Below are 461,373 nucleotides of genomic sequence, written 5' to 3'. Positions count from 1 at the left end.
GGTGTAGCTCATAGACAGCGCGTCGCCGGCTCTGTCATATTCAGAGATAATACCGGAGTAGATATTAGCTACATAGAGGTTTACCAGGGCACTGTCTTTCCATACGGTCTCGTCGGTGAACCTGTCCAGCGGACCTTTCTCCAGAAAGCCTTTCTGGCAGGCCGTCAGGAAATAGGCGGTAAACAAAAGCAGGTATGCATATTTTTTCATGATGACGCTTGTTGAGTGTTTACATTTGAATGTTAATGCCGGCATTGTAGCTCCGGATAATCGGATAGGCAATGGTGTTATAAGCTGCCGCTTCCGGATCTATTTGTTTCAGACGGCTGAATGTCAGCAGGTTGTTACCGTTTACATAAACTCTTACTCCTTTGATGCCCGCGATGCGCATCCACTGACCAGGCAGATTGTAGGCCAGTTCGGCATTTTTCAGACGGATATAGGAAGCGTTGTGCAGCCAGTAATCAGATTCCTGTGTGTTGTTCACGTAGGCAATTGACAAGCGTGGGAAAGCTGCATTGGGATTGTCCGGTGTCCAGTAGTTCCTGTGCATTTCCTGGGCATGGCCGTCTGCGTTGAAGGGGAAGGCATAGGCGCCATACACATAGGCCTGTACGTTGCCAGCACCCTGCCACAGCAGGCTCACTTCAAAGCCTTTGTAGCGGCCGCCCATTGCAATACCGTATTGTATTTCCGGATAGCCGCCGTTATCGGTAAGTACCTTATCATTGTTGGTGATTTTACCATCGCCATCGATATCCACGTAACGAATATCGCCGGCAGATACAGTAGGATACAGTGGTTTAGGCCCTTTCTCTACTTCATCCTGTGATTGATACAATCCGTCGGAGATAAATTTCGGTTCTATTTTGGTAGCGCCGGCGGGTTTCATAATAACAGATCTGCCGGTAAGCCGCTGCCAGGCAGGGATAGAATTGGCCTCTGGGTAATACACTACTTTGTTGCGGGCAAAGGTCAGATTGGGTCTGAAATAATAAGTGAATTTATTCGCTTTGCCATTGTAGCCAGCGCTGATTTCAAAACCGCGGTTATCTACAATACCAGCGTTCTCCACTGGCAGGTCGATACCGATAACATCTGGAACAGCCTGTACACGGGGTGCTAAGATATCTTTGGTACGTTTGTAAAAGTAATCTGCCGTGATGTTGATCCGGTTGTCCCACAGCGTCATATCAAACCCGATGTTGCTCATGACAGCTTTCTCCCAGGTGAAATTCGGATTAGGTAACACGTTTGCCTGTAAACCCTGATAGTACACCGGGGTAGTACCACCAAAGGAATAACCATGGCTAACACCATAGATATCGGCACCTACCAGTTTGTAGGAAGCCAGGAACTGGTAAGGATCTACACGGTCATTACCCAGCTGGCCCCAGGAGCCGCGGAGTTTAAGGTAATCCACCAATCCTTTTTGGGGGAAGAAGTTTTCTTTAGACACTACCCAACCTGCACCGACAGAAGGGAAGAAGCCAAACTGATGACCGGGAGGGAAGATATCGGAACCATCATACCGGAAGTTCATTTCCAGCAGGTATTTCTGTTGAAAGTCGTAGGTGAAACGACCTACCAGCCCTTGTCTGTACTGACGTTTGGCAGTACCACCTATAGATACGTTGGTTGGGTCCGCTGCATCCAGGATGTCCAGCGCTGAAGATACAAAGTTATTGCCGGTAGCGTTGAAGTAACGTTCACCATAGATAGTCTGGGTATATAGTAACATGCCACCAACATGATGATCTTTGAAGTCACGGTCATAGTTAACAGAAAATTCGCCGGTAGAATAGTAAGACTGGCGGTAGTTCTCTGTCAACGCAGGCGCTGTTGGAGTATTATTGGCCTTCTTCATCTCACCGGTATTAAGATCCAGGTTATACAGGGCATACGGTGTAGAGAAGGATTTACCATAGTTCATGATTCGATCATAGGCATAGGTACCTTTCACAGAGAGGCCCTGCGCGAAGGGTATCTTATATTGAAGAGAGAGGTTCCCGTTGAAGGTCCCGATGTTGGACCGGCTGTAACCATCTGCGCCTCTGGACTGCTGATAGATATTACCTTTGGCCGCAGGTACAAAACCATACAATCCATTGCTGAACTGGTTGGCATAAAAAGGCGGGCTGGACATCGCAATTTTCATAATGGTGGCATTGCCTTGCCGCGGGTTCTTCGCTTCAGACATAATGCCCGCCATCTTAACATCGAACAGCAATCCTTTGGCGATTTCGGATTGAAGGCTGGTGCGCAGGTTATAGCGTTTAAAGTCTACCGCCGGATAAAAGCCGCCTTCCTGGTTGTAGCCTGCAGATACAAAGTAGCGTGTTTTCTCGCTGCCGCCGCTGACAGACAGATCGTATCGTTGTTGTATAGCAGTAGGAGAGAGTACATCGTGGTACCAGTCAGTATTCGGATAACGGTCCGGATCACTGCCTGTTCTGTATTTCTCCAGCACCTCGTCTGAATAACCCTTTCCTGCAGCTGGATTGAAGCTGTTCTCATTTTTGAGCGCCTGGTTATACAATACTGCGTAATCGTAAGAGCCCAGTGGTTTCAGTGGTCTGGTCTGTTGTTGAACCGTCAGGTTACCATTAAAGGAAATGACCGGTTTACCGGTGCCGCCGCTTTTGGTGGTTACGAGGATAACCCCGTTGGCCGCTCTGGCGCCGTATACCGCGATGGCGGATGCGTCTTTGAGGACCGTGATGGTTTCCACATCAGCAGGGGAGATGTCATCCATCTTACGGTTGGGGATACCATCTATTACTACCAGTGGCTCGGAGTTATTGGTAGTGCTGATACCACGTACATAGACTGTAGAACCGGTACCGGGAGCGCCGTTGTTTTTGGTAACAAACAAACCCGGAACCCGTCCGGCTAACGCGTCTGTAACCCTGGCTACGGGCGCTTCGGTGAGTTCCTTGTTGTTAATGGTGCTGACAGCGCCTACTACTTTGGCGCGTTTTTGTTCACCATAACCTACTACTACAACTTCTGTCAGTTCTTTGGAAGAAGCGACCAGTTTCACGCCGAGTGGAGTCATGCTGCTAACGACTACCTCCTGCGGTTTATAACCCACACCGGATATCAGCAGTTTTTTATTCATGGCATGGGGGATATTGAATGCCCCATCTGCGTTTGTAAACGCGCCGGTATTGGTGCCCACTACCTGTACGCTGATGCGTTCCAGGGGCGTTCCCTTTTCGTCTGTTACCTGTCCCCGGGCTGGCTGGGTAAAATCTGGCGGGTTACGGGGTGACGCTGTTTGGTTTCGGGGCGTAGCGTCTTCCGGATGAAGAATATTATTGCCTTTGTCTTTGTTAACAGTAATGGCGTAGTAATCCTTTTTAATATAGAGAAACAGCAGGCCGTTAGGGTAGAGGATCGCTTTGAGCTGATCTTCCACGCTCTGGTTGCCTGCCATATCAGGATTGAAGGCAGTGTACTTCATGTAGGCCATTGTTCTATCGTACACAAAGGTGACACCATACTTTTTTTCCAGTTTCTTTAATGCCGCGTCTACGGTCATTTTTTCCTGCCGCTGTTTGTTGACTGGTCTGTTTTGCTGTGCCATGGCCTGTTGTGGCAGGGTAGTGGCGTTCAGGCAAAGCAATACCATTCCCATAGGGAAGAATAAGACTTTCCTCATCGTTAAGTTGGTTTTATATGATTTTGGTTAGCTGTCGCTATTCCTTGTTTTGCATGCAGTTGGCGTTGTGGTGGGTACGCGGACTGAATGGTGGTTTGTTTGTTATTTTTATTTTCGGTTACTGAAATACATGGTATCGTTTCTACGGCTGATTTGTATATCCAGCACATTGGAGATAATAAAGAGTATGTCTTCTTTATTCTCCAGGTATATAGTACCTTCTATTTTCCGCTCTTTTATTTTTTCATCGTCCACCACAATTTTTTCTCCATAATTATGTTCCAGTATGTCTATGATGTCAGACAGGGGAGCGTCCACCAGGGTGAGTTTACCGTGTACCCAGCTGCTATAGCTGCTGTCCTTCCGGGATGCCGAAACTTTTTGTTGCTGCTGGTCGTATTCCAGCAAATCGCCGGGGGACAAGACCTTGCTACCCATTTTTTTATCGTGAAAGTCAACCCGTACTTTCCCTGACAGGAGGAACACTGCTGTATGATGATTCCGTTGTTTCAAATCAAAGGCTGTTCCCAGTACAGTGACATCGGCGTCGGCCGCATGTACGACAAATGCCGCTGCTTTTTTATCCGGGTTTACGCGGAAGAAAGCTTCTCCCAGGAGCCATACCTCACGAAGCTGTCCATTCCAGGACCTGCGGTAATGCAGGCTGGAGTTGGCACGAAGCGTAACGCTGGAGCTGTCGGGAAGTTGTAATTGTTTGGTTTCTCCGAAGCCTGTTGTCGCCTGCCAGGTGTTTTGTTGTTGCCAGGTATACCAGGTCGCGGCGCCCACGCAGATGAGCAGGCCAGTCCAGATGGCGGCGCGGCGCCAGTTTAAAACAGCGTATAATCGTCTCCGTTGAACCGGCGCTTGTTGGAGGCCGGCTATCGTATTTGTAAATCTGTCATATGATGCCGTGATAGCATCTTCCGTTGGCACATGTTCCTTAAATCCGATCCGTAACAGCAGTTGCCGGGCGATATTGGCGGTGGCAGCATTTTCCGGGCTGGCAGCGATCCATTTGGTCCACCGGGCGGCTGCAACGGGATTGCCTTGCAGCACCCAGCTCACAAAGGAGGGATCAGCCACCAGGGTAGTTACGCTATATTTTTCATTGTCCGGTTTGTTGGGCTGCATCCTGTTTTTAGCTGTTTACGATATATAAGTCAGCACGGGGAGATATTACCCCATGAAAACAAAAGTTTTTTCAAAAAATTTTTGTCAGAGTTTCATCAATAGTAACCGAAGCATTGGCAGCAGCAGATAGAAGGGGATGTTAACCAGCTGTTTCAGTTCTTCCAGTGCCCGGGCCATCAGTTTATAGGTGGCTTTGACGGAGATATCCATCACCGTGGCAATTTCATCATACTGCATGTTTTCATAGAAGCGGAGGTAGACGGCTTCCCGCTGGCGGGGAGTAAGTTGCTGTAAAGCCTGTAGAATGCTCTCTTTCAGCTGTTGATCCTGTTCTTTGTGAATCAGGAAATGGTCGGCGCCGAACTCCGGTGTGGAGTTTTGTGTGGCGCGTTCTTCCCGTTGCATCCGTTTGATGGCCTCTTCATGATAGCGGAACAGCTTACGACGGAAGCTGCTGTATACGTAACTTTTATTGGCATCTAACGCCGGGTTGCGGCTATGGGCCTGCCACACGGATACAAATACGTCGTGAATGGCGTCTTCGATGAGACTGTTGTTGTCCGTCAGTTTCCTGCCATAGTTATACAGCTGCCGGTAGTAATATTTATAAGCGGCGGCTGCGGCTAAGGAATCCGGGGCATTAAAAATAATGTTGATATTCCGTTCGTCATGCGTATCCATCAGCAAGGCTAAAGATAGAAATTTTCCCGTTTATTATCCTGATAGGGTAATATTTACGCAGGATAAGAGAAAATTTTGGATAGATTCATTGGAGTTTTTATTTTTGTATCGATCATTACAGAAATAAAATGAGAGGAAGACCAGCTACGTATGATAACGATGCGGTGGTACTCAAAGCCCAGGAAATATTCTGGGAAAAGGGGTACAGCGCTACATCTTTACAAGACCTGCAAAATGCTACACAGATGGGCAGCGGCAGTTTGTACAATACTTTCAGGGGCGGTAAAAAGGAACTTTTCTCAAAGGCATTGCAGCAGCGCCGGGAGGCTTTCCAGGCCTTTAAGAAGGAACTGAAACAAAGTGCTTCGCCGATGGACCTGATCAGGGACTTCTTCCGCAGTGTGGCAATGGCTGACGAACATACACACCTGAAGGGGTGTATTGTGGCCAATACAGTGACAGCATTGGCTTTTATCGATAACGACCTGGAAACAGAAGCTGTTGGTATATTAAAGGATGTAGAAAAAATGTTTACTGACACCATCCGGGAAGCCCAGCGAACAGGCACTGTAAGCAATCCCGCGGATGCTGCTGTTTTAGGCAGATATTTAATGACCTGCTGGAATGGTCTTAATGTTACCAGACGAATGCATCCCCATAAAGAAAAGCTGAAGGAGCTTATCGAAATGCAACTAGGCATATTGCGCTAAAAATTTTTTACTTAATTATGTAACGATCATTACAAAAATATATTTATGGATTTACAGTTAAATGGTAAGACCGCCTTTATCAGCGGTTCTACCCAGGGAATAGGCTTTGCTATTGCACGACAGCTGGTGCAGGAAGGTGCGGAAGTGATCCTTCATGGAAGAACATCTGCTAAAGTGGACACCGCAGTGCAAAAGCTCTATGCAGAATTTCCAGCGGCAGCCGTCAGTGGGCGGGCAGCGGATCTCAGTATCCCCGAAGAAACAGCAAGGCTGTTGCAGCAGTTGCCTGCAGTAGATATTCTGATCAATAATGCGGGTGTATTTGAGCTAAGGGATTTTGAACAGATCACAGACGATGAGTGGAATGATATTTTCCAGGTGAATGTAATGAGTGCTGTAAGGCTCTCCAGACAGGTATTACAAGGGATGCTGTCCCGGAACCGAGGCCGGATTATTTTTATCAGCAGCGAGTCGGGCATGAACATACCGGGCAATATGATTCATTATGGAGTCTCGAAAGCTGCTATGCTGGCCCTGGGTAACGGGTTGTCAAAACTGACCAAAGGTACCGCAGTAACAGTCAATACAATCCTGGGTGGTCCTGCTTATTCGGAAGGCGTTGCGGCGGCGGTGGAACACCTGGCAGCACAGCATCAACAGCCGGTGGGGGTAATAAAGGAACAGATTATACAAAGCACTAACCCGCACTCCTTGCTGGGGCGTTTTATTGAACCCGCTGAAATAGCCAGCCTGGCGGCGTATCTCGCCAGTCCGTTGTCTTCCGCCATCAACGGGGCCGCGCTGAGGGTCGATGGTGGAGTGTTAAGAACGCTGTAGCTGGATTGATCAATTTGGCAAAGCATTGTGAATGCCGTACTTCGTATATACTAAAGCGTTACTCGAAATAATTCATTCTCAGGGCCTTCATAAAGAGGCCCTGATTGTTTATATTTGCAGGCAATTAAATAAAAGTAACCCCATACTTCACCATCCACGGCGTTTTCCCGCCGGTACATTTTTCTAATCTTTTTGCTGCTTAAAACCCAATAGGGGGACGCACTAGCGTTTCCACCTAAAGCTTGTTCTTTGAACAGTCTGTCGTTGCTGATTTTGCAGCGCTGTTGCCGTTATACGAAACAGAACGAATATGGGAGAGTGGCGAATTCCATGCATTACCAGACTGCAAAATGAGTCTGGTGCCTCACAGCGCCGGGAGTCGCATCATTTTCGCGGGATATAGGACACCCTGGCTGGCCGCCGAAAACACGGCTTAGTGGCTTTAGGTATCAACAATCAATTTTAATGGCGTTATTCTATTTAACATAACATAAAAAGTTGGAGACCCGGGTTTCAACTTTGTAAGTTGTTGATAATCAAGAGGGGAGAAGAGGGTAATAAAGACGCTTTTTTAGCCATACTTAAAGATACATTTTTCATATGAAATAGCTGTAAATCGGATTGCTAGATAAGTATAGAATGAGGTAGTTAAGACATGAAAATTTTAATTTTCATTTTAGCTTTTCTTTAATTGTCCATTCTAGCTATTTTAATATTTTTTCTTTTTTTATTTGTCCATACCAGCTTTTTAGCTTAATGAGGACTGATCTGTATTTTGAACACTTTGCATAGGTAAACGGGCCGGCAGCTGCCGGTGTTGGTGCCGTGGACATTCTCCCAAAAGCAAACACGGCAAATGTTTTTTGTCTAACTTAAACATGTAGCATTTTAATGCCCAAAGAACTTTATACCTGTATCGCGTTTTACGACGGTAACCCAACTAAATACCGCAATGTGACCAATCCTAAAAGCCTTTTGCGGTGGTGTTCTAATAACCTCAAGGGTTTTCGTTATCTGAACTGCTATACAATGCCTAACCGAGAGTTTGTATTTCGGTTGACCCGTAATAATTAAAACGTCATGTTTTCATTTTTCCCATGAATATGGGACAGCTATTCTTTTACGTTAAAGCAACCTTTTTCTATGGAAGAACTGCGCACAAATGACTTCCTCTCTTTGAAGTCCAGGATGCCCCTACTTATCGAGGATGCCCGCAAGCGTTTCGAGTACGCAAAACAGACTATAACACAAGCCGATGACCATATTATAAAAGGGGAGGCTTATGTTAAAACTGTTAAAAATGCTGGCGAAAGACAATTGCTTTTGAGTTCCGCCGACCTTGATGCTTGTATTAGGTTTGATAACCTTTTATCCAGGTTGATAGATGGCACTGTTAAAGTAAAACAGTATAGGCGAAAGCGGTTGTTTGAAAATCCTTATATGTATGTTGCTCCGCCATCAAATTTTACAATTAAACGCATTTTAGAAACAAACACTTTTCACTATGAAAAACAAACGGGGAACAGCAAAACCAGTAGGGTTTAGGATGACCCAGGTATATAAGGGAATGTATACCAGGATTCCTAGTGTATTTCAGAAAGTGGAATATATTAGGGGATATCTTCAAAATAGGGCTGATCGTATTTTTATCGATGGTGAGCCGATAAGCAATTATCTTGATGAACTGGATAAAGATTTACAGGCCGCTAGGCACGTAGAATTATTACTTGCTCGAAAAATCGGTATAGACCATTTCCCTGAAATAAATGTATTTCCTTATTTGTAGCGAAGGAGAGGCGGCAAATAGCCGCCTCTTTGTTTATTACGATTTCCTGGTCAAACATTACTTTTTTACAAAGGATCATTCCTTAGCGTCCGTATTTACGTATGGGCAGGCTTTGTGCCACCAGGACAAATTAAGGCAGGCGGGTTTCTTTAACGTCTGTATTCTTTTTACTAAGCACGTATAGCATGATTTGCATAGTTAAACAGCAGTTGCCTAACGCTGTTAAATATGTGTCTTATGGACACATAACCAATATTACCAATTTTAGGCATTATTTAGACACCTGCCGCCCTGGATGGGTTCATGTTCTCATTTACGGAGAAGTGTCTAAAAAGTACATTAGAACGATTAAAAATGCTAGACAAAACAAAGTTTCTCTTTTCCGGAGCGTTGAGTAGTTTTTTAGTAATGTCTAACAATACGGTTGATTCTTTGGCTACTAACCTGGGTTCTAGTACTGATCTTACCCATGAGCTAATAAAAGGATTGATGGCGGTTGTTGTTTCTTTCCTCACACAATTAATACATCGAAAAATTTATGAGCGAAAAAAAAACGGCGTATAACGCCCAGGCAAGCTGGCAACCTGGTACTGATGTTAAAGTACAGAAATTAGGTTGTTTAAGTCTTAAAAGGACTGTAATTGTTTCTAACGCTACTCGGTGTGTGTTTTACATCGATGAAGAATCTTTCTCGCGCTTCGCTTCGCATGCGCTTTCTCTCAAGATGACACCGGACGAATTGTTAAGGCAATTCATTTGGTTGTTCTCCGCAGACGAATCAATTAAGAGAGAAGTTATTTTGAGGTTGGCTACTTCCTCACATTAATTGCACCAGTGCCTATAACATGGTGCAACTTGTCCCGGTAGTGGGAACATCTACATAAAAAATATATTTTATGGCTCGTTTTCATCGTCGCCGTCGGCGCTTCTTTCGCCGTCGTTTTCACTCATCGCGTTCACATAGAAGCGTTTTACATGTTGGTCGTAGACGGAGTTCTATTTTAGGGTTAAGTATCCCTACATTGTTTCTGCTCGGTGGATTGGCGTTTGTCTTCCGCAATAAGCTGCAGCCGCTTTTTCAAAAAGTAACATCCCTGTTTAAATGAGGATGGGTAAGGTAGTGTTGTACTTACAGATAATTGCTTCTGTAATTACGATTTATTGTTTCATTAAAAATCGCTCTTTATGATTGTTAGGTATAGCGAATCGCGCCAAATGACCACCCGCGCCCGGTCAATTGACGGGTTTATGTTTAGTATTTTCTTGCAAGCCAAGGAAAATAATGTATTTCTTGGGATGAATGACTTCGATCCCAGGCAGGTAAATATCAAAGTTATTTTGCGTAGAGCGGGCCGGAATTATACGATAGTTCAGGATAACATGTTACTCCTGGGTGCTTTTAGTACCCTCTTGAGAGGACAGGATGAATTTTTCTTCGGCTTTTATAAACAGGTACCAGGAACATCAACCAAGTGCCAGAACTTGCGTTATTTTTTCCTTGATTTTGGAGTACCGTTGAATTTGAAAGGTGATGACGAATTGTACACGGAGGTAACCGTTAGTAAGTCCGCATTCTCAAGCAATGTTGATGAAAGTTTGAGTTATATAGAGTATGCTATAAATCCAGCTATGGCTTATGAGGTTGGTATTCCTTTCCTGTTTTCAAATGTTGTGCAGAGCCAGGCCACCAAGGAAAATTATAACCTGGGAGATAATGTTTTGTCAATCGCTTTTTTGAATTTTGATCGAACTGATTGGGAAAAACCAGTGGTAAATAATTTGCAGTTGTCATCTGATAGATTTGATTTGAGCCTGAACTTCCACGAGCTGATGATTCGCAATTTGATTCATTACCCGGCTGCAATGAACTATCGATTTACCACGTCTTTAACCCCTCCTGATGAACATACGGGAACAGGTAAAACGTATAAGTATCTCCCGCCTTTTCCGCAGTCCTGTATGATCTTCAATGGTGGGCAATCGAGCATAGAGGTTGACCAGTGTTCGTTAGATATTAGCTTCGATGGTCAGCAGGTTAACGCTAGTCAGAACTATATTGTCTGCCGACGTTTGGAAACAGACGTTCATACTATTGTAGCAAGCCAGGAGCGAGAGGTTAAGCATATTAATGAAAAGTTGGCCTCCCTTCCCGCAAAACTAAGTTAGTACTATGGGCCTGTTTTCTAAAAAAGCCGGTGGTACTTTCTTCGGTAACCTCTTACGTGGTGTCGGTAGTGCCGTTTCTGGTGGTTTATTGGGCAAAGGTATGAGCCGTATTGAAGTCGGACAGACCAAAACTAACCGCCAACTGATGAAAGAGGCGAAGGCTATCGCCGCGGCTGGCGGTACTCCTATGATGGTAGCGCCACCCACCGAAAATAAGGTTACTACAACAACAAAAAATGTTGTTGGTAGCCTATTGGGTAACGGTTCTAGTTCTGATCCTGATGCTCCGTCCTCCCCAGGTTGGCAGCCGATCCAGGTTGACGAAAACGGAAAGGCCAGGCTTAACCTGGAACTGCCACAAGTTCCGGTACAGGCGCAAGTGGGCGTTAGCCCCTTAGTATGGGTAGGCGCTGGCTTGGCCGTTCTGTTGCTTTTAAAAAAGTAGTGTAAATGCCTTTCTTTGCTGCCATTGGCGGCGTTTTAAAAGTAGTGGGGAAGGTGCTTAAAATTGGTGGTAAAGTTGTAGCCGTTACGCAAGCCGCCGGAGGTGCCATTAACACCGCCACAACGCCTTACTATAGTGAGGCCGGACAACGTGTACAGGCTATTATGGCCGGCATACAGGCGCAACAACCACCACCTCCCAAAACACCAGCGCCCGAACCCGAACAACCCGCTACCAGTATTGTTTATACTCACAATTCAGCAGGTGGTATGGTGGGCAATATTCCAGGTGTCACCGTCACCGCAAAGAATCCGCCATTACCCTCGTGGTTACCGCTGGCGGCGGTGGGTGTTTTACTTATTCTCCTATCAAAAAGAAGGTAGGCAATATTGGGGGCTGCGCCCCCATTTTATTTTAATTCAAATTATCATGAGAGTAATAGATTTTCTTTTTGGAATAATCGACCGATTTGCGCCTATGGACCAAGAAACTAAATCCTCGCTAAAGTTGGATGCTACAGCTGCCTATAATAAGGCAAAGGAGGGCAGTTTTCGGAAAAAAGTCCATAACGATAATGTACAATCCGATTCCAGCATTGAGACGGATGACAAGGCCGCATTAATGGAAAAAGTGTCGGTAATCGACCGCGTTGTAATCGCATCTGAATCCTGGTGGTTTCGCACATCTCTTGCGATCCTGTTTATTGTCGTAGTCCCAAAAATTAAAGACTATTGGAATAGGTCTGCCGGCTCTGATAGGCCGGACGATTTGGGTGATTTGGATGACTATGAGGATGACGACGATTATTAACAATTGTTAACCCACTGTTCGGGGTGCGGGTACTCCCGCACCTTTTAAATTTTAATGCTATGGTTAATGGAGAAAAAATAATTAAAGTACTTCTTTTTGCTGCTGGTGGATTTTTAGTATACAACACTTTTTTTAAAAAGAAAGCGTTTGCCCTGGATTCCGCTACAGAACTTAAACGGCTGGCAGAACAAAATACAGCGAAAGGAATAGGTAAACCGTCGGCTGCTCATGTCGCTATTGCCAATCAGATATGGGAGAATTTTAATCATGCTATTGTTAAGGATAGCAACGAAGATAGAATTGTGGCGCTTTTTAAGGGTAGTACTGTACCTCGTTCTGTTTCTGATATGTCCTTGATTTATCAAGCCTACGGCGTACGAAAATTGCCCGAAAGGATCGACTTTGACATTTTTGGTGTAGGTTTTTCGTCTGGTAGTTTGATCCAGCATGTAGAACGCATCTTCGACCAAGATCGGTCGCAAACAGGCGATTTTATTGCCTTATTAAATACTGTGTTGTCATATGCTCCCGCAGATAATAAATAACTTTGTTTTTGAAAAGTCATATATCAACGACCTGGTAACGCTGGTAAGTCCTAATAAGAAGATCACCAATATTATACCCTATTCGTTTACCAGGACATTTAATAAAGCTGGATTGCAAAGTTTGGAAGAAAGGCGGTGGTACTTGTACTATGGTTATTTTTTGGTCAGCAAAAATGGAGATACTCCCCAGACGGTAACGTTTACCAACGATTCAATGATCGTTGTGAAGTGGGAGAACTTCAGTTATGAGGTTGACCAGTTCTTAATTTTGGCTAATGCTATAACTCTGCAAAACCCTGTTCCTGATGTGTATGTTCATTTTGTTGGGTATCGTATACAGATAGAGGATACCGGTAAAATGCCAGACTTTTACGTTCCTTCTCAGCCACCAGAGCCGCAAACTGTTCAACTGATGTTACACAATCGGACAGGTGTACAGCTGGCGGTGTATGTCAATAATTACCGGGTACCCAATACCTCGCCTAATTCTGATTGGGATATTGGAATACGTATTTTACGCGGCCCTACGAGTATTCGGTTTAGCCCATCCGTTGTTCCTGGTGTTCCGGTTCCTGATAATACTTTTTTGGAAAGTAGGGAAGCGGCGGCAGGCGAGGGGGTGAGCATACCTTACACCAGTTTTGACCAGGTGTTTAATTTTGATAGTAGCCAGGACGTGGAAAGACACGTCACGTTGTACCGTAATACAGTAGAGCCTCTTCGGGAGATAGTTGTCAATGCCTATTTGACGGATCAGGATGATATCTATAACAGCACAGTAGTAGAGTTTACATTGCCATATCAGTTCGATTTTGATGTTACGTTTAAAATTGCTCGTTGCGTTACGAATACCAGTGCTGGCCTTAATTACTGTTATGGGGTTCAACCTGGTAGCGGCTCCGGTGATCCTGATGCAATCGTTGATGTGACTATCCCTAGAGGTACTGGTACCCATCGGATTTCCTTACAGCCTTCACCAGGTAAAGCCTTCGGTTATGTGGAAAGGATAGAAATTTCCGCCATAGGTGACGCCCGTGTTACATTCATCAAGTTTCCAGGATCTTCCTGGATTTTGGTATTAAAATAAATTTCAATATGGAATATAAATCTTTGGTGAAGACCAATACAGAACAATTCTTTAAACGGCTCGCTGAAATTGCGGGCCGTTTAGGCATTCCGTCGGAATGGTTACAACATGTTATGTACTCTGAATCCGGGCTTAGCCATATAGCTGTTAATAGTATTGGGGCCGTAGGGTTAATTCAATTTACCCGATCTACGGCTAAATCCCTGGGAACCAGTGCTGATGCGCTTTTGAAAATGTCGAATGTACAGCAGCTCGATTATGTAGAGAAATATTTCAAAGTACAAATATCTGTCTACGGTGTCCCTAAAAGCGTGGTTGATTGCTATATCCTGGTGTTTTATCCCGCTATGGTACGGAAAGGAAAAGATTTTGCGTTACCTGATTCGATGTATGCGTCAAACAAGGGAATGGACATGAACAAGGATGGCAAAATAACGCGGGATGATGTAAAAGCCTACCTTGAAAAACGTATAGGTGTAAAGGTGAGTGATTCTCCTGGTGGTACAAGTAAATGGCCGTTACTTCTTATTCCTTTGGCAGTCTTGTTATTGTCTTTGACACGTAGTAAAATATTCTAAGATGGAGGCATTTAAACAATTCGCATTAAACAGCCGTGTAGCGAACTTTCAGCACGGTACTTTCAAAAAAAAAGAAAACATCTACATACTTGGAAAGCGTTATGAGGCTACAGTTTTTTATAAACAGTATCAGCCGGTTAATGTCGTCATTTATGAGGTAGATAAAACCGGAGCTAAAACGTCCGCTTCTTTTTCTAGTCTTACCTATTCGTTGTGGATGGATATTAGAAAAGCATATATTTTAAACCGTGAGTAATGATAGATACAATTCATCTTCGTATTAACAATATTTCAAAATATAACATGCTTTATGAACAGTTATATACCATTAAAAGGGATTCAGTTAGCGAAGCCTATATTATTGATGAGACAACTGGCGAGGTACTTGGTAACCGCAATTTTATTCGTTCTCTTATCTACCATGACAATAATAATATTATCCCTCTTAATAAGCGTAGTAGTCTTGATCTTCCCAGTAGCCATTATAGCGTATCTTACGTGGTTAATGTACAAGGCAATTACGTAGATTTCAATTTCTCTTTGCCCAAAACCCAGTACGGAACAAATTTGTTTCAATTTGTCGATTACTACGATCAAAGTTGTAGTGTGACCTTTAGTTTCTTTATCCGGTATATTTTTGATTTTGCTAGAGAATACTTTATACAGCTACCAGAAGCCCAGGACATGGAGGTGAGACGGATTGACCTTTGTTATAATCAGTTTTTTAACAGTAAGTCTGATGCTTTACAGTATCTCGATCATCAAAAAACACTGCTAGTTAAGTATGCTCGTAAAAGCCAGAATAACTACAGGTCTTATGAAACCTCCTTGATGTATGTAACGGCCCGTTACTCGTTTAAAATTTATCACAAGGGCACGGAATTTGCGAAGCATGATTATAAGGCTCTGGTTAAGTCTGGTAACGGTAGGGGGTATGACCTGGGATATTTTCAAGAGGTATCGGATAAAATTCTCCGCTATGAGATGACCTTTAGGCTGTCTTACATTAACTACCTGTTCAATAGCTACTTTTTTGATTCGGAGCGGCGAGGTAACAGAATAGATATACAAACTCACCCAGTTAATAAAGTTCTAAAAGCCTTTGTAACTATGGGTTTCAGTAAGTACTACTCATATTTTAAGACTAAGCAAAAAACGTTTAGCCTTGCCAGTGACTACGACTCCTACAATAGCAATAGAAGGAATTTTGAACTATATAAGGACAACTACAATGTAAGTTTTGATTATAGTATTTTTTCCATCTTGTATGAGCAATTTTGGGCGCGTGTTAAGCAGTATCAGTTGAACGTTAAAATGAGCATAGGACAGGTTATTGAAAATATTTCGGAGTATAACAAAAGCTGTGAGCTTAAAAATAAAATCCGCCGGGCTTATGATGGTAAGAAGGTAGGCTCTGAACTGGTTAACAGTAGAATGGTGATACTTGCTGTCTTAAGTCAGTACGTTAATTTGCAGGAATTATATAAGGCTAAGTTGATACCCAAATCTACCTACTACCGCATTAAGGATGATTTGAAGAAAATAGGGGTTAGCGAGTATAGCGCAAATACGGCAATACCAGCGCCGCCATTGGATTATCTTGATTATAGATATTATTTTGGTCGATATTTGAATTAAACGTAAATTTCTGTAATAAGGATAGAAATCTATTATTTCATAAAACAATTGTATGAGTAATAATTTAGTTCTGCTTTATACCATTTCTGATGGTGGGTATTTTTGTTTACCCGGGAGACGACGTAAGTTTCAAAAACGAGATCACCTTCAAACATTGCCGTTTCAGGATTATTTGCCAGATGGTACATCTGTAGTGAGTACAAAACCTGGATGTCTTTGTAGAGATTCCTCGGGGCGTCTATGGACTAAAAGTTGGTATGATTGGGTAGAAGAGGTTATTTAAGTAATAGAGGTATATAAAATAAAAACCGGGGTAAAAACCCCGGTTTGTTACATTGGCCATTTTCTGCGGTCTGTGAGGTATTTTGAAAGGTAAAGGGATTCACCAGGTTGAAACCTGGTGACTTGATAGTCACACGATTAATACTCGAAAATTTCGAGTTAGTGATGGTTAATGGATGGTTAATGGATGGTTGAAGACTTTAGTATGCTTTAATTAAATGGTCAAGCTCCCCGACAAATCGGTCTCTTACTTCGCGTACCAATTCCCTGATTTTGCTTGTTTCAGCACCTGTTAGTACCTCCACTAGTTTACCATCTTTTACCTGGTCAATGCTTCGTAACTTTCGATAAAATGTTGGTGTGCTAAATCTGCATTCTTCGCAAACGCGTGTTCTGAAAAAGTTTGCATAACCATTTAGGCATTCATTAACAACGCTCAATAGATTTTTTACAGGTCTCTTTTTTCTCATGATCTAGGTTTTTATATTTATATTTATTGATGCTTTATAAGTTGTACGGGGTAGATACCCCGCACATGTTTTTTATGGAAAAAGTGGGTTACTGAACATACTACCATTATTGCCGTAGTATGTGGTTACTGGCGGCTTCGCGTTGTGGTGTGTTGTTTCAGGTAACTATAGTAAATGTAAGTTAAACTTTTAAAATACAAAGATAAACTGTGTAAAATTATGGTTCAACTGTAAATATTTATATTTGAACTTTGTATTTTGGTGGTTTACAATAAATTAAATGTGGTTATCTTTGTGAATCCAATTGAAGAAAATGGGAAAAGTACTGTTAAATCGTATTCGGGCGGTTTTGGCTGAAGCCGGGCTGAATCAAAAGGATTTATTTAATCGCATCAATGAACGAAAAAAGATTTCATACAACAGCGTGACAGCCTGGTGTCGGAACGACGCGCAACCGGATCTGGCAACACTTTGGCTGATCGCGGAAGTTCTAAATGTAAGTGTACGTTCGTTAATCGTCGATAATAAACGGAAAGATTAAGACGCCTTAGATAGGCCGGAGAGTGGCTACTATTAAGGAATAGCTGTGCAGGATGATATTAAGTATTGTATAGTAACATTGTTTGTTTCTACTCGTTAAGTCCCGAATCAGAATAGGTAACCTAGTATAAGTTTTTAAGGGGCGCTATCGCGCTGATATTAAATTTACCCGAATGGAGAAAGTGCTGTATAATCGAATCAAGGCCGTTTTGGCTGAACTTGGGATGAACCAAAAAGACTTATATAACCGCGTTAACGAGCGAAAAAAAATTTCGTATAACAGCGTGGCCGCCTGGTGCCGGAACGACGCGCAACCAGATATTCCAACCCTAAATATAATCGCTGACGTTTTAGATGTAAGCGTTAGAATATTGCTTGTTGACAATAAGGCCCAATAGGGTAACAGGAGCCTCCTGGATCGCACCCGTTTAATAGATATTTTGTTGGTATTGATTTTTTGACTAGCTTAATTAGTACTAGTTCTTTGACAGCCGTGCTGTGCAAGTGGAGTAGTGGCTAAAAAGGGCCGCTTATTGCCTTAACTCACTGGTTATCAACTAAGTTAAATAAAAATCACATGTAAAAGAGGACTTATATACAACGTTCTCTTTTTAATAGGTTTATCTATTTAACATAACATAAATTATAGGAATAATCTGCGGCTATAAACTTTAAGCTCATCGAAGCGAAAAAGTCTCTATAAAACGGTGGTGGAAATTCATTCGAATGAGGCTACTGTGGCTGGTTTGTACGAATACACCTCAAGGCCTCTCACGAATACGCGATTCTCAGCGCCTTCATTTTGATGGGAAATTCTGGGGTTTCTGGGAATTTATGCAGGAATTATCGGGGACAAAAAAGCTGCCGGCAATGTAACCTACACTCCCAGCAGCAAAAAATTATGCGAATACGGTAATAAATTCAATGACTTCTCCATCCAGCCCGTACACCAGTGCGTTACGGATTTTTAACGGCGGCTGACCGAGCGATAAATCATTCGGCGCGATGCAGCTCACAGCGCCCAGTGATAATGCGTGGACATACGCAGCATCCACATCCTCAACGGTCAATGCCAGGTGTAATATCGCTCCGGTGACGGGCGTCTCACCAGGCTGTCTGCGGCGCCCCTGCGCGGCCACATTGGCGTCCTTGTCAAATATTTCGATAAAGGACCCGGTACCCGGAATTTGCAGCAACGCCGCATCTGTAATATTAAACTCCGGTAATGTCCAGGAATGGTATGGTACAAGTCCCAGCGCCTCATAAAACCTGCAGGTGGCCTGGAAATCATTGGCCTGAATGGCCAAATGATGGATGCCCGTGATATTCGTCTTGTTCATGCGGCAAAACTACAACATGATAAGTAACGGACTATCGGGCTAACAAAATTGTTAGCTCCCAAATCCGCTACCAGAGCCAATTTAGCGATCAAATTTTGAGACTACAAGTTTTTGGGAAGCGTAAATTCCGGAGTGCCCGCTGAAATAATACGCGGTAAAACACGCTACGGCGAAATACAGTACGTGGTCAGTGCCAAAAAGTTCAACGCCCATCAGTGTACACGCCAGCGGTGTATTGGTGGCCCCGGCAAAAACGGCGATGAAACCAAGTCCGGCGAACAGGTCAACCGGCGCGCCGAGCAACAAGGCCAGCGTATGCCCCAGGGTGGCGCCCATAAAAAATAAAGGTGTCACCTCTCCCCCTTTAAAACCCATTCCCAGCGTTACAGCGGTGAAAATCAGCTTCCATAGCCAGCTCCAGTCAGAGATATTACTGCTGCCGCTGAAGGCATTAACGATACTGACGCCGTCGGGCGACTGACTATACACGCCTAAACCCAGATAATCACGGGTGCCGAGAATAAAAGTCATACCGATAACCACCAAACCGCCCACAACAGGAATAAGCCACGGAATTTTAATATAGACGTTGGCGTTATATTTGATCGCGTGAATCATCCAGGAAAACAAAAAGCCGGTCAAGCCAAAAGCGACGCCAGCTACTATCACCTTTAGTAACAGAAACAGATCAGCCTTCACAAAAGGGATATAAGGCGTCAGGTGCGAACCTGTGTATAATATCTGATAATGTGTGTGCGATATTCCCCAGGCTGAACAAACTACATCTGCCAGTACGGCTGCAATAAGACAAGGCACCAGCGCATCGTAACGCATGGCGCCAATAGCCAGTACTTCCAGGGCGAACACAGTACCTGCAATGGGTGTTCCGAATACCGCTCCAAAACCTGCGGCAATACCGGTCATTAATAATATACGTATATCCCTGGGCGTGAGTCCGAGCGTTTTTCCTATCCAGGCGGCCATACTTCCACCAATCTGCACGGCTGTGCCTTCCCGTCCGGCGGAACCGCCAAACAGGTGGGTGATCACAGTGGTGAGCAGCACCAGGGGCGCCATCCTCGCGGGAACACCTCCTCCGGGCTGGTGTATCTCATCCATGATCAGGTTATTGCCCTTTTCGGCATTCTTGCCTCCCACGCGGTATAACCAATAAATCAATATACCTGCTAATGGCAACAGGTACAACAACCATCCATTTTCAAAACGGATCTTCGTCGCCTTGTCGAGCATCCATAGAAAGAGGGCTACCAGGCTGCCCACGATCAGGGCAACAGGTAATACCAACACTGTCCATCTCAGCAGCTGATACGCTACTGTAATTTGTTCCGGTTTATTTCTATTTTGTATCATGTCCTACAAACAGCAGTTTAAGGTGACACCACTTTGTATCACCTGGTTCGTTTTGTAGGCGCCATCAGTTTCGGAGGACCCGAAACGGTTCGGAGCAGGAAGACACCATTTCCTGTGATGCAAAAGTAAAATTAATCTGCTAATAATCCAGCATAATATGCTGCGCCCCAAAGCGCAGACTTATCATTGTTGACAATATGAATAGGCACACTGGTCAGCAGTTCAGCCATCCGGTCGCCCTGCATATAGTGATGAAAGAACTCGCCGGTCTCCAGTAACCGGGCTATCTTGGGCGGAATACCGCCTCCCAGAAAGAGTCCCCCGGTGGATTTCATCTTCAGCACCAGGTTGCACGATTCGCGCGCCAGGTACCGGACAAACAGTTCCATCGTTTTTACACAGATCGCCACTTTGCCTTCCATGGCTGCTTTGCTGATAACGGCGGCATCGTCGCCGGCTGCCATTTCCGCTGCCAGTGCCGACGGCACTTCCATTTCTTTTATATCCCGCAGGAACTGGTAAATGGTCACGATACCCGGACCGGAAATAACGCGCTCCCAGCTGGCAATCTCATATTTCTCCTGCAGATATCTTAATAAAGATATATCGAGTTCCGTACGCGGTGCAAAATCACCATGACCACCTTCCGTAGGGAAAGGATGATGATGCTTGCCATCCCAATACAGGCCGGCCATGCCCAACCCTGTACCCGGTGCGATGATGGCCATATTACCATTATTATCGGCAGCGCCGCGATGTAAAGTAGTTAACTGTCCCGGTGATAAGGTAGCTAATCCATATGCCGTAGCTTCCAGGTCGTTGATGAGTGCTACCGCCTGGATACCTGTTGCCTGCCGGATTTCATCTTCACTAAGCTCGCGTGATAAATTGGTAAGCTCCACTTTCCCTTTCACAACCGGTCCGGCTACCCCAATGCATATACGCTGCGGCTTTTCCCCACCCTGACTAATAAAATGCTGAATAATTTCTGAGAAACTGGCATAGTCCCTCGATGCATATTTGTCTTCCCGCACTACATCGAAATCCCCTTCGGCCAGGCGGAACAAGGCCAGGTTGGTCTTTGTGCCACCCAGGTCGCCGGCCAATAAATACAGTTCTTTCCCCTGCTCATATACGGGTGCTACAAACCTAGGCAAATAGTGCTGCTTTTTGATTGTCTGCATAACATCGTAAACTTATCTCCTAAAAATAGTCAAATTGGAACAGCATTTGCCCCTCGTTGAACAATTTTCTGAAAAAAATGTAAACCCAATAAATTGATTTTTAATGGAAAGACATACCTATCAGACTGGACTTATTGGAAATTGCGCGTTCCTGGCGCATATCAACAAAGACACGAATGTAGATTGGCTCTGCTGGCCCCGGATGGACAGCTCTTTCGTTTTTGGAGGGCTGCTGGATCGTAAAAAAGGGGGTGCCTTTTCCATCCTGCCTACCGGCGATTATGCATCCCATCAATATTATATGGAGAATACCAATATTCTCTGTACGGAAATCAGCACTACGGAAGGTAGTTACCGGGTGACCGACTTCGCCCCCCGCTTTCAGCAATACGAACGTTTTTTCAAACCGCTGATGCTGATACGGAAAGTGGAACCACTGGATGGCTCACCCCGCATCCGTGTGCGGTGTACACCCACCTGCGATTATGGCACCGCCCAGTTACATCCCATCAGAGGCAGCAGCCACATCGAGTTCACCGGCTGCGAGGACAATATCAGGCTGACCACCAATATTGCCGTGAGCTATGTTTTTGATGAAGAATATTTTGTGTTGAATGAAACCAAATACCTGATACTCACCTACGGCCTGCCCCTGGAAGCGCCGCTGGCAAGCACAGCCGAACGGTTTCTCCGGGAAACCGCCACCTACTGGCGCACCTGGATCAAACATTCTTCCATTGCCAATTACCATCAGCCTTATGTAATCCGGGCCGCTTTGGCGCTGAAAATCCACCAAAATGAAGATACCGGCGCCATCATTGCGGCCAGTACCACCAGTCTCCCGGAATTCCCGGACAGTGGCCGCAACTGGGACTACCGCTACTGCTGGATGCGCGATACCTATTATGTAATTACCGCACTGAACCATATCGGTCATTTTGAGGAAATGGAGAAGTACTTCGGTTATATCACTGACATCTCTTTCTCCGGTGATTTCCGCTATCAGCCTTTGTACGGTATCACCGGAAAAAAGGACCTGGTGGAAACCATACTCCCCCATCTCGACGGATATATGGGCAATCAGCCTGTCCGCATAGGTAACCAGGCCTATGAACATATCCAGAATGATATCTATGGACAGGTGTTGATTTCCATGTTACCATTATATACCGACCACCGTTTTATCTTCTCCGAACGGAAAGACTCTGACCGGTGGATCAACCTCCTGCTGAAAAAAATAGAAAAGACCATCGATGAAAAAGACGCCGGTATCTGGGAGTTCCGGAACATGGCTAACATTCACTGCTACACGAACTTATTCCAGTGGGCGGGTTGTAATGCGGCAGAAAAAATGGCCAGGACTATCGGCAATGAAGAACTGATTGACCGCGCCGTTGCTTTGAAGAACCGCGCTGCGGCTCATATTGAAAGTTGCTATGATCCGGTACGGAAAGTATATACCAATGCCGCCGGCAGTCAGCACCTGGATGCCAGCACGCTGCAACTGATTATGATGAACTACCTGGACCCTGCTTCTGAAAAGGCACGGGATCATTTGGCAGGACTGGAAAAAGAATTGAAAACACCGGAAGGGCTGTTTTACCGTTACCGGCACTCCGATGATTTTGGTCTCCCTAAAACAACTTTCCTGGTATGTGCCTTCTGGTACGTAGAAGCGCTCGCCTGCGTAGGCCGGCTGGATGATGCACAACGCGAATTCAGTAAGCTGCTGCAATATTCCAACCACCTCCTGCTTTTCAGTGAAGATGTGGAATCCACTACCGGCAGCCAATGGGGTAATTTCCCCCAGGCCTATAGCCATGTGGGACTGATGAATGCGGCCTACCGCATAGCGATGAAACTGGATAAACCAATATTTATTTAGGGATTTTCGGATTTAGGGGATTTACGAATTTCTGGGATTTGATTGTGTGATGTTGTTTAAATATATAAATAATATATAATTCATATATAATTCATTATAACATGATCAACATCACATAATCAAATCCCAGAAATTCGTAAATCTGAAAATCCCAAAATTTCAAAATTTCTAAATGGATTTCAGGGTACGCAGCAAATGCCGGACTTCATGATGGCTTCGCAGGTAATACTGCGCGGCCGACACCTGACTTCCCACTTTAATTGTGATCGCCTTTGGTGGCAACGCTTTAAAGATATCTTCGTCGGTCACGTCATCTCCCATCGCCATAATAAAATCATACTTCTTATGATTTAACCAGCTGAGGGCAGCTTTGCCTTTATTGATCTCGATATTTTTCACTTCAATCACCTTATCTCCGGGCAATACCTGCAAACCCTTTTCTACTGTGTAATAACGCAGGGTGTTCATCAGTTCATTGGCGCGTTGTTCGCCCAAACCTGATTCCACTTTACGGTAGTGCCATACGAGGGAGTAACTTTTTTCTTCTACAAATGAGCCAGGGGTACGGTCTGTAGCCTGCTCCAGCATGGGCATGATTTCCTGTTTCCATTTATCGGTGAGACCGGGCAACTGGTACCACTCTCCTTCCCGGGTCTTTTGCCAGGCACCGTGTTCGGCGATCAGGTCTACCGGCAAATGCCCGAACCACTCTCCCAGCGTTTCGTGTTTGCGGCCGCTGATCATGACAATATGATTGCCGGGATAAGCCGCCAGCTCCCGCAGCAGCTGGTACAGATCCGGATCTGGTGCGGCCATGTCTATATTGCTCTGAAATCCGACCAGCGTGCCGTCGTAGTCCAGGAAGATGATGCGTTTTTTTGCTTGCCGGTATTGTTGTCTTATCATGACAGCTGTTTCCTGGTTCACCCGGCGTGCCAGCATATTCTGCTGCATCTGGTTCACTTCTTCCAGGCGGGTCATGAATAATTTCACCCAGTGATGAACGTTGAACTTGGACACCAGTTGCCGCATCTGCTTCATGCGCCGTTGTTGTTCCGGTAAAGGCATATTGAGTGCATCTACAATAGCCCGGGTAATGGCCCCGATGTTATTGGGATTTACGATGATCGCGTCGATGAGTTCTTTAGATGCACCGGCCATTTCACTGAGAATCAGTACACCATCATTATTATTCCGGCTGGCCACGTACTCTTTGCTGACGAGGTTCATCCCGTCACGCATCGGCGTAACCAGACAAATGTCGGCGTAGTTATAGAGTCCCGCCAGCACTTCCACCGGAAAGGACCGGTAGAAATACTGCACCGGATGCCAGCTGAGAGTACGGAAACGAGAGTTAATGTTACCTACCAGTTTATCGATTTCATCGCGTAGCTCTTTGTATTGCGGTACGGTATCTCTGGAAGGCACCACAATCATATACAAGACAACTTTGCCGATATATTCCGGATGCAGCTGTAACAGCAGTTCAAAAGCCTGCAGCCGTTGCAGGATACCCTTGCTGTAATCCAGCCGGTCTATAGACAACACCATCCGATCCTGCTGGAAGTTCTCCTTCAGACTTTGTATCTGGTGTTTTACTTCCGGATCATTGGCGAGGCCGGAGAATTTATTAAAGTCGATACCCATGGGGAAAGTCTCCACCACTACGGCCCTGTCATTATAGTAAACGATATTGGCCGTGGTATTGACCGGCAGGATGCGACTGGCCGCATTCAGAAAGTGCCGGGTATCGTCGAAAGTGTGAAAGCCCATCAGGTCGGCGCCTAACATCCCTTCTATCAGCTCCGCACGCCAGGGAATAAGGCGAAACAATTCGTATGAAGGGAACGGAATATGGTTAAAAAAGCCGATGGATATTTCCGGCATTTCAGCCCGCAGCATACCAGGCAGTAACAGCAGCTGGTAATCGTGTACCCAGATGGTATCCCCTTGTTCGGCCACCTGCATGACAATATCCCGGAACTTTTTATTTACCTGGTAGTAGGCATCCCAGTAGCCCTGGTCGTAACGGGCATATACCGCCATGTAATGGAACACCGGCCATAATGTTTCATTGGAAAATCCTTCGTAGAAGTTGTTGATTTCGTCCTGGGTCAGAAAAACCGGCATGAGGTTCATCTGCCTTAGTTGTTTCGTGATTTTCTCCTGCTGTTTGGGATCTTCGATTTCCAATCCCGGCCATCCCAGCCAGATGTTATTGCCATCTCTGTAAATAGATCCTAAACCGGTAGCCAATCCTCCTTCGCTGGGCTGCAGTGAAAACTCACCGTCTTTCTCTGTAATTTTTACCGGTAGCCTGTTCGAAACAATAATAGTCTTCTTCATAGTCAGTTTATATCTCTAATTATCAAATGACGTGTATATGGTGCAGCAACAAAACAAATAGCACACCCAAAAGAGCGGAACCGTTATATATAAATAAATATAATGCTGCTAAAAGTGGCTGTGGTTCATCAAACAGGGCTTATCCGAAGTGGGATAATGGGTTTTCCTGTAACGGGTGATCTTCACAAGATAATGATTTCCAGGGGCAAAAGGAAGGGAAATATCTCCCCTTCCTGCGAAATACTTGCTACGCAGGGCTTCAGCACATATAAAAATAAAAGGTATCTATAAGCCCAGGAGTTGTTCCATCATCTCCATACCGGTAACGGCGTCGGTTACTGAAACGGGATTAAGTCCCTCTCCGCGGAAATACTGCACGACTTCCGCAATCAGGGGCGCCTGCACATGGGCAGGGGTATCAAAACTAAAGTTTTCGGTGCCTGTGGCTGTCTCCACGGTCAGTAGATGAAAATCCCGGAAGAAATGAAACCGTATGGTACCGGCATCTCCGGTGATGGTGCAGTAATCGGCATTCATATGGGGAGGCGCGATAAAGTTCCAGCTGCCGTTAAAGAGGATACCGTTGTTGAATAGTACCTGGCCGCTAACCTGGCCGGCTACACGCGGATCTTCCCCAGTGCCGATACCGCTCACTTTCAGCGGCTTACCGAAATAATCCAGGAGGATGTCCAGCTGATGCGGCGCCAGGTCGTGGAAAAAACCACCACCTGACAAGGTTGGATCAAGCCGCCATCCGGCATTTTCCGTAGGCGATGTTTTCCAGAGGCGCAGGTCTACGTGACGCACCTGACCAATATATCCTTCTTCCAGTAACTCTTTGACCCGCACAAATACAGGTAAGCGCCGGCGGTAATGGGCCACACTGGCGCGAACACCACTGGCACTAACAGCAGCCGCTATACGACGGGCAGCAGCCAGGTTGATACCTACCGGCTTTTCTATATAAACAGGTAAACCCTTTTCAATAGCAGCCAGGGCATAGGCTTCATGACTATCCGGCGGAGTGGCAATATAAATGGCATTTACATGCGGATCGTTCAGAAGGTCGGTAGCATCGTCGTAGTAGCGGTCTACCTGATGGCGTTGGGCATAGTCTGCCGCCAGTTCGCGATTCCGGCGCATGACTGCCGTCACATCGCTATGGGCAGTCAGTCGGAAAGCCGGACCACTTTTTACTTCTGTTACATTACCGCATCCGATGATGCCCCAATTAATCCTGTCCATGATAACTATATTGAGCCAACAAAATACACATTACTTCTTTAATGTCATCAGTACCACACCGGCAATAACAATCGCAGCTGACACACCTACCATGCTGTCGATCACTTCGTTACCAACAGCCCATCCCAGGAACATAGCCACCACCGGGTTTACATAGGCATACGTGGCCGTAAGCCGTGGCGGCGCATTGCGGGTAAGCCAGCTATAAGAAGTATAGCCGACCAGCGAACCTATCATGACAAGATAAATATAAGCAAGCAAACTACGTTGAGACATTCCCGGTAGTGTACTCCAGGCGCCGGGCTCCAGGCAAAAACTGACCAACAGGGAGAAGACGGCCCCTGCCAGCATCTGTATGGCGGTACTGGTCATCTGGGCAGGCATGGGTAACCGTTGTACAAACAAGGAACCGGTAGCCCAGCAAATACTGCCCGTTACGATCACCGGAATAGGCCACAAAGGAAAACTCCTGGTGGCATGAGCGGCGGAGAACGGGTTAAAGAGTAAAAACAGCCCCAGGAATCCCAGCACAATCCCCAGTATTGTCAGCAGCGAGGGCTTTTTCTTACTAAAGAAAGCCCAGTCCAGCCCCATAAACCAGGCCGGCATAGCCGCCACGATCAGGGCTACCAGTCCGGATGGCATATAGTGTACCGCCAGGGCTACGGTGGTATTACCGACACCTATCAGTAACACCCCTACGAAAATAGCAGCCCTTATTTGTTGCCAGGCAGGGATGCTTCTCTCCTTCCAGTAACCAATGCCCAGCAGGATACAACCGGCCAGGAAAAACCGCAAGGCTGACAGTAAAAATGGCGGCACGCTTTCCGTAGCGAACTTTATTCCCAGATAAGTAGATCCCCAGATAATATATACGGCCAGCAGATACAGGAAGGTATGTGTACGGTAGCTGGCAGGTTTTACGGCGTTGGTCATTTTGGTTTCTTTTTATGGCGCTGTTGGAATTGCTGTACTTTATGGAGATCCCCACACACACTCATGCTACACCATTTACGGGAGCCGTTACGGCTTTTGTCCAGGAACAGCCAGCCGCAGGCAGGGCATTGGCGGACCTGTTGCAACCCGTTTCCGGTATATAACTCTAAGGCCGACTTCACCAGCCACCAAATCAGTTGCTCCAGTGCCGGGGCGTTAAAAAGCAGTTCGCCCTGACGCAGGGAGGGCTTCCAGTTCACTTCTATGTTAGCGTAGGCATCCGCTACATAAGTATTGAACAAACGGATGTCAGAAGGGTCTGGTGCTTTCCGATGGATAGCAGCGGCAAACAGTCTCAGCAGCAGTTCCCGCAGCACGATACATTTATCGAAAACGATGGCCGCTTTCTGTGGATACCCCTTGGCTAACCGTTCCAAAGTGTGGGACACTTTGGCAGACATTACATCCATACGGTTGTACCATTCCAGCAGCTCCTTCATACCGACGAGGTAATCGAGTAGCTCCGGTTTGTTTCGGTTGCTGATAGTATTAACAAAGTCGAGACAGAGGACACCACCATCTAAACGTATGGTGTTAATGTTGTTTTTCGTAGACATAAAATCGTGGCTTTAACGTGTCTGCTATACAAATGTAAACTATTAAATTAACCGGTAAAACTATTTTTGGTGGTTAATAAAATACAGGGGGTCGGAAAGGATTTTCGTCTCCTCTACCATCTCTTTAATATTATCAATTTAAAAAAATTAAAATCAATAAGTTATAAAAAACAAAAACAGCCACTACAGCGGCTGTTTTTGTTTAACAATGATAGTATTTTAAGGTAGATGTCTCTACAGGGAAGATTGATTTTTAGAAGGACTGCTTCACTCCCTCTCCAAATAGCGGGCAGGAGCAATATTACGGTAAAAAACCCAGGTATCTATATAAATTTACAAATACAAATTTATTTTATATTATTAAATATACAAATAATATAATTAGATAATGAAAATAATTTAATGAGATGAAAAGGCTGTCCATGCAACGATGCTTATGCTATGACAGAATGTCCTTATCTGCCGTTTTCAGCAGTGTTCCGGCTGCTTAAAAATGTCCCGGTTTTACTCGTGTACCCGGATCACCTGACCGGTAATTACTCCTTCTACAGATCTCAGATAAGCATTTATGAGGCGACGCATCGGTACCGGATTAAACCCTGGGAACAGGTGACCGATATCGTCCGCAGAGTTTTCGGCAAGTCCCGGACTGACCACATTGATACGGAGGCCACGTTGCAATTCAGTAGCGGCGCCCACCACGAAACTATTGACAGCACCACTCACAACAGCCCCCGCTACCGTGCCCCGGGCAGGTTCATCGGCCAGAATACCGGAGGTCAGGGTAAACGAGCCCTTATCGTTGAGATAGTGTTGCCCTTTCAGGACCACGTTCACCTGTCCCATTAACTTGGAATGGATGGCTTCCATCACATCGGACTCCTGAAGCTGCTGGAAACTTTTCATGGGGGAAGATCCGGCAGTGACTACAACGGCGTCGATATTCCCCACTGTCTGATATAACTTTTCAATAGAAGCACTATCGGTGATGTCTACACGCATATGACCGCTATTGCGACCCGCTGTAATGACTTCGTGTTTTCTTCCCTGCAGTTCCTTTAATACTTGTTTACCAATGGCGCCGGTGGTGCCAATCATCAGGATTTTCATATAGGTCGGATTTATTACTCAAAATATTCCTCTACATTGGCCAGCACTTCACAATCACAATACCGGCGCCAGCAGTTTTTTTCGTCTTTCCTTTTCTTCTTTTGATGGCATTGTCTTTTGGTACTAATTGGTTTTCAGTTGCAAAGTACAATACCTGGCGGTTATTGCTGACCCTTTGCCCGCTTTTCCGCTATTAACCGATACGCTAGTTCCCGGGCCGTATCCCGGTTACTCACCGCTTCCGTGATGGTATAGTTGTCGGGGTAATCCGGTATAGTGCCACGTCCTTCCTGTGCCGGATGGTCCACAGCGTTCTCATACCGTACAACAGGTATGGTTACATGCATACGCGTGTTGGGTAACAACAATCCGACAAACTCACCACCGTTGCCCCCGGTGTAGTTACCACCTGTTTCATCGCCAATAAACGTTCCCACCCGAAGATGATGCGCTACTGCGGTAAATTCCGCTGTGGTAGACCCGGTGGCGCCATTAACAAGGAAATACACGTTCCCTTTAAAACGCTGAGCTGCCGGCCGCACACTATCAAGCGTAGGATTCACGGAAACGGGTACACGATAAGTTCCGTCAGGCAGCGGTACGAGACTATCCCTGACCTGCTTCAGGTCATCCGGGGATAAAGAAGAATGCGCCAGCAACGGTGAACTGTTTGTAACGGTGCGCATGCTACGGTAATACAACACTGGCTGATCAATGAAATACGATAACAAGGCCTGTCCCTGGTTATCATACCCACCTCCGTTGTACCGCAGGTCCACTATGAGGTCGGTAATCCCGCTCCTGCTGATTTTTGCCAAACTCTCGTCCATAAAACGATTCATTGCGGCACGCGCCTGAGCGCCGTTCTTTCCACCAAAGAACTGCCACAGGTAGATGGTAGCTATTTTCTTTTCTTTATCGAGTGACAGCTCATGTGAATGAGGCTTTTGTTTACGTGCTTCCTGCAGAAAAAACTGGTTCACCGGATTAGCGAACACATTCCGGTTCATTTCCGTCATGTCCAGCGCAGGTACTGTGATCGTCTTCGTTTCGCCCCCGGCGTTTTGATAAGTCACCCGAAAGGAATCCGCCTGTTCAATGAAACAATTGTAGAAGTATGAAAACAGTTGATCATGTATCTGGCGATATTTCAATGTTTCAATATAACCATCGGAAAAGAGATGCCGGAAGATCTCATCCCGAATGGCCGTTATCGGCCGGTCGTTGATCGACAATAACCTATCTCCCGGATGAACATCCTGGTTGGAGGAGCGGTTCACTACCAGGTAAGCATCTCCCCGGATAAAAAATACCTGAAAAGGTAAATAAAACTTTGCTGTGCGCAGGGTATCGGCCCAGTTACTCCGGGGAACAAGAACCGTATGCGCGCACCGGATACCCGCTACCAGTGAGGAAAAAGATGCATAAGCATCCCGAAGCGGCATCTGGTCCCGTATAGCCATATGGGTAGCTTGTACAGCACTGTCAAATTGTGCGGGGCTTTGGTAGCGGAACAATCCCGGATGCAATTCCCGGAGGGCAGTATCCAGGTAGTTCAGGTCCTGTTGGAGCTGTTGCCGGGAAAAGATGGGCTGCTGGGCCATCGCGTGCCCGGTCAAACACAGTAACAGGATAATAAAAAATCTGGGCATTTTTTGAAGGTTATCAGGTCAACTAATGCCATAAGATTACACTAAAATCCTGACTTAAATACAGGCGTTTCCGTTATTCCGCCTTCAGCGCTTCCACGGGGTTTCTCAGCGCCGCTCGCGCTGTCTGTACACTGACCGTCAGGAATGTTACTACAAAAGTAGCCACACCGGCAAGCGCCAGTATTTCCCAACCGAAACTTATCCGGTAAGCAAAGTTATCCAGCCAGCGGTGCATTATCACCCAGGCCAGCGGCAATCCGATACTGATGGCCAGACCTACCGGCCGCAACAAATCTTTGGACAACAACAGCATCAGTTGACCAGTACCGGCCCCCAGCACTTTGCGGACGCCAATTTCCCGGCGCCGGGTTTCAGCAGTGAACGCTGCCAGGCCGAACACACCCAGACAGGATATCAGGATAGCCAGCGAGGCGGCGTAACCAGCTAAGCGGGCTACCCGTTTTTCTGCTACATAAAGCGCCTGGTAATCCTCATCCAGGAAATGGCTTTCCAGTATATATCCGGGGTTATAGGACTGGTAAAAAGTTTCGATGCGTTTTAACACCTCCTGTTCCATTCCACCCCTGATTTTCAGCATAACAGTACCACCTCTGGGTTCTATCTGGCAGAAAAGCGGCTGTACAGGGCTATGCAGCGATTGAAAGTTAAAATCCTTCACCACCCCCACGATCTCACGGCGAAGACCGGCAAACAGGATAGTTTTACCTACCGGATTATCCAGCCCCATGGCGGCAACAGCTGCCTCGTTCAATATAATGCGCGTGGAATCAGCGGCATAGTTACCGCTGAAACCGCTCCCTTCTTTTAATTGAATGCCCAACGTTTCCAGCATGCCTTCCCCCATCTGAAACGGCCGGAACAAGATGTTCTCTGAGCGCCCCTGCCGCTCCCAGCTGATCGGCTGACCGGCTTCGCCGAAAACATGTCCTACCATACTGGAGGCAGTCACTACCCCCGGCATTTGCCGTAAGGCCTCCAGAAAAGCATCCATATGCTCCGGTACTTTTCCTTCTGCCATAAAATATACCACATGATCTTTCTGATAGCCCAGGTTACGGTGCTGGATATACGCTAATTGTTTTTGCACAACGATGACGGCTACTATCAATACAATAGAAAGCCCAAACTGGAAAACTACCAGTCCTTTCCTGGCCCACAGATCACTGACGCTGTTCATTACCTTACCTTTCAATACCTGTACGGGCTTAAAAGCAGAAAGGACAAATGCCGGGTAACTTCCCGCCAATAGTCCGGTAAGTGCTGTTATGCCTGTAAACAGCATTGTCAGTGACCAGCTCCATTCCAGCTGCAGCTGTTTTCCGGTGATCACATTAAAGGGCGTCAGTAATATCCATACCAGGAATACAGCTAGTAAGAGCGCTATGATTGCCAGTAACAACGACTCGCCCAGGTACTGCTGCATCAGCGACCAACGGCTGGCTCCCAGTGTTTTACGTACGCCGACTTCCTTCATCCGGATGCCGGCTCTGGCGGTGGACAGGTTCATAAAATTGACTGCAGCAATCAGTACAATAAAGAGGGCGATCAACCCAAAGAGTTTTACATAGGCAATACGGCCACCGGCTTGCCGACCGTTTTCGTATGTGCCATACAGGTAGTTATCTGCGTACGGCGCTACAAAGGAAATACGGGCCTTGTTACCCGTCCGCTCTTGCATGAACCGGGTGAGTTTATCGTTAAAAGCCGCTACCTGCGTGCCTTCCTTCAATAACAACCAGGTTACAAACGGGCCGACCGGGTCCAGGTTATCGCCGATACGCATCAACGATTTGAAAGCCCCGAACGGCAGGATAAAATCGGCCTGCAGGGAAGAGATACCCGGCATGTCTTTGAAAACGCCTGCCACCACGGCCGGTCCCTTGAACACATCGATCTGCCATTCCAGCTGACGACCGACCACATTATCAATGGTACCAAACAACCGCATGGCCATTCGTTCGGAGATCACTACGTTGTTATTATCTGCAAGCACCTGCTTTTTATCACCCGCCAGCAATGGATAACTGAACAGATCGAAAAAATCCCCGCCGGCAAACAGTCCGCGGCTTTTTACATGTTTGTCCGCTGCCGTCATCGTGAAACCCGGAAACCAGTTAGCCGGCGTGCTCACCACCGCCTGTTCCACTTCCGGCATCTCCTGTTTCAACACAGCTGCCAGCTGCGCGGGCGATTCAATCGTCGTCAGTAAGCCGTTGGCGTGAGGTTTGGTCTCCATGACAGTATACAGGCGGTCACCTTTTTCGTGAAAGCGGTCCATGCGCCACTCGTCCCTGATCCAGAGACAAATCAATAACGTAGAGGCGAGCCCGGTAGACAAACCAATTAAATTGAGTAAGGTAAACAACCGGTGTTTCAATAAGTTACGCCAGGCGATCAGCAGATAGTTGACAAACATAATAACGCGGTTTCAGATAGCAATAAGATAAAATAAAAACGGCACCAAGGAAGGTGCCGTTCTTCAAAACATTTATATACAAATAATAAAATATTACATTCTACTTCAACGTGTCCGATTTTTGTATCAGCGCGTCCGTATATGAACGCTGTTCGGTTTGTGGTACGTACACTTCAATCATGGCGTTCGTCGGTCGACGCGGCGCCAGGAATGAATCCACCAACTGGTACCGTTGTTTCAACTCATCTCTCAATGCAAAAGGAAAAAAGTTATTTAACGTTGGCGCATACTCGAAGAGCACAACATCATAATGATGGGCCCGTACCTTTTCCTTAAAAGCCGCCAACTGCCGGTTAAACATACCCACACCCAGGTGGTACCATAGTGGATAATCGGCGCCGGTTTCCAGTTTGAAAGGCATCGCTTCCGCCAATGGTGTCAACTCTGTCATATTCAGCACCCGGATACTATCTCTTTTCTGCTGCACTACCGGTAACGCCAGTACGCGATCAATACCCGCTACCGTCTGCGCCGGCATATATATTTTATGAAAGACCGGCAGTTTGGAGAACGTCCACTGCGACATCGGCACATCGGTCGTATCGTTATTCAGCATATAGTTGCGACGGGATACCACGTTTTCATGCGTGCTATCGTTTGGGGCGTAAACAGCTTCCTTTACAGGGAACAAGCGGTCGGTATAGCGGCCAATATATTTCCACCAGGTACCGGACCACCAGAATAAAATCAAAGCTGTAGCGAAGGTTATGGAGCTGCCCGTGTTGAGCGGTATTGACAACAATCTGCATAACCAGCTGGCGATGAAAGCAAAAGCAAAACTGTGAAAGAATATATTGTTATCCGGCGGGGTATAACTCGTTACCTGGAAGATAGCCGCTTCACCCAGGATACCCAATGTCAGCAACGCAAACAATACTTCGCGGCGTTCATGTATCCAGGTTTTCCATTGTTTCACCCCGGCAGTCAGGCAAAGCGCTACCAGTAATACATAAATCTTGATCCAGTTGGAGGCGCCCATGATCTCGTCCGTAAAATCGTTTAGGGCTAACCGTGAACTGTGAGGCGCCTGCCCATGGTTAAACCAGTAAGCAAAACCGGGCATCAGCGGCGCGATGAACAACACCGCGATCACGGCAAACATTCCCAGGAACACCGGTATATCCAGCCAGCGGCGGGTTTCCAATGAGTTATAGGCCAGCAGAGCCAGGCACAGCATCAGCGCCATACCGCCGCCATCCTGTTTGGTGAAAAGCGACAGGAAGACAAACAACGCCGCCAACACCATAAAACCATAACGTCCTATGTCGCCGCCTGCGAAAAAAGACCGTAGTAAAAAACTGATAGCCACCAGTTCATATACAATAACAGTATGGTTGTACCAGGGCCAGAAGTTAAAGAAGGAATACGACATTACGAACACCAGCACAGAGAGCAACCGCACGCCCGGTGTTACACCCAGACTTTTTAATATAGAACGGAACGACAAACCGGCTATAATATTAATGAACACCTGTGCCTTCACCAGGGTGATCATCTGCGGACCAAACAACTTAAAAAACAAGGCTGGAATAATCCAGAAACCGTAGCCCAGCGGGCTACCATAGTCTTTAAACGGTACCTGCCCGGATGAAAGCCGATACGCTCCTTCCCAGGACAGGAAAATATTCACGCGATAGGGAAACGCTGTAAACAATGGTACCAGTGCCAGCAACACGATGATCAGTATTTCTAAAACCGCCCATCTGCGGGCATTGGAAATCGAATTCCACCTAACTTCCCATCTGCGGGCCCTGGAATACAAATTCAACTCATTCAACATATCTTATTTTCTGAAAGGTTTAAATGATGGGTATTGCGCCAGCGCCAGCATAGGCCGGTCGCCGTTGCTGTCACCGTAAGCGTATATATCCGTATAGTCGTATAGGTTAAACTGCTGTCTGATACGGACTACCTTCTCCTGGCCATTGCAATTAACACCCGATAACTTACCGGTAACCCGTCCGTCTTTTATTTCCAGTTGACTGGCAATACAGTCAATACCCAGGGTCTCGCACCAGGGTGCTACCCAGTCACGCGCGGAAGCCGTTACCACCACCACCTGGCGGCCTTGTTCCTGATGCCGGCGGATCGCCGCCACGGCAGCCTCCCGTATAAAAGCAGGCAGCTGCTCCCGGCAAAATCGGGTACAATGCTCCCGGAATGCTTCCTCGCTCATGCCCCCAAAAAAATGTTGCAGTACCTGTTCCTTGCTTTCCTGCGCGCTTTGCCGGCCCAGTTTAAAACGGACCAGTCCCGGCAGCAAACGGGCGATGCCCGCATACAACCCCGCGCTTCCTTTTTGGAAACGGATGATCTCCCACATGGTGTCTTTGCAGGTGATGGTACCGTCAAAATCAAAGAATGCGATGCCTGTCACAGTTTTAATTTTTTGAAGATAAACTCAGGTATTAGCTTAATAATCAGCATAATATATTTCCAGGGCCATTTTACATACAATACGTTTTTCCTGCTTCGCACCGCTTTGAACACCGCACCAGCCACCAATTCGGGCTGCGCAGTTAACAGTGGCGGCAGGTTCAGGTGCTGCGTCATTTGTGTATTTACAAACCCCGGCTGTACACTCATTACGTGGACACCACTACGAAAAAGACGGTTACGCAGTCCGCTGAGATAAGCAGTAAAACCAGCCTTCGCGCTGCCATAAATGTAGTTGCTCTGCCGCCCTCTCTCTCCGGCAACGGAACTGATACCGATGATCATTCCAGCCTTCCTGGTTTCATAATCATTGGCTACCACATTGAGGATGGATACCGCACCCGTGAAATTAGCCTGCAGTATGCGGGCGGCTTCCTGCCAATCCTGTTGCGCCTTCTCCTGGTCTCCCAGGTAACCAAAAGCACACAGGGTGATATCCGGTTTTACCGGCAACTCCCCATAAAAGGCAACATGTGTATCGTAGGCGGTAGCATCAAAATGATGGACAGTAGCGGTAATACCGTACCGTATCCGGAGGTCCTGCTGCAAGGGCTGCAAGGCAGCTACCTGACGGCCAGCCAGTTGTATATCATATTGAGCGGCGGCAAACCGGCGTGCAATGGCGATAGCCATATCCGATCCTGCGCCTAAAAGGAGTATTGTCGGCATCGAAGGTGCTTGGTTAATAAGGGATTTTATTTTGTCAGTGATAATCTTTCAGATTGCAGTGATTCAAACCGCTTGCCCGGATTGTAAGTCTGTACAATTTCAGCGAAACGATCTGCATGAGGGTAACTCTTCCAGAAAACATCCTGTTTCATGCGGGCATCTTTCGACAGATATAAACGGCCTCCATACTGCAACACAATATCATCCAGCTCGTCCAGGAAAGCGAACAGCCCTTTGCGTACCGGAAAATCCAGCGCCAGCGTATAACCTTCCATTGGGAAAGAAATCAGGGATTCCTGCCGACCAAACACTTTCAACACGGCCAGGAAAGAGCCCCATCCTTTATCGCTGATACGGCGAAGAATGGCGATCAATCCTTCTTTCTGCTCCAGGGGTAACACAAACTGATATTGTATAAAGCCAGCCTTTCCGTAACCGCGGTTCCAGTGCAGGATCGCATCCAGCGGATAAAAGAACGGTTCATAAGGCACCACATTATTGATTTCTTTCTTGAAATTCTTTCCGTAGTAAAGCCAGTTAAACGCCTTGACCGTAAAGGTATTGAGTATAAAGGAAGGCAGGTTGAACGGTACTGTCAACCGGGGTTTGGCTGGCTGCTGCAATGGTGCCTGCCCTTGTTTGGCGTTCAGGTCTTCCTTTGTGGCGTGCTCTCCCACGATCAGGATACTGCGACCGAAAGCATCGCCCTTCTGCAGGCAATCGATCCACGCCATGGAATAGGTGTAATGTTTATATTCTTCAAACAGGCGCACCACCTCTTCGAGGTTGCGGGCTTTGATTTGTTTCTGTTTGATATACGCTGTCTCTATCTTTTTCAGGCCGAACTTCACCCGGGTGATGACACCGGTGAGGCCCATGCCGCCACAGGTGGCCCAGTACAGGTCCGTATGCCGTGAAGGGGAACAGGTAATGGTAGTACCATCGCCTGTGATCACATCCATGTCAATAATATGACCGGAGAAGGCGCCGTCTACGTGGTGGTTTTTACCATGTACATCGGAGGCAACCGCCCCGCCTACAGTAATGAATTTGGTCCCCGGCGTTACCGGCAGGAACCAGCCTTTGGGGACGATGATATCCAGTATCTGATCGAGGGTGACCCCAGCCTGTGTTTCCAGCACACCGGCCACGGTATCAAAAGAGAGGATGTTGTCGTATTTCAGCATGGATAAACTGTGCTTCCCAAGGGAGGCATCTCCATAACAACGGCCATTACCACGGGCAATAAACCCATGGTTCGCTACTACGAACGATCGTAGCTGCTCTTCCTGCGAATACGCACTTTCTTCAGATGTAATAGCGGGGTAATTACCCCAGTTCGCTAACCGCTTTTGCATTATTCAAAAAAAACTTTATTAGTGGGCCAATAAATCAGCACATAAAAACTAAGTACCCACAGGATTATGGTTAATTGAATAAAACGGTCTTTATATAGGATCTTGGTGGGAGAACCTGTATTGTTCTCCACGTAGGTTATTTGCAAATATCGTAATAATCCGCCAATTACAAAAAGGGTTGTATAATACAGGCGGTAGGTATGGAAGCGCTCCTCGGTTTCGGGGTCCATGGTATACATCAGGTAACAAACGATAATCACCGCCGATACCAGGGAGAGCATCACATTCAGGAAGTCGGGGTTATACCCTTTAGCGGCCTTCCGCATTTCCTGGCCTGACTGCATTTTGATCAATACATCATCCCGGCGTTTGGCGATGGCCATAAACAGTGCCAGCAGGAAAACCATCACCATGAGCCATTCAGAGATGGCAATACCAGCGGCGACACCTCCGGCCTTCACCCGCAATACAAATCCAATCGCCAGAATAATGATGTCGAGGATGGAAATATGTTTCAGGCCAAAGCTATACAGGAGATTTAATATAAAGTAGATGCCCACCACAAAGGCGAATTTGGCGCTCACCAGCCAGGACAGGGCGCCTCCCAGCGCCAGGCACACAAAAAACAGCAACAATCCGGCTGTCGGGGATATTTCGCCGGATGCCAGCGGCCGCTTACATTTCACCGGGTGTTTACGGTCGGCCTCTATATCCTGGTAATCATTAATGATGTAGATACTGCTGGCGGTGATACTGAAAGCCATAAACGCCAGCAACAGTTCCAACACCTTGGTAACATTAAAGATTTCTCCGGCAAAAAACAGCGGGATAAAGAGAAAGGCATTTTTCGCCCAGTGCGCAGGCCGGAGTAATTGAATGTACTTCATGATGGGGATCAGGGTAAAGTTGACCCGCCAAATTACAATTTATTCCCTAATCCGGTTCTCCATAGACCCATAAAAAAAATGTCCCACCATGACAGTGAGACATTTTTCTATTGTAACAGATTGATTGTACATTGTCGACTACGCCGCTTTTTTCATGCGGGCGGGCGTAACCATCGCTGGTTTCAGCTTGATGATACCCAGCACATTGAACAGTTTCATCACCTGGTAGCTGGGATCCAGCTCATACCATTTTTTAGCGAAGTTAGGACTGTCTTTGAATTTGTGGTGGTTGTTCTGGAACAGTTCGCCCAGCAGGATAATACCCCAGGGAGAAGTGTTTTTGGATTTATCACCGTTATCGAAGTTGCTGTAACCATATTTGTGACCGCACCAGTTTACGATAGCGCCTTGTACGGGTCCCATCAGGAAGTGGACAGGGAGCAACAGGTACAGATACCACATACCAGCTGGAACAAAAGCCACGTAGAAGGCGACATAGATAGCCATCCAGGCTACACGCACAAAATTGCTGTCGCCAAATTTATCCATGGCTTCCCATTCCGGCAGCGGCTCCTCTAAGAATACCGCATCTACGGTGCTGGTACGGGTTACAAAGCCGTTGTATATTTTACGGGTTTGCACCATCATGGTCCAAACGTCTTTAAAGAAATGCGGAGAGTGCGGGTCTTTCTCTGTATCGCTGAACTCATGGTGCATCCGGTGCATCACCCCATAAGCACGCGGGATGAGATAGGAAGACCCCTGGAAGAACCAGGTACAGAAATAAAAGAAACGTTCCCAGAATTTATTGGTGGTATACATCTGGTGAGATGCATAACGATGCAGATAAAACGTGTGGAAGAACAGTGACAAGAACCAATGTACACAGAAGAATATCAGGATCGCCGTCATTAGAATGCTTTAAAATTGACAAATAATCACCAAAGGTATGCTAAATACCTGGATGTTAAACGTTTTTGCAAAATGGTATAGTGAATGAAATGTTAAAAAAAATTCCTATCTCTGCTGTTTGCGCACAAATCGTAACTCCAACAGGTTCATACCATTATTATACAGACCGGACACATGAGGCTGTATCAGGCGTACTACCTTATCATAAAACAGGGGTACTACCGGAGCGTCTGCTATAATCTGGCGGTCCATCTGCTGGTAGAGCGTATACCGAAGGCTATCATTATTTTCTTCCAGCGCCTGCTCATATAATTTGTCGAAAACCGGGTTGGTATACCGCGTATAGTTGGGCGGCGCCGGGTTACGGCTGTAAAACATGGCCAGGTAACTTTCCGCATCCGGGTAGTCGGCTATCCAGCTGCCCCGGAAAAACAGCGCCTGTGATTTGGCCGTTTGTTCCAGCAGCAGACTTTTCTGTACCACCTCTACCTGTACCCGGATACCGATTTCCTGCAACTGGTTGGCTACATAATCGGCCATATCGGCGTAAATGGGAATAGACAATAATTTAATCACCGGCAGCCCTTTCCCGCCGGGGTACCCTGCTTCCGTCAGCAGTTGACGGGCTTTGGCGGGATCATAGTTGTACCCCTTTACTTTGGCGCTATCATAAGAAGGTAGTCCTGCCGGCACAAACCCCGACAAGGCTGGTGTACCTTTTCCGTTACGCAGGTAGGTAATCATTTTCGTACGATCGATACCGTAGTTGACGGCCTGGCGTATTTTTTTGCTGCGGGTGGGAGCATTTTTTACCAGCGTATTATTGCTGTCAACCAGGAATCCGAGGTACTCAGTATTGAGGAACGGCTTCTGGTCCAGCACCATTTTATCTCTCCACTCCTGCTTCAACGCTCCCTGTTTGGTGAGAATTTCGTCTTTAAAGGAAGCATCGATATCGTTGATAAAATCCAGTTGCCCCTGGCGGAACATCAGGAACTCAGACGCCTTGCTATCCAGGAAACTGATTTGTACGGCATCCAGGTAAGGCAGGCGGGCGCCATGGGCATCGCGTTCAAAATAGTTCGGGTTACGGTGGAATACCAATCCCTGGCCTTCATCCCAAAAGAAAAAGGTAAAAGGCCCGGTACCACAAGGGTGGCTGCGGAAGTCTTTTCCGTATTTCTCCACCGCTTCATGTGGTACAATGGAACAATACTGCATACTAAGGATACCCAGTATCGGGTGGAAAGGCCGGACCAGGGTGAGTTGAAAAGTAGAGTCGTTCACCGCACGGAAGCCGCTGTCGGCCGCAATACGGCCGTTAAAGATCCAGGCGCCCGGAGAAGCCGTGGCCGGGTCTACGATCCGTTGCAGGCTGTACACCACGTCCTGTGCGGTCATACGCCGGCCTTTGCCGCCGGGGAACACGTCGTTATCATGAAAATACACGTCCGTATGCAGCGCGAAAGTATAGGTACGATGGTCTTCCGACACCTGCCATCCTTTAGCCAGCGAGGGACCGATGACAAGGTTGGTATCCGGGGCTACCAACGTATTATATAACTGGCTGACCGCCCAGATAACAGCCTGACTTTTGGCAAAGGCAGGGTCCAGGCTGCTGATGCCTTCTGTTTGATTATACCGGAATACCTGCTGATGGCGGTTTTCCGTTTGACCACAGGAAGCCAGCAATAAGCTGCAGAGCCCTCCCAGGCAAAGAATGGATATAACCGCCTGACAATAACAACTTTTCATTTGGCGGTAAATTAATATCTTTCCGGATAAATTATATCATTAATTATGCGTGGCATCACCATGTTTTGTATGGCCCTGCTGACAGCCGGCAGTGTCAGCGCCCAACAACAATTCACCAAAGCAGATACGCTGCGGGGTACCATCACGAAGGAAAGAGCCTGGTGGGATGTTACCTCCTACGATCTTCACGTACAGGTACATCTGGAAGACAGCGTCTTCAGTGGCTTTAACACCATCACGTACAAAGTACTTAAACCAGATTCCGTTATGCAGATAGACCTGCAGGTGCCGATGATCATCGACAGCGTATTGCAGGACAAACAATCGCTTCCCTTTACCCGCGAGGGCAATGCCTGGTTCGTGAAGATGAAATCTCCCCAGGTAAAAGATAAAACCAAACATATCACCGTATTCTACAGCGGCAAGCCCCATAAAGCTAAAAACGCTCCCTGGGATGGCGGCGTGGTTTGGTCGCGCGATGAAAAAAACCGTCCCTGGGTAGCCACGGCAGTACAAGGATTCGGCGCCAGCGCATGGTGGCCTAATAAAGATCATCAGAGCGACGAGCCGGACAACATGACGATCAACGTTACCGTACCCGCCGAACTCACCGACGTGTCCAACGGGAGACTGAAGAAAAAAACAGATAACCCGGATGGTACCGCTACCTATACCTGGTACGTCAGCAACCCGATTAATAATTATGATGTGGCAGTCAACGTAGGCCACTACACCGAGATAAAAGACAGCTACTCCGGTGAAGGCGGTAAGCTGGACCTGAGTTATTGGGTACTGGATTATAACGAAGACAAGGCCAAAGAACATTTTAAAGTAGTTAAACCTATGCTCAAGTGCTTTGAGTACTGGTTTGGGAAATATCCTTTCTATAAAGATTCCTATAAGCTTGTGGAATCGCCTTTCCTGGGTATGGAACACCAGAGCGCAGTAGCTTATGGCAACAAGTATAAGATGGGCTACATGGGCCGTGACCTCTCTGGTAGCGGCTGGGGACTGAAATGGGACTTTCTCATTATCCACGAAAGCGGGCATGAATGGTTTGGTAACAGCATTACCAGCAAAGATATCGCCGATATGTGGATACATGAATCTTTCACCAACTACTCCGAAACACTGTTCACCCAATGCCAGTATGGTATCAAAGCCGGCGAAGAATATGTGGCCGGCATCCGGAAGAACATCAAAAATGATATTCCTATTATCGGACCTTACGGCGTAAACACAGAAGGTAGTGGCGATATGTATTATAAAGGCGCCAACATGATCAATAACATCCGGCTGATCATGAATAATGATGAGGCTTTCCGTCAGATGTTGCGTGGCATGAACAAAACCTTCTACCACCAGACCGTTACCACCGGGCAGATAGAAAATTATATGAGCAACGCCGCCGGCATAGATTTGAGCCGCGTCTTCGATCAATACCTGCGGGATACCACTATTCCTACACTGGAGTATCGTATCATCGGCCAGCAGGTGCAGTATCGCTGGACTAACTGTATCAAAGATTTTAATATGCCCGTGAGAGTTAAGCTGAGCGAGTATGGATGGAAACTAATTTATCCCGCTACTTCCTGGCGTACGGCTGTTCTCAGCTTATCTGACCCGAATCAGTTTGAGGTGGATAAGGGATTTTATATTAATGTGAAGAAGAAAGAGGCCACCGATAACCACTGATTGCCATCATGACCGATTTGCAGAGATGAATTATATAAATAATAAAGGGTAGTATTGGATACTACCCTTTATTATTTATACTTGTTGTTTTACTTCTTTAACAGCTTAAACGCGTGTCCGCTGCTGTTGTGCAGGTAGCCATAGGCGGTCCATAATACAGCCAGGGGTTCTATGCTGCGGCTCATTTCTATGCGCCCCATGTCGGCGATATCGTTCCAGCCGAATTCGTTGAGCAGGGAGACAACCGTTTCCTTGGCTTCGGGATGATTACCCGCAATAAACATGGTAGGAGAACCTTCCTCAAAATTGGGGGAAAGCATATGCATATAACTGATACAACTGAGGGCTTTTACCACTCTGGCATCAGGGGGAAGCCAGGCTTGTATTTGCTCACCGGCGGAGTTGTTATGTCCGATGAGCAGGTTAAGGCGGCCATTTTCATCGGGGCCTTTGTCATCTACCGGGTTGGTGACGTCAACGACTGTTTTTCCTTTGAAGTTCCAGATGCCGGCTGCTTCGATGGCTCTTTTAGTTCCCACCCAGCTGGTGCAGATAATAATGAGTTCTCCAAATTCCGAGGCTTGACGGAAAGTACCGACAGCAGCTCTTTCGCCTTGTTGTCTCACCCATTGCTGCAACGCTTCCCTGGCGGGATTACGGGTTCCCAGCGTAATATGGTGGCCAGTCTGGATCAGACCTTTGCCGAGCGTTAGTCCGACGGGACCACTACCAAGGATGCCGATTTTCATAGCCGCGGAAACATTTTGTTGAGCTATGAAGTTACTGAGATTTACGGATTTTGGAATTTAAAATGCAGCGAAGATCATGTTATATAATGTGATCTTCGCTGCATTTTAAATTCCAAAATCCGTAAATCTCTAAATCCCTAGATCCCGGATATAGGTCAGGAATTTCTGCATCCCCTGACGTTTGGCCGGGGTGATGGGATAACTGAGGTTGTGCACGTAATAGGTGGTGAGATCATACAGGTCGTACGGATTTTCCGCCACTACGGCTGGTATATTTTTGATACCGATGCTGGTTGCATCGTTGAACTGACTGGTAAATGATTCCGGCAGTGGTTTGTTGCTGATCCAGGCAGCAAAGAGGAAAGGCAGGCTCGTAAAGCGCACCCAGTGTTCTGCCAGGTCATAGATGAAGGGGGATACTTTCCGCTGTGCCAGGGCACGGTCGCCGATAACGAGACCGGCGTCGGTACCTTTAATTTTATCTTCATAGTCGCCGGAAGTAGCCACCAGTTCCACATCCAGCTTCCAGTGTTCTTTCACCAGTATTTTGAGCAGCGCTACGGAAGTCCGGCTTTGATAGTCCAGGTAGATTCGTTTAATTTCGTTCAGGGGTACATCACTATAAAGGCAGACGGAGGCTACCGGGCCTTCCGCGCCAATACCGTAGTCCGCAATAATATAATGTTCTTTCAGTTTAGGGATAATAGCCACCGGCACCAGGGCCACATCTACTTCTCCATCTATCAGCTGCTGGGCGATTTTAGCAGGATAATCCACTGACAATTCCATCTGGTCCATTACCGGATGATTCCTGAATCCGTATAACAAAGGCTTCGTATTCAAATAACTTACAGCCGCAACTTTTACTTTCCGTTCCAATTTCAGTAATTTTGAAGCTGCAAAAGTAACTAAATCCCGGATAACAAGTTCAAATCCTACCTTCCTCCCGGAAACAGGAGGTAAAGGCAGGTTTGTTTTCTGAGGGTGTTTTTTGGGTAAAAACTGGAATACATATATATTATGCAACTACAACCATTAACTGCCATTTCCCCGCTGGATGGGCGCTATCGCAAGCAACTGGACGAGCTGGCGGGTTATTTTTCCGAATTTGCGTTGATCCGTTACCGTGTGATGGTAGAGGTGGAATATTTTATTGCGCTGTCTGAACAGAAGCTGTTTACCTTACCCAAGGCCAAGTTTCCTGCCCTGCGCAAAATCTACCAGGAGTTTACCATCGAACACGCCCAACTGATCAAGGACACCGAAAAAATCACCAACCACGATGTGAAGGCGGTAGAGTACTTCCTGAAAAATGAGCTCAAAAACCTGGGCCTGGAAGACAAGCTGGAATGGGTACATTTTGGACTTACTTCCCAGGACGTGAACAACACCGCTACCCCCCTGTTGTGGAAAGATGCGGTAGAACACGTGTACATGCCTGCCCTGGCCAATATGGTGCTGGCACTTAAAAAAATGGGACAGTCATGGATGAAAATACCGATGCTGGCCCGTACCCACGGTCAACCGGCTTCTCCTACCATCCTTGGGAAGGAAATACTGGTATTTGTAGAACGCCTGGAAGGACAAATCAAGCTGCTCGGGGAAGTACCGTTTGCCGCCAAATTCGGCGGCGCTACCGGTAACTTCAATGCGCACTATGTAGCCTTCCCTAAAATAAACTGGGAGAAATTCGGGGAGAAATTTGTGAACAATACCCTCGGCCTGCAAAGGATGAAGTATACTACCCAGATTGAACACTATGATAACATCGCCGCCCAGTTTGATGCCCTCAAACGGGTGAACAATATCCTGATTGACTTCTGCCGTGACGTGTGGACTTACATCTCCATGGATTATTTCAAACAGAAGATCAAAAAGAATGAGGTAGGCTCCTCTGCCATGCCACACAAAGTGAACCCGATTGACTTTGAAAATGCAGAAGGTAACCTGGGCCTGGCAAATGCCCTGTTTGAGCACCTGAGCGCCAAACTGCCTATTTCCCGTTTACAGCGTGACCTGACCGATTCTACGGTGCTACGCAACGTAGGCGTACCATTTGGTCATACCCTGCTGGCTACCAAGTCTATTCAGAAAGGACTCGACAAATTAATCCTCAACGAGGCCAAACTGAAAGAAGACCTGGAAAACAACTGGGCAGTGGTAGCAGAAGCTATTCAGACCGTGTTGCGCCGCGAGAACTATCCGCAGCCTTATGAAGCGCTGAAAGAGCTGACCCGTGGCGGTGAGCATATCACCCAGAAGAGCATGCATAAATTCATCGATGGCCTGAAAATCAGCGCCGCGCTGAAAAAAGAGCTGAAAGCAATTACCCCGCATAGCTATACCGGCTTGTGGCAATAAAACATAACATTTAGGAATTTTTTGATTTACGAATTTTTGATTTTGGGGAAATATAAAATATTTAGGGATCTTCTGATTTACGAATTTTTAATGTACAGGAAGTTACATCTCCCCAAAATCAAAAAATCGTAAATCAGAAAATCCCTAAATCAATATGACTCCCGAAAGCGTAAGACAGCTTACTGTCTTATTTCGATATTTTTTTCTGCGACCCTTCCGGCCACGGTTACACGGGCAGTATATGTTCCGGCTGATAATCCGGGCAGACATACCAGTTGCCCCGCTGATATGCTGTTTGGCGCAATAGGAATGATGCGCACAGGTGAGTGATGATTGTCTAGTATTGTCAGTACCGGATTCCCCTCTTCTCCTATTCCCTCCATTTGCACAAAGAGCCGGTCACTATAAGGCTGCTCCTGAATGATCCTGCACGGTAAACTATGGCTGTTGCTGAAGGCTACCACTCCCATCGTCTGTTGAATAAAGAAAACTAAGCTCCATAAGTTCATAATAATTGATTTATATGATGAACAAAACCTTACCAGGTGTTGTACGGAGTTTTTCCAGGGAGATGATTAACCGCCGATCAGCCATGATTAAAGTTGATTTCGCTGATGAGCGGAGATATAAGCGGATATAACAGCCCCATTTTTACACGGGTTAATGATACATCACAGGGGTTCTTTTTTTGCAGGGCAAAGATATAAAAATATCTTTTATTAAACATAGATTATAAGTGTTTATTTTGTTAAGTATTAGTTAACGTAATACGTTGCTAAAACATGCCCAGCGCGAAACGACACGTCCATCGGCTCTTTCATTTTCTGCAATCGATGTAAATATTTAAAATACATCCCGCAGATGCATTAATTCGTGCCCATCGTCAGTAAAGGTGATAGCAATAATATCAAACCGGATGGCCTCCGGATATAATTTAAACTGCCACAGATAAGCCTCCGCCACCGATTGTATATGTTCCTGCTTGGCGGCGTCCACCGCCTCTTCCGGCCAGCCAAAACGATTACTGTTGCGGGTTTTGACCTCAATAAAATAAATGGTTTGGCCTTTTTCGGCGATGATATCAATTTCCTTTCTGCCGTATTTCCAGTTGGTATGACGGATACGACAACTGCGCTGCACATATTCCCGTGCGATACGTTCACCTTCCCGGCCCGTTTCCAGCTTGTTCATCAGGAGAAATGGTTTAACAAACACCGGAAAGATAGGGATATTTTCCTATTGCATTTCAACTATTTAGCACTCCGGCGTTTAATAATCTGAATAATTTGACGGTAATTTGCAGTGCGTTATCAGTGCACGCTGATTGTAGCTTCCGCCGCGGCGGAGTGGCCTGAAAATGCATTAAACATAAACCCGTAAATCGTCTTTATGAAATTATTCAGACTGGATGGAAAAATTCAGCATTATGCCTGGGGTGGTGCTACCTACATCCCTTCTTTGCTGGGAATAACCCCATCGGAAAAACCCAGTGCAGAATACTGGATGGGCGCACATCCCAGTGCACCGTCCACCATCACGACCAGCAATGGTCCGGTGCCTATGAATGAGCTGATACAACAAGATCCGGCAGGCATCGTCGGTCCTCAGGTATGGCAACAGTTCCAGGAACTGCCCTACCTGTTTAAAATACTGGATGTAAAAGACATGCTCTCTATCCAGGTGCATCCAACCAAAGAAGAAGCAGAGAAAGGCTTCGCCCGTGAAAATGCAGCAGGTATCCCGCTCAATGCACCAAACCGTAATTATAAAGATGCCAACCACAAACCGGAAATCATGGTGGCCCTCAGCGAATTCTGGCTGCTGCATGGTTTCCTGCCGGAAGATAAACTCAAGGAAGTATTACAGGACGTAGCGGAGTTCACCTCACTGGTAGGTATATACGAAAAAGAAGGTTATTTCGGTCTCTACAAAAGTGTGATGGAAATGCCACAGGGACTGGTAAACATCATTCTCCGTCCGCTCACCGACCGCCTGATACCGGACTACAGAGCCGGTAAACTGCCTAAGTCTGATCCGGGATTCTGGGCTGCCCGCGCGGTACTCAACGATCCCAACAGTGCGGACGTTATCGACAGAGGTATCTTCTCTATCTATTTCTTTAACATCGTTCATGTACAACCCGGACAAGCCGTGTTCCAGGACGCCGGCATCCCGCACGCCTACCTGGAAGGCCAGAACGTAGAGCTGATGGCCAATTCAGACAATGTGCTGCGCGGCGGTCTTACCCCCAAACATGTGGACGTACCTGAACTGCTGAAACATACACGCTTTGAGGCAGTACATCCGAACGTGCTCCAGGGTGATAGTATCTCCGGCGGACTGGAAAAAATCTATCCTACACCGGCGCCTGATTTTGTGGTCAGCAAAATCGATCTGAAAGCAGGACAAGCCTATCAATACACTGCTAAAGCCGCTGAAATCATGATCGTCATGAACGGCAGCGCTACTGCCAAAGGTTCTGATACATTGTCTCTCCATAAAGGACAATGTATACTGGCTGCCTATGGCGAAAGCTATGAGATCACTACGACTGACAGCGTAGAAATATTCAAGGCAACGGTTCCGGTGAAAATTTAGGTATTTGACTATTTAGTTATTTAAAAATTTAGGGAGCTGCTTATTATAAACAGCTCCCTAAATTTTTAAATAATTAAATAGTCAAATTTCAAAATACAATAACGGTCTTCCCGGTAGCCTTTCCATTCCGGCTGGCCTCAATCGCGCCGGGTACATCTTCCAGCTTAATACGGTTCTCTACCGGCACTTTGATCTGTCCCTGGTCTATCAGCCGGGACAGCTGATCCAGCGCCTGCGGACCGCCTTCTGTTTCAAAATTGCCGCCGTGCAGGTTTCTCGCTTTCATGCCCTCTTCATCGGCCACGAACACCGTGGTGAATGCGCCGCCACCTTCCTTTAACAGGTCCAGGTTGTGATGAAAGTCCTCTTTATTGCTGACAAGGTCAATAAGCCCGTCGATACCCTGTGGGTACTTCGCCTTCACCTGGTCAAAAACCGGGGCCTTCTTATAGTTGATGGTGACAGCAGCGCCCAGGTGATGCATACGTTTGGCTGCGGCATCATCTCCTACAGTGGCCAGCACTTTCAGCCCTTTGGCGGCAGCTATCTGCGTAGCGAAAGACCCCACGCCGCCGGTAGCGCCGTTAATCAGGATGACATCGCCTTTTTTCAGTTTGAGTTTGTCAATCATCTGCAGGGCGGTCATCCCTGAAGTAGGCACTGCAGCCGCTTCTTCGGGGCTTATCCGCATGGGCGCCATCGTAAGACCGGATTTCTCCGGCACAATAGCATATTCAGCATAAGAACCTTCGCCGATAGGCATATGAATGAACTGTCCATATACCAGGTCACCTTTTTTAAAGCGGGTTACCCCTTCTCCTACCTCATCGATGATACCGGCGCCGTCAACACCCATGATCAGGGGGAACTGATGCGGCGTTTTTCCGTTGTTCATAATACCGTCTATCATCTTCCAGTCGAACGGGTTGATGCCGGCAGCCTGTACTTTAATTAATACAGCGCCTGGTCTTATGGCGGGTTTGGGCAAATCCATCAGGGTAGGAATCCCTTTAAATTCAGATACGGCAATGGCTTTCATATGCTTCTTTGTTTGATGTAATAGTAACTTTTACAACCGGGGGTCTACCGGCTCACTTTCGAGCGCTAAGATACCAAAAACGCACTGATGCACCATTTGCAGTGGCTCCTTTCCCACGAATCTTTCCAATCCTTCCAGTCCCAATGCAAACTCCCGCAAAGCCAGTGAGCGTTTGGTTCCCAGGCCTCTTGAGCGCAGACGGGCCAGGTTCTCCGGCGCATCATATTCCGGACCATAAATAATACGAAGATAATTTTTGCCCCGTACTTTTACGGCCGGCTGTATTAATCCGCGGGCATCTTTGGAAAGGAAGGTGTACGGTTTTATCACCATACCTTCTCCTCCCGCTGCGGTGAGCTTTTCCCACCAGTCAATCGCCGACTGCTCGCTTTCTTCATTACCGATAGTTACTACCCGGTAAGACGTAGCCAGCAACAAGGCCGGATCAGCTTCACATACTTTCCGGATAGTGCTCATATGCCATTCATGGTCTTTATCGAAATAGGTTTTGCCTTCGGTGGCCATGATATGGAAAGGCGCCAGCTTGTAGTCTTCCAGCTTGTTGACCGGCCAGCAATACTGCCGGTAAGCGGCAATATAGTCCGTCACCTGCTCCTGGCGGCTGCGGTACTTCTCCAATAACAGCTGAGCAGGAACATTGTTGAGAACTGCCTGTTCCAGCGCCGCATTCACCACCGGCAATGCCTGTCCCGCTGCGGTGCCTACGGCTGCATATTGTTGTTGCAGCAATGCCTGCGCTTTAGCGCTCCATGGCATCAGCTCACAATCCAGGCATACCCAGTCCGTTTCGAAATCGGTATAAAATCCGGATGCCTCCAGTGCCGCATTCACACGGGCCAGGAAAGCCTGCTCCAATGTTTTGTCGGTAAAGAAACTACGGCCGGTGCGGGTATATACCACACCAATACCTTCTCCATCCACCCCAAAACGTTGCAGGGCTGCCGCTTCATCTTTGCATACCACTACGATTGCCCTGGAGCCCATGTGTTTTTCTTCACACACCACTTTCTCCACGCCAGCCTCGCGGAAATACTGCAGTCCACCCGTTGGATGTTCCAGTAATCCCGGCAGGGTCGCCGTTTCTACCGGCGACATCGTTGGCGGCAGATAAATCATCCAGCGGGGATTGATGGCAAAACGGCTCATCACTTCCAGTGCCGCAATACTATTCTCCTCCCGTATGGTAATGGTATGGCTGAAGCGGGTATCAACCAACTTTTTGCCGATAAAATCAGCAATGTCGAGCACGCCATCGTATTGTTGCTGGATACTCAGGCTGCTACTGGCGTTGTAGCCGATGGGACGGGCCGGCACTGCGTACTGTTCCAATGCAGGAACGGATATGAGTTCCCGTTCCGGGTAACGCATAGCGGTTAGTTTACCACCGAAAACACAGCCTGTATCAATATCAATGGTACGGTTCAGCCACTGCGCTTCGGGTACCGGCGTATGCCCATACACCACCATGGCTTTGCCTTTGTATTCCTGCGCCCAGTTATAACGTACCGGCAAACCGAATTCGTCAATTTCCCCGGTAGTTTCACCATACATACAGAACTCCCGTACAGCACCGGAGCCACGGCCCTGCATGCTTTCCTTGAGGCCAGCGTGGGCGACCACCAATTTACCGTCGTCCAGTACATAGTGACTGATCAGGCCATCGAGGAAGGTTTTCAGCGCTTCCAGGAATTCCGGCGGCTCTGCTCCCAGCTGCTCCACGGTTTTTTCCAATCCGTGTTTCAGTTGTACCTGTTTGCCGTTGAGCCATTTCAGCAACTTGGCGTCGTGGTTGCCGGGTACACAAAGGCCAGTACCATTGCTGACCATATTCATCACCAGGCGTAATACCTGCGGAGAAGCCGGTCCTCTGTCTACCAGGTCGCCGACGAACAAAGGCTTCCGCACTCTCGTATATCCGTCTTCGTTAGTTGTATGCGGTGCGCTGATTAGTTCCGCATGTTCCCGGTCTATGCCGTAGCCCAGTTTTTCCAGGAGTGTACACAGTTCGTCATAACAACCATGTACATCGCCGATAATATCGAACGGCCCGTGTTCATCCTTTTTATTGTTGTATAAAGGCGTACGGGTAATAGTTTCCAGTGCGCTCACCTCTTCTTCCGAACGCATTTCATAAATGTGGCGAAAGCCTTCTTCCTTGAGGTGACGCAGGTTACGTTTCAGCTGACTGATCTGCTGCGGAATGACGTGTTTACCGAAGTTACGGTCAGGGCGAACGGCGTTTCGCTTACTGCACACGTCTTCCGGTAAATTCAATACAATGGCTACCGGCAGTACATGGTACTCACGGGCCAGCTTTATCCAGTCCTTACGGCTCTCCGGTTGTACGTTGGTAGCGTCGATCACGGTAAGTAAACCATGTTTGAGCCGTTTAGCCGCGATCATACGCGCCACTTCAAAAGCATCTGCGGATACGATCTGATTATTTTCATCATCGCTGATCAAACCACGGCATACATCGGAAGAGATGATCTCCGTAGGTTTAAAATATTTCCGGGCAAAGGTGGATTTGCCGGCGCCTGACGGGCCTACCAGCAATACCAGCGACAATTCCGGAATGGATATATGAGACAAATTATTTCTTCTTGCCATAAAACTCTTCTCTGATCTTAATTAAGAGCTGCTGCGCCAAAGCCGGGTCCGGGCGTTCCGGCAGGCTTGATTTTGCATACAGTTCCTGTATGTTCGTTAATTTTTCGGTGGCCATCTGCAACAGCGTGTCGTAGGTAAATTCCCCGTTGCGGATGCGCAGCAGGAAATCCCGGTCTTCCCGGAACACCCTTACTTCGCGGTAAAGGGCTATCTCTTCTGCCATGGTCAATAACCGGAAGGTATGCATCATGTGTTTGCTGTCGTAGTCTGCGCCCAGTTGCTGGTTATGCTGATAACGGGCTTCGTTCCGATGCTCCACCCATTCCCAGTAGGAAGCAAACTCTTTACAATACACCGTGTAGCCGTCCTTGTTAAAATGCATGACCGCCACCGGTTCTACGCCTTTGGGAATAGCGCTCAACTGCACATCATTGGCCTGTTCACCGGACACCAGTCCTTTCAGGCTTACCGGCCGCGGAAACTGGTAGCGGTGAAACAAGGCATAGGCATCGCGGAAATGATCTATCTTAGAAATGCCGCAGTCTTCCTGCTGCAGCTGATTAGCCGCCAGCCATTGTTTGAGCGGTACGCTCTGGCTGCCCTGCACCACGTAACAAAACTCGAGGATGTCTTTTCGTGTTTCCGAAAATGACTGGTTAATCTTTTTGTTGAGGCCACGCGCTCTTTTGATCTGTGTTTGAGCGTATCCGGCGAAAGTATCCATGCATAAGCGTGACAGGAAATCTTCCGCTTTGATCAGGTCCATCAGCGGGTGACGGAACAACAGACTTTCTTTCCGCGTACTCAACAGTTCCAGGATGTTGGGATTGTTTTTCTCCAGCAGTTCCAGGAAACGTTTTATTTCAAAGTATACTTCATCGTTGCTTTCATTGGCCACCTGATCGGTGAAGCTCATACCATATACTTCTGCCTGTGGCAGGATAAACACGCCTTTCAGGTCGGTGTCCGACGTTGGTACGTGCAGGTTATAAGCCTTACTTCCGCTGATACATTCCAGCAGCAGGTATTCCCGGTGTTCTTTTAAAGTTGTATATGTCATCATGCAGCTGCAATTATAAACAGGGCCAGCTGGCTGGGTGCGCCTACGGCATCGTCCCATTCGCCCAGCGGCCGGAAGGTAACAGTATAACCAAAACGATCGGCTATGGTAGTAGCCCATGCTTCAAATTCCGGTCGTGTCCACTCGAAGCGGTGGTCGTTGTGCCGGAAAGCGCCGGGCGTGAGGCTTTCATATTTAATATTAAACTCTGCGTTCACGGTGGTGACAATCACCATAGACGGGCGGGCGTATTCAAATACTACTTTCTCCAAAATGGCCAGGCGCGGCGGGTCCAGGTGTTCGATTACCTCTACCAGTGTGGCCGCTTCGAAACCTGACAGACGTTTATCTTTATACAATAAAGAGCCTTGTATCAGTGTCAGTCGTTGTTGCTGGCGTTCAGAGAGGCGTTCCAGTTTCAGTTTATCGCGTGCGATCTCCAGCGCGCGGTAACTCACGTCCATGCCCAGGATACGGGTGAAGACCGGTTTGTTCATCAGGAGGCGGAGCAGTTTACCTTCGCCACAACCCAGGTCCGCCACGGAGGTCACCTGGTGTTCCAGCAGCAGGTCCCGCACTGTTTGCAGGCGCAGGTCGTGCAGGCGGATTTTTTCCACTGGCACGGGAATCTCATCGTTTACTTCCGGCTCCGCTTCTTCTCTCATAATCAGCCCGAGCGCTTGCCGGGTAAGCGGTCCCAGGTGCTTCATATAACGGCGTACAATCAGTTCTTTAGCCGGATGGTTGTCGAGCCAGCCGCGCCCTTTCTCCATGAGTTTTTCAATTTCATGGTTACCGATGAAATAGTGTTTATCATTATCACACACGGGTATCAGCACATATAGCTGCGATAACAGCATCCAAAGCGGCAGTGTATTTTTCAGGGCTACCTGGTAATAACGGCTTTGTCCCCATTCCTGATATTGGGTATCTAACGGGAAGGACTGTACGCTTACTTCATAACCGAGTGGTTCAAATAAGGTGCGCAGCAGCGTTTCGCCACCGTTGACCGGCAGTACGGACAGGTTAACTTCCAGGGGTAAAGGCAGCTCTACCAGTTCCGGTTTATCCTTACAGCGGGCATTCATGGCCGAAGAATAGGCCTGGGAAAGGGCTGCGCTCATAAAGGACGAGGCTACGTAAGGCCGGTCGTTTACGTATTGTTCCAGGGCAAAATCGTTGCCTCCCGCAGCACTTTTGCGGGTAAGCCGCACCGGGTCGAGGTCCAGCAGCAATGCTGCGGTACACCGCTCTTCCGTAGCTTCCGGGTAAAAAACATGTACTTCACCGGCTGTCAAAGGAAAGGTATGCAACTTAGCCGGATGTTTGTGCAGTAAATAGCCAAGGTCTGTGGCGGGGTAACGGGTAGTTGTAATCGTCAATAACATAGGTTCACAAAAAACAATCGTCAAAATATCCTCCGAAGATAACAGATTATTTTGGTTCCCGGGGACAGATCATTTGGAAATCTAATTTAGTCTACTATATTTGTAGACTAGTTTATTTTTCTACCTAAACATTAAACACCAGATTATGTCCAGGAAGTTACATTTTGAGACCCTGCAGGTACATGCCGGGTATAGCCCCGATCCAACCACCAAATCCGCTGCAGTACCTATTTACCAGACAACCTCCTACACTTTCGACAGTGCGGAACATGCGGCTGAATTGTTTGAACTGAAACAGTTCGGGAACATTTACACGCGCATCATGAATCCCACTACAGACGTGTTTGAGAAGAGGGTGGCTGCCCTGGAAGGCGGTGTAGGCGCGCTGGCAGTGGCCTCCGGACAGGCGGCCCAGTTCATTGCCCTGCACAATATTACGCTGCCGGGTGATAACTTTGTGACTTCCTCCTACCTCTATGGCGGCAGCTACAACCAGTTTAAGGTGAGCTTCAAAAGAATAGGCGTAGAAGCCCGTTTCGCGGATCTTGATAACCCGGAAAGCTTTGAAAAGCTGATTGACGAAAATACCAAAGCATTATATGTAGAAACTATCGGGAACCCCGGCTTTGCCATTCCTGATTTTGAAAAACTCAGTGCCATCGCCCGTAAGCATGATCTGCCGCTGGTGGTAGACAATACCTTCGGCGCAGGTGGTTATCTCTGCCGTCCGTTGGATCATGGCGCCAACGTAGTGGTAGAAGCGGCCACTAAATGGATCGGCGGACATGGCACCAGTATTGGCGGCATCATTGTGGATGGCGGCAACTACAACTGGGGCAATGGAAAGTTCAAACAATTCAGCGAGCCGGATGAAGCCTACCATGGCATGAACTTCTGGGAAGTATTTGGTTCCCACAGTCCTTTTGGTAACATTGCCTATATCATCCGTGCCCGGGTGGCCGGTTTGCGCAGCTGGGGCCCTGCCCTGGCGCCACAAAATGCATTTCTGTTCCTGCAGGGACTGGAAAGTCTCTCTCTGCGTGTACAACGGACCGTAGACAATGCCCTGCAACTGGCACAATGGCTGCAACAGCAACCACAGGTAGAATATGTGAATTATCCGGGCTTACCGGAAAACAGGTACCACCAGCAGGCGCTGAAATATCTGCAAAATGGCTTTGGTGGCGTATTGAGCTTCAAAATAAAAGGAGGCAAGGAAGCGGCAGACAAATTCGTACAGGCGTTACAGTTAATATACCACCTGGCCAATGTGGGCGACAGCAAAACGCTGATCATTCATCCTGCCACCACTACCCACTCCCAGCTCAGTGAAGCCGAACAGCGGGCAGCCGGTGTAGAGCCAGGCTTATTACGTATATCCCTGGGCGTGGAACATATTGATGACATTAAAGCAGATATCAGCCAGGCATTTGGCGCTTAATCGCCTTTGCCCAGTTTGATCTTTACTTTTCCGTCACTACCGGAAACGGCGTGGAGATGCAGGATAATACCTTTCCTGCTCCTGCGCCGTTTCTCGTCTTTATCGGTAATCGCCGAATCTTTGGCGGGGTTACGCAAGGGTACATCCATGTTAATATTGGTACCGCCGGCCAGGCCATATACACCGTTCACATCTATATTCACCGCACTGGAGGCTATTCTCATCGGTGGTATGTTGATCTTGTTTCCCTGTATCTGCAAGGTATTGCTAAGATTTTCAAACGTAATACTATCCAGCCGGCGGCGGCGGAACAGAAAGGTGCCAATATCCTCCAGCGGGCCGAAATTCAACAGGGCTCCGTTGCGCAGGTTAAAGTTCACCGTGCCGTAGAGCGAGTGTTTGGCGAGTGTTCCGTTGTCGAGCACATTCCCTTTAATATCTGCCTTTGCAGATACAATGCCCCGCAGGTTATTGGATTGCAGGGCATCCAGGCCGAAGTTATTAAACGCGTAAAACAGTTGTGCAATATGTACATTGGTAACGTTGGCGTTTACTTTAAAAGTATTGTTGACACCCTGCTGATGCACGGTACCCGACACCTGGGCCGCTCCCCCGGCATGCTGGAAAGCCATCTTATTGAGCAGCAGATCAGATGCTGTCATAGCAATCAGTGCTTTTACATTTTGCGCCGTAAACCGTTCAAACACCACTTTATCCAATGCCACATCCATTTTTACGTTACTGGCCGCCAGCACTTCATCCAGCTGTTTGCCTACACGGCCGGCTGTGGCCCTCGCCGCTTTATGGGGAGTTTTTTTCCCTTTACGACGGGCGGTCAGGAAGCTTTTGAATTCATTGAGGTCCACCAACGGGCTCCTGATTTTCCAATTCAGTTCTATTTTTTCCGGTGCGGTGAAATAGAGGTTCAGCATGTTACGGATAGTACCTTCCATTTGCAAGGTACTTTTCTGGCTTTGTATGCGCACGTTCTGCACCAGCAGGTCCTGCCCGGTAAATTGCAGCGTGGCGCTGCAATCGTGGAAGGTGATATCACGCGGCAGGTAGGTAAAGCCGCCCTGCTGTACTTGTACTGTTCCTTCCAGCGCCGAAGGCGTATTATCGTTTTTCAATACCGGCCCGGTGTAATACAAATCAGCCGCAGCCTTACCTGCGCTGAATAGTATGGGGACGTCTTCGGCAGCCGTGTTCAGGTGCGATAGCGGGAACTGCGACTGGAAATGCCCCCGCAGCAATGGTTGTTTCAGGTTCACCACCCGGATGGTATCTGCCTTCAGCGGCACTTCACCGAGGGAAGCCTGCAGACCGAAGAGCGTCACGGCTGAGTTTTCGTCGTTATGGCCGGCGCCGGGTATCACTTCATTATTAAAGCGACCCGTAAAACTGCAATCCGTCCACTCGCCCACCGCCGTTACCAGCGTATTTTTAGTGGTTTTCCAGGTCACCACCACGTGCGGCGTATCCCTGAATTTCATATGTCCTTCGAGGTTAGCCTCTGCGTCCAATGGCGCACTAAGGTTAATGGTGGCTAGTTTGCCGGAAATATTGGGCGGCAGCCAGGAGGAAGCATCTTTTAATGTAACCTGGTTGGCATTGATCTTCAGCCGGAATGGCGGTGGCTTTTGTGAAAAATCAAATACCCCTGCTATCTGCACAGGTACCTGGTCTATCTTCATTTGCTGTTCCGGGATGATCAGCTGTTTGGTGATCTTGTTAAAGAACACCGACATATCCAGCCCCAGGGTTTTGTTTTTCAGGTAACTGCCTTTGGCGGTATTAAAGGCAAAGTTGCGGGCAAGGATGTTGGAGCGCATATCCAGGTGCATGCCGGAATCCGTACTTTTCAACCGGCCTTCCATTTCCTGTATGTCCAGTTCAAAAAGTTTGAACTTCTGCCGGTTGTCAATCGTAAAGGTAATATGGGACAGGCCGATGCTGCGGATATTGGCGTCGCGGGAGCTGCGCTTTTTGGCGGGCCTGTTGCCGGTCAGCACCGAGGTATTCGTATAGCCGGTACTGTCGGTATACAGGTAGATATTACCCTTTTCGAGGCCGACTTCCTGTATATCTGCGTGTTTGCGTAACAGTGATAACGTATTCACCCGTACGAAAACATAGTCCAGGTCCAGTAACGGGTGATGGTGTTGTTGCCACAGGCTGTCGCGCAGCACTACTTTTTTCAGGGCGATGGACATATTGGGAAAGCTCCGGAACAGCGATGGTTCCATGTCCTCCACGGATATTTCCCCGTTGATATTATCATTCAGCTGATCGGTGATCTGCTTCAGGAAAGCGGCTTTATTTACTTTTATGTACAGGGCTAATCCGACAGATATAAGTATGATCAGGGCAATGAGGCTACCTCCTGCAATCAGCACAACTTTGAGCCATTTACGCATGTAATGGATGTTTTTAAAGGGTATAACATACGAACACGTAAACAGTTTACGAAAAATTCCTGTTTTACGGAAAATAAAAACAGCGAAGACTCCGTAGAACCTTCGCTGTTATAATATGAAAATTTATAAATTTTAAAATTTACAAATTTAGTCGTCCAGTTTAAGTACGGCCAGGAAGGCTTCCTGGGGTACTTCCACGTTACCGATCTGGCGCATACGTTTTTTACCTTCTTTCTGTTTCTCCAGTAATTTACGTTTACGGGAAATGTCACCACCATAACATTTAGCGGTAACGTCTTTACGCATCGCACTAATGTTTTCGCGGGCGAGGATTTTAGCGCCTACCGCTGCCTGAATGGCGATCAGGAACTGTTGACGGGGCAGCAGGTCTTTCAGTTTTTCGCACAGTTTACGGCCGAAGTCCTGCGCTCTGCTGCGGTGGATCAGGGCGCTAAGGGCATCCACTTTATCACCGTTGAGCAGGATATCCATTTTCACGATATCGCTATCGCGGAAACCGATCGGCGTATAGTCGAAAGAGGCATACCCGCGGGTCTGGCTCTTCAGTTTATCGTAGAAGTCAAATACAATTTCCGTGAGTGGCAATTCAAACATGAGTTCCACGCGGGTAGTGGTCAGGTAGCTCTGGTTGAGCAGGATACCACGTTTACCCAGGCAGAGGGTCATGATGTTACCGATATATTCCGGTTTAGTAATGATCTGTGCGCGGATGAAAGGTTCTTCGATCCTATCCATTTTAGTAGGATCCGGCATTTCGCTCGGGTTGTTTACGATTACCACACCGTCTCTGGTGGTATGGGCAATGAAACCTACGTTGGGCACGGTAGTGATTACCGTTTGGTTGAATTCCCTTTCAAGGCGTTCCTGGATGATTTCCATGTGGAGCATACCGAGGAAGCCACAACGGAAACCGAAGCCCAGCGCCTGCGATGTTTCCAGTTCATAAGTGAGGGAAGCGTCGTTGAGCTGGAGTTTGTCCATACATTCGCGCAGCTCTTCAAAGTCTTCGGTCACCACCGGGAAGATACCGGCAAATACCATTGGTTTTACTTCCTGGAAACCTTTAATGCCTTCCTGGCAGGGGGCGTTAGCCAGGGTGATGGTATCGCCTACTTTTACTTCTTTCGCACTTTTGATACCGGTGATGATATAACCTACGTCGCCGGCAAACACCTCTTTACGGGGCTCCAGTCCCAGTTTGAGGATACCTACTTCGTCGGCTTCATATTCTTCGCCGGTATTGACGAATTTAATTTTATCGCCTTTTTTGATAGAACCGTTGTACACGCGGAAATAGGCGATGATACCACGGAAGGAGTTGAACACGCTATCGAAGATCAGGGCTTGTGTGGGTGCTTCGAGGCTGCCGGTTGGACCGGGGATGCGGGTTACAATCGCCTCCAGGATTTCCTCGATACCGATGCCGGTTTTACCGGATGCCAGCAGTATATCTTCGTCTTTTACGCCAATCAGTTCGATGATCTGGTCTTTCACTTCCTCGATCATCGCGCCCGGCATATCAATTTTGTTGATAACGGGGATAATTTCGAGGTCGTTCTCCAGTGCCAGGTACAGGTTGGAGATGGTTTGCGCCTGGATACCCTGGGCAGCATCTACCAGCAGCAGGGCGCCTTCGCAGGCAGCCAGCGCACGGGATACTTCGTAGGAAAAGTCCACGTGACCGGGGGTATCGATCAGGTTAAAAGTATATTTTTCGCCGTTTTTGGCGGTGTAGTTCATTTGGATGGCATGACTTTTAATGGTAATGCCTTTCTCTCTTTCCAGGTCCATGTCGTCCAATACCTGGGCCTGCATGTCTCTATCGGAGATGGTTTTGGTAAATTCCAATAATCGGTCAGCCAGGGTGCTCTTACCGTGGTCAATATGGGCAATGATACAAAAATTGCGAATATTCTTCATATGTTGATTTACTGGCTGCTGGCGGGTAAAATGCCGCGTTAAGCCTTTTCAGGCCGCAAAGGTATTAAAATTAGTTGATTTGGAAGCAGTTTCGGGCGATTATGTTTTGATAAACATGCTATATGCGGATTGTCAATTTTTCATATATTAGATATAAATCCCCCTGAGGGACATTATTTGATCTAAAACCTGATGATATGGACCTGACCGCACAATTTGAGCAAGCTGTTGCCGAAAGCAAAACCCTCTCCGAGAAACCCTCCAACGAGATATTATTGCAATTATACAGCCTTTTTAAGCAAGGTTCCACCGGTGATGTGGATACCGATCCGCCTTCCAATCCGTTTGACTTTGTGGCCAAGGCCAAATATGAAGCCTGGGCCGGGTTGAAAGGTAAAACCAAAGAGGCGGCGATGCAGGAGTACATCGATTTGGTAAAACGTCTTAAAGGCTGATAAATCGAAAACCCAGGGTTATTCGCCCTGGGTTTTTATATGAATATTGTTTGCTTTCCTACAACACCTTCACATTATCCGACGGATCTGCATCCGCTACCCAGGTGCTGCCCAGTATTACTTTACTGATTTTTTTGGGAGATGTGAACCCCAGTGTCACGGTCTTGTTCCCCTTTTCCCAGCATTCGATGCTTTTATGCAGTTTCAGCGTAGTCTGATCTTCAAACAACACGGTCACATCTACCGGTACTGGTTTGGTGCCTTTAGACAGGATGGTGATATCCCAGCGCTGCCCGTTGCGGCTTACTTTTTCGATGGCCAGGTCAGGGTAACCGTTGTCAAAGAACCAGTTTTTCCAGAACCAGTTCATGTTTTTACCGGAGCCGGTGTTCATGCTGTTGAAGAAATCGTATGGCTGCGGATGTTTCCCGTTCCAGGTGCGGATATAATGATGCAATGCCTTAAAGAAAAGGTCATCTCCCAGCATATCTTTTACATACAGGTATCCCAGTGCCGGCTTCGGATATGAATTGGTCATATAGGCATCTGTGAGCTGATTGGAGGGCGTCATGATGGGCAGGTCCTGCATTCTGCCGGCGATGGCATTATAGTTTGGCATGCCGTAATTGTCCACGATCGTGGAATCGATCATGGGAGAGATCAGCCACTCCCCTATGGTGGCCCAGCCTTCATCCATCCAGGCGTACTGGGTTTCGTTGGTGCCCATATAAAACGGGAACATGGTATGCATGATCTCGTGGTCAGTCAGTTCAATGGCTGAGGCCTTGTTGGCCACCGGATTATCGTTTACCATCATGGGATACTCCATCTGATCCAGCCCGTCGAATACAGTGATGTGCGGGTATGGGAACGGCCATTTCGGGAAGCGGTAGCTCATTTTGTCCACCGTTGCCCGTGCATAACCGATTACATCAAAATAATCCCGGTGATTGGCATTAAACGCCACATCTACACGGGTACGGCGTTTAGTGACGGGGTCCACTTCCACGCTGGATGCTTTCCAGCAGTAGTGATTGCTGGTGGCAAAGGCAAAGTCCACCACATTAACGGCGTCAAAGCGCCAGGTGTTATAGGCTTTACGGGGAGAGATATGCCCCTTGCGGATATCGGTAGTATCAATAATATCGATGATGTCGTCATTTTTTTCTGCGTCGGCGATACGCTGCAGGTAAGGTTCGGTGTATACCTCCTGCCGGTTTTTCAGGTCTCCGGTAGCCCATACCTGGTAATTGCCCGGCACGGTGATCGCTACCTGAAAATCGCTGAAGTCGTTGTAAAACTCCGTCACGCCATTATACGGAAGCATGTCCCATCCGTTGATATCATCGTATACAGCTATCCGGGGAAAGAAGTAGGCGATAAAGTAAGCGCCGGTATCTACCGAGCCGGTACGGATATGGGTATTTTCGTTCAGCACATAGGAGAAGTCGAGGGAGATCTGTGTCTGCTGACCAGGTGCCAGGTCGTCTACGCTCACCGGCATGTTGGTCCCTGTAACAGCGGACAGGGTGCGGGGCGTACCGTCCACTTTAAAATTTTTGATCGACACGCCTTTGTGCAGGTCTTCCGCAGTAACTACCATGTTACGGATGGCGCCGTGCTGGAAGAGATTGGCAAATAATTTAAAATTGAGCAGGCGCAGCGTGTCGGGACTGTTGTTGGTATAAACGATCGTTTCCGAGCCTGACACCAGGTTTGTAGCCGGTTCAAATTTCACCTGTATATCGTAGCTGGCTTTATTCTGCCAGTACCGGGAACCCGGTGCTCCGCTCTCGCTCCGTGTTTGTTTATCATAAGCCTGACGGATATTCCGCGGCATAAACAGGGATTGTGCTGTAACCTGTTGCCATCCTGCCAGCAACAGTAAAAAGAGAATTCGCTTTGTCATCATACGTCAATCATCGTTCGTAAAAACACGGCTCTACAGAAGGGCTTGTTTTTCAAAAATAGGGATTTTCAGGTTCCCGGATTTAGGAATGGATATTTTCTCCTTCGAAACCCGTCCACGGCTGAAGCCGTGGGAACTGGGGGAAATAATGTTCCGTTAAATTTTATTGATTTCCATGTGTGGAATCCGGCTGTGTACGCATACTATCTGCCGGATGGGGTGCGGCGGCGCCTGTGCTATCAATCTTATACGCCAGCGAGTCTGCGGTGACGGGTGCGCTTCCCGATTTTTTTACCGGTGCAGTAGGCGCCGTATTTCTTCGTTTACTGGTATAATCTGAGACCATGCCTTCCCGTTTCATGCCTTTCATGGTCTTTTTATCGAACAGGTATTTAGGGTGTTTTTCAGGGCGCAACCCTTTATCGAATTGCGCTTCCGCCCCCATAGCCGGAGCGGTATAGACTTTCTGGGAGGAGTGACAAGCCGACAGCAGCCCTGATAGCAGCCAGGCATATTGCATGGATCGCATGAAAAACCGGATAAAAAGTGACTCCAGGTAAGGGGAACAAAAAGACATTTACAAAACGGTAATCTCCTGTATTTAGTATGAACCCGCATTTTGAAATTCCGGGGAGCTGTATTAAATTTAACTTACATTCAGTGATTGTCATCCCCTTGTTTATGAATATTTTATATATTTAAGCCCTGTTTAGTAACAGATGAAACCCTCATCCCGGCTAAATTGAGAAAACAATCGTTATTATCAACAACACACTATGAAAGTAACTACAACCAGTTTCCCCAGCGTTTTTGAGACCGCCTTTGGGAACACGGAGAATTCAAGCAAAGACCTGCTCAACGGCTTGAAGATCAAAAAAGATGAAACCTGGTATCTGGTAGGCAACCTGGCCAAACGAGGAGGAATTAACCCGGGAAGGATTACCAACGCCGCGCCGACTGAAGAAGACTATGAAATCCTGTTTAAAGCAGCCCTGCTCAATACGGCCGACAAAGTACAGCAGCCGATTGCGCTGACCATGGGCTTTCCCTTCTCTACCTATAATGTTTATAAAACCGCCGCAGAGCAGTTTTTAAGTAAAAGACATTTCCTGATCGACTATGATACACAAACGTACAATACCAAAGGGTCTTTCAAAAAAGCGATGTTCGACATCGAAAAATATGAAGTCATCCCTGAGATTGTGGGCGGTATCATTGGCCTGAAAAAGACAATTAACGAACCTCAGCTGGACAATTTCATCGCGATCAGCTTTGGTTTTGGTACCATAGAAGGCGGTATGGCCACCGGTGACGGACTGGTACACCGTACCTGCTTCAGCTCCCACGGCATTCGTTATGCTATCAACAACCTGACCCGTGAACTGAACCAGAAACATTACCTGGAGATGAAAAACGAGCACCAGGTAGATGATGCTTTCATGAAAGGCTCTATTTTTACCAACCGCAAACGCATTGATCTGCGGGAAATGCGTAAAGGGGTGCTGACACAGTATTACAAGGAGGTGGTATCCCCGCTGATGCGCAGTTACTTCACCGACCTGGATTTTGAAAGCTGCGAAAAAATATACCTGATGGGCGGTGGCGCTTACTATAAGGAGTTAACTGATGCCTTTGTAGAAGAATTCCGTGATTTTATTCCGGTAGAAGTAGCTCCCGATCCGGAAAAACTCATGAGTATTGGTTATCTTTATAACAGTCTTCGGATATCTGACAACAAACCACAAAGGAGTGTAGGTCTGGACCTCGGTAACTCCAGTTCTATTATTTCTACGTTCGATGACGAGCATCAACCAGTCGTAAATAATCCCATAACCCTCTAATTTGATTGTGTGATAAGTGTGAGACATTTTTTCCGAAACATCATTGTACCGGGAGCATTTCGTATCCCTAAAGAAGTATCCGTAAACGGCAGCATCGATGCTACGATTTCAGGACGGATTGACGGAAACGTAAAAGGCAACGTAAAAACAACCGGCAAGCTGGTGGTGAGCGAAACCGCCAGTATCAAAGGACATATTTACGCGGCCGACCTCGTTGTACACGGAAAAGTGTATGGAGACGTCTATATCAGCAATAAAGCACATATCAGCAATAAGGCCTTTGTGAAAGGCGACGTAAACGCCATTGTCCTTGAGCTGGAAGAGGGCGCCGTTGTGGAAGGCGCCATCCGTAAAAATGTACTGCCTGTGCCAAAAACGGAAACACCATCTGCGGCAGAATTTCATCCTCCGGTGACGGGAGATACCCTCCCCGCTTCTGCTGTAACCGCACCTGCTGCGCCCGCAGCCAATGAAGAAGAACAAACCACCAGCTGGTTTTAACAATGTCCTGACTAAACAACGTATATACTTAAACGTTATTTGCAGAGGCTGCCCGGAAACGGGGCAGCCTCTTTTCAATTCAGCTCAACCGGCCGGTTAACCGATCTTAGCTTGCATATGATAAGCTTGTATTTTTCCTATTTTTTCAACGGGGTCAACAAATGGGTGAGCCCATTCATCTTGATGACCAGCATGGTCTCCAGCATCATGCCCAGTTTGCCCTGGGGGAAACCGTTACGCTGGAACCATTCCAGGTAACTCACCGGTAAATCACACAAGATCACATCCTTATATTTCCCGAAGGGCATCTTCATGGTTACCAGTTGTTGCAGTATTTCCGGGTTGGGTTGGTTCATCTCCATAAAAAAATTATAAAAGGCGGCAAGTTATGCTTTTATCGTTCTTCTTCGTAATTTGATTTGATTCGCATCAAATTATCCTGCTATGAAAAAGTACTGTGCGCTTTTGTCCTTTTCCCTCATGACTGCCTGTGTACAACCCGGCGGAAAAATCAGCCTGGCTAATCCGCATGTCCAGGTCGTAAAGGACATGTTTGAAGCTTTTAATGCCCATGACTGGCCGAAGATGGCCGCCTGTTATGCAGACACCGCCCGGTTCCTGGACCCGGAACATGGGGCAGACATGGTGACGCTCACGCGTGCGCAGATGGTCAAAAAATACCAGGAACTACAGCGCCAGTTCCCCGATGTTCAGGATGACGTACAAACAATTTATGGCGATAAAAACCACATTACAGTAGAGTTTGTGTCCACTGCCACCGGTGAGGGCGGCAAAAAATGGCGGCTCCCTATCTGCGTGGTTTTTACCGTTGAAAATGGAAAGATCATTCAGGACCGGACCTACTATCACGAGCCTGTCTATTAACGCTGTAACAGGCCGCTTTTTTCCAGCGCGTCTGTCACCTTTTTAGCGTAGGCAGTCGCAAACGATTCCAGGCTGTTGGGGTTGTAGGTTTCAGACTGACCGGACCATACCAGTTTACCGTCTTTGGTAAGGTCATACAGGTTACTTTCCAGGAAATAGACTTTATCGGTGGTATAATATCCCGGAGAATATACCGAATTCCACATATAGCCGTAATAGCCCCAGAAGCGGCCATACCAGCCATAGGCAGGATAAGGCGCATACATAGTGCCCGGCACATAGCGGGTTTCAGATTCTTTGTTGACCAGACTCACCGTTAACACCGCTTTATAGCCGGCAGCTTCAATTTTGCCGGAAGCGCTTTTTACAGATTCTTCCTTCTTTGGATCGAAGTTAGGCGGAAACAGGTCAGTGCTTTTACCGGCTACCACGCCGTGTTGCTGCAGTTGTGCCGCCAGTTTATTTTCAACGGTGCCGCGTGCGGTGGCATTGGAGCTGAGGCCAGCCACCAGAATATTGTGATAACCGGTTCCGGCTTCCGGATCTTTCCAGGTGCCGGTCATATGCACCGTAGTACCGCAGGCAGCCGCCAACAGTGTCATTGCCAGCAGGGCCATATACGCCCCGAAACGGCGGCCGAAGGAAACAGATAGTGTATGCATAAAATAATTTTTAAACGATCATGGGAGAAGCAGCTTGCCATCTGATTAGATAACACCCACAAAGTCAAAAAGTTCAGGCTAAATTGCTGCATATAGCCGTGAGCGTGAATGAATTATATAGTATTTTGAGCACCTTTTATTCAGATAATTAACCGTACATTTATACCCTGGCGACCGCTTTATGCAATACAAAGAACAAAGGGAACTAAAAACCCTGCTATTGGTAGATGATGATGCAGACGACCAGGAGCTTTTCAAACTGGCGCTGGCCGAGTTGAATCATCCTGTGAAATGCCTCACAGCCGGCAACGGCCAGGAGGCGCTGGAAAATCTTTGTACCCATGCGTACCGGCCAGATCTGATCTTTCTGGATCTGAATATGCCGTTGATGAATGGTATAGTGTTTCTGGAGCGGATTAAAGACATTGATCATTTAAAAGATATCCCGGTGATCATCTACAGTACCAGTGATGAACCCCGGGAGATCTCCGCGGCCCGATCTATGGGTGCGGTGGACTATATTACCAAACCGGCGCGGTTTGATGAGCTTTGCAGGCTGTTACAGCTGGTGCTGGTGCAAGGCACCACCTCCTTACATTAGCGGTTTTCTGTTAACCGGGCAAAAGCTACCCGGTAAAACTCGTATCCTTCTTCTTTTTCCCGTCCGTTCAGGTAGAGTGCCCGGTATTCGTCGGCGCCCAGGTCTTTGATGAGCGTAAATCCAAAGCGCTGCAGATAGGCAGCCAGGGCCGCAGGGTCGAATCCGAACGTCCATTTTTCCTCCAGGCCGGCCACATCTTTCAGTAATTTTTCTGCCCCTGTAAAAGCGGCCGGGTTATCCAGCACTTCCTGGTGGACGTAGGTGAAGATGACATGGGAACCGGCAGCAAAACGTTGCAGGAAGGCAAACGTGCTGTCGATGGCCTCTTCCGTGAGGTAGTTGGTGACGCCTTCCCAGATAAATGCGGTGGGCAGCGAAAAATCGAAATGATGTTGCGCCCCCAGCTGATCGAGGCTCTGGCGGTTAAAATCTATCTGGTAATAGCGGACATGTTTGGGAATATGGTGCGCCCTTAGTTTGGACAGTTTATACCTGGCGGTGTTGGGATGGTCAATTTCGATGACGGGCATACCATGCAGGAAGGGCAACCGCAGGCCACGGGTATCGAAGCCGGCGCCAAGTATCATCACCTGCCGGGCGCCTTTGCCGACCGCCTCTTCCAGCAGTTCATCTATCAGGCGGGTGCGGGCAATACCGGAACTGTAGGCGCCCGGGATACGTTTATGAATGATGTTTTCTGCCATTTTACGAAACGCGCGCAGGTGACTGAGCCGGGCAGCGACCTTTAATCCTGGTGGCAGGAAAAGATGCGCATATTTATCAGCGAAAAGTCTTTTGGATGCTGAACGGGTAGTTTCCATTGCACGGAATAACGCCATATACTGCGCCGTTTTACTCGAGGCAGATTCCTTCATAGTGTGTCTTTTTGGAGAAAGACAATTTACATCATTGGAAGGATATTATCAATACTTCACTGTCGCGTAATTGTAAGGAATATAGTTTTCCCAGAACCACGGCGTATATACGTCACCGATAGCTATTTCCAGCAATGATTTAAATATGCGTTCACCGTTATCGCTGTTGGTCATGATAGCAATAGCGGTATGTTTCTGCGGGAAAACAATGCTGTAATGCCCCCAGCCTTCGCTGTGTCCTTCCTTGAAGAAAGCGATACCATAAGGTGTTTTTAATAGTCCCACGCCGAGGCCGTAAAAAATAGTGGTGGTAGCAGGTGTTTTATCATACACCCAGGCATCAGGACCGAATTGTTTTTTCGAGAGGATCGGTATCTGGGGATGCAGCATGGCTGCGGCGCTTTGCCGGCTAAGTCCTTTACCGGTAAGCATGGCTACCAGGAACCGGTTCCAATCGGTGATATTGGTATAGAGGGAGCCGGCCGCATGTGCGCTTGTTCTGGCGTCGAACTCATAAGGATGCTGTGCCGTATCGTGACCTACACAATAGTTATTATCAAAACGGGGTTGCCATACATAGCTGCTGTGCGTCATGCCCAGCGGCAGGAATACCTGTTCCCTGGCTATGCTTTCATAATCCTTGCCGGTCATTTGTTCAAGGACGAACTGCAGCAGATACATGCCTTCGCCGGAGTATCCGTACAAGGTACCGGGGTCTGATTTAATGCATATTTTCCCATTGGCTTCAAATCCCCGATAGTTTGGGAATCCGGTAGTATGGTCCAGGCACATGCGGGCAGTGATTTTTTCGTAGCGGGGGTCATTACGGAGATCCTGGTAACCTCTTGTTTTTTTGGTGAACACATAATCCGGTAAGGGTTTAGGGAGATATTTTACCAGAGGTGTATCGAGGTCGATCATATGTTGATCTACCAGTTTCATGACACAGTAGGCGAATACCGCTTTACTGTAGGAACAGGCCCAGAAAACGGTGTTGGTATCCATGGGAGTACTGTTGGTTTTATTCGCGGTGCCGAAGGCTTTTACATAAACGGGTTGATCCTGATTAAAAATGGCGATGCTCATACCTGTCACCTGTGCGGTGTCCATGAGTTGTTGTATGCGGGCTGTCAGGGCCTGCGGAGTTATGGTAGACTTGTCCAGGCGACGGATAGATTGCGCAAATCCAGTAACTGAGAGCAGGCATACCAATAGCAGAGAAGAAATTTTCATGGGGAAAAAGTTTGTAACCTGGATGGTAAAAACATGCCGAATATCTTTCAGGCTGATTTTCAAGCAACTAATTACCAGTATTCGATAGCGAATGTCCGGAAGCGGTCGTTGGTGTGCGGCTGTAATACATCTTTCCGGAAAAAACGGGTCTGACAGACTTGGAATTCATATTTTTTTGCGATTATTGCAATAAAAAGCATATTTTTAGAAAATAATCTAAATCGCCCAGCGAAAATGAGTCACTCTTTAAATATTGACAAATTAGACCTACAGATCATTTCAGAAATGTCAACAGATGCCGGTATTTCCTATGCCGAATTGGGAAAAAAGCTTTTTGTATCGGGGGGCACGATCCACGTCCGTATCAAGAAGCTGCACGAAATGGGCGTGATTAAGGGAACCCGGTTGCAGGTAAATCTGCGTGCGATTGGATATGACGTACTGGCTTTTATTGGTATCTACCTGGAGAAAAGTTCCTTGTATGAGAATGTAGCCAAACAGTTGCTGAAGATACCGCAGATTGTGCGGCTGAACTATACTACCGGCTCCTATAGTATGTTTGCAGAAATTATTTGCCGCGACAGTGCAGAGCTGCGCAAGATATTACAGGACGATTTGCAGCATATCAAAGGGATTGAGCGTACGGAAACGATTATTTCCCTGGAAGAAAGTTTCTCGCGGCCGGTTAATGTAAGCGAAATTCAATAATGAATATATCGGAATGAAGGCGTTACAGCCTTCATTCTTTTTTTCGACCTCCTTCTTCTCCCTTGATAACCCTTTGTTCCGGCAGGAAATTTTGTTATGCGGATATTTTTCCTATTTTTGTACTGAATAGTACAATTTAATTATGGCAGGACGCAATCGCATATTTGATGAAGAAGAAGTTATTCGTAAGGCTACTGCCGTATTCTGGGAACGGGGCTATGAGGCCACGTCAACAGAAGACTTGCTGACCGCCATGGGCATAGGCAAAGGCAGTTTTTACAATGCATTCCCCGGCGGCAAACAGGAGTTGTTTGAAAAAGCACTGGAGCAGTTCAACACCCGCGCCTTTACCAAACTGAAAGCTGCCGTTGCCGCTGACGATGATCCCCTGTCCGCCGTACTGGCCTTTTTCCGGGATATAGCACAGGAAAGCCGCGCGGTACATATGAAGGGCTGTTTTATGGGCAATACCATCGCCGAGTTGTCGCATACCGAGCCTGCGTTGGAAAAGAAAGCTGTACAACGCTTACAGCAGATGGAACAGTTGTTCACCAAAGTCATCAAAGAGGCCCAGCAAAGCGGCCGACTGAAAACCACCACCCCTGCCCCACTACTGGCGCGGCACCTGGTGAACCTGTGGAATGGACTCAATATTACGCGACGGATGTATCCTCAGGCCAGCGGCTTGTCGGAGCTGATAGCGCTCAACCTCGCTCCTATTTTTTAGTACTTTTTTTTCTTCAATTTTGTACCGAATAGTACAATTTAAATTTTCATATATGGCCACTACTTTTTATCGCAGTATCACCGTCAACAACCTGGAGATTTTTTACCGGGAAGCGGGCAAGCCGCAAGCGCCTGTAATATTGTTATTACATGGGTTCCCTTCTTCGTCTCATATGTACCGCAACCTGATACCGGCGCTGGCGGAAGACTACCGGGTAATTGCACCGGACTATCCCGGCTTTGGTTACAGCAGCAAACCGTCTCCTGATGCATTTGAGTACTCATTTGACAATGTAGCCGCTGTGATGGAGCAGTTCATTCAACAAATGGGGCTCACCCGTTTTCACCTCTACATGCAGGACTATGGCGGCCCTATTGGCTTCCGGATCATTACCCGTCACCCGGAATGGGTAGGCTCACTGCTGATTCAAAACGCCAACGCCTATACGGAGGGATTGGGACCAGTTGTTCAGGAAATAGGCCGGCTGCAACAATCCGGAGACACTGCCGCCCTGGCGGCGGCTGTTGACAATATGCTGAGCCTGGAGGGGATGTGGGCGCTTAACCTGGTTGGTGCAAAGGACCCTTCCCGGTTTTCGCCGGACGGCTGGACCTTCGACGCCGCCGTTATTGACAAACCGGTACAACGGGCGTTGTTCGCCAACTATGGCGCCAACTTCCCTGCTTATCCGCTATGGCAGGACTGGATGCGGCAGCACCAGCCACCGACCCTCATTACCTGGGGCAAGAACGACAACATTTTCCCGGGAGAAGGCGCCACGGCTTATCTGCGCGACCTGCCGAATGCGGAACTGCACCTGTTTGACGGCGGCCATTTTTTACTGGAGGAATACAATGATGAGGTGGCGGGATTGATTAAAGCGTTTTTGAAGAAAGGAGCATGACCCCTGTGTTGTCTGCATAAAAAAGCCCGGAGCATAGGTCTCCTGGCTTTTTTATGCAGCATATGATGATGTTATTCCTGTTCCTGCGCCAGTTTACGGGCATCGCGGGTACCGGCATACAGTTCGTATTCCAGCAGGCGGCAGTCGAGGGTACTGTTATAAAATTCTATGCGGCGTTTGGCTTTGAGGCCTATTTTCTTGGCCAGGTCCAGGTTTCCGGTAAAGATATAACCGGTATAACCGCCACAACGTTGTTTCATGAAATCACCGATACGGCTATACGTTTCTTCCAGGGCGGAGATCTCTCCCAGGCGCAGCCCGTATTCGGGGTTCATATATACCACTCCGGCAGCATCGGCAGGTACCGGTGTCGCAGCAAAATCGCAGACAGAAAAAGAGATCAGATCAGCAACTCCGGCCGCTTTGGCGTTTTTGCGGGCGTTGTCCACTGCCAGCGGACTTAAATCGGTTGCGATAATGCGTAATCCTGGTACGTCCACCATCTGGCTTTCCAGGCGTCCTCTTTCTTCCAGGTAAATGTTTTCATCGTAGCCTTGCAGGTGCATAAATGCGTAGTTATCGCGGAACAGGCCGGGTCGGCTGTTGGTCGCTATCAGCGCTGCTTCTATGGCCACCGTTCCGGAGCCGCACATGGGATTGACGAAAGGTGAGCGACGGTCCCAGCGTGTAGCCAGGATAGTAGCAGCAGCCAATCCTTCCAGCATAGGCGCCTTACCGGGTATCTTACGGTATCCGTGGCGGCCGAGTGAATCGCCGGAGGTATCGATGAATATTTCAGCGTTTTCGTTTTTCCAGAACAGATGGACTACGGCGCCGGTTAATGCCGCACCGGTAGATGGCCGTTTACCGGTTTTCTCCCGCATACGGTCTATCACCGCATCTTTAACACGCAGGTTGGCAAACATGCTGTTATTGATCGTTTCGTTCTGTACGTTGCTGGTAATGGAGAAATAGCCGTCTTCCGGCAGGATCGTTTCCCAGGGGTGGGATTTCAATTCGCGATAGATATCATCTGCATCGCGGGCTTCAAATTGCCGGAGGCTATATAATACCTGGCTGGCGCAACGCAGCTGGAGGTTTAAGCGGATACATTCATTGATGGAAGCAAACAGGCGGACACCTGTTACAAAAGTTTCTTCAACTGTAAAACCCAGTTCTTTAATTTCCTGTTCGAGGTAAGGTGTCAGCCTTTTGTGGCAGGTAACCGTTACCGGCGCTTTCTTCGTGTATAAAGACGTCATGCCGCAAATTTAGGCATTTAGAAATTTAGCTATTTAGTTATTTGGATATTTATAATGTTCCCAATAAACAAATAGGTAAATTTCTAAATAGCTAAATTTCTAAATTTCGTTATTAGCAGTCAGAATGATGGGTTGACCATCGGTAATGACGATCGTGTGCTCATGTTGGGCAACAAAACCGCCTTTATTACCGATCAGCGTCCAGCCGTCATTGGCCTGGTTGGCGTAATTGGAATGAGTGGAGATAAAGGTTTCCACGGCTACCACGCTGTTTTTACGGAAACGTTCCTTATTACGGCGTTCGTAGCAGTTGAGGATATCTTCCGGCGCTTCATGCAGGCTTCTGCCTACCCCATGACCGGCGAGGTTGCGGATCACCGTAAATCCGGCTTTACCCGCTTCTTTTTCTATCAGTTTTCCGATATCAGCGATTTTTACGCCACCACGGATCTGGCTGAGCGCTTTGAGCAGAATATTGCGTGACGCATCCACCAGGGGTTGATGCTGGTGCAGGTCTGCGCCCAATACAAAAGAGCCGCCATTATCGGCCCAAAAGCCATCCAGTTCCGCAGACACATCAATATTCACCAGATCGCCTTCCCGCAGGATTTTAGATGCCTTGGGAATACCGTGCGCAATTTCATTGTTAACGCTGATGCAGGTCCAGCCAGGGAAGCCATAAGTCAGCTTCGGCGCAGATTTAGCACCATATTTTTGCAACATTTCTCCGCCAAATTCATCTACTTCCTGCGCTGACATGCCCGGTTTGGCATAGTTGCGCATTTCCTTCAATGTAGTGGCCACCACCTCACTGATTCTTTTCATGCCTTGTAATTCCGCTTCTGATGTAATTGACATATCCTTCTGGTTTTGTTCTTGATTAAAGGTAGGCAAACGGCGGCAAATCGTCAAAAACGGGGCGGATGGGAAGCCACGGCTAATGCCGTGGGCAAAGATCCGCATTTTAAAATTCGATGTACTTCACGGGTACATGGTCTGTGAGCCAAACATTATTGGCAGAGCAGAAAAATGGCATACCATCGCGGAACATGCGGCCACTATGGACAGTGAGTATCACTGGCAGGCCGCGACGGGAGCCTACGGCCACGGCTGTATCCCTTTTTTCAGAAAGGTGTACGTGATGCCGGCTCATTTTAAGCAGTCCCTCCTTACGGATGGCTGGCATGAATTTACCAACGGTGCCGTGGTACAGGTATTCCGGTGGCGCAACGGCTTCCAGATCCAGCGCAATCTTAACGGAGTGCCCCTGGTTGGCCCGGATACGGGTATTGTCTTCACTCAGTGCAAAACGTTGTTTATCGTTTTCTGCCACTACGATGAGCAGTTCATCTACTGTAAACCGTTGTCCTTTTCCGGCAGCCTTGCTCATCAGTTCCTGTATACTGGCCCATCCCTGGCTATCCAGTTGCAGGCCGATGGTTTCCGGGCTATGCCGGAGTATAAGACTCAGAAATTTGCTGATATTTTTAATTCTTTTCTCGTTCATGATGTTGATAGTTTGTCCCTGACGGCCATGAGCGCATAACCCAACAGGTTCTGGCCTTTCCAGCGCAGGGGATTCTCCGCATGTTCGTTATCGGCTTTCATGCCGATGCCCCATATGGAGTCGACAGGACTGGCTTCTACCAGTACGCGGTCTTTAGTGTTTAATAAAAATGTTTTTAGTTCCGGATGCTGCGAAAACTTCAGGACATTGCCTTCCGTTACGATATCCGATTTATGTTCATCCCAGATGACCGGATTGAAACGCTGTACCTGCCGGCCCAGTTTTTTAGCTTCTGCGGGCGTTTTCGCTTTGAGGATACGCTGTAAGGTGGCATCGTCTTTGAACAGCCTGGCTTTACCGGCCATCATCCAATGTTCCGCGGTAGGATATACAATACCGTTTTCCTGGAAGGGAGCTACCCACCACTGGCTTAAACAGCCCTGGGTGACCGTTCCATCAGGCCCCACCTGGTGTCCCCAGAAAAACAGGTACTTGATTTTATCTTTACGCTGGTATCTGTCGATTAACCACTGGTTATTATAAGTCATGTGTCAGTTTGTTTTTAAATGTACGAATAGTCTCCTGACCGGTTGTGTTGTCATATACTGCAAACACTATTTTTGTAAACCGGTGGCGGAATTTATCGCTGTTCAACAACGAAGCAAATCCACCAGCCACAGCTGCTTTATCATTCCGGAAAACGCCGCAGCCCCAGGCGCCGAGTATGATGGTTGTTTGTCCCTGTGCTACTGCTACCGATAACAATTTCTCCATCCTGGATGCCATCACCGTGTCAATACGATGTACGTTTGCCGGTTCATTATCTTTTACAGCGCCTGCATTCACCGCTGGAGCTGTGATAACGGATACAGTATAATAATCATCCAACAACTTGCCGGCATCGTTACGGAATACCGGCACCAGCGGAGAGTAGATCATATGATCCGTATAGAGGCAGCTACCATCGTTGCGGTTGATCTGGTACATTTCCACTTTGCGTTGCAGGCAGGTATATAAGCCACTGGCCCTGGCCAGGGCTTCTTCCTGTGCATGGGCGCCACTCAGAAAGCCACCACCGGGATTTTTAGCCGAAGCAAAATTGAGGCAGCAAACATCTTTTTGTTTTTCTGCCACTATCAGCCGATAAGCAGCGGCGAAGGTGCTTTCCCCTGTCACTTCAATTACACCCGGTTCCTGAGCCGGTGACTGATCCCGTTGACGATATACCATTTCGAAGTCTTCAGGGCGGTATAACACGGTGTTATCTGCGGCGTATTGCAGGGCGGGCCGGATAGATATGGTTTCCTTTCGGGAATTAACATAACTGCCATTGGTCAGGATATCCATTGTTTCCCAGGCAACACGGGTTCTTGCTTGTTTATTCATGTAGTCTTTTTTATACACCAGGTAATTGAAAGCATATATGGGGTTCGCTTCCGATGCTGATATTTTTCGTTTACGTCATTCTGACGCAAAGTAAAATAAAATAAATTGAATGCGCAAGATTTTTTTCACAGCACACGATCATCTCTCACTAAAAAAATATTTGGAAATATATTGTACACAATTTAATTTTACACTATTAAAATTTACAGACATGGAGATTATTTATACGGCGCAAGCCACCGCAACCGGCGGAAGAAACGGACATGTAAGCAGTTCAGACGGCGTGCTGGACCTGGAAGTGAAAATACCTACCGCAATGGGCGGCCAGGGCGGGGCTTATACCAACCCTGAGCAACTTTTCGCGGCAGGTTATGCCGCCTGTTTTGACAGCGCCCTGAACCTGGTTATCCGGACGCAGCGGGTACAAACCGGTACGACTGCCGTTACGGCGGAAGTTAGTCTCGGTAAGAACAATACAGGCGCTTATGGGTTATCTGTAAAGCTACAGGTACATATTCCGGGAACTGATGCCGAGGTGGCGCAGGAACTGGTTGCAAAAGCGCACCAGGTATGTCCTTATTCCCTGGCTACCCGTGGTAATATAACTGTTGATCTTGAAGTGATTTAAAACTGTTTTATGAAAGTATTAATTGTATTGACCTCCCATAATGAATTGGGTAATACCGGGCAAAAGACCGGTTTCTGGATAGAAGAATTTGCGGCGCCCTATTACGCATTGGCAGATGCCGGCGCCGAGGTTTCCCTTGCATCGCCCAAAGGCGGGCAGCCGCCGATTGACCCGAAGAGCGCCCTCCCCGACTTCCAAACGGCGGCGACGCAACGTTTTGATAAAGATGCGGCGCTACAGAACAAACTGGCTCATACAGCCAAGCTCAATGAAATAGCAGCTGACGATTATGACGCCGTGTTTTATCCCGGTGGTCATGGCCCTCTGTGGGATCTTGCCAATGATCCCAATTCCATTGCGCTGATAGAAACCTTTTACAAACAAAACAAACCGGTTGCCCTGGTATGCCATGCGCCGGGTGTACTAAAAAAAGTAAAAGCACCCAATGGTGAAGCGTTGGTCAAAGGCAAGGAGGTAACAGGTTTCAGCAATACCGAAGAGGAAGCCGTTCAACTGACGAAGGTGGTGCCTTTTCTCGTAGAAGATGAACTTAAACAGCTGGGCGGTATTTACAGTAAAGGAAAGGACTGGGCTTCCTATGCGCTCCGCGACGGATTGCTGATCACCGGCCAGAACCCGGCATCATCAGAAGAAGTAGCCCGTATTTTACTGGAAACATTAGCGTAGTTTTGCGTCGTTAAACCGTTAGTATTGAAGCAGCTAAAATTCTCCCAACATCTTTGTTTTCCGATATATGCCCTGTCGAGGCTTATCACCTCGCACTATCAGCCGTTACTGGGCGAGCTGGATCTTACCTATCCGCAATACCTCGTGATGCTGTTGTTGTGGGAACATACGTCCATGAACGTTAAGACGTTGGGGGAAACGCTGATGCTGGATTCCGGCACGCTGACGCCGTTGCTGAAACGGCTGGAGGCCAAGAAGCTGATCAAACGGGTACGCAGTAAAGAAGACGAGCGCGTGGTGAATATACAACTGACTGCACAAGGCACCGCATTACAACAGCAGGCAGGCGAGATTCCGCTGCGGCTTGCCGATAGCCTGGGCATTACCGCCGCCGAAGCTCAGGAACTCAGGGATGCCATCACGCCCTTATTATACCGCCTTAAACCGGCGCTCAGAGGATAGCCGCCGGCGTTAATTTTTTTCTTTTTAAAAACAGTGGAAATCTCACCAAAAAAATTACTATTTTGGTGAATAATGCAATCGTTTGCATAAATTCACTGTTATGAAGAACGACCCTACCAGCAATGCATCCGGGCTGACACGCCGTGCCTGGCTGCAAAAAGTTTCCATGCCTGCCCTCGCGGTTGCCGGGGCCAGTACACTCCCAACTGTTGCACAGGCGGCATCCGCTCACAGCAAGGGCGATCAGCCCGGCCTTTTTAACATCCGGCATTATGGTGCCCGGGGTGACGGCAGCACCAACGATACCCAGGCTGTACAACGCACAATAGACGCCTGCCACCAGCAGCGCGGCGGCATCGTACTGGTGCCTGCGGGCGATTACCTGTGCGGTACCCTGGAGCTGAAAAGCAATGTCACCCTGCACCTGGCAGTAAGTGGCCGCCTATTGGGTAGTCCTCGCCGGGAAGATTACCAGGCGCCGGCGGCTATTCCACCGGGCAACGGGAACGTGGTGTTTATTTACGCCGCCAACGCAGACAACATCAGCATTGAGGGCCCTGGCACCATCGATGGCGACGGTATTCATTTCAACAACGGCAAAGGGGATAACACTGGTCCGGGTGGTTCCATTAAAACCGGCAATTTTGACCGGCCTCATCTGGTGATCTTCTATCGTTGCCGGCATATCAGGATAGAGGATAGTTTTTTCACCCGCAGCGCCTATCACTGTTTTCGCATCCTTGAATGCCAGCAGATCAACATTCACGGGATTCGTATATACAATCGCGTGAACCGCAACAACGACGGTTTTCATTTTAACAGCAGCCAGTATATTCATATCAGTGATTGTGATGTGGCCTGTCAGGACGATGGATGCGCGCTGTTTGGCAGCAACCAGTTTGTGACAGTCAACAACTGCACTTTTAGTACCCGCTGGTCCATCTTTCGTTTTGGCGCCGGCGAGGCGAAAAATATTACCGTCTCCAACTGTATCATTTACGACACGTATGGTTGTCCGATAAAAATTGGCGCCGGCAAATCCAGGATCGAGAACCTGCTCTTCAGCAATATTGTGATGGAGCATGTTACCGGCCCTATTGGCATAGGTTTTAATGCCGGTGATAATAATGATACATTTGTCCGCAATATTTCCTTTCATCATATACGGGCATCGCTGGTGCCTAAGCCGGTTAACCATCCGGATATTCCTTTTGACGTAAAACCTTTCGACGGAGAACAAAACAGTTGTATCACCCTGAATGGCGTGGGCAACAGTTACCTGGAAGATATCAGCTTTAACGATGTGCAGGTAATTGCCGCCGGTGGCGGAACAGCCGCCCAGGCAGCCAAGGAAGTACCGGCAGTTTCTGCCGAATATTTCGGGGTATGGGGCACTGCGCCTGTTGGTGCGGTCGCCTATGGGCTGTACGCCCGGAATGTGAAAGGACTTACCTTGCAACACGTACGACTCACCTACCGGGAAACAGATGTTCGGCCAGCTGTAGTACTGGACCATGTCAGCGATGCCGCTATCCTGTCATTGAGTATACAAGGGCATCCGGAAGCAACCGCACTACGGTTCATCAACTGCCGGGATATCCTATGTACGGCCACCCGCCTGCTCTCTCCTGCTGCTGTGTTTTTGCAGGCAGAAGGGGATCAGTGCAGTAACATTATCATTGAAGGCGGTGATCACCATAAAGCAAAACAAACCACACTTGGTAAGCTGGAAGCAATTATTATAAAATAACACAGGCAGGCCGCTGCATTTTCATAATATTTTTACGTATTTTGTTGTTATTAAGCGTACATCCTATTTGTCCACCTAACGCTTCCAACCCACAGATGCAACAGAAACAAGTTCCGTTGTCTGCTGCCGACGCTCAACTGCTGAAAGAACTGGAGATGACTCCAGGCATACATGAAAAGACTGTCTGTAGCGGCCACCTGGTGAGAATGGAACTCGCCGAAAACCATGTCCTCCGTTATTATTTTGAAGATGGCCAATTCGTAGAGGCCTTCCCGTTGTTTGCTGAACAGGGTACTGCTACCCTACTGCAGCTAACCCATGTAACAGGGTTGGTACATCAGCCGGTACGACTGGAAATTGTTCACTGTAACGACTATACGATATTACTACCGCCGGTATTATATGAAGCCCATCCCGCCTCTTCGCAGGAGCAGCCAATCCTTACGGCGGCCCGTTCTTCCCTGTTAAAAGATACGGTACTGGTAGCATTGGTTTTTGCGGTGATTTTATTTGTACTGTTATATGTAATGGGTATGGCAGACCATATCAGCATGCCTGCTGTATTGCTGGGATGGATGCCGCCCGCCGCCATTGTTGGAGCCGGTTTGTGTTTTATGTTAAGAAGGTATCAGCGTTACCTGAAAAGCATCATTCATAGAAAAGTAGTACAGGGTATCGTGACCGAGAAACTACAGGGCAGGATCGGTAAACTATCCTATACCTGGTACAGGATCGGGCCGCAACTGTTTCCCAGTACGCAGGCCATGCTGGCAGAACCGGGGCAACCGCTGCAGCTGACTATTATGACAGCCAAAGATGGTTCCAGCGCCTTCCAATTCAATGTATTGTAAGATTCTGCCGCTTTTTAAGCAGTGACTGCTTATTTTCGCCGTATGATTAACGCGATCGATCAATCCGGCATTTTAGCTATTTCCACGCGCCTGCAACGGCTGGGCGAACTGCTGCGCAAGGACGGCCTGCAAATCTATAAAGCCCATGGCATCGACTTTGAGCCCAAATGGTTTCCGGTAGTGTACAGTCTGCATGCCAATGAAGCGCTGAGCGTAGTAGAGATAGCCCAGGAAATAGGTTATACCCACCCTTCCACCATCAGCCTGCTGAAAGAACTGGAAGCCAAAAAGCTGGTGCGCTCCCGGAAAGACAAGACAGATACCCGGAAACGGATGATCAGTCTCACCGAAAAAGGCCAGCAGCTGGTGACAGAGATGCAACCCGTCTGGGAGCTGATCACCGCCGCGCTCACCGATCTGACCAATAGTACCAATAATATCATGAAGGCCGTTAATGAAGTGGAGGCCCGTTTCCGCGAGAAGAGCTTTTTTGAAAGAGCAGAAGAAATTCACCGGCAGAAAGGGGGGAAATAAAAAATTTTACAATTTATGTAGTCAACTACATATCTTTGCAAAAACAATCATCCCATGGCAATTTCCTATAGACCGATTGGCAATGAATATTCAACAGCAGTAATCGACCTGATTCTACCGATACAGCAGCAGGAATTTAACGTGCCGACAGACATCTCCCAGCAGCAGGACCTCCTGAACATCGACCAGTTCTATCATGGAACGGGCGGTGGTTTTTGGGGCGCTTTTGATGGCGATCAGCTGGTAGGCACGATTGCACTGATTGCCTATGCCCCTGATGGCGGAGCGCTTCGCAAAATGTTTGTACGCAAAACATACCGGGGCAAAGAGCTGGGCATTGCCACAGCCCTGCTGGACACGTTGCTGGCCTATGCTGATAAACAGGGTATCCGGCATATTTATCTGGGTACTGTGAATTTCCTTCACGCAGCCCGCCGGTTTTATGAAAAAAAGGGATTTGACGAGGTAACAGCAGATCAGTTGCCGGCGGCTTTTCCCCGGATGGCGGTAGATGATGTGTTTTATCACTACCAGTCATAAACTTTTTGGCAGCCGGTAATTGGGCCATTACCGCCACCGGCTGCTGCTTTCCGCCTGCAAATAGCGGAAAAAAATCCCCAATCGTATAAGGTTCCCCGTTACCCCTTCTACCTGCTCCACTGCCCGTTTCAGGCCGCATCCTACGCTACCGGCCTGAAAATATGTACATTAAGTTCTGATTCGAATAACAAAAAAGACCGTTTTTTGTAATATTATTGAGCTCTGATTTAGTTTCATGCAGTTAAAAATCGGCAAATGGATTCCAGCAACGGACAACCAGACAAACCAGTCATATCACCCGGAGTTGATCGTTTTTTCGTCAACGTACATACCACCTTTCTTTTCGTAGCCCGGTTCTTCCGGGAACTTTTCAGGTTTCCTTTTGAGACACGGGAATTTATACGGCAATGTTATATGGTTGGTTATAAATCGCTGGCGCTCATTAGTTTAACCGGCTTCATCACCGGATTGGTATTTACCAAACAGTCAAGGCCTTCCTTGTCTGAATTTGGCGCCACCTCCTGGCTTCCTTCCCTGATAGCTATTGCCGTGATCAGAGCGCTGGCGCCGCTGGTAACAGCGCTGATATGCGCCGGTAAGGTAGGTTCCAGCATTGGCGCGGAATTGGGATCTATGCGGGTAACAGAACAGATAGACGCGATGGAAGTATCGGCCATCAACCCGTTTAAATACCTGGTGGTAACACGGGTATTGGCCACAACGGTCTGCCTCCCTATTCTCATGGCATACACCGCCCTGGTAGGCCTTATGGGTTCTTATCTGGACGTGCATCTCAACGAACAGACCAGTATCACCTTCTTTTTTCTGAAGGCCTTCAGCGATATTACTTTCCTGGACCTGTTCGCCTCCACCTTTAAGGCCATGGCCTATGGTTTCACCATCGGTATTGTAAGCTGTTACCAGGGATACAATGCCACACAAGGCACACAGGGCGTGGGTAAAGCGGCCAACATCTCCGTGGTAATTTCCATGTTCCTGATATTTATAGAAGAAGTAATCATTGTTCAGGTAGTAAACTCAATCAGGTAGGATGAAACAACGTAACCCGGAAATAGACATGAATGATGTCGTGATTTCGATCCAGGACCTTTACAAGTCCTTTGGTTCCAATCACGTACTGCGCGGTATTAACCTGGACCTCCACAGGGGTGAAAACGTAGTGGTACTGGGCCGCTCCGGTACCGGTAAGTCCGTACTGATCAAGATCATTGTCGGACTGTTATATCCCGATGCCGGCTCCGTCAATGTACTGGGCAAAGACATCAATTCACTCACCGAAGCAGATCTCCGCGAACTACGGATGCAGGTTGGTTTCTCCTTCCAGAGTGCCGCCCTGTATGATAGTATGACGGTGGGCGAAAACCTGGCGTTTCCCCTGCGCCGCAACAACAAACAAATCAGCAACGACCAGGTGCGTCGTATGGTAGATATCGTACTGGACGCCGTAGGATTGTCACAGGCCATTAACCAGTTGCCCGCCGAACTTTCCGGTGGCCAGCGTAAACGTATCGGCATTGCCCGTACCCTGATCCTGAAACCTCAGATCATGCTGTACGACGAACCTACCGCCGGTCTGGACCCTATCACCTGCATCGAAATCAATAATCTCATCAACGAAGTGCAACGCCGTTTTAACACCAGTTCCATCATCATTACGCACGACCTTACCTGCGCCAAGGAAACCGGCGACAGCATTGCGGTAATGCAGGAAGGACGGTTTGTGGCACAAGGCTCCTTCGACGAAGTATTCCGGAAAGACAACGATCTGATCAAAAGTTTTTATCAATACAATTTCATACAGTAAGCTATGATTAAAGAAAGCAACAAACGCACAGTAATAGTTGGCATCTTCATTTTTGTTGGACTGATCATTTTTACTGTAGGCATCCTATTCCTGGGCGGACAACGCAAAGCGTTTGTGTCCTCTATCCGGGTGAAAGCCATGTTCCATGATATCAACGGACTGGCGCCGGGTAACAATGTCTGGTATTCCGGTGTGAAAGTAGGTACCGTTAAAAAAATCACTTTCGTGCAGCATGACGTGATCGAAGTCGTGATGAATATAGAAAAAAGTTCCCGCCAGTTTATCCATAAAGATGTAAAAGCCAAAGTAGGTTCCGACGGACTGGTAGGCAACAAAATTGTGGTATTGTTTGGCGGCACCGAAACTACGCCAGCCGTGGATAATGGCGATGTAATTGTAGCCGAAGCCGCTTTAAGTCCGGATAACATCATGGCTACTTTGCAGGTGAATAATGAAAACCTGGTAGAGATTACCGGTAACCTGAAACAGATTACCAAACACATTGCGGAGGGCCAGGGTACTATTGGTAAACTGTTGAAGGATGATTCTGTATACACCAACGTACAGGCGACCCTGAACAACCTGAAAATCACTGCCGCCAACACCCAGCGGTTGACCGACCGGCTGGCGGATTATGCCGGCAAGTTGCAGAGCAAAGGTTCCCTTACCAACAACCTGATTACCGACACCATCGTGTTTAATCGTTTACGCTCCACCGTTACCCAGATGGAAGCCGCTGCCCAACAAGCCAACGGCATGGTTTCTGACCTGAAAAAGGCCAGCGCTTCCGTGAGCGAAAACCTCACCAGCGACCAATCCCCTGCCGGCGTGTTGTTACATGACCAGGAATCAGCGGCCGCACTGAAAAAAATTATCACCAACCTGGAATCCAGCTCTTCCAAACTGGACCAAAACATGGAAGCATTAAAACATAACTTCCTGTTGAGAGGATATTTCCGGAAACAGGCCAAGCGCGAGAAAAAAGAGCAGGCCGAAAAAGAGAAAGCATTAAACCAGGTGCAGGGCCAATAGCCCCTGCACCTTTTTTTTATTTTTCTGTTACCGTGATGAGCAGCGGAGAATTAAACATACTTACCGGGGAGATAATTTGTTCCGTTAGCGGTACCTTGTTGCCATAGATTTGTTTCATCTGTTGTTTTACCGCCGCGTTGTTCAGATCAAAATCCTTTAACTGCTGCAGTTCGCCCAGTTCCAATCCTGTCACTTCTTTATAGATCTTCCATACCAGTTCAGAGCAATACATTCTTTCGTCGGACCAGCCAAAATAAAAGTCATAATCCTTACCGTTATATTTTTTGCCCGCTTCCACCATTTTTTCCACCGTAGCAGGTGTAATAACGCTGTTCGCGTTTTTTAGTCTTTTAATCACGTAATGTCCTTTACGGCCCCGTGCTATCCAGTCCTTCAACAGCGTGTACCGGACAGGTTGTACCGCTTCATACACGTATAGCTGACCATCTTTTGGCAGGATAATACCACAGTGACTGTATTTTGAATGCGTGGCCTCTTTAATCGCCGTGCTCAGATCAGACATGGACTCCTGGAAGATAACATCGCCTGCGTGTGCCGTGGCCGGCAGCTGCTGCTGTATTTTTTTTACCGGCATGCCGGTCAGGCATAATCCGCCACCAATAAGCGCTGCCAATGGTAAAGCGCCGAATAAAACTATTTTTTTCAATCTCATTGTCATGTTGGGTTATAGTAATAATACTATTTTTACGTGTATTTTTATCACATGAAAGCTAAAAGACGCTGGCTGTATTTTGTACTGATATTGTTGAACATACCCCTAGGATTAGCCACCAGATGGGCTCCACAGTACTTCCCTTCCCTGATCCGTATTTATGGCGGAGATGTATTTTCAGCCACCTGTATTTTTTTCGGGTTCCGTTTTTTATATCCTTTAAAGTCACTTCCCAAAGTTTCCCTGATCAGTTTTCTGGTATGTATTGCCATTGAAGTACAGCAGTTGTACCAGGCGGAATGGGCGGTGAAGCTGCGTAACACGCCGTTGGGGATTTTATTGGGGCATGGCTTTTTATGGAGCGATTGTGTATGTTATGCCGTGGGTACGGTAATAGCAGCGGCGTTAGCCTTTTTGCTCGAACGACTGTTACATTGGGATATTTAGTTATTTTGAAATTTGGTTATTGAGGCGTTCCTTCAATAACCAAATTTCAAAATGAACAAATGATTTATTGAACGGCCAGCTTGATCACTACTTTCTTTACAGGGCCTGGCCGATCAATCTGCAGATTAGGCATATGCAGGTCTGTAGGGAAAAAGATCGAAAAATGTTCCTGATCGAGGCGGGTAAAAAACGCCGGTTTTTCTGCGAATAGCATATAGTCTTCCGTTTCGCTGTATGCTTTGGAAGGTGTTTGTTGTTGTAGAAAATCATGGCCGATATGTTCTGCGCCGCGTACGATATATTGTATATCGATGTATTTTTTATGCGCTTCCATTTGTTCACCTGACGGATCTACGGTATCATATTCATTCACAATGGCGAAGAGGTTGGTGCCGTCGATTTCGTATTTTCCTTTTTCCAGTGTGTGAAAATCGGTTTGTGCGAGGTATTCGAAAGCCTTGACAAATCTGGGTCCCAGGCAGTGATAGCGATGGGCATTGCTGATGGTGTCGAGAATCATGTGCTGATAAATAAAGATAGATGAGCCATAAAGATATTCAAAAAGGGGAAAGTGTTATACGATTGTCACTTTAATGCCCATATCTTCCATCGCTTTTACGAGGTGGGGGGAAATGCCCGTATCGGTGATCACCTCATCTACATCTTCCAGGCCACAGATACGGCCGAAGCCTCTTTTGCCGAATTTGGAGGAATCCACCAGCACGATAATTTTCTGCACCGTAGCGATCATTTTCTGATTGAGATGCGCTTCTCCGATATTGGAAGTAGTGAGGCCAAATTCAAGGTCGATACCATCTACACCGAGGAATAGTTTACTACAGGAGAAGTCTTCCAGTATTTTTTCCGCATAGGGACCTGTCACCGAAGATGAGCTGGTGCGGAGCTGGCCGCCGAGCTGTATTACTTCCACATCCGGGATACGGATCAGTTCCAGTGCCACATTGAGTGCGCCGGTGATGACGGTGAGATGGCCTTTGGGATGGATATTTTTCGCCAGTGCCAGTACAGAAGTCCCGGAGGCAATGATGATCGCGTCGTTGGGTGCTATGAGTGCCGCCGCCGCCAGGCCGATATTGTTTTTCTCTTCACTGTGCAGCTTTTCTTTTTCATTGACCGGCTTATCGTTGGTGTAAGGATTGTTGACCGTAGCCCCGCCATGCGAGCGGAACAGCAGCGCCTTGTCTTCCAGCAGCTTCAGATCTTTACGTATAGTCACTCCCGATACATCGAGCTCCTTGCAGAGATCGACTACATTCACATATCCTTTTTCTGCGAGTTTATCCAGTATAAACTTATGGCGTTCAGCTATATTAATCATAGACATATCACATAAAAATAAAGTATTAAAACCTATTGACAAGTTTTTTTGCACGCAAAGCTTTTAAAGAAAGCGAAGGAGCAAAGAAGCGGATGGGGAAAACAAAGGAGTGATGAAAAAACAAAAGCACATAGCGTCTTCTATTTCAATCTATTTTCTATTCTTATCTTTTTATCCAGACAAACTTTCATTTGGAAGATATTGAAACAGTTCCGCCACTGTTCACAGCCATTTTCCCTTTCATCCAAAAAATATTTCACTTTCTGGTTTATTTTTCTATTTTGGTTTCGATTTGTTTTATTTTCTTTTATTTTACATTCAAATATAACAATTTGAAAGTATTTAAAAGGAACATTGTAATAATATGAATAGACCGGAATCAATCAAAAGCCTAAGATCCACGTCCACCCGTACCTGGGATATGATCATTATAGGAGGAGGCGCCACTGGCCTGGGAATAGCCATGGACGCTGCTTCCAGGGGATATAAAACCTTATTGCTGGAACAGGCCGACTTTGCCAAAGGCACTTCCAGCCGCGCTACCAAACTGGTACACGGCGGGGTGCGATACCTGGCTCAGGGCGACGTAGCCCTGGTAAGAGAAGCCTTGTATGAAAGAGGTTTGTTGCTCAACAACGCTCCTCACCTCGCACATAACCAACAATTTATTATTCCGCACTATTCGTGGTGGCAAGGTCCTTTTTATACCATCGGTCTTAAAATATATGATCTGCTTTCCGGCCGCTTAAGCCTGGGCAAGTCCAAACATATCAGTAAAAATGAAGTCACCCAGCGGCTACCGAATATACAGGCCGATGGCCTTAAAGGCGGTATCGTATACCATGACGGACAGTTTGACGATGCCCGGCTGGCTGTCAATATCGCGCAAACAGCCGCAGAGAACGGCGCCGTAGTGCTCAACTATTGCAAGGTAGATGGTCTGCTGAAACAAAACGGGAAAGTGAGCGGTGTCACCGCCACCGACCTGGAGAGCGGCGAAACCTTCCAGCTGGCTGCCCGCACGGTGATCAACGCCACCGGCGTATTTGTGGATGAGATCCTGCAACTCGATAATCCCGGCGCCCGTCCGCTGGTACGCCCCAGTCAGGGTGTACACCTGGTACTCGACGCCTCTTTCCTGCAAAGCCGCAGCGCCATTATGATACCCAAGACATCAGACGGGCGTGTACTCTTTGCCGTGCCCTGGCACAATAAAGTGTTGCTGGGTACCACCGACACCCCGTTGGAATCCCACAGCATGGAGCCGGTAGCGTTGGAACAGGAGATAACATTTATCCTCAGCACGGCCGCACAATATCTCACCCGTACGCCTACACGTGAAGATGTGTTGAGCGTATTTGCCGGTTTACGTCCACTCGCAGCGCCGCAGAAAGATACCAACAGCACCAAGGAGATTTCCCGCAGCCATAAAATCATCGTCGCCCCTTCCGGACTGATCACCATCACCGGCGGTAAATGGACCACCTTCCGCAAGATGGCAGAAGACACGGTGGACGAAGCTATCCGTCAGGGTAACATCACAGCCGCCAAATGCAACACCAAAGACCTGCGCATACATGGTTATCAGAAGCAGCCCATGACACAGATACCATTAGATGTATATGGCAGCGACGCCGCGCAGGTACAGGCACTGGCCGCGATGCAGCCGGAGCTGGGCAAAATCATACATCCGCGGTTACCTTATATCAAAGCACAGGTAATCTGGGCGGTGAGACAGGAAATGGCGCGCACCGTAGAAGATACCCTTGCCAGGAGAACCCGGGCCCTGTTCCTCGATGCACAGGCAGCCATTGACATGGCGCCGGAAGTAGCATCCCTCATGGCAACAGAACTGGGCAAAGACGAAACCTGGCAAAAACAGCAGGTGGCAGCCTTTACCGCCGTAGCACAAAACTACCTGCTGAAAAACATCCGTACACGCGAACAACTGCCTGTAGGCGCTTAACATACGATCAAACAATTATCCACGCAGAAAAAGAAAAACATGACCAAATACGTAATGGCGCTGGACCAGGGTACTACCAGCTCAAGAGCCATCATCTTCGACAAAACAGGGGCCGTTATTTCTGTAGCACAAAAAGAATTTACCCAGTTGTTTCCACAACCAGGATGGGTAGAACATGACCCTGCAGAAATATGGAGCAGCCAGATAGGCGTTGCTACCGAAGCGATGGCCAAAGTAGGTCTGGAAGGTGGTAACATTGCCGCTATCGGTATCACCAATCAAAGGGAAACCACCATTGTATGGGACCGTGAAACCGGCAAACCCGTACACAACGCTATCGTATGGCAGGACCGCCGCACCGCCGCTTTCTGCGACAGCCTGAAAGCCAGCGGTAAGGAAGAAATGGTCCGGGCTAAAACCGGCCTCGTGATCGACGCCTATTTCTCCGGCACCAAGGTAAAATGGATCCTCGATAACGTTAGTGGCGCCCGGGAAAAAGCAGCACAAGGCAAACTGGCTTTCGGCACCGTAGATGCCTGGCTGGTATGGAACCTTACCCATGGCGCTGTTCATGCCACCGATATTACCAATGCCTCCCGCACCATGCTGTTCAATATCCACACGCAGCAATGGGACGAAGAACTGCTGGCATTACTGGACATCCCTGTCTCTATGCTGCCGGAAGTAAAAGAATCCAGCGAAGTATGCGGACTCACCGCTCCCGGTGTTTTCGCTGAACAGATACCTATTTCCGGTATGGCCGGCGATCAGCATGCCGCCTTATTCGGGCAGATGTGTACCGAGCCCGGTATGGTAAAAAACACCTATGGCACCGGCTGTTTTATGTTGATGAACATCGGTACTAAACCAATCATCAGCAAAAATAACCTGCTGACAACCGTCGCCTGGAAAGTGAATGGTCAGACCCATTACGCCCTCGAAGGCAGCATCTTCATTGCCGGCGCCATCGTACAGTGGCTGCGTGATGGACTGGGCATTATCCGTTCCTCTTCCGAAGTAGAAGCACTCGCCGCCAAAGCAGCACAAAACGACGGCGTATACCTGGTACCTGCATTCGCCGGGCTAGGCGCTCCTTATTGGGACCAGCATGCCCGTGGTACCCTTGTGGGCATGACCCGTGGCACCAATGCCTCGCATATTGCGCGTGCCGCATTGGAGAGCATTGCCTATCAGACCATGGATGTACTCAAGGCCATGGAAGCCGATGCCGGCATCAGCATACAGGAATTACGCGTAGATGGCGGCGCCACCGGCAACAACCTGCTAATGCAGTTCCAATCGGATATCCTGCAGGCGAAAGTAGTACGCCCTGGCATTACAGAAACTACCGCCCTCGGCGCCGCTTACCTGGCCGGCCTGGCTACCGGTTACTGGCAGAACCTCGAAGAGATCCGCAGCCAGTGGCAGATGGAAAAAACTTTTGCGCCGAACCTGGAACAAACACACCGCGATACCTGGATCAGTGGCTGGCATAAAGCCGTAGATGCCGCCAGACACTGGGCACAGCAATAACGTAGACGGAAATCATGCAATCCTTAACCAAACATAAAATATCTACCAATCTCTATGTCTCCGATTTTAGCTGAATTCATCGGTACCGCTTTACTGCTGTTGCTGGGCAACGGCGTAGTAGCCAATGTAGTACTCAACAAAACCAAGGGCAACAGCGGCGGATGGATCGTTATTACCACCGGCTGGGCCCTGGCCGTATATGTAGGCGTAGTTGTGGCTGGTCCATACAGCGGTGCACATCTGAACCCCGCCGTGAGCGTGGCACTCGCCGCCGCCGGCAAGTTCAATTGGGCAGACGTGCCTATGTTCGTGCTGGCACAAATGGGCGGCGCCATGCTGGGCACTTCGCTGGTGTGGTACAACTACAAAGACCATTTCGATGCTACGCCTGACAATGGTTTACAGCGTGCCTGCTTCTGCACGGAGCCGGCTATACGTAAACCGTTGCGCAACTTTATCTGCGAAGTGACCGGCGCCTTTGTGCTGCTGTTCACTATTTTTTATTTCACCAATGCGGAACTGGGTACCGAAAAAACACCTGTAGGCCTGGGTTCCCTGGGCGCTGTACCCGTGGCTTTCCTGGTATGGGCCATCGGTCTTTCTTTAGGCGGTACCACCGGATATGCTATTAACCCAGCCAGGGATTTAGGTCCGCGTATCATGCACGCCATCCTTCCGATGAATGGTAAAGGTCATAGCGACTGGGCCTATGCCTGGGTACCTGTTGCCGGTCCACTGGCAGGCGGCGTACTCGCAGCGGCCTTGTACCTGTTGCTGAAATAACCATCACGTATGCACGTTAGAAAAAATGATCACAACCTGTAACAACTATCAACAATGAAAAAACAAATGAATCTCCGGCTGATGGCCTGCGCCATGGCAGCTGCAGCGACTGCGTTTACAGCCTGTAAAACAAGCAGGTCTGCCACTGTTGCACAACACAAAGACCTGCCCGCTTTCTTTAAAGTCGGACACCGCGGTACCCGCGGACTGATGCCTGAAAACACCATTCCGGCGATGTACAAAGGCATTGAGACAGGCGCCAACACCATTGAATTTGATGTACACATCACCAAAGACGGGCAGGTAGTAGTATACCACGATGCGTCCTTTACACCGTCCTACACCACGATGCCTGACGGGAAAGACATTCCCAGTGCGGAGCGCAACAAATACATTTTTTACCATATGAACTATGCCGACATCCGTCGTTTTATCATTGGTGAAAAAGCCTACCCGGAGTTCCCGGAACAAACACGGCTCCGCTCCTATGCGCCGTTGCTGGGAGAAATGATCGACTCCGTGGAGCACTATACGAAAACACATAACCTGCCGCCGGTGTATTACCTGCTGGAAGTAAAATCCTCCGAAAAGACCGACGGTACTGAACAACCGGCTCCGGAAGAATACATGAAGATCATGATGGCCGTCAAACAGTTGAAACCGCTGGGCAACCGTTTGCTGATCCAGTCGTTCGATATGCGTCCGTTGCAGGTACTGCACAAAACGCATCCGAAGATCAGACTGGGTTTCCTGACCGGCGACAAAAACGTGTCTTTCGAAAAACATATAGAACAGCTGGGTTTCACTCCTGCTTTCTACAATCCGCATCTCAGCCTGGTAACGCCGGAACTGGTGAAAAAATGCCATGATAAAAACGTGCTGATTGTTCCCTGGACTATCCAGGATGTTGAATCAATGAAAAGAATTAAAGCCATGGGCGTAGACGGTATCATCACAGATTATCCCAACAGGCTGGAAGAAGCGATAAAATAAAGTCAACCAAAAAAAACAACACAAAAAAACAGCTTATGAAATTGCGAACACGATTCCGGGCATTGCGTCCGGCAGGGCTGCTATTGCTATGCCTCGGGGTCATTCTTTCCACGACCGTTTCCCTGTATGCACAGGACATTTCCCTCTCCGGCAAAGTAACCGGGGCGGGCGGAACGCCACTTCCCGGCGTTAACATCCAGGTAGCCGGTACCAGTAAAGGCGCCAGCACCGGCGCTGATGGTCAGTTTAAACTCAATGCGCCTGTAGGTGCCACGTTAAAAATTTCTTTTATCGGCTATCTCTCCAAAGAGATTAAAGTCGCCAATGCCACGCCGTTACAGATCATCCTCGAAGAAGATGTACAAAAGCTGAATGATGTTGTAGTAGTGGGTTACGGCACCCAGAAAAAAGCTACGCTCACCGGCGCCATTACCACTGTGTCTATGGCACAACAGGAAGGCCGTCCGCTGACCAACGCCAGTAATGCGTTGCAGGGGGTGCCGGGAGTGTTTGCGAATCTTGGTAATAGCCAGCCGGGTGTAGACCGTGCCACCATCCGCATTCGTGGCGTAGGTACGCTAAGCAGCTCCTCTCCGTTAGTGCTCGTAGATGGTATCGAATATTCCATGGATGAATTGAATCCGAATGACATTGAGACCATTACCGTATTGAAAGATGCCGCTGCAGCCATTTACGGCTCCCGTGCAGCCAATGGCGTTATCCTGGTAACCACCAAGAAAGGCAAAGGCGCTTCCAAAGTTAATTACAGCTATTATCGCGGAATGCAGAAAGCTACTTATCTGCCGGATATCATCGATGATCCGATTGCTTATATGAAGCTGAAGAACCAGGCCAATCTTAACACCGGTGTTACGCAGCTGGATTATTCTGATGCAGAGATAGCCGAATATGAAAAGGGGATGCTGACAGATCCGATTACTTATCCGGCTAATAACTGGTATAAGATTGCACTCAAAAACGGGATTATTCAAAAGCATGACCTAAGTGTAGCGGGCAGTGGTGAGAAATATCAATACCGGTTATCACTCGGTTATCTTGACCGTGACGGTATTTTGTTTGGGCCTGGTAATCATGAAAAAAAGTATTCCGTAGGTCTTAATACCTCCATGCAGGTAACCAGTAAGTTAAAGGCGGGCATCACCCTGGATGGTTATTACCGTAACTATACACAGCCTTTCTACAACTCTACCTGGGAATATCTGGCGCGAGCACTGCCTATATTGACCGATACGCTTGCAGATGGCCGCTATGGCAATTCCTGGCTGAGAACAGCTGGCCGCAATAACTGGGAACATCCCCGTATGTTGTCTTACAATGGTCTGCAAACCAAAGTAGTACAGCGTTTCCTGGCTACCATTTTTGCCGATTACAAGTTACCGTTTGATATTAACTACAATATCAAATTTGGGGTAGATAAGTATGATGGACAATTAACGCAGTTCACGCCGCGCATGTCTACCTACGATCCCAAGACCAATAAAGTCACTAACTGGAACAACCAGACCACCGCTCCACGTTCGTACAAGACGGATTACAATGATATGAACATCCACTTCTACAACACATTGGACTGGAAAAAAACTTTTGCTTCCAAACATAATCTGGGCGTGATGGTAGGCGCCAGCTATGACAATTTTGACAGTGACCAGTTTGATGCCAGCATGTATGGTTATCTGGATGCCACACTCGACGCTTTGTCAGCTGGCACTGTATGGAACGCCACTACCGGCAATACCACCCGTGATGTATTGGAGTCCTATTTTGGACGTGCCAACTATGACTATGATGGGAAATATCTGCTGGAAGCGACTTTCCGGTATGATGGTTCCTCCCGTTTTGCCAAAGGACACCGCTGGGGCTTCTTCCCTTCTGTGTCTGCAGGTTGGCGTATTGACAAAGAATCTTTCTTCGATTCTAAATTCATTGACGTCTTAAAACTGCGTGTATCCGCTGGTCAGATGGGTAACCAGGCCGTACCACTTTACAGCTATACACCGTCTGTTGACCTGAAAGAGGATTACAGTTTTGGCGGTACACTTAGCTCCGGCGGCGCTACTAAAAACTATACAGATACCACCATCAGCTGGGAAACAACTACAACCTACAATGCCGGCGTAGATATCAATGTATGGAAAAGCCGCATTGCGTTGACTATAGATGCCTATAAAAAACGGACTACCGGTATTTTACGCACTGTTGCTATTCCTTCACAGGTAGGTAATCTGAATGGTCCCAAGCAGAACGTTGGTACCGTAGATAACACCGGTATTGAAGTAGTGTTGCAGTACCGTGATAATTTCGGTAACCTGGATTATGGCGTATACGGTAACGTATCCTACAACAAGAATATGGTGGTGGACCTGAAAGGTGAGAAAATATACAGCGGTAATACCATTACCATGAAAGGGTATCCCATCGATGCCTACTATGTATTGCTGTCTGATGGCCTTTTCCAGAGTAATGAAGAAGTGGCTAAAAGTGCGACCCAGAATCCCAACACACGGGCCGGATATATCAAGTACAAAGACATCAACGGAGATGGCATCATCAATGGCGACGACCGTGTGATACTGAACAGTTCTTCTTCCGTACCTAAATGGACGTTTGGTTTCGGTTTTAACCTGGGCTACAAAGGAATCACCCTGAATGCCTCTTTCCAGGGTATTGGCGGTATCAAAGCCTATCCCACCGGCAACCTGGCTGTTCCTTTCGTGAATGGTGCCAATGCCACCAAAGAGTGGCTGACAGACGCCTGGACACCGGAGAACCCGAATGCCCGTCTGCCTATTGCCACCATCGGCGCCAGCGACAACTTCCGTGGCTCCGATTTCTGGCTGCGCAATAACGCTTACGTACGTATGAAAAATATTCAGCTGGGCTACTCCTTACCTGACAGATGGTTGTCTAAAGTTAAGATCAGCAAAGTAGGTGTATTCATCAATGGTGAGAATCTGCTGACTTTCTCCCGTTACAAGGATTTTGATCCCGAATCCATACTGGACCAAACCACCATTTACCGTTATCCGATGCTGAAAACATTTAACGGAGGCTTAAACGTAACGTTCTAATGTATCAAACCATGACATCAATGAAAACAACATATATTACACTGGCTTTTGCCGGAATAGTGGCAGTTTCCTGCAACAAAGCGCTGCTGGATACCACGCCACATGACAAATACACCGAAGCTACCTTCTGGACCACTCCCGAAGCGGCCAATGCCGGACTAACAGGTTGTTACTCTGTCCTGCGCAATGATGGCGTATTTGGAGGTAAGGGATCTAACAATGCCACCGCATTATGGGATGAAACCCTTTCTCCCAATGCCTGGAACAATGGGGAGTCCCTGCAATATAAGTATGTCGCCAACGGCACCCACATGGCCAGTACAGGCGGTATTATCAGCGCCAGGTACAGCGATTGCTACGGTGGTGTTGGGCGCTGTAATACGTTGCTCGCCAAAATTGACCAGGTACCGGGATTGGATGATAGCCAGAAAAAGTTGATGAAGGGACAGGCGCTGTTCCTGCGCGCCCTATATTACTTCATGCTGCAGAATTATTATGGCGGCGTACCATTGATTCTGGACCTCCCGAATAAAGACACCCAAAGCCAGCTGCCCCGCAATACCCGGGAAGAAGTGGTAGCGCAGGTACTGAAAGACCTGGAAGACGCCGCTGCGATGTTACCGCTTACTTATGGCGCCAGCGACAAAGGCAGGGCTACCAAAGGCGCTGCAATGTCACTCAAAGCAAGAGTGCTGCTGTTTGAAGCCAGTCCTTTGCTGAACCCTGCCAATGACGCTACCAAATGGGCCAACGCTGCTGCTGCAGCTAAGGCTGTGATGGACCTGGGCGGTACTGGTTATGGGTTGTTCAACAACTACCGGAACCTGTTCATGAAACAAAACGAAAACAACCAGGAAGTCATCTTTGACGTACAGTACCTGTTTCCCAATCAGGCCCACTCTTTTGACCTGATTTGCTCACAGTACAATTCCAATGCACCGGTACTGGGCCTGGCACAAGCCTACTACATGAAAAATGGCCTGCCTATTGCAGACCCGGCTTCCGGCTATGATCCGCAAAACCCTTATTTAAACCGCGATCCCCGTTTGCAAGGGACCATTACCTACCCGACAGATATCTATCAGGGGAAAGTGGTTGATACCAAACGTTTTGCTATTACCGGCTATGGAGTAAAAAAATTCAGCGTCTACGACAGCATCGTACCGGCAAAAGCAGACCAGGACCTGAAAGGCGGGCAATCTGATATTAACTTCATCGTACTCCGTTACGCCGATATCCTGATGATGTATGCAGAAGCACAAAATGAGGCTGTAGGACCGGATGCGACTGTATATGAAGCACTGAATAAGATCCGTGACCGCGTAAAAATGCCGCACTTTAAACCTGGTTTGTCTAAAGAAGAAATGCGTAAAGAAATCCGCCACGAAAGACGGGTGGAATTTGCCTGTGAAGGACTATATTACAATGACCTCCGTCGTTGGAAAACAGCGGAAGTGGAAATGAATGGCCCTATCTACAACTACGCAGGCAAAGAAGTGGAGAAGCGCATATTCAATCCTAAACGCGACTACTGGTGGCCTATTCCGCAAACGGAAAAGGACCTCAATCCTAATCTGGAGCAGAATCCCGGATACTAATATTCATCCAGCTATTTGTCCGTTCATACATAAAAAGCGGCATTTTTGCTGAAACGGAATAAACTTAGCGGTTCTGGCCGGAGGGCCCAGGACCGCTAAGTATTTACAGCTATATAGAAATCTAAAAAAACATGACCAGACTAAAACTCTCCGCCCTGCTGATGATGGGCGCCCTCGCCCTGGGGCAGGCTCCGTCAGCCATGGCACAAGCACCGGAAAGACCCAAACTTGTTGTAGGGATTGTTGTGGACCAGATGCGTTGGGATTACCTGTACCGCTACGCTGACCGTTATGAATCCGACGGTTTTGCCAGGATGCTGAAAGAAGGTTTCTCCTGCGAAAACACCACCATCAGCCATCTCCCGTCCTTTACCGCTGTAGGACACAGCACTGTATATACCGGTTCCGTACCCGCCATTCACGGCATTACAGGCAACGACTGGACTGACCAACTCACCGGCAGAAAATGGTATTGCACCGAAGATACCGTTGTGCAATCCGTAGGCTCCAATTCCAAAGCCGGACAAATGTCGCCCCGTAACCTGCTGGCTTCCACCATCACCGACGAGCTGCGTTTTGCCACCAACTTCCGCTCTAAAGTAGTAGGCGTATCCCTGAAAGACCGCGCTTCCATCCTGCCTGCCGGACATACACCCAACGGCGCTTTCTGGTTCGATGATGCCAATGCATCTTTCATTACCAGCACCTACTACATGAAAGAACTGCCGGAATGGGTGAAACGTTTCAATGCGCGAAAACTGCCGGAACAACTCATGTCCGAACCATGGGAAACAATGCGTCCTATCAACACCTACGTACAAAGCACTGCCGATAACGTGTCCTGGGAAGGTACCTTCGGTGGTGAGAAAGCGCCCGTGTTCCCGCATAACATGAAAGAGATCTACAAAAAAGATCCGGGTAGCATCCGCACCACACCCGCCGGTAATACCCTCACCCTGGAATTTGCGATGGCAGCCGTAGAAGGTTATAACCTCGGCGGCGGTGAAGCGACCGACTTCCTGACCATCAACTGCGCTTCAACCGACTACGTAGGACATAAATACGGTCCCAATTCCATCGAAGTAGAAGATACCTACCTGCGCCTCGACCAGGACCTGGCCGGCTTCTTCAGCTACCTCGACAAAAAAGTAGGTAAAGGCAACTACCTGGTGTTCCTCACCGCCGATCATGGCGCCGCCCACTCTGTAGGTTTTATGCAGGAATATAACGTACCTGCCGGCTTTGTAAAAGACAAAGCCATGATGGCTAGCCTGGATAGCCTGCTGGCAGCTCGTTTTGGTGTAAAAGGCCTCGTACGCTCCGGTATGAACTACCATGTAAACTACGACATCGCCAGGATCGAATCCAATAAACTGGATTACGACGCCATCAAAAAAGAAACCGTGAAATTCCTGCAACGGCAGCCGGGTATTCAGTTTGCCGCAGATATCGACAACCTCGGCAACAGCCCGATACCACAGCCTATCAAAAGCATGATCGCCAACGGGTACAACCCCAAACGTACCGGCTCCGTGATGATCATCCCTGAACCAGGATGGTACCAGGGCTTCGAAAAAGGCACTACGCACGGTAACTGGAACCTGTACGACGTGCATATTCCGCTGGTATTCATGGGATGGCATGTACAACATGGCACAACCAATGAAACCACGCATATGACAGACATCGCCGCCACCCTGGCCGCCATGCTGCGTATACAGATGCCGAACGGTTGCGTAGGACGCCCGATTGAAAGTGTATATGGGAAATAATCAGCGGCGGAAGCCTTTCTACACCCCGTGCTATAAAGCGGTGAAACAAATTTTCTCACCGGCCCTCAGCACGGGGTTTGAATTTACGCCATCAGTTGTTTTCCGGAACAATCTTCTCTCCCAGCTTCAGGTTTTTCCGGATTACCTTATAGATATCCATTTCCCGGAAAGGTTTCATCAGCCAGTCGTTGAAGCCGGCGCGTTTAAAATCGCGTACATCCTGTTCCGTTATATCTGCCGTCAGGGCCAGTACTACTACCCCGGCTTTTTGGGGGTCCGCATCTTTACGGATCCGTTCCACTACCTCTAATCCGCTCAGTTTGGGCATATGCAGGTCGAGCAGTACGAGGTCGTAGTGTTGCTGGCTAAATAAACGCATTGCTGTTTCCCCATCCTTGGCCATATCGAAGCGGCATTTCCAGCGGGTAAGCATCATTTTCAGCAGTAACAGGTTCATGTCCTGATCTTCTGCCACCAATACATAACGGCCTTCCATAAACGCACCCAGCGGATGTTCTGTTTCCAAAGGCGTCATCACCGCGTGGCTGCTGCCGGTGGCCAGCTCATAGGGAATCTGGCAAACGAACTCGGTGCCTTGTCCCACTTCGCTGCTAAACCCGATACTGCCGCCGTGCATCTCCACCAGTTTTTTAGTGATAGCCAGTCCCAGGCCGGTACCCTTGATGGTGGTCCGTGTAGGCGCTGCCTGGTAAAAACGTTCAAACAGATTCGCCTGTGCCTCCTTGCTGATACCTTCACCCGTATCCTTTACCGTGAAGGTAAACAAGGCGTGATGTTCCTGTTGCATGTCCACCTTACCTGTGACCGTTACAGTGCCGTTAGCCGTATATTTCACCGCATTGCTGATAAGGTTTAACAGGATCTGTTTTAACCGGAAGGCGTCGCCTTTTACTTCAGGATGTGTGCCTTCAAAGTTGACCTTAAATTCGAGATTTTTCTGTATTGCCAATATACGCGTGGTATTGACCACATCTTCAAAAGTATCATACAGGGAAAAGGGTTCACGCAGGATGGAGATATACTCCTTTTCCAGCTTGGAGAAATCCAACACATCGTTGACGACCTGCATCAGCATATCTGCGGAGGTTTCCACAGAACGCAGCAGCTCACGCTGGCCGGCGGAGAGATCGGAATACGACAGTTGTTCACTGAATCCTACCACCGCATTGAGCGGCGTCCTGATTTCATGGCTCATATTGGCCAGGAACTCGGTACGTATGCGCGCCTGTTCCCTGGCGGCCGTTTCATTAGCTTCCACCTGCCGTTGTTTTTTAAATAACAGCAAGCGGGTGACCAAAAACGACAACAGTCCGGTGATCGCCGCCACAAAGCCCCATAAAGCAATACTACGCATCTTGCCGGCATCGCTGGTAATTTGCTGTTTGGCCTGTTGTTTTTGCTGCGCCTCCGCGGTGGCGGCGTTGTCGCGCAGGGCTACGATCAGCGTATCCAGTTCAGCGAGCATGGATATATTGGTACCCGCCAGCGATTGTTCATCCGCATCAATCTTCAGGCGGTTGGACAGCTGCGTGCGCAGGATTTTTTTATAGTAGCCATTTACATCCGTGATGATATCCTTCATGCGCTGTGCATCATAGGTCTCCTTATCGATGACCTTGCCGCTTTTAGTTTTTACCATCACGGCCATCTGGGCTTTTACCGTATCGCCTTTGTTTTTGTTGGAGATGGCATTGCCCAGGCGTTTGAAAAAACCTTTCTTTTTTTCCGGTGCGGCCTGCACGTTGCTGACCGTGTCCATGGTCACTTCATCTTTTTTGATTTGAGTGACTTTATAGGCAGGAATACTGCTTAGCAGCTTATCAATACGGTCATCTGTCAGTGAAGTAGACAACATAGAGTCGGTTGCCTTTTTCATTTGGGCGATACGTTCGGAGACTTCCGTTTTTTTAGCCACCAGGGTACTGAACTGTTCATGATTAGTAGCTTTTGTGAGCATACCTGCCACCCTGTCAACGGCGGATAATACTTCGCCTAGCTGCATCGAGAAAGTTTGCAGATAATTTCGTTTGTACGTGATCGTGAACATCCGGAAATTGTTTTCCGCCTTATTCAGGGTCAACAGGGCATTATCCATCAACCGGATGCCAGGATGATCGCGGGAGAGCGTATCTGCCGACTGCAATAGTTTACCGGCACTGCGCTGGTGTACATCATACCCATAATTAAATAACCATGCAATGGCAAATGCTGTAAGGAAGAGGATTACGGAAAATACGGTAATGGATCGGCGCATGATAACGGATAGCTGATTTAAGTAAACAATAGCGGGTTTACAGTACTGATGGTTACTGATACGATTAAAAGATGCGATTAAACAATACGATTAAAAGGACGTGGGGCAACTGTGGGAGTTGCTTAGAAAGGGAAGTTAACAAAAAAACGTGAATTAACGGCCGGGACCGTTGATTTTTAACGGATCAACGGTCCCCGAAATACTAGAGATACCAGACTTCATCCGGATGGGTGGACAGGAAAACGGTGTCTCCTTTTTTTACCTGGGATTTGGCAGTCCTCACCAGCACGGTGTCTTTAGCCATTGTGACCGCCGTTTCGTAGAAGCTGCCATAAAAATGAACATGTTTGACTTTTCCTTTGACCGGCGATTCATTTTCTGATACCAGGTGAATACTTTCCGGACGGAGGAAAAGGCTTTTGCCATTGGCGGTCACTCCGGGCAGACCGGCGAACTTCTTCGCTTTAGCAGGACTCAGGAGATTATAGGGGCCTAATAATCCGGCCACGTACTCATTGACCGGCTGGCTATATACCTGTTGAGGCGTGCCTTTCTGCACAATCTCACCATCTTTCATGATCAGCAGTTCATCGGCCCAGGAAAGGATATCCAACGGGTCGTGGGAAATGAGCATGCAGGTGATGTCCAGGTTTTCCGAAATATCGTGTATAACTTCCTTCAGTTTGTATTTATGGATGAGGTCCAGGTTGGAAAAAGGTTCATCCAGCAGCAACAGGCGGGGTGCGGTTACCAGCAGGCGGGCCAGTGCGATCCGTTGTTTTTCGCCTCCGGAGAGCTGATCGGTCTTTCTTTTCAGGAGATGGGTGATCTGGCACAGTTCAAACAGTTCAGCGGTAGATTCTTCCGTCAGCTTATTGTTAAAGGAAAGAATCTCTTCCACCCGGTAGTTGTTGCGCAGTTCAAAGTGCTGCGACAGGTAGGCGATGCCCGGTTGTCCGGGAATCAGCACTTCCAGCGGGCCTTCTACCCTGACGTCTTCAAAAGCGGTCTTGCCCGCATCGGGTTGTACGAAGCCGCCGATCATTTTCAGCAGCGTGCTTTTACCCGAACCGGTTTCCCCGGCGATCGCCACTTTTTGAAATTTTTCCACCGTGAAGCTCACATCCTTCACTACGGGTACGCCCAGCTGATTTTTGCTGAGGTTGGAGACCGTTAAAAAGCTCATAGTTCCTGTTTATCCGAAAGACCATTCAATCGGGCAAAGATAACAGAAAATGGCAAGAACGCAACCCGGGGAGTGGGTATTCACCCCTTTAACGCTTACTGGCAGCGGATTAAGTAACTGTAAAAGCCTTTCACCATACGGCACCTGGTGGGGGTGTAAATACGCCAAACGAAGGGGTTGATCCCGACAAATCCCGCTTTTATCTTTACAACATGAAACACATATCTATCCTGGTTCCCAGAGGAGCCGTACTAGGCAGTATTGAAGGGCCCCGTCAGGTGTTTACCGAGGTAAACAAGATGTTGAAAAACAACGGTGATGCCCCCATGTTTAAGGTGCAGCTGGTAGGGCTCACCCAAGAGGTACCCGCTTGCGGGGGTATATATACTGTTTTTGCAGATGCTACCATCAAGGAGGTGTCTAAAACAGACCTGATCATCATCCCGGCGCTGGATGGCGACATGCCCAGGCTGATGGAACAAAACCGGGAGTTTGTTCCCTGGATTGTGCAACAGTATAAAAACGGGGCCGAAGTAGGTAGTTTATGTGTAGGCGCCTTTTTGCTGGCCGCTACCGGTCTCGTTACCGGACGCAGATGTGCCACCCACTGGATGGCCGCCAACGATTTCCGGAAGATGTACCCCCAGGTAGAACTGGTAGAAGATAAAATCCTCACCGACGAATACGGTATCTACTCCAGCGGAGGCGCTTTCTCCTATCTCAATCTTATTCTTTACCTGATTGAAAAATATTGTGACCGGCAGATCGCTGTCTTCTGTTCCAAAGCGTTCCAGATAGACATCCAGCGCGATAGCCAGTCTCCTTTTATGGTGTTCCGCGGCCAGAAAGATCATGAAGATGAACCCATCCGCAAAGCCCAGGAGTTTATCGAAAAGAATTTCACCGAAAAAATCACCGTTGACCAGCTGGCCGGTATGTTCACCCTGGGCCGGCGGAACCTGGAACGCCGGTTTAAAAAAGCTACTTCCAACACTGTGGTAGAATATATCCAGCGGGTGAAGATAGAAGCCGCTAAAAAGAGCCTGGAATCCTCCCGGGAGAATGTGAATGAAGTGATGTATAACGTTGGTTATACCGATCCGAAAGCGTTCCGGATCACCTTCAAAAAAATTACCGGTATGTCGCCGGTACAATACCGCAACCGGTATAATAAAGAAATTGAAGTGGAATAGTAGTATAATGCTTTCCAACGGAAAAGCCCGCCTTGTATAGAGGCGGGCTTTTTCTGTCGGAAAATAAATTGCAGTACAGATTAGTTTGCGGCATCCGGTTCCATGAACATGTATTCCCAATGATGCCCGTCGAGGTCGGTGAATCCATGACCATACATAATACCATGATCCTGCGGCGCCTTCGGTGTAGTAGCGCCTAAAGCCACCGCTTTCGCTACAACAGCGTCCACGTCTTCACGGCTATCGGCAGACAAACAATTAATACATTCAGTGTGGCGGCTGGTATCGCAAATACCATTGTTGGTAAATGTCTTAAAAAATGGTTCCACCAGCAGCATTACATAAATCGCTTCTGAAATTACCATACAGCCAGCCTTATCATCAGTAAATTCCTTATTAAAAGAATATCCCAGCTGTGTAAAAAACTGAATGCTTTTCTGCAGGTCCTTAACGGGCAGGTTGACAAAGATCTGTTTAGCCATAGTTTGTGCGTTTTTTGTTCATACAAACATAGTCCGAATTATATCCGTTGAGCACGTGCAATACCGACAATATTGATGGTAAAATGCGACGAATTTTCCCATTTCGGTACAGGTTGTATATTTACGAAAATAAACAGTACAGATTTGGCTATCAAAACATACCGGCACGAAATATTTACACGGGACATTGAAAAAAATATCCGGGAAGGTATCTGGCAACCCGGGTACAAACTGCCTTCCGTGCGGGCATTAAAGGAAAAGTATGGCGCCAGTGTAAGTACCATTCAGCGGGGTTACGAAGATTTGCTGATGCGTGGACTGGTAAAGAACCTGCCGCGTTCGGGATATTTCGTTGCCCGGCAGCAGGTAACGGAAAAGCCCGCAAAGGCGGTACGGCAGCCGGTAGTGAGAGATGCCGTTTTCCAGCATGGGCTGTCGGCGACCACCGCACAACCAGGCAACCGTCTTCAATTGTCAGCCTTCCATGTAGCCGCCCCCGGCGATCTGATGATACCACAGAAGTTGTTACTGCGTACCCTGCAGCAGGTAGTGCGTTCCGAAGGCGCCGGCCTGTTGCGTTATTACCCTGCCAGCGGCTCACCTGCATTAAAAGAACAGATCATACAACGGGCAGCAGGTTATGGCACCTTATTTCAGGCTGCCGAACTGCTGATAACAGATGGCGCGCTGCAGGCATTGTATATTGCCCTGTCGGCCGCCTGTATGCCTGGTGATGTAGTGGCCGTAGAAAGTCCCAGCGTATTTTCCGTGTTGCAGGTTATTTCCGTTCTGCAATTGCGCGTGGTGGAAATTCCTGTTGGCCGCGATGGTTACGATGTGGACGTCTTACATAAAGTATGTACCCGCACCAGGATAAAAGCCATTATCGTAACGCCTAATTTCCATAATCCTACCGGCACCTGTTTATCGGTTGACCAGCAGCAGGCATTGCTGGCTATCGCACAGCGGCATGATATAGCCCTCATTGAAAATGACATCTATGGCGATCTCCATTTCAGCGGTAGCCGTCCGCCTACCATCAAAGCGCTGGACGATAGCGGCCTGGTGATGACCTTTTCCTCCTATGCCAAAACACTGGCCCCCGGCATCCGGCTTGGGTGGCTTTCTGCCGGCCGCTATTTATCCAGGGCCGAACAGGTACGGTTTGCGTTAGGCAGTAGCGTATCACCCGTATTTCAGGAGACAGTCACCCGGTTATTACAGACACACAGCTACGACCGGCATCTGCGTTCCTTCCGGACCCAGCTGGCGAAAAATGCCTGGCTTACCTTGAATCTGGTAAGCTGCGCCTTTCCGGAAGGTACTTCCTTAACGATGCCGGCAGGTGGCTATCATTGCTGGATACAGTTACCTTCCCGCACCGATATGGATGCATTTTACAAGGCCTGCGAGCAGATAGGTGTCCGGTTTACACCCGGCAGCGTATTTTCCTTTTCCGATACTTTCCGGTATTGTTTCCGGCTTGTTTTCGCTGATACCTATACCGCTGCCCGGAAACGGGCCATCAAAAAAGCTGGGGCGGCGCTACAATGATTGACTGTACCGGTTCTTTTTTCAGGAGCTGTACTGTGATTGGTTACAGGCATCGGGCTACCTTTATACAGCACTAATTGCTTAAGACATGGATATTACGACGAAGTTTGTGGTAGTCAACGAAGCCAATATCATGGACCTGCTTCAGCTGATCACTACGCTGGCAAAAGAAAAATACGGACCTGTACTATCTGATGCCCAACTGAACACCTACCTCCATCGCTATACACCGCAACAGCTGGCATCGGACGTTAATAATTTTTCCAATCAATGGCTGATGGTATATGCGGGTGGCAAGCCGGCAGGTTACGCCCTGATTACTTCCCAGGGTAAACGCCCGGATACGCTGACAGAAAAAAAAGTAAAACGGCTCACCGGTTATGGGGTGCTGCAACAATATGCAGACAGTGGTTGCCCGGAAGCACTGTTACAGAAGTGTTTGCAGGTTGGCCAGTCTTATGATGCGCTGTGGATGCACGAATATGCTGACAGCCCGCTGCTCCCCTACTTTGAACGACATCGTTTCCAACGGGAAGGCGGACAAGCAACGTTGGATGAACTTCCTTTGCCGGGGGTATATCTTATCAGGCGAAAATGATTAAATTACCGGGAGGTTGGTGAGGCCGATAGTACTTTTACGCCGACAGACCGACTTCCCTGTATCCATCATTTTTCGTACTAACAGCTATGCTTATACGCAAATCCTTCCGGCCGCTGATGCTGGCCCTTGCCTTCTACAGCCACGCCGCTTCGGCGCAGGCGCCCAATATTCCCCATGCCGCCGAAATCCGTTCCATCGATCCGGCAGACACCCGGTATGCAGACCTGGAACCGCTACGTGCCGCTATCGGTAAGTCGAGGGTGGTACTACTCGGCGAACAGACACATGGCGAAGCTACTACATTCCTGGCTAAGACAAGGCTCATCCAGTTTCTTCATGAGAAAATGGGATTTGAAGTACTCGCCTTTGAAAGTGGCCTGTATGACTGCGCCCGTATCTGGGACAATACCGTAAAAGGAGGGCAGTTGTCAAAGGAAGTGATTGGCAGCTTGTTTTATATGTACGCTACCAGTCAACAGATGCAACCGCTGTTTAACTATATTCAAACGCAGTTAAAAACTTCTACACCACTGACCCTGAGCGGTTTTGAAAGTCAGCATACCGGCGAGTTTGCTAAAAAACAACTGTTCCCCGATTTTGAACAGTTCCTGCAACAAAAACATCTCTCTTTGTCTGACAGCAGCTGGGCGTTGTTCCAACGGGTGTCGCTGGCCACCTTTAATTCCAATGCCTATAGACCTGCCGCTGCCGAACAAACGGAGTTTTTCCGGACACTGGACAAGCTTAAAAACAGTTTATCCCGCGAAAGGGACAAGGATGGGCACTTCACCACTTCTCCCGGTTTCTGGCTGAAGGTTACAGAGAGCATTGAGTCGCAGGCCAAACGGTACTGGGGACTGGTAAGTGGCAATGAGCTTAGCGTACGTGATAAACAAATGGCGGAGAATCTGATCTGGTTGGCGGAAAAAGCATTTCCCGGTAAGAAGATCATTGTGTGGGCGCATAATATTCATATCGCTAAAAACACCAATACGCTGGAAGACCTCACGGGCAAGCCTATACCTTTCCTGCAAACATTTGTGCCCATGGGCGCCACTGTTAGCAAACATTTTGGGAAAGAGGCCTATGTAGTAGGCTTCTCCGGCTCTGCCGGCACTTACATTGATTACGGTAACGGCAACACAGTCAATGTACCGCCGGTGGTACCGGGCAGTGTAGAAGGGCGACTCGATACAGCCGGCTACGAACAAGCGTTTGTCAACTACCGCACTGCCAAAGGCTGGCTGCAACAAAAACAGCAGGCAACTATGTTCGACTTTATACCTCTGAAAGGCATTTGGCCGGATATCTTCGACGGACTTTTCTATATTCATACTTCTACACCGGTGGACCGCTAGCATATTTAGGGATTTTTTGATTTACGATTTTGGAATTTAAAGAGGATCAGGCTGCCTTAAATTCCAAAATCGTAAATCAAAAAATCCCTAAATATTTATTATCTTAGTATTATTCCTCGTTGCAGCAACCAATATCAATTAACCATATGACCATGTCTATACAGTTCGAGAATATTTCTGCCATGCTCGCAGAAAATCCTGGAGTATTCAGTCAACCCGCAGCAGAAGAATTATCCCGTTTAACCCATGGCGACACCGTGTGCCTGTTTTGTATTTATGGTTTCAGCAGTACTTCGGGACGCAAAGCAGCGCGGCTGCTGGCAAAGGTTACAGCCGTAGAAGCCCATCAGTACAAAGGTATTTTGCTTTCGTCCACACAACATCTGAAGACGGTGCAAGCAGGTGATGAAATTACTTTCTCCAACGAGCATATCGCTGCGATTGCCCAGGGCTAGTCGTTTTCGTATATCCGCTTCGCCGCAAATCCCCCCTTAAATTGTCGGATTTACACAACATAGGTTATCGTTAATGGTTGTAGTTTTGTATCAGTCAATCACCCAAAGGCTTTCCGGGAGTGTTTTAGGGATGACGACAACCAATAAACACTATCTGTTAAAACCTAAACAAAACAACAATGGCACACACAACAACGATACCCGCACCTGCTAAATCCGTACGTCTGACGGGCAGAATCATCAGCATCATCGTTATTCTTTTTGCACTGTTTGATGCGATCATGAAGATCATTAAGAACCATTATTCCATGGAAGGCTCTGTAGCCCTGGGATGGCCCGCCTCACAGGTACAGTTCATAGGCTTTGTATTACTGATCGCTACTATTCTCTATGCGATTCCGCGTACGGCTGTACTGGGCGCTATTTTGATTACCGCCTATCTCGGCGGGGCCGTTGCTATTATGATCAGGGTAGCACAACCTTTCTGGTTCCCGGTCCTCTTTGGTATACTGACATGGGCAGCGCTGTACCTGCAGGATAATACTATCCGTGGCTTGATACCGGTACGTAAAGATTAAACCATTTAACGAATCATATAAAAGCAAGCTGGTGGTCGCCAGCTTGTTTTTTTTATGATGATGATTTGGCAAGATGTACATCCGGGCGATATACTTCCATCAGCATAACAGGATTCGTCAGATTGTTAAAACCATATCCGCGATATAACTCATGCGCATCCAGTGTGTTTAACATCAGCCGGCGTAGTTTACCCACCCATGGCTGCTCCGTCATGAAACGCATCATTTCTTTAGAGATACCCCTGCCCCGGTATTCCGGTAATACATACACATCTGCCAGCCAGCCAAAAGTGTGATAGTCTGTGATCACGCGGCCAAAGCCCACCTGGCGCCCATCCAGGAATGCGCCCATACAAAATGAGTTCTCCAGCGACGCTTTCACCAATTCAAAAGAGATTCCTTTCGCCCAATAGGAATCATGACTCAGGAAATGATGTATAGCCACTATATCCATCTGTTCTATCCCTGATTTAATCTCTATATGATTCATCATCCGTAATAATTTTCAACAAAAATCGGCTAAAACGAAACACGGATACAGTTACAATTTTTGTATTTTTGATGGATACAGTTGACATATGAAGAAGGACTATATCTACCAGCAGATAGCGCAGAATATCATACAGCTGATCAGGGGCGGCGTTTGGAAGCCCGGTGACAAACTGCCTTCTATCCGGACGATATGCCAGGAACAGGGTATTAGTATGAACACCGCCAAGCGGGTATACCTGGAGCTGGAAAATAAAGCTTTGATTATCTCACGGCCGCAATCGGGGTATTTTGTGACCGAAGCCCCATACCGGCGACTGCCCTTACCTACCGTCAGCAAACCATCGGGAAAAGACAGCCGCACCCTACCGGATCAACTGATCAGTAAAGTATATGGAGAAATGGACCGTAAAGGCCTGACACTTTTTTCTATTGGCATGCCATCGCCGGAACTGCTGCCGGTAGCGAAACTCAACAAGTGTTTGCTGCAAGCGTCGCGGGAACTGAAAGGCAGCGGTACTGCGTATGAGCCGCTGACAGGCAATGCCAGACTACGGCAGGTAGTGGCCCGGCGTAGTTTTATGTGGGGCGGCCGACTGGCTCCCGATGATCTGATCACCACCAGCGGCGGCATGAATGCGATCAGTCTTTGTATGCAGGCTCTTACCCAACCAGGCGACACCATCGCTACCGAAAGCCCGTTGTACCCGGGCATCCTGCAACTGGCGAAGAGCATGGGTTTGCGCGTATTGGAACTGCCTACGCATCCGCAGACCGGCATCGACGTTCAGGCGTTGAAAGCCGTTGTGCGGCAGATTAAGCTGTGTTTACTGGTCCCCGGTTTCAGTACGCCATTGGGATGTTGTATGCCGGAGGAGCATAAAAAAGCGGTCGTGCAGTTACTGGATGAACACCAGGTACCACTGATAGAAGATGACCTGTATAGTGATCTGTATTTTGGAACTTCCCGGCCGGTATCCTGCAAGGCATTTGATAAAACCGGTAATGTATTGTGGTGCAGTTCCGTTTCCAAAACGCTGGCGCCCGGATACCGCGTGGGATGGGTATCTCCGGGGCGTTACAAGGAAGAAATACTCCGGCTGAAATACCTGCATACGTTATCCAATACCGCCGTTACCCAGGAGGCGGTGGCTATCTTCCTGGAGAACGGCGGTTATGACCTGCATCTGCGTAAACTGCGGGACACCCTGCACACTAACTGTATCCACTATACGAACACCATTACCGGGTATTTTCCGGAAGGCACGCGTATATCCCGGCCGCAAGGCGGGTTATCGCTTTGGGTAGAGCTTCAAAAAGATATTGATACTGCAGAGCTTTATGAGCAGGCTATCCGGCAGAAGATCAGCATTGCGCCGGGCCGTATGTTTACGCTGCAAAAACAATTCGACAACTGCATGCGGTTGTCGCTGGGGCTGCCCTGGTCGGAGCAACTGCAAAAGAAACTGCAGCAACTCGGCAGGATTGCGGGGAATTTATAGCTCGTTGAATCCGTAGGTTTCTTCCATTTCTTCCCAGGCTTCTTCGCTGACACAGGATGCAAAAAGATTTTCACTCACTTTTCCTTCCGCATCGGGGAAGTACCACAGCACTGTGCCTTCATGCCAATAGATGATCAGGTTGCCGGGATGATCAATCACCTTCTCCCATTGTTGTGCAGCTGCCAGTACCACCGCGATCTGTTCATCATCCATCCCGCGATCCAGCACGCCTACCCATTCACAGCCACCTTGTGCAAACTGGTAATACAGGCTCATTTCCAGGAAAGCGCTCAGATTGTAGTCTTCTGCATACCATTCCTCATCGGGATAAGGGCATTGGTATACCACCGCATTGTCGTTACCGGCATCAGTAACGGCTATACTCCATACACAAACATGCTGGTGTTCATCCAGGAACACGAGTTTGCCGTCTTCCACTTCCAGTTTCTCTATAGGTGCGAAATGCTGGAAGGAATCCATCACGGTTTCCTCTTGTCCGGCGTATTGATAAAACGCCCGTAATATCGGTGGTAGCGCCATTCCCAGGCGTTGTTCCGTTTCCGCTATCACTGCTTCACTGACGCCATCTTCCGGTTCCAACTCCCTGTCCAACAGTCTTTCTAAAATTAACCTGATCTTGTTTTCCATCGCCGCAAAATAGAGAATAAAAGGTAACCGGAGAAATGTTTCCACGCTCGATAATTTCGTTGTCTGCGGCATAGGAGTTGTTTTGGATGCCTCTGTTAACGCACCTTCTTTCATGCAGATGAAAAAGATTATATTTTTTATAATGATGTTGACAAGCAGGAGGACTATCGTTCCAAAGACCGGTATTTGTGGCGAGCCGGACACAAACTGTTTGTGCGGTTTATGAAAACGGGCAGATCACCCAAACCTATCTCTACGGCGCCCCGGAAACCAATACCAACCGCTTTTCCCAGCTGGAAACGACCGCCCGGAGTAAGGATGGTAAATCTTTTGTTACAATGATGATTGAGCGGACAAAGCAGAAAAAGGAAGCGCGTATTGTCTGGGTAACGCTTTGATTTGGGCAACTGGCTAAAAGCAGTTAACTTACTATTATGAATGAAATCCGGCAACTGAAAGTAATTGTTACCGGTGCCAGCGGTATGGTGGGTGAAGGGGTATTACATGAATGCCTGCAGCACCCTCAGGTAGCCGCTGTGCTGATTTTGAGCCGCAAACCCTGTGGCATTACTCATCCCAAATTAACAGAAATTATTCACCATGATTTCCTGGAGTTATCTCCCATAGCGGAGCAACTCCAGGGTTATGATGCCTGTTATTTTTGCCTGGGCGTATCTTCCCTGGGTATCAGCCAGGATGCCTACTATCATCTTACCTATACTTTGACTATGCGGGTAGCAGGCGTTTTGAGCGAGCGAAACAAGGGCATGGTGTTCTGCTATGTTTCAGGGGCTGGGACAGACAGTACCGAAAAGGGCCGCAGTGCCTGGGCCCGTGTGAAGGGCAAAACCGAAAATGATCTGATGAAGCTGCCCTTCGGACAGGTGTATGCCTTCCGGCCTGGTTATATCAAACCTACTCCCGGATTAAAAAATACGCATACCTACTACCGGTTCATCAACTGGCTGTATCCCGTTGGCCGGATATTAAGCGCCAACTACTTCTGTACCCTGCGGGAACTGGGTCAAGCCATGGTAAACGTTACCCTGCTGGGCTATCCCAGGCAGATCATCAACGGAAAAGATATCATATTACTGGCGAAGGCACCCGGTAAATAATTCCGAAATTTTTCCATTAATTTTACGGCATGACAACTTATGAATTGCCTGCCTGGTACGAGCGACTGAAAACAAAATATCCTGTGGTAACACAGGAAGAATGGCAGTTGCTGGACAGTATTGCTGTTGTGAAACATATCCGCAAGGGGGAATCTTTCCTGCGTTATGGCAAGGTGGCGCGTTATTCTGCATTTGTGCTTTCGGGGATGTTCAAATTCTCCATCCTGGATGATGAGGGCAATGAAAAAATAGTGCGTTTTGGTTTTGCCGATGATTTTCTGGCCAACTGTGAAAGCTATAATAAAAAGGCCCCTTCCGCTGTGAGTATTATCGCGATGGAAGATGCAGTCATATTGCGGATTAACATTAAAAAGCTGCAGCCGTTGTACGATCTGCACATGAACCTGCTGCATGTGAACCTGCAATTGTTCCAGGAGCTATCTGAACAACAATCTGAGCATCAGTATATTCTTTCCCTGAAGACGCCCCTGCAGCGGTATCGTTTTCTATTGGAAAGACGTCCGGCTATTATTCAGAAAATATCCCTGACCAATATTGCCCGTTACCTGTACACCAGCCGGGAAGCCCTCAGCAGAGCGCGTTTATACCTGCTGGACCAGTCCCGCAACTTTTGTGATTGAGATCACGGACGCTGACCAGCTGAACCGTTAGTTTTGCTTTTAAAAAGATATATGAAGCAAAGCATGATTTTATTACATGGTCTTTTCGGCGGGCTTAGCAATTGGGACGGTGTTGTACAGCATTTTGAATCACGCTATGATATTCACATTCCACTCCTCCCTATTTTTGACTATCACCTGCAGGACAACCTTGAGTACCTGGTTAGTTTCCTCGAGAAATATGTTCACCAGCATCAGCTGGAACAATCTGTTGTTATCGGTAACTCCCTGGGAGGACATGTAGCCATCCTGTTTACTCACCGGCATCCCGACAAAGTATCCCGCCTGGTACTCACCGGCAGTTCCGGATTATATGAAAACAATAGTCTCGGTACTTTCCCTAAACGCGGCAATTATGAATACATCCGCGAGCGGGTAGCCTATACTTTTTATGATCCTGCTACCGCCTCCGATGCGTTGGTAGAAGAAGTATTCCAGATTACGCGGGACCGTCTCAAATGCCTCCGTATCGTGCAAACAGCCAAATCCGCTCAGCGCAATTATGTCACCGCTATTTTACCCGAGATGCAGACCCCTACCCTGTTGATTTGGGGAGAAGAAGATAAAATCGCGCCGCCGGATGTAGCCCGTGAATTTCATGAGCTGTTACCCAATTCGGAGCTGATAATGTTGCCTGCCTGTGGCCATGCTCCGATGATGGAGCTGCCGGATCGGTTTAACGAAATACTGGAAACGTTTCTCATAAAGTAATTCAAACGTTTGCACAAAAAGACTGATTTTTTGTACATTAGAGCATTCGTCAACCGATCTTGGTCCTTTAAGAGGAATGTTCAACGCGTATGAAAGAGCTGGAGGATTCAGTATTACTCGACAAACTAAAACACGATGATGAAGCAGCCTTTACCGAGTTGTACAACCGGTACTGGGATAAAATGTACATCATTGCCGTCAACCGGCTGAGCAATCCTGCGGAAGCGGAAGAAGCGGTACAGGAAGTTTTTTACAATATCTGGAAGCGAAGGGCAGACATCTCGGTCACCCTGTCGCTTCCTGCCTATTTGGCTACTGCCGTGAAGTATGAAGTGCTCAACACCCTCGCCAGGCAGAAACGTTTTCAGCGTTATGAAAAACATACCGTATATACCGGGGCGGCGGCGGAGGAATCCACCGGCGAGCAGTTGCAGGTAGCCGACATGCAGCGACAGCTGCAGCTAACGATCAAAGCCCTGCCGGAGCAATGCCGGCTGGTATATCGTTTAAGCCGGGAAGCCGGTTACTCCCGCAAAGAGATTGCCTCCACGCTGGCTATTTCAGAAAAAACCGTTGCCAACCATCTTACCCGTGCCTTAAAGAGTCTCCGGGGCACCTTCACCGAAATTTTCAGGATACTGATAATTTTTTTTCTCACCCGCTAGGACATCTGTCTTTCTTATTTGTCATTATACATAAATCCACCAATGCAACATCCACCACCAAGGATACGTGAGTTGGCGCAGAAATGGCTGCAAGGCGATATTTCAGCTGCCGAACTGCAAGAATTCAACGACTGGTACAACCAGTTTGACGATGAAAAACTGATACTACCGGCAGACAGCGACACGCCTGCTGTAATAAAGACGCGCATCCTGCAGCAACTGACCGCGAGGATACAGGAAGAGCCTTCCTTTTCCCGGCCAGGACCCAGGCGAGGCGTATGGTATGGACTGGCAGCAGCAGCCTGTCTCGGCGCCCTGGTATTTCTGGCCGGACAACATCATCACTGGTGGCGTCCCACCGTGCAGCAGGTCAGCAGCGGCGTAGCCATGCAGAAAATCATACTGCCCGACAGCAGTATCGTATGGCTGAAACCCAATAGCCACCTGCAATATCCGGACCCGTTTCCAAAAGATACCCGGCAGGTGCAGCTTACCGGCGAAGCGCTGTTTGAAGTCACCCAGCGGGCGCACCAGCCTTTTGTCGTATCTGCGGGTGGTTACACCGCCAAAGTATTGGGCACCAGTTTTAACCTGCGGGTACTGCCCGCTGCCAACGGGATGGAACTGAGCGTACTCACCGGAAAAGTAGCCGTAGCCGGCGGTAGTAAAAGTCAACCGGAGAAAACCACTGTATTGTCGGCCCGGCAGAAACTGGTAGCAGACAGTAGCCAGTATGTGGTGCAAGCCGTAGTGCCCAGGGAACAATCAGCCCTGGAAGCCGGCACACAATACAACATGAATTTTCACAATATTTCTTTCCCGGAAGTATTACGCCGGCTGGAAGAGAAGTTTAACATCAGCTGTCAACTGGAGGGAACCGGATTACAGTATTGCAGCCTGACGGTAGATCTGACGGACCAGTCCCTGCAACAATCACTGGAACTCATTGCCGCCACCAGCAATGGCCGATACCAGATGCAGGAAGGAAAGGTCACCTGGAGCGGAGAAGGCTGTAAGTAAAACAATCATCATCAACCAAAGAAAATCAACCTGAATAATACAACCAGCGTCAACATGTAAACAAAACAAAAACAGGGATGCGTCAACATCCCTGCAAACGGCTTAGTCTCTACATTTTATTAACCAAACCACTACGAAGTTATGCAATTAAATGATTGTATAAGTAAGCTATTGCTTATAATTATGCGTACTACCATTCTACCTTTACTTATCGTGATGTTGGGGGCGGGCCTGTTGTATGGCAGGGATGCCCGCGCGCAGAAATCGCTCAACTCGCGTATCACCATTACACTGGACCACGAGCCGGTAGAACTGGCGCTGGAACATATTACCGAAGCAACAGGCCTTCGTTTTTCCTACACCAACAATCTGTTTCTGTCTTATCCCGAGCTGAATGGTTCTTTCACCAACGAGAAACTCAGCACCATACTGGAAAAAGTCCTTGCTCCTGCCGGCGTAGTTTTTGAACCGTTAGGAAGACAGTACATCATCCTGAAAGCCAAACCTAAAGCTACCGGGCTGGAACACCTGCCAGCCGCGGAACTGGAGGCATTATCCAAAGACATTCCGCTGGCGATTGATACCGGTATTACCGTTACCGGTAAAATCACCGATGCCGCAGGCAATCCATTACCCGGTGTGGCAGTGCACATACAAGGCACTTCCAAAGGCGTATCATCCACTGCCGGCGGGCAATTCAAAATAGTAGTGCCCAAAGGCGAAGTACTGGTATTTTCGTTGATGGGTTACCGTAAGATGCACCTCACCATTACCGATCATGCACCGGTGAACATGGTATTACAGGAAGATGTGAAAGGTCTGGATGAAGTAGTGGTAGTGGGTTACGGTACCGTTAAACGCCGTGACCTTACCGGTTCCATTGCTTCCGTGAAAGGCAGCGACCTTGCTAAAGTACCCGTACAAAACGTAGCCCAGGCCCTCGCCGGCAGAGCAGCAGGCGTGCAGGTATCTGCTGCCGAAGGTTCCCCGGGTGCAGGCATCTCTATTAAAATAAGAGGTGGCGGCTCTATCACCCAAAGTAATGAGCCGCTCTACGTAATCGACGGTTTCCCGCAAACCGACGGTCTTAGTTTCCTGGACCCCACCGACATTGAAAACATTGAAGTACTGAAAGACGCCTCCGCTACCGCCATCTATGGCGCAAGGGGCGCTAACGGCGTAGTACTGGTGACCACAAAAAAAGGCGTTACCGGCCGCACGCAGCTGACATATGACATGTACTACGGCACCAAACAGGTGACCAGCAATATTGCCATGATGACACCCTATGACTACACCGTCATGGACTATGAAAGAAGCATGGGCGATGCCGATCTGTTACAGAAATTCACCAACCGCTATGGCGCTTTCAGCGACCTGCAAAGTCTTTATGGCAACCGGGCCGGCATAGACTGGCAACAGCAGATGTTTGGCGGCAACGCTACCACACAATACCATAAAATCGGCGCCAGTGGCGGCAATAAGAATACCCGCTTTAATATGTTCTACTCTTTCAACAACGAACAGGGTATCATGATTAACAGCGGCGCTAAAAAGAATGTAGCCAAACTGAGTGTAGACCACAGCGACAACAATAAGCTGAAAGTTTCCGCCAGCGTAACTTACACCACACAGAATATCTATGGCAGCGGTACCTCCGAAGGAGAAAACCGGTTCAATAAACTGATGAATGTACTGCAATACCGCCCCACCATTGGTAAAACCGGTAACGACATCGACCTGGTGAACATGGACGAAGACCCCGCCCTGCAGGACGATAACGGCAATGTGATGCAGAACCCGCGTACCAACGCCTTTGCCGAATACCGCAGCACCGACCTTAAATCCTTATATCTCAACGGCGCCCTGGAATACAAACTGCTGAAGAACATTACCTATAAAGGTATCGTAGGCGTCAAAACCAACAACCGGGACCAGAACCAGTTCAATGGCGACCGCTCTGTCAATGCCCGTCGTACCGGCGGCCCTAACGGTTCTATTGGTCTTACTCAAGGCAGTAGCTGGAACTATTCCAATACGCTTACCTTCGATAAAACCTTCAAAAGAAAACATAAGCTGAACGTACTCCTGGGACAGGAACAGCTGTATGCCACTTCCCGTTTTGTGGAAGCCAGCGCCGCTAAATTCCCCAATGGCGATATCGGTCTGGACGACCTCTCACAAGGCGCACTGGCTGGTATTCCCCGCTCCTTCCGCGATGATGAGAAACTGATTTCCTTCTTCGGCAGGGCTAACTACAGTTACAAAGACCGTTACCTCGTTACCGCCAGTATGCGTGCCGACGGTTCCTCCAAATTCGGTTCGGGTAACAAGTTCGGTTACTTCCCCTCTGTAGCCCTCGCCTGGCGCGCCATTGAAGAGAACTTCATGAAACAGCAGCACCTGCTTTCCGATCTGAAGTTCCGGCTCACCTATGGACAATCCGGTAACAACCGTATCAATAACTACCTCTCCCTGTCGTTGCTGGGTACCAATTACTACCCGCTCAACGATCAGCCGGTGATTGGCGTAGGTTCTACTACCCTCCCCAATCCTGCCCTGAAATGGGAGACTACCGTTTCCAAAAACCTGGGAGCAGACATCGGTTTCTTTGATCAACGTTTACAGTTGACCGTAGATTATTATCGTAACAATACCCGCGACCTGTTGCTGAATGCCCAGGTACCTTATATCTCCGGTTACACCTCCGTATTAAAAAATATCGGCGAAACCAGCAACCAGGGACTGGAGCTGACTTTAAACACCGTCAACATCAGCAAAAAACAATTTGAATGGCGGACTATCTTCAATATCTCCTTCAATAAAAATAAAGTAGTGGCGCTGGCAGGTCCGAGCTTCTTCTATGGCGAATCCGGCTATGGCGCACTAAAAGAGGGCGATTACCTGGTACGGGTAGGTTCACCCGTAGGCCTCATGTTCGGCTATAAATCCGACGGTGTATACCAGGTGAGCGATTTTGACTACGATGCCGCTACCAAAAAATACACACTAAAACCCGGCATCCCCTATAACCCGAACGACTATCCTAAACCGGGTTACCTGAAACTGGCAGATGTTGCCGGTCCGGATGGCAAACCCGATGGACTGATCACTTCCGACGACCGTACCGTTATCGGAGACGCCACTCCCAAACATTATGGCGGTATTACCAATACCTTCTCCTATAAAGGATTTGATCTAAGCATCTTCATCAACTGGATGTATGGCAATAAGATTTACAATGCCAATAAACTCGTCAACAGCCAGACTTATCTCGCCTATCGTAACGCTTACGCCTATATCAAAGACAGGTGGACGACCATCGACGGCAGTGGTAACAAAATTACCGATCCTGCGCAACTGGCCGAAGTAAACAAGGGTAAGACCATCCCTTCCCTCGAAGGCAGCGGCCGCGATCTGAAGTTCTATGACCAGATGGTAGAAGATGGTTCCTTCCTGCGCATCAACAATATCAGCCTGGGCTACAATCTGCCTAAAACCTTACTGGGACGGGCTAAGATCAGTAGCTGCCGGCTTTATTTCACGGCGTACAACATTTACACTTTCACTTCCTACAGTGGGTATGATCCCGAAGTAAGTACCCGTAACCAGGGTGGTATCACGCCGGGCGTTGATTTTGGCGCTTATCCCAGAAGCCGGTCTTATACCGTAGGCGCCAATGTTGCATTTTAAAAATCTTTAAACACGCATCCGATGACTTATCATAAACTGAGTGCCATATGCCGGAAAATAATGCCCGTTGCGGCCGCCGGACTGATCATGATGACCGCTTCCTGTGAAAAGCAACTGGAAGAAGATCCTTACTCCTATTATGCCGCCAATACGTTCTTTAAGAACGTAAACCAGGCCACCATGGCCACCATGGGCGTATATGACATTTTAGGAGAACAAAGCACCTATGGTTTTTACATTTCGCTGGCCTATGCCATTGATACCGATATTGCCCAGGTACAGGGGAATGTACTCAACGATGAAAAACGTATCCTGGCGCATTATGGCGTATCGCCCACCCATCCCTGGCTGCGGGAAACCTGGCGTATGTTGTACATCGGTATCGACCGCGCCAACCTCGTTATTCAGCAGATTCCGCAAATGGACCTTTATAAAAACGGTTCAGAAGACCAGAAAAAAACACTGGACCGTTTGCTCGGCGAAGCGAAGTTCCTGCGGGGGGTGTATTACTTTGACCTGGTAAGATTATGGGGAGATGTGCCGCTGAAGACTACCCCTACCCAGTCTCCTTCCGAACAACTGCAATTGCCCCGTACAGACAGAGAGCTGGTGTATGATCAGATCATCAAAGACCTGAAAGAAGCCGCCGCCACGGTACCCTGGAATTCCGTCAAAGCGCAGGATGAGCGCGTGAGCAAAGGCGCCGTAAAAGGCATCCTGGCCCGTGTATATCTTTACCGCGGTGGCTACTCCCTGCGCCAGGATGGAACTATGAAAAGGCCCGCGGAGTACCGTCAGTACTACGATAGCGCCCTCACACAAACCAAAGAGATCATCGCCTCCGGCGAACATGTACTGAATACCAGCTATGAGCAGATATTCCGTAACTATTGTTCTCTGAAGCTGGAGCCGAAGGAAAGTATGTTTGAAGCAGCGCTCTTTAATCCGCTGGGGCAGGCCAGCAACAGTGGTGTGATCGGCACCTGGAACAGCCCGTTGTGCGATGCTGCCAGTCCATATGGCCGCGCCAACTCCTTCTATGTTACCCATCCCCTGTTTCAGAAAACATTCGAGAAAAACGATCTTCGCAGAGACGTAGCCGTTGCCACCTTCCAGATTGATAAAACCGGCGCTATCATACAACTCACCGGTACGAACGACGCGAAATGGGCGCCCGGAAAATGGCGCCGCAACTGGCAAGGTACTTCTCCCAAAGATCCCAACAATACAGATATCAACTGGGTACTGCTGCGTTATGCTGATGTATTACTGATGCAGGCAGAAGCAGAGAACGAAGTGAACGGTCCCACCCAGGTAGCCTACGATGCCGTGAACCAGGTGCGCCGCCGCGCCGGTTTGCCGGACCTTACACCGGGGCTTTCACAAACCGCTTTCTTTAACGCCCTGGTAGACGAAAGAGCGCATGAACTGTGTTTTGAAGGGTTCCGTAAGTGGGACCTGATCCGCTGGAATATGCTGGGCACTAAAATCCGCGCCACCCAAACCGCGCTGAAAGCCTACCGGGCAGCCTTCCCTTATGTGGCCGGCGATAACTTCCAGGATAACAAACACGAGCTGTTTCCGATCCCACAAAGAGAAAGAGACGAAAACCCTTCCCTCACCCAGAACCCAAAATACTAACACATGATACGTTCCATAAAGACTCTCCTTCCGCTGCTGTTTGTCCTGCTATCCGCAGGGCATCAGCAACTGAGGGCTCAATCGGATACAAGCGTCTTTTCCAGGCTGGACCTGGACCGCAAAGGACTGGAAAAAGTAAAAGCCGCCTGGCTGAAAAAAGATTATCAACAGGCAGCAGCGCAGCTATTAACGTACTACCGTCAACGTAAGGATGTACATCATCCTGAAGTAACAGCCTCCGGTCCTGTTGACATGCCTAAAGGAGAAGAACTCAAAAAAGCAGAAGACGGCCTGCGGCATGTTTTCTTCGCCCATAAAGGATACAAACCTTACTTCTATGGTGATGACATCAACTGGCAGTTATGGCCGGTGAAAGACAATGAACTGCGTTGGCAGCTGCACCGGATGTACTGGTGGGAACCGATGGGACAGGCATACCGCGCCGGCGGCGGCGAACAATATGCCAAAGCCTGGACCAGTCAGTACCTGGACTGGATCGCCAAAAATCCTAAAGGTCTTTCGGAAGACAACGACCGCTTTGCCTGGCGGCCGCTGGAAGTGAGTCACCGCGTAGAAAGCCAGACGGCCCAGTTCCAGTATTTCCTGCATTCACCCAGCTTTACACCCGCATTCCTGCTGGCCTTCCTGCAGAACTATTATAACCACGCCGATTACATCCTGCACCACTATTCCGACAAAGGCAACCACCTGTTGTTTGAGGCCCAGCGTATTGTTACTGCCGGTACCTTTTTCCCCGAGTTCCGTGATGCAGCGTCCTGGCGGTCTTCCGGCATCAACATCCTGAATAAGGAAATCGGCGTACAGGTATATCCTGATGGCTTGCAGTTTGAACTGTCCTTCAACTATCACATCGCCGCTATACAGATTTTCTGCCGGGCACTGGAGGTATTACAGATCAATGGCATTGAAGACCAGTTCCCTGCTTCCTATAAAACCACCGTGGAAAACATGATCATGGCTGTAGCGGAATTCACTTTCCCGGACTACACCTATCCTATGTTCAGCGATGCCAAGCTGGAAAAGAAATCCGGGCTGCTGAAGAGTTTCCGTGGCTGGGCCAAAGTGTTCCCCGACAATGAAGTGATCCGTTACTTCGCTACCGACTTCAAAAAAGGTACACCGCCGGCACATCAGTCTTATGCTTTAAAAGATGGCGGTATCTATATTTTCCGCAACGGCTGGGCGCCGGAGGCCACCATGATGGTACTCAAAGCCAGTCCGCCTGCTTTCTGGCACAGCCAGCCTGACAACGGCACTTTTGAGCTTTATATCAACGGCCGTAATTTCTTCCCCGATGCCGGTTGCTACGTATACGGCGGCGATGAAGAAGTGATGAAAGAACGTAACTGGTTCCGCCAAACCCGGGTGCACAATACGCTGACGCTGAACAACGCCGATATGGAAGTCAATGCCAAACGGCTTCAGTGGAGTACATCTCCGAAGCTGGACCAACTGGTATATGAAAACCCCAGTTACAAAGGACTTACCCACCGCCGCTCCGTTTACTTCGCAGACCAGCGTTTTTTTGTGATCATTGATGAAGCCATTGGTGATGCCACCGGTGATGTAGCCATACATTATGGTTTTAAAGAAGGCCCTGTTAACGCCGATCTGAAAGCATTTAAAGCCATTACCGGTTTTGATGATCATAACGACGTGGTGTTACAGTGTTTCCCGGCACAACCGGCTAAGATGATAAAAGAAGAGGGTTTTGTTTCCTATCAGTACCGGCAGAAAGAACCCAGGGATGCTTATGCATTTCAGTCTGTCAAACAGGATAGTAAAACACAGCGTTTCATCACTGTCATCTATCCCGTATCCGGCAAAACGCCTGATATACAAGCCAATATCAAGGCTGCCGACGAAAATCATTTAAGCGCTACCGTTACCATTGACCAACATATATACGAACTGGGATATAACCTGAAACCATAAACGAATTATATGCTATCCATGCTCTTTCGCAACGCTGCTGGCTGTTGTGCCGGGCTAGCCATGTTATGCAGTTGCCAGTCCGGGCAGCCGGAGACGAAACGGCCCAATATCATTTTCATCATGACAGACGATCACACCACCCGGGCGATGAGCTGTTATGACACCTCCCTGATCCGTACGCCCAACCTGGACCGGCTGGCCCGGGAAGGTATGTTGTTCCGGAACTGTTTTGTGACCAACGCCGTATGTGGTCCTTCCCGTGCGACGATCCTCACCGGGAAATACAATCACATCAACGGCTTGACCGACAACGCCAAAACTTTCGACAGCAGTCAGGTGATTTATCCGCAGCTGCTGCACCAGGCAGGGTACCAAACGGCCATGATCGGCAAGTGGCACCTTGGTTCGTTGCCGGTAGGCTTCGATTACTACAGTATTCTGCCTAACCAGGGAGAATACTACCAGCCTGATTTCATCGAGAACGGCGATACCATCCGGGAGCAAGGCTACGTTACTGATGTAATCACGGACAAGGCTATACGGTTCCTGGAACACCGGGACAAACAAAAGCCCTACCTGATGATCTATCAGCACAAAGCGCCGCATCGTAACTGGATGCCGGCGGTTCGTCACCTTGGTATGTACGACAGTACCACGTTTCCTGAGCCACCCAATCTGCTGGACGATTTCAACAGCCGGAGCCGGGCCTCCAAAGAGCAGCTGATGAACATCAGCACGGATATGTGGAACGCATGGGACCTGAAAATAGCCGCAGCAGATACGTTGCGGAGTATGGAACAAAAACCGGTACGCCGTACTTTTAAAGATTCCAAGGGCGATGATTACAAACAGGCCAACAACAAAGAAGAAGACCTGCATCGTTTTTTCCAGGTATACAACCGGTTAACACCCGCCGAGAAAGAACAGTGGAACAAGGCTTACGCCGGCCGGGTGGCCGAATACAACCGTCTGCAACCGAAAGGCGCCGATCTGGTACGCTGGAAATACCAGCAATACATGCGGGATTATCTCTCCTGTGTAAAAGCAGTAGATGAAAATGTAGGAAGGCTGCTGCAATACCTCGAACAAACCGGTGAGCTGGACAATACCATCATTGTGTACACCTCCGATCAGGGTTTCTTTTTGGGAGAGCATGGTTTCTTTGATAAAAGGATGATGTATGAAGAATGTTACCGGATGCCACTGCTGGTACGGTACCCGCCGGGCATCCGTCCGGGTAGCAGTAGTGACGCCTTTGCCATGAACGTAGACTTTGCGCCTACCCTGCTGGACTATGCCGGTGTACGTATTCCAAAAGACATGCAGGGAAAATCATTGCGACCCATCCTGGACCATAACGGGCAGGCCCCTGCCGGATGGCGTACCGCCACGTACTATCACTATTACGAGTACCCGTCGTGGCATATGGTGAAACGGCACTATGGCATCCGTACCGCCCGCTATAAGCTGATCCATTTTTACAACGACATCGATGAATGGGAACTGTATGATTTACAACAGGACCCGCACGAGATGAAAAACCAGTATGGCAACGCAGCCTACGCCAAAGTAACAGACAGTCTGAAACAACAGCTGCTCACATTACAGCAGCAATACAAGGACACAAATCCCACTGAACGATGAACCTGATTATTCAACGATGGTTATGCTGCCTGGGGATCTGTTGCAGTCTCCAGGTTACCGCACAAACGGTAACGCCTGCACGCCCCAATATCCTGTGGATCATCACCGACCAGCAAACCGCGCAGGCGATGAGCATTGCCGGCAATAAGGAACTGCATACACCCGCCATGGACCGGCTGGCAGCCCGGGGCGTACGTTTTACCCGGGCCTACTGTGCCCAGCCACTATGCACACCGTCGCGCATCAGTATGTTCAGCGGGCGTATGCCGCACCAGATGCAGCTGACCACCAATGCTTCGGACAAAGAAAACCGCTGGCCCGATACCGTGATAATGGCCGGCCGGTTGATGAAAGCAGCAGGCTACCGCACCGGTTACGTAGGTAAGTGGCATATCCCGCTACTGACAGCCGACAGCGCCCGCCACGGTTTCCAGTATATGAAAAATATACAGATGCGCGACTGGATGGACGCCTCCACCCCAGCTGACTGCGCCGCCTTTATGAAACAAAACAGCCGGCAACCTTTTTTCCTCATCGCATCTTTTGTAAACCCGCATGATATCTGTGAATGGGCCCGGGGTGATGATATGAAGATGGATATATTGCCCCCCATGCCTGATAGCAGCCACTGGCCCGGCTTACCGGCCAATTTTGAGATTCCGCAGCAGGAACCGCCTGTTGTGCGGGAACAGCAACATTCCAACTATCGCACCTATCCTACCCTGCAATGGAAGCCGGAACAATGGCGGGCTTACCGCTGGGCCTACAACCGGTTGACCGAACAGGTGGACCAATACGTGGGCATGGTACTGGAAACACTGCGTAAGTACAAACTGGAAGACAATACCATCGTTATTTTCACCAGTGATCACGGGGACGGCTATGCGGCGCACCGCTGGAACCAGAAACAGGTGCTCTATGAAGAATCCGCCAGTGTACCGCTGATCATTGCCGGTCCGGGTGTAGGCGTGGGTGTTACAGATGATCAACTGGTATGCAACGGCACCGATATACTGCCCACCTTATGTGACTATGCCGGCGCCGCCAAGCCGGGTTACCTGGCAGGCCGCAGCCTTCAGCCTTTGCTGAGCGGCCGGCAGCAGCAGCTGCGCGACACCCTGGTGATTGCCACCACTTTTGCCGACAATGAAAAATCACTTGATATCGACGGTCGCGCTGTGATCACTCCCCGATACAAGTACATCGTGTATGACAAAGGCCCGATCCGGGAGCAGCTCTTCGACTTACAGCAGGACCCTGGCGAAATGCACAGCCTCGCTACTGACAAACGTTTCCGTTCCCTACAGGAACAATTCCGGCGATACCTGCGTCAGTGGTGTGCTTCCAACGACGATTCTTTTCACCCTTTAAAACCATAAGATGCATCTCACCTATCGCTGGCCGGCCTGTATGGCGGTGATGCTCTCGCTGAGCGCTACCGCGCAGCAGTTGCCCGATGCCAATCAATATATTCAGGCGTCTTCCCTGCATACCCGGGAGCGCAGCTGGCCTTTTCCGGCCAATGGCGCCACCGATCCCCCCGCGTTGTTGTGGCCGGGTGTAGCGGGTAAAAACGTACAATACCTGGTTCGTTACAGCCAGGACAGCCTGTTCTCCCCGGGACGAACCCAACAAAGCGACACGCTGCCCTGGGCCATGTATGCAATCCATGCACCGCTTCAAAAGGGTACATGGTATTGGCAGTATGCCTCCCGTGCACAAAAAAAGGATGCCTGGAGCTGGTCGGAGCGCCGTTACTTTTATATAGCCGAACCAACGGTAACGCCTACACTTCCACAGATGATGGAGAAAGCCCACCAGCAGCATCCCCGTTTATGGGACATGCAGGCGCAGCTTTCTGTTTTCCGGCAGCGTAACCGCCGTGATCCCGAAGCGGTGGCACTGCTGCATGCAGCCGATAAGCTCATCAACGCCGCACTGCCGGAAGAAAAGCCCACCCGTCCGCGCGACACTACCGGCATGACCGCCCGGCAGCAGGAAAAAATGATGGAGTTCATGTATCATGGCTTCGGAGAAAAGGTAGCGCAACCTATTCGTCAGCTTTGCATCGCTTACTGGCTCAGTGGCGAAAATAAATATGCCACAGAAGCCGTACGCCGTGCCATGCAGCTTACCCGTCTGGACCCTTCCGGTTACGGCAGCCGTGACGATTTTAACAATGGCAACGTGATGGAAGGCATGGCCTGGGCTTATGACATGGCCTGCCAGCAACTAACGGCTGCCCAGCGTGACACGCTGCAGCAGGCCATCCTGCGCCGTGGAACCGGTATTTACCGTAACCTCGTCAACCGCTTTGAACTGCAGCTGTGCGATAACCACGTATGGCAACATATCCTGCGTAATTTTTCCATTACCGCCATGGCACTGGCGCATGATGTGCCGCAGACCAACGGGTGGTTACAATACGCCTACGAAGTATGGAGTGCGCGTTTCCCCGTGCTGGGTTCAACAGACGGCGGCTGGCATGAAGGCAACGGTTATTTCCGGGTGCATTTTGTATCGCTGGCTTATTTATCGCTGTTATTCAGCAACCTGAGCGGAGTGGATTATTTCGCCACGCCCTGGATGCAAAACCTCCCTTACTACCTGCTGTATTCCTATCCGCCCTCATCCGCTTCCACTGCGCTGGGTGATATGCACGAGAACCTGTCCACCACCGCCAGGACACCGGCTGTTTTCGCAGAAGCCTTGTCCCGCAAAGTGCACAATCCGTATTTTAACTGGTACGTACATACGATACAGCAGCAATTCCCTGACTACTTCCGGCGGGATAAAGATTTTGTATTGTTCCGGCTGCTTACACCCGCCAGGGAAGGCAACAACATCAGCTCTCCTGCTGCTTTGCCCGCCTCCCGCACCTTTCCGGATGTAGGGTTGACGATGATGCATTCGCACCTGGAAGATACCCGCAAAGATCTGATGGCTTCCTTAAGCGCTAATCCTTTTGGTTCTTCCGGTCACGGGCATGCCAGTCAAAATGCTTTCACTATCAACTACAGTGGAAAGCTGGTCTTTGGTGGCAGCGGCTTTTACAGCAATTTCAGCGACGCGCATAACCTGCTGCATTACCGTAGCTCCCGCGCTTATTGCACGGTGCTGGCCGACAGTCTGGGACAGCGTATCGGCGAAAACGGCTATGGCTGGATGCCCCGGCATATTGCCGGCAAACGGATACAATACACGCTGGGCGATGCCTCTAATGCTTACGGTCCGGTGACTGCGCCTTTCTGGTTAGGGCATTTTAATCAGAACAACCTGCAACCCGACAGGCAAAATGGTTTCGGCGATGCCGGCGTAACCCTTTACCGCCGCCATATGCTGATGCTCGACAGCAATATTATCGTTCTGTATGATGAGCTGGCAGCGCGACAGCCCGTCAAATGGACCTGGCAGGCCCACAGTCCTTTTGCCATTCAGCAGGGCGATGGCAACACCTTTACCATCAACGAGCCAGGCATTAAAGCGGGCGTACACGTATACGCCCATACGAAAACGGTTCCCGTCGTTCATCAGCGTTTCAATTCCCCGGCACTCAACTGGAAAGGCAAAACGGATGACGATGGTAACATTGTACCGTTTACCGAACAATGGCATTGTGGCGTGACGACTATCCCGCAACAGCAGGCCCGCCTGCTTACCGTGATGCAGGTCGGCATATCGGCAGCGCAGCCGGTGATACAGCAAGGCCAGGAATGGCGTGTTGGTCCCTGGCATATTATAGCGGAACTGGACGAAAACAACGCGCCGTTGTTATACATCTTCAGCGATGATCAAACAACAGCACTTCATTACGGCAGTGGACCTTTCCGGCAAGGCAAACACCAATACCAGCAAAGCACCGTACTGACAGAAAACGGTCAATCTACCGAAGCTATTGACATACTACCCTCCATCATTAAAACCCGCTAACATGAAAATAACGACGATCCGCAACGTGGCCGCCAGCCTGCTGTTATGCCTGCTGGCCGCAGCCTGTGCGCCGAAGAAAAAAAGGCCCAACATCCTGATGATCATGTCTGACAACCAGTCATGGAACCATGCCGGTTGTTACGGCGACAGGACCGTGAGAACGCCCAACATGGACCTGATAGCCCGGCAGGGCGTACGGTTTACCAACGCCTTCTGCAGTTCTCCTTCCTGCACACCCGCCAGGGCCGCCATGCTTACCGGACAGGATATCTGGCGCATAGAAGAAGGCGCTAACCTGTGGGGGGTTCTTCCCACTAAATTTAAACTGTACACCGATCTGCTGGAGGCTTCCGGTTATGAACTGGGATTCCAGGGGAAAGGCTGGGGACCTGGCAGTTTCACCGCCAACAAACGCAGCAGGAATCCTGCCGGCAACGAATTCAAAAACTTCGGTGATTTCCTCCATGCCCGCAAAGGCGCTCCCTGGTGCTACTGGGTGAGCAGTCACGAACCACACCGCCCTTATGAAGTAGGCAGCGGCGAACGGGCAGGCATACACGCTGACAGCGTACAGGTGCCCGGCTATCTGCCAGACTGCAAGGACGTACGCACCGATATTGCAGATTATTATGCAGCCGTAGAAACATTCGATAAAGAACTGGGCGAAATCCTGCAACAGCTGAGGGCAAGCGGTGACCTGGAAAATACCGTTATCATTGTATGCAGCGACAATGGCTGGCAAATGCCCCGTGGCCTGGCCAACCTGTATGACTTTGGTACCCGTGTACCACTGATTATTTCCTGGCCCGGCAAGTTCAGAGAGAACGAAACTTCCGATCACCTGGTAACGCTGAATGATCTTGCCCCTACTTTCCTGGAACTGGGACAGGTAACGGTACCCGCGGAAATGACCGGTCGAAGCCTGTTACCCGTTGTCACCAAAGGACAAACAGCCACCACACGCGATTACGTTGTACTCGGCCGGGAGCGGCATGCCTTTGTACGGCAACACGGACTGGGATATCCCGGCAGGGCTATCCGTACCCCTGATTATCTCTATATCCGTAACTATGAACCAGACAGATGGCCGGCCGGCGATCCACCGCTGTATGGGGACATCGATCCTTATATGCTGCATTATCCCGGTCTGGCCAAATGTTATATCATGGCCCACAAAGACAGTGCGGCTATCAAACCTTTCTTTGAACTCGGCTTCGCCAAACGGCCGGCAGAAGAGTTATTCGATATTAAAAACGATCCGGATGAACTGCATAACCTGGCTGCAGATCAGCATTATGCGCACCTGAAAGATTCGCTGGCCGCGAAGATGCAGGCGCACCTTGTCGCCACCGGCGACCCACGCGTTACCGGCAAACAGCTCATCTGGGACCATACCGATTATTTTTCGGAGATCGATAAAACACCGACGCCCAATGCGACCTATCAAAAGCAGTTCAAACTGGATTCTGTATACAACTACCTGAAATAATGTGATATGAAGAAGCTCAAATGGAGTTGGTGCCTGGCTTTTAGCTGCCTGTTGCTGGCCTATAACAGTCACGCTCAAACGAAAAAACGGCGTATGCCTCCAGCCATGAAACAGGTAGTGGAAGATGCCTTGTCATTTTCCGTGCGGCAGTATAAACATATGGCTGCAACGCTGCCCGAGGGCCTGTTGCCCCGTACCACGGCCAAAGATGGCTCGCTGATGACCGCCGAATCCCGCTGGTGGACCAGCGGTTTTTATCCGGGGACGCTGTGGTATCTGTATGAATACAGCAAAGATCCACAGATATTGGCAGAAGCCAACAAACGGATGCAGTTGCTGGAAAAGGAACAATACAACAGGCAAACGCATGACCTGGGTTTTATGATGTATAACAGCTTTGGTAACGCCCTGCGGATTGCGCCACAGGCGGCCTACCGGCAGATACTGCTGAACAGTGCCCGTTCGTTGTCATCCCGTTTTAATACGAAAGTAAACTGTATCCGTTCCTGGGACCATGGCAACTGGCAGTTTCCCGTGATCATCGATAACATGATGAACCTGGAGCTGCTGACCTGGGCCACCCGCGAAAGCGGTGATTCATCTTACTACAATATCGCGGTAAAACATGCCAATACTACGCTGCAACATCATTTCCGCAAGGACTTCAGCACCTGGCATGTGATCGATTATGATACGCTGACCGGTCAACCTGTTGCGAAAAAGACCTTCCAGGGTGCTGCCGATTCATCCGCCTGGGCAAGAGGACAAACCTGGGCACTGTATGGTTATACCATGATGTACCGGGAAACGCACCATCCGCGATACCTGCAACAGGCGGTTGCCGTAGCGGGTTTTCTCCTGCATCATCCGGCGCTGCCAAAAGACAAAATTCCTTACTGGGATTTTAACGCAGCAGATATACCGCATGCCTACCGCGATGCTTCCGCCGCAGCCGTCATGGCTTCTGCCTTGCTGGAATTAAGTACGATGGTCAAAGGAAAACAGTCAGACGCTTACTGGACTACCGCAGAACAAATTATTACCGGCCTGTCATCCGATGCCTACCGCGCCAAAGAAGGAGATAACAATAATTTTATCCTGATGAAAAGCGTAGGTTCTTTACCCCATGGCGTGGAGATTAATGTACCGCTGTCGTATGCCGATTATTATTACGTAGAGGCGTTGATGAGATACCGCCAATATACCGGTGGTTGAAAACGGTGAACAATAGAGGCCCGGGATTAAATATCCCGGGCTTTTTTATGCTGGTTAATCTGTAACAGACACATAATACCCATCCGGGTCCCGAAGCGAAAATTCATTTCTGCCGGAGTTGTTGTTGACGTGTGGCGGCTCTGCTACCACTGCTTTCAGCTCCTGTGCTTTCTTCCAGGCCGTTTCAAAGTGAGTGACCCGGAAAAATAGGATGAGTCCATTGCCGGGCGTGATGGCGGCGTTCATCATGGTAGGATGTTCATGGGCGCCCCATTTATGCAGGCACAGCGCAACAGTATCATCTTCCGGATCGGCGAGGATTTCGAATGTTGGTCCGCCGTGACGGCTTTCACAGCCCAGCAGGTGTTGATACCATTGGGAACTTTTCTCTACGTCTTTGACGGCAATAATGATTTCCGGTCTGATCATACGTTATTTTTATCGGTCAGATTTCTTTATTTCTGATCTTCTGTTTGTGTTGTATTCCCCATAATGACAACTCCCTTATCACGCTCTTGAGAGAGTCTGCATAATCGTTGTGCATATACAGCACAGTGCCGTTATCGAGTGTTCGCCGGGCAATAAGGCCATTCAGTTCCAGCCCTTTCAGTTCATTGGAGAGCACCCGGGCTGAAATGCCCGACAGGTGGCGTTGCAGTTCATTAAAACGTTTGTCTCCGCCGCGCAGTGCCAGGAGGATACGCATAGTCCATTTGCTGGCAATCACATACAATGCATCTTCCGCTGCGGGAATCAGTTCCAGGCATCTTGCCGGGTTATGGGTGGTGGTAGTTATTGTTTCCATATACAAGAATTGCTAACCGCGAGGATAGCACTAACCTCTTGGTTACGTTGATACGATGGCTTTTAACGAACAGTACTTTTGTATCCGGACAGAAAGATATTCTATAAAAACAAAAGTATCTAAAAAAACAGAACATGGGAAATATCCTGCATATCATATCCAGCGCGCGTGGCGAAGCCTCCAACAGTATTATGCTGGGCAATCGTATCGTTGAAAAACTACAGCAGCGACACCCCGGCAAAGAATTGGTCACCATCGATGTTACCCGGCAACCTTATGAACAACTGCATGGTGAACTGGTAACCGCTTACAGGACACCACAGCCATCCCTTACGGATGCCCAACAGCGTTTGCTGCAGGTCTCCGACGAAGCCGTAGCACAGCTGATGGCAGCAGACATCATCGTGATTGGCGTGCCACTTTATAACTTCCAGATGCCTGCTGCGCTGAAAGCATGGATAGATCATATTGTGAGACCTTCGAAGACAGTCGCCTATAAAGACGGGATGCCTGCCGGCCTGCTTTCCGGTCAAAAGGCATACCTCGCGATCGCCTCCAATGGTATCTATTCCGAAGGCCCGATGAGCCCGTACGATTTCGCTGAACCTTACCTGCGGTATATACTGGGTTTCCTCGGCATTACAGACGTTAGCACCTACCGTATTGAAGGCGCCGGCATGACCGCCACGCGGGATACCGCCGTGGCCAAGGGATTGGCCAGTGTGGAGAGCGTCTGAGTGGTCATTCCTTTTAAAATAAAGTTGGTTCTTTTCTTGGAGAACCAACTTTTTTCATTCAACTTTGTTTCATCAAAACATCAGCATTGGAAAAATACAGGGACAGGATAGAAAAACTGAGTACACCGCTGGAGGGCCTGGGCTTTTCACCCGTGGCCGCGCGGGCATATATTTATCTATTGCTTTGTGAAGGCCATCAGGCTACGTTTGAGCAGATCGTGGAGTACTTCGGCGTAAGTAAAAGCGCGGTATCCAATGCGCTGAAGTGGCTGGAAACCGCTAACATGATTACTTCCAGGACCATGGGCGGGCAACGGAAACGTTATTTCTCTCCTGGGTTGACTAATTTGTTTAATGTCGATACAATGTCCGAAAGGATCAAGGTGTTCTTTGGTTTTCTGGATGAAGTGAAATCCCTTCGTGAAACGGAAGATGATCTCAGTGCAGAGCTGGAAGACGTTTCCCTGCTGTATAAGATGATACTGGTGGAACTCCCGCTGATTATGGAAAGATGGCAGAGAACCATCGCGCTCAATAAAGCCGGTTCTTAATACGGCTTTTTTTTGTTGAGTTTGGTTCTCCACGTTCAGAACTAAAAGAATAACAATCATTTAAGATGAAAACAGGTATCATTTTGCTATTGCTGACTGCCTATGTTTCCGCAGCGGATAGCCAGGCCAGGCCAGCAACAGACACCCTCACCTGGAGCCTGCAACAATGTATGGACTATGCCACCGCCCACAACCAGGAATTGCTGGGCAAAGCACAAACCGCCAACGCCGCTGCACAGGACCGCAAAGCCGCCTCAGCCCGGCTTCTTCCGGACGTCACCGTTACTGCTGCGATCAACAATTACTGGAAGATACCCGTGCAGGTGTTTCCCGGAGAACTGGTGGGTCAGCCCGCGGGCACGTTTGTGCCTATACGAATGGGAACACCCTGGATGGGTAACTATGGCGCGGAAGTAAATCTGCCGCTGGTAGATGTACAAACCTGGCAGCACATCAAACTGGCAAGATTGCAGCAACAGGCCGGCGCCAGTGAATATCGCTCGTTGCAACGCTCCCTGCTGAAAAACGTGCGCATGGCCTATTACAGCACACAACTGCAACAAGCGTATCTTACCACAACACAGGAATTGTACAGCAACTACCAGCAAATTCATGCCCTTATCCAGCTACAGTTTGATAAAGGGCTGACAGATAAAATTGCCTTCAACCAATCTGCTACCCTATTAAAAAACAGACAGCAGGCCGTACAACAGGCACATGCTTCACTACAGGAAGCTTACCTGGACCTGAAATTCTGGATGGGCTTTCCGCTGGATAGTATAATGACTACCCAGGCTGCCGGACCATTGCCCCCGGTGGAAATGGTGAACTACAGTGCCACACAGTTACCTGACTATGAATCAGAACAACTGAAGGTAGCCATCGCCGGGCAACAGTACCGTAGTACCCGGGCGGCCTACTACCCTAGTCTGCATGCCAGAGGGTCTTATCAGCAACTGGGATTCGGCGATCAACTGAACTTTATCACCCATTCTCCCTGGTATACCGTAGGCTTCGCGGGGATTGAACTACGCATTCCATTGTCCTGGTCCAACATCGCCGCCAAACCACGCAGCATGAAAGCGCAATGGCAGGCTGCTTCCAGTCGCTTTAAACAATATGAAAGCGAGCAGATGAAAAAATATCTGCAGGAAAAGTTACTACTGGAAAAAGCCTCCGGCGATATACAAACACAAAAGGAAAACATTGTGCTGGCTACAGAAAACGAAGCTCTGAGCACACAAAAGATCAACAAGGGCATCATCGATATGATACAATTAAAAGAGATACAACAGGACCTGTACGATGCACAGCTGAAACTGAACGATGCCCGTATCGACTTTTTTAAACATTATACAGAACTCAATTACCTGCAACATCAATAAAGATCTGCATGAAAACATTGCTCACCCTCGCAGGAATAGGCCTGCTGCTCCTTGCCTGCAAATCCAAAACGGCCACCTATACGGTGCAGTCCCGCACACTAAATGAAGCGGTATATGCTTCCGGAGAAATCATGCCCGAAGCCTATTATTTTCTGAAAGCCAATTCCGCCGATCTGCTGCTGAAAGTACCAGTAAAAGAAGGTGACAACGTAAAACAAAACGAAATACTGGCCGTGCTGGGCACTCCCAGTCAACTGGAACAGGTAGACATTCTCCATCGCCAGGTAGCCCTGGCCGGCAGCAATGCTCAGGCTGGTTCCGCAGCCCTGACGGAACTGAAAAACCGTATTGCACTCGCCAAAACCCAGCAGGAACAGGATGCGCTTAACGCTGATCGCTATACGGAGTTAGCCAAAAGCAAGGCCGTCTCCGAAAAAGACGCCGAGCAAGCCCGGGTGCAGGCAGCCAGCAGCGCTACACAGTACAAAACCCTGCAGGACCAGTACAAGTCCCTGCAAAACGACCTGTCCGGTAAACTGCTGCAAGCTCAACAACAGCTTGCAGCCACCTCGCAGAGCCGCGAAGGCAAAGTGCTGAAAAGCCCTGTAGACGGCCGCGTATACAAAGTATACTTAAAAACCGGTGAACTGGCCCAACTCAATGATCCCATCGTAATGGTGGGCATACCAGGCCGCTTTAAACTGGAACTGCTGGTGGATGAACGGGACATCAGCAAAATACGCCTGGACCAGAAAGTGTATTTCGAAACCGATGTCTACAAAGGCAAACAGTTTGTGGCCACTGTCAATAAAATCATTCCGCTGTTGCAGAAAGAAAGTCGCAGCTTCCAGGTAGAAGCTGCAGTACAGGACACCGCGCTTTTTTATCCGCAGTCATCCGTTGAAGCGAACATCGTGGTGAGAGAGCGCGTCACCGGACTGGTGGTGCCTTCCGATTATTTAATGAAGGGCGACAGCGTATACCTGCAACAGGGCAAGGAACTGCATAAAACCGCTGTGGTGACCGGCATCCGCAGTGGCGATTGGGTAGAAATAAAATCCGGTCTGAAAGCAGGCGATGTAGTTGCCATAAAAGAAGGACGATGAAAATATTCACCAATATTAAACTCGCAGCCACCATCGCGTTTACGCATATGCGTGCCCGGCTGAAACAAACAGTGATCGCCACCGCCGGCGTAGCCTTTGGTATCACTGTGTTTATTTTTATGGTCAGTTTTATACAGGGCTCCAATGATTTCGTACAGGCGGTAGCGTTTGAACAGTCGCCTCACCTGCGGCTGTACAACGAAATACAGACGGCTTCCTCCAGTATTATGGACAGGGCCGATCCCGGCGCAGTGAATGTGGTTAGCCATGTAAAACCCAAAGATATCCTGCTGAGCCTGAAAGATGGGCCGCAGATAGTACAGGCATTGCAGCAAGACCCTCGCGTAGCGGCTATTTCCGGTGCTGTCAGCACCCAGGTGTTTTACCGCCTCGGTTCCAGCACCATCAACGGCAGTATCAATGGTATCCGTTTCGAGCAGGAAAACGCGTTGTTTAATCTACAGGCCAAACTGGTGGATGGCAGCTTCAAAGAGCTGTCGACGTTGCCCAACAGCATCGTCTTAGGTGTAGGGCTTGCGAGACGGCTCAACGTAAAAACCGGCGACAGGATGGAAGTCACCACCGAAAAGGGGAACAATTTCTCTGTGAAGGTAGTCGGCATTTTTAAGACCGGTCTGACTGATATCGATAAGCAGCAGAGTTATGCGAGCCTGAATACCGTGCAACGGTTCCTGGAAGTGCCGGTATCCTATATCACCGACATCAAAATAAAACTGCATGATATGGAGCTGGCGCCGGCGATGTCCCGGGAATTACAGGCTAAATACGGGTTTCACGGCTCCGACTGGAAGCAGGACAACGCCGCCTTACTGGAAGGGGACGCACTCCGTAAAATGATCGTATATGGCGTAGCCGTTACCATTCTGCTGGTGGCAGGTTTTGGCATCTTCAACATCCTGACCATGATGATTTACGAGAAGATGAAAGACATCGCTATCCTGAAGGCCATGGGATTTTCGGATTCGGACATCCGTTGGATATTCCTGGTGCAGGCGTTGTTTATTGGTCTCACCGGTGCTTTATTGGGACTGGTATTTGGTTTTCTGGCAGCTTATGGCATCTCCAAAATGCCGTATAAGAGTGATGTCATGATTACCCTGGACCACCTGCCGGTCAGCTTTAGCGCCATGTATTATGTAACCGGATTTACTTTCGGCATTCTCACCACTACCCTGGCCGGTTACCTGCCCTCGCGCAAAGCCGCCCAGGTAGATCCTATCACTATTTTAAGAGGATGATCATGAATCTGATAGAAGTAAGGAATATCAATAAATACTTTGACCAGCCCACCCGGATGCAGGTATTGGCCGACCTGAGTTTCGACATAGAAAAAGGTCATTTTGTATCCATCACCGGCAAATCGGGCAGTGGCAAGTCCACCTTGTTGTACCTGTTATCTACCATGGATACCGCTTTTGAAGGCAGTATCCGTATCAATGGCGAAGAGATGCAGGGCAAACGCAACCGCTGGCTGGCCGATTTCCGGAATCATCACATCGGTTTTGTATTTCAGTTTCATTACCTGTTGCCCGAATTCAGTGTGCTTCGCAACGTGATGTTGCCAGCGTTGAAGCTTGGCCGTTATACCCCCGATGAAATTGAGTACCGGGCCATAGACCTGTTGCAGCTGCTTGGCGTAGGCGACCAGGCCCCCAAACGGGCGTCGTTGCTTTCCGGTGGTCAGCAACAGCGCGTAGCCATTGCCCGTGCACTGATCAATGATCCGCTGATTATTATGGGTGACGAGCCTACCGGCAACCTCGACAGTCAGAATGCCGCCATCGTATTTGACCTGTTCCGGAAGTTGTCTTCCGAAAGAGGCCAGACCATCTTAACAGTCACGCATGACGATGATTTTGCGCGTCGTTCCGACAAGGTGATTCACCTGGTAGATGGCAGGATTGCCGGGTAGTCAGGCGACCTTCTGCCGGGACTGTGGCGCATCGTAAGTCACCGCCTGTTTACCTAAAATACGATCTCTTATTTTTAGCGCCGGTTTTTCCACCACAATACGTATCAGCCAGGCTGCCAGTATACAGGTGATGGAACAGATCAACATCATCCAGCCGCTGTTTTTTGCCATCCCCCAGGAACCCAGCAGTTCCTGGGTAACGTGGATTACGCCTTTATGGCTCAGGTAGATGGCATAAGATAGTGCAGCGATGAAAGCGGTGATGCGGGAATTGATGCTGTAAAGCCAGCAACGCGGACAAACGGCAGCCGCTACGATCAGGCCGTACCCAGCAGATACTAACGGGAAACCATATACGGTAGCTACCTGCGAAAAACTGTTTTCCGTCACAAACCAGGCTGCCGTGAGTAACGCGAGCCCTGCCACAAAAAACAGGTTCGCGAATTTATTGACCCATTCTTTTACCAGTGGTTTAAACTGGAACAAAGCCGCAATCGCCACGCCCGCCAGTAATCCATCTAACCGGTTGTAGACAGGATAATAAATTGCTTTGTACCAGACTACCCAATAAACCGGGCTTTCCTCCATGGGAGACACCTGGTAGGTATATATCCACCAACGACAGACAAATCCTCCTATAAAAAGTACCGGTATCAGCCAGAAAGCACGATGCCCCGCTTTCACGTGTAACAATAAGGAAAGCAGGCAGGGAAAAAGGATATAAAACTGTTCTTCCACGCACAGGGACCATGCATGGGAGAAGGTCCCATAAGTTTTAAGATCCAGTCCGAAGTTTTGTGTGAATGTCAGGAACTTCCATAACGGCGGCAACATTTCCTTCTCTCTAAAAGAGGGCAAACAAACATACAAAACCAGTACCAGCAAGTAAGGCGGTATAATCCTGAAAAAACGTTTGATATAAAACGGTTTTAGTCGTACCGTTCCCGTGATAGCTATTCCCTTGAAAAGTTGCCCCGAAATGAGGTAGCCGCTGAGCACAAAAAACAGGTCCACGCCCGTCCAGCCGAAACGTGCAGGCGTATTGAGCCAATCCGGATGCGGGAAGATGCGGTAATGATAGTAAAACACGAAAAAAATAGCAAATGCGCGGAGATGATCCAGCGATGCGATCTTCGGCAGCAACGCGTGTACCGCGTTCCGGGAATGGGTAGACATAAATAAAAAGGGGAGAATTTTTTGTGCAGTTAAAAGTAGAAAAAATTTTTTTTCAGCCACTACCATTCATGTAAATTGTAAATATAAATTCAGCGATATGCTTTCTACCCACCATCAGGTTTTTATAGAAGTGGCCCGGGAGAAAAGTTTCTCTAAAGCCAGTCAGACCCTGTTTATCTCCCAACCGGCCATCAGCAAACATGTGAAGTACCTGGAAGAATATTACAGAACGCGTTTGTTCGAGCGCAAGGGTATTCAGATATCGCTGACCGACGCCGGTCATTTTTTACTGAAACGGTTGTTGCAGGTAGCTAATATACAAGCGGACACAGAATTTGAAATGGCTGCTTTCAGTGATAAACACCAGGCAAAGGGGTTGCTGAAACTGGGCGCCAGTACCACCGTGGCGTTATATATTCTGCCTAAGGTACTCTCTGTTTTTCAACAGGAATATCCGCAGGTAGAAATTAACCTGCTGAACCGTAATGCCGAGATTGTGCTGGAAGCCTTGCTGAACCAGGATATTAACCTGGGGATTATTGAAGGCCGGGGAAAACTCACCAATGTGGTGTATCATCCTTTTATCAATGATCAGGTAATTGCCGTCTGTGGCAGAAAGAGTGGTTTCTCTAAAACGCGCCACTATCCGTTGAAAGAGGTATTGCATATGCCTGTGGCGCTGCGGGAGCGTGGCAGCGGGACCCTCGAAGCGCTGAAAGACGCCTTGCAGAAAAACAAGACCGGTATTGATGCTTTGCAGATAAAAGCGCGGTTAGGCGGCACTGAGGCGCTCAAAAACTTCCTGATTGAATCCGGCTGTATTGGTTTCCTGCCCAAACGATCTGTCCTCAAGGAGTTGAAGCAGGGCGACCTGACCGAAATTTTTTTCGAGGGATTACATATAGAAAGAAGTTTCTACTTTATTCAGCGGAAGGGTGAGACCAGTGAGCTGAATAAAAAACTGATTCGCTACGCCAGAAGCATATATAACCAATAGTTATAGGTTATAACCAAATAGACCATCTATTTGTTATAGGTCATTCCTACATTTACACGGAATGACATTTACACGGAAAAACATATCACGCGCTATTGCCTTGCAGTGTCCCCGTTGCGGGCAGTCATATGACGCGACTGTACTGCAGTCTTATGCTACCTGTTGCCAGCAACCGTTGGTTACCGCTTATTCCTGCGACCTTACGAACCCTTCTTTCCTGAAAGGACGGGACCATACCATTTGGCGGTACCGGGAAATGCTGCCGGTAGCAGATCCCCGTCATATTGTAAGCCTGGGCGAAGGTGGGACACCATTATCTACCTTACATACCTTAAGCGCCCGTACAGGCGTACACGTATTATTGAAAGATGAGAGTGTAAATCCTACCGGTTCTTTTAAAGCCAGGGGTATCAGCGTAGCGGTTTCCAAGGCGCTGGAACTGGGTGTTACCCATTGTATCATGCCCTCTGCCGGCAACGCAGGCGGCGCCCTCAGTGCGTATTGTGCCAAAGCGGGCATGAAAGCGACCGTGATTATGCCAAGGCTTACGCCGGGCACATTACAGGAAGAATGCCGGCTGTACGGCGCGGAATTACTGCTCACCGATGGGCTGATAGACACCTGTGGCCGCCTGGCACGGCAGCTGGTACAGGAAACCGGCGGTTTTGATATGTCTACCTTAAAAGAACCTTACCGGCTGGAGGGCAAAAAAACAATGGGCTATGAAATAGCCGAACAGCTGCACTGGCAACTGCCGGATGTGATCATCTACCCCACCGGCGGCGGTACCGGTCTGATAGGCATGTGGAAAGCCTTCCGGGAAATGCAGCAACTGGGCTGGATTTCCGGAAAACTACCCAGAATGATTATTATTCAATCTCAAAATTGTGCTCCCATGGTACAGCATATCAACAACGGAAACCTACCTGATAACTTTAATGGTTATCCCTCCAAAGCTTATGGACTGGCTGTTCCGCAGCCTTTTGCCAAAGACATGATGCAGGAAGTCATCCGCCAAAGCGATGGCAAAGCCCTGACCGTTACAGAAGAAGAAATGGAAGCAGGCATCTCTGAAATTGCTGCTGCAGAAGGTATTTTATTATCTCCGGAAGGCAGTGCTACTTATATGGGCCTGAAAAAACTGATTGAAAAGGATTGGGTACAGGAAGACGAACAGGTGTTGCTGTTTAATACCGGGTCCTGGTATAAATACCGTTGAATTTTTAATGGACGCTGTCTTTTTCTTCCTGTGCCTCCAGTAACTTGCGCTATTTTTTAATCAACGTTAAAGCTTTTTTTATTTTCTGATCTTTTTTTAGATTTTCTAAATTATCTCCTCCTATAATCTCTACATCCGGAATAATGTTCGCTTTATACATTTTAAGATTTCTATCCACCACATAATCGGTAGCCAGGTTAATCCCGGCAGTTTCATTTATTTTAAATCCTTGTACAGCGGTGGTATAACCGGCGGTGGGCTCTCCTACAATATACGTGTTAGCTCTTCCTATAAAAGAGATAGCCGTCATTTCACCAGCACTCGCGGTATAACAGCCAGATAAAATAACGATGGGCATATTGTTTTTTACCGGGTACTTCAAAGCCGATTTCCGTTCCAATTCAACATCATCTATCAACATTTTACCGTTTTTAATTTCCCAGTTACCGGTCGCTTTATGTTGAGCGTTTCTAAAGCCGCCGAAGACAATATTATCGCCAATAAACTCTTTTAGTCCCAGTAATATAGGATACATATTCCCCCCGGTATTTAACCTTAGATCAATAATCCATCCTTTGATTTTATCATTGTCAATACTATTGATATGCGAAACAATGTCATTGGCCAGGCTATCTACTTTTTTAAAGGCAAAATCGTTATTACCAGGAATCCTGATGTAGCCGATCTTCCCATTGATGGCCTCACTGGCAACTTTATCATCTTTAATTCTCTCTTTCAGATAGGTGTTACTGAGTGCTGCAGGCTTGCTCCAGCCGAATGTTTTGCCCTTATACTTCAACCCTCCGTGATGATCATTGAGTTGTTCAAACACTTCTTTATATAAAGGCGCCACTTCATCCATGGAACTAAGCTGTGAGGATTTATTATACAGGTCGCGTTTAACCTGGTCTATGTTTTCCTGGTTGATCGCATTTTCCTTCATCAGGCTAATTGTCTTGTCCACAAAAGCTTTCACGCTATCATTCTTAAACGTTTGCGCAAACGATGATGCGGAAACAAATAAAAAGCCGGCTAGTAATACACGCCTATTCATACATCTATTTCTTATTTGTAAGATTTTTATTTTCTAATTAGCACTTTAATATCGCCATCGATTTTTCAACCTCACCGCTCCTACCTGACGCATAAACTTAAGGGCTAACCACTCCTCATATTCAAACTGACTAGTCCATAAAATCAACATCAACGCCCCTAACAAGCCACACCCCAACGGTGCCATGCTATGGTTTCCCAGGATTCCCCATTGAACATACATCCATCCTACGAGAGCTGTACACAGCACTATCAACACCCATAATCCGCCCCTATAAAAGCCTGCATCCTCCTGCTTCATTGTTACATGGAGGACTACCTCCGTTTGCGACTGAGATTCCTTTATGGTACCAGTTAACAGCACGGTTATATTCTTGCGGGTTCCGGCGGGTACGCGACTGATAACGAAAGTGTTCCCTTTAATCGTTCCTTTAAAAGAACTGCGCCGGCCTGAGAAGCCCCATTTATGCCAACGGGGAGCTTCTTGCCGCAGACTCGTCTTCAACGCCACCAGCAATTCTTCCGGAGTGAGCGCGCTGATAAGTGTATAATGTCTTTCGGGTAGCCGGTTCATCCGTCTAAAGTATAAATTTCCGCCGGATGTCGCAAATACCCCTTCACAAAGTCGCCTGCTCCCCCCGGCTGACCGGGAGAAGCATTTTACCTTTAGGATGTCATTAAAACACTTCTCATTCTCCTAAATAGCATCGTTATGGCAAACAAAATCATCACGCAACGCATTACACCTCATTTATGGTTCGCAAATGAAGCGGAAGAAGCCGCGAAGTTTTATACTTCCATTTTTCAACATTCTTCCATCGGTAATATCACGCATTATACCGATGCCGGTCATGATATACACGGGATGCCGGCCGGTTCTGTGCTGACCGTTGACTTTACCCTGGACGGGCAACATTTTATTGGTCTCAATGGCGGTCCGTATTTTAAATTCAATGAGGCGGTTTCGTTTATGGTACGCTGTGCGAACCAGGAAGAAATAGATTACTACTGGGAAAAGCTGCGGGAAGGCGGCGATCCCAAGGCAGACCAATGTGGCTGGCTGAAAGACAAATTCGGGCTCTCCTGGCAGGTAGCGCCGGTACAACTGGAGGAAATGCTGATGGACAAGGATAAAGACCGTCTTAGCCGGGTGATGAATGCCATCTTCAAAATGAAGAAAATAGAGCTGAAAGCTATAGAAGAAGCCTATAGAGCACCCGTCGGCGTAAAATAACGGTCACGGATATACTTTATCAGAAACACCTGCAGGAGATGAGTCTACCGCAGGTGTTTCCATGTTATGATATTACTTATTGTGAAATTGTGGCAATTGTTTAACTTCCGGATAGTTATCCATAAGCACATCCATATGAAATACATTTTTTGTTCCCTGCCGGTACTATTCTTTTTTGCAACGGAAATCCAGGCCCAGTCAACCTTTTTCACCCCTCAACAACGGGATTCCATTCACAAACATTATCTTGATGCCGCCACCCGGTACCATTATTTTGCCCCGGAATGGGGACAGGCGCTTGACAGTGGTCTCGCACTCCTGCCACAGGATGCCACCATGTGGCAATTGAGAGGCATGCCTTTATTCAAACAGCGTAAGTATGAAGCCGGTATGGTGTACCTTGATAAGGCCGTCGCCTACAATCCGGCAGAATACCTCGATTACCGGGCGTTTATCAAGTGTATTTTTCAGAAGTCATATGTAGCGGCGATTGCAGATTTTAAAGAAGCGCAGCGTGCCCGCTATCATAGTGGCGTGATGGACCATCCCTATAACTTTTACCTGGGACTGTGTTACCTGCAACTCAACCAGTATGACAGCGCCAGGGCGTATTTCCGGCAATGTGTGGACAACTGGCAGCAATCCGGTACGGAAGCGCCTTTACATTGCCTCTATCCCTTCTACCTGGGCATTGTGGACTATGAACAAGGCAAGTACACGGAAGCATTGAATCACTTTACCCATAGCTTATTACTATATCAGCAATTTTCGGATGCCGGGTATTATCAGGCGCTTTGCCTGCAGCGGCTGCAACGGACAGCCGAAGCAAAAGCCGCAATGCAGAAAGCCCACGATGATTTCAAGCAAGGTTACACTATCCCGGAAGACAATCAGATATATGAGATGTATCCTTACCAGGTAAGTGCCTTCATGTATCCCAGGGAAGATAAAAAATAACTTTACCCTTTAACGAATTTTGTAAAAACGATTTCCCGGCGGGTAACAAAGCCCATGTGCTCATACAGCCGGATGGCCCGCTCATTGGCTAAAGACACATGTAACATGGAGGTAATGCCTTCGGCGGTGTGTTGCGCGCACAACCGGGTGATCAGCTGCTGTGCATACCCTCTGCCCGTATAGGCCGGATCGGTAACAATGGCGCTCAGTTCGGTGAAGCCTTTCATGCGCATCCGTTCTCCTGCCATAGCCACCAGACGTCCCTCCTGCCGGATACCATAGTAGGTGCCCAGCAAACGTGTGTCCGGCTGATAATAACCCGGCTGCACGCGGCCCGTCAGATCGGACATATCCGCAGCGTCAGCAGCGGTCATCATGGCAATGTCCGCCGGTGTTTGGGCCGGGATATCCACCTTCTGCCGCAATACCATCTGTGCGCAGGGCAATTCAAATACCGGTTGCCAATTGGCCGGTAACTCCGGCAATTTGCCTATCAGGAAAAAGGACTCACCTTCGTTTATCCATGGCTGTAAGTCGGCCAGACGTTCTGGAACGTTGTGGTCGTATGCAATAAAAGACAGGAATTCCCTGCGGTACCTTTTGGCATGGGAAGTACCTTCCGCCCAGGACGCATGCACGGTCGTCAGCGCGCTCCAGACGGGATTGTCCAGTAATTGTTCATCTATAGTTTCCAAAAGCTGTTTGTATTGGTCCATTACAAATTTAGCCATTTATCCCCGCCAACTTTATTAAAGTATACCGTATTTTTTTCTTCCGTATAATCCACCTCTCCGCAGGTAATTGCTTTCCCATTATAATAAATCGGTAAACCGTCGGCTCCCGGAATAGGTTGTTTCAACAGCAGGGAGGTCTTTCCTGATTTAACGAGGAGGTTGTATTGTTCTTTGCGCATCACTTTTCCCTCGGCGCCAAAAGGGGTTAGCAGGTTGGCCAGGCGGTCCAGCTCCGTCAGGTTGCCACCGGCATTGTAACGAAGATCAACGATCACATCAGACATCCTGCTTCCCGATACTGATACCAAATCTGTCAGAAATAAATGTATCCACCGCATTCGTCGTATATTGACTTAACGTTAAGATCCTGGTTAAATCGTCCATTGGCATCATGACAATTTAACCAGGATCTTATTATTTCAGGCAGACTAGAAGCTGTATCTGCAGCCGATCTGGAACTGGAAAGGAGTACCGGTAGGCTCCACGGAGCCGTCTGTATTTACGCCGTAGTTAAAGCGCTGATTAGCCACGTCAAAGCCTTCTCTTTTATAGAGTCCCTGGTTGCCGAGGGTTTTATACGTCCCCCATTTTTTATTGAAGAAGTTGGCCACGTTAAACAGGTCGGCCGAAACTTCGAAGCCCTGTTTTTTTGTTTTGCCGAAGGAGAACTTCTTGCTCGCCCGCAGATCGAAAGTGCCATAGAAGCCGTTGATACCGCCGTTTCTTTCCGCCATTCTGCCTGCATACCTCAGGATATAGTCCTTGATGCTGGGGCTGGCTTTGGGATTGTTCAACACTGCCTGCAGGCCATCGCGCACGTTCTTGGGTACGGCGCTGTTGTTGGGATCGAAGATAAAAGCGAGATCGTTGGTACCGTTGACAAAATCACCGTTGCTGTTCACGCCGGACAGCAGGCTATAACGTGTACCGCCTATACCGGAATAACGTATGCCCAGGTTAAATCCTTTCCAGGTGGGAGACACCGCATAGAACACCACTTTGTGCCGGAACTGGTTGTCTGAATAAGTCATATTGCTCAGGTTCCGCGGGTCGTCTTTAACAGGCAGGGAAAGCGTAGCGGAATTGGCCACGTTGCCATTAAAAGAAGTATTGTCTTTTGTATCATTCCAGGTGTAGCTGAAGGACACTTCCCCATCTTTATAATAGTTGTAGGACAGATCCACCACTACTGCCATCTGATTCACCTTTCCATCGCTGTTCAATTCCAGTACGCGGCCCAGCTTGTTGCTGATACGGCCGTCTTTCCAGTTAGGGATACCGTCTTTAGTCATCGTGGCGAGCGGAACAAATACGCCGCGGTTGTCTTCCTCCTTCAGGGTAAAGAAAGGTGTTTTAGCCATATTGCGGTCTACATAAAAGTAATTGTTCCTTGCCAGTGTAAGGTATCCGGTGATGCCGGCTCTCAGCCTTTCGGTAATGAAGCGGGTATAGGATATATTGGCTTTATATACTACCGGCACTTTTGCATCGGGGCCGTTAGTATTGATGGTAGGAATCTGGGCCTGCGCCACTGTGGGTTTTGAAGCGGGGTTATTGCGGAACCCGGTGAAGTCCGCCGCCGGAACGTCGGCGCCTCTTACGTCCACGGTACCGAAATGTTTGCCGTCGAAGGTGAGGTTGTTGATCACCACATAGTTGTTGAGGTCGGAGGCAAATACGCCGGCGCCTAAACGAATATAGTCACGGTGTTTTTCCTGCACGTCCCAGGTCAACTGGAACCGTGGCTGGATGATAAAGGAGCGCAGTTTATTGTCTGTCCGCACCCCCAGCTCGTCAAACACCAACTGGTTGAACGGTGAAGTAGGGTAATGTGCGTAATCGCCCCGGAGACCGGCTGTAATTTCCATACCGGTGGCGATTTTCGTCTGCAGCTGTCCGTAAAAACCGACATTGAAGATTTTGGAAACCACGCTGGGATCGTCTACCAACGGTACTTCACGATAGAAATTATAGGGTGTGTTGGCCAGGAAAGCGGAAATGGTATTATAGTGAAAACGGCCGTTCACTTCACTGCCATACAGGGAGCGGGCATGCGTGTACATGAAGTCTACCCCGAATGTATAGCGGATGTTGTTGGTGTTGTAATACAGGTTGTTTACCAGCTGCAAAACGTTGTTTGTAAAAGTTTCCTGCGCGAAGCGATGCCCGCCGAACTCAACATTCGTAGAGCGGTTGCCGGTGGCGGTAACAGAACTAATGTTTTCTATGATGCCCCGGGGAATATTGGACTTAGGCAGCTGGTCACCGGGTTCGCTGCTCTGACGGGTATACAGGTGCTGAACTTTCAGTTCGTTCGTCAGTTTAGGGTTGATGGACGAACGCAGCGTTACGAGGAAGCTGTTGTCGAAGTTAAAATCATTCCCGGTTGATTCATACAGATTGATAGGCGTATTATCTACCAGGCCCAGCTTGTTGTTATCATTGGTGAGGTTATTACGGATGGTCAGCAGGTTGTTTTTGTTGAGCTGCCAGTCGAGGCGCAGAAATACGGCATCGGATATACGCTTTTTATCAAAAGATCCGTATTGTGCCTGCGTAGGTGATATGCCATATTTTTCCCTTCCTATCTGTACCACGGAATCCAGTTTGGCCCGGGTGATTTTGAAAAAGTCCTCATCTGCGGGCGTCTGTATGTCTGCAATCACCAGGGAGCGCTTGTCTACCTGGCGGTCCCAGGTAACAAAAAAGTGCAGCTTGTCTTTGATGATCGGTCCGCCCAGCGAGAAACCGAATTGGTAGGTAGAATAGTCGTTGGCGCGTTTGTTCCCTTTAATGTCGTACTGACTGGTAAGCCAGTTAGCCCGGCCAAAACCGAACACGGAACCGGTGAGGGTGTTGGTACCGGACTTGGTAACAGCGCTTACGGTACCGCCGCCGCTACGGCCATAGGTCACGTCGTATTGGTTGGTCACCACTTTGAACTCACGTACCGCCTCAATGGAAATGGAATACGGCGCGCCGCTGCGGCTGGTAGTGGCGCCGGCTGACGTGGGGTTCTTAGCGGTCATACCGTCGATAGAGAAGTTGGTGGAAGAGCCCAGCTGACCGGATATATTTCCGCCTCTGCTCAGCGGGGAAAGGTCCATCAGGTTGGCGAAATTGCGGCCGTTAACAGGCATCTTGTTCATCAGCTTGGGAGACACGGAGGTGGCCGCGCCCAGGTTCTCCACCTTGCCTTTTGCATTGGCATTGCCCGTCACCGTGATCCCTGCTATCTGCTTTACGCTGGAACCGAGCGTAAAGTTGACGCCTATCACATCGCCCTGGTTGAGATTATAGCCGGTCTTTTTCTCGTCTTCAAAGCCCATGTAACGGGCAACGATCGTATAAGGCCCGCCCAGTGGCAGCTCCTTGAATACAAAATCGCCTTTGACATTGGAGATGGTACGGCTGGTAAAACCGGTAGACTCGTTGCGGATGATCACCGAAGCGCCGGGCACCGGTTGTTTATTTTCGCCCGTAATAGTGCCCTGTATGGACGCCTGTGTGGTTTGGGCCTCCGCTGGCTGCAAAAAAAGGCTACATGTCAATACAGACAAGAAAAAAAGAAAGTGACAGACAGGTTTCATATGGTTTTGAAATTTTTCAGGTGGGTGAAAATAATTACAGCATTGTGAAAGTCACACCACTACGCCTATTCATAACGTAAAATTCACATTAACCCACAGAAAGGCGTTTCGCTTTTTGGTTGAATACGAATAGAAAAATAATAAATAAAAACCATAAAAGAAAACAAATAAAACAAATTGAAACAAATTCAGCGGTAAAACCGTGAAACACATTTTTTTAGTGATCTTCCAATATTTTCGTACTTTTTAGAGTTGACTACGGTCATGCGCATAGGAAATCCACTTAATTTGCACTAAATACAATACTATGAAAACAGGATTACGGCCAACGAAGGCTGACAAACGGATACTCAGGACCATAGCCCTGGGCCTTTTATTGCCTTCCGCCATGCTGTTGTTACACGCCTGCAACAACACCCCTCAGCATGAAACACCGAAAGGGCCTACCGCCGACAATGGCAACGCAGGCCTGGAATTACCTGCCGGATTCGGCGCCCTCCGCTTTGCTGACAGCACCGGCAACGCACGGCACCTGGCCGTAAATAAAAACGGCGTGGTATATGTAAAGCTGGAAAACCTGGTTAACGGCAACGGTATCGTAGTGCTGACCGACAAAAACGGCGATGGCCGGGCTGATGAACGGAATTCATTTGGCCCTTACGTTGGCACCGGTATCGGTATTAAAGACGGCTACCTGTATGCCTCTTCCAACACCAGCGTGTTCCGTTACAAGCTGAACGAGCAGCAGGAAGTCGCCGATCCCCAACATGCGGACACCATTGTCAGCGGCCTGATTGACCGCGGACAACACAATTCAAAATCCCTTGCGTTCGATAATAACGGTAACGTGTATGTGAATATCGGCGCCCCATCCAATGCCTGCCAGGAAAAAGACCGTACCAAAGGTTCTCCGGGCATGCAGCCCTGTCCCCTGCTGGATTCTGCCGGCGGTATCTGGCAGTTTAAAGCGGGCGAGCTCCACCAGGGCTATCATAATGGTAAACGCTACGCTACCGGTCTGCGCAACGTGGTAGGCCTCGACTGGAACAACCAGGCCAACACCCTCTTCGTAATGCAGCATGGCCGCGATAACCTGCATGACTTCTACCCCGAACTGTATGACGCTAAACAATCAGCCGAACTGCCTGCCGAAACCATGTACAAACTGCATGACGGCGCTAACTGCGGCTGGCCTTATATTTACTACGATCAGTTCCAGCAGAAAAAGATCGTTGCCCCTGAATATGGCGGCGACGGTAAAAAGGCCGTCACCGACAAATACGACGATCCGGTAGCCACCTTCCCGGGCCACCTGGCGCCTAACGGCTTGTTGTTCTACACCGGTAACATGTTCCCTGAACGTTACAGGAACGGCGCTTTCATAGCCTTCCACGGCTCCTGGAACAGGGCTCCGGAACCACAGCAAGGTTTCTTCGTGGCTTTTGTGCCGTTCAAAGACGGTGCTCCTTCCGGTAAATGGGAAGTATTTGCCAAAGGATTTGCAGGTAAAGACAATATCGCTGCTCCTGGTGATGCCGCCCACCGCCCCTGCGGACTGGCACAAGGCCCGGACGGCTCCCTGTACGTGTCTGATGATAAAATGGGTACTATCTACCGGATTATCTACAAACAACCATAACAACATGGCATAACGATAAAAAGACGCCTCCCTGTAAAGGAGGCGTCTTTTTTTATGATCTGTTGGCAGCCAGCCTTTTGAGCCGATCGTTCCAGTAACCTTCCGGCAGTTGTTGATCTATTCCTGCCTGTATCAATCGTAACTTTGCCGATACATCATAAAGTGGATGTGAAAAGAGTATCGTCAGTATTTGCTGTTGTAAGCGCTGCGTCGTTACCTCCTGTAACATTGCCTTCACACCCTCCGGATCACGCAGCACATAAAACACATACATATCGATGAAAAACTCCGCCATGTATTTGTGTTTACGGCGCCTGCGAACCGGATGAGCGAAACAGGCCTCGATATTTTGATCGGTGATGCTGCCATAGTATAACGATGCCTGTCCGCCAGGGTCATTCTCCCAGCTTTTCATCACATAAAACGGAAGACTTTTTTCCAGGAGCTGAAAAAACTTTCGCTGCTGGTTGCTATACAGGTCCAGGAAGGTCCAGGGACGGGCGAAGACCGTGGTTAGTGTATCCGTTCGTGTTACTTCCGGCAGCAGATCAGTATCTTCCTCAATACCGGTGCGCATTAACTGCAACAGGTCCAGCACCAGTTTTTGGGCGATTTTCAAATGAGCTTCCGGGAAGCCCGCCAACGCCTTATAGCCGGATAGTTGATTGAACATCGCCGTTATTTGTGCAGGCAGGTCTATCGGTTTTCCCTGGTAAAAAAAGCCGCTTTCCTCCAGGGAAAACCGTGCTATAAAATCTTCTGCGCAGGGGTGGAAAAAGAGCATCCGGCGTAAGAGCGTGGTATCCCGGAAATATTGCCGAAGAATCATCTGCTTGAAGCAAAATAACTTTAACCGCTGATCGATGAGATTTTTCTTTTTCCGGTAGCGGAATATATCCAGCAACACTTCCGAGAGGAAGAGCATGTCTTCTGTGATGGGATCCCCGGCCATTTCCCGGTATAATTCCGGCGTAATAAAAGCATCCAGGGGCATATCCTTCCAATACAGTTCAAACAGGCCCCGCACCGGCTTATTTATCAGTTGTTTATCTGATGATACAATCGTATTTTTTGTGCCCATGCCCCGTTGATCACGAAACATCAGCAACTCCATAACGCTTTCCATACCCCTAAATATAATTCATTCACTTTAATGCAAAGTTGTACCTTACATTATCGTGTAGCCGCTATTGTTATACCTATGTACTGTCGATTATTACTGATTTTTTTGTTGATGCCCTGCTGCTTGTTTGCACAGTCTACTTTACCCATGAAGGATTTTACGGAGATTGACAGTACCGCCCGCACCGTCCGGTATCACGGGGAGCTATATACGCTGACGCATCAGCTGACAGACCCATACCCTGACCAGCTATCGAAAACCAGGGCGCTGTTTATTTGGGTTACCCATAACATTGCCTACGACTACAAAGGATATAACCGCCTCAAAGAGGACAGAAAGTCCCGCCGGCAGGAAACCGAAGAAGAATTCCTGCGCCGGGTGCTAAAGCGCAGGAAAGCTGTCTGTGAAGGCTATGCGCGGCTGTTTCGGAAGCTGTGCAGCATAGCCGGCATCCGTTGTGAAGTGGTGGCCGGCTATACGAAAACGAAACCATATCAAATCGGGAACCTGGGTATCGCAGACCATGCCTGGAATGCCGTATACCTGGATACTGCCTGGTTTACCATGGACCCCACCTGGGCGGCAGGTAGTTGCGGTGAAGATGAAGAAACCGGTAAACTGACGCCCTTCAAACGGGAATTCAACAATTACTACTGGCAGGCTTCCGACAAGCAGTTTCACCGGAATCATTATCCGGAGGATAAAAAATGGGTATTTGAAAACAGTTATACGAAGGACAAATTTAAAGCTGCCCCATATATCTCCGCTACTGCCATCACCGACCTGGAGCTAATATCTCCGGCGGAAGGGATTATCCAGGCCCGTAAAGGAGATACCATCCATTTCCGGTTTCGTTACCGGGACCGGTTCGAATACCTGCAAGTCAATTCCAACGTATCCCGTAATCCGGCTGTACGCAGGCAGGAGAAGCTATCCCGCCGGCGTAGTATTTGGGTGACGGATACTGTGGCCCTGCGAAAACAGCGGTATATCTCCTTCCGCAAACAATTTACCCAATACGAGTTTGACTATGTGGTGACGGACGAATATGTCACTTACCTCGATATCCTGTTCGATTATGAACGCGCATTCCGCTACAAAGTGATGATTGACCGAACACCGGTATCAGCGGGTAAGTAAAGAGATCTGGTCGTTGCCGGTATATATCGCCACCATATCCCGTTGCGGACTGCAAACAATTTGTTGCGCCTTGATATGATGGATAATTGCGGAGGTCTGTTCACTGGTAGTCAGTTCCTTCAACTGGTCCACCACTTCACCGGTGCGGTAGTTGATGATTTTGGGGAATTGAAAAAAGTCCCAGGTATAGGTATCATCTATCGGAAAGATATTGCCAAATACCCCGTCTACCGTTACCGGTGCTGATAAACTATTCGTCTCAACATTCCAGATCGCGAGCTGTCCGGGTTGCAGCGCGCCGGCATTGTCCGCCTCCTCATCCATCAGGTCACTGTTATGGACAGCGCCGATCAGCACTTCCTGATTGTTAATAAACCCTGCTACACCTGCTTCTGCGGTTACGTCCGGGTATTTATCCGTCTTGTCCAGCAACAACGGATTTTGTAAACAGGCTTCAATATTAAATGCCAATACCATGTCCCAGGGATGCCATACCCAGCCTTTACTGATCAGCCATTTGTTATCGAGGCTTACTTCCAGGCGGGAGAAAAAGTAGTCCTGCGGATCGCGGCCTTCCACACGGGTGATCACCTCACCAGTTTCCACATCTTCAAAGTCCAGCTGGCAGTATTCTTCCGGGCAATGTGCCAGGTAGGTTCGCCCGTTGGCGACAAAAAACGCTGCCGGATATTCGTATACGTCTGCCTGATAGTAAGAGCGGTTTATTTCCCTCAACTGCCGGCCGTTTTTCAGTAATATTCCTTTGGTTCCCAGATTGGTACAGATGAATGCGTACTGACCATCTGCAGAAGTGATAGCAGCATTGAACTGGGAACCGTAATGCGGCAGATTAGCCGGCACAGGCCTGTCACCGTATAATTTTGCGCTACCGGTCGCCCAGTCTATGAGTGTATTTCCGCACCAGGATATGGTTGCGGTATAGGCCCTAATTGTCTGAAGTTTCATGGGTGGCTGCTTTTAGTGTAGCCACCAAAGATATTAAAAATCGCCTATAGCCGTGACTGTTAGCACAGCAGATCAATATCCTTTGCATCGCTGTAATAAATATTGATAATCAATATATTTTATATTATACTTAAAAGATTATAAAATAATTGTCCTAAATAGAAATAGTGGGTTGTCATCTTACCAAACAATATTATTCAAAATTTAAACGATAAAAAATGGAAGCAAGAATTTCCTACACAGATCTTGGTAAAGGTTTTACAGACGGGCTGTTTAAAAGTGGTGGTTATGTTCGTCAATCAGGACTTGACCCGAAATTGATTGAACTGATTAATACCCGTATGTCCCAAATCAATGGCTGCGCCTATTGCCTGGACATGCATTTCAAGGATGCGGTGCATCTGGGTGAAGATCCGCAAAGGCTTTATTCATTACCGGCGTGGAGGGAGTGCCCGTATTATACGGAAGCAGAGAGAGCTGTGCTGGCGTTTGCCGAAGCATTGAACGGCAGCCATATGAATGACGAAATTTTTAATGAAGTAGCGAAACATTTCAGCAAAGCACAGATTGCTGATATTTCCCTCGCAGTAGCCATGATAGGCACCTGGAATAAGCTGAATATTGCATTCCATACGGTACCGGGTGGATATCAGGTAGGTCAGCACGGCTGATCCACACATCGCAGTTCCTGGTTCCTCCGGGCCGGAGCCGGGGACTGCGATAACTTTATGCATACGTAATATCCCATACCACCGGCAAAATAAGCGGCTACATCGAGCCAGTCGCCCGTATAACGGGTGGAGTAAGCGGGCATCACCCATTCAAAAACAACCGCCACGTAGGCTGCAATAAAGAGTACATATCCCAGTGGCAGCTCATAATCACTATGCTTCACTATGAAGCGCCGCAGCACTACCCCGCAAATTTCCGCTATCAGGGGTACCACGATCAGATCCGTCAGATGACCGTTCACATAAGGGAGCGGCTGGCCCCGCCATCGGAAAATATGCACCAGCAGCCACAGGCTGGCACTGATACCGGATAGGTATAATAACCGTTTCATATTACAATGCAAAAGATACCGCAATGGCCAGCAGGGCTGTTACCGTGCCGGCTACGCCCAGAAAGGCCACAAAACCTGCCTGCTTCAGCGCTTTCATGCCCAGGGAATCGTCCGGTTTGATTGGCAATACACTTTCCCTCAACCGTTGGAGAAAGGATTTTTTCTCGTTGTCCTCTTCGTTCGTTGTGGTGTATTCGTTCATCGTTTTATTATTTTAGGTCAAATGTACTATTTTTTCAGATAACCACCAATATACTTATCCGCTGCGGTGAAAAGGGGTATGAAGACCGGGATTTTTCCCGTAGGTTAAAAAAAAGCAGCTATTTCGATCGCTATCCGCTAAAAAAGCCTTTATTTTATAGCCTCGTCCCTTTAACTGTCTCCAAGTTTCCATTCTGTGAACCATAACCCAATATATGAAGGGACTATTTGTTACCGTTACATTTTTCCTGCTATCCGGTAGATTATTGGCCTACAACTACGGAGAACACAAACTGATTGGCGACGCAGCATTTCTGCGGTTTATTCAATCATTGCCTGACAACAGTAAAGCGCAACTGCTACGTTATCTTGACATCCGCTCAGACGACAAAGGACGTTATTATTTCGGCACCTTCTGCGGGCCGGATCAGAGTCTTATTTCTTATGGCGTACTGAACGGCCTTAGCGGCGATCATGAACGTAATCCACTCTTGCTGGAAGAACAGCTTCACTACCAGCATTCCGTGATGGAGCGGATTATCCGGCTGCATAACCACTACATCGAAATGGGTTATACCGCGGCGCCGGATGGGAAGTTATCCAAACTGGATTTCAGCTACGCATTGAAAGCAGCGGTGAACCTCTCCCATTTTTATGAATACCGCAAAGGTTTTCCGGAACAGTTGCGGCACTTCAGCAAAAAGTCGATCCGCCTCTGTGAGAACCCCTCCCTGGTAGATAGTATTTTTAACAAACTGGGACGCACCAACGCTATTAACATGTATGTGACCCTGCATGTGCTGGCCATTGACCTGGCGGAACAAAGCGGGCTGCTCCTGCAACAGAATGAAACAGCCGCCCGGCAGCTGCTTTTCTATGCTATGTTGTTTAATGCTTTTGCCGATCATTTTCTGGAAGATGCTTTCTCGGCCGGGCACCTGGTGGTGAACCGCACCGTGTTTGAGTCCATCACCAACAACAAGTCACTGCATGACTTTTATAGCGCCAACGGCTGTACGGTGGTGAACCGTAAAGGCGAAATATGGCATGCCTATGGCGACGGGCAATTCAACAACCCTCAGCACAGCTGGCGCAGCGATAGTACGCTGACGGGTATACATTACACTACCTTCACTCCCGAGGCGGAACGTATCATTCATGCCGTGCAGCTATCGTTACAGGACCTGAGCGATGCCTTTCAACGGGGTGTTACCGGGGCATCCTTCACCCGTTTCCTGGATAAAATCCCCGATAACAAAGCCGATCAGCCGCTTTACCTGATCCATCACATCCCCAGCCTGGCCTGGGTACCTATTCCGTATCGCTCCAATATGGATGCGCTGTTTGATAGTTCCGGCAGCATTACCACGGCTATGCGGAAGGCTAATGAACCGTTGCGTTACCGCGACTTTGTCCGTAGCCGGGTGGGCAATTCCTTTGTGGTAGGCCTTATCAATCCTTTCTTCAGCGACCGTTACCTCAAAGGTCCCGAAATACGCATCAATGCAGGCAACTTCCTGCGACACTTTGACTACAACAGTGATGGCGGTAAAAGAGGACTGATGGACTACTGGATCGGCTATACGGTTTCGGCCAGTTTCGCGAACCTGAAAGATGATAAAGCGGAAAAAATCACCGAGGCGGCACAACAGGTCCGCATGGGTATCCGTGGCAACTTTGACTATTGGGTGAGCAACAAACGGTTCATCGGGTTGTACACGTATACAGAAGCAGGCGCTATGTTTACCCGCGCCAGGACCACTTTTGTTTTTGTGCCTTCTATCGGGATACAGTTATCATCCCTGCTGGCCATCAACATAGAAAAAATGCAAAGCTGGGCGCGTATTCCGCTGCAATACGTACTACCACTCAAACTACGGTATGGCGTTGTTATTTCAGGACACGATTCTCCCCGGTATTTCAGTTCGGCAGATATCGATATTTTATTATAACAGATACCCCACCGTGTCAGCCCTATACGGCAGACACGGTGGGATTACCGCCGCGTATATAGGGAAAGATAAATAATTAGGATACCTTGCAGGGATGAAATCCATGATCAACCTCACGGCTGATGCCCTGTTACAGTTACATGCAGCCGTGCTCTTCACCTACGATACCAACGGCAGCATGCTACAGGCCAACGAGCCCTGGGCGGATAAAGGTCCCGCCCCGCTGTTTTTTCTTGGGCAATCAGTAACAGGCATGTATATACGCCAATACCGCTACGATGTGCCGGAAACGATCGTACAACAGCTGGAAACGCTGGCTGTTACGATCACCGATGCACTACCCTATCAACAATTGCTGCAAACGGATAAAACCGAGGGTGGTCCGGCTTTCCTGGTACCGGAAAATTTCACGGCGGTTATTCCCGGCATTCCTCTCTCAACGGCACATGCGCCCCTGTTGGGACCTGAATTTGCCTGGCTGCTGCCGGAACTGGGCACCGTACAGCCCTGCGCAGGTGTTGTGATCAATGGACAAGTGGTGTCTGTTTGCCGGAGTGTACGTATTAGTGCCGAAGCACATGAAGCGGGGATTGAAACACTTCCCTCTTTCCGGGGACAAGGATATGCTGCCGCAGCCCTGGCTTGCTGGGCTGCGCTGGTACGCGATACCGGCGCACTTCCTTTGTACAGCACCTCCTGGCAAAACCAGGCCTCCCGCAGTGTCGCCAGGAAAGCAGGTCTTATTCACTACGGCAGTACCTTATCTGTTGGCTGAGTTTCGTATGTTTGCAGATTAATTGTTTGTTTTCACGATGAGACTAGCCATATTCGCCGATGTTCACGGCAAACTGCTGTTACCCTTTAAACTGGTGGATCTTTACCAGCAACAAACCGGGAAAAAAATTGACTTTATCCTGCAGTGCGGGGATATGGGCGCCTATCCGGACCTCCACAACCTCGATAAAGCCACGCTGAAACATGCGCGGCATAACCGCGACGAGCTGGGGTTTCATGATCATTTTGTAAAGGAAGATAAAACCATCCGGCAGTGGCTTGACCAGCTTAATATTGATATGATTTGTGTACGTGGCAATCACGAAGATCATGACTTCCTGGATAAATTAGAACAGGAGCATGCACGGCAGCCCCGTTTTCCCATTGATATATATCAGCGGATATTCGTATGCCGTTCCGGCATAAAACAGGAACTACGTACTCCCGATGAGGTGATACGCCTGGTGGGCATAGGTCGTATAGGCGACGCCAAAGGCAGAACAGACAAACGTTTTATCCAGGAGTATGAACAACGGGAAATCAAAAAACTGCTAAAAACAAATGATGCCATCGATGTGCTGATCACGCACGATAAAGACGACAGCAGTGAACGGGGGTATGGCATGCGGGCCATCCGTGAAGTACTGGATAATGTACCGGTCCGTTATCACTTCTACGGGCATACGGGAGAACCCTTCCGGCAAGAGCAGGACCTCAATGGTATTACCCGGTCAGTGAAGGTCAGTGAGCTGGAATATGGGTCCACTGGCATTTTACCGGAAGGGAGTATGTTAATATTGGAATACAGTAAAGAGGAACTTCAGCTGGAAGTTGTGAGCCAGCGGTTTACCAACCAGCTTACACAATACAACTGGAGAGACTGATTAAAGGTTCAGCCGCAGTCCTGCCGTGATGCTGAGATAACCCAGGTTCTCCTTGTTATCCTTGAGGTCCACACGGGTAGTAGCGCCATCAACACTTTGGTTATAGCTGCTAAGTACCCCGCCGATATAGGACAGCTGTGCGCCGGCATACAGTTTACGTACCAGGCGGATATCATAACCCAGGTCCACACCGGAACCCATGGTACCGCCGGTTAATTCCACAGGCCTGTTAGCTGCCATACCTTTGTCATGGTAACGGAGATACCCCAACGAAAGGCTGGCATGAAATGCCTGGCTGTCATCGCTGGTCAGGAAAACACGGCCGCCCATGGAAGCGGCGTAAAAACTGATAGCGATATTGTCTGATACATTGCCCCGCTGCACACCATTAGGTGTTTGTACCGGCATAACACCACTACCGGATGACTGAAAGCGGGCATATTTCAGACCGGCGCCCCATTCCTCACTAAAAAAGTATTGTGCATCCGCACTGATATTCAACCCGGATTTTAATCGTTTCATATAATCACGGGTTTCTCCGCTGATACCGGAAGCAATTTTACCAAGACGGTAGGCATACCCGCCATTGACGGCCAACCGGAAACGGGGCGCATCCTGTGCCTGTGTGCCCAATGCGAGCGCACTCATCATAAGTACAAGGGACCATTTTTTCATTGATAACAGTATAAAGTTGGTTAAAACAGATTGCAGGCAAATGCTACATATAATAACAGACCGCAATATTAGACATAAAAACGTACATTTTTATGCCTTTTACCAACAAGATAATCCGTGTAACGGGATACGCTATACGACGTTATCAACCAGGGAGATACTGCATCAATACAATGCCACAGTTGTACCGGATACTGTTTTTCAGCGTCATTTGCCGGTAATGAGAGAGGCCACCGAAGACCGGATCGCCATGCCCCAATGCCACGGGGTTCACAAAAAAGTGGTACTCGTCTATCAGGTTTTCTTTTATGAGCGCGGAAACAAAAGAGCTGCCGCCATACACAATAATGTCTTTTCCCGGCTGCTGTTTGAGGCGGTTTACTTCCGCCAGCTCATTGGCCACCGTGGTATTTTCCCAGATGGAGTGATCCATTGTTTTGCTGAACACCACCTTATTGGCCGCTACAATACGCGTGGCCACTTCATGCATAGGATCTTCCGGCCGGGTAAAAACATCCTGCCAGTACGGGATGTAATCCATCGCCAGTTTACGGCCAATCAGAATCGTATCGCAGGTGTCAAACAGGTCCAGTACCTGCGGACGAATTTCTTCCCAGGCCCAGGTAACCCAATGTTGTTCATCATTTGGACCGGTCGCCACAAAACCATCGAGGGAAATCTGCATTTGCAATTTCAGTTTTCTCATATGTTGTTTGTTTGATGGAGATAAAGATCCAGTTGATGGAAGGTAGCTCCGAAACCTTCGTGCATGCTGCCGTTAATGGACAGGAAGGCGGCCGTTTCTTCGGGACCGGCATTCACCGGCCGACCAGTAATCGACAGCAGCGTTTCCCCGTCTTCTTCCTGCAGTATAATCCGGTAAAGGATTTCCAGCGGGAAAGGCATGTCGAAGGGCGCTTTCACCACCTGCGCATTTTCATCTGCAAACGCGTTGGTAAATTCCAGCAAATGCGGAGGCTGAATATCCCGGAAAAGAAACCGGCCATAACTTACCGTACCATTACCTTCCATCCGGAAATGAAAAATACCACCGGGTCTGAAATCCAGGCTGACTACACTGTTACGGGTTTCTACCGGCCCCCACCACTGATTCAGCGCCGCTGCATCGGAAAATGCCTCAAATACCAGGGTACGCAGCGCTTTAAAGCGGTATTCCGCGCGAAAAATAGCATCACTCATCGTTTTGTCTTTTTATCCGTTTGTACTTGTTGCAGATAATTATCCAATGCCTTAAACTGTGTCGCCCAGAATTGCCGGCAGTGGTCCACCCAGGTGGTGACTTCCTCCAGTTGTTCCAGCCGCGCCTCGCAATACCGCTCCCTCCCCTGCTTTTTAATCACTACCAGTCCACATTCCGTCAGGATTTTAACGTGCAGGGATACCGCCTGACGGCTTACGTTAAAACTTTCCGCAATCGCGTTTACATGCAGCGGTTGGCGGGCTACCATGGCGATGATCTGCCGCCGTGTAGGATCGGCTATCGCCTGAAAAACATCTCGTCTGACTTCCATAAATACGCAAGCATTTGCTTGCAAATATATACGCAAGTATTCACTTGCGCAAATTTTTATTTTTAAAATCCGTATTTTAGGATGAGATAGTTAACTTAAAAGAAGATGATATTTATCCAACGTACCGTACCAACATTACTCCTGCTGCTATGTTTCGTTTTTAAGAGTCCTGCTCAGCACAAGCATGCCGAAGCCTGGATAAGAGCGATTGACAGCGGCGACAGCACGCAATTATTACAACTGGTGAAGCAGGGATACAGGACTAACGTCATTATCAGCTCTGACAGTATTGTTCACTATGGCACCCGGGGTAATCTACCGGTAAGGCTTACACGTTATACGCCGCTTAGTTACATCATGGACGATCATAAAACACCAGGGAATCATTTTTCTGATGGTTGTTCTCCGGAAAATAATGCTGATTGTATCCAACACAAAAAGGCTGCAATGGTATTACTGCTGGTACAACATGGTTACCGTCCGTCTGTAGAGGACCTGGAGTTATTGTTACTGGCCGGTTTTCGGTCCGATCAGTTCAGAGCGATTGTACGACAAGGGAAAGCAAATGTTCATGGAAAAAATCAAAGCCGGCTGGTGGCCGCTGCCATTTGGGGTAATTGCGAACCGGCGTTATCCAACTGGCTGACAACAACGGATCAGGAAAAACTATGATATTCATTAACCACTGCTACGGAAGCGGCTATACGATCTTCAGATGAAAATATTATCACTCGTTTTTCCCGTATTACTTTTCTGTACAGCAGTACAGGCGCAAGGTACCGTCAGCAACTATGCCTACAGGCGGTTCATTCCCAGCGGATGCGACGTGCGGGATATGGCCATTGGTGATCTTAACGGCGATCAGCTGACTGACCTGGTCCTGGTGCTACAATCCAAAAAAAAGGATCCTGCAGCATCCCGTACCCTTGTGATACTGGTAGACGACCCACAGCACCGCTGGTCACTCGCCGCCAGCAACAGTCATCTAATTCTCCCCAACGATATTGGCGGCGCCATGGGCGATCCTTATGGCAGAATAACGCTGGACCGTGGTTGTATTACCATAGAACAAAGCTATGGCAGCCGGGAAAAAACCCGCCTGGAGACAACCTTCTGTTATGTGCCGGCCAAAAAGGACTGGGTACTTTACAAAGAAGTCACCACGCGGGAAGATGCGCTGAATGCCGACGCCGCCAAGACGACCGTACTACAGGGAAAACAGCTGAGACCCATCAGTATAAAAGATTATACAGGACAACATTAGTCGCCTTTCCGCGGATGCTTTTCTTCGTATGCTTTAATCAGCTCCAGCGTATAGTCGCACGCGTTATGAACGGCATCCAATGCGCCGTGGCCCGGTACAATAACGGCGGGTTGCGGAAAGCGGCTTTTCAGTTTAAGCATGGAATTCCGCCAGGCGTAGGGTTTGGCATCTGAAAGGTTACCCAGGTCCCCGGCATCCGTGCCTTTAATAAAACAACCGCCATACAATACTTTATCTTCCGGCACCCAAACAACAATGTTATCCGTCGTGTGACCGGCGCCAGGGTAAAACACGTCCACAGCACGGTCTCCGTAGCGGAGCACGGTGTTGTCCGGTATCACGTAGGTAGCTTTCTCTGCTTTCTTTTGCCGGCAAAGCTCCAGTGTTTGTGCAGTAGAATAGGTCTTCACCCCTCTTGCCGCCAGGGCGGTGAGCCCCATGGTACGGTCTTCATGAAAATGTGTCGCAATGCAGGCGATCACTTTTTTGCCATGACGCTGCTGAATACTGTCCAATAAGGGAACAAGCTGCGTACTGTCCCAGGGTACGTCTATCATTACCACGCCTTTCCGGGTAACAATGTACATACTGTTGGACGGGAAACGGGAGCCGTCTCCCATGGTACCGTATGTCGTATATACGTAACAGTTACCCTTCAGGCGACTGATCTTCAGTGGTTCAGCGGGCGTTTGCGCTTTCGCCAGTGCTGGCAGCATGGCTATTAAAAGGGCGATGCCCGGTATATATTTAAATCGTTTCATGATTAACAGGATTTGATGTGCGTGCAGGCAGCTGCAATGTTAGCCAAGTTATTCCATTCCACAAAAACGCGCATTGCTGCTTAGTGATAAAAAGTACCATTATAGTGATAATTATTACCTTTTTGATGTAAGAAACCGGGGTAATTTTGACCCAGCATAAACATTCTCCCTGTATGCGAATTTTATTTTTGATGCTTTCAATGACGATTGCCATGACTACGTGAGCACAGTACAGGGACGAACACCATACCCTCTCCGGCGCATGCCCGGCAGCGTGGATTTAAAGAGATGGCCAGTATCCTGGAAAAGGCTGGTGCGAAATAATACATGCCACACCTGGAAAAACCGAAGAACCTAAGAAAAGTCAGTATGGATAATAAGGGTTAACCGATGACTTGTTACAACAAAAAAGCATAGCGCTATCAGCTATGCTTTTTCTTTTGTATGATATTGCGCTGTAATAGCGTACATCCCACCGGAACGATAAACGGAAGGACGTTCACCCAGGAAAGAAATATGGGAGAATCCGGTATCCATGAACAGCTGTTGCAGCGCTTTCCGCCGGATGGGATAAGGCACCCAGGGATTAGCAGCAGCCGTATCATATTCCACTATAATCCATTGGCCACCGGGCAATAGTTGCTTCGAGAGCCGCATTATCAATCCCGCCTTATCTTTTACATAATGCAGGGAATTAGCCATGAGTATACCTTGCAGGTCGGCCGGCAGTTTTCCCTGTACAAAATCGAGTTGCAGGGGAATGATTTTTTGTTGCTGCGGATTGGCATGCTTACTGAGCCGTACCGGCGCCTGATCCACCGCATAAATCGTGCTACCGGCGGGCAGCAGGTTTGCCAGCGCATAGGTAAACAATCCGCTGCCACAACCCAGATCTGCCCATGTACCGGCGCTGTAGGCGCCCTTAATTAATTGCATTGCGTCTTGCAGTTCCATGGAAGTTTTTTATTTCAGCAGCCTGAAATCGCTGGGCCGCATGTTGATCATTTGCTGAAAAGTATTACTGAAAGCGGTAATACCCGAATACCCCACTTCATAAGCCACTTCACTCACATTCATTTCTGTTTGTAACAACAGTTCCATCGCCCTTATCATCTTCAGCATTTTAACGTATTGCAGGAAAGAAGTGTTCAATGTTTGTTTAAACAACCGGGTCAGGTTACGCACGCTGTAACCAAAGCGGACCGCCACATCCGGCAACATAAGGGGCTCGCTTACATTCTCATGCAGGTAGCGGAGAATATCCTGGATGCGACTATCATCCGTAGTAGGCAACAGGATGGAAAAAGGCTGCCTACTGGTGTGCGGTAGTATATGCTTCAACGTTGTCAGCAGTTCATATCGCCAATTACCCGGCAGGATATTCCCCCGCCAGGAAGCCGAGTATTGCAGTATTTCATTCACCAGTCCCGTTACCGGATAAATGCTGAGACGCCCATAAAAAGGATGTCGGGCATCGTCTTCATCCATAAAATAAATATTATGGATCACCAGTGAAGAACTGTTGAATTTAATATTATGGTCCACTCCCGGCGGAATCCAGACATAATGCCGTGCGGGGATATAATACTGCTTGTCGTGTGTATTCAGATAAGCAATACCTCCTTCAACCAGCAATATCTGGCTTTTATCATGCCGATGCATAGGAAAGCGGTTTTCCAGCGGTTCATTCAACACATAAATGGAAACCGGGTTACTATCGATCTCCTTCCTGAATTTTTTGAACTCATTCATACGTGGCCAAAATTAGTAAATATTTGGCCTATTATATCAAATAAGACTTCCTCCGAGTGCCCAATTTTGCATTAATTATTTTTCTAAAGATGATGAAATACTATGTTTTACCATTATCCCTGTTACTGGCTACTGCCTTACCCCGGCCTGTTTCAGGTCAAAATCCCCCGGCGGGTGCGATGACGTTGACAGCGGTATGGGAACAAGCGGAGGCAGGTAACCGTCAGATCAGGCTACAGCAACAGGAGCTGGCCGGCAGCAAAGAAAAAGTACTGGCAGTCCGCGATACGCGACTACCTGCTCTTACCGTAGATGGCGTCTATTCGCGGCTGGCCAATATGCCGCTTTATGTAGACGGCATCCTGCATGCCCCTCAACAGTTTCCCGTTTCCCATGAGCATTATTCCGCCGGTAGCAACCTTTACCTCAACCTGTATAACGGAGGTCAAACGAACCGGGAAATCAGTATGGCCCAAACGGAACAGGATATCTCCAATGACCGGCTGCAACAATCCATCGCCGAAACCCGCTACCAGTCGGCCTTACACTTCCTGGAACTCTATCGTCACCATCAATTTAAGACGTTGCTGGAACAGGATATCCATGCCAGTGAGTTACAGCTAACTGAAATACAACAGCTGTATAAAAACGGCCTGGTACTCAAAAGCGACGTATTGCGGGAGGAAGTGAAGATTGCCAATCAACGGTTGTCGCTCACGGAAATCATCAACCAGATTGCTATCAGCACACAGCGGCTCAACTATCTCATGGGCAGGCCGGACACCAGCGCGCTGTATCCAATCGTGGAACTGCCCCAACTGGCCGGCGCCGCGCCGGATACCAGCAGCCAGCAGGCCATTGAATACAAACTGGCGCAAAAGAACATCGGACTGGGCGCATTGCGGCTGGACCAGGTAAAAGCAGCGCCCTTGCCTAAAGTCGGCTTCTTCGCTGAATACCATTACACCTATCCGCAAACGGCGTTTTATCCTTATTCCCGTGTACCCTGGTCATGGGGACAGACAGGCGTCAGCGTTAGTCTCCCCCTCTCCGCATTTTACGTAAACAGGCATAAAACGCGGGAAGCGCACATGGCCTGGCAACGGCTGCAAACGGTAGCCGCCAGCATACAGGACAAGCTCCGGCAGGATATACACGCTTCCTGGCTGCATTACCAGGAGGCTGTGCAGCAGACGATCGTAGCCCGCAACAACCTCGCACATGCCACCGAAAGCCTGCGTATCCTGCGCAGTTCGTATTTCAACCAGCAGTCGTTGTTCAGCGATCTGCTGGATGCAGAAACACAACTATTACAATCCAAATTTAACCTCACCACCGCACTCGTGAAAGTACAGGTGCAACATTATCAATTACTCAGATTAACAGGAAAAATATGACTAAACAATTGACCACTACCGACCGGTTTATTATCGGCCTTACCCGGATGGCCGCTCTGCTCCTCGCTGCCGGACTGGGCTGCTGGGGAGTTTGGTATTGCCTGCGCATGATGCGCTATGAAGAAACCAACGACGCGCAGGTAGAAGCCTATATCAATCCGGTGAGCGCCCGGGTATCCGGGTATATCCGCCAGATATGTTTTGAAGAAAACCAACCCGTTAAAACCGGCGATACGCTGGTAATCATCGACGACCGGGACTACCGGGCACAGGCCAACGAAGCGATGGCCGCACTGGACAATGCGCGGGCACAAACAACACTGTTGGAGGGGCGTATCAACACACTGAAAAATGAGGCTGCCGTTTCCTCCGCGCGCATCGATGCGGCTAAAGTACGCATGGAACATCAGCAACAGGAGTACAAACGGTTTACCAATTTGCTCGCCGAAGAATCCACTACCCGCCAACGTTTCGATAATGTAAAAGCTGCGCTGGATATTGCCACTGCTGAATACCAGGCTGCCTTGCGCGATCATCAGTCGGCCCTCGCCCGTATTGAAGAAACCGGCCGTCAATCCGCTGCCGTAGCTGCCGAAATCAAACGCCGCGAAGCCGTGGCCGACCAGCATCAGCTCAGTGTAGGCTATACCGTTATCCGTGCTCCCTACAACGGACGGGTAGGCCGTAAAAACATCCAGGAAGGGCAGCTTATACAGGCGGGTCAACCATTGACATTTATCTCCAATGATGAAACGCCGAAATGGATTGTGGCCAATTTTAAAGAGACACAGGTGCAAAAATTCCGGACCGGCCAACCGGTGAATATTACCGTAGATGCCTTTCCCGGCGAGACTTTCCGCGGAGAGATCATTTCCCTCTCCCCTGCTACCGGTTCCCGCTATTCGTTGTTACCTCCGGACAATGCCACCGGTAATTTTGTAAAGATCATCCAGCGTATCCCTGTACGTATCCGCATATTGGAAACGCCTTCCGTATTATCCAGGTTGGTAGCCGGGATGAACGCCAACGTATCTGTCAGTAAATAACGATCTATGTCTGTTTCATTTTTCAAACCCTGGGTACCTGAATGGCTCATTCGCCTGACCATCTTCCTGGTGTTGATACCAGCGTTGGGCATCTTCGCCCTGTACTTCAGCAATGGCGCTGAGACAATCGGGTACTATGGCATTGAGCCTGCAGACATGCAATACTCTGTTGTGCTCATGTATGCCCTGCTGGTAGCTATTTTGCCTATAGACGACCGCCTGTCCAAATACCTGAAGCCGAGGACCTATTTTCTGACCGGGGTCGCCATCAATACGCTGACCTACTTCATTTGCGCCAGCAGTCGCAATGTAACCGTGTTTATGGTTTGCCGTTTTATACAAGGTCTTTCCTGTGCTGCCTTTTGCAGTATCAGTCTGCATATGATCTTTTCCCGGCTGCGTTCCGACAGGGCGCGGGTAATCGGCTACTCCGTATTCTACGGTACCCTGCAGGTTTCCATTCCCGCCTGCGCCCTGTTCTGTAGTTGGATACTGCATTACTTTGAGTTCAACCACCTGTTTTATTTCCTGGTATTGGCGGAAGTTCCGGGGGTGGTGCTGATGCTGATTGTCACCAACCATGTACGGTTCCGGAAAAAAATCCCGTTGTATCAATTGGATTGGGCCAGTTTTATTTTGTATGCCACCATGTTATGCCTGACGGGCTACATACTGGTATACGGCCAGCAGCTCAACTGGTTTTCCAGTCCGCAGCTGCGCTGGTTCTTACTGCTGACACTGGGCAGCGGTTTCTTTTTCTGTCTGCGGCAATATGCATTAAAACGTCCGCTGATAGAATTACGGTTGTTCCGCTTTTCCGGTTTCAGAAACGGATTATTGTTGCTGATGGCCTATTACTTTTTTAAAGGCACTACAGGTAACGTATATGCCTATATGCAGGGTATATTGCTGGTTGATCCGGTACATCTTACGCCGGTATGGCTCTGCAACATCGCCGGTATTGTGATGGGCATGCTGGTCGCCTCCCGGATGGTCCTTAACCAAACGGGTACACGCTGGATATTGGGCAGTGGTTTTTTGTTTCTGCTGGTATTTCATGTGTGGATGTATTTCCTGTTTTCCAGGGTAGCCAATACCCACCAGTTTCTGTTACCGATGTGGATACAGGGTTTCGGAACAGGGGCCTTGTTTGTGCCTATTGTGATGTACGTTGTATCAAGCGTTCCGACGGCCATGGCAGGAACGGTGTCCTTCATCGGCATTGCAGCACGCTTTATGGGGTTATGTGGCGGGCTTGCCTTTGCCAATTATTTCCAGCTGTATGCCAAAAGCATCCACTATAACAAATTCAGGGAGCAGTTTACCGATATCAATCCCATGCGGGATGATATGACGGAGCAGTTCCGGCAACATTTTCTGGCGCGGGGCAGCGATATGGCTACCGCCAGACAGTTGGCTGAAAGCGCTACCCGGCAGCTAATGCAGGAGCAGACTATGTTGCGTGCTTCTATGGATTATTATACCTGGATGATAGTCGGGTTGAGTATATTGATCACCGTTATAGTAGCGGGTCCATGGATAAAGCAGCAGGTTTTGCGCCCGCGCAGGGCCTTTACACCGTATTGATTAGGGTAAAGGCTGCTCTTTTATCCGGTATTCCAAATAATAGCGTATTATAAAAAAGGCGAAGCACTTGCTTCGCCTTTTTTATTTTCTCCATTGGAAATAAAAACAACTGCCTTCTCCTTTTACCGATTCCACCCATACCTTCCCTCCCTGCGTTTCTACCAGTAGTTTAAGGATATTGAGGCCGATACCGGTACCTTTACCATCATCACGGTCTACTTTTTCAAACAACCGGAAAATTCTTTCGTTGTCATTTTCCGCGATGCCAGGGCCGTTGTCTTTCACATAAAACTGATAATATTCGCCTTCATCTTTCCCGCCTATGCTGATTTCCACGACTGGTTTATCGACGTATTTGATGGCATTGCTCACCAGGTTCTGAAATACCTGTTGCAGCTTCTGGCGGCTGGTATACAGGCTGGGCAGTTCTTCCTGGATATGGATATGTACGTTTACAGGCGGGAACAACAGTTGCACCAGTTGTTTGAGTAATTCCCGAACCTCTACCATTTCTTCCGGCTGATCGTCCTGGTGCTGACGGCTGTATTCCAGGATAGCCGAGATCATATCCGCCAGTTTGTTGGATGCACCTACGGCCATATCTACGAATGACAGCAGTTCTTCCGATTGCTGCAATTGTTCTTCTTCCCGTAATATTAATAACAGGCTGGTAATACCGGAGAGCGGCGATTTCAGGTCGTGCGCCACTACGTGCATAAAACGCTCCAGCTGGCCGTTCACCTGCTCTTTAGCTTTCAGCGCCATTTTCAGCTCGCGCTGGTAATAATATAATCTCTCAAAAACATCGACTTTAGCGCGGGTCAGGTGTTTATGCAAGGGCTTGGGGAGATAGTCAACCGCCCCTTTTTCGAAGCCTTTCAGCATATCCTCTTCATCTTTGTTGGTAGCCGTAACGAAAATAACGGAGATATCTTTCGTTTGCGGATGGGCTTTCAGCAGCCGTGCCACCTCATATCCATCCATATCCGGCATTTGTACATCCAGGAGTACCAGTCCGATATCTTCCTGTTCCCTGGCTATATCCAGCGCCTGCTGGCCGGAGGTGGCCAGCAGGAAAGTACGTGCTTCTGCCTCCAGCATACGCTGCAGCACCAATAAGTTAGCTTTGTGGTCATCTACCAATAGTATCTTAAACATCGCAGTCATGGCTAAAACTATTCGCAAATATAGGGCTTAAATATGCAGACATTCACCTATAATTCCTATCTTTATTACCGTAACCATAGTGAACCATAACATCCATGACTAACCGCCAATCACGTATATGCACAAGATACTTGTTATAGAAGATGACGAAGTTATGCCCAAAATTATTGAGCGCATACTTCATAAAGAAGCTTATCAACTGGACCACGTTGTTAACGGAAAAGAGGCCATCCGCAAGCTGGAAGAGACCAATTATGGTTACGACCTGATTATTACGGATATTATGATGCCATACGCCAATGGCTTTGAAATCCTGAGCCGGGTGAAGAACCGCAAGGAAGGCAAACCCATTGCCGTTATCATTGTTTCCAATGCCGGTAATGAAGATATGATCCTGGAAGGTTTTAAGCTGGGGGCAGATGATTTTCTTAAAAAGCCGGTTATTCCCGGCGAGTTGCTGATCCGTGTAAAAAGGCTGCTGATGCAGTACCAGTAATATTTTTGTAGTTGCTTTTTTGACCATTTCCTGTTCCCATGATGACCTTACCGGCATTTGTTTCGGCTACCGTGGACCAGTTCCGTTATGCCCCGCTTGTCATACAAATAGCGGTGTCCTTTACCGTTATTGCGGTTTCACTCACCGCCATCGCCTATATTTCCATCCTGTTGAACCGGTACCGTAGTTACCGGCGGGATAAAAAACTGGCAGTCCTGCATCCTATGATTGACGACCTGCTCACCGAGCATATCCTCATGAATGAGGCACTGTATACCGACGAGCCGGTAGATGCTGCCATCCCCCTGGATGTTTTTGACAAACCCATATTTGAAAAAAAATGGGCCCGGCAGGTGTTGATTCAACGCCTGATGCAATACCGGGACAATGTGCAGGGCGCCATGGGCGTACAACTTCGCAGCCTTTACCTGCAACTGGGACTGGACAAGGATTCGCTCCGGAAGTTGAAATCCAGTCGCTGGGACCATAAAATACAGGCGCTTGGCGAGCTGACCAATATGGACATTCCCATTGCCGACGTCATTATTTTACCGTTGACCAATAGCCGCAACCGTGAGTTACGCGCTACGGCCCGGCACGCCTATATTAAGCTCAGTAAAAACGAACCCTTCAAATTTTTTGACGTGGCTACCGAGCCGCTACTGCAATGGGACCAGGTAGAGCTATTCCGCATTATTTCCACCACCGACCGTATTTCCATTCCCAATTTTGCACAGTGGATCACTTATTCTTCCAATAAAAGTATCGTGTCTTTCTGTCTCAAGCTGGTGGAACACTACCAGCAGTTGAGCGCGGTACCGGCGGTGGTAAAACTCCTGGATACCCGGGACCACTACCTGCGGGCTAATGCTATTAACTGTTTGGGGAAGCTACGGATAGAGAGCGTGGAAGATAAGCTGGTCGGTATGTATGACAGTCAGCCTCACCAGTGCCGTATCGAAATACTCAAGGCTCTGGGTCGTATCAGTACCGGGAAACATATAGGGTTTCTGCGGCAGGAATTCCTGCATTCTTCCGATTTTGAAATCCGTAAACATGCTGCCAAATCATTGATCAATAATCAGTGGGCGGCGGGTAATCTTATTAACGAGCTGGTAGATACCGCTACCCGTGAGAATAAACTGATCCTGAAACATTGTATGAACCCGTTAATCAAATTTTAATCAGCGGATGGATAGTACATTCTGGGAAACATTCAGGAAAATATTCGAGACCGGCATTTTTATTTATGGGTCGGTGTTGCTGGCAACCTATGCCCTGTTGGCGTTATTCTCCATGATCGCCGTCCGGGCTTATGCCAGGAAAGAAGACTCCCAGCAGGCAGATATCCTGCTAAAATCACCGTTGGCGCCGGGTATTACAGTACTCGCGCCGGCTTTCAACGAAGGGCTGACCATTATTTATAACGTCCGCTCCCTGATGACGTTGATCTATCCCCGTTATGAAATCATTGTCATCAATGATGGCAGTACCGACAACAGCCTGGAGCAACTGATCGAAGCATTCGATCTGGTACCGGTAGATTTCGCTTATAACGTGAAGATCCCTACGCAGCCGGTGCGTAAAATTTATAAATCCACCAATCCGGCCTATGCGTTGTTGACGATCATCGACAAAGTAAACGGCAAAAGCAAGGCGGATGCCGTGAATGCCGGTATCAACGCCGCGTCCTATGACTATTTTGTATGTACCGATGTGGACTGTATCCTGCACGAACATACCCTGATGGAGCTCATCAAACCTGTGATGCAGGAGCCGCACAAACGGGTGATTGCCACCGGCGCCACTTTGCGCATTGCCAATTCCTGCGAGTTTGACCAGGGCGTGATGACCCGCATGCGGCCACCGAAGCAGCTGTTACCCCGCTTCCAGGAAGTAGAATATATCCGTGCCTTTGTATTGGGAAAAATGGGCTGGAGCCTGATCAATTGTGTACCCAATGTATCCGGCGGCCTGGGATTATTTGACAAGGAAGTCGCCATTCGTTGCGGGGGCTATGATTTTAGTTCCTTTGGAGAAGATATGGAGCTGATGACGCGCATGTGCCGTTATGCCAGCGACAACAAAATAGATTACGCCATCCGTTACATTCCCCGTACACTTTGCTGGACAGAAGCGCCCGTGACCGTCCGTATCTTCGGCCGCCAGCGCACCCGTTGGGCCAGAGGGCTGGCACAGTTGATGCATGCGCATTTTGGTATGTTCCTCCATCCGCGCTATGGCCGTATGGGCATGATTATATTTCCCTACAACTTTTTCTTCGAACTGCTGGCCCCGATTATGGAAGCCGCCGGTATTATTTTCTACATCACCGGTGCTATCCTCGGCGCCATCAACTGGCCTACTGCTTTATTGTTGTTATTATTTATATATACCTACTCAGTGATGATCACCACCCTTTCCATACTATGGGACCAGCTCACCTTCGGGTATTACAAGAGCTGGCGGGAGGTAGTGTATCTCTGCATGACACCGTTGATGGAGATGTTCCTGTATCACCCGCTGATCGTGTTCTTTTCCTTGCGGGGATATTTTTATTTCCTCACCGGCAGGAAAAGTACCTGGGGAAATATGCAGCGGCGCGGGTTTCAGCAACAGGCTTCCAGTACACCGGCAGCACATTGATCAGCATCTAAATTACAGCTATAGTGGAATGGTTAAAAAATTTCTATGAGAGCTTCATTTTCGTATATGGATGCATGATGTTATTCATGTACGGAGCCCTGGCTTTGTTATCGCTCCGCGGTATCCGGCGCTTTCAACGCAGCCAGAACTATGTCGACTATACGAAAATGCTGGACTCCCCCCTGGCACCGGGTATCTCAGTAATTGCGCCGGCCTACAACGAAGGCGTGACCATCATCTCCAACGTCCGCTCGCTGTTGACCCTGGTGTATCCCAAGTATGAAGTCATTATCATCAATGACGGCAGTACAGACGATACGCTGGCAAAACTGATACAGGAGTTTGAATTGCAGGAAGTGGATTTTGCCTATAATGAAAGAATCAAGTCCCAGCCTGTTAAACGGGTCTTTAAATCCGTCAATAATGTTTACGATAAATTGCTGGTCATCGATAAAGTCAATGGTAAAAGCAAGGCAGATGCTTCCAATGCGGGCATCAATGCCGCCAGCTATGACTATTTTCTTTGTACCGATGTAGACAGCATACTGGAGAAAGATACCCTATTACGGCTGATCAAACCCTTTATGGATGAAGAGCATCAGCGGGTGAAAGCCATAGGAGAACCTTGCCCGGAATGTGGTTACATTCATTTTGTGGAAGACAGTGTGCGGGTGATTGCCACCGGCGCCACTTTACGGCTGGCTAATTCCTGCGATGTGGACGAAGGCGTGATTACCCGGGTACGGCCTCCCCGGCAACTATTGCCCCGTTTCCAGGAGATGGAATATATCCGGGCCTATGTATTGGGTAAAATGGGTTGGAGCCTGATCAACTGCGTCCCCAACGTGTCCGGTGGTCTGGGCCTGTTCGATAAAGAAATTGCCATCAAAGCCGGCGGCTATGACAGTCAGTCTTTCGCAGAAGACATGGACATCGTGACCCGCATGTGCACCTATATGATCGACAATAAGCTGAAATATGCCGTCCGTTATATTCCTACCTCCCAATGCTGGACGGAAGGGCCACCTACGATGAAAGTGTTCAGCCGCCAACGTACCCGCTGGGGACGCGGTTTGGCAGAGATCATCACCATGCACCGGAGGGTACTTTTCCATCCACGGTACAAACAACTGGGCATGGTGGTATTGCCCTACAATCTCCTTTTTGAGTTCCTGGCGCCTATTATTGAGTTTACCGGTATCCTGTTTTACATCTACCTGATTGCTACCCATCAGATTAACTGGCAATATGCCATAGTACTGTTGCTGTTTGTATATCTGTATGCTGTGATGATCACCACGCTGGCCATCTGGTGGGACCATATGACCTATCATTATTATAAGACCTGGAGGGAGGTAATAGGGCTGGCCATGATGGCTTTCCTGGAGCCGCTGCTCTATCATCCGCTCATTGTCTTTTTTGCCTTAAGGGGTTATTACTACTTCCTGACCGGCAAAAAACATTCCTGGGGTAATATGCAACGGCAGGGCTTTGGTAAAAAAAATACCGCGAACGCTTAGTACAAATTTTTTATAGATGAGGACATCCGTGTTGAAATATGTTTTCCTGTCATTCGCTACAGCAGCCACTTTGCAGACCATGGCACAGTCCGGGCGCAAAGGCAAAGCTGCCGAAGCACTTTACGACGACGCTGTAAAAGCCACCCGGGCGAAACAATACACAGCAGCCATCCGGCTTTCCCGGCAGGCACTGGCTACTGAACCTGATTTTGTGGACCAGCAGCTGTTGCTCGGCAGGCTGTACCTGCTTACCAACCAATATGACAGCGCCCGGAAGTACATCCGCCAGGTACTCACTACAGCGCCGCGTTACCGCGATGCTTACCTGTACGCCATTAATGTAGAGCTGGCTCAACAACAATACGAAGAAGCAGAATGTTATGCAGATATGGCGCTGGGATATTTCAACGGCGACCGGGATCTTATGTTAAAAAAACTAAGCGTGATGGACGAGGCCCGCAAATTTTACCAGGGCAGCAATTACGCCAACTCCTTACTGGACAGATACGGCAGTGATACCGTCGTGCAAAAAGCCAGCACCGGCCATTTCCTGCTGGCGGGAGCCTACTTCCGTAAAAACGGGTACAACAGCCTGGCCCGCAGCAACTATGAAAAAGCCCTGATGATAGACCCTTCCAACCCCGAAGCCAGGCAGGCACTCACGGGCATGGATATACGTGATAATAATTACAGGGCCGCCCTGGAACGTGTAGAAGCGGAACTGGCCACTCATCCTGGTTCCTATGAGCTGCAGATGAGCAAACTGAGTCTGTTGCAGGAAATGCACCGCTACCCTGAAGCGATCAGTCAGCTGGAAGCTATTACCAAACGTTTCCCGGCAGACGCCAAAGCCCGTAGTCAGCAGGTACCACTGCGCATGGAGGCAGCCGCCTATTATACCAACACCGACCCTTATGCCCTGTACCAGAGTATACTGGAGAAAAATCCGGGTAACCAGGAAGCATTGCAGAAACTGATTGGTTTGAGCGTATCCCGTGGCGCGTACCGGGAAGCCCTTAACTGGATCAACGCGGGACTTAAAAGTCACCCGGACGATACCCGGTTACTGAGCTTGAAAGCCGATATGCTGGAAAGTGATCGCAAATTTGCAGAAGCCGCTATGCTGGCGGAGAAACTGCTGCAACGGCAACCCGGCAACGCAACCGAACGAGAGCGCCTGGTACGGTTATATATCGCCAGCGGGCGCGACTACCTTGTACAACAACAGTATCCCGAAGCGCTGACCGCCTTTGAAAGCGCCTTGCGTATAGCGCCGGCGGATACCACCGCATCAGACCTGCTGGCTAATACTTACCTGTTACAAAAGAAGCCCGCCCAGGCTGTTACCGTGCTGGACCAGGCCTTGCGACAACATCCGGACAATGCCCGGCTCCTGTTGAAGAAAGCCAATATCCTCGCAGACATGGGCCAATATGACGCCGCTTCCGCGATCATGGAAACGCTGCTGCAACGTTACCCTGTCAACGAACAATACCATGCATTATACCAGGATATCCACCTCAGCGCAGGCAGGATACTGATGCAGCATGAAGAATACGAACAGGCCAAAGAACAGTTCCAGGCGGTACTGGCGCGGGACCCGCACCAGCCGGAGGCGTTGCAGTACCTGATCAATGCAGAAAGCGCCATGCAACAGCCGGATAGCGCCCTGGCCAGGATTGACCAGGCATTACAGCAGGACCCGCATAACCGGGAACTGCTCTTTAAAAAAGCCGGTATCCTGAGTACCCAACACCAATACGCCGCCGCCGGCAATATCCTCGATAGCCTGCGGCAACAGTATCCTTTTACGCTCAAATACCGTAACGCCTATACGGACAATCTGCTGGCAGCCGGCATCGACGCACAGCGCAATCAGCAGCCCGACAGCGCCCTACAGGTATTCCGGCAGGTACTCAGTATCAACCGGAAAGACTCGGCAGCCCTCCTCTATAGCATCAACCTATACAATGGCAAAGGTAATTACGACAGTGCGCTGGCCTATGCAGACCAGGGCCTTCGCTATTATCCGGACAATGCAACCTTCCTGGAGAAACGGGTGGTAACCCTGGAAAATAAAAAAGATTATAACGCCGCTTCACTGGCAGCTGATTCCCTGCTCAAACGCAGCAACACTGCCACAACATCAGACTACGCCGATTATCTTCGCAGCAAAACACTGAAGAACCAGTTCGGCCTGTTTTTCCTTCGATCCAGCTACGACTATGGCACCAGCCGCTGGTATAACATCGCTACGGCCGAGTACCGTCACTTTATGAAACGGGGCAGCTATGCTGCGCGGCTCAACTATGGCGGCCGCGAAGAAGGTACCGGTGTTATGGGAGAAGCGGAACTATACTACACGCATACACGCCGTACCTATTCGTATGCCCTGGCCGGTTATGCCAATTCTGCCGTATTCCCTACCGCCAGGCTGGCTTATTCTATCTTCCATACCTTTGGTAAAAGTTTTGAAGCAGAGCTGGGCGGCCGTTACCTCAAGGCAGACAGCCTGAACATATATTCCGGGGTTGTATCTGTCGCCAACCGGTTCAGTGATTTTTACGTGAACCTGCGCGCCTACTTCATCAGCGACCAGCCACATTTTTATACTTCGTTTAATCTCACTACGCGGTATTATATGAACCGTGACCAGGACTACCTGCTGCTGGTAGCAGCATTGGGAACCTCACCCGATGACCGCAGCCGGCTGGTACAGTTCCCTCAACTGGCCGGATTGCTGACCCGCAGCGTAGGCGCCGGTTACCAGAAAACCTTCCGGTACCGCACCACACTGGGATTATATGGCACCTGGATAAACCAGAAAGTGAGCCCTACCTTATTTCAAAACCAGTATGATATCTTTGTAACGATACAACGAAAATTCTAAACACTTTTATGCGCAGGAAGATGACATACTTACTATACATGATGACGTTGTTTGGCTATGGCTGCCAGTCCCTCACCGGCGATATCGCCCTGGTATCCGGCGGCAAAAGCAATTACGTGATCGTGCTGCCCACAGAAGGCGGCAAAAACGATCAACATGCGGCAGACGTATTGAAAAGCTATGTGCAGCAGCTGTCCGGCGCAACGCTTCCTATCATCAAAGAAAACGCCTATAAGGACAAAACACAGCCTGCCATTTTTATCGGGCGTACCGATCATGCCGCCAATATCAATACCGGGAAAATAAAGCCGGAAGGCTTTATGCTGGCTACCGATGCCCGTGACCTGTACATTATCGGCGGCAGTGGTAAAGGGGTGGTATATGGCGTATATACATTACTGGAACAATATTTCGGCTGTCGCAAATACAGCCAGTCGCCCGCTACAGTGCCTGTCAGTAAAGAACTTCGCTTACCCGCGCAGTTACACGACCAACAGGAACCAGCTTTCACGTACCGGGAAACCTACTACCCTGCTGCATTTGACAACGAATACCTGGAATGGCACAAACTGCACCGCTTTGAAGACCTGTGGGGCCTGTGGGGACATTCCTTCTTTAAACTGGTGCCACCGCGTACCTGGTTTGCGGCCCATCCCGAATACTTCGCACAGGTAAAAGGTATACGGCAACCTACACAACTTTGTCTCAGTAATGAAGCGGTGTACCACCTGGTAGTGGACTCCCTGCGTAAAGCCATCGCCGCCAATCCCGATGCCATGTATTGGTCCATTTCCCAGGAAGATGGCGGTGGATACTGTACTTGCGACCAATGTAGTAAAACAGATGCGGAAGAAGGCGGCCCCTCCGGTTCATTGATACGGTTTGTGAACAAAGTCGCTGCGCAGTTTCCGCAGCAACAATTCACCACACTGTCTTATCTGTATTCCTCGAAGCCCCCCCTGCATACCAAGCCTGCGTCCAATGTGGTGATCATGCTCAGCTCTATTGACGCTTTGCGGCAGGAGCCCTTGGCTACTATCCCCTCTGCAGCGGCTTTCCGGAAAAACCTGGATACCTGGGGTGCGGTTACTGCGCATTTGTTTGTGTGGGACTATACCACCCAATTTACTAACTACCTGGCGCCGTTTCCGGACTACGCCAATTTGCAGCCTAACCTGCAATATATGTCAGGTCATAAAGTAAGCGGCGTGTTCTCCCAGGGTAGCGGCGACACGCACAGCGATATGGCGGAATTTAACGCCTACGTGCAAGCCAAATACCTGTGGAATCCAAAGACAGATGCCAGCAAACTGCAAAACGATTTCCTGGATGGGTATTATGGCAAGGCAGGCAAAAATATCCGGCAATATATGGATGCCCTGACGGCCACACTTAAACAGACACACGCCCCGCTTGATATCTACGGCAACCCTGTTAATAACCACAGCAACTATTTATCACCCATCGCGATCGATGGTTACAGCCAACTGTTAGATAAAGCCGAGGCAGCAGTGGAAGGACAAGCAGCGTTATTAAAACGCGTGTATACGGCACGGTTACCCCTGGAATATACGGTACTTCAGCAGTCACGTTTCTTTGGCACAGAACCCAATGGTTATCTTGTGGCTAACGGGAATACGTATACGGTTAATCCGCGCTGGCCGGAGCGGGTAAAAAAATTCACCGCCCTGTGTAAAGAGTCCGGTGTAACCACCCTGGCCGAAGGTGGTATCAGTCCGGAAGCCTATCAGCAGGAATGGGATAACCTGTTTGCCCGTCCCTGGGTCAACAGTATCGCTTTCAGGGCCAGGGTATCGCTGGTAAATCCGCCGCCACCGGAGTTTCCGGGTAAAGGCGCCCAAACCCTCACTGATGGTCTGGAAGGGGGAAATGATTTCAGCCTGAACTGGCTGTATTTATATGGTAAAGACCTGGTAGCCGTGGTTGACCTGGGCGCCGGCAAACCAGTGAACAGCGTATCCACTCATTTTTTACAGGATGCCCGCCATTATATCTTTCATCCATCCAGCGTTACTATAGCGGTGTCTGAAGATGGCACCCATTTTACTGATGCCGGCACACAAACGATTCCGCCATTATCCGCAGAAGACTATGCAGTTAAACAGACACCGGTGTCCTTTAAGCTAACCGGTAAGCCTGTACGCTATATCAGGCTTACCGGCGTATGCCCGACAGCGATCCCGGTATGGCGGGAAGCGCCCGAAACCAAAAGGCCCGCGATCTGCTGTGACGAAATATATGTACAATAAATTTTACGGCAGCTTGTCCAACGCCAGCTGAACAGCCACGATGGCTTTATCCAGCTCCGTTTCCAGTACTGCCAGGCGTTCGGTGGTAACCCCGGCTGTATCGATATTTGCAATAGCTTGCTGCAGATCGCTCAACCCGGCGTACGTAGTCACGCTGCGCATACTATGGCATATCTCCCCTATTCTTTTGGGATGTTTCGTCATATCTTCCGTCGCCAGCTCTTTGCTCACAGATTTACAGTCTTCCAGCAGCAGGGTGAGTGTTTCCCGGAGCAGCGGGTCCTGGTTGGATTCACTGCCCAGATAACCCATTAATACAGAGAGGTCCAGCGGTTTTATACCTGTGGCCACAGGTGATGATGCAGGCATACCGTTGTTTCCCCATTTATTGACCAGGTTCAGGATATCCTCTTCCACGAAGGGTTTCGACAAAAAATCGTCCATACCGGCGGCCAGGCATCTTTCCCGCTCACCTTTGGTATTACCGGCGGTAAGGGCAATGACAGGTGTATGTTTTCCGGGGAACTGTTCCCGTATATGCCGGGTGGCGTCATAGCCGTTCATTTCCGGCATCTGTATATCCATAAATATCAGGTCAGGCTGTTGCTGCACGTAAAGCTCCACCGCTTCCAGGCCGGTTCTGGCTTCCAGGATAGTAGCAGCCGGTACAGAACGGCTGATAATGGTTTTAATCAGCAGCATGTTGATGTTATTGTCTTCCGCCAGCAACACCTTCAGGGAGGTGCGTTCCGACTGACGATGCTGGTCCGGCGCCGTATTCAACTGATCATAACCGGCAGCAGCCTGTGAAAGGTGTGCCAGCGCATTATACAGGTCATGCATCTTGACGGGCTTCACCAGTCGTTGTTCTACTTTCAGTTCCTCACATACCCGTTGTACCGTTTCATCGTCGGAAGAACTGTACAGCAACACTACCGGCGTCCAGGTGCCCAGCTCATCGGCCATCTGGCGCATTTTACGCAGTGTCTCCAGTCCATCCATCACCGGCATGTGATAATCCATCAATACGGCATCGTAGGTGTTCCCTTCCATCAGCAGCTGTAACGCTTCAAAACCGCTGCGGGCCATATCTGTTTCAATGCCTTTCAGCAGCAGCATTTGTTGCAGGATAGTGCGGTTGTGTTCATTATCATCCGTTACCAGTATCTTTTTTACGGAATCGATATTCGCCCAGGAGATCGGCGGTCCGTCAGCCGTTTCCAGGTTGATTTCAAAAAAGAAAGTACTGCCTTCTCCCGGCGTACTTTGCAGCTGCAGGCGGCTGTTCATCAGCGCCAGCAGCTTATTGGAAATAGTGAGTCCCAATCCGGTACCACCGTATCTTTTGGTAATAGAAATATCTTCCTGGGAAAACGCTTCGAAAATTTTTGCCTGTCTTTCCTCCCGGATGCCAATACCGGTATCGGATACCTCAAACCGGATCATACGGCGGTTGTTGGCGTCTGCAGCGGAAACCGGATAGATCTTCAGTCCTACTTCCCCTTTTTCAGTGAACTTCACCGCATTGGAAAGCAGGTTGACCAATATCTGTTTCAGGCGCAGCTGATCCGTCCGGATAAAGCGGGGCAGCTCCGGCGAAATATCGTAGATCATTTCCAGCCCCTTGCTCTGGGCCTGGAATTTCACCATATCGCTTACCTGGCTGCTGACTTCAAAGATGTCCAGTTGCTGATTGTCCAGTTCCAGTTTACCCGCTTCGATCTTGGAGAAATCGAGGATATCGTTGATGATATTTAACAGTGTGCCGGCACTTTGATTGACGATAGAGAGATATTGATGCTGTACCTCATTGAGGCGGGTTTTCAGTACAAGGTCAGTAAAGCCGATGATACCATTCAGCGGGGTCCTGATTTCGTGGCTCATATTGGCCAGGAATTCCGATTTGGCCACACTGGCCTGTTCGGCCAGCTGTTTGGCATGCTGCAGTTCTTCCTGGTGTAAAGCCTGGGTTGTAACATCTTCCGTGAGAATGGTAACGCCGCCAGCTGCGCCGTCGTGGTGGAACCAGGACCTTATTTCCCAATGTATATGCTGATCATGTGTCCAGCCCTGGGGTCTCCAGATAAATTCTCCGCTCTTCTCCCCTTTGCCTTTCAGTGCATTATGATATACCTGTTTAAATTCATCGGGGATACCGGGAAGCACGTCATAGATGATTTTGCCTTCCACCGGTTGATCACGGAGATCGTTGTTTTCCCGCCATGCGTTACTGCAGGCGATTACGCGGAGTTTTTTATCCAGCATCAGTACCGCTGCCGGCGTATGTTTCACGAAAGCGGAGAGTTTGGCTTTTTCGTCCAGCAGCAGTTGTTCTGCTTTTTTCTGATCGGTGATATCCGTGGCAATATGCAGGTAACCTGTCAACTCATTATCCATGTTGCGAATGGGAGATATCACCAGTGACACATTCACTGCCGAACCACCCTTACGGATATACGTCCATTGCTGTTGGGCCGCATTATGTTGCCGGGTGGCTGCTACGGCAAACAACTGATCGGGATTTATGCCCATGGCGGCCGCCCTTTCCGTCAGTTCACCCGGTTCGTGAAAGTTTGCCGGCGTTTGTTTTCCGACTACTTCGCGGGAAGTATAACCCAGCAGATTTTCTGCGCCCTTATTGAACAGGGTGATGGTCCCATCCAGCCCGGTGGCGATAATACTCACATCACTGGCCGATTGCAGGATGTCTTCCACGAGTTTACGGGCCCGTTGTATTTCTTCTTCCAGCCGTTTTTGCCGGTCTATGTCCTGAAAAGTACCATAGAGCCGTATACATTGACCATCGCGTATTTCGGCGCTACCGATAGAGCGTATCCATATTTGTCTCCCTTTAGCGGTCACAATTTCCAATTCGATATCCCAGGGTTCATGAAACTGTATGCCTCTGTTGACCACATTTTCCATCGCCGTGCGGTTGGCACCTTTGTAAAAATCGAGGGCTGTCTCCAGTTCAGGTATGAAATCGGCTGATACTTCATGGATTTGCCGGGTCACCTCCGACCAATATGAAACCTGCTTTGCCACATCAAAGTGCCAGAAACCTATCCTGGCTACGCTGTTGGTTTGTTCCAGCATCTGTGTGGTCCATTTCAGGTCTTTTTCCAGTTTATGCCTCAGCGTTATATCCAATGCATTGGCGATTACATAGGGCGTTCCATCGATAGAATATTCGAGTACGTTATTGTAAAGCCAGATCCGGATGCTGCCATCCCGGTGGCGTGTATGCATGATACCGTTGACCTGTTTTTCTTTTTTAATGGCGTCCAGGTATTCATAAACTCCTTCTGAGAAAGAGGCTGGTACGATATCCCAGAGCGTTCTGCCGATCACTTCTTCCGGTTGGTAGCCGAGGCTTTCTGCGCTGGCCCTGTTCACCGCCAGCAGTTTTCCATCCAGATCATGCATACACATCATCCCACGGGAATTATTAAAAAACACCCTGAACTGGTGTTCACTTTCCTGTAACTGCAGTTCCTGGCGCATCTCCTGCGAGATATCGCGGCCTACGGCAAAGATGTTGCCGGTAGCCACATCCGGAGAAGCCATCCATTGCAGCCAGATGTATTCTCCCCTGGTATTACGCATCCGGTTAACAAAATTAACCGTGTCTTTACCTTCGTTTAGCCCTTTCAGTTGTTCCGCAGAACTGTTTACATCATCCGGATGGATAATCTCAAATACAGGATGGCCCGCCATTTCCTCCGGTTTCCAGCCGAGTATTTTTGAGAAAGCGGGATTCATATGCTCAAAAGTTCCGCCGCCGCTTACCAGACAGAACAAATCGTTGGACAATAAAAAAAACTTCCGGAAATATTCCATTTCCTCCTTACTCGCAGAAGCAGACTGGTTTAACATAGTAGGTGGTTAATGCATTCAATTTACGAAAACTAAATACATTACCACCGACTTTCTACCGTTGATCGTTCTTCAACACTATCCTGTACCGGGCTTGTCCGGTTTCCAGATGCCGGATGGCCTCGTTCACCTGGTGCATCGGAAACTCCTCTATGGTTGGATAAATATTGTGGCGCACACAGAAATCAAGCATGGTCCGGATCACAGCGGGACCGCCACCGGGGCTGCCGGCAACAGATTTTTGTCCGGCGATGATATCAAAAACAGGAACGGAAATAGGGTCAGGAATGATGCCTACCGTATGAAATTTCCCTTTGGGCGCCAGGCAGCTGAGAAAAATATTCCAGTCCAGCGATACATTCGCCGTACTCAGGATAAAATCGAGCTGACCTTGTACGGAACGTAGTGCAGCAGCATCTGTAGAATCTATCACGCGGGAAGCGCCCATCTGCAGGATCTCCTCGTACTTGGAAGGATTGGAACTAAAGGCTACGACCTCGCAACCCCAGTGTTTGAGGAAACGCAGCGCCAGATGACCGAGGCCGCCAATACCGATAACGCCTACACAATCGGTCGGTTTTACCCCTTCCAGTAAGAGTGGATTAAAGACGGTCAGCCCCGCACAGAGCAGCGGTCCGGCTTTCGCCATATCAATGTTCTCCGGCAATGGAATTACCCAGGACCAATGTCCGCGCACCACATCCGCAAAGCCGCCGTGACGGCCCACCACTACCTGTTCAGCCTCTCCGCATAATTGCTGGTTACCTTCCAGGCAATGACGGCAATGCATACACGATTCGGAGAACCAGCTGAGGCCTACTTTATCGCCTACCCGGATGCCTTTTACACGGTCTCCTGTTCTGATGACTGTTCCTACTATTTCATGGCCCGGCACCAGCGGATACTGTGAAAAGCCCCAGTCATTATTGATCATGCTCAGGTCTGAATGGCAAAGTCCGCAGTAAGCCACCCGGATATCTATGTGCTCCGGGCCTATCTCCGGTAATTCATATTCAAATTTCTCTAGCCTTCCATGAGGCGCAGGTGCCGCGTAGCCGGTAACTTTCGTCATATTACAACATTTTTTCAGGTTGTAAAATTACACCGGCGGGCAACGTCAGAACTATTTACATCAAAGAGAATAGTATAAAAATCAAAGAGAATGAGAACGTATATGTCCAGGGGGATGTCCTGTGTGTTTTTTGAAGAAGTGATAGAAATAATTAGGGGTTTCAAAACCCAGGCTATGGGCGATGGTAGCCACCGGCCAATCGGTATGCCGTAGCAGCGCCGTGGCTTCTGCCAGTATGCGGTCGGAAATATGGACGGAGGTGGATTTACCGGTAACCTCGCGTACCGCGTGATTCAGGTGGTTGACATGCACGGCCAGTTCCTTTGCATAATCACCGGCAGCCTTCAGCTCCAGCGAGCGCCCCGGTGCATCGATGGGGAATTCCCGTTCCATGCGTTCAAAAAAATGTGCGGTAATACGTTCCGCCGCGTTCTGATGCCGGATACTGATGGTATGGGGCGTTATCTTCAGCGCCTCATGTATGAGCAATTGCAGGTAATTACGTAACAGGTCATATTTGTAGATGTAGTCTGATCGCACCTCTGCCAGCATCTGTTGAAAGATTCCACTGACCCGCTTTTCCCGGGAGCGGTCCAGGAAAAATACCGGGCTGCTGCCCCGCTTGAACAGCGGCGCATTTTGTATGCTCTCGTTGCGTTGCAACTCCTGTAAAAAGGATTTTTGAAACATACAAAAGAACCCGGGTTGCGCGGCAGAAACAGGTTCCCATCCAAAAGGCGTCAGCGGGTTAAAAAACACCAGCGCCGGCCGGTCTATCACGATTTCCTGGTCATGCCAGCTCAACCGGCTTTTCCCCTGTAACAGGGATACCTTATAGTAGTCGCGCCGGTTATAGATATGCGGTACCGTGCAGTGATCGCCGTTTTCAAACACATTAAACATACGGGCGTCTTCACGGAGGATGCCCCTGTCATCGTAAAACGCTGCGATGGTTTCCTGTTTTGCCATCTTCCAAAACTATACAAATCAAAGGATAAAACCAGGGGGATGATTTACAGCGGTTCTGCAGTAATTCCCTTCTCTGCCAGCTGTGCCTGTATTTCCGCCATATTATCTGCATAAAAAAGGGTCATCCGCTTCAGGTTGGGAAAATGTTTGACATCTTCAAAATTCTTTATATTGAAGGTATCGTCTTCCCCATCCCAGAACCTTAATACCTGGAGATAGATGTCGTTACCGCCATCCTGGTAAATTTCAGTGACGTGAGGGGCTAACTTCCGGTCGATTTCCAATGCTTCAAAATAGGCTGTGACTTCCGGAATAAATTCATATCCTTCTGCTTCGATATCTATTTCGCGGCCCTGGTAATTCTTTACAAACTCATATAAGTCGAATACGGGCGTCAGCAGGTTTTTATCATACAGCTCCTGTATCACGGCCAGTTTGAAGTTAAAATCCGCGAATTCGATTTTCTCACCACTAATGGGCTGATGCTTGTATTTATCGGAATATACTTTCGGCTCCGGTGGTGTATGTTGACTCAGTTCCACATCTGTCATCACCCCTTCTTCCATATCTACCCAAACATCTATGTTGCCGACGGTAAGCGTACCGCCTTCATCCCATTTGCTGGCCTTTCTGGCCGATTTACGGTTTTGCTGAAAATAAGCCTGGTAGTCCATTCCCTTGATGGTCAACTGCCCTGTAAACGGCGAAGCCGGAGAGAAATCGAAATCACGGACCCTGAGGTCGAAGGTGAGCCCTTCCGCTTCACGGCCTTTTTTGGAATAGGCCAGCATACCCAGCGTATCCCAGGTATAAATCTGGTTATGTTGTTTAATGACATGACGCGGCTCTCCCAGCAACGTTTTTAATTGTAGAATATCCAGTGGGAAGTGCATCTCAACGCCGTTGATGGCAAAGCGGGTATCTGTAATTTCTATCTGCATAGTGATATTCGTTCCTGATAACAAACAGGAACGAATATCCTGAAATTATGTTACCCGGCCAAACTGTTATGCTTTGAGATCGGGGTGTCCTTTACCGGTGGTGATAAGGTCCTGTAAACTCTTCAGTTTCAGACCACCAGCCACATACATTATTCACCGCATTAAATACTTCGTTCGTTGTCTGGTCTACCAGCATGGTCATCTGAAAAATTTGATTTGTTCCAGGCGTGTTCTCGCCTGCTCTTCCGTGTACTCATCCCTCCCCAGACTTTCTACTGTATGAAAACCGATAAACCGAATGTTTTTCGCGCCAGGTCCAAAAGTAAGGAGGTTGTATTCTTTGCAGGATTCGCATTGACCAATTAACCAGTCTCCTTCTGGTATCCCCGGTTGTTTCTGCATCACCTGTACTTCGAGCGATTGATTACATCCCGTACAGGATTGCGCATACACCTCTTCGACTTTTTCTTTTCCTTTGATAAAGGAAGCCATTTTCAACATGTTGACTAAAAAACCGCCGTACAACCATTTGTTCAGCTGGTCTTTAAAATCAACACCCGTTATATTGGCAAGATCATAAAAATAATCACAGATCATTTCTCTTTCCTCCGTATCGAAATCGTCCTTCTCTATCTTATCAAGCGCATCTTTCAGCATCTTTTTATAGACTTTTTCCTTCGCGTCTTGTTGGGCTGCTGCGATCAACTGATCTGTCAAATCGTTAAAAAATTTTTCCATGCCTTCTATAATAAGGGGATCTGAAGGATTCAGGCCTCTCTCCCGGAAGGCTGTGTGGGAGAACTTATCCCGTTCTCTAAAAGTGGACAGGGCGGATAATTGTGTATTCATAGCTACAGATAATTCCACCAATATACTTTATTATTCCGTTTTCAGCGATTTAACCGGGTTCATCAACGCCGCTTTTACAGATTGATAACTCACCGTCAACAAAGCTATTACAGCAGCCAACAGACCCGCCAGGGCCAGCATCCACCACTCTATACGGATACGGTATACAAAATCTTCCAGCCAGCGGTCCATGATATACCAGGCTAACGGCACCGCGATCACAAAACCGAAGAACACCAGTTTGATATAATCCCTACTTAGTAATGTGACGATATTAGCCACTGTAGCGCCCAGTACTTTCCGTACACCGATCTCTTTGCGTCGCTGTTCGGTAGTGTAGGCAGCGAGCCCAAACAGGCCCAGGGAAGCGATGAGGATAGCCAGCAGCGTGAAGCCGGCAAACATCTTACCCAGGCGGATATCTTTTATATAAAGTTTATTAAAGTTATCATCCAGGAACTGGTACTCAAACGGATAGTGTGAAAACTGTTTAACAGTATGTTCAAACAGTGCAATCGTCTCAGACAGTTTTTCCGGCCGTACCCTGGCAGAGATAAATCCTGTTGATCCCTTATCCAATGTTAGCACCAGTGGTGACAGCACCTGATGGATAGAATTAAAATGAAAATCCTTCACCACCCCGAGGATAGTTCTTTTACCGCGACCGTCGGAATAGTCAAATGTTCGTCCGATGGCTTCTTCGGGCGTCCAGCCCAGTGCTTTCACCGCTGTTTCGTTCAAGATTGCCACGGGCGCACCCAGGGTATCTGTTCCGAAGTCCCGGGAGAAACCCCGTCCAGCCACAATATGCAGGCCATATACATCCAAAAAATCATAGTCGATGCTCGTCATACGGTTGGATAGCCGTTCGCCGTTACTACCCAGCCAGTCCCGCATGGTCTGATTCGTATTAATAGCGGTAGGCAGATACCAGGAATAACTCATGGACACTACACCGGGATGATTCAGTAATTCTTTACGGACAGTATTGTAATTACGGCTCAGTTCTTCGTCGTTCACCGTCACCGCCAGCACCTGTTCCCGGTTGTAACCCAGGTTTTGGTGTTGTACCAGCTGCATCTGCCGGTAAATAATGAAACTGCCGGCTACCAATACAATGGATACCGCGTACTGTCCTACAATCAGTACCCGCTGCAAATTGAAGCCGCCGGCGCGGAGCTGTTGTTTGCCTTTGAGTACCTGCGCCGGACGCAGGGCCGTCATCAGGAAAGCCGGGTAACCGCCGGACAACACACTTACCAGCAACAGGAGCAGTAACAATCCCGGTACCAGGTATGGATTAGCCAGGTATTCCATCCGCAGGGGACGGTCCATCAACAGACTAAAATAGGGCAACAACAAGTGTACTAACCCCAACGCCAGTACGAGCGCAATACCAGTCATGATCAACGACTCACCCAGAAACTGGGCCATCAGCTGACCACGAAGCGCGCCGGCCACTTTGCGCAGCCCTATTTCCCGGCCCCTTCTTGCGGCGCGGGCTACCGCCAGGTTGGTATAGTTTACACAAGCCAGCAGCAGAATGATAAATCCGATGCCCAGGAAAAGATATACGTATTTATCGCTGCCACTTTGTTCTATCTCCCGGACATCGAGATGTTGTGATTTCAGGTGAATGTCTTTCAGTGGTTGCGTTAAAAAACGGAGCCGGTCTTCCGGCCGCCAGCGGGCCAACTTTTCATCGATGTAGGTACGCATTTTCTGTTCCAGCTGCGCAGCAGTGGCTCCATCGGCTAATAAGACATAGGTGTATAAATCGTTGTTAAACCAGGGTTCCCGGGTAACACAATCACGATAAAACGGATTAGCCATAGCAGGCAGCACATAGTCGAAATGAATATGGGAAGTGGCGGGTACGTCCGCCATGATGCCAGTCACTATATGCGGCAGCGAGTCCTGGTACAACAGCGTTTTCCCCATGGGGTCCTGCTTACCGAACATAGTGCGTGCCAGCGATGCCGTTAACACAATGCCATCCGGAGATTTCAGCGCTGTTGCCCGGTCACCCTGTAACAAAGGGAAGTCGAAGAACTGCAGAAAGGTCGTGTCGGCGAAGATGCCTTTTTGTTGAAACTGTTTGTCTCCCAGGGTCAGCAACGGGTTTTCTGCCGTTTCCACAGCTGTAGCGGCTTTTACCTCGGGGAACTCCCGCAACAGTGTGCCAGCCAGCGCCGGAGAGGTGGTAGCCCAATAGCTTTCACCTTTGGAGACAGGCCGTTTTTGTATGACCCGGAATATCCTGTCGGCTTTCTGATGAAAACGATCATAAGTCGATTCATGCTGCACAAACAACAGAATCAGGATAAAACAGCTTAGTCCGATAGCCAGACCAAATATATTGATAAAGGAATATCCTGGGTTACGCAGCAGGTTACGCCAGGCGATCTTGAAATAATTCCTTAGCATGACGATGAGGATTTGTAAGATGGACAACAAGAATACTGCCGCTTCCTGAAAATACGGTATTCCCGGCATTAACGGGCTTTCCTTCCACGTTTGGCTGTCCGCGCGTGGACAATATTTGTCCGGAACCGGACAATTTAATGTTGCCGTTAATGATAAAACTACTATCTTATATGTATAAAATATCCTCTATAATTTTTTTTCCGGAAGATGAAAAACGAATATCAGACCCTATTGCTGGACAAACCTTTTGACACCGTATTGTCCGAAGCCCGGACAGCCATCACGGACAATGGCTGGTTACTGCTCCATGAAATTAATCCGCAACAGATACTGGCTGGTCATGGTTACATATTCCCCAAAGCGAGACAGTTGTTTTTCTTTCATCCGCAGTATTTGTACGCATTGTGGCAACAGGATGCCGCAGCCGTGATGGAAGCGCCGCTGAAATTATTACTACAGGAGATAACACCGGAACAAACCGCTGCCCGCTATTTGGATATCGACACTCACTTTAGTGGCTATACGCCGAAGATTAACAGTATTGTGGAGGATATCAAAAAACAGCTGGCGCCCGTGATTGCACGATTGCAGTAGCGGACTACCCTCCTTCTTTCCATCGGACTACCGGCCCTGCTATATTTAGTCTTATACTTGCAGCAAATCAGTTTTTGCAGCGATGAAAGTATTTGACCCAACGAAATATTATCAACTGGCAGCCAGTTTAAAAACATTACCCATCAATACACTCTTTGCGGAAGCTGTGCTGGAACAGCAGGCTAACGGCAAAGTATATACGGACAATCCTGACAATCCCCGGGTGTTTTATATCGTTCACCCGTACGGTATGTCGCTGTTGTATGGTGAGAGTGACAACAAATCCTTCCACCAGGAGTTAAAGGAATACGTTACCAACGTACATGGCCGGCGACAGGGCGATGAATGGCTACAGGCCTACCCTTCCACCTGGGACCCGATACTGGATCGGCTGTTCAGCGAAACCGCGCTGACGCTCCATATTGAGCGGGATACCCGGCTGAATCTCATCTTCAACCCCCAAAAATACCAGGAGCGCCGCAAACCGCAGCCAACTGACGCCGCTATAAAAGTGGTCCGCGCCACCGCAGCTGATTACGAAAATATGAGCGGCACCGTGATCCCGCGTCAGTTCTGGAAAAATGCCGACGAGTTTGTAAGCCGTAGTACCGGCTACTGTTTATATTACCAGGACCAGTTGGCCTCTATGGCCTTTGAAGCATTTGGCAGCAACGGCATATCGGAGCTGGCGATCGAAACCGTTGCCGCTTTCCGGGGAAAGGGATACGCTTATCATGCCTGTGCAGCGCTGATTGACAACTTATTCCTGGAGCAGCACCTGAAGCCGGTATGGGCTTGCAGAGGCGGCAACACAGGTTCCCGTAGACTCGCCGCGCAGCTGGGGTTTGAAGTCACCCACGAGCATCCCTACTATAAACTGACCTGACGAACCTTTGTCCGGGACTGGTTGTTGTAGAGGAGCAATCATGTCGATATGAAGAACTTCCTCTCTCTCTGTATGCTGCTTTCAGGCAGCGTTGCCGTACAGGCACAACAAGCGGACTACTATGATACGCTCCATATTAATGGTATCAACCAGGTAATTTCTGTCAGGGGAAATACCGAAGGTCCTATCCTGCTGTTCCTTCACGGCGGGCCGGGTGAATCGCGTATGCCCCAGTCAAACACCATCTCCCACGATCTTCTGCAAGATGCGCTCGTTATCCTGTGGGACCAGCGCGAGACAGGAAAAACACTACAGTTGAACCATGCGCCGCTACCGCTTACCCTGCAGCAGTTTGAGCAGGATACCTATGAAGTTGTAAAAACATTGCTACAACGTTTCAAGCGGAAACAACTTTACCTGATGGGCGAATCCTGGGGTACTGTACTGGGCTTTCATATGGCCGCTACCCATCCGGAGTTGCTACAGGCCTTACTGGTGGTGTGTCCGGTGGTTAACCAGCAACCCAGCGAAGTGCTGGTGCTCAACAACCTGAAAATATGGGCTAAGAAAAATAATAATACCACCGCCTTACGGGAATTAAATACCGTGCAGGTCCCTTTCGCCAACGGCAATGATCTTTATTACTCACGGAAATGGATGCACGTAATGGACGGTACCCCGTTTAAAGACACCGTCATGGTGCGGTCTTACCTGGATGCGTGGGCTAACATCTGGTTGCCTCCCTGGAATGAAGCCGTAAAAGACAATCTGCTGGTGTCGTTACCGCGACTTCGCTGCCCGGTTTATTTTTTCCTGGGCGGGCGGGATTCCCAAACCAACGCACAAATCTCCAAAACCTATTTTCAAAAGCTGGAAGCACCCTATAAACAGTTGTACTGGTTTAAAGATGCCGATCATATGATCATGATCACCGAAGCGGATTCCATACAGCGGATTATCCGGAATGATATTTTTAAACATCCCCGCAGCTAATTTGGTGCGCCTGATTTTTGAGACATAAAAATCAGTTCATGTGTTGTTTTCAAAAAAATTAGTACATTTGACCTAAATTTACATTTTTATGAAAGCAATCATCATCGGTGGCGGCATAGGCGGGCTCACCACCGCTATTGCCCTGCAACAGCGCGGATGGCAATACGAGGTATTTGAAGCAGCCCCGGAATACAAAACGGTAGGCGCCGGTATCCTGCTGGGAGCCAACGCCATGAAGGTGTACGAACGACTGGGTATTGCCAGCATACTGGCCAGTCGGGGCGGTCACCTCGAGCAACTGTATATCAAGGATTATAAAGGGAAGATATTACAGCACATTGATGGCAACCAACTGGAACAACAATACGGTTCCCGTAGTCTGCCCATACACCGGGCTACTCTTCAGGCCGCTTTGCTGGAACAATTACAGCAGCCTGTTCAAACCGGCAAAAAATGTATCGCTGTCACAGAAACACCGAGAGGCGTTATTGCCCGGTTTGATGATGGCAGCGAGGCCCAGGGCGATATCCTGGTGGCCGCTGACGGTATCCGCTCCGCTGTCCGGGAACAAGTTATCGGCAGCCAGGGCTACCGCTATTCCGGCCAAATCTGCTGGCGTACTACGGTCAATATGGAATTGCCTGACGCCGAGCGCCACAACACCGCTGAAGTATGGGGCCGTGGCAATGGCATACGGGCGTCCTTTATGCACGTAGGCGGCAACCAGGTGTACTTCTGGTTCACCAAAAAACTACCGGAAAATACGCCCTACACGAATGAACAGGCATTAGCACTGATACAACAGGAATTGGCTGATTTTAGTGGCTATATGCCGGCAGTAGCACGGAATATCAATCCGGCACAGCTGATCCGGTCCGACCTGTATGACCTGGCGCCTATCAGCACCTGGCACAAAGGACGGGTTGTACTGCTGGGTGATGCCGCCCATGCCACCACCCCCAACCTGGGACAAGGCGCCAGCCAGGCGATAGAAGACGCCTATGTTCTGGTTGACAGTCTGTGCAGCCACAGCGATTATGAGACCGCCTTCCGACATTACGTTACCAAAAGAGTAGAGCGCGCCCACAAGATCGTTCGCCTCTCCTGGCAGCTGGCGCAGCTCACCAACTGGAAAGGCGCCTTCGCGGTGGCAGTGAGGAACTTCGCGGTGCGCAGCATACCTGCCGGCAGTGCCAAACGGCAACTGGACTTTCTGTATAATATAACATTATAGCGGATAAAGACGACGAAGGATATCATCGCCTATTTTTTCCATATTTCCGGTATCGGTATTACATAGCAGGATGATCGTGTTATTGTCCTCCACACAACGCAGCAGGCTACTGTTAAACCCGTTGATATTGCCGCGTCTTTCGATCACCGTGAGCGTTTTCCCTGATGCGAGGGTAACGGAATTAATATAACTGCCTAATGCCGGATAGCCCCTGGCATATTTGTTATAGCCCAATTCCTTTACCGGTGTATACATGAGCGTTATTGCGGCGGGGCTTAATAACCGGTTACCATACAAAGCCTGGTCTACCCGGAGTAACTCCGCTGCGGTGGCATAGATAGCGCCTGCGGTGGCGTAGTTTTCAAAGTAAGGGGTTTCGTCGTTAAAGAGGGTGTCCTGTGCAGTACCGGTACCGAAGGTGTAATTATGGTAGCCATAAGCCAGTTGAGGGATCACATCCTGCTGGCGTACCACACCGGTATTGACTAACTGCAGCGGCGCCAGTACTTTTTCCTGTAGTACCTGTTCCCAGCGTTTACCCGTTACTTTTTCTATCACGGCGCCCAACAGGATATAGTCGACATTGTTATAACGGAAACGGCTACCCGGTTCTGACAACAGCGTGTCTTTTACGTTTTTCCGGATAAAGTCTGCCGGACGTGGCGTAGAGCGGGCGTAGTAATCCGGCACCTTATCGCCCGGAAGGCCGGAGCTATGCAGCAATAACTGTTGCAGGGTTATTCGTTTATTCACCACCGGTAGCAAATCCGGCAAATAGGTAAATACCGGCTGATGAATGTCCAGCTTTTTTTCCTCCTGCAATTGCAGTACCAGTATGGCTGCATATAGTTTAGTAATAGAAGCGACCGGAAAACGGGTATCTTGCGTAATGGGTACTTTAAACTGCCGGTTAGCATATCCGAAATGGCCCTGGTAAACCACCTTACCTTTACGGGCGACTAATACCGTACCTTCCAGCTGTCCACGGTGATGATATCCTTGCAGCAGGGTATCGAGGCGTTTTTGCAGCGATTGGGCGCATACTGCGAAAGGCAGCAGCAGTAGCAGTGACAAGATACAGGGGCGCATTTTTTGTATTGAATATATTGATAAAGCAGCGCCCCTGGCGGATTATTTCAGACATGGAAAGTTCCTTCATCATAGCTATCTCCATTCCATAGCGCCATCGCTGCTTTCCAGCCGGGTATCACTACCATTTACCTTCAACATTACCACACGGTCATCTGCTCCTTCGGTAACGTTATATTGTCGGCCGTCTGCCGGAATGATTGTCAGTATCCAGTTCCGTATTGCCGAGCTCTCAGGCTCATAGTCCGTGCCCATCAGCAGGTGTTTCCCATCAGGGGAAAATACAGGATATCCTTCTTCATCATTACTGGTGGTTACCTGCACCTTGTTCGTGCCGTCCGCATTCATCATCCATATATGTTTTCCGGCGCCAAAAGCCAGGCGTTGACCATCATAGCTGGCTGTAATATGATTCCAGTCGTTAAAGTTCAGCTGGGTCACCACATCCCCCCAGGTATATTGGTTGTTGAGCCGGTACACAATATTATCTGCCACACAAATGATACTGTTATCCGGCATCCAGGCAATGTTTCCTTTTACCTTTTTTCCGCCGATGGTAACCACTTCCTTTAGCAGGCGCCCCTGCAGGTCCATAACGATCAAACCTCTGTCAAATGTGGGAGGCACGGCGATGAGGGACTTATCCGGTGATAACAATGGTTCGGTAAAGTTAGACACTTCAGAATTTTTTTTCCGAAATTCGGAGAGCGTTTGCCCATTCTGCATATTGATAATACGGTATATCTCCCCGTCATAATCATTAGGGTCGTCCAGCGACTGAAGCATGATACTGCCATCGCGGCTGATATCCCAGGCGTGGCGTTTGGCGTTATACGCCACCGCCTTGGAACGCACGCCACTGCTAAGGTCCAGGCGATAAGCGATAGCCAGTCCGCTGCCTTCTGACCAATCGTAGTAAATGCTGCCCGGCAGCTGCCAACCGCCATTATTTCCCGGACCGGGGTTGTCTTTCTTGCCACAGGCTGCCGTGAGCAGCAGCACAGCCAGGCAAACCAGGGTGGTGACACGTGTTTTCATCAGTGGTTAATTTTTTTGATGGTTAACATCCAGTTTTTCCGGATACAAAGTTCTCCGTTAGCAGGATGGCAGACAATCCGGGAAATAATGGATTTTAGCATCTCCATGTTTTCCCTGATGGGGAAATCAGGTATTCTTGGTATTTTAGATACATGCAACCATTATCCGGCCTTCCGTTAGGGCTCGTTAAATACCGGAGGCGAAGCATATTGCTTTACCTGCTGCTGTTACCATTACTGAGCCTGGCAGAAAGCGAACACCCGTTTGCCGATAGCCTCCTGCTGCTTTTACAACACACCACCAAAAGGGAACAGAAAGCAGCGGTGCTTTTTCAGCTATCACAGTATTGGGCCGACCTGGACAGTGCCAGGGGCGTTAATTATGCCTTACAGGCGCTGGAATACAATCCCCATGACGCTTACCATGAAGGCCAGGGGCATTATTTCCTCGGCAGTGCGTTTTTTGACTATGATATTCCCCGCGCTCAGCAGGAGTTTCAACAAGCGATCCCGCTGCTCCAACAAGATAAAAAAAACGAGGCCGTCAGACTATTGTCCAAAGCATGGCACAACTACGGCGTATTGGAACAGCGGCAAGGGCGGGAAAAGAATTTTGCAGATATATTACTGAACAAGGTAATACCATTGGCACAGCAGGCTGGAGACACACTTTACCTGGGTAACTATTATCTGAGCCTCAGCAGCGTGTTCTCCAACATTTTCGATTATGAGCGGTCCAGTATCTATGCAGCGAAAGCGGCAGCCCTCTTCCGTCAGCAACCAGCACGCAAGGAATTTCTGATAGCCAGTTATACAACGATTGCCGCCAATTATCTTTCATTGCAGCAAACAACGGCCGCCAAACCATACCTGGACAGTGCTGCCGTTTATATACAACAATATCCGCACTCCCGTCTTGTTCCGGGATACTACGGCATTCTTGGCAGGTATTACAATAAAATCAGGGCATGGCCGCTGGCGTTGTCCAGCCTTCGCCAGGGTATCCAACTGGCGGACAGCATTAACCGCCAGTACGATGCGACGACGATGAGCATGGATCTGTACGAGACCTATAAAGCACAAGGGTTTATGGATACTGCCAGGCAGTTACTGCTTGACATCTATAAACGGCCCTACGTCAGGGAAATGCCGGAAAATATGCGGCTGGTTTTACGGGAGCTGGCCAGCACCGATTCTGCCCTTCATCATCCTCAACAGGCTTATGAGTGGTTGTTGCAATACTCCAGCCTGACAGACACGCTGACCGAAAGACAAACCCGTCAACAGATCAATGAGCTGGAAGCAAAATACAACTATGCAGAAAAGGAAAAAGTATTGCTGCAACTGCGTGGGAAAGCAGCACAACAAAAAACGTTGCTGTGGAGTGTTATCACTTTGTTTATCCTATCGGGTTTCGTAGCCGTATACTTTTACCGGTCCAGGAAAAACAAAGTGCTGCAACGGCAACAGATCGCTGTTGCAAAAGCGCTGTTGCATGGCGAAGAGACAGAACGTACCCGCCTGGCCCGCGACCTTCATGATGGTTTGGGCGGCACCCTCGCCAGTATGAAAATGCGCCTGGCCGAAGCGACTGCCGATCCTGCAGCCCCCCTTGTCCGTCTAAGCCTTCAACTGGACCAGGCCATCACCGAGCTGCGACGCATTGCACACAATATGATGCCCGAAGCGCTGCTGCGACTGGGCTTAACTGCAGCCCTGGAAGATCTCTGCGAAATACACACAACCAGCCGGCTGAAGATCACCCTGCAAACAATAAACATTCAGCCGGACCTTCCATTACCTATACAGCTGATTGTGTACCGCATTGTGCAGGAATTGCTGACCAATGCCTGCAAACATGCCGGGGCAGATGAGGTACTGGTGCAATGCAGTCAACTTGGCCCTACTTTTTATATCACGATAGAAGATAACGGAAAAGGCTTTTCACCTTCCCATCCAGACGAAACCAAAGGTATTGGTTTGAAAAATGTCCGGCACAGGGTAGAATTTTTAAACGGTAAAATGGACATCCGGTCTGGTACCGGTGCAGGCACCGTCATTAACATTGAATTATCATGCAAATCAACAACCGTATATCCGTCGTAGTGATTGAAGATCACGCCATTTTTATTGAAGGGTTACGCAGTGTGCTGCAACCCAGCGATCAATTACAGATAGTAGCTGATTTCACCGATGGAGAAACAGCGTTGCAGTACCTGGAAAAGCATACAGCAGACATCGTTTTACTGGACATCAGCCTGCCGGGTATGCAAGGCCCGGCAGTATGCAGCACCATCAAAAAACTTCATCCCGGCACCTATGTCGTTGCGCTGACCAACCATACCGAAAAAAGCATTATCCTGAATATGCTGAAAAATGGTGCTGACGCCTATCTGCTAAAAAATGCTCCCAAAGAAGAGCTGCTGGCAGTGATCTTCCAGGTACTTCGCCATGAGTACCGGTTACCGGAGCACCTCCAACAATTGCTTTTTAAACCCGACCCTGCAGCCATCGTTCCCAAACTGACAGCCCGGGAAAAAGAAGTACTGCAAATGGTAAGCGGAGGCGCCACCACCGCCGTCATTGCCGCTAAATTGTTTATCAGCCGGCAGACAGTAGAAACCCACCGGCATCACCTGATGCAGAAACTACAGGTCAACAACGCGGCCGCCCTGATTAAAAAGGCAGGTGAACTGGGGTTGTTATAAGGACAATTATTTGCCACATTCAAATGATTTCCAAAGGCTATCCATCTGTCGCCAGACTGTATGTCCGGCGGGGCGGGGTGATAGTTCCACAAACAATGCTTTGCGCTGCGGCACGGTGCAGTCCTTTATATGCAGTATCACGTGTAGCCGTATAGGTTGTACACCCATATAGTCCAGCATGTCAATGTCCCCGTTGAACGTTTGTGCGTCACCGGGGGTAATTTTAGCCGGTGTCAGCTGTACTTTTACGGGGACTATCTTGTCTGCCGGAATTTGTCTGCGACCGATGTTACGGTCTACAAGCCCTTCGTAGTATGCTTTCAGGTATGATTCCAGCGTTGTTTTATCTAACTGTGGTTGTTCTTCCAGCCACCAGAGGAAACAATAGCTCCAGTATTCTTCGCTTTGCTGATTTCCCCACCCAGGCAGAAAGCGCAGGTCTTCATAACCCTGATAGTTAATAGACGGCGCAAATTCGATGGGAAATTTCATGCGTTCTACAGACCAGCCAGCGGGTTCCCCCAGGAGATAGTTACCTGGTACATTTTCGGGCAGGAAGCGCAGTTTACGCCGCACCCATTGCACCAGCTCCCGTTCATCCACAATAGACCAGGAATGGGGATTACGCGTGCCGTCCAGGTTATAACCGGCATGTTGAGTCTGTATAAATTCTGCCTCTTCATTCCCCTGCTGTAATAAGCGGCTGATCATTTCAGAAGCGGCGGCAGCATTAAGATCTGAGAGACTGTTGCGTCGTTCCTTTAGTTGCCAGGGCATGTCCAGGTCATGGTAACTTCTAACAGCTACCTGCTGGAGGAAATGTTCATTGCCTGGTGTATCGGCAGCTGTATAGAACGGAGATGCAGCCACATAACGCGGCATATTGGCTGGTAGTTCACCCAGTTGGTTAGCCATCATCTTTTTAACCGACTTCGCTTCGTTGGTACTCCTTGGACTGAAGTCCCGTTTAATAAACCTATCAAACCGTCGTACCAGGTCCGGTATATCTACCGGGCCATCCACAGAAAATACAGCCCTTGGTTGAATAGGAAAGTCCGCAGGACGTTCCTTGCATAACTCGGTGTAACGTAGTGCCAGTGTACCACCGGCAGAGAAACCTCCAATTACAAACCGTTCAGGTGCTACCCGGTAACGTTTTATTACATCTTTCATCACCGCGTTAAGTTGTCGCTGCAAATTGTCCGTCAACAACAGATTCTGTCCGCCACTCACCGCAATCGTCAGGATATCGTTGGTCCAGGCAACGTTCTGTAATTTACTGCTGGCGAACACTGCTTCCGGAGGATCTCCAAAGCCGGGCATCAGGACCATTACACCCTGAACATGGCCGGAGCCGGGTTGTAAGGCCATGTAATAGCCGGCAGCAGCAGCGGAGGAATCAACCACCACCCTTTCAAACTGCTGGGCATAGACTGTGCTACTCAAGCCGCAAAACAGGACAAAACAACGGGTAAAACGTGAACGCATATACGAAGATTTATTCCAGGTTAGCGTATAACGCTCTTAAGAAAATGTTAATTCACTTTTCTATTTTACATAAAACTTCAGAAAATATCCGTCCGGATATTCCTCCAGGGAAAAAAATTCATCGAAGGAAGCAGGGTCCGTAGTAGCGTAGTACTGATTGATCATCTGCAGAAAATTTTCCAGTCCGGGTGCTATTACATTCCTGTCACCGTCTCTGTGCCAGAACTCCAGCAGCTGCCCTTTTTGTCCGGTGAACAGCCCCTCGCTATCGTAACAGATATAATCTCCTCCTCCATTATGGAAAAGCGGTATCCACGCCGCATGCCACCAGTTTTCGATATCAAAATCATAGCCGATCATACCGGTCATTTCTTTGGCGATTTCCAATGCCTCCTGTAATGGCAGAAATCCGGAGTTATTGACCAGCGCTTCAAAACTATCGTCGCGTTGTCCGTTTTTCCATTGGTAAAGCGCTTTCAGATCGGCCGGCAAGGTGATGTTATAGCTCTTTTCCAACGCGGCTATTTCGGCATCCGTCAATGGTGCATTCAGCGAAGCGTAGTATTCCGGGCGTAATTTGGACAGGTATTGATCAAGTGTGGTTAATTCGTTTTGCATGGTTCGTTTTTCAAAAGTCAACAATTACATTTTTCCGATTACGGACAAGGCTTTAAAATAATGGGCCCGGTCAAATATAAGATCAGGAACCGTTGGGATGATATAGATATCTTCCGCTTCGCGTGCATCCTGACTGGCAAATTTTGTCCAGATGACCTGACTACCGTTATCGATGATCTTCGCTGTGACAGCGCCGCAGCCGATATCTCCACAACAGGTACAGATGTAAAGTGTTATCCGGCTATCGGCAAGATAAGTCTTTTGTTGCAGGCGGAACTCTTTCAATGCGCGCATTTGTTCCTGCTGATCGGAAAGAAACCAAACGGCGTAACACCATAGGGCTGTTGCATTTTTAAGTATTGCCACAGCGGTTGACCGGAGACTGCATAATCCCAGTAATACCGTTCAGCATATTGCGTACGAACTAACTGCAATTCTTTTATCATGATTTTTTCTCCTCCAGTTCCTTTATTAAATCGGCAAATGCTTTGACTTCCGGCAGCAATGCCTTACATCGTTTCGCCCACTGCAATGCATCCGCCAATGCCTGTTTTTCCGTAGCAGGCAGCTGTGCAAAGGCGCGTGCAGCCGTATACAGCCGGTCGCTGATATCCCGGGCGTAGATATGCGTTACCATTTTCCGCTCTTCTTCAAAGTCCGGTATTTTGGTGCTGTCTTTTTCTCCGTTTAAAAACGGCTGCATTATTTTTTCATAGCGGCGTTTATCTTCTCTCCTGATGGAATCCTCCGGAATAGTGAATGGACTGGCAGCCAGGATGTAGCCTGCTTTTTTTAACTGATCATAGTTTCTGGTCTCGCTGCCGTATAGCAGGTCCAGCCGGTTCAGGAAAGATAGTTGCGCTTCGTTTAACCCCTGCAGCCGCCGGCCAAATGTTACCAGTCCGTTATATTCTATCATCCGTTTTTCCTTTAGGGCGATGCCCGCGTTGTTTCTGATCAGTTTTTCAAACAGGCGGTTGGTCAACTTTGTTTGGGCAGCAGCGCCTATTTTATCGTAGTGGTCCGCCAGGTACGCCAGCGTAGCGGAATTGGGACTGTTGATATACTGCGCCAGGGATAGCCATGTACTGTCCTGTTGCAGTTGCGCGGCAGGAATGGTTTTAAAATAAGCGTCCAGCACTTCGTTGTTATCCAGGTCGGCGGCCGCCAGCCGGCCCAGATAAGCGCGGAGAAATTGCGGATCGCGGTTACCTTCGCGGAATGTTTGTTCCAGGTTTCCCAGGTTGTTTTTATCCGCACCCGCTTGTACGGCTGCATCAGCCAGGGCTGTAAAAGGTTCTTTTTCCTTCTCTCCCACTACTTTGTGTACCAGGTAACCATTGCTGTTCAGGAATAAAAATGTCGGGTAGGCGCCTACGTTATACTTACGCGATATTGCAGGGCCTTCACCTTTTTCCGCATCCAGGCGGTAGGTAATAAAAAGCGGGTTGTATTTCCCGGCAACAGCCGTATCGGTGAAGATAAACTTATCCATGTACTTACAGGGGCCGCACCATTCCGTATATACATCCACAAATATCATCCTGTTTTGCCGGCGGGCCTTGTCCAGTAATTCTTTCCAGGAACCTTTAAAAAATTGTATCCCTGTTTGTGCCCAAACTGTGGGCATGGCAATTATCAGGCAGCAAAAGAGCAGTAGTTTTTTCATCATCGGGCGGAATAAAGTGGAATCAGCCTAAATATAGAAAAAAAACCAGCTATCTGTTGCTCCTCCGAAATTTTAGTATATTAGAAGTAGCGGCAGCAAGTGCCGCTTGTTTCTCTGAATGTTAGTTCGGCACCACACCGTAAGAATAGTTTTTGACTATTAGATTATAGAACTAATTGATTTTTCCTATATCCCTGTTACCTTTAATTTTACCGACCGCACTGAACAGGTGCAAGCATATATTCCTTCCATACCAAAATTGAACAAAATGGAAAATGAAGTAAAAGACATCAGTAAATGCCCATTTCATAATGGCTCAATGAAGCATAACGTTGGCGGTGGCGGCACCAGGAACCCTGATTGGTGGCCGAACCAATTAAAGGTAAACATCCTCCGTCAGCACTCTTCCCTGTCTGACCCGATGGATAAAGATTTTAACTATGCAGAAGCATTTAAAAGCCTTGACCTGGAGGCCGTGAAAAAAGATCTTCATGCGCTGATGACCGACTCTCAGGATTGGTGGCCGGCGGATTTCGGGCACTATGGTCCGTTATTTATCCGTATGGCATGGCATAGTGCAGGCACCTATCGTGTAGGTGATGGCCGTGGCGGCGCCGGTGCGGGGCAACAACGGTTTGCGCCGCTGAACAGCTGGCCCGACAATGTGAGCCTGGATAAAGCACGCAGGCTGCTGTGGCCTATCAAACAGAAATATGGCCGTAACCTTTCCTGGGCAGATCTGATGATTCTCACCGGCAACGTAGCCCTGGAATCCATGGGCTTTAAAACATTTGGATTTGCCGGCGGTCGTGAAGACGCCTGGGAGGCAGATGAATCCGTATACTGGGGTTCCGAAACCACCTGGTTGGGTGGCGATATCCGCTACGCGCACGGCTCTTCCGGTGTAGTGGAAAACCATGGCGTTACTGTAACAGACGAGAAACCGGATGGCGACATCCATTCCCGCAACCTGGAAAAACCACTGGCAGCGGTACAAATGGGGCTTATCTACGTAAATCCTGAAGGACCCGATGGTAATCCCGATCCTGTTGCTGCCGCTAAAGATATCCGCGATACTTTTGGCCGGATGGCGATGAATGATGAAGAAACCGTAGCACTGATAGCCGGCGGTCATAGTTTTGGTAAAACACATGGTGCAGCCCCTGCTACCAACGTAGGCAAAGAGCCGGAAAGCGCCGATCTGGAACTACAGGGCCTTGGCTGGGCTAACAGCCATGGTACCGGCCGTGGAGCGGATACCATTACCAGTGGTCTGGAAGTGATCTGGACCAAAACACCTACCCAATGGAGCAATAACTTCTTCGAAAATCTTTTCGCCTACGAATGGCAGCTTACCAAAAGCCCTGCCGGCGCTCATCAGTGGGTAGCTAAAACTGCGGACAGCATCATTCCCGACGCATACGACAGCCAGAAAAAACACCTGCCGACAATGCTCACTACCGATCTCTCCCTGCGTTTTGATCCGGTCTACGAAAAAATATCCCGGCGTTTCCTGGAACATCCGGACGAATTTGCCGATGCTTTTGCAAGGGCCTGGTTTAAACTGACCCACCGCGACATGGGTCCCCGCAGCCGTTACCTGGGCGCCGATGTACCGGAAGAAATACTGATCTGGCAAGATCCTATCCCGGGGGTTGATCATCCACTGGTAGATGATAACGATGTTGCCACACTGAAAACAAAAATTCTGGCTTCCGGCTTAAGCGTGTCCGAGTTGGTATCTACCGCCTGGGCAGCGGCATCTACCTTCCGGGGCAGCGATAAACGCGGTGGCGCCAATGGCGCCCGCATCCGGCTTGCTCCGCAGAAATACTGGCAGGTCAACAATCCGCCACAGCTGCAAAAAGTACTGGATAAACTGGAAGGCATCCAAAAAGAATTTAATGCCGGCGGTAAAAAAATCTCCCTGGCCGATCTGATCGTGCTGGCTGGTGGTGCTGCCATAGAGAAAGCCGCCAAAGATGCGGGACAAACTATCACCGTACCTTTCACACCAGGCCGTATGGACGCCTCGCAGGAACAGACAGACGTGGAATCTGTAGGTTACCTGGAACCACTGGCAGATGGTTTCCGCAACTATCGCAAACCTAAAGTACCGGTATCTACCGAAGAACTGTTGATTGACAAAGCACATCTGCTTACCCTCACAGCTCCTGAACTAACAGTATTATTGGGGGGTCTGCGGGGGATCAATATCAACTACGACGGGTCTAAACATGGCGTTTTCACTGCCCGTCCGGGTCAGCTGACCAACGACTTCTTTGTAAACCTGCTGGATATGAGAACAGCCTGGAAAGCGACATCGGCGGACAAGGAAGTTTTCGAAGGCAGCGACCGTTCTACCGGCGCCGTAAAATGGACCGCCACCCGCGCGGACCTGGTGTTTGGATCTCACGCAGAACTCAGAGCAGTGGCCGAAGTATATGGCAGCACGGATTCACAGGATAAATTTCTGAAGGATTTTGTGGCAGCCTGGACGAAGGTGATGAACCTGGATCGTTTTGATCTTCATAAATAATCATCACAACATTAAACAAAGCAGCCTCCGTAGTGGAGGCTGCTTTGTTTTTTAATCATTTAACCCTTTTCCTTCCAGGATATGCTCCGTATATTTTTCGATTCTCGATATTCTGGTCTTCGATTGTTTGGCCGCCGCAAAATACAACAGATAGCCGCGTTGCCGCCCCGGTGTTAACGCCTCAAAAGCTTTTTTCAGCTTAGGTTTTTTATCCAGTATTTGCTGAAACTCTTCCGGCATCTCAAATTCTGCTGTCTTTTTAAACGTTACTTTCATCCCGGATTTTTCGACTTCAATGGCTTCATACACATAAGCCTTTATCGTCCGCGCGAGCTTCGTAATTTGTTTCACATCCGTGAACCGGATTTGACGGGTAGCCTGTACATTTTCTGTCTGTATGACGAGAATACCTTCAGGATCTGCCATCAGCGCGCCTTTAAAGAAAAGCAGGGCACAGTATTCCTTAAACCCGTGCATTAAAACGATGTTGTTGTTCTGGTAGGTATAACAGGGGTTTCCCCACTTCAATTCCTCTGTCAGGTTACAGTCCAGCAGGATTTCTCTTAGTTTTTCAAACGCTTCCCGCCATTGATCGCTTCTCTCCATAAAAGCGTCTACTTTTTCAGGGCCGGTTTTCGCCATAGCATATGATTTAGATGGATGCTTAAAATATTTTCCATTGCAAGATAATGTTAGCATTTGTTAATTACCAGGCATGTCTTATCTTTATTTAGATACGTATCTTACCATATCATTTGCTTTCTATGGAGAAAATCACCCCCGCGGATATACGCTATACTGATCTCGCTGAAAAAAGATTCAACAAACGTTACCTGGGTAAACCGGAATATATTGGTCTGCCTGTTTCTACTGCTGAAGTAGTGAATGCCGTACAGGAAGCGGTCAGCAGTAAACGGCGGCTGGTGGTCCGTAGCGGCGGGCATTGCCTGGAAGGTTTTGTAGCAGACCCGGCGGTACAGGTAGTGATTGATATGTCATTGATGACCGAAGTTAGTTATGACAAACAGCGGGCAGCTTTTATGGTAGAAGCTGGCTGCACCGTCGGCGAAATGTATCGCAGGTTGTTCCTGGGCTGGGGCGTGGTGCTTCCTGCCGGCGAACACCCGGGAGTAGGCGCCGGCGGACATATACTGGGCGGCGCCTTTGGTTTTCTCTGCCGGGAATATGGACTGGCGGCAGATTATCTCTATGGCGTGGAAGTAGTAACGGTAGATAGTTCCGGTAAAGCCCACAGCGTTATTGCTACCCGGGAAAACGATGATGCCAACCGGGAACTGTGGTGGGCGCATACCGGCGGCGGCGGCGGCAATTTTGGCATCGTTACCCGGTACTGGCTGCGTTCCCCCGATGCCACAGGCAATGATCCGCATAGCGCTTTGCCTAAAGCCCCATCCAGTGTTACGACTTTCCGTGTATCGTGGGACTGGCAGGACTTTGATGAGACAGCCTTCCAGCGACTGGCCAAAAATTTCGGGACCTGGTGCCAGCAAAACAGCAGCCCCGATTCCTCTTATCTTCCGTTGTTCAGCATACTATTCCTCAATCACCGCAACATCGGCAAACTCGATATAAAAGGACTGTGCACAGGCGCCCATGCCCGTCAGCTGATCGACGATCACCTGGCAGCAGTGGCCGTGCCGGTAGGTATTCCTTACTCCCTGCAAGTGGAAGAAACGCCCTGGCTGCGGTTTGCCCTCAACCCTTTCCCGGAGCTGTTTCAACCCGGAATGGAGAGCGTAGCGGCCAAAGTAAAGGATGCATTTTTCCGTCAACCGCTTACTGACAATCAGATAGCTACGGCCTATCATTACCTGACCGCACAGGTACCCATTGGGGGCATGTTAGGCATGGCCACCTACGGCGGAAAGGTCAACAGCATTGCTCCGGACGCTACCGCTTCCGCGCAGCGGGATTGTATTATGGACGTAGCCTGCAATACAGGTTGGCTGGACCCTCAGGGCGCTGCTCCCAGTCTGACCTGGGTCCGGCATTTCTTCAGGGATCTTTTCGCCGGTTCCGGAGGTGTACCCGTACCCAACGAACAAACCGACGGCGCTATGGTCAACCATCCGGATACCGACCTCGCCGATCCTGACTGGAACAAGTCCGGTATTCCCTGGTACACGCTGTATTACAAGGATAACTATCCACGGTTGCAACGGGTGAAAAAACAATGGGACCCACTGAATATATTTCACCACGCCTTGTCTATACGGCCGGCATAAACGATACGAATACACGAAAAAGGCGCGGGATGCCGCACCTTTTTTATTTCAATAAAATGGATGAATGGTAAAAACCTAAGGCGCGCAGACGTGCGCCTGATCTTTTCGGTGTTTATTCTAAACCTTTATGAGAATTTTAGTTGGCCGTATAGGTGAACTGTTTGTCGTAGCCCTCACCAGGCATTACTTTTAGGTTTTCAACATTCGTTTGTACCTTGCCATCTACCTGTGTATTAAAAGTCAGGGTAATAGGCGTTGTTCCCCTGTTGGTACATTCCACTCCTATAGTAGCCATACCAAAAGGTTTTACCGTCTCCAGCACATAGGTTTTAGTACTACCGTTAAACTGATTTCCTTTCAGGAAGATATTATCTTCGTTATTTTGGGTAACACCATTTATTTTCCAGACAGGAGCGCCATATTGACTGGCATCGCCATTCGCTGCTGCAGCCTGAATGGTGATATCAGTTTCATCTATAACACCGGCGGAGGTGGCTGTGACAGTGAACTTCACCGCTACTTTTTTTTCCTCCGGCGCCGGATCATTCTTTTTGCTACAGCCGGTGAAGGTAAAACTGGCGATGGCGGCCAGGCATAGTCCCCAAACAATGTTTTTTACTTTTTTGATTCCCATTTCTATGAATTGAAGGTGAAAATGAATGAAGCAAAGGTAGGCGGGGAACAACACCTGAGACAATACCGGGAAACCAGCATTTTTTTATCATGGTTTCTCAAACCATGACTGGTAGCGGGTTTAATACTTCCCGCGTGTAAAATACTGATGCATAAACAACACCTGGTACTGCGCAGCCTTTGACCAATAGTCATGATCATGCACCCCCGGTTCTTCTATATAGGTATGCGGTACATGCTGCTGCTCCAGGTATTCATGCAGCCTGCGATTATAGGCCAGGAAAGGATCTCCCGCGCCGCAACTGATCACCAGCTGCTGCTGACTGAAAATGAAATAGGGCGCGTTATCCAACACATTATAGTATTTCCATTGGGTACTGTCCGGTCCGACCAGCTTATCGATACCAAAATCCCTGGCAAACGGGATAAAGTTTACCGCACCACAGATACTACCCAGCGCACCAAAATTAGTCGCGTGTTTTACGCCTACATACAAGGCGCCATGTCCACCCATGCTCCAGCCCATGAGCGCCCGCTGATCACGCGTGGCCAGGGTTGGATAATGCTGATCGACATAACTGACCAGTTCCTGCCCTATAAACGTTTCATACTGGCTGTTTTTTTTAACCGGACTATTGATATACCAGCTATCGAAAGCACCGTCGGGGAGAATGAATAGGATACCGTACTGATCTGCCAGGGCGGGCAATGACGGAATATCTTCTTTTAACGTTCTGTCAGGATTGCCGCTGTAGCCATGCAATACATATACAGCCGGAAAACGTTGTCCCGCCTTTTTAGCTTCCGGAGAGATCACCAGGGTCCTGACAGATTTACCCATCGCATTGCTGAAAACAGCAAGCGTATCAACGGTGGCAGCCATCCCCATCAGCGGCAGCAACAACCATAGTAACAACATTGAATGTTTCATATAAACCGTTTTAACTGCTTTTCAAAAAAGCATAAGGCAAAACTAAAACGGCCACGGGGAACAAACATTTACATATGTTGATACTGGAGAACTTATATTTCCTTACGGATACGGCTCAATTGGGTTGGAGTAACACCCAGGTAGGCCGCAATATGGTGCTGGCGGAGGCGCTTTATCAATCCGGGATTTTTCGCCATAAAATCCAGGTAACGTTCTTTGGCAGTGAGGTATTTCAGGGTGATTTCCTGCTCTTCTTTTCCTGCCACCCAGTTTATTTCGAGATAACTGATCCAGAAAAAGGCAAGTTCCGTATGATGATGCATGAGTTGTTTAAACTGATCGAACTGAAACTCGACCAGTAACGTGTCTTCCAATGCCTCTATGGCAAAGGCGCCGGGCTTCTTTGTTATCAGTGCCGCTGTAGAGGCGACAAAGGAATTGTCAGCAAAAAAACGTTTAATAACCACATCTCCATTTTCCTGTATCGAATAATATGAAAGCAGGCCGTGACTGATATAGGCAATCTTTTGCGGCACGTCTCCCTGTGCCAGGTAGATCTCCCGTTTTTTTAGCTTCCTGAAATGCAGCTGCTCCGCGAATGCTTTTTCGGCATCAGCAGAGAGTACAGCATATTGAGCTATGGCCGCAAAAAAGCTGGTCAGCCTGTTATCTATCTCCATAAACCTATCTTGTTAACCAGCTCCAATGTAGGTATTTTTTTAATCGCCGGCGGCTATCGCAGCATATTAGCTTCAAATTGTGCCAGTGCGGCATCCTGTTTACGCAGCTGTTGTTCCTTCACGGCAGCGCAAACATCCGCATGTGCAGCGTATAATCACGCATGGATACCGCCCTATCTTCCCGGGCGACCAGGCTCACGCGCGCTACCAGCATATTTTAACTTTTTGTTAGCCGGCTTTGCTATTATATTCATTGACAAAGTTCTCATCATGATAAAATCATCTGTTGTACTGTACGCCTTATTGTTGGCTGGTTGCATACGGCCTGCCGACAAAAAAGCGGACGTGGTTACCCGCGTTTATTCCAATGCCGTAAAGGATTCTTTCTCCATTTTTATTAGTCTCCCGGATGACTATGCTACCCAGCCCGGTAAAAAATATCCGGTGATATATATGCTGGATGCCAACTTATATTTTGACATTTTTGCCGTTATCCTCAAAAAGTACAGCGAGGTAGGTTTACTTTCACCAGCGATACTGGTGGGTATCGGATACAAAGATTTCCCTACGATGGATTCCCTGCGCAACAGAGACTACACTTATCCTGTTGCCATCCCGGAGTATGAAATGAGTATCAGCGGTCAGGCAGATAAGTTTCTGTCCTTTATGAAAAATGAATTGCTGCCCGATATTGATAAACGTTACCAGGTGGACAAACACCAACGAATTTTAGCGGGTCATTCACTGGGCGGTTATTTTGCACTGTATGCGCTTCAACAACAATTAGCATCAGGAGATAGCCTATTCAAAGGGTATGTAGCTGCCAGTCCTTCCCTGCATTACAATCATTACTATTTGTTAAACGCCCTGGGTCATCAAGCCTCCCGCAGGATAGGTAACACCAAAGTATATACGGTTTTCGGAGGACTGGAGAATAGTGAAAAAGAGGCTGATGGTCTTACAACGGATAGCATATTTCAAACACTGGCTATCTCACTTAAAACAAACATTACCTTCAAAGGAGAAAGTTATTCCAACCTGGACCATATGGATACACAGGTACCCACTTTTATCAAAGGGTTGCAGTGGATATTACCCGAATAATGAGGAAAACCCTGAACAGTCACCTGTCCAGGGTTTAATAAAAATGTTACCATCCGGGATTATAATATTTCTATATACCCTTCTGTGCCATGTACCCGAATCCGCTGGCCATCCTTGATCAACCGCGTGGCATTCTCTACGCTGACTACCGCAGGCAGACCATATTCCCGGGCAATTACGGCTCCGTGTGTCATCAGTCCGCCGACTTCCGTTACCAGCCCTTTGATGGATACAAACAGCGGTGTCCAGCTGGGGTCGGTGAAGGGCGTGACTAAAATATCCCCGGTTTCCAGGTTGGCATCTTCCATAGTAAGCACTACCCTGGCCCTTCCTTCTACCACGCCTGCTGATACCGGCAGCCCGACAATCGCTTCGGCAGGAATATTTTTCCGGTTGTAACGGCCGGTAATTATTTCGCCCTCTGAAGTCATGAGCCGGGGCGGCGTTAGTTTATCAAATAAACGGTACTCCTCCTTCCGTTGACGGATTGTCTCTATATCCAGTTGCTGCGTGCGCACCGCTTCCCGGAATTCCTCAAAAGTGAGATAGTACACCGCTTCTTTCTCCGGAATAACGTTGGCCCGTACCAGTTGTTCCGCTTCTTTCATCAACGCCTGTTTATAAATATAGTAGCGGCTGATTTTACCGTATTTCGGGTATTCCCGGTAACCGATGTAGTTGCGTACCGTCCGGATCATGCGTTGGGTGTCTGCCACCTTTTGTTCGCCATCCGGCAGTTGGCGTAAACGATCCGTTAAGTCCTGTTCCTTTTTCATGGCGGCTGTTCTACCCTGCTCAAATTTCTGTTGACTGGCGTTCGGTTCAAAGTTTCTCAGATTGCTCAGCAGCATGGGTACCAGGATGGCAGGCATTTCACTCCAGCGGGTTTTGGTGATGTCTATTTCTCCCACGCAGCGCATCCCGTATTTATTAAGATAGTCCATTAAAGCGGCCTGTGTTTCTTTGCCGCCCCGCAGTGCTCGCAAACCCTCCCACAGATCTTCATCTTTTACCTGTTGCAGATAATGGATTACTTCCGGGTAAGGACGGATCACATCTGCCACATCCATCAGTGCCAGGCCCATTTCGGAAGTGATGTTGTTAGGAACGGATTGTGAGAGTACGTCTGCCGCATTTTTTTCACCCAGCCATTCATACATTTTTTCATTGAGCCATGCGGAAGCGCCCATGGCACTCAAAAATACGTTCGCACTTTCTTTGCCAAACAGGAGGTTCTGCAAGGCTTTCAGATCTTCCGCAATAAAATCGAAGACAGCGGTTCCCGATTTTGTTTGGATATTTTCCTTTAAAGCTGCGATAGATGCCTGTGTTTGCTGAATGAGTTCCGTAACGATGGCCGGATTGCTTTCACCTTCCGGCACTACCGGCGCGGGGATGACAGGAGGCTCTTTGTCCTCTACCGTTAACGGAATAAAATCGCGTTCAATGATAGTGTTGAGTGCATCATTTATCAGCGGCTCTGACTGCCCCACCACCATCATCAGTCTTTCCCGGCCGGCAGGTGAAGCGAGGAACCCCGCCACATCCACAAAGAGCCTTCCGCCTGCCGTAGCCATCGGGCGCAGGGTAGTAAGCAGAAACATCGAAAGTCCCAGTGGTTTAATAGGGTCCGTCATCATTTGCTGATGGCCGACGGATAGGTAGACATGCTTCTGCAGATCGTTTGTTACCGGTATCGGAAACAAAGTGGTAATGGGACGACTCTGAACGATGTAAAAAATATTATCTGCCCAACACCATTCTATATCCTGGGGACAAGCAAAATGCGCCGCTATTTTTCTCCCTATATCCGCCAGTTGCAGCATCTGTTCGTCCGTCAGCTTTTGCTGTTGCTGTAATGCCGGCTCCAATTCCTGTTCTGCCGTACCGCCTGACGGTAACGCATAAACGCCGCTTTTCTGTACAGCGATTTTTTTATGGATAATGTTGCCATCCCGTACTTTATAATTATCTGCATTCACCAGGCCGGACACCATGGCCTCTCCCAGTCCCAAGCCGGCATCGATGGATACAACCTCCCGGTTGCCATTGACAGGATCGGCGGTGAACATAATACCGGCAGCCTGTGGAAAGACCATCTGCTGTATCACCACAGACAACTGCACCTGACGATGATCAAAGCCTTGCTGCATACGATAAAACACGGCCCTCTCCGTAAACAGGGAGGCCCAGCACAGGCTTACATGGCGCAAGACAGACCCGCTTCCGGTAATGTTCAGGTAACTGTCCTGTTGACCGGCAAAGGAGGCCGCGGGCAAGTCTTCCGCTGTAGCGCTGGAGCGTACGGCATAGGCCTTTCCTTCCTCCAGCCGGGAGGTAATCTGCTCCCGGATACCTTGCGGCATAACGTGGCTGGCTATCGCCTGACGGATCTCCCCGCTCAACCGGGCCACCTGGTCCCGGTCTTCCGCCTTCAGCCCTGACAGTTGATCCAGCCATTCATCGATGGCGGGTATTTCTTTGACAATGCTCCGGAAAGCATCGGTGGTGATACAAAAACCATCCGGTACGCGGATGCCATCGATTTTGCGCAGTTCTCCCAGGTTGGCGCCTTTACCACCTACCAGTCCTGCCAGGGTTTTATCAATTTCAGAAAAACCCAATACGAATGGATGTCTACGGGTCATATGCTGTTTTTACTTTGTTTGCAGATGAGTGATGTTTTCATTCATGATGTCGAGTGCTTTTGTGAAGTAGGTCTCAATCACCTTTAGTTCCTCTTCGGAAAAAGAGGCCATCAGTTTTTCAGACTGCGCCCGGAAATCTTTGTACAACGGTACCATCAGTGCCATAATGTTTTCTGTGATGGGTTCGATGATCACCTTACGCCGGTCGTTTTCCGCGAAGCGCCTTTTCACCAGGTTTTTCTTTTCAAAGCGGTCTATCAGTCCCGTTACCGCGCCGGTGGTAAGGCCAGATAATACCGCCAGTTCCCCGGCAGTCATCTGGCCCTGTTTCATTAAAAACCCAAGGTATTTATGGTCTGTTCCTGAAAGCCCGGCCTTACGGCCGACTGCTTCGTGCATCTGGATGGAGGTATAAGCGTAGTGTTCGCTGAGTTTCCGGACGCGAAGGATAAGATCGTTGCTCATAATTATCTTATTAACTGATTATCTTAGTTACAAAGATAATTTTAAATAAAGGATATATCAAAATAAATCTCACCACAAATGGTTGAGTGGTTATAATCGCTTATGCCATTGCGCTGATATTCCATTCTTTCCCTTATTTTCGCGATTTGGCAGTGGCTGCCAGATAAGCAACCTATATCACGTACATCTAAACTTGGCATGAAAAAGACACGCAACCACCCGGCAGCATTGCCGTTCCTCTTTCTTTCTGAAATGTGGGAACGTTTTGGTTTTTATTTGATCCTGGGTATTTTCCAACTGTACCTGACCGACACGGCCAAAGGTGGCTGGGGTATGGACCGCGCGACGGCTGCGGATATCTTCGGCACCTTCATCGCTTTTGTATACCTGACACCTTTTCTGGGCGGACTGATAGCCGACCGCAAGCTGGGCTACAGCAAGTCTATTATTATCGGCGGCATACTGATGGGCATCGGCTACATTGGTCTGGCGGTGCACAATCTCACGGTGTTTTACCTGTCGCTGGCCTTAATTTGTATTGGTAACGGTTTCTTCAAACCCAATATATCCACGCTGCTGGGCAATGTATATAGCGATGATCAATATCGTAGCCGGAAAGATACGGGGTACAATATCTTTTACATGGGCATCAACATTGGTGCCTTTATCTGTAACTTCTTTGCAGCTTTCCTGCGCAATACCATTGGCTGGGGCGCGGCTTTCATCGCCGCCGGTATTGGCATGTTCCTGGGCGTATTGATATTCGTGATTGGCATGAAACACTACCGGCATGCGGATGTACGTAAACCGGTACAGGAAGGCGATATGTCGCTGAGCAAAATATTCTCCGTAGTGTTTTTACCGGCTATCGTAGTGGGACTGGGCGCCTGGTTTATTCCGGGCAACATCTTCGGATCTGATTCCACCGACGCTTTCATTTTTGCCTGTATCCCGATATTAATGTTTTTTGTGTCCCTGCTGATGAAAGCAGATGCGAAGGACCGTAAGCCCATCTCTGCACTGCTGGCTATTTTTGCCGTGTCGATCGTTTTCTGGGCAGTATTCAAACAGAATGGTACCGCATTGACCACCTGGGCCCAATATTATACGGACAGAGAAATTCCGGCCGTGATTGAACAACCGGCCCAGCGTCTTTACCTGGCAGAAACGGTGGTGAACAAAGCAGATTCCGTTACCGCTTTTGATGAAGAATTCAGGGTAATCAGGGATGCAGCCGGCAAACCGCAGAAAGTATGGGATAAGGTAGTGTACTTTAAAAATGTGGCGCCGGAGAAAATGCCGGCAGAGGGGAAAAGCGTCAGTCTCTTTAATACAGAGCTGTTCCAATCCATTAATCCTTTCTTTGTGATTACGCTGACACCGCTGATCGTGCTACTTTTCGCCATGCTGCGAAAACGCAACCAGGAACCTTCCACTCCATCGAAAATTGCATGGGGCCTGCTGATATCGGCCATCTCCACGCTGATGATGGTGGGTGCGGTATATGTGTGCAGCAACGGGACTATCAAAGCCTCGCCCTGGTGGCTGATCGGCTGTTATGGTATTATTACGGTAGGGGAACTCTTCCTGAGCCCTATGGGACTATCCCTGGTGTCTAAACTCAGTCCGGCCCGCATTACCTCCCTGATGATGGGCGGCTGGTTCCTGGCCACTTCCATCGGTAACAAACTATCCGGTATCCTCGCCACTTTGTGGGATACCTATGATAACAAAGCCAATTACTTCCTGGTGAACTTCCTGTTACTGGGTGGCGCTGCCGCGGTGATATTCCTGATGCTGCGCTGGCTGAACCGGATATTCAAGGAGTATGTAAAATAAAATTTTCCAAGCCTGGCAGTTAAGCTGCCAGGCTTTTTTTATACTGTTATTTTTTAGTCCATTCTTCGCAGGTGCAGACATCTGCCACCTTTGGAAACACCCGTTCCACCAGTATTTGATGCACTTCCTGATCCCGGTCCATACAGCCATCCGACAGCACGGTCAACCGATAATCCTTATCTGCGGCCTCCGTCAGCGTTGAAAGCACTACTCCGCTGGTGATAACGCCGGCCAGTACCAGGTGACGGATACCATTTGACCGTAACACCACTTCCAGGTCGCTGCCGGTAAAGGCACTGTACCTTTTTTTGACCACCACCACTTCCTCGTTGGCCGGCGCCAGCGGCGGGACGATCTTCATCATCTGCTCTATAACGGCATCGGGCAAACGCGATGGTAAGGTCCGGAAACTTTTATGGTCCGGATGTATTTCCGGATAACCTTTCCGAAAGGCCGCCACGCAATAAATTACCGGAATACCGGTCTCCCGGGCATGCTTAATCGCCGCAGCAATCTGAGGAAAAAGCTGGTCGCTGCCCGGCAGGCCCGCCAGCAGTGCTTCCTGCATATCCATCACCAGTAATGCAGTGTCTGACTTTTGTGATATCATTATTTGTAGTTTTAAAAATTATCTCGTTAAAGACCGGTCCGGCTGATATCCGGCTTTCAGAAAACGATAAAACACGCCCGTAATCAGCAGGCAAACGACTCCTTCTATAAACGTACATATCTGCGGATGAATGATTTTAGCCATCCAGCCTACCAATAAGCTTCCCAGCGGCAGCGTACCAAAGGCTGCCATGGCAAAGAAGCCTACCACACGGCCACGCATATCCGCAGCAGACACCGTTTGTATGATCGTGTTGGAAATAGGCATCACCGACATGGTACCAAAACCGCATACAAAACACAACAAGAGGTATACCGGTAATACAGGCACATAAGACATCACCATCAAACCAATGCCCAACACAATGAGATTTACCAACAGTATCTGTTTTAAACGGAGGCTACTTTTCTGCGACGCCAGGAACAAGGTGCTGGTTAGCGCCCCGATGCCGGTAGCCGCATTGATAAAGCCATAGGTAGCCGCATTACCTTTAAACACATCGCGGGCGTAAAAAGGCTGTAATGTATTGTAAGGAAGCACAAACAGGCAGACCAGTCCCAGCAACAGCAGGATCTGCCCTATCTCTTTCTGGGCGCGGGTATAATTCAGCCCATCCCTGAAATCTGTCCACGCATTTTTAGTGCGCTGATGATGCTGTTTCCGGGGAAGGTCCATCATCGTGAGACAAATAATCACCGCTACAAAACTCACTGCATTAGCGATGAAACATACCGTGGCGCCGTATTTGGCCAGTACGATACCGGACAAGGCAGGTCCCACCAATCTCGACAAATTATTCAGCGACGAGTTCATAGCGATAGCGCTGGGCAGGTCCGCTTTATCAGGCACAATATCGTTGACCATCGCCTGGCGGGACGGTACGTCGTAAGCGTTGGCCAGTCCGAGGACTACACTTAAGCCCAGCAGTCCCCACAGCGGCCGGGCACTGAAGTGATACACCAGTGTGAGCCCCACTGCCTGCAAGGCAGAAACAATCTGAGTAATCATCAGCACCTTGTAGCGGTCGTGCCGGTCGGCCGCTATACCACCGGCCGGCGATAATAAAAACGAGGGGAACTGTTCCGCAAAAGTCGCCAGTCCCACCAGGAATACGGAGTGTGTCAACGTATATACCACCCAGATCACCGCCGTTCGCTGCATCCACATACCGATGCGCGATATCAGTTGACCGTAAAAGAACAAACTATAATTACGCGACTTAAAAACCCTGAAAGTGTTTGACATCTCCATTTTTAGACTAAAATCAATTTTCGGTCGAAATTCATGTAAAAAATTATTGCAATCCCCGCTGGAAAAGCCTGCAAAATGCGGGCAACAACTCATCGGCCTGTTCCGCCGAACCAAACAGGGTTATTTCCCGGTTCATACCCCGGAGGGCCGACAGGAACATCATCACCGCCTGGTCCAGTTCCTTCGGATGCAATGTTTTAATACTGCGGTCGCCGGCGGCTTGTATGAGCAGCTGTTGCAGGATCACCTTTTCCTTTTCGAGATATCTGAGGTGTACTCCTTTTTTCAGTTCATTATACCGGGACAAGGCCACCGCATCCATTCCCGCTTCCATAGCCCTGTATAAGGATTTTCGTTTCCTGGCCATCTCAAACTTTACCGCTGCAAAGGCCATCAGTTTTTCCAGCAGGCCGGAGCGGCTGCTCATCCGCTTCATCGTTTCCAGTATAATTTCACTGATCTCTGTTTCCAGTACGGCGTCAAATATTTCCTCCTTGCTTTTGAAATAATAATACAGGGAACTCTTTCCCATGCCCGCAGCTCTTGCCACATCTTCCATGGTTACCATGCCCAGGCCTTTCTCCTGGAAAAGCTTTTGTGCCGTTGACAGTATATGCGTCCTTTTATCTGATGCCATGGTGCAAAGATAATAAAACATTCGACCAAAAACCAAATTCGGTCGAAATAAATTACAAACAAAGCATGAGTGTTTCTTCCTTCTCAGCAATAAAGCAGTATCTTAGTTTAAATGAATACCTGATGCCGGACCTTATTGCCAGAAAAATCTGCAAGAAAATAGGCGCACCTGATATCTTGCAACAGCTGGGCTCCCTCAGCAGTTCAGATCTTTCATCGTTGTTGATGGCAGTATACGAGCAGCGTGCCGCTCAACTATCAGCCGCTTCCTTATTGCAGCACTACCAACAAAACAGCTTTGCCCAACCTGCCGATACGGACATGATCCTGATGCTGGAAAAGGAGCTGGAAATACTGCGTTATCTGCAGCAACATCACTACTATCCGCTGGAACTATCGCCCGTAGGGCAGTTCGGCAGTTGTGCCGCAGTGGGTACCGTTAGTCAGAAAAAGATTATCTCCGCCATCCGGCATACGGAAGTGATGGCAGATGCCACCAACGCTCTGGCTTTACATATGGCCGGCCAGCGGAAAGCCAGCGGTTTCAATCATGAAATCCTGCGGTACAGCACTGTTCACCGGCATATCCGCGCGACAAGGCCCCCCGTAAAAGGTTATACTCCTCATTTTAAAATAGCCTGTATGGTGGCTGCAGGGAAAGATACCGGCGACTACGCCTTTGAACTCAATAGTCTCAAGGAGCAGCTATTACATCTGTATCATATGCTTACCAGCATCTTTACCGCGTCGCAGGTGTCTGTCAAACTCATGCCCCGCGGCGGTTACAACGGCGATGGCTTGCTCACGCGGATACAGGAATTATGTGCCACACTGCCCATGACCACCACCCTTGCCCGCCACATTGCGGAAAACAACTATTATAAAGGCGTTCAGTTCAAAATGTATATACAGCCCCGACAAGGCCCGGAAATGGAAATAGCAGATGGCGGATTTACCGACTGGACCCAACAACTCAGCGGCAACCGGAAAGAGCGCTGTCTTATATCAGGCATGGGTTTAAGCCTGCTGGTAAAATTTTTCAACACCTAAACGCATGGATATAACATTACAGGATATAGTCACATCAAGATTAACACTACGATTACTGGGAACGGATGTTACGGAAGCTTGTCTGCAATACGATTTTACAACAGCCGCACAATTGCTGCAAGCCACTATACCAACGGAATTTCAGCGGGAACAAAGTAGCCTGCAGCATGACCGCCGGCAACTATCGGCCGATCCGGCCTACCGTCCCTGGGCCTCCAGGGCTATCCTGTTGCGGGATGAAATGATTGGGCTGATACGTTTTCACAGCAGGCCCGAAGAAACGCCAGACCAGCCATACAGGCTGGGCGCCGCGGAATTAGGCTACCATATCTTTGCCGCCCATCGAAGAAAAGGGTATGCACGCGAAGCTATCCAGGGTATGCTGGATTGGGCTACCGAATATTTCCATACACGTCGTTTTATTGTATCCATTGCCCCGGACAACCTGCCTTCATTGGAACTGGCGCGTACGCTGGGGTTTGTGAAGGTAGACGAAGCCATGGATGAAACTGACGGGCTCGAGTATGTATACCTCCTGGAAAACAGTTAATATCTGCACAGCGACGGCGGGCCTTATGGACGCAGCAGACGCAACGACTTTTTTGTGCGTCAGCTGTTAAAGGCCACACCGCCGGACCGTAATAAAGAAGAATAAGATGCTACAAGGCTTCTGGCACCAACGCCATAATGGGGTTTAGTACCATTTCCTCAAATTCAATGAGCATTTTTTTGGACGCTTTTCCGTCGTCAAAACTTGGACTGATCTTATAATTTTTGAGGAACTGCTTTTTCTTAATGCCGATGGCATAATACCATTCACCGGTAACCATTTGGGTAAAGAGGACCATTTCATCGAGCCTCATGATTTTCTTTTTCCCGAAAGGCGGGTTGATCTTGTATACCGTATTCGTGTATTTATCAAATTCATAACCTACGTTATAATGAAACAGGTAGTCGTACAAACCATGCCCTGCAAGGTATACGACCAGGGCTAAGCCCAGCACTTTCGGCCCTTCGCTGAGCACCGGAAAAAAAATCGCTACCCCGATACCAACTACCACTGCGATCCCCGCCATCCATATCAGGCTGGTCTTTAACCGGCGGTTGGGTTGCAGTATTACCCGGTCAGGCGCCACTTCTACGTTGAGCTGCTTTTTAATGTCCATTTGTTCCGATTATATCTTCGATGTCATTTAAGAGATTTTGCATGGAGCGTTTGGTAAAACCCTGCGCCAGTCCGGCTGACTTTTCCTTTCCGTCTTTCAGGAAATATACATTCAGCGTAACATTGGTGGTGATGAAGTTGGTTTTGAGCGTATACAGCTCAAAATGCTGAATGCTCTCAAAAGGTATTACCATGGCTGGTTTCAGCAAAGACATTTTTACGTTGATGGCTTTGTTGTCCATATCCACCACCAATGATTTAGAGAGCGCGCTTAAGACAAAAATCGCCGTGCAGACAATAAACACCCACATAAAGATGGATGAATGAATGCGAAAACCGAGATAGGCCAGCCCCAGGCATAAGCCTATTGCCACTGCATTGTAGGTGTGCTGGGGTTTCATTTTGTACACATTACCTTCTTTGATAAACTTTTTCGGTTGTTCCATAGATATGTTCTTTTTTGTTTGATACTATTTTATTTGTAACAGGTCTTCCAACTCATTCCACAGTTCCTGCATATCCTTCGCTTTTAATGACCCGGCCAGGGGAAGTACTTTTACCTTGCCCGCATCCCGGTATTCCACCGGCAATTCCGCTTGCAGTGGTATGCCTGCAATGCTGCCCGTTCTCAAACTTAAACCCAGGATATTTGCTACAGGGTAAACATGTGTTTTTCCGAATTTGGCAAAACGGATCGTTATCTCTCGGGGAACGCCATTTTCCATGACAACCCTACGGTTAACCTTATACGTTGTCCGGAACAAGATAATAAAAAAGGTAATAACTCCCAAAATGATGAGGCCGGCCTTTATATGTCCGCCTGCTATCAATCCCACAGCGACCAGGCATAATAGTCCCCCAGCAATAGCTTCCATTCCCCTGAAAGTACCGATGATATAATCACTTCCATCGGGGAGCAACAGCTTATAATGCTTCATAAAACAATTTTGATTTCCGGCAGTTCCTGCCATCCGGTTAACCGGACGGCATTATCCGATGAAGGCAAATTTATCTTCAAACAGACCTCCGATAACAGGCAACGGCTTCTTCGCTTCATTGGCGGCATTGATCATTCCTATGATCATCAATGCCAAAATGACCAATCCGATATAGGTCAGGAAACTAAGGGCAGGTATTATCCATAGCACAACGTTAAGGAGTATTCCGACAATGGCGCCTATGATGACAAGGCCCAGGGATTGCCGCAAATGATATTTCAGCAGGTCGTCTGCTTTTTCTTTCCCGGAGAAATAGGCTATCAGCCAACCAATTAAAGTAATGTAGGAAACGATGGATAGCGTTTTGTTATTCATAGTCTTGTTTTTTTGATGTCACAAAAATGACCGAAATATTTTCCGTTCCCTTGTTTTGATGCACCACAAATTGACTACGACCGCTTTACACAAGCAACTACAAAACGACTACATAATTCATTTTTGTTTGACAATAATCATATTATATATTTAGTATTTATTACTAATGATCAATTTTGACGCCAGGGCGACTACAGATTTTTCTATCTTTGCGGCATGAGGAGATTATTACACCTGACTATTCTACTGACATTTTCGCTCTCCGCTGTTGCACAACAAACGTACATCGACAGTCTTCAACAGCTGTTAAAACAAGATCCGGATGCCGCGCGCACTGCCGACATTCAACAGCAGATCGCCGATGCATACCGCACCAACGAAAAATACCCCGAAGCTATCAGGATGGCGGAACAAAGCCTGGAGACCAGCCTGAAAATTTCCGGCAACAACCTGGGTGTTACCAAAGCCTATTGGACCCTGTCCAACATCTACACCAACACGGAAGACTTTGAGAAAGCGCAGCGGTATATCAACCAGGCCTACCAATCGGCCAGGGCTCAATCCAACCCGCTCCCGATGGCCTATGCCCATTATGCAGAAGCCATGTTGCATAGTACGTTATATGATAATGAAAAAACAGTGAAGAGCCTTCATGAGGCACTGTCCCGGATACCCGATCCGGAAAAGGAACCGTTGCTCACAGCCCGTATTTATTACCTGTTGTATGGGGTCTATAGTGAATGGGACAACGAATCGGAGACCTTTCATTACGCCCGGAAAGCACTGGATTTTGCCGTCAAATCCGGTAACGACAACCTGCTGGCCAATGCCTATGCCGCTATGGCAGTAGCCTACAAAACCCGCCAGCAGAGGACCCACCAGGAAAAAGACATCGACAGCAGCCTGTCCTTTTTAGATAAAGGCATCGCCCTATACCAGGCCAATCCCGGGAAAGTGGCCACCAATACCTACGCCACCCTGCGAATCAACAAAGCCAGCTACCTGATCACCTTTTGGGGCACCAAAAACCCGGCTGTAAAACGACAGATCGTTGAAAACATCAACGAAACACTGAACACGGCCAAGGCTATGGAAGACAATGACCGGTTTGTAGCCAGCAGCTACGGTATTTTAAGTCAGCTAAGCCTGGAAGATAACAACGTCAAAGCAGCGGAAAACTACCTGCTGATGGCTTACACCCAAATGCTGCAACGCAAAAAGCCCTACTACTATACCCTGGCAAATGTAGCGCAGGACCTGGCCCGGCTCTATTCCCGTATAGGAGATTATAAAAAAGCCTATGAATTCCAGGAGAAACTGACCCAATACAAAGAGCTGCTTTTTAATGAAAGTGAAGCGGAAAGCGCTAAAAGACTGGAAGCACAATACCATCTCAAAAATAAGGATAAGGAATTGCAGGCGATGATGGATAAAGCCGCCAGTCATAAAAAACAAAAAAACCTGCTCCTGGGACTGATAGCGGCAGGCATAGTCGGCGGATTTTTTATGTTCCGCTCCTATCATTACAACCTCCGGTACTCGCTCACCCGGGAGAAACAACTGCGTGCCGAAAAGAATGAGGCAGAAATGCAGGTAAAGCTGGAAAAGGAAGAACAAGGCCGGCTGAAAGCGGAACAGGAACTGCTGGCACTACAGCAACAGAAACTGCAGGATGAAGTGATGGCCAACCAACTGCACCTGCAACGAAAAATTGAAGTACTGCAACAGCTGAAAGAAAAACTTTCAGGGCCTGATGCTGTCGGCATCCACCAGGTACTGCGCGAAGAATCCCTGATGGATGACGACTTTGAAAAAGCTAAATTTCAAATCCAGGAACTGCATCCAAATTTCTTCAAAAATCTGAACGAAAAAACCAGGCAAAAACTGACGGCATTGGATATGAAGTACTGTGCCTATCTGTATCTGGGGATGGATACCAAACAGATTGCCCAGCTGCTGAACGTAGAACCCAAAAGCGTCCGGATGACCAAATACCGGCTGAAGCAAAAATTTGAACTGGATGGAGAAACAGACCTGGTAGTATACCTGAAAGCGGTTGGCTAAAACAGCTTACCGGATGCTGCTTTGATATTGAGCAAACGGTAACCAATATACGCGATACGCAATGTTTTCACATAAGAACCTTTATGTACCAGGAACTTTCCCTGTTCATCCGTCGCTATTTCTTCCGTGGTACCATTTGCCCGTTTCAGCTGAACCGTTGCAGCAAATATTACCGCCCCGGTTTCGGCATCTTTCACCAGCCCCTCCACTTCCTGTGCACCGGTATCCTTTAATTCCAGCACCAGTTGCCCCTGCACCACGCAACCGTCTTTACCCGCAAAACCGTACTGCGGAAAGCGGTCTACAATTAATTCATTGTATTCCTTCCCGTTGTACAACAATTTGGAATAGGCCATTTTCGTTTGCGCCTGCCCGTTAACATGATACAGCAGTACAAAGCAGGCTAACACAAACAACTTTGAGATAGATGACATGTGGATCGTTTTACTAAAGTTAGCGAATTAGACGGCAGGTTGAAAAACATTTCCGCCAGGAGTGTTGCCAGCAAACCAACGTGCGGCAGCCTGCCGTAATTCAGCGCTATCAGCGGCGTTATCTGCAGCCCAGGCCACTATCCCGTCGGGGCGTACCAATACCGCACTTACGCCCATCCGCTCTTTCACGTCACCGGCAACGTACCGGATTTGATTATCGTAAGCTTTCGTAAAATTCTCCAGTACCGCTTGCCTGTCAAAATCAAGCAGCAGTCCACGGCCATCCTGCATCAATGCGCCCACGTCGGTACCGTTTTCAAGCGTAAAGTTGGGTACACTGTATCCCACCAGCGGATGTGCGGCCTCCGTATCATAGTGGGTAAAGATACCCCATACCCTGGCCGCCATATAGGTAGCGCCGTCGGGCGTATTGATCAGATCACGGATGATAGCCTGTAATGCGCGGGCATGAGGGTCGGGACTCATAATAGCCACCTGCGCGCGTGACCAGTCCAGCACCTGTGCGCCGATAGGGTACCGTTCTGTGTGATAGGTATCCAGCAAACCCTCCGGTGCTTTGTTATGGATTGTGGCAGCGAGTTTCCAGCCCAGGTTCATCGCATCGCCAAGACCGAGATTAAGTCCCTGGCCACCCAACGGTGAATGAATATGCGCTGCATCGCCGGCTAAAAGTACCCGGCCTTTACGGTAAGCAGTGGCTTGTCTGGACCTGTCTGTCCAGGTGGTAGCCACCTGCAGCGTTTCAATCGTCACATCTGTGCCCGAGATACGGCGCAGCACTTCCTGCACATGCTCCCGGGTAAGGGGCTTTTCGGACTGGTGAAAGGCGCCTTTATCAAAGTCCTGGATCATCACATAACCGGGCTGCGACTGCAGGTACATGCCTCTTTCGGTGATATTCCTGCCGGGACGGAGTTTCTCCGGATCAGCGATATCCATCCGGGTGGAATAACCGGTGAAAGCGGGTTCGGTGCCGGCAAATTCAAAACCACCGTTCTTACGGACAATGCTACGGGCGCCGTCACAGCCCACCAGCCATTGACTGGTAAAAGATTGTCCACCTGTATGGACCACCACTTTATCTGCATCAGCAATAAAATCGCTAACCGGCATGCCACGTTTAATCACCACGCCCAGGGCTTCGGCGCGACGGGCCAGTACCATTTCAAGTTCCGCCATCTCCGCAATAACGTGAGTATCCGGCGAACCGGGTAAACGGTTTTGCCACCGGGAAGTGTCAACATCTCCTTCGTGGAATGGGATACCGGCGAAGTGCCCCACCTGGCGGCGTGTACCTTTTACAGCGCCGGCATGGGGGTCTTTCAGGCGTTTGGGCACTTCCAGTTCGTCTAATAATCCGCGACGATAGAAGGCGTCGATAGTGGGCGATGAGAGTCCACGTATACCAAACGGGAGTTGTTTCAGGGGTGATAACGGGTGCTCCGCTTTTTCGAGCACCAGGACAGAACATCCTGCCAGGGCCAGTTCACAGGCGAGGAAAAGGCCAACAGGCCCTGCTCCGGAAATAATAACATCATTTGTAGTCTTCATATAGCATGATTGAACCACAAAATTCCGGAATGCACTTTCGTCAGTCTTGTATAAACGCGACAAAATAATGGTTTACCGGCGTTCGCCTTTCTTCGCTTTCCGGGCAAAGGCCGCAGGAGAAGTGCCGCTATAACGTTTAAATTCCCTGCTAAGGTGGGCCTGATCAGTATAGCCCAGCTCCATTGCCAGGCCGGCCAGGTTGGTATCGGGGTAATGCCAGAGTTGATTGCGTGCTTGTTCGAAACGGATCAGGCCCGACACATCCTTTACTGTATAACCGGAAGATTCTTTGAATTTTCTTTCCAGGGTGCGTACCGTTGCGTGGGCAGCAGCAGCCACCTGGCTGACCGGCATGCTGCCTTTTGCCGCTCTCATGGCGCCCCCTGCTTTGAGCAGCATATTGTCGATATTCACCGCTGATCTTACCTGCAGACAATACTGCGTTATCAGCTCCAGCGCCTCTTCTATCCTACCCGACTGTACACAGCCCGCTAAGGGAGCCTGCAGGCCGGAAACAGGATGATTCAATATATGTACGCCCTCTTTACCGGAAGGCAATCCCAGCAAATCGAACACTGTCCAGGGGAAACACCGGATAGCCAGGATTTCCATACGGTCTTTTGCATTTAAAACCAGGGGCTGATTCAGGAGTCCCATGATAAAGGGCGATGGCAGTGGGTTGCTATCATGCGCAATCCGGCAGCTGCCGCCAAAATGAAAAATGATCTCCGTATAACCGTCCGGCATAATCACAAAATCCGATGGCCCCTGGCCGAAGTCGGCCCGGTTATACCAAAAGCATTTCACAACACCTCCCAATGCTTCAGGGGGATCAAATTCTTGATGCAGCATGGTCAATTTTTTTGCGAACGTTACGTCAGCAAATACGCTCCAAACATTGTTCCAGGGTAGCCGCGGCGTAGTCCAGCTGATTTTCCCGGTAATGTCCCAACACCGCCAGTTGCACCCAGTTCCGTTTCACCAGGTATTCACTTTCATAACTCAGGATGATTTGTTTTTCATCCATATACGCTGTAAAAGTCGGCTTTTTTCCGTCAGGAAGCACCAGGGTAAAAACCTTTGACTGGCGGTCGCCGAAAGGAACAACATCATAACGCTGCAGGATATCATAATACCGGTGGCAGTACTGGTGGATCATGCTGGTATGCGCCGTTGTTTGTTTTTGTAAGATAGCCGTATGGAGGGCGTTGATCAGGTTGGAAGAAATTGTAAAGGGAATATTGTTTTTAAGAGCATAGTTGGTCAGATCAAGATAAGTAGGTGTATTATCACTCCTCCAGGGAGCTACATTGGAAAACACCAGCGCCAGGCCCGGATAGGCTCCCAGGCCTTTACCCGATGATGCGGTGGCCATCGTTACCTTCGATAAGTTTAAATGGGTGGTCCCAACAGAGCTCATACAATCCACAAAACAGTGCATTTGGTGTGCCTCACAAAGGTCGGCGATAGCGTTCAGGTCATTCAACACCCCGGTAGAGGTTTCACAATGACAGCACAGTATCCAGCCCATGTTTCCGGTGGACAACAACTGCTTTATCGCTGCCAGGTCAAAACGCCGGCCCCAATCGAGCGTATAAGGTATAAAATCAATGCCGATCCGTTTCGCCTGGCGGCTCAGCCTGGAGCCGAATTCACCATTGGACAGTATCAGTCCTTTTGATCCCAGTGTTTTTATCTGATGCAGCATCACTTCATTCGCCATTGTTCCGCTACCATTCATGACAAAGGTATGGCGAACCGAAAACAGGTTACACAGGGCTGCCAGGGTATCATCCAACAGGGTCCTGAAATAGGGTGACCGGTGAGAAACAGCGGGTTCACTTAAAGCATTTCTTACTGCATCAGAAATATGTACAGGTCCGGTACTCAGATTAATTTTTTCCAAAGTCATCTCGCAGATTAGTTACATGAATAAACATAGGTTGATATAAGGCGCCTTCCACGCCTACCAGGTTGCCAAAGGGAACAAAGCCCAGTTTGGTGTACAGTTTAATTTGCCGGGTAGTGCCGGAAACAACAGCGCTATCGATCCCCTGGTGCAACATCTCGGCAATCAGCTGCCGGAGCAGGCGGTAAGCGACGGAAATCTTTCTCTCCGATCTTTCTATGCCCAGCAACCTCACCTCCGCCAATCTTTTATAGGGAGGAATGTGTTCATCCAGCTGTTGGACTTTTCCATCCAGGGAAAACGGCCGGACTTCGTTGTAACAAACCATTCCAATTACATGATCGTTTTTCAATGCAATCACATATTTATTCTTGAAGTGGAACTTATCTACCAGGATCTTATCATCATTGGCAGGATGTTGCGGGATTTCTTCTACGAACAGCTTATAGTTAAGCCGGTGAATTTGTTCAAATTCATTGGGTTGATCGGCGATTTTAATTATCATTCTGAACAGCGTATAGGTTATTGGGTGATCGACAGTCTTTATCTAAATGTAACAAAAAAATAATCATATATCAATATAAAAACACCCGTTGTATTCAAACCATCATGCATAGGGGCTGGTCTCTTCATTATCTCATCTTCCTATATCCACGCTATTATCCTGTCAACACATTAAAACCAGATACAATATTCAATTTTGTATATAATAAGCATAGTTGTAAATTGACAACATAATTATCAGATACTATCGCGAAACCACCTCATGGAGCAAGTACAAACAGGTAAATGTGTATATATTCTCAATACGGGCCGAAACCTGTATAAGATTGGCAAAACGCAGGATCTTCATAAGCGCCTGGCTGCTTACCATACACATCTCCCTGTGCTGTTCCGTGTAGTACGCCAGTATGCAGCTGAAAATATGAGTGAACTGGAGGAAAGCCTGCATATCGTTTTTCAGCATAAGCGTGTAAAAGGTGAATGGTTTGAACTCAGCAAGAGCGACCTGATCATTTGCGACAACGTTGCCCGAAGCTCTGCCCTGCAATCACTTCAGAAGCAGGCCAGGAGGTATTCGGATATCAGTTTCACCGACAATCCGCTGTTACAGGTGATGGAGGCGAATGAGAAATACCTGCAGGATTACTCCCGCATTGCAGATGATATCCGGCTGGGATTGAATAACGATGAATTGTTTGAGCTGCACGAGGGCACGATTAATAAATCCGTTATTGAAACGGTGAGGAGATTATTGAAATACCGTACCCCCAATTCTGAATTCCTCGGCAAATGGATGCGTGTTGTCAAGGAACTTAGCGATGGTGAAAGCGAGAGTAGCATACTTCTGAAGTATAGCGGTCATATTAGCAGAGGTACTATTCAGATGATTAAGCGGATATTGCGGAATCAGCTGTATTAGCAGGTAAGCGGGCTGCGGGCCGCAAAACAAATGAAGCCGGCACAAAAAATAAAAATTTATCCCCTGAAAAAGAAGGCCGACCCAAAAGCGATTTTTACTTTTAAGTCAGCCCCTATTGCTTTTTAAAAAATCATCAGAATTTTAATGCCTGCATAAATTTCCGGAAGATGGTATTGTTATGATAGATACCCATAAACGCTTCTGCTCCGGGGCCATAGGCAAACACCGGCACCATCACCCCGGTATGGTCATCTGTAGAAAATTTACCGCTGATTTTACCGGTAGTCAGATCTCCTTCAGCAATGGTAAGGCCGCCGGTTTCATGGTCAGCCGTTACAATCACCAGGGTTTCCTTGTTTTTATCGGCAAAGTCCAGCGCGGCTTTGATGGCTTTGTCAAAATCGATGACTTCTTCGGTCACATATTGCAGATCGTTGGCATGGCCGCCATCATCGATCTTGGAACCTTCCACCACCAGGAAAAAGCCTTTTTTATTTTGTTGTAACAGCTGAAGCGCAGTATTGGTGGTACGTGCCAGCTGATCGCCTCTTCCGGCCACCCGTTCTTCTTTCACAAGTCCCACCAGCTTACCTTGTTTTACCTGTGTGATATCGTCCGTTGTATACTTCACCTGGTAGCCTTTCTGCATGAATTCTGTGAGCAGGTTACGACCGTCTTTTCGCTGATCGAAATGTTCACGGCCGGCGCCTATCAATACATCTGCGTCTGACTTCACATAGTCGGCTGCAATCTCCGCCTGCATTTCGCGGGTCTTTTGATGCGCCGCAAAAGTGGCGGGTGTGGCGTCCGTAATATCAGTAGTGACCACGATGCCGGTGGACAGGCCATGCTGACGGGCAATCTCCAGTATGTTGGGCTGAGGACGGCCTGCACTATCCACCCCGATAGCGCCGTTATACGTCTTCTGCCCGATAGCAAAAGCAGTGGCGCCTGCAGCAGATTCCGTCATGTAGTTGTTGGCAGAATTAGTCCTGGAGAAACCGATACATTTAAACCGTTCCAGGTTCAGCGAACCTTTATTGGCTGTAAGTCCCGCATAGATCTGTGTAGTACCCATCCCATCTCCCACCATAAAAATGATATTTTTGATGGTGGGCGCCGCCGGTTGTTCCGGCTGCGGAGGTTGTGCACAGGATATAGCCAGCAGGGGCAACATGAAGGCTGCTATAATGGTTCTTTTCATGTAGTTCTTTTATGGTATAATATACAACGTCTGTTTTTAAAATCCGGGATTTTGTGTTAATACGCCCTGGCTCAGATTAATCTGGGACTGCGGTATCGGGAATATTTCATGCACCCCTTCTTTAAAAGAAGCACCTTTCTGACTGTTGTATTTTTTGGCAAAATCGTTCAGCACTTTTGCAGCTCTGTTGGTACGCACCAGGTCAAAGAAGCGGAAAACTTCCGTAGCATATTCTACCCGTTGTTCCTGCCAGATAGCCTGCCGCAGCTGTTCTTTATTGGTGGTGGTTACATCCGGCAGGATCAGCGCATTACCTTCCCGGGCGCGGGCTCTCACCTGGTTCAGCACCTGGAGCGCTTCCTGGCTATGCCCGTTTTCATTGGCGGCCTCTGCATACCACAGGAGGATATGACCGTAGCGGAAAACGATCTGGTCTTTTGCCGAGCTTTTAGGTTGATCTGTCATTTCATTTTTCAGGATCAGGTATTTCGTACATAGGTAACCGGTAGCACTGGTGCCGGTGTTGCCGATGGTGCCATCCGGCAATACATCACCGGTTTTGTAAACGGTAGCCTTTTTACGGGGATCGCCCGGCTCAAAAGCATCTACCAGGTCCTGGGTAGGATTATCATATTGCCAGCCGTAGGACAATGGTCCGCGGGTTCTGCCATCACCGTCTCCCGAACCTTCTTCATCATAAAAACGGGCGTCGTACTGGAAATTTATTTCAAAAATGGCTTCCACACCGTATTCCCCGTCGATGGTGAAGTTGTGGTAATACACCGGGTCCAGGCTGTATTGATGTGAATCGATGATCTTTTTAGTCCAGATTTCCGTTTCCGCGAATTTGCTTTGCATGAGATAAACCCTGGCCAGCAGCGCCTGTGCGGCTCCTTTCGTAGCGCGGCCATAGTCCGATTTATCCTGTGCGCTTTTCTCCGGCAGTACCGGCTCCGCATCTAGCAGATCGGCTTCTATCTGCCGGTAAATTTCGGTTTTGCTGTTTCTGGGGATGTTGTAGTCAGTCAGCATTTCCTTCAGCATCAGTGGTACGCCTCCGAAAATCTGCACCAGGTTGAAATAATAGTAGGCCCGCAAAAACTTGCCTTCCGCCACGTATACTTTTTTTGTTTCCTCGTTCATACCATTTACACCAGGCGCTTTTTCGATCACGATATTGGCGGCGTGTATGCCCTGATACAGTGTAGACCAGGCGTTTTCATAGAAAGGATTCGTGGCGTTGGCGGTAAAAAATTCTACCTGGATCATGTCAGGGTTATCGCCTCCGTTGGCTCTCGCATCATCTGAACAAACATCACCGAACACCCATCTCACATAGCCGGGATAGTTAGTGCGGTAGTTTGATTGCAATGCCTTGTAAGCCGCTATCAATCCCTGTCTGGCGGTAGCCGGCGTGGTGAAGAAAGTCGCAGTGGTTTGCCTGCCATGTGGTTCTATTTCCAGTAATTTATTACACCCGGAGAAGACCGCGGCGGCCAGCAAAAGCGTCGTTATACCAATTCGTTTCAACATATGTTCAAATATTTTCAGTATTAAAAGTTTACGTTCAGGCCAACGGAAAGCGTGCGTGGGCGCGGATAATAAGCGCGATCGATGCCTACATCCAGTGGATCGCCGTCATTACCGTCACGCATGCCCACTTCCGGATCAAAGCCATCATACTTAGTAATGGTAAACAGGTTTTCTCCACCTGCATATACCCTTACTTTAGCGATACCCCATCTTTTCAGCAGCGATGGTGGCAGGGAATAGCCCAGCTGCAGACTGTTGAGGCGCAGGAAGCTACCGCTCTGTATAAAGCGGGCGGAAGGCCGCATATTGTTGTTGGGATCGAGCATGTTCACACGGGGTTCTTTATTCGTAGATCCTTCACCGTTCCATGATTGTTCCTTATCCGGCGCGAAGTAGTTGGAGATACCGGAGGAATTGGTATAGTGTTTCCAGCCGGTATAGATCTGGTTTCCGCCGCGGCCACTGAGGCTCAGGTTGAGGTCAAAGTTTTTATACCAGAAAGAAGCGGACAGGCCGTAAATACGGGTAGGCCATGGGTTGCCGATATAGGTCTGGTCTTTGTCGTCGATAACGCCGTCTCCGTTCAGGTCTTTGTAACGGATATCACCCGGGGCTGCGCCGGGTTGTTTAGCCGCCTCATCTACCTCTTTCTGATTCTGGAAGACTCCATCGGTCACATATCCGAAGAACCCGCCAATAGGATGGCCTGCCATGGTTTTACTTACTTTCACGCCGCTGGTGATTTCACCCGCAAAGAAGGCCGCGCCATCGTTCATCAGGCTGGTTACCTTATTGTGGTTGATAGCATAGTTGAGGGAGATGTCATAGCCGAAGTTTTTCTTTTTGTTGCTATGGAACCCAATAGTAAACTCGAAACCCTTGTTCACCACATTACCACCGTTTACATAAGGCGCTTCCGAAACGCCTACAGAGGCCAGGATGGGCAAACGTACCAGGATACCGGAAGTAGCGCGATGATAATAATCCGCGCCCACGGTGATACGGTTATCAAACAACGTTGCATCCACGCCGAAGTCTGTTTCCTTCGTTGCTTCCCATTTCAGGTTCATATTACCGATACTGGAAGGTGTGGCGCCGAGCCATATTTCCTGTTCCTTGCCGCGGCCAAACGGATAAGGGATGTTTACCTTCAGGGTAGAAACGGTTGCGCTGGTAGACAACGAGCTTTCATTGCCCAGGGAGCCCCAGCCACCGCGTAGTTTGAGGTCGTTGATAAATTTCACGTTGCGGAGGAAAGGTTCATTGGACAAGCGCCATCCCAGCGAGAAAGAAGGGAAAGTACCAAAACGGTTGTTGGCGCCGAACTTGGAAGATCCGTCGCGGCGTACGTTCACGGTGGCCAGGTAAGTGTTCCGGTAGCTGTAGTTCAGCCGGCCGAAGTAGGACAACATGCCCCACTCGTCGCCGCCACCGCCTACATTCATACCGGACGAAGCCAGGTCCAGGTATTGCAGCGAGCGGGTCAGACTGGCATCAGCGGGGAGGTTTTGCCCATAGGCACGGATATACGAATCATAGGAATGCTGTGCCGTTACGCCGAGCAGTCCGTCGAAATGATGTTTACCGAAGCTACGGCTGTAGTTCAGCGTATTTTCCCAGGCCCAGTCCGTACCGTTGGACGCTTGTTCTTCCAGGCTGCTCACATCTTCCTTCTGCGAATTACTTACAAAATATACGGGGATATAGGAACGCTCGCGGCCATTGCCTACGTTGATATTAAACTGCGATTTAAAGTTCAGTCCCGGTAGCAGGTCGGCCTGTGCGTATACAGACCCCATCAGCAACCATCTTTTATTGAGGCGCTGAATATTTTCCACTGCCGCTACCGGGTTGTAGGTGTTGGCAAATGGCGACACGCCATAGCTGCCATCATCATTTTTTACCCGCACCGTAGGCGACATCTGGATAGCAGTGCTGATAATACCTCTGGCGTCACTGTCGTAGTCGGAGATGCTGTTTCGGGTGGTAAAAGCGTAGTTCAGGTTTTCACCGAACTTCAGCCAGCGTTTCAGCTGGTGGGTACTGTTCAGCGACACGCCTGTTTTCGTATAGTCTGTTCCGATAACCGTACCTTTCTGTTTCAGGTAACTGGCGCTCATACGGTATACCGAGCCTTCCCTGCCGCCCGAAAACGCCACTTCATATTTGCTCACCGGCGCGGTTCTGAAAATAGCATCCTGCCAGTCGGTGCCGTCGCCGTAACTATCGGGGTTATCGAATACCGGCGCTAACCCGCCTGCCGCCAGGGCAGCGTTGTAGTACCGGGCGTAGGCAGCTGCTTTCGTCAGTTTGAGTTTTTTATACACCTGCTGCATGCCGGTAAACGTATGCAGGTCTATTTTCATGGCGCCGGCGCTGCCTTTTTTGGTCGTGACCAGCACCACGCCGTTGGCGCCACGGGAGCCATAGATCGCAGCAGCGGAGGCGCTTTTCAGGATTTCTACCGACTGGATATCTTCCGGGTCGAGATTATTGATATTGCCAAACGGGTTACCATCCACCACATACAACGGATCGCTGTTATTGATGGTTCCTACGCCACGGATACGGATCATCATACCCGTTCCCGGTGCGCCGGAGTTATTGGAAACACTTAAGCCCGCTACTTTTCCCACCAGCGCCTGATCAAGACTGCCGACAGTCCGGTTGTTGATCTGATCACCGGCGATGGAGCCTACTGATCCCGTGATGTCTTTTTTCTCCTGGGTACCGTAGCCGATCACCAACACCTCGTTCAGGGCGCTGGAGGCTTGTTTCATGACGATGGAGAGGTCCCGGGTCTTTCCTTCTTCTACCTGCACTTTCATGATCCGTTGCGTAGCAAAGGAAATAAAGCTCACTTCCAGCGTATATACGCCGGGATCTGCCACCAGGCTGAAGCCCCCCTCCCCATCGCTCACCGTGCTTTTATTCAGCTCCGGAATGCGAATACTGGCCCCGGGAAGGGCATTGCCCTTTTCGTCCGTTATTTTTCCGGAGATCTTTCCCGGATTTACTTTCACGGGTTTTATCTCTTTCACAATAACGACCGTTTGGTTCATCATTTCATAGCGGTAGCCGCTGTTCCGCAGTAAACGGTGCAGGATATCGCTGAGTGCCATATTGTTGAAGCTGGTTTCAGCGACCGTTTTTTCGTCCAGTGCAGCCTTATCGAAGGCAAAAGATAATTTGCTGGCAGCAGACAGTTCTGAAATCGCCGCAGCCAGTGTTTTACCCTTCAGCCGGATCTGCAGCCGGATATGGCTCAGGTCCTGGGCAGCACCGGCGCCAGCCTGTAAACAAAGCGTCCCGGCCATCATAATACCTAGTAGCAGTACAGAAACTCTCATAAGATGTTTAATGGACCCCGAAAGGTTTTTTTTCATAATTTCGAATCGTTTAAATGGTGATAAACTGTTTGAATACTACGATATTCACAGACCTTCCCGGGAACTGAATACCGTGTTGAATGATCGACGGAAGTTGTTTGCAGCAGCTTCCGTTTTTATTTTAATAGATGCTGATGATATCTCCCTGAATGCGGTAATGTGTTTGAGTCACGCTACAGATGATGCGCATCACGTCGTCAATTTTGTTGTTGGTCATGATGTTCATAGAAAAGCGCACCTTGCGGACATCCGTCCGTTTGGATTGCAGGCGGTAGTTAAAATTATGTTCCAGTACCGACGCCAGCTCATCGAACGAAACGCCGTCCAGGCTGATAGTTCCCTGTCTCCATGCATTGGCAGCGGCGGCATCTTTTGTTTCGGTATGATAGGTGTGGTCAGGCTTATTGTAGGTCAGCTGCTGGTCGGGCAACAAGGTCGCCAGTGTATTACCGCCCATTACAACGCCTACTTTTCCCGTTGCTACATTGATACGGATATTTCCGAGTTCAGGATAGGCCCTGATATTAAAAGAGGTGCCCAGCACCACCGTGCGGATCGTGTCCGTATGTACGACGAACGGCCGTTCCGGCTGCGTGGTTACATTAAAGAATGCCTCGCCTTGTAAGTATACATCGCGGTAGCGGCCTTTGAAACCAGCGGGATAACGAAGGGTACTGCCTGCATTGAGCCATACCTCACTACCATCTGCCAGCGTTACTTTCAGCATTTTACCTGCGGGCGAAACGCTGCTGAGCAATATTGTTTCGGGCTGCGGAACAGTTTTCGTTTGTCCGAAGAAGTATGCAGCTCCGGCGAGTCCGAGCAGTACCAGTATGGCCGCTGCCATCCGGAAGAGCGGCATCGTTTTTCTTTTGGGTACCGGCGCCGGCAGGTCGGGCATCTCCGCTGTTATCTGCTGATAGATACGGTTACGCAGCCGGGCACGCACCAGCGCTTCCTCCGCCTCGTTCAGAAATACAGGCATGGCCTTGTTATCAAAGGAATTATACCAGGCATCCAGCCGGGCGGTTTCTTCCGGCGTGCAGTTTCCCTGCGTTTCTTTCTGTAGTAAATCGAGTAATTCGCGTTTGTTCACCTGCGGTCTTTATGAACATACTCGAACAACGTGTAAGGATGTACCGGTCCGTTTTAAGGCTTAACATTAACGTAACATTGGTCAGGGCCGGGTTAACAGCGCGGTAGTGACAGCAATGATGGTATAGGTACCGGCGCCGTTGGCGAGGTTATACTGGTGGAGTGCCTTACGTATTCTTTTGATAGCCGCGCTGATCTGGTTTCTCACCGTTTGATGGGAGATCGCCAGTTCATGGGCAATTTCCTCATTGGATAGCATACCTTTCCGGCTCATCAGGAAAACTGTTTGCATACGTTCCGGCATGCTGCTGATTTCATTTTCCAGTACTATTTCCAGCTCTTTATGCATCAGCTGCGCATCGGGGTTGGTGATATAACGGGGAGCCGTAAACGCGGCATTTCTCTCAAAGGCTTCTTTCAACAAATTCTTCCGGTAAAAATCGATGATTCTTCCTTTCAGGGCTTTATGGAGGTAAGCGCGGATAGATCCCTCACTGGTGATGATAGCCGGATTTTTCAGCAGCGAAAGGAACAGTTCCTGCAGGATATCTTCCGCATCTGCCGCAGGTACGCGCCTATAGGCTGTTTCATACAGTTCTTTCCAGTACAGTTCATAGATTTCATCAAAATGAGGCCGGTTGCCTGTTTTGCTATCTGGTCCGCGCATCCTGCTTGCAGTTAGGTGTTTATAAAGCAACCGCAAAGCTCTGGTTTGAAAGGTAAAGTAGTAGCAGTTTACAATAATTTAATGTAGGGCAGAACCGTTACATAAAAACAAAAGGTGATACCGTTACACCGGTATCACCTCTGTCAGCAATAGCTTTAAGCAGATTATAACGTAGAAGTAGGTTCATCAGTATGCGTTACCGTAGTATCGCCTTCCAGTTCTTTCGCTTCTTTTTTACGACCAAAGAATTTCTTCACCACTCCCGCCAGGGCAGCAAATCCCAGGAGAATAAATTTCCAGCCGGCTGCCAGGAATTTCAGGAGCATGGCAAAGAAACCTGCTTTCAGGAGTACTTTACCGGCCACCAGTCCACCGATGGTCCATGCTGCTACGTTATCGATCTTAGGATCAAAATCAAAGTAGGTATTACCTTCCGTGAAAGTAGCCATGTGCAGTACTTTATCGATGTCGGCCTTTACCAGGGGCAGTTCACGCATGGTACATACCGCATTCAGCGACAGGATACCGTGGCGGCCTAAAATACGGATCTGGTAATTCAGTGTATTGATGTCATCGTTGTCACCGAAATGAATTTCCTTAGCCCAGTGCAGTACTTTGTTTTGCTTGTCGTAGTAAGGCTTTTGGGCCCATCCTACCAGGTGAATACTGGGATACCCTTCTTTTGCACGCTGTACGTTTTCCTCCTTCTCGTCTTTCTGGAGGGTTTTCAGCATATCGTCGTAGTTGATCTTTTCAGCATCATCATCTTTTACATAACCCACATCCTCGTATTCTACGATGAAAGCATAGCTGCTATCAGCGAAGGGGTCTGAATTTTCAGGGAAGATCATACCGAGCGTATTGGCCGCATTGGCTTCAGGATTCCCCCAAAGCTTGGTTAATACGTATTTGCTTTGTTCCTTGTTGAGGAACTTAAATCCTGCAGGGATCTTAATTTCCGCCTTACCACCGGGCAATTTAATAACACCGGTTTCATACTTCTGCGCATGGCGGATAGAATCCACTACATGATTGATCTGTTGTTGGGAGACGTCTACAGAATCTCTTCCGGGGTCTGCTTTCAGGGAAAGGGCTACAAACAACAAACTAGCCAGGGATAGGTACTTTAACATAAATGAATGAATATTTGGGCAGCAAAAGTGCGATAATTTTTCTAAAAAAGAAAGTGGATGCCATAAAAAACCGGCCGGTATTGGGGTGTACACCTACCATCTTATCTAGTAATATAACTCCCGCCATGGAGTAAACGTTTTCTATCAGGACACGGAGATTAACTGAAGATAAAATTTATACTTCTTTCCTTTCTACCCCCTCAAACTGAATCCCAAAAGATTTTGTGTAAACCGCCATTTGATCCGGGATAGCTTCGTTATTCTCCAGCCAATCCAGTTGAATCTCCAGGGGTGCTCTGTCATCCACAAAAAACAATATCAGGTACACGAACAGGCCTCCCTCCGCGATCTCTTTCCGGATAGCATAGCTCCGCAAAGAATGCCAGCTGTAAGTATGCTTTTTGTATAGAATGCCTTCCTGGTTCAGTTCCAGTACCAGGGAGTGTTGAATAGCGGTCCAGCTACAGCCAATGCAAGCTATCAAACCGATCACCAAAAACAGCCAGCCGAAAAAGGAGCCTACACTTCCACTTACCAGCCAGTATAAGCCCTGGCATGCAGCCAGAAGCCCAATAATTGCCGACACAGAATAGCCGACGCGGTGTGTTCTGAATTGTACGGTGGAGGGTTCCATGCAAAGGTATTTTCAGTAATATACTGTAATTAATCCTCTTAATAGAGCATTATGATGCTGTAAAATGCTCATCGGAGTGGATAACATACCGCCAGTTTCGCTGGCTTCCCTCCCAATAATGGCGCTTTTTATTGAAGTCCCCATATGATAATTCCGGTTGATCCCAATCAGAAAAAAGAAAGGAAAACCTACGGGGAAGGTGTTGGTTTCCTGGCAATGCCGTTTCAAAAGAAAACGGGGCTACCCATTGCTCCGTCGTCCCTCCCCTTCCCCATATCATAATGCCACTAATCCGCAGGAGATCATTTTCTATTTCAACATGGGTTAACAGGCTATCATCCATCCACTTTGCATGATCCCATTCAGCCGTATTTTCTTTCAACAGGGATTCCAATACTCCCGCCAGGAGGAAAGAAGTATCTCCCATTATTTCATTATAGTATACCAGTGTTTGTTTGTCAGACACAATACTATCCAGGTGTTCATCGATCTCCTGAAACAGCATTCCGATGAGTTCTTTTGTTGGCTTCATACTTTATTTGTCTCTTTTATATGGTCTACTCCTTCGCCGCAAATCCCTTAAAGTTAAATTGGTATGTTGTATCTTTCTTCTTTAAGATCAATAAATGCGAGAAAGCCGGTTTAATGATGGAATCCCCTATAGCCGCTGTATTTTGAAAATGGTTTGACTCGTTGGGAAGGAAAATGTACTTTCTATTATTATTGATATATATGGCAACTCCGGTACTGGTTGAACGAAATGCGGTTAATACACCCTGAATACTACTTTCATTGAATTGCTTAAAATGGGTATTGTTTACCCATCGTCCATATGACAGTATTAATATCCCGCCGGCTAAACCGGCCAAAAAAAGGTATAACAATGATCTAATGCTCTTCCACATAAAATATTCATGATGATAAAAAAGAAAGCCAATTTAAAAAAAACAATCAGGTCGCGGAAATACTTTCCTTATTTAATGAAGAATTGCCCTGAAAGAGCATTTACGGCTGTCTCCTCCAGGGCAATTCCTCATTCATTATAAAAGTATCAATAATCTTTCAGCGACGCCACTTCCCTGCGAACCGGCTCAAAGAAGCCCACTTCTTCCGCATACCGGATCATCAGGTGCACTTTCTCTTCATCGGGGTATGCCCATCTGAACTTCATTTTTTTCAGGATAGCATTCGTTGCCTCATAACATACCTGGTATGGATGTCCCATATCCTGGTTATCATCGCCAAACAAGTCGGCTTGCAGGAATAACCGGTCTATCAGGTCTTTTTTAGTTTTGTAGGACTGTAGCATCCGTTGCAGATAAGTATACACGTTGGTCAGCTCCATATCGTAGCCGTAACTGTTCAGATAAGCTACAAATTCGGCAGCAGAGAGCAGATGCGGATTACGGACATGATAGTTCCTGTTCAGCAATGCCGGCTTATCAAAAATTTGCAGTATCGCAGCAGACACCTGGTCGATATTAGACAATTCCAGCTCATTGAACTCTTCCGGCATCACCTGGAAGGAAATAAATCCTTTGATCTGGTTATAGAAAGCGTTGTTGTCAATATTCTCCTGGAACCTGCCGGTAGCCGAGTGGAATGACAGGTGGCCTACACGGTAGATATTGACCGCTACCCCTTCGGCTCTGGCTGCATCCAGCAATCGCTCCGCTTCCAGTTTACTCTTTGCATAGAAGTTGGGTACTGCCTGGCCTTTGAACAGATCGGCTTCGGTATACAGATAATCGGCGCTGCCTTTTTCAGCCATACCCGCCACACTGGTGGTAGAGATATGATGGATTACCTTCGTTCTTCCTATTTTGCAATAATCCAGGATCGTTTGTACAGAACGGGTATTCACGGCTTCAAACTCACTATAGCTGCCGTAATGTTTTACGTTGGCTGCTGTATTCAGGATACAATCCGTTTCAGCCATCAGCGCCTCAAACGCGGCAGTATCCATTCCCAGCTGTGGTAAAGCAATATCTCCTTTCCGTACCTGCAACTTCGTTTGGTCTTTGGGCAGAGGCTTGCCAAAGTAAAAGGCATACTTTTCCGACAACCGGCTGAAAGCCGCTTCATCGCTCTCAGCCCGCACCAGCACACATACCGGCGTATCATTTCGCTGAAGCAGGTCATACAACAAGTGAATACCCAGGTAACCGGTAGCTCCCAATAGTAAGATCTGCTGATAGGTAACCGGACTGCTGACATCCAGCTGTTGCCAGGCTTTCACTTTTTCCAGATAAGGCTGTTGCTGTATTACCATCAACTGCTGTCTATGCGCTGCCTGCGCCTCCATGGCCTCCTGGTCCACCTGTGCCGGATCAAACCTCGACATTAATGCCGCCAGTTTATTTTTGAAGTGATCCTTTTCATAAATCACATATTTGGAGATACCGGCGATGGTAGGATGTTGGAAGAGATCATTAATGGAGACCTGGAAATCCACTTTCATCTTGGCTATCAACCGGATGGCGGTGATGGAATTACCACCCACCGCAAAGAAATTGTCGTGTATGCCTAACTGTGGCAAGTTCAGCACCTCCTTCCAGATTTCCAGCAGCTGTTCTTCAATTTCGTTGGCAGGACCAGCATCCTGCAGCTGATCGTCGAGCATCCCGGATACCGGCGATGGCAGCCCTTTCCGGTCAATCTTACCATTAGGCGTCAGCGGGAATGATTCCATTTCTATCATCACCGGCGGCACCATAAAGTCCGGTAATTTTTTCTTCAGATAGGCCGTGATAGCGTCTTTATTGAACTCATCCTGCGGTATCACGTAGGCTACGAGCAGCTTATTATCATGTTCCCCTCCTTTCACGACCACTACCGCTTCGTTCACCAGCTCGCATTCCTGTAGTACATTTTCTATCTCACCCAGTTCAATCCGGTAGCCGCGCACTTTCACCTGTTCATCGATGCGTCCCATGTATTCAATGCTTCCATCCGCCAGCCAGCGGCCCAGGTCGCCGGTACGGTACATCCGGGTTTCATCGTCTCCCGTAAAAGGATTGATGACAAACTTTTCCCTGGTCAGTTCGGGGCGGTTGAGGTAACCACGGGCCAGACCGGCACCGCTTACACAAATCTCTCCCGCCACGCCTATCGGGCACAGTCCACCATGGATATCCTGGATATACACCTGCATGTTAGCCACCGGCTTTCCGATGACTACCACGTCATCTTCCCGGATAGGGTCAATGGTCATGGTGGTGCAGATGCTGTTTTCCGTAGGTCCGTACGCGTTGATCAATCTCACTCCTTTGGCCTGCAGGTATCTTCCATCCTCTCTGTTTAACGGTTCCCCACAGGATACAATGGTTTTCACCCGGCTCAGCATTTCTTTCATGCTATGCAGATAAGACGGCGGCAAAAACAATACGTCCACTTTTCGTTTATTGATCAGCGCTGCAAATCCGGCGGCGGACATCAGGTCTTCTTTACGGGGCAGTACCAACGTAGCGCCCTGCGACAGCGTGCCGAATATCTCCATACAGGAGGCGTCGAAGCCGATAGATGCGAACTGCAGCACGCGGCTTCCACTGTCTATTTGTAACAGCTCCTGCTGACACACCAGGTTCACCACACCGCCATGCTCAACTAACACGCCTTTAGGTTTACCGGTGGAGCCGGAAGTATAAATTACATAAGCCAGATCATTGGCGGCCGGGGCATCCGGCAACGCCGCTACCGGGTATAGGCCGGCGTCTGTAACCATTACCCGTGCTATACCAGCTGCGGCGTTTCCCAGCTTTTCGCTGACAGCAGGACTGCTAACCATTATACTTGCGGCGGTATCCTCAAGGATATACTGTATTCTATCCGCCGGATATTCAGGATCTACCGGTACATAAGCACCGCCGGCTTTCATAATGCCAAACAGACCGATAATCATTTCCGGTGAGCGTTCCATACATAAAGGCACCAGGCTACCCCGGCCAACACCTTTATCGCGCAGGTAGTGCGCTACCTGGTTAGAACGTTCATCCAATTCCTTGTAAGACAGGGTCGCATCCTTAAATAGTAAGGCCAGGGCATCCGGGTTTGCCGCTGCCATGGCGGAGAATAAGCCCGGCAGCGACATACCCTGCGGCACTGCTGCTACCTGGCTGTTAAAGTCTTCCAGCAGCTGCTGTTCTTCTGCTGCATCCAATAACGGTAACGCACATATGCGGGTAGCAGGTTGCAGGGTCACGGAACGCAGCAGCTGCTCAAAATATTTACCTATTCTTCTCACTGTATCAGGATAGAACAAATCCGTACTGTATTGAATAATCAGGGAAAGCCCTGCCGCGGTCTCCTTCAGACAGAAGTTAAGGTCGAATATGGCGTTGATATGATCCAGTGGCTCCTCTGACAACTGCACCGCGCCTAACGTCAGCTCCGGAATATCCGGTGTATTCTGTAGTACCAACATCACCTGGAACAAAGGACTGCGGCTCATATCGCGCTCAGTCACTACTGCATCCACTATTTTCTCAAACGGCACTTCCTGGTATTCATAAGCGCTGAGTGTAGTTTGTTTTACCTGTTGCAGCAGGGAAAGGAAAGCGGGATTACCAGCCAGGCTGCTGCGCAGGGCCAGGGTATTGATAAAGAAGCCGGCCAGACTTTCCACTTCCTGGCGTGTACGGCCGGAAATAGGGCTGCCCACACAGATATCATCCTGCCCGCTGTAGCGGTACAACAACACATTGAGGGCTGCCAGCAGGGTCATAAAAAGGGTTACTCCTTCCTGCTGCGACAAGGCCAGCAACTGATCTGTCAGCTCCCGGTTGAGTTCCAGGTATTCCACCGCGCCATCTCTGCCTTTTACAGCTGGTCTCATTTTATCGGTTGGCAGCTGCAATGGAGGCACCGCTTTCAGGTTCTCTTTCCAGTACAGCAGCTGCGCTGCCAATACCTCGTCGGACATATATTTCCGTTGCCAGATGGCATAGTCCGCATATTGTATGTCCAATGGCGGCAACTTCACCTTTTCTCCGGTAGCATATCCATTGTACAGGGCAATCAGTTCTTTGAACAGGATACTGATAGACCAACCATCTGATGCAATGTGATGCATGTTCATCACCAGGATATGGGTCGTATCGTCCAATGCAATGAGGTGTACCCGCAGCATGTATGCTTTAGTGAGATCAAACGGTTTCCTTATCAACGTATGTACGAGGGTGCGATAATCCGCTATTGCCTGTTGGTGACCGCGCAGATCTATTTGTTGCAGTTCCCATTGTTGTGCGGGCAACAGCTGCTGGCCGGAATGCCCGTCCTGCTGCACAATAACAGAGCGCAGTACCTCATGGCGGGTCACCAGGTCCCGGAAGGCATGGTCCAACGCAATTTTATCGAGGGCGCCGTTCATCCGCAATACGACCGGCATGTGGTACTGAACACTGCCTTCCATCTGATCAATGAACCACAAACGTTCCTGGCTATACGACAATGGAATCAGTTGCGGCCGTTGCTGTGGTGTTACCGCCGGCAGCAACCAACCTTTACCGTGCTGGCGGATAAAGGCCGCCAATCGGGCGACCGTAGGATGGGCAAAAATGGATTTCACGGCCACTTCCACCTCCATCTGTTTACGCAAGGCCGACTGCAAGCGCATGGCCAACAGCGAATGACCTCCCAGTTCAAAGAAATTATCATGCACACCCACTCTTTCCACCTGCAATAAAACGCGCCAGATATCCACCAGCTGTTGTTCCGTGAGGTTACGTGCAGCCACATACGTAGCTTCCCCGAGCGCGTTCAGGTCCGCTTCCGGCAACGCGCGTTTATTGATCTTACCATTATTGGTCAATGGAAGTTCCGGTAAAGTAATAAACAGAGAGGGGATCATATAATCCGGCAGCCTGGACTGCATCCAGGTGCGCAGTTCCTCTTTTCCGAAGTGCCGCTGCGGCACTACATAGGCGACCAGCCGCTTATTACCGTATTGATCATTTTTAACCAGCACCACACATTGCGCCACCAGGTCACATTGTCCCAATACACTTTCCACCTCACCTATTTCTACACGGTTGCCGCGGATCTTCACCTGATCATCCTTACGCGCCAGGTAGTTGATATTACCATCCGGTAACCAGCAGCAGACATCGCCGGTTTTGTACATGCGGCCGCTCCCGGTTGCATCAAACGGATCGGCCATAAAACGCTCCGCTGTTAGCTCCGGCAAATGCAGGTATCCTTTCGCCACCTGTACGCCGCCGATAAACAGTTCTCCCGGCACCCCTACCGGACAAGGATTGCCATTGGCGTCCAAAATATATAACCGGGTGTTGGCAATCGGTTTACCAATAGGCGGTAATACCCGTTCGGTATAATCTTCAGGCTGTACCGTATAAGCGCTCACTACATGCGCTTCCGTAGGTCCGTACTGGTTATACAGGCGGGTGTTGCCCTTTTCCAGGAATAACCGTAGGTCATGGCTCAGCTTGAGCTGTTCACCGGCTGTAATCACTTCCTGTAAGTATTGCGGATAGATACCACTTTCCTGTGCGTATTCCACCAGGTTTTTCAGCACCACATAAGGCAGGAACAGGCAATTGATCTTTTCCGCATTGATCTGTTCCATCAGGATAGCCATGTCTTTCCGGCGTTGTTCGTCCACCAGGTGAAGACTGCCACCGAAGCTGAGTGTAAAGAATATCTCCTGGAAGCTCACATCGAAATTGATGCTGGCAAACTGTAGTATACGTTTAGGCGTAGTGGTATCAATTTCCTGTTGTTGCCAGCAAAGCAGGTTAAACAAAGCCTTGTCGGGCATCTCCACGCCCTTTGGTTGTCCGGTGGAACCGGAAGTGTAGATAAGATAAGTTAGTTTGTCCGGAGAAGTATGACGGCTGGGGTTGATGATAGGCTGCCCTGACAAGATATCATCCCCGGCATCCCCTGATAACACCAGGATACGCGCAGCTGCAATATCAGCCGGCAGGAGCTGCTGAGCCACCGTATCGGTGAGCATCAAAGTAAAGTTGGTATCGGAGAGAATATAACGGATACGTACCTCCGGATAAGCCGGATCTACCGGTACATAAGTGGCGCCAGCTTTCAGGATGCCCACAATAGCGATAATCATCTCCTGTGAGCGTGACATACAAACGGGTATCAGTGTATTTTCCACCACTCCTTTCTCCAGCAGATAATGGGCGAGTTGATTGGCCCTTTCATTCAGCTGCCGGTAGGTATATTGTGCCGGCCCAAAAACAACGGCGGTAGCATCGGGTGTTTGCCGGACTTGTGTTTCGAACAGGTCTATCACCGCCATGTCACCGGGATACATACTGGCCGTATCGTTAAAGGTTTGCAATAAGTGTTTTTCTTCCCCGGCTGTGAGCATCGGTAATGCGCCTATCTGCCGGGAAGGTGTCGCCACGACTGCTTCCAGGAGTACCAGGTAATGTTCCATCATCCTGGCGATAGTGGTCTCTTTATAGAGATCACTGCAATACTCCACCCGGAAACGCAGACCGGTATCAGTAGTGGTGACATCCACCGTCAGATCGAATTTGGCGGTGCTGTTAGAAACAGGCTGTATGGTTACCTGTACGTCATCCAGCTGCAGGTCCGGAACTTCCGGCAGGTTCTGTAAAATAAACATCACCTGGAACAGCGGTGTACGGCTCATATCACGGTCGTTCACCACCGCTTCCACTATTTTCTCAAACGGCGCATCCTGGTACTGATATGCCTCCAACAGCGTAGCCTTTACCTGTTTGAGCAGGGACAGGAAATCGGGATTACCGGCCAGGTTACTGCGCAGGGCAATGGTATTCACAAAGAAACCAATCAGCGGTTCTATGGTTTGCTGCGTACGGTTGGCAATAGGGCTGCCTACGCAGATATCTTCCTGTCCGCTGTAACGGTATAACAACACCTTGAAAGCCGCCAGCATCGTCATGAACAGGGTAGCCCCCGTTTGCCTGGACAGCTGATTTAATCCGGCAGTGAGTGCGCTATCCACCTCGTAGTACAAGGTATTGCCGCGGGTACTTTGCGTGGCAGGACGCGGGAAATCCGTGGGCAACTGCAGCGTAGCGGTATCATCCAGTTTTTCTTTCCAGTAAGATAATTGCTGGTCGAGCAGGGCTCCCTGTAAGTGATGCCTGTGCCACAACGCATAGTCCACATATTGTACCGGCAATGGTTCCAGTTGGTGCGGCTCTTGCCGGTGCGCAGCTTCGTATAGCCGTATCAATTCCTTGAGCAATATGGATACAGACCACCCGTCGGACGCAATATGATGTTGTACTATAACCAGGAAATACTCATGGGGAGACAGTTGTACCAACTGTACACGCAGCATATAATCTTTAGCCAGGTTAAAAGGCTTATTATAACTATCGGTTATTTCTTCCAATATCTGCTGAAGGTTGGCTTCCCCGGTCCTATCCAATACCGGCAGCTGCCATCCGCCGGCAGGCAGGATATGCTGACTAACAATCCCTTCTTCTTCCAGAAAAACCGTACGCAGCGCCTCATGCCGGTCTACAATTGTTTTCAGGGCGGCCTCCAGTGCGCTCAGGTCCAGGTGGCCCTCCAGTTTTAACACCAGCGGCATATGATAGGCCACACTGCCCTCCATATGATCTATAAACCACAGTCTTTCCTGGGCAGAAGAAAGTGGCAGCTTACCTTCCCTTGGAGATACGGTAACAGCCGGCAGCACGGTACCCGGCTGCTGACGGCGGATATGGTCCGCCAGCGCAGCCACCACCGGGTAAGTGAAGAGGTCGCGTATGGGTATCTCTACTTCCAGCTCACGGCGTATAGCAGATACCACCCGGGTCACCAGCAGGGAATGCCCACCCAGTTCAAAGAAATTATCGTATATACCTACCCGTGATACTTTCAGTAATTGTTGCCAGATACCTGTCAGCGCGAGTTCCGTAGCATTACGCGGAGGCACATACGCCGTAGCCGGCATCATCGATTGGTCCGGTTCGGGCAAGGCGCGTTTATTGACCTTACCGTTGCTGGTCAGCGGCAGCTTTTCCAATGGCATCAGGACAGCCGGTACCATGTATTCCGGCAACAACTGTTTGAGGTACGTTTGTATTTTTTCCTTTTCAAAGGCCCCTGCCGGCACGATATAAGCAACCAGATATTTGCTGCCTTGCTCATTTGTACGCGCCGTTACCACGGCCTGTTCCACCCACTCACATTGCTGCAGTATCCTTTCCGTTTCACCGGGCTCAATACGGTAGCCCCGAATCTTCACCTGATCATCGGTGCGGCCCAGGCAAAGCACGTTTCCATCGGCCTGCCAACATCCCAGATCCCCGGTTTTATATAGTTTTTCGGAACCGTGATGACCAAACCGGTGGGTGATAAAACGTTCTGCTGTCAGCTCCGGTAAATGGAGATAGCCTAAGGAAAGACCCGCTCCTCCTACATAAATTTCGCCGGTAACGCCCACCGGTACCGGTTGACGGCGGCTATCCAGAATATACACCTTCCGGTTGCTCAACGGGCGGCCTACCGGTACCGGGATTTTCACTGCACCTGCTTCTACCTTGTAAGTGATGGAAAAAGTAGTATTCTCCGTAGGGCCGTACCCGTTAATAACGGCCAATGCAGGATAGCGCAGTTTTAACTTACTGATATGTTCTTCTGATAATTTCTCTCCCCCGGCCAGTACCACCGACAAGGTTTCAAAAATACTGATGTCGGTATCGATCAGCTGATTGAACCAGCTGGCGGTAAACCACATCATATTTACATGGTGTGTACGGATTTCGTGTTTCAATACCTCGTTGTCCAGTAGCTGTTGCTCCGGGCAGAGAATGAGGCGGCCGCCATTGAGCAACATTCCCCAATACTCAAATGTAGCAGCGTCGAAAGAAGGCGCACCGGTAGATAACAGCCGGTCATCCGGACTGAAAGAAACATAGTCCGCTCCCTTCACCAGGCTCACTACATTCTGATGGCTGACCATCACCCCTTTGGGGGTGCCGGTAGAACCGGAAGTATAAATAACATAAGCCAGGTCCTGCGGATGGGCGGAGGGTATTGGCGTCAACGCAGTTGTTGTATTCAGCTGATCCAGGCAGATACACTTCAGCGCGGTACCTGTCCGCTCCAGCGCAGCCAGATGCATGCTGTCAGTGAGCAGCAATGTACTGTTGCTTTCGGCCAACATATAACTGATACGTTCTGACGGATAATGCGGATCAACCGGCACGTAAGCGCCTCCTGCCTTTAATATTGCCAGGATAGCGGTGATGAGTGTATCTGAACGCTCCATACAAACAGGCACGCGCATACCAGGCATCACTCCAGTCTCCACGAGGTATTGCGCCAGTTGTGTGGAAGCCGTATCCAAGGCCTGGTAGGTGGTTTCCTTACCTGCAAATACCAGGGCTATTGCATCCGGCGTGTGGGCTACCTGTGCAGCAAAGAGTTCTGTGATACTTTTATCAGCAGGATAAGCAGTATCTGTCTGGTTAAAGCCTTCCAGCAATTGCGCTTCTTCTGCTGCCTTCAACATCGGTAAAAAGCCTACTTCCATAGAAGGGTTATCAACGATGGCGGTTAGCAGTTGTTTAAAGTGCGTGATCATCCGCCCGATCGTCTCCTCCCGGAAAAGGTCCGTACAATATTCCACGCTGCCGGATAATCCTGTTGCGGTCTCTTCCAGCGTAAAATTAAGATCTACCTGGGCAGTGGTATAAGCGATTTTTTCCGGTTGCAGCTGCACTGCGCCCAGGGCATGATCCGTTACCACCGGCATGTTCTGTAACGTGAAGATAACCTGGAACAACGGGCTATAGCTCAGGTCACGTTCCTTCACAACCGCCTCCACTACTTTTTCAAAAGGTACATCCTGATGCTCGTAAGCATCCAGGGTGGTATTTTTCACCTGTTGCAACAGGCTGGCGAAGGTGGGATTATCCTGCAGTTGCGTACGTAAGGCCAGGGTATTCACAAAACACCCGATCAGGCTTTCGGTTTCCTGCCGGGTACGGCCGGAAACAGGAGTGCCCACCGTAATATCTTCCTGGCCGCTGTAACGGTATAACAGCACCTTAAATGCCGCCAGCAATGTCATGAACAAGGTGGTTCCCTCCTGCTGCGACAATACCAGTAACTGTTGTTGCAGGGTGACATCGATATGGAATGGCATAATAGCGCCCCGGTTGGAAAATACAGCCGGACGGGTATAGTCGAGGGGCAACTGTAAAGTGGTTACATCCGCCAACTGCCGGCTCCAATAGGCTTGTTGCTGCTCCAGCACAGCTGCCGGCATATACCTACGCTGCCAGCGGGAATAATCTGTATACTGGATATCCAGTGGTGGCAAAACTGGTAAATGCTGACGATCAAATGCTGTATATAGCCCCGTCAGCTCTTTGAGGAGGATGCTGACAGACCAGCCGTCACCGGCAATATGATGCAGCGTCAGTGCCAGGATGTACTCCTGTTCTGTTAATTCAATTAGTTGTCCACGTAACATATGGTCGGCAGACAAATTAAACGGCGCATCTATCAGGGTTTTCACATAGGCATGCAAAGCAGTAACATCAGCGTAAAGATCGTACCGGCTGACTGTTTCCAATTGCCACCCATCCTTATCCATTACCTGCTGATATGGCTGTTCATCAATAACGGAAATGACAGTACGTAATGCAGCATGCCGGTTGACTATCTCCCGGATGGCTGCTTCCAGCGCCTGTTGGTTGACGGTTCCCGTCAGACGGAATACCACCGGTATATGATATTGTATGCTGCCGGTCAGCCGGTCAATGAACCAAAGTCTTTCCTGGGCAAAGGATAATAGCTGCGGGCCGGTATATGTTTCTGCTGTGATCCCTTGTTGTACAGGCCCTGTTTGTTGAATGATATAGGCTGCCAGTCCTGCTATCGTGGGATAACTGAAGACCGCCTTTACCGGCACCTCCGCCTGCAATTGTTTTCTGATGGCAGATTGCAGCCGCATGGCCAGCAGGGAATGCCCGCCCGACTCAAAGAAATGATCCCGTATGCCAATACGTTCCCGTCCCAACAACTGTTGCCAGATGGCTGCCAGTGCGCTTTCGGTTTCATTACGGGGAGCCATATACGCAGCATCTGACAGAGCGGTATCATCCGGCGCCGGTAATGCCTTTTTATCTACTTTCCCATTGGCCGTGAGCGGCATTGTCTCCACGGCTATCAGGAAAGAGGGCACCATATAATCCGGTAATCTTTCTTTGAGATAGGCCAGTATGGCCTCCTTATCAAATTTGTTTTCCGGCACCACATAGCCGGTCAGGTACCGGTTATGTTGTTTATCTGTCCAAACGGTTACTACGGCTTGTTTAACAGCCGGACAGCCTTCCAGCACCCGCGCAGTTTCACCTGGCTCGATACGGAATCCGCGGATCTTCACCTGTTCATCGATACGCCCCATGTAAACGATGTTGCCATCGGGCAGCCAGCGGGCCAGGTCACCGGTACGGTAAATCCTTGCCACCGGGTTATCGATGAAAGGGTCCGGCATAAACCGTGTCGCGTTTAGTTCCGTGTCCAGGTACCCTTTGGCAACGCCATCCCCTCCAACGTACAGCTCGCCCGTTACTCCTACCGGAACCGGCTGTCCCGCGCTATCCAGGATATACGCTGTCCTGTTTTTCAACGGACGGCCAATCGGTACATTACCGCTAACAGTCGCTTCCTCTATGCGGTAATAAAGTGAGAAAGTTGTATTTTCCGTAGGACCGTATACGTTAGTCAGCGCAATATGCGGGTAAGCACGTCTGAATTTATCAGCATGTTTTTCCGACATTTTCTCCCCTCCTGTCAGCACCTCCTGCAATCTGGCAAATACCGTTATATCCATATCTACCAACTGATTGAACCAGCTGGTGGTAAAGAACATTTTGGTAATACGGCGCTGATAAAGCTCCTGCTTCAATAATGTAATGTCCAGCAAACTGCTCTCCCTGCTTAAAACCACGCAGCAGCCGTTTAACAGCGGGCCCCAGTATTCAAACGTAGTAGCATCAAAGGAAAGAGAGCCGGCAGAAAGAATGATATCGTCTTTTGTCAGCGTAATGTACTCCTGCGACTTCACCAGGCTCACCACATTCTGATGCGTTACCGCTACCCCTTTAGGTTTACCGGTGGACCCAGAGGTGTACATCACATATGCCACTGCCGCCGGCGTTGGTTGTTCTGCCGGCGCATCCACCGGATAATGCAGCAGATCAGGGTTATCATCTATATAAAGTAATTCCCTGTCAACATCGATCGTTTTCCAATCATGGTCAGCTATTATCAGCGGGCTATCACAATCTTCCAGTAACTGTAATATCCGCTCAGCAGGATATTCAGGATTTACCGGAACATAGGCACCACCGGCTTTCAATACTCCCAATACCGCCACTATCAGACCGGCCGAGCGTTTCAAACAGATGGGCACATATGCGCCCGCTTTTACCCCCTTGCTGCGTAGCTGATGTGCGAGCCGGTTAGCCGCTTCGTCCAATGCCTTATATGTAAACGACGTCGTATCGTATACTACAGCGATGGCATCCGGCGTTTGAGCCACCATTTCTTCAAAAAGCGCAGTGATGCTCTTATCTGCAGGATAAGGCAGGGCAGTTTGATTGAATGTATACAATAGTTCTGTTCTCTCAGCCGCCGTCAACAAGGTAATGTCTGAGATGGTATGAACGGGCTGGGTAGCTATTTGTATTAATACCTGTTCAAAATGGGCCGCTATCATCCGGACATGCGCTTCATCGAGCACCGTTTCATTGAATACCAGGCCGATGTCAAGTCCCTCCGCCATCATCACCCGTATGGTGAGTGGATAGTTAGCCTGTTCCTGCACCTGGAAGTGTTGCAGCTGCAGTTTCCAGTCGGGAGATTGCAAGGCTGGATTCACCGGATAATTTTCAAAAACCAGGAGCGTGTCAAATAACTCTTCTCTAATGCCTGTCCACCGCTGTATATCATTCAACGCCGCATATTGATGCTCACGGCTTTGCAGTTGCGCGGTTTGCATCTCCTGCAGCCAGCCGGCTATTGTTTGCTCTCTTGCCAATGTGGTATACAACGGCAGGGTATTGATGTACAATCCAATTTTTTTATCTGCTCCCGGCATTTCATCGGGCCGGCCGGCGACGGTTACGCCAAACATGGCGGTATCCTTACCGGTATAACGGGATAACAGGTACGCCCATACGCCCTGTAACAGTGTATTGAGCGTAATATGTTGTTGTTGCGTATATCTTTCCAGTTGCTGGCGGACCGTAGTATCCAGGTACAGCGCTGTTTCCCGGAAGCGCCCCGCTCCTTTGGTGCGGGATACGGCGGTAGTAACAAAGGGTAACAAACACCCTTCTGCTGCTTCTTTCAGATAACCGCGCCAGTACGCTTCTTCCGCTGGCAGGTCCCTGTCTTCCAGGAAGCGGATGTAATCTCCGAACTCATCTATCTTCAGTGCCGGCAGGGATTGGTTGGTCAGGATAGCTTCGTAGGTCTCCACCAATTCCCCGAGTAATACCGGCAACGACCAACCATCCATCAGCAGGTGATGATAAGTCCATTGCATACGGTATTTATCGTCCTGTAGGCGGAACAGCGTGATACGCATCAGGGGTACTTTTTCAAAGTCCAGTCCCTGCTCCCGGTCTGCGGTCATCCAGGCTTCGAGTGCTTGCTGCTGCGCCGTTTCCGTCAGGTGCCGGTAGTCCAGCACAATGAAAGGCACACTAACGTGATGGTATACACATTGCACCGGGATACTGCAAATCTTCGCATAAAAAGCAGTGCGGAAAATAGTATGATGCTGTACCAGGTGTTCCCAGCTTTTCTGAAATGCCGCCACCTGCAAATGGGGTAGTTCACAACCAAACTGTTCGATGTAGGCGCCACCTTTTTCATCATACAGTCCATGGAACAACATACCCTCCTGTAAACCGGTGAGCCGGTATAACCCGGCAACCCGGGACCTCCTGGAAACGCCTTCTACCGTCGCATCCAGGAACTGGTCCAGTTCATCATTGGTCATAACGGCGCCTAACCCGTAGTCGGAAGGCGAAGTTACCGGTGCTTGCCGGCTACGATCCGCACAGTGCGCGATGATTGTTTGCAGATGATACAGGTAGTTTGCCGCAATGCCCGCTATGGTAGCGGTATGGAAGTGCAGCTGGCTGTAGCTCCACTCTATGACGAGTTCTCCGTCGCGAATCATACTATTGACAGCCAGTTTTTCCGGAACGATGCGTTGCGGCGATCCTCCCGCTTCCAGTGAAGACAGCGATGTTTTAATGGCACGTTGCCCTGTTGGCATGTTATCGCCCTGACCGAGGTAGTTGAAGCCCACTTCCCAGGGTACTGCACCTTGCAGGGCAGTTTGCCGGCCGATATATTTATTGATACCATAGCCGATACCTTTATCCGGCACCTGGCGTAACTGTTCTTTGATGTCTCTGATCAGGCGGCCGGTGGAGGCTCCGGCAGCGGCTTCCAGCCATACCGGGTATTGGGAAGTAAACCACCCGATAGTGCGGTTAACCGCTATACCGGGTGCAATCTCCTCTCTGCCATGCCCTTCCAGGCCAACCAGCACGCCGGCGCCTTTGTTCCAGGCCGTGAGAGTCATTGCCAGCGCGGCCAGCAGAATATCATTCATTTCAGTGCGATAAGCTGCGGGGACCTCCTGTAGCAGGCGGCGGGTAGCTACTGTATCCAGGCGTACCGTTTCTTTACGTATGTCCGATAGGGTTATATGGCCGTTATGTGGCAAATCTGTCAGTAATGGCGTATGTTTTGCCACCACGGCTTCCCAATAACCTTGTTGCCGCTGACCCTGATGACGCGCGTAACCGGTCAGGGCATCATGCCATTGCCGATAAGAGCTGCCTTTAGCTCCCAATATACTGTCTGCTGCTGCAGTGGGTTGCTCCAGTAAACGGTTGAGATCTTCCAGCAGAATACGCCAGGATACGCCGTCTATAGCCAGGTGATGTACCACCAGCAACAAACGGTTGTGCGTTTCTGCAGCAGGCGTTTGTATCAGGGTAGCCTGCAGCAGCTCACCATGGCTGACGTCCAGGCGCATCTGGCATGCTACCACACAAGCCGGGACTTGTTGCTGCCAGGTTTGCTGCTCCCCGCGCAGGTCCTTCATATGTAAAGTAGCCCCGGCAGTACCGTAGGATTGTCGCCATCCGTCAGCATCCTGCTGATAGGAAAAGCGGAGCGCATCATGATATTGTACCAGCTGCCGGAGTGCCGCTTCCAGCGTTACCGGTGACAGTTGTTTATCTGCTTCCAGCAATAGCTGTTGAGTAAACAATGCCGGTTGGCCGCTGCCATTTTCTTCAAAATACCAATGTTGAATGGGCAGTAAACCACATTTACCCGTCAGCAAGCCTTGTTCTCCGTTGTCCCGCTCCACTTTTCTTACGGCCAACAGCTGCGCGAGTGCCGCTACTGTCTGGTGTTTAAACAGGTCTTTTGCTTTTAGTTCATATCCCAGTCTCCTCGCCCGGCTTACTACCTGCATAGAGATAATGGAATCGCCTCCCAGCTCTATGAAATTATCGTATATCCCTACCTGTTGCAGTCCCAACAGTGCCTGCCAGATAGCGGCCAGTTGTTGTTCCGTCTCATTACGCGGCGCTACATACGCCTGTAGCTGGAAGTCAGTTGCTTCCGGAGCTGGCAGCGCTTTTTTATCCACTTTACCGTTGACAGACAACGGCAGTTGTGCCAGCTCTATGAGTACCGACGGTACCATATATTCCGGCAGTGTTTCTTTCAACCGGTTTAATACAGCCGTCTTATCGTAACCGGCTTCAGTAGTAACATATCCTACGAGACGCTTGTTATGGCGCTCGTCCGTCCATGCCACTACCACAGCGTGTTTAACGCCCTTACACTCCTGCAGGGCATGACCGATTTCACCCAGTTCGATACGGTAACCACGAATCTTCACCTGGTCGTCCATACGGCCCAGGTATTCGATATTGCCATCCGGCAGCCAGCGTCCGACATCGCCGGTTTTATACAGCCGGTCGCCTTCGGCGCTGGTCATAAATTTTTCCGCCGTCATGGCCGGCAGGTGCAGGTAGCCGTCAGCCACCTGGGGACCGCTGACATATAATTCTCCCGCTACCCCCACTGGCAAGGTACGTTGCCGTGCATCCAGTATATGTATCTGCATGTTCACCACCGGCTTGCCGATGGTGATCAGTTTATCTCCAGGTTGTATTTGCGCTACAGACGACCATACCGTACATTCCGTAGGCCCGTATTCGTTATACAGCGCCGCTTTTTTTACTTCTTTGAAATGACGCCGGGCCAGTGTCAGCTCCAGTGCCTCCCCTGCCAGGATAACGGTAGACAACGCAGCGCCCCGCAACAGTCCTTCGTCCAGGAGAAACCGGTAATAGGAAGGTACACACAGTATCATATCCGTACGGGTAAGCATTTTTTTCACCGTTTCCGCTTCTTTCAACGTTTCCTCCCGGCATACGATCAGCGTGCCGCCCGTACACAACGTACCGAATATGACCGCTACCGAAGAGTCAAATGAGAAAGAGGGTACCAGCAGCGCCGTACCGGTGTTGCCATAGCAGGCCTTTCTCGCCTGTGTGGAAGCTACCAGCTGCTGATGAGCGATGGTGACGCCCTTCGGATTGCCCGTAGAGCCGGAGGTATAAATCACATAAGCGAGGTGTTGCGGTTGTAAGGCCGTATCTACCGGCGTTACAGGGTACTGTTCCAGTACGCCCGCCAGTTGGCGGACATCGATAATTTCAGCCCTGGTGCATTCATCCAGGGGCAGGCTGTCAGCCACATTACTGACCACCACCGCCGCCCGGGTATCCTGCAGCATAAAGGTGATCCGGTGTTGCGGATAGGCAGGATCTACCGGCACATAGGCACCGCCGGCTTTCAGCACCGCCAGGATGCCGATGATCATCTCTGCGGAACGCTCCATACATACGGGCACGAATGTATTTTCCCGCACGCCTTTTTCACGCAGGTAATGCGCCAGCTGGTTGGCCCTCTCATCCAGCTGCCGGTAAGTGAGCGCGTGGTTTTCGAATACCAGCGCTTCCGCTGCCGGCTGAAGCCGCGCCTGCTCTTCTATCAGTGCATGTATATAAGGATAAGGTGTTAGCGCAACCTTGTTGTTATTAAAAGTAGTCAGCAGCGTTTGTTCTTCTTCCGGCAGGATACTGATTTCTTCCAGCGTATGTTGCAATCCGTTATTGAATTGTTGAATGATATGCCATAAACGTTTCACGAATAAACGTATATCCGTTTCCGTGAAATACGACGGATAATAATCTGCTTTTAGTTGCAGCGGCTGTCCTTCCCCATAGTCGCGCCAGATCAGCTCCAGCGGGTAACGGGTGATTTCGCTGGTCAGTTCCTGTGTAACGGCCTGTATTCCTGCTCCAAAATCCAGGTGGAGATCAAGGTTGGCGTGGTTAACCAGTATATCCACCAGTTGTTCTGTTGTACCGTTGAGTTTCAGAGAGCGGACCAGATCAGCCATCTGGTAATGCTGATGCTGATTGTCATTTTTCCTGGTAATGGCGATATTTTCCAGCAGCGTAGCGACCGTATCGTCTTGTTGATACCCTCCCTGAAATGGCATGATGCCGGAAAACATACCGGCAATTTGCTGTAGTGCTTTTTCCTTTCTGCGGTGGACGGGTGTACCGAATACAAACGTGGAGTGTTCGGTAGTTCTGGCAAAGTAAATAGTGAGCGCCGCCAGTGTCAGGCGAAGCAGATTAGCCCGGGTAGCTTGTTGCAGGTCCTCCAACGCAGCTTTTTCCTTAGCCGTAAATTCCAGGAGGTAACTCTGGCATTGGCGTGGATGGGCGTCTGTACGCCGGTACCGGCGTTCCAGCAACTGCGCCGGCTTTTTATCAATCAGTTTTTTCCAGTAGGCAGCGTCTTCCTGACAGGCATCCGATTGTTGATAGGCGAGCGCCTCACCGGCAGCCGCCACATAGGAAACGGGCGACCAATCCAGGTTTGTTCCATTCAACAACGATTTATATTTACGGGCCACGTACTGGTAACTTGCCGCCAGTCCATAACCGTCATTTATCAGGTGATGATATTTACAGAAATAAAGGTGTTCATCCGGTGCGATGGATAGCAGGTATTGTTCGCAGAGCGCATGTTCTTTCTCCAGCAGGAAAGGTATTTCCAGGCGTTCCCTGATCCATTTTTCCACCGTATCCGGTTGCATGCCGCTAAAATCCAGGCACACTACCTGTTGTGTGGTAAAACTATCGTCTACATAGGCCTGTGGCGCCTGACCGCTGAGGTCGAACCTCATCCGGAATACATCAAATACTGCCGGCAATGTTTCTGCAGCGGCGATAAATTTTTCTTTGTGAAGAGGGCCGGTGAGCCGGGTTACACCTCCGACATTATAAGTGGAGTTTTCGGCATTGATCAACAAATCCATCAGGATATCCCGCTGCGCAGGATGAATGGGTGTTACATGGAGTGGCATGGTCTAACGGTCATTAATTAATGAGGAAATAACTCAGGTATGCACCTGAGTATGCTGTCATTTGTTGTTACAACAAGCCATGGCGATGCTTGTCCAACAGGCTACAGCAGCTGGCAACAGGTTAAAAAGTAATAAAAAAGATGATGCAGGTAATCGTATTACATTGTCAATGAATATGGCCATTGATATGGTAATCGTTGTGCTGCCGGCCCACTCAAACGAACGGGCACGATGAATAAATTCCGGATAGTAATTTTGAGTTCATGACTGTAGGGTATTTTGTAATAGGAAAAATTGTCACTGGTTATGTAATCATCCACCGGCTGATGAGAGGCACGAGAATTCACTCCACTACACATGGTGTCTGGTGTATGATATCATAACATTGTAATAAGGACCCCGTTATTGCATCTGCAACACGTCAGGGATCGCGGCTAAGCTGATATTTCTTTGCTGAAACACACATGACTTTTTAAGTCAGGGAACAACAAGTCATTGTTAAAAAATGGTAAAGTTTCTCATAAGCCCAGGGCTTTTAAAACAAGGTTCCGTAATACTTAAATCGGGTTTCGGAATTGGCACTAGCATGTTTTTAGTCTAACACTAAAATTGCGGCATGAAGGTAAATAAAATTCATAATCGAACAAAAAAAACTGTGATGGATATGATTATTGCTGATTTCGCTGATTTGCGAAGATTGGAGCGGTGTATGGTGGTTTTTAAATAAAAAAACCTGCGCCAGGCGCAGGTTTAACAAAAATCATGTAAGCTAATGACAATGTGGAAATTAAAAGAGACCGTCTCTTTTTTGATACTATTTCCCCGACCGGATCATATCCAGCGTATATTGAATCTCCGGATCTTTACCGGCATGGATATATTGCTGAAACGCCTCGAAAGTCAGCTCTTTATCAGGCTGACAGCCTCGCCCATTATCCTGTTTAGCCTTCATAAAATATATCTCACTCATAGGCACGGTCAACTTGCTTTTCGTTTTAGGCAACGTATAGGTATTGAACCATGCAGCTGTAGTGGAGGCTTCCCCGCTACCAGTTTCCGTACCTACCAGCACACCCCGTTTGTTATTCTTTACCAGTGCGGCGAAGTAAGTGGCAGCACTCACGGTACCACCACTTATGAGTACATACACGTTACCTTTGAAGTTATTCTTATCGGGCGGATAGTTTGAAATAGATCCTTCTGTCAGACGTGCATTACCATAGTAAAACCCGGCTGCGCTGTCGTAATCGAAGCGTTGTTTCAGGAAGTTCTCGGTTTGTTTTACTTCTTCCTCTCCCATTTTGGTTCCATAGCCATTCAACAGATTCTCCGGATCATTCATTTGTATGTTCTTGGTCCGGTAATTAAACACGTTGTCAAACGGTTGCAACGCTACAAAGGAATACAGCAGGGCGGACATATTCGGGTTGCCGCCGCCATTCGACCGGATATCGATGATGACATTATTGATTTTACGTTTCCTGACTTCCGTGAAAAAATCGCTCAGCTCTTTATACATGGCATTTTCCTGCAGCATAAAGGTGAGAACGGTCAGGATGGCGGTAGATTCCTTGTCCTGGTACTCCTTTGTTACATAGGCCCGTTTCAGGAAAGTATTAAACGGCAGCTCTCCCAGGCTCCGGTTATGGTAACCGGACTTGGCGTCTACGGCCTTCAGTTGTATGGTAACAGGACTTTTAGCGCTCTGCTCCTTGTATACGACCTCATAGCTGACGGCATCCGGGAAAACAAGGCTGACGAACAAACCGAGGTTGGAGGCCATCCGGTCAGTACCGGTTTTGATGAAACCGTCGCTGTAAGTAGCATACCCGATTTCGCCGAGCAGCTTTGCTGCCGGCATTTTATTAATACTTAATATCTCGGCTCCGAAAGGAATGGATTCACCTTTAGCGTTAACAATGATCCTGTCTTTAAAAGTGGTAATAGCCAGCGGGAAGTGGTTAATGCCATAAAATACGTCCACTACACGGTCATCATCATAATCCAGTTTCAGGTGCACATCATTGAACAGCTGCATGGGAGAATACCGTAAAGCGCTCAACGGCGACGGGTCTTTATCCAGCCGGTTCATCAACGAATCCATTTTACGGTTAAACGTAACCGTATCCGTGAACTTATAAGGATTCGGATGCTGTTTCTTCAACAGCTCTACGGCGTATTTAAAATCATCTTTTAAATCCTGCCGGGTAAACCCCGTAAAAGGCTGCTGCTGGGCCAGGGCTGCTGTGGAAAGCAGGGACATAAGTATCCCGGAGGCAAATATTTGCTTCATATGATGGATCATTTTTTGATTATGGTAATCCTGTTACATTTTATTGATCAGCGCAATGATGCCTTCGTTTTCGATGATCATCATACCTTGCCGGTCTTCAGTGATACCCTCCTGTAAGGTGTAGGTGTACCGGGGCACATTGCCGTCCATGACAGTAGGCATAAAGCGGAACTGCACATTGGGCAAGCTTTTCAACGCTTCTCCCACTTCAATGATATGGGTAGATACGATAAACAGGCAATTATTGTATTCGGAGAATCCTGCTGTAACAGCCAGGGTACCGTCAAAGGCGTCTTTTACATTGGTACCCTTAAACAATTCATCGAACAGCAGCAGCAGGTGTTGCCCGGTAGCCGCTGCCAATGCAGCGTCCTTCACTCTGATTACTTCCGCGTAAAAATGGCTGTACCCCATCCCCATATTGTCGGCCACATTGATGCTGGAGAAGATACCTTCCCGTACGGAAAACACCATTTCGGAAGCCGCAACCGGAAAACCAATATGCGCCATGTACATACCGATACCGATAGATTTCATCCAGGTAGACTTACCCGCCATATTGGCCCCCGTCAGGAACACGAGGTTACTGCCCTCCTTCATTTGCAGATCGTTGCCTACTGCTTTTGTAATGCAGGGATGCCGGAGATTCCGGGCCTGGAACAGATTTTCTTCTTTTGCCACTGCGGTTGCGTAACAAAAACGTCTTTCACGCGATACATTGCTCACAGCGATGTACACATCTGTTTCAGCAATGAACTGCAGTACATCCTTCATGGCTTCATTATACCGGTTGCGCAACAGGAAGTCAAACCGGGATACCGTTCCGGTAGACATCGGTTTGTAGATATCACAGTCCAGAATACTCCGGATATCCTTTTGCTGCATGATAGCCGATAAGGCGGCTACATGGCCCTGCAGAGGACTGTTTTCACTTTTCAGCAACTCCAGCAGCCCCAAACACTTCTTCAGCGTAACAATCGTCGCCTGCAACTGCAATAACCTGTTTTTGAAACGGCCGTCTTTCGTGAGGCCCGCCAGCAGCTTATGCAGCTGTACTTCCACCATCACCGCCCAGGGCGATTTTCCTGCCGCCGTATCAATAAATTCCCGCATCAGGGCAACCTCGTCGGCCTCAAAAGGAAAGACAACACCCTTCTCTTCAAAAAACTGAAAAACCGCCGTCCGCCGGTTGATAGCGGCAGCATCCGTCAGCGGATGAGCGAACATCTCATCCATCAGTTTTTCCCCGATCCGCGTTTTTACTTTATTGAATAAAAAGTATACTGATCCCTGACGGAATTTCCCCAGGAGGTTCAGCTCCCCTACCGATTGGCGATCTATTTTAAAACTCATAATTGTTTATTTAACCGGTTACCGCCTTTGTTGCCCCGCTTCAGAATATCCAGTATGCCTTCGTTATTGATGATGATCATCCCATGCTTATCATTGGTAACGCCTTCCTGAAGGATATACGTATATTCCGGTACCGTCCCTTTCATCAGGGTAGGAAGAAAATAAAACGCAGCACTTCCCTTTTTTCGTAGCTCGTCTGCTGCTTCGATAATATGAGAGGAAACGATGAACTTGCTGTCTTTCCGGTTGGTAAACGCATTACAAACAGCCAGCGTTCCTTCCAGCGCGTCTTTCACATTGGTCCCCCGGAACAATTCATCGAACAATACAAACAATGATTTTCCTTCACTGAGTTCCTGTCCTATTTTTTTCACCCGCAGCACTTCTGCGTAAAAATGGCTGGCGCCTATACCCAGGTTGTCCGGCAGGTTGATCGTTGTGTACACGCCGTCCATCACCGAAAACTCCATGGAGGCCGCCGCTACGGGAAAGCCCATATGCGCGATGTAGACCGCGGTACTGAACGAACGCAGGAAAGTGGACTTCCCCGCCATATTGGCTCCTGTAAGGAAAACCAGGTTACGGGAAGGTGGCATATGGAGACTGTTGGCGATCGCATTTTTTACAAGTGGATGATATACGCCGTCCACTTTTAAAATACCGGTCCCTTTCGGGTGCACTACCGGGAATACCAGGTTATGCTTCCCCGTTACCTGTGCCACCGAAACATACACATCGATATGATAAATAAAATGCAGCAGCTGCAACACTTTCTTTTTCTCCCTGTTACGGATCAATACATCAAACGCGGTAACAGCAGCGAATGAAATCCGCACATCCGGCTGTTCATTAAACACCGGTATAAAAGCCGGATCATTCAACACCGCCATCACCGCCTGCCTTTCTTCCTCCAGCTCTTTCAGGCTGTCCATTCCCGCCGACTCCAGGTACTGCCTGAGCGTATGAAAAAGTGTAATGACCGACATCACCCCCTGCTGTACTTCCTTTTCGCTGAGCGACACTTTAGTACCACCACCGGGATGATCATCAAAAGAGATGTATTTTTCTGCCTGGTCCAGCATGGCCCCGTCGAAAGGAAAAGTGGCCTTCATTTTCACGAAAGCAGCAATGGTATTGATCCGTTTGATGATTGCCTCCGGGTTGTTCAGCGGTTTTCTGAACATGGCTTCCATAATGGTTTGGCCGCCACGGGTAAAGGAGTGATTATAAATATCGTAGATACCTGGTGTGTCCGCCTTCGAAAACAAGCGCAGATCATCCATCGTCTGCGTATCTGTCTGCAAATACATAATATACTTTTTATGAAAAAATGAAAGTACCCGCTACTTGCGTTTTCTTCTGATCAGTATCACAATACCCACCAGTAAAATGAAGACTGGTATCACATACTGAAGTATCATCTTCAGTGTTGCTGCCGGCGCCTTTTTGATGGTCAGCCATATATCTATAGGTACTTTTAAATTGTGGTAAACAGGGTATTTGTTATCCACCGTGTAGCTGTAGAACGCATTGCCATAGTCCTTTCCGTTTTGTTTGGCGGCAGACATCAGGTCTGCGTCGCTGGAGACAAGGACCTTCTGTATTTTATTACCGATTTTACGGGTGAGTTGCAGGCCGACCACATAAGGCGCTTCCTTCCGGTAGTCCCCTTCCGCAATATTGAATACAGGCGCTGCGGAGTCTACTACCAGCACGCCTCTCTCTACCCAGGTATTAGCATCGTTGTGCAAAGTGGTAATCTGTTCCGCCTTAAATCCGGTGGTATCAGAATAACTTAATACGCTGGCCCCGGTGATATAGGTGAAACAAGCATCCATCACACCGTTCCGGAGATAAAAAAACGGTTGTTCGTCCGCCATCTCCGTTCCTTTCTTAGCGATCAATCCGGCAAATTTATGCGGCATATCCTGCGGGTTTACCCGTACAATGGTGCCCTGTTCTGCATTCACGCCCACATGATTCAGAATCGGGTTCATAATAGACTGCTTGCCGGGCTCGGAATAGAACATGGCATTTCCCCCGTTGTCGATATATTTTTTTACGCTATCGATAAGGGCATTGTCCAACATGGATTTCGGATCGGATATCACCAGTACGTCGTCGTGACTAAAGTTAGCAGGACTCAGGGTGGAGATGGTATCGAAATTCAACCCCATATTGATCAACGCGGTCCTGGATGTTTTACTGACGGTATGGTTCCCATATTCCCGTTCGCCGAACTTCAGGGGTGACCGCTCATAATGGCCGGTGAGGAATTTAAATGTGGGCGTGGTATCCTTCATCAACCGTAACAAACTACCGGAAACCTGTATTTCATCCGGAAAAACTATAGGGTCCATGTAGGTTCTCAGGAAGGTCTTTTTTCCTTTATATTCTACCTGCATCAGCAAGCTTTTATCTTCCCCGCTGAGGTCTATCAGTTTCCTGATTTCTGCCGGTTTTTTGTAGATAGCCAGGTCGGTTTTATACATCTCCGCGTATTTCTCCGCTATTTCCTCCAGCGACTTACCGGGATAAGCCCGGTATATGGAGCTGTCTCCTTCGATCACATCATAATAGTACACGTACTCAAACTCCATATTATTATAGAAGCGGCGGTATTTAGCCCAGAAGTTCCACAAATAGTTATTGCGCGCGGTAGGCACACCACTACTCAGGTTATTTCCCAGGAGGTTGGCATACAGTGTTACCTTCAAGGGCGATCCGTCCAGCTGCTTCAATACTTCCCGGGTGTTTTCATGCAATGTGTTTACCTTACTTCTCGTCACATCCCAATAACCGATCCAGCCGTGCCGGGAAGTACCGACCAGCGTCACCACGGTTACCAGGAACGCCAACAGGTATCTGCCGGCTGATACCCGCCATGACTTCGACTCGGTAACGGACTTTGTTTTGATAACGGTGAATACGATAAAAAGAGAAATAATACTGAAAAAATAAATGAGGTCTTTGGTGGTAATCAGGCCACCCAGCAGGGATTCTGCCCTTCCGGAGCTGGAAAGGAAATAGGTAACGTCCCGCAGATAATCTGTTCCCTGAAACATCATCCGTAGCGTGGACAACAGTGTCAGCGCCACAAATGTTCCGATTCCGGCCACGATAGGGTATGAGGTTAAGCTGGAGATATACATTCCTATGGCTACATACATCGCTGCCAGTAAGAAGAAGGCCAGCACCATCGACATGATATGCGGGAATTCGGCATGCTTAACGGAAAAAGTCAATATAATCACCTCCACCAGGAAAATCAGGATCATCAGGCATACGAAACTGTATACACCCAGGAACTTACCCAGGATGATCTGGCGCGTTTTCACCGGGGAGGAATGCAGCAGCTTAATCGTACCTGCGGCATATTCCCGGTTGATCACGCCCATCGTCAGCAATGGAATGAACAGAAAGAAAATCATCAGGATGGTCTCGAGCCCCCTGCCAATGACCGATTTAGTGAGCGGCGTATTGATGAACCCTCTGAAAGCACTCCCCTGCAGCTCCAGCATCGCATCCTGATTCAGCGCGGTATCTGCCAGGTTTCCCATGATAAGGCCGGCACTGGACATCAGGAATAAAATCAAAACAAACCAGGCGATAGGAGAAAAGAAAAAATACCGCAATTCCGCCCTGGCTATATTAAAAACTACTCTCATTAGTGTAAGATTGAAGAAGAATTTGATGATAATTGTTTAAATACATCGTCCATACCAGAGGATTCAGCCTGAATGGAAGTAAGTCTCCAGTTTTTCTCAGTACTTTTCCGCACGATTCTTTCCGCCAGATCATCATTGGCCTGGAAATAGATCCGGCATTTATGGTCCGGCAACATCTCTACTTTCTGTACATCTTCTATCGCCATCAATTCTTCGGGTGCTGGCATATGCAGCATTCTGGCCACCAGGGTATTGGGTTGGAGGATGTTATTAAAAGCATCAAGGGTATCAGCAAACACCACCTGCCCCGATTCGATCATGATGATCTCTTTAGCCAGCAGATTTACTTCTGACAGTACGTGCGACGACAACAATACCGCCCGGTCCTGCGCAATTTCCTTGATCAGTTTCCTGGCTTCGATGATCTGATTCGGGTCGAGACCGTTGGTAGGCTCATCAAGGACCACCACCTTCGGTTTATTGATGATGGATTGTGCGATCCCCACCCGCTGGCGATAACCACCAGACAGGTTCCTGATCAGGCGTGACCGCATCTGTGTAATGGATGTTTTTTCCAGTACTTCTTCCACAGCACCTTTGATCAGCCGCCTGTCCATCAACCGGAGCTGTGCGGAATATTCCAGGTACTCCTGCACGGTAAAATCCATATACAGGGGCGCCTGCTGCGGCAAAAATCCGATCTGCTTTTTGTATGCAATAGGATCGTCTTTGATGTTCAACCCGTTGATGGAAACACTGCCTTCCGTTTGCAGCAAGGTACCGCAGATAATATTCATCGTGGTAGACTTGCCGGCTCCGTTTGAGCCCAGCAACCCTACTACACCGGTATCATTGATTTCAAAATTTATTTCGCGTATGGCCCAGGAACTGGCATACTTATGCGATAGGTTTTCCACCTTTAATATAGGTTGCATATACAGTTGCTTATGAATTTAAAACTTGGATTAAAAATGGCCGATACTGGTTGCCCTGGCAGAAAAAACACCCTCGCCGGTCCACGTTCCGGTAACCAGCATCGTACGTGCCTTAAACAACCATTGGTTATTGGGCGTAGTAGTACCAGGCAAAATATTGTCCACGGACAACGTAGTCAGCGGAACGCCGGTGGCATGGTCTCTTACTTCAAACCGGAAATGCGCAACCGATGCGTTAACGGTGACTTTCATAAACCCGGACAATTCTTCATAGGCGAGATTAGTGACCATAGTTCCCGGTACCGGCTCCAGCTGTACCACATCGATAGGCCTGTTATCGAAGAGATTGATAAACCGGAGGTTGACCACACTGTCCTGCTGGCTGCGGGAAGGCAACTGTTCCTTCACTGTTTTCTGTTTCACCTGCGCGGGGCTTCCATATACAAAATGCGTAAAAATCCCGCCAGGCTCCAGTGCTATATTGGTTTTCAGAAAGGGTTTATCAGGTTGGAGCGTATCGTTGTTTCTGAAGCATGTAACCGGAAGGTCCATTTTATCAGTAGCATAGTCCATGGAATTGCCACTGCTGATCAGAGATAGTTTGTTATAAACCCTGGGTTGCGATTTTCCAAAATAGAAGCTCAGAAAAGAGGTATTGTCGTTAAGGCCATTCACAATCGTTAACGATGCCGGAAATATCTCTTCCCGTAATTCCTTCTTACAGGAAGTCCCGCTCCCCCACATCAGACAGGCCGCCATAGCTATTTTGCATGCTTTCTTATAACCGAATTGAAACATCTTTCTTTTTTTAATAGTGATTTTTATTAATAGCCGTTATTCTGGGAGAGATGGTTATCCCAGAGGATTTCCTCCGGAGGAATGGGATACAGCAACTGGTGCTGCTTCCAGGGCTGTTTGTAAGCTATCTGTGAGAGTACTTCTGTAGCCTTGTTCGTTCTCTTGAGGTCCAGCCAGCGATGTCCCCATTCCGCGAACAACTCTATGCGCCTTTCCTGGGCAATAGCCTCCTTTATCTGCTCATCTGTTAAACTATAAGACAGATCATTCAAGCCGGCACGTCTCCTGATGGCATTCAGGTCGTCGATCACCGCGTTTTTATTGGCCGCGCTCCGCAGCATATTGGCTTCAGCCCTTACCAGGTATATTTCCGCGAGCCGCATCACAACATAATACTCAGACCTGTATCCTTCAAATACCGGATTGCCGGCATTAATCTTATACTTGGCCGGCATAAAACCGGCAGGTGTGGATGAACTACCGCCAAAAGCTGCTGTCCATTCCGTTTTTCTGTTATCGCCGGCTTCAAAAGCATTCAGCAGCTGCGGAGTGAGGTACTTGGCTGTCATCGCATATCCTTCCGGCGTAGCATTACCTCGTGGCGAGATATTGTTGGCCTGCTTCAACTGGAAAATAACTTCGTGGCTGGATTTGTCGAACACCTTGTTCAGGTTTTCCAGTTTAAATAAATCTGTCCGGTTAATCACATCATTCGCATGTTGCCAGGCTTTTTCATAGTCCCGGGTGAAAAGATAAACTCTTGCCAGCATTGCTTTTACATACCATTTATTGATCCGGATACGCTCCACATTGTTACCATCATAACTTTCAGAAAGATACCCCGACGCTTCCTCCAGGTCGTTGATGATTTGCTGGTATACAGCGGCGGGGCTGGCAGAAGGGAGGTTTTTGGTATCATTAAAATCGATAGATAAGGCCAGGGGGATTTTTTCGAACAGGTTTACCAGGTAAAAATAACTCATGGCCCTTACTGCCAATGCCTCCCCCAGCACCTGTTTCCGGTAAACCTCCGTAAACTCTTTGGACGTAGCCGTCTTTACACCCGCAATTAGCGCATTGGCATTAAAAATGCCCTTGTATGCTGACTTCCATACTTTCGGTGAATAGCCAAGATTTACCAGGGTAATTCTGGCAGCCATTTCCACGTAGTACTGGTAGTCGCCGCTAAGCGAGGGATGATAAAATTCATCCGCCGAGTGTCCCGCTGCAAGCGTAATTCCCCCGGCGCTATACAAATCGTTTCCCAGCGCCTCACGCGAATTAACTTCAGATACTCCTCCGTTGATCAGATAAGAATACAGACCGTTGAGCGCAGTGGCAGCCTGTTCGTTGTTCAGGAAAACCTGGTTGGTAGTGATGGAATTGATTGGGTCCTTTATATCCAGTAGTTTGTTACAACCCGTTCCCAACAGGGTTAAAAGTAAAACACCGGTGGTAGTTATATTGAAAACTATTCTTCTCATACAATTGATTTTAGAAACTTAATCTCAGGTTAGCCGCTACCCTTCTAATCTGTGGCGCAGTGCCCAGTTCAACATCCGACAACCGGTACTGTGAGAGTTTGAAAATCTTGGATGCATTCACTGAGAATGCTCCCTGTTTCATATGCATCTTCTTTAACCAGGCTTCAGGCAATAGGTACGACAAACTTAGGTTGTCCAGGCTGAGATAAGCTCCTTTGGCATAGTAGGCGTCCGATCCGAAAAACAAGCCGCTGTTGATAGTAGTGTACCCGGGGTAAAGTGCTTTGTCGCCCGGCTGTCTCCAGTGCCTGTTGTTGATTTCCTCATACATGACCATATTAGCCTGCTTTCCGTACCCGAGGTCGTTTAGCTTGTCTTCTACCAGGGAGTTCTCGAATGCGAACTGTGCATCCAGCGATAATACCCTCATAAAATCAACCCGAAAACCCATCCCACCGAAGTATTTGGGATTCAGGTCAATCACCCGGTAATGATCGTCCAGTTCCGTATCCGGAAAATTCGGGCCCGTCCCGGAAGGTTTCATCCCATCTCCGTTATAATCTTCAAATTCAGGTATTCCTTTCATCGGGTTGATGCCAATATAGTGCGAGTAGGACTTGGCAGTTACCGGCATCCCTATCTTATACATATTTCTGTAGGGCGAATTCTCCAGGCCATCGAAAGCCACCAGTGTATTATTGTTCCTACTGATCTGGAAACGTACATTCAGTCCCCAGGTGTTGGTATTGAGGATGGTTCCGTCCAACATCAGCTCCACCCCTTTATTCCGGATAACAGCGGGCCAGTTGCCCACCACCGATGGAAAACCGGTGAATGCCGGTGTGGTAATGTTGGTCAGTTGTTTTCCATCCTGGTTGATGTAGAAGTTTCCTTCAATGTTCAACCTGTTGCCAAAAAAACCTGCCCGGGCGCCCACTTCAAATTTGCTGGCGCTGGACCAGCTGTATTTCTGGTTAACGGGTTGTACAAGAGTATAAATAGTCTGATCATCGTAATCCGGTAATTTTTCCGTGGAAACCAGCGGGATGTTGGACCAGCGGGAGAGGTATTGGTAATCGCCCACATTGGCATTTCCCGTCACCCCATAAGTAGATCTGATTTTGGCGAATGAGAACCAATCCATATTCGCCTTCTTAAACCATTCCTCATTAGATATAATCCATGAAATCCCGGCCGATCCGAAGTTTCCGAAACGAGCCCCGTCACCGAAGCGGGAGGAGCCATCCCTTCGGCCATTTAAATTAACGATGTATTTATTTTCCCAGTCGAAGGATACGGTCGCCAACAGGGATGCCACTTTCAGCTGCGTATAATTATTAAAGGGAGTCACACTCTGGGCATTCGCGTAGCTTTTGAGCAGGTTATCATTAGAGAACATGACCCCATATATCATAACCGCTTCCTGATCGGCATAACTATAGTCCGCTGCCAACGAAGCAGATATCCTGGCGCCGCCGAACAACTTAACATAGTTGATATTGGGCCTTATCAGCAGGCTCTTTCCGGAACCATTGCCATATATCGCCATGCTGATGGGAAAAGTCAGCGGGTCTCTGGCCGCTTTAGGCCTGTAGTAGCCGCTTTTGTTGGAGAAAAACTCCCCGCTAATATGAACGCCTGCTGTCAGGTCCTTTACGATTTCGTAGGTAAACCCGATATTGGTTTGACTTTTCAGCGTTTGATTCTCTCCCCAGTCTTTAATACCCTCGAATGGATAAATGGACCCGCCTGAGTACCTGTAGGGAATGAAATTAAACTTTCCATTCTCGTCATAGATCGATGGCGCATTGGGTGGCAGGGAGAAAAAGTCCACTGTAGCGGCAGTTTCATTGTTGGAGTAACTGTTGTTGGAAGAAAGTTCCACCATCAGTTTACCGTTTGCACTACGGTGATTAAAAGACAATCCTGCTGTTAGACGCTTGTTCCCCCGGCCCTGGTTGTACATTTCTGTAGTGGAGGTATATCCTACGCTTACGCGGTAGGTATTCTGCAATAGCCCTCCCTCCAAACTCAATTGCACATCATCTGATTGCGCATTTTTGAAAAAAGTGCGTTGCCAGTCGGTATAGCCTTTCTGGTCCCATATCGTGAGATCAGGGGTATTTTCCCGGGTAGGTAAAGCGGCATCGTTCAACAGGGCTTCCCTTCTCACCGCCAGGTATTGCGCTGTATTCATCAAATTCATATAACGTTGCACGCCTGAAAACACTTTGGAGTAGCTTACGTTAAACCTGGTAGGACCCGGCTTCCCCTTTTTGGTAGTGATGAGGATCACTCCATTAGCACCTCTGGAACCGTACAAAGCCGTAGCATCCGCATCCTTCAGCACATCTATACTTTCGATGTCCAGGGGATTGATCATGTACAAAGGACTTTCCCCACTGGAATATCCGCCGGCTACAGGCACCCCTGCTCCCAACGGGTTAACGGATAAAGTAGCAATTGGTAATCCGTCAACAACATACAGCGGATCTGTAAACATGCCTTCATCCAACACATTCCGTCCGCGCAGCTCTACTTTTCTGGCCCCTGCCGTGTTGGCCGATTGGCTGATCCGGAGACCGGGAACACGGCCTGCGATCGCATCCAGTACATTGACGACGGGTTGCCTTTCAATATCACTGGCTTTCACCGTGGCGATATTGGCAGTACCGGTTCTTTTATTGGTGGTACCCAACACAGTGATCTGAACCTCATCCAGTTTGTTCTGGGAGAGCGCCATCTCCCCATCATAGTATTGGGCTAGCAGTATCGGTTCTGTTATTTTAAATATATGGTCCACATACCCGATATAAGTGATTCTTATTTGATCACCCAACTTTACCGGTACCTTAACCGACCCGCTTGCCGCAGTCAGGTAATTCCGTTTGTCGCTAAGATTGCTGATGGTAGCACTGACCAGCGGTGTGTAACCGGACGAATGGACATAGATATTCACCATCACCTGTTTTGATGGTACCGAATCCACGGGCGGGCTGATTACCGGTGGCTTCGGCTCTTTTCGGGCTACGAGAATGTTTTTGTCAATGATCTTGTAGGTCAGAGACTGGCGCTCGAATACCTTGTTGAGAAAGGTACCCAGATCGATTTCCCGGGCATTGATGGTCACCGGTTTGGCCACTGATAAGACGGTAGCCTTGTACAGGAAAACATAATCGGTTTGCGATTCTACCGCTGCGAAAACTTTTTCCAATGCAACGTCTTTACCTTTAAAGCTGACGTTTTGTGAGAGGCTTTTGGCTGACACCTGCAACAGTGCAGCGGTAAGGAGAAAGCATGTTAGTTTCATGACTAACAGAGATTTGGTTGAGCTACGTTTCCATCTTTCCGGAATCCGTATGCGATAAAAAATAAATGGCATAAATTCGCTGTATCCGTTCTCCTCATAAGGGACGGCATGTTTAAGTGGACAATAAGCAGTCTTTTACCTGATTGTGATGATTACATTACTTGAACATCCACCGGGAGTGTCGCAAGCACTCCCGGTTTTCGTTTATGATTACCCGTTATTTCACATACAAAATATTCCCTTTTAACTCAAAGTTCACGTCCATTGTTTCCAGTACTTCCAGTACATTGGACAGGTTGGTATTACGGTGCATTTTCCCTTTAAAGATCACATTCTCCGGTTTTCCAATGTATTGTACCTCTATATTGTACCATCGTTCCAGTTGCCGCATCACGCTGTATAAATCGAGACCGTCAAAATTAAACAGGCCGTTTTTCCAGGCGATTATTTTCCCCGGATCAGGCGTTTCCGTTACTGTCAGCAAGGCTCCTTCCGCTGCTTCCGGTTTGTTTAAAACCGCCGTCTGTCCAGGTACCAGCACCTTTTGTTGCGTAGTATGAGTATGCATGGGCGTTACTTTCACCGCACCGGTCAACAAGGTGGTGCGGATTGTTTTTTCATCATCATAGGTGTTGACATTAAAAGAAGTACCCAGGACTTCCAGTTTCATCTGATCGGTTTCCACGATAAAGGGTTGCCAGCTTTTACTGGCCACTTCAAAATAAACCTCTCCGCTGATTTTCACTCTTCGTTCCCGGCCCTTGAAAGCGACCGGGTATTGTATAGAAGATGCTGCATTCAGCCACACTTCCGTACCATCCGGCAGCATGACGTGATACTGGCGGCCTTTGGGTGTGGTAATAGTGTTATGGGCCGTGCCGTCTGTTGCAGCAGAAGCGTCGTATGTAAGCGCGTGATTGTTCAGGGAGATTTGGGTACCGTTCTGTGTAGCAACTTTTCCCTCACCCAAACTGTCCAGCACCAGCTGCGTACCATCTGCCAGTGTAAGGATGGCACCATCTTTACCCGGCGCAATATCATGTTGCGCAGATTTTCCGGCGAACAGGTTCACATTTCGAGTACGCGGTGCCAGCAGGAAATATGCCGACAGGCCCAATCCCAGTATGAGTACAGCGGCCGCCCATTTCAGGACAGGCTGGCGCCACAGACGGCGTATGTTGGAGGTAGCAGGTTTGTTGGCTAGAAAGCGTTCCAGTGCTGCATTTTCATCAAACCGGGACATCGCGCGAACGTTTTCCTGTTGTATGTCAGGATTGTTCAATTCCATCCATAACCGCCGGTTTTCCCCGCTTGCGGCGATCCATGCATCCAACTTATCCTGTTCATCAGCCGTCAGCATCCCCTGTTGGGAACGGGAGATCAGCGCTGCAATGATGAAAGGATCGTTTGAAGAAGACATCATGTCTGTTGTGTTTATATTATTACAACATGATGTACCGATCGTACTAAAAGAATTGAAAAAAAATTATGAATGGTGGGAAAGAAACAAAAATAGGGAAAGTACGCCCGGCGACAGGCGCATTCTCAGCAGCTTCATGCCACGGGTTTTCTGGTTTTTAACTGTTTGAAGGGAAATGGAAAGAGCTTCGGCAATCTGTTCGTTTTTCAGTCCTTCCATATAACTCATGCGGACGATCTTGCCGCATTGTTCGGGCAGGTTGCTGATTTCGCGGTAAACCACCCTGAAAACCTCCATGCGGATGATGTCCAGGTCTTCGGTGGTGGTAGTATCTTCCTGTTCGCCGAGAAATTTGGCCTGGCGTTCCATGCTATGCTGCGCCCCTTTCAAAAAATTCAGGGCCGCATTACGGGTGGCCTTATAAAGAAAATCCTTTAGGTGCCGGAGGTCTTCGAAAGCGTATGGCTTCTGCCATAATCTCTCGAAAACGTCCTGCACAATGTCCTCTGCATGCCCGGGCTCCCCGATGATGGTGGCTGCGTAGTGGCAAAGCGCGCTGTAATACTCTTTAAATATATAAGAGTAATGCAATGTGTCACCGGAAGTTAATCCCCGCAAAAGCTGGTACTCATTAAAAGAAGATTCACGCGACAAGTTTGCAGCCCTGTTTTAGTTGAAGCATAAAAATGCAACAAATGTTGGAAAAAAAACAGATAAATTTTTGACAAAAAATTATAGAACCGTGATTGGCCATACAGAACTGCCAGCCTGAATTTCTTTCCTATGGCTTTCCATCCTCATTTTCAAAAAATGCCATCACCAGGGTATTTCCTGTAATCCATGCGTAAAAAAGCTGCCCCTATCCATATTTTCAGTTACCGCTCTGACAATAATACCGGCGCCTTCGGGAATTTCCAGCATGGCGGCAGCAGTTCCCATTTCAGTCTTTACCCAACCCGGACTAACAGCGTACACCGAAATATTGGTGTCCTTCAGGGCTTCCTGTAAGTAGATAGTGATTAAATTAACCAGTGTTTTGGAACTGCTATATCCGAATTTCTTGATGTGATAAATTGGTGATGTAGTGGTAGCATGTAACTGAATACTCCCTAATTCGCTGCTCAGATTAATAATGCGGCCATGGTTACTCTTCTTTAGTAACGGCAATACAGCCCTGGTTAGCTCCAGTGTTCCCCAAACATTGATATCAAATGTTGCTTTGAAATCTTCAATATCTCCATTCAGTATGGTATTGGCCATTCGGTCTCCGGTAGTCTTATTCGTTGCACTGGTGACCGCCGCATTATTAATCAACACATCCAGGTGACCATAATGGTCACTGATCCATCGATATACATTTTGTATCTGTTCCGGATCACTAATATCGAGCGGCACAAAATCCGGGTCCAGTCCTTCCTGTCGCAGGAGACGAACAGCTTCGGCTCCCTTGCTGCTATCACGACAGGATAGCATAACAACATATCCCTTTTTAAGTAACTGCCTGGCGGTTTCCAAACCTAATCCACGATTAGCGCCGGTAATAAGTACCACTTCAGTTGAAGGCATTTGAAATATTTTTATACTTCAAATGTCCTGTAAATGTCCACGCAAAAAATTGCCTTTGGATAAGAAAAGGAATGCCTTAAAGCTTACGGGCACGCAACCGGCTCAATGAAGTAGGGGTTACACCAATATAGGAAGCCAGGATTTTTAAGGAAATACGCTGCATATATTCCGGCAGTTGGAGTAACCGCTCATACCGTTCCTGCGGCGTATCCAATAAAAGAAAAGTCGTCCTGCACATACTGCTGACGAGTAATTTCTCCATCAGTTTACGGCCAAACTCCTGGAATGCAGGTATTTCATTATACAATTGCTGCAGGCTATCATGGGTAATTGTATACACCTCACTTCTTTCAAGTGCTTGTACATAGTACCTGGAAGGTTGCCGGGTAAGAAAGCTGGTCGGCTCAGTCACGACCGTATTCTCGAATACAATCCAGGTAGTGACATCTTTTTCATTCTCCGCTAGTGCGTATACACGAAAACAGCCGGCGGCAATAAAAGACATCGTTTCAGCCACCTGGCCTTTCTTCAGGAGAATGGCATCCTTTTCTATTTCCTGGTAGACGAAAGCGGAGATTACCTTCTCCAGGTCCGAAGCAGACAGATCACAATAGTTGGCTATAAAATGGGTTATATGATGCATTCGGGAATATTATATATCACGGGGCATGAAAGGTTTTCTGACATCCAGCAGCTCACGCAGCAGCACTTTTACCAACTCGTACGATTTAACGGGATAATTGATCGTTCTGCCGGTGATTTCATGGGATATGACATTCTTTCGCTCATCGTTCTCATATTCAAATTGCCGGTTCTTTGTGCGTACGGAGATCACATCCTGTTGCATATTCAAACTATCAACTTCATAATATTTCCAACGTGGTACCGCATCCACCAGGACGAACTTCTCTGCCACGATCTCCGGATGGGGGGCCGTGTCCTCACTGTTCTGAAAGCAGCCGTTCGCGTCGAGTTCCTGCGTAAATACCTTTATTCCCGCTCCCTCCGTGTACATATTGATAATATGGTTATCAGCGTCATAGTTCGTGGTGGTGAGCCTCGTTAACATCCCTTTGCTCAATTCCAGTTCCAGACTGCAATAATCTGGTTGGGGGGCGTTTTTTAGTTGTTCGTTTTTGTGGAGGCGATGGATGGTTTCGAACAGGATGCTGTCTGTCGGCTGCAGGGCTTTTAACAAGATGGTCTTATAAGCCCCGGAGGCCAATACCTCGAAAGAGAGCGTTGTATGGTCCTCATTGATAACGAGATTAAAAACCGGGAGGCCATAGCTTTCTCCATATGGGTTTTCGAGGTATTCGAACTGTGCGGTGCGCTGGTTATAATCCAGGATAACGCCGCTGTTCCAGGTGGAGCCAATGTAAACCCTGAACCTGTCTATAGAATGCGGATGATGTTTAAGATGGACAAAATTCGATTTGATCGTCTTAGGTTTTCCCTTCTCCAGGCCGAACGCGAAGGCGGTATCCAGGATAAAGCCGGTCAACTCATTCGTATATCCGTTGTAGATAAAGCCCCATAAAAATTCAGGGCTCTCCTCCTCCTGTTGGAAGGTAGATAGGGAGCGGAATATCCATTTGATACTTTTGGCGATGCTCTTACTATCCGGATTTTTTGACAGCTTTTCAATGTAGGCGTCCAGATTGGCAGAACAGGATTCGATATTACGGGTTGTATAGAACCGGTCCGCTTCAGCGGTGTTTTTCAGTTCTGTGTACATTTGCCGTATGATCTGCTGTTTATTGGCTTTGATTTTTTCCAGGTTAACGGTTTCCATTGCTCGTTTACGTTATAGCGCTGAAGATACAATGTATTTATGGGATTATAACATAAAAAGGGCGCTCACACATGCAACCACCAACACATTTTTACCCAGAGATAATTTTTAAGGACAGCATTTATAAATTTTTGTTTGTCATTTTTTACTATTTTCATTTAATCATTCATCAAAGAAGTAACCCATGCGATACTTATCCGTTGCCGGCAGCGTAATATTGCTGCTATTCCACGTAACAACTGTCTCTGCACAGATAAAAACCCTCAATGGAAAAATAATTCCGGCTGAAACCATGACGCAATTTCTCAAAGCAGAAATTGACTCTTTCCACATTCCCGGATTATCGATTGCTTTTATTAATAATAATAAAATCGTATATCATCATGCCCTGGGTTATGCTGACATTGCCTCAGCTAGAAAAGTTGATGACGAAACGTTGTTTGAATCCGCCTCTATGAGTAAAACAGTTTTCGCCTTCTTCATTCTCAAAATGGCGGAAAAAGGAGTAATTGCGCTGGACACTCCATTGTACACCTATCTTCCTAATCCGGATATCGCCTATGATGAAAGATATAAGCTCATTACGGCCAGGATGGTATTGGAACACACTACAGGCATGCCCAACTGGCGTGAATATGATCTGGCAGACTCATCGCTGCATATCAAAAAAGGTATGCTCTATCTCAAGTTCAAGCCGGGAACGGCCTTCTCCTACTCCGGCGAAGCCTATCAATATTTGACGGATGTAATAGCCCATTTATTGCACACCAACGTTATAGACCTAGGTGATATCGTATACCGCGAAGTTTGCGCTCCACTGGGAATGAAACATGCCTATTTTTCCTGGAACGACTATCTCCAGCAACACCGTGCCACCGGTTACCGCCTACAGCAGGACAGCATCAATACACCCGGAGAATTAAAAAAATTCGAAGCTTTCAGCGCAGCTGGTGGTCTGCGTACCAGTGCCCTGGATTATGCGAACTTTCTGATAGCATTACTGGAAGAAAAAGGTCTGAAGAAAAGTTCCTTCCGGGAAATGCTGAAGCCTGGCGTGTATCTTACAGACACCGCCATGATAGCTGAAACCGGAGAGGCATGGGGACTGGGACTCGCCATTAAACAAACACCTTATGGCGTAAGGTACATGCACAGTGGCAACAATGGCGACTTCACGGCCTATTTCGTTATCTATAAGGAAAAAAAATCCGGTTTTGTTTTTCTTGTTAATAACAGCGAAGCGGGAGAACTATTCGAAAAATTGCTGCCCTTTTTCACCGATGGCGACCCTGGCGCCGGGGTGAGTTCAAAATAACCTGAATTGCAGATGTCACATATACATACTGCACAGGTTATGCAGATAAATAACCGGCAAGCCCGATTCCTTCAGCAATTGCTCTGCCTCCGGTTTAGGAATGAATTTTATGAAAGAAGAATAATGCCGGAGGTTTTATTACATTTGATTGCTCAGTCAGCTTCCACACACGGAAGTAATTGATCATTTAAATTCGAAAGCTAACAACACCATGAAGTTTAAAGTAATCTTATCGTTTTTGCTTTTAACCACTTGTCTGGTTGCATTTAGTCAGGAAAAGCCATCCGGGAAACCTAAACAACACGACATGACAGTTAATGAAAAAGGCTTAATCAAGATATCCGTTATGTATCCTTATGCTGAGGGCAAAACCTTCAATATGGAGTACTATGAAACCAGGCACATGCCCATGATGGCAGGCTTTATAGGGTCAAACCTGGTTAAATATACGATTGAAAAAGGGCTTTCCGGTCGTGCCCCTGAAGACCCTTTACCATTTATGGCTATTGGTGTATTTTATGTAAAAAGCTTAAGTGAATACCGCGCGGCTGTTGCTCCGCATATAAATGAGATTCTTGCGGATATTGTAAAGTATACTAATGCCACTCCTACCATTTTTGTGAGTGAAGTTGTAAAATAAATATAATTGACCGGGCTGCCCCGGTCAATTATGTAAATAGAAACGGGACCAGTATACGACAATAACAATGAGTCAGAAACTAAGAGAACAGATAGAAACAATTACTACCCTGACTGACAAAGAATTTGAATACATCCTGTCTCATTTTACGTATCGGAAATTTCTAAAAAACCAATACGTTGTTCAGGAAGGTGACTATGTGAAGTACGACTATTTTGTCATAAACGGTTTATTGAAATCCTGGCATATTGATGGCAAAGGCGGTACACATATTTTAATGTTTGCTACGGAGAATTGGTGGATTTCCGATTCGGAGGCTTTCCACAACCAAACACAGGCAACGTTAAACATTGACTGTTTTGAAGATAGCGAAACACTTTTTATTTCTCTCGAAAACAGGGAGAAACTATGCGCTGATATGCAAAAAATGCAATACTTTTTTCGTAAGAAAACTACAGCGGGTTATGTGGCTTCACAAAAAAGAATTTTGTCGTTGATCAGCTTCAATGCCAGGCAACGCTATGAATATTTTACACAACTATATCCTGATCTTTTACAACGTGTACCCAAAAACCTGATAGCCTCCTATTTGGGAATCACGCGAGAAACATTAAGCAGGCTTACCTCTTCACAGCCGTGACATTTATCACACTCACTTTGTGATCTGTTTCCTTTGGCAGCCGTTCTGCATAACTGAATTTTGAGTAAAAAATCAGATTTATGACAGCGCGAGCTATATCCAACAAAATCCCTCCGGCCATTTGGGCCCTGACTTTTTGCGTTTTTGGCTTTGGTACCGCAGAATTTGTGTCTGTAGGTTTGTTGCCTTCCATAGCGGCAGATTTATCCGTACCTGTTTCCTACACAGGTCTCCTCGTTACGATGTACGCATTGGGCATTGCCCTTGGCGGACCGCTTCTTACAGCGCTGACAGGAGGTATCGGGCTTAAGAAACTTTTAATAGCAGCACTACTGCTATTCATTTCCGGAAATTTAATTGCCTTTTTTTCGGATAACATCTATACCCTGCTGATCAGCAGGGTAATCACCGGCGCAACCAATGGTTTGTTTCTCGCCCAGGCTGTAGTGGTGGCCAGCAATATGGTTACGGAGCATAAAAAAGCTACTGCCATATCATTCGTTTTTTCCGGACTTATGATTGCCACCGTGGTGGGAGCACCCGCCGGAACATACGTAGGTACGCATTTTGGCTGGCATACAACTTTTATGGCCATTATTATTTGGGCTTTGGTAGGGTTGATAGCCCTGGGAATTAAACTGCCGGCTCAACCCAAACCAATCGCTACATTAAAGTTGAGAGATATACCAGATGTTTTCAAAAACACGTCCGTGCTCATCGTGTTACTATCAAATATATTTGCTTACACCGGCACTTTCATACTATTTACATATATATCGCCTGTCTTAAAAAATATTACAGGATTTTCGGAGAACCTTATTAATCTGGTACTGTTGATATTTGGAGTTGGCGTGGCTTTGGGAAATTTTGCAGGAGGAAGATTATCCAATCGCAAACCCTCAAAAATTCTCGTATATTTTTTCTTGTTTCACGCTATTATATTATTCATACTTTCTTTTGTACTGGGTAACAAACCGTTGGTTTTTGCACTAGTTTTGGTGCTGGGATTTCTGGCATACGGAAATGTCCCGGCGTTGCAATTATTGGCGGTTCAGCTATCGGAAAAACACAAACCGGGCAGCAGTGGAATTGCATCTGCTGTAAATGTTTCGGCATTCAATATTGGAGTGATTTTAGGTTCGCTGATTGGAGGCATTATTGTTAATAGTTTCTCACTAGATATGACACCATGGGTAGGTGGTATTTTTGTACTGATAGCATTGTTTATGGGGATATTGAATTACCGGAGAAACAAAGCCATAGAGCAATAAAAGAAAGCTTTTCTCAGTTAAGCCGGATATTCCTGATAAAACAGAAAAGCCGCATAAATCCTGTGATTTAAGCGGCTTTAATATCTTTGATCATCTTGCGGTAATCCCGCCGGGACTGTGTCAAAAGTTGTGCTAAAGCCATTCTTCACGGTTCTACCCTGTGCATTTCCGGATCTGTGGCAAAATTCACTATCTTACAGCCTTTATCATTTTTATCCGAAAAATGTTCACCGAATGTTCAATACACTGGTAAGCCTCATGGGATCCGCTATTGATTCCGCAGACATCATTACTTTCCTGGAGCAGCACGGATTTAAATATCCAAAGAAGCCCTATATCTCCAACCGTTCAACAGAAACCTCTTACTGGATTGAAAACAAGAAACTGGGAATTGACCTGTTGTTCAATGCGCAGCCATACCTGGCAGCATACCCGTTGGTACAGGGCAACAAAAAAGGCATATTTGTACCGCGACTGGCAAGTGCCAGGTGGTACAACAATAAATCCTCGACCACTTTCCCGGACCAGGTAGACTTCAACGCCACTTTTGAGCACCTGAACGCCTCCCTTGGCGCTCCAACGCTCAAAAGCAGCGAGATATCACCTATATGGCTAAACGACGATGGCAGTGAAAGTTTCTATCGCTGGCGCATTCCGGTGGACAAACAGAAATACATTAGCTGGGGACCGGAATTCACCGACGAACAAGTTGTTAAGGATATTGTACTGGGACTGGATTACAGAAATCCACTATTCCACCTCTACAACGAAATGGATTACGGTACCCTGGAGCAATTTGTGAAAGAGCAAACCTTTTACAAGACCTCCGCCCTGATGTTCCTGCAATGGGCGCTTGACAGGAAACTTATTGCCGGCTCCGGCTATAATACCGCGTTGGACTGGGCGCAAAGCCTGCACAGAGGCTATGTGACAGAAGAAGATTTTGCCGCCGAACATGCATTTATCAAGGCTTATATTAAAAATCTGAGTGGACACGATGTGATTTACGACCGTGACCTGGCACTTACCTTCCTGAATGACCCCACACAGCGAAGCAACTATCGGGGCGAAGCTGCAACAGCTGTACTAGACGCAATACCAATTGACCAGGAACACTACAATATCGCTTCTGCCTTGTTGGATCGCCGGCTGAAAGAATACCAGGAACACAAATTTTCGAAAAGCCGGAAACAGGTTTAACCAATAAGTCAGGTAACGCACCAACCGTGCCATATCTGTATGTTTTGGTTGTCATCCCAGGCGACATTTTATCAGTGGAAATCCAAATGCCCTGTAGCATAAAAAAACATCTTAGATGCATTTAAAAAAGATACTCTTAGCTCCTTTATTTTTTAAACACCGGTTTACTTTGTTTGAAAGATCAGGTTCAGTCGATCGGATCTCATGTCAGTTCGACGGCAGCAATTCCTTTAAGGTTCATTTTGTTCTAACGAAAAGACTTCACCTAATTCCAATATTTTAAGACGTCCGTTGATGTTCCCTTTTTTATCAAGTTCTTTGAGAATTTGCTCCGGTTCCCCCATCGGTTCATCGGCAGAATCAAAGGTCCCGTAATGAAAAGGGATCAGGTATCGGGCACCAATTATATTGAACGCTTTCACTGCATCATAGGGATCTTGATGGTGCTGCGCCATAAACCAAGCAGGCGCATAAGCGTCTGCTCCTATTAATGCCACATCCACTTTAGGGAAAAGAGAGGCAATGTCTTTGTAATGCGAACCATGGCCTGAATCTCCACCATAATAAATACACTGCGCATCGGTTTGAATCATAAAGCTTCCCCAAAGACTTGTATTGCCATCAAACGGGCTCCTGTTTGCCCAATGTCTTGTTGGCAAAAAAGTTATTGTTAAGTCATTGGTTAAATTATATTGTTGATACCAACCTGCTGTTAATACCGGGTTTTTCACCCATTGGGAAATGAGCCGGTTTAGTTGCAGGCCTGCCAGTATTTTAGCTTGCGGATTGCGCTTTGACAATAACTTAATACTGTTTTTATCGCAATGGTCGTAGTGCGCATGAGAAATCAGTATATAGTTGATGTCTGAAAATTTATCGGGTGAAACGGGCAGTACCGAATATCGTCTGACAATAGGTAGTTTTCCGAACATGGGGTCTATCAGAATGCTGATACCTGATAATTGAAGAAAGAAGCTTGCATGCCCCAACCAAACAATTTTGTCCGAAGGATCATCGATCCAATCCGCATTTCGGCGAACGGTAATTCGCCAGGTATCTGCTTTCTTTAATGCCCGTTGCGGATTTCTCTGGAACATGAATTTCACAACATCACCCATACGGTTGACTGTTGGCTGTTCTTCATAAATGAACAGTCCGTTCTGATCCAAAGGAGTGCCCTTCCAATCCGGTTTAATGGTTGGCAATCCCGGGTTGAATGTGTGGCTTTTGACTACAGGTTTTCCTTTTCTTCTGAAAAACCATTTTAGTATTAAAAACAGAGTAGTAAGCATTTTCTCAGGTATTATTTACAATTACCGAACGCTATTGTCCGGCGGGGATCGCAATAGTTTTTATTTCAAGATATTCCTCGAATCCGGCTACACCATTCTCGCGGCCGATACCGGATTGTTTATAACCGCCGAACGGAGCGTTGGCTGAAAAGAAGAAAGCACCGTTGACATTCATGGTACCGGTACGAACCCTGCGGGCCACGTTCATGGCGCGTTCAAACGATGCGGACAGCACCGAACCCGAAAGGCCGTATATCGAATCATTGGCGATACGAATGGCATCTTCATCATCGTCAAATGGAATGACAGATAAAACAGGGCCGAAAATTTCCTCCTGTGCGATGGACATTTTATTATCTACGTCAGCAAATAGTGTCGGCTCAACATAAAAACCCTTTGTCCGGTCTTTCGGGATACCGCCGCCTACAACTAAACGTGCCCCCTCTGCCTTTCCTTTTTCAATATAGTTTAACACGTTCTTTCGCTGTGCAGCACTGATCATAGGGCCCATAACGTTGTTCATATCATTGGGGTCGCCATAAGGGATGTTACGATAGATCGGTTCAAGGATCGCAATAGCTTCATCGTAGCGTGAACGAGGAATGAGTAATCGTGTGTTCAAAACACAGCCCTGTCCGGCATTGGAACAAACAAAGCCGGCAGCAGGCAGAACCTGCGCGAAATCTGCATCATCGAGTACTACCATGGCAGATTTACCGCCAAGTTCCAATAGGGTTTTCTTGATCGTTTTGGCTGCGTTTTCCATCACACGGCTTCCGGTGGTGGTAGAACCGGTGAAAGAGATAACATCTACTCTCGGGTCCGAGGTAAGGATGGAACCGATGTTTCCACCCGGACCGGAAGTTAACACGTTCAATGCACCTGCCGGCAAATCGGGACATTGTGAAGCCACCCGTCCGATCATGGTTGCCGCCCAAGGTGTGTTATTAGCAGCTTTGAGTACAACGGTACAGCCGGCAGCAAGTGCGGGAATGATTTTTTGTAAATTAGTTTGTACAGGGGCATTCCAGGGGGTAATTGCTACCACTACGCCGGCGGCCTCTTTGCGTATAATTCTGCGTGCAGGCCCACCCATCGGCGAACCCAAATCCTCAATTTCTTCTTCAAACTTATAGTTGTTAAGCAGGGCCAGCGAATAATCTATATCTGCTACGGAGCTGTTCAGCATCGGGCCATAGGTGAACGCAAGCGGCACGCCGCTCTCCGCTACCAGTTGATGACGCCATTCATCGGCAACGACTAATAATCCGTCGCGTAACTGCACCAGTGCCCTCGCACGTTTGGCAGTATCGGTTGCCCAATCTGTTTCATCAAAGCAACGTCTTGCGGCAGTCAAAGCAAGGTCTGCATCTGTCGCATCGGCGGCGGCAACTTTACCCACAACTTCTTCGGTTGCCGGATTAATTACGTCGTAAGTTTCACCGCTTACGGAAGGTGTGAGTTTACCGTTTATAAATAACAGTTCCTCCGGATTGATTTTTTTAGAATTTTCCATTTTAGTTCAAGAATTAATTGCGTTAAAAAAATTGATTTGATTTCTGAAGTGTTATAAGCAATTGTTTTTGATATTTATTGCAATCGGCCGAATGCTACACGTTGAAATGAATACCTGTCATGTCTTCGGTAAGCTTCCATAATCGTTTTGCGGCATTGTCATTTAAGGAGTATTGCTGCACACCACTCTGATGTAGTTTAGCGGTAGTCTGTACAGATGGATCATCAGATAAGAGTTCGGCGATATCACCGTCTTCGCAGTAGACTCCGCCGATATTGTTGAGCAATGGGTTAGTGGCTGCAAAAACAGTTGTAGCTGCACCTTGTGGGATGGTTTTTAAGGATGTAAGTACCTCCGGACGAATATGGCCGTTGTCGTCCAGGAATCCCAGGTTCTTCCACTGTTCCGCATCGGCGTTTCTTCCTAATTCCGTTCCCGCAATAGAGCCGGGGTGAACAGCAAATGTCCTCACATTGAATTCTCTGGCACGATTGTCCAATTCCAGAGTAAAAAGATTGCTGGCTGTTTTGGAATGTCCATATGCCTGAAGTGTCTCATAATCGCGATTTTCAAAATTGGGATCATCGAAATTAAACGGTGCGTTATGGTGTCCGAGTGAAGAAACATTCACGACGCGAGCACCGTTGGCTTGTTTCAGCGCCTGCCATAATTTTGAAGTAAGATGAAACTGGCCTACGTAGTTTGTTGCTAACTGTGATTCAATTCCTCGACTGTCGTGTTGAAGCGGAACCCACATAATGCCTGCATTGTTGATCAGAATGTGTAACGGTCTTCCTGATGCGAGAAATTTGTCGGCAAACGCATCAATGGATTTTGGGTCCATAATATCCATTTCTTCGATTTCAATGTTTGCGATGCCTTCCAAATTCTTCTCTGCTTTTTCTACATTCCTTGCCGGAACAATCACTATTGCACCCGCTGAGGCGATTGTTTTAGCAGTTTCTAATCCGATGCCGGTATTGCCGCCCGTGACTATAGCGATCTTTCCGCTGAGATCAATTCCTTTGATGACATCAGTTGTTGTGGATTGGGCGTTATACCCTGTGTTGATGGGGTGTTGAAGTGCACCATTGTTGTTTGTTTGTATCATCTTATTTTTTGTTTGTGATGAAACAAAGATAGAATGCGCATCTGTGGACGGCTTTGTTCAGAAGACCGAATTTGCTTTGTTTATAGGGGCATGATAAAATATGCTGAAAGCAGAACGTAAAGCTTTGAAGAGGTTACCAAAACGATTTGCTATGGGGGTAAAAAAATCTTGATTGAATGATCAACCAAGATTTTTATCGGCGTGTTCCTTTAGTTGGCGTACACTAACTCATTTTTCGTAAACGTATTTGTCCAGGTATTAATTAAAACCAAGAAAATAGATTTTGTTGAGACATTAAATGAAATATATAACAATGAAATGAATCCATAAACTACTTTTACAATGAATTGTTAACAAAACGATTTAATATGATAGTTAGATAGGTTGGTGTTCAGATACCTCGACAAACTAAGAAGGCGAGTAAATATCAATATGGATATTTTGTATCTTAGTAAAAGCTGATTAACCTGTATAAAGTACGGGAAAGAAATCGGGGTTATATAAAAGGAACTCAACTAAACGCTCAACTAAAAAAGAAAACCCCGCGACTAGCGCGAGGTTTGTAAGTTGTCTGTGATCCCGCTGGGACTCGAACCCAGGGCCCATACATTAAAAGTGTATTGCTCTACCAACTGAGCTACGGAATCATTCCCTTTTTTGAAGGGAGTGCAAAGATATAAAATTATTTATTCCAACCAAATATATAACCACATATTTTGCAACCAGTTACCTGAAATATTTATCGTGTCATTACGCGAAGCTGTATTTTTCCCTGTTGTATAGGCGCAGCGGCTTTCAAACTCACCCGGTAAATATTATCTCCCCACTTCTGCTGAATCCCCTGGTCTTCCATGTTTTTCAGCGGGACTTTTTCTACTGATGCTTGCAGCATCGCTGCCGGATAAGCAACGAGAAAATCCTTTTCCGGCGTGTGTATCAACAGTTGTCCGGGTTTTATAATATTAACCGGATGACAGCTCATCAGGTACTGAGTAAAAGTACCGGGAGCCTGAAGCGCGAAGTTATCGGTCACCTGTACTGCCTTGCCCCGGTCCAGCTGCACGCTCCGCTCCCACTGCCGGATACCGGCTGCGGCTGGGTAAGCGCTGGCAATATCCAGGGACAAGCGGCAGGCTGACGGCGTATAAGTCACTGTTGTTGCTTTGTACTCAGGACCTGCCTGCTGCGTATATCCGTTTACGTCCGGCAGGTTATGATAATCGGAACGGTTAAACCAGATGTCATAACGTTTACTGCTAAACGTACGGGCGGTGTATGTACCACGCCCCACATCGATAATAACCGGTAAGCCGTCATAGTATACGATGAAGTTGCCGACGTCGTTGTGATTGTGACTCTCATCGTTGTTACCACCTTTGGCGGCCACATAAAATCCCTTGGCGTTACCGCCATGATCACGGGTTGCCATCACCTGCAGATCGGGCCACCAGACGCTTTGCGGCATCGGAAGCCCTTTGGCGGCGGCCTTCACCTCCTGCTGCATGAACATGGCGAAGAACTGCCGGAAAAAATGATAGGTACCTGATCCTGTTCCTTCGCGGTAGTAATATGCGCCAAAACGCATCATATCCGGATCGTTGATGGCTTTGCCAAAACGATAGATCATCATACCATCCATTCCCGGCTGCGGATCAGCATCGGCAAAATCCAGGAAATAACGTTCACTGATCTGCGACAGGTAAATGAACTGTCCCATCTTCCGCACTTTAGCATCCTGGAAAACATAGTTGAAAGCGTCGTGGGTAGCCAGGTTCAACAGGGCGATGTTATCATAGAGGGAAGCGGCGGCAGCGCCCCAGTAACCCGGACCTTCATCGCAACCACCATCTGCGGGATAAGGATTCAGGAAATGGTCGAGGGTTTGCAGGATCTGTTGCACGGTTTGCACCCGCTTGTGTTCATCCCTTTCGAGCAATAGTACAGCGTTCAGCCAGTTGGAACAGATCCAGGGATTCCAGTTGTTGGGCCGGCGGCCGGCGCTGCTGCTGCTACCCATCCAGCTATGATGTTTGGCTACCAGCGGTTCGAAGATACGCCGATTGGTTTCGTAGTATATGCGTTTCCGTACCTGGGGAGAAACGGCATCTAACTGAGGACCGACGTAGTAGTCTACCCACGCCAGCAAGGTGGCAGTTTCAGCAGAGAACAGCTCTACAAAAGGATCTGATACATCCGGAAGACCAGCATAATCGCCACTTTTGGGCAGATGCGCCGAGGCGCCCCAGAAAGATTCTTCACAAACAGACCATACACCGTTGATGATATCATCGATAAAACGGCCTTTGTGTTCGTATATCTCCGCCAGCAGCAGTGTAGCCAGCACATCGCGTTTACGGTTGGCAATAGCCTGGTAATCGCTGCGGTTACCGGTACGGACAATCAGCAGTGAGGTGGTGGCCGGGATACCCGGCCATTCATAACGCAGATAACCTTCTGCCTTACGGACTACATCTGCAGCAATGGCGCTCCAGGCCGGGTCTCCCGCAGGCGGGAACGGCAACCAGGACGCGCGGGGAATCAGCTGTTGCTCCAACTGCGCAGTAGTGTATTTACTGCTCAGCAAATCCTGTGAAACAGCGGGCAAAGACAGCAGCAGCCCTATCATCCAACAAAAAAATGATCGCATAAAATATCAGTCAAGCGGATAAGTAAGACGGTATAAATCACCGGGTACAAAAGAATTACGTTGCCATAAAGCAGACAGGTCCACCTGTGGATACCGGCTCCGGGCTGTCATGGCCAGTTCCAGGAATCCGCCGGTACTCATCGGCTTTATCTGCTGATAAATCCAGGGGTGCTGACCGACTGCAAAAGGCAGCATCCACGTAAAAGCTTTTTCGAGGCTCTTTTTCCCGGGACTCTGGTAATGCCATAAATCGATGTTCACCTTCTCTGCCAGCTGCGCCAGTTGATGAAACCCCTGCAGGTTCATCTGGGAATAGTTCCACGAAAGTGTACGCGCCAGCTCCAGCGGCTGACGGCCATCTGGCTCCAGCTGACGATCGATGCGCGATTTGGTGTCACGCTCGAGAATACTTGCCGCCAGTGCAGGTTGACCGGTAAACAAGGCTATCGATACCGCCTGTACGTCGTACCAGGTGCCGTGGTTGTTCAGCTCATCGGCTTCGTCGAGCCCTATGGGACTGGTACGCATCCACTCCAGGAAACGACGGTACCAGGTCTGTATGCCGATGAAATCCGCCGCCGGCAGTTCCGGAGCGGGTTTCAGCAACTGTAACCCATCGAGTAACAAGGGTGTGTTATGCGTATCTATGAGCCCTATCCCCCGCCCTTCGGTGATGCCGGGAATAGCCTGCGCAAAATTCAAATGAGGATTCATGCGGGTAGCGGGGTCCAAAAACCAGGTACGGACCATCTTTGCGGCATGTGTAGCATAACGCGGATCACGGGTATAATACCAGGCTACCCCCAACGTATATACGTCTTTGCATAACGCGGTATAATACTCCGCATCCTGTATCCCGAAACGTTCAGGATTGACTTGACCATCCCGGCGTATATACGGCAGCCCGTCAGGTTTGGTAGAATCCGGCCACCAGTAAGGCCCTACGCTCATGTAGTCATGTTTGTCGCCACTGGGTGGTGTTTTTTGTTTCAGCATAACGGAATAGACAGGTTGCTGCAAAATCTTCTCCGCGGCCTTCTTCACACCATTTAAAGCAGCCAGCGACACGGTATCTCCGTTTTGTATCCGTTGCAGATGCTGCTGCAATACCGCCGGATTTAACAGGAACGTTTGCGGATGATCCTGTAGCTGACAACGCATGCAGCCGGTAGCGGCCACACTTTCACCGGCATTGAACTGCATCTGATTATTGCTGATCTGTACCTGCTCGTTGCCGGTATACAGTGATTCCAGTAAGATACCGCCATTGTCATTACCTTCTACCAGGCAATGCTGTAATACAATATCCTTGCAGCCGGAAAGCGTAGCCCCATACCACGCATTACGCGCTATCTCGCAACTGTCAACCATTCCCTGCGTACACTCGCTCAGCGACAAACCGCTGCCGAAAGGCGACGTGGCCAGCCGGCTACTACGAAGCGCTATGCGATTACAATGCGTAAGCAGCACATTATGTTGTAACCGCGGACCCGGCACTACGGAAGATCCGTTCTCACTAAAGTCGCAACGGTCAAGCTGTACATCGTCCGCCCCACTGATCAGCAAACCATTGAAAGTACAGTTCTGAATCGTCACCCGCTGCAATCCCAGACCGCGCATACGCACGGCATCGGATGCACGAAAAATGATACCACCTCGGTTGCCGGCAGGTTTAAAGGAACGGCTCCCGTTAGGGTCTGTACCTGGATCGGTTTTTACGGCGCCTTCAATCACCAGGTCGCGGATGGTCACATCATGCAAATCTTCGCTGGCATTTACGATCGCATCACGCATACCGGAAGCGGGGTCCAGAAATAATACGGTACCCAGGCCCTCTCCGGCCAGTGTAACGCCCGAGGGTATACGTAAAGTGGCGGGAAGGGTGTGAATCCCTTTGGTAACCAGTACCGTGCCTTTACTGAGCGCGGCTTTATCCAGCGCCTCCTGGATAGAAGCACCCGGTGATACGCGGATCACCTCCTTCAACAAATTACCGCCTTGAAAGGTAGCGCCTGCGATATATCCAATAACACTAGCCACCGGTGCTGCATGGCGTTGGTTTTCTTTTCCGGCAGGTACCCTGGTAGCTGTCAGCACACTGCGGGAAGCCGTTGCACGCACGCTGTCTGCCGCCTTTTGGATATTAGGGAGATAAATGCCTTGTGCCTGGTAATGCCGGTATACATATTCATAATCGTCGCGCAAGGTTTTCGCACGCTCGGATATGACGCCATAACAATGTGTGGGCTGGCCCAGCAAAAAGCCAGCAGTGTATTCGTATCCTAAAGCAATACGGTTGTTGGCAATGGAAAAAAGATCAACACCCTGGGTATAGGCGATTTGCGCGGCACCGGCAAATTCTCCGAGTCCCAGCTGCACATGCGCCTGGTCCCGGATACTCTCCTGGCATTGGCCGCTGGGATAAATATATTTGAAGACACTACCATTCACCGATCCATGTAAAAAATGATCTACGCCATTATTAAACAGTTCCCGGTTATCGGTATACACGGCAATCGCCAGCAGGGTGTGAATGATAGCTCCATCCCAGTTACCATTAGCCTGCGGATAATAAAATCGTAACAACGGATAATAAACAGTCTGTAACATATGCCGGAAACGCTCCCTGTCGGCGGTTTTCCAGCCGGAGCGATTGTCGCGCAGCAATTCAGCTGCGTTGCAGAACACATGCCCGGTCCATGCTGCCAGCAGTTTGGCATCGTTGTAATCAAAATCCCACAACTGTTCCGACCACGCATTGATGGCCCCGATAGCCTTGTCAGCATAACTTTGTTCACCCGTGATATACCACAACAATGCGGCATTATAAGCGAGGTTGGCATCATGGGAAAGCGCATCGCCGCCGATATTGGGCTTGCCATAAGGCCCCCGGTACACATGCGTGTAGGCGCCGGCGCGATGCATGGTATCCGTAGCGGCTTTCATCCGCTCATAAGCGCTCTTCCAGGGCTCCTGCCCCTTTAGGATGCAACTTTTCATATAGGCGAGATCGGCAGCCGTCTGGTTCAGGCCCGGATGTACAAAGGATTGTGCGTTGGCTATCATGCCTGTCAACAGACAACTTAACAGGAGAACATATTTCATATGTGGAATTTCTCTTTATAAAAAAACAACGGATAATGAACGGCTATATGGCTCACCATTCACTATCCGCTGTACAGCAGGACATTACTTCACCTTGTAGCGCTTGATACTGATACGCGCCGATTGTGCGGTATTATCCAGCTTATTGACAAAAATATACGCACGGTATTGACCATCGCCGGTTTCTACCCATACGCCGGCCTCTTCTTTTAATCCCAGCGCAAAATCAGGCGAGGTGGACATATCGCGTTGTTCAAAGTCCACATCATCTACGAAAGTGGTGCCGTATTTCAGTCCTGCCAGGTGGAAATCCTGTACGTTCCAGGCTTTGCTCAACTTCGTATCCCTATTCACGTTAGCCGGAAGTGTTACGCCCGGCAGATAATCTTTGGACGCAGCCGGCGCTACCAGCGCATGACCAAATTGAACAGCCAGGTTACGGTACAGGTATACCAGGTCTATCTTATCAGGATTGGCGGCGGCTTCTGCAGCGGTGTACAACTTCATATCCGCGACGGACAGGTAACACTTGTTGTTATTGGTAGGCAACAGGTTCAGCGCCATGTCCATCTTCGCAATGGTATAGGGACCTGATTTATAGGTCACAGTTTCCCCATTGCTGCTGGTAGCGGAGAAAGTAAAGCTTACCGTTTTACCTCTTGCCTCTTCGGGTATGCGGTAAAAATAACGAAGTGTGACGGCATTGGTATCTTTGGTAAACGTTACCACGTTGGCCCCGTCTTTGGTCACGGAGCGGTCCCCTACTTTGATAGGCACATCTACTCCGCTGCCGTTGGTATAAAAGGAGCTGTCCTGCAGATAGGTAGCGGAGTTTGGCTTGTCGCCGGGATTCACCTGTACACCGGGAATAGACGCTACTACCTGTGCTGATACCAGTTTCCCTTTGGCGGCCGGTATGGCCATCGCATAGGCAAATTCGATATTGATCCCTACGATATTGGGTCCCAGCGAACGTTTGATACAATCGTTCTGCAACTCATTTTTAGGCGTAGGTATAGTATAGTCCCCATCTTTGGAACAGGCGGTCATCAGCGACAGCGCTGCACCCAGCAGGGAGATATATGAAAAATATTTACCTGTCATAATTCATGTTTTAAATGCAACTCACTTTTGCACGGTGATAATAACGGTATAGGTCTTCCTTACCTGGCGATTGCCGGATATCACGGTATATGTTTTCGGATTGGCCAGGTCAGAGAAATCCACTTTCCCGGTGATCTTCGGGTCCAGCTTGGCATCAGTCACGAGGGTGAACTGCGGCCAGAGATTTTTTAAATCGGTGCCGAAGAATACTTCCTGCTTAATAGTACAAGCTACTGTGTCGATTACCGGCGCTTTGGAACGTACTGTCTGGAAGTCGGCGCCCAGCAGTTCGAAATTGCTGACATAACATTCTGCACGGGTGGTAATCAGCAGACCATCTTCATCTATGGGTTTCTCTTTCTTACAGCTGCTTCCCATCAGGGCTGCTATGAACAGGAGGCTGGCTATGATGGCATATTTTTTCATCTTTTGTCGTTTTTTAGGTAGATAGATAATGACTACATCCACGGCGTGTTCTGTGTCAGATTCGGGTTACGGTCACGCTCACTCTGCGGTATCTTAAAGATGTAACATTGCGCCATGTCCCTGTCGGTGGAGTTCTGGAAGTACCGCTGCTGCTGTGCGCCCCAGGTGTCTATACGCCATACGCCGGCGCCCCCTGGCGGGTTCCAGTTTTTCTCCAGTGTTCTCCAGCGGCGTATATCAAACGGGCGCTGACCTTCACCATACAGTTCTACGATGCGCTCCTGTTCAATAGCGGCAAAGAATGATACTTTATCGCCTGTTTTACTGCCTGCCAGCGGTGGCAGGTTACCGCGATTACGAATGCGGTTTACCAACGCAATGGCATCGGCTTGCGGACCATTCACTTCGTTGGTGGCTTCGGCATACATAAGATATACATCGGCCAACCGCATTACAGGAAAGGCATAGTCGCCATCACTGCGCCCCTGACCGGCATAGTTACGCACAAACTTACGGAATACATAACCAGAGTTGGTTCCATCCGTATTATAGGAAAGAAATGTTTCACCGTCTATCACGATAGGCTGCGCCCAGGTTTTATAGATAAAAGGTACCCAGCCGGTAGATTTGAGGGAGGCCATCCCTACGCAGACTTCATTATCCCACATGATGGAGGCTTTCATACGATAGTCGCGGTTGGCATAACTGTTGGGATTCACCGCAGAATTAAGCCTGGTCCGCGCATCCGCCACAGTAGATGGATTCAGCGGAATCATCTTCGGCGCAAAGTCACCGGTAACAGTAGATTGATACCGGTCCGCGATTTCATACCGTGGAGATACCCAGCACTGGGAACCTTCATGGGAACGGCCCGCGAAATCACGCATCAGCTCTTCTCCCTGGAAAGTACCGGTGCCGCCGTGGGCAAAGGACATGATCATCTCTCCGTCACCATTGGCTGCCGGTGTGAACAGGTAATAATAGTTTGGTAATGTATCTGCTCTGCCCATTTTACCCACATTACCCGGTGCTCCGCCCCGGAAGAGGTCCAGCCCAAAATCGTTGATCACATGTTTAAAATCCTCTGCAGCAGCCAGGTAAGCGGCAGTGGCAGCAGATCCATTTGGTTTGAAGGTGCTCAGCTCAGGCCATCCGTTTTTATTCCAGCAAGCCCAGAACAATTGGAGCTTACCGCGGAAAGCCAGTGCAGCAGGTTTGGCAGCACGTCCTACCTGGTCGGATTTCGCCGGCAATTTATCAAAGGCATAGGTAAAATCTGCCATGATAGAATCTTTGATCTGTGCAATCGGCATACGCGACAGTGTCAGCACTTCACTATTATCGGTCACTACATGATTCAGATAAGGCACATCACCCCACATGGAAATCAGCCGGAAATACACCATACCGCGTAACAGGCGCGCTTCTCCCAGGATACGTTCCAGCTTGGGTACGGAAACGTTGGAACCTGTTGCGATCATTTTATTAACGTTTTCAATCACATAGTTGGCGCGGTTCACACCACCATACAGGTATTTGTACATGGCATCAAACTGCTGACCAAAACCGGATGGACTGTAACCTGTACCACCGGTGGTCACTACATAAGCGCCGCCATGCTGCAGGTCGTCCTTTACGGTACTGGTACCACGGGTACGCACATACTCTCCCTGGCCGTCGAAATAATAGTCACGGTCAAAGAGCGGTCTTACATCGGCATAAGCTCCCATGATACCAGCGGTAGCGTCGGCATCTGTTTTCCAGTAAACATTGTCGCCTACCTCCATCGTGGAATCCTGATCCAGCAAGTGTTTGGTGCAACTGCCACCCAACATCACCATGCCGGTCAGTGCGGCTATTATACGTATGGTTGAAGTATACTTTTTCATGATTACAACTTTAGAGTCCCACATTTACACCAATAGAATAGGATTTATTCAGCGGATAAGCATTGCTTTTGTTGCCGGTCTGTTCCGGATCAAGGCCACGGAAAGAAGTGATGGTGGCAATGTTCTCAGCAGAACCGTAGATGCGGAAACTATTGATACCAATGCGTTTCATCAGGCTGGCAGGTAACATATAACCCAGCTGGATATTTTTCAGGCGCAGGTAAGAGAGGTTATCCAGCCAAAACGTAGACTCTTCCCTGTTACCACCGCCACCGCCTATACGAGGCCAGCCGCCATCCCGGTTTTCTACTGACCAGGGATTGGTCCAGTGTGACCACGACGCCGCATAACGGCTGCTGCTGAAATTCACATCATTGTAGTTGTTGAGCCAGAAATCTTTACGGCCGGCAGAGCCCTGCAGCAAAAACGCGATGTCAAATCCTTTCCAGGAAGCATTGAAGCCCATGGCGAAGTTGGTAGTAGGCCTGTCGCGTTGCACATTGGGATAGGCCACTTTATCATTGTCATCAATTCTGCCGTCGCCGTTTACGTCTTTGCGAAGAACATCGCCGGGAGAAGCGCCCTGCGGTGTATTGTTGTAAACGTCCTGCCAGGTTTGTGCAATGCCTTTGTCCTGGTATACATACAGAAAGTGGTAAGGCATATCGAGGAACGTATAGCCGCGACCGAGATACTCGTTCCACTTCTCCAGCGTAGTGCGGTTATAGGATGCATTGAGGTTCACACCATACTTTACCGGCCCGAAATGGTCCGACCAGTTGAGGTTCAGCTCTACGCCCTTGTTCCGCAGGTTACCGATGTTTTTGCGCGGGGCTGCATACGCGCCGCCCAGCAGCAACGACATATCAGAGGGCCTTACCATACCGGTAGTCAGACGGTTGTAATAATCCAGTTCAGCATTGAGGCGGCCATCGAGGAAACTCAGGTCCAGCCCCAGGTTGAAGACCGCAGTATTTTCCCAGGTGAAATCCGGGTTGATCATCTTTTTATATACCAGTCCTTTTACCACCGCATTATCGATATAATAATGGCTGCCGGATAAAGTAGACTGCTGTTCGTAACGTCCTACGCCGCTGTTGTTACCCAGCTGGCCGTAGGAAGCGCGGAACTTGCCGCTGGTAAGGAAACGATCGAGGAAAGGCTTCAGGAAACTTTCTTCGGTGAAGCGCCAGCCCACGGCCACAGAGGGGAAGAAACCAAATTGGTGTCCGGGCAGGAATTTGGAAGAACCATCATAACGGAAGTTGGCTTCAAACAGGTAACGGTCATATGCGGTGTAATTAACACGACCGATATAGGAACGCAAACCTTCTGTAGAGCTGCTGCCACTGGTAGTTTGAATAGAGGTAAGCGCAGCGTCAATTTCATGTAAACCGGGAAACAGGCGATCATTGCGGCCGCTGCCCTGCAAACGGTCATACCAGTACTCTTCGCTGTATACGCCGGTGATGGTCAGGTCATGATTGGCGTTAAATGCTTTGTGATAAGTGAGCCGTCCATTCAGCATGGTTTTATACCCGGTAGAGGTCATATTGCTGATGCCGGCATTATCGCCTACGTATACACGACTACCGTTGATGCCTGATTGAAAATTAAAGGCAGTAGCAGGGATAGGCGCACCGTAGACAAACTGGTTGTAATAATTCAGCGAATAATCCACCCGGCCGGTAAGGCCGGCGAGCGGCGTCCAGTCCAGGTATACGCTGGCGTTTGCCTCCTGGCGGTTTTGCCGGTTGAGCGAATTCGTGTACACCACATAGGGGTTATATGCCTGTGGGTCTTCGCCGTAGGCCATCACACCGCCAAATTTACCGGTAACAGGATCATAGGGAGTAATACCCGCGATAGCATAACGCATATCGAAGCCTGCCGTGTTCGTTGAAGAAGTATCGGTAAAACCATCTTCCAAAGCGTAGGTGAACTTGGACCAGTTGCCATTAAAGCGGATACCGGTGTTCATATTTTTACGCAGCTTATAGTCGTAGTTGAAGCGTGCGTTATAGCGGGTAAAGTCGTTGTTGATCTGCAGGCCCTTTTCATCCTGTACACCGATGGACAGGTAGAAGTTGGAGACGTCGTTGCCACCCGAAGCAGAGAGGTTATAGTTCTGCGAAGTACCGGTGCGCATGATAATATTCCACCAGTCGGTGTTGGGGTAACGCAGCGGATCTATCATCCCCATGGCCATCCATTGATCGATGGTACCGTCTTTAAAAGTCAGGTTATCGCGGAGCGTACTCACGAGGCCCAGTCGTTGTTCCAGCGTGAGGGCACGGGGGTAGTTGGCCATAAAATCGTAGGCGCGTGTAGGTTGTTGAATACCGTACATGCCGTTGAAATTGAGCGCCGTTTTACGTTGTCCCTTACCGGATTTGGTGGTAACGAGGATAACGCCGTTGGCTGCACGGGAACCGTATACCGAAGCAGAGGTAGCGTCTTTCAGCACCGAGATGCTTTCAATATCATTCATATTGATACGGTTGATATCCACGTCCGGCATGCCATCCACCACGATGAGGGGATTGGCGTTGTTGACCGTACCGAGGCCGCGGATAACGAGGCTGGCGCTGTTTCTGCCGGCCATACCGGAAGATTGTACCGCAGAGAGGCCGGGTACCAGTCCCGAGAGTGCAGAAGAGGCGTTGGGTAATGCTCTGCTGGTAATTTTCTCATCCACTTTAAGGGCCGAAACGGCGCCTACCAGGTTGACTTTGCGTTGGGTACCGTAGCCTACCACCACCACTTCTCCCAGTGCTTTCTGATCGGTCGTCAGGGTGATGTTAATGGTTTTCTGACCGGTGTAGGCTACCTGTTGTTTCACGAAGCCCATGGAACTGAATTCCAGGGTACCGTTTTTAGCAGTTGTTTTGAGCGTGAATTTTCCTTCCGGGTCTGTGACAGAGCCAGCGGAAGTACCTTTCAGCGTTACCGTGACGCCGGGTAATACCTGGCCTTTTTCATCTTTTACGACGCCGGTGATGAACCGTTGCTCCTCCTGGGGCGTCTGGAAAGCTGATGCCGCAGCTGCATAGGTTTTAGCCGTGCCTGCACAGAAAAGCCCGGCGGTAGCCATGAGGGCTACCAAACACCAGCTGGCGCGGTCGTTACGGAAAGTCCGGTAACGTGGTGATTGATTATTCATAATTGGAATTTATTTAAAGCTGTATAAGGGATATGCACGGGCCGGACGGAGAATAGATCCCCACCTGTCAGCAAACGTTTGCATTTAAAATCCGCGATTTTACAAATCCTCTTTTTTCTGAATGATTACCGTTAGTCCTTAATAGTGGCTAGTTAAACTTTGGTTGTTTTACGAATGATGATAAAATTTTTGCTGTTAATCCTGCCAGGCTTTCATTCCCGGCAATGTTTGTTTTTGGCTGATACGTATTTTTAAGCGTATATGCTACACTTTGTGCTTTTCTAAACGTGGTACTGTTTTTTCAAAAATATAAAAAACAATCGATTGTAATAATTTTATTTTTAAGCTAGACCAATTGGCAGTTAATTAATTAGACAATATCTTAAAATGGAACAGACATACAAGATAGGAAAAAGAAGTATTTCTGCAACAAAAAAAACGTGTTATAGTAATAACACGCCATCCCTGCGAGGGGCATTATAGGTAACAGGAAGTGCATACGTTTGCAACAAATAACGTATACCCGTTTATGTTATATTTGCGAATTACTCTTCCTCTTCTTCTACCGGTTTGCTCACCTTTGCCGGAAACAGGGTATCCATATTCTCAAACCGTGTATTCAGATGTAACCGCATCGCTGTCCGGAAAGCATCCGGGGTACCGCATCGCAGAATTTCCAGCAGAGACTCATGAGAGATAATTTGTTTTACTTTCCAGTCCTTACGACGTGGTGCATACGTGGCAAACAAAGTATTGAGCAGGTTCTGAAAAGCATACAGGGATTTGTTGCCGGACATCTTATATAAGGTACTGTGAAAACGTATATCCAGCTTCGTTAGCTGCTCCGAATCCACCGTCATATTCTCCTCCTCAATAATTCGCTGTAAATCGTTCAGGTAACGTTCCTCCTTATGCAGATACAGAAAATCGGCCATGCCTATTTCCAGCATCAACCGCACTTCATACAAGTCCTTCATGGAATCCTTGTCCAGCGTGCCGGAAGACAGGATCGTCTTAAACCCGTAAAATATATTCGGCGACGTTAACACCGTACCCCGCTTACGCTTTGTTTCAATAAAACCCAAAATACGCAGCCGGCTCAGGGCTTCCCGCAATACTACCCGGCTTACGCCCAGTATTTCTGCCAACTCATTCTCCTTCGGCAACGCATCTCCCAGCTGATAGCCTTTCTCCGAGATGTACTTGAGAATTTTACGTTCAATCTGCTCCGCCAGGGTGAGGTCTTTTTGCATCGATTAAGTAGTATTTATTGTTTTTAATTGTTCCTAAAAATAATCTTTTTACTGAATTACAGACAATTTTCTATCAATAAAGCTATTATTTCAGATTAATATGTACTACAAATAAATTAAATTATATACTTTTAAGGAACAATGAGCCAATATTCCACCTGTTTTGTGATTTTAAATACTACATATTAAAGAAATACCTGCAAAACCACCCATTTCATCCACCTGCAGCGACATATGTAATACTTAAAATGCACAAAACCCAACCAACATCTAAAATATTCACGGTTATGAAAAAACAACATCTACCACGTTTACAGTGGCCCGCCAGCTGCTTACTGGTAGCCCTTACCTGGTTTTCTTTCTTACCGGTACAGGCACAACAACATCCGCCACAGGAATCAACCACGGGAAAAAAGATAGCCGTCACCGGTAAAGTCACGGATGCAGCTAACCACCCCATGCCAGGCGTAACAGTACTACAGAAAGGCACACAAAACGGTATCGTCACCGACGCAGCCGGCAATTACCGCCTGCAGGTACCCGCCGACGCTGTACTCCTCTTCAGCATCATCGGTATGGACACCAAAGAAATACCGGTCAACGGACGCACCCAACTATCGGTAGCGCTGTCGGAAAAATCCACTTCACTGAATGAAGTGGTCGCCATCGGCTATGGTAAACAATCCCGCGCTACACTCACCACCGCTATCTCCCGCGTCAACTCCAAAGAGTTTGAACACGCACCCGGACAAAACCCGCTGCTGCAAATGCAGGGCAAGGTACCTGGCCTTACGCTGCAGGTCAACAGTGGCCAGCCCGGCGCCGATCCACAGATATTCCTCCGCGGCGGTACCACCTCCTCGCCGGAAAAAGATGCACCCCTGCTCATCATCGATGGAATGGTGTCGCAAGGCATGCGCAGCATCTCCGATATGAATGCCGATGATATCGAATCTGTACAGGTACTCAAAGACGCCGCTTCCACCGCTATCTACGGTGCAAGAGCTGCCAACGGTATCATCATCATCAAAACAAAATCCGGAAAAGCCGGCAAACCTCGCGTCAGCTTCGGTTTTAACTACGGCCTGGAACAACAGGCGAAACAATATAAGTTCCTCAACGCCCGCGACTACATCTATGTAAGCCGCAAGAATACGATGGACTACAACAAAACCAACCCCGATTTCTATCTCACCGGTGGCCGCTATGGCATGTCTACCGGTAATCCGCGTAACTCCAAAAATACCCTGGAGTTCCTGGACACCTATGTACAAAACTACGGTCAGGCCTATGTGGACCACCTCCTCCAGGAGGAAGGCTGGGAAACCATGACAGACCCGGTAACCAATAAACAGCTTCTCTTCAAAGGCACCGACTACCAGGACGTGACCTTTCAAAACGGTACCAAAAAACAATACGATGTCAGCGTCAGCGGTGGCAGCGATAAAGGCACCTATTACCTCGGACTGGGCCATAGCAACCAGGACGGCATCATCACAGGTACGTTTTATAAAAACTACAACGGCTTGTTCAACGGTACCTATAAAATCAGCGATAAGTGGTCATTCAATACCAACATCGGTTACTCGGTGCGCTACATGAACTCACCCAACAATGATATCAACGTATTAAGCCGCTCGGTGACCATGCCGCCTACCTATCGCCTCTATTATGAAGACGGTACGCCCGCCCCGGGAGAAGGTGTGACCTCCTTCCGCAGCCGCCTGCACGAAGTGTATTACAAGGAACGTTACACCGATATCAAAGTATACCGTACTACGTTCCAGCTGGGAGTCGACTGGGACATCCTCCCTGGATTGCGCTTCTCTCCTTCCTTTGCCTGGTTTACCACCGAAGGCAAAGAGAACCGGTTTGAAGCTTTTAATGAAACCAATCCCAACAGGAACGCTTCTGCGGCGCATAACCTCAACAGGCATACGCAGGCAGACGCGGTGCTCAACTACGATAAAACCATCGGCAGTAAACACCACTTCAACGCAATGGCCGGTACCAGTTATATCAACGACTACGACTACAACATGAGCGGCAGCGGCTACGGCGCACCGAATGATAATATTCCGACGCTCAACGCGACTAAAGTGGAAACACAACGTACGTCCACTTCCATGTCCACAGAAATACTGATGAGTTATTTCGGCAGGTTGAACTATGACTTCGATAATAAGTACCTGTTCTCCGCCAGCATTCGCAGCGACGGTTCCTCCCGTTTCTCCGGCAATCACCGCTGGGCCGCATTCCCGGGCGTATCTGCCGGCTGGAACCTGCACCATGAAAATTTCTGGGCCTCCCTGCAACCGGTCGTTTCCCAGCTGAAGATCCGGGGCAGCTGGGGCCAGGCTGGTAACAACGCGCTGTCTATCTTCGATTCGCAAGGGCAATACAGTCCTTCCTTAAACGGCAATCTGCTGAGTTATATGGGTAATACCGGTATTCTCAATACCGTGCTGCCCAACAACGATCTCGTCTGGGAAACCACTACTTCTGTAGATGCCGGTCTGGATATCGGTTTATTCAAAGACCGTATCACCATCCTGCTGGACTTCTACAATAAAATCACAGATAACCGCCTGTTCGATAAACCGCTGGATGCCACTACCGGCTTCAGTAAAATCCGCAGCAACTACGGCACTATCCGTAACCGTGGTATAGAAATAGAACTGAATGCTACGCCAGTCAAATCGCGGGAGTTCACCTGGAACACCGGTATCACCTTTGCCTTCAACCGCGGCACCGTCGTGTCTTTGCCGGCTAACGGCGAAGCGAAGAACCGTATTGGCGGTAACTATATCTTCGATCCCAACAGCGGTCAATATGTGAAAGTAGGCGGTCTCGCTGAAGGCGAACGTTTCGGCGGCCGATGGGCTTACCAACTCGATGGGGTATACGCTTCTGATAAAGACGCCGCCAATGCACCGCGCGATATAGAAGCCAATGGCCGCAAAAAAACCGGTGGCGATGCCATCTGGCACGATTTCGACCGCAACGATACCATCGATTACCGCGACATGACTTTCATGGGCTACATCCGTCCGGATAAACAGGGCGCTATCGTGAATACACTGACCTACAAAGGTATCAGTCTGCGCATTGTGGCCGACTATGCCCTGGGACATGTGATAGACAACGGTTTCAGAGGTAAAGCCAATGGCAGCTCCCGCAACAACAACCAGGCGCTCACCGATGTGACCGGCAACGATATATGGAAAAAAGATGGCGACCAGGCCAGCATTCCCAAATACACCGTACAAAGCGATTACGACTATAACTTCAAAAACCATAACCGCGCCTCCAACGGCCTAGGCAATGACGGTACCGCCAGTAACAGTTCCCTTTATTATAAAAAGGGCGATTACCTGGCGCTGCGTGAAATATCACTGAGTTACAGCATACGGGCAGCGTTGTTGCAGAAAGCCAGCATCAGCAGCATCGATGTATTTGGCGGCGTGTACAACATCTGCTACTTCACCAAATATGACGGCCTCTCTCCTGAAGTATTTACCGGCGTAGATCCGGGTTTGTACCCACGTCCCCGTCAGTACAATTTTGGCGTAAAAGTTAATTTCTAACGACAACCTAACGATCATGAATAAACGTTTTTTAGTATATAGCTGCCTGATCGCTTTACTACCCTCTTTTTCCTGTAACAAAGTGCTGGAAGTAAATACCGTTTCAGATATCACCAATGCCAGCTACTGGAAATCGCCCGGCGACGTGACGGGCTATCTGACCGGTATCTACGCCCTGTTGCGGGGTACCAACGGCGATAAAAACTACTTCAACACCACTTATTATATGGAAGACAGAAGTGATGCCTTTATCGCAGGACTGGAAGGTGGTATGTCCACTGCCTGGCAGCAGAACCTCAACAGCGCCAATGCGCCCAACTGGCTTAACTTCTACAATATTGTCTATCACTGCAACCTGTTGCTGAAAAATGCGCCGGGCATCAACTTCCCCAACGGTACTGACCGGGACCGGGCCATGGCAGAGACATATTTCATCCGTGCCTACACGTATTTCTGGCTGGTACGGACCTGGGGCGATGTGCCCCTCATGCTGGACCCGGTAGCCAGCAGTAATCAGCAACAACCATCCAGGGCTGCCGCGGCCGACGTGATGGCGCAGATACTCAAAGACGTGGATGCCGCCATCAGCCTGTTCCCCGAAGGCACTTTTGCGAGCAAGAGCCGTGCTTCCAAACCCGCTGCCTTTACGCTGAAAGCCGATGCCCTGCTCTGGAAAACCAAAGTGCTCAAAGGTTCCGATACCGACCTGCAGGAAGCGCTGACAGCCCTGCAACAGGTAGAAAGCGTTCCCGGACTGACCCTGCTGGATAACTTCGCCACTATTTTTGCGACCAACAACCGGGCGAATGCAGAAATCATTTTTTCTGTTTATTTTAAGAAAGATGAAAGAAGCGACATGTATGGCAGCCAGCTGAAACCCAGGGATATCTTTGTACAGGATGCTATCAACAAAAATGATATCGCAGCCGCTAAAAACGGCGCCCGTAGCCAGTACATGCCCAGTCCTAAACTGGAAGCCACATTCAGCGACGCGGCAGACAAAAGGAAAAATGCCTCCTTTATCAAAGCCATGGGGCCTAATAACAAATTAATCGGTGTGTTTGACAATAAGTTCAGGGGTACCAAAGACACCGACTGGTTCTATGATGCCGATATCGTGATTTATCGCTTTGCTGAGATTTTCCTGATGAAGGCAGAAGCCCTGGCAGCATTAAATCGTATACCCGAGGCCGTTACAGCACTCAACCGCACCCGCACACGCGCCGGTATCGGTAACTACAGCGGCGCCATGGATAAAACCAGTGTGGAGAAGGAAATACTGGACGAGCGTTTCCGGGAACTGTGGCTGGAACAGAAAAGATGGCCCGACCTGGTTCGTTTTCATACTGCCGGCACCATCAATGTGTATACGGAAGTACCCAATCTCAACGGTAAAAACATACCGCTCTATTTCCCTATTCCGAAAACACAGATAGACCTGAACCCGAACCTGAAACAAACCGCTGGTTACCAATAAACGTACTATTTATGAAACGGACCATATTGCTTTTTTCGGCTTGCCTGTTGCTGCTCGCTTCCTGTAAGGGAGGTGGCAGCGACCATGTCACACCGGCACCGCCGCCGGGTAATAACGGTGGCGGCAATACGACGGATACCATCCCGTTTATTTTTAAAGAGAAATCCGGTGGTTATAGCTGTTATCGCATACCCGCTATCGTTAAATCAAAAAACGGCGTACTCCTGGCTTTCGCGGAGGCCCGCAAAAACAATTGCAAGGACGAAGGCGATATAGACCTGCTGGTAAAACGTTCCGGCGATGGAGGCAAAACCTGGGGCGATGCGCTGATGGTATGGAGCGATGGCAGCAACACCTGCGGTAATCCCGTACCTGTATTGGATGAACAGACAGGCCGTATTTATCTGCTGATGACCTGGAACCTCGGCGAGGACAATATCGGCGCCATCAACGCCGGCACCGGTAAAGATACCCGTCGCGTATTTGTGACCAGCAGCGATGATGAAGGTCTTACCTGGGCGCCTGCCAAAGAGATCACCAAAGATGTAAAGAAACCAGGATGGGCCTGGTATGGCACTGGTCCCTGTCACGGTATACAGCTCAAACACGGTACCCATGCAGGCCGCCTCGTGATTCCCTGCGATTACATGTCACTTAAAACAGCGGATAGCCCTTCCCGTGATTCCGCGCATGTGATCTATTCCGATGATCACGGCACTACCTGGAAACTGGGCGGTATCGCCAACAAAGACCGGGGTGCTGAAAGCACTGTAGCCGAACTGTCAGACGGTCAACTGATGCTTAACATCCGCAATAGTGCCGGAGGCGCCAGGCTGGTGGCCAACAGTACCGATGGCGGCGCTTCCTGGCTGCCTGTCAGGGCCGACTATACGCTGGTGGAACCCATTTGCCAGGGTAGCCTGCTGTCCTATAAACAATGGCTGTTCTTCTCCAATCCGGCCAGTACTGCCCGGGAAAACATGACCATTAAAATGAGTACCGACGACGGCAACAACTGGAGCAAGTCGGTAAAAGTGTATAGTGGTCCGGCTGCCTACTCAGACATCGTGATGCTGTCCGACACACACATCGCCATCTTTTATGAAGCCGGCTATAACAAGCCGTACGAGGGCATTGCCTATAAAGTAATACCTGTAACCGATTTTAAATAGCGAGATATGAAGATTACCGAATATGCCTGCCTGTTATGGATGATGATTTTTCCTGCAGCAGCCCTGGCACAAAATGATAGCCTGGCATTGTTCACCGGTGGCAGCGATGGCTATAAAAGTTACCGCATCCCGGTATTGCTCACCGCGCCCAACGGCCATTTGCTGGTTTTTTGCGAAGGAAGAAAAGAAAGCCCCTCCGATGCAGGAGATATCGACATCCTACTGAAACGCTCTGCCGATGGGGGCAAGACCTGGTCCGCCACCCAGGTAGTATGGGACGACGGCGCCAACACCTGCGGCAATCCCTGCCCTGTGGTAGATGCCGGCACCGGTACCATCTGGCTGCTGCTCACCCGTAACGAAGGCATCGATAAGGAACACGACATCATTCATAAAACGGCCACGCATACACGCACCGTCTGGGTTTGCAAAAGTGAAGACAACGGCGCTACCTGGTCGGCGCCGGCAGACATCACCGCCACTACCAAGGACCCGTCCTGGGGCTGGTATGCTACCGGTCCCGGTATTGGGATTCAGGTACAGCACGGTCCCCACAAAGGCCGGCTGGTAATCCCCTGCGACCATAGTTATGACGACAGCACCGGCCGCGTAGCCAAAGGTCCGTATGAATATGGCTCCCACATCATCTACAGCGACGACCACGGCCGTTCCTGGCAACGTGGCGGCAACATCCGCCCCAAAGTGAATGAATGTCAGTTAACCGAACTGGCGGACGGCAAAGGGAGTCTCCTGATGAGCCTCCGCTCCTACTTCGGACGCGGATTACGTACCCAGTCCATCAGCCAGGATGGCGGCGGCAGCTGGAGCACACCGGCAGACGTGCCTGCACTGACCGACCCCATTTGCCAGGCTAGTCTGATACGTTACCGCTGGCCTTCCCGTAAACGCAGCGGCATCCTGCTATTCCTCAATCCCGACAGCGAACGCCGGATGAACATGACGCTCAAAACCAGTACCGACGATGGCCGCAGCTGGCAGCCGTTACGCGTATTGCATGCCGGACCGGCCGCCTATTCCGCACTGGCGGTATTGCCCAATGGTGATGTCGGCTGTCTCTACGAAGCCGGCGAAAAAAGTGCCTATAGCGCTATCATCTTCCAAAAAATAAACAAAAAGAGTTTAAGCCATATCCTTCAACAATAAGCACAAAAGAACACATGAACGACATGACAGCAACACGTATCCAGGGACTGGTAGCCGCGCCATTTACACCCATGCACGAAGACGGTAGTGTCCATACCGAACGGATACACGAAATGGTACAGGTACTGATCGCCAATGGTATCCAGGGCATTTTTGTATGCGGCAGTACCGGCGAAGGGCCGTCTATGACCACCGCAGAGAGAATGGAGACAGCCGCAGCCTTTATCCGCGCAGCCGGTAAAAAACTGAAAGTATTTGTACACGTAGGACATAATAGTCTGCAGGATGCAAGGCACCTGGCTGCCCATGCCCAGGAGCACGGCGCCGATTATATCTCCGCCACCCTGCCCACGTATTTTAAAATACAAACCATCGACGGACTGATACAGAGCCTCGCCACCATCGCTGAAGGCGCCCCCGGCCTCCCGCTGTTCTATTACAATATTCCGGCACTGACAGGCATCTCGCTCGATATGGTCGCCTTCCTGGAGCAGGCAGCCACCAAACTGCCTACCCTGGCCGGTATCAAATATACTGCTCCCCTCATCCACGATTTCCAGGCGTGTATGCATGCCAGTGAGGGACGGTACGAACTGCTTTACGGTACCGATGAAATGCTGTTGAGCGCGCTCGCCACCGGCGCCCACGGCTTTATCGGCAGTACCTATAACTTCGCAGCGCCGTTGTATAATCAGCTGATACAGTCCTTTACCGCCGGAAACCTGCATCAGGCACAACAATGCCAGCTGCAATCCGTGGAGATGGTGCGTATCATCGTTAAATATGGCGGCCTGCGTGCGCAAAAGGCCATGATGCGTATGATAGGTCTCGACTGTGGTAATGTGCGACTGCCACTGCAACCTTTTGAAAAGAACGAGTATATTTCGATGGAAAAAGACCTGCGCGCTATCGGTTTCTTCGACTGGTGCACACAGGTGTCAAGACCATAAAAATCCACGTTTATGAAAAAATTCGTTTTGATCAGCATGCTGACCACCACCGCGTATATGGCCCAAGCTCAGCAGGGCAAGCCTATTCCCCTGTATCCGGAAGGAGTTCCCAATGCCAAACCTGCACCCGCGGGCTACCAGGAAGACCTGGACAGCAACCGGGCGCGGATGGTTACACAGCCGGAGCTCATCCCCTTTCCGGCGCCCGCCGGAAAAGCCAACGGTACGGCAGTGGTGATTTATCCCGGTGGTGGCTACGGCAGCGTAGTAATAGGCCGCGAAGGCTACCGGGTGGCCCGGCGTTTTCAGCAGTCCGGTATCTCCGCTTTCGTAGTCAAATACCGTCTGCCGGACGACCGGATTATGCCTGATAAGTCCAAAGGCCCGCTACAGGACGCTCAACGGGCTTTACAACTGGTACGGCAACACGCTGCCGAATGGGGCATACAGCCTGGTAAAACCGGGATCATCGGCTTCTCCGCCGGCGGGCACCTGGCTTCTACGGTAGGTACTCATTTTGAACACCCTGTCATTCCTAATCCCGCTCAGCTTAATCTGCGGCCGGACTTTATGATACTGGTGTATCCCGTAATCAGCTTTACTTCGTATATGCATGCCGGTTCTAAAAAGGCGCTGCTGGGCGAACACCCCGACAGCGCACTGGTAAAACTGTATAGCAATGAAATGCAGGTAACGTCCAATACGCCGCCTGCTTTTCTGCTGCATGCGCAGGATGATAAAGTGGTGCCTGTACAAAACAGCCTGCTGTTCTATAACGCGCTCACCAATGCCGGCGTAAAGGCCGAAATGCACCTCTATCAAAACGGCGGGCATGGCTTCGACCTATATAACAAAACCACGCAGGACGATTGGTTCGAACGATGTCTGCACTGGATGCAGGCCAACGGCTGGATACAATGACCGGCGTAAAACACATGTGATGAAAAAACTGATTCTTCCTTTATTACTGTTATTGGGTATGTCTCTCCGTTCAACTGTCAGTCAGGGCCAGGAGCGGCCATCGGATTATTTTTCCTGGCAGCAGCTCCCTGTCCTGCCGGATGCCTGGGGTTTTGCCGGCGCCTTCGCCGGCGTATCCAACAATGCTTTATTGGTAGCCGGGGGGGCTAATTTCCCTGACGGCGGCGCTCCCTGGAATGGTGGTGTTAAACAATGGCACGACCAGGTATGGGTACTGGAGAAAGCAGACGGGCAGTGGAAACAGGCGGGCAAATTACCGATGGCATTGGGTTACGGCGTATCCGCCACCTGGCGCGATGCCCTCGTATGTGTGGGTGGCAGCAACAAGGATGGTCATACCACGAAAGCATTTTTATTGCGCTATACTAACGGTCAGGTACAAACGGAATCATTGCCGGACCTGCCCGTTGCCAATGCCAACGCCTGCGGCGCCATAGATGGAGATGTGCTGTATATCGCCGGTGGTACCGCAGCGCCGGCAGACACCACGGCAGATAAGTACGGCTGGTCCATAGACCTCTCCCAGCCCGCCGCCAGCCGGCGCTGGCAAACGCTGCCTCCGTTTCCCGGACCAGCGCGTATGCTGGCTGTAGCCGGTATACAGCAGCACCAGTTTTACCTGTTCAGCGGCGTACATACATATACGTTACCCGGCGATGCCACTATCCATCGCCGTTTTCTGACAGATGCCTGGCGTTACGAACCTGGCAAAGGCTGGCATAGCATAGCGTCCCTGCCGCATTCCGTGGCGGCCGCCCCCACGCCGGCTTTCGCTACAGGACAATCACAGCTCCAGATCTTCGGCGGCGATGATGGCCGGTATTTCGATCAGGCCGGCCAGTTAAAAGAACAACATCCCGGGTTTTCCAACCAGGTACTGGGCTACAATACCATTACCGATAGCTGGGCTGTAACCGGACAGATGCCGGTACAAAAAGCGGCTGACAGCGTTACTAACCCTAACGGTAGTACGTGGGCGCCGGTTACCACTCCTACCGTGGTATGGCAGGGTAAACTGGTTATTCCCGGCGGAGAAGTGAGGCCCGCCACCCGGACACCGAGAGTACTAACGGCCACGCCTACACAACCAGGCAGCGCCTTCCGGCTTACCGACTGGCTGGTGGTTGGATTGTACTTCCTGCTGGTAATTGGCATCAGTGTGGCGGTGACACGTAACATGCAAAGCACTACCAGCGACTTTTTCCTGGGCGGTGGTAAAATACCCTGGTGGGCCGCCGGTTTGAGTATCTTCGGTTCCAAACTCAGCGCACTCACGTTTATCGCCATACCAGCGAAAGCCTATGCCACTGACTGGGTCTATTTTCTCAACAACATGATGATTGTAGTAGTGGCCCCGCTCATCGTATATTTTTACCTGCCTTATTTCCGTAAACTGAAACTGACCAGCGTATACGAATACCTGGCCATCCGTTTCAGTCCGGGTGTAAAGTTGTTGGGCAGCCTCACCTTCCTCGTGTTTCAGATCAGCCGCCTGGGCATCGTTATTTATTTACCGGCGCTGGTGCTGAGCGCTGTCACCGGTGTGAACATTATTATTTGTATAGTGGCTACCAGCGCCATCACCACGGCGTATAGCGCCTCCGGCGGTATAGAGGCCGTTATCTGGACAGAAGTGATGCAGGTGGGCGTATTACTGGGCGGCGCGTTGTTAAGCCTGGTATTTATTTCCCGCTCGCTGGACGGTGGTTTCGGGCAAGTATTTACCGAAGCCGCTGCCAATGGCAAGTTCCGGCTGGCGATGCTGCAATGGGACATCACGCAGCCTGTGTTGTGGGTGATCTTCGTAGGCGGTTTCCTGACGCAGCTGGTGACATATTCGTCGGACCAGGTGGTGGTACAACGTTATCTCACTACTTCCACCGAAAAAGAAGCACGGCAATCCATTTATACCAATGCGTTGTTGGTAATACCGGCGTCGCTGATTTTTTTCCTGGTGGGAACAGCGTTATGGGTGTACTTCCGGCATCATCCGGCGGAGTTAAATCCGCATGGCAATACCGATGATGTATTTCCCTGGTATATCTCCCAACAACTACCGTCCGGTCTTGCCGGGCTGGTGATTGCGGGTCTTTTTGCCGCTACCATGTCTACCATCAGTTCCAGCATGAATGCGATTGCTACTGTAGTGACCACGGATTTTTATCCGTTATTCAGGCCGACGGCCGACGACCGCCAGCGGTTTGTATTTGCCCGGCGGATCACCGTTCTACTGGGAGTACTGGGCTGTGGCATTGCATTATACCTCGTATCATTGCATAATACCTCTATCTGGGACCAGTACCTGAAAATCATCGGCCTGTTTGGCGGATGCCTGGCTGGTATGTTCCTGGCCGGTATTTTCTTCCCGAAGGTAAATGCCCGGGGTATTATCATTGGCTTTACGATCAGTGCGGTAAGCCTGTATTTTGTACAGCGGTATTCCAGCATCAATTTTTTCCTGTACCCGGCAGTCGCCGTGGTGATTTGTGTGGTAACCGGATACTTCGCATCACTGACCGGCAGCAACCTGAAACGGGAACTGTAGAAAGTATACTGTGCAATTATCGCATCAGTTGAATTGGCATCATTCTTTGTAAATAATTCATTTTCAGCTGGTTTCATTTCGGCATGTTTTTCCCGGTATTTTATAAAAATTCGTTTTTTATGAAACGCAATCGTCACAGCAGAACGGCAAAGATGAACCGGAGCCGTTCTCACCACGAGCAGGACGAGCGGTTGAACAACCCGCCGTCCGAACAGAACATGCAGAACCGGGAACAACCCATCGAAACTTCTAAAAAACATGGTGAACACCGTAAAGGAAAATAGGACCAGTGTTCATAAAAAAACGGCCCGGAATATCCGGGCCGTTTTTATGTCTTACTACAACATTATTTACGCTGGTGTAACTTAACATCCAGCATCTTCATAAAATACCCACCCACCACACTTCTCGCCTGAAAGCCCACTTTCTTCCCATCGAGGGTTTCATGCCAGTCACTCAGCGGAACACGTGTAGGCGTTTCAGTTATATACCGGTACAACGGTTTTATGAAAGGCGATACATCGTCTGCCAATACGGCCGTCCACATAATCCAGTCCGATTTAGTGTAACTCTTCCGGCTATCCAGCGGCAGTCCGAAAATCTCCTGTTTACTGAGATAATAGTTTGTTTCTTTTCTATAAACATCCTCCGGAAAGAGATGAAAATCAAGCACTTTATCCCAAACCATATTATACTTCTGACTCCAGGTACCAGGCTTACCAAACGCCAGCGTATAGTGGTCACCGTCAGCGGCCAGCACCTGCCATCTGGCCGCCATATCACGGGCCTGATCGTTGTAGCGTGTAGCCGTTTCCGTTTCTCCGAGCATACCGGCGAGCAAGGCGTATGACTTAATCCCCATGATCGCTTTCAGCGAAAGGTTGGCATTGCGTGCCAGGTGACCGGCAAAATCATCCGTACATAATTGATTCTCCGGATCAAAACCAGACCGCAGCAGATACTCCGCCCAGGTGGTAAGTGTTTTCCAATGTGCTTTGGCGTAATTGGCATTACCTTCCGTCACCGCCAGCGCGCCAGCCAAAATCAGCATATTACCGGATTCTTCCACAGGCATATCTTCCCCATATACCTGCCCGTTAGCCAACGGGTAAGTACCCAGGTCATGCGCTGCAAAAGGCTTATTATGACGGCCACTTTCTGAATACTGGAAAATACCGGTCATCATACCTTTGAGCAAATCAGGGTTATAAAGGAGGAAAAGAGGAGCCGAAGGATAAGTTAAATCCACTGTATTGATACAACCGTTACTATAGTTTTCTTTGGAGAGGAACAGCAGTTCACCTTGAGGGCCTCTTACCAGTTTATGAGCAGCCACGCTTTGCCGGTACGCCAGTTCACATAGTGCCGCATACTGCTCTCCACCAGCTGCCACAGCATCCTGGTGCAGTGCCTGATCAAACGTATCGCATTGTTGTTTGATGACGTTGTAATCCTTCCAGGCGGTATTGAGAACACCTTCTATTGTAGCGCCGGGTGTACCCTTCCACCAGGCCTTGAGGTTGGTATGGAAGTATTGGATAGCATACAGGTCGTCGTATCCCAGCAGAAACACCTGTTCTTTCGGCTGGCTACCTACCATTCCCAACGATATGCTGGTACTGAGCATCTGCTCCCGGTCCCCTTTGGCCGCCCCGGTCTTTTTACGGGCAAAACGCAGCTCCGCATCCGCCGGAGCACTGATGTACTGGGTAGGATGAGCCGCCAACGGCACCCCCACATACATATAACCCCAATCGATACGCAGGTCGTCGCCTTTTTTTTGCAGCACCGGCTGCAGCACCGTTCCGGCTTTCAGCAGGGATAGTTGTCCGCTGGTAAACTGCTTTGTGGTAACCGGTTGGGAGGGTCCGTTCACTGCCAGATTTGTGGAAGCGCCGAAATACACTTCCACCGCATGCTGACGGTTGTCGGTAGCATGCACACAATAGGAAACATAAGACACCGGCCTGGACAATAATAGCAGGTCCCTGGGCAGCAAAGGCGAGGTGAAAGTCAGGGTAAGCGCCACCTGGCCACAACGGAACTGATAGGCCGTTTGCGTAGCGTGAATAGCCAGATCGGTTTGCTGCGCCGGCACGATGCCGGTCTCTGCCCCGCCGGCAGGCACGCCTAACACCCGGTAGGTCACACCATCCACTTTCACCAAACCGGATAAAGCCTGTTGCGCGCCCGTCCAATGAACGGTAGCCGACTGGTTCAGCGTATCGCTGGCTGACCAGACGCTGAAATAAGGATCATGGGTAATCAGCGGATAAGCGGGCGCCTTCTGCTGGGCATGGAGCGGGTATCCACTGATACCTGCCAATAAAAAGACCAGAATCTTCTTCATAACGGGAATATTAAGCGTATTTTTTACGGTTATGAAAAATAAAAAGGTTTTTTGAAAAGCGGAGAAAAAAATGACTACCGGTAACCAGGGGTTAAAACCCTGGGCTAAGAGGGGAGACCAGTGGGATTTTGATACCATTGGAGACCGGAGCACAGCTATTTATCCCCTGGACCTGTGCGAAGATGATAATATTGGGTATACATTATATCGCATTCATTTAGCCGGAATGACGGCAAATGAAAGGAAGTCTATTGCCAAGGGTAAAAATAAAATGCTATATTTCCTCCTGAAAAATAACCTATTATGAAAGTTTTGTCCCTTACTATGCTGGCTGTAGGCTGTAGTTTATGTACTTTTTCACAGACGCTGCCAACTCTTCAGTCTGTTACCGAAGCCACCGATGGCAATCACACCACCAGGAATGTATGGATAGGCATGACGCCCGGAGGAGGAGTTACCGAAAATGCCTTAAACATCGGTGGCAAGATAAAATTGCTGGGGGCTGCGCAAGCCTATACTATGGGAGCTGATGCCAATCAACCGACTATTTACCGTAGCGGTGCGCCAACGATGGCTTATCCGTTTAATGCCTACGATAACCTTATTTTGCAAGCCGGCCAGCAAGGCCGGGATATTCTCTTTGTAACCGGCAGTACGCCCACCGAAAGATTGGTGGTAAAGGGTAATGGTTCCATTGGTATAGGTACCTCCACTCCCATTGCCAACCTGGACATAGCCACCAATACCAATACATTCGGCCTGAAGATCGGCGATGCAAACCAGTCTAATATCAGGATCGCCGGCACTGCAGCCGGAGCTGCCGGCTATGGCATCATACAAACTTTCACCAATGGCTCCACTGCCGGTGGTAATCTGGTATTACAACAAGACGGCAGCGGGAAGGTAGGCATCGGACTTCCATCACCACAATGTATACTGCACACGGTATCTTATAACAATTCCGACAGGGCGGCTGCTTTGTTATGGGGACAACTGGCTGGTACTATGACGGCGGTTCAGGATACTTCTTCCAATTATTACGCGCTTAATGTTTGTAGTAACGTTAGTCCAACGGGAACAGGCGCCAACAATAACGGAATCAAAAGCCTACTCTTTGTGCGGGCAGACGGCAATGTGGGTATAGGCACCTCAAAGCCCGGTACTTATAAACTCGCCGTTGAAGGCACTGTGGGCGCAAGGCGCATAAAGGTTACACAACAATCTTCCTGGGCCGATTTTGTATTTCATGACAACTATCAGCTGCCTTCCTTACCGGAACTGGAGAAATATATCCAACAGCACAAACATCTCCCCGATGTTCCAACAGAAAAAGAAGTTCAGGAAAATGGTTTCGATGTTGGAAATATAAACGCGACGCTGCTGCAGAAAGTAGAGGAACTGACCTTATATATCATCCAGCTGAATAAAAAGAACGAAACACTTGAAAGCCGGATAGCAGAAATGGAGAAAAAGAAAAATTAAAAAAAACGCAGACCCTGCAAACGCCTTGGAGGCCCTGAGAAGCCTTTTTAGTACGTTATTCAGATCTGCGCGTATCTTAAATCAGATTATTCGGAGCGCAAAAATATAACAATTAAAATAAATTTTCAACTAAAACCAGATAAACCATTGTGGCTGCCATCGTGCGAGCATAGCAACCGCCCAAATCAGGATGGCCATACCCAGGCTGCCCAGCGCCTTACGGTTTCTCCAGGAATAACCCAGTAATACCGGCACTTCCCAGTATTTAAAAATCACGTATAACAACAGCCCGCCGAGGCCGGTCCAGTTGAGCATGGGAATAGCGCGTTGGCCCCCGGCCAGCACGCAGGCACATAACCAGCTCACCGTCACCAGTTGCAGCCAGATGTAGTTCCGCGTTTCACAGCGGGTCACTTCTTCAATTGACATCGGTAATAACATGAACGTCAGCACGATCGACACCGCCACCAGTACTGCCGGTTGTACCGGGGGCAATAACACCAGCACGATCCACAACAACAAGGTGGCTGCCGTGTATACAGCCAGCAGTTTATCGGCCCGCCGGGACTGGACCGGAAAAGGCAGTACGATCCGTTTTAATACGGCATGCAGGTAAATCACCGGCGGCAACGTAAACAAGGCTACCATACCTGGTACCACCACCTCATAGGCGTACCAGTTTTCCGGTGCATGAAACATCAGCCATACCAATGCCAGCGTAGCACCCAGGGCAGGCAACCCTACTGCTATCATCGCTTCTTTGGTAGTGCCCCGCCGCTCCAGATGATCAACTACCTGTTCATAATAGTATTTGATCCGGTCCTGACGTGTAGCCACCGCCGTTAGCTGGGCCCACAACGTGAAAACGGATACCTGCAACACGACGGTCCGCAGCAGCAGTTCGTTTATACCTACCCCGAAATAAATACCGGCCACACTCAGCAACAACAGCTCCCAGGTAAGCATCCGCGGCGAAAAAAGCAGGTGAACCACGCGGTACAGCTTTCTGTACAACCAGGCATATATCCGGCTCCAAAAACGGCTCAATAAATGAATCAACGAGTAGGCAGCAATAAGGGCTGCCAGGCCAATCAGCAGCCGGGAAGCAGTGAATACACCCCGTAAGGCCTGCAGGCGGGAAGGCTTTTTTACCGTATATTCCAGGTCGGTGTTGGCCAGCAATTCTTTCGCCAATATTCCCGCAGCGGCAGGGTCTATTCCCTGTAATTCTTTTGTATGCTGCTGCCAGAAACTATCCGCCACCGGTTGACCCGCATAGGTCTGCAAGGTGCCGTATTGATATAACAACTTCTTTTGGGAGACTGAAAGTCCCGATAAAGTACGGGCAAGATCATAGTCCGTTGTTTGGGCAAATACCATCATGGAGATCGTCATGATGATCGCTGATGCGCATGATGCGCGAAGACAAAAGCGAAGAAAGGCACGAAGCCCGGAGTTAACGTCCATACATTCCATCATTGCTGAAAAATGATATCCAGTCTGCAATATAATTAATACCCATGAAACCCGGGGTGTCAGCCTGGGTTTCATGGGTATCCATCACCGTTATAGTTTCTGAAGGGCGCCTCCCTTCAGGCTATATTCCAGTTTCAGCGTGTATCCGCCGCCGCCTTCCACAAAATCGACCTTCAGCGGATGCCATCCTTTTTCCAATGCTATCTGTCCGCTCTTCTGCAACGGAGCATGCCAGCCGTCGTTGTTCACCACTTCTCTGTTGTTGATGTAGAGTACGCCACCATCGTCACAGGTAAGGAAAAAGCTGTAGATAGCTGTTTCAGGGGCATAAAAATAACCCTGCAGCCGGGCAGCGAAGGCTTCGCCGTGGCCCAGCCCTTCCGGAATTTCCACCTTATCAGTATGCAAGGTGCTGTCCGGCGTATTTGTTATAGCCGTCGTTTTTTTGAAGGCGCCCCGGAAATAGTCCAGCTGAAACCCTGTCTTAGCCGGTTTTTCGACTATAGCTTTGGCATAGGCTTCCTGGCGGTAGCGCAGCGTATAAATATCACCGCGGTTGCCTTTCGGGCTGAAAGCAGCCACCTTAAAGGTTTGCGGCGCAGTAACCGGCAGCGTTGCCGGTAAAACAGCCGATTGTGCACCAGGGATGCTGCCATCGGTAGTATACCGTATAGTCATTTCTGTTAACGGCGCTTTTACCGCCAGCAGCCCTTTATCTACGAATACGTTGTCTTCCGTAAAGCCTTCCAGGTCAGGCAAGCGGTAATGTACACCCAACTGATCGAGGCGGGCGTATTGTTCGTTTAACCGTTGGAGGTAGCCGGCATAATCCTGGCGATGTGTCCACAATACTTCTGCCAGCGCGGTCATACGGGGCATGAACATATAATCGGCCCTTTTTTCCGAAGGGATGTATTCTGTCCAGATATTAGCCTGAGCGCCCATGATAGATTTGGCTTCTTCGGTGGTGAGTCCTTTGGGTACCGGTTCAAAGTGATACACATTACCGAGGGAATTCCGGTCGGGCGTAGCATCGAAGTACAGCGGGTTACCGGGCGTCATGATTACCTGGTTACCGTGGCGGGCTGCTTTGATGGGCGCATCGGGCACCCAGGCACGCCAGTACATCAGCACTGCAGTTGGACTGATACCGCCTTCCAGGATTTCATCCCAGCCGATCAGCACTTTCCCTTTGGCATGGAAAAACTTTTCCATCCTCTTCACAAAATAACTTTGCAACTCTTCCACTGTTTTCAGGTTGTTGGCCTTCATCACGTCGGCGCAAAGCGGAGAGGCAGCCCAGCTGGTCTTCTCCACCTCATCGGCCCCCAGGTGCATGTATTTGGAAGGGAAAAGCGCGGCTATCTCTGTATATACATCTTCCGCAAAACGGAAAGTACTTTCGTTGCAAGGGCAGATAGGCGTGGAAAAATCCTTGCCCCAGCCGGATTTGCCGTCGCAGGTCAGGAAGGGATATGCACGGATGGCGGCCATCATGTGGCCTGGCATATCTATTTCCGGGATGATGTCTATATGACGGGCGGCGGCATAGGCGATGACATCTTTCATCTGTGCCTGTGTATAGAAGCCACCATAGAGCGTTTTACCATCTTTATGGATAATATGCGCCTCATCAATCGCCATATCCGGATTTTCTTTGGCTTTCTGCATACATACAGAATCCTGGTTGTTCAGCTCCCGCCAGGCGCCGACGGTTGTCAGCAGCGGATATTTTTTGATTTCGATACGCCAGCCCTGGTCGTCGGTCAGGTGCAGGTGCAGCTTATTCATTTTGTATAATGCCAGCAGATCGATGAATTTTTTCAGGTAGCTGACAGAGAAAAAGTGACGGGACACATCGAGGTGCATGCCACGCCAGGCATACACGGGATGATCTTTCAGCTGCATGGCCGGAATGTTAACCGCCTTCAGTTGACCGGTTGTATGCCCTTCAATTGTAACAGGCATCAGCTGACGCAGGGTAACGATAGCACGGAAAAAGCCTGCGGGAGACTTAGCGCCAATCTGTAACTGCTGCGGGGTTACCTGTAAGGTGTAATCTTCTTCACCCGGCAGCGTAAGGTCCTGCTTCAATACAATAGCATTGCCGGCAAACGGTACGGCAGTGGTTTTCAGCGTAGCGCCAATCCCTTGTTTCACCAGCGCCTGCAGCTGTGCTACCTCATTGGCAAAAGTTTTGACATTAGCCGGCACCACCAGCCGCGTACTGCCGCTAATGGTAAAAGTGCCCTCCAGGGGGACCAGCTGTTGCGGGTAGGGAATAATCGGGTAACGTTTCTCCTTTTCCTGGGCATGAGCAGCAGAAAGGCCCATACCCAACGCCAGTGACAGCGTCAGAACGAAAACTCTTCTCATAAAAAATTCTTGTTATAGCATGATTTCCAACAAGCAAACCTAACAAGAAAAGAAAGCGCTTCCTAATGGGATATTCCCTTTTTCGGGTTTTATTTTACAGGTGGGAAATCTATTTTCAGGCGCCGGAAGAACTCCGTTTCACCGATTTCCCTTACTTCTCCCGGTTGCATGTCACCCAGTTCCATTTCCTCAATAGATACACGGATCAGCCGTTGACAAGGATGTCTGACGGCACACACCATCTTGCGTACCTGGTGATATTTACCTTCCGTAAGCGTCATCTGTAACCAGGTATGCGGCGCCCGCTCCGGCGTTTCAAACGCCCGTGGCGGCAGTCCCGCCGGTTTATCTACAATCGATACTGCGTGCGGCACCGCCGTGTAGTACTCTTCACGGGAGAGATGGATAGACACCCCGGTTTGCAACCGTTGCAGTGTTTCCGGCAAGATATGCCCCTTGGTGCGTACCAGGTAGGTACGCAGGTGCGGCCGCTTGCTTTCAAACAACAGCCGGGTAACCTTCCGGTTGGTAGTAAGCAGCAGCAATCCTTCTGAATGATTGTCCAGCCGGCCAATAGCGTGCGTGCCTTCGGGGAATGAAAAGTCAAGGTCGCTCAACAGGTTTACCTTTCCTTTATCCGGACTGATAAACTGAGAAACCATATCGTAAGGTTTGTATATAATGAAATAACGGTGGCCCATGCGACTGCAAGTTAGGCACAATTCAGCGGAATTTCCATAAAGGCTTTCCGGAAGGAGGCTCAGGACGCGGTAAAGCCGGCGTTTGTGTATATAAAAATTCGTTGGACAGCAGCCCTAACCACACCGGCGTACCGGTTATCGTACTACCGGAATAAGGCTGTGCCAGAATAAAACGGTGCAGGCTGTTTTGATCGTAGAGTACAAACATAAATGCTTCTCCCGAAAGCTGCATTTGATCGTCGGTATAAAGGGCATCTTTTACATACACCGCATACAGGGGGGCATTTCCCCGGAGTGATTGATCAAACCATTCATCCGCCTCCGTTGGAGAGGGTGCTTCCAGGATCTGTTGATCCGCAGTGTATACCAGCAACAGGTAGGGACTCAAGGGCACGGCAGCATTGGTTTTTAAACCAGCTACATAATTCAGCATGAAGGAGAAATGGTTCATTAATTCATTGGAAACGTCCTGTAGTCCCTGCATAGCAGACATTAATTAAACCTACCGGTTACGGGTAAAAATCAAACATACTGAATATTACTGATAAAAAAACAATCAGGCATGGCGGGTATTCCGTAATCAAAAAATGGGGACGGCCTCCCGGTCGTCCCCTTGTAATATTGTTTTTATGTTTTTAAGTCCTTAATTCCTCGAAATCTGTTCCAGTACAGTCGGGTCCTGTATTTCATGGTCCCTTGCCAGCAGCAGCACTTTGGAAATCAGTTCAGCTGATTTAGGGTCGTCATCTACAAACGGCAGGAAGACACGGCCTCTGTGCTGGGAATGTACCGGCAAAATAGAGAGGTATCTGCCTGGCAGCTGGTGCACCACCGCACTGCCCAGGTGCACGCTATATTCGCCCATTTCACCTTTGATGGTAGCATGATTGCCGTTTACCTTCACGTTGTTCAGTTTAAACAGCCGCAGCGTTTCTTCCAGCAGTACTTTCCTCATTTCAATGGAAGAATGGCTGGCTTCGGGGTCTACCCCGCCTACATGCGCCACGCTCACCACCAGGTCCAGGTCGCGCATCACCTCACTGAAAATCAGCGGGGAGATGTCTTTGAATGCTACCGGCGTATATGTTTTGAGGTTATGGAACTTCACGGTTTCCAGGGTTGGACTTTCCACTTCCGCGGGAGAGAACCAATCGGCCATCGCGTATATTTTAGCCACGAAGCCTTCTTTATGGAATACCTTCTGCAGGCCTTCTTCATAGTCTACTTTCCAGCCTCTTGTCTTCAGCAGGGCGACTGTCTGTATAGGTTGCACCTGGTGGCCCGCATAGCGGCGGGATACCGATACTTCTTTCAGTTCATCTTCCAGCGGTACATACAGCTCACGGAAGATTTGTTTGAAAGGCTGTTGAACAGATTTTTCAAAACAATAACGCTGATAGTCGCTCCACACGCCGGCCTGATGCAGATCGGCACTATGCGCAATGCGGATGCCGTCCTTCGCGGCGAGCTTCGTTTGTTTACCGGCAGCGTCTATCAGGCTGCCGCTTTGATAGAACCCATGTCCTTTGTCGGTGATAAACACCAGTTTTTCCAGGTGTTTGGCAATCACCGGGTGATCGAAGAGGGTACTGATTTCATCGAAAGAAAACACGTCACCGCGCACCATAGCATCTTCCAGGCCTTTACGGGAGCGGCGGAACTGTTCCCGCAACGTTTTCTTATGATCGTTGAGCTCTTCTATTTTTTTGTCTTTCTTGTATTTTGGCGGGATGGCCTTCAGCTGTTTATCGCCTTTGAAAGCCACTACATCCGCCTGTCCTTCTTCATCGATCACCAGGCCGATGAGTACATCATCATATTGCACCTGCGTTTCTTTAGACAGGATACCCTGTACCTGCCTTGTTTCCATAGCCCAGGAAAGGCGCTGTGGATCGGCATAACCGGCGTTGCGCGCCAGGTTTTCCATGGCTATACGCAGTGCCAGCGCTTCGCTGGACTGCTTTTGCGCACCAAACTGGCGGCTTTCTTTTTTAAACTGCTGCAGGTATTCATACCGTGCCAGCACATCTTTTTCCGCGTTGGCTTTGCTCAGTGGAATCAGGCCATAGAGGCGCAGATAGTCCTGATCGCGTTTATCTTTTACCTTCTGCGTTACTTCCTTGATCTTCAGATCACCGGTTATCACGTCAGCGTATAAACGCGCACGGCGATGCGCATTACCATCGCTGATAAATTTGGCTGCTTCATATACGATAGGCCAGCGTTGTTTGCCCAATTCTTTGTAGGCTTTCAGGAACCAGTCTTTGTCCACGGCGCCATCTTTAAAGTCCTGCAGGTCCACTGCGGAATAACGTGCGATTTCACTTTCCGCTTCCGCATTTACTTCGTTGCTGTTTGACTTGGTATGGGCGTGCATCCACCAGATAGCGGAGTCCAGGCCTTTCCAGCCCAGGTGCTGGCTGACGAACTTCTGCCACTGCGGCGCATATACGGCAGCTTCAACCAACTGCGCTTCCGTCAGTTTAATTTTTTTCACTGTTTCGTCGAACATGGCCTGGGTATCTTCCGGCAGTGGGAAACAGCGTTTCAGCAGCAGGCTGAACACCTGTTGTTTGCTTAATGCATCACCGCTGTAACTATAGACATAACCGCGATGGAGCGTTGTTTTACCCAAGCCGGCCCATATTTCACCAAAACGTTGTACACCATAAATAACTTGCAGTACCTGTACCATATTGGTCACAGGTGTTGCGGAGTCTCCCCTCTTCAGTTCAATATCCAGGAAGTGTTCCCGGACTTTGGTATACATTTTCTCCAGAAAAGAATATTGTTCAAAATAATTTTCCCTGGATTGCCGCCGGTAAGCATGTTTACTTCCGGAAAGGACGCGTATATTCTCCGCACTGATCAGGCCGCGATACATCTCACTTTCCGATATAACGTTGGCTTCATAAGCTTTTAAAAATACATCCAATGGAGGCAGGTAGCCTGGCGCCAGTTCCGGTAAACCGGAGAACTGCCGCCAATGGTAAAGGTTCCAGCAATCTTCTGCCTGTTGCCTGTCTTTGGGCATATCATTCATATACATCAGGAAAGTTCCCAACAGCGTACCACTTTGCCAACCAGTGATACCTCTGTACGTTTTTTCCTGGTGTTGCAGTATTTCCGGTGTGAGCGCGTTGAACACCTGTTTACAACCGCCCAACATAAATGCCACTGCTTGTTCAAACGGATGGATCAGTTCCAGTGTCTGCAGAACTTTTAATACCGGGTCACCGGATTTGTGACGGCGTTCGCCTCTCAGCACTTCCGGCATCACCTGTTCGTAGGTAGGCAGGTAGTTATCCAGCAAACTTGCTCCCAATGCACCTTCACGCAGATCATACACATCCTTCACCAAATGAGACAGGATGTAGAGATCACGCGGCTGAAGGCCACTTGCCTGATACCACCCCTCCCATACTTCCGGCAGCGGATAATGGTTATACTCTTCTTCTTTGGACGCAAATTTATGGTTGTATAATTTGACGTTACGGAAGTTGTTGCCCAATAATACCATCACGCGGCTATTGTCATAGTTCTCCACTTCGTATTCATGTGCAGCATGTTGCTGAAGCAGTTCATTGAGTTGAATGAATTTTTCATGCAGCGTTTCCAACGGCATCGTGAAACCGAATGGCCCTTCCGCCAGGCATTTGCTGTAATAATCATTGGCATCTGCCGCCGGCAGCTTTATGGGAGAAATGGCAGCGGGATCGTATAACCCATAACCATTCTCTGCGGAGAAAGACAGTACATTATTATCTTCCGACAACTGGTTTAGTAATATTTCTTCTTTCTGGGAGATGCTTTTCCTTTCCCTGAATGTAGTGATCCAGCTGGTACGCTGCGCTGCCAGACGGTTGGCCTTTTGCAGGCGGAGTGCCACGTCCAGGCCACCGAGGCGTTGTTCCACATCGCCCTGCAGGAGTTTTTCGGTTACGGCCGTTACGGTATCGTCCTGCTGGCGGAGGATCATTTCAATGGCTTTACCTCTGGTTGCAGCAGATTTGCGTTTCAGTATGTCCGTAAACGTTTCCATTTCGGATAGACTGAACTGTTCCCTGCTGAGCGCGTGGAAAGCGATGGACACCACATATTCTCCCCTGTCTTTTAACAAGCGAAGTGCGAAACTTCGCTGAAACGGTGTAAGCGGTTCCTCCGGATAGTCGTTCTGGTTAGAACCATAAGCTGAATATCCTTTCAGCAGATTGCGGGACAACTGTTCGCGCAGGGTTACGTTCATTTCATCGAAATATCCCAATACAATATTCAGGCGGTCTTCCCGGCCATTGACCAGGTTGATCATGCCACTGAATACATTGTTACGGTCGTATTTGATGGAATGCCAGGAGAAAATATCTCCCTCAAATGTTTTTTCTTTCTCCGGTATCTGTTGTACAATCGCATGCAATCTGTCAAACAGTTCAGGGTAATGCTTATCGTAATGTTCTGTATTGAAATGTATTTTATTGTTGATGATCACCAGTGCGCGTGCTTTCACCGCCAGGCTGGGGTCCAGCAAACCTTCATAGGCCGCCGGCATGTCCACATTGTAGTAACTGGTTTCTACGGCAAACTTCAGTGCCAGGCCGCGTTTTTCCGCGCTTTTGTCTTTCAGCAACTGAAACACCAGGGGGTAAGTGGCCATTACATCCAGTACCCCTAATGCCCACAGCGCCATATATACATCCGTGTTGTTTTTACTTTTTACAGCCTCCGGGATTTTAGCGGGTGTTTCCAGGTATTCACTGCCTTTTTCCAGGAAAGCGCGGACGGTGCTTTCTTTTTCGGCTTCCCAGAAGAGGCCTGTCCATACGTCCAGTGCGCGGACCACAGCGGAGAAACGGGTGAGTTTATTATCCAGCACCACTTTCAGCATGTACTTGAGGGCGCCGACAGAAGTTTCATCCAGCGATTCCATAATCGTTTGGCGCAGGCCTTCCTGGCGTTGTGCAGCGAGGAGCAGCTTTTCCACCAGTTGCCATGCTTCCGGTTTATTGCTGTTCAGCAGCGCTTTAATCAGCGCCTTGCTTACTTTGCCCTGGGGATCTTTATTGTAGATGATATCTTCACATACCTTAAAAAACGACTCGTTGCCCAGGTCAATTGCGGCAGACCATATACGGTATAATGTTGCGCCGAAAAGATTGTCTTCATAACGCACCTGTTCTTCCAGGCTCAGGTCAAAGCAGGTATACTCCGATTTCGGGTAATAGGCGTACTGGCAGGCTTGTGGAATAATTTGCCGCAGGAATTCGAGCTGGAGCACGAAATACACCTCCGGATCGTTGGGCGCCCGGAATGAGCGGCGTGCGTAACCGGTTTGGTACATCTGGTAAGGCATCTGTTCCCAGGCATGTTTCACATAGGCGGCCGTTTCCTTGCCAAACAGGTATTCCAGCAGATTGCCGCCTTCTGTTGTGTCCCAAAAACCCTTCTGTATCAGTTCTTCCAGTCGGATATATTTCTGGTCTTTATAAGTGATAGCGAACGTTTGGTAATAGCCATGTTGTTTTTCAACGGTCAGCAGTTCATTGAACAGGATCAGGACTATTTCCGCCGTTTCCTTTGTCAGCAACGGATCAGTGGTTTCACCGCCGTAAACAGCTTTCAGCGCTGCGGTGAGGTTTTCGATGTAATGGGGTTTGGTCCTGGTCTTCAGGAATTCTTTAACGTCCATGGTCAAACGAATTAAGGTATGGTAATCGGGTTAAAAAATGAATGTCAGCATAAGTGTTTTACCAATAACTACCAGCGAGGAAAGTCAACCGGATAAAGGTGATCACGGTTTCCGGCTGTAATACAAAGGTACTTTCCAGGCCCTGTAACTCCTCTTCATCAGCGAAAACGGCGAACAGCCCATCTTCGTAGGCCAGTAATGCCGTTTCCTGCGCTTTGGCCAGATCAGCTTTATTTTCATTGTAAATACTGCCGAAGCCCACCTTTCCGGTGCCGGCCTGGTCGGTAATTTGTTCCTGGGAGAGAAAGGGCAAAAGATTTTTCTCTAAAGGTTTGTCGTTATAGGCAGTCACCTGTTGTTTTACAACAGCTGTCAGCAAATCGCGGAGTGACGGGTTAACGGGCAAATCATCAATGACAATCTTTTGTTTCTCTATCAGTGCATGTTTTCTGCCAGCTTGCCTGGCATTAATAATCAAATCCATTCTAAATTCTTTCGGTATACAAACAAAGTTCAGTCACGAAGATAGGGATACCGGAGCAATAAAACCCCATCGTGATCAAAAAGTTATCCACCGCTACCAGTACGGTTTTCATCGTTCCACCAGGGCTGTAAAGCCAGCCAGATCAGCGCCGGCAACAGGTGCATGGGTGCGGTCAGGCCAGGGAAAAGCTCCGGAGAAGGTACGTTCAGCGGCAGACTGGTCATAAAAGGAATACCGGCACTTAGTAATGATAACACTACCAGGCTAATGCCGAAGCTGCGGGGCACCCGTCCTTTCCATCGTTCCAGCAGCCAGCAAACCAGCATGATCAGCACCGCTCCTATCATATTGGCGCTGATAATAGCGGGTACCGGTGCTACGCGTGAAAAATCAACCCCGAAGGCCGACTGGTAAAAGGCGGCATACCCTACGGAACAAGCGGCAGCGATAATGCCGGTAGCTATGCCGGTCCAAAAAAGAACAGGACGCATATTATTTAGAGGAAACAGGAACGGTGACAGTCAACTCCGTATAATCAGATTCATCGCCCCGGGGTGTGGTAATGCCGAAGTCACCTCTGTTGACTTTAAAAGTCCCCTGAAAGCTGCCCTTGTCGCCATTATGGATAAACGTAAAAGGAATGGTAAACGGCTTTTTAATGCCATGCATATCGAGGGTACCTTTGGCATCGTAGCCGTTAGCCGTTTTAACCACTTCTGAAGACACAAAATGAATGTAAGGGTACTTATCCGCATCAAACCACTTTTCCCCGCGTGCATGCCTGTTTTTAAGCCCGTTGCCGGTATTAATGGAGGCCACCTCCACCTGTACATCGAATTTGGCGGTGGCGAGGTCCTTTTCGTCGAACAAGATGGTGCCTTTCATGCTTTCAAAAGTGCCATCTGCGTATTTGCCGGTGAATTTAATGGAGTACCCTTTGTTGATTTTCCAGTTTTGAGTGGTAATGAAGGTAAAGGCAGCCGTCATCAGTATCAGCAGGGCCGCTATCGGATAAAGGATCTTTTTCATGTGTAACAGTTTGTTGGTTCTAGCGCAAAGATAAGGCCAGCTTCCGTATGGCCGGTTTAAAGGTAAGCGATTTATGGGAAAAAGGATCCCATCACCTGTCAAACAGCACCTTTCCGGTATCGGTGATTACCTGTTGAAGCCAGGGATATTCAAGTAAGGCTTCCAACTGTTGCAGGAGAGACACCGGCAATCCCGTTCTTCCCAACAGTGCGCCGGCAATCTGTCCGGCGATGGCGGCATTAGTGTCCGTATCCCCACATTTATCCCTCACGTTGGTATCTGGCAGACTCCAATAAGAATACGGCTAACCGGATGGTATTCGGCTCCTACGCAGAAGGTGGTACCAGTCAGCGTAAAGACGTTGTCACCGCCAAATGGATTCCCGTACAAGGGAAAAAAGGAGGTATGTTCATCTATACCTGTAACTCTAACCAGGCTTACACTGAAGCGGTAAAACGCGCCCTGAAATCTATTTAGGATGGATCAGCCGGAGCGCTGTGGCTCCGGCTTTTTATTACTTCGTATTACCGTTGCCGTTGTAAGGTAACCTGCTCCCCTTTTGTGGCGGCAAACGTCAGCAATGAGCCTTTTAATACCTGTGTCTTTTTACCGTTACGGTACAGCACCACCGGTGCATTCCATGGATTACGTATCCGGCACTGCCCTCCTTGTGTAGCCTCCAGTTTTACGAAAGGAATATTCCCCTGCAGCATAGCGGATGTAACCAAAAAACCGCCACGGCATAACAAGGTATACTCCGCATCCCAGGACCGTGGCCAGGCAGCGAATACATGAATCACGGACTCCTCTCCGGGACCGGCGGGTACGCTCTGACACAAAGCCAGTTGCACAGCCTCTGCTGCCCTGCCCAATCGCTGAATATTGGTAGTTTGATATCCCTCGCTCAGGTCCATACGGTTGCGCAGCACTTCTTCGTTGGGGCGACGGCGTAGCTGGTTAGGCACCAGGTATTGTATAGCTTCCGGTTTCCCCAGCAATGCGCCGGTAGCCGGTATTTTGGAGAGCACATATACGCCCGCCGTACTGTCGATACCCTTATCAAAGTAGGTGTTGTAGGTATTGTTACCTACCTGCTGTACTGCCGGCGTACTTTCCAGGGTACACAGATCGAAGAACCATACCGGCATGGTGTTACCGTCCGGATGCCAGTCAGGTTTGCCTTGCAGCACGGGTAACAGCGAACGGGTCCAGGTGGTTTGTCCGCCGGCCGTTTGTTCCGGCAGCGGTGACAGATGATCCAGGAACTCCTGCCATACCGGCACCATATCGCTATCGGTATGCAGCAACCGGGCGGCTTTCAGCAGGGCAGGAAAGATGCCTCGCATGGCGGAAATCTCCTCCACCGTATTGTGCCCGTCCCAGATAGATTCGTTGTCATTGATATGATAAATATGATACCGGCCATCTTTTTCCTTACGCACATTGGGGAAGTTGCGGTAAAATTCCGCGACGCCTTTCAGCATCGGGTAAGCGCGCTGCCGCAACCAGGCCGTGTCCTGTGTATACTCATAGCGTAGCCAGTACTGATAGGCTATTTTAGCACCCCGCGAAAATATATGGCTCACATGCCCGAAAGTGCTGTTACTCTTGCTGCCGGTATGCCAGCGCCCCTCTTTCCAGCCCTCATCTTTTTTCCAGTTCCAACGGCTCAGGAAAGGCATTTTCGTATAGGCGTATTCCATAAAAGCGGAAGACCTCTGTTCCCAGGGCTTGCGTACCAGGTAAAGGTCCCGCATTTCGGCGGCGATGCTGTCCGGCAGTACCGGCGTATTATCGAATCCTGTTGTTTCCGGAATATAGATACCCTGGCTCCCCCACTGCTGCCGCGCTGCCGTAGCGTAGGAATCATATGCCCGGCTGTACATATCGAACATAGGGTCCAGCAAATCGGGATGATTGGTTTGGAACAGCGCGTTATACAGACAACTCTGGTTGGCGCCCCAATAGAGATGCCCCCACTTGCGGTCGTCGCCGTTGGTAGACCATAACATACCGTTAAATTTCACCGGGAACCGGCCACGGGAGCTACTGCCCATTATGTACAGGTACCAGGCATAGTGTTGTGATACATAATCGGCCTGTTTGTCGGCGCTATGCAGCTTAATATAGGATCGTTGCCAAAACTGCTGCCACCAGGCGCGATTGTCTTGCAGCAAGGCAGTAAACCCCTTTTGGCGGGCGGCTTCCAGTTTGGATACCGCCGCCTTTACCACATCTTCCGAAGGATTAAAACTGGCAGCAGTAGCGGCATACACGGTAAACGCAGGACTTCCCGGCAAAGTGCGCAACCGGATGGAGGTAGCGGTATTTTGTTCTGCTTCTACCGCCCGGCCTCCTACAGCCGCCACCAGTGCACTACTACAGTAATAATCATCTTCCCTGAATTCCTGTGTCAATATAATATAATCGCCTTCCTGCCGCAGTTTAGACAGCGCCTGGTGGCTACCCTTGCGGGTGACCGGCATACGCAGCATTTGTAAGGTGGTGGTCACAGGTAAGGATGTTTCCCGTTGGTCATTGATCTCCAATGCCAGCACATCTTCCCGCTCCCATATCAGTCCACGGGTAGCCACCTTCCTGCCGGCGGTAGTCACCATCCCCTCATAACAGGATAAATGCTGGTGAAAAGCCGGCGCGGAAAACACGTCCCGTCCGAAGTCTACCTCCACGAAACCGGTCCCTCCGCAGTAATCCGTATTGCGCTCAAAAAAACTATTGGAAGCGGAGCTGTTACCAAATACGTCCACACGATTAAGCTGGAACTTCAGCGAGGAAGGCACTGTCCACACCAGGGTACCCATGCGCCCGTTGCCGATAGGCATCCCCTCTTCCGGGCGCGTTACCGGCCGGGTATAATCCAGGTCTGCAGCGCCTGCAATGGCGGGGTAATTTACAGTTAGGGTGTCCTTACGGTTCGTATAGGCATACAGGTGGGTTACAGCGCATAGGCCGAAACATAACATGGAGAAAAGGCGTTTCATACAGATAATGTTTTACTGACAAACACCAAGATATCCCGCTCACCCATCAATTGATGATAGCAAATTGCTGAAGGGTACCAATATTTTACCTAGAAGTATTTTTCGAAGGTGATCCCGTAGTTAAAAAGCAGGTTTTCCCTGTCGGTACGGTTCAGTTTATTGTAAGTCATAGCGGCCGTGAGGCTAAGCCAGCTACGCAGTTTCACAGACATACTATTGATACAGCGGATCGTAAAGTCGTCTCCATGCATGAGGGAGTTCTGGAAATAGTTGTTGCCTTCCAGCACTATGATGTTGTGAATGGTCCATTTATACTGCACCCGGAAGGAGTTACGTACAGTACTGTAGATATCCTGTATCGTATCATGCAAAAACAGGTTGCTGTTCTCAAACAGCAACCCGTCTGTAATATTCAGCACCGCATTGGGAAGGCGAATCAGGTCGTAACCGATCCCTAAGCCGCCCTGGAAGCGATTATTGATCTTCAGGGAATAACTTTTATCGTAATTGGCCAGCCCCCAGTAATAAATCTGAGCCGTGTCCGTATACAGGTTAAAATCCACCGCCGCCGACACGTCGTTGTTGGTGAGCGATGCATTTTGTTTGCCATATACGTAACTGGCGCCGGCATTGAACGTGATTTTTTTCTTGCTGACCTTGAAGCCGAAATTGTTGTTAAGCAGGTAAGAGTTACCATCGTTGGTGCGATTAATGGAACCGGTAGACGCGTATTTGACCAGGTAGTGGGTAGAATCACTGAACTGGGCAAAGGCGGTACAACCAAACAACAGGACAACCAGCAAAGCAACTATTCTCTTCATATTCAACTTCTTAATTATGTTAGCGGTTGTATGCCGCAACAATTAACGTGCCCGAAGTTGTCGTGTCTGCCATTAAAACACCTCCTGCTTTAATGCTTCTGCCCAGATGCGGTACCCCTTCTCTGTTGGATGCACGAAATCATACATAATTTCTTTCAGCAGGACTCCTTCCGGTGTTGTCAGCTGGGGACCGATGTCCAGCAAACGGATATGTTCTTTTGTAGCGAAAGCAGTGAGCAGCCGGTTGGTTTCCCGGATAACAGCCCTGCGGGCGTGATCCGGTTGTTGTTCCCGTGGAAAGAGCGCCATGAGCAGTATTTTGGCCTGTGGCGCCTTGGAGCGGATACGGCCACAGATCGCAGCGATACCTTCCACAATTTCCGCCGGCGTATTAGCGCGGGCGTTAGTCGTCTGACTGGTATTATTGGTCCCTATTTCCAGTACGACCGTCTGCGGGTGCAATCCATCCAGCTCACCATGGTCCAGCCGCCACAACACGTTTTGGGTACGGTCCCAGCCAAATCCCAGGTTGAGTACCCGGTGCCCGCCATACAAAGCAGCCCAGGCGTCCGGACCATTGGCTTTACGGAGTTGCCCGTCTGTACCCCGTAACAGCGGGTATCCACCCCAGAAGTGGGTGATGGAATTGCCGACCATCACGATTTCCGGATTGATGGAATCCTTTATCCGCAGCACCTCTGCGTGCCGGGCCCACCAATCGTAGCTGTCATTTTCCAGTTTGGGTACCGGCACAACAGCTGTATTCGCCGGTAAAGCCGTGTCCCTGCTGGCATCTCCCATCAGCTGCGACAGCAGCGGTTCCATAGCTTTGGCCCAGTCCAGCGCCCCGGCGGGACTCGGATGCAGCCAATCCGGCATTTGCTCATGACGGATAGTTCCATCCAGGTTCAGAAATACATGATTTACATCACAGAAAAACACATGCTGGTTGTCTGCCAGTTTGGCTACCATGTCAGAAGCCCTGTCCAGTATCATGCGGTGCGAGGTTGGATTGGGTCCGTCGTAGCTGCCGGGAAAACAGCGCAGGAGGATAATTTTGGTGTTTGGTAATTTCTGCCGTAATAACTGCACGATAGCTTTGATACCACCTGCGAGTTGACCGGCAGTATGGCGTACGGGGTAATTTTTTTCATCGATATTGTTGGTCCCTATTTCCAGCGTGACCACCTTCGGAGATTGCCCTTTCAGTTCTCCGTTTTCCAGGTTCCAGAGAATATTCTCAGTGCGGTAACCGCTAAAGCCCAGGTTCAGCGCCTTGCGGGGCGCGAAGAACTGATTCCATACCGCCTGATAGTCTGGTTTTTCCAGGTTATGGGTGATCGAATTGCCGATCATGATCAGGTCGTACTGTCGTGCCGCCACTTCGAGTAGTTTCTGTGCATGGCGTTTGCCGTTGCCCCAGGCGGTGGGTACCGCGGCGGAGTTAACAGCAGCAGGCGCCGGGTCTGGCTTTTCCAGGAAGGACTGCAACAGGGCCGGCCATTTCGCCGCCGCACCAGGCAGGTTTTTATCCATACCAAAACCGTGACCTCCGTCAGGCAATACATGGTAACTGCCTTTACCGTCATATCCTTTCCAAACCTTGCCGTATTGGATACAGCTATTCACCCACTCCCGCTGGTCGTCTGCGGCGATAACGGTAAAGAGCCTGGATTTCACTACCGGCGGGGGTAACACCGCCGGATATACGGAGCCTTGCAGGGTTTCCTGCAAATAGGCGGGATATATCAGCATCAGGTTGGCCGGCTGTTGAGCAGGTGGCAGCCTTTGCAGGGTCCTTGCCGCCAGATGGCCACCGGCAGAATATCCCATGATACTCAGCGTTTTGCTCAGCAGGCCCAGTTTACCGGCTTTGTCCTGCAACAGCCGGTAGGCCGTCAAGGCATCTGACAACGCCAGTTCGCGGGTATCGCTCCCCGCCGCGATACGGTACTCCAGCATCGCTACATCGTAGCCTAGTTTATTCAGGAAAGCAGCCGTGTTGGCTCCTTCCCTTTTTACGTCCAGCACTTCGTAACCACCGCCGGGGAACAATAACACCGTGCCTTTGGCCGGCTGATGATCAGACAGGAATAGTTGCAACAGCGGTTGCCTGACAAGATGGACCAGGTTGTCTTTTTCGACCGGATTGCCATGGGTCAGGGGCGCTCCTTCCAGTGAAACATAACGTTGCGCCCAAACGGCAGCAGGAATACATAATACCAGGAATAAGCCTATACACCGGGCGTACCTGGATAAAGTTGAGAATATTGTCATACATTTAATTCAGCTGATACAAAGTAGAAAAAAAATTCAGTTATGCATACAGCTGCACCTCTCAATAACCGGTGATCATCTTGTGCTGAACGGCGGCCATCATCAGCTCCGCTACATTTTTCACATCAAATTTTTGCAGGAGATTACGGCGATGCGTTTCAATGGTGAGCGGACTGACATTCAGCTCCTGCGCCATCATGGGCGTGGTTTTGCCTTGTGACACGAGTTGCAGGATCTGCTTTTCCCGTTTGGTGAGGGTGGGTACCTGTTTAAATTCGTGTTGCGCCGGACGGGTAATAATTTCCTTTACTTCCTGACTGAAAGTGATTTCACCCCGCAACGCTTCCTTCAGGCAATTGAGCAGCTCCGTGGAGGATACGTTTTTCACCAGGTAGCCGCTGGCGCCGTACTGCAGGATCTGCAGGATGATACTGCGTTCGGTATGATTACTGAGCGCCAGTACCACCGTGTCTGGTGACAGTTTCTTAATATCCCGGCAGAGGTCCATCCCGCTGGTATCCGGCAGCATGATGTCCAGCAATACCAGGTCTACTTTATGATGCCGCAGAAATTCCATAAAATCGCTGCCCCGCGTGAAGCTACCCGCGATAGTTATCTGCGGTTCTTCCTTCAGCAGTGTTTTCAGACCTTCGATAACGATGGGATGATCCTCTACGATGGCCAGGACAACATGGTCATTCATCAGCGACATGTGCAATACGGTTTATTGTAAAAATGCTACAATATCCTTATATACGGAAACACATACCCGGAAAATACTGGTAAACCAGTAGTAAAAAATCGACAATGACCGTTAGTTTACAAAGAAGCGTGCACGTCATTCAGCTTCATGATCATCGACTGAGCGGTGCTGAGCGTCCAGGCATCGTATTCTTCGATGGCCTGTAACCGTTCTGCTTCTGTAATAAAGCCATGGTCCACTACCTGCGGGCCTCTCAGCTCCGCCACCTTTGACCATATTGCCGCTTTGTTGGTGAAGCCTGCCTGCGCACGGCTATACGTTTCATCAGCGTTAAAGGACTGTATATTCCGGTAACCTGCTTTTTCAAAAAGGGTCGGCAGGTGTTCCGCTATTTCGTTGTCCATACCTGCGTCTGCACGCCATTGGAGAAACGCCTGATAAAAACGTCGCATGCTGGCCGGCGGAGCGGGTTGCCATTCCAGTTTGGTGTGGTTATAGTCCAGTATGGATACATGCCCCCCAGGCTGCAGCAATTCACGGAAACGAACCAGCGCAGCCAGCGGATCGTTGAGCCATTGCAGCACCCTTGCGGACACGATAAGATCAAATTTTCTGTTGGGCTGCCAGGTATACAGATCAGCGGTGATCAGTTCCAGATTAGCAGTGCCTTGCTGATCTTCCAGGCCTTTGGCGATAAGGTGTTCACTGCTATCGATGCCGGTTGCACTGCCTTCCGGTCCTACAAAATCGGCGATACCGGCAGTGATGGCGCCGGTGCCACAGCCCACGTCCAGTACATGCATACCGGGTTTGAGCAAAGGTATCAAGGTAGCATAACTATGTTCCAGGGATCTGTCGTCTAATATCACAGAAGTCCCTTTGGGCATGGCTGCCCTTTCTGAAGCTTTATCCTGCATGGTTTCTCTTTTTATGGTTGTACCACCCGTATGCCACTGGCGGTATACCGTATTTCTCTTTTGGGTTGGGTGATAGCATCAATAGCTGCCTGCGGTTTACCAGCATCCTGTGCGTAGTGCTGCAGTTCTTTCACGGAAGTAACATGTTGATATGCCTCTCCATCCAGTACGATGGTTTTACCCTTGATATCGAGCGGTACAAAGAAGGCATAGTCTTTCATTTTCACAAACGCTGTCGTGCTATCATTTATTTTCAGCTGCATCCAGCAACCTTTCTTAGGGCACACGTCCAGCACCTGCGCTTTTATCTTAACCGCCAGTTTGTTGGTGTCGTTATTTAGCAGGGAGGGCAGTTTGGCAGCATCAATAGCGTCAGTCGCCGTAATACCGGCGCCGTAAGTTGTATTGGGGGTCGCCTTTCCTTTTGGAGGTTGTGCTACAGCAGCCAGACTGATAGTTATCAAGAGGGAACAGAGCATCATTTTGTACATAGTGTGACAGGTTTTGTACTAAGATAACGATTACCATTTGAAAACCTTAAAACAAACCATACAATCGGTATCTTTACAGGATATAAAAACGATAAGCAAACAACGAAACCAGGCAGCATACAGGCAAAAATCATACATCCACTATGAATCAGTCAAATGGTCCTATCATACATCAGCATAAAACATTCTCCGGGGTGAACTATGCCGAAAAAAAACTGGCGAACAGGGAATTTGTGAACTGTGAATTTATCGATTGCGATTTTTCAAAGAGTGATTTGCGGGGTAACGACTTTGTAGATTGTCATTTCAGAAAATGCAATTTTTCTATGGCAACCCTGGACGGCGCCGGCTTCAGAGATGCGCAGTTTACCGGCTGTAAAATGCTGGGGATTAATTTTACCCTTTGCAACCGCCTTATGTTTTCTTTTTCATTTACGGAATGTATACTGGATTATTCCACCTTTTTAGGAACCAGGTTAAGAAAAACGCCTTTCCTGGACTGCTCCCTAAAAGAAGTGGACTTTTCAGAAGCAGATCTGACAGCAGCAGATTTCAAAAATTCGGATTTGACAATGGCCCGGTTCTCCAATACTATTCTGGAAAAAACAGATTTCAGAATGGCGCAAAATTTCGGCATAGATCCGGAGTTCAACAAAATGAAGAAAGCTCGCTTTTCTGCATTTAATCTGGCCGGCCTGTTGTATAAACACAACCTGGACATAGAATAATACAAATGTCTCAAAAGCAGGCTGTGATCGACCTTTGAGACATCTGTCATTTACGCTACCAGTGCGTAGGTAATCACTTCCTTCACCGGTTCAAAACCCAGGCGGGTATAGATAGGCAGTCCTGCTTTGGAAGCATGCAGCACACAATAACGTTTTCCGTCCTGTGTACATTCCTGTAATAAACGTGTCGTCATAGCGGCGGCCAGTCCCTTGCCCCGGAATTCCGGCAGCGTACCAATGAAATGCAGGCCTGCATTACCGTTATCATCATAATATATCAGTCCGCTGCAGGCGGCGACGCCACCTACCGTACCGGTAAACACCTTGATTTTATTTTCCTGCCCGAGTAAGTGAGCTACAACGGCGCCGTCTACACGATAATTAAAAGACCCCGCTGCGATGTTGGCAAAAGCCTTCGCATCAGCTTCTTTATCCGCAATGCGGAAACTGATATTGCCCGGATAGTTACCCGGCGGATTTTCCCGCAGGTAGATGATCATACCTTGCAGCGTCATTTTAGGCTGAAAACCAGCAGCAGCCAGCTGGGGTGCATAGGCTTCGGCCACCGAAGCAGTAAAGGTGACCGCATCCGGCAATTGTTCTTTTTTAATCTGATGGGCAATGTCTTTCAGTGCTTCCCCACCTGCTACATCAAATACGCGCCGTGGCCAGTCCGAGCCGTCCGGCATCACTGCTTTATAGGAAGGCGCCGTAGTGAGCAGGCCAGCCCGCTCTCCTACGTACGCCCAATGTTCAAACAGGTTCCCGATAATATGTTTTTCGTCTTGTTCCATAAGAACACAAAAATAGCAGATCTCTTTATCTGTTGGTAGTCCAGTATGCAACTGGGCAGTAGTCCAGTTACTGACAATAACTTTTCAGCAGCGGTCCTGCCTGCAGCGATCCCAGGGCGGCCGCCTCTTGCAGATCCTGACAGGCCTTAGCCCTTTCATTGAGCATCAGCCAGCTTACCCCCCGGCCCAGGTACACATCGCCCTCGCCGGGTTTTAACGCCATCGCTGCGGTAAAATCAGTAATGGATTGAGGTACATTTTTACGGCGATCACGCTCGTATACCGCTTTAAAATACAGTAGTCTTTCATTTTTCGGATAGACCTGTAACAACGAGGCGAAAAAGCGGTCATTATCTGCCATCTGTGGCCACAATTTTACAAACAACACGGCAATGGCTTCCCGCTCTCTGTTTTGCACCACATACACCGGCGAAAAAATGCTGTCATTCAGGAACACCTGGATCGGCGTATTCGTATAGTTCTCACCGGTATAGTGCCCTTCCCAGATGACCAGTTGCCCCGGCTGTATACCGGGCTTGCCGCTCAGCGATATCCCACCGGCATGTAATGTATCGTTTGGATGAATCCCTGCCGCCCAAAAATACCAGGGATGATTGCAATACACCTTGCGCTGTTGCAACGGTGGTTTGGTTACAAAGGCTGTCATGTCGTTCATGCCTGCCCGTTCCTGGTTACCGTGGCTGCCGGGACTCTCATAATACAAAGAAAACAACACCTGCCAGCCCAATAATACCTTGGCAATGCCATAAGGAGGTTTCCATTTTTTCGACAGCGCCGGTAACACCGCCAGCAGACAACAAACCAACAACGCGTTGAAAATAGTATAGTCTTTTTTCCCGGGATCGTAATTCTGCCGCATCAGCAACTCATTGGTAAAACAAATCCAGGCCATCAGGATGATAAAAACGACGTATATCCATAGTTCCTGCCGGCCGGGGTTGGTCGCTTTCCTTTTATTGTTTTTACCCGCCGGCACCGGCGTAAAAAGCGCCCACCAGTAGTTAAAACCATATACCGCTATCACTGCTGCGAAGGGCGCCAGCGTGATGAGGTTACGCAATGCCCCGCCCGACTGGCCCAGGTCCAGGAAAGCGGCAAAAACGATATAGATCAGGAAACCAACGGTGAACTGCAACACGATAAAATAATCGGTCAACATCTTCTTCAGATTATCCAAATAACCCCAGAGAAAAAAGAAAAAAGTGACCGGCCCCAGTACATACACATACTTACCGATATGATGGGTCAGACTCACATGCCCATAACGGTTTTTCTTCTCTCCGCTGGCCAGCACTTCCTGCATCAGCGCCAGCGGATGACCGGTATAGGCGTACAATGCCAGTCCCCATGCCAGCAACCCGGCACCCAGCAAAGGAATATAGCGGTACAAACGTTGTTGCACCAACGGAAACAACCAGAAAGGCAATAGTAACAATCCTTCCGAACGAGCCAGCGGCAACAATCCACCGATCAGGGCAAACCAGGCGAACTGTTTGCGGTAAAAAAAATAAATACCCAATGAAATTAAAAAAGAAGCCAGCGGTTCTGTCATAGCATCCCGTGAAATACCAAAGAGGAACGTTTGGAAAAGCAGGAAAACCATGACCACCTGCGCATGTGGCACACCTTTATGTTTCAGGCCTTTGTATAGAAAGATACCCGATGCCGCAGTTAATAACAGCATCCCCACCACTACGCCCATTCTGCCAAACAGTTGCACCGGCAGATAAAACAGGATTACAAACAAAGGCCTGTTCCAGGAAGAAAAAAATGCTGCCGGGTGATAACGTGCGTCCTGCACATTCAGGAAGCGGCTGATGGCATCATCGTCCCAGGTATAATTGGACAACTGTGACCACAAGAGCCCCACCAGTATGAATACCAGTGCACAGATCAGATAATCGTATTGTTTCCATTTTTTCATACTGCCTGTTTTTCTTCGTGATATTCCTGTTCTGTATTGATATCCCAGATATTATCCTTGGTAGTGATGCCCTGTATAATGTTATCTACCGCTGTCATGGCCGTGAGCATAGAGTGATCGGCATTGTTGTATTTATGCATGCCGTTGCGGCCTACCAGAAACAGGTTTTCGATAGTATCCGTAAAAGCCCGGAGCTTATCAAACTGTTGATAGGTACCGAAATAAGCCGGATACGTTTTTTTCATGCGCACAACGGTACTGTCTCTCACATGTTCCCGGCGAATGATACCAATTTTCTGTAGTTCGTCGATGCCAAAGTTAACGAAGCGTTGATTGTCCATGCTCCATAATTCATCGCCTTCATTACAAAAGTATTCCAATCCTATCCAAACCAGGTTGGGGTCACTGACCATAAAGGGACTCCAGTTGTTGAAGATCTGCAGGCGGCCTACTTTAACATCGTTTTCCTGTATGTAGATCCAGTTGTCTTTGACAGTGCCATGGTGTTGTTCGAGCACCAATTTATCCAGCAGCAGTCCTACCGTAACGAAATCGCGGTATTCCAGTCCGGCCGCTATTGCCTTCACCGGTGGTGGTACCTGTCCATCCATGGCTGCTACCAGGTCTTTTACCGGCATGGTGGAAAAGAAGTAGTCGCCTTCAAAACGGCCGGTGGCTGTTTCTACTGCTGTTACCCGGCCATCTTTGAGTATTACTCCCTTTACCTCCCGGAGCAGGTGTATCTCCCCTCCCATGGCGGTAATACGGGCAGCGACTTCCTCCCATAGTTGTCCGGGGCCGTATTTAGGATACAGGAAACGTTCGATAAGACTGGTTTCCGTTTCTTTCTGGTGGATGTCGTCGCGGGATTTGGAGGCCACCAGCTTTTGCAGCGCATGTTTGATGGTTTTGGACACGGACAGTTTTTTGATCCGCTGATGTCCCCAGGCCGCATCTATTTCATGACAGGGTTTGCCCCACACTTTCTCCGTATAGTCTTTGAAGAAAGTTTTATACAGGACTTTCCCGAAGCGTTTGATAAAAAAATCCTCCAGTGTTTTTTCCTTTTTATGGTTGAAGACACGGGTATAGCCATAAGAGACCATGATCCTGAAAAGCCGGAACAGTCCGAGTTTGGCGATGGTACTCATAGACATGGTGAGCGGATACAGGAACAGTTTGCGCTGATAGTAGATCCGGGACAGGCGGTCGCGGATCAGCATCACCAGGTCGGGTTGCTCTTCCTTGTTCACAGCTGAATCGACAGGCAATATACGCTGCTGCCGGCGGTAGGTAATCCGTACCTGTTCCGCAGGAGCGCCGATGGGCATAATTTGTAGCCACCAGTCCATCACCCGGTCTGATTTGGAAAAGAAACGATGACCACCGATGTCGATACGGTTACCTTTATATCGGACTGTTTTGGAAATACCGCCGATATCGGCAGACATTTCCAGAATGATGGGTTTAATATCTGTTCTGGTGAGCAGTTCATAAGCCGCCGTAAGGCCAGCAGGGCCGGCGCCGATGATAATCGCAGTTTTTTTGTTTGTCATAGCAAAATAGCGAAGCGGAATCATCACTTTCTGTCAGCTTTCTTTCTGTTGACAAACGGCAGGCATCTCCCTAAAAAATTCCAGGTCACCACAAGCAGGTACCAGGGAAGGAAAAAGAGCCTAACGGCAGCTTTCCAGCATAGTATAGCAAAATAAAAAGCACGTTCCATCGTCAAAAAATATTAGTGGTGTAGCCTGCGCAGGGTCAGTTATATTAACTAACTGCCACTAATACACGATGATGGAATAAAACCCTTATGTGCGGACAAAAAAAATCCGGGAAAATTTCCCGGATTGTATTTTTAAGAGAGATTACCGTTTAGACTGGCGAGCCGGTGTAGCTCATCGAAGGTGGCTACGATGGTATTACTATTATAGGTGGCAGACAATTCCTTGTCCTTCGCAGTCACTTCAAATCCTTTCGCTTTGAGGTAGGCTGCCAATGCTTGTTGATGGTTCATTTCAAACAGGGAGATCAGCTGGGGAAAAACCGTCAGCACCCGCTGTGGTGTTTCGGTCCGGGCCTCGTCTATCAGCGGGCTTTTGATGGTCACCAGCAGCGCTCCGCTGCCGTAATCTGCCACGTAGTAAGCGCTGGAACCCAACATACCGGAAGCAATCAGCCCGATATAATGTACATCGTTTACCGCCGCATCAAACTGGCTGGTGGTGAATAACGGCAGTCCTGTTTTTTCGCCGTATTGTTTGATCTGTAAAGCATCCTGGAGCAGGTTTTCGGGAATACCCGATGCTGTATTGGCCCAGCCCCACAGAAACGTTTCAGAGGAATGTGAAAAGGTGCCCAGTATCTGGATGGGAAAAACAATGTGCTCGCCGAAGCTGATCACTCCTTGTTCGAGATCAGCATTCCAGTTATTGTCACCGATAACAGCGGCCAAATCGTTCTGTTTATCCAGTGCGATACCGCCGTATTGTGCGATGAGGTCCTGCGCGGTCAGGACAGTAGAGTCAGACATGGTACGTAATTTTATATCCGGGGTCAAGATACGTTTTTTAATGAACATACTGTATTACCTTAGCAGCGTAGCATTACAACGAACAAACCATGCAACATCTGGATGTAACCCTTCGCCATATAACGGCAGACAATGTAGAAGATATTTGTGATTTGAGTCAAACCCTCAGTCCGGCGCAACGCAATAAAGTAGCCGATAATGGTGAATCCATTGCGGTAGCCCACTATTCAGCGGATGCCTGGTTCAGGGCCATCTATGCCCACGATGAACCTGTGGGTTTTATCATGTTGCATACCGGCGCTGAACGGGGCGACTATACTGAATTTCCGGGTATTTTCCTTTGGCGGTTGATGATTGCCGGGCCTTACCAGGGAAACCATTATGGTCAAAAGGCGATTGCCATCGTACTGTCTCAACTGATAGGCCGTGGCATATCTGAACTATATACCAGCTGTGGCGAAGGAGAAGCCAGTCCGCTGGCTTTTTATCAGCGTTTGGGTTTTACGCTGACCGGTAAATATTACGACGATGAGGCGGAGTTAGTACTCCACTTCACCGCCGCTACTGTAGAAGCCTTATTGGGTTGATATTTTTTCCCGGATACCTGCCAGGTGATGATCATCATGTTCGGCTACAAAGTAAGCCAGATCAATGATGCGCATCGGTGTTTTCAGCCGTGGATGTAAAGCCGTATGATCCAGTTTCGTATCATCCAGCGCCAGCAATTGTTGTACAAAGGCAGTTCTTAGCTGCCGGAAACGTTGTAACAACTCCGCCAGACCCGTATCATTGTGATGGGCCTCATGGGTACGCCGGTTGGTGAGATCAGCTACCCGCAACTCCGGCAGGCCGTTGATAAAATCCCCTAGACGGCCGGCCCACAATGGTTCCAGATCAGAGAGGTGTCCCAACTCTTCCTTGGCAGACCATTCGTCGCCGGATTTACGGACCAGCACCGCTTCCGCGATGCCACGGGTCAGTTCCTCCGCACGGGCAGGTGTACCGCTGAGCCGTTCGATAATACCCGGCATCACCCCGTTATCGGTCATCGCCGGAAAGGAACGGTCAAACCAGGCTGTTCTTTTCATTATGACTGAGATTTATAGAAGTCATACAATGCTTTGATATCACTGTTACAAAGTAGTGGCATAGCAGCTTTCAGCCTATCGTCCGGCCAGTTCCACCATTCCATTTCCAGCAGGCGGGCAATGTCTTCTTCCGCAAAACGTTTCCGGATTTCTTTACCGGGGTTGCCACCCATCACCCTGTAAGGCGCCACATCTTTGGTGATCAGCGCCCTCGTACCGATAATAGCACCATGGCCTATTTTTACGCCCGGCATAATCACTGCTTCCATGCCAATCCATACATCGTTGCCAATCACCGTATCTCCGGCTGCGTGGTATCCGTCTACACTGCCTTCAAAAGCCGCTACTTCCTGCGACATATAAAAGAAAGGGAAGCTGGACACCCAGTCGTGGCGGTGCCCCTGGTTACCAGCCATGATAAACGCCGCACCGGTGCCGATAGAACAATAACTGCCGATGATCAACTTATCTACATCCGTTCTGTCGGGCATCAGGTATTTGGCACATTCGTCAAAAGAATGACCATGATAGTAGCCGGAGTAATAACTATAGGCGCCTACGATAATATTAGGATTGGTAACTTGTTCAGATAATAATTTCCCGCGAAACGGGCTTTCAAAATAATTGTCCATGTTGCTCACTTTTAAATATCTCCCGCCAAAATAACAAAACTTATCCGCGAGGCGAAGACTATCGTACATGATAAGCTGTTTAATGGATTTTTTTACTGAAATTTAGTATAAATTCCACTTATGCGCATAACTGTTGTAGCTACTATCCTGTTGCTGTTATCATTAATACTGCAGGCGCAGATAGATACCATTGCTCCGCGTAACGAACATACCCTCAGCTGGCAATCGCCGGCCCTGGGAACTCCCAGGACACTGTGGGTACATCTTCCGTCCAACTACTCCCCTGCGGACTCCCAACGTTACCCGGTTATTTACCTGCTGGACGGACAAGTCCATTTTAACTATGTATCCGCCATGGTGGAATATTTATCCTCCTACGATGTTAACCGCATGCCCAAAGCTATAGTAGTTGGCATCGTACACCCTGACAGAGGCGCTGACTTAAATATCAAACATGCCCTTCGGGCAGATGGAAAGCCCGATACCGCTGTTTTGGAAAACACCGGCGCTGCCAGGTTCCTGAAATTTATGAAAACAGAAGTGATACCCAAAATCGATCAGCAATATAAGACGGTGCCCTATCGTATACTGGTAGGCCATTCGCTGGCGGGACTCTTTGCGTTCTACGCCAAACAAAAAATACCGGACCTGTTTCAGGCTACCGTGCTGCTCAGTCCGGCGATCGGTGGTATTGACACCGTGCTGACGGCAAGATTTGCCACGCTCCTTCGCCAACGGCCAACCTCCAAAGAGAAATTTTTTGTCGCCATTGGTCATGAAGATACCCGGCAGGTACGGGCGCTGACGAAAGTACTGGAAACGAGCGCTCCCAAAACCATGCAATGGGACTACCGTCAATACCCCGACGAAAATCATTTCTCCATGACCTTTAAAGGCATTTATGACGGGTTAAAATTCATCTACAGAAACTGGTTCTTTGATTACTATGGCGACCTTCCATTAACCTATCAGGAGGTGGAACAACGCTTTAACCACCTGTCAGCAGAATATGGCTATCCCCTGTTTCCTCCGGAAGAATTTATCAACAACATCGGCTACAAACAGCTCCGGACGGGCCATACAGACGAGGCTATCCGGTTGTTCCGGTATAATGTGGAACATTTCCCTCACTCCTATAATGCCTATGATAGTATGGGAGAAGCATATATGATCAAGGGAGATACCCTCAACGCCATTGAAAACTATGAAAAATCATTACAGCTAAATCCGGATAATGAAGATGGCAGGAATAACCTGATGAAATTGAAAAAACATTAAACACCTTCGTTTTTCTCTTTTCGTGCTTGTGCAATATCGTACTCCAGTTCCGGATCTATACTTTGCGCCTCTACTTTTCTTTCTTTTTCCATTAATAGCTGATGATTGGCTGCCAGCCATGCCAGCTTCTTTTTACCATAGCTCCACCGGGTAAACAACACAAACAGTACCGGTACAATAAAAATGGCGATGCAGGAAGAAGCTACCATACCGCCCTGCACCGTTACCCCAATGGTTTTACGGGATTGGGCGCCGGCGCCGGAAGCCAGCACCATCGGCATTACACCCAGTATAAAAGCCAGCGATGTCATGATGATGGGGCGTAACCGTAGTTTCACGGCCTCCAGGGTAGATTTGATGAGATGCTCGCCGCGGTCAACCCGTACCTTGGCAAATTCCACGATCAGTATGGCATTTTTGGCAGACAGGCCTATGAGCGTGATCAGTCCGATCTGCGCATATACGTTATTGGACAACGCCGGCATGGTGGTGAGCGCAAAAATAGCCCCGAAAGCACTGATGGGCACCGCCAGCAATACGGAGAAAGGCACCGACCAGCTTTCATACAGCGCCGCCAGGAAAAGAAAAACGAAGATGATGGAAAACAGGAAAATGTAGATTGTCATAGAGCCTGCCTGTATCTCCTGGTAACTCAGTCCCGAAAATTCGTAGGTGTATCCTCTTGGCAATACCTTAGCGGCCACGGCTTTCAGTGTTTCGATACTCTGTCCCGTACTATATCCCAGCGGTGTAGAACCATCTACTTCGGCTGAACGAAAAATATTAAAATGCGTAATCAATGGCGCGGTGGAAATAGGCTTATAGCCGACCAGTGTGCTTAACGGCAACATCTCCGAAGCGGAATTGCGCACGTAGTATTTTTCCAGGTTGCTGATCAGCGCCCTGCTGGCTGTATCCGCCTGCACAATGGCGCGGTAGGTACGGTTATACAATGTAAAATTGCCGACCAGGCGGCTGCCCATAAATCCCTGTATGGTGCTGAACACATCGGCCACATTCACTCCCAGCTTCTGGCATTTCTCCCTGTCGAGCAACAGTTCAAATGCCGGCGTGTGTGCGGCATAGTTACAATAGGCAGTCGCCGTTGCCGGTTCTTTTTTCAGCGCCGCCACAAACTTATTCATCACCGTTTCAAAGGCATGAATATCATCACTGGTGTTTCCCTGCTCCACCTGCATACTGAAGCCCGCAGCGGTTCCCAGTCCCCTGATAGCCGCCGATGCATTCACGGTAATACGGGCGTTTTTAACGCCAGCCGCTATGATCCGCTGTTTGATAACGTCCATAATACCGGGGATCTGCATCTCCGGAGTACTGCGCTGGTCCCAGGGTTGCAGCATACAAAAGATACTGGCGCCGTTGGAAGTGGCGCCGCCGCCGAGCACGTTCATGCCGGAGATGGCGTTATAATGTTTGACGCCAGGCGTTTCCGCGACTACCTTCATCACTTTTTTCAGCACCTCCTCCGTTTGTGTAGTGGCGGCGCCTTCGGGCAATTGGATACCGATCATCACCCGACCCCCGTCTTCTGAAGGAATAAACCCACTGGGTTTGTTTTTGAAGAGCAGCAGGGCGCCCAGGCAAATCACCAGCAACGTTAGCACTACCAGGCCGGTATATTTGATGCAATATTTAACACCATTGGAATACCGCGTCGTTAACTGGTTGAACCAGCCATTGAAGCGGAAAAAGAATTTGTTAAGGCCTTTGGACTCGCGCCCTACCGGCGACGGCCGCAGCAGCAAAGTACACAAGGCCGGTGTTAACGACAGCGCAATAAAAGCCGACAATACAACGGAGATAGCGATGGTAATCGCAAACTGCTGGTACAGTTTCCCGGTGATACCCGGAATAAAACCAACCGGCACAAACACCGATGCAAGGATGAGCGCAATGGCTACCACGGGCCCGGATATCTCTTTCATGGCCTGGTAGGTTGCTTCTTTGGGCGACATCTGTTCCTTGTCAATCAAATGCTGCACTGCTTCCACCACGATAATGGCGTCATCTACCACAATCCCGATAGCCAGCACAAAGCCAAACAGGGTCAGCGTGTTAATGGTGAAACCCAGTGGAATAAACAGGATAAACGTACTGATGATAGACACCGGGATGGCTATAATGGGAATGATCGCTGAACGCCAGTTCTGCAAAAACAGGAACACTACGATCACTACCAGTCCCAGCGCTTCAAACAAGGTTTTCACTACTTCCGCAATGGATACCTGGATAATGGTAACGTTTTCAAAAGGCACGGCGTAGTCCACATCCGGCGGGAACGATTTTTTAAGCGCCGCCAGCGCCGCATATACGTTTTCCGCTGTTTGCAAAGCGTTGCTGGTAGGTGATTGATACACCATCACGGTGGTAGCCGGATGCCCGTCGGCAAAACCCTGGTTGCCGTAGTTAAATTTACCCAGGTCTACCCGCGCGATATCTTTCAGGTATATCATCTCCCCGGTAGCGGGTATTTTTTTCACAATTACTTTTTCATACTCCGCGGGTTTGGTGAGCAGACTATTCACCACCAGGGTGTATTCCCGTGTCTGGTCGTGGTATTGCGGCGGAGCGCCGACTGCGCCTGCGGCGATATAAATGTTTTGTCTTTGCAGGGCGGCGATCACATCTGCCGGCATCAGGCCGTAGGAGGCCATTTTTTTAGGGTCCATCCAGATACGCATACTGAAAGGATTTCCGCGGGATTGTACATCCCCTACGCCGGGCACTCTCAGTAACGCATCTACGATAAAGGTACTGGTATAGTTATCCAGAAAGGTGATATCATGGGTGCCTTTCGGTGAATAAATAGCCAGGTTCATGAGCTGGTCCGGGTTACGGGCGCGTACTGTTACGCCCAGCTGCCCGACTACGGAAGGTAATACCGGCGCTGCCAGTCCCACCCTGTTCTGCACGTTCAGCGTGGCGATGTTAACGTTCGTTCCTACGTCAAAGGTTACACTGATATTAGCAGAACCGGTTTGTGTATTGGTGCTTTGCATGTACATCATGCCCGGTACCCCGTTCACCTGCTCTTCTATGGGGATCGTCACCGTTTGTTCTACTGTCTGCGCATCGGCGCCGGTGTAGTTGGCGGAGATACTGACACCCGGCGGCGTAATTTTAGGGAACTGGTCCAGCGGAAGATTATACATACAGATCAGCCCGGAGATCATGAGTACGACAGATATCACGATCGCGGTAACCGGCCTTTTTATGAATGTATTGGCAATCATTCGCTGTCAGGTTTATTAAAATCGCGGGAACGTTTTATTTCAAATTCCAGCTCGGGGTCAATATCCTGTTGCTCTATTTTCTGTGCTTTCTCCATCAGGCTTTCGTGGTGCTCTTTCAACCAGGCCAGCTTCCTGGCGCCGTATGACAAGCGGGTAATGAGTACAAACAGCACCGGCACTACGAAAATAGCGATGGTAGAAGCGGCAATCATACCTCCCAACACGGTAAAACCGATGGTCCTGCGTGAAACGGCGCCTGCACCGGTAGCCAGCACTAATGGTAATACACCCAGGATAAAGGCCATGGACGTCATCACGATAGGGCGCAGCCTCAGTCCCACGGCCTCCAGGGTGGATTGTATCAGGTCCTCTCCCCTGTCTACCCGCACCTTTGCAAACTCCACAATGAGGATAGCGTTTTTAGCCGCCAGGCCTATCAGGGTGATCATACCGATTTGTGCATATACGTTATTCGTGAGACTGGGTACCAGGCACAGGGTGAGAATAGCGCCCATCACGCCGATGGGTACTGCCAGCAACACGGAGAAAGGTACCGACCAGCTCTCATACAAAGCCGACAGGAAAAGGAACACAAAGGTGATCGAGAAAATAAAGATGTAAATCGTGGTGGAACCAGCTTTTATTTCTTCATAACTCAGTCCGGAGAACTCATAGGCATAGCCCTGCGGCAGCACCCTGGCGGCGACTTCCTTCAGCGCTTCAATCGTTTCTACCGTGCTGTATCCCGATCCTGAAACGCCATCTACCTCTGCTGAACGGAAGATATTAAAATGCGAAATCAGCGGCGATGTTTCAATCGGTTTGTAACTAACCAGCGTCCCCAAAGGCAACATCTGTCCGGCTGTATTACGGACGTAATATTTATTCAGGTCGGATATTACATTGCGGTAGGCGGTATCCGCCTGTACCACTACGTGAAAAGTACGGTTATACGTTGTAAAGTCGTTGATGTACATACTGCCCATAAATGCCTGTATGGTCGTAAAAACATCTCCCACATCGGCGCCCATTCGCTCACATTTTTCCCGGTCAACGGTTACGCCGAAGCCCGGTGTATGCGCGTTATAGAAGCTGTAGGCGCCCGAGATAGCCGGATTTTTATTGGCCTCGGTGACAAATTTATTGACCACCGCTTCAAAAGCATGTATGTCATCATTGGTACTGCGTTGTTCAATCTGCAGGCTGAAACCAACGGTAGCGCCGACACCGGGTAACGGGGAAGGTTGTACGACTTCCACATTGGCATCATTAATACCGGCGTCTGCAATTCGTTTACGCAGCTCCGTGATAATGCCCGGCACCTGTTCACTTTTACGGGAACGTTCATCCCAGGGATTTAGTTGCAGGTAGATAGTACCGCAATTGGAATTAGAGGCGTTGTTGATGACGTTTAGTCCGGACAAAGCCGCATAGTGGCCTACACCCGGCGTTTCCGTCACTACTTTCATCAGCCGGTTCATCACCTGCACCGCACGGGTAGTAGAAGATGCCGGCGGCAACTGGAAAGTAACATACAGGTTACCATCATCCTCGGAGGGAATAAAACCGGATGATTTATGTTTCAGCATAAAAAAGGCGGCTACACAAATCACCACCAGCAGTACCATCACCAGGGCCGAGCGTTTAATACTATTATCCACACCCTTCACATAACTGCCGGTGATACGGTCAAACCAGCGATTGAAGCCGGTGAACCAGCGGGCAATACCTTTGTTCTTCCGGTTAGGGTCGGAAGGTTTTAACAACAAGGAGCACAACGCCGGCGTCAGCGACAGCGCCACAAAAGCAGAAATGAGCACTGAAATAGCAATAGTAATAGCGAATTGCTGGTATAACCGGCCAACGATACCGGGAATAAATCCTACCGGTACAAACACGGCCGCCAATATCAGCGCAATGGCTACCACCGGCGCGGAAATATCCTTCATGGCATAATAAGTCGCCTCTTTCGGCGACATGCCCTTTTCATCCATATAATGCTGTACCGCTTCTACTACAATGATGGCATCATCCACTACAATACCAATAGCCAGCACAAAGCCGAACATGGTCAGGGTATTGATGGTAAATCCCAGTGGTATAAAAAAGCAGAAAGTTCCGAAAATAGATACCGGTATCGCCAGTACGGGAATCAGCGTGGAACGGAAGTTTTGCAGGAACACAAATACTACGATAGCCACCAGCGCCAGGGTCATTAACAGGGTGACCACCACATCGCTCATGGACACTTTCACGACGGTCACCGATTCGAACGGCACTTTGTAATCCACGTCTGCCGGGAAAAACGTTTTCAGCTGTTCCAGTTCCTTATAGATCCCTTCCGCTGTTTTTAAGGCGTTACTGCCCGGCGCCTGGTAAATGCGCAGGTAGGAAGCACGATGGCCGTCCACAAAGGAGTTGCTGGAAAAGCTGAATTTACCCAGTTCTACACGGGCTACATCTTTCAGGTACACCAATGCTCCGGTGGCCGGAATTGTTTTAACGATGATGTTTTCAAACTCTGACACTTTGCTTAACCGTCCGTTTACCAGGATACCCAGTTCAAAAGTTTGTTGTTTGGATTGTGGTGGCACACCGGCGGAGCCAGCCGCCACCTGTACGTTCTGCGCATTGAGCGCACCGATGATATCCTGGGGAGTAAGGCTATACGAAGCCATTTTCTCCGGGTTCATCCATACCCGCATACTGAAATTATCGGCGAAACTGTTGATAGTACCCACGCCGGGCACCCGTAACAGCGCGTCCTGGATAAAGATGTTGGTATAGTTGTCGAGGAAGGTAATATCGTGTGTGCCTTTGGGTGAGTAGATGGCGACCATCATCAGCATGCTTGGATTTACGGCACGGACGGTCAGTCCCAAACGGGTGGCCGCGCTGGGAATCAGCGGTGTGGCGATGCTCACCCGGTTTTGTACGTCCAGTGTAGCCACATCGATATTGGTACCGATGCTATAAGTAACGGCAGCCTGCATATTGCCATTGTTGGAACTGTTGCTTTGCATATATTCCATACCGGGCGTACCGTTCACCTGTTGTTCTATCGGCGTGGCAACGGTTTGCTCCACGGTTTGTGCGTCTGCACCGATATACTGCCCGTTGATCTGCACCACCGGCGGCGTAATATCCGGGTATTGGTCCACCGGCAGATTGAGGATACAAACGCTCCCCGTCAGTACCAGTACAATGGATACCACAATGGCTGTTACGGGTCTTTTAATGAATGTATTTGCAATCATGCGATGCTGGAATCATTTATTCGTTTTGCCGGAATCTGCCCCGGTGTGAGGCTTTTTAGCCGCGAGGGTAATGGCGGAGCCATCATGGATGGACTGTATACCGTCCACCACTACACGATCTCCATCGGTCACACCGGATAATACAATCACGTCGGCGCCGATGGTTTGTCCGATCTGTATCTTTTTCTGATAAGCGTGTAGCCTTGACACTTCCTCTTTTCCTGGCTTGTTTTTCGAGGCCACCACGGTATCCTTCGCCACAAACAGGAAGTACTCGCCCATCTGTTCTACGACGGCTTTATTCGGCACCACCATCTGCGGTCCTTTTTCCTGGTTGCGTACCCGTACCACGCAGCTCATGCCCACTTTCAGCAGGTGCTGATGATTCGGGAATACCAGTCGCATACGAATGGTGCCGGTCTGCGGATCTACCGCACGGTCTATCACGGAAATCTTCCCCGGGTAAGGATACCCGGTATTATCCGGGAGCTGCAGGGTAAAGAGAGAGTCCGGCATCGCGGAACTATCTGTCTTAAACCGTTCAAAAGCCAGCAGCTGTTTTTCGTTCACCAGGAAATCCACTGCCATCGGGTCGTTGGTGGAAATGGTATTCATGATGGTTTGTCCCCCTACCACTACATTGCCCAATCTGACGGCGCTGATACCGATGGTACCATCGAAAGGGGCGTACACACTGGCGAAGTTCAGGTTTGTCTGGGCTGACTTCACTGCTTCCTGCGCTACCTTAGTCTGGCTTTTCGCTGTTTCCAGCGCGATCATAGCGTGGTCGTAGAGTTGTTTGGCCACGGCGTTGTATTTGTTGAGGTACACGTAGCGGTCCGCATCCTGTTGTTGCTGCAACTGGTTAGACTGGGCCACTTTCAGGTTGGCGAGCGCCTGATCGTAGGCAGCCTGGTAGATCCTTTTGTCTATCTCGTACAGCAGCTGGCCTTTGCGTACCTGGGCGCCGTCTGCTGCGAAGATACCGGTCACATATCCCTGCACCACGGAGGGAACGATGTTTACCTGGCTCAATGCCTGGGCGGTGGAAGGATAGGTATCATAATAGCGGACCATCTCGCTTTTTACCGTAAACAGGTTGACCGGCACCGGCGGATTAGCAGCAGGTGGTTTCTGCCGGCAGGAGAAAAAGAGGATGCCTCCCAAAAGTATAATAACGTATCTGGTTACGCTATGCATAGAGCCTATTTTACTTTTATGCAGAAATAATACTAATACGTAATGTCTCCCATGGCCTTTTGCCAATCGATTTTGCTGGAAAGTGTCTGGAATAGAGCATTCAGGTATGTTAATTCAGACGTTCTCAGGTTAGCTTCCGCCGTGATGACATTCAGATAAGGAATAATGCCCTGTTTGTATTGCAGGTCCACTACAAAGTATACACGTTTAGCGAGGGCCACATTGTCTTTCATCTGTCGCATATTGTATACATTGCTTTTGTAGGCGGCCAGTGCGGTTGCGTATTCAGAATAGATATTGGACCGGAGACCGGTTTCGCCCCAGTCCAGCAACTGCTCCTGGAGTCTGGACCGCCGCACGTTGTGGGTACGGTTAAAACCGGTAAACAACGGCAGGCTCAGCGTGAGCCCGACGATGGAATTAGGATACGCCACGTCATACAGTTTACCAAACTGGTTATTCTGAAAAGCAGCGTTGTAGTTAAAAAAGGCAGACAAAGAAGGAAAAATGGCGGTGGTTTGATAGTAGCGCGTCAACTCATGCTGCATTTGTTTTTGAACGGTCAGTTGTTTCAGCTCTATCCTTTTTTCGTATAGTAGCGGTGTGGTGAGATCGGCTTCAATATTTCTCAGCATCTCCGTGCTGTCATACACCACATTGAACTGCTGTTGTTGTGGATACCCCATCAGTTGTTTCAGGATCGCATATTGGGGCTGTACGTTTTCAACGGCCTGCGTGAGCTGGCCCATGGAAGTATTGAGCGTGATCTGTGCCTGTTCATAATCCGTTTCATCCACAATACCGCCAACATACTGATGATAGGCCGTACGCATACTTTCGCCCAGGCGGGCGGTGTCTTCCCTCAGCACTTCGATCTGTTGCAGCGTCAGCAGCAGGCTGTAAAACGATTTGCTCACATTGGCTACCAGTTCAATTTTGGTACTGTCCACTCCCTGTTGCGCTGCTTTAAGGTTCAGCGGCGCTAACCGCGTCGCATATAGGAGACTGGGGTTAAAAATATTCTGGGTAACGCCGATACCTGGAGTGGAGGTATTCACCACGCTGGTTTGAATGGGGGTTTCTACGCCGTTGATATTGGAAAGTGCCGTAGGACGTTTCAGGTAATGGTTCAGGTTGGCGGTCAGTCCAACCTGGGGGTACCATCCTGACTGGCTGATGGCATTGGAAGCCCTGGTAATGTCTGTCCGGATCATGGATTGCTGCAGCGCGGGCTGATGTTGCAATGCATAACCGATACATTGCTGCAGCGATAACGCGGAGGTGCTATCCTGACAATAGGCCACCCGGGGAATAGTAACACAGGAAAGAATCAAAAAGATACTTTTACCAACTGCCTTGCATTTGTTTGTTTTCACCAAATGATTCATGCATTTTATCATCTTAGCTACTCATTTGACAATATACCCGACAACTATGTTTAAACTCAGAAAAGAAATAGAAGATTAAAAAAGAAAAGACCCGTTTGTTAAATAATTCATGAAGCTGGTGCCTGCCAGTAAGATAAATGTATGATAAAATATAATATTTTACAAAGGGAGGTGATGAAGCGGGCGGACACTCCCGGATGATTATAACTCCCTGATGTAATCTGCAATAGCCGTTTCCACGCTGTTTTCGCTTTTCTCCAGGTGTGCTATGATGCGTTGCTTTTCTACGGCCGTTTTATTCTGCGATAATTTCTTCTGCCCCTGCAGGTCTGTCACCGCTATTTCAAAGGCAACAATCCCCCTTATCATACCTTTTTTAAACTTGTCCGGCAGGCTGTTCCACTGTTCCATGTAAGCCGCATCATAGAACAGGATCGTTTGTTCCAGCACGTTGGTCACCGCCTGTTCATCGGTAACAATCCTGGCTTTGCCATAGGCATGTATGGCTATATAGTTCCAGGTAGGCACGCTCTCTTTTTTATCATAATGCACCGGGGATATATAGGCGTGTGGCTCATTGAAGATGACTAACGAGGTATTTCCCTCTATATACTTCGCCTGTTCGTTGGCGGCAGCGAAATGTGCCGTTAGCAACAATTTCCCGTTACTATCATCAATCGAAAAAGGCAGCTGGGTAGCTACGGGGATATTATCTTTTACCGTTACGATGGTTGCAAAGCTATACTTTTTCATGAAGGCAACCATTTCGGCGTTATCTTTAAACCGGAACTGATGTGGTACGTACATAACGGATAATTAAAGCAGTACAAAAGTACCGGAATGCCGGCTGATCGTTATAGACCAATTTTAAAAAAAACGATAGACCGATACCCGGTTATTAACCACCTCTATCCTCATTTTAACAGGAATGATGATGATCTGCGTTTGTTGTTTATTTTTAGGCAGATAATTGGCTAATCCTTCAATCAATATCGTATGTTTTCAAAGGAGACTTATATCAGCAGAAGAAACAGATTACAATCAGACATGGGCAGTGGCCTTGTTTTGCTGCCTGGCAACGACGACAGTGGCATGAATTACCGGGATAATATCTATCCCTTCCGGCAGGACAGCAGCTTCCTGTATTTCGCGGGCATCGACCGGCCGGGGCTGACCTTTGTGCTGGATATTGACAATAACCAGGAGATCCTGTTTGGCAATGAAGCCACTGTAGAGGAGATCATGTGGACCGGCCCCGTAGATTCGCTGGCTTCGCATGCCGCCCGGGCGGGCATTGCCGACATAAGGCCTTTGTCGCAGCTGGACAGCTTCCTGGCTCAGGCCGTGCGGCAACAACGCCCCCTTCATTTTCTGCCGCCTTACCGGCCGGAGCATATCCTGAAACTCTCTGCCTGGCTGGACATTCCGGCAGCGGAAGTAACAAAGCGCGTATCCGTTCCATTGATAAAAGCCGTAATCCGCCAGCGGGCTGTTAAATCGGCTGAAGAAATGGTGCAGATAGAAGCAGCCGTTAACACAACGATTGACATGCAGCTGAAAGCCATGGAACTGGCAAAAGCAGGCATTACTGAAACGGAGATAGCCGGCCGCCTGCAAGCCGTAGCCATTGCTGCCGGTGGTAATATATCCTTTCCCGTTATCCTTACCGCTAACGGGCAGTTTCTGCATAATCATCCGCATCCGGCCGCTTTCCGGGACGGGCAACTGGTACTCTGCGACTGCGGCGCTGAAAATGCTATGCGCTACGCCGGCGACCTTACCCGCACCCATCCGGTCAATAAGAAGTTCAGCACCGCACAGCGGGAAATTTACGATATCGTGTACCAGGCCTACAAAGCCGCCGCAGATGCCATCCGCCCCGGTATCCGGTTTAAAGACGTGCACCTGCTGGCCTGTGAACAAATTGCAGGAGGCCTGATTTCTCTTGGCCTCATGAAAGGTAATGCCCGGGAAGCCGTAGCCGCCGGCGCTCATGCCCTCTTCTTTCCTTGTGGCCTCGGACATATGCTCGGACTGGATATTCACGATATGGAAGGTTTGGGAGAAGAATATGTTGGCTACACCGATGAACTAAAAAAAAGCACTGCCTTCGGTTTAAAATCGCTCCGCCTGGGACGCGAGCTGGAAGCCGGTTTCGTACTCACAGTAGAACCGGGTATCTACTTCAATCCTTTGCTGACCGCCGCCTGGAAAGCAGCAGGCAAACACACGGAGTTTATCTGTTACGATAAACTGTCCGCCTATGACGACTTCGGCGGCGTGCGGCTGGAAGACAATTTCCTCATCACCGCTGAAGGCAGCCGTCTGCTGGGACGCCCCTTCGCCAGAACAGCCTCCGAAATTGAAGACCTGATCGCTCAATAAATATGTATTTGTACATGAAAAAAACCTTGTACCTCCTACCGCTGCTGTGGCTATTTTCCTGCCATAATGGTCCGGAGAAAAACAATGACCGCCAACGGCTGAATCATCTTGCAGCACAATACGTACGCCTCGGACTGGACATCGGTCAGTATGACGGCGCCTTTGTGGACGCCTACTACGGGCCGGACTCGCTGAAACCGGCTTCCAAAAGGGATTCTTTTCCCAAAGACAGTTTCCTGGTTGTGGTGGATGGCTTGAAAAAATCCCTACAGCAACTATCAGACAGCAGCACCAACGATACCATCCGTATGCGGGCCAACTGGATTACACAGCAGCTCACAGCTTTCAGCCGGCGTATTAAAATATTCTCAGGTGAATATCAAACATTCGATGAAGAGTCGAAGGAACTGTTTGGCGCCGTAGCCCCGGTATATCCGGAAGCACACTACCGCGCATTAGCAGGAAAACTGGATAGCCTGTTGCCTGGCAAAGGTGCGGTAGCGGAGCGTTTCCAGCAACTGGCCAATCGTTTTATTATCCCGCCGGCAAAACTGGACACCGTTTTTAAAACAGCTATAGCAGAGGCGCGTAAAAGGACCTTACAGCACTATCCCCTCCCGGCTAACGAACGTTTTACCCTGGAGTATGTGAGCGGTAAACCGTGGATGGGTTACAACTGGTACAAAGGCAACTATCAAAGCCTCATCCAGGTAAGTGCCGATCTTAAGATCTTTATAGAGAAAGCCATTGACCTGAGCTGTCACGAAGGATATCCCGGGCATCACGTATACAATATGCTGCTGGAAAAAAATCTGTATCACGACAAAGGATGGGTGGAGATCTCCCTGTACCCCCTTTTCAGTCCACAGTCGCTGATTGCAGAAGGCAGCGCCAACTATGGCATTGAACTGGCGTTTCCCGGAGAAGAAAAAACTACCTATACCCGTACAGTATTACTCCCGCTGGCCGGCGTTGACACCACTGGTATCAGTACCTATTTCAAGGCACTGGATATTAAAGGTCAGCTCAACTACGCCCGGAATGAAGTTGCCAGGGGTATGCTGAACGGTACCATGTCTGACTCCACTGCCGCAGCATGGCTGCGGAACTATACCCTGCTCAACCAGGAGGCCGTTGCCAAAGGGTTACAGTTTATTCGGACCAACCGCAGCTATGTGATCAACTACAACTACGGACAGGATCTGATCAAACATTATATTGATGCTAAAACGCCGGCCAGCCAACCGGAGAAACGATGGGACGCTTTCGGGTATCTGCTGAGTAATCCTATCACCCCGGCCGATCTTATCAAAGCAGGACAGCAGCAATAAACTTCCTGAACATACAACAAAGGCTGCTTAGTATGACCGGGCAGCCTCTTTTATGCCAGGCTGTCAGGCAGCTGATAATACCGGCATAGCTCTTCCATTTTCCGCGTAAACGCTTGCCGGTAATACAACGGCATCTGCGATCCTGTTACAAAAAAACGATGATATTTTTCCAGTAAATCAGGATAGTGTTTGGCCACTGCGTTTAACACCAATGTTTTGCTGTCGGCCGGGGCAGCGCCGAATAAGGTGAGCGTGGCGGGGAATATATACGCCGCGCCGGCGGCCTTAAAAGTGCTGAACATTACATCCAGGTGTGCACCGGTGTCCGTGATGAAAGGCAGCAGTGGCATGAGACTAACGCCGCTGTGAAGACCACTTTTTACCGCCAGCCGTAATGTCTCCAGGCGCTGTGAGGGTGGTGTGGCGCCAGGTTCAAAAATATGTGCAATGGAATCAGTCGTTGTCGAAAAAGAAAAAGTGAGGAAAGCCTTATGGGCCAGTTTATCCCGCAGATCATCCGGCAATATGGCCGCCTGGTTAATCTCCTGTAACAAATCGAAATCGCGGCTCACCAGGTTTGATTTGGTAATGATATGCACCGGGAACCGGTACCGCAGGATCACTTCCAGCAGGCGCCGCGTGAGCCGTTGTGTTTTTTCTATTTGCAGATACGGATCTGTAGCGGAAGAAAGCACAATGATACCGTATTCCTTTTTCCGGGCCCTCGCCGATAATTGCCGCTCCAGCAATTCCACCGCATTGCTTTTAACACTCAGCTTCTCTTCCATATTGATGCCGTATTTACTCCCCCTGATATAACAGTACAGGCAGTTAAAAGAACAGCCGCTATACGGGTTCACCGTATAGTCATCCAGGAACCAGGGGTCCCGGCGTTTTGTTTTGTTGAGTACAGATGTTACAACGATGCTGCGTGTCATTTTTTACGGCTGTATTGAAGACCTATATTGATTTTTGTCCGGAACCATTGCCTGGTGGCAGCAGACGCAATCTCAGCGTTATAACGGGCTACCAGCTGCGGATGAAACCTGGCTAGTGTTTTAGCGCCCCACCCGATCCCTTTCCGGGTATGAAAATCAGTAGTGGTGGACAATGACAATAACAGCCGAAATACCGGCTCTGCAAAAACCGGCTTCAGTCCTTTTTTAACCGCGTAATGCGCAGCCACTCCAACGGTCCTTACCATCCATTTATTTTCGTGCAGGGCTAACCGTTGCAACAACGGGATGGTCTGCTCCGGATGCGTGAGCAAGGCATAGCCCACCACCCGCTCCCCAATGATATCACATACATACCATTGATCACCGAACTGTATATACTCCCCGGCTTTACCGATCGCCCCTTCAAAATCCTGCGTCAAACGTAGTTGCAGGATCATACCGGCCAGCACCTGGCTGCCTATTTCCCCTAAGCCGATAATACGATCAGTGATGGCAATCTGTTCGGAAGTGGGGATAGCAGCGGCTATTTCCTTAGCGGCATACTCCAGCAAGGGGAACTTTACCTTCTTCATCAGCAGGGTATCATGCAACAGGGTGATAAAAGCCGCCTGTCCATTTTGCTGTAACGCTTGCAGGGCTTCCGCTACCACCTCTTTTATGGTTACCTTACTGGTAATACTTTCCATGACACGATATTGGTATATAGATAAAGATATAAAATCTATCACTGTTCGGCTAAAAGCGCTCTTATGAAGGAGCTTAACAAGTAAAAATTTTAACTTTTCCTGTTTTTGAATTTTTTGATACCAGGATATGATGAGAGCAACCTTATTAATACATGACATTTTAACATATTGACTTTTAATTCTTTAAGAAACTTGTTTGTATTTTATCCCAACTTTATCTCCACTTTTTCCGCGTTTCTTTTTGCATGACACGATGACCACCCCTTAGATTTGAGCCGGCTTCTTTTTATCATTTCCACTTAAGTATTCCACATATGAAAAACACGAAAACATCCGCATTACGGCGGTTACCTTGTCTGTTGGGCGCTATTGTGCTGCAAACCGGGTTATTAAGTTCCTGTTACAAGCCATGGCCTGTTGACGGCCCCGGTCCCCATCCCGGCGACGACGTCGTCACCACCAACCGCTATTACATCGATGACAACGGCTCCGATACCAGTAATGGCCGGTCGCCGGCTACCGCCTGGAAAACGCTGGCGAAGGTAAACACGGTCACCTTTCAGCCGGGCGATTCCGTGCTATTCAAAAGAGGCGGTTCCTGGACCGGCACGCTGGTCATTAAAAGTTCAGGCGCCGCAGGTGCTAATATTACTTTCGGCGCCTATGGCTCCGGGGACAAGCCCCGGATTACGGGCAACAACAGCACGCTCTCCGCTGTACTGATCCAGGATGCCAGATACCTGACGTTTGAAAACTTCGATATCAGTCACCCGCGGGCAGTGCGTCCACCGGATATGGCCCTCTGCGGTATTTATGTGGCGCTGGCGACCAATGGCGCCTATCCGGGCATCAGCATCAAAAACAACGATATACACGACGTAGAAGGTATGCCCATTACCAACCGGCATATGCAGGCGGGCATTTTTGTCCGCTCCAATGCCACGCAGGCCTATTTCGACAGCCTGCTGATTGAAAACAACCACCTGGAGCGCTGCTCCTCCAGGGGCATTATGATGGGCGACGGCACCAACAAAGACACCACTTTCTACAATAACCACGTTACCATCCGCAAAAACATGATCGACAACACCGCGCTGGAGGGCATCATCGTGTATACCGCCAAAAATGTGCTGATAGAACACAACCGGGTACTTAACGCAGGTGCCTATACGCTGGGGGTAAACATGAATATTGTACTGGCAGGCCTATGGGGCCGGGGCAAAAATATGCTCATCCAGTATAACGAGGTGGCCTATACGCGGCTGACCAACCCCGTCCCCTATGCCTCCATGGACTCGGAAGCCTTCGATATTGATTTGAGCAGTCCGGGTTATACCATCATCCAGTACAATTATTCCCATGACAATGCAGGTGGATTCTTCCTGCATATGGGCGATCCCGGACCAGATTTCACCTATGGCCTTGTCCGGTATAATATCAGTCAGAATGATGGTAATGGTTTTGATCACCGGGTATTTGAACTACACGGGCATCCTAATGGAAAGGTGGTCCCCATCTATTTCTATAACAATACAATTTATAACGACACTATGATTGGTGTGATGGACCGCGGCGGTGGCACAGGTATTCACCCCGGACTGGAGTTCCGGAACAATATCTTTTACGCGCCGCAACTGCAATTCGACGATCAGGCCAACATCCTATATAACCACAACCTGTATTATCCCGGGCTGAAGGCCGCAAGCGACAGCAATGCCCTGACAGGCAATCCGTTGCTGGCAGGCCCTGGTACCGGCGGCAGCGGCATGCAAACCGTTAGCGGGTATAAGTTATCCGCCGGCTCTCCGGCTTTCGGGGCAGGGGTTTTCATCAACAATAACGGTGGAAGGGACTTTTTCGGTATACCCGTTCCTGTTAGCGGAGCGCCTACTGTAGGCGCAGCTGAGAAAGAATAACAGACAATAAAAAGGTTGGAAGAAAATTCTCTTCCAGCCTTTTCTGATAAGTTCCCTCTGTGTTTTAGCCATTCCTGGCCCACCAATTTCATCCTTGCCGGATATTTTGACGCCGGTCAATGCTTCGTAAAGCGATGTTTCATTTTCTTAAATTTTTGCAAGCGCGGTATTGATAAAATTCATTTCTTCCGCAGTGAGTTGGATATCCATTGCTTTCGCGTTGGCAACGGCCTGTTCTTCATTTCTCGCACCTGCCAGCACGACCGTGATAGCGGGTTGCAGGCTGGTCCAGCGCAATACCAGTTGGGACAACGTTGCATTTTTAGCTGCTGCAACCGGCGTGATCCCGTCCAGGAATGTTTTCACTTTTGTTAAATCGAATTGCTGGAAGTATCCGTTTCTATGATCGTTGTCTTTCAGTTTACCATCCCTGAAGTATTTGCCGGTCAGTAGTCCTCTTTCCATGGGGCTGTAGACGATAATACCCACATCATTTTTTCCTGCGTAAGGCACCAGGTCCTGTTCAATACTGCGGTTCAGCATACTGTAACCTACCTGGTTGCTGGCGATATTAACGGTTTTGCGGGCTTCCGCCAGTTGGTCTACGTTGTAGTTGCTCACGCCCGCAGCGCGGATTTTTCCTTGTTGCAGCAGCTGTTCCAGCGCTTCCATGGTTTCAGCGATGGGAGTGGTACTGTCCGGCCAGTGGATCTGTAACAGATCGATGTAGTCTGTTTGCAGGCGCCGCAGGCTGTCTTCCACTTCTTTCACTACGCTGATTTTGGAAGCGTATTTATACACTGGTATTTTTTTACCGGCTTCTTCGGCATCGAAGAAAAATTCGCCTTTGCCCTGGTTGCTGCCATCCCATACCAGGCCGAATTTGGTTAACAGCTGTATGTTGGTTCTGTCGTATCCTTTGATGGCTTCGCCGATCATTTCTTCACTTAGACCGAAGCCATAGAATGGTGCGGTATCCAATGTAGTAACGCCATTATCAATAGAAGCTCTTACGGATGCGATGGAGTCTTTTTTCTCGTTACCGCCCCACATATTACCGCCGATAGCAAAAGCGCCGTAAGTGATAGCGGATAATTTCAAGTCAGTATTTCCCAGTTTTCTGTATTCCATTGTTGTATATTTTTTTAGTGAGATGTATATCAGGACAATTGTTTTTCCAGCTTCAGCACTTGTTCCAGGTGCCGGAGATAGTCCTGATGATAATTATTGATCCTTTCCGGCGTAGCGTTTTTTTCCAGGTCGTGAAAGTGAAAACCGGCTGTTCTGTCCATGCCTACGAATTGGTTCATTTTATGAAAACCGAACAGCACGCCGTCATCCACCGATGTCTGGTCAAAGAATTCATCCGGGAGAGTAAAAGCGGTCTCAGGGGCGTTCCAGGTGGTGGTGACCATATATTGGGTACCCTGTAGCAGTCCGCCGGTACCATAGTTGATAGCGGGGTTCTTACGGCTTCTGCCGTCGCTGGCGTACATGCCATTCTGGTGACCGGCCGTGAATACTTCATCTATATATTTTTTCAGACGGTTGGGGACCTGGAACCACCAGATGGGGGTATGATAAATAACCAGATCTGCCCATTTAAAGTTTTCCACCTCGGCCATGGCGTCAAAATCATCATTGATATTGGTCACACGATACTCGAACCCATTTTGGGCCAGGAACGCTACCGTCCAGCTCGTCAGCAGATTGTTAAACCTGCCGCCGGAGTGGGCGAAGACCTGTCCTGCATTGATAATGAATATCTTCATTTTTATAATTTTAATTATTGATACCGCAAAGATCTATTACTTTTTTACATCACACAAATAACTTAAATTGCATGATTGTATCATAAAAATTATAGTTATGCCATGGAATCTCGAATGGCTTCGAACATTTAAGGCCATCTACGAAGCGGGAACATTATCGGCGGCGGCGCAGGAGTTATCTGTTTCCCAGCCGGGCGTAAGCCTTCATCTCAACTCACTGGAAGCATTTACCGGGTATAAGTTATTTGACCGGTCGGCCAGGAAGATGGTTCCTACAGAAAAAGGAAAGATCCTGTACAACTACATACTGGCCCCGCTGAAAAAACTGGAAACGGGGGAACAACATTTTCATAAACGGTCAAAAGAAGAGCGTGCCACGATCAGTGTGGGCATGTGTTTTGAAACATTCCAATTCACCCTGGAAGAACATATCGCCAATCTGCCATTCAATCTCATTATCAAATTCGGGGAATATCCGCAGATGCAGCACGATCTTGACAATGGTTTACTGGACCTGATTATTACGCCGCAAAAGGGGCAGCAACAGAACCTGCAGTATGTACCATTTTCCAAAGAGAGGATTGTTTTGATTGCCGGCAACAAAACGGAAACAGCTGAACCGGAGAATTTACTTGCCGGGGGAAAAATGAAAGAAGCGACGCGTATCCTGAAGCAACAGCTTTGGTATAGTACGGCAGCAGACATGGAACACCTGAAGAACTTTTGGGTACGGCATTTTGGAGAACATCCGGATTTCAGTCCGAATTTTATTGTGCCGAACATCAGTTCTATTATCCGTTGCCTGAGTGATGGTAAAGGATTTTCGGTGGTGCCGGACTTCCTCTGTACAGAAGCCATTGCCTCCGGTAAAATAAAGATAGTCTGGGAAGGTGTTAACCCTCTTGAGAATACGCTTTATTTCGGCACCCGGAAGAAGACCATGTACCAGAAGGAAATCGGGCAACTGGAACAGTTACTGCAGGAGAAATGGAACCGCTGATAGACGTAATGAATGCTGATTTCGCTGATGAGCGAAGATTAAAGCGAGGAATAATACTTCACTGTGTCCGTTATTGTCAATCATGAAAAATTATCAAGATTTAATTTAAATAAATATATATTTGCGGCATATATCAACCAAATGTTTTAGCCCTAACTTATAGAAGAGCCTACAATTATTTACATTATCCTTATTACCATCTTCGATGCCATCAGGAAGGAGATTATTTCTCAGAAATGCTGCTTTAATACTACCAGCGATGACATTTATGCCATCCTCCCTATTAAAAGCAGCCAGTAACAACCGTTTACGTATAGGCGTCATCGGTACCGGCCCCTGGGGGCGGCAATACCTGGAAGCAGCCCTGGCCAATAAACAGCTGAACATCAGCGCCGTCTGCGAAACCAGTCAAACCGCACGACAGAAAGCCTTGCGGTTATTTAACGCAGCCGGATATACGAAACCGGCACTATACGACGACTACCGGCAACTCTTATCCAACCCCGCGCTGGATGCCGTTATCATTGCTACGCCGGCAGAACAGCACTACCCCATTGCCGCCGCTGCCTTGCAGCAGGGCAAACACGTAGCCTGCGGCCCTGTGATGGGACGTACCCTGGAAGAACACCGGCATATTGTACAGTTAAGCCGCCAAACCGGTAAACAGTATTTTACCCTGGATGAACAGAGCTACCGGCCCGATCTGCTGGCGATGAGCGCCATGGTAAAGGACGGACAGCTGGGCCAACTGGAAAGCCTGTACGCTGGCGTATGCACCACCTGTATTCCGGAGCAGGAAACGGGGTATCCGCTATATCCCGGAGCCTGGATGCACCATCTGCTGGGCATGTCTAACGGGAATCGTTATACTAGGCTGCGGGTAGAAAAAGGAATAGAAGAATATGTAGTACCTGTAAAAAATCCCCGGAGCGGCAAGACTTATACGAGTATCCGTCAAGGTGAGATCACCACTATTTGCCTGCACACAGCTGCCGGCCAGCAGGTAAGAGTACAGGCAGAAGCCGGTCACAGCACCGGATTCCGCTTACAAGGCAGTGCCGGCAGTTGGATAGACTATACCGGTTCATTGTATTTGCAAAACAATGCGCAACCGCAAAACTGCTGGGAAAGCGCAGCCCCTTACCTTCATCAATACACCGTTACCACACCCGGAGCGATATCACACGCATTAGCCGATTTTGTCAATGTCATTCAAAACAAGTCGACTTATTTGCCGGTTTATGCTGCTGCTAACAGCAGCATGATTACCTTGCTGGCAGCTGAATCTGCCCGACTGGGAGGTAAAATACTGGCTGTCCCGGATGTTACTATTATAGGATAAAAAATCAACCGAAATATTTAAAACAATCTAAACCTACCAGATAAAATGGATCCGATTCTTGCTATGGTCTTTGCCTTTGGAGGCAATTTCGCGCCTGTAGGCTACGCACTTTGTAATGGCGCATTGATGGCTATCTCTCAGAATCAAGCACTCTTCGCGCTATTGGGCACTACCTATGGCGGTAATGGTCAGGTCACTTTTGGCTTGCCGAACCTTCAGGGACGTTCGATTATTGGTACCGGCCAGTCAACCGCGTCAGGCGTCAACTATTTTGTGGGAAACATGGGAGGCGTCGAAAATGTGACGCTGACAAGCGCCAACTTGCCCATCCACACCCACAGGATAGACCTTACCAAACTCCAGGTATCCATACCTGCCAGTAATGCGGCAGGAACCAGCAGTACGCCTGGCCCCACTATGGTACCGGCTGCGCTACCAACTATCGGCGCAGGACCTAATTCCCTGCCCATCAAAGGTTACAGCGATGCTACTCCCAATACCACCCTTTTGCCATTCAAGGGAAATGGTGAACTGATAAGCGATCCGGCAGGTAGCAATATGCCCATTCCCATTCAATCTCCTTTCCTGGCCATGACATACATCATCGCTACACAAGGCATCTACCCCTCCAGACAATGATGCATATGAAGCCGCCGCTGACCATCGGATTCCTGATGCCTTATTCAGGCGTTTATCCCTATTATTCCGCCCACCTGACTGCCGGATGGCTGATCGGTATGGGACTGGACCCGGCGCGCCAGCAAACGATTCAATTTGTCCCGGAATTTACCAGGAGCGGACAACCATCCGCTACCAAAGACGCGGCACAGAAACTGGTGTTTTTTAACCGGGTGGATATATTGTCGGGGATGGTCAGTTACAAATCTGTTCCTGATCTCATTCCCATTGTGGAATCGCAAGGCGCTACTGCCTTCCTGTTCGATATGGGAGAGCTCATCCCCTATTTTCCGCATATCAGTCCCAGCCTGTTTTATGCCTCTCACCAGATATGGCAATCCCAATATGCCTTAGGCCAATGGGCGCAACAAAAATTTGGGGATGGCGGTCATGTGATCATGCCGTTGTATGAAGCGGGCTATCACTTAAACAGCGCTTTTTATCATGGCGCTGCCGCCGCCGGAGGCACCACTATCCAGGCAACTGTATTGCCGGAAACGCTGGCCAACGGAAGTACCTTGTACCTCGACAATTTTTTTAAGACGATCGAAAGAGAGAAGCCTCCTTATGTGCACGCTGTCTTCACCGGCAAAATGGCTACCCGTTTCCTGGACGCCTGGAAGAACAGCCGTTTCCATAAAACCATTCCCTTGCTGGTGGTGGAATCCATGGCTTATGATGATGTACTCAGCGACGTACAGCACCATGGAATGGAGCTATACAGCGCCCTTACCTGGTTACGCGAAGATGAAAGCAAAGAGAACCGGTTGTTTGTAAAGACTTTTGAACAGATAGCACAACAGCCGGCCAATATTTATGCCCTGATGGGTTATGAAGCAGGGCTTGTCTGGCGAGAACTGTTGCCGCATGCGCAAAAGAGGGACTGGCACACCGTGAAACAACAGCTACAGCATTCCAGCATCAGAGGCCCGCGTGGAGAAAAGGGCTTTCACCCTTCCTCGGGACTGGGTTTACCGACCTCCCACCTGGTGAAGATTAATACCACCGCCAATAAAATAAATAAGATTATTCTCGATCAACATAAAGGCATCCGTTTCAACGACGACACACTTCAAGCCATACATGATGGTTGTGTATCGGGTTGGCAGAATCCTTTTCTCTGTATCTAACAGCGTTATATGAAAAAAAGCTATACCTGGAATATCCGGCTATTCCTGCTCACCTGCGTAGTAATGCTTTGCAGTGTGCAGGCACTGGCACAGTACACCCTTACCCAGCTTGAAGCCGGCGGCGTTTACACCGCGGTAGCCAAAGACAACGCCGATAACGTATATGCTACCCGTTATAATCCTACTACCAAACTTTACGACGTTGTAAAGTTCCAGGGAGGCGCCGGTACCGGCTCCGTCGTTTATGCCGGTCTTACCCATGGCACCAATGGTCAGTTTGACGCCCCCTGGGGAATTGCGGTCAACTCCGGTGGAGTTATTTTTATACTCAATTCCTTTGAGTCTGAAAACGGGCAGATCATCCGGCTTCGGCCACCCTATAATTCCCCCGAAGTAGTGCAAAAAGGCAGGTACTTTACCGCCATCACCGTAGATAATACTGACAACATTTATACGCTGGAATGGGATGGTGGTTCCAGGTACCAGGTAATGCAGTATAAAAAGGACATTGAACACCTGTCGGGCTATCTGATTAGCAGCGGTGTTCCCCTTCCCGGCGGTGGTGCCAGTTACCCCTGGGGAATAGCCATTACCTCCACTAAAGACATTTATATCACCGACTTCCTCGAAAACAACGGTGGAGGTGTGTTTAAACTCAGTTGGCCTGTCTACAACGCTACCCCGCTGCTAACCGGCAAAAATGTGACCGCGCTGGCGGTGGACAAGGCAGATAATCTTTATACCACAGAATTAGCAACACCTACTACTTCCCGTATAGTGAAGTATACAGACCCAACAAAGGCGGGAACAGAGGTTGACGCCAGCTTAACCGCCAGTGCTCCCTCCTATGCCCTGGGACTGGCAGTAGTCAATAACGGCACCGTCTTCGCCGGAGACGGCGCAGCGCCGGGCAACGGGCGGCTGCTCAAACTGCTCGCTCCCACGACTGTAGCCAGTATCACGAGGATGAATCCCGATCCCACCAATGCGGGTACGGTTCATTTTAAAGTGGTATACGCCGACAATGTTACCGGCGTTACCACTAATGCTTTTACTGTAAAATCCACCGGTAATTTATCTCCGGCGCCGGCTGTTACCGGTGTTTCTGGTTCAGGCACCACCTATGATGTGGCCGTTAACACCGGTACCGGTAATGGCGCGGGTAGTGTTCAGCTGGAAGCAGGTTCCACCGGGATTACCCCGGCTATTGGCAATGTTCCCTATACAGGAGAAACGTATAACATCGACAGAATGCCACCTGCCGTGTCATTCACATCAGTTCCCCTTCTTATAACCAACGGGCAGACAGCCAACTTCCGCTTTACGGCAAATAAACCGAATGTGGTTTATCAGGGCAAACTGGATAACGGCGCCTCCAACAACGTTACCAGTCCGGTTAGCTTAACAGGACTGACAGAAGGCACACACACCTATTCCGTTTCCGGCACAGACGCGGTTGGAAACATTTCTGCCAACGCCGTACATACCTGGACGATAGATCTGACCCCTCCTGCTGTACAAAGTGTATCCCTGCCCGCACCAGGCACCTATCATATCGGACAGGCATTAGACTTTACCGTGAATATGAGCGAAATAGTGTATCCTAATGTTAATCTCACGCCTGACGCCACCAGCTCCCCTTACCTGGAAATAACCATCGGTTCCGTAACGAGGAAGGCCTATTACCATGCAGGTGCCGCCACCAATGCATGGACTTTCAGATATACCATTACCGATGGCGACAATGATGCAGACGGCATCCAGGCAGGCAATACACTATACACTAATGGCATTATTCTAACCGACGCCGTTGCTAACAGTATCGCCCCTACGTTGAATAACATAGCCGGTAATATTGTAAAAGTCACCAGTAAACGGCCGGTAGTCACTTTCGGCACGCCGGTGATCATTAATGCAACAACGGTGCGCATGCCGGTATCGTTCGATGAACCTGTCACCGGGCTTAGCGCTACCGGCATCTCGGCGCTGGGTGCTCCTAACGGTATCACCGTGACTAATTTCACACCGAATAAAACGACGGTTACCGATAACTATACCTTCGACATGTGGTTCCAGCCGAACAATAAAGGCACTATATCGGTGAGATTATATCCCAACGTTGTCACCAGTGTTACCACACAGAATACGAACCTGATGGCTGACGCGCCGAACTTCACTTTTGATAATACCGTACCGGTAGTAACTTCTGTGAATCTACCGGCAGATAGTTATTATAAAGCAGGACAGACATTGATTTTCACGGTCAACTTCAGCAAACCGCTGACCGTCAACGCCGGCCCCAGCCTGCTGTACCTTCCGGTCACCATTGGATCTACCACTGTACGGGCGCTTTATCAGAGCGGTTCCGGTAGCTCCGCGCTTACATTTGCCTATACGGTGCAGGCAGGAGATAATGACGCAGATGGTATTGCACTGAACCAGCCTTTGGTAGATGCAGGAGGAAGACTAAGCGATGGTTATGGCAATGCCACCAATCCCGCGTTAAATGGTGTGGGTAGTTCCGCTGGTATAAAAGTCAATACCATTATACCCAATGTTACTATCTCAACCGCTGCTGTATCCCCGGTTAATGGTACTTTCACCGCTGATATTACCTTCACTGACCCTGTAACCGGCTTGCTGGCCAGTGCGTTTACGGCCACCAATGCGTCGGTTGACAACCTCAGTACTTCAGACAACATTCATTATACTATCGATGTAACACCCGCTACCGACGGTCCGGTTAAATTATCCCTGCCAGCCGGAGCTGTGCAGAATATAGGCGGCAACGACAACAACGCCTCCAATGAATTGCAACTGACGGCCGACTTTACATCCCCCACCGTAGTGGCGGTAACCGGCCCTGGAGATGGTTATTATAATGAAACGAAAAAACTCACCTTCACGGTAGTATTCAGTGAAGTGGTGCAGGTAAATACAGCCGGGGGTACGCCATATATGGCCATCAACCTCTCCTCCGGCGTAGTACCGGCGGCTTATATGAGTGGTTCCGGCACAAACACGCTCACCTTCGGCTATCCCATACAGCCCCAGGATGACGCCCCGAACGGCATCACCCTGGGCGGGGGTATCTCCCTGGGCGGTGGTGGATTGATCGCCGACCAGGCCGGCAACAACGCCGTCCTGGTGTTGAGTAATGTACCCGATTTCAAAAATGTAATCGTTAACACTACCCATCCTACTGTCATCCTGACCTCCGCCGCACCGGCATTGGTCAATGGCGCCTTTGACGTAACGATTACCTTCAGTGAAAAAGTTACCGGGCTTTCAACGGCAGGTATTGCGGTTACCAATGGCACGATGACTAATTTAAGAACGACCGGCGGCATCATCTATACGCTCACTATTACGCCTATCGCAGACGGTAATATCACTATTGCAATACCTGCTGATAAAGCTACCAATATAGCGGACAATGGTAATATCGCCTCTAATGTGTTACAGCGCACGGCAGACATCACCGCGCCGGTGCTGCAAAACCTTAAAGTACCCGCCAACGGATGGTATAAAACCGGCGATCAGCTGTTTTTTGAACTGACCTACAATAAGACTGTTCAAATCAACACAGGTACCCCTTCTATCGCGTTGCAGATTGGTCAGGCAAATGTGCAGGCCACTTATGCCGCCGGTAACGGTACCAACAAACTCATCTTCCGTTATATCGTGAAAAACGGAGATCAGGACATGGACGGCATCGCCTATACGAACATTCTGACAGGCGATATCACCGACATCGCCGGAAATGCCGTCCCTGCGGCTATACCGGCTATATCCACCAGCAACGTATTGGTGAATACCATTGCTCCGGTAACGACAAAAGTAACTTTACCAACAGATGGCTACTATAACGCCACCCATACGCTGACATTCACGGTGGACTTTAATGAGCCGGTAACAGTTACCGGTACGCCTTCCCTGCCGGTGATCATTGGTACTAACATTGCGAGTGCCAGGTATACCGGCGGATCAGGAACAAACACCCTCTCGTTTAAATATGCCGTGCAGAACGGGGATCTGGACATGGACGGCATCGACATCGGTCCTTTGCTGTCCCTTAATGGCGGCAGCATTAAAGACCCGGCAGGACTGGATGCCGTGCTGACGCTGAATGGCATACAGAATAGCCATTTGGTAAAGGTGAACACTACGCACACTACCGTTATACTGTCTACTACAACTACCCAGGTAAATGCTCCGTTTACGGTCAATGCCGTGTTCGGTGAGGCCGTTACAGGACTGACAACCGGGGATATCAACGTCACCAATGGCCAGGTCAGCAACCTGCAAACTTCGGATAACATTACCTATACATTCGCCGTCACACCGGTTACCGACGGTAGTATTAGCATCTTCATACCCGCCGATGCGGCCGTCAATATCGGAGCCAATGGTAACCAGCTGTCCAATACCCTCAGCGTGATAGCCGATGCAACCGCACCGGTATTGCAAAACCTCAAAGTACCCGCCAATGGCTGGTACAAAACCGGTGATCAGCTTGACTTTGAGCTGACCTACAATGAAGCTGTTCAAATCAACAGCGGCATCCCTTCTATCGGGTTACAGATTGGTCAGGCAAATGCAGAGGCTACCTATACCGCCGGTACCGGCACCAACAAACTGACCTTCCGCTATACCGTGAAAGACGGTGATCAGGACATGAACGGCATCGCCTATACGAACCGCGTAACAGGAAACATCACCGATCTGGCAGGAAATGCTGCACCAGCAGCCATACCCGTTATAGCCACCAACAATGTACTGGTGAACACCATTCCGCCGGTTACCACGAAAGTAACCTTACCGGCAGATGGTTACTATAATGCCACAAAAACGCTGACATTTGCGGTCACCTTCAATGAGCCGGTAACCGTTACCGGTACACCTTCCCTTCCGGTGATCATTGGTACCGGCACCGTGGGTGCTACCTATACCGGCGGCTCCGGTACTACCGCACTCTCGTTTAGCTACACCGTTCAGAACGGAGATACAGACATGGACGGTATCGACCTGGGCGCCGCCCTGCTGCTCAATGGCGGCACCGTCAAAGATCCGGCAGGACTGGATGCCGTACTGACGTTGAATGGCATACAGAATACGCATAAGGTAAATATCAATACTACACATCCTGCAGCGACACTAACTACCACGGCTACCCGTGTGAACGCGCCGTTTACCGTGAAAGCTGTATTCAGCGAGGCCGTTACAGGAATGGGACTCAGTGGTATCAGGGTCACCAATGGTACCGCCAGCGCGTTACAAACTATTGATAACATTACCTACACCTTCACCGTAGCACCTGCTACCGATGGCAATGTCAGTGTATTTGTAGCCGCAGATGCTGCTAATAATATTGGCAGCAACGGTAACCAGGTTTCCAATACACTTTCCATCACGGCCGATATGACAGCTCCGGTAGTGGCTGCCGGCCAGCAGTTTAACATCAACCAGTATAGTGCTGCCGGTACTGAAATCGGGCATATAGCCGCTACCGATGCATCCGGCATACTCCAAAACTGGAGCATTGTTTCTGATCTGTCCGGCGCCTTCAGCATAGATCCTATCACCGGTAAGCTGAGTGTAAAAGATGCCACGCTGCTGAATAAACAGGTCAACACCACGGTTAAGATATCCGTTACCGTTAGCGACGGGCTGAATACCGGCACTGCACAGGAGGTGAAGATCAGTGTAATATATGTGCCGCTGGCGCCTACTGCAATTGCGATCGATCGTGCTGCAGTGAGCGAAAATCTGCCGGCAGGTTCGGTAGTAGGTAAATTTACCACCACTACGCCGGAACCCGGAGCGACTTTCACCTACACCCTTGTATCCGGTAGCGGCGATGATGACAATAACAGCTTCGGTATCGTGGGCGATCAATTGCAGACCAATGCGGTACTGGTATATGCCACGAAGCATACTTATAGCGTAAGAATCCGTACCACTCAAAACAACGGGTTATTTACGGAGAAAGCATTCGTTGTTCAGGTATTGCAGGTCAACCAGGCGCCTACCCTGGACATCGTCCCCGACCAGGCTATGTGTAACATCACGGATAAACAAACCTACCAGCTTACAGGCGCTTCTCCGGTAGAAGCCGGTCAGACGCTGCGTTATGCCGTACAATCCGACAAGGACTTCTTCAGTACACTCAGCGTAGATGCAGCCGGTCTTCTCTCCTATAGCCTGAAATCAAATGTAAGCGGTATCGCACATATCACCGTAACCGTAAAAGACAACGGCGGTACCGCCAACGGTGGCGTAGATACGCTTCGCCGCACCTTCACGCTCACCGTGAACGCCCTGCCACAGATCAGCATCACCCCGGATAAAACAGGTGATATCTCCAAAGGAGATATCATAACGCTGACTGCTACCGGTGGTAACAGCTACAGCTGGAGCCCCGCTACGGGTATCCTCGACGGTCAACAAACTGCCACCCTACGGATCAGGGCTTTACAGCCTGCTACCTACGAAGTAACCGCTACCAACACATACGGGTGTACGAATACACAGCAGATCCATATCAACGTGGTATCCGACTTCAAGGTAGATGCGACCAACATCCTTACGCCCAATGGTGACGGCAAAAATGACAGATGGGTAATCCGCAACCTGGATAGCTATCCCAATAACGAGGTGACTATTTACGACCGTACCGGCCGCGTCATCTTCCATCGCAGGAATTACAGCAATGACTGGGATGGCACACTCAACGGCCACCCGCTCGCGGAAGGCACCTATTATTACCTGCTGAAAATGGATGGTACCGATAAAGTGGCTAAAGGATTCATTACCATCATCAGGGACTAACAATAACATCATGATAAAGACATTATATACATCGCTCCTTTTATTTACCGGTATGTGTTTGTCCCTGGCGCTCCAGGGACAGAACTTCGGTAATTCACAGGCATTGCTGGAACCTTCCGGTACGCAGTATTTCCACAACCAATACCTCGCCAATCCGGCGATGGCAGGTCTGGATACAGGACTGCATGTAAACGCGGCCTATCGTAACCAGTGGAATGGAATGAACGGCGCACCGGTCACCAAGTTCCTCTCTGCAGACATACAGGCGACAGATCGCATGGGCCTGGGTATGAACATCTTCAACGATGTAGCGGGTCTGATCAACCGCACCCGCGTAGCCCTCTCCTACGCCTACCGTATCCCGCTGGGACAACGGCGGCAGCAGCTGAGCTTCGGGCTCTCTGCTGTATGGAACGTACAACGCCTCGATCTGAAGACCGTCAACGGTGACATGAATGATCCTTCCTTCGGCGCTTTCAACCGCCGCGACAACTATTTTGAAGCGGAATACGGTATGGCCTATACGGACCAGCACCTGAATATACAGGCATCGTTGCCCAATATCCGGAATCTGGTCACCCACCGCGATGAAGGTGTAAACGGCGGCAGCATCTTTTTCTCTGCCGTGTCTTACCGGTTCCTGCCGGAAGGCAGCGTGCTCTCTGTGATAGAACCGAAGCTGTGTTTCCGGGGTGTGAGAGGTTATGACAATATCCTGGATGCCGGTTTAAAGCTGGTTTTCCTGGAAAAGGTAGCCAATTTCATGGTGATGTACCATAGCTCACAAAACGTCACCACCGGTATAGGCGTCAACGTTATGAAAACACTGGGTATCCAGGCCATGTATACCTTTCAGACCGGTGGACTTAAAACTTATGTGAATGGTACCTATGAAATAGGCGCTACGCTTCATCTTTTTAAGTAAGTCACTATCCGTTAAAATAAAAGCGGCTGCCTGGTCATCCGGGCAGCCGCTTTGGTTTTGCGGTCAAATATTATTTACAATTCAGGATTCATTTTATTTCTCCAGCCGCAGGTCTATATGTTGCTCTATGTCTACCAGGTTCAGCAAACATCCTTTTACCAATGGTTGCCAGCCAGCATTCAAGGCATACAAAATCACTTGTCTCACCACATAACCAGTGATAATCAGTCCTTGTTTCAAATAATGAACCTGCTCTCCATCTTTGGTAGTTCCTACGGGTACGGAGTGATAGCTAAAATTGGCTGTTAATAAATTGCCCTGTTGTTTCATTGGGACTACGCAAAGACTCAGCCATCCATCATTACCGGTTACGTTCCAGACGTATTTCTTTCCCTCCACTGTAATTTTTCTATGTCCCTTTTTAGGCAATGTCATGCGTCATGGCTGGCTTTAAACCCCGACAAATATAGTATTAAAATTCTTCAATCAACTTTTGTTATCTTAGGATGGTGAAACTCAAGCAGGAAACAACAAAAAGGACAACGTCGACACCTATATGAAAGCAGCATTTTATTCTCACACACAATTTCTCGGCACTATCGACTTGAAAATAACAGATGAATCTATGGGTGTAGTGGGTGGAATACTTACCCCAACGAGTGAATACTTTGCTTTACAGGCCATATTCAGAAAATGTGCGGGTGCGCATAACGCAGAGATTGAACAACTGGTATTGAATATTCAACTGGAAAATGGTTGTTTCCTGCATGCCGTTGGAGGATACTCCATCCTGGACGCAGCAGCATTTCCGGACGAAATTAGCATTGAGGTGGTGGGGTCCAACTTTTTTACTTTTTTTGACGCTATTGATAATAGCAACAGGCCATTTGTTTTTCCCCCATGGTATCCATTAACGATTGAGACTAAGTTAGCTATTGAAAAAGGATTAAGCAGGGAAACCGGACTATTTTTACAGGATCATCAGTTCTTAGCCCTGGCACAGCATGGACCCAATGACGATGTTCTGTTCTATGTAGCCGGTAACAGCGACTGCTCATTTGCAGTCATACGCCTTACGAGGACAGGCAGGCCGGAAACAGACCCAAGGTATCCGATGATCCGGTTTTATCAAAGCTTTGATGATTTTAAAAAAGGTTTCTCTTTCGAGGCACGGTAATAGCTAAGCTGCGCAGCTCCTGATATTCTACGCCATCCATTCATTAAACTCCTCCTCCGACACCGTCTCCCCAAAATGGTAAAAAGCCCGTTTGTCTTTCGCCAGCGATACCTGGTTGTTCACTATTTCAAACGTATCGTAGTCGGCATTTGCCAGAACGGTATCCTGTGCATAGATATTACGGGCATCGCGCCCGTAGTTGAAGTTAAGCGCCTCAAACGTCGCCGGATCGGCCTTCTTCAGCTTCTTCCCCCGCCAAAGCACATATTGCTTGTCTTTCGCATAACAGGTATCAATAGTGGTGAACGTATCGGTATCGATACCTTTGATGGCTACCGGCTTTTGTGAATAGTATTCCATCATCCACAATCCGTTTTTATCTTTTGCGTAAGACGTTATCTTTTCCTGCCGGTTATTGGTATGGATGATATAACCGGTATCCAGTACGGTAAAAGTATCATAGTCCACTTTTTTATCGATACCGGCGAGGTTATAGATATATTGTTTGTCTTTCGCGAAATAGATGTTCAGCACTTCAAATGTTTCGGGGTCTGCGCCTTTGTATACCTCTCCCAGGCGGTAACAATTATTTTTATCTTTCGCAAATCCCAGCTGGCAAACGAATGTCTCCCGATCTGCATTTTTGATGGGATAAACATTGTAACAGACTTTCGTTCCATCGATGATGTAATAGTTATTTCCCGGCGGGAGGTCCTTTAAAGACGGGAGTATGGCGGGTTGGGTCCACATGATCAGGTTAATTACATACTAATTACGGTTTCTTCGTTAACTTGTACCTGATATGGGTTGTTAAGTCTGATGGTATCACTTCCATGATTTGAACATCATACATACTTTTGTCCATACCTTCAAACAACCGGATACCGCTTCCCAAAAAAATAGGCGCAATATGAATAAAAAATTCGTCTATCAGGCCGGCATGAAGAAATTGCTGGATCGTATTGGCGCCGCCTTGTATTCTGATATCTTTTCCTTTGGCTGATTGTTTTGCTTTTTCCAGGGCGCTTTGTATGCCGTCGTTGATAAAATAAAAAGCGGTGGTGCCTTTTTGTATCCAGGGCTCCCGTTTTTCGTGTGTCAGCACATAAACGTCTGCCTTATATAAATCCTCTTTCCAATGCACTTCCCCTTCTTCAAACATACGTTTTCCCATAATGTATGCGCCTGTTCTGGCAAACACGTCGTTAATCAGTTTACCATCCGGCCCATCTTCTTCACCGTGGCCTTCCATATTGATGTTTTTCCAGAATGCCTTTTGTTTATACATCCACTTATGCATGGAAGGTCCATTGTCTCCCATGGGATTGGCCGGACTTCTGTGGTCACCTGCTAAAAAACCGTCCAGCGATATGCCGCTGTCAAAAATTATTTTGCTCATAAACTTGTGTTAGATGATGGATTTAAAATGATATTGTAAGATAATTTTTTTCCCGTGTAGTTAGAACATAATATGTCCCCGTAGACCGAAAACATGCACGGGACCTCTGTCTTTATTATACCCTGGATTATTGACAAACTGATAGTCTACCGTCAACTGAAAAAAACGGTTGAGCCGGGCATTATAATATGCTTCGAGAATTGCCTCGTGGCCATAATGCAGCCGTCCATCGCCAAGGATGAAGCCATAGCCGCCGCCGGCCAGAAAGTCCCGGTGCTCCGGGGAGATGGCATTCACCACAGCTGCGATGCCCACCACATCACCGGGTCTTTTCCATTTGGCGCCTTTGGATACCAGGCCACCACTAACGGTTCTGTCGACTTCCGTGAACGCCCAGGTGGCATATCTGCCATCATTCCAGCCTACGCGGCAGAAAACACCCAGGTTATCATTCAGTTCCTGATCGACATTCAGACCCAGCCCATATTTATGACCACCGAACGATGTATTTTCCGAAGCGCCGCGAATTACATTCAAAAGGAAGGTATCCTTACTTGCCAGGGCGTCGATCCCTTCTTTATAGGAAGGCGCCCGGGAATAGGTGCCGCTGGCCGAGCAACGGATGGTACCGGAGCGTTTACCGAACTGTAGTTTATGTTCAAATTCGATGGTTTCCGAGTGGGCATTGATATTATATTCCATCAGGTGGTAGTTGGCTATTTCAGGCACAGCTACCGTGGAGAAACGTATGGCATACTTCGGTTTGATCAGTTCCACCACCACACCTTCGGTATATCCCCGGGTGTTGGCCGGGTAGTCCCAGGCACTGTTGGCCCACACCGACCAGTTAAAGAACTGCGTTCTCGGGTCTTTTGCATAGGCATTGTTATCATAAAAATCATCGATAGAAAACTTACCCGCGCTGACCGTAATCCGGCTCGACGGCAGGTGGCCACCTACCTGATTCACATCGTCCGTTACGGCTTCACTTGCATCGCCCAGGCGGAAATGCTGCTGGAGGTAAGCCCTTGCGATGAACACCTGTGGCTGCACAGCGCCTACGCGGTACGTTTCCCCGTTCAGTGCTCCGGCCACGCCGGCAGCGGAGCTAAGCCCCTTGCCACCGGATACCTCCGGATTAAAATAAACGGCCGCCCCTTTCCATAATCTCCGGCCAATGAACAACGTAGCGGTGAGGCTCTGGGCAGAGGGTTCCACGGTATCTGCCAGGCTGTTATCGCCCCTATAGGGAGATTTAAACCCCGAGTGCTGCTGTGCGATCACCGTTGTCTGAAAATGGAAGCTCCAGTTCGATGCGTGCGCCGTGCTGTAGCCACCGTTTTGGGCGCCCGCTATCGGTATGAAACGGAACAAGGCGACCATAACCATCACTATTTTTTGTTCGATTGCCATAAGAAAGGATTCCAGGGTTATGCATATTGCCATCAACGGCGTTGCGAAATTAGTCAATCCACAGAAAGTCGTTATTAGCGCAACAACAGAATTTTCTTAGAAATCCATTAGAAAACCGGGATTCAAATGATCTTCTTTAACACCGCTATGCTTTTTTCCAGCTGATCGATGGTAGAAGAGCCGAACCCCAGACGGGTAGCGTTTTCATGAAAGCCCGGGTATTTGTGCAGGTTCCCGTTTGACAGGTACAAATCCCGGCGCAATGCTTTTTGGGCCATTTTTTCAAGGTTAATGGCTTTGTCAAACCGGGCCCATACGGTCAATCCGCCTTCGGGGATATCAAACCGGATTTTATCTCCTAATTGCTGTGCGAGTTTTTCGCAGAAAAAATCCCTGCGTGCCTGGTATACGGTCATGGCCTTTCGCAGGTACCGCTGTATCGTTCCTTCTCTTAACAACTCTGCCATAGCGTATTCCAGGATTTGATCCCCCTGCCGGTCCAGCAATAGCCGTACCTGGCTCAAATGATCGATGACGTTTTCAGCAGCTACCAGGTAGCCTATACGAAATGCGGGCGATAAGCTCTTGCTGAAAGAGCCGCAATGAATTACCATACCGTGTTTATCGGCCGCCGCCAATGGGAACAACGGACGCCGCTGGTAATGGAAATCAAAATCGTTTTCATCTTCGAAGATGATAAACTTATATTTCTCCGCCAGTTGCAGCAGTTGTGTTCTTCGTTCTACCGACAGCGTAACCGTGGTGGGATAATGGTGGTAAGGAGTAACGTATACCATCCTCACCCTGGTTTTACGGCAAATCTCCGCCAGCGCTTCCACCACGATACCGTGACGGTCAACCGGTATGCCGATGTGTTTTGCCCGGTAGTGCACAAAGATATCTTCCGCCCTGATTTTGCCGGGAATACCGGACACGATGACATCCCCCGGACTGATCAGGCCATTACATACCAGGTTAATGCCCATAATAGTTCCCCGTATAGATAACAGATTACCGGAGCGGGTGTTTAGTCCCCTGGTATGATTGAGATAGGCTGATAACGCCTGCGTGTAATAGACTGCCCCTTCCGGGTAATTATAACGGCCAAATTTATCGTATATGCCTCCCCGGGTAAGTTGGGCCCGGTAAGAGCGGTATAGCTCTTTCAAAGGCGCTAAATGCGGGTCAGGAAACCCATCATCCAGGTGCAGGGTGGTATTGGGGATATTCAGCTGATGATTGATGTAGCCCATAGCCGGAATGGAAAATCCCGCTACCTTCTCGGGCGGTTTGGCCGGGCGACTGTTATCCGGGCGGACTTCCGGAATATGTGCTGAGACAAAAGTGCCTTTCCCTACCAGCCTGTTCAGCCATCCCTGGGCTTGAAGATCGTCCAGTGCGCGGGTAACCGTTACCCTGTTGATTGTTAAGAGCTGTGCCATTTCCCGCGAACCCGGAATTTCCTGTCCCCTGTGGAGGCGGCCCTCTTTTATCATCCACATGATGGCATCCGATAATTGCAGGTAAACCGGCTTTTTTACAGCCCGCTTTATTTTTATCTCCTTAAATAATTGCTGTACAAATGGACTACTCATTATCTCGGTGATGGACTACAAATATAGTCCATTGACGCGGTAGTTTTGCGCTACCAACAGATTATCAAATGAAACTACTGAAGAAGGAAAATGAACGGATTTGCACTATCATGGCTTTTGCACTGATTCCCATATCCGGTTTTGCGATCGATGTATACATCCCCTCTTTTCCCAACATGGTGCAAGATCTGCATACGACTGCGGCGATGATAAAACTCACGATGACGGTTTACCTGATCAGCTACGGGCTCTCACAACTGTTGCTGGGCAGCCTGGTGGATAGTTACGGCAGATACCACATTAACCTGGCGGCATTAACCGTATTCACTTTGAGTAATATCGGCATCATATTGACCAGCAGTTTACCCCTGATATTGTTTTTAAGAGGTATACAGGGTATTGCAATAGCGCTGATCATGGTATCCAGGCGGGTGTTTTTTATAGATGTGTATACCGGCGAGAAGAGAGCCCAATATACCAGTATGCTGAATGTTGTTTGGTCTACCGCCCCTATCATTGCTCCTTTTGCCGGCGGTTATCTGCAGACAGCCTTCGGCTGGCGGTCTAATTTCTACTTCCTGGCGGTTTATGGTTTGGTGATGTTATTGTTTGAACTGATCTATGGCGGGGAGACAATTAAGGAGCGAATGACCTTTCATCCGCGGACGATATGGAATACCTATAAGACGCTGTTCTCCACCATGGATTTCAGTCTGGGTATGGTGATACTGGGGCTTAGTTATGGTATGGTGATGGTATTCGGCATGACCATTCCCTTTATCGTAGAACAGGGTTTTCACGCATCGCCGGTAGTGACAGGGTACTGCGCATTAGGCTCAGGGGCCGCCATTTTCACCGGGGGACTACTGGCTAAACGTTACATCAAAAAGCCATTCCTGCATAAACTGGTTATTGCCAATGGTGCACAATTAGGAATAGCGCTGCTGATGTATGTAGCCGGTGGTATATATATGAGCATAGCATCGATTATGGTATTCGTAGTATTCATACACTCGTTCCAGGGATTTACGTACAACAGTTATTTTACCTACTGCGTAACCAGGTTTCCCCAATATGCAGCCACGGCGAGCGGTCTTGTCAGTGGCGGGTCTTATATTATCTTTTCCATTGCCAGCTTCCTGATTACAAGCGTCATCACTATACGAAATCAGCAGTCTCTTTCACTTAGCTATATCCTGCTTATTGTAGCCACTTCCATTATACTGTGGCGGGTAAGCAGCGCCTTAAAAAAACAACCCGCTGCGGTGAATACCACCAATAGCGCAGGTTTGCGCACGATGTCCGGAATTGATCAATAACCCCGTTTTAGATAAACAGGCCGCGAACTGCGGCCTGTCTGCAAAACGGCCTTGTTTGGACGGCAAAATCATGAAAAGAATAAATATTTTACAGCGTTTATTTCACTATCTTTAAAACAGACGAACCTTTTACCTGTAGCCCGTTTGCAACCCAATTGCAGTAAGAAAACCCAGTACCAAAACAAGACCTTACGCAGCTATTCATTTTTTTCAACGAAAAACCCAAGACAATTATGACTCAAGCATAATGACCGGTCCCTCTATATTTTTCAACCAAATCTAAACCATTATGAAAAAGACATTGTGTCTTATTGCCATTCTCATGGCAATCACCCTCCTATTGCCTGCACAGCAGCGGCAGGTAACAGGGAAAGTGACAGGTAACAACGGGCCTGTTCCTTTCGCCAGCGTTCAGCTCAAAGGCGCCAGTTCCGGCGCTATTACAGACCAACAGGGGAATTTCAAACTACAGGTGTCAGGCAGGGATGCCGTGCTGGTAGTCCGAAGTATCGGATACCTGCTCAAAGAAATCCCTGTAGGCGATGCCAGCAGCTTCAACATTGAACTGCAGCCCGATGACAAGACCATGCAGGAAGTCGTAGTAACAGCCCTCAACGTAAAAAGAGAAAAGAAATCACTCGGTTACTCCGTACAGGAAGTAAAAGGTGCGGAACTGACCGAATCAAAGGATGCCAATTTTATCAACGCGCTCAGCGGAAAAGTAGCCGGTATACAGGTTACAGGTTCTTCCGGAAATATGGGCGGTTCTGCCAGGATCACGATCCGTGGTATCAATTCCATCTTTGGTAACAACAATCCGTTGTTCGTGGTAGATGGTGTTCCGATGGACAACAGCTTTTTTACCGGCAGCGACCCCGCTACGGGCCTGGACCAGGAACGTGGTCGCGGTGGATACGATTATGGTAACGCCATTCAGGATATCAATCCGAATGATATTGAGTCCTTATCCGTATTGAAAGGCGCCGCCGCCTCTGCGTTGTATGGTACCCGTGGTTCCAACGGGGTGATTGCCATCACCACCAAAAAATCCAAATCCGGCGTTGGCAGCGGTATCGGTGTTAGTTACAACTTTGGTGCACAGATGGAAAAAGTGTACATCATGCCCCGATACCAGAATGAATATGGTGGTGGGTATAAATTCACCAAGCTGTATGTGAAAGAACATCCGGAAGGTTTTAAAGACGGGAAAGCCAGCTATGATGATAATGACGGGAAAGGTCCGTATGACCTGGTGCCTGACTATGAGCCCGATGTTTCCTGGGGACCAAAGCTGGATGGCAGGCTGGTTCGGCACTTCTGGTCCTGGGATCCCAACAAACAAAACCCTGATTTCGGCGTATCCGCTCCCTGGGAACCGCATCCCAACAATAACCGCAGCTTCTTTGAAACCGGCCTCACACTGACCAATAATATAGCCGTTACCGGTAGTAATGAAAAAGGCGCTTTCAGGATGGCTTACACTAACCTGGATCAGAAATACGTTTTGCCCAACTCCAAACTTAAACGCAATTCCCTCAGTTTTAACGGTAACTATTCCATCTCGTCCCGGCTGGAAGCCTTTATAGGCGTGAACTATGTTAGCACCAGCGCCCTGGGCAGGCCCGGCACCGGCTACCATGGCAGAAACGTGATGCAGGGTTTTACCGAATTCGGTCACCGCGACTGGGATATGAACAAACTAAAAAATTACGCCTATGACTATGATGGTTCCCAGGTTTCCTGGAACCGCGGCGCCTGGGACGATCAGCCGCCCAGGTATACCGACAACCCTTACTGGACGCGGTATAAGAACTATGAAACCGACCGCCGTGACCGCGTATTCGGTAACGCAGGCGTTAACTTCAAAATCACCGATTACCTGAGTGTTACCGGTAAATTCATGACCGACTTCTATACCGACAGCCGGCAGGAAAGAGTAGCGATTGGTTCGCAGGGTATCGCCTCCTATCTTGAAGCCACCCGTTTTGTAAAAGAGAACAACTACGAAGGACGTATTAATTTTAATCATAGTATCGGCAGCCGTTTCTCGATATCAGCCTTTGCCGGTATTAACCGGCGGGAGAACTATCTCAAATTCACCGGTGGTGAAAGTAAAGACGGTTTAAACATCGATGGGTGGTATAACCTGGCCAATTCCCGGCAGCCGGCCCGGACTTATGACCGGGTGGAAAAGCTGCGTGAAAATGCGGTTTTCGGCAGCGCCTCACTGGGTTACCAAGGTACCCTTTACCTGGATGTTACCGGTAGAAATGAGTGGTCCAGCACCTTACCGGCCGCCCACAACTCCTACTTCTTCCCTTCTGTATCCGGATCGTTTGTGTTCTCCGAAGTAGGGACACTCAAGAACTCGGGCTGGTTGTCTTTCGGTAAACTACGGCTCGGATGGGCGCAGGTCGGTAAAGGCACCCTTCCCTACAGTACTGCACTGGCCTATCTGGCAGAAGAAAACTTTGGTTCCACCGCCAATATTACGGTCCCCGACCGACTGAACAATGCCAACATCAAACCTGAGATCACTACAGAAGTGGAAGCCGGGCTGGAACTGCGTTTCCTGCATAACAGGCTGGGCGTGGACCTCAGTGTGTACGATAAAAAATCGAAAGACCAGATCATACCACTGACGATATCCGCCTCCTCCGGTTATACCTCCGCCATCATCAACGCGGGGCTGATCCGGAACAAAGGTTTTGAGCTGGCGCTGACCGGCATGCCCGTGAGTACCAAAAGCGGTTTCACCTGGGAGCTGGGTTTTAACATCGCCCGCAACCGCAATAAAATTGAGAAGTTGTACGACAATCCGGAGAAAGGTATACGGGTAACCAACCTGCTGTTGGCCAACGCCCCGTTTGCCGTATCTGTGAATGCCCGCGAAGGAGAAACCTATGGCTCTATCGTGGGTTATGCCATCAAGCGGGATGCTAACGGTAACAAGCTTGTAGGAAGCGATGGGTTTTATATCAGGGCAGATAATCAGTCCGTGCTGGGCAACGTATTGCCTGATTATACCGGCGGGTTCTCCACCTTATTCAGCTACAGGGGTGTGTCACTGGGCGTCAACTTCGACTTCCAGGTAGGTGGCCAGTATTTCTCCACCACTACCATGTTTGGCCGCCAGTCCGGTATACTGGCTGAAACCGCCGAAAACGGTATCCGGGAGAAAGGCACTATCGCAGAAGGCTATACGGAAGATGGCAAGGTAAATACAAAAGTGATCTCCGCCTATGATCATTTTAATAACAACAACGGATATGTGGTACAGGAACTGGACATGTGGGATGCCGGTTATCTCTACCTGAAAGAGATCAACCTGGGATACACTTTTGAGAAATCGTTTGTATCCGCGTTGCGGCTGCAGAAACTCCGTCTTTCTGTTTCCGCCAGGAACGTATGGCTGATCAGCACTGCCAACCCGCATCTTGATCCCACCAACCTGGCTATATCCGCCGGTAACGTACAGGGCATAGAAGCCGCTGCCCTGCCCTCTGTACGGTCCTTCGGTGTTAACTTATCCGTTTCCTTCTAAAAAACAAGCCATGAAAAAGACCTTCTATAAGCACCTGTATATCGCGTCAGTATTGATGCTGCTGTTGGCAGGCTGCACCAAAAAGTTCGATGAGATCAACCAGGACCCCAATAATCCTAAAACAACCGATCCGGGTTATCTGCTGGTTTCTGCTGAGAAAAAAGCGATGGATAATATTCTGAATGAATGGAACAATGGCCGTACGGGCATGCATTATGCCCAGTACTGGTCGGCCACCACGTATTCCAATGAAAGCCGCTACCAGATCCGGGAGAACGTGAACAACACCTTCTGGAATATCATGTATGCCGGTACCCTCAAAGATCTGAACGAGATCATTAAGATCAATACAACCAAACCATTCGATTATTCCGTTAACCAGATCGCTATCGCGGAAATCCTGAAAGTATGGACCTATCATATGCTGGTGGATGTGTATGAAGACATTCCCTATAAATCGTCGCTAGGTGGCCTGGAACGGCCTGGCAGTCAATATGACAAGGCAATCGACATCTACACTGATCTTTTAAAAATACTCGGTGAACAGGTCACCAAACTGGATGTTTCCCAACCATCGTTCCCTGCTAAAACGGATATCATCTACGGCGGAGACGTCAATAAATGGAAACGTTTCGCCAATTCCCTCCGTCTCCGTATAGCCATCCGGGTAAGTGATGTGGCATCCATGGGAACGCTGGTCAACAAAGCCATCAACGATGCCGTTACCTCCGGCGTATTTACCTCCAACGCAGATAATGCCCTGTTCCGCTATGTAGACGCGCCGCCGAACAACAATCCGCTGAACGAGTCCTTTAAATCACGCGTAGACTTCTGTATGTGTAAAACGATGGTCGACTATATGCAGGATACCAAAGACCCGCGATTACCCATTTATGCCGCCCCTGCAAAAGGGAGTGGTAAATATATCGGAAAAGCATACGGCTTAAACCAGCAAAACGGGGAAACCATTCCCAACAGCGCCGTTTCCCTGCCCGGCAGCGCCGTGCTGGATGCCAAATCGCCCGGTGTGTACCTGGACTATGCCGAAGTGGAATTTATCCTGGCTGAAGCAATAGAACGGAATATACTCTCCGGCTCCGCCGAAGAGCACTACAAAAAGGGCATCAGGGCCTCCCTGGAATACCAGGGTGTAGCAGCTTCCGACGTGGACAGCTATATCGCCGGTGTACCTTACAATGGCGGTCAATGGAAAAACGTGATCGGTACCCAAAAGTGGATCGCCCTTTATATGCAGGGACTGGAAGGCTGGTTTGAAAGGCTTCGCCTCGATATCAAAAAGCCCAATGGACAAGATTTGTTTGTAGCGCCGGTAGATGGTTCCCTGGACCGCGAGGTAACGATGGTACCCACCCGCATGACCTATCCCGTAGATGAACAACAGCTGAACAAAGCTAATTACGATAAGGCAGTGCAGTCTATCGGCGGGAAAGACAGTAAAGCAGGCAAACATTTCTGGGATCTTTATTAATAAACTTTTGAGGATATAGAGACGGTCATCAAAAGCGGGCCGGTCTTCGCAGGAAGGCCGGCCTCGCTATTGGTTCAATGGTTGGTTTTATTCATTTTACCGAAGACGTTATTTCTCCAGCAAAGAGCTGATCATTAGCTCCAGCGTACGTCCGTTGCTGCCATCTGTCCGGAAATCCGTGAACACCATTTGCCCGTTCTGGTCAATCAGGAAGTTGGTAGGCTCGCCTCTGACTTTATAGTCTTTTTGTGCGGTGCCTTCGCCATCCCGCAGCGGGATAAACGAATAACCGGTTCCACTCATGAAAGGTTTGACATAGGGGTCCTGGTCGGTCGCTACGTTGATGCCCACATAGGCTACTTTTTCTTTACTGAATTTATTGATCACTTCCTGAAAATGCGGGAACTCTCCCCGGCAAGGTCCACAACCCGGAAACCAGAATGTGAGCAGTACCACCTTTCCGCTAAGGTCTTTCAGGCTTAGGTTACCAGCTTTCAGGTACTGAGGCAGATCAAATGCCGGCGCAGGTTTCATCGTTTTAGACCTTATCTCCCAGACATCTGTCATGACCTGTTGCCCGTTCTTACCCAGTACTGCTGCGTATTGGTCGATGGCTGACCTGATGTTATCGGTAGGGTCTTTCGCGAACACCGCCACCAGACCTTTATAGGCATCGTCTGTTTTACCCAACCCATGGGCTGCCTGTGCCTTGAGCAAAGCGAGGGTATTGGTTAGACTGGAATAACGGGGCAGCCGTACATTTTCCAACAGCGTAGCCGCCTGCTGGTATTGTTTTGCTCCGAGGGCCTGCCGTATGGACAGGAACTTCCGGGCCAGCGTATCCTGTGATTTCCAGCCTTCGAGGTTAGCCAGATTCTCTGCTAACTGCACTGCTTTGGCAGGATCAGTATTTATATAAACACTGAATAATCCCTGCATACCGCCTGACGACCAACTGAATTTCTCCGGCGGGTACAATGTGCGCAGTTGCTCATATACTTTTATTTTCTCGATGGTATCGTTTGACCTGGTAGCCAGCCAGTATAACCCCTGGGCTCCTCTTTCACTTTGAGGGAAACGTTTGGCCAGGTCATATAAACTGCTGCGCCATTTAGCCGGGTCCGTCTCTTCAAAATTCATAGCATGATAGAAGGCGTATGAAGGATTATCAGGATCGGCTTCAGCGGCCTTCCTCATATATTCTATTCCGTTTGTCTGGTCTCCCCAGCGTTCAGCATCAAATGCTAAATCGAGCCATGCCGCAGCCAGCTTAGGGTCCAGCTTCACTGCCTTCAACAGGTAGGTCCTGGCTTTGGGACTTTCCCCATCAGCGAACGCTTCACCGATAGCATAAGGAACAGTGGCCGAGCGGGGAAACTGTTTCATCCAGGTGGCATATTGGCCCTGCAGTAAGGAAACTACGGAGTCTGTGTTGCGGAAGGAAGCATTGGGAATGCTCTTCTTAAAAGCAGCGATAAACTGATGATGTACATTCAGGCTATCCGGAGTTTTAGCCACAGCAGCACGTAGCTGCTGCAGATCATCTGTTGCTTTTTTCGTTTGCCCGTAAACGTGATGGGCCCCTCCGAATCCAAACAGCAGACAGCAAGCTAAAATGGTTTTTGTTTTCATATATGCAGTTTAGTATTTATTCTGTTCAATAAGACCATTGCTGGAAATAATCTCCGTATTGGGCACAGGCGCCGCAAAACGCCGTGAGTTTTTCGGCAGCGTATAGGTTTGCGGTGGTTGGCTCATATCCACCTGCGCACTGTTATATGGATAAAAGACGCGGCTTAAAGTTACATCATCATTTGGATCGTCGTTGTTGTTGAACCGGCGGATATCGAACCAACGTTGGGAAAACGGCATTTCCCGGCGACGTTCTTCCAGTATTTGTTTTAAAGCATCATTTTTATCGGTTGCTGTCAGGTTCACCCAGGGACCAGGCTTCATCCTTGCGGTACGCAAGGTATTAACGGCGGTCATGGCATTACCGGGATCTCCCAGCCGGGCGAGGCATTCCGCCTTGATCAGCAACATTTCCGCCACCGTTGGTCCGGATGGAATTCTGTCCTTGAAGAAAAAGATATAACCCGGATAGCTATACGCTGGTTTGATCAGCCCGCGATCGTAGGAATAGTTTTGTACCATATGATAGGTGTAACGCAGATCGTGTGCCTGGTCATACAGGTTCAGCAAGGCTTCGGAAGGAATGTACCACCAGGATTCATGATTCAGCATCCGGAAGTAGAGGAATTCTTTCCAACCGATCATATCCGTCATATCACTCTGATTGTTGTGGGTATACGGATACTGGATGGTGACTGTTTTCGCCTCCGCGGTGCCGGGATTGATCGTCAGGGTTTGGTCCCTGCCATACTTCATTTCGGTATTGTAGTTCACCAGCCGGTCATATTCTGCGAGGGCTGCTTCCGCATATTTACGCGCTTCCGCATAGTTGTTACGGTTCAGGTAGTAACGCGCCGCAAAACCATTCACTCCCGCTTTACTCGCCCGCCAATGACGCGGTACCCCATTCTGCACCAGTGGTACGGATGTTTTCAGAGCTTCCGCCAGGTCACTTTCAATTTGGGCATATACCTTATCCAGTGGTTGCCTTGCCACCGGTTCGTCAAAACTGGTGGTTAATTTCAACGGCAGCCCCGCCTCCTGCTTGTTGGCATCTGTATAGGGCAGACAATAGGTGTTAGCCAATACCCAATAGCTGTAGGCCCGGATAAAATGCGCATCTGCGCGGATAGCTGCTTTTACGTCTTCAGGGCCGGTTACCTTGTCAACGTAAGCCAATGCCATATTAGCATTGAAAATCTTTTTATACTCGTTGCTCCAGAAAGACTCCCGGTTATCATTGGCCAGGTACAGATTATCCCAGAGATAAAACTGAACCGCAGCCATGGAGAAAGTACCCGGCCGGGCATTATACAGCGGGATGGGCAGGCCGGCGTCATCGGTGCTGTAAATAGCAGTGCGGTTGCCTTCCGAATAAAAATTACCATAGTTATTTAACAGCGCAGAAAGCTGGTCTGTATTAGTGACCACCAGGGACGAAGTTTTGGATATGGGTTCATCCAGGAATTTGGTGCAGGAACTGACCAAACCCACCAAAGCGACGCCCGTGAATAAACGTTGTATGTGTTTTGAGAACATAATAGCAGTAGTTTAAAGCGTTAGTTTAAGACCAAACGTGAATTTGGGCATAGGTTTCATCGTTCCTAAAGGATATTCCGGGTCCTCCCCTGCATGATTAGCCAGTATGGTAAACAGGTCGTTGCCCTGTGCATATACCTGCAAACCGCCTATATGCAGGGTCCGCGCAAAGCGGCGCTTCAGGTTGTAGGTAACGTTCAGTTCCTGCATACGGATATGGGAGGCATTTTCCACCAGGTAACTCAGATAAGGATAAAAGCGGTCCCAGAAATAAAACCTGGGTTCGTCATCGTTCATCGGCAGTGGTACCACCTTCATGGGGTCGCCTTGTGACACCTCGTTCAGCTTATTATTGGGCAATACACGACCACCCCACAGCACCGGATAATTAAACGACATCCGGTTGAACACATGACCGAACTTGCCGGTGATAATAAAGGATACATCAACATCATATATCTTGAATGTATTGACCATACCCAGCGTATAGGGAGCTACCCGGGTGCCCATCGCCAGCATATAGTCCCTGCCATCGCCGGGCGTCCAGCCGGTGAAATCGTACTTCGTCCCTTTTGCTCCTTTTACATACGGCTGTCTATCAAACACACCGGCGTAGTCAAAGCTCCAGAGTGTATTGGCGTCCTTTCCTTCCACATAGGCCCCGCTGCCCCCGCTGGTGAGCGTAGAAGCAGGATAGTTGGCCACAAAGAGTTTGGTTATACGGTTACGGTTATACGCAAAATTCACGTCTCCCCGCCATACAATGTTATCGTTACTGATATTCACCGTGGTACCCACCGTCAGCTCAATACCCCTGTTATTCATGGAGGCGTTGTTTAACTTCTGGGAAGTAGTACCATTGACAGCCGGAATGGACAATACCGCAATCAGGTCTCTACCATTTTTATTGTACACGTCTACCTTACCGTGCAGCCTGTCCCTGAAAAAGGAGTAATCCGCACCCAGGTTCCAGGTACCGGTTTTTTCCCAACGCAGGGTGGGGTTGCCATAGCTGGAGATAGACGCTTTAAAATCCTGGGTGACCACATCCGGGGTACCTCCCATGGATATCAACGGACGGAAGGCGGTGCTCTTGTCAACGTTTCCGTTATATCCATAGGTAACACGCAGGCTCAACTGGTCTATCCAGCGTGTGTTTGCCAGGAAAGATTCTTCTTTCAGCCGCCAGGCCAGGCCGGCAGACCAGAAAGGCGCAAACCGGTACCGCGGATCATCGGTGATCAGGTTGGAAGCATCGGTACGATAGCTGCCGGACAAGGTATATTTGTTATTGTAGGTGTAGGATGCATTTCCATACAGGGAGAAATACCGCTCCGTTTTGTAGGAAAAGCTATTGGAATAACCAAAGGTTTGATTATTGCCCATCCAGTCTGTAATGGGCTTAAAAGTCCCGCCCGGCCCATTGGGGAAGATACCCAGGGTGAGCGTCTGGTCATTATAACCATAGGTAGTAGGATTACCGAAAGTCTGACTCACCATGTTTGTCAGTTCTGAACCGGCAATCATATTGATTTCATGTTTGCCAAACCGCCGGTTGAAGTTGATCTGGTTACGAACGTTGTAGGACTCCACCTTGCTTCGGCTTTGTGTAAGTATGCTGCCTTTAGAAAGATTAGGCGTGATGGCATTGGTGGTCTGGTTCCAGCTGGCAGCCTGGTTTACGGTGCTACGTACATAAAAGGTTTGATCATTATACAGTCCACGGTTAGTGGTGTTAAAGAGCTCATATTGTACACGGCTGTCAACAGATAGCCCCTTCATCAGTTTAAAGGTAAGTCCGCCCTGCACACGCATATTCAGCTGTTGGGCGGTGATGTTGCGATTGTTTATCTCCGGTATGGGATTATAGGTCCAGTCAGCATAAGGAAATTTATTCATAGGCACCAGCCTTTCCAGGATAGGCCGGTAATATTGGTTAATGTCTGTATAAGACCCATCAGGGTTTACCAGCATATCATAAGGCGAGAGTCCCTGGATATCACCCAGTGAAACACCATTATTACGGGCATCCTTATAAGCCAGCATCAGGCCTGCGTTAAAGTCCAGCCACCTGAATACATTCGCATTCGTACGATAGTTGAGCAGATAGTTTTGCTGATCGGTACCTTTGAAGTTGGACTGGTTCTTTCCGAACATCAGCGACAATACATTGCCCATGCGCTGGCTACCGCCGTATAACGTAAGATTATACTGCTGATCAACCGGGTTAGCCAGCAGATAGCGGGATATCTGTGCGCGGTTATCCTGTGTTTTCAATCTCTCCAGGGTGGCGTCGCGGTCAGCATCGGAAAGTTTCCCCAGGTAGTTTTCGCTGAGGGCTGTCGATGCCTGTGACCATTGGCGCTGCACGTCCATCACGCTGCCGGAGTTGGTCAGTGAGCCCCATCTGTTGAAAGTCTTTTTTTCATACTCCACTGTTTCTGCGGAAGTCGCCAGCGGATTGACATAACCCAGGTCGAATTTGCTTCCCACACGGGTGAAAGCAGAAAACTCCACTTTCAGCGGGGTATTTTTACCGGACTTTTTGGTGGTGACCACGATTACACCATTCGCTGACCGTGCCCCCCAGATAGAAGCCGCAGCAGCATCTTTGAGGATGGTAATGCTTTCCACATCATTGGGGTTGATGGTATTAAAGTCGCCCTGTACGGCAAAACCATCGACAACCACCAGCGGGCTGGCATTGGCGTACAGACTGGTTTTACCCCTGATTTCGAAAGTCGGGTTTCCATCCACATCCAGTTTTGCCTGCATACCGGCAGTGGCGCCGATGAGGCGTTGCGCAATATTGATGGCGGGCTTATCGAGTTGCGACTTACTGATGACGTCATAGGAGCCGGTGGCACGTTCCCTTGAAATGGTCTGATACCCTGTAGATACCACTGATACGCTTTCCAGGGTACTGGTTTGTCTTTTTAAAACGATATCCAGGAATGCCCGTCCTTCCGGTTTTACCCTCACCGATTCAAATCCTACACTGCCTATCAGCAGCACAGCGCCTTCCCTGACATTAGCCAGTGTAAATTCTCCTTTTTCATTGGTCACCGTTCCCATAGCATTGCCTGTTACCCGTATACTAACGCCGGGCAAAGGGGCGCCGGTACTATCTGTCACCCGGCCACGCAGCGGTGGTGCAAACAGTGGTGTGATAAAATTTACTGAAGCAGCTGCCTCCTTTTTCCGTTTGATGATAATCAAACGATCGGTAATAGTGTAGGTATAAGGCAAATTAAGCAGGCAGGCATCCAGCGCCTCTTTCAGGGTGGCGTTTTTAAGCTGCAAAACGGGTAGCCGGGTACTTTCCATTTGTTTCCCGTCTGCAATAAAAGAATAGCCGGTCTGTTTTTTGATTTCAAGCAAGGCCTGTTGCAGGCTGATGTTTTCCTGCTGAATGGTGACCGTTTGGGAGAAGGTTTTAGCGCTCAGGTGGCAAGTAATAACAAGCAGCACGATCATCAGCCTCATAATCTTACGCGTTAAGGATGGCAATAAAAAGCCCCTGCCCTCAGGGGCGTCTACATTAGCGAAAAAATGCATAGATTTGGTTTGTTCGGGTACGTTGAAAAAGCGATATTTTTTTAGTCTGCCCGACTCGCCGGGAGTGAGTAGTGATCACTTCCGGTTTTTTATGGGCATACGGTTCCCCCTAACAGCTATCTGTTATCATACGATACTTTTTTTGGTGGAAGATGTAATAAAATGCGGTAGCCTATAGTGGGTTGGCTATCACTATGACATTAATTTGGTTCTTTCGCTGTAGATGGTTTCTTGGTCGGTTTAGTTTGGTTGATTAGTATATTTATTTTGCAGAAACGATCAATGTTTGTTGCTCCAGCCGCGCATCTATCCCGTAAACAGCCAGTGCTTTCATTACACTGGACAGGTAGACATTCTTATCTATCACACCCGTAAAATTCACGGTAGGCAGCGGGCCTTCTATTTTTATGGTAACGTCGTACCAGCGTGCTATTTTACGCAGTAACTCCGCCACATCGCCGCTTTCCAATAACAGCTGTCCGTTTGTCCAGGCCATTATACCGGCTGCATTTTCCTGTTGACTAAGTCTCACCTCCGCTTGTCCTTTCACCACCTGCGCCTGTTGCCCCGGATGCAGCAATACCCCGTTCATTTTCGCCAGTCCTTCTACCAGCGTGGTTTTCACTACTGGTTCATCTTCATAGGCATTGATATTGAAAATGGTGCCCAGGTCTTCCACGACATGCCCTTCTACCCTTACCTTAAACGGTTGTGCCGCATTGTGCACCACTTTAAAAGCTACTTCGCCGGTAATATCCACCACCCGTTCTTTCCCATCAAAGCTCAGCGGATAACGAATGGAACTGGCCGCATTCAGCCATGCTTCTGTTCCGTCCGGCAGTATCATTTTCCATTGCCGGCCTTTGCCCGTAGTAACGGTATTGTATATTATTTCATCCGGATGTCCTTCATATTGTATGGCGCCATTTACTTTCACCACTTTTACTTTTCCCTGCGTGGCTACGGTACCATTGGCCGCGCTATCCAGCACCAGTGTACTGCCATCGGATAATTGCAACACCGCTCCGTTGGCTCCTGGCGCTTTGTCCTGTTGTGCCAGCACCGCGGGCCGGGAACTTTTCCGGTTGCTCCAATATATTCCGCTGCCCAGCAGCAGTAACAGCACTGCCGCTGCCGCACTCCAGCGCCATACAGGTTGCATGTTTACCACCCGCCGGCGAACAGGTTCCTCCTCACGCATCCGCTGCAACAACTGTGTTTTCATACGCTGGTGCAGGGCCGCTTCCGCTTCTTCCGGCAGTTCGGCTACATTATTAGTTTGGTCCAGACTATCCAGATAACTATCTATGAACCGCTGCTCCGATGGGGTTGCCTGCCCCTTTTCATAACGCTTCAATATGGATAGTAAATGTTTCCGGTACCAATCGGAAAGTCGCATAATTACCCTTTGTTAATATAGTCACAAAAAAAAACGGAGTTTCCCGAAAAATCCTAAACTTTTTTTCTCCCGGAAAAAATTAAGGCAGCTTAACACCGGTCAAACAGATACCCATGGCCAGCAATATGGTGGTGAGAGACGACAGGCGGGTACGTAAATATTGGAGGGAAAGGCTCAGATTATTTTGAACAGTCTTGGGAGACAACGCCATAGCATGGGCTATTTCCTTTACAGACAGCTCCTGCAGGTAATGTTGAATAAAAATATGCCGCTGGTTTTTCGGCAGCACATCAATCCACGCTTTAATCAGGTTGACAAGGTCCTTTTGTTTCAGTAGCTGATCGGCTTCATAGGGAGAAAAGAGTACGGTATCAAACAGATCAAAGAATGCCGGTATCTTTTGACGGGTGACAAAATTGATCAACCGGAAACGCACCGCCTGTTCCAGGTACGCCGGCAGATGCCTTATTTCCAGCTGCTCCCGCCGTTTCCAGATATCAAGAAATACGTCCTGCACAATTTCTTCCGCCTGCTCAGGCGCCGCCAGCTTGCGAGAGGCAGACCTGTACAACCGTTGCCGGTAACGATCATAAATCTCGCTAAAAGCAGCTTCGTCGCTTTCTTTCAGCAGGGCAATCAACTGCTCATCTGTGTACACATCATAACAATACCTCATAATAATCTATGACATGGTTGACATGTGTAAATATATATTATTTCCGTTTCTGATAGGGAAGAATTTACGGAGGGACGCTCCGGTTTTAAAATAAAGACTTATCTTTAAGTAGACCCAATCCGTCATAGAAAACCGGAAACATGCCCCATTTCAACAACTTAGCGGATGCAGCTGAATTCCTGGCAAAACAGACCGAAATCATGGACAGTTATTCAAGATTTCAGGCTAAAAGACAACCGTGGTTCTTTTCACCCAATGGTAGCCTATCAGGCGCTACCAGCAAGCCTATCCATTTTAACACCTGGGCTGACTGGAATCAATTGTCACAAAATCAGAAACGCTTTCTTATTGAGAGAGCACACTTAAAAGAGACCAGCATCGGACCAAAAGATTATGACAAATTAAAACATGCCTACCTGTTCTGGCCACCCCGTTTATATCCGGTTTACTGGGGAGGCGGCGATGCCGAAGCTTTCACCTGTAGTGTATTCGTTGGCGATTGTATGTATTACTGTGGGTTTAACAGCAATAACGGCAAGTATCATTCAGCCAAAGACTTTTGGATGGGAAGAGTAAATGGTTTTCGGCTGGTGGATAAAGATAAAGGAGTAAGAAGAGGGGATGTATGTACGTATAAAGGAGGAGAACATGTAGAGATTGTAACAAGTGTTGACGGTAGCAAAAGTATTTTTGGAAACCTCTCATTTTGCTCGCGTGGTGCTGGTCATAGCACGGGCGACCAAGGTGAGGAACGATGTGGATGGGGAGCTACAGCTGATAGATATGTAAACATTTCTGAATGGAAATTTTTTAGATTAGCCAAATGAAAATAGCATTTTTGAATACAGTCCTTGTAAGCGTGATAGAAATAATTCTATTTCTTTTCCTCTATCGCATGTGTTACAACTATTTCCCCTATCATAGACCTGCGGGCAGATTTATGATAGCGGGAGGAAGCTATTATTTAATACTTCCTATCTTTTACATAATTGGTACCCTCGCATTAAATTTCATCTTTTATAGAAAAAGTTCTATTACGCTAAGCCGTTTAACAATATATACAGTAACATGGGCTATACTGACAATGCTGATTTTTACCGCAGTTTGCGCTTATCAGTTTAGCCCCTCCTACTATTTCATGTTTACACCGGAAATGGGAATATACTTCTTTTGCTGGCTGCTATTGGGTGCGGCCCTCCAAAGCATAGGTTTCTACTCCCTATCGAAATTCAGATCCGGCAACCATTAAACACCCGTAATACCGGCCTCCACCACTACCCTACAATTCCTATCGCTTAAAAATATTTTCCCATCTGAATTATGATAGCAGTTATACACGGTAATTTCATAGCTCAACCTATCAACCCTTTCCAAAATCTGATCACTTGAAACCCAAATTCTAAATCCCTCAAGTCACAAAAGTTATGAAGATTCATTCCATCTACGTTGCAGGCGGCATCGCTGCGCTCCTGCTGTTTGGCGCCTGTACCAAACAATTGAAAGACGATCCCACCGATCCTTCTGTTACTGCAAAAGACAAACTCGTTGCCAATGGGATAGCAGGTCCTGATCCTGACGGCGTTAAGCTCCATGATTTCCTGAGAGCCAATGGCCCCCAGTATGAAACCTACACGGTAAACCTTTCCCAGGAGAATGCTTCCTTTACCACCAGGAACGGACGGAAATATACCCTTTCCCCCAACTCCCTGATCAGACCTGACGGCAGCCCGGCTGTCGGTTCCATTACGGTTACCGTAAAGGAAATCAGTAATGCTGCCGCTATGATCTTCGCCGACAAACCTACGGCCACCAGTACCGGTGCGCCACTGGAATCTTTCGGCGAATTTTTTGTTGCTGCCAAACAGGGTACTGCGCCGCTCCGCTTACGTAAGGACAGCGCCGTTGCGGTACAGGTACCGGCGCCCAAAGGAGCCAATGACCGGAAAATACCCATGTGGTATGGCGATACCAGTATCACTATTACCCAATCCGGCTTTACGTACATTAACCAGCCGATTACCCTGTCTACTACTGTTTCCGCCAATAAAGGCATGGACTGGGACCCTGTAACCAATCCGGCTTCGGCCTATGCGCTGTTTGACGGTACCAACGGTACGCTCAACTTCCGGCTGGACAGCCTGATCAAGTGGACCAACTGCGACCGGTTAATGAGTCTTCCCAACCCTAAAACCACTGTACTGGCCTACTTCAACAGCAATTACAATCCCGCCACCAGTCAGAGCTTTGTTGGCGAAGAACCTACCATGCTGTATTTCAAACCTACCGGTATCAACAGCATCATCAAGTTCTACAACACCATTCTCACACCACCGGCAGGCTTTGAAGGCTTCCTGAGCTATCAGAACGCCATCCCTGTTGGACAGAGCGGCACCTTCCTCGCCATCTCTTCTATCGGTGGACAATTCTATGCTGAACAGAAAACCGTAACGATCGGCGCACCTGCGGCGGGTACCAATTACACTACTGTTACCTTTAACCCGGCGCCTGTAAGCGCAGCTACGCTCGTTGCCCTCATCAACAGCATGAACACCAAGTAATCAGACAATAAAATAGCCGTTAACTGGTTGATTAACGGCTATTAGAAAGAGGACATCTCAAAAATAAATGAGATGGCCTCTTTCTTTTTTCATGCATATACAGCCAGTGACGGCTTATTGATAGAGATAGCTTAATGCAATGATGTCATTGCTGTTAAAAGTGCGGTTACCGCCATTGGAGCAGGCCAGCATCCAGGAATCCGGGTCAGGATCGCTGGGGGTACCGGGCAGGTACACAGCGCCAACACCACCATCCCCTTCATCTACCGGATCACCGCCGCAGCTATAGGAACGGTCCATATAGTCGGTATGACGCATACCAATGCAGTGGCCTATTTCATGTTGAATTACGGAACCAACATACTGTACATTCGGATTGGAGCCATAAGCGGCCGGGTGGGTATTCATCTGTATTTCGTTAAAAGGATCGCCGGCATCTGTAGGGAAACCGGATGATCCCAAAGTGATGTAACCGCCGCTAGGTCCTTCATAAAAACCCTGGATGGTGATATCCGCATTACCGCTGGTAACACGCTGGAACCGGATACGCAGGCCTAATGCATTGTAACGTTGAATAGCCAGGTTGGTGCCCTGTACGAAGGCACTGCCCAGACCGCTGACCTTCACCTTGATCACGCGCGGCAAACCGGCTAACAGGTTGTTCGTAGAATACTGTTCCGTTTTGGCAACTCTAACTTTATTTACTTTGGCTCTCTGGCTAAGTTCTTTTGAACTTAGGAAAATATCCCCTTCTACAAGATAGCCGCCATTTACGGCGTGTACATTCCTGGTACTGAAACCTTTTGCCTTGATCTGAGCTAATACATCGTTGGAAATGTTGGGCTGGTCAGTACTGCCTTGTTTGTTGTCTTTCCGGCATGAAGTGATCAGTGACCCTGCCAACAGGCAGATCAATAAAATAAATACTTGATTTTTCATCGGTTAAGATTTTGGGTTTTAGATTGTTATCGTGTATGCATGAAAAAACAGTGCTACTATAGCCGTACCGAACGACTAACGTTGAAGTATATACGTATTTACGATGATAGGAAAACTCAGACTACTTATATACAAATAAGTTCATCATCATTCGTATTAAAATTCGGAAATGCGGGTTACTCAGATTTGCTTAAAGATTATGGCTCGGCGTTTGGGTTTTCTATCGTGATTGCTTGCCAATATTACAGCTTTCCTGTATCGAAAAAAAATATTTTAAATGGGCACACCTGTTTTTAACAGTAGTGGAATAGCAGTAGTGTAAACTATCTTCCAGATTGGTTTTAAGCGGATTTTAATTGCTTTTTAAGTGGTTTTTAAGTTGATGATAAAAGTGTTAGAACACCGAATTTCTCCGACATCACTTCTACCAGTTAACATCATCAGTATATTCCTGATTTAAGTAATCAGGAAATGATCTTAACCTTTGAATGGAGAATGTAACGAGATTAATCTCCCAAACGGCAGCTTCTTCACGCCATGGGTCCGTTAAAACATGTATTGTTACAGGATCAAATTCCCGAAGAGCGAAAACATTTTCAATGTGTATATCAGATGTAACTCCTTGTTGCCAAATCGTTAGTCCATTAGCCCCGCCCATCGTTGCCCATTGATCGTTTTGCCCAATAATAGCGCATGTAGGGTCTCCATAGAACCAATTCATAAAAGTTACCTCATGGGTATCCAAATGGAACAAATAGCCATTTTCATGCAAACTGCCAATTACATATCGCTCACTGACAGCGAATTTTACAAACATATCGGCTGTTTGTACTGTCCATAAGTCGGTCATAGTATCTCAACAAATTTGTTATCCTTTGAAATTAATATTTCACAGCCTATTTACAAAAGATCGGCAAATACCTGATAAATTCCATCTATCAACAAAAAAGCACCAATCTGCTTCTATCACAGACTGATGCTTCTTTTTGGCGGAAGGATATGTCATTTTACTTTCCCAACAGCTCCTTTAACTTCTTCTCTATCTCCCCATCTCCCGCTTCACCAAAACCTACCTGCTTCATCATAATCTTCCCATCCGGACTAATCAGATAAGCAGTAGGAACGGCAGTTACGGCAAAGCTGTTGACAGATATTTTTTTGGTATCCAGTACCTGTGGCCAGGGCAACTGTTGTTTCTTCAGCTCATTGAGCCAGGCCGCTTTGTCTTCATCAATGGAAATACCGAGGATCTCGAATTTATCGCCGCGATATTGCTGATACAGTTCTTTCATATGCGGGAAGGAAGCTTTACAAGGCCCGCACCAGCTCGACCAGAAATCGACCAACAGATATTTACCGCGAAAACTGCTGAAAGCGGTGGGCTGATCTTCCGGTGTATTCAAAGTAAAATCTATTACTTCAAAACCTGTCACAGCGCGTTTTAAGCCCGCCAGCCTTGCGCTCACTTCCTCCGCAGGAGCAGTACGTTTTTGCAGCGGTCCCAGTTTGTTGTACAATCTTTCCAGGTCATCCGGCAAAACAGACTGGTAACGGCCCAGTATAAACGCACCGATATAGCTATCTGCATGTGTTTCCACAAAATTACAGATGTAGGGTATCAGCCGTCGCTGTACTTCCTGCATAAAGACCATACTAAAGGTAGAGTCCTTGGATTTGTTGTTCTTAAAACGTTCTTCTGCCGCCGCTTTCATGTCTATGCGCAGTTTCTCCCGGCCTTCTTCAAAAGCCTGAAAAGCGATAGCGGACGCGTTTCCGCGAATCTTACCGGAACGAAGCCCCTGGGTAACATCCGCCACATCGACATAAATAGTCCCTGGTGCATCGATCACCATAGGAAACGCCGGCGGACCGGATCTCAGTTTGGAGTCATACTCAGAATAGAAATGGGGCAGCGCATCTTTTACCCAGGGAATGCTGAGGGTAAAACGACCGTTCTTAATTTCCACTGAATCCTCCGGCAAACCATCGCCAAACACATATACTTTCGTATAACCTTTCAGATCTCCTTTCACGGTGCCTTTGATCACCACCTTCGACTGGGCCGCCGCGCCAACGGTCAGTCCAATCATCATTAAAACCAACAATAACTTTCGTTTCTTCATACAATAAAACAATTAATAGGACCGGGTTTCCAGCGGAATACCCCAGTTAGGATTAAACCTCAGTACCACGTTGCTGATAGGCACAATAAAATCTTTCGAGTCAATGGTGCCGGTGTAAGTCTGACCACCAATTTTATGACTGATCTGCGATTTGGACCAGGGCTTACCTTTATCGAGTGTAAACCGTTTCAGGTCCAGGAATCTTTTGAAACCACCGATAGGCAGCTCCCGTCTTCTTTCTTCCAGTACCCATTGGAGCACCTGATCGGGTGTACCGGCCGTTAATTGCGGGGTACCGGTTTTATACCGGTATTGGCGAAGGGTGTTGAGATCGGCAATAGCCAGATCAGTCCTGTTTGTTCTCGCATAGCCTTCCGCACGCATCAGCAGTACTTCCGGCCAGGAGAAACCATCTGTGATTTTCATTTTCCGGGAACTATAATTACTGATACGCATACCATCGTCGTAACCACCGCCCTGTGTTGTTTTATATCCGGGAGAATTAAGATAGAATAAACTGAAGCGGAGATCGGTAGCCTGATCATACAGGGCTATCAGCTCTGCAGAAGGATAGGAAAGCCTGCCAGCCACGCCGGCTTCTATCTCAGAAGCCCGGTAGAACAAAATCTCCCGGCTGTTCACCATATTCATATAGGCGTCCTGGGGACTCACAAACAAAGAGAAAAGCGGTCTGGAAGGATCTGCCAGCTTGAATTTATTATAGTCGTACAACACGTTCGCCGGGCTGCCTGCCGCCGTCCAGGCCAGGTTGGCATAATACACCACACTATCATACTGATGGGTAAAGAGATGGTAATACGCCAGCATAGCATGACCGGTAGCCTTACCGGCGCGTGTAGGCCAACTGGACTTCGCCGGCAAATCGGGCAGCGCCGTATGCAGCTCACCGAGTACCCGGCTGGTCACTTCAGCACTGGTAGACAAATCGGGAATAGGCTTATTGATATCAACATCCACTACATAAGGAATGGTTTTGGTAGAGTTGTCTGCACCGGGTTTATATACCGGTCCATAGATCATATTCGCATTGAAATAACAGTACGCCCTGGCTATCAGCGCCTGGGCAACGGAGATGCGGCCTAAGGCCTCTTCCTCGGGCGTTTTCTGACTGAGACCACGAATTCCTTCGATAACGTTGTTGAAAATAGACACCTGGGGATACATGCCCTGTGAACCGGAACTCCAGAACTGATCGTCTTTATTGGGATCTTTATAAGGCTGACGGTAAGTATACGCGTAATAACGTTCCACATTGGGATGGCTGGTGAGCAGGAAACCTACTTTGGCCTGCCCTTCCGTCATTTCCAGGTTATCGCCCAGATTGGCGAGCATGGAGCCTCTGTTACCATCCAGGAAATTGTACTCCGCTGTACTGGTGGCATCCAGCAGGTGATCGTAATCTGTTACAGAAGAAGGAATCAACTTTCCTTTAGGTTTTACATCGAGATACCGTTTACAGGAACTCATCAGGAAAACGGCCGGAAGAAATATAAAATATTTTGGATTGATCATAATAGTTGGATTACAGGTTTACGGAAAATCCGAGGTAGAACTCAGGTCTCAATGGAAGTGTTCTTTTAATGCTCATGTTCACGCTTTGCTCAATAGTTTCAGGATCTACCCCTACCTTATTAGCGGTTAAGCGCCAGAGATTGCGGCCCTGGAAATAAACTCTGGCATTACTGAGCCCGGTGTTACCCCATAATTTGTTATCCAGTCTGTAAGACAGGGTGAGGTCCCGCAGTTTCAGGAAATCGGACTTCTCGATCATCATCTGGGAATACGGGAAATACCAGGCATCTGTGCTGAAAGCAGCAAGTTTGGGATAAACGGTGTGATCTTCATCGCCAGGTTTACGCCAGCGCAGGGAAACATCTTTATGATCTATGTTATCGCCATTATAGGAATCTCTACGGAACACCGCTCCCATTTGGGCAATCATCATAAAGGAGAGATCAAAACGTTTATACGTGAACGTATTGGTCAGGCTAAGAATAAATTTAGGTCTGGCTGTTCCGGAATACACCATGTCTTTCACCGCCAAATCACTTCCGTAGATTTTTTTCCCTTCTTCGGAGTAGTACTGCGGCGTTCCGGTATTATCCAGTCCTGCAAAGCGATAGCTAAAAATCGCGTCGAGCGGATATCCGGTCCGTAACACGGCACCGCCATTGCTTCCCAGTACGTTATTGGAATAGCTGAAGGTCAGGATATTGGGGTTGAGATAATCATAATTGAACTGTAATACCTTGCTCTTATTGTAACTACCATTAAAAAATACGTTCCAGCCGAAGTTATTCGTTTTCACTACATCTGATTCCAGTGAAAGCTCAATACCGGTATTCCTGGCGGAACCTGCATTCCTCGTGATCGTGAACCTTCCATAGGTAGGATCGATAAAATCCGGTGACAGCAGGTCTTTACTCAATTTGTTGTAATAATCGACAGTCAGGTTAAGCCTTCCATTCAGCAAGCGGATATCTGTTCCGATATTGGTGATTATGGTACGCTCCCAGCGCAGGTTGTTATCCGGCAGGGAAGAGATGGTGTAAGGGATAGCTCCTGTGATAGGAGAATAGACACCTGGTGCTATCAACAGAAATGGTCCCTGTGTAAGCGAAATATTGCCATTGATACCATAAGAACCACGTATATCCAGTTTATCTATCCAGGAAACGTTAAAGAATTTTTCCTGCCCCAGTTTATAGGTGCCGCCTACAGACCAGTTGGGCTTATACCTGTATTTAGGATTCGTACCGAACAAATTACCCTGATCAATACGCGCACTACCGCTCACGATGAAACGATTATTATATTCATAGGAACCGTTGGCATATAGAGAAAGGAAGCGGTTATCACGTAAGGAATAGGACCCATTGCTAACAGGATCAATGCCTTCGGGGAACAGCACATCCGTATTATAGGCGAAGCTGTTGAAGTCGAGGTAGTTGAAAGTAGCAAAGGTGCCGGACTGGTCGTTATACCCTACTCTGCTTGGGGCGGCATTATTGTCTATCAGGTCTTTATTGATTTCACTACCGGCAATCACTGAAATCCGGTGTACCTTATTGAATGTTTTGCCGTAGTTGGCCTGCGCTCTCAAGGTATAAGCCTCGCTCTGGCTACGGGTTTCATTCAATATAGCACCTTCAGGCAAATAATGTTTACCCGGGTTGGAGATGGAAGAAGCCGCATTGTAAAGTGACCGTACATAGAATGAGTTGGCGCCACGCATGTTGCGCAGAATACCACTTCCTCTGGTCCATGAACCACCAACTTCCCCACTTAATCCATCCAGAATATTGACGGAGATACTACCGCCCAATCTTGCCAGGAATGCCTGATTCTTTGTGGTGGACATTCCCAGGTCATTCAGCGGATTGTACTCCATAGATTTGAGTCCTCCATAATCCGCATAGAGCTCTTTGAGTTCGGGCCTCACCACCGGGATATTCTGCGGGTTACCAAATTCGTCCACAATATCGTAATAGGGCCGCATGATTTTCCAATTGGTGTAATCCAGCATATCAGCTGCCTCCATGGGTGATTTACTGTTGTTAAAGTTGATATTGGACAACAGCTTCACGGTCACTCCTTTCACCGGTTTCCAATCGTTTTTGAGATCCAGGATCAGCCGGTCGCTGCTGACACCCTTCATGTTACCCTGATTGGTGATGTAGCGTACCGCCGCATTGGTAGAGAATTTATCTGAGCTGGCGGAAATAGAAAGGTTATGTTGTTGGGTAAAACTTCTTCTGAATAAATACTTTTCCAGCTGGCCCTGGGTATTGTTTTTTCTCAGCTGGTCGAGTTCCGCTTCCATTTCCGCTTCTGACAGCCGGCCACGTTCTTTCATGATCATCAGCTGTGTCGCACGTCCATAAAACCCGTTTGCGTCATATTCATCGGTAATGGACGGCACATCACTGTTATAATAAGCCATTTCAGCATCCACGTAGTCGGCAGCGCTGCTTAGGTTGAGGTAGGATAATTTGGGACGAAGCGTTACGCCCATACTGCCTTTATAGCCTACCTGCAGCTTCCCGATCTTAGGTGTTTTAGTGGTGATAACGATCACCCCGTTGGATGAGCGGGCGCCATAGATGGAGGCAGCCACCGCATCTTTTAATACGGTAATGGATTCAACGTTATCGATGTTCACGGACTCCAGTCCTCCTGGTGCGGGAAATCCGTCGATCACCACCAGCGGTTCGCCGTTGGCCAGGAAAGTAGATCTGCCGCGTACTTCCACCTTGCCACCTTTGGTAATAGCCACACCGGCAGCCTGTCCTTCCAGTAAGGAGAGCAGGTTGGGCTGCAGTTTACCTTCCAGCCGTTTTGTTTGCAGGGAAGAATAAGCGCCCGTCATCCTTTCCCGGGAAATAGTCTGGTACCCGGTATTGATAGTGGTCACCGCTACTTCATCGAGTTTAGTGGCCGCCCTGCTGAGCTTAACCACCAGTGCAGGTTGACCGGCTTTCAGCATACCGGCGGTAACGATTATCTCACGGGGGGTAAATCCTACGTAGGAGAACCGGAGTGTATTGCCTTCATTGACAGCCACCGAAAAACTACCATCCGGCGCTGTGGCCAGTCCTTTTTGGGTTTCTTTTACATGGATGCTCACACCCGGCAGTGCAGCCCCTTCCATGTCAGTGACCCGGCCTGTGATAACAGTAGCCGCCACAATGGATGAAAGGCCGGTAGCAGGAGCATGGGAAGGCTTTCCCGACAGGATGATGGTTTTTCCCTGCAACACATAATCGAGGTCCTGGTCTTTCAGCACCAGGTCCAGTACTTTGTTTAAGGGCGCAGCTTTCACGGAAACGGAGACTTTCTCCGATCCTGAAAACAGTTCTTTATTGCTGAATAATACGTATCCTGTTTGCCTTTCGATTTCCGAAAACACTTTTTTTAGGGAGATATTTTTGCCTGAAAGTGTGACAGATTGGGCAGAAACAGCCGCTTTCACGGAAACGAGCGCCGTGATCATAAATACAGGTAGCAGCCTCATTACTTTTGAAATTTGTGCCGGCAACCTGCTTCCCTGGCGTGCAGGAAAATACAGGCTACCACAAGCAGTTTTTTGCATAACTTGTGAGCTAATTTTGGTTGTTAGTAAAAACGGTTCGCGAGACCTTTTATAAATCAACTAAAATACCGCCGGGAACGAGGCCAATCGTTTCCGGCATTTTATTTTAGTGGTATCAGGGCATGACAATCAGTATTCTCCCTTCAAGACGAAAATGAACATTCGATTTTTCCAATGCAATTAATAACCCGCTCAGCGGGATATCCCGCGTCATTTTCCCGACAAACTCAATGTCAGGCACGCCGGATTCATATTTAACCTCTATATCATACCATCTTTTCAGCTGGCGCATCACTTCATCAATTCTGGCATCTTCAAAATCAAAAACACCATTCTTCCAGGCCATTACTTTTCCCACATCACCGGGTTTGACCACCATCTGCTGTACCCTATCTCCCTGCATGGTCAGGGAAGCCTGGTCACCGGGTTTGAGTATGACCCGTTGCTTTCCGTTTTGCCGGTTCATGGTAACTGCTACCTTCCCTTCCAGCAGCGTGGTATTCAGGGATGGTTCATCCGTATAAGCGTTTACGTTAAAGCGTGTGCCCAGCACCGTTACCTCAAACCGGTTATCAGCATTGACGATAAACGGGACTATTTTCCCTTGTTTTTGCATAGTAGCCGCTTCAAAATAGACCTCTCCGCTGATGTCCACCCGGCGGGTATCGCCCGTAAACTGTGTGGGGAAACGGATAGCGCTGGCAGCATTCAGCCAGGCGGTAGTACCATCCGGCAGCAGTATTTTGAACTGCCTGCCTTTGGGGGTGGTCAATGTATTAAACGTTGCTTCCGCAGCGGCTTTGCCGGTTGTTTTGTATTCCAGCTGACCATTCGTTACGGACAGGTCGGCGCCGCTTTGATGGGTCAGCATACCATTGCCAACAGAGTCGAGCAGGATGGTAGAACCATCTGCCAGGGTGAGAATGGCGCCATCCTGGCCCGGCATGACCGGCTTAACTTCTTTCGATGCCAGTGTAGCCGGCGCCGCGTGTTTACCCGGCCGGAAGTACCAGGAACCGGCTATCAGTAACAGTATAGCGGCTGCATAACGTATCCACGGACGGCGCAGGAATGGAATACGCGGCGCAGGTTCAGTTATTGCAGACGGCTGCAGGTATTGCTGGTGAAAGGTTTGCAGTGCTTCCGGCGCCGCCGCTTTAAAGGTGGCATATTCTTTATTTAAGGCAGCAAGGCTATCCCTATCGTTTAGCTGGTCCCGCCATTCGGAGTGTTCTGCCTTTTGTTGCAGCCATTCCATCAGTGCTGCTCTTTCTGCGGCTGATAACTGGTCCAGTTTTTCATAAACCGTCAGTTTTGCCGCCCGTAACAGGGCAGACAATTCATCATCCGGTAAATCTGTCTCATTTATCATCACACAATAATTATTTCGTATAGGACAACAGTCAGGTACCGGATTTGACTTCCTTCCTAAAATTTTTTTAAAAAAAGTAAAATGAGGGAATTATTCTGCCAGCAACAGGCATAACAGCGCTACCCCGGGAGCTATTTTTCCCCGTAGCAATCTAATGGCCCTGGCTTTCTGATGGCTTACTGCCGAGGGCGAAATCCCCAGCTCTTGGGCAATTTCGTTGGTGCTTAGTCCTTCGATATTCAATTGTACCACTTTGGTACATTCAGGAGGCAGGGTTAATATCGCTTCATGCAATATACGGACGGATTCCGCATGGAAGACATGCTGCAAAATATCTTCATACGTTTTTTCCGTTAGTTGATTTTCGTAAGCCGCCTGTACTTTCTTTTCGTTCCGCCTAAGTTTTTTCAGGTGGTTGAGCGAATGATTGCGGGTAGCTACATACAAATAGGCGCTCACATTTTTCACCTCGTTCAAAGCGGTCCTGGTTTTCCATAACTGAAAAAAAACCTCGGACACGATATCTTTTGCGGCCGCTTCATCGCCTACAATCCTGTTCGACAGCAGGCATAGCGCCGGATACATTTCTATAAACAGTTGGTCGAATGCTGTTATATCGCCTTCGCTTATACTAAAAATTAAATCTGTCTCACTATTTTGCAACGCTTATATTACTTTAAGGCTATATATATCCTCCAAATATAATTTTTACTTTAAAAAAATCCTAACATTCCTCTCGGGCCATACAGGTTTCCAGCGATCGTTTCCTATCATCGCCTTACCAATCGTGCATACCGGCACCAACTTCACTACAACATTTACCAATCCGACTACATTCCTCTCCGGGTAATCCTTCAAATTTGCAGGGTTAAACAATCTCCCGAAAATTAAACCCATAGATAATGAATATACGTAACAAAATAGCCGCCATCACCGGCGCCAGCAGCGGAATCGGCAAAGCCATCGCCCTGGAACTGGCAACGCATGGCGTAAAAATGGTGTTGGGCGCCCGCCGGGCTGCGGAACTGGAAAGCGTCGTAACCGACATCCGGCAACACGGAGGCGAAGCCCTGGCGGTAACCATGGACGTAAAAAACAAGAACGATGTTCGGCGACTCGTTGATACCGCCATGGCGCAATACGGGAAACTGGACGTGATGATCAATAATGCCGGCATCAGTCAGCTTAGCCGGATCGACGAGCTGGACGTGGATGGCTGGGAGGAAATGATTGACGTAAACCTAAAGGGCGTATTGTATGGGATGGCGAGTGCTATCCCCGAATTCAGGAAGCAGGGGTCGGGCCACATCATCAATATCATTTCCACGGCGGGCATTAAAATTGTTCCCGCGCAGGGTGTTTATGCGGCCACCAAAAATGCCGTCCGCACGCTCACAGAAGCATTCCGTCAGGAATCCGACGGCACTATCCGGATTACCGGTATTTCACCCGGCTTCGTTCACACCAACTTCGCCGAAGGCATCAAAAACCAGGACATGAAAACTGCCATTAAGAAGAATATGGCGGCATTCGCGATAGCACCAGGCGATATCGCCCGGGCCGTTGTGTATGCGCTGAGCCAGCCTCCGCAGGTGGAAATAGGAGATATCGTGATCAGGCCTTCAGCCCAAAATTGATTAAATTTGTTACAGGCTACAAAAATGGAACATCGTCCCGCTACACGTCATTTCAGCAGTATAGCCGCCCTGATGCGCTACCTGCAACTGCCAGCACCTCAGCACCCGCTGATTACGCTGGTAGACTACAGCCATATGGCAGCTGCGGCGGCGCCGGAGCATGGTGTGAGGATCAGCCTCGATTTCTATAAAATCTCTTTCAAGCAACACTTCCGGGGACAAATCCAATACGGGCAATCACATTATGATTTCGAAGAAGGAGGAATGGCGTTCCTGAAACCGAACCAGGACGTCACCATTCCCGATTCCCTGGAAAGCTATGAGGGAATAGCGTTATACTTCCATCCCGATTTTATCCGGTCATCCTCCCTCGTCAATTCGATCAGCCAGTACGGTTTTTTCTCCTATGATGTTACCGAAGCCCTGTGCCTGTCTGCAGCGGAGAAAAATACCATGGTCAACTTGCTGGTGGCGATGACAGCGGAACTCAGCGGCCCTATCGATAACTTCAGCCAGGTTATACTGATATCTCAAATCGAACTGCTGCTCAACTACAGCAATAGGTTTTATCAACGTCAGTTCATTACCCGCAAAGCGACCAACCATCAGACTGTGGCAGCATTGGACAACTTGCTGGATCAATATTTCCATGCAGCCCAGGGCCTGGAAACAGGCACTCCATCCGTAAAATACATTTGTGAACAACTGTGCATTTCTCAACGCTATTTAAGCGACATGCTTCGTTGCCTCACCGGGCAGAATACCCAACAATATATACAAAACAGCATGATCGAGCGTTCCAAAGACTTACTCTCCTCCACCTCCCTATCCGTGGCCGAAATAGCCTACAAGCTGGGGTTTGAGCATCCCCAATCGTTCAACAAATTATTTAAACTGAAAACACAACTGACCCCGTTGACTTTCCGGCAGCAATTCGGTTGATCACCCTGAAACAGCCCGCCGGAATTGTAATCCTTTACCGCTCTCTCCCTGATCTAACACCTGGGTAACCCAACAGTAAAAGGCTTACCAGGGCAGCAATGGCATTTAATAAACTGAACCAATCCCCCCATTTGTTATACAGGGTAGTATGATGCTGTATGTCGATATTGCCTGACAACAATGCGGGCGTGCCTTTGTCGCTATTGGCTTCATACAACACCCTGCCACAGTAGTCGTTGATCGTCAGCCTGCCCTGCCGGGCATTTCTTACCATTCCGTAGCCGCCTTCCACGCATCTCATTATTGCCATCCGGCTATGCAGCCAGCCATCCCGCTCAAAATCCCAGGCCGGCACATATAAAACACTACAATCTGCGTTGCCATACCTGCTGATGTCTTGCTGAAAATCCATGTCTTTACAAATGGCCACTCCTTCGGTGGTACCATTGCGGAGAAACAAACCGGGTTCCTTTCCAGGTTTCAGGCTGTCCAGGAATTCTCCTGCAAATAGATGTACTTTCTGATAATCTGCCAGTAAGGCCCCATCCTCCCCGATCACCCAGGCCCTGTTTTCATAATAGTCGTTTTTTTGTTGCGTCACGCAGGCTACGATGCCTACGTGATGCGCCATGGCCGTATCTTTAAACTGCTGTATAAAACCCGTACGGCGGTTGTCTCCTACGGTAAACATTTTTTCAGGGAACACCACCATCCTTGCACCCTGCTTTGCCAATTCCCCTACCCGGCCCAGGTAGAGGTTAGCCAGGTATGCCTCCCTGTCTTCTCCTGTTGTATCCTTGCGGCGATAAGCCTGTTTATCGATGGCTACCATAGCCACCCGCAATGATTGGGGAGCAGGAGAAGTGTGATTCAGACGCACCACACCCCAAACCATTACAGCCAGAAGAATACCGAGGGTTACCAGGGAAAGTGTCCGGATAGATTGTTTTCGCTGATACCGATAGATGATGAACGCAACCGCCGCCGGGAAAAAAGTAACCAGGAAGGTAATGCCATGTATGCCCGTTAAAGACGCCACCTGCACTATTGGTAAAAAATCGCATTGTGTATAGGCAATGCTGCCTGCCGTTCCATCCCTGCTGGTAAGACAAGTGATATACTCCATCGTAGTAACCAAAACAGGAAGTGCAAATACGGTGGACCAATGCCGATAACTAAGCATTAGCTTTCTCGCAGCGATCACCTGTAAGGCAAAAATCAGGGGAAATAGCAGGGTAAACATCAGCGTCAGCGGCAGAGGCATCACGCTTTGTAAATAAGGAACCCAGCTAAGCCTGCCTATTAAGTAGCCGGTAAACGCGATTAAAAATGCCCATTTGCTGCTAACCCGTAAAGAAAAATACAGTATAGGAACCGGCGCCACCCATAATAACCACCAAATGTGTGTTGACAGGCTAAAGGATAAATACCAGCAAATTCCCGCCAAAAGCACTCCTGCGCCCAACAGTGCTTTGGAAACCGGTTTTAAGTCCGACATGATATGAGTTTAGTATTATTGTCAAAGCTATGCGGTTTTCCCGGCGTAGAATTGTATATTTTAGACAGGCTGATACTTTATGAGAAAATCCGCTACTCTATTATCCTCCTTTTTAAACTGACCGGGCGTAGTGCCGGTAAACAGCCGGAAATCACGAATAAAATGTGCCTGGTCAAAGTAATTGCATACGTGACAGACATCCGTTAAGATGTGGGTAGTTCGCATATACCTGACCGCTTTATTGAAACGAAGTATTTTATGGTAATGCTTAGGGGTATAGCCGACACTTTTCAGAAAAACCCGCTCCAGTTTTTTATAGTACCAGCCTGTTTGCCGGCAGATGGTGTCAATAGATACATCATCCGGGGTATTTCGCAGTATGTCTATGGAGTGGTTAACCATCTGTAGATCCGCCGGTGCATTTTTTAGTTCGGTTTTCAGTATAATATCCAGTAATTGTACCCGTTCATCATCATCCTGACAATCGGACAACCGTGTTTCCAGGCTTTTCACGGCTTTTCCTAACAGCAGCTCCGCCGGTAACAGGGTATTTAATAAGTCAGCCACCGGAGCATTGGTAAATGCCGCCAGTCCTCCCGGCTTAAAACGGATGCCTAGCATATTAACTTTCCCCCAACCTTTTACATAAAAAATCTGATTGCGCTGTCCCATTATTACCGGCCCGTGCTGACGGACCCCCTGCGGGTTGTCAGCTGTGATCAACCAATCTGCCGGCGATCCAAAATTAAAGATCAGCTCCACACGGCCGCCGGGTATTAAGCGGTCGGGCACATCCATGAACCTGGCCGGTGCATGCAGTACCCAGTAGCATTCTATAAAATCAGCCAGTTGAGCAGATGGATAATATTGCCGGTAATAGTTCATGTGTTGATTAAAATCAGACGATTCCTTTTCGTTGTGTTCTATATTTTACCTCAGCACTCCGCTGATCTAATATACAATAATCCGGCGGGATAGATCGATCCTGCCTATCAGGGCAGCCTGCCTCCGATATACTTTTTCATCACCAGCGGGTTTAACATGATAGTATTCTTGAAGTGACGCATTGAGCCCACCGCATTTTCATCCTCAAAAGAAAAAATGTCATCAAAAAGATCATCGAAATATTTTACATACATAACAGAACGCCCATCCTTAACTACCAATACCGGGATAATGACCGTTGTACCAGAAACGGTTTTGCCGAATAGCTGGCTCCAGTCGATATCCTGATGAGGCAGGCGTTCCAATTTTGCCCTTAGCTGCTGCGGTACCCCATTCGAGCATTTTACCTGAGAAATACGATTACCACTCAGTAAACCTTTAATTGAAAATGCATGGGAAAGCGTGTCTGCCAGCAGGGTGGAGTCCAGCTGCTGGTAAATGAATTTGCTGAGTTTCGTATCTGCCGGCGAGGGTTTGGGCTCGAGCCCCTGTCCCAGAGTTGTTGTGGAGAATACAAACATTCCGGATAGGAATAAAAGGGCTTTTTTCATATTTCAGTCTTTTGCGGTTAATTATTTCAATATACCGTAAATTATCTGAAATAGTAAAACAAATTATAATATTAAAACGGCGGTATTCTTGCGGAAAAGGCCGGATCTGCTTATAAACTACTCTCTTCAAGGAATAAAAAGTAACGATAAAATAGCAAAAAGATTGCGAAATTTACGGTGTCACCCTAAAACTTTTTTAGCCAATAATATGCAGGAACAAGAGAAACACGAAGACTCACAGCGTGATGAGCTGGGATTAAAGATTCGTTCAAACGACAATCCTTATCTTTCAGCTGACATTCAACAAAAACAACTGCAACCCCGCAGACTATCTTCCTATTTTATAGTACTAATTGAAAGCGGCTCCATTACATACAATTTAGACGCACAAGACTTCACCCTTACCGACGGGCACCTGCTTTTTGCCATGCCCAATCAACTTTTTATACCACCGGCTAAAACAGACGATCTTAAATATTTCAAGTTGTTGTTTGATGAAAATACACTGGCATTGTTGCCACAACAATTTCCCTTTCTGGTCAACCCCTTAAACGCACCCGTCATCGTTCTTGACAATGCTGCAAAAGATAGGGTCGTACAGGTTTTTGGCATTTTAAACCAGATACTTTATTTAGATAAACAGGAGACCGATACTGAAATAATATTAGCTTATTTAAACCTTTTGCTGTCAGAATTAAACAGCGCCTATTTCAAAAACAAAGAGCCTCTCAATAGCTTAAACGCCAACCTTTCAAAGTTTATCGAGTTCAAATTAGTCGTGGAAACCTCTCTTACTGAGCAACCTTCCATCAACGCCATTGCAGAAAAACTAGCATTATCCACCACCAGTCTATACCGGATTGTAAAGGAATATGCCGGAACATCACCCAAAGATTATTTTATTAACCGGTTGATGGCCGAAGCGCAACGAAAATTGCGTTACTCTAATATCTCCATCAAAGAACTGGCCTATGAACTGGGCTTTAATGACCCGGACTATTTTTCCAGGCTCTTCAAAAAAAGCACCGGAAAAAGTGCCAGTGATTTTTCGCCCCGGCAAGATTTGTCAGGGAAATAAAATGATTTGTCCATTTCCCCTATTTTTCAGCCGGCTACTTTTGCTTCATAAAATCACAAAAAATGAAATATGCATTAGTAACAGGCGCTAACAAAAGTATTGGCTATGAAGTTGCACAGCAACTCGCCCAAAAAGGAATTTATGTATACCTGGGCAGCCGTAATATAGAAAATGGTGATGAAGCCGTCGATAAACTTAAAGCAACGGGATTAAACAATATAGAAGCTATTCAGCTTGACGTTACAGATGATGATTCAGTCAGGAAAGCCCGTAAAGAAATAGGTAAAAAAACAAAAGTGCTGGATATACTGATTAATAATGCCGGTATTTATGGCGGTTACCCGCAAAGTGCACTGGACGCCACTATCGACCAGTTTAAAGCAGCCTATGATACCAATGTTTACGGCGTAGTACGCGTTACTCAGGCTTTTATTGATTTATTGCAAAAGTCACCGGCACCGCGTATCGTCAATGTGAGCTCCAGTCAGGGTTCAATTACCCTGCACAGCGACCCCACCTATAAATACTACGACTACAAAGGCGCTGTATACCTCTCTTCAAAATCAGCCCTGAATATGTACACCGTCGTACTGGCATACGAATTAAAAAACACCCGCTTCAAGATAAATACCGTTTGCCCGGGATATACCAAAACAGACTTTAACGGACATAGGGGACCGGGAAGTGTGGAAGATGCCGGAAAACGGATCGTTAAATACGTGTTGATCGACGATAATGGCCCGACAGGGAAATTTTTTAGTGAGGAGAATAATCCGAAAACGGGAGAGATACCGTGGTAGCGGAGATGAGGTGTCAGTGCCAACAACATTCGTTATTCAATATAATATTTCTGCAATAAAAGCTCATCGCACCTTCTGCAATAGCTACCTGATATGTAACACCTTCCAACTGTGCAGCAGACAAATCTCCTATTATGATAGAGGATTTGTCTGACCAAACATAGGTTTTCGAATTTATATTGATGTTAGATACGTGATCAAAGATGATTGTCCTTATACCAAACGTTGTCGAGTGTATTTTAATATGTATTTCCAGGTCGCTATCCAGGATGGTAAAATTCTCAATGGCAACTTGTAAAATTTTTAAATGACTGTTTAATATTTCGATTATATTTTCCATAATTCATTTGTCGCTCTGTCCACCATACCAATTACTCCATTACCAATTTTCCATTCCGAAAAATCTTCGTCCATTTGTCTAACAAGTCATCAGATAGCGTAGGCTTAGGAAATGTAATACTGATCGTATGCATAGAAGCATCCGTCTGCAAAACATAAAACAAACTGGCTTCCGGTTTTGGGTGATTAGTTTCGACCTTAAATAGTCCCCAGTTCCCACCCTTCGACAATACGGTAAAATGCGCGTCAGGGTAACTTTCCTTCACCTGCGTCTTATAGGATAAAATTGTTTGCTCAATCTTTTGTTGCACCTTTTGTTTTATTGTTACCAGGTTGATACAGCGCGTCCATTGTTCTGCAGACTCATCGATCGGCAATAGCTGCATGGCATGTGTAGTGGAATCATCAGTTTCACTCTGAATCTTCCATGTTACATCCGTCGGGAAATCTATTTTTAAGGACTCATATGCCGGAGGAAGCGATACCTTAAATGACTGTGCCACGCGATGAAACAAGTCCCTGGATGTAGCAAAGCGTTGCGGGGTCGTGGTACAGGTAATTATATACACTTTACTATCATTGTAAACGATAAAATCACTGGCACATAGTGTATCCTGGGCTTTCGGACCTATATGCACATCATCAAACCATAACATCCTTTTTCCATCTACCATATAACTACCTGTATCCAGCATTGATAAGCGCGAGTGAGCAGTGAGAGATGCCAATATATAAAGGGCGCTATCAACATTTATATTCGGGTGGTGAAAAATGGTGATGTTAAAATTATCGGCAAAATCATTGGTGGGATTCTTCTCCATATCATACACCAACAGATTGATATGAGTGCTATCGTTTTTTTTCCAGTATTTCCATTTTTCAGGAATTCCGATGACGTATCTATGGATCGAATCTTTGTAAGAAAAGAGGGTTTGCGCTTTTGTAGTAAGCTGCAACAGTAAGCAATAGAGAAGAAAAAAGTATTTCATAGGAAAAAACAATTGCTGGCAAAGATATAAAAGTGACTACAAATCTACACTTTGATAGACTATTCAGTAGACGTAAAACATAAAACCTGCGACCAGCACAGATTTTGACAATTTTTAGTGATCCTCATGATACAAAACCCAAACCTTTTAATATCCGATTTGCGGGAATTAGCAGAAATAGTACATTTAAGATAAATTGCGGTAGATCTTCACGCTTTGTGGTTGATCTTAAAGCCAACATATAGGTGAATATGACCACAAGATGGGAACGATTGGTTTATAAAATCTTTCAACAATACCAAGGTTGCAAAGAAAGGTATTCTATGTGACCGGGAACCATGTCATATGCAAACTTGAACAAAGCCCAATAAGCATTCGGCTTCAAATTCCCCCTTTAGAAAATTCTATATTTTACACCATACATAATCAACTCGACTAAACGCTCAACTAAAAAACAAAACCCCGCGACTAGCGCGAGGTTTGTAAATTGTCTGTGATCCCGCTGGGACTCGAACCCAGGGCCCATACATTAAAAGTGTATTGCTCTACCAACTGAGCTACGGAATCATTCCCTTTTTGAAGGGAGTGCAAAAGTAGTAATTAAATCCTCACTTCCAAATTTTTTCAAAGAAATTTTTTAAAGTATAACGGGAAAGCACCTACGTTATTCGTCCATACCGCCGCTATTATCCCCTGGCGCGGTTTTGCTGCTGGTAGCTACCATCGCGTTGATATTGGCAATCTCTTCGCGGGTGAAATAACGCCACTTGCCGGGAGCGAGATCTTTCAGTGTCATATTCATGATACGGGTCCGCTTCAGCGTTACTACCTTATAGCCCAGTACTTCGCACATACGGCGGATCTGGCGGTTAAGGCCCTGGGTAAGGATAATACGGAACCGGTCTGTCCCCTCCTGCTGCACGAAACATTTCTGGGTAACGGTACCCAGTATTTTCACGCCGTTACGCATGGCTTTGATAAACTCCAGGGTGACAGGCTTGTCAACGGATACGATGTATTCTTTTTCATGCTGATTACCGGCACGCAGGATTTTGTTGACGATATCACCGTCGTTGGTCAGGAAGATGAGCCCTTCGGAGAGCTTATCGAGCCGGCCGATAGGAAATATCCGGGAGGGATAGTTCATAAAGTCGATGATATTGGTTTTGTCTTTCAGATCGGTGGTGCAGGTAACGCCTTTGGGTTTATTGAGCGCGATGTAAACGGCTGTTTTCTTTTTCTTCAGTGGCTCTCCGTCTACTTCTACTACATCACCGTCTTTTACGCGGTTCCCTTTGGAAGCGATATTATCATTGATGGTGACACGGCCCTGCTCTATGTATTTATCTGCCTCCCGCCTGCTGCAGAAGCCTGTCTCACTGATATATTTATTGATACTGATATCCATATGGGGCGCAAATTACTTAAAAGGATTTAATTCCGCTTGGGTAGCAAGACGACGCGCACGCTCCAGTCGCTCCCGCTGCCGATATGGTACTGTTCTGCCAGGCTGCCCATATTCAGCGCAAAGGACAGCTGCATCAGGCTGTTGAGATACGCCAGTGGCTTACCTCCAGGCACGGCGCCGAATGTTTCGCTGTAGGGCGCTTCCAGCGTGGTCACGACCTGCTGCTGATGATAAAACGTCACTTTCATGACATCCCCGTATTTCGGCTTTAAAGGCTCCAGCAGTGAGGCGTCGATGTTAGTCCACACGTTGCCGTATTGTATGTCCAGGATAGGAATATTTCCTTTAAGCTCCTGCCCTTCTCTGACGGCCTGCTGGAAAGGCAACGTTACCACCCGGGCGGGCAGTACCGGACCTACCTGCTCAAAAGTGATGGCGCCGGCGGCCAGCCTGGCGGCGGTGTAGGCATATACGTCGCGGCCATGAAAAGTATAGGACTTACCGGAGCCCTGGCGGCGGTTGACCGCCTCGTTGATCTCCCGGATTTCGGCAATACCCTCTGATGCGGCTACCAACGTAAGCGTGCCGTTGTCGGGGGTCACGATAAAATGTCCTTTATGCGTTTTCAGGACAACGGACTTGCGACTGGTACCTACGCCGGGATCTACTACCGACACAAATACGGTCCCCGCCGGCCAGTAGGGCACCGTCTGTTCCAGCCGGAAGGCTCCCTCCCAGATATTATACGGCGAGATCTCATGGGTCAGGTCATATAGCTTTAGTTCGGTGGAAACGGTATTGGCTACGCCTTTCATGGCGGCGACAGCCCCGTCTTTTAACCCGAAATCGGATTGAAATACGACGATTTTATTTTGCGCCCGGAGTCCCTGGGTCAATAACAAGGCTACCAGAACTATCTTTATCTTTTTCATAGAGATAAATTTAGTGGCTTTCCGGACAACCTGCGTCATCCGGATAAAAAATGAAAAAAACGTAATTTTAAAACATGGAGAACCCGCAACGCGATTATAGCACCATCAGCCCTTCAGCCCGGGGATTACTGCTGATGAAGGGACTGACAGACATCCCCTTCGCCCGTGAGGCGGCTCAGCTGATGCTGGCACCGGAGCCTTATATACCTGATTACAACAGAACAGAACCCGGTTTCTGGGGACGGATGGTACATTTTGAAAACCGGTACCACAGTATCGATCAGCTACTGCAGGGCCTCCACAGTAAAAACATCCTGGAACTGTCTTCCGGCTTCTCTTTCCGGGGACTGGCAGCTGTACAACGGCAGGCGGTACATTATATCGATACCGACCTGCCCGACCTCATCGTTACCAAACAAGGCTTCCTGCATGATCTGCAACAGCAGCTGCCGCCGGCCACCGGTCAACTGGAAACGCTGCCCCTGAACGTACTCGACGAACAACAGTTTTCAGCTGTAACCAGCCGCTTTGAACCCGGTCCGCTGACCATCGTCAACGAAGGACTGCTCATGTACCTGGACCAGCAGGAGAAAAAAACACTTTGCACACTGATTCGCCATACATTGGAAGAACGCGGCGGATACTGGATTACAGCGGATATCTACCTCAAACGCAATAAAGACCTGAACCAGGTGCTGACTGGTAACGACCAGCTCAGCAACTTTTTTCTGCAGCACCGCATCCATGATAATATGTTCGACAGCTTCGAAGCGGCGGCTGATTTCTTTCACGATGCCGGTTTCACCATCGACCAGGAAGCCCAGCCGGATTATACCCGGCTCACCACGCTCGACTATTTCCTTAAAAACACCGGTCCCGCCACATTGGAAAAATTACGGCAGAGAGGCAAAATACAAACCACCTGGCGGCTACGGTTACGATAACACGCTAAAAACGGTTACTATGGAAAAAAGGTTCAAAACAGGCGACCATGTTACCTGGAATTCCGAAGCCGGCTGGGTAACCGGCACCATCATCCGGATACATACCACCGATTTTCAATACAAAGGATACACCCATCACGCCACGCCCGAAGATCCGCAATACGAGATTAAAAGCGATAAGACTGACCATATCGCAGCGCATAAAGGCAAGACCCTAAAAAAAATCTGAGAAAAAAACAACCCACTTTCCCCGATGAAACGGATGATGTGGCATCAACGCGGATACCCCATCTTTGTGCCATCATCTAAACATCATCATATGAAAGCAGTTACCCTTCATGCTTACGGCGCTCCCGAAGTGCTGCAGGTAGCGGAACTCCCCATGCCCCATCCGGCTCCACAGGAAGTAATCGTGAAAGTACAGGCAGTGGCCGTTAACTACGCCGACCTGCTGGTCCGCCAGGGAGTGTACCCCATGATTCAACAATTCCCCGCCATATTACCCGGAGAAATCAGCGGTGTCATTACGGCTACCGGCAGTGAAGTACAACACCTGCAACCGGGGCAACGGGTCAGCGGTTATGCCCCTGCCGGATATGCCGCCTATGCAGCGATGCCGGTGGCAGGCGTTATTGTGTTGCCCGAAGCGGTAGTACCGGCACAAGGCCTGCTCACGCAGTCCCTCACCGCTCAGCATCTGCTGGAACAAACCAGCGGCTACCGCAGCGTTGTCATTACTGCCGCCGGCGGCGGTGTAGGATCGCAGGTGGTACAACTAGCCAGGATCAAAGGTATACCGCAGATCATCGCCCTGACCGGCAGCGCTGCCAAACAGCAATACGTTCGCAGCCTCGGTGCTACCCATGCCATCAACTACCGTGATAGCGACTGGCTGCAGCAGCTGACAAACATTACCGGTCCGCAAGGCGCTGATCTGATCCTCGATGCTACCGGCGGCGATACCCCTTCCCGGCTGGTTACAGCGCTGGCGGTGAATGGTACGCTGATTATTTATGGTAACAGTTCGGCTCAACCCTCTTCCGTCAATCCCCGGGAGCTGATCATGAAATCAGCCAGGGTGGTAGGTTCTACGGTATACAATATTCCACCGGTGCAACGGCAACAATGGACCGACTACCTGGTGCAGCTCATCGCTACCGGCCAGTTAACCAGCAAGGTCAACAGCTACCCTTTCACGGAAGCTGCGCTCGCCCATCAGGACGTGGAAAACCGGCACAATACCGGCAAGACCGTGCTGACGTTCCCGGATTAAAAATATTTTTCGACCCTGCTGACATAGGGTTGTCATCATCCCTCTGCTATCTTTGGATCATCAACATTATTCAACATCCTAAAGAGAACAGATATGGAAAACATGACCAGCACCAAGCCAGTAACCGCCATCAGCAGTTCACAATTACTGGAACATTACCAGGGACACCGTCGCCTCACCCGCCGCATGCTGGAAGCATTTCCGGAAGAACATTTCTTTCATTACTCCGTAGGTGGCATGCGTCCTATTGCAGCTATGGCCATGGAGTTCATTAATATGACCCGCATGGGCGTGACCGGCGTCGCTACCCACAATTGGCAAACCGTTGGCAAAAAAGAGCAGCCCGCCACCAAACAGGCCATCCTGGACCTGTGGGACGAAAACACACAGCTGATCAACGAATACTGGCCGCAGATCACGGAAGAACGTTTCCAGGAAACAGACAAGGCATTTGGTATGTACGAAGGGGTAGTCTATAGCCTGATGTTGTATATTATCGATAATGAAATCCACCACCGGGGAGAGATGTACGTGTATTTCCGCTCCCTCGGACTGGAACCGGTGCCGTTCTACGAACGCTAACCAGTACTACAGATGACAGGATTTTTTCTTATGGCTTAAAAACAGGATCTTCGTGCCTGTTTTAACCCTTCCTGCGAAAAATCCTGTCATCTTTTTACTGTATATGAAACAAGTCCTTATACTCGGCGCCAATTCCGATGTGGCCAAAGAAGCTTTAAAAATGTACGTCAGCAAGGGCTATCCCGTGGTGGCGGCTTCCCGCAGCACAGCGGCTTTGGAAACATTTCTACGGCAACAGCAGCTACCTGCGGAACTGGTCACCATCCGTTATTTCGATGCGACCGACTTCGGCAGTCACCGCGCTTTTTATGACAGCCTTCCTGCACGGCCACAGATTGTACTGTATGCAGCCGGCTACCTGAAAGACAATACCATTGCCATGCAGGATTGGGAAGGTAGTTTCAATATGATGCAGGTGCATTATTGCGGAGCAGTATCTATCTTAAATATCATCGCCACCGATCTATCCAACACCCACCTGGAACGTATTATAGGCCTATCTTCCCTCTCGGGCGTTCGGGGCAGAAAAAGCAACTTCATCTACGGCAGCACCAAAGCGGCTTTTACACAATACCTGGCTGGTTTAAGGCAACACCTGTTTGCACGGCGTATAACCGTCAACGTGATCGTAGCCGGTTATATCCGCAGTAAAATGACAGCCGGACTGCCATTAACCGAATCCCTGATGCTGGAACCGGCTTTTATAGCCCGGGCAGTGGTGAATGCCGGACAACGTTTTACCATCGTACCAGGATTTAAGTGGAAGATAATCTACCAGGTATTGAGACGGATGCCGGAAAGACTGGTAGCCAAACTGCCATAATCGGCGGAGGTGTAGCTCCCGCTTTACCCGTTTACGGCTACTTGTATCAAATGTAAGCCCGCCAGCGGTCCTCCGGGAAAATGTTGCATGACGCCGCCTTGTACCAGCCCTCCCAAATCCACGCCGGCAAAGCCGAGGCGGTCCAGTAGTTGCCCCACGCTTCCTTTGGCCACCTGATCATCTCCCGAAAAAAATACGACACGCCGGCCCCCCTCCGCAGTACCGGGAGTGCGCACCAGCTCCGGAGGTAACGTATTAAATATCTTTACTACCGCAGCACCCGGCACCCGGTCAGCCACCAGTTCACTCGATGTTCTGCCTCCCAGATCAGGGAATGTAAAGGCAGGAATAATCACAGGATTCATGGCATCCAGCACAATCTTGCCGGAAAGATCAGGCAGGTCTGTAGTGGCCGCTTCCAGGTACTGCCATTGTACCGATAACAGGATAATGTCGGCAGTGGCCGCCGTCTGCCGGTCAGTAGCCGTAACACCGGTTACACTGGCGGCAAACTCCGCTAAAGAAGCCGGTCCACGGCTATTGCTGATCATCACTGCATAGCCTGCCGCAGCGGCAGCTATCGCAAAAGCACGGCCTATGCCGCCGGCGCCGATGACGCCGATTGTCATACTTTTCATGGACATTGATTTAATTGAATGCCACAAAATTAGTATCACCGGCTGGCCGCCACCAATGACAAATGATAAGAAAAAAGATTGATTAATATCAAGCCTTCCGGCGGGTGAGGGTGGCACGGACACGGCTCAACGTTTCCGGCGTAATACCCAGGAAAGAGGCTATCATATGTTGGGGTACCCGTTTAACCAGGTCAGGATATTGTTGTGCAAATTGCTGGTAACGCTCCTCTGCACCCAGGGAAATCGCGGCCTGGATACGATTGTTGGCCGCCAGCAAACTGCGATTAAGTAATGTTTCCGCCATCTTCTTCATCTCCGGTAATTGCTCCAGTAACAAATTAAAACCATCGCGGGTAAACATCACCAAAGTGCTGTCTTCCAGGGCTTCTATATTAATGATAGATGGCAGTCCGCAGGTAATACTCTGCCGGTCACCCGCCCACCAATGCTCCGATGAAAAACGCATGATACGCTCCACGCCTTTATCATCAATAAAATATGATTTCAGGCAACCCCGGCATACAAAGGCATAGTGTTTCCATATCTCTCCCTGCCGCAACAACAGCTGCCGCCGGCGTAACAGTTGCACCGTACTGTGCGAACGTATCAGCGCCAGGTCCGCTTCTGTGAAAGTCCCCTTGCTGTGGAGATAGGCAACGAATACATCAAACATTTGTTTATTTAGTATTTTGTGAGCGCGATTAACAAAGTAACAAAATTATTACATGCGGCAACTGTTCAAACCTGTACAACCGGCCATTCATCCGGAGCGAGACCAGGCCTCCTATGCGGAGCAACTGCCATCGCTGCCGCTGATGCCGTATGTATATTGTTATTGGCAGCTGAGCTCCCTCCCTGCACTGTCGCAACCCTTTGTATACCGGGTAGTAGCCGATGGTTGTATCGACCTGTTTTTTCATACGCGCCAGCCGGAAGCAATGTATGTCATGGGTTTCTCTACCACCTACACAGAGTTTCCGCTGGATAACCCGTTCAATTATATCGGTGTACGTTTTCTGCCGGCCGCCTTTCCATCGCTGTTTCGCGTAGACGCCGCTTCGCTTACCGACCGCTTTGAACCACTCGACGCAGTCGTACCGGCACTGGCATCCGGACTTACATCCGTTGTCGCCGGCCTCCATGACCTCTCCGAACTATCGCCGGTACTGGACCAATACCTGACAACCATACTGGCACAAAAAACACCGGCAACGGATAACCGGCTCTTACATGCACTGGACCTGATTCTGCACGCCGGCGGTAACCTCCGGCTGGAAAGGGATCTACAGGCAGGTGTTAGCCCCCGGCAACTGAGACGCCTGTTCGATTTTTACATTGGCGATACTCCCAAAACCTTCAGCAAGGTGGTACGTTTTCAGCAACTCCTGCATACCATACCCACCGCCGATAGCCTGCGCGCCGGCAAAACGTTTTATGATGCCGGTTATTACGACCAGGCCCATTTTATCAAAGAATTCAAAACCATGTACGGCCTTCCTCCTACCATCGCCCTGCCCTGAATTTGTCCGTTTTTTACAATACCCTTCCGGTAAAATCCTTCAATTTTGTATCGTCATCAAAAAATAGCAGCTTATGAAAATGAATGCCGGAATTATCACCGATAAAATACAGGAGAGCAAGGAATTTTATACCCGTGTACTGGGTTTTGGCGTCACGTTCGAAAATGATTTTTATCTGTTGTTACATACGCCTGGCCATGAAGCGGAAATCAGTTTTCTGCTACCGGAACATGCCACACAGCAGCCGTTGTTCCAGCCTGCCTTTCCCGGCAAAGGTATTTATCTGACGATTGAAGTGGAAGATGTAAAATCTGTCTATGCGGAGATACAGGCCAAAGGGGTACCTATCCGGGTCATGTTGCGGGAAGAGCCCTGGGGAGATCACCATTTTGCAATTACGGACCCTAATGGTGTAGGAATCGATATTGTACAGTATGCAGCACCGAACAACTGAATTGATTTTCTGGTGCGTTTAGCCGGGTTATAGGACGGTGTTATTTTGTCGTATTTTTCCAAAACGGAAGGAGTTCACCTTAAAAGCGGTACTGGAACATCAATGATCTTTCTTAGCCCGGGGCTTTATTGCCCTGGGCACACTATATCGTATACGTCATATAAAAAGCCACTTCGCCTGGACACCATACCGGATCATACAACCGGAGATTTACGCCCGATACCTGAAAACCATGTTTCAGATAAAAATTCACTGCCGGCACGTTGGTGTTCTGTGTTTCCAGTTCCAGCAACCGTACATTCAGCGTTCCGGCATGCGCTATCATAGCAGCCATCAGCTGTGCGCCGGTACCCTTGCGCCGCTGCGATGCCGCTACCGTTAACTGGGAAATGTAACAGGTATTATTCCAATCCCGTTTTTCTGCGATGATAAATCCGGTTAACCGGCCGTTTTCATAAGCTGCAAAAGAATGCCCCGCCGCTATCTCCTCGTTGAGTTCCTCCAACTCTGTTTCGTTGGTATGCCAGGTTTTCTGCTTCGGGGTAGCTAATGTCTCCAGGCGAAAAGCAAAGCCTATCTGATCTCCCTCCGGCTGCTGTACCGGTACATAGGCCTGGGCGGAGGTATAACCGTAATGCCCCATCTGTAATATATCCATGGCCGTTAGACCGGCAAGCGAAGAAATAGTCACCATAAAAAATGTTTCCGTTCCGGAAATATACACAAACTAAATTTTTAGTTTTAAAACTAAATACTTAGTTTTATAGAAATAATTTCACGATGCGAAACCTGACCGGAATAATGGCATGCTTATGCCTGTCCGCCACCGCAGCGGCACAGGGAATAGACAGGAACAAAGTCATGGAATACCTGCAGGACCAGCAATATGACGAAGCGGTAGGCTACCTGCAACCGAAAGTCAATCCCCGCGAGCCCCGCGACCTGTCCCTGCTGGCATATACCTATTACCAGGGAGGCAAACTGTCCGAAGCCGCCAATACCTACGAAAAGGTACTGGTCCTCGATAGCACCTCCGTTCCGGCATTACAATACCTCGCCACTATCCGCACACAACAGGAACAGTACCACGAAGCGGTCACACGCTATGAACGGATCACACGACTGAAACCTGCCAGCGCCCTGGCCTGGAAACAACTCGCCTTTTCCGGTTTTATCGCGCAGCTGCCGGACTCGGGATTTGCCTGGTTGCAGCACGCCTACCGCCTCAACCCTGCCGACGCCCGCGTAGCCGCCCGCATGGCGGAAGAATGGATAGACCGTAAAGCCTGGCAACGGGCCGACTCTATTACCCGCGCATTTCTGGCGGTAGACTCGACCGTATCTTCTGTGCTGATGGTCGCCGCCAAAACGGCTTACCTGGTAAAGGATTATCAACGTACCGCCATCATCGGGGAACAACTGCAACGGCTCAACGTCGTTTCGCCCAATACATTTGTTTATGTCATTGCCGCTAACTTTTCCCTCAAAAAATACCAGACATGCGTTGAGCTCTATAAGTATGTGCTGGACAACAATGCAGCCTCAGAGCATATTACCTATTATGCGGCGCTCGCCTACACTGCGCTCCGTCAGTATACTGAAAGTAATGAACTGCTGGAGCGCTGCATCGGTATGGCCAAATCCTCCAGCCTGGAAGACTACTACGGCAGCCGTTCTGTCAACTATGAAAACATGCGGCAATACAAAGCGGCATTGGCCAACCTCGATACTTCCTGGTACCTGTCGCGCAAACCATTGCGGCAGTACAGCATGGGCAGAATATACGAAACCGGGCTGCATAACGACCGTACAGCGATGAAATATTACCAGCGCTACCTGCAGTTATACAAGCCCGGTTCCCGGGAAGATGAAGAAATTTATCAGTACCTGAAATCCAGGGTTAAAACTCAGGGATACAGCAAATAACGGGTACGCATCTTTTTGTAGTTACTCAGTCCTGGCTCCCAGCTGCGGCGGATCTCGGCTTCGCTTTTACCCGCCACGATCTGCTGCATAAATTCGGTGGTGCCGGCCAGCTTATTGATATCGCCCATCTGTTTGCTGTAGGATCGGTCAAAGAATTTTGCTTTATCCGGATACGCGTTATACAATTCTATCATCCAGCCCAGGTTGATTTTGCCCGCTTTACGCATGGGCGCGGTATCAAAATTACGCAGGTCCAGCCCATAACAGGCCTCTCCCATATGCAAAGGCGACTCCGACTTGCCGGGGATACTTTCGGGTGTAAAAGAGAAGGCATATTTACCCTTTAAGGCAGGCGCTCCCAGCACCGTGAAAGGCATATAGGTACCACGTCCCTGACTGATGATCGTTCCTTCAAACAAACACAGGGCAGGATACAACAGTACGGATTGCTGTGTATTCAGGTTAGGTGAAGGGTGCACAGGCAACGTATAGTCCATCCCGTGATGATAATTTTTCAGGGGGATGATCTTCAGTTTGCACTTCTTTTTAGTAGTCATCCACCCCTGGCCATTCACCATCTGCGCAAATTCACCGACAGTCAGGCCATGGGTAATGGGTATGGGGAACTGCCCGATACCGGACTTCAGCTTCATATCTAAAACAGGACCATCAATATAGTCATTAGGATTCGGACGATCCAGGATGATCAGCTCCTTACCTGCTTCTGCGCAGGCTTCCATGATGTCGCGCAAGGTATTGATGTTTGTATAAAAACGGCAACCTACATCCTGGATATCGAAGATCATGATATCAATAGCATCCATGTCTTTCTGAGGCGGCATTTTACGGGCTCCATATAACGACACCACCGGAATACCGGTGGCAGAATCTATCTCATCCCCCACATGGGCGCCGTTGCTGGCGTTACCACGGAAACCATGTTCCGGCCCGAAAACACGGGTAACTTTCACGCCCAGTTTTAAGAGGCTGTCCAACAGCAGGCGCTGGCCTATTACAGCTGTCTGGTTAATAACCATCCCTATCCGTTTATTTTTCAGATAAGGCACATACAGTTGGGTTTGTTCAGCACCGGTGACAATCGGTTTTGCAGGAGCGGCACCAGCGGCCAGCCATCCCACACATAACAGTAGCAGTACTACATGGAATATGGATCGCATAAGCTATAGAAAATGGATATGCCGGTAAATATAAACATTAACGGGTATATCCCCTATACTATCACAACGGCACCATACTGCTGCGCGCCAGCAAAGCCGCATCTACCTGTACATCCAGGTAACCGGCATATTGTGTGAGCGCATGTTGTGCACCCAGCTGATGGAAATAATCAGAGAGCGTGTTGCTCAGGTACCGCGGGTCCAGCGTCGAGTTGAACAGTACATAATGCAGTGCCTGTTGCATATAACCGAAGCCATATAACAATCCGGTCATCAGCAGGTATCCATCCCGCAGGCTCATCTGGTAACCATCATAGGTGACGATGATATCCCCTGAGGAAGGGGTGGGAATATACAGCAGAGAGGCCATCAGCATGGTAGAGATCACCGGAAACTTGGGAATCACATCATTTACATTTTCATAGTGCCAGGAGTTCGGCACTTTATTATCCAGATCGGTAGCGAAGGCCGCATCCCCTGCGGCCGGCGCGGCGAAGGTGAACAACCAGGTACCCTCGTAATGAATACCTTCCTGCTGTAAGGCTGTCACAAAGTAAGAAGTGTATACATTGGCGATATTGCCACCCAGGCTATGCCCGGTAATGATCACTCTTTTGTTTTGGGAAACAACCTGTGTTTTTAAGAAATTGTAAATACGGGAAGAACCCACCCGCAACTCATCTTTCATACTGGCCACGTTGTTGAAGGCCCGGTTGGCGCCCGCGCTGATTTTAGCGGTACCGTCGCTGGTATAATGCCAGGTAGACAGGGAGATCACATCCAGATCTTCCAGAACCCAATTGGCGAAAGCGTCCCAGTCATTAAAAATATCTGCCGGCGGCAAAGAACCTCTGAAGGCCAGTCCATAAAACTCCCCGGTAGGATCTTCAGCGATAAAGCCGAAGTTACCATCGACGGTTTCATAACCTTCCCATACAAGCGTCCAGCCCGGTAAATGTTTTTCCAGGTCAATTTTCACCTGCGTACTGTAGGCAATAGCGGATAATAAAACGGCGGTTTGAGCATGTGCAGGCATAACGCCTACCTTTGAAACAATTCCTTGTAATTCCATCGCGGTCGGGGTTTTGTGATCAGTAATGCGTACGGAGGGTGCAAAAATGGGGTCGTTGTGTTAAATGATTTGTCGGGGTCTCATGGCCATCTCCGTCTTACTAATGTACGCTTTTTTGATATACGTTTTCCTGATTTGAAAGATGATGAGCTCCCTTTCTTTCAAAAAATCGTAAATTAAAAAATCTCAAATGTCTAATGATATGAAATGCCTCCTTCTTCCCTTGTTACTGCTGCTTGTCAGCACCGTTAATGCCCAACCTAAACCGGCTGACTATCGTGCGGTATTTCAGCAGGATTCCGCTATGCGCAAATGGTCCCGCAGTATCCCCGGGTTCAGTACCGATGCTTTTGTATTGGAACGGGTCAGTGATTTTGAGAATCATTCTCCTGATACACTCCGTGGCAAGGAGGCCGGGACTTACTTTAACACCTACCTCCCCTTGATCAGTTTCTCACCGGATAAAAAACAATGGATTGATTTTTACAGTTACCAGGTATCATTGGAGAAGGTTGGTAAAGCCCGTTACCGCGCCTATATCGATGCAGACCAGGCAGTCGATCTGGGCGACAAAACAACCGGCATCAGTACCGGCATTGTTTACATGGGCGCCTCTTCCTGGACGGAAGAAGCGGTATGGCTGGATAACCATCTGTTCCTCTTCTCCGGTGTGCATAGCGTGGACAAAGGATTCCATCCATTTATCTACATCGGGGACACCAGAACCCGGAAACTATACTACTACAGTCCGGCAGGCGATAGTCTTAATCGCACCCGGAAATATGTCTCCTGGCAATGGGCGAAGCAGAAAACGGCAGGCCGGATTATTGAAGAGTAAAGTTTATGATCATGATTATCCTATAACGGTACCGGTCATACGAACAAAAACCCTTCCTCACTGGACCAGCAACTTTCGTTAAAACTGGATCATCCGGATCATCTTAAATTAAACAAATTTTGCGTCTCCGGATTTCCCCACGGTGAAAGCCCTGGGCTAAGATATATCGGCGGTCGCTGAAAAGCCCCGCCCGTAATAAGGATTGCATGAAAATAACGCCCCGGGCATCTGCCCGGGGTTCCTGTTTGGTAATATCATAAGGCAGGCAAAATCCTATCATGCATTTGGTTATTTGCTGAATTTTATCGTCCTTGGCAGTTACAAGACGATATGCACGAACTGGCAGACATACAACTGTTACAACTGCTCCGTGAAGGAGATGAAAATGCTTTCACCACTATTTACAAGCGTTACTGGAAACTGTTGTTTACAGTAGCGGCCAATAAACTGGATAACCTGGAGGAAGCGGAAGAACTGGTACAGGATGTATTCTCCGATATATGGGACCGCCGCGAAACGCTAACCCTTACCGGTCCGCTGCCGGCTTACCTGGCCGTCGCCATGAAGTACCGCGTTATCAATCTCCAGGCAAGGAAAAAAAGAGCCAGGGCTTATTCCTCCTATGCCCGTGAAAATATGTCGCCCGAAGACCATTCCACCGAACAATGGCTCCGTTTTGAAGACCTCAGGGATCAGCTCTCCGGTCTGGTAGCCGCTTTGCCGGAACGATGCCGGATCACCTATCAGCTGAGCCGGGAATTGGGCCTCTCCCATAAACAAATCGCCCAACAACTGAATATCTCCGAAAAAGCAGTGGAACATAATCTTGCCCGCGCCGTTAAAACGCTGAAGACCGGGTTAAAACACTTCTCCGCCCTGCTTTTCACGGTACTCCCCTGATACAATTTTCCCATTTATTAATTTTTTTTATTGAAATCCAGATAATTTTTAATTTTTTTTAGAAATGTATGGGGATTTGTTCTTTTCGATTGACTTAATATAAAAGACCTCTTTTGTATGAGCGGGGAAAAAGAACAAAGCCGGTATGAAACGCTGGCCGAAAAATGGCTGAAAGGTACTATCACACCGGAAGAAGCCAATGAATATGCCGACTGGTACAACGCCGGACAAGCGGAACCGGTAGACATACCAGCATCTTTTGCTACCGACGAGGCTACACACGAAGAAAGAATATGGCGTCAAATAGCCGCCCGGGCTGGTTTCGGGAATAATACGGTAACGGCCACACCTTTGCGCCGTCGCCGCTGGTGGGCTGCCGCTGCGGTAACAGCCGCCATTGTTACCGCCGGCTCCTATTGGTACCATCAGCATCATACGCATGTTCCGGCGTCACCGACGACCCAGGTATCGGACGCATTGCCGGGATCCGACAAAGCTATACTCACCTTAAGCAACGGCCGGCGCATAGTACTCGACAGCGCCGGCAACGGCGCCCTCGCGCAACAAGGCGGGGTGCGTATCGTGAAAAAAGAGGACGGCTCCCTCCTCTACGTGGATGATCAAACCGGCGCAGTCACAGATACTTTATACAATACCATGTCCGTTCCCAAAGGCGGTCAATATAAACTGGTGCTCCCCGATGGCTCACGGGTATGGCTCAACGCTGCCAGCACGCTCAAATACCCGGTGGCCTTCAGCAACAGGGACAGAACAGTGGAACTGGACGGTGAAGCCTATTTCGAAGTGGCCGCCAGCGCTGCACATCCTTTTCTGGTAAAAGTACGCCACACCCAGGTCGCCGTACTGGGCACCAGCTTTAACATCATGGCTTATCCCGATGAAACGGGCATCCATACCACCCTGCTCAACGGCGCGGTGAAAATAAAACAGGGAACAATAGAAAAAATGCTTGCTCCCGGTCAGCAAGCGGTAGTGAACAACAACAACGGCGCCATCACCGTCGGAGAAACGGAAACAGCCCTCGCCACAGCCTGGAAAGACGGCCAGTTCCGGTTTTCCGCTAACAACATCCCTATGGTGCTGCGCCAGATCAGCCGCTGGTACAACATCGATATCGTATACCAGGGCAACATCCCCCAGGGACATATAACGGGCAAGGTGCCACGAAATATGAAACTGTCCGGCGTGATCCGCATACTGGAACTCAGCGGCATCCGTTGCCGACAGGAAGCTGGCAGGCTCCTTATATTTCCCTCATCCTGATTACTATGGCCAACATTTATTCACCTTAAAAAAACAATGGTATGACCAGTCATTATTAACCAAAATCATCAACGTTATGAAAAGCGCGGCCCATCCCGCGCCAAAAGATGTCCCACAAAAAAACCAGGAGCGCTTGGACCCGCCCCTGGCTGAATGTCCGGGCCATCATGAAAAACAATATCCGACTAAGATTATTGATTCCTAAACCCAAACACTGCAAATCTATGCAATTGGATTGTTATGTTAAAACCGTGCCCGTAACACGGTTTTTGTTCACCGGTCGCCCGGAAAGGCGACAGGCAACCACGCCCAAAGGCAGTTGCCTCCGTAATAAAGTTATCAGGGTTATGAAGCTAACCGCTATACTGCTCACACTATGCTACCTCCATGTATCTGCCGGCGTATCCGCACAGCAGATCACGGTGTCTGTTAAAAACAAATCGCTCGAAAGCGTATTCGCGCTGATAGAGCAACAAAGTCACTACACCTTCGTATACCGCGATGAATGGCTCGCTGGTACCAAACCGGTCAACCTGAACATCTCCCGCGGTTCTATCGAACAGGTGATGAAAGCGGCCCTCAGTCAGCAACCACTCTCCTACGAAATCATCGATCAAACAGTGATCGTGACCCGCAAGACCTCCTCTGGTATTCCTGCTCCTACGGTGACCGTAGCCAGCATCAGCGGCCGCGTGACGGATGAAAAAGGTAACCCGCTGTCCTACGTGACCGTAGGCGTAAAAGGTACGCAACGCGGTACCCATACCGACGAAAACGGCGCCTTCAAACTGGATGCCCGCGAAACGGACGTACTGGTATTTACCCTGGTCGGTTATGCACCCCGCGAAATAGTGGTAGGTCAGCAAAACACCGTACAGGTAACGCTTACACAAGCTATCAGTGATCTCAACCAGATCGTGGTGGTAGGTTATGGTACCCAGAAAAAAGTGAACGTGACCGGCTCCGTGGCCTCCGTTAAAGGCCAGGAAATTGCCAAATCACCGGTGACCAATATCAGTAACGCCCTCGCCGGCAGGCTCCCCGGTATCCGCGCAATACAAAACAGCGGCGAACCCGGTAAAGACGGCGCCCGCATCGATATCAGGGGCTTCGGCGCTGCCCTGGTGATCGTGGACGGCGTACCCTCTTCCTTCGAACAACTCGACCCATCTGAAATAGAAAGTATCTCTATCCTGAAAGACGCGGCGGCGGCAGTGTATGGTATCAAAGCGGCCAATGGCGTGGTATTAGTTACGACTAAAAGAGGCAACGTATCCAAACCTAAAATCACCTACAATACTTACCTCGGCCTGCAAAGCAATACCCGCTACCCTCGTTTGGTGAACGCAGCGGAATTCGCGGAACTGAACGACGAATCACAGATCAACCAGGGCCTCGCTCCTATATATGGCGCAGAAAAAGTACAGCAATACCGCGAAGGCCAGCCCGGCTATGAAAGCACCGACTGGTATAACGCGGCCATTCGCAAAAGCACGCCGCAACAATACCATAACATTAACGTCAACGGGGGTACGGAAGCTACCCGTTACTTCTTCTCCCTCGGTTATCTCAACCAGCAGGGTATGTGGAAAAGCGGCGATACCCGTTTCAGCCGTTATAACTTCCGCAGCAATATCAGCACTAAAATCACCAAAAGGCTGACTGCAGAACTGAACCTCGGTGGCCGCCTCGAAAACCGCCACTACCCGGCTGCGGACGCGGTAACCCTGATGGGCATGGTACAACGTACCTATCCTACTTATAAATTGTATGCCAACGACAACCCGGAATACTATGCCGTGACCAACTTCAGCCAGAACCTGCTGGCTTCTATGAACAGCGACTATTCCGGCTATACGGCCCAGCAATACAAATACCTGAGTGGTATCGCTGCCCTTACCTACGATATTCCTTTCATGGATGGACTGAGCGCCAAAGCCCTCTACTCCTATCAATCCGGTACCGAGAGCAATAAAAAATGGGTAAAACAATATAACCTGTATAACTATAACGCCGCTACGAATAAATACGACGTAGGTTACGTTGGTAACTCCCCTTCTAATCTGAAGCAGGACCAGAACCAAACGGAAAATACACTCGCACAGCTATCCCTCAACTATACCAAAACCATCGCCCGCGATCATCACGTCAAAGGCCTCCTGCTGTTTGAACAACGGCAACTGCTCTACAATGAATTCAGTGCTTCCCGCGAGTTTGTACTGGACGCCCTCGATCAGCTTTTTGCCGGGGCCAGTACCAACAAAAACAACGACGGCAAGGCCAGGGAAGAAGCATATATGGGCTATGTAGGCAGAGTCAACTATGACTATAAAGACCGCTACCTGCTGGAACTGGGTTTCCGTTACGACGGTTCCTACAAACTGGCGCCGGACCACAGATGGGGCTTCTTCCCCACCGTATCAGCAGGCTGGAGAATCAGCGATGAAAACTTCTTCCGTCCGATGGCACGCCTGGTCAACAACCTCAAAATCCGAGGCTCCTGGGGCCAGATGGGTGATGATGGTATCGTCAATCCGTTCCAGTACCTCACCGGCTATCGTTATCCCGAAGGCGGCTATATCTTCGGCAAAAACATCGTGAGTGGCTTAACTCCTTCCGGTATTCCGAATCCGCTTATCACCTGGTTTAACGCCACCACCGCCAATATCGGATTTGAAGCAGGTTTCCTGCAAAATATGTTCACTATCGAGCTGGACTACTTCTCCCGCAAACGCACCGGCCTGTTTGCTAAAAGAGAACTGTCCCTCCCCGGCACCTATGGAGCAGAGCTGCCGTCTGAAAACCTGAACAGTGACCGCACACGAGGCTTTGAACTGGCGCTCGGCTTCAACAAAAAAATCGGTGATGTGATCCTGAACGTATCGCCCAATGTAACCTGGACGCGCACACGTAATTTGTATGTGGAACGCGCCAATTCCACCACCGCATTCGCCAACTGGAAAGATAATACTACCAACAGGTGGACCAATATGATCTGGGGCTACAAAGCTGCCGGTCAGTTCCAGAACCAGGAGGAAATTGCCGGCTGGGCCATCCAGGACCGCAAAGGCAATACCACCCTCAAACCAGGCGATATTAAATATGAAGACCTGAACGGCGACGGTATCATTGATGGCAACGACCGCACCGTTATTGGCCGTGGCAACGATCCTGAACTGTACTACGGTCTTAACCTCGCCGCTACCTGGAAAGGTTTCAGCCTCTCTATGCTGTTCCAGGGCGCCAGCAACTACAACGTATTGATCATAGACGGTATGAGAGATCCGTTCAGCAATGGTTCCAATACCTACGCCTTCTTTACCGACCGCTGGCACCGCGAAGATCCCTACAATCCCAACAGCGCATGGATACCGGGTAAATACCCTTCTACCATCGTGAACGGTCTGGATAACAACAAAGGCGTATCTTCTTTCTGGCTGAAAGATGCATCCTACCTGCGTTTGAAAACAATAGAACTGGGTTACTCCCTGCCGAAACCGATGCTCAGCAAAGCAGGTATCGAACAAGTACGATTCTTCTTCTCCGCACAGAACCTGTTCACCATCGATAACCTGAAAGTGCTTGATCCGGAAACACCGACCAATGATGATAGCAATGCTGGTGGTACCGGTAAATACTATCCGCAACAGAAGGTATTGACATTTGGCATGAACCTGCAATTCTGATCCACCTTAACTATTCGTCATGAGAAAATTACATAAACATATATCCTTTGCACTGATGCTGACCCTGTCGGCCTCCTGCAACAAAGATTTCCTGGAGAGAAAAGCGCAGAACATCATCTCCGATGATGCGGCCTATGGCTCCGTATCCGGCGTACAGGCGCTGACCGCCAACCTGTACAGCAGCATGCAAACAGAAGCCTTCGACTATTGGGCGGAAGGTAATCAGGCTGCCTTCCCGGCACAAGCCTCCGATGAAGCCGTACGCTCTTATAGCTGGGGCGCCACCCTCGATCCTATCCTCGGTGATGCCATGTTTGACTGGTGGCGATATAACCTCGTCCGGAATGTGAACGACTTCATCGAAAAGGTACCGAACGCGAAAAATGTAACAGAAGAACAAAAAGCCCGCTTCCTCGCAGAAGCCCGTTTTATCAGGGCATTCTACTATTTCTCCCTCGTAAAACGTTATGGCGGCGTTCCGCTGATCACTAAGGTACAACAGTACAACGGCAACCTGGAAGAGCTGAAAGTGCCGCGTAACAAGGAACAGGAAGTATACGATTTCATCGCTTCCGAGCTGGACGCTATCCAGGACGGACTGCCGGAATCCTACGGCGCCGATGAACGTTACCGCGCTACCCGCTATGCTGCGCTGGCGCTGAAATGCCGCGCCATGCTATATGCCGGTTCTATCGCCAAATACGGTACCGTACAACTCGGCGGTGTGGTAGGCATCGCCGCTAACGCTGACGGCTATTGGCAGAAAGCATACGACGCTGCCCAAAAAATCATTAACTCCGGAAAATTCGAACTGTTCAAAGGCTACAGCGATAAAACCGCTAACTTCCAACAGTTGTTCCTCACCGGCGCTGATCTGGACAAAAACAAGGAAGTGATCTTCGTAAAAACATACCAGTCGCCCGATCTGGCGCATGGTTTCGATTTCTACAACGCGCCACAGAGCTTTAAAATAGATTATGGCTGCGCTACCAATCCTACCCTGGAACTGGTAGAGAGCTTCGAATACACCGACGGTACTCCCGGCAAACTCAAAATAAAAGACGGCGCCGGTAATCCCATCCTGTATAACAGCACCGCCGACCTGTTCAAAGACAAAGACCCGCGTTTTCTCGCTAGCATCCTGTATCCGGGCGCTCCCTGGCAGGGTGGCAACATAGAACTGAGAAGAGGCGTAATCGACAACGGCACCCAGTTCACCTCCGCCAACCTGACGGATACCTATGGCAGTGGCGCCAACAGCATCCCCCGCGTTGGGAAGGACGGTCCGCTCTTAGGCGGCGATCCTACTAAAACAGGTTTCTACGTGAAAAAATTCATGGACCCTGTCAACCGGGTGGCTGACGGCCGTTCTACCACACCATGGATCGTATTCCGCTATGGTGAAGTACTGCTTAACTATGCAGAAGCCGCAATAGAACTGGGTAAAACACCGGATGCACTCAACGCCATCAACCAACTGCGCGACCGCGCCGGTATCAAAGCCCTGGGCAGCGTTACGCGTGATCAGGTAAGGCACGAACGTCAGGTGGAACTGGCTTTTGAAAACCACAGATGGTGGGATATCTGCCGCTGGCGCACCGCTACCGACCTGCTGAACAATACCCAGTTCCATGCTTTATATCCCTGGCTCATGTGGGAAAATGGTAAAGTTCCCGCTGATATGAAATACACCTTCGAGATAGTGCCGGCGCCCAAAAACACCCGCACGTTCCTCTCCCGGATGTACTATCAGCGCATTCCTGCCGGCGAGATCGACAAAAACAGCAATCTCGTGCAAAACCCGGGCTTCTAACTAAAACAAAAGGACTACTCATGAAACAACATATCATCAACAGCTGTATGGCCCTCCTGCTGGGCGGCGCTATGCTGACCGGTTGCAAAAAAGACAATTACGCAGCGCCTGATGCCCGCATACAAGGCAGGCTGACAGACGTTAAGACCAACGAACCTGTTCCGGTGCAGACCTTCAACGGCGCTGTACTCCGCTACTATCAACAGGGATACAGCAGCAGCAATCCCAATCCGATCAATACGGCCGTTCATAACGACGGCTCCTATACGAATAAGCTGTTATTTGCCGGCAAATACCGGATCGTGGCGGAAGGACCGTTTTATTACAAAGACACACTGGTGGTAGACATCAACGGTAACACACAAAGGGATATCCCGGTGACGCCCTTCCTGAAGGTATCAGCCGTCACCAGCGACATTACCAGCAACAGTGTAACGGTAAAGTATACGGTGAAACACAACGACAATACGCAGAAGATATCCCGGCTGGTGGCTATCATCGGCACAACGGAAGGTATCGATGTGAACAGCTATTCGTTTAATGATATCCAGGATGTACAGAATGTACCTGATGCCACAGTGGAAGGCACCACTTATCAGAAGGTATTTACCGGCCTCAAAAGCGGCGCGGTGTATTATATCCGCGCAGCAGCCCGTATCAGCGGTGCAGACAATCCTGCCGGCTATTACAACTATACGCCGGTTATCAAAATAACAACGGCTCCATAAAGTGATCGCTACCCCAATGCAATCTATGAAGGCAGGTCAGTAGTAAGACCTCCTCATCCAAGTCTCTCGGCTGTCTTTATATATCAGTTCAACCTTCAGGTCATAGATCTGAAGGTTGCTGATTTTTAGGGGGAAGTCAAAGCAGGCTAAATCCTGGTCACTTTCTGTCCAGGTCCGTAATCAGCAGCTCATTGCCCTTACGAAGCTGCGCTAACAGTTTAGCGCATTCATCCGTGGAAGGATGTTGTTTCAATGCTTCATATTCTGCGGTGGTGATACCTGTCATTTGAAGAAAATTGACCTCCCCATGCGGCGTGTTAATCGTTCCCAATTCAGGGTCTTTCACAAAAGCAAGCGCTGTGATGTCCGTATCATATCCCAGTCTGATCGGGCCGTTGGCCGGAATAAAATGAAACTCCTCAAACCATTTTCCGGAACTGAATACATACTTGGCGAGGTTTTGTAACAAGTTGCAGGCCCAGTTTTCGTTATCTGTTTCGCTGGTTTTCTTTAGCCTGAAAGTGAGCTCAAATCCGAACTTGCTAAAGTCCTTACCTACGGCTTCTTCATCGTAGTACAATTCAGAAAAGCCATAAGTCACAAAATGAAAATGGTCCTCCTGTTGTTTACTTTCGTAGATGCTGATACCATCCAGGGGATTATCACCCCCCAATGCATAATATAACCCCGGCGCATAGTGTTTAGGCTGCTGGCCCGGATACAGCTTTTCAAGAGACTGATCAATGGCATCCCATCCTACCGCATCTTCTTCAGAGAACTCTTTTTTATATGTTTCAATATCCATAACGGTATCCTTTACACGATTTTCGCAAATGTATCCAGATGGGCTTCTATATACGCCCGGAATGTCGCCACTTCTTCATCCATCACATCATAGAAGGCGTTATCCAACGATTCAAAATGCGTAAATGTTTTATACAGGGCTGAAAATGCTTCCAGGTCTCTTTCTTCTTCCAGTAATCCTTTATGCTCCACGAAGATTGCCTCCGCTTTTCGTACGATCTCTGCGGTCTCCTTCAATCCCCATTTTTCCAGGTCCTCATCGAAACCCGTTTCAAAAATAAACTGTCCATAACCGTTATGTATCAGCTGCAGGAACCCACCATTGGTGACTTGTCCGTACAAGGCATCATAGATCAGCAGTACATGCTGATCATCGGTCAGCTGGTCCAGGATGTCTTCTTCCTCTTCTGCTTCTTCAATAGCATCCTGGTAGGGCTCCAATATGGCATAAATAAAGTCCCAGTTGTCTTCTCTCGCGTTGTCGAGATCTTGTTTGCTAACGGTTGGTAAAAATTCCATTTAAAGTCGATTTTATTGTTCTTCTTCAGCTTCTTCATCAAATGAAGCACGTATCCACTCATCTCCCACGAATCCGCGGTCTGCAAATTCGCCGGGAGCCAGGTCAGCTACTTCATTCAGGGTGGTGTCCCGGGATACTACATCTTTCAGGCATACCAGCATAGCCCCTTCTTCTGCGGCGATTAATTTTTCTTCTGTATCTGCCAGTAGGAACTCCGCTGTTAAAAACTGCCAGCGTCCGTCATGTTCATGTACCACGCGCAACACCGGCTGCAGGTCGTCGATAAAGTTTTTAGTACTGAATACGCCGAGGTTTTCCGGCTCCTGAAAGTTAAATTGCATGCTACTAACTTTTAATACTCCAGCTTCACACCGTCTATAATCAGGGTAGCACAATGCAGCGTCATAAAGGCGCCGCCATAGTCGCCGGTTACCTGGTCATTCATGGTTTCCATCACCGCCAGTTTAAATTCAATTTTCCGTGGCGGCAGTTTACCGTAGGTATCCACAACGGTGATCTGCCCGTCCAATCCTTTCCGGTTAGGTATTAACACCCGTAACAGCGGGATGTTTTGTTTTTCGAGATCGATCGACAGGTAATGTCCTTTGGGCGCTTCGGCAATGGAATCTTTTCCTGTTTCGTTCAAAGCCCGGTTATATGCCACCGTGAAAGACCGGATAGCGGAGGTCACCTGCTCATTGCCCGCTTTCACGGTCAATTCAATTTTCATCCGCTTGCCTTCCTCCTGCTGTGCCAGCACTGTTCCGGTGGAAAGATAAAGAAAAGCCAGCGCAAAAAACAATAACTTCAGGTTAATCATCTTCTTCATAAAACATATTTTGTAAAACAAGATTAAAGATTTGTGAAAGGGTATTTTGCCGGTAATTGGTATTTGTATGCTTTGGATTGTTGTTTGGATAACTCCCTTCGGAATTCGGGGCTATAACGTACATCCATACCCGTATTTTCGGGCATTTGAAGCCCCTGTGTATTTTGCCGGTCCTGATACAATCAATATCTTAGTGTTATGTTGAAACGATGTTTGGTTATATGCTGCTGTAGTATCCTGTTGTGCGGCACGGTGCGGGCACAGGAAATATCCGCTATTGAAAAAAAGGCGAGGGCAGCGTATGCACAGCGCTTTACCGATTCAACCGCCAGCATACAGTTACAGCTACAGTCGCTGCATCAGGCGGAAGCATCGCACAACCGGGCCGATCAGGCTATCTGCTATGCCTATCTCGCCCTCACGCACCGGCGGTTGTTGCACTTACAGGAGTTCACCAAATACGCAGAGCTTTCTTATCATGTTGCCGGTACTATTACCGACAACCGGGCGAAAGCCTATGCTTCCTGGGTAATGGGCGCCTTGAAATCTTATATAGAAGATAAATCCAGGGCATTGGATTACCTGCTGGAAGCCTACCGGCTGTTTACCCAACTGGAAGCCAATGATCTGTGTGCCCGTATAGGGGCCGATATATCCTATCTCTTCTCTCCCGGATCAGCTGAAAAAGTGAAGAAGTACGCCGATGCAGCGCTGGTATATGCAGAAAAATCAGGTGATCCGGAAAGCATATTACATGCACGCCTGGCCGTGGGCAGTTATTTGTCCGATCGCTGCGCTTCCGGCGACCCGCATACATGGCAAACTGCCGTTGATTTTTTTAAGCAGACCATCGCCTTTGCGGAAAAAGAACATAATAGTATCATCAGCAAAAGCAATATCGGTGTCGCCTATATTAATTTGGCAGTACTCTACATCAGCGGCGCTCCGCCCGTGGATGAAAAAGCCTTTCTGGCCTGCCTGGAGAAAGCCGGCGCCATCGCCCGGCGTTATGATCTTAAAAACGTTTACCGCAGTGCTATCGGGTTACGCGGACAGTTTTTCATGCAGAAAGGTGAATACCGCATTGCTGAAAACCTGTTTAAGACAGGCATCGCCTATCAGCAGGCGCTCCCCTATAAGGACAACTACCTGTTGGCTGCTTTCTACGCCTGCCTGAAAGACCTGGCCGCCCGCCAGAAAGATTATGCAGCGTATTACGCCTACGATATTCCTTTCACAACGTACAACCAGCTGAAATACGATGAATCTACGCAGCAGATGTTGCAGAATGCTGATGCCCGGTTTGAATCCGATAAAAAGATCACCCGGATCACACAGCTGGAACAGGAGAACAAACTACAGAAGAAAAATAAACTGCTGGGTTATGGTATCTCCGCGGTATTGCTGGCCGGTCTTATATTTATGTACCGGTCCTATTATTTCCGGCAACGGTACCACCAGAACCGGGAAGATATTTTGCAGCAGCAACAGGCCAACAACGAGTTGCGCCTGCAACTGATGGAAAAAGAAACGCTGGAAAGCCTGGCCGAAAAATTATCACTGGAAAGAAGGTTGCTGCAATCGCAGATGGACCCGCATTTTATCTTCAACGCGCTGGGAAATATCCAGGGGATGATCCTTCAAAAGGATACAGCGCTGGCGGTAGCTTACCTGTCTAAATTCGCCAAACTAAGCAGGCAGGTACTGGAACATTCCCGGATGGAAAAAATTACGCTGGAAGAAGAAACCGGGACACTGAAAAACTACATCGAATTACAGCAACTGCGGCTCAATAAAAGCTTCGATTATCATATTGTATGTGATCCCACGGTGGATACGCATGTGCTGATCCCTCCTTTAATGATACAACCATTTGTAGAGAATGCCATTGAGCACGGACTAAAACCTTTGCCGGTGGGGCGACGCGGGTTGTTACACATCACATTTACAGAAAACAGTATTGACCACCTCCTCGTGTGCACCATCACCGACAATGGTATCGGGCTCACCGAATCCCGGCGTCGCAAAACCGATGATTCTCACCGCTCCCTCTCCACTAAAATTACAGATGAACGCCTGCAGCTGATGCTGAAGGATAATCCGCATACCCGCCTGGAAATCCGGGAACAGGATGCAGCAGACGGACAAGGCTGCGTGGTCACTTTATACATCCCCATAATATAATATCATGTACAGAACCATCATTGTAGAAGACGAATATCGCCTGCGGGAAGCACTTTCTATCCTGCTGGAAATGGTAGCGCCGGAAACCGTGCAAATTATTGGCTACGCCGAAAGAGCCGATGAAGCGGTTAAACTGATCGACCGGCTCAAACCGGACCTGGTGTTTATGGACATCATGCTGAAAGACGGAACAGGCTTCGATGTACTGAACCAGGCGGCACACCGCGCCTTCCACCTGATCTTCACCACCGCCTATGAAGAACATGCCATACGCGCCTTTAAGTTCAGCGCCATCGATTACCTGTTGAAACCCATCGATGCAGAAGAGCTGAAAACGGCGCTGGACCGGATGGATACCCTGCAGGAACGTTTCCTGGCAGAAAAACAATTAAGCGAACTACGTAACAACCTCGAAAAAACGCCGAAAAGACTGGTACTCCCAACCCAGGAAGCCATGCATGTGGTAAAAACAGATCAGATCATCCGCTGCGAAACATCCGGCTCCTATACTACCTTTTACCTGGTACAGGGAAAAAAGATCATTGTATCCAAACCGTTAAAAAATTATGAAGATATCCTGCTGCCGCCGGAGTTCTTCCGGGTACATCAGTCACACCTGATCAATGTCAATTTTATCAGCAGCTATTCCCGGGAAGGATTGGTACAAATGGAAGACAACACCAGCATTCCTATATCCAGGGGTAATAAAGAAGCCTTTTTTAAGCTCATGAAAGAAGGATGACGATGGGTATATCCACCCAAAAGCGGCGGATACAAAGCCAAAGTGACAGCAGACAAAGCGCGGGTATCTGCGCTGTTGTACCGCCCTATCTTTGGTTTCAAATCATCTGAAACAATGAGCAACAAAACAATTTCCATCCTGAGTTATGTCACCATCATCGGCTGGATTATCGCCTATGTAAAAAGCAAAGAGCTTTCCCCTAAAAGCGACCTGGTGAGTTATCACCTGAAACAAGGTCTCGGTTTTTTCATTCTGGCAGTTATTATTAATATCATTCTCACCACTATTGTGTTTGTGATCCCCACCCTCTCCTTTCTGAGCTATATCGGCCTGGCCTTATTCATCCTTTGGGTATTTGGTATTATCAATGCTGTTAATGAACAGAAAAAGCCCATTCCCGTAGTAGGCAAAATGTTCGAAAACCAGTTTGTTTTCCTCGATTAATCCGGTTTTTATCCTGTTACAATGAAAGAGGCTGACCGAAAGGTTGGCCTTTCCTGTTATTTCCAGCCCCTTCAAAAAAAATTTGCGTAGTCAAATAACTACACATATATTTGTAGTCAAATAGCTACATAATGAATTTAAGACGAGACGTATTTCAGGCCATAGCAGACCCAACACGGCGGGCTATACTGGTATTGGTAGCTACCAATGCCATGACGGCCGGAGCCATCGCCGCTAATTTTGATACGGCAAGGCCTACCGTTTCCAAACATCTGCAGATACTCACCGAATGCGAACTGCTGCGGCAGGAGCAAAACGGACGGGAAGTTATTTATCATTTAAATCCCCATAAAATGAAAGAGATAGCAGACTTCATCGAACCATTCCGCAAAATGTGGGACGACAGGTTTAACAAACTGGAATCTGTCATGAAAAAATATCAAACTAAAAAATAACAGCATATGGAACTGAAAACCAAAGTCACCGCCGAAGAAGGCAAACAGGAACTGATTGTCACCCGTGAATTTGATCTGCCGCTGGACCTCCTTTTCAGGGCTTACACGGAGCCTGAACTTGTAGCAGAATGGATGGGCACCAAAGTACTGAAGCTGGAAAATAAAAAGTACGGTAGCTGGCGATTTGAAACCACCGACCCACAGGGCAACAAACACGGCTTCAGCGGCACTATCCACGACTTTGTACCGAATCAAAAGATCGTCCGCACTTTTGAAATGGAAAACAGCGGCTTCGGCGTACAACTGGAATTCCTGGAGTTCGAACAACTCACGGACAACACCAGCAAGCTACGGATGCATATCATTTATAAAACACTGGAAGAACGCGCACAATACCTGCAGATAGGCATGGCACGGGGTATGGGACTGGCGCACAACCGCCTCGAAAAAGCAGCATTTAAATTCTTAAAATATTGATCATGTCCAAAGTAAACAAAATCATCTACTGGATCGCTACCCTGTGGCTCGCCCTGGGAATGACTTCTACCGCCATCGTACAACTGCTGTCACTTAAAGCTGAAACTGATTTCATGACCAAACTGGGTTATCCTGCCTACTCGCTGAAGATACTGGGCGTATGGAAAATACTGGGTGTTATCGCTGTATTGGCGCCACGCTTCCCGCTACTGAAGGAATGGGCATACGCCGGCTTTTTCTTCATGATGTCCGGCGCTTTCTGCTCCCACCTCATCACAGGCGACACGATGAAAGATACCTTTCCGTCCTTGCTGTTACTGGTCCTGACCGTTATATCCTGGTACTTCCGCCCGGCAGAGAGAAGACTCCTCGCTGCTTAACACTCCAGCTTTCCTGCAATCAGTATAAGATCCGTCACCGGCGCACCGTCCGGACCGGGTGTAGTTTTCCTTTGCTCGTCAATCAGGCGGAAGCCCCGTTTGTGCAAGGTTTCCTTTAACCAGGCGGCGTCGTGAAAATACTGGTAGTATTGGTCCCCGGTACTGGAAGTCCGCCAGCCCGATTTCGTATAGTCGTCCTCCATGGTACTGAGGTATAATACTCCTCCGGGGTGCAGCATGCTGGCGGCATCCTGGAACAGCTTGTCCGTTGCCTCCCGGGAGAGGTACGGCAATAGAAACCCGACTACAATACCGTCGTAACGGTCCGGCAAGGTGGTGATGTCGTTGCAATCCAGCAACTGAAACGTTGTCCCCGGGTTGTTTTTACGGGCAAGCTCCAGCATGGCGGGCGACAGGTCGGTACCCAGTATCCTGAAACCGGGCCGTTGCCGCAATAAGTACTGCGTGATATTACCCGGGCCGCAGGCCAGTTCCAGAATAGACGCCTGTTCCCGGGTAATACTGCGACAAAAAATATCGAGCGCATCGTGGTAGGATTGCACATTCATGAACTTCTGCTCATAGAGTTGGGCATTTTTGCCAAACAGCTGTACTACCTGGGCGTTTTTGTCATCCATGGGAATATCATTTATAATAAAGATAAAAAAAAGCTACCAGCAAACGCTGGTAGCTTTATCCAATCCAAACATCCGGTCTTTAATACCCGGGATTCTGCATTAACACTCCGTTGGCAATATCTACTTCCTGCTGCGGGATAGGCAATCTGCCCCGCTTGGAAACGTCCCAATCCATGGTAAAGCGGCTTTGATCACCGTCATATTCCGGTCCTCTTTTGCTGGAAGCATCGATCGCTTTTTTCGCATAGTCGAGACCGTAGCGCAGCAGGTCCCAGTAACGGATACCTTCTCCGGCAAACTCTACCCGGCGCTCGTGTCGGATGCTTTCTGTAGTAGCCACTACCGCAGGCATCTTCACACGGGCTCTTACCAGGTTCAGGTAAGTATCTGCTTTGCCCTGGTCTTCTCCCAGCCACAGTTCCGCTGCCATCAGCAATACATCGGCATAACGGATAGCACGGTAGTTGTTGCCCCAGTTGGCATCACTGTTGGCGCCTGCTTTGTATTCAATATGGGTCGCATATTTTTTGTTGAAGTAACCGGTATACTGCCAGCTTTTGGCAATAGCGCTAAAGCTGTTACCATACAGGATGGTCATATCCCGGCGCGGGTCGTTGGGTTCAAACTCATCGTACAGCGATTGGGTAATAGTGCTGTAGCTCCAACCTGCGGTATACACCGGATCGTTGATACCTCTCGGTGCAAACATATGTACGCTGAGGTTACCCTGGCCAAAACGCTGATCATTCACGTTGCTTACGGTAATCAGGCCACTATGGGACACTTCAAAGATCGATTCTGTACCAAACTCCCCTGCTCTGCGCCACATGCCGGCAAAATCATCGGCCAGCTTAAAGCCGCCCTGGCTAATGATGTCTTCGAGATATTGTCTCGCGATGGCTTTGTTGATCACCCTGGAACCGGCCTGTAAATCCTGGTTGTATACCCCTTTGTAGAAAAGATATACACGGGCCATCAGGGCTTTAGCGCCCCAATGAGTGGCATGCCCGCCCACAGCGCGTTGGGTGCTTTTCGGCAGATCTGCCATAGCTTCTTCGAGGTCTTTGGCGATCTGGTTAAACACAGCTTCCGGCTTGGCCTGCGGTTGGTTATATTGGTTGGCATCGATCAACGGAGCGGTCACCAGCGGCACGTTTTCGTACCAGCGTACCAGTTCGAAATAAAAGTAGGCACGCAGGAACTTCGCTTCTGCGGTGGTTACACGTTTAAACTCATCGGAAGCAGTAACAGCGCCGATTTTATCAAGATACACATTGGCGCGTGCAATACCGGCGTAATAGATAGACCACAGTCCGCGGTAGGTCTGGTCGCCGATGGTAACGGTCCTGAACTGATCTATACCTTTGATACCTACGCCATCGCTCTGACTGCCGCCACCGGAGTAGGCATCATCAGATGCAGCCTCGCTCCAGCAATGACTGGGATGGAAGCCCATCCACTGGTTCCACTGCAACACATGGTATACACCTGCCAACGCCTGGTTGGCTTCTTTTTCATTACGGAAAAAGTTACTCTCCACGATCTGGGAAGGCGGGTCCAGCTCCAGGAAGGATTTGGTACAACCGCTGCCTGCCAGCAACAACGACACACATACGTGTTTTATATAACGGAATCTTGTTTTCATACTTGTAAGAGGAATTATAAGTTAACGTTTACGCCTGCACGGAAAGTTCTTGCCTGTGGATACACGCCACGGTCCACGCCCAGGTTGAGGGCATCGCGCGCGCCGATCTCAGGATCAAAACCGGTGTACTTCGTGAAAGTGAAAGGATTGTCTACGGCCATGTATACACGCAGATTGTTCAGTTTCGCTTTTTTCACCAGGTTCTCTGCCAGTGTATAACCGATCTGGATGTTTTTGATGCGTACGAAGCTGGCGTTTTCTACATACACGTCAGACACGTTGTTGTGGTTACCGTTGTTGTCAGCAAAAGTGAAACGGGGATATTTGGCGGCGGAACCTTCTCCGGTCCATCTATCGAGGTATTCACGCGGCATATTGGCCATTTTGATATCGTAGCGATACAGGCCATTCAGCAGCTGATGACCGAACATCCCTACAGCAAACATGCTGAAGTCGAAACGTTTGTAGGTAAGGTTCAGGTTCAAACCGGCGGTTACATCCGGGTTAGGATCGCCGATGATGGTTTTGTCTTTGATATCCAGTTTACCGTCGCCGTTGAGGTCCACGAACTTCAGGTCGCCGGGTACCGCCTTGGCCTGGATCTTCTTACCGTCCGGACCTACATATTCATCAATTTCTTTCTGGTTCTGGAAGATACCGGCGGTACGGTAGCCCCACAGGTAACCGATCGGATAACCTACTTCCATACGGGTAACAGCGCCTGCGCCGATAAACCCGGTACCCGCCACTGCTTTGGCGGCGTTGTTGATCGCGGTGACGTTATTTTTATTGTAAGCACCATTTACCGTTACATTGAAACTCAGGTCTTTATTTACCTGTTGTTTGTAGGTGATACCCAGCTCCACGCCTTTGTTGGAGACGGAACCACCATTCACATAGGGCGATGGGTTACCCACGATAGCGGTGATCGGCGGGTTGAACAACAACCCGATTGTATTCTTCATATAATAGTCTGCTGTTACGGCCAGTTTACCTTTCCACAGTTCCATGTCCACACCAAAGTTTGTCTGCTCAGAGGTTTCCCACTTGAGGTTCGGATTAGGCACGGCGCCGGATGCTACGCCATTGAGATAATATTCTTCTCCGGTAGGTTTGATAAACGTATAGCCGTTACCGAGTACCATGCCGGCTGCCCAGGGGAAGGAGTTGTCGCCGATGTTTTCATTACCGTTCTGTCCCCAGGAAGCACGCAGCTTCAGGAAAGTAACGGTATTGGAGGTATAAAACTGCTCTTTGGACAATACCCATCCACCGGATACGGAAGGAAAGGTTGCGAACGGATTATTGCGGCCGAAACGGGAAGAACCATCACGGCGCAGCGTAGCGGACAAAAGGTATTTACCATCATAGTCGTAGGCAGCACGGCCAAAGTAAGAGAGCAAGGCGCGTACATCTGCGCCACCGCTTACTTTGTTGAGCGTTTCGTTGGTAGCCAGGTCAATGTAGGCCATGTTCGGATCGCTGGTGATCAGGTCCGGACGGGAACCGTTCATATTTTCAAAGGTGGATTTCAGCGCGGTATGCCCCAACAACGCCTGGATATTGTGTTTACCAAAGCTGCGATTGTAGGATAACACGTTTTCTACCTGCCAGGTATACCGGCGGGAGAAACCTTTACCAACCAGGCTCACATCGGTTTTAGAACCGCTGTTGAGATAATACTCCGGCGTAAAACTGCTGCTGCTGTAGTTGTTGACTTCAATACCCAGGGACGAACGGAATTTTAATCCTTTCATCAGATCTACTTCTCCGTAGGCATTACCCAGGATCTTGTCATTTTTGTTTTTGCCGTTAGCCAGCTGCATAGCGGCTACCGGGTTGGTAGGACCATCCGTAATGATAGAAGATATACCATATACCTGACCACGGTTGCGGATGGCGTTTACCGGGTACAGTACCGGATTTTTCAGTTTATTGCTATCTGTTTCGTACAGGGGTGTGAGTGGGTCCAGGTTGATGGCATTGTTGAGTACCCCGCCGTAATCCGCGTTAGCATTGATACCACGGCTGGTGGTGTTCATATAACTTAAGCTCACGCCTACTCGCAGAAAATCTTTTACTTTCTGATCACCGTTTAAACGGATGGTGTAACGTTCAAACTGTGACCTGTCGCCACCTACGATACCCTGCTGGCCGAAGTAGGAAAACGAGGTGAAGTAAGTGGAGTTTTCGTTGCCGCCGCTCACGGATACGTTATGACTGGTGATGGGTGCGTTTTTGGTAAAGGTAGCATCCTGCCAGTTGGTACCCTGACCGTATTGGGCCGGATTGGCAAAAGGAGCTGCCTGGTTGGCGTTGCGGGCGCCTTCATTCATCATTTCCGCGTATTCGGTACCATTCAGCACCGGCACTTTACGCCAGGCATTCTGGATGCCATAGTAGCCGTCGTAGTTGACACGGGCAGGACCTTTCTTGCCGCTTTTAGTGGTGATAAGCACTACGCCGTTGGCTCCACGGGCGCCGTAGATAGCGGCGGAAGCGGCATCTTTCAGCACATCCATCCGTTCAATATCATTAGGGTTGAGGTATTCTATGTCATTCACCGGGAAACCGTCCACGATATACAGCGGATCTGGGTTTTTATTGGTACCTGTACCACGGATACGGATCATCGGTTTTTCACCAGGCTGACCGGAAGGGCTCAGTACCAGTACACCGGGAGCACTGCCTTGTAAGGCCTGCTCAGCGCGAAGGATAGACTGTTTACCAATAAAATCGGTGTTGACGGTAGTGATGGAGGTAGATACGTCACTTTTTTTCTGCGTACCGTAACCGATCACCACCAGCTGGTTCAGCTCTGTGGCGGATTCTTTCAGACGGATTAGCAGGGATACTTTTTCTCCTTCGGCCAGCCGGTGATTCCTCGACTGTTGTTTGATATAACCGATAGAAGTAAACGAAACTGCGTAAGGACCGCCGGCAGGGATACCGGTGATGAGGAACACGCCCTGGGCGTCTGTTACCTGTCCTTTGCGGAAAGTGGAATCCGCGTTCATAATGCCAACGGTTACGCCGGGCAATGTTTCGCCTTTCTCATTTTTAACTACGCCGGTGATGGTGCCGCCACCGGTTTGCGCTTGTACCGTCAGTGCCAGCAGCCATAGGGAAATAAAAAGCCAGCTGCCTCTGCGGAGAGACTGTTTTGTAAATCTGATCATCATAACGTTTGTTTTATGGCATAGCACTGCCTCGCTATTCAGCCATGCATGAATAACCTGTTATCTGTAGGTGACTTTAAAAAGTTGGACTATTTACGGATGTGATAACCGGTGTTATCTTTTGTCAATGTTAGTTGGTTTAATGCTACTATCGTATATATAACATCATCGGCTTCCTGTTGCCCGATCAGTGTTCCACTGAAGAAACATCCTTTCAGGTCTTCCGGCCGGGCTGTTATCTGCAACCCGTATTCCCGGCGTAATACGCTGAACACCTCTCCCACCGGACATTTGACAAATTCTATCTGTCCGTCATGCATCAGCACTGTTGCTTCCGGCATCGCTACCGGAGTAGCTGCCGCCGGCTTCACAGGCTGTTTCCAGGCATATACCGCCAGTTTGTTACTGGTTTCATTCCAGGCCAATTCCTGTCCTGGCGCCAGGTAGGTACCGGGACTGTCCTTCATTTTCACCACCACTTTACCACTCAGCAACCTCACTTTCACCCGGTGTGTATGTTCCGGTGCACTCACCATAAATACAGTGCCCAGTGCGGTAGTGCTGACGTTGCCGCTATGCACCGTAAAAGGCAATGCTGCCTGCGACGCCACATCAAAAACCGCTTCGCCGCTCAGTTGCAGGTTGCGGTGTTGGCGGCCATAATCGCTGTCATAGCGCAGTTCCGCCGATGACCGCAAAGTGGCGAGGGAACCGTCCGGCAGGCGTACCACACTGTCTGCGTTATTATATATATGCAGTACGGTGACAGCCGGCGCTTTTTTTACAGGCGCCTGCGCTATGGGTGCGGATGCGCGGTGGACCGGCTGTTCTCCCACAGGCCTGTACCATATCATGATCCCGGCAATGGCCGCCGCAGCAACGGCGCCCACAAGCGGCCACAGTATCCTGCGGCTGCGGGTATGCACGGTACGGCGACGGATAGCTGTCAGCATTCGCTCCGATTGTTCTTCGGGTAAAGTGATCTCTGCGCCCCATCCCTGCTGGTCCAGGAATTGCTCCAGTACCTCCGGGTGGGCTTGCAGGTAATCAGCGATCTCCCGCTGTTCGGCCGGTGCACAACGGCCTTCCAGGTATCGTGCGATCTGTTCGGTTGAAATGGGCATTTGATAAGGTTATACGTAGGATGAGGTAAAACACCCCTACTGCCGGAAAAATATTTTTTCAGGAAAAAGTATTCAGAGCTGGCATAACCACAGCAAAACCAGGTGCAGCAAGCCTCCCAGGCGGTGGCGAAGAAATTTCAGCGCTTTGGACATATGGCCTTCTACGGTTTTAGGAGAGATAGATAACTCCCGGGCGATCTCGGGATAGGTGAGCCCCTGTACTTTGCCCAGCAGGAACACTTCCCGGCGTACAGGCGGTAACGTGTCAATCACGGTAGATACCTGCCGCATCAGGGCGATATCCCGTACACCTGGCTGTATGGCAGCATCTTCTGCCAGATGCTCGGTCATATGAATATAACGGATACGCCTGCTCGTGCGGCGGTGATAATCGATAAATACGGTCTTGGCTATCTGAAACAACTGTGTCGTCAGTGCTATCGCGGGATTCAAACTTTTTCGGCTGGACCACAGCTTTACAAAAACCTCCTGTACCAGTTCCTCACATATCGTCGTCTCACGGGTATAGCGCCACAGAAACCCATACACACGGGTGTGGTACTCCCGGTATACGGCTTCAAAAGCGGCTGCATCCCCTAACTGTAACTGTAAAATATCAGGCATTCCCCCTCGGTTGATCAAAGGGCAAATTAGTAAAAATGGCTGGTTAAATTGCGTATAGGCATCCCTGATAACATTTTATTAAAAAACAGGGCAAAAAAAAGGGCTCGCTATTGCGGGCCCAGAAAACGGAATGGTGAACTTTTAACGAACGACCTGGCTACATTGCCGGCGTAAACCTCCCCTTTCGTCAGTGTCAGTTTTCGTACACCTCCTTTGGAAGAGAAATTCACGTCTTTAAAATCCACCCAAAAAGTATTTGGTGTCAGCGCCGATTCAAAATAATAGATCAGGTTCTTCTGATCAGATACGGTTCTCCAACGGGTGGAAGAAATATTGGGCTGATCAGGGGTGGTAATACCGAACGGTACGGAACAGTTACGGATCACGCTAAACACACTGGCAGCGGCCAAACGATAATCTTTTGTTTTAGGAATCGCACTGGTATAAAAGGAGGCACGCACAAAACGGTCGGCAGCCCTGTTAGTACCGGGCAGCATAGTAGTGCCGCCAATCTCTTTCCAGTACTCATTCAGTGCCAGTTGTTTTTCGTATGCCGGTGAATTGGTCATTACCTGGTAAGCAGTGTCGTGATGGATTACCAGTTTGCCTTCGATGTATTCAAAGATAGCATTGTCGCCACTGGCGTCGGAGATGGAAAGATGCAGGGTAGCCAGTCTGGCCTGACCCGGCACATTATCCGATACAATCGTGAAACGCTCCTGTTGCAGCTCGTCCACGGCTTCTTTTACGGTAGCAAAATTGTCCAGTACATACTGAACCCAGGCGGCGATACTCAAACCAGGTTTGCTTTTATCCCAATCAGGATACTTCGATTCTGCCAGCCAAAGCAGGTTGGCCACCAAACCTTTTTCATTCATACCGTCAGTACTGCAAATATTGTATGCCGCGGAAATCACGCTGCCATACTTCGATTTCCATTTAACGGTCTGCGCACCGGTTTCGCCATTGCGGGACATACCCCTGGGAAAAATCCACAGGTCCGTCTGCGTATCTTCTTTCCAGTCCATAGACCGGGCAGTGAGATACAAACCGTCAAGGCCTTTGTAAACGACACGGGTACACGCATGTCCGGGGTAAATAATGCCGATGGCAATCAAGGAGGCAACAACCGTGAGGGCGAGGGTTTTGAAAGTTAACTTCATAGTGGTTTAAATGTTGGGTTACAAACCACTAAGAAACAACTTTTTCATCAGATTGTTCACTTTGAGGATATTATCTTTAGTTGAAATGCCTGCTCTCCATATATTTTACCATTGACTTGTATACTGATCAAATGTTTGCCTGCATGGTGTTTCCGGGTGGTCATATCCTTAAATACCTGCTTTTTGCTGAAGGTTAGTTTTTCTCCGGGTTGTAATACCACCTCTTTTAGTTTAAATACTTTCTGCGACACCTCTCCGGATGACTTCGGATAGTGGACCACGTAGTCTATCACCAGTTTTTGGGGAGATGATTTTTCGCTGGTCAACTGAAAACTGAAACTCAGACTGTCACCCAGGTTAATTTTAGAGGCGCTCAGACTAAATTTGTCCAGTTTTATCTTCACCTGTTTTTCAAAACTAAATACCGATAGGGAGTCCTTATCACCTTTTTTAATCAGCGTGCGACTGGCATGTTTGATAATCCACCCCGTATGCGGATGCGCTACATCCCAGCTTTTCACCAATTGCAGCATATAGGCGCTGTTATCTTTGGAAATATCGTTCAGGTGATTGGCCACCGATTTCCGCACATACAGCGTTTCATCCGCTTTGAGCGATTCCAGGATATCCCTTGTCAGGGAAGGATCTTTAATGATTGCATCGAGCTTAAAAGACCAGGGCAGGCGGGGGCGACTGCCTTCTGATGCCAGTCTCCTTACATGATGGTCCTTGTGTTGCGCCCATTGTTTCATCACCGTGAGGGTACGGTTAAAATCCTTTTTCAGAAACTCCCGGATGGCAAATTCTGCGGAGCCCAGTGTGGTAAAGTATTCCAACGCTTCCATAGAAATATCGAAATGATCTTTTCCATACAACGCCACAAAATCAGGCAGCACCAGGGCAGTGTAGCCGGTCTTTAGGGAAGGCGCCGCTTGCCATAATATAGCTATTGCTTTTTTATAATCTTTAGGGAGATGCAGGCCCAGCGTAACCGCCGTGTGTCGCAGGCGGGCGTTCAGTTCCCGGGTATCCAGCTGGTCAGTGACGTCTTTGTAAAATTTATCCCGGTCAAATTTTTTATCAGCATTCGCAAAAACATCCGCAAAATGCCGGTAAAAATCACGGTTAAACATCTCTTTTAGTGGTTCCATATCATTAATCGATGTGACAGATCAGGTTTACCGGCCAACGCAGTACAGACTTTTTGCCTTCCGGCGGAAACACCAAACCATAAAAATATTTCTTCATATAATCAAATCCGCTCAGCGCGCCGCGGATAGCAGTATCATTCAGACTTTCGATTACCTTCAGCGTACCTACTTTGGTCAATTGTTGCCGGCAGGTGGCCGCATCTTTGTGTAACAGCCCATATTTAGCTAACCCGAAAAAAACGTTCACATCACCGCCCAGGTATTGCCAGATCCGTTCTATACCCGGTTGCATACTGCTGGTAGTGGCCTTGTCATAGAAAGACAGGATGGTGTTGCCCAGCATATCGCAGCGGTGCAGGTCTTCTTCAGTAGGCAACTTTTTGCCGTAGTACGTAGTGGGCACGAGCATGTATTCACAGGTACCACGTTGCTGAAATATTTCTGCGCAAACAACTGCCATGTAATGTCCATCATCCAACCGGAAAGCCAGCAAATCATTTTGCTGAAAATAGAACCGGGATACCTTACGGTATTTTTTGGGAGCCCTGATTTTTCCGTTAGGTTGACTGATTTTTTTCCAGTAGCGGTCCAGTTCTTTTTGCCGGGCTTTTCCTCCTTCTCCCCATGCCTGCACAAAAGCGCCTTTATCGATGATGGACCTGATGAAGGCCAGTTTACCGGCATCCATCAGGCCCATCTCCCAAAAGGCAAGCCCGCAGGCGGTTACATATAATTCAAAGTCCAGTGCATCGGACTGGTATGCTTCGTTATCCAGTGGATAAGCGGTTTCAATGTCCGGTATTGCCACGCCGTTATCATACATATCCATGATACCCCAGTAAGCATCATGCGCCGTATCGCTGTCAATTATCTTTATTCCGTCTATCGCCATTACAGTATAGGTTGTTGTAACGGCAAGATAAAACAAATCAGATATTGATAGCACCCTGACCGGTAGCAATGAGGTAAGCATCTTTTAATGCTTCTGCATAAGTCGGGTGGGCATAACAGGAACGGATCAACTCTTCGGCGGTCATCTCCTGTTCAATAGCCAGTACAGATTGTGCAATTACATCAGCAGCGCGTGGCCCGATGATATGCACGCCCAGTATTTCTCCATACTTCGGCGATACCAGCACTTTCACAAAACCATCCGTATCCATGGAGGCACGGGCACGGGCGCTGGCCATATACGGGAATTTGCCAACCTTGTATTCTACGCCTTTCGCTTTCAGTTCCTCTTCGGTAGCGCCTACGGCCGCTACTTCCGGCCACGTATATACGACGCCGGGTACCAGGGCATAATTAATATGCGGATGCCCGCCGTGTATGGTTTCCGCGGCAAAAACGCCTTCCTCTTCCGCTTTATGCGCCAGCATCGGTCCGTCGATCACATCGCCGATGGCGTAGATATGCGGTACGTTGGTTTGCAGTTTCGCATTGACTTTTATCTTCCCATTCTTCTCCGCCTGAATACCGGCAGCGGGCAGGTTAAGCCCGTCCGTATAGGCTCTCCGCCCTACCGCTACCAGGCAGTAATCCGCTGTTATCTCCTGTGGCGCCCCCTGCGGGTCCAGGAATTTCACCGTGGCATTGGTGCCGTTGTTCGTGGCCGATTGTACCTTGCTGCCCAGCAGGATATTGATTTTCAGCTGACGGAGCGACTTCTGCAACGCCTTACCCAATTCACTGTCCATCGTTGGAATCAGGTTATTGGTATATTCTATAATGGTAACGCTGGTGCCTATACGTGCATATACAGACGCCAGCTCCACGCCTATCACACCGCCGCCAATAATCACCATGGACGCGGGTTTCTCCGGCAGCGACAGACTTTCCGTGGAGGTAATAATCCTTTTTTTATCGATGGTTACACCGGGTATGGTGGAGGGTTTGGAACCGGTAGCAATAATAAAGTAACGGCCTGTCAGCACCGTTTCTGTTTGATCTGTTGCGGTTACTTTCAGGTGCGTAGCATCTGTAAAACTGCCCACACCGTGATATACCTGTATCTTGTTTTTCTTCATCAGGTATAGCAGTCCTGCGGTGTTCTGCGCTACCACCTCCCCTTTACGGTGGATAAACCGGGTAAAGTCCAGGCTGATCCCGCCGGTTTGAATGCCGTGCGCTTTAAACTGCACCTCCGCCTGGTGATAATGTTCCGAACTGTCCAGCAGCGACTTGGCCGGGATACAGCCTACATTGGTACAGGTACCTCCCAGTGTGCTGTATTTCTCGACAATAGCTACCCGGTAACCTAATTGGGAAGCACGGATGGCAGCTACGTAACCACCGGGACCGGAGCCGATAACAACAACATCATATTGATTTTCCATAAGCTTAAAATTGATCTGGAAGACAAAACTACAATATTATATACCAATCGGTATATAATATTTAAAAAGATACCCCGGGCTTTCACCCGGGGCCTTCCTTAAATCTCAGTATACTTCACCGTTACAACCGGTGTAGTCTGTGTAACCTTAGCCAGATAAGGCTGGTAGCGGAACACATCGGACGCGTCCTTGTAGGCAAAATCAAACTCCTGGATATAGCCGGAGGGGAAATTGCCGGACCGGTCCAACAGTTCGCTGAACTGCTCCTTATAGGCTTTGCGTTGTTTTTCTTTCAGCACGGTTTTCCAGTGTTTCATGGCGTCAAAACGGGACAATCGTCTGCCAGCGCCATGGGAACAGGAATACAGCGCATCCGCGGCGCCAGGCAGATAGGCGGCTTTCGCCAGCAGGCTCCCCCTGGACATGGACAGCGGGATCACCACTGTTTTGCCGGCCTGTAACGCTGTACTGCCTTTGCGGTGCAGGATATGCCCGTCTTCAAAATGCAGGTGGTTGTGGATGGAATCTTCCAGTAAATACGGTGTTCCATGTAATACACCCGCTGCGTCCAGGTCTTTAAAATTGTGCTGTAAATAATTCCTGTCGATAGCCGCTTTGTTACAAGCCAGGTAATTCGCGTTCTGCAAAAAGATCAGCGTTTTGACACAGAAATTCTTCCGCCTTTCATAGCCGAACTGCAGGATATCCTGGTAGTACCGGAAAAATTCCGGCTGCACAAAATCACGGTGTACAAAATCAACTTCCTGGCCGTAGGCGCGGGAAAAATCCCTCGTCAGCTGAATACAATGCTGATAAAGGGCTATGCCCCTGTCGCGCGTGCCGGTATGACAAATAATATATACGGCGCCGTTATCTTCCTCAATAGAGAGGAAGTGGTTACCGCCACCCAGTCCGTCGTCGGTCATCTGCGTATGTGCGTGACTGAAAGCCCGGTAATGAGCGTCTTTATCAAATGGCCGCAGCCAGTGTTGTTTATCAATTTTCAGATACATCACGCCGCAACCGATGTCTTTACCGGTAATCAGCGGGTAGAAATGATCGGTAGTTTTAAACGCCACCCCTACCGGCAGGGCTTTTTCGGCGCAATAGTGAATGTCTGTAAACGCACAGATGCTGTCTACAAACTGTTTTTGGGAGTACTGTTGCAACTGCTCCATAGCGTTGCTTTCAACACTATGTGCATCACAATAGAATGCAATAGATCGCATGTTCCTTAATTTGGGTAAAAAAAGATTATATCGTGGGGCGTGGTAGGAAACATCTGCCCCTAGCAAGATGTCAGCAGCGGCCGCAAAGATAGTAAAAAAATGTAAATCCCCGGATTATTTTCCCGGAAGAATCTGTAAACCCGCAGGATCTTTTGTGGTGGGATGTTCCAGCGCCCACACCCTGGCGAAATAACGGCCGTTATCGCGGATATAAAGGTAATATTCGTATTCATTGCGGAAATAACGGAACATCTCATAACTAGGCCGGTACTGCTTCATAAACGCTTCCAGCGCCGGCGATTCGAGACCGGTGATCTTCTTTACCAGCGCTTTGTTAAAGCGGTGGTCTACATATTTATCCTGTTCATCCCGCTCCAGGAATTCCCGGAATGCCTCCATCCGTTTTATCTTTTTAGCATTGAAGATCATATCAAGGTTGATGCCTACGCCCCCTGGCCCATTGGTGCCCCCCAACAACGACGGGGCATAATCAAATACCTTCCGGTATTCGTCTCTGAAAGCGGCAGAATCAGCAGAATAGTCCTTTACACGGTTCGTGGAAACCACCACCGTAGGCAAGGTAGTCACGTCCACATGCAACTTCATATCAAACGGACGGTTGGGATGGATCTCATTAACGGGGAACTTCATGGTCGCCTTACCCTGGTAGGAAAAGCTCAGGGAATCCGTGAGTGCGAGCCGGATATTATAGCGCCCCAGCGAATCGGTAACAGTACCGGCGCCGGAAGTACTCATCACACTCACTCCCGGCATCCCGAAACGGCCGCTGCGGTCGTATATCGTTCCGCTCACACGTACCTGCGCCCCAGCCACGGTGTGTAACAGGACCATCATCAGGAATAATATCAGCCATTTAACGGGATAAAAAGTGCTCATTTCCGGCTCAATCTAACACAGGATCAAAACATAAGCAAACATCCGGCGAATATTAACAAAACGTTGTATCCGGCGGCAGGCTTGCCCGGCGTCCCTATTTTTTCGTTTTTCTATCAATTTTATCTTTCAGCGATGCAATCACCCCAATACATTCTTCCAACCGCTGATAATGAACGCTGCCATCAACAGCGAGATCCTTTTTGGTGACCTCCACGCCATCGAGGAAAGCCTCGAGGAAAGAAAGATAACGGGGCTGCTGCCCATACAACGCTTCATACATCTCCTCATTCAGCTTATCCCCTTCCTTACGGAGATCATTGCTCACCAGGTCGCTCACATCCCGCATATGCCCCATCACGGCACTCATCTTTGTTTTCAGGTCCTCCAGCTGGTCAGGATCTTTTTTACCAGGTTTGATATTGTTCCGAAACAAGCTGTCAGACAATTTTTTACGGGTTTTCATATATACCTGCAGGTCATCCTTCAACCCACCCAGATGCTGGCTCAGGTCCGCTCCTTTCTCAGGCTTGTAGTATTTCTCCACGTCATTATTCAGGTGTTTGACCCAGGTCAACAACGCTGTGCTCACGTCCTGTACCGGCGGAGCAGAAGACGTTTGTGCCGCCACATGGCCGGCTATCGCCAGTTGCAGTACCAGGGTCAGTCCTGCGCAAATTTTGCTGATCGTCATAGTTTTTTCGGGTTGTTCATTTATGCCAAGATAATAAATCTGCCGCTTTTACCGCCCCATCACCAACACAAAAGGCTTTTTACTTATTTTTATGACCGGAATTAACCATCATCCCATGCGGACTGCCATTATTCTTTGCTGTATTCTCCTTGCTGCTGTTGTTAACGCGCAAAGCCCTACTGATACACGGTACCTCGACAGCCTGCTGAAGGTTTTTAACCATGCCCGCAGCGACAGTGAAAAAATACGCGCAGCCGTACAGATATCCAGTTACTGGGTATATACCGATACCGTTAAAGCCATGGCTATACTGGACAAGGTAGCGCCGCTATCCGATGGACACCCCTACTACGAAGGACTGATCACCTCCGTACGCGCCAATGCCAGCGTATTTACAGACGATTTTGAAAATGCCCGGCAACGGTTAATGGCCGCAGAAAAAATCTTTGAAAAAATAAACACGCCCGCCGCCTACGGGCAACGGGCACGCCTCTGGTACAATTACGCAACCATAGAACAACGCAAAGGCCACGACAAGGATTTTCTACGCATCATCCTCGAACGTTGTATCCCCTATGGTGAAAAATCACAGGAAAACGGTCTCCTGCCACAATATTTTTCCGCGGTAGGCGTAGCCTTTATGAATGAACGGGAGTATGACAAGGCGATCCAATATCAGCAAAAAGCCATCGACAAATACCGGCAGGAAGGATTAAAAGATGACTTTATCATCTGGAACTACCTCCGGATAGCGAATTGTTATCTCTATAAAAACGAACCGGCAAAAGCCAAAAAGAACCTCGATATCGTGTCGGCTATGCCCGAATCCCGGGAAGAACGCGCTTATACCGCCCACTACTATACGGTGTATGCCAGCTACTACGGCGCCATGAAACAATATGAAGCCGCCCTGCAGGCCATCGATGCAGGCATGAAAGCTGCGCGACACCTCAACCAGGCGCATCGCTATAGTGAATTGCTGTACCGTAAATACGGGCTGCTAAAGGACATGAAACGATACCGGGAGGCAAAAAGTATCCTGGATACCCTGGCGCAGGACAAAAGCTTCATCGGGCATGAAAAAAATCAACTGACCCTCAAAAAGGAAATGGCCGAAACCATGGCTTCACTGGGCGACTACCGAAGCGCCTATGAGCTGATGATGGCCCACAAACAACAAAACGACAGCGTCAACAACCAGGCCGTCCGCAAACAGGTGGAGGAAATGGAAATACAATATCGCAATGCGGAACACGAGAAAAAAATTGCCCTGCTGGAGTCTGAACAAAAGGAAGCTGCCGCCAAAGCCAACAGCCAACGCCTGTTCAACTGGCTGCTGAGCGCAGCCGCCTCCCTTCTCCTGGTACTGGCCGGCTTCTCCTGGCTGTTTTATCGCAACCAGAAAAAACTGTCGGCACAGGAAGAAGTCAACTACCGTCAACAGGTGAAAGCCATGCAACATCAGCAACAGCTACTGTCTACCGAAGCCATGCTGGAAGGCGCCGAACGCGAACGCCGGCGCATGGCCCGCGAGCTGCATGATGGTTTAGGCGGACTGCTATCCGGTATCCGGATAAAACTAAGCGGGATCACCGCCCCCGGTGAGGAGGTACTTAAAATCATCCCCCAGGTAGATAACGCAGTCACCGAAGTACGCCGCATTGCCCATAATATGATGCCTGAAACCCTCACCCGCTTCGGCGTGGAGACGGCTCTGCAGGAACTGTGCGAATCCCTGCAAACACCGCAAACGGCTATTCATTTTGAAGCCTTCGATCTGCAGAAAGATATTCCGGTGGCAGCTCAACTGGTGATCTACCGTATTGTGCAGGAAGCCCTTTCCAATGCCCTGCGTTATGCAGCAGCTAAAAACATCCTGGTACAATGCAGCCAGAACCAGCACATGTTTTTTATTACGGTAGAAGACGATGGAAAAGGCTTCGATCCCAAAAAACCGCAACGTATCGGTATCGGATTGTCCAGTATGGAAAACCGCGCCCGTTACCTCAATGGGAAACTGGAACTGGAAAGCCAACCCGGCGCCGGAACTACCATCCACGCGGAACTGGACCTAAACGCTAAGGTAAAGGAGATCAACATCTTACAACAATCTTAAAAAATATTTCAGAGCGCTGTCCAAATCCGGAACACCACATACGTCATAGTTACAAATTCAATAATTATGACAAACAAAGACATCGCAAAAAAGTACTTTGACAGCATCAATAGCAATAACTTTGATGCCATCAGCGAATGGCTGGCCGCCGGTCACCTGTTCTACAATCCCGTTACAGACGCGCCGCTGAATACTCCCGGTCACCTGGGCATGATGCAAAAACGCGCCGCCGCTTTCGACGGAACATACATTTTGGAACAGGTGCTCGCAGAAGGCAACTACGTAACCCTGAAAGGCCGTTGGGAAGGCACGCACAAAGGCGAGTTCAACGGAATTCCGGCTACCGGCAAACAGGTAACGTTTCCCTGGATCGACCTGCTGGAAATAAAAGAGGGGAAAATAGCCACGGAACATTTTGCGTTCAATCCCGCCAGCATAGTGGCACAAATAAAAACAGTTTAACGATGCAGGATTTTTTAGTGATCATCCGGGGAGAAGAAAGAGGCCCCGATTCCCCGCAGGAAATGCAGCAACACCTGCAAAACTGGCAACGCTGGCTGCATGAGCTGATGGATGCCGGTCATTATATCGGCGGACAAAACCTGGAAACGGATGGACTGACCGTGCTCAGCAACCATACCATCACCGACAGACCGCTGGCCGAAGGTAAGGAACTGGTAGCCGGTTACCTCGTGATACGGGCCGCTAACGCCGCCGCTGTAGCAGAACTGATGAAAGGTTGTCCCAGTCTCCCCTACGGCTGTACGCTGGAAATACGCGGCATCAGACAGCTTCATTGATCATGAATGATTCTTCCCACATCGATCAAACAGTCCATCATCTTTTCAGACAGGCGTCCGGAAAGATGGTGGCTGTATTGGTAAAAATATTCGGCCCGGAAAACTACACCCTCGCGGAAGATGTGGTACAGGACGCGCTGCTAAGC

The 461,373-nt window shown here is 48.8% G+C and carries 375 protein-coding genes, 2 tRNA genes and 1 riboswitch (2 of these 378 cut by a window edge); of the genes, 168 read left to right on the top strand and 209 right to left on the bottom strand.

The annotated features are described in order from the left end of the window. The 4 genes from ICL07_RS23275 to ICL07_RS23260 form a co-directional block, all read right to left on the bottom strand. Nucleotides 1–210, bottom strand: the 5' end (the start) of a protein-coding gene (locus ICL07_RS23275) for a RagB/SusD family nutrient uptake outer membrane protein (RefSeq protein WP_188090443.1). It extends 1,371 nt beyond the left edge of the window; the window shows 210 of its 1,581 coding nt (coding positions 1–210); the start codon lies at nucleotides 208–210; the stop codon falls past the left edge of the window. A 19-nt stretch (nucleotides 211–229) separates the two neighbouring features. Then, on the bottom strand, nucleotides 230–3,664 hold the full coding sequence (locus ICL07_RS23270) for a SusC/RagA family TonB-linked outer membrane protein (protein WP_188090442.1): 3,435 nt from the start codon (nucleotides 3,662–3,664) through the stop codon (nucleotides 230–232). Nucleotides 3,665–3,772: 108 nt separating this feature from the next. Beyond that, a complete protein-coding gene (locus ICL07_RS23265) occupies nucleotides 3,773–4,798 on the bottom strand; it encodes a FecR family protein (RefSeq protein WP_188090441.1) in 1,026 nt (341 codons plus the stop codon). An 84-nt stretch (nucleotides 4,799–4,882) separates the two neighbouring features. After that, nucleotides 4,883–5,479, bottom strand: a complete 597-nt coding sequence (locus ICL07_RS23260) for an RNA polymerase sigma factor (RefSeq protein WP_188090440.1) — start codon at nucleotides 5,477–5,479, stop codon at nucleotides 4,883–4,885. Between the two features lie 128 nt (nucleotides 5,480–5,607). Here ICL07_RS23260 and ICL07_RS23255 point away from each other — a divergent pair, with 128 nt between their 5' ends. From ICL07_RS23255 to ICL07_RS23200, 12 genes are all read left to right on the top strand, one after another. Further along, a complete protein-coding gene (locus tag ICL07_RS23255; RefSeq protein ID WP_188090439.1) occupies nucleotides 5,608–6,189 on the top strand; it encodes a TetR/AcrR family transcriptional regulator in 582 nt (193 codons plus the stop codon). 45 nt (nucleotides 6,190–6,234) lie between these two features. After that, nucleotides 6,235–7,026 carry an SDR family NAD(P)-dependent oxidoreductase gene (locus tag ICL07_RS23250; protein ID WP_188090438.1) on the top strand — a complete coding sequence of 264 codons (792 nt, stop codon included), beginning with the start codon at nucleotides 6,235–6,237 and terminating at the stop codon, nucleotides 7,024–7,026. Nucleotides 7,027–8,169: 1,143 nt separating this feature from the next. Then, nucleotides 8,170–8,571 carry a hypothetical protein gene (locus ICL07_RS23245; RefSeq protein ID WP_188090437.1) on the top strand — a complete coding sequence of 134 codons (402 nt, stop codon included), beginning with the start codon at nucleotides 8,170–8,172 and terminating at the stop codon, nucleotides 8,569–8,571. Between the two features lie 1,426 nt (nucleotides 8,572–9,997). Then, nucleotides 9,998–10,978 (top strand): hypothetical protein, encoded by a 981-nt coding sequence (locus ICL07_RS23240; RefSeq protein WP_188090436.1) that lies wholly within the window; start codon nucleotides 9,998–10,000, stop codon nucleotides 10,976–10,978. Between the two features lie 4 nt (nucleotides 10,979–10,982). After that, nucleotides 10,983–11,423: a hypothetical protein gene (locus ICL07_RS23235; protein ID WP_188090435.1), complete on the top strand. Its 441-nt coding sequence runs from the start codon at nucleotides 10,983–10,985 to the stop codon at nucleotides 11,421–11,423. A 5-nt stretch (nucleotides 11,424–11,428) separates the two neighbouring features. Beyond that, nucleotides 11,429–11,806, top strand: a complete 378-nt coding sequence (locus tag ICL07_RS23230) for a hypothetical protein (RefSeq protein WP_188090434.1) — start codon at nucleotides 11,429–11,431, stop codon at nucleotides 11,804–11,806. A gap of 46 nt (nucleotides 11,807–11,852) precedes the next feature. Beyond that, nucleotides 11,853–12,233 carry a hypothetical protein gene (locus ICL07_RS23225; RefSeq protein WP_188090433.1) on the top strand — a complete coding sequence of 127 codons (381 nt, stop codon included), beginning with the start codon at nucleotides 11,853–11,855 and terminating at the stop codon, nucleotides 12,231–12,233. Nucleotides 12,234–12,292: 59 nt separating this feature from the next. Then, on the top strand, nucleotides 12,293–12,778 hold the full coding sequence (locus ICL07_RS23220; protein ID WP_188090432.1) for a hypothetical protein: 486 nt from the start codon (nucleotides 12,293–12,295) through the stop codon (nucleotides 12,776–12,778). Continuing rightward, nucleotides 12,756–13,865, top strand: a complete 1,110-nt coding sequence (locus ICL07_RS23215; protein WP_188090431.1) for a hypothetical protein — start codon at nucleotides 12,756–12,758, stop codon at nucleotides 13,863–13,865. The genes ICL07_RS23220 and ICL07_RS23215 overlap by 23 nt, the downstream gene beginning before the upstream one ends. Nucleotides 13,866–13,873: 8 nt before the next feature. Continuing rightward, a complete protein-coding gene (locus tag ICL07_RS23210; RefSeq protein WP_188090430.1) occupies nucleotides 13,874–14,443 on the top strand; it encodes a transglycosylase SLT domain-containing protein in 570 nt (189 codons plus the stop codon). 1 nt (nucleotide 14,444) lies between these two features. Then, the gene (locus tag ICL07_RS23205; protein ID WP_188090429.1) at nucleotides 14,445–14,699 is read left to right on the top strand and encodes a hypothetical protein; all 255 of its coding nucleotides are present in this window, start codon (nucleotides 14,445–14,447) and stop codon (nucleotides 14,697–14,699) included. Further along, a complete protein-coding gene (locus ICL07_RS23200; protein ID WP_188090428.1) occupies nucleotides 14,699–16,081 on the top strand; it encodes a phage/plasmid replication domain-containing protein in 1,383 nt (460 codons plus the stop codon). Before ICL07_RS23205 ends, ICL07_RS23200 begins: the two co-directional genes overlap by 1 nt. Nucleotides 16,082–16,563: 482 nt before the next feature. Here the strand turns inward: ICL07_RS23200 and ICL07_RS23195 are convergent, their stop codons facing one another. Next, nucleotides 16,564–16,833, bottom strand: coding sequence for a hypothetical protein (locus tag ICL07_RS23195; RefSeq protein WP_188090427.1), 270 nt, complete (start codon nucleotides 16,831–16,833; stop codon nucleotides 16,564–16,566). Between the two features lie 313 nt (nucleotides 16,834–17,146). Between ICL07_RS23195 and ICL07_RS23190 the strand changes: the two genes are divergently transcribed. Together ICL07_RS23190 and ICL07_RS23185 are read left to right on the top strand one after the other, a co-directional pair. After that, nucleotides 17,147–17,374 carry a helix-turn-helix transcriptional regulator gene (locus ICL07_RS23190; RefSeq protein WP_188090426.1) on the top strand — a complete coding sequence of 76 codons (228 nt, stop codon included), beginning with the start codon at nucleotides 17,147–17,149 and terminating at the stop codon, nucleotides 17,372–17,374. Nucleotides 17,375–17,546: 172 nt separating this feature from the next. Further along, nucleotides 17,547–17,771, top strand: a complete 225-nt coding sequence (locus ICL07_RS23185; RefSeq protein WP_188090425.1) for a helix-turn-helix transcriptional regulator — start codon at nucleotides 17,547–17,549, stop codon at nucleotides 17,769–17,771. A 501-nt stretch (nucleotides 17,772–18,272) separates the two neighbouring features. On the opposite strand, the gene ICL07_RS23180 is transcribed toward ICL07_RS23185, so the two are convergent. The 3 genes from ICL07_RS23180 to glk all read right to left on the bottom strand — a co-directional run bounded on the left by ICL07_RS23180 (nucleotide 18,273) and on the right by glk (nucleotide 21,241). Further along, the gene (locus ICL07_RS23180) at nucleotides 18,273–18,713 is read right to left on the bottom strand and encodes a VOC family protein (protein ID WP_188090424.1); all 441 of its coding nucleotides are present in this window, start codon (nucleotides 18,711–18,713) and stop codon (nucleotides 18,273–18,275) included. Between the two features lie 81 nt (nucleotides 18,714–18,794). Further along, nucleotides 18,795–20,084 carry a voltage-gated chloride channel family protein gene (locus tag ICL07_RS23175; RefSeq protein WP_188090423.1) on the bottom strand — a complete coding sequence of 430 codons (1,290 nt, stop codon included), beginning with the start codon at nucleotides 20,082–20,084 and terminating at the stop codon, nucleotides 18,795–18,797. 48 nt (nucleotides 20,085–20,132) lie between these two features. After that, nucleotides 20,133–20,206: riboswitch (Fluoride riboswitch) on the bottom strand. Between the two features lie 9 nt (nucleotides 20,207–20,215). Further along, nucleotides 20,216–21,241, bottom strand: coding sequence for a glucokinase (gene glk, locus ICL07_RS23170; protein ID WP_246485145.1), 1,026 nt, complete (start codon nucleotides 21,239–21,241; stop codon nucleotides 20,216–20,218). A 130-nt stretch (nucleotides 21,242–21,371) separates the two neighbouring features. Here glk and ICL07_RS23165 point away from each other — a divergent pair, with 130 nt between their 5' ends. Next, a complete protein-coding gene (locus ICL07_RS23165; RefSeq protein WP_188090421.1) occupies nucleotides 21,372–23,153 on the top strand; it encodes a glycoside hydrolase family 15 protein in 1,782 nt (593 codons plus the stop codon). 168 nt (nucleotides 23,154–23,321) lie between these two features. Here the strand turns inward: ICL07_RS23165 and ICL07_RS23160 are convergent, their stop codons facing one another. From ICL07_RS23160 to ICL07_RS23095, 14 genes are all read right to left on the bottom strand, one after another. Beyond that, on the bottom strand, nucleotides 23,322–25,499 hold the full coding sequence (locus ICL07_RS23160) for a bifunctional alpha,alpha-trehalose-phosphate synthase (UDP-forming)/trehalose-phosphatase (RefSeq protein ID WP_188090420.1): 2,178 nt from the start codon (nucleotides 25,497–25,499) through the stop codon (nucleotides 23,322–23,324). A 285-nt stretch (nucleotides 25,500–25,784) separates the two neighbouring features. After that, nucleotides 25,785–26,744 carry a Gfo/Idh/MocA family protein gene (locus tag ICL07_RS23155; RefSeq protein ID WP_188090419.1) on the bottom strand — a complete coding sequence of 320 codons (960 nt, stop codon included), beginning with the start codon at nucleotides 26,742–26,744 and terminating at the stop codon, nucleotides 25,785–25,787. 30 nt (nucleotides 26,745–26,774) lie between these two features. Further along, complete coding sequence (locus ICL07_RS23150; RefSeq protein WP_188090418.1) at nucleotides 26,775–27,680, bottom strand: EamA family transporter; 906 nt, start codon at nucleotides 27,678–27,680, stop codon at nucleotides 26,775–26,777. Beyond that, complete coding sequence (locus ICL07_RS23145) at nucleotides 27,677–28,297, bottom strand: CGNR zinc finger domain-containing protein (protein WP_188090417.1); 621 nt, start codon at nucleotides 28,295–28,297, stop codon at nucleotides 27,677–27,679. Before ICL07_RS23145 ends, ICL07_RS23150 begins: the two co-directional genes overlap by 4 nt. A 504-nt stretch (nucleotides 28,298–28,801) precedes the next feature. Then, nucleotides 28,802–29,407 (bottom strand): short chain dehydrogenase, encoded by a 606-nt coding sequence (locus ICL07_RS23140; protein WP_188090416.1) that lies wholly within the window; start codon nucleotides 29,405–29,407, stop codon nucleotides 28,802–28,804. Nucleotides 29,408–29,568: 161 nt separating this feature from the next. Next, entirely contained in the window at nucleotides 29,569–31,059 is a 1,491-nt protein-coding gene (locus tag ICL07_RS23135; RefSeq protein ID WP_188090415.1) for a S41 family peptidase, read from the bottom strand. A gap of 73 nt (nucleotides 31,060–31,132) precedes the next feature. Continuing rightward, nucleotides 31,133–33,496, bottom strand: coding sequence for an ABC transporter permease (locus tag ICL07_RS23130; RefSeq protein ID WP_188090414.1), 2,364 nt, complete (start codon nucleotides 33,494–33,496; stop codon nucleotides 31,133–31,135). Nucleotides 33,497–33,596: 100 nt separating this feature from the next. Further along, entirely contained in the window at nucleotides 33,597–35,336 is a 1,740-nt protein-coding gene (locus ICL07_RS23125) for a hypothetical protein (protein WP_188090413.1), read from the bottom strand. A 3-nt stretch (nucleotides 35,337–35,339) separates the two neighbouring features. Next, a complete protein-coding gene (locus ICL07_RS23120) occupies nucleotides 35,340–35,933 on the bottom strand; it encodes an HAD-IB family hydrolase (RefSeq protein ID WP_188090412.1) in 594 nt (197 codons plus the stop codon). Beyond that, nucleotides 35,930–36,661 (bottom strand): SDR family oxidoreductase, encoded by a 732-nt coding sequence (locus ICL07_RS23115; RefSeq protein WP_188090411.1) that lies wholly within the window; start codon nucleotides 36,659–36,661, stop codon nucleotides 35,930–35,932. Before ICL07_RS23115 ends, ICL07_RS23120 begins: the two co-directional genes overlap by 4 nt. A 26-nt stretch (nucleotides 36,662–36,687) precedes the next feature. Next, entirely contained in the window at nucleotides 36,688–38,019 is a 1,332-nt protein-coding gene (locus ICL07_RS23110; protein WP_188090410.1) for an FAD-binding oxidoreductase, read from the bottom strand. Next, nucleotides 38,019–38,906, bottom strand: a complete 888-nt coding sequence (locus ICL07_RS23105) for a decaprenyl-phosphate phosphoribosyltransferase (RefSeq protein ID WP_188090409.1) — start codon at nucleotides 38,904–38,906, stop codon at nucleotides 38,019–38,021. The genes ICL07_RS23110 and ICL07_RS23105 overlap by 1 nt, the downstream gene beginning before the upstream one ends. A 138-nt stretch (nucleotides 38,907–39,044) precedes the next feature. Then, nucleotides 39,045–39,818, bottom strand: a complete 774-nt coding sequence (locus ICL07_RS23100) for an acyl-CoA desaturase (RefSeq protein ID WP_188090408.1) — start codon at nucleotides 39,816–39,818, stop codon at nucleotides 39,045–39,047. 105 nt (nucleotides 39,819–39,923) lie between these two features. Next, nucleotides 39,924–41,573, bottom strand: coding sequence for an ABC transporter substrate-binding protein (locus ICL07_RS23095; protein WP_188090407.1), 1,650 nt, complete (start codon nucleotides 41,571–41,573; stop codon nucleotides 39,924–39,926). Nucleotides 41,574–41,618: 45 nt separating this feature from the next. On the opposite strand from ICL07_RS23095, the gene ICL07_RS23090 reads away from it, so the two are divergent. Continuing rightward, nucleotides 41,619–43,268 carry a M1 family metallopeptidase gene (locus ICL07_RS23090; protein ID WP_188090406.1) on the top strand — a complete coding sequence of 550 codons (1,650 nt, stop codon included), beginning with the start codon at nucleotides 41,619–41,621 and terminating at the stop codon, nucleotides 43,266–43,268. 89 nt (nucleotides 43,269–43,357) lie between these two features. Here the strand turns inward: ICL07_RS23090 and ICL07_RS23085 are convergent, their stop codons facing one another. Together ICL07_RS23085 and ICL07_RS23080 are read right to left on the bottom strand one after the other, a co-directional pair. After that, complete coding sequence (locus ICL07_RS23085) at nucleotides 43,358–44,017, bottom strand: NADPH-dependent F420 reductase (protein WP_188090405.1); 660 nt, start codon at nucleotides 44,015–44,017, stop codon at nucleotides 43,358–43,360. Between the two features lie 129 nt (nucleotides 44,018–44,146). Further along, on the bottom strand, nucleotides 44,147–44,896 hold the full coding sequence (locus ICL07_RS23080) for a menaquinone biosynthetic enzyme MqnA/MqnD family protein (protein ID WP_188090404.1): 750 nt from the start codon (nucleotides 44,894–44,896) through the stop codon (nucleotides 44,147–44,149). 141 nt (nucleotides 44,897–45,037) lie between these two features. On the opposite strand from ICL07_RS23080, the gene purB reads away from it, so the two are divergent. Further along, nucleotides 45,038–46,378 carry an adenylosuccinate lyase gene (purB, locus tag ICL07_RS23075; RefSeq protein WP_188090403.1) on the top strand — a complete coding sequence of 447 codons (1,341 nt, stop codon included), beginning with the start codon at nucleotides 45,038–45,040 and terminating at the stop codon, nucleotides 46,376–46,378. A 179-nt stretch (nucleotides 46,379–46,557) separates the two neighbouring features. On the opposite strand, the gene ICL07_RS23070 is transcribed toward purB, so the two are convergent. Both ICL07_RS23070 and ICL07_RS23065 read right to left on the bottom strand, forming a co-directional pair. Beyond that, nucleotides 46,558–46,887: a hypothetical protein gene (locus tag ICL07_RS23070; RefSeq protein WP_188090402.1), complete on the bottom strand. Its 330-nt coding sequence runs from the start codon at nucleotides 46,885–46,887 to the stop codon at nucleotides 46,558–46,560. 334 nt (nucleotides 46,888–47,221) lie between these two features. After that, nucleotides 47,222–47,569 carry a YraN family protein gene (locus ICL07_RS23065; protein ID WP_188090401.1) on the bottom strand — a complete coding sequence of 116 codons (348 nt, stop codon included), beginning with the start codon at nucleotides 47,567–47,569 and terminating at the stop codon, nucleotides 47,222–47,224. A 198-nt stretch (nucleotides 47,570–47,767) separates the two neighbouring features. On the opposite strand from ICL07_RS23065, the gene manA reads away from it, so the two are divergent. Beyond that, nucleotides 47,768–48,976, top strand: a complete 1,209-nt coding sequence (gene manA / locus ICL07_RS23060; protein ID WP_223152065.1) for a mannose-6-phosphate isomerase, class I — start codon at nucleotides 47,768–47,770, stop codon at nucleotides 48,974–48,976. Between the two features lie 88 nt (nucleotides 48,977–49,064). On the opposite strand, the gene ICL07_RS23055 is transcribed toward manA, so the two are convergent. Genes ICL07_RS23055 through ICL07_RS23040 form a run of 4 tightly spaced genes read right to left on the bottom strand, consistent with a single transcriptional unit; the run spans nucleotide 49,065 to nucleotide 55,094 of the window. After that, nucleotides 49,065–50,015 carry an NADP-dependent oxidoreductase gene (locus ICL07_RS23055; RefSeq protein ID WP_188090400.1) on the bottom strand — a complete coding sequence of 317 codons (951 nt, stop codon included), beginning with the start codon at nucleotides 50,013–50,015 and terminating at the stop codon, nucleotides 49,065–49,067. Nucleotides 50,016–50,045: 30 nt separating this feature from the next. Beyond that, entirely contained in the window at nucleotides 50,046–52,646 is a 2,601-nt protein-coding gene (locus ICL07_RS23050; RefSeq protein WP_188090399.1) for a polynucleotide kinase-phosphatase, read from the bottom strand. Further along, nucleotides 52,630–53,709 (bottom strand): DNA polymerase beta superfamily protein, encoded by a 1,080-nt coding sequence (locus tag ICL07_RS23045; RefSeq protein ID WP_246485144.1) that lies wholly within the window; start codon nucleotides 53,707–53,709, stop codon nucleotides 52,630–52,632. The genes ICL07_RS23050 and ICL07_RS23045 overlap by 17 nt, the downstream gene beginning before the upstream one ends. After that, nucleotides 53,706–55,094: a 3' terminal RNA ribose 2'-O-methyltransferase Hen1 gene (locus ICL07_RS23040; RefSeq protein WP_188090398.1), complete on the bottom strand. Its 1,389-nt coding sequence runs from the start codon at nucleotides 55,092–55,094 to the stop codon at nucleotides 53,706–53,708. Before ICL07_RS23040 ends, ICL07_RS23045 begins: the two co-directional genes overlap by 4 nt. Before the next feature lie 145 nt (nucleotides 55,095–55,239). Here ICL07_RS23040 and ICL07_RS23035 point away from each other — a divergent pair, with 145 nt between their 5' ends. Then, nucleotides 55,240–56,535: an O-acetylhomoserine aminocarboxypropyltransferase/cysteine synthase family protein gene (locus ICL07_RS23035; RefSeq protein ID WP_188090397.1), complete on the top strand. Its 1,296-nt coding sequence runs from the start codon at nucleotides 55,240–55,242 to the stop codon at nucleotides 56,533–56,535. On the opposite strand, the gene ICL07_RS23030 is transcribed toward ICL07_RS23035, so the two are convergent. Together ICL07_RS23030 and lepA are read right to left on the bottom strand one after the other, a co-directional pair. Next, the gene (locus tag ICL07_RS23030) at nucleotides 56,532–58,952 is read right to left on the bottom strand and encodes an AsmA family protein (protein ID WP_188090396.1); all 2,421 of its coding nucleotides are present in this window, start codon (nucleotides 58,950–58,952) and stop codon (nucleotides 56,532–56,534) included. The genes ICL07_RS23035 and ICL07_RS23030 overlap by 4 nt on opposite strands. A gap of 147 nt (nucleotides 58,953–59,099) precedes the next feature. After that, complete coding sequence (gene lepA, locus ICL07_RS23025; RefSeq protein WP_188090395.1) at nucleotides 59,100–60,893, bottom strand: translation elongation factor 4; 1,794 nt, start codon at nucleotides 60,891–60,893, stop codon at nucleotides 59,100–59,102. 197 nt (nucleotides 60,894–61,090) lie between these two features. Here lepA and ICL07_RS23020 point away from each other — a divergent pair, with 197 nt between their 5' ends. After that, nucleotides 61,091–61,348, top strand: coding sequence for an acyl-CoA-binding protein (locus tag ICL07_RS23020; protein ID WP_188090394.1), 258 nt, complete (start codon nucleotides 61,091–61,093; stop codon nucleotides 61,346–61,348). Between the two features lie 58 nt (nucleotides 61,349–61,406). On the opposite strand, the gene ICL07_RS23015 is transcribed toward ICL07_RS23020, so the two are convergent. Next, nucleotides 61,407–63,260 (bottom strand): M1 family metallopeptidase, encoded by a 1,854-nt coding sequence (locus tag ICL07_RS23015; protein ID WP_188090393.1) that lies wholly within the window; start codon nucleotides 63,258–63,260, stop codon nucleotides 61,407–61,409. 160 nt (nucleotides 63,261–63,420) lie between these two features. Beyond that, a complete protein-coding gene (locus ICL07_RS23010) occupies nucleotides 63,421–63,786 on the bottom strand; it encodes a hypothetical protein (protein ID WP_188090392.1) in 366 nt (121 codons plus the stop codon). 247 nt (nucleotides 63,787–64,033) lie between these two features. Here ICL07_RS23010 and ICL07_RS23005 point away from each other — a divergent pair, with 247 nt between their 5' ends. Beyond that, nucleotides 64,034–65,098, top strand: coding sequence for a ParM/StbA family protein (locus ICL07_RS23005; protein WP_188090391.1), 1,065 nt, complete (start codon nucleotides 64,034–64,036; stop codon nucleotides 65,096–65,098). Nucleotides 65,099–65,107: 9 nt separating this feature from the next. Next, the gene (locus ICL07_RS23000) at nucleotides 65,108–65,599 is read left to right on the top strand and encodes a bactofilin family protein (RefSeq protein ID WP_223152064.1); all 492 of its coding nucleotides are present in this window, start codon (nucleotides 65,108–65,110) and stop codon (nucleotides 65,597–65,599) included. Nucleotides 65,600–65,736: 137 nt separating this feature from the next. Here ICL07_RS23000 and ICL07_RS22995 read toward each other — a convergent pair whose 3' ends face one another. Next, complete coding sequence (locus ICL07_RS22995; RefSeq protein WP_188090389.1) at nucleotides 65,737–65,961, bottom strand: DUF3820 family protein; 225 nt, start codon at nucleotides 65,959–65,961, stop codon at nucleotides 65,737–65,739. Between the two features lie 82 nt (nucleotides 65,962–66,043). On the opposite strand from ICL07_RS22995, the gene ICL07_RS22990 reads away from it, so the two are divergent. Further along, the gene (locus tag ICL07_RS22990; RefSeq protein ID WP_188090388.1) at nucleotides 66,044–66,484 is read left to right on the top strand and encodes a nuclear transport factor 2 family protein; all 441 of its coding nucleotides are present in this window, start codon (nucleotides 66,044–66,046) and stop codon (nucleotides 66,482–66,484) included. Here ICL07_RS22990 and ICL07_RS22985 read toward each other — a convergent pair. After that, on the bottom strand, nucleotides 66,481–67,146 hold the full coding sequence (locus ICL07_RS22985; protein WP_188090387.1) for a DUF4136 domain-containing protein: 666 nt from the start codon (nucleotides 67,144–67,146) through the stop codon (nucleotides 66,481–66,483). The two genes, ICL07_RS22990 and ICL07_RS22985, sit on opposite strands and share 4 nt — an antisense overlap. A 181-nt stretch (nucleotides 67,147–67,327) precedes the next feature. Here ICL07_RS22985 and ICL07_RS22980 point away from each other — a divergent pair, with 181 nt between their 5' ends. Further along, nucleotides 67,328–67,747, top strand: coding sequence for a response regulator (locus tag ICL07_RS22980; protein WP_188090386.1), 420 nt, complete (start codon nucleotides 67,328–67,330; stop codon nucleotides 67,745–67,747). On the opposite strand, the gene ICL07_RS22975 is transcribed toward ICL07_RS22980, so the two are convergent. Further along, complete coding sequence (locus tag ICL07_RS22975) at nucleotides 67,744–68,622, bottom strand: class I SAM-dependent methyltransferase (RefSeq protein WP_188090385.1); 879 nt, start codon at nucleotides 68,620–68,622, stop codon at nucleotides 67,744–67,746. The genes ICL07_RS22980 and ICL07_RS22975 overlap by 4 nt on opposite strands. A 48-nt stretch (nucleotides 68,623–68,670) precedes the next feature. Continuing rightward, nucleotides 68,671–69,855, bottom strand: coding sequence for a serine hydrolase domain-containing protein (locus tag ICL07_RS22970; RefSeq protein WP_188090384.1), 1,185 nt, complete (start codon nucleotides 69,853–69,855; stop codon nucleotides 68,671–68,673). A gap of 234 nt (nucleotides 69,856–70,089) precedes the next feature. Here ICL07_RS22970 and ICL07_RS22965 point away from each other — a divergent pair, with 234 nt between their 5' ends. The 3 genes from ICL07_RS22965 (at nucleotide 70,090) to ICL07_RS22955 (ending at nucleotide 72,194) form a co-directional block, all read left to right on the top strand. Then, entirely contained in the window at nucleotides 70,090–70,563 is a 474-nt protein-coding gene (locus ICL07_RS22965) for an Lrp/AsnC ligand binding domain-containing protein (RefSeq protein WP_188090383.1), read from the top strand. A 142-nt stretch (nucleotides 70,564–70,705) separates the two neighbouring features. After that, complete coding sequence (locus ICL07_RS22960) at nucleotides 70,706–71,290, top strand: TetR/AcrR family transcriptional regulator (protein WP_188090382.1); 585 nt, start codon at nucleotides 70,706–70,708, stop codon at nucleotides 71,288–71,290. Nucleotides 71,291–71,342: 52 nt separating this feature from the next. After that, nucleotides 71,343–72,194: an alpha/beta fold hydrolase gene (locus ICL07_RS22955; RefSeq protein ID WP_188090381.1), complete on the top strand. Its 852-nt coding sequence runs from the start codon at nucleotides 71,343–71,345 to the stop codon at nucleotides 72,192–72,194. Between the two features lie 71 nt (nucleotides 72,195–72,265). On the opposite strand, the gene ICL07_RS22950 is transcribed toward ICL07_RS22955, so the two are convergent. From ICL07_RS22950 to ICL07_RS22930, 5 genes are all read right to left on the bottom strand, one after another. Further along, complete coding sequence (locus ICL07_RS22950) at nucleotides 72,266–73,456, bottom strand: THUMP domain-containing class I SAM-dependent RNA methyltransferase (RefSeq protein WP_188090380.1); 1,191 nt, start codon at nucleotides 73,454–73,456, stop codon at nucleotides 72,266–72,268. A 99-nt stretch (nucleotides 73,457–73,555) separates the two neighbouring features. Next, a complete protein-coding gene (map, locus tag ICL07_RS22945) occupies nucleotides 73,556–74,314 on the bottom strand; it encodes a type I methionyl aminopeptidase (RefSeq protein ID WP_188090379.1) in 759 nt (252 codons plus the stop codon). A gap of 106 nt (nucleotides 74,315–74,420) precedes the next feature. Further along, on the bottom strand, nucleotides 74,421–74,963 hold the full coding sequence (locus ICL07_RS22940) for an RNA 2'-phosphotransferase (RefSeq protein WP_188090378.1): 543 nt from the start codon (nucleotides 74,961–74,963) through the stop codon (nucleotides 74,421–74,423). Further along, nucleotides 74,960–75,511, bottom strand: coding sequence for a riboflavin biosynthesis intermediates N-glycosidase (ybiA, locus tag ICL07_RS22935; RefSeq protein ID WP_188090377.1), 552 nt, complete (start codon nucleotides 75,509–75,511; stop codon nucleotides 74,960–74,962). The genes ICL07_RS22940 and ybiA overlap by 4 nt, the downstream gene beginning before the upstream one ends. Beyond that, on the bottom strand, nucleotides 75,501–76,349 hold the full coding sequence (locus ICL07_RS22930) for a TIGR02452 family protein (protein ID WP_188090376.1): 849 nt from the start codon (nucleotides 76,347–76,349) through the stop codon (nucleotides 75,501–75,503). Before ICL07_RS22930 ends, ybiA begins: the two co-directional genes overlap by 11 nt. A gap of 211 nt (nucleotides 76,350–76,560) precedes the next feature. Here ICL07_RS22930 and ICL07_RS22925 point away from each other — a divergent pair, with 211 nt between their 5' ends. The 10 genes from ICL07_RS22925 (at nucleotide 76,561) to ICL07_RS22880 (ending at nucleotide 84,658) form a co-directional block, all read left to right on the top strand. Then, nucleotides 76,561–76,977, top strand: coding sequence for an organic hydroperoxide resistance protein (locus ICL07_RS22925; protein ID WP_188090375.1), 417 nt, complete (start codon nucleotides 76,561–76,563; stop codon nucleotides 76,975–76,977). 9 nt (nucleotides 76,978–76,986) lie between these two features. After that, nucleotides 76,987–77,664, top strand: a complete 678-nt coding sequence (locus tag ICL07_RS22920) for a type 1 glutamine amidotransferase domain-containing protein (RefSeq protein WP_188090374.1) — start codon at nucleotides 76,987–76,989, stop codon at nucleotides 77,662–77,664. A gap of 24 nt (nucleotides 77,665–77,688) precedes the next feature. Then, nucleotides 77,689–78,126, top strand: a complete 438-nt coding sequence (locus ICL07_RS22915; RefSeq protein ID WP_188090373.1) for a MarR family winged helix-turn-helix transcriptional regulator — start codon at nucleotides 77,689–77,691, stop codon at nucleotides 78,124–78,126. Between the two features lie 100 nt (nucleotides 78,127–78,226). After that, nucleotides 78,227–79,876, top strand: a complete 1,650-nt coding sequence (locus ICL07_RS22910) for a glycoside hydrolase family 28 protein (protein WP_188090372.1) — start codon at nucleotides 78,227–78,229, stop codon at nucleotides 79,874–79,876. A 95-nt stretch (nucleotides 79,877–79,971) separates the two neighbouring features. Beyond that, entirely contained in the window at nucleotides 79,972–80,727 is a 756-nt protein-coding gene (locus tag ICL07_RS22905) for an ABC transporter ATP-binding protein (RefSeq protein WP_188090371.1), read from the top strand. Between the two features lie 42 nt (nucleotides 80,728–80,769). Continuing rightward, entirely contained in the window at nucleotides 80,770–81,261 is a 492-nt protein-coding gene (locus ICL07_RS22900) for a MarR family winged helix-turn-helix transcriptional regulator (RefSeq protein WP_223152063.1), read from the top strand. Between the two features lie 54 nt (nucleotides 81,262–81,315). Then, on the top strand, nucleotides 81,316–81,801 hold the full coding sequence (locus ICL07_RS22895) for a GNAT family N-acetyltransferase (protein ID WP_188090370.1): 486 nt from the start codon (nucleotides 81,316–81,318) through the stop codon (nucleotides 81,799–81,801). A 255-nt stretch (nucleotides 81,802–82,056) separates the two neighbouring features. Next, the gene (locus tag ICL07_RS22890) at nucleotides 82,057–82,851 is read left to right on the top strand and encodes an MlaE family ABC transporter permease (protein ID WP_188090369.1); all 795 of its coding nucleotides are present in this window, start codon (nucleotides 82,057–82,059) and stop codon (nucleotides 82,849–82,851) included. A 1-nt stretch (nucleotide 82,852) separates the two neighbouring features. Then, on the top strand, nucleotides 82,853–83,626 hold the full coding sequence (locus ICL07_RS22885; RefSeq protein WP_246485143.1) for an ABC transporter ATP-binding protein: 774 nt from the start codon (nucleotides 82,853–82,855) through the stop codon (nucleotides 83,624–83,626). A 3-nt stretch (nucleotides 83,627–83,629) separates the two neighbouring features. Continuing rightward, nucleotides 83,630–84,658 (top strand): MlaD family protein, encoded by a 1,029-nt coding sequence (locus tag ICL07_RS22880; protein ID WP_188090368.1) that lies wholly within the window; start codon nucleotides 83,630–83,632, stop codon nucleotides 84,656–84,658. Nucleotides 84,659–84,674: 16 nt separating this feature from the next. Here ICL07_RS22880 and ICL07_RS22875 read toward each other — a convergent pair whose 3' ends face one another. Further along, nucleotides 84,675–85,331 (bottom strand): YiiX family permuted papain-like enzyme, encoded by a 657-nt coding sequence (locus tag ICL07_RS22875; protein WP_188090367.1) that lies wholly within the window; start codon nucleotides 85,329–85,331, stop codon nucleotides 84,675–84,677. Between the two features lie 51 nt (nucleotides 85,332–85,382). Between ICL07_RS22875 and ICL07_RS22870 the strand changes: the two genes are divergently transcribed. After that, entirely contained in the window at nucleotides 85,383–85,778 is a 396-nt protein-coding gene (locus ICL07_RS22870) for a ribosomal maturation YjgA family protein (RefSeq protein WP_188090366.1), read from the top strand. 64 nt (nucleotides 85,779–85,842) lie between these two features. Here ICL07_RS22870 and ICL07_RS22865 read toward each other — a convergent pair whose 3' ends face one another. Then, nucleotides 85,843–86,298 (bottom strand): NanQ anomerase/TabA/YiaL family protein, encoded by a 456-nt coding sequence (locus ICL07_RS22865; RefSeq protein WP_188090365.1) that lies wholly within the window; start codon nucleotides 86,296–86,298, stop codon nucleotides 85,843–85,845. A gap of 54 nt (nucleotides 86,299–86,352) precedes the next feature. Continuing rightward, nucleotides 86,353–87,123 carry a DeoR/GlpR family DNA-binding transcription regulator gene (locus ICL07_RS22860; protein WP_343071107.1) on the bottom strand — a complete coding sequence of 257 codons (771 nt, stop codon included), beginning with the start codon at nucleotides 87,121–87,123 and terminating at the stop codon, nucleotides 86,353–86,355. A gap of 415 nt (nucleotides 87,124–87,538) precedes the next feature. Between ICL07_RS22860 and ICL07_RS22855 the strand changes: the two genes are divergently transcribed. From ICL07_RS22855 to pafA, 7 genes are all read left to right on the top strand, one after another. Continuing rightward, nucleotides 87,539–89,083 carry a glycerol-3-phosphate dehydrogenase/oxidase gene (locus tag ICL07_RS22855; RefSeq protein ID WP_246485142.1) on the top strand — a complete coding sequence of 515 codons (1,545 nt, stop codon included), beginning with the start codon at nucleotides 87,539–87,541 and terminating at the stop codon, nucleotides 89,081–89,083. A gap of 39 nt (nucleotides 89,084–89,122) precedes the next feature. Beyond that, complete coding sequence (gene glpK, locus ICL07_RS22850; RefSeq protein WP_188090363.1) at nucleotides 89,123–90,616, top strand: glycerol kinase GlpK; 1,494 nt, start codon at nucleotides 89,123–89,125, stop codon at nucleotides 90,614–90,616. A gap of 54 nt (nucleotides 90,617–90,670) precedes the next feature. Continuing rightward, nucleotides 90,671–91,399 (top strand): MIP/aquaporin family protein, encoded by a 729-nt coding sequence (locus ICL07_RS22845; protein ID WP_188090362.1) that lies wholly within the window; start codon nucleotides 90,671–90,673, stop codon nucleotides 91,397–91,399. A 54-nt stretch (nucleotides 91,400–91,453) separates the two neighbouring features. Continuing rightward, nucleotides 91,454–92,392, top strand: a complete 939-nt coding sequence (locus ICL07_RS22840; RefSeq protein WP_188090361.1) for a glycerophosphodiester phosphodiesterase family protein — start codon at nucleotides 91,454–91,456, stop codon at nucleotides 92,390–92,392. Nucleotides 92,393–92,427: 35 nt separating this feature from the next. After that, nucleotides 92,428–95,481: a SusC/RagA family TonB-linked outer membrane protein gene (locus ICL07_RS22835; protein WP_188090360.1), complete on the top strand. Its 3,054-nt coding sequence runs from the start codon at nucleotides 92,428–92,430 to the stop codon at nucleotides 95,479–95,481. A 20-nt stretch (nucleotides 95,482–95,501) separates the two neighbouring features. Next, on the top strand, nucleotides 95,502–97,079 hold the full coding sequence (locus ICL07_RS22830; protein ID WP_188090359.1) for a RagB/SusD family nutrient uptake outer membrane protein: 1,578 nt from the start codon (nucleotides 95,502–95,504) through the stop codon (nucleotides 97,077–97,079). Between the two features lie 131 nt (nucleotides 97,080–97,210). Then, nucleotides 97,211–98,851, top strand: a complete 1,641-nt coding sequence (gene pafA, locus ICL07_RS22825; RefSeq protein WP_188090358.1) for an alkaline phosphatase PafA — start codon at nucleotides 97,211–97,213, stop codon at nucleotides 98,849–98,851. Nucleotides 98,852–98,942: 91 nt separating this feature from the next. Here pafA and ICL07_RS22820 read toward each other — a convergent pair whose 3' ends face one another. Then, nucleotides 98,943–101,126 (bottom strand): ATP-binding response regulator, encoded by a 2,184-nt coding sequence (locus ICL07_RS22820; protein WP_188090357.1) that lies wholly within the window; start codon nucleotides 101,124–101,126, stop codon nucleotides 98,943–98,945. 202 nt (nucleotides 101,127–101,328) lie between these two features. Next, nucleotides 101,329–102,312 carry an ABC transporter ATP-binding protein gene (locus tag ICL07_RS22815; protein WP_188090356.1) on the bottom strand — a complete coding sequence of 328 codons (984 nt, stop codon included), beginning with the start codon at nucleotides 102,310–102,312 and terminating at the stop codon, nucleotides 101,329–101,331. A 212-nt stretch (nucleotides 102,313–102,524) separates the two neighbouring features. Here ICL07_RS22815 and ICL07_RS22810 point away from each other — a divergent pair, with 212 nt between their 5' ends. Further along, complete coding sequence (locus ICL07_RS22810) at nucleotides 102,525–103,505, top strand: GlxA family transcriptional regulator (RefSeq protein ID WP_188090355.1); 981 nt, start codon at nucleotides 102,525–102,527, stop codon at nucleotides 103,503–103,505. An 80-nt stretch (nucleotides 103,506–103,585) separates the two neighbouring features. Here ICL07_RS22810 and ICL07_RS22805 read toward each other — a convergent pair whose 3' ends face one another. Then, the gene (locus ICL07_RS22805) at nucleotides 103,586–103,987 is read right to left on the bottom strand and encodes a VOC family protein (RefSeq protein ID WP_188090354.1); all 402 of its coding nucleotides are present in this window, start codon (nucleotides 103,985–103,987) and stop codon (nucleotides 103,586–103,588) included. A gap of 144 nt (nucleotides 103,988–104,131) precedes the next feature. Between ICL07_RS22805 and ICL07_RS22800 the strand changes: the two genes are divergently transcribed. The 5 genes from ICL07_RS22800 (at nucleotide 104,132) to ICL07_RS22780 (ending at nucleotide 108,533) form a co-directional block, all read left to right on the top strand. Beyond that, on the top strand, nucleotides 104,132–105,541 hold the full coding sequence (locus ICL07_RS22800; RefSeq protein ID WP_246485141.1) for an aminotransferase-like domain-containing protein: 1,410 nt from the start codon (nucleotides 104,132–104,134) through the stop codon (nucleotides 105,539–105,541). 88 nt (nucleotides 105,542–105,629) lie between these two features. After that, nucleotides 105,630–106,139, top strand: a complete 510-nt coding sequence (locus tag ICL07_RS32325; RefSeq protein ID WP_223152061.1) for an N-acetyltransferase — start codon at nucleotides 105,630–105,632, stop codon at nucleotides 106,137–106,139. Between the two features lie 89 nt (nucleotides 106,140–106,228). Then, a complete protein-coding gene (locus ICL07_RS22790; RefSeq protein WP_188090352.1) occupies nucleotides 106,229–107,500 on the top strand; it encodes an erythromycin esterase family protein in 1,272 nt (423 codons plus the stop codon). Nucleotides 107,501–107,652: 152 nt separating this feature from the next. Further along, nucleotides 107,653–107,955, top strand: a complete 303-nt coding sequence (locus ICL07_RS22785; RefSeq protein WP_188090351.1) for a hypothetical protein — start codon at nucleotides 107,653–107,655, stop codon at nucleotides 107,953–107,955. A 179-nt stretch (nucleotides 107,956–108,134) separates the two neighbouring features. Beyond that, complete coding sequence (locus ICL07_RS22780; RefSeq protein WP_188090350.1) at nucleotides 108,135–108,533, top strand: DoxX family protein; 399 nt, start codon at nucleotides 108,135–108,137, stop codon at nucleotides 108,531–108,533. Nucleotides 108,534–108,585: 52 nt separating this feature from the next. On the opposite strand, the gene ICL07_RS22775 is transcribed toward ICL07_RS22780, so the two are convergent. Next, the gene (locus ICL07_RS22775; RefSeq protein ID WP_246485140.1) at nucleotides 108,586–109,026 is read right to left on the bottom strand and encodes a GNAT family N-acetyltransferase; all 441 of its coding nucleotides are present in this window, start codon (nucleotides 109,024–109,026) and stop codon (nucleotides 108,586–108,588) included. Nucleotides 109,027–109,111: 85 nt separating this feature from the next. On the opposite strand from ICL07_RS22775, the gene ICL07_RS22770 reads away from it, so the two are divergent. Continuing rightward, nucleotides 109,112–110,524, top strand: coding sequence for an aminotransferase-like domain-containing protein (locus ICL07_RS22770; RefSeq protein WP_188090349.1), 1,413 nt, complete (start codon nucleotides 109,112–109,114; stop codon nucleotides 110,522–110,524). Here ICL07_RS22770 and ICL07_RS22765 read toward each other — a convergent pair. Further along, the gene (locus tag ICL07_RS22765) at nucleotides 110,519–111,244 is read right to left on the bottom strand and encodes an SMI1/KNR4 family protein (RefSeq protein ID WP_188090348.1); all 726 of its coding nucleotides are present in this window, start codon (nucleotides 111,242–111,244) and stop codon (nucleotides 110,519–110,521) included. The genes ICL07_RS22770 and ICL07_RS22765 overlap by 6 nt on opposite strands. Before the next feature lie 116 nt (nucleotides 111,245–111,360). On the opposite strand from ICL07_RS22765, the gene ICL07_RS22760 reads away from it, so the two are divergent. From ICL07_RS22760 to ICL07_RS22695, 14 genes are all read left to right on the top strand, one after another. Next, complete coding sequence (locus tag ICL07_RS22760; protein WP_188090347.1) at nucleotides 111,361–111,570, top strand: hypothetical protein; 210 nt, start codon at nucleotides 111,361–111,363, stop codon at nucleotides 111,568–111,570. 36 nt (nucleotides 111,571–111,606) lie between these two features. Then, nucleotides 111,607–112,290 carry an NAD-dependent epimerase/dehydratase family protein gene (locus ICL07_RS22755; protein ID WP_188090346.1) on the top strand — a complete coding sequence of 228 codons (684 nt, stop codon included), beginning with the start codon at nucleotides 111,607–111,609 and terminating at the stop codon, nucleotides 112,288–112,290. Between the two features lie 29 nt (nucleotides 112,291–112,319). Further along, nucleotides 112,320–112,931 carry a Crp/Fnr family transcriptional regulator gene (locus ICL07_RS22750; protein WP_188090345.1) on the top strand — a complete coding sequence of 204 codons (612 nt, stop codon included), beginning with the start codon at nucleotides 112,320–112,322 and terminating at the stop codon, nucleotides 112,929–112,931. Between the two features lie 51 nt (nucleotides 112,932–112,982). Then, nucleotides 112,983–113,681 carry an alpha/beta fold hydrolase gene (locus ICL07_RS22745; RefSeq protein ID WP_188090344.1) on the top strand — a complete coding sequence of 233 codons (699 nt, stop codon included), beginning with the start codon at nucleotides 112,983–112,985 and terminating at the stop codon, nucleotides 113,679–113,681. Between the two features lie 89 nt (nucleotides 113,682–113,770). Next, entirely contained in the window at nucleotides 113,771–114,346 is a 576-nt protein-coding gene (locus tag ICL07_RS22740; RefSeq protein ID WP_188090343.1) for an RNA polymerase sigma-70 factor, read from the top strand. A 42-nt stretch (nucleotides 114,347–114,388) separates the two neighbouring features. Next, on the top strand, nucleotides 114,389–115,366 hold the full coding sequence (locus ICL07_RS22735; RefSeq protein WP_188090342.1) for a FecR family protein: 978 nt from the start codon (nucleotides 114,389–114,391) through the stop codon (nucleotides 115,364–115,366). Between the two features lie 183 nt (nucleotides 115,367–115,549). Beyond that, complete coding sequence (locus tag ICL07_RS22730; RefSeq protein WP_246485139.1) at nucleotides 115,550–119,059, top strand: SusC/RagA family TonB-linked outer membrane protein; 3,510 nt, start codon at nucleotides 115,550–115,552, stop codon at nucleotides 119,057–119,059. Between the two features lie 21 nt (nucleotides 119,060–119,080). Further along, complete coding sequence (locus tag ICL07_RS22725) at nucleotides 119,081–120,700, top strand: RagB/SusD family nutrient uptake outer membrane protein (RefSeq protein WP_188090341.1); 1,620 nt, start codon at nucleotides 119,081–119,083, stop codon at nucleotides 120,698–120,700. Nucleotides 120,701–120,703: 3 nt separating this feature from the next. Further along, complete coding sequence (gene hepC / locus ICL07_RS22720) at nucleotides 120,704–122,656, top strand: heparin-sulfate lyase HepC (RefSeq protein ID WP_188090340.1); 1,953 nt, start codon at nucleotides 120,704–120,706, stop codon at nucleotides 122,654–122,656. Nucleotides 122,657–122,665: 9 nt separating this feature from the next. Then, nucleotides 122,666–124,300, top strand: a complete 1,635-nt coding sequence (locus ICL07_RS22715) for a sulfatase family protein (protein WP_425490628.1) — start codon at nucleotides 122,666–122,668, stop codon at nucleotides 124,298–124,300. Beyond that, entirely contained in the window at nucleotides 124,297–125,679 is a 1,383-nt protein-coding gene (locus ICL07_RS22710) for a sulfatase family protein (protein ID WP_188090339.1), read from the top strand. The genes ICL07_RS22715 and ICL07_RS22710 overlap by 4 nt, the downstream gene beginning before the upstream one ends. A gap of 1 nt (nucleotide 125,680) precedes the next feature. Then, a complete protein-coding gene (locus ICL07_RS22705; protein WP_188090338.1) occupies nucleotides 125,681–128,230 on the top strand; it encodes a DUF4962 domain-containing protein in 2,550 nt (849 codons plus the stop codon). Between the two features lies 1 nt (nucleotide 128,231). Further along, nucleotides 128,232–129,719, top strand: a complete 1,488-nt coding sequence (locus tag ICL07_RS22700) for a sulfatase family protein (RefSeq protein WP_188090337.1) — start codon at nucleotides 128,232–128,234, stop codon at nucleotides 129,717–129,719. A 6-nt stretch (nucleotides 129,720–129,725) separates the two neighbouring features. Continuing rightward, nucleotides 129,726–130,934 (top strand): glycoside hydrolase family 88 protein, encoded by a 1,209-nt coding sequence (locus ICL07_RS22695; protein WP_188090336.1) that lies wholly within the window; start codon nucleotides 129,726–129,728, stop codon nucleotides 130,932–130,934. 54 nt (nucleotides 130,935–130,988) lie between these two features. On the opposite strand, the gene ICL07_RS22690 is transcribed toward ICL07_RS22695, so the two are convergent. Both ICL07_RS22690 and ICL07_RS22685 read right to left on the bottom strand, forming a co-directional pair. Next, a complete protein-coding gene (locus ICL07_RS22690; RefSeq protein WP_188090335.1) occupies nucleotides 130,989–131,363 on the bottom strand; it encodes a VOC family protein in 375 nt (124 codons plus the stop codon). A gap of 16 nt (nucleotides 131,364–131,379) precedes the next feature. Further along, nucleotides 131,380–131,739, bottom strand: coding sequence for a winged helix-turn-helix transcriptional regulator (locus ICL07_RS22685; protein WP_188090334.1), 360 nt, complete (start codon nucleotides 131,737–131,739; stop codon nucleotides 131,380–131,382). 134 nt (nucleotides 131,740–131,873) lie between these two features. On the opposite strand from ICL07_RS22685, the gene ICL07_RS22680 reads away from it, so the two are divergent. From ICL07_RS22680 to ICL07_RS22655, 6 genes are all read left to right on the top strand, one after another. Further along, entirely contained in the window at nucleotides 131,874–132,476 is a 603-nt protein-coding gene (locus ICL07_RS22680; protein WP_188090333.1) for an FMN-dependent NADH-azoreductase, read from the top strand. A gap of 86 nt (nucleotides 132,477–132,562) precedes the next feature. Continuing rightward, on the top strand, nucleotides 132,563–133,027 hold the full coding sequence (locus ICL07_RS22675; RefSeq protein WP_188090332.1) for a GbsR/MarR family transcriptional regulator: 465 nt from the start codon (nucleotides 132,563–132,565) through the stop codon (nucleotides 133,025–133,027). 65 nt (nucleotides 133,028–133,092) lie between these two features. Then, on the top strand, nucleotides 133,093–134,412 hold the full coding sequence (locus ICL07_RS22670) for a TolC family protein (protein WP_188090331.1): 1,320 nt from the start codon (nucleotides 133,093–133,095) through the stop codon (nucleotides 134,410–134,412). Nucleotides 134,413–134,420: 8 nt separating this feature from the next. Next, nucleotides 134,421–135,518, top strand: coding sequence for an efflux RND transporter periplasmic adaptor subunit (locus ICL07_RS22665; RefSeq protein WP_188090330.1), 1,098 nt, complete (start codon nucleotides 134,421–134,423; stop codon nucleotides 135,516–135,518). Further along, entirely contained in the window at nucleotides 135,515–136,777 is a 1,263-nt protein-coding gene (locus tag ICL07_RS22660) for an ABC transporter permease (protein WP_223152060.1), read from the top strand. The genes ICL07_RS22665 and ICL07_RS22660 overlap by 4 nt, the downstream gene beginning before the upstream one ends. Nucleotides 136,778–136,779: 2 nt before the next feature. After that, on the top strand, nucleotides 136,780–137,451 hold the full coding sequence (locus tag ICL07_RS22655; RefSeq protein ID WP_188090329.1) for an ABC transporter ATP-binding protein: 672 nt from the start codon (nucleotides 136,780–136,782) through the stop codon (nucleotides 137,449–137,451). Here ICL07_RS22655 and ICL07_RS22650 read toward each other — a convergent pair whose 3' ends face one another. Further along, nucleotides 137,452–138,627 (bottom strand): acyltransferase family protein, encoded by a 1,176-nt coding sequence (locus tag ICL07_RS22650; protein ID WP_188090328.1) that lies wholly within the window; start codon nucleotides 138,625–138,627, stop codon nucleotides 137,452–137,454. A 97-nt stretch (nucleotides 138,628–138,724) separates the two neighbouring features. On the opposite strand from ICL07_RS22650, the gene ICL07_RS22645 reads away from it, so the two are divergent. Then, the gene (locus tag ICL07_RS22645; protein WP_188090327.1) at nucleotides 138,725–139,624 is read left to right on the top strand and encodes a LysR family transcriptional regulator; all 900 of its coding nucleotides are present in this window, start codon (nucleotides 138,725–138,727) and stop codon (nucleotides 139,622–139,624) included. Nucleotides 139,625–139,685: 61 nt separating this feature from the next. Continuing rightward, on the top strand, nucleotides 139,686–140,843 hold the full coding sequence (locus ICL07_RS22640) for a threonine synthase (RefSeq protein WP_188090326.1): 1,158 nt from the start codon (nucleotides 139,686–139,688) through the stop codon (nucleotides 140,841–140,843). A gap of 49 nt (nucleotides 140,844–140,892) precedes the next feature. Here ICL07_RS22640 and ICL07_RS22635 read toward each other — a convergent pair whose 3' ends face one another. Beyond that, entirely contained in the window at nucleotides 140,893–141,705 is an 813-nt protein-coding gene (locus ICL07_RS22635) for a S41 family peptidase (protein ID WP_188090325.1), read from the bottom strand. Nucleotides 141,706–142,608: 903 nt separating this feature from the next. Here ICL07_RS22635 and ICL07_RS22630 point away from each other — a divergent pair. Next, entirely contained in the window at nucleotides 142,609–143,130 is a 522-nt protein-coding gene (locus tag ICL07_RS22630; protein WP_188090324.1) for a VOC family protein, read from the top strand. A 135-nt stretch (nucleotides 143,131–143,265) separates the two neighbouring features. Beyond that, on the top strand, nucleotides 143,266–144,087 hold the full coding sequence (locus ICL07_RS22625) for a tetratricopeptide repeat protein (RefSeq protein WP_188090323.1): 822 nt from the start codon (nucleotides 143,266–143,268) through the stop codon (nucleotides 144,085–144,087). A 2-nt stretch (nucleotides 144,088–144,089) separates the two neighbouring features. On the opposite strand, the gene ICL07_RS22620 is transcribed toward ICL07_RS22625, so the two are convergent. The 3 genes from ICL07_RS22620 to ICL07_RS22610 form a co-directional block, all read right to left on the bottom strand. Beyond that, nucleotides 144,090–144,818, bottom strand: a complete 729-nt coding sequence (locus ICL07_RS22620; RefSeq protein ID WP_188090322.1) for a GNAT family N-acetyltransferase — start codon at nucleotides 144,816–144,818, stop codon at nucleotides 144,090–144,092. Beyond that, nucleotides 144,803–145,159, bottom strand: coding sequence for a S41 family peptidase (locus tag ICL07_RS22615; RefSeq protein WP_188090321.1), 357 nt, complete (start codon nucleotides 145,157–145,159; stop codon nucleotides 144,803–144,805). Before ICL07_RS22615 ends, ICL07_RS22620 begins: the two co-directional genes overlap by 16 nt. Before the next feature lie 90 nt (nucleotides 145,160–145,249). Then, nucleotides 145,250–148,354 carry a TonB-dependent receptor gene (locus ICL07_RS22610; protein WP_223152058.1) on the bottom strand — a complete coding sequence of 1,035 codons (3,105 nt, stop codon included), beginning with the start codon at nucleotides 148,352–148,354 and terminating at the stop codon, nucleotides 145,250–145,252. Between the two features lie 364 nt (nucleotides 148,355–148,718). On the opposite strand from ICL07_RS22610, the gene ICL07_RS22605 reads away from it, so the two are divergent. Further along, nucleotides 148,719–150,050: a PQQ-dependent sugar dehydrogenase gene (locus tag ICL07_RS22605; RefSeq protein ID WP_246485137.1), complete on the top strand. Its 1,332-nt coding sequence runs from the start codon at nucleotides 148,719–148,721 to the stop codon at nucleotides 150,048–150,050. A 52-nt stretch (nucleotides 150,051–150,102) separates the two neighbouring features. On the opposite strand, the gene ICL07_RS22600 is transcribed toward ICL07_RS22605, so the two are convergent. After that, nucleotides 150,103–151,176, bottom strand: coding sequence for a hypothetical protein (locus tag ICL07_RS22600; RefSeq protein ID WP_188090319.1), 1,074 nt, complete (start codon nucleotides 151,174–151,176; stop codon nucleotides 150,103–150,105). Nucleotides 151,177–151,320: 144 nt separating this feature from the next. Here ICL07_RS22600 and ICL07_RS22595 point away from each other — a divergent pair, with 144 nt between their 5' ends. Beyond that, nucleotides 151,321–152,313, top strand: a complete 993-nt coding sequence (locus tag ICL07_RS22595; protein ID WP_188090318.1) for a transglutaminase domain-containing protein — start codon at nucleotides 151,321–151,323, stop codon at nucleotides 152,311–152,313. Here ICL07_RS22595 and ICL07_RS22590 read toward each other — a convergent pair. Next, nucleotides 152,299–153,279, bottom strand: coding sequence for a hypothetical protein (locus tag ICL07_RS22590; protein WP_188090317.1), 981 nt, complete (start codon nucleotides 153,277–153,279; stop codon nucleotides 152,299–152,301). The genes ICL07_RS22595 and ICL07_RS22590 overlap by 15 nt on opposite strands. A 218-nt stretch (nucleotides 153,280–153,497) precedes the next feature. Between ICL07_RS22590 and ICL07_RS22585 the strand changes: the two genes are divergently transcribed. Further along, complete coding sequence (locus ICL07_RS22585; protein WP_188090316.1) at nucleotides 153,498–153,950, top strand: carboxymuconolactone decarboxylase family protein; 453 nt, start codon at nucleotides 153,498–153,500, stop codon at nucleotides 153,948–153,950. Here ICL07_RS22585 and ICL07_RS22580 read toward each other — a convergent pair. Then, nucleotides 153,938–154,342 carry a hypothetical protein gene (locus tag ICL07_RS22580; protein WP_188090315.1) on the bottom strand — a complete coding sequence of 135 codons (405 nt, stop codon included), beginning with the start codon at nucleotides 154,340–154,342 and terminating at the stop codon, nucleotides 153,938–153,940. The two genes, ICL07_RS22585 and ICL07_RS22580, sit on opposite strands and share 13 nt — an antisense overlap. Before the next feature lies 1 nt (nucleotide 154,343). After that, nucleotides 154,344–154,544 (bottom strand): hypothetical protein, encoded by a 201-nt coding sequence (locus ICL07_RS22575; RefSeq protein WP_188090314.1) that lies wholly within the window; start codon nucleotides 154,542–154,544, stop codon nucleotides 154,344–154,346. Between the two features lie 214 nt (nucleotides 154,545–154,758). Between ICL07_RS22575 and ICL07_RS22570 the strand changes: the two genes are divergently transcribed. From ICL07_RS22570 to ICL07_RS22560, 3 genes are all read left to right on the top strand, one after another. After that, nucleotides 154,759–156,495, top strand: coding sequence for a hypothetical protein (locus ICL07_RS22570; protein ID WP_188090313.1), 1,737 nt, complete (start codon nucleotides 154,759–154,761; stop codon nucleotides 156,493–156,495). Nucleotides 156,496–156,589: 94 nt separating this feature from the next. Beyond that, nucleotides 156,590–157,270, top strand: a complete 681-nt coding sequence (locus ICL07_RS22565; RefSeq protein ID WP_188090312.1) for a GNAT family N-acetyltransferase — start codon at nucleotides 156,590–156,592, stop codon at nucleotides 157,268–157,270. 37 nt (nucleotides 157,271–157,307) lie between these two features. Beyond that, entirely contained in the window at nucleotides 157,308–158,153 is an 846-nt protein-coding gene (locus tag ICL07_RS22560) for a metallophosphoesterase family protein (protein ID WP_188090311.1), read from the top strand. Here ICL07_RS22560 and ICL07_RS22555 read toward each other — a convergent pair whose 3' ends face one another. The 4 genes from ICL07_RS22555 to ICL07_RS22540 all read right to left on the bottom strand — a co-directional run bounded on the left by ICL07_RS22555 (nucleotide 158,154) and on the right by ICL07_RS22540 (nucleotide 160,360). Beyond that, entirely contained in the window at nucleotides 158,154–158,804 is a 651-nt protein-coding gene (locus tag ICL07_RS22555; protein ID WP_188090310.1) for a hypothetical protein, read from the bottom strand. A 169-nt stretch (nucleotides 158,805–158,973) separates the two neighbouring features. Next, the gene (locus ICL07_RS22550; protein ID WP_188090309.1) at nucleotides 158,974–159,534 is read right to left on the bottom strand and encodes a dihydrofolate reductase family protein; all 561 of its coding nucleotides are present in this window, start codon (nucleotides 159,532–159,534) and stop codon (nucleotides 158,974–158,976) included. Beyond that, on the bottom strand, nucleotides 159,531–160,028 hold the full coding sequence (locus ICL07_RS22545; RefSeq protein WP_188090308.1) for an SRPBCC family protein: 498 nt from the start codon (nucleotides 160,026–160,028) through the stop codon (nucleotides 159,531–159,533). Before ICL07_RS22545 ends, ICL07_RS22550 begins: the two co-directional genes overlap by 4 nt. Continuing rightward, nucleotides 160,025–160,360 (bottom strand): ArsR/SmtB family transcription factor, encoded by a 336-nt coding sequence (locus ICL07_RS22540; protein WP_188090307.1) that lies wholly within the window; start codon nucleotides 160,358–160,360, stop codon nucleotides 160,025–160,027. The genes ICL07_RS22545 and ICL07_RS22540 overlap by 4 nt, the downstream gene beginning before the upstream one ends. 105 nt (nucleotides 160,361–160,465) lie before the next feature. Here ICL07_RS22540 and ICL07_RS22535 point away from each other — a divergent pair, with 105 nt between their 5' ends. Together ICL07_RS22535 and ICL07_RS22530 are read left to right on the top strand one after the other, a co-directional pair. After that, nucleotides 160,466–161,032 (top strand): hypothetical protein, encoded by a 567-nt coding sequence (locus tag ICL07_RS22535; RefSeq protein ID WP_188090306.1) that lies wholly within the window; start codon nucleotides 160,466–160,468, stop codon nucleotides 161,030–161,032. A gap of 43 nt (nucleotides 161,033–161,075) precedes the next feature. Continuing rightward, nucleotides 161,076–161,624, top strand: coding sequence for a hypothetical protein (locus ICL07_RS22530; protein ID WP_188090305.1), 549 nt, complete (start codon nucleotides 161,076–161,078; stop codon nucleotides 161,622–161,624). Here ICL07_RS22530 and bla read toward each other — a convergent pair. From bla to ICL07_RS22515, 3 genes are all read right to left on the bottom strand, one after another. Next, nucleotides 161,621–162,385, bottom strand: coding sequence for a subclass B1 metallo-beta-lactamase (gene bla / locus ICL07_RS22525; RefSeq protein WP_188090304.1), 765 nt, complete (start codon nucleotides 162,383–162,385; stop codon nucleotides 161,621–161,623). The two genes, ICL07_RS22530 and bla, sit on opposite strands and share 4 nt — an antisense overlap. 426 nt (nucleotides 162,386–162,811) lie before the next feature. Then, the gene (locus ICL07_RS22520) at nucleotides 162,812–163,339 is read right to left on the bottom strand and encodes a class I SAM-dependent methyltransferase (protein WP_188090303.1); all 528 of its coding nucleotides are present in this window, start codon (nucleotides 163,337–163,339) and stop codon (nucleotides 162,812–162,814) included. Between the two features lie 9 nt (nucleotides 163,340–163,348). Further along, a complete protein-coding gene (locus ICL07_RS22515) occupies nucleotides 163,349–164,137 on the bottom strand; it encodes an AraC family transcriptional regulator (RefSeq protein ID WP_188090302.1) in 789 nt (262 codons plus the stop codon). A gap of 89 nt (nucleotides 164,138–164,226) precedes the next feature. Between ICL07_RS22515 and ICL07_RS22510 the strand changes: the two genes are divergently transcribed. The 3 genes from ICL07_RS22510 to ICL07_RS22500 are packed head-to-tail and all read left to right on the top strand — an operon-like array spanning nucleotide 164,227 to nucleotide 168,167. Further along, nucleotides 164,227–165,534, top strand: coding sequence for a TolC family protein (locus tag ICL07_RS22510; protein WP_188090301.1), 1,308 nt, complete (start codon nucleotides 164,227–164,229; stop codon nucleotides 165,532–165,534). Further along, nucleotides 165,531–166,580, top strand: a complete 1,050-nt coding sequence (locus ICL07_RS22505) for an HlyD family secretion protein (RefSeq protein ID WP_188090300.1) — start codon at nucleotides 165,531–165,533, stop codon at nucleotides 166,578–166,580. Before ICL07_RS22510 ends, ICL07_RS22505 begins: the two co-directional genes overlap by 4 nt. A gap of 6 nt (nucleotides 166,581–166,586) precedes the next feature. Further along, entirely contained in the window at nucleotides 166,587–168,167 is a 1,581-nt protein-coding gene (locus tag ICL07_RS22500; RefSeq protein ID WP_188090299.1) for an MFS transporter, read from the top strand. Between the two features lie 81 nt (nucleotides 168,168–168,248). On the opposite strand, the gene ICL07_RS22495 is transcribed toward ICL07_RS22500, so the two are convergent. Further along, on the bottom strand, nucleotides 168,249–169,352 hold the full coding sequence (locus ICL07_RS22495) for a sensor histidine kinase (protein ID WP_246485136.1): 1,104 nt from the start codon (nucleotides 169,350–169,352) through the stop codon (nucleotides 168,249–168,251). 100 nt (nucleotides 169,353–169,452) lie between these two features. Here ICL07_RS22495 and ICL07_RS22490 point away from each other — a divergent pair, with 100 nt between their 5' ends. The 6 genes from ICL07_RS22490 to ICL07_RS22465 all read left to right on the top strand — a co-directional run bounded on the left by ICL07_RS22490 (nucleotide 169,453) and on the right by ICL07_RS22465 (nucleotide 179,156). Further along, the gene (locus ICL07_RS22490; protein ID WP_188090298.1) at nucleotides 169,453–169,830 is read left to right on the top strand and encodes a response regulator; all 378 of its coding nucleotides are present in this window, start codon (nucleotides 169,453–169,455) and stop codon (nucleotides 169,828–169,830) included. Between the two features lie 38 nt (nucleotides 169,831–169,868). Beyond that, entirely contained in the window at nucleotides 169,869–171,014 is a 1,146-nt protein-coding gene (locus ICL07_RS22485; protein WP_188090297.1) for a HEAT repeat domain-containing protein, read from the top strand. Between the two features lie 7 nt (nucleotides 171,015–171,021). Then, the gene (locus ICL07_RS22480; RefSeq protein WP_188090296.1) at nucleotides 171,022–172,476 is read left to right on the top strand and encodes a glycosyltransferase; all 1,455 of its coding nucleotides are present in this window, start codon (nucleotides 171,022–171,024) and stop codon (nucleotides 172,474–172,476) included. 74 nt (nucleotides 172,477–172,550) lie between these two features. Next, complete coding sequence (locus ICL07_RS22475) at nucleotides 172,551–173,996, top strand: glycosyltransferase family 2 protein (RefSeq protein ID WP_223152057.1); 1,446 nt, start codon at nucleotides 172,551–172,553, stop codon at nucleotides 173,994–173,996. A gap of 16 nt (nucleotides 173,997–174,012) precedes the next feature. Then, the gene (locus tag ICL07_RS22470) at nucleotides 174,013–176,886 is read left to right on the top strand and encodes a tetratricopeptide repeat protein (protein ID WP_188090294.1); all 2,874 of its coding nucleotides are present in this window, start codon (nucleotides 174,013–174,015) and stop codon (nucleotides 176,884–176,886) included. Nucleotides 176,887–176,906: 20 nt separating this feature from the next. Further along, nucleotides 176,907–179,156 (top strand): DUF4838 domain-containing protein, encoded by a 2,250-nt coding sequence (locus tag ICL07_RS22465; RefSeq protein WP_188090293.1) that lies wholly within the window; start codon nucleotides 176,907–176,909, stop codon nucleotides 179,154–179,156. A 3-nt stretch (nucleotides 179,157–179,159) separates the two neighbouring features. Here the strand turns inward: ICL07_RS22465 and ICL07_RS22460 are convergent, their stop codons facing one another. From ICL07_RS22460 to ICL07_RS22435, 6 genes are all read right to left on the bottom strand, one after another. Continuing rightward, nucleotides 179,160–183,032: a PAS domain-containing hybrid sensor histidine kinase/response regulator gene (locus ICL07_RS22460; RefSeq protein WP_188090292.1), complete on the bottom strand. Its 3,873-nt coding sequence runs from the start codon at nucleotides 183,030–183,032 to the stop codon at nucleotides 179,160–179,162. A 55-nt stretch (nucleotides 183,033–183,087) separates the two neighbouring features. Next, the gene (gene ahr / locus ICL07_RS22455) at nucleotides 183,088–184,104 is read right to left on the bottom strand and encodes an NADPH-dependent aldehyde reductase Ahr (protein WP_188090291.1); all 1,017 of its coding nucleotides are present in this window, start codon (nucleotides 184,102–184,104) and stop codon (nucleotides 183,088–183,090) included. An 81-nt stretch (nucleotides 184,105–184,185) separates the two neighbouring features. Then, the gene (locus ICL07_RS22450; RefSeq protein ID WP_188090290.1) at nucleotides 184,186–185,073 is read right to left on the bottom strand and encodes a helix-turn-helix domain-containing protein; all 888 of its coding nucleotides are present in this window, start codon (nucleotides 185,071–185,073) and stop codon (nucleotides 184,186–184,188) included. Nucleotides 185,074–185,117: 44 nt separating this feature from the next. Further along, nucleotides 185,118–186,014, bottom strand: a complete 897-nt coding sequence (locus ICL07_RS22445; RefSeq protein ID WP_188090289.1) for a DUF6892 domain-containing protein — start codon at nucleotides 186,012–186,014, stop codon at nucleotides 185,118–185,120. A 198-nt stretch (nucleotides 186,015–186,212) separates the two neighbouring features. After that, nucleotides 186,213–186,863, bottom strand: coding sequence for a DUF4844 domain-containing protein (locus ICL07_RS22440; RefSeq protein ID WP_188090288.1), 651 nt, complete (start codon nucleotides 186,861–186,863; stop codon nucleotides 186,213–186,215). A gap of 30 nt (nucleotides 186,864–186,893) precedes the next feature. Beyond that, nucleotides 186,894–189,290, bottom strand: coding sequence for an ABC transporter permease (locus ICL07_RS22435; RefSeq protein WP_188090287.1), 2,397 nt, complete (start codon nucleotides 189,288–189,290; stop codon nucleotides 186,894–186,896). Nucleotides 189,291–189,497: 207 nt separating this feature from the next. Here ICL07_RS22435 and ICL07_RS22430 point away from each other — a divergent pair, with 207 nt between their 5' ends. From ICL07_RS22430 to ICL07_RS22415, 4 genes are all read left to right on the top strand, one after another. Then, nucleotides 189,498–189,884, top strand: coding sequence for a DUF302 domain-containing protein (locus ICL07_RS22430; RefSeq protein WP_188090286.1), 387 nt, complete (start codon nucleotides 189,498–189,500; stop codon nucleotides 189,882–189,884). A gap of 82 nt (nucleotides 189,885–189,966) precedes the next feature. After that, nucleotides 189,967–190,770 carry a GNAT family N-acetyltransferase gene (locus tag ICL07_RS22425; protein ID WP_188090285.1) on the top strand — a complete coding sequence of 268 codons (804 nt, stop codon included), beginning with the start codon at nucleotides 189,967–189,969 and terminating at the stop codon, nucleotides 190,768–190,770. Nucleotides 190,771–190,818: 48 nt separating this feature from the next. Continuing rightward, nucleotides 190,819–191,763, top strand: coding sequence for an alpha/beta fold hydrolase (locus ICL07_RS22420; RefSeq protein ID WP_188090284.1), 945 nt, complete (start codon nucleotides 190,819–190,821; stop codon nucleotides 191,761–191,763). Between the two features lie 88 nt (nucleotides 191,764–191,851). Beyond that, nucleotides 191,852–192,997: an FAD-dependent monooxygenase gene (locus ICL07_RS22415; RefSeq protein WP_188090283.1), complete on the top strand. Its 1,146-nt coding sequence runs from the start codon at nucleotides 191,852–191,854 to the stop codon at nucleotides 192,995–192,997. Here ICL07_RS22415 and ICL07_RS22410 read toward each other — a convergent pair. Beyond that, nucleotides 192,992–194,071 (bottom strand): serine hydrolase domain-containing protein, encoded by a 1,080-nt coding sequence (locus tag ICL07_RS22410; protein WP_188090282.1) that lies wholly within the window; start codon nucleotides 194,069–194,071, stop codon nucleotides 192,992–192,994. The genes ICL07_RS22415 and ICL07_RS22410 overlap by 6 nt on opposite strands. Before the next feature lie 90 nt (nucleotides 194,072–194,161). Further along, nucleotides 194,162–195,124: a TolB family protein gene (locus ICL07_RS22405; protein WP_188090281.1), complete on the bottom strand. Its 963-nt coding sequence runs from the start codon at nucleotides 195,122–195,124 to the stop codon at nucleotides 194,162–194,164. A 152-nt stretch (nucleotides 195,125–195,276) separates the two neighbouring features. On the opposite strand from ICL07_RS22405, the gene ICL07_RS22400 reads away from it, so the two are divergent. Together ICL07_RS22400 and ICL07_RS22395 are read left to right on the top strand one after the other, a co-directional pair. After that, the gene (locus ICL07_RS22400; protein ID WP_188090280.1) at nucleotides 195,277–197,229 is read left to right on the top strand and encodes an ATP-binding protein; all 1,953 of its coding nucleotides are present in this window, start codon (nucleotides 195,277–195,279) and stop codon (nucleotides 197,227–197,229) included. Beyond that, nucleotides 197,199–197,831 (top strand): response regulator, encoded by a 633-nt coding sequence (locus tag ICL07_RS22395; RefSeq protein ID WP_188090279.1) that lies wholly within the window; start codon nucleotides 197,199–197,201, stop codon nucleotides 197,829–197,831. The genes ICL07_RS22400 and ICL07_RS22395 overlap by 31 nt, the downstream gene beginning before the upstream one ends. A 6-nt stretch (nucleotides 197,832–197,837) precedes the next feature. On the opposite strand, the gene ICL07_RS22390 is transcribed toward ICL07_RS22395, so the two are convergent. From ICL07_RS22390 to ICL07_RS22375, 4 genes are all read right to left on the bottom strand, one after another. After that, entirely contained in the window at nucleotides 197,838–199,319 is a 1,482-nt protein-coding gene (locus ICL07_RS22390; protein ID WP_188090278.1) for a hypothetical protein, read from the bottom strand. 60 nt (nucleotides 199,320–199,379) lie between these two features. Next, nucleotides 199,380–199,937, bottom strand: coding sequence for an SMI1/KNR4 family protein (locus tag ICL07_RS22385; protein WP_188090277.1), 558 nt, complete (start codon nucleotides 199,935–199,937; stop codon nucleotides 199,380–199,382). A gap of 24 nt (nucleotides 199,938–199,961) precedes the next feature. Next, a complete protein-coding gene (locus tag ICL07_RS22380; RefSeq protein ID WP_188090276.1) occupies nucleotides 199,962–200,303 on the bottom strand; it encodes a hypothetical protein in 342 nt (113 codons plus the stop codon). 76 nt (nucleotides 200,304–200,379) lie between these two features. Continuing rightward, nucleotides 200,380–201,609 carry a thioredoxin family protein gene (locus ICL07_RS22375; RefSeq protein WP_188090275.1) on the bottom strand — a complete coding sequence of 410 codons (1,230 nt, stop codon included), beginning with the start codon at nucleotides 201,607–201,609 and terminating at the stop codon, nucleotides 200,380–200,382. Between the two features lie 265 nt (nucleotides 201,610–201,874). Here ICL07_RS22375 and katG point away from each other — a divergent pair, with 265 nt between their 5' ends. After that, entirely contained in the window at nucleotides 201,875–204,145 is a 2,271-nt protein-coding gene (katG, locus tag ICL07_RS22370; RefSeq protein WP_188090274.1) for a catalase/peroxidase HPI, read from the top strand. 51 nt (nucleotides 204,146–204,196) lie between these two features. On the opposite strand, the gene ICL07_RS22365 is transcribed toward katG, so the two are convergent. After that, nucleotides 204,197–204,787: a YdeI/OmpD-associated family protein gene (locus tag ICL07_RS22365; protein ID WP_188090273.1), complete on the bottom strand. Its 591-nt coding sequence runs from the start codon at nucleotides 204,785–204,787 to the stop codon at nucleotides 204,197–204,199. 122 nt (nucleotides 204,788–204,909) lie between these two features. On the opposite strand from ICL07_RS22365, the gene ICL07_RS22360 reads away from it, so the two are divergent. Next, the gene (locus ICL07_RS22360; protein WP_188090272.1) at nucleotides 204,910–206,391 is read left to right on the top strand and encodes an FAD-binding oxidoreductase; all 1,482 of its coding nucleotides are present in this window, start codon (nucleotides 204,910–204,912) and stop codon (nucleotides 206,389–206,391) included. Nucleotides 206,392–206,527: 136 nt separating this feature from the next. Here the strand turns inward: ICL07_RS22360 and ICL07_RS22355 are convergent, their stop codons facing one another. From ICL07_RS22355 to ICL07_RS22345, 3 genes are all read right to left on the bottom strand, one after another. Continuing rightward, nucleotides 206,528–207,025, bottom strand: coding sequence for a hypothetical protein (locus tag ICL07_RS22355; protein WP_188090271.1), 498 nt, complete (start codon nucleotides 207,023–207,025; stop codon nucleotides 206,528–206,530). A 120-nt stretch (nucleotides 207,026–207,145) separates the two neighbouring features. Continuing rightward, nucleotides 207,146–207,955, bottom strand: coding sequence for an alpha/beta hydrolase (locus ICL07_RS22350; RefSeq protein WP_188090270.1), 810 nt, complete (start codon nucleotides 207,953–207,955; stop codon nucleotides 207,146–207,148). Nucleotides 207,956–208,047: 92 nt separating this feature from the next. Continuing rightward, nucleotides 208,048–208,635 (bottom strand): Crp/Fnr family transcriptional regulator, encoded by a 588-nt coding sequence (locus ICL07_RS22345; RefSeq protein WP_188090269.1) that lies wholly within the window; start codon nucleotides 208,633–208,635, stop codon nucleotides 208,048–208,050. A gap of 270 nt (nucleotides 208,636–208,905) precedes the next feature. Here ICL07_RS22345 and ICL07_RS22340 point away from each other — a divergent pair, with 270 nt between their 5' ends. Next, the gene (locus ICL07_RS22340; RefSeq protein WP_188090268.1) at nucleotides 208,906–209,739 is read left to right on the top strand and encodes an alpha/beta hydrolase; all 834 of its coding nucleotides are present in this window, start codon (nucleotides 208,906–208,908) and stop codon (nucleotides 209,737–209,739) included. A 59-nt stretch (nucleotides 209,740–209,798) separates the two neighbouring features. Here ICL07_RS22340 and ppsA read toward each other — a convergent pair whose 3' ends face one another. Then, nucleotides 209,799–212,387 (bottom strand): phosphoenolpyruvate synthase, encoded by a 2,589-nt coding sequence (ppsA, locus tag ICL07_RS22335; protein ID WP_188090267.1) that lies wholly within the window; start codon nucleotides 212,385–212,387, stop codon nucleotides 209,799–209,801. Between the two features lie 9 nt (nucleotides 212,388–212,396). After that, on the bottom strand, nucleotides 212,397–212,852 hold the full coding sequence (locus ICL07_RS22330) for a MarR family winged helix-turn-helix transcriptional regulator (RefSeq protein WP_188090266.1): 456 nt from the start codon (nucleotides 212,850–212,852) through the stop codon (nucleotides 212,397–212,399). A gap of 198 nt (nucleotides 212,853–213,050) precedes the next feature. Here ICL07_RS22330 and ICL07_RS22325 point away from each other — a divergent pair, with 198 nt between their 5' ends. Further along, nucleotides 213,051–214,691: a peptide MFS transporter gene (locus ICL07_RS22325; protein ID WP_188090265.1), complete on the top strand. Its 1,641-nt coding sequence runs from the start codon at nucleotides 213,051–213,053 to the stop codon at nucleotides 214,689–214,691. Between the two features lie 46 nt (nucleotides 214,692–214,737). Here ICL07_RS22325 and ICL07_RS22320 read toward each other — a convergent pair whose 3' ends face one another. From ICL07_RS22320 to ICL07_RS22310, 3 genes are read right to left on the bottom strand one after another with little or no spacing between them, the layout of a single operon-like run. Next, nucleotides 214,738–215,301, bottom strand: a complete 564-nt coding sequence (locus ICL07_RS22320; RefSeq protein ID WP_188090264.1) for a cysteine hydrolase family protein — start codon at nucleotides 215,299–215,301, stop codon at nucleotides 214,738–214,740. A gap of 18 nt (nucleotides 215,302–215,319) precedes the next feature. Continuing rightward, nucleotides 215,320–216,546 carry an MFS transporter gene (locus ICL07_RS22315; protein ID WP_246485134.1) on the bottom strand — a complete coding sequence of 409 codons (1,227 nt, stop codon included), beginning with the start codon at nucleotides 216,544–216,546 and terminating at the stop codon, nucleotides 215,320–215,322. A 49-nt stretch (nucleotides 216,547–216,595) separates the two neighbouring features. Beyond that, the gene (locus tag ICL07_RS22310; protein WP_188090262.1) at nucleotides 216,596–217,189 is read right to left on the bottom strand and encodes a TetR/AcrR family transcriptional regulator; all 594 of its coding nucleotides are present in this window, start codon (nucleotides 217,187–217,189) and stop codon (nucleotides 216,596–216,598) included. Between the two features lie 65 nt (nucleotides 217,190–217,254). Here ICL07_RS22310 and ICL07_RS22305 point away from each other — a divergent pair, with 65 nt between their 5' ends. Then, nucleotides 217,255–218,238 (top strand): hypothetical protein, encoded by a 984-nt coding sequence (locus ICL07_RS22305; RefSeq protein WP_188090261.1) that lies wholly within the window; start codon nucleotides 217,255–217,257, stop codon nucleotides 218,236–218,238. A gap of 4 nt (nucleotides 218,239–218,242) precedes the next feature. Continuing rightward, complete coding sequence (locus ICL07_RS22300) at nucleotides 218,243–218,788, top strand: GNAT family N-acetyltransferase (RefSeq protein ID WP_188090260.1); 546 nt, start codon at nucleotides 218,243–218,245, stop codon at nucleotides 218,786–218,788. A gap of 109 nt (nucleotides 218,789–218,897) precedes the next feature. On the opposite strand, the gene ICL07_RS22295 is transcribed toward ICL07_RS22300, so the two are convergent. Genes ICL07_RS22295 through ICL07_RS22280 form a run of 4 tightly spaced genes read right to left on the bottom strand, consistent with a single transcriptional unit; the run spans nucleotide 218,898 to nucleotide 220,716 of the window. Continuing rightward, nucleotides 218,898–219,404: a hypothetical protein gene (locus ICL07_RS22295; protein WP_188090259.1), complete on the bottom strand. Its 507-nt coding sequence runs from the start codon at nucleotides 219,402–219,404 to the stop codon at nucleotides 218,898–218,900. Then, nucleotides 219,394–219,849, bottom strand: a complete 456-nt coding sequence (locus ICL07_RS22290; RefSeq protein ID WP_188090258.1) for a hypothetical protein — start codon at nucleotides 219,847–219,849, stop codon at nucleotides 219,394–219,396. The genes ICL07_RS22295 and ICL07_RS22290 overlap by 11 nt, the downstream gene beginning before the upstream one ends. Before the next feature lie 24 nt (nucleotides 219,850–219,873). After that, nucleotides 219,874–220,341 (bottom strand): hypothetical protein, encoded by a 468-nt coding sequence (locus ICL07_RS22285; RefSeq protein ID WP_188090257.1) that lies wholly within the window; start codon nucleotides 220,339–220,341, stop codon nucleotides 219,874–219,876. 51 nt (nucleotides 220,342–220,392) lie between these two features. Then, nucleotides 220,393–220,716: a magnetosome magnetite crystal formation protein family gene (locus ICL07_RS22280; RefSeq protein ID WP_188090256.1), complete on the bottom strand. Its 324-nt coding sequence runs from the start codon at nucleotides 220,714–220,716 to the stop codon at nucleotides 220,393–220,395. Between the two features lie 216 nt (nucleotides 220,717–220,932). Between ICL07_RS22280 and ICL07_RS22275 the strand changes: the two genes are divergently transcribed. After that, entirely contained in the window at nucleotides 220,933–222,780 is a 1,848-nt protein-coding gene (locus tag ICL07_RS22275) for a tetratricopeptide repeat protein (RefSeq protein ID WP_188090255.1), read from the top strand. Here the strand turns inward: ICL07_RS22275 and ICL07_RS22270 are convergent. From ICL07_RS22270 to ICL07_RS22250, 5 genes are all read right to left on the bottom strand, one after another. Then, nucleotides 222,777–223,214, bottom strand: coding sequence for a peptidase associated/transthyretin-like domain-containing protein (locus ICL07_RS22270; protein ID WP_188090254.1), 438 nt, complete (start codon nucleotides 223,212–223,214; stop codon nucleotides 222,777–222,779). The genes ICL07_RS22275 and ICL07_RS22270 overlap by 4 nt on opposite strands. A gap of 27 nt (nucleotides 223,215–223,241) precedes the next feature. Next, on the bottom strand, nucleotides 223,242–224,786 hold the full coding sequence (locus tag ICL07_RS22265) for an FAD-dependent monooxygenase (protein WP_188090253.1): 1,545 nt from the start codon (nucleotides 224,784–224,786) through the stop codon (nucleotides 223,242–223,244). 72 nt (nucleotides 224,787–224,858) lie between these two features. Then, nucleotides 224,859–225,638: an AraC family transcriptional regulator gene (locus tag ICL07_RS22260; protein ID WP_188090252.1), complete on the bottom strand. Its 780-nt coding sequence runs from the start codon at nucleotides 225,636–225,638 to the stop codon at nucleotides 224,859–224,861. A gap of 25 nt (nucleotides 225,639–225,663) precedes the next feature. Next, the gene (locus ICL07_RS22255) at nucleotides 225,664–226,698 is read right to left on the bottom strand and encodes an aminotransferase class I/II-fold pyridoxal phosphate-dependent enzyme (RefSeq protein ID WP_188090251.1); all 1,035 of its coding nucleotides are present in this window, start codon (nucleotides 226,696–226,698) and stop codon (nucleotides 225,664–225,666) included. Then, nucleotides 226,679–227,200 (bottom strand): GNAT family N-acetyltransferase, encoded by a 522-nt coding sequence (locus tag ICL07_RS22250; RefSeq protein WP_188090250.1) that lies wholly within the window; start codon nucleotides 227,198–227,200, stop codon nucleotides 226,679–226,681. Before ICL07_RS22250 ends, ICL07_RS22255 begins: the two co-directional genes overlap by 20 nt. A gap of 261 nt (nucleotides 227,201–227,461) precedes the next feature. On the opposite strand from ICL07_RS22250, the gene ICL07_RS22245 reads away from it, so the two are divergent. Beyond that, a complete protein-coding gene (locus ICL07_RS22245; RefSeq protein WP_188090249.1) occupies nucleotides 227,462–228,118 on the top strand; it encodes a GIY-YIG nuclease family protein in 657 nt (218 codons plus the stop codon). 133 nt (nucleotides 228,119–228,251) lie between these two features. On the opposite strand, the gene ICL07_RS22240 is transcribed toward ICL07_RS22245, so the two are convergent. From ICL07_RS22240 to ICL07_RS22135, 22 genes are all read right to left on the bottom strand, one after another. Further along, nucleotides 228,252–229,322, bottom strand: a complete 1,071-nt coding sequence (locus ICL07_RS22240; protein ID WP_188090248.1) for an alkaline phosphatase — start codon at nucleotides 229,320–229,322, stop codon at nucleotides 228,252–228,254. Nucleotides 229,323–229,358: 36 nt separating this feature from the next. Beyond that, nucleotides 229,359–230,855, bottom strand: coding sequence for a RagB/SusD family nutrient uptake outer membrane protein (locus ICL07_RS22235; protein ID WP_188090247.1), 1,497 nt, complete (start codon nucleotides 230,853–230,855; stop codon nucleotides 229,359–229,361). 20 nt (nucleotides 230,856–230,875) lie between these two features. Then, nucleotides 230,876–234,205, bottom strand: coding sequence for a TonB-dependent receptor (locus ICL07_RS22230; RefSeq protein ID WP_188090246.1), 3,330 nt, complete (start codon nucleotides 234,203–234,205; stop codon nucleotides 230,876–230,878). Between the two features lie 160 nt (nucleotides 234,206–234,365). Continuing rightward, the gene (locus ICL07_RS32735) at nucleotides 234,366–235,340 is read right to left on the bottom strand and encodes a FecR domain-containing protein (RefSeq protein ID WP_188090245.1); all 975 of its coding nucleotides are present in this window, start codon (nucleotides 235,338–235,340) and stop codon (nucleotides 234,366–234,368) included. A gap of 81 nt (nucleotides 235,341–235,421) precedes the next feature. Beyond that, nucleotides 235,422–236,006 carry an RNA polymerase sigma factor gene (locus tag ICL07_RS22220; RefSeq protein ID WP_188090244.1) on the bottom strand — a complete coding sequence of 195 codons (585 nt, stop codon included), beginning with the start codon at nucleotides 236,004–236,006 and terminating at the stop codon, nucleotides 235,422–235,424. A gap of 164 nt (nucleotides 236,007–236,170) precedes the next feature. Then, nucleotides 236,171–237,139 (bottom strand): DUF2167 domain-containing protein, encoded by a 969-nt coding sequence (locus ICL07_RS22215; protein WP_188090243.1) that lies wholly within the window; start codon nucleotides 237,137–237,139, stop codon nucleotides 236,171–236,173. A 175-nt stretch (nucleotides 237,140–237,314) separates the two neighbouring features. Then, nucleotides 237,315–237,773, bottom strand: coding sequence for a hypothetical protein (locus ICL07_RS22210; RefSeq protein ID WP_188090242.1), 459 nt, complete (start codon nucleotides 237,771–237,773; stop codon nucleotides 237,315–237,317). A gap of 49 nt (nucleotides 237,774–237,822) precedes the next feature. After that, nucleotides 237,823–238,305, bottom strand: a complete 483-nt coding sequence (locus tag ICL07_RS22205) for a hypothetical protein (RefSeq protein ID WP_188090241.1) — start codon at nucleotides 238,303–238,305, stop codon at nucleotides 237,823–237,825. A 519-nt stretch (nucleotides 238,306–238,824) separates the two neighbouring features. After that, the gene (locus tag ICL07_RS22200) at nucleotides 238,825–257,262 is read right to left on the bottom strand and encodes a non-ribosomal peptide synthase/polyketide synthase (RefSeq protein ID WP_188090240.1); all 18,438 of its coding nucleotides are present in this window, start codon (nucleotides 257,260–257,262) and stop codon (nucleotides 238,825–238,827) included. An 814-nt stretch (nucleotides 257,263–258,076) separates the two neighbouring features. After that, nucleotides 258,077–259,555 carry a S41 family peptidase gene (locus ICL07_RS22195; RefSeq protein WP_188090239.1) on the bottom strand — a complete coding sequence of 493 codons (1,479 nt, stop codon included), beginning with the start codon at nucleotides 259,553–259,555 and terminating at the stop codon, nucleotides 258,077–258,079. 33 nt (nucleotides 259,556–259,588) lie between these two features. Continuing rightward, complete coding sequence (locus ICL07_RS22190; protein ID WP_188090238.1) at nucleotides 259,589–260,908, bottom strand: MutS-related protein; 1,320 nt, start codon at nucleotides 260,906–260,908, stop codon at nucleotides 259,589–259,591. Further along, nucleotides 260,905–262,218: a MutS-related protein gene (locus ICL07_RS22185; RefSeq protein WP_188090237.1), complete on the bottom strand. Its 1,314-nt coding sequence runs from the start codon at nucleotides 262,216–262,218 to the stop codon at nucleotides 260,905–260,907. The genes ICL07_RS22190 and ICL07_RS22185 overlap by 4 nt, the downstream gene beginning before the upstream one ends. Before the next feature lie 33 nt (nucleotides 262,219–262,251). Beyond that, nucleotides 262,252–264,576, bottom strand: coding sequence for an ABC transporter permease subunit (locus ICL07_RS22180; RefSeq protein ID WP_188090236.1), 2,325 nt, complete (start codon nucleotides 264,574–264,576; stop codon nucleotides 262,252–262,254). After that, nucleotides 264,576–265,511, bottom strand: coding sequence for an ABC transporter ATP-binding protein (locus tag ICL07_RS22175; protein ID WP_188090235.1), 936 nt, complete (start codon nucleotides 265,509–265,511; stop codon nucleotides 264,576–264,578). Before ICL07_RS22175 ends, ICL07_RS22180 begins: the two co-directional genes overlap by 1 nt. 30 nt (nucleotides 265,512–265,541) lie before the next feature. Beyond that, a complete protein-coding gene (locus tag ICL07_RS22170; RefSeq protein ID WP_188090234.1) occupies nucleotides 265,542–266,309 on the bottom strand; it encodes a hypothetical protein in 768 nt (255 codons plus the stop codon). A gap of 26 nt (nucleotides 266,310–266,335) precedes the next feature. Beyond that, nucleotides 266,336–267,793, bottom strand: coding sequence for a RagB/SusD family nutrient uptake outer membrane protein (locus ICL07_RS22165; protein WP_188090233.1), 1,458 nt, complete (start codon nucleotides 267,791–267,793; stop codon nucleotides 266,336–266,338). 10 nt (nucleotides 267,794–267,803) lie between these two features. Further along, nucleotides 267,804–271,103 carry a SusC/RagA family TonB-linked outer membrane protein gene (locus ICL07_RS22160; RefSeq protein WP_188090232.1) on the bottom strand — a complete coding sequence of 1,100 codons (3,300 nt, stop codon included), beginning with the start codon at nucleotides 271,101–271,103 and terminating at the stop codon, nucleotides 267,804–267,806. A gap of 217 nt (nucleotides 271,104–271,320) precedes the next feature. Next, nucleotides 271,321–272,526 (bottom strand): FecR family protein, encoded by a 1,206-nt coding sequence (locus ICL07_RS22155; RefSeq protein ID WP_188090231.1) that lies wholly within the window; start codon nucleotides 272,524–272,526, stop codon nucleotides 271,321–271,323. Nucleotides 272,527–272,589: 63 nt separating this feature from the next. Beyond that, nucleotides 272,590–273,177, bottom strand: coding sequence for an RNA polymerase sigma factor (locus tag ICL07_RS22150; RefSeq protein WP_188090230.1), 588 nt, complete (start codon nucleotides 273,175–273,177; stop codon nucleotides 272,590–272,592). A gap of 162 nt (nucleotides 273,178–273,339) precedes the next feature. Further along, complete coding sequence (locus ICL07_RS22145; protein WP_188090229.1) at nucleotides 273,340–274,089, bottom strand: SDR family NAD(P)-dependent oxidoreductase; 750 nt, start codon at nucleotides 274,087–274,089, stop codon at nucleotides 273,340–273,342. Nucleotides 274,090–274,165: 76 nt separating this feature from the next. Beyond that, nucleotides 274,166–274,732: a Crp/Fnr family transcriptional regulator gene (locus ICL07_RS22140; RefSeq protein ID WP_188090228.1), complete on the bottom strand. Its 567-nt coding sequence runs from the start codon at nucleotides 274,730–274,732 to the stop codon at nucleotides 274,166–274,168. A 9-nt stretch (nucleotides 274,733–274,741) separates the two neighbouring features. Continuing rightward, nucleotides 274,742–275,884, bottom strand: a complete 1,143-nt coding sequence (locus tag ICL07_RS22135) for a DUF8184 family protein (RefSeq protein WP_188090227.1) — start codon at nucleotides 275,882–275,884, stop codon at nucleotides 274,742–274,744. 184 nt (nucleotides 275,885–276,068) lie between these two features. Here ICL07_RS22135 and ICL07_RS22130 point away from each other — a divergent pair, with 184 nt between their 5' ends. From ICL07_RS22130 to ICL07_RS22110, 5 genes are all read left to right on the top strand, one after another. Then, nucleotides 276,069–277,199 carry a serine hydrolase domain-containing protein gene (locus ICL07_RS22130; protein ID WP_188090226.1) on the top strand — a complete coding sequence of 377 codons (1,131 nt, stop codon included), beginning with the start codon at nucleotides 276,069–276,071 and terminating at the stop codon, nucleotides 277,197–277,199. A gap of 211 nt (nucleotides 277,200–277,410) precedes the next feature. Beyond that, a complete protein-coding gene (locus tag ICL07_RS22125) occupies nucleotides 277,411–277,839 on the top strand; it encodes an EthD family reductase (RefSeq protein WP_188090225.1) in 429 nt (142 codons plus the stop codon). A 67-nt stretch (nucleotides 277,840–277,906) separates the two neighbouring features. Continuing rightward, nucleotides 277,907–278,479, top strand: coding sequence for a Crp/Fnr family transcriptional regulator (locus ICL07_RS22120; protein WP_188090224.1), 573 nt, complete (start codon nucleotides 277,907–277,909; stop codon nucleotides 278,477–278,479). A gap of 80 nt (nucleotides 278,480–278,559) precedes the next feature. Next, the gene (locus ICL07_RS22115) at nucleotides 278,560–279,750 is read left to right on the top strand and encodes an MFS transporter (RefSeq protein ID WP_188090223.1); all 1,191 of its coding nucleotides are present in this window, start codon (nucleotides 278,560–278,562) and stop codon (nucleotides 279,748–279,750) included. Nucleotides 279,751–279,984: 234 nt separating this feature from the next. Then, nucleotides 279,985–280,950 (top strand): hypothetical protein, encoded by a 966-nt coding sequence (locus ICL07_RS22110; RefSeq protein WP_188090222.1) that lies wholly within the window; start codon nucleotides 279,985–279,987, stop codon nucleotides 280,948–280,950. A gap of 230 nt (nucleotides 280,951–281,180) precedes the next feature. Here ICL07_RS22110 and ICL07_RS22105 read toward each other — a convergent pair whose 3' ends face one another. The 11 genes from ICL07_RS22105 to ICL07_RS22055 all read right to left on the bottom strand — a co-directional run bounded on the left by ICL07_RS22105 (nucleotide 281,181) and on the right by ICL07_RS22055 (nucleotide 298,456). Further along, on the bottom strand, nucleotides 281,181–282,242 hold the full coding sequence (locus ICL07_RS22105) for an MBL fold metallo-hydrolase (protein WP_188090221.1): 1,062 nt from the start codon (nucleotides 282,240–282,242) through the stop codon (nucleotides 281,181–281,183). Between the two features lie 31 nt (nucleotides 282,243–282,273). Next, nucleotides 282,274–283,758 (bottom strand): aldehyde dehydrogenase family protein, encoded by a 1,485-nt coding sequence (locus ICL07_RS22100; protein ID WP_188090220.1) that lies wholly within the window; start codon nucleotides 283,756–283,758, stop codon nucleotides 282,274–282,276. Between the two features lie 94 nt (nucleotides 283,759–283,852). After that, nucleotides 283,853–284,869 carry an SDR family NAD(P)-dependent oxidoreductase gene (locus tag ICL07_RS22095; protein WP_188090219.1) on the bottom strand — a complete coding sequence of 339 codons (1,017 nt, stop codon included), beginning with the start codon at nucleotides 284,867–284,869 and terminating at the stop codon, nucleotides 283,853–283,855. 574 nt (nucleotides 284,870–285,443) lie between these two features. Next, nucleotides 285,444–285,516: transfer RNA gene (locus ICL07_RS22090), tRNA-Lys, on the bottom strand. Nucleotides 285,517–285,608: 92 nt separating this feature from the next. Continuing rightward, a complete protein-coding gene (locus ICL07_RS22085) occupies nucleotides 285,609–287,516 on the bottom strand; it encodes a heparinase II/III domain-containing protein (protein WP_188090218.1) in 1,908 nt (635 codons plus the stop codon). A 6-nt stretch (nucleotides 287,517–287,522) separates the two neighbouring features. After that, on the bottom strand, nucleotides 287,523–290,621 hold the full coding sequence (locus tag ICL07_RS22080) for an alginate lyase family protein (RefSeq protein WP_188090217.1): 3,099 nt from the start codon (nucleotides 290,619–290,621) through the stop codon (nucleotides 287,523–287,525). An 84-nt stretch (nucleotides 290,622–290,705) separates the two neighbouring features. Next, nucleotides 290,706–291,725, bottom strand: coding sequence for a DUF4466 family protein (locus ICL07_RS22075; RefSeq protein ID WP_188090216.1), 1,020 nt, complete (start codon nucleotides 291,723–291,725; stop codon nucleotides 290,706–290,708). 21 nt (nucleotides 291,726–291,746) lie between these two features. Then, nucleotides 291,747–292,151, bottom strand: coding sequence for a hypothetical protein (locus ICL07_RS22070; RefSeq protein WP_188090215.1), 405 nt, complete (start codon nucleotides 292,149–292,151; stop codon nucleotides 291,747–291,749). A gap of 32 nt (nucleotides 292,152–292,183) precedes the next feature. Then, on the bottom strand, nucleotides 292,184–294,040 hold the full coding sequence (locus ICL07_RS22065) for a RagB/SusD family nutrient uptake outer membrane protein (RefSeq protein WP_188090214.1): 1,857 nt from the start codon (nucleotides 294,038–294,040) through the stop codon (nucleotides 292,184–292,186). 10 nt (nucleotides 294,041–294,050) lie between these two features. Next, nucleotides 294,051–297,203, bottom strand: coding sequence for a SusC/RagA family TonB-linked outer membrane protein (locus ICL07_RS22060; protein WP_246485133.1), 3,153 nt, complete (start codon nucleotides 297,201–297,203; stop codon nucleotides 294,051–294,053). Between the two features lie 545 nt (nucleotides 297,204–297,748). After that, on the bottom strand, nucleotides 297,749–298,456 hold the full coding sequence (locus ICL07_RS22055) for a FadR/GntR family transcriptional regulator (RefSeq protein ID WP_188090213.1): 708 nt from the start codon (nucleotides 298,454–298,456) through the stop codon (nucleotides 297,749–297,751). 287 nt (nucleotides 298,457–298,743) lie between these two features. Here ICL07_RS22055 and ICL07_RS22050 point away from each other — a divergent pair, with 287 nt between their 5' ends. The 8 genes from ICL07_RS22050 to ICL07_RS22015 all read left to right on the top strand — a co-directional run bounded on the left by ICL07_RS22050 (nucleotide 298,744) and on the right by ICL07_RS22015 (nucleotide 310,616). Further along, entirely contained in the window at nucleotides 298,744–302,043 is a 3,300-nt protein-coding gene (locus ICL07_RS22050; RefSeq protein ID WP_188090212.1) for a SusC/RagA family TonB-linked outer membrane protein, read from the top strand. 16 nt (nucleotides 302,044–302,059) lie between these two features. Continuing rightward, on the top strand, nucleotides 302,060–303,520 hold the full coding sequence (locus tag ICL07_RS22045) for a RagB/SusD family nutrient uptake outer membrane protein (protein WP_188090211.1): 1,461 nt from the start codon (nucleotides 302,060–302,062) through the stop codon (nucleotides 303,518–303,520). 11 nt (nucleotides 303,521–303,531) lie between these two features. Beyond that, a complete protein-coding gene (locus tag ICL07_RS22040; protein WP_188090210.1) occupies nucleotides 303,532–304,692 on the top strand; it encodes a sialidase family protein in 1,161 nt (386 codons plus the stop codon). 6 nt (nucleotides 304,693–304,698) lie between these two features. Further along, a complete protein-coding gene (locus ICL07_RS22035) occupies nucleotides 304,699–305,856 on the top strand; it encodes a sialidase family protein (protein ID WP_188090209.1) in 1,158 nt (385 codons plus the stop codon). A gap of 14 nt (nucleotides 305,857–305,870) precedes the next feature. After that, nucleotides 305,871–306,806 (top strand): dihydrodipicolinate synthase family protein, encoded by a 936-nt coding sequence (locus tag ICL07_RS22030; protein WP_246485132.1) that lies wholly within the window; start codon nucleotides 305,871–305,873, stop codon nucleotides 306,804–306,806. A 12-nt stretch (nucleotides 306,807–306,818) separates the two neighbouring features. Next, a complete protein-coding gene (locus tag ICL07_RS22025; RefSeq protein ID WP_188090208.1) occupies nucleotides 306,819–307,727 on the top strand; it encodes an alpha/beta hydrolase in 909 nt (302 codons plus the stop codon). A gap of 19 nt (nucleotides 307,728–307,746) precedes the next feature. Beyond that, nucleotides 307,747–310,332 (top strand): sodium:solute symporter family protein, encoded by a 2,586-nt coding sequence (locus ICL07_RS22020; protein WP_188090207.1) that lies wholly within the window; start codon nucleotides 307,747–307,749, stop codon nucleotides 310,330–310,332. Between the two features lie 119 nt (nucleotides 310,333–310,451). Then, complete coding sequence (locus ICL07_RS22015; RefSeq protein WP_188090206.1) at nucleotides 310,452–310,616, top strand: hypothetical protein; 165 nt, start codon at nucleotides 310,452–310,454, stop codon at nucleotides 310,614–310,616. Nucleotides 310,617–310,678: 62 nt separating this feature from the next. Here the strand turns inward: ICL07_RS22015 and ICL07_RS22010 are convergent, their stop codons facing one another. After that, nucleotides 310,679–312,682: a glutaminase family protein gene (locus ICL07_RS22010; protein WP_188090205.1), complete on the bottom strand. Its 2,004-nt coding sequence runs from the start codon at nucleotides 312,680–312,682 to the stop codon at nucleotides 310,679–310,681. 303 nt (nucleotides 312,683–312,985) lie between these two features. Here ICL07_RS22010 and ICL07_RS22005 point away from each other — a divergent pair, with 303 nt between their 5' ends. Next, on the top strand, nucleotides 312,986–314,164 hold the full coding sequence (locus tag ICL07_RS22005) for a hypothetical protein (protein ID WP_188090204.1): 1,179 nt from the start codon (nucleotides 312,986–312,988) through the stop codon (nucleotides 314,162–314,164). Between the two features lie 129 nt (nucleotides 314,165–314,293). On the opposite strand, the gene ICL07_RS22000 is transcribed toward ICL07_RS22005, so the two are convergent. From ICL07_RS22000 to ICL07_RS21960, 9 genes are all read right to left on the bottom strand, one after another. Continuing rightward, on the bottom strand, nucleotides 314,294–315,631 hold the full coding sequence (locus ICL07_RS22000) for a hypothetical protein (RefSeq protein WP_188090203.1): 1,338 nt from the start codon (nucleotides 315,629–315,631) through the stop codon (nucleotides 314,294–314,296). Nucleotides 315,632–315,730: 99 nt separating this feature from the next. After that, nucleotides 315,731–318,016: a family 20 glycosylhydrolase gene (locus ICL07_RS21995; RefSeq protein ID WP_188090202.1), complete on the bottom strand. Its 2,286-nt coding sequence runs from the start codon at nucleotides 318,014–318,016 to the stop codon at nucleotides 315,731–315,733. 89 nt (nucleotides 318,017–318,105) lie between these two features. Next, nucleotides 318,106–318,717 (bottom strand): pseudouridine synthase, encoded by a 612-nt coding sequence (locus ICL07_RS21990; protein WP_188090201.1) that lies wholly within the window; start codon nucleotides 318,715–318,717, stop codon nucleotides 318,106–318,108. A 22-nt stretch (nucleotides 318,718–318,739) separates the two neighbouring features. Next, on the bottom strand, nucleotides 318,740–319,201 hold the full coding sequence (locus ICL07_RS21985) for a hypothetical protein (protein ID WP_188090200.1): 462 nt from the start codon (nucleotides 319,199–319,201) through the stop codon (nucleotides 318,740–318,742). Nucleotides 319,202–319,360: 159 nt separating this feature from the next. Further along, the gene (locus ICL07_RS21980) at nucleotides 319,361–324,400 is read right to left on the bottom strand and encodes a DUF4132 domain-containing protein (protein WP_188090199.1); all 5,040 of its coding nucleotides are present in this window, start codon (nucleotides 324,398–324,400) and stop codon (nucleotides 319,361–319,363) included. 58 nt (nucleotides 324,401–324,458) lie between these two features. Continuing rightward, nucleotides 324,459–324,884, bottom strand: a complete 426-nt coding sequence (locus ICL07_RS21975) for a hypothetical protein (RefSeq protein ID WP_188090198.1) — start codon at nucleotides 324,882–324,884, stop codon at nucleotides 324,459–324,461. Between the two features lie 83 nt (nucleotides 324,885–324,967). Further along, nucleotides 324,968–325,375, bottom strand: a complete 408-nt coding sequence (locus ICL07_RS21970) for a hypothetical protein (RefSeq protein ID WP_188090197.1) — start codon at nucleotides 325,373–325,375, stop codon at nucleotides 324,968–324,970. 1 nt (nucleotide 325,376) lies between these two features. Beyond that, a complete protein-coding gene (locus tag ICL07_RS21965; RefSeq protein WP_188090196.1) occupies nucleotides 325,377–325,913 on the bottom strand; it encodes a YceI family protein in 537 nt (178 codons plus the stop codon). 91 nt (nucleotides 325,914–326,004) lie between these two features. Continuing rightward, nucleotides 326,005–326,184: an ADP-ribosylglycohydrolase family protein gene (locus ICL07_RS21960; RefSeq protein ID WP_188090195.1), complete on the bottom strand. Its 180-nt coding sequence runs from the start codon at nucleotides 326,182–326,184 to the stop codon at nucleotides 326,005–326,007. Between the two features lie 41 nt (nucleotides 326,185–326,225). On the opposite strand from ICL07_RS21960, the gene ICL07_RS21955 reads away from it, so the two are divergent. Continuing rightward, entirely contained in the window at nucleotides 326,226–326,390 is a 165-nt protein-coding gene (locus ICL07_RS21955) for a glycoside hydrolase family 18 protein (RefSeq protein WP_188090194.1), read from the top strand. Nucleotides 326,391–326,437: 47 nt separating this feature from the next. On the opposite strand, the gene ICL07_RS21950 is transcribed toward ICL07_RS21955, so the two are convergent. The 6 genes from ICL07_RS21950 to ICL07_RS21925 form a co-directional block, all read right to left on the bottom strand. Beyond that, the gene (locus ICL07_RS21950; RefSeq protein ID WP_188090193.1) at nucleotides 326,438–328,915 is read right to left on the bottom strand and encodes a glycosyl hydrolase family 95 catalytic domain-containing protein; all 2,478 of its coding nucleotides are present in this window, start codon (nucleotides 328,913–328,915) and stop codon (nucleotides 326,438–326,440) included. An 89-nt stretch (nucleotides 328,916–329,004) separates the two neighbouring features. Beyond that, nucleotides 329,005–329,736 carry a DUF481 domain-containing protein gene (locus tag ICL07_RS21945; protein WP_188090192.1) on the bottom strand — a complete coding sequence of 244 codons (732 nt, stop codon included), beginning with the start codon at nucleotides 329,734–329,736 and terminating at the stop codon, nucleotides 329,005–329,007. 72 nt (nucleotides 329,737–329,808) lie between these two features. Further along, nucleotides 329,809–332,013 (bottom strand): GDSL-type esterase/lipase family protein, encoded by a 2,205-nt coding sequence (locus ICL07_RS21940; protein ID WP_188090191.1) that lies wholly within the window; start codon nucleotides 332,011–332,013, stop codon nucleotides 329,809–329,811. Between the two features lie 61 nt (nucleotides 332,014–332,074). Then, complete coding sequence (locus ICL07_RS21935) at nucleotides 332,075–332,725, bottom strand: response regulator (protein ID WP_188090190.1); 651 nt, start codon at nucleotides 332,723–332,725, stop codon at nucleotides 332,075–332,077. Between the two features lie 107 nt (nucleotides 332,726–332,832). Beyond that, the gene (locus tag ICL07_RS21930; RefSeq protein ID WP_188090189.1) at nucleotides 332,833–333,633 is read right to left on the bottom strand and encodes a class I SAM-dependent methyltransferase; all 801 of its coding nucleotides are present in this window, start codon (nucleotides 333,631–333,633) and stop codon (nucleotides 332,833–332,835) included. 11 nt (nucleotides 333,634–333,644) lie between these two features. Further along, a complete protein-coding gene (locus ICL07_RS21925; RefSeq protein ID WP_188090188.1) occupies nucleotides 333,645–334,124 on the bottom strand; it encodes a DUF4920 domain-containing protein in 480 nt (159 codons plus the stop codon). A gap of 143 nt (nucleotides 334,125–334,267) precedes the next feature. Between ICL07_RS21925 and ICL07_RS21920 the strand changes: the two genes are divergently transcribed. Then, nucleotides 334,268–334,852, top strand: coding sequence for a pentapeptide repeat-containing protein (locus tag ICL07_RS21920; protein WP_188090187.1), 585 nt, complete (start codon nucleotides 334,268–334,270; stop codon nucleotides 334,850–334,852). 50 nt (nucleotides 334,853–334,902) lie between these two features. Here ICL07_RS21920 and ICL07_RS21915 read toward each other — a convergent pair whose 3' ends face one another. The 4 genes from ICL07_RS21915 to ICL07_RS21900 form a co-directional block, all read right to left on the bottom strand. After that, complete coding sequence (locus ICL07_RS21915; RefSeq protein ID WP_188090186.1) at nucleotides 334,903–335,646, bottom strand: GNAT family N-acetyltransferase; 744 nt, start codon at nucleotides 335,644–335,646, stop codon at nucleotides 334,903–334,905. Nucleotides 335,647–335,713: 67 nt separating this feature from the next. Then, nucleotides 335,714–337,591, bottom strand: a complete 1,878-nt coding sequence (locus tag ICL07_RS21910; RefSeq protein ID WP_188090185.1) for a hypothetical protein — start codon at nucleotides 337,589–337,591, stop codon at nucleotides 335,714–335,716. Further along, nucleotides 337,588–339,147, bottom strand: a complete 1,560-nt coding sequence (locus ICL07_RS21905; protein ID WP_188090184.1) for an NAD(P)/FAD-dependent oxidoreductase — start codon at nucleotides 339,145–339,147, stop codon at nucleotides 337,588–337,590. Before ICL07_RS21905 ends, ICL07_RS21910 begins: the two co-directional genes overlap by 4 nt. 302 nt (nucleotides 339,148–339,449) lie before the next feature. After that, the gene (locus tag ICL07_RS21900; RefSeq protein ID WP_188090183.1) at nucleotides 339,450–340,124 is read right to left on the bottom strand and encodes a DUF6882 domain-containing protein; all 675 of its coding nucleotides are present in this window, start codon (nucleotides 340,122–340,124) and stop codon (nucleotides 339,450–339,452) included. Nucleotides 340,125–340,213: 89 nt separating this feature from the next. On the opposite strand from ICL07_RS21900, the gene ICL07_RS21895 reads away from it, so the two are divergent. Continuing rightward, entirely contained in the window at nucleotides 340,214–340,711 is a 498-nt protein-coding gene (locus ICL07_RS21895) for a GNAT family N-acetyltransferase (protein ID WP_188090182.1), read from the top strand. On the opposite strand, the gene ICL07_RS21890 is transcribed toward ICL07_RS21895, so the two are convergent. Both ICL07_RS21890 and catB read right to left on the bottom strand, forming a co-directional pair. After that, complete coding sequence (locus tag ICL07_RS21890; RefSeq protein WP_188090181.1) at nucleotides 340,700–341,212, bottom strand: DinB family protein; 513 nt, start codon at nucleotides 341,210–341,212, stop codon at nucleotides 340,700–340,702. The two genes, ICL07_RS21895 and ICL07_RS21890, sit on opposite strands and share 12 nt — an antisense overlap. After that, nucleotides 341,212–341,844 (bottom strand): type B chloramphenicol O-acetyltransferase, encoded by a 633-nt coding sequence (catB, locus tag ICL07_RS21885; protein ID WP_188090654.1) that lies wholly within the window; start codon nucleotides 341,842–341,844, stop codon nucleotides 341,212–341,214. The genes ICL07_RS21890 and catB overlap by 1 nt, the downstream gene beginning before the upstream one ends. A gap of 120 nt (nucleotides 341,845–341,964) precedes the next feature. Between catB and ICL07_RS21880 the strand changes: the two genes are divergently transcribed. Further along, nucleotides 341,965–343,122 carry an alpha/beta hydrolase-fold protein gene (locus ICL07_RS21880; protein ID WP_188090180.1) on the top strand — a complete coding sequence of 386 codons (1,158 nt, stop codon included), beginning with the start codon at nucleotides 341,965–341,967 and terminating at the stop codon, nucleotides 343,120–343,122. Here ICL07_RS21880 and ICL07_RS21875 read toward each other — a convergent pair. The 5 genes from ICL07_RS21875 to ICL07_RS21855 all read right to left on the bottom strand — a co-directional run bounded on the left by ICL07_RS21875 (nucleotide 343,119) and on the right by ICL07_RS21855 (nucleotide 353,028). Continuing rightward, on the bottom strand, nucleotides 343,119–346,376 hold the full coding sequence (locus ICL07_RS21875; protein ID WP_188090179.1) for an efflux RND transporter permease subunit: 3,258 nt from the start codon (nucleotides 346,374–346,376) through the stop codon (nucleotides 343,119–343,121). The genes ICL07_RS21880 and ICL07_RS21875 overlap by 4 nt on opposite strands. Then, nucleotides 346,373–349,633 carry an efflux RND transporter permease subunit gene (locus tag ICL07_RS21870; protein ID WP_188090178.1) on the bottom strand — a complete coding sequence of 1,087 codons (3,261 nt, stop codon included), beginning with the start codon at nucleotides 349,631–349,633 and terminating at the stop codon, nucleotides 346,373–346,375. Before ICL07_RS21870 ends, ICL07_RS21875 begins: the two co-directional genes overlap by 4 nt. A gap of 12 nt (nucleotides 349,634–349,645) precedes the next feature. Beyond that, entirely contained in the window at nucleotides 349,646–350,833 is a 1,188-nt protein-coding gene (locus ICL07_RS21865; RefSeq protein ID WP_188090177.1) for an efflux RND transporter periplasmic adaptor subunit, read from the bottom strand. A gap of 32 nt (nucleotides 350,834–350,865) precedes the next feature. Continuing rightward, nucleotides 350,866–352,167: a TolC family protein gene (locus ICL07_RS21860; protein ID WP_188090176.1), complete on the bottom strand. Its 1,302-nt coding sequence runs from the start codon at nucleotides 352,165–352,167 to the stop codon at nucleotides 350,866–350,868. A gap of 255 nt (nucleotides 352,168–352,422) precedes the next feature. Next, on the bottom strand, nucleotides 352,423–353,028 hold the full coding sequence (locus tag ICL07_RS21855; RefSeq protein ID WP_188090175.1) for an FMN-binding negative transcriptional regulator: 606 nt from the start codon (nucleotides 353,026–353,028) through the stop codon (nucleotides 352,423–352,425). A gap of 189 nt (nucleotides 353,029–353,217) precedes the next feature. On the opposite strand from ICL07_RS21855, the gene ICL07_RS21850 reads away from it, so the two are divergent. Both ICL07_RS21850 and ICL07_RS21845 read left to right on the top strand, forming a co-directional pair. Next, the gene (locus ICL07_RS21850; protein ID WP_188090174.1) at nucleotides 353,218–354,606 is read left to right on the top strand and encodes an aminopeptidase P family protein; all 1,389 of its coding nucleotides are present in this window, start codon (nucleotides 353,218–353,220) and stop codon (nucleotides 354,604–354,606) included. A gap of 14 nt (nucleotides 354,607–354,620) precedes the next feature. Continuing rightward, nucleotides 354,621–355,937 (top strand): hypothetical protein, encoded by a 1,317-nt coding sequence (locus ICL07_RS21845; RefSeq protein ID WP_188090173.1) that lies wholly within the window; start codon nucleotides 354,621–354,623, stop codon nucleotides 355,935–355,937. A gap of 50 nt (nucleotides 355,938–355,987) precedes the next feature. Here ICL07_RS21845 and ICL07_RS21840 read toward each other — a convergent pair whose 3' ends face one another. Next, nucleotides 355,988–356,875 (bottom strand): SPL family radical SAM protein, encoded by an 888-nt coding sequence (locus ICL07_RS21840; protein WP_188090172.1) that lies wholly within the window; start codon nucleotides 356,873–356,875, stop codon nucleotides 355,988–355,990. After that, nucleotides 356,872–357,582, bottom strand: a complete 711-nt coding sequence (locus ICL07_RS21835) for a DNA alkylation repair protein (RefSeq protein ID WP_188090171.1) — start codon at nucleotides 357,580–357,582, stop codon at nucleotides 356,872–356,874. The genes ICL07_RS21840 and ICL07_RS21835 overlap by 4 nt, the downstream gene beginning before the upstream one ends. 314 nt (nucleotides 357,583–357,896) lie before the next feature. Here ICL07_RS21835 and ICL07_RS21830 point away from each other — a divergent pair, with 314 nt between their 5' ends. Beyond that, the gene (locus ICL07_RS21830) at nucleotides 357,897–359,498 is read left to right on the top strand and encodes a right-handed parallel beta-helix repeat-containing protein (protein WP_188090170.1); all 1,602 of its coding nucleotides are present in this window, start codon (nucleotides 357,897–357,899) and stop codon (nucleotides 359,496–359,498) included. A 147-nt stretch (nucleotides 359,499–359,645) separates the two neighbouring features. On the opposite strand, the gene ICL07_RS21825 is transcribed toward ICL07_RS21830, so the two are convergent. After that, nucleotides 359,646–360,629 carry an aldo/keto reductase gene (locus ICL07_RS21825; RefSeq protein WP_188090169.1) on the bottom strand — a complete coding sequence of 328 codons (984 nt, stop codon included), beginning with the start codon at nucleotides 360,627–360,629 and terminating at the stop codon, nucleotides 359,646–359,648. Between the two features lie 29 nt (nucleotides 360,630–360,658). Next, nucleotides 360,659–361,270: an NAD(P)H-dependent oxidoreductase gene (locus ICL07_RS21820; RefSeq protein ID WP_188090168.1), complete on the bottom strand. Its 612-nt coding sequence runs from the start codon at nucleotides 361,268–361,270 to the stop codon at nucleotides 360,659–360,661. Between the two features lie 97 nt (nucleotides 361,271–361,367). Between ICL07_RS21820 and ICL07_RS21815 the strand changes: the two genes are divergently transcribed. From ICL07_RS21815 to ICL07_RS21790, 6 genes are all read left to right on the top strand, one after another. Next, a complete protein-coding gene (locus ICL07_RS21815) occupies nucleotides 361,368–362,270 on the top strand; it encodes a LysR family transcriptional regulator (RefSeq protein WP_188090167.1) in 903 nt (300 codons plus the stop codon). 259 nt (nucleotides 362,271–362,529) lie between these two features. Further along, the gene (locus tag ICL07_RS21810) at nucleotides 362,530–363,612 is read left to right on the top strand and encodes a Gfo/Idh/MocA family protein (RefSeq protein WP_188090166.1); all 1,083 of its coding nucleotides are present in this window, start codon (nucleotides 362,530–362,532) and stop codon (nucleotides 363,610–363,612) included. 45 nt (nucleotides 363,613–363,657) lie between these two features. Beyond that, nucleotides 363,658–364,251, top strand: a complete 594-nt coding sequence (locus ICL07_RS21805; protein WP_188090165.1) for a phage tail protein — start codon at nucleotides 363,658–363,660, stop codon at nucleotides 364,249–364,251. After that, nucleotides 364,248–365,420 (top strand): ABC transporter substrate-binding protein, encoded by a 1,173-nt coding sequence (locus tag ICL07_RS21800; protein WP_188090164.1) that lies wholly within the window; start codon nucleotides 364,248–364,250, stop codon nucleotides 365,418–365,420. Before ICL07_RS21805 ends, ICL07_RS21800 begins: the two co-directional genes overlap by 4 nt. 9 nt (nucleotides 365,421–365,429) lie before the next feature. Continuing rightward, entirely contained in the window at nucleotides 365,430–372,251 is a 6,822-nt protein-coding gene (locus tag ICL07_RS21795; RefSeq protein WP_188090163.1) for an Ig-like domain-containing protein, read from the top strand. A gap of 10 nt (nucleotides 372,252–372,261) precedes the next feature. Then, nucleotides 372,262–373,176, top strand: a complete 915-nt coding sequence (locus tag ICL07_RS21790; protein ID WP_188090162.1) for a PorP/SprF family type IX secretion system membrane protein — start codon at nucleotides 372,262–372,264, stop codon at nucleotides 373,174–373,176. A 93-nt stretch (nucleotides 373,177–373,269) separates the two neighbouring features. Here the strand turns inward: ICL07_RS21790 and ICL07_RS21785 are convergent, their stop codons facing one another. Continuing rightward, the gene (locus ICL07_RS21785; protein WP_188090161.1) at nucleotides 373,270–373,611 is read right to left on the bottom strand and encodes a hypothetical protein; all 342 of its coding nucleotides are present in this window, start codon (nucleotides 373,609–373,611) and stop codon (nucleotides 373,270–373,272) included. A gap of 121 nt (nucleotides 373,612–373,732) precedes the next feature. Here ICL07_RS21785 and ICL07_RS21780 point away from each other — a divergent pair, with 121 nt between their 5' ends. Then, nucleotides 373,733–374,353, top strand: a complete 621-nt coding sequence (locus tag ICL07_RS21780) for a hypothetical protein (protein WP_188090160.1) — start codon at nucleotides 373,733–373,735, stop codon at nucleotides 374,351–374,353. A 27-nt stretch (nucleotides 374,354–374,380) separates the two neighbouring features. Here ICL07_RS21780 and ICL07_RS21775 read toward each other — a convergent pair whose 3' ends face one another. The 4 genes from ICL07_RS21775 to ICL07_RS21760 all read right to left on the bottom strand — a co-directional run bounded on the left by ICL07_RS21775 (nucleotide 374,381) and on the right by ICL07_RS21760 (nucleotide 378,760). Further along, nucleotides 374,381–375,103, bottom strand: a complete 723-nt coding sequence (locus ICL07_RS21775; RefSeq protein WP_188090159.1) for a DKNYY domain-containing protein — start codon at nucleotides 375,101–375,103, stop codon at nucleotides 374,381–374,383. Nucleotides 375,104–375,125: 22 nt separating this feature from the next. After that, entirely contained in the window at nucleotides 375,126–375,752 is a 627-nt protein-coding gene (locus ICL07_RS21770; RefSeq protein ID WP_188090158.1) for a dihydrofolate reductase family protein, read from the bottom strand. 60 nt (nucleotides 375,753–375,812) lie between these two features. Continuing rightward, nucleotides 375,813–377,165 carry a carbohydrate porin gene (locus ICL07_RS21765; protein ID WP_246485130.1) on the bottom strand — a complete coding sequence of 451 codons (1,353 nt, stop codon included), beginning with the start codon at nucleotides 377,163–377,165 and terminating at the stop codon, nucleotides 375,813–375,815. Nucleotides 377,166–377,287: 122 nt separating this feature from the next. After that, nucleotides 377,288–378,760: an aminotransferase-like domain-containing protein gene (locus ICL07_RS21760; protein WP_188090157.1), complete on the bottom strand. Its 1,473-nt coding sequence runs from the start codon at nucleotides 378,758–378,760 to the stop codon at nucleotides 377,288–377,290. 68 nt (nucleotides 378,761–378,828) lie between these two features. Between ICL07_RS21760 and ICL07_RS21755 the strand changes: the two genes are divergently transcribed. The 3 genes from ICL07_RS21755 to ICL07_RS21745 all read left to right on the top strand — a co-directional run bounded on the left by ICL07_RS21755 (nucleotide 378,829) and on the right by ICL07_RS21745 (nucleotide 385,112). Next, nucleotides 378,829–380,079 (top strand): MFS transporter, encoded by a 1,251-nt coding sequence (locus tag ICL07_RS21755; RefSeq protein WP_188090156.1) that lies wholly within the window; start codon nucleotides 378,829–378,831, stop codon nucleotides 380,077–380,079. A 289-nt stretch (nucleotides 380,080–380,368) separates the two neighbouring features. After that, nucleotides 380,369–383,623 (top strand): SusC/RagA family TonB-linked outer membrane protein, encoded by a 3,255-nt coding sequence (locus ICL07_RS21750; protein ID WP_188090155.1) that lies wholly within the window; start codon nucleotides 380,369–380,371, stop codon nucleotides 383,621–383,623. A gap of 10 nt (nucleotides 383,624–383,633) precedes the next feature. After that, on the top strand, nucleotides 383,634–385,112 hold the full coding sequence (locus ICL07_RS21745; protein ID WP_188090154.1) for a SusD/RagB family nutrient-binding outer membrane lipoprotein: 1,479 nt from the start codon (nucleotides 383,634–383,636) through the stop codon (nucleotides 385,110–385,112). Between the two features lie 108 nt (nucleotides 385,113–385,220). On the opposite strand, the gene ICL07_RS21740 is transcribed toward ICL07_RS21745, so the two are convergent. The 5 genes from ICL07_RS21740 to ICL07_RS21720 form a co-directional block, all read right to left on the bottom strand. Then, nucleotides 385,221–386,744 (bottom strand): redoxin domain-containing protein, encoded by a 1,524-nt coding sequence (locus ICL07_RS21740; RefSeq protein ID WP_188090153.1) that lies wholly within the window; start codon nucleotides 386,742–386,744, stop codon nucleotides 385,221–385,223. 9 nt (nucleotides 386,745–386,753) lie between these two features. Next, complete coding sequence (locus ICL07_RS21735; protein WP_188090152.1) at nucleotides 386,754–388,283, bottom strand: RagB/SusD family nutrient uptake outer membrane protein; 1,530 nt, start codon at nucleotides 388,281–388,283, stop codon at nucleotides 386,754–386,756. 12 nt (nucleotides 388,284–388,295) lie between these two features. After that, nucleotides 388,296–391,769, bottom strand: coding sequence for a SusC/RagA family TonB-linked outer membrane protein (locus ICL07_RS21730; protein ID WP_188090151.1), 3,474 nt, complete (start codon nucleotides 391,767–391,769; stop codon nucleotides 388,296–388,298). Between the two features lie 334 nt (nucleotides 391,770–392,103). After that, nucleotides 392,104–393,240, bottom strand: a complete 1,137-nt coding sequence (locus tag ICL07_RS21725) for a FecR family protein (RefSeq protein ID WP_188090150.1) — start codon at nucleotides 393,238–393,240, stop codon at nucleotides 392,104–392,106. A 79-nt stretch (nucleotides 393,241–393,319) separates the two neighbouring features. After that, nucleotides 393,320–393,916: an RNA polymerase sigma factor gene (locus ICL07_RS21720; RefSeq protein WP_188090149.1), complete on the bottom strand. Its 597-nt coding sequence runs from the start codon at nucleotides 393,914–393,916 to the stop codon at nucleotides 393,320–393,322. Between the two features lie 140 nt (nucleotides 393,917–394,056). On the opposite strand from ICL07_RS21720, the gene ICL07_RS21715 reads away from it, so the two are divergent. Next, nucleotides 394,057–394,743 (top strand): hypothetical protein, encoded by a 687-nt coding sequence (locus tag ICL07_RS21715; protein ID WP_188090148.1) that lies wholly within the window; start codon nucleotides 394,057–394,059, stop codon nucleotides 394,741–394,743. A gap of 597 nt (nucleotides 394,744–395,340) precedes the next feature. Then, complete coding sequence (locus ICL07_RS21710) at nucleotides 395,341–396,474, top strand: hypothetical protein (RefSeq protein ID WP_188090147.1); 1,134 nt, start codon at nucleotides 395,341–395,343, stop codon at nucleotides 396,472–396,474. A gap of 114 nt (nucleotides 396,475–396,588) precedes the next feature. On the opposite strand, the gene ICL07_RS21705 is transcribed toward ICL07_RS21710, so the two are convergent. The 7 genes from ICL07_RS21705 to ICL07_RS21675 all read right to left on the bottom strand — a co-directional run bounded on the left by ICL07_RS21705 (nucleotide 396,589) and on the right by ICL07_RS21675 (nucleotide 406,684). Beyond that, on the bottom strand, nucleotides 396,589–397,413 hold the full coding sequence (locus tag ICL07_RS21705) for a M57 family metalloprotease (RefSeq protein ID WP_188090146.1): 825 nt from the start codon (nucleotides 397,411–397,413) through the stop codon (nucleotides 396,589–396,591). 424 nt (nucleotides 397,414–397,837) lie between these two features. Then, entirely contained in the window at nucleotides 397,838–398,263 is a 426-nt protein-coding gene (locus ICL07_RS21700) for a hypothetical protein (protein ID WP_188090145.1), read from the bottom strand. A gap of 157 nt (nucleotides 398,264–398,420) precedes the next feature. Further along, a complete protein-coding gene (locus tag ICL07_RS21695) occupies nucleotides 398,421–399,536 on the bottom strand; it encodes a TlpA disulfide reductase family protein (RefSeq protein ID WP_188090144.1) in 1,116 nt (371 codons plus the stop codon). Between the two features lie 12 nt (nucleotides 399,537–399,548). After that, nucleotides 399,549–401,069, bottom strand: a complete 1,521-nt coding sequence (locus tag ICL07_RS21690) for a RagB/SusD family nutrient uptake outer membrane protein (protein WP_188090143.1) — start codon at nucleotides 401,067–401,069, stop codon at nucleotides 399,549–399,551. Between the two features lie 10 nt (nucleotides 401,070–401,079). Continuing rightward, nucleotides 401,080–404,571 carry a SusC/RagA family TonB-linked outer membrane protein gene (locus tag ICL07_RS21685; protein WP_188090142.1) on the bottom strand — a complete coding sequence of 1,164 codons (3,492 nt, stop codon included), beginning with the start codon at nucleotides 404,569–404,571 and terminating at the stop codon, nucleotides 401,080–401,082. A gap of 193 nt (nucleotides 404,572–404,764) precedes the next feature. Further along, nucleotides 404,765–406,021: a FecR family protein gene (locus ICL07_RS21680; RefSeq protein WP_188090141.1), complete on the bottom strand. Its 1,257-nt coding sequence runs from the start codon at nucleotides 406,019–406,021 to the stop codon at nucleotides 404,765–404,767. 90 nt (nucleotides 406,022–406,111) lie between these two features. After that, a complete protein-coding gene (locus ICL07_RS21675) occupies nucleotides 406,112–406,684 on the bottom strand; it encodes an RNA polymerase sigma-70 factor (protein ID WP_188090140.1) in 573 nt (190 codons plus the stop codon). Between the two features lie 239 nt (nucleotides 406,685–406,923). Between ICL07_RS21675 and ICL07_RS21670 the strand changes: the two genes are divergently transcribed. Both ICL07_RS21670 and ICL07_RS21665 read left to right on the top strand, forming a co-directional pair. Next, nucleotides 406,924–407,658, top strand: a complete 735-nt coding sequence (locus ICL07_RS21670) for an SDR family oxidoreductase (protein ID WP_188090139.1) — start codon at nucleotides 406,924–406,926, stop codon at nucleotides 407,656–407,658. Between the two features lie 24 nt (nucleotides 407,659–407,682). Beyond that, nucleotides 407,683–408,600: a helix-turn-helix domain-containing protein gene (locus ICL07_RS21665; RefSeq protein WP_188090138.1), complete on the top strand. Its 918-nt coding sequence runs from the start codon at nucleotides 407,683–407,685 to the stop codon at nucleotides 408,598–408,600. 34 nt (nucleotides 408,601–408,634) lie between these two features. On the opposite strand, the gene ICL07_RS21660 is transcribed toward ICL07_RS21665, so the two are convergent. The 3 genes from ICL07_RS21660 to ICL07_RS21650 all read right to left on the bottom strand — a co-directional run bounded on the left by ICL07_RS21660 (nucleotide 408,635) and on the right by ICL07_RS21650 (nucleotide 411,594). Continuing rightward, nucleotides 408,635–410,098, bottom strand: a complete 1,464-nt coding sequence (locus ICL07_RS21660; protein WP_188090137.1) for an apolipoprotein N-acyltransferase — start codon at nucleotides 410,096–410,098, stop codon at nucleotides 408,635–408,637. A 60-nt stretch (nucleotides 410,099–410,158) separates the two neighbouring features. Then, the gene (locus tag ICL07_RS21655) at nucleotides 410,159–410,983 is read right to left on the bottom strand and encodes a helix-turn-helix domain-containing protein (RefSeq protein ID WP_188090136.1); all 825 of its coding nucleotides are present in this window, start codon (nucleotides 410,981–410,983) and stop codon (nucleotides 410,159–410,161) included. A gap of 107 nt (nucleotides 410,984–411,090) precedes the next feature. Next, nucleotides 411,091–411,594 carry a hypothetical protein gene (locus tag ICL07_RS21650; protein ID WP_188090135.1) on the bottom strand — a complete coding sequence of 168 codons (504 nt, stop codon included), beginning with the start codon at nucleotides 411,592–411,594 and terminating at the stop codon, nucleotides 411,091–411,093. A gap of 208 nt (nucleotides 411,595–411,802) precedes the next feature. Between ICL07_RS21650 and ICL07_RS21645 the strand changes: the two genes are divergently transcribed. Further along, complete coding sequence (locus tag ICL07_RS21645; protein ID WP_188090134.1) at nucleotides 411,803–412,672, top strand: helix-turn-helix domain-containing protein; 870 nt, start codon at nucleotides 411,803–411,805, stop codon at nucleotides 412,670–412,672. Between the two features lie 62 nt (nucleotides 412,673–412,734). Then, a complete protein-coding gene (locus ICL07_RS21640; protein ID WP_188090133.1) occupies nucleotides 412,735–413,472 on the top strand; it encodes an SDR family oxidoreductase in 738 nt (245 codons plus the stop codon). A gap of 371 nt (nucleotides 413,473–413,843) precedes the next feature. Here the strand turns inward: ICL07_RS21640 and ICL07_RS21635 are convergent, their stop codons facing one another. The 4 genes from ICL07_RS21635 to ICL07_RS21620 form a co-directional block, all read right to left on the bottom strand. Next, complete coding sequence (locus ICL07_RS21635) at nucleotides 413,844–414,800, bottom strand: DcrB/PsbP domain-containing protein (protein ID WP_188090132.1); 957 nt, start codon at nucleotides 414,798–414,800, stop codon at nucleotides 413,844–413,846. Nucleotides 414,801–415,294: 494 nt separating this feature from the next. Then, nucleotides 415,295–415,367: transfer RNA gene (locus ICL07_RS21630), tRNA-Lys, on the bottom strand. A 97-nt stretch (nucleotides 415,368–415,464) separates the two neighbouring features. Then, nucleotides 415,465–416,208: a 23S rRNA pseudouridine(2604) synthase RluF gene (rluF, locus tag ICL07_RS21625; RefSeq protein WP_188090131.1), complete on the bottom strand. Its 744-nt coding sequence runs from the start codon at nucleotides 416,206–416,208 to the stop codon at nucleotides 415,465–415,467. Nucleotides 416,209–416,234: 26 nt separating this feature from the next. Further along, nucleotides 416,235–417,140, bottom strand: a complete 906-nt coding sequence (locus ICL07_RS21620; protein ID WP_188090130.1) for an SAM hydrolase/SAM-dependent halogenase family protein — start codon at nucleotides 417,138–417,140, stop codon at nucleotides 416,235–416,237. Between the two features lie 74 nt (nucleotides 417,141–417,214). On the opposite strand from ICL07_RS21620, the gene ICL07_RS21615 reads away from it, so the two are divergent. The 5 genes from ICL07_RS21615 to ICL07_RS21595 all read left to right on the top strand — a co-directional run bounded on the left by ICL07_RS21615 (nucleotide 417,215) and on the right by ICL07_RS21595 (nucleotide 420,762). Further along, nucleotides 417,215–418,084 (top strand): hypothetical protein, encoded by an 870-nt coding sequence (locus ICL07_RS21615; protein ID WP_188090129.1) that lies wholly within the window; start codon nucleotides 417,215–417,217, stop codon nucleotides 418,082–418,084. Nucleotides 418,085–418,103: 19 nt separating this feature from the next. Beyond that, nucleotides 418,104–418,313 (top strand): hypervirulence associated TUDOR domain-containing protein, encoded by a 210-nt coding sequence (locus ICL07_RS21610; protein WP_188090128.1) that lies wholly within the window; start codon nucleotides 418,104–418,106, stop codon nucleotides 418,311–418,313. A gap of 90 nt (nucleotides 418,314–418,403) precedes the next feature. Further along, nucleotides 418,404–419,357 (top strand): quinone oxidoreductase family protein, encoded by a 954-nt coding sequence (locus ICL07_RS21605; RefSeq protein WP_188090127.1) that lies wholly within the window; start codon nucleotides 418,404–418,406, stop codon nucleotides 419,355–419,357. A 93-nt stretch (nucleotides 419,358–419,450) separates the two neighbouring features. Beyond that, entirely contained in the window at nucleotides 419,451–419,939 is a 489-nt protein-coding gene (locus tag ICL07_RS21600; protein ID WP_188090126.1) for a DinB family protein, read from the top strand. A 103-nt stretch (nucleotides 419,940–420,042) separates the two neighbouring features. Continuing rightward, nucleotides 420,043–420,762 carry an SDR family NAD(P)-dependent oxidoreductase gene (locus tag ICL07_RS21595; RefSeq protein ID WP_188090125.1) on the top strand — a complete coding sequence of 240 codons (720 nt, stop codon included), beginning with the start codon at nucleotides 420,043–420,045 and terminating at the stop codon, nucleotides 420,760–420,762. A gap of 23 nt (nucleotides 420,763–420,785) precedes the next feature. Here the strand turns inward: ICL07_RS21595 and ICL07_RS21590 are convergent, their stop codons facing one another. Both ICL07_RS21590 and ICL07_RS21585 read right to left on the bottom strand, forming a co-directional pair. Beyond that, nucleotides 420,786–421,406, bottom strand: coding sequence for an NADPH-dependent F420 reductase (locus ICL07_RS21590; protein ID WP_188090124.1), 621 nt, complete (start codon nucleotides 421,404–421,406; stop codon nucleotides 420,786–420,788). A gap of 82 nt (nucleotides 421,407–421,488) precedes the next feature. Then, nucleotides 421,489–422,073 (bottom strand): Crp/Fnr family transcriptional regulator, encoded by a 585-nt coding sequence (locus tag ICL07_RS21585; protein WP_188090123.1) that lies wholly within the window; start codon nucleotides 422,071–422,073, stop codon nucleotides 421,489–421,491. A 52-nt stretch (nucleotides 422,074–422,125) separates the two neighbouring features. Between ICL07_RS21585 and ICL07_RS21580 the strand changes: the two genes are divergently transcribed. Further along, nucleotides 422,126–422,920, top strand: a complete 795-nt coding sequence (locus ICL07_RS21580) for an AraC family transcriptional regulator (protein ID WP_188090122.1) — start codon at nucleotides 422,126–422,128, stop codon at nucleotides 422,918–422,920. Nucleotides 422,921–422,993: 73 nt separating this feature from the next. Beyond that, complete coding sequence (locus ICL07_RS21575; RefSeq protein WP_188090121.1) at nucleotides 422,994–423,374, top strand: VOC family protein; 381 nt, start codon at nucleotides 422,994–422,996, stop codon at nucleotides 423,372–423,374. 142 nt (nucleotides 423,375–423,516) lie between these two features. Here ICL07_RS21575 and ICL07_RS21570 read toward each other — a convergent pair whose 3' ends face one another. After that, nucleotides 423,517–424,068 (bottom strand): GNAT family N-acetyltransferase, encoded by a 552-nt coding sequence (locus ICL07_RS21570; protein WP_188090120.1) that lies wholly within the window; start codon nucleotides 424,066–424,068, stop codon nucleotides 423,517–423,519. A gap of 107 nt (nucleotides 424,069–424,175) precedes the next feature. Between ICL07_RS21570 and ICL07_RS21565 the strand changes: the two genes are divergently transcribed. Further along, on the top strand, nucleotides 424,176–425,300 hold the full coding sequence (locus ICL07_RS21565; protein WP_188090119.1) for a tetratricopeptide repeat protein: 1,125 nt from the start codon (nucleotides 424,176–424,178) through the stop codon (nucleotides 425,298–425,300). Here the strand turns inward: ICL07_RS21565 and ICL07_RS21560 are convergent. Both ICL07_RS21560 and ICL07_RS21555 read right to left on the bottom strand, forming a co-directional pair. Next, complete coding sequence (locus ICL07_RS21560) at nucleotides 425,282–426,478, bottom strand: exo-beta-N-acetylmuramidase NamZ family protein (protein WP_188090118.1); 1,197 nt, start codon at nucleotides 426,476–426,478, stop codon at nucleotides 425,282–425,284. The genes ICL07_RS21565 and ICL07_RS21560 overlap by 19 nt on opposite strands. A 61-nt stretch (nucleotides 426,479–426,539) precedes the next feature. After that, a complete protein-coding gene (locus tag ICL07_RS21555; protein ID WP_188090117.1) occupies nucleotides 426,540–427,550 on the bottom strand; it encodes a lipase family protein in 1,011 nt (336 codons plus the stop codon). 202 nt (nucleotides 427,551–427,752) lie between these two features. Here ICL07_RS21555 and ICL07_RS21550 point away from each other — a divergent pair, with 202 nt between their 5' ends. The 6 genes from ICL07_RS21550 to ICL07_RS21525 all read left to right on the top strand — a co-directional run bounded on the left by ICL07_RS21550 (nucleotide 427,753) and on the right by ICL07_RS21525 (nucleotide 436,799). Continuing rightward, nucleotides 427,753–428,388, top strand: a complete 636-nt coding sequence (locus tag ICL07_RS21550) for a hypothetical protein (protein WP_188090116.1) — start codon at nucleotides 427,753–427,755, stop codon at nucleotides 428,386–428,388. 330 nt (nucleotides 428,389–428,718) lie between these two features. Then, nucleotides 428,719–429,288 (top strand): RNA polymerase sigma factor, encoded by a 570-nt coding sequence (locus ICL07_RS21545; protein ID WP_188090115.1) that lies wholly within the window; start codon nucleotides 428,719–428,721, stop codon nucleotides 429,286–429,288. Nucleotides 429,289–429,405: 117 nt separating this feature from the next. Then, nucleotides 429,406–430,572, top strand: a complete 1,167-nt coding sequence (locus ICL07_RS21540; protein ID WP_188090114.1) for a FecR family protein — start codon at nucleotides 429,406–429,408, stop codon at nucleotides 430,570–430,572. A 224-nt stretch (nucleotides 430,573–430,796) separates the two neighbouring features. Beyond that, nucleotides 430,797–434,258 carry a TonB-dependent receptor gene (locus ICL07_RS21535; RefSeq protein WP_188090113.1) on the top strand — a complete coding sequence of 1,154 codons (3,462 nt, stop codon included), beginning with the start codon at nucleotides 430,797–430,799 and terminating at the stop codon, nucleotides 434,256–434,258. Nucleotides 434,259–434,277: 19 nt separating this feature from the next. After that, complete coding sequence (locus ICL07_RS21530; protein ID WP_188090112.1) at nucleotides 434,278–436,071, top strand: RagB/SusD family nutrient uptake outer membrane protein; 1,794 nt, start codon at nucleotides 434,278–434,280, stop codon at nucleotides 436,069–436,071. Nucleotides 436,072–436,091: 20 nt separating this feature from the next. Next, nucleotides 436,092–436,799: a DUF3823 domain-containing protein gene (locus ICL07_RS21525; RefSeq protein WP_188090111.1), complete on the top strand. Its 708-nt coding sequence runs from the start codon at nucleotides 436,092–436,094 to the stop codon at nucleotides 436,797–436,799. 157 nt (nucleotides 436,800–436,956) lie between these two features. On the opposite strand, the gene ICL07_RS21520 is transcribed toward ICL07_RS21525, so the two are convergent. Genes ICL07_RS21520 through ICL07_RS21505 form a run of 4 tightly spaced genes read right to left on the bottom strand, consistent with a single transcriptional unit; the run spans nucleotide 436,957 to nucleotide 438,952 of the window. Continuing rightward, nucleotides 436,957–437,604, bottom strand: a complete 648-nt coding sequence (locus ICL07_RS21520; protein ID WP_188090110.1) for a suppressor of fused domain protein — start codon at nucleotides 437,602–437,604, stop codon at nucleotides 436,957–436,959. An 11-nt stretch (nucleotides 437,605–437,615) separates the two neighbouring features. Further along, nucleotides 437,616–438,122 carry a DMP19 family protein gene (locus ICL07_RS21515; protein WP_188090109.1) on the bottom strand — a complete coding sequence of 169 codons (507 nt, stop codon included), beginning with the start codon at nucleotides 438,120–438,122 and terminating at the stop codon, nucleotides 437,616–437,618. A gap of 12 nt (nucleotides 438,123–438,134) precedes the next feature. After that, complete coding sequence (locus ICL07_RS21510) at nucleotides 438,135–438,464, bottom strand: hypothetical protein (RefSeq protein WP_188090108.1); 330 nt, start codon at nucleotides 438,462–438,464, stop codon at nucleotides 438,135–438,137. Nucleotides 438,465–438,475: 11 nt separating this feature from the next. Further along, the gene (locus tag ICL07_RS21505) at nucleotides 438,476–438,952 is read right to left on the bottom strand and encodes a hypothetical protein (protein ID WP_188090107.1); all 477 of its coding nucleotides are present in this window, start codon (nucleotides 438,950–438,952) and stop codon (nucleotides 438,476–438,478) included. 198 nt (nucleotides 438,953–439,150) lie between these two features. Between ICL07_RS21505 and ICL07_RS21500 the strand changes: the two genes are divergently transcribed. The 6 genes from ICL07_RS21500 to ICL07_RS21475 all read left to right on the top strand — a co-directional run bounded on the left by ICL07_RS21500 (nucleotide 439,151) and on the right by ICL07_RS21475 (nucleotide 443,634). Beyond that, nucleotides 439,151–441,136: a sensor histidine kinase gene (locus ICL07_RS21500; protein ID WP_188090106.1), complete on the top strand. Its 1,986-nt coding sequence runs from the start codon at nucleotides 439,151–439,153 to the stop codon at nucleotides 441,134–441,136. Nucleotides 441,137–441,140: 4 nt separating this feature from the next. Then, nucleotides 441,141–441,878 (top strand): LytR/AlgR family response regulator transcription factor, encoded by a 738-nt coding sequence (locus ICL07_RS21495; protein WP_188090105.1) that lies wholly within the window; start codon nucleotides 441,141–441,143, stop codon nucleotides 441,876–441,878. Nucleotides 441,879–441,992: 114 nt separating this feature from the next. Beyond that, nucleotides 441,993–442,322 carry a DUF4870 domain-containing protein gene (locus ICL07_RS21490; protein WP_188090104.1) on the top strand — a complete coding sequence of 110 codons (330 nt, stop codon included), beginning with the start codon at nucleotides 441,993–441,995 and terminating at the stop codon, nucleotides 442,320–442,322. Nucleotides 442,323–442,453: 131 nt separating this feature from the next. Then, nucleotides 442,454–442,777 (top strand): ArsR/SmtB family transcription factor, encoded by a 324-nt coding sequence (locus ICL07_RS21485; protein WP_188090103.1) that lies wholly within the window; start codon nucleotides 442,454–442,456, stop codon nucleotides 442,775–442,777. A 6-nt stretch (nucleotides 442,778–442,783) separates the two neighbouring features. Continuing rightward, nucleotides 442,784–443,254 (top strand): SRPBCC domain-containing protein, encoded by a 471-nt coding sequence (locus ICL07_RS21480; protein WP_188090102.1) that lies wholly within the window; start codon nucleotides 442,784–442,786, stop codon nucleotides 443,252–443,254. A 2-nt stretch (nucleotides 443,255–443,256) separates the two neighbouring features. Next, complete coding sequence (locus ICL07_RS21475; RefSeq protein ID WP_188090101.1) at nucleotides 443,257–443,634, top strand: DoxX family protein; 378 nt, start codon at nucleotides 443,257–443,259, stop codon at nucleotides 443,632–443,634. On the opposite strand, the gene ICL07_RS21470 is transcribed toward ICL07_RS21475, so the two are convergent. The 12 genes from ICL07_RS21470 to ICL07_RS21415 form a co-directional block, all read right to left on the bottom strand. After that, complete coding sequence (locus ICL07_RS21470) at nucleotides 443,631–444,272, bottom strand: class I SAM-dependent methyltransferase (protein WP_188090100.1); 642 nt, start codon at nucleotides 444,270–444,272, stop codon at nucleotides 443,631–443,633. The genes ICL07_RS21475 and ICL07_RS21470 overlap by 4 nt on opposite strands. A 79-nt stretch (nucleotides 444,273–444,351) precedes the next feature. Next, complete coding sequence (locus tag ICL07_RS21465; RefSeq protein ID WP_188090099.1) at nucleotides 444,352–445,917, bottom strand: RagB/SusD family nutrient uptake outer membrane protein; 1,566 nt, start codon at nucleotides 445,915–445,917, stop codon at nucleotides 444,352–444,354. Between the two features lie 14 nt (nucleotides 445,918–445,931). After that, the gene (locus ICL07_RS21460; protein ID WP_188090098.1) at nucleotides 445,932–449,099 is read right to left on the bottom strand and encodes a SusC/RagA family TonB-linked outer membrane protein; all 3,168 of its coding nucleotides are present in this window, start codon (nucleotides 449,097–449,099) and stop codon (nucleotides 445,932–445,934) included. A gap of 86 nt (nucleotides 449,100–449,185) precedes the next feature. Continuing rightward, nucleotides 449,186–450,220, bottom strand: a complete 1,035-nt coding sequence (locus ICL07_RS21455) for a FecR family protein (protein WP_188090097.1) — start codon at nucleotides 450,218–450,220, stop codon at nucleotides 449,186–449,188. A gap of 72 nt (nucleotides 450,221–450,292) precedes the next feature. Then, complete coding sequence (locus ICL07_RS21450; protein ID WP_188090096.1) at nucleotides 450,293–450,844, bottom strand: RNA polymerase sigma factor; 552 nt, start codon at nucleotides 450,842–450,844, stop codon at nucleotides 450,293–450,295. 107 nt (nucleotides 450,845–450,951) lie between these two features. Then, nucleotides 450,952–452,007, bottom strand: coding sequence for a linear amide C-N hydrolase (locus tag ICL07_RS21445; protein WP_188090095.1), 1,056 nt, complete (start codon nucleotides 452,005–452,007; stop codon nucleotides 450,952–450,954). A 56-nt stretch (nucleotides 452,008–452,063) separates the two neighbouring features. After that, nucleotides 452,064–453,158 carry a DNA alkylation repair protein gene (locus ICL07_RS21440; RefSeq protein WP_188090094.1) on the bottom strand — a complete coding sequence of 365 codons (1,095 nt, stop codon included), beginning with the start codon at nucleotides 453,156–453,158 and terminating at the stop codon, nucleotides 452,064–452,066. A gap of 4 nt (nucleotides 453,159–453,162) precedes the next feature. Continuing rightward, entirely contained in the window at nucleotides 453,163–454,050 is an 888-nt protein-coding gene (locus tag ICL07_RS21435; protein ID WP_188090093.1) for a hypothetical protein, read from the bottom strand. 37 nt (nucleotides 454,051–454,087) lie between these two features. Further along, entirely contained in the window at nucleotides 454,088–455,494 is a 1,407-nt protein-coding gene (gene lpdA / locus ICL07_RS21430) for a dihydrolipoyl dehydrogenase (protein ID WP_188090092.1), read from the bottom strand. Nucleotides 455,495–455,592: 98 nt separating this feature from the next. Continuing rightward, nucleotides 455,593–456,723, bottom strand: coding sequence for an RtcB family protein (locus ICL07_RS21425; protein WP_188090091.1), 1,131 nt, complete (start codon nucleotides 456,721–456,723; stop codon nucleotides 455,593–455,595). Between the two features lie 114 nt (nucleotides 456,724–456,837). Then, entirely contained in the window at nucleotides 456,838–457,620 is a 783-nt protein-coding gene (locus ICL07_RS21420; protein ID WP_188090090.1) for a peptidase associated/transthyretin-like domain-containing protein, read from the bottom strand. Nucleotides 457,621–457,714: 94 nt separating this feature from the next. Further along, complete coding sequence (locus ICL07_RS21415; RefSeq protein WP_188090089.1) at nucleotides 457,715–458,311, bottom strand: plant Invertase/pectin methylesterase inhibitor family protein; 597 nt, start codon at nucleotides 458,309–458,311, stop codon at nucleotides 457,715–457,717. A 91-nt stretch (nucleotides 458,312–458,402) separates the two neighbouring features. On the opposite strand from ICL07_RS21415, the gene ICL07_RS21410 reads away from it, so the two are divergent. From ICL07_RS21410 to ICL07_RS21395, 4 genes are all read left to right on the top strand, one after another. After that, a complete protein-coding gene (locus ICL07_RS21410; protein ID WP_188090088.1) occupies nucleotides 458,403–460,427 on the top strand; it encodes a tetratricopeptide repeat-containing sensor histidine kinase in 2,025 nt (674 codons plus the stop codon). Nucleotides 460,428–460,493: 66 nt separating this feature from the next. After that, nucleotides 460,494–460,889 carry an ester cyclase gene (locus tag ICL07_RS21405; protein WP_188090087.1) on the top strand — a complete coding sequence of 132 codons (396 nt, stop codon included), beginning with the start codon at nucleotides 460,494–460,496 and terminating at the stop codon, nucleotides 460,887–460,889. 2 nt (nucleotides 460,890–460,891) lie between these two features. Continuing rightward, nucleotides 460,892–461,227 carry a YciI family protein gene (locus tag ICL07_RS21400; protein ID WP_188090086.1) on the top strand — a complete coding sequence of 112 codons (336 nt, stop codon included), beginning with the start codon at nucleotides 460,892–460,894 and terminating at the stop codon, nucleotides 461,225–461,227. A 2-nt stretch (nucleotides 461,228–461,229) separates the two neighbouring features. After that, on the top strand, nucleotides 461,230–461,373 hold the beginning of the coding sequence (locus ICL07_RS21395; RefSeq protein ID WP_188090085.1) for an RNA polymerase sigma factor. Its footprint extends 1,113 nt past the window's final position; the window shows 144 of its 1,257 coding nt (coding positions 1–144); the start codon lies at nucleotides 461,230–461,232; its stop codon lies off the right edge, out of view.

The sequence above is a fragment of the Chitinophaga qingshengii genome, from assembly GCF_014529935.1.
GTDB classification, from domain to species: domain Bacteria; phylum Bacteroidota; class Bacteroidia; order Chitinophagales; family Chitinophagaceae; genus Chitinophaga; species Chitinophaga qingshengii.
Note: the sequence above shows the minus strand (reverse complement) of the source record. Positions and strands in the feature narration are given on the sequence as shown.

Coding starts and splice junctions, on each gene's coding strand:
- ICL07_RS22860 (WP_343071107.1), bottom strand. CDS start 87,123: ATGTCTATGATTAATATAGCTGAACGCCATAAGTTTATACTGGATAAA.
- ICL07_RS21500 (WP_188090106.1), top strand. CDS start 439,151: ATGTTGAAACGATGTTTGGTTATATGCTGCTGTAGTATCCTGTTGTGC.
- ICL07_RS22685 (WP_188090334.1), bottom strand. CDS start 131,739: ATGGAAACAATAACTACCACCACCCATAACCCGGCAAGATGCCTGGAA.
- ICL07_RS22615 (WP_188090321.1), bottom strand. CDS start 145,159: ATGCGGTGGATACATTTATTTCTGACAGATTTGGTATCAGTATCGGGA.
- ICL07_RS21930 (WP_188090189.1), bottom strand. CDS start 333,633: ATGCAGGATAAAGCTTCAGAAAGGGCAGCCATGCCCAAAGGGACTTCT.
- ICL07_RS22180 (WP_188090236.1), bottom strand. CDS start 264,576: ATGAGAGTAGTTTTTAATATAGCCAGGGCGGAATTGCGGTATTTTTTC.
- ICL07_RS22925 (WP_188090375.1), top strand. CDS start 76,561: ATGGAGATTATTTATACGGCGCAAGCCACCGCAACCGGCGGAAGAAAC.
- ICL07_RS21810 (WP_188090166.1), top strand. CDS start 362,530: ATGACATTTATGCCATCCTCCCTATTAAAAGCAGCCAGTAACAACCGT.
- ICL07_RS22270 (WP_188090254.1), bottom strand. CDS start 223,214: ATGTCATCTATCTCAAAGTTGTTTGTGTTAGCCTGCTTTGTACTGCTG.
- ICL07_RS22355 (WP_188090271.1), bottom strand. CDS start 207,025: ATGGGAATCAAAAAAGTAAAAAACATTGTTTGGGGACTATGCCTGGCC.
- ICL07_RS22145 (WP_188090229.1), bottom strand. CDS start 274,089: ATGCCTTCAACTGAAGTGGTACTTATTACCGGCGCTAATCGTGGATTA.
- ICL07_RS21680 (WP_188090141.1), bottom strand. CDS start 406,021: ATGATAAATGAGACAGATTTACCGGATGATGAATTGTCTGCCCTGTTA.
- ICL07_RS22530 (WP_188090305.1), top strand. CDS start 161,076: ATGAAAATATTATCACTCGTTTTTCCCGTATTACTTTTCTGTACAGCA.
- catB (WP_188090654.1), bottom strand. CDS start 341,844: ATGGACAATTATTTTGAAAGCCCGTTTCGCGGGAAATTATTATCTGAA.
- ICL07_RS22870 (WP_188090366.1), top strand. CDS start 85,383: ATGAAAGCTAAAAGACGCTGGCTGTATTTTGTACTGATATTGTTGAAC.
- ICL07_RS23005 (WP_188090391.1), top strand. CDS start 64,034: ATGAAAGTAACTACAACCAGTTTCCCCAGCGTTTTTGAGACCGCCTTT.
- ICL07_RS23235 (WP_188090435.1), top strand. CDS start 10,983: ATGGGCCTGTTTTCTAAAAAAGCCGGTGGTACTTTCTTCGGTAACCTC.
- ICL07_RS22670 (WP_188090331.1), top strand. CDS start 133,093: ATGAAAACAGGTATCATTTTGCTATTGCTGACTGCCTATGTTTCCGCA.
- ICL07_RS21615 (WP_188090129.1), top strand. CDS start 417,215: ATGGAGAACCCGCAACGCGATTATAGCACCATCAGCCCTTCAGCCCGG.
- ICL07_RS23090 (WP_188090406.1), top strand. CDS start 41,619: ATGCGTGGCATCACCATGTTTTGTATGGCCCTGCTGACAGCCGGCAGT.
- ICL07_RS22385 (WP_188090277.1), bottom strand. CDS start 199,937: ATGCAAAACGAATTAACCACACTTGATCAATACCTGTCCAAATTACGC.
- ICL07_RS23045 (WP_246485144.1), bottom strand. CDS start 53,709: ATGATGACATATACAACTTTAAAAGAACACCGGGAATACCTGCTGCTG.
- ICL07_RS23165 (WP_188090421.1), top strand. CDS start 21,372: ATGGAAAGACATACCTATCAGACTGGACTTATTGGAAATTGCGCGTTC.
- ICL07_RS21450 (WP_188090096.1), bottom strand. CDS start 450,844: ATGCCTGATATTTTACAGTTACAGTTAGGGGATGCAGCCGCTTTTGAA.
- ICL07_RS22125 (WP_188090225.1), top strand. CDS start 277,411: ATGAAGTTTAAAGTAATCTTATCGTTTTTGCTTTTAACCACTTGTCTG.
- ICL07_RS22665 (WP_188090330.1), top strand. CDS start 134,421: ATGAAAACATTGCTCACCCTCGCAGGAATAGGCCTGCTGCTCCTTGCC.
- ICL07_RS22625 (WP_188090323.1), top strand. CDS start 143,266: ATGAAATACATTTTTTGTTCCCTGCCGGTACTATTCTTTTTTGCAACG.
- ICL07_RS21755 (WP_188090156.1), top strand. CDS start 378,829: ATGAAACTACTGAAGAAGGAAAATGAACGGATTTGCACTATCATGGCT.
- lepA (WP_188090395.1), bottom strand. CDS start 60,893: ATGAAGAATATTCGCAATTTTTGTATCATTGCCCATATTGACCACGGT.
- rluF (WP_188090131.1), bottom strand. CDS start 416,208: ATGGATATCAGTATCAATAAATATATCAGTGAGACAGGCTTCTGCAGC.
- ICL07_RS22835 (WP_188090360.1), top strand. CDS start 92,428: ATGAAATTGCGAACACGATTCCGGGCATTGCGTCCGGCAGGGCTGCTA.
- ICL07_RS22035 (WP_188090209.1), top strand. CDS start 304,699: ATGAAGATTACCGAATATGCCTGCCTGTTATGGATGATGATTTTTCCT.
- ICL07_RS22250 (WP_188090250.1), bottom strand. CDS start 227,200: ATGATAATTAAAATCGCCGATCAACCCAATGAATTTGAACAAATTCAC.
- ICL07_RS22320 (WP_188090264.1), bottom strand. CDS start 215,301: ATGATATCACAAAAGTCAGACACTGCATTACTGGTGATGGATATGCAG.
- ICL07_RS22405 (WP_188090281.1), bottom strand. CDS start 195,124: ATGAAAACACGTGTCACCACCCTGGTTTGCCTGGCTGTGCTGCTGCTC.
- ICL07_RS21715 (WP_188090148.1), top strand. CDS start 394,057: ATGCCCCATTTCAACAACTTAGCGGATGCAGCTGAATTCCTGGCAAAA.
- manA (WP_223152065.1), top strand. CDS start 47,768: ATGAAATTATTCAGACTGGATGGAAAAATTCAGCATTATGCCTGGGGT.
- ICL07_RS22080 (WP_188090217.1), bottom strand. CDS start 290,621: ATGAAATATGTTCTCCTGTTAAGTTGTCTGTTGACAGGCATGATAGCC.
- bla (WP_188090304.1), bottom strand. CDS start 162,385: ATGAAACGATTTAAATATATACCGGGCATCGCCCTTTTAATAGCCATG.
- ICL07_RS22115 (WP_188090223.1), top strand. CDS start 278,560: ATGACAGCGCGAGCTATATCCAACAAAATCCCTCCGGCCATTTGGGCC.
- ICL07_RS23175 (WP_188090423.1), bottom strand. CDS start 20,084: ATGATACAAAATAGAAATAAACCGGAACAAATTACAGTAGCGTATCAG.
- ICL07_RS21445 (WP_188090095.1), bottom strand. CDS start 452,007: ATGAAGTTAACTTTCAAAACCCTCGCCCTCACGGTTGTTGCCTCCTTG.
- ICL07_RS22095 (WP_188090219.1), bottom strand. CDS start 284,869: ATGATACAAACAAACAACAATGGTGCACTTCAACACCCCATCAACACA.
- ICL07_RS23095 (WP_188090407.1), bottom strand. CDS start 41,573: ATGAAAAGTTGTTATTGTCAGGCGGTTATATCCATTCTTTGCCTGGGA.
- ICL07_RS21840 (WP_188090172.1), bottom strand. CDS start 356,875: ATGACACGCAGCATCGTTGTAACATCTGTACTCAACAAAACAAAACGC.
- ICL07_RS21880 (WP_188090180.1), top strand. CDS start 341,965: ATGCGCATAACTGTTGTAGCTACTATCCTGTTGCTGTTATCATTAATA.
- ICL07_RS21485 (WP_188090103.1), top strand. CDS start 442,454: ATGAATTTAAGACGAGACGTATTTCAGGCCATAGCAGACCCAACACGG.
- ICL07_RS22585 (WP_188090316.1), top strand. CDS start 153,498: ATGGAAGCAAGAATTTCCTACACAGATCTTGGTAAAGGTTTTACAGAC.
- ICL07_RS22210 (WP_188090242.1), bottom strand. CDS start 237,773: ATGGAACCCTCCACCGTACAATTCAGAACACACCGCGTCGGCTATTCT.
- ICL07_RS22475 (WP_223152057.1), top strand. CDS start 172,551: ATGATGTTATTCATGTACGGAGCCCTGGCTTTGTTATCGCTCCGCGGT.
- ICL07_RS22220 (WP_188090244.1), bottom strand. CDS start 236,006: ATGCGCGGACCAGATAGCAAAACAGGCAACCGGCCTCATTTTGATGAA.
- ppsA (WP_188090267.1), bottom strand. CDS start 212,387: ATGACCCGTAGACATCCATTCGTATTGGGTTTTTCTGAAATTGATAAA.
- ICL07_RS21525 (WP_188090111.1), top strand. CDS start 436,092: ATGAAACAACATATCATCAACAGCTGTATGGCCCTCCTGCTGGGCGGC.
- ICL07_RS23200 (WP_188090428.1), top strand. CDS start 14,699: ATGATAGATACAATTCATCTTCGTATTAACAATATTTCAAAATATAAC.
- ICL07_RS22390 (WP_188090278.1), bottom strand. CDS start 199,319: ATGCGTTCACGTTTTACCCGTTGTTTTGTCCTGTTTTGCGGCTTGAGT.
- ICL07_RS21990 (WP_188090201.1), bottom strand. CDS start 318,717: ATGGGCCACCGTTATTTCATTATATACAAACCTTACGATATGGTTTCT.
- ICL07_RS22100 (WP_188090220.1), bottom strand. CDS start 283,758: ATGGAAAATTCTAAAAAAATCAATCCGGAGGAACTGTTATTTATAAAC.
- ICL07_RS23245 (WP_188090437.1), top strand. CDS start 8,170: ATGGAAGAACTGCGCACAAATGACTTCCTCTCTTTGAAGTCCAGGATG.
- ICL07_RS21655 (WP_188090136.1), bottom strand. CDS start 410,983: ATGAACTATTACCGGCAATATTATCCATCTGCTCAACTGGCTGATTTT.
- ICL07_RS22290 (WP_188090258.1), bottom strand. CDS start 219,849: ATGGAACAACCGAAAAAGTTTATCAAAGAAGGTAATGTGTACAAAATG.
- ICL07_RS22565 (WP_188090312.1), top strand. CDS start 156,590: ATGAAATCCATGATCAACCTCACGGCTGATGCCCTGTTACAGTTACAT.
- ICL07_RS22360 (WP_188090272.1), top strand. CDS start 204,910: ATGGAGAAAATCACCCCCGCGGATATACGCTATACTGATCTCGCTGAA.
- ICL07_RS22780 (WP_188090350.1), top strand. CDS start 108,135: ATGGCACACACAACAACGATACCCGCACCTGCTAAATCCGTACGTCTG.
- ICL07_RS22300 (WP_188090260.1), top strand. CDS start 218,243: ATGGATATAACATTACAGGATATAGTCACATCAAGATTAACACTACGA.
- ICL07_RS21965 (WP_188090196.1), bottom strand. CDS start 325,913: ATGAAAAAGATCCTTTATCCGATAGCGGCCCTGCTGATACTGATGACG.
- ICL07_RS22745 (WP_188090344.1), top strand. CDS start 112,983: ATGAAGCAAAGCATGATTTTATTACATGGTCTTTTCGGCGGGCTTAGC.
- ahr (WP_188090291.1), bottom strand. CDS start 184,104: ATGACGAAAGTTACCGGCTACGCGGCACCTGCGCCTCATGGAAGGCTA.
- ICL07_RS21735 (WP_188090152.1), bottom strand. CDS start 388,283: ATGTTCTCAAAACACATACAACGTTTATTCACGGGCGTCGCTTTGGTG.
- ICL07_RS21660 (WP_188090137.1), bottom strand. CDS start 410,098: ATGTCGGACTTAAAACCGGTTTCCAAAGCACTGTTGGGCGCAGGAGTG.
- ICL07_RS22365 (WP_188090273.1), bottom strand. CDS start 204,787: ATGGCGAAAACCGGCCCTGAAAAAGTAGACGCTTTTATGGAGAGAAGC.
- ICL07_RS22010 (WP_188090205.1), bottom strand. CDS start 312,682: ATGAAGAAGATTCTGGTCTTTTTATTGGCAGGTATCAGTGGATACCCG.
- ICL07_RS22735 (WP_188090342.1), top strand. CDS start 114,389: ATGCAACATCCACCACCAAGGATACGTGAGTTGGCGCAGAAATGGCTG.
- ICL07_RS21780 (WP_188090160.1), top strand. CDS start 373,733: ATGAAAGCAGCATTTTATTCTCACACACAATTTCTCGGCACTATCGAC.
- ICL07_RS23260 (WP_188090440.1), bottom strand. CDS start 5,479: ATGGATACGCATGACGAACGGAATATCAACATTATTTTTAATGCCCCG.
- ICL07_RS22635 (WP_188090325.1), bottom strand. CDS start 141,705: ATGGATGAAGTGGCGCCTTTATATAAAGAAGTGTTTGAACAACTCAAT.
- ICL07_RS22040 (WP_188090210.1), top strand. CDS start 303,532: ATGAAACGGACCATATTGCTTTTTTCGGCTTGCCTGTTGCTGCTCGCT.
- ICL07_RS23220 (WP_188090432.1), top strand. CDS start 12,293: ATGGTTAATGGAGAAAAAATAATTAAAGTACTTCTTTTTGCTGCTGGT.
- ICL07_RS22450 (WP_188090290.1), bottom strand. CDS start 185,073: ATGGCAAAACAGGAAACCATCGCAGCGTTTTACGATGACAGGGGCATC.
- ICL07_RS22580 (WP_188090315.1), bottom strand. CDS start 154,342: ATGAAACGGTTATTATACCTATCCGGTATCAGTGCCAGCCTGTGGCTG.
- ICL07_RS22170 (WP_188090234.1), bottom strand. CDS start 266,309: ATGTTTCAATTCGGTTATAAGAAAGCATGCAAAATAGCTATGGCGGCC.
- ICL07_RS22275 (WP_188090255.1), top strand. CDS start 220,933: ATGAGGAGATTATTACACCTGACTATTCTACTGACATTTTCGCTCTCC.
- ICL07_RS22575 (WP_188090314.1), bottom strand. CDS start 154,544: ATGAACGAATACACCACAACGAACGAAGAGGACAACGAGAAAAAATCC.
- ICL07_RS21825 (WP_188090169.1), bottom strand. CDS start 360,629: ATGGAATACAGAAAACTGGGAAATACTGACTTGAAATTATCCGCTATC.
- ICL07_RS22255 (WP_188090251.1), bottom strand. CDS start 226,698: ATGACTTTGGAAAAAATTAATCTGAGTACCGGACCTGTACATATTTCT.
- ICL07_RS22435 (WP_188090287.1), bottom strand. CDS start 189,290: ATGCTAAGGAATTATTTCAAGATCGCCTGGCGTAACCTGCTGCGTAAC.
- ICL07_RS22120 (WP_188090224.1), top strand. CDS start 277,907: ATGAGTCAGAAACTAAGAGAACAGATAGAAACAATTACTACCCTGACT.
- ICL07_RS22855 (WP_246485142.1), top strand. CDS start 87,539: ATGATCATTATAGGAGGAGGCGCCACTGGCCTGGGAATAGCCATGGAC.
- ICL07_RS22000 (WP_188090203.1), bottom strand. CDS start 315,631: ATGGACGTTAACTCCGGGCTTCGTGCCTTTCTTCGCTTTTGTCTTCGC.
- ICL07_RS21510 (WP_188090108.1), bottom strand. CDS start 438,464: ATGCAATTTAACTTTCAGGAGCCGGAAAACCTCGGCGTATTCAGTACT.
- purB (WP_188090403.1), top strand. CDS start 45,038: ATGCAACTACAACCATTAACTGCCATTTCCCCGCTGGATGGGCGCTAT.
- ICL07_RS22995 (WP_188090389.1), bottom strand. CDS start 65,961: ATGGAGATGAACCAACCCAACCCGGAAATACTGCAACAACTGGTAACC.
- ICL07_RS23070 (WP_188090402.1), bottom strand. CDS start 46,887: ATGAACTTATGGAGCTTAGTTTTCTTTATTCAACAGACGATGGGAGTG.
- ICL07_RS22200 (WP_188090240.1), bottom strand. CDS start 257,262: ATGCCACTCCATGTAACACCCATTCATCCTGCGCAGCGGGATATCCTG.
- ICL07_RS22975 (WP_188090385.1), bottom strand. CDS start 68,622: ATGAAGGAATCTGCCTCGAGTAAAACGGCGCAGTATATGGCGTTATTC.
- ICL07_RS22895 (WP_188090370.1), top strand. CDS start 81,316: ATGGCAATTTCCTATAGACCGATTGGCAATGAATATTCAACAGCAGTA.
- ICL07_RS21410 (WP_188090088.1), top strand. CDS start 458,403: ATGACCGGAATTAACCATCATCCCATGCGGACTGCCATTATTCTTTGC.
- ICL07_RS22500 (WP_188090299.1), top strand. CDS start 166,587: ATGTCTGTTTCATTTTTCAAACCCTGGGTACCTGAATGGCTCATTCGC.
- ICL07_RS21480 (WP_188090102.1), top strand. CDS start 442,784: ATGGAACTGAAAACCAAAGTCACCGCCGAAGAAGGCAAACAGGAACTG.
- ICL07_RS21465 (WP_188090099.1), bottom strand. CDS start 445,917: ATGAAAACAAGATTCCGTTATATAAAACACGTATGTGTGTCGTTGTTG.
- glpK (WP_188090363.1), top strand. CDS start 89,123: ATGACCAAATACGTAATGGCGCTGGACCAGGGTACTACCAGCTCAAGA.
- ICL07_RS21595 (WP_188090125.1), top strand. CDS start 420,043: ATGAAACAAGTCCTTATACTCGGCGCCAATTCCGATGTGGCCAAAGAA.
- ICL07_RS23020 (WP_188090394.1), top strand. CDS start 61,091: ATGGACCTGACCGCACAATTTGAGCAAGCTGTTGCCGAAAGCAAAACC.
- ICL07_RS22865 (WP_188090365.1), bottom strand. CDS start 86,298: ATGATTCTCGACACCATCAGCAATGCCCATCGCTATCACTGCCTGGGA.
- ICL07_RS21520 (WP_188090110.1), bottom strand. CDS start 437,604: ATGGATATTGAAACATATAAAAAAGAGTTCTCTGAAGAAGATGCGGTA.
- ICL07_RS22535 (WP_188090306.1), top strand. CDS start 160,466: ATGATATTTATCCAACGTACCGTACCAACATTACTCCTGCTGCTATGT.
- ICL07_RS21970 (WP_188090197.1), bottom strand. CDS start 325,375: ATGCGTCCTGTTCTTTTTTGGACCGGCATAGCTACCGGCATTATCGCT.
- ICL07_RS22655 (WP_188090329.1), top strand. CDS start 136,780: ATGAATCTGATAGAAGTAAGGAATATCAATAAATACTTTGACCAGCCC.
- ICL07_RS22075 (WP_188090216.1), bottom strand. CDS start 291,725: ATGACAGGTAAATATTTTTCATATATCTCCCTGCTGGGTGCAGCGCTG.
- ICL07_RS23100 (WP_188090408.1), bottom strand. CDS start 39,818: ATGACGGCGATCCTGATATTCTTCTGTGTACATTGGTTCTTGTCACTG.
- ICL07_RS21850 (WP_188090174.1), top strand. CDS start 353,218: ATGTTTTCAAAGGAGACTTATATCAGCAGAAGAAACAGATTACAATCA.
- ICL07_RS21800 (WP_188090164.1), top strand. CDS start 364,248: ATGATGCATATGAAGCCGCCGCTGACCATCGGATTCCTGATGCCTTAT.
- ICL07_RS23195 (WP_188090427.1), bottom strand. CDS start 16,833: ATGAGAAAAAAGAGACCTGTAAAAAATCTATTGAGCGTTGTTAATGAA.
- ICL07_RS23030 (WP_188090396.1), bottom strand. CDS start 58,952: ATGCGTAAATGGCTCAAAGTTGTGCTGATTGCAGGAGGTAGCCTCATT.
- ICL07_RS22485 (WP_188090297.1), top strand. CDS start 169,869: ATGATGACCTTACCGGCATTTGTTTCGGCTACCGTGGACCAGTTCCGT.
- ICL07_RS22695 (WP_188090336.1), top strand. CDS start 129,726: ATGAAGAAGCTCAAATGGAGTTGGTGCCTGGCTTTTAGCTGCCTGTTG.
- ICL07_RS21425 (WP_188090091.1), bottom strand. CDS start 456,723: ATGCGATCTATTGCATTCTATTGTGATGCACATAGTGTTGAAAGCAAC.
- ICL07_RS22470 (WP_188090294.1), top strand. CDS start 174,013: ATGAGGACATCCGTGTTGAAATATGTTTTCCTGTCATTCGCTACAGCA.
- ICL07_RS22375 (WP_188090275.1), bottom strand. CDS start 201,609: ATGATGAAAAAACTACTGCTCTTTTGCTGCCTGATAATTGCCATGCCC.
- ICL07_RS21545 (WP_188090115.1), top strand. CDS start 428,719: ATGCACGAACTGGCAGACATACAACTGTTACAACTGCTCCGTGAAGGA.
- ICL07_RS21605 (WP_188090127.1), top strand. CDS start 418,404: ATGAAAGCAGTTACCCTTCATGCTTACGGCGCTCCCGAAGTGCTGCAG.
- ICL07_RS22880 (WP_188090368.1), top strand. CDS start 83,630: ATGATTAAAGAAAGCAACAAACGCACAGTAATAGTTGGCATCTTCATT.
- ICL07_RS22195 (WP_188090239.1), bottom strand. CDS start 259,555: ATGAAGCAAATATTTGCCTCCGGGATACTTATGTCCCTGCTTTCCACA.
- ICL07_RS23265 (WP_188090441.1), bottom strand. CDS start 4,798: ATGCAGCCCAACAAACCGGACAATGAAAAATATAGCGTAACTACCCTG.
- ICL07_RS22045 (WP_188090211.1), top strand. CDS start 302,060: ATGAATAAACGTTTTTTAGTATATAGCTGCCTGATCGCTTTACTACCC.
- ICL07_RS22505 (WP_188090300.1), top strand. CDS start 165,531: ATGACTAAACAATTGACCACTACCGACCGGTTTATTATCGGCCTTACC.
- ICL07_RS22555 (WP_188090310.1), bottom strand. CDS start 158,804: ATGATGAGTGCGCTCGCATTGGGCACACAGGCACAGGATGCGCCCCGT.
- ICL07_RS21460 (WP_188090098.1), bottom strand. CDS start 449,099: ATGATGATCAGATTTACAAAACAGTCTCTCCGCAGAGGCAGCTGGCTT.
- ICL07_RS22820 (WP_188090357.1), bottom strand. CDS start 101,126: ATGCGCCGATCCATTACCGTATTTTCCGTAATCCTCTTCCTTACAGCA.
- ICL07_RS21645 (WP_188090134.1), top strand. CDS start 411,803: ATGCAGGAACAAGAGAAACACGAAGACTCACAGCGTGATGAGCTGGGA.
- ICL07_RS22630 (WP_188090324.1), top strand. CDS start 142,609: ATGGCAAACAAAATCATCACGCAACGCATTACACCTCATTTATGGTTC.
- ICL07_RS22950 (WP_188090380.1), bottom strand. CDS start 73,456: ATGACGTCTTTATACACGAAGAAAGCGCCGGTAACGGTTACCTGCCAC.
- ICL07_RS21455 (WP_188090097.1), bottom strand. CDS start 450,220: ATGCCCATTTCAACCGAACAGATCGCACGATACCTGGAAGGCCGTTGT.
- ICL07_RS22415 (WP_188090283.1), top strand. CDS start 191,852: ATGAAAGCAATCATCATCGGTGGCGGCATAGGCGGGCTCACCACCGCT.
- ICL07_RS21495 (WP_188090105.1), top strand. CDS start 441,141: ATGTACAGAACCATCATTGTAGAAGACGAATATCGCCTGCGGGAAGCA.
- ICL07_RS22690 (WP_188090335.1), bottom strand. CDS start 131,363: ATGATCAGACCGGAAATCATTATTGCCGTCAAAGACGTAGAGAAAAGT.
- ICL07_RS21580 (WP_188090122.1), top strand. CDS start 422,126: ATGCGGCAACTGTTCAAACCTGTACAACCGGCCATTCATCCGGAGCGA.
- ICL07_RS22970 (WP_188090384.1), bottom strand. CDS start 69,855: ATGAAAATTTCTTCTCTGCTATTGGTATGCCTGCTCTCAGTTACTGGA.
- ICL07_RS23125 (WP_188090413.1), bottom strand. CDS start 35,336: ATGTTGAATGAGTTGAATTTGTATTCCAGGGCCCGCAGATGGGAAGTT.
- ICL07_RS21610 (WP_188090128.1), top strand. CDS start 418,104: ATGGAAAAAAGGTTCAAAACAGGCGACCATGTTACCTGGAATTCCGAA.
- ICL07_RS21685 (WP_188090142.1), bottom strand. CDS start 404,571: ATGAGGCTGCTACCTGTATTTATGATCACGGCGCTCGTTTCCGTGAAA.
- ICL07_RS22965 (WP_188090383.1), top strand. CDS start 70,090: ATGAGTCACTCTTTAAATATTGACAAATTAGACCTACAGATCATTTCA.
- ICL07_RS21820 (WP_188090168.1), bottom strand. CDS start 361,270: ATGAAGATATTCATTATCAATGCAGGACAGGTCTTCGCCCACTCCGGC.
- ICL07_RS22595 (WP_188090318.1), top strand. CDS start 151,321: ATGAAGGATTTTACGGAGATTGACAGTACCGCCCGCACCGTCCGGTAT.
- ICL07_RS21725 (WP_188090150.1), bottom strand. CDS start 393,240: ATGCGACTTTCCGATTGGTACCGGAAACATTTACTATCCATATTGAAG.
- ICL07_RS22640 (WP_188090326.1), top strand. CDS start 139,686: ATGACATTTACACGGAAAAACATATCACGCGCTATTGCCTTGCAGTGT.
- ICL07_RS22700 (WP_188090337.1), top strand. CDS start 128,232: ATGAAAATAACGACGATCCGCAACGTGGCCGCCAGCCTGCTGTTATGC.
- ICL07_RS21690 (WP_188090143.1), bottom strand. CDS start 401,069: ATGATCAATCCAAAATATTTTATATTTCTTCCGGCCGTTTTCCTGATG.
- ICL07_RS22910 (WP_188090372.1), top strand. CDS start 78,227: ATGAAGAACGACCCTACCAGCAATGCATCCGGGCTGACACGCCGTGCC.
- ICL07_RS21785 (WP_188090161.1), bottom strand. CDS start 373,611: ATGACATTGCCTAAAAAGGGACATAGAAAAATTACAGTGGAGGGAAAG.
- ICL07_RS23215 (WP_188090431.1), top strand. CDS start 12,756: ATGCTCCCGCAGATAATAAATAACTTTGTTTTTGAAAAGTCATATATC.
- ICL07_RS23130 (WP_188090414.1), bottom strand. CDS start 33,496: ATGTTTGTCAACTATCTGCTGATCGCCTGGCGTAACTTATTGAAACAC.
- ICL07_RS22400 (WP_188090280.1), top strand. CDS start 195,277: ATGCAACCATTATCCGGCCTTCCGTTAGGGCTCGTTAAATACCGGAGG.
- ICL07_RS21475 (WP_188090101.1), top strand. CDS start 443,257: ATGTCCAAAGTAAACAAAATCATCTACTGGATCGCTACCCTGTGGCTC.
- ICL07_RS22340 (WP_188090268.1), top strand. CDS start 208,906: ATGATAAAATCATCTGTTGTACTGTACGCCTTATTGTTGGCTGGTTGC.
- ICL07_RS22345 (WP_188090269.1), bottom strand. CDS start 208,635: ATGGAGATAGATAACAGGCTGACCAGCTTTTTTGCGGCCATAGCTCAA.
- ICL07_RS22810 (WP_188090355.1), top strand. CDS start 102,525: ATGAAACACATATCTATCCTGGTTCCCAGAGGAGCCGTACTAGGCAGT.
- ICL07_RS21855 (WP_188090175.1), bottom strand. CDS start 353,028: ATGTACGTACCACATCAGTTCCGGTTTAAAGATAACGCCGAAATGGTT.
- ICL07_RS23205 (WP_188090429.1), top strand. CDS start 14,445: ATGGAGGCATTTAAACAATTCGCATTAAACAGCCGTGTAGCGAACTTT.
- ICL07_RS21730 (WP_188090151.1), bottom strand. CDS start 391,769: ATGAGGCTGATGATCGTGCTGCTTGTTATTACTTGCCACCTGAGCGCT.
- ICL07_RS22840 (WP_188090361.1), top strand. CDS start 91,454: ATGAAAAAACAAATGAATCTCCGGCTGATGGCCTGCGCCATGGCAGCT.
- ICL07_RS22885 (WP_246485143.1), top strand. CDS start 82,853: ATGAAACAACGTAACCCGGAAATAGACATGAATGATGTCGTGATTTCG.
- ICL07_RS22605 (WP_246485137.1), top strand. CDS start 148,719: ATGAAAACAGGATTACGGCCAACGAAGGCTGACAAACGGATACTCAGG.
- ICL07_RS21650 (WP_188090135.1), bottom strand. CDS start 411,594: ATGAAAAAAGCCCTTTTATTCCTATCCGGAATGTTTGTATTCTCCACA.
- ICL07_RS21945 (WP_188090192.1), bottom strand. CDS start 329,736: ATGAAGAGAATAGTTGCTTTGCTGGTTGTCCTGTTGTTTGGTTGTACC.
- ICL07_RS23135 (WP_188090415.1), bottom strand. CDS start 31,059: ATGCCCAGATTTTTTATTATCCTGTTACTGTGTTTGACCGGGCACGCG.
- ICL07_RS21470 (WP_188090100.1), bottom strand. CDS start 444,272: ATGGATGACAAAAACGCCCAGGTAGTACAGCTGTTTGGCAAAAATGCC.
- ICL07_RS21985 (WP_188090200.1), bottom strand. CDS start 319,201: ATGCAGGGACTACAGGACGTTTCCAATGAATTAATGAACCATTTCTCC.
- ICL07_RS23250 (WP_188090438.1), top strand. CDS start 6,235: ATGGATTTACAGTTAAATGGTAAGACCGCCTTTATCAGCGGTTCTACC.
- ICL07_RS23015 (WP_188090393.1), bottom strand. CDS start 63,260: ATGATGACAAAGCGAATTCTCTTTTTACTGTTGCTGGCAGGATGGCAA.
- ICL07_RS21870 (WP_188090178.1), bottom strand. CDS start 349,633: ATGATTGCAAATACATTCATTAAAAGACCCGTAACAGCCATTGTGGTA.
- ICL07_RS32325 (WP_223152061.1), top strand. CDS start 105,630: ATGGATATTACGACGAAGTTTGTGGTAGTCAACGAAGCCAATATCATG.
- ICL07_RS21400 (WP_188090086.1), top strand. CDS start 460,892: ATGCAGGATTTTTTAGTGATCATCCGGGGAGAAGAAAGAGGCCCCGAT.
- ICL07_RS22490 (WP_188090298.1), top strand. CDS start 169,453: ATGCACAAGATACTTGTTATAGAAGATGACGAAGTTATGCCCAAAATT.
- ICL07_RS22905 (WP_188090371.1), top strand. CDS start 79,972: ATGCAACAGAAACAAGTTCCGTTGTCTGCTGCCGACGCTCAACTGCTG.
- ICL07_RS22550 (WP_188090309.1), bottom strand. CDS start 159,534: ATGAGAAAACTGAAATTGCAAATGCAGATTTCCCTCGATGGTTTTGTG.
- ICL07_RS23145 (WP_188090417.1), bottom strand. CDS start 28,297: ATGTCTACGAAAAACAACATTAACACCATACGTTTAGATGGTGGTGTC.
- ICL07_RS21920 (WP_188090187.1), top strand. CDS start 334,268: ATGAATCAGTCAAATGGTCCTATCATACATCAGCATAAAACATTCTCC.
- ICL07_RS23150 (WP_188090418.1), bottom strand. CDS start 27,680: ATGACCAACGCCGTAAAACCTGCCAGCTACCGTACACATACCTTCCTG.
- ICL07_RS22570 (WP_188090313.1), top strand. CDS start 154,759: ATGAAGGGACTATTTGTTACCGTTACATTTTTCCTGCTATCCGGTAGA.
- ICL07_RS22725 (WP_188090341.1), top strand. CDS start 119,081: ATGACTTATCATAAACTGAGTGCCATATGCCGGAAAATAATGCCCGTT.
- ICL07_RS21875 (WP_188090179.1), bottom strand. CDS start 346,376: ATGATTGCCAATACATTCATAAAAAGGCCGGTTACCGCGATCGTGATA.
- ICL07_RS22350 (WP_188090270.1), bottom strand. CDS start 207,955: ATGAAACATTCAATGTTGTTACTATGGTTGTTGCTGCCGCTGATGGGG.
- ICL07_RS21665 (WP_188090138.1), top strand. CDS start 407,683: ATGGAACATCGTCCCGCTACACGTCATTTCAGCAGTATAGCCGCCCTG.
- ICL07_RS22955 (WP_188090381.1), top strand. CDS start 71,343: ATGGCCACTACTTTTTATCGCAGTATCACCGTCAACAACCTGGAGATT.
- ICL07_RS21760 (WP_188090157.1), bottom strand. CDS start 378,760: ATGAGTAGTCCATTTGTACAGCAATTATTTAAGGAGATAAAAATAAAG.
- ICL07_RS21890 (WP_188090181.1), bottom strand. CDS start 341,212: ATGAAAAGAACAGCCTGGTTTGACCGTTCCTTTCCGGCGATGACCGAT.
- ICL07_RS23105 (WP_188090409.1), bottom strand. CDS start 38,906: ATGAAGTACATTCAATTACTCCGGCCTGCGCACTGGGCGAAAAATGCC.
- ICL07_RS22395 (WP_188090279.1), top strand. CDS start 197,199: ATGCAAATCAACAACCGTATATCCGTCGTAGTGATTGAAGATCACGCC.
- ICL07_RS22845 (WP_188090362.1), top strand. CDS start 90,671: ATGTCTCCGATTTTAGCTGAATTCATCGGTACCGCTTTACTGCTGTTG.
- ICL07_RS23035 (WP_188090397.1), top strand. CDS start 55,240: ATGTCCAGGAAGTTACATTTTGAGACCCTGCAGGTACATGCCGGGTAT.
- ICL07_RS22315 (WP_246485134.1), bottom strand. CDS start 216,546: ATGTCAAACACTTTCAGGGTTTTTAAGTCGCGTAATTATAGTTTGTTC.
- ICL07_RS22005 (WP_188090204.1), top strand. CDS start 312,986: ATGAAAGTTTTGTCCCTTACTATGCTGGCTGTAGGCTGTAGTTTATGT.
- ICL07_RS21975 (WP_188090198.1), bottom strand. CDS start 324,884: ATGGATTTGATTATTAATGCCAGGCAAGCTGGCAGAAAACATGCACTG.
- ICL07_RS23085 (WP_188090405.1), bottom strand. CDS start 44,017: ATGAAAATCGGCATCCTTGGTAGTGGTCCCGTCGGACTAACGCTCGGC.
- ICL07_RS22765 (WP_188090348.1), bottom strand. CDS start 111,244: ATGCCGCAGACAACGAAATTATCGAGCGTGGAAACATTTCTCCGGTTA.
- ICL07_RS22185 (WP_188090237.1), bottom strand. CDS start 262,218: ATGTATTTGCAGACAGATACGCAGACGATGGATGATCTGCGCTTGTTT.
- ICL07_RS21790 (WP_188090162.1), top strand. CDS start 372,262: ATGATAAAGACATTATATACATCGCTCCTTTTATTTACCGGTATGTGT.
- ICL07_RS22830 (WP_188090359.1), top strand. CDS start 95,502: ATGAAAACAACATATATTACACTGGCTTTTGCCGGAATAGTGGCAGTT.
- ICL07_RS22425 (WP_188090285.1), top strand. CDS start 189,967: ATGAAAGTATTTGACCCAACGAAATATTATCAACTGGCAGCCAGTTTA.
- ICL07_RS22465 (WP_188090293.1), top strand. CDS start 176,907: ATGACATACTTACTATACATGATGACGTTGTTTGGCTATGGCTGCCAG.
- ICL07_RS22815 (WP_188090356.1), bottom strand. CDS start 102,312: ATGAGCTTTTTAACGGTCTCCAACCTCAGCAAAAATCAGCTGGGCGTA.
- ICL07_RS23225 (WP_188090433.1), top strand. CDS start 11,853: ATGAGAGTAATAGATTTTCTTTTTGGAATAATCGACCGATTTGCGCCT.
- ICL07_RS22280 (WP_188090256.1), bottom strand. CDS start 220,716: ATGAATAACAAAACGCTATCCATCGTTTCCTACATTACTTTAATTGGT.
- ICL07_RS21620 (WP_188090130.1), bottom strand. CDS start 417,140: ATGAAAAAGATAAAGATAGTTCTGGTAGCCTTGTTATTGACCCAGGGA.
- ICL07_RS22325 (WP_188090265.1), top strand. CDS start 213,051: ATGAAAAAGACACGCAACCACCCGGCAGCATTGCCGTTCCTCTTTCTT.
- ICL07_RS23160 (WP_188090420.1), bottom strand. CDS start 25,499: ATGAAGAAGACTATTATTGTTTCGAACAGGCTACCGGTAAAAATTACA.
- ICL07_RS22135 (WP_188090227.1), bottom strand. CDS start 275,884: ATGGAAACCGTTAACCTGGAAAAAATCAAAGCCAATAAACAGCAGATC.
- ICL07_RS22215 (WP_188090243.1), bottom strand. CDS start 237,139: ATGTTAAAGTACCTATCCCTGGCTAGTTTGTTGTTTGTAGCCCTTTCC.
- ICL07_RS23115 (WP_188090411.1), bottom strand. CDS start 36,661: ATGCCGACAATACTCCTTTTAGGCGCAGGATCGGATATGGCTATCGCC.
- ICL07_RS22805 (WP_188090354.1), bottom strand. CDS start 103,987: ATGGCTAAACAGATCTTTGTCAACCTGCCCGTTAAGGACCTGCAGAAA.
- ICL07_RS22540 (WP_188090307.1), bottom strand. CDS start 160,360: ATGGAAGTCAGACGAGATGTTTTTCAGGCGATAGCCGATCCTACACGG.
- map (WP_188090379.1), bottom strand. CDS start 74,314: ATGTCAATTACATCAGAAGCGGAATTACAAGGCATGAAAAGAATCAGT.
- ICL07_RS21905 (WP_188090184.1), bottom strand. CDS start 339,147: ATGACAAACAAAAAAACTGCGATTATCATCGGCGCCGGCCCTGCTGGC.
- ICL07_RS21515 (WP_188090109.1), bottom strand. CDS start 438,122: ATGGAATTTTTACCAACCGTTAGCAAACAAGATCTCGACAACGCGAGA.
- ICL07_RS23185 (WP_188090425.1), top strand. CDS start 17,547: ATGGAGAAAGTGCTGTATAATCGAATCAAGGCCGTTTTGGCTGAACTT.
- ICL07_RS23240 (WP_188090436.1), top strand. CDS start 9,998: ATGATTGTTAGGTATAGCGAATCGCGCCAAATGACCACCCGCGCCCGG.
- ICL07_RS22900 (WP_223152063.1), top strand. CDS start 80,770: ATGATTAACGCGATCGATCAATCCGGCATTTTAGCTATTTCCACGCGC.
- ICL07_RS22940 (WP_188090378.1), bottom strand. CDS start 74,963: ATGAACGAGAAAAGAATTAAAAATATCAGCAAATTTCTGAGTCTTATA.
- ICL07_RS21900 (WP_188090183.1), bottom strand. CDS start 340,124: ATGTCTGACTCTACTGTCCTGACCGCGCAGGACCTCATCGCACAATAC.
- ICL07_RS21440 (WP_188090094.1), bottom strand. CDS start 453,158: ATGGAACCACTAAAAGAGATGTTTAACCGTGATTTTTACCGGCATTTT.
- ICL07_RS21590 (WP_188090124.1), bottom strand. CDS start 421,406: ATGTCCATGAAAAGTATGACAATCGGCGTCATCGGCGCCGGCGGCATA.
- ICL07_RS21835 (WP_188090171.1), bottom strand. CDS start 357,582: ATGGAAAGTATTACCAGTAAGGTAACCATAAAAGAGGTGGTAGCGGAA.
- ICL07_RS22130 (WP_188090226.1), top strand. CDS start 276,069: ATGCGATACTTATCCGTTGCCGGCAGCGTAATATTGCTGCTATTCCAC.
- ICL07_RS21845 (WP_188090173.1), top strand. CDS start 354,621: ATGAAAAAAACCTTGTACCTCCTACCGCTGCTGTGGCTATTTTCCTGC.
- ICL07_RS23210 (WP_188090430.1), top strand. CDS start 13,874: ATGGAATATAAATCTTTGGTGAAGACCAATACAGAACAATTCTTTAAA.
- ICL07_RS22620 (WP_188090322.1), bottom strand. CDS start 144,818: ATGGCTAAATTTGTAATGGACCAATACAAACAGCTTTTGGAAACTATA.
- ICL07_RS22085 (WP_188090218.1), bottom strand. CDS start 287,516: ATGCGATCATTTTTTTGTTGGATGATAGGGCTGCTGCTGTCTTTGCCC.
- ICL07_RS22890 (WP_188090369.1), top strand. CDS start 82,057: ATGGATTCCAGCAACGGACAACCAGACAAACCAGTCATATCACCCGGA.
- ICL07_RS22430 (WP_188090286.1), top strand. CDS start 189,498: ATGAAAAACGAATATCAGACCCTATTGCTGGACAAACCTTTTGACACC.
- ICL07_RS22930 (WP_188090376.1), bottom strand. CDS start 76,349: ATGAATAAACAAGCAAGAACCCGTGTTGCCTGGGAAACAATGGATATC.
- ICL07_RS21600 (WP_188090126.1), top strand. CDS start 419,451: ATGGAAAACATGACCAGCACCAAGCCAGTAACCGCCATCAGCAGTTCA.
- ICL07_RS22030 (WP_246485132.1), top strand. CDS start 305,871: ATGAACGACATGACAGCAACACGTATCCAGGGACTGGTAGCCGCGCCA.
- ICL07_RS22420 (WP_188090284.1), top strand. CDS start 190,819: ATGAAGAACTTCCTCTCTCTCTGTATGCTGCTTTCAGGCAGCGTTGCC.
- ICL07_RS21670 (WP_188090139.1), top strand. CDS start 406,924: ATGAATATACGTAACAAAATAGCCGCCATCACCGGCGCCAGCAGCGGA.
- ICL07_RS21980 (WP_188090199.1), bottom strand. CDS start 324,400: ATGGACGTTAAAGAATTCCTGAAGACCAGGACCAAACCCCATTACATC.
- ICL07_RS22730 (WP_246485139.1), top strand. CDS start 115,550: ATGCGTACTACCATTCTACCTTTACTTATCGTGATGTTGGGGGCGGGC.
- ICL07_RS22590 (WP_188090317.1), bottom strand. CDS start 153,279: ATGAAACTTCAGACAATTAGGGCCTATACCGCAACCATATCCTGGTGC.
- ICL07_RS22205 (WP_188090241.1), bottom strand. CDS start 238,305: ATGAAGCCAACAAAAGAACTCATCGGAATGCTGTTTCAGGAGATCGAT.
- ICL07_RS22520 (WP_188090303.1), bottom strand. CDS start 163,339: ATGGAACTGCAAGACGCAATGCAATTAATTAAGGGCGCCTACAGCGCC.
- ICL07_RS22785 (WP_188090351.1), top strand. CDS start 107,653: ATGTCTATACAGTTCGAGAATATTTCTGCCATGCTCGCAGAAAATCCT.
- ICL07_RS23055 (WP_188090400.1), bottom strand. CDS start 50,015: ATGAAAGCCATTGCCGTATCTGAATTTAAAGGGATTCCTACCCTGATG.
- ICL07_RS21420 (WP_188090090.1), bottom strand. CDS start 457,620: ATGAGCACTTTTTATCCCGTTAAATGGCTGATATTATTCCTGATGATG.
- ICL07_RS22065 (WP_188090214.1), bottom strand. CDS start 294,040: ATGAAAAAGTATACTTCAACCATACGTATAATAGCCGCACTGACCGGC.
- ICL07_RS21770 (WP_188090158.1), bottom strand. CDS start 375,752: ATGAGCAAAATAATTTTTGACAGCGGCATATCGCTGGACGGTTTTTTA.
- ICL07_RS21950 (WP_188090193.1), bottom strand. CDS start 328,915: ATGAAACGCCTTTTCTCCATGTTATGTTTCGGCCTATGCGCTGTAACC.
- ICL07_RS22240 (WP_188090248.1), bottom strand. CDS start 229,322: ATGAAAAGAACCATTATAGCAGCCTTCATGTTGCCCCTGCTGGCTATA.
- lpdA (WP_188090092.1), bottom strand. CDS start 455,494: ATGGAAAATCAATATGATGTTGTTGTTATCGGCTCCGGTCCCGGTGGT.
- ICL07_RS22140 (WP_188090228.1), bottom strand. CDS start 274,732: ATGCATCATATAACCCATTTTATAGCCAACTATTGTGATCTGTCTGCT.
- ICL07_RS21530 (WP_188090112.1), top strand. CDS start 434,278: ATGAGAAAATTACATAAACATATATCCTTTGCACTGATGCTGACCCTG.
- ICL07_RS23110 (WP_188090410.1), bottom strand. CDS start 38,019: ATGCAAAAGCGGTTAGCGAACTGGGGTAATTACCCCGCTATTACATCT.
- ICL07_RS21910 (WP_188090185.1), bottom strand. CDS start 337,591: ATGAAAAAATGGAAACAATACGATTATCTGATCTGTGCACTGGTATTC.
- ICL07_RS22015 (WP_188090206.1), top strand. CDS start 310,452: ATGAAACGCAATCGTCACAGCAGAACGGCAAAGATGAACCGGAGCCGT.
- ICL07_RS21635 (WP_188090132.1), bottom strand. CDS start 414,800: ATGAAATACTTTTTTCTTCTCTATTGCTTACTGTTGCAGCTTACTACA.
- ICL07_RS22600 (WP_188090319.1), bottom strand. CDS start 151,176: ATGGAAAGCGTTATGGAGTTGCTGATGTTTCGTGATCAACGGGGCATG.
- ICL07_RS21740 (WP_188090153.1), bottom strand. CDS start 386,744: ATGAAAACAAAAACCATTTTAGCTTGCTGTCTGCTGTTTGGATTCGGA.
- ICL07_RS22705 (WP_188090338.1), top strand. CDS start 125,681: ATGCATCTCACCTATCGCTGGCCGGCCTGTATGGCGGTGATGCTCTCG.
- hepC (WP_188090340.1), top strand. CDS start 120,704: ATGATACGTTCCATAAAGACTCTCCTTCCGCTGCTGTTTGTCCTGCTA.
- ICL07_RS22985 (WP_188090387.1), bottom strand. CDS start 67,146: ATGCATACACTATCTGTTTCCTTCGGCCGCCGTTTCGGGGCGTATATG.
- ICL07_RS21570 (WP_188090120.1), bottom strand. CDS start 424,068: ATGGTGACTATTTCTTCGCTTGCCGGTCTAACGGCCATGGATATATTA.
- ICL07_RS21940 (WP_188090191.1), bottom strand. CDS start 332,013: ATGACAATATTCTCAACTTTATCCAGGTACGCCCGGTGTATAGGCTTA.
- ICL07_RS22155 (WP_188090231.1), bottom strand. CDS start 272,526: ATGATGTCTTCTTCAAACGATCCTTTCATCATTGCAGCGCTGATCTCC.
- ICL07_RS23190 (WP_188090426.1), top strand. CDS start 17,147: ATGGGAAAAGTACTGTTAAATCGTATTCGGGCGGTTTTGGCTGAAGCC.
- ICL07_RS22110 (WP_188090222.1), top strand. CDS start 279,985: ATGTTCAATACACTGGTAAGCCTCATGGGATCCGCTATTGATTCCGCA.
- ICL07_RS23140 (WP_188090416.1), bottom strand. CDS start 29,407: ATGAAAATCCTGATGATTGGCACCACCGGCGCCATTGGTAAACAAGTA.
- ICL07_RS22105 (WP_188090221.1), bottom strand. CDS start 282,242: ATGCTTACTACTCTGTTTTTAATACTAAAATGGTTTTTCAGAAGAAAA.
- ICL07_RS22960 (WP_188090382.1), top strand. CDS start 70,706: ATGGCAGGACGCAATCGCATATTTGATGAAGAAGAAGTTATTCGTAAG.
- ICL07_RS22775 (WP_246485140.1), bottom strand. CDS start 109,026: ATGATGAATCATATAGAGATTAAATCAGGGATAGAACAGATGGATATA.
- ICL07_RS22460 (WP_188090292.1), bottom strand. CDS start 183,032: ATGTTAAACCAGTCTGCTTCTGCGAGTAAGGAGGAAATGGAATATTTC.
- ICL07_RS21550 (WP_188090116.1), top strand. CDS start 427,753: ATGAAATGCCTCCTTCTTCCCTTGTTACTGCTGCTTGTCAGCACCGTT.
- ICL07_RS21505 (WP_188090107.1), bottom strand. CDS start 438,952: ATGAAGAAGATGATTAACCTGAAGTTATTGTTTTTTGCGCTGGCTTTT.
- ICL07_RS21750 (WP_188090155.1), top strand. CDS start 380,369: ATGAAAAAGACATTGTGTCTTATTGCCATTCTCATGGCAATCACCCTC.
- ICL07_RS22285 (WP_188090257.1), bottom strand. CDS start 220,341: ATGAAGCATTATAAGCTGTTGCTCCCCGATGGAAGTGATTATATCATC.
- ICL07_RS22260 (WP_188090252.1), bottom strand. CDS start 225,638: ATGCTGCATCAAGAATTTGATCCCCCTGAAGCATTGGGAGGTGTTGTG.
- ICL07_RS22980 (WP_188090386.1), top strand. CDS start 67,328: ATGCAATACAAAGAACAAAGGGAACTAAAAACCCTGCTATTGGTAGAT.
- ICL07_RS22230 (WP_188090246.1), bottom strand. CDS start 234,205: ATGAGAGTTTCTGTACTGCTACTAGGTATTATGATGGCCGGGACGCTT.
- ICL07_RS22650 (WP_188090328.1), bottom strand. CDS start 138,627: ATGTCTACCCATTCCCGGAACGCGGTACACGCGTTGCTGCCGAAGATC.
- ICL07_RS22740 (WP_188090343.1), top strand. CDS start 113,771: ATGAAAGAGCTGGAGGATTCAGTATTACTCGACAAACTAAAACACGAT.
- ICL07_RS22020 (WP_188090207.1), top strand. CDS start 307,747: ATGAAAAAACTGATTCTTCCTTTATTACTGTTATTGGGTATGTCTCTC.
- ICL07_RS23255 (WP_188090439.1), top strand. CDS start 5,608: ATGAGAGGAAGACCAGCTACGTATGATAACGATGCGGTGGTACTCAAA.
- pafA (WP_188090358.1), top strand. CDS start 97,211: ATGACCAGACTAAAACTCTCCGCCCTGCTGATGATGGGCGCCCTCGCC.
- ICL07_RS22245 (WP_188090249.1), top strand. CDS start 227,462: ATGGAGCAAGTACAAACAGGTAAATGTGTATATATTCTCAATACGGGC.
- ICL07_RS21695 (WP_188090144.1), bottom strand. CDS start 399,536: ATGAAGAAACGAAAGTTATTGTTGGTTTTAATGATGATTGGACTGACC.
- ICL07_RS22165 (WP_188090233.1), bottom strand. CDS start 267,793: ATGAGAAGAATAGTTTTCAATATAACTACCACCGGTGTTTTACTTTTA.
- ICL07_RS22480 (WP_188090296.1), top strand. CDS start 171,022: ATGGATAGTACATTCTGGGAAACATTCAGGAAAATATTCGAGACCGGC.
- ICL07_RS23230 (WP_188090434.1), top strand. CDS start 11,429: ATGCCTTTCTTTGCTGCCATTGGCGGCGTTTTAAAAGTAGTGGGGAAG.
- ICL07_RS22790 (WP_188090352.1), top strand. CDS start 106,229: ATGCTTATACGCAAATCCTTCCGGCCGCTGATGCTGGCCCTTGCCTTC.
- ICL07_RS21560 (WP_188090118.1), bottom strand. CDS start 426,478: ATGCGATCCATATTCCATGTAGTACTGCTACTGTTATGTGTGGGATGG.
- ICL07_RS21415 (WP_188090089.1), bottom strand. CDS start 458,311: ATGACGATCAGCAAAATTTGCGCAGGACTGACCCTGGTACTGCAACTG.
- ICL07_RS22310 (WP_188090262.1), bottom strand. CDS start 217,189: ATGGCATCAGATAAAAGGACGCATATACTGTCAACGGCACAAAAGCTT.
- katG (WP_188090274.1), top strand. CDS start 201,875: ATGGAAAATGAAGTAAAAGACATCAGTAAATGCCCATTTCATAATGGC.
- ICL07_RS22070 (WP_188090215.1), bottom strand. CDS start 292,151: ATGAAAAAATATGCCATCATAGCCAGCCTCCTGTTCATAGCAGCCCTG.
- ICL07_RS22750 (WP_188090345.1), top strand. CDS start 112,320: ATGACAACTTATGAATTGCCTGCCTGGTACGAGCGACTGAAAACAAAA.
- ICL07_RS22755 (WP_188090346.1), top strand. CDS start 111,607: ATGAATGAAATCCGGCAACTGAAAGTAATTGTTACCGGTGCCAGCGGT.
- ICL07_RS22060 (WP_246485133.1), bottom strand. CDS start 297,203: ATGAATAATCAATCACCACGTTACCGGACTTTCCGTAACGACCGCGCC.
- ICL07_RS21705 (WP_188090146.1), bottom strand. CDS start 397,413: ATGAAAAATCAAGTATTTATTTTATTGATCTGCCTGTTGGCAGGGTCA.
- ICL07_RS23180 (WP_188090424.1), bottom strand. CDS start 18,713: ATGAACAAGACGAATATCACGGGCATCCATCATTTGGCCATTCAGGCC.
- ICL07_RS22560 (WP_188090311.1), top strand. CDS start 157,308: ATGAGACTAGCCATATTCGCCGATGTTCACGGCAAACTGCTGTTACCC.
- ICL07_RS21925 (WP_188090188.1), bottom strand. CDS start 334,124: ATGTACAAAATGATGCTCTGTTCCCTCTTGATAACTATCAGTCTGGCT.
- ybiA (WP_188090377.1), bottom strand. CDS start 75,511: ATGACTTATAATAACCAGTGGTTAATCGACAGATACCAGCGTAAAGAT.
- ICL07_RS22770 (WP_188090349.1), top strand. CDS start 109,112: ATGAAGAAGGACTATATCTACCAGCAGATAGCGCAGAATATCATACAG.
- ICL07_RS21435 (WP_188090093.1), bottom strand. CDS start 454,050: ATGGCGATAGACGGAATAAAGATAATTGACAGCGATACGGCGCATGAT.
- ICL07_RS23050 (WP_188090399.1), bottom strand. CDS start 52,646: ATGGCAAGAAGAAATAATTTGTCTCATATATCCATTCCGGAATTGTCG.
- ICL07_RS21815 (WP_188090167.1), top strand. CDS start 361,368: ATGCCATGGAATCTCGAATGGCTTCGAACATTTAAGGCCATCTACGAA.
- ICL07_RS21865 (WP_188090177.1), bottom strand. CDS start 350,833: ATGCATAGCGTAACCAGATACGTTATTATACTTTTGGGAGGCATCCTC.
- ICL07_RS22990 (WP_188090388.1), top strand. CDS start 66,044: ATGAAAAAGTACTGTGCGCTTTTGTCCTTTTCCCTCATGACTGCCTGT.
- ICL07_RS21720 (WP_188090149.1), bottom strand. CDS start 393,916: ATGAGGTATTGTTATGATGTGTACACAGATGAGCAGTTGATTGCCCTG.
- ICL07_RS23155 (WP_188090419.1), bottom strand. CDS start 26,744: ATGGACAGGATTAATTGGGGCATCATCGGATGCGGTAATGTAACAGAA.
- ICL07_RS21805 (WP_188090165.1), top strand. CDS start 363,658: ATGGATCCGATTCTTGCTATGGTCTTTGCCTTTGGAGGCAATTTCGCG.
- ICL07_RS22875 (WP_188090367.1), bottom strand. CDS start 85,331: ATGAGATTGAAAAAAATAGTTTTATTCGGCGCTTTACCATTGGCAGCG.
- ICL07_RS21565 (WP_188090119.1), top strand. CDS start 424,176: ATGGCATGCTTATGCCTGTCCGCCACCGCAGCGGCACAGGGAATAGAC.
- ICL07_RS21405 (WP_188090087.1), top strand. CDS start 460,494: ATGACAAACAAAGACATCGCAAAAAAGTACTTTGACAGCATCAATAGC.
- ICL07_RS22445 (WP_188090289.1), bottom strand. CDS start 186,014: ATGCAGATAGAAATTACAGATACCCGCTTTGCCATCAACGGCGTTGAG.
- ICL07_RS22175 (WP_188090235.1), bottom strand. CDS start 265,511: ATGCAACCTATATTAAAGGTGGAAAACCTATCGCATAAGTATGCCAGT.
- ICL07_RS22510 (WP_188090301.1), top strand. CDS start 164,227: ATGATGAAATACTATGTTTTACCATTATCCCTGTTACTGGCTACTGCC.
- ICL07_RS22710 (WP_188090339.1), top strand. CDS start 124,297: ATGAACCTGATTATTCAACGATGGTTATGCTGCCTGGGGATCTGTTGC.
- ICL07_RS21710 (WP_188090147.1), top strand. CDS start 395,341: ATGAAGATTCATTCCATCTACGTTGCAGGCGGCATCGCTGCGCTCCTG.
- ICL07_RS22235 (WP_188090247.1), bottom strand. CDS start 230,855: ATGTTGAAACGAATTGGTATAACGACGCTTTTGCTGGCCGCCGCGGTC.
- ICL07_RS22190 (WP_188090238.1), bottom strand. CDS start 260,908: ATGAGTTTTAAAATAGATCGCCAATCGGTAGGGGAGCTGAACCTCCTG.
- ICL07_RS21775 (WP_188090159.1), bottom strand. CDS start 375,103: ATGTGGACCCAACCCGCCATACTCCCGTCTTTAAAGGACCTCCCGCCG.
- ICL07_RS21915 (WP_188090186.1), bottom strand. CDS start 335,646: ATGGAACAAGACGAAAAACATATTATCGGGAACCTGTTTGAACATTGG.
- ICL07_RS22645 (WP_188090327.1), top strand. CDS start 138,725: ATGCTTTCTACCCACCATCAGGTTTTTATAGAAGTGGCCCGGGAGAAA.
- ICL07_RS21700 (WP_188090145.1), bottom strand. CDS start 398,263: ATGACCGACTTATGGACAGTACAAACAGCCGATATGTTTGTAAAATTC.
- ICL07_RS21765 (WP_246485130.1), bottom strand. CDS start 377,165: ATGGCAATCGAACAAAAAATAGTGATGGTTATGGTCGCCTTGTTCCGT.
- ICL07_RS21490 (WP_188090104.1), top strand. CDS start 441,993: ATGAGCAACAAAACAATTTCCATCCTGAGTTATGTCACCATCATCGGC.
- ICL07_RS22680 (WP_188090333.1), top strand. CDS start 131,874: ATGGGAAATATCCTGCATATCATATCCAGCGCGCGTGGCGAAGCCTCC.
- ICL07_RS23065 (WP_188090401.1), bottom strand. CDS start 47,569: ATGAACAAGCTGGAAACGGGCCGGGAAGGTGAACGTATCGCACGGGAA.
- ICL07_RS22295 (WP_188090259.1), bottom strand. CDS start 219,404: ATGGACATTAAAAAGCAGCTCAACGTAGAAGTGGCGCCTGACCGGGTA.
- ICL07_RS21795 (WP_188090163.1), top strand. CDS start 365,430: ATGAAAAAAAGCTATACCTGGAATATCCGGCTATTCCTGCTCACCTGC.
- ICL07_RS21640 (WP_188090133.1), top strand. CDS start 412,735: ATGAAATATGCATTAGTAACAGGCGCTAACAAAAGTATTGGCTATGAA.
- ICL07_RS22715 (WP_425490628.1), top strand. CDS start 122,666: ATGCTATCCATGCTCTTTCGCAACGCTGCTGGCTGTTGTGCCGGGCTA.
- ICL07_RS22920 (WP_188090374.1), top strand. CDS start 76,987: ATGAAAGTATTAATTGTATTGACCTCCCATAATGAATTGGGTAATACC.
- ICL07_RS22055 (WP_188090213.1), bottom strand. CDS start 298,456: ATGCAAAAAGACCTCACCCTGGCGGAGCAGATTGAACGTAAAATTCTC.
- ICL07_RS21540 (WP_188090114.1), top strand. CDS start 429,406: ATGAGCGGGGAAAAAGAACAAAGCCGGTATGAAACGCTGGCCGAAAAA.
- ICL07_RS21745 (WP_188090154.1), top strand. CDS start 383,634: ATGAAAAAGACCTTCTATAAGCACCTGTATATCGCGTCAGTATTGATG.
- ICL07_RS21555 (WP_188090117.1), bottom strand. CDS start 427,550: ATGGAATTACAAGGAATTGTTTCAAAGGTAGGCGTTATGCCTGCACAT.
- ICL07_RS21895 (WP_188090182.1), top strand. CDS start 340,214: ATGCAACATCTGGATGTAACCCTTCGCCATATAACGGCAGACAATGTA.
- ICL07_RS21575 (WP_188090121.1), top strand. CDS start 422,994: ATGAAAATGAATGCCGGAATTATCACCGATAAAATACAGGAGAGCAAG.
- ICL07_RS21995 (WP_188090202.1), bottom strand. CDS start 318,016: ATGAGAAGAGTTTTCGTTCTGACGCTGTCACTGGCGTTGGGTATGGGC.
- ICL07_RS21935 (WP_188090190.1), bottom strand. CDS start 332,725: ATGTCGCTGATGAATGACCATGTTGTCCTGGCCATCGTAGAGGATCAT.
- ICL07_RS22265 (WP_188090253.1), bottom strand. CDS start 224,786: ATGAAGACTACAAATGATGTTATTATTTCCGGAGCAGGGCCTGTTGGC.
- ICL07_RS21830 (WP_188090170.1), top strand. CDS start 357,897: ATGAAAAACACGAAAACATCCGCATTACGGCGGTTACCTTGTCTGTTG.
- ICL07_RS21585 (WP_188090123.1), bottom strand. CDS start 422,073: ATGTTTGATGTATTCGTTGCCTATCTCCACAGCAAGGGGACTTTCACA.
- ICL07_RS21535 (WP_188090113.1), top strand. CDS start 430,797: ATGCAATTGGATTGTTATGTTAAAACCGTGCCCGTAACACGGTTTTTG.
- ICL07_RS22160 (WP_188090232.1), bottom strand. CDS start 271,103: ATGAAACTAACATGCTTTCTCCTTACCGCTGCACTGTTGCAGGTGTCA.
- ICL07_RS23270 (WP_188090442.1), bottom strand. CDS start 3,664: ATGAGGAAAGTCTTATTCTTCCCTATGGGAATGGTATTGCTTTGCCTG.
- ICL07_RS22050 (WP_188090212.1), top strand. CDS start 298,744: ATGAAAAAACAACATCTACCACGTTTACAGTGGCCCGCCAGCTGCTTA.
- ICL07_RS22660 (WP_223152060.1), top strand. CDS start 135,515: ATGAAAATATTCACCAATATTAAACTCGCAGCCACCATCGCGTTTACG.
- ICL07_RS22025 (WP_188090208.1), top strand. CDS start 306,819: ATGAAAAAATTCGTTTTGATCAGCATGCTGACCACCACCGCGTATATG.
- ICL07_RS22330 (WP_188090266.1), bottom strand. CDS start 212,852: ATGAGCAACGATCTTATCCTTCGCGTCCGGAAACTCAGCGAACACTAC.
- ICL07_RS23010 (WP_188090392.1), bottom strand. CDS start 63,786: ATGCGATCCATGCAATATGCCTGGCTGCTATCAGGGCTGCTGTCGGCT.
- ICL07_RS22545 (WP_188090308.1), bottom strand. CDS start 160,028: ATGAGTGATGCTATTTTTCGCGCGGAATACCGCTTTAAAGCGCTGCGT.
- ICL07_RS22515 (WP_188090302.1), bottom strand. CDS start 164,137: ATGAATGAGTTCAAAAAATTCAGGAAGGAGATCGATAGTAACCCGGTT.
- ICL07_RS22440 (WP_188090288.1), bottom strand. CDS start 186,863: ATGAATACACAATTATCCGCCCTGTCCACTTTTAGAGAACGGGATAAG.
- ICL07_RS23040 (WP_188090398.1), bottom strand. CDS start 55,094: ATGTTATTGACGATTACAACTACCCGTTACCCCGCCACAGACCTTGGC.
- ICL07_RS21955 (WP_188090194.1), top strand. CDS start 326,226: ATGGTATTCGGCTCCTACGCAGAAGGTGGTACCAGTCAGCGTAAAGAC.
- ICL07_RS22305 (WP_188090261.1), top strand. CDS start 217,255: ATGAGTGTTTCTTCCTTCTCAGCAATAAAGCAGTATCTTAGTTTAAAT.